The organism is Haloferax sp. AS1 (genome assembly GCF_014530665.1).
Taxonomy (GTDB): Archaea; Halobacteriota; Halobacteria; order Halobacteriales; family Haloferacaceae; genus Haloferax; species Haloferax volcanii.
Genome location: NZ_SPSA01000001.1, coordinates 502,861 through 944,041, shown reverse-complemented (window position 1 = coordinate 944,041; position 441,181 = coordinate 502,861). Strand labels below are relative to the sequence as shown.

At 66.8% G+C, this 441,181-nt stretch carries 455 protein-coding genes, 9 tRNA genes and 4 pseudogenes (1 of these 468 cut by a window edge); 214 read left to right on the top strand and 254 right to left on the bottom strand.

Annotation, left to right across the window (positions count from 1 at the left end; genetic code table 11):
* The 4 genes from E4P24_RS05090 to E4P24_RS05075 form a co-directional block, all read left to right on the top strand.
* Nucleotides 1–142, top strand: partial view of a hypothetical protein gene (locus E4P24_RS05090; RefSeq protein ID WP_004064172.1) — the 3' portion only. It extends 635 nt beyond the left edge of the window; only the last 142 of its 777 coding nucleotides appear in the window; the start codon falls outside the window, past its left edge; it ends in the stop codon at nucleotides 140–142.
* A gap of 83 nt (nucleotides 143–225) precedes the next feature.
* A complete protein-coding gene (locus E4P24_RS05085; protein WP_115860793.1) occupies nucleotides 226–690 on the top strand; it encodes a PH domain-containing protein in 465 nt (154 codons plus the stop codon).
* Entirely contained in the window at nucleotides 687–2,528 is a 1,842-nt protein-coding gene (locus tag E4P24_RS05080) for a PH domain-containing protein (protein ID WP_188148199.1), read from the top strand. Before E4P24_RS05085 ends, E4P24_RS05080 begins: the two co-directional genes overlap by 4 nt.
* A 22-nt stretch (nucleotides 2,529–2,550) precedes the next feature.
* Nucleotides 2,551–3,246 (top strand): carbonic anhydrase, encoded by a 696-nt coding sequence (locus E4P24_RS05075; RefSeq protein ID WP_188148198.1) that lies wholly within the window; start codon nucleotides 2,551–2,553, stop codon nucleotides 3,244–3,246.
* Between the two features lie 57 nt (nucleotides 3,247–3,303).
* Here the strand turns inward: E4P24_RS05075 and E4P24_RS05070 are convergent, their stop codons facing one another.
* The gene (locus E4P24_RS05070) at nucleotides 3,304–3,963 is read right to left on the bottom strand and encodes a bifunctional 4-hydroxy-2-oxoglutarate aldolase/2-dehydro-3-deoxy-phosphogluconate aldolase (RefSeq protein WP_188148197.1); all 660 of its coding nucleotides are present in this window, start codon (nucleotides 3,961–3,963) and stop codon (nucleotides 3,304–3,306) included.
* 150 nt (nucleotides 3,964–4,113) lie between these two features.
* On the opposite strand from E4P24_RS05070, the gene E4P24_RS05065 reads away from it, so the two are divergent.
* A complete protein-coding gene (locus E4P24_RS05065) occupies nucleotides 4,114–4,515 on the top strand; it encodes a hypothetical protein (RefSeq protein ID WP_004064187.1) in 402 nt (133 codons plus the stop codon).
* Between the two features lie 23 nt (nucleotides 4,516–4,538).
* Here E4P24_RS05065 and E4P24_RS05060 read toward each other — a convergent pair whose 3' ends face one another.
* The 6 genes from E4P24_RS05060 to E4P24_RS05035 all read right to left on the bottom strand — a co-directional run bounded on the left by E4P24_RS05060 (nucleotide 4,539) and on the right by E4P24_RS05035 (nucleotide 8,239).
* On the bottom strand, nucleotides 4,539–4,970 hold the full coding sequence (locus E4P24_RS05060; protein WP_115802342.1) for a universal stress protein: 432 nt from the start codon (nucleotides 4,968–4,970) through the stop codon (nucleotides 4,539–4,541).
* Nucleotides 4,971–5,104: 134 nt separating this feature from the next.
* The gene (locus tag E4P24_RS05055) at nucleotides 5,105–5,326 is read right to left on the bottom strand and encodes a hypothetical protein (RefSeq protein ID WP_004064191.1); all 222 of its coding nucleotides are present in this window, start codon (nucleotides 5,324–5,326) and stop codon (nucleotides 5,105–5,107) included.
* Between the two features lie 182 nt (nucleotides 5,327–5,508).
* Complete coding sequence (locus tag E4P24_RS05050) at nucleotides 5,509–5,703, bottom strand: hypothetical protein (RefSeq protein WP_004064193.1); 195 nt, start codon at nucleotides 5,701–5,703, stop codon at nucleotides 5,509–5,511.
* Complete coding sequence (locus tag E4P24_RS05045) at nucleotides 5,700–7,472, bottom strand: b(o/a)3-type cytochrome-c oxidase subunit 1 (protein WP_115802341.1); 1,773 nt, start codon at nucleotides 7,470–7,472, stop codon at nucleotides 5,700–5,702. The genes E4P24_RS05050 and E4P24_RS05045 overlap by 4 nt, the downstream gene beginning before the upstream one ends.
* Nucleotides 7,472–8,011, bottom strand: coding sequence for a cytochrome c oxidase subunit II (locus E4P24_RS05040; protein WP_008573451.1), 540 nt, complete (start codon nucleotides 8,009–8,011; stop codon nucleotides 7,472–7,474). Before E4P24_RS05040 ends, E4P24_RS05045 begins: the two co-directional genes overlap by 1 nt.
* Entirely contained in the window at nucleotides 8,012–8,239 is a 228-nt protein-coding gene (locus E4P24_RS05035; RefSeq protein ID WP_058565934.1) for a hypothetical protein, read from the bottom strand. It abuts the gene before it with no gap.
* A 165-nt stretch (nucleotides 8,240–8,404) separates the two neighbouring features.
* On the opposite strand from E4P24_RS05035, the gene E4P24_RS05030 reads away from it, so the two are divergent.
* The 5 genes from E4P24_RS05030 (at nucleotide 8,405) to E4P24_RS05010 (ending at nucleotide 12,809) form a co-directional block, all read left to right on the top strand.
* Nucleotides 8,405–8,623, top strand: a complete 219-nt coding sequence (locus E4P24_RS05030) for a hypothetical protein (protein WP_188148196.1) — start codon at nucleotides 8,405–8,407, stop codon at nucleotides 8,621–8,623.
* Between the two features lies 1 nt (nucleotide 8,624).
* Complete coding sequence (locus tag E4P24_RS05025; RefSeq protein WP_188148195.1) at nucleotides 8,625–9,419, top strand: sulfite exporter TauE/SafE family protein; 795 nt, start codon at nucleotides 8,625–8,627, stop codon at nucleotides 9,417–9,419.
* Between the two features lie 2 nt (nucleotides 9,420–9,421).
* Nucleotides 9,422–11,902, top strand: coding sequence for a heavy metal translocating P-type ATPase (locus tag E4P24_RS05020; protein ID WP_188148194.1), 2,481 nt, complete (start codon nucleotides 9,422–9,424; stop codon nucleotides 11,900–11,902).
* 66 nt (nucleotides 11,903–11,968) lie between these two features.
* Complete coding sequence (locus E4P24_RS05015) at nucleotides 11,969–12,289, top strand: hypothetical protein (RefSeq protein ID WP_004044006.1); 321 nt, start codon at nucleotides 11,969–11,971, stop codon at nucleotides 12,287–12,289.
* 79 nt (nucleotides 12,290–12,368) lie between these two features.
* Entirely contained in the window at nucleotides 12,369–12,809 is a 441-nt protein-coding gene (locus tag E4P24_RS05010) for a pyridoxamine 5'-phosphate oxidase family protein (RefSeq protein WP_004044008.1), read from the top strand.
* Nucleotides 12,810–12,846: 37 nt separating this feature from the next.
* Here the strand turns inward: E4P24_RS05010 and yqeC are convergent, their stop codons facing one another.
* Nucleotides 12,847–13,611, bottom strand: a complete 765-nt coding sequence (yqeC, locus tag E4P24_RS05005; RefSeq protein WP_115860205.1) for a selenium cofactor biosynthesis protein YqeC — start codon at nucleotides 13,609–13,611, stop codon at nucleotides 12,847–12,849.
* On the bottom strand, nucleotides 13,604–15,646 hold the full coding sequence (gene fdhF, locus E4P24_RS05000; RefSeq protein WP_188148655.1) for a formate dehydrogenase subunit alpha: 2,043 nt from the start codon (nucleotides 15,644–15,646) through the stop codon (nucleotides 13,604–13,606). Before fdhF ends, yqeC begins: the two co-directional genes overlap by 8 nt.
* Before the next feature lie 95 nt (nucleotides 15,647–15,741).
* Between fdhF and E4P24_RS04995 the strand changes: the two genes are divergently transcribed.
* On the top strand, nucleotides 15,742–18,555 hold the full coding sequence (locus tag E4P24_RS04995; protein ID WP_188148193.1) for a cation-transporting P-type ATPase: 2,814 nt from the start codon (nucleotides 15,742–15,744) through the stop codon (nucleotides 18,553–18,555).
* On the opposite strand, the gene E4P24_RS04990 is transcribed toward E4P24_RS04995, so the two are convergent.
* Nucleotides 18,530–19,246: a TVP38/TMEM64 family protein gene (locus E4P24_RS04990; protein ID WP_006600525.1), complete on the bottom strand. Its 717-nt coding sequence runs from the start codon at nucleotides 19,244–19,246 to the stop codon at nucleotides 18,530–18,532. The genes E4P24_RS04995 and E4P24_RS04990 overlap by 26 nt on opposite strands.
* Before the next feature lie 117 nt (nucleotides 19,247–19,363).
* Between E4P24_RS04990 and E4P24_RS04985 the strand changes: the two genes are divergently transcribed.
* Nucleotides 19,364–19,804 (top strand): universal stress protein, encoded by a 441-nt coding sequence (locus E4P24_RS04985; protein ID WP_004064217.1) that lies wholly within the window; start codon nucleotides 19,364–19,366, stop codon nucleotides 19,802–19,804.
* Nucleotides 19,805–19,876: 72 nt separating this feature from the next.
* On the opposite strand, the gene E4P24_RS04980 is transcribed toward E4P24_RS04985, so the two are convergent.
* Nucleotides 19,877–20,305, bottom strand: a complete 429-nt coding sequence (locus E4P24_RS04980) for a universal stress protein (protein ID WP_049897042.1) — start codon at nucleotides 20,303–20,305, stop codon at nucleotides 19,877–19,879.
* A gap of 190 nt (nucleotides 20,306–20,495) precedes the next feature.
* Between E4P24_RS04980 and E4P24_RS04975 the strand changes: the two genes are divergently transcribed.
* The 3 genes from E4P24_RS04975 to E4P24_RS04965 all read left to right on the top strand — a co-directional run bounded on the left by E4P24_RS04975 (nucleotide 20,496) and on the right by E4P24_RS04965 (nucleotide 22,231).
* On the top strand, nucleotides 20,496–20,966 hold the full coding sequence (locus tag E4P24_RS04975) for an HTH domain-containing protein (protein WP_049896119.1): 471 nt from the start codon (nucleotides 20,496–20,498) through the stop codon (nucleotides 20,964–20,966).
* A gap of 114 nt (nucleotides 20,967–21,080) precedes the next feature.
* A complete protein-coding gene (locus tag E4P24_RS04970; RefSeq protein WP_188148192.1) occupies nucleotides 21,081–22,100 on the top strand; it encodes a class I SAM-dependent methyltransferase family protein in 1,020 nt (339 codons plus the stop codon).
* Between the two features lie 58 nt (nucleotides 22,101–22,158).
* A tRNA-Thr gene (locus E4P24_RS04965) sits at nucleotides 22,159–22,231 on the top strand.
* Nucleotides 22,232–22,565: 334 nt separating this feature from the next.
* On the opposite strand, the gene E4P24_RS04960 is transcribed toward E4P24_RS04965, so the two are convergent.
* A complete protein-coding gene (locus tag E4P24_RS04960) occupies nucleotides 22,566–24,743 on the bottom strand; it encodes an amino acid permease (protein ID WP_188148191.1) in 2,178 nt (725 codons plus the stop codon).
* Complete coding sequence (locus E4P24_RS04955; protein ID WP_115860211.1) at nucleotides 24,740–25,162, bottom strand: NAD(P)-binding protein; 423 nt, start codon at nucleotides 25,160–25,162, stop codon at nucleotides 24,740–24,742. The genes E4P24_RS04960 and E4P24_RS04955 overlap by 4 nt, the downstream gene beginning before the upstream one ends.
* A gap of 234 nt (nucleotides 25,163–25,396) precedes the next feature.
* Here E4P24_RS04955 and E4P24_RS04950 point away from each other — a divergent pair, with 234 nt between their 5' ends.
* Nucleotides 25,397–25,876, top strand: coding sequence for an Lrp/AsnC family transcriptional regulator (locus E4P24_RS04950; protein ID WP_006600528.1), 480 nt, complete (start codon nucleotides 25,397–25,399; stop codon nucleotides 25,874–25,876).
* 54 nt (nucleotides 25,877–25,930) lie between these two features.
* Here the strand turns inward: E4P24_RS04950 and E4P24_RS04945 are convergent, their stop codons facing one another.
* The 3 genes from E4P24_RS04945 to E4P24_RS04935 all read right to left on the bottom strand — a co-directional run bounded on the left by E4P24_RS04945 (nucleotide 25,931) and on the right by E4P24_RS04935 (nucleotide 27,556).
* A complete protein-coding gene (locus tag E4P24_RS04945) occupies nucleotides 25,931–26,374 on the bottom strand; it encodes a Rieske 2Fe-2S domain-containing protein (RefSeq protein WP_004064228.1) in 444 nt (147 codons plus the stop codon).
* Nucleotides 26,375–26,683: 309 nt separating this feature from the next.
* Nucleotides 26,684–26,893, bottom strand: coding sequence for a hypothetical protein (locus E4P24_RS04940; protein ID WP_004044021.1), 210 nt, complete (start codon nucleotides 26,891–26,893; stop codon nucleotides 26,684–26,686).
* Between the two features lie 87 nt (nucleotides 26,894–26,980).
* Nucleotides 26,981–27,556, bottom strand: coding sequence for a DoxX family protein (locus E4P24_RS04935; protein WP_049921758.1), 576 nt, complete (start codon nucleotides 27,554–27,556; stop codon nucleotides 26,981–26,983).
* Between the two features lie 117 nt (nucleotides 27,557–27,673).
* Between E4P24_RS04935 and dph5 the strand changes: the two genes are divergently transcribed.
* Nucleotides 27,674–28,483, top strand: a complete 810-nt coding sequence (gene dph5 / locus E4P24_RS04930; protein WP_115802335.1) for a diphthine synthase — start codon at nucleotides 27,674–27,676, stop codon at nucleotides 28,481–28,483.
* 20 nt (nucleotides 28,484–28,503) lie between these two features.
* Here the strand turns inward: dph5 and artA are convergent, their stop codons facing one another.
* A complete protein-coding gene (gene artA, locus E4P24_RS04925) occupies nucleotides 28,504–29,415 on the bottom strand; it encodes an archaeosortase A (protein ID WP_004044024.1) in 912 nt (303 codons plus the stop codon).
* A 154-nt stretch (nucleotides 29,416–29,569) separates the two neighbouring features.
* A complete protein-coding gene (locus E4P24_RS04920) occupies nucleotides 29,570–30,349 on the bottom strand; it encodes a VOC family protein (protein WP_004064251.1) in 780 nt (259 codons plus the stop codon).
* Between the two features lie 135 nt (nucleotides 30,350–30,484).
* Between E4P24_RS04920 and E4P24_RS04915 the strand changes: the two genes are divergently transcribed.
* Entirely contained in the window at nucleotides 30,485–31,927 is a 1,443-nt protein-coding gene (locus tag E4P24_RS04915; protein WP_004064253.1) for an MATE family efflux transporter, read from the top strand.
* Nucleotides 31,928–31,970: 43 nt separating this feature from the next.
* On the opposite strand, the gene E4P24_RS04910 is transcribed toward E4P24_RS04915, so the two are convergent.
* The gene (locus E4P24_RS04910) at nucleotides 31,971–32,462 is read right to left on the bottom strand and encodes a TIGR04206 family protein (RefSeq protein ID WP_115802334.1); all 492 of its coding nucleotides are present in this window, start codon (nucleotides 32,460–32,462) and stop codon (nucleotides 31,971–31,973) included.
* On the bottom strand, nucleotides 32,459–33,568 hold the full coding sequence (locus E4P24_RS04905; RefSeq protein WP_004064256.1) for a GTP-binding protein: 1,110 nt from the start codon (nucleotides 33,566–33,568) through the stop codon (nucleotides 32,459–32,461). The genes E4P24_RS04910 and E4P24_RS04905 overlap by 4 nt, the downstream gene beginning before the upstream one ends.
* A 157-nt stretch (nucleotides 33,569–33,725) precedes the next feature.
* On the opposite strand from E4P24_RS04905, the gene E4P24_RS04900 reads away from it, so the two are divergent.
* From E4P24_RS04900 to E4P24_RS04875, 6 genes are all read left to right on the top strand, one after another.
* A complete protein-coding gene (locus tag E4P24_RS04900) occupies nucleotides 33,726–33,929 on the top strand; it encodes a hypothetical protein (protein ID WP_004044029.1) in 204 nt (67 codons plus the stop codon).
* A 45-nt stretch (nucleotides 33,930–33,974) separates the two neighbouring features.
* A complete protein-coding gene (locus E4P24_RS04895; RefSeq protein ID WP_004064259.1) occupies nucleotides 33,975–34,340 on the top strand; it encodes a hypothetical protein in 366 nt (121 codons plus the stop codon).
* A gap of 102 nt (nucleotides 34,341–34,442) precedes the next feature.
* Entirely contained in the window at nucleotides 34,443–34,802 is a 360-nt protein-coding gene (locus E4P24_RS04890; protein WP_004064260.1) for a DUF6684 family protein, read from the top strand.
* A gap of 98 nt (nucleotides 34,803–34,900) precedes the next feature.
* Nucleotides 34,901–36,664 (top strand): cbb3-type cytochrome c oxidase subunit I, encoded by a 1,764-nt coding sequence (locus E4P24_RS04885; protein WP_004064261.1) that lies wholly within the window; start codon nucleotides 34,901–34,903, stop codon nucleotides 36,662–36,664.
* A 412-nt stretch (nucleotides 36,665–37,076) separates the two neighbouring features.
* Nucleotides 37,077–37,331, top strand: a complete 255-nt coding sequence (locus E4P24_RS04880; protein WP_115802332.1) for a cox cluster protein — start codon at nucleotides 37,077–37,079, stop codon at nucleotides 37,329–37,331.
* A gap of 54 nt (nucleotides 37,332–37,385) precedes the next feature.
* Nucleotides 37,386–37,790 carry a universal stress protein gene (locus E4P24_RS04875; RefSeq protein ID WP_004044034.1) on the top strand — a complete coding sequence of 135 codons (405 nt, stop codon included), beginning with the start codon at nucleotides 37,386–37,388 and terminating at the stop codon, nucleotides 37,788–37,790.
* Here E4P24_RS04875 and E4P24_RS04870 read toward each other — a convergent pair.
* The 6 genes from E4P24_RS04870 to E4P24_RS04845 form a co-directional block, all read right to left on the bottom strand.
* Nucleotides 37,787–38,467 carry a co-chaperone YbbN gene (locus E4P24_RS04870; RefSeq protein ID WP_188148190.1) on the bottom strand — a complete coding sequence of 227 codons (681 nt, stop codon included), beginning with the start codon at nucleotides 38,465–38,467 and terminating at the stop codon, nucleotides 37,787–37,789. The two genes, E4P24_RS04875 and E4P24_RS04870, sit on opposite strands and share 4 nt — an antisense overlap.
* 2 nt (nucleotides 38,468–38,469) lie before the next feature.
* A complete protein-coding gene (locus E4P24_RS04865) occupies nucleotides 38,470–39,213 on the bottom strand; it encodes an ABC transporter ATP-binding protein (RefSeq protein ID WP_115802330.1) in 744 nt (247 codons plus the stop codon).
* A complete protein-coding gene (locus E4P24_RS04860; RefSeq protein WP_188148189.1) occupies nucleotides 39,210–39,968 on the bottom strand; it encodes an ABC transporter ATP-binding protein in 759 nt (252 codons plus the stop codon). The genes E4P24_RS04865 and E4P24_RS04860 overlap by 4 nt, the downstream gene beginning before the upstream one ends.
* Nucleotides 39,965–41,146, bottom strand: coding sequence for a branched-chain amino acid ABC transporter permease (locus E4P24_RS04855; RefSeq protein WP_004064270.1), 1,182 nt, complete (start codon nucleotides 41,144–41,146; stop codon nucleotides 39,965–39,967). Before E4P24_RS04855 ends, E4P24_RS04860 begins: the two co-directional genes overlap by 4 nt.
* Complete coding sequence (locus E4P24_RS04850; protein ID WP_004044039.1) at nucleotides 41,143–42,111, bottom strand: branched-chain amino acid ABC transporter permease; 969 nt, start codon at nucleotides 42,109–42,111, stop codon at nucleotides 41,143–41,145. Before E4P24_RS04850 ends, E4P24_RS04855 begins: the two co-directional genes overlap by 4 nt.
* A 120-nt stretch (nucleotides 42,112–42,231) precedes the next feature.
* The gene (locus tag E4P24_RS04845) at nucleotides 42,232–43,545 is read right to left on the bottom strand and encodes a substrate-binding protein (protein ID WP_188148654.1); all 1,314 of its coding nucleotides are present in this window, start codon (nucleotides 43,543–43,545) and stop codon (nucleotides 42,232–42,234) included.
* A 561-nt stretch (nucleotides 43,546–44,106) separates the two neighbouring features.
* Between E4P24_RS04845 and E4P24_RS04840 the strand changes: the two genes are divergently transcribed.
* On the top strand, nucleotides 44,107–44,715 hold the full coding sequence (locus tag E4P24_RS04840) for a Tat pathway signal protein (RefSeq protein ID WP_115802329.1): 609 nt from the start codon (nucleotides 44,107–44,109) through the stop codon (nucleotides 44,713–44,715).
* Nucleotides 44,716–44,798: 83 nt separating this feature from the next.
* Here the strand turns inward: E4P24_RS04840 and E4P24_RS04835 are convergent, their stop codons facing one another.
* Nucleotides 44,799–46,421 carry a long-chain-fatty-acid--CoA ligase gene (locus tag E4P24_RS04835; protein ID WP_188148188.1) on the bottom strand — a complete coding sequence of 541 codons (1,623 nt, stop codon included), beginning with the start codon at nucleotides 46,419–46,421 and terminating at the stop codon, nucleotides 44,799–44,801.
* Nucleotides 46,422–46,597: 176 nt separating this feature from the next.
* Here E4P24_RS04835 and E4P24_RS04830 point away from each other — a divergent pair, with 176 nt between their 5' ends.
* A complete protein-coding gene (locus E4P24_RS04830) occupies nucleotides 46,598–46,843 on the top strand; it encodes a hypothetical protein (RefSeq protein WP_004044043.1) in 246 nt (81 codons plus the stop codon).
* A gap of 29 nt (nucleotides 46,844–46,872) precedes the next feature.
* Here E4P24_RS04830 and acs read toward each other — a convergent pair whose 3' ends face one another.
* Nucleotides 46,873–48,861, bottom strand: coding sequence for an acetate--CoA ligase (gene acs / locus E4P24_RS04825; RefSeq protein WP_004064280.1), 1,989 nt, complete (start codon nucleotides 48,859–48,861; stop codon nucleotides 46,873–46,875).
* 186 nt (nucleotides 48,862–49,047) lie between these two features.
* Nucleotides 49,048–50,748: a methylmalonyl-CoA mutase gene (locus E4P24_RS04820; RefSeq protein ID WP_004064281.1), complete on the bottom strand. Its 1,701-nt coding sequence runs from the start codon at nucleotides 50,746–50,748 to the stop codon at nucleotides 49,048–49,050.
* 222 nt (nucleotides 50,749–50,970) lie between these two features.
* On the opposite strand from E4P24_RS04820, the gene E4P24_RS04815 reads away from it, so the two are divergent.
* The 3 genes from E4P24_RS04815 to E4P24_RS04805 are packed head-to-tail and all read left to right on the top strand — an operon-like array spanning nucleotide 50,971 to nucleotide 54,558.
* Nucleotides 50,971–52,896, top strand: coding sequence for a NosD domain-containing protein (locus tag E4P24_RS04815; protein WP_115860217.1), 1,926 nt, complete (start codon nucleotides 50,971–50,973; stop codon nucleotides 52,894–52,896).
* Nucleotides 52,889–53,740 (top strand): ABC transporter ATP-binding protein, encoded by an 852-nt coding sequence (locus tag E4P24_RS04810; protein WP_188148187.1) that lies wholly within the window; start codon nucleotides 52,889–52,891, stop codon nucleotides 53,738–53,740. The genes E4P24_RS04815 and E4P24_RS04810 overlap by 8 nt, the downstream gene beginning before the upstream one ends.
* Complete coding sequence (locus E4P24_RS04805) at nucleotides 53,737–54,558, top strand: ABC transporter permease (protein WP_004064284.1); 822 nt, start codon at nucleotides 53,737–53,739, stop codon at nucleotides 54,556–54,558. The genes E4P24_RS04810 and E4P24_RS04805 overlap by 4 nt, the downstream gene beginning before the upstream one ends.
* A gap of 52 nt (nucleotides 54,559–54,610) precedes the next feature.
* Here the strand turns inward: E4P24_RS04805 and E4P24_RS04800 are convergent, their stop codons facing one another.
* Nucleotides 54,611–55,255: an FAD-dependent oxidoreductase gene (locus tag E4P24_RS04800; protein ID WP_004064285.1), complete on the bottom strand. Its 645-nt coding sequence runs from the start codon at nucleotides 55,253–55,255 to the stop codon at nucleotides 54,611–54,613.
* 306 nt (nucleotides 55,256–55,561) lie between these two features.
* Here E4P24_RS04800 and E4P24_RS04795 point away from each other — a divergent pair, with 306 nt between their 5' ends.
* Complete coding sequence (locus tag E4P24_RS04795) at nucleotides 55,562–57,322, top strand: 2-oxoacid:acceptor oxidoreductase subunit alpha (protein WP_004044050.1); 1,761 nt, start codon at nucleotides 55,562–55,564, stop codon at nucleotides 57,320–57,322.
* Nucleotides 57,319–58,182, top strand: coding sequence for a 2-oxoacid:ferredoxin oxidoreductase subunit beta (locus tag E4P24_RS04790; RefSeq protein WP_004044051.1), 864 nt, complete (start codon nucleotides 57,319–57,321; stop codon nucleotides 58,180–58,182). Before E4P24_RS04795 ends, E4P24_RS04790 begins: the two co-directional genes overlap by 4 nt.
* A 214-nt stretch (nucleotides 58,183–58,396) precedes the next feature.
* Here E4P24_RS04790 and E4P24_RS04785 read toward each other — a convergent pair whose 3' ends face one another.
* Nucleotides 58,397–58,594, bottom strand: a complete 198-nt coding sequence (locus E4P24_RS04785; RefSeq protein WP_013035477.1) for a hypothetical protein — start codon at nucleotides 58,592–58,594, stop codon at nucleotides 58,397–58,399.
* A gap of 236 nt (nucleotides 58,595–58,830) precedes the next feature.
* Here E4P24_RS04785 and E4P24_RS04780 point away from each other — a divergent pair, with 236 nt between their 5' ends.
* Nucleotides 58,831–59,613: an aldo/keto reductase gene (locus tag E4P24_RS04780; protein WP_004064287.1), complete on the top strand. Its 783-nt coding sequence runs from the start codon at nucleotides 58,831–58,833 to the stop codon at nucleotides 59,611–59,613.
* 88 nt (nucleotides 59,614–59,701) lie between these two features.
* Nucleotides 59,702–59,893 (top strand): hypothetical protein, encoded by a 192-nt coding sequence (locus tag E4P24_RS04775; protein ID WP_004044054.1) that lies wholly within the window; start codon nucleotides 59,702–59,704, stop codon nucleotides 59,891–59,893.
* Between the two features lie 35 nt (nucleotides 59,894–59,928).
* On the opposite strand, the gene E4P24_RS04770 is transcribed toward E4P24_RS04775, so the two are convergent.
* From E4P24_RS04770 to E4P24_RS04760, 3 genes are all read right to left on the bottom strand, one after another.
* Nucleotides 59,929–61,065 carry a DUF373 family protein gene (locus E4P24_RS04770; RefSeq protein WP_188148186.1) on the bottom strand — a complete coding sequence of 379 codons (1,137 nt, stop codon included), beginning with the start codon at nucleotides 61,063–61,065 and terminating at the stop codon, nucleotides 59,929–59,931.
* 43 nt (nucleotides 61,066–61,108) lie between these two features.
* On the bottom strand, nucleotides 61,109–62,110 hold the full coding sequence (sppA, locus tag E4P24_RS04765) for a signal peptide peptidase SppA (protein WP_004044056.1): 1,002 nt from the start codon (nucleotides 62,108–62,110) through the stop codon (nucleotides 61,109–61,111).
* A gap of 90 nt (nucleotides 62,111–62,200) precedes the next feature.
* Complete coding sequence (locus E4P24_RS04760; protein ID WP_004064289.1) at nucleotides 62,201–63,124, bottom strand: coiled-coil protein; 924 nt, start codon at nucleotides 63,122–63,124, stop codon at nucleotides 62,201–62,203.
* Nucleotides 63,125–63,423: 299 nt separating this feature from the next.
* Here E4P24_RS04760 and E4P24_RS04755 point away from each other — a divergent pair, with 299 nt between their 5' ends.
* Both E4P24_RS04755 and nth (E4P24_RS04750) read left to right on the top strand, forming a co-directional pair.
* Entirely contained in the window at nucleotides 63,424–63,849 is a 426-nt protein-coding gene (locus E4P24_RS04755) for a DUF371 domain-containing protein (protein ID WP_004064290.1), read from the top strand.
* Nucleotides 63,850–63,918: 69 nt separating this feature from the next.
* Nucleotides 63,919–64,725: an endonuclease III gene (gene nth / locus E4P24_RS04750; RefSeq protein WP_004064291.1), complete on the top strand. Its 807-nt coding sequence runs from the start codon at nucleotides 63,919–63,921 to the stop codon at nucleotides 64,723–64,725.
* On the opposite strand, the gene E4P24_RS04745 is transcribed toward nth (E4P24_RS04750), so the two are convergent.
* The 3 genes from E4P24_RS04745 to E4P24_RS04735 all read right to left on the bottom strand — a co-directional run bounded on the left by E4P24_RS04745 (nucleotide 64,726) and on the right by E4P24_RS04735 (nucleotide 67,712).
* Nucleotides 64,726–65,157: a hypothetical protein gene (locus E4P24_RS04745; RefSeq protein WP_188148185.1), complete on the bottom strand. Its 432-nt coding sequence runs from the start codon at nucleotides 65,155–65,157 to the stop codon at nucleotides 64,726–64,728.
* 136 nt (nucleotides 65,158–65,293) lie between these two features.
* Complete coding sequence (locus tag E4P24_RS04740; protein ID WP_004064293.1) at nucleotides 65,294–65,677, bottom strand: methylglyoxal synthase; 384 nt, start codon at nucleotides 65,675–65,677, stop codon at nucleotides 65,294–65,296.
* A 112-nt stretch (nucleotides 65,678–65,789) separates the two neighbouring features.
* A complete protein-coding gene (locus E4P24_RS04735; protein ID WP_006600539.1) occupies nucleotides 65,790–67,712 on the bottom strand; it encodes a beta-CASP ribonuclease aCPSF1 in 1,923 nt (640 codons plus the stop codon).
* A 248-nt stretch (nucleotides 67,713–67,960) separates the two neighbouring features.
* On the opposite strand from E4P24_RS04735, the gene E4P24_RS04730 reads away from it, so the two are divergent.
* The gene (locus E4P24_RS04730) at nucleotides 67,961–68,440 is read left to right on the top strand and encodes a hypothetical protein (RefSeq protein ID WP_188148184.1); all 480 of its coding nucleotides are present in this window, start codon (nucleotides 67,961–67,963) and stop codon (nucleotides 68,438–68,440) included.
* Nucleotides 68,441–68,482: 42 nt separating this feature from the next.
* Here E4P24_RS04730 and E4P24_RS04725 read toward each other — a convergent pair whose 3' ends face one another.
* On the bottom strand, nucleotides 68,483–68,980 hold the full coding sequence (locus tag E4P24_RS04725; RefSeq protein WP_188148183.1) for an HTH domain-containing protein: 498 nt from the start codon (nucleotides 68,978–68,980) through the stop codon (nucleotides 68,483–68,485).
* 163 nt (nucleotides 68,981–69,143) lie between these two features.
* Here E4P24_RS04725 and proS point away from each other — a divergent pair, with 163 nt between their 5' ends.
* The 3 genes from proS to E4P24_RS04710 all read left to right on the top strand — a co-directional run bounded on the left by proS (nucleotide 69,144) and on the right by E4P24_RS04710 (nucleotide 76,401).
* Nucleotides 69,144–70,610 carry a proline--tRNA ligase gene (proS, locus tag E4P24_RS04720; RefSeq protein ID WP_008606599.1) on the top strand — a complete coding sequence of 489 codons (1,467 nt, stop codon included), beginning with the start codon at nucleotides 69,144–69,146 and terminating at the stop codon, nucleotides 70,608–70,610.
* A 157-nt stretch (nucleotides 70,611–70,767) separates the two neighbouring features.
* Nucleotides 70,768–75,303 carry a glutamate synthase large subunit gene (gene gltB, locus E4P24_RS04715; RefSeq protein ID WP_188148182.1) on the top strand — a complete coding sequence of 1,512 codons (4,536 nt, stop codon included), beginning with the start codon at nucleotides 70,768–70,770 and terminating at the stop codon, nucleotides 75,301–75,303.
* Between the two features lie 108 nt (nucleotides 75,304–75,411).
* Nucleotides 75,412–76,401 carry an NAD-dependent epimerase/dehydratase family protein gene (locus E4P24_RS04710; RefSeq protein ID WP_188148181.1) on the top strand — a complete coding sequence of 330 codons (990 nt, stop codon included), beginning with the start codon at nucleotides 75,412–75,414 and terminating at the stop codon, nucleotides 76,399–76,401.
* Nucleotides 76,402–76,455: 54 nt separating this feature from the next.
* On the opposite strand, the gene E4P24_RS04705 is transcribed toward E4P24_RS04710, so the two are convergent.
* The gene (locus E4P24_RS04705; protein WP_004044070.1) at nucleotides 76,456–77,148 is read right to left on the bottom strand and encodes an HD domain-containing protein; all 693 of its coding nucleotides are present in this window, start codon (nucleotides 77,146–77,148) and stop codon (nucleotides 76,456–76,458) included.
* 195 nt (nucleotides 77,149–77,343) lie between these two features.
* Here E4P24_RS04705 and E4P24_RS04700 point away from each other — a divergent pair, with 195 nt between their 5' ends.
* Nucleotides 77,344–78,078 (top strand): alanyl-tRNA editing protein, encoded by a 735-nt coding sequence (locus E4P24_RS04700; protein WP_345776363.1) that lies wholly within the window; start codon nucleotides 77,344–77,346, stop codon nucleotides 78,076–78,078.
* Nucleotides 78,079–78,112: 34 nt separating this feature from the next.
* Here the strand turns inward: E4P24_RS04700 and E4P24_RS04695 are convergent, their stop codons facing one another.
* The 8 genes from E4P24_RS04695 to E4P24_RS04660 all read right to left on the bottom strand — a co-directional run bounded on the left by E4P24_RS04695 (nucleotide 78,113) and on the right by E4P24_RS04660 (nucleotide 86,717).
* On the bottom strand, nucleotides 78,113–78,871 hold the full coding sequence (locus E4P24_RS04695) for an FkbM family methyltransferase (protein WP_004044072.1): 759 nt from the start codon (nucleotides 78,869–78,871) through the stop codon (nucleotides 78,113–78,115).
* Nucleotides 78,872–78,975: 104 nt separating this feature from the next.
* Nucleotides 78,976–79,079: transfer RNA gene (locus E4P24_RS04690), tRNA-Gln, on the bottom strand.
* A gap of 65 nt (nucleotides 79,080–79,144) precedes the next feature.
* Nucleotides 79,145–79,597 carry a metal-dependent transcriptional regulator gene (locus tag E4P24_RS04685; RefSeq protein ID WP_004044074.1) on the bottom strand — a complete coding sequence of 151 codons (453 nt, stop codon included), beginning with the start codon at nucleotides 79,595–79,597 and terminating at the stop codon, nucleotides 79,145–79,147.
* Between the two features lie 4 nt (nucleotides 79,598–79,601).
* On the bottom strand, nucleotides 79,602–80,093 hold the full coding sequence (locus E4P24_RS04680; protein WP_004064301.1) for a hypothetical protein: 492 nt from the start codon (nucleotides 80,091–80,093) through the stop codon (nucleotides 79,602–79,604).
* A gap of 145 nt (nucleotides 80,094–80,238) precedes the next feature.
* A complete protein-coding gene (sufD, locus tag E4P24_RS04675; RefSeq protein ID WP_004044076.1) occupies nucleotides 80,239–81,447 on the bottom strand; it encodes a Fe-S cluster assembly protein SufD in 1,209 nt (402 codons plus the stop codon).
* Between the two features lie 3 nt (nucleotides 81,448–81,450).
* Complete coding sequence (sufB, locus tag E4P24_RS04670) at nucleotides 81,451–82,881, bottom strand: Fe-S cluster assembly protein SufB (RefSeq protein WP_004064302.1); 1,431 nt, start codon at nucleotides 82,879–82,881, stop codon at nucleotides 81,451–81,453.
* Nucleotides 82,882–82,893: 12 nt separating this feature from the next.
* Nucleotides 82,894–83,802, bottom strand: a complete 909-nt coding sequence (locus tag E4P24_RS04665; protein WP_115802311.1) for an ABC transporter ATP-binding protein — start codon at nucleotides 83,800–83,802, stop codon at nucleotides 82,894–82,896.
* A gap of 218 nt (nucleotides 83,803–84,020) precedes the next feature.
* Nucleotides 84,021–86,717, bottom strand: coding sequence for a DNA-directed DNA polymerase (locus E4P24_RS04660; protein ID WP_115802310.1), 2,697 nt, complete (start codon nucleotides 86,715–86,717; stop codon nucleotides 84,021–84,023).
* A gap of 105 nt (nucleotides 86,718–86,822) precedes the next feature.
* Between E4P24_RS04660 and E4P24_RS04655 the strand changes: the two genes are divergently transcribed.
* Genes E4P24_RS04655 through E4P24_RS04645 form a run of 3 tightly spaced genes read left to right on the top strand, consistent with a single transcriptional unit; the run spans nucleotide 86,823 to nucleotide 88,109 of the window.
* Entirely contained in the window at nucleotides 86,823–87,008 is a 186-nt protein-coding gene (locus E4P24_RS04655) for a hypothetical protein (RefSeq protein ID WP_004064305.1), read from the top strand.
* Between the two features lie 48 nt (nucleotides 87,009–87,056).
* Nucleotides 87,057–87,644 (top strand): hypothetical protein, encoded by a 588-nt coding sequence (locus E4P24_RS04650; protein WP_115802309.1) that lies wholly within the window; start codon nucleotides 87,057–87,059, stop codon nucleotides 87,642–87,644.
* A gap of 27 nt (nucleotides 87,645–87,671) precedes the next feature.
* Nucleotides 87,672–88,109 carry a hypothetical protein gene (locus tag E4P24_RS04645; protein WP_115802308.1) on the top strand — a complete coding sequence of 146 codons (438 nt, stop codon included), beginning with the start codon at nucleotides 87,672–87,674 and terminating at the stop codon, nucleotides 88,107–88,109.
* A 51-nt stretch (nucleotides 88,110–88,160) separates the two neighbouring features.
* Here the strand turns inward: E4P24_RS04645 and rad50 are convergent, their stop codons facing one another.
* Together rad50 and mre11 are read right to left on the bottom strand one after the other, a co-directional pair.
* A complete protein-coding gene (rad50, locus tag E4P24_RS04640) occupies nucleotides 88,161–90,842 on the bottom strand; it encodes a DNA double-strand break repair ATPase Rad50 (protein ID WP_188148179.1) in 2,682 nt (893 codons plus the stop codon).
* Nucleotides 90,839–92,164, bottom strand: coding sequence for a DNA double-strand break repair protein Mre11 (gene mre11, locus E4P24_RS04635; RefSeq protein ID WP_115891331.1), 1,326 nt, complete (start codon nucleotides 92,162–92,164; stop codon nucleotides 90,839–90,841). The genes rad50 and mre11 overlap by 4 nt, the downstream gene beginning before the upstream one ends.
* Here mre11 and E4P24_RS04630 point away from each other — a divergent pair.
* A complete protein-coding gene (locus tag E4P24_RS04630; RefSeq protein ID WP_223173887.1) occupies nucleotides 92,158–92,604 on the top strand; it encodes a hypothetical protein in 447 nt (148 codons plus the stop codon). The genes mre11 and E4P24_RS04630 overlap by 7 nt on opposite strands.
* Here E4P24_RS04630 and E4P24_RS04625 read toward each other — a convergent pair.
* Complete coding sequence (locus E4P24_RS04625; RefSeq protein WP_188148178.1) at nucleotides 92,601–92,870, bottom strand: helix-turn-helix domain-containing protein; 270 nt, start codon at nucleotides 92,868–92,870, stop codon at nucleotides 92,601–92,603. The two genes, E4P24_RS04630 and E4P24_RS04625, sit on opposite strands and share 4 nt — an antisense overlap.
* A 171-nt stretch (nucleotides 92,871–93,041) precedes the next feature.
* Here E4P24_RS04625 and E4P24_RS04620 point away from each other — a divergent pair, with 171 nt between their 5' ends.
* Nucleotides 93,042–94,259 (top strand): proteasome-activating nucleotidase, encoded by a 1,218-nt coding sequence (locus E4P24_RS04620; protein WP_004064311.1) that lies wholly within the window; start codon nucleotides 93,042–93,044, stop codon nucleotides 94,257–94,259.
* 79 nt (nucleotides 94,260–94,338) lie between these two features.
* Here E4P24_RS04620 and E4P24_RS19150 read toward each other — a convergent pair whose 3' ends face one another.
* Nucleotides 94,339–94,473, bottom strand: a complete 135-nt coding sequence (locus E4P24_RS19150; RefSeq protein WP_013035235.1) for a hypothetical protein — start codon at nucleotides 94,471–94,473, stop codon at nucleotides 94,339–94,341.
* Between the two features lie 112 nt (nucleotides 94,474–94,585).
* Between E4P24_RS19150 and nth (E4P24_RS04615) the strand changes: the two genes are divergently transcribed.
* Nucleotides 94,586–95,269 carry an endonuclease III gene (gene nth / locus E4P24_RS04615; protein ID WP_004044089.1) on the top strand — a complete coding sequence of 228 codons (684 nt, stop codon included), beginning with the start codon at nucleotides 94,586–94,588 and terminating at the stop codon, nucleotides 95,267–95,269.
* On the opposite strand, the gene E4P24_RS04610 is transcribed toward nth (E4P24_RS04615), so the two are convergent.
* Nucleotides 95,270–95,752: a hypothetical protein gene (locus E4P24_RS04610; RefSeq protein WP_004064312.1), complete on the bottom strand. Its 483-nt coding sequence runs from the start codon at nucleotides 95,750–95,752 to the stop codon at nucleotides 95,270–95,272. It lies immediately after the preceding gene.
* 241 nt (nucleotides 95,753–95,993) lie between these two features.
* On the opposite strand from E4P24_RS04610, the gene E4P24_RS04605 reads away from it, so the two are divergent.
* From E4P24_RS04605 to E4P24_RS04570, 8 genes are all read left to right on the top strand, one after another.
* Nucleotides 95,994–96,824 carry a hypothetical protein gene (locus E4P24_RS04605; protein ID WP_004064313.1) on the top strand — a complete coding sequence of 277 codons (831 nt, stop codon included), beginning with the start codon at nucleotides 95,994–95,996 and terminating at the stop codon, nucleotides 96,822–96,824.
* A gap of 85 nt (nucleotides 96,825–96,909) precedes the next feature.
* Nucleotides 96,910–97,548: a halocyanin domain-containing protein gene (locus tag E4P24_RS04600; protein WP_188148177.1), complete on the top strand. Its 639-nt coding sequence runs from the start codon at nucleotides 96,910–96,912 to the stop codon at nucleotides 97,546–97,548.
* On the top strand, nucleotides 97,548–97,937 hold the full coding sequence (locus E4P24_RS04595; protein ID WP_004064315.1) for a hypothetical protein: 390 nt from the start codon (nucleotides 97,548–97,550) through the stop codon (nucleotides 97,935–97,937). The genes E4P24_RS04600 and E4P24_RS04595 overlap by 1 nt, the downstream gene beginning before the upstream one ends.
* 3 nt (nucleotides 97,938–97,940) lie before the next feature.
* Nucleotides 97,941–98,735, top strand: coding sequence for a cytochrome bc complex cytochrome b subunit (locus E4P24_RS04590; RefSeq protein WP_004044094.1), 795 nt, complete (start codon nucleotides 97,941–97,943; stop codon nucleotides 98,733–98,735).
* A gap of 10 nt (nucleotides 98,736–98,745) precedes the next feature.
* Nucleotides 98,746–99,510, top strand: a complete 765-nt coding sequence (locus E4P24_RS04585; protein ID WP_004044095.1) for a cytochrome bc complex cytochrome b subunit — start codon at nucleotides 98,746–98,748, stop codon at nucleotides 99,508–99,510.
* A gap of 39 nt (nucleotides 99,511–99,549) precedes the next feature.
* Nucleotides 99,550–99,939 carry a hypothetical protein gene (locus E4P24_RS04580; protein ID WP_004044096.1) on the top strand — a complete coding sequence of 130 codons (390 nt, stop codon included), beginning with the start codon at nucleotides 99,550–99,552 and terminating at the stop codon, nucleotides 99,937–99,939.
* Entirely contained in the window at nucleotides 99,932–100,213 is a 282-nt protein-coding gene (locus E4P24_RS04575) for a hypothetical protein (RefSeq protein WP_004044097.1), read from the top strand. The genes E4P24_RS04580 and E4P24_RS04575 overlap by 8 nt, the downstream gene beginning before the upstream one ends.
* Nucleotides 100,214–100,350: 137 nt before the next feature.
* Nucleotides 100,351–100,794: a hypothetical protein gene (locus tag E4P24_RS04570; protein ID WP_004044098.1), complete on the top strand. Its 444-nt coding sequence runs from the start codon at nucleotides 100,351–100,353 to the stop codon at nucleotides 100,792–100,794.
* A gap of 113 nt (nucleotides 100,795–100,907) precedes the next feature.
* Here E4P24_RS04570 and E4P24_RS04565 read toward each other — a convergent pair whose 3' ends face one another.
* Nucleotides 100,908–101,639 carry an NAD(+)/NADH kinase gene (locus tag E4P24_RS04565; RefSeq protein ID WP_188148176.1) on the bottom strand — a complete coding sequence of 244 codons (732 nt, stop codon included), beginning with the start codon at nucleotides 101,637–101,639 and terminating at the stop codon, nucleotides 100,908–100,910.
* Between the two features lie 173 nt (nucleotides 101,640–101,812).
* Nucleotides 101,813–103,120 (bottom strand): M28 family peptidase, encoded by a 1,308-nt coding sequence (locus E4P24_RS04560; protein WP_188148175.1) that lies wholly within the window; start codon nucleotides 103,118–103,120, stop codon nucleotides 101,813–101,815.
* A 202-nt stretch (nucleotides 103,121–103,322) separates the two neighbouring features.
* On the opposite strand from E4P24_RS04560, the gene E4P24_RS04555 reads away from it, so the two are divergent.
* Together E4P24_RS04555 and E4P24_RS04550 are read left to right on the top strand one after the other, a co-directional pair.
* Entirely contained in the window at nucleotides 103,323–104,489 is a 1,167-nt protein-coding gene (locus E4P24_RS04555) for a thiolase domain-containing protein (protein ID WP_115860243.1), read from the top strand.
* Nucleotides 104,486–104,866 (top strand): Zn-ribbon domain-containing OB-fold protein, encoded by a 381-nt coding sequence (locus tag E4P24_RS04550; protein ID WP_115802300.1) that lies wholly within the window; start codon nucleotides 104,486–104,488, stop codon nucleotides 104,864–104,866. The genes E4P24_RS04555 and E4P24_RS04550 overlap by 4 nt, the downstream gene beginning before the upstream one ends.
* 12 nt (nucleotides 104,867–104,878) lie before the next feature.
* Here E4P24_RS04550 and E4P24_RS04545 read toward each other — a convergent pair whose 3' ends face one another.
* From E4P24_RS04545 to E4P24_RS04515, 7 genes are all read right to left on the bottom strand, one after another.
* Nucleotides 104,879–105,022 (bottom strand): hypothetical protein, encoded by a 144-nt coding sequence (locus E4P24_RS04545; RefSeq protein ID WP_188148174.1) that lies wholly within the window; start codon nucleotides 105,020–105,022, stop codon nucleotides 104,879–104,881.
* A gap of 41 nt (nucleotides 105,023–105,063) precedes the next feature.
* A complete protein-coding gene (locus E4P24_RS04540) occupies nucleotides 105,064–105,990 on the bottom strand; it encodes an alpha/beta fold hydrolase (RefSeq protein ID WP_004044104.1) in 927 nt (308 codons plus the stop codon).
* Nucleotides 105,991–106,077: 87 nt separating this feature from the next.
* Nucleotides 106,078–107,190, bottom strand: coding sequence for a methylmalonyl Co-A mutase-associated GTPase MeaB (gene meaB / locus E4P24_RS04535; RefSeq protein ID WP_006600555.1), 1,113 nt, complete (start codon nucleotides 107,188–107,190; stop codon nucleotides 106,078–106,080).
* Nucleotides 107,191–107,192: 2 nt separating this feature from the next.
* The gene (locus E4P24_RS04530; RefSeq protein WP_004044106.1) at nucleotides 107,193–107,612 is read right to left on the bottom strand and encodes a cobalamin B12-binding domain-containing protein; all 420 of its coding nucleotides are present in this window, start codon (nucleotides 107,610–107,612) and stop codon (nucleotides 107,193–107,195) included.
* A 57-nt stretch (nucleotides 107,613–107,669) separates the two neighbouring features.
* Nucleotides 107,670–109,496, bottom strand: coding sequence for a S9 family peptidase (locus tag E4P24_RS04525; RefSeq protein ID WP_188148173.1), 1,827 nt, complete (start codon nucleotides 109,494–109,496; stop codon nucleotides 107,670–107,672).
* Between the two features lie 39 nt (nucleotides 109,497–109,535).
* Complete coding sequence (locus E4P24_RS04520; protein WP_115802299.1) at nucleotides 109,536–110,258, bottom strand: hypothetical protein; 723 nt, start codon at nucleotides 110,256–110,258, stop codon at nucleotides 109,536–109,538.
* Nucleotides 110,259–110,271: 13 nt separating this feature from the next.
* Nucleotides 110,272–110,529 (bottom strand): MTH865 family protein, encoded by a 258-nt coding sequence (locus tag E4P24_RS04515; RefSeq protein ID WP_004044109.1) that lies wholly within the window; start codon nucleotides 110,527–110,529, stop codon nucleotides 110,272–110,274.
* 151 nt (nucleotides 110,530–110,680) lie between these two features.
* On the opposite strand from E4P24_RS04515, the gene E4P24_RS04510 reads away from it, so the two are divergent.
* Together E4P24_RS04510 and E4P24_RS04505 are read left to right on the top strand one after the other, a co-directional pair.
* A complete protein-coding gene (locus tag E4P24_RS04510) occupies nucleotides 110,681–111,727 on the top strand; it encodes a M42 family metallopeptidase (RefSeq protein ID WP_004044110.1) in 1,047 nt (348 codons plus the stop codon).
* A gap of 144 nt (nucleotides 111,728–111,871) precedes the next feature.
* The gene (locus E4P24_RS04505) at nucleotides 111,872–112,495 is read left to right on the top strand and encodes a halocyanin domain-containing protein (RefSeq protein WP_004044111.1); all 624 of its coding nucleotides are present in this window, start codon (nucleotides 111,872–111,874) and stop codon (nucleotides 112,493–112,495) included.
* A 108-nt stretch (nucleotides 112,496–112,603) separates the two neighbouring features.
* On the opposite strand, the gene E4P24_RS04500 is transcribed toward E4P24_RS04505, so the two are convergent.
* The 4 genes from E4P24_RS04500 to E4P24_RS04485 all read right to left on the bottom strand — a co-directional run bounded on the left by E4P24_RS04500 (nucleotide 112,604) and on the right by E4P24_RS04485 (nucleotide 116,116).
* Nucleotides 112,604–113,662, bottom strand: coding sequence for a glycosyltransferase family 4 protein (locus E4P24_RS04500; RefSeq protein WP_004064325.1), 1,059 nt, complete (start codon nucleotides 113,660–113,662; stop codon nucleotides 112,604–112,606).
* Nucleotides 113,663–113,767: 105 nt separating this feature from the next.
* Nucleotides 113,768–114,409, bottom strand: coding sequence for a DUF420 domain-containing protein (locus E4P24_RS04495; protein ID WP_004044113.1), 642 nt, complete (start codon nucleotides 114,407–114,409; stop codon nucleotides 113,768–113,770).
* 78 nt (nucleotides 114,410–114,487) lie between these two features.
* Nucleotides 114,488–114,952 (bottom strand): N-acetyltransferase, encoded by a 465-nt coding sequence (locus tag E4P24_RS04490; protein ID WP_188148172.1) that lies wholly within the window; start codon nucleotides 114,950–114,952, stop codon nucleotides 114,488–114,490.
* Between the two features lie 117 nt (nucleotides 114,953–115,069).
* The gene (locus E4P24_RS04485; protein WP_004044114.1) at nucleotides 115,070–116,116 is read right to left on the bottom strand and encodes an NAD(P)-dependent glycerol-1-phosphate dehydrogenase; all 1,047 of its coding nucleotides are present in this window, start codon (nucleotides 116,114–116,116) and stop codon (nucleotides 115,070–115,072) included.
* Nucleotides 116,117–116,317: 201 nt separating this feature from the next.
* Between E4P24_RS04485 and E4P24_RS04480 the strand changes: the two genes are divergently transcribed.
* Nucleotides 116,318–117,190 carry an alpha/beta hydrolase gene (locus E4P24_RS04480; protein ID WP_008605968.1) on the top strand — a complete coding sequence of 291 codons (873 nt, stop codon included), beginning with the start codon at nucleotides 116,318–116,320 and terminating at the stop codon, nucleotides 117,188–117,190.
* 27 nt (nucleotides 117,191–117,217) lie between these two features.
* Here E4P24_RS04480 and E4P24_RS04475 read toward each other — a convergent pair whose 3' ends face one another.
* The 4 genes from E4P24_RS04475 to E4P24_RS04460 form a co-directional block, all read right to left on the bottom strand.
* Nucleotides 117,218–117,865 carry a LysE family translocator gene (locus tag E4P24_RS04475; RefSeq protein ID WP_115802719.1) on the bottom strand — a complete coding sequence of 216 codons (648 nt, stop codon included), beginning with the start codon at nucleotides 117,863–117,865 and terminating at the stop codon, nucleotides 117,218–117,220.
* 122 nt (nucleotides 117,866–117,987) lie between these two features.
* Complete coding sequence (locus E4P24_RS04470; protein WP_004064328.1) at nucleotides 117,988–118,689, bottom strand: TMEM165/GDT1 family protein; 702 nt, start codon at nucleotides 118,687–118,689, stop codon at nucleotides 117,988–117,990.
* Nucleotides 118,686–119,381, bottom strand: coding sequence for a metal-dependent transcriptional regulator (locus E4P24_RS04465; protein WP_004064329.1), 696 nt, complete (start codon nucleotides 119,379–119,381; stop codon nucleotides 118,686–118,688). Before E4P24_RS04465 ends, E4P24_RS04470 begins: the two co-directional genes overlap by 4 nt.
* A gap of 86 nt (nucleotides 119,382–119,467) precedes the next feature.
* Nucleotides 119,468–120,637: a threonine synthase gene (locus E4P24_RS04460; RefSeq protein WP_115802297.1), complete on the bottom strand. Its 1,170-nt coding sequence runs from the start codon at nucleotides 120,635–120,637 to the stop codon at nucleotides 119,468–119,470.
* A gap of 94 nt (nucleotides 120,638–120,731) precedes the next feature.
* Between E4P24_RS04460 and E4P24_RS04455 the strand changes: the two genes are divergently transcribed.
* Nucleotides 120,732–122,009 (top strand): NAD(P)/FAD-dependent oxidoreductase, encoded by a 1,278-nt coding sequence (locus E4P24_RS04455; protein WP_188148171.1) that lies wholly within the window; start codon nucleotides 120,732–120,734, stop codon nucleotides 122,007–122,009.
* Between the two features lie 45 nt (nucleotides 122,010–122,054).
* On the opposite strand, the gene E4P24_RS04450 is transcribed toward E4P24_RS04455, so the two are convergent.
* Nucleotides 122,055–122,747: a metallophosphoesterase gene (locus E4P24_RS04450; protein WP_188148170.1), complete on the bottom strand. Its 693-nt coding sequence runs from the start codon at nucleotides 122,745–122,747 to the stop codon at nucleotides 122,055–122,057.
* A gap of 130 nt (nucleotides 122,748–122,877) precedes the next feature.
* Here E4P24_RS04450 and E4P24_RS04445 point away from each other — a divergent pair, with 130 nt between their 5' ends.
* Entirely contained in the window at nucleotides 122,878–123,657 is a 780-nt protein-coding gene (locus E4P24_RS04445) for a MarR family transcriptional regulator (protein ID WP_115802294.1), read from the top strand.
* Nucleotides 123,658–123,694: 37 nt separating this feature from the next.
* Here E4P24_RS04445 and E4P24_RS04440 read toward each other — a convergent pair whose 3' ends face one another.
* Nucleotides 123,695–124,294, bottom strand: coding sequence for a J domain-containing protein (locus tag E4P24_RS04440; protein ID WP_004064334.1), 600 nt, complete (start codon nucleotides 124,292–124,294; stop codon nucleotides 123,695–123,697).
* A 77-nt stretch (nucleotides 124,295–124,371) separates the two neighbouring features.
* Here E4P24_RS04440 and E4P24_RS04435 point away from each other — a divergent pair, with 77 nt between their 5' ends.
* From E4P24_RS04435 to E4P24_RS04375, 13 genes are all read left to right on the top strand, one after another.
* On the top strand, nucleotides 124,372–124,620 hold the full coding sequence (locus E4P24_RS04435; protein ID WP_004064335.1) for a hypothetical protein: 249 nt from the start codon (nucleotides 124,372–124,374) through the stop codon (nucleotides 124,618–124,620).
* Between the two features lie 117 nt (nucleotides 124,621–124,737).
* Nucleotides 124,738–127,023 (top strand): phosphoenolpyruvate synthase, encoded by a 2,286-nt coding sequence (gene ppsA, locus E4P24_RS04430; protein ID WP_188148169.1) that lies wholly within the window; start codon nucleotides 124,738–124,740, stop codon nucleotides 127,021–127,023.
* Between the two features lie 129 nt (nucleotides 127,024–127,152).
* A complete protein-coding gene (gene mfnA / locus E4P24_RS04425) occupies nucleotides 127,153–128,226 on the top strand; it encodes a tyrosine decarboxylase MfnA (RefSeq protein ID WP_188148168.1) in 1,074 nt (357 codons plus the stop codon).
* A 48-nt stretch (nucleotides 128,227–128,274) separates the two neighbouring features.
* A complete protein-coding gene (locus E4P24_RS04420; protein ID WP_004044126.1) occupies nucleotides 128,275–128,841 on the top strand; it encodes a YqaA family protein in 567 nt (188 codons plus the stop codon).
* A gap of 290 nt (nucleotides 128,842–129,131) precedes the next feature.
* Entirely contained in the window at nucleotides 129,132–131,309 is a 2,178-nt protein-coding gene (gene metG, locus E4P24_RS04415; protein WP_188148167.1) for a methionine--tRNA ligase, read from the top strand.
* Between the two features lie 130 nt (nucleotides 131,310–131,439).
* Nucleotides 131,440–131,745: a hypothetical protein gene (locus tag E4P24_RS04410; RefSeq protein ID WP_004064339.1), complete on the top strand. Its 306-nt coding sequence runs from the start codon at nucleotides 131,440–131,442 to the stop codon at nucleotides 131,743–131,745.
* Nucleotides 131,746–131,816: 71 nt separating this feature from the next.
* Complete coding sequence (locus tag E4P24_RS04405) at nucleotides 131,817–132,104, top strand: hypothetical protein (RefSeq protein ID WP_115802290.1); 288 nt, start codon at nucleotides 131,817–131,819, stop codon at nucleotides 132,102–132,104.
* Between the two features lie 114 nt (nucleotides 132,105–132,218).
* The gene (gene pyk, locus E4P24_RS04400; RefSeq protein WP_004044130.1) at nucleotides 132,219–133,976 is read left to right on the top strand and encodes a pyruvate kinase; all 1,758 of its coding nucleotides are present in this window, start codon (nucleotides 132,219–132,221) and stop codon (nucleotides 133,974–133,976) included.
* Nucleotides 133,977–134,020: 44 nt separating this feature from the next.
* Nucleotides 134,021–134,269, top strand: coding sequence for a hypothetical protein (locus E4P24_RS04395; RefSeq protein ID WP_004064342.1), 249 nt, complete (start codon nucleotides 134,021–134,023; stop codon nucleotides 134,267–134,269).
* A 423-nt stretch (nucleotides 134,270–134,692) separates the two neighbouring features.
* The gene (locus E4P24_RS04390) at nucleotides 134,693–135,889 is read left to right on the top strand and encodes a restriction endonuclease (protein WP_115860253.1); all 1,197 of its coding nucleotides are present in this window, start codon (nucleotides 134,693–134,695) and stop codon (nucleotides 135,887–135,889) included.
* A 79-nt stretch (nucleotides 135,890–135,968) separates the two neighbouring features.
* Entirely contained in the window at nucleotides 135,969–136,571 is a 603-nt protein-coding gene (locus tag E4P24_RS04385; RefSeq protein WP_004044134.1) for an NfeD family protein, read from the top strand.
* 139 nt (nucleotides 136,572–136,710) lie between these two features.
* A complete protein-coding gene (locus tag E4P24_RS04380) occupies nucleotides 136,711–137,985 on the top strand; it encodes an SPFH domain-containing protein (RefSeq protein WP_115860257.1) in 1,275 nt (424 codons plus the stop codon).
* An 82-nt stretch (nucleotides 137,986–138,067) separates the two neighbouring features.
* On the top strand, nucleotides 138,068–138,691 hold the full coding sequence (locus E4P24_RS04375; RefSeq protein WP_004064346.1) for a MarR family transcriptional regulator: 624 nt from the start codon (nucleotides 138,068–138,070) through the stop codon (nucleotides 138,689–138,691).
* A gap of 214 nt (nucleotides 138,692–138,905) precedes the next feature.
* Here E4P24_RS04375 and E4P24_RS04370 read toward each other — a convergent pair whose 3' ends face one another.
* Nucleotides 138,906–139,175 carry a hypothetical protein gene (locus E4P24_RS04370; protein WP_004044137.1) on the bottom strand — a complete coding sequence of 90 codons (270 nt, stop codon included), beginning with the start codon at nucleotides 139,173–139,175 and terminating at the stop codon, nucleotides 138,906–138,908.
* 281 nt (nucleotides 139,176–139,456) lie between these two features.
* Between E4P24_RS04370 and aglD the strand changes: the two genes are divergently transcribed.
* A complete protein-coding gene (gene aglD, locus E4P24_RS04365) occupies nucleotides 139,457–141,331 on the top strand; it encodes a flippase domain-containing glycosyltransferase AglD (RefSeq protein WP_006600572.1) in 1,875 nt (624 codons plus the stop codon).
* A 24-nt stretch (nucleotides 141,332–141,355) separates the two neighbouring features.
* On the opposite strand, the gene yjjX is transcribed toward aglD, so the two are convergent.
* Nucleotides 141,356–141,877: an inosine/xanthosine triphosphatase gene (gene yjjX / locus E4P24_RS04360; protein ID WP_004064348.1), complete on the bottom strand. Its 522-nt coding sequence runs from the start codon at nucleotides 141,875–141,877 to the stop codon at nucleotides 141,356–141,358.
* Nucleotides 141,878–141,897: 20 nt separating this feature from the next.
* Complete coding sequence (locus tag E4P24_RS04355; RefSeq protein WP_115802285.1) at nucleotides 141,898–142,704, bottom strand: helical backbone metal receptor; 807 nt, start codon at nucleotides 142,702–142,704, stop codon at nucleotides 141,898–141,900.
* Nucleotides 142,705–142,980: 276 nt separating this feature from the next.
* Here E4P24_RS04355 and E4P24_RS04350 point away from each other — a divergent pair, with 276 nt between their 5' ends.
* From E4P24_RS04350 to E4P24_RS04340, 3 genes are all read left to right on the top strand, one after another.
* Nucleotides 142,981–143,988 carry a transcription initiation factor IIB family protein gene (locus E4P24_RS04350; protein WP_004044141.1) on the top strand — a complete coding sequence of 336 codons (1,008 nt, stop codon included), beginning with the start codon at nucleotides 142,981–142,983 and terminating at the stop codon, nucleotides 143,986–143,988.
* A gap of 195 nt (nucleotides 143,989–144,183) precedes the next feature.
* On the top strand, nucleotides 144,184–145,278 hold the full coding sequence (locus tag E4P24_RS04345; RefSeq protein ID WP_115802284.1) for a site-specific DNA-methyltransferase: 1,095 nt from the start codon (nucleotides 144,184–144,186) through the stop codon (nucleotides 145,276–145,278).
* A gap of 115 nt (nucleotides 145,279–145,393) precedes the next feature.
* Entirely contained in the window at nucleotides 145,394–145,789 is a 396-nt protein-coding gene (locus E4P24_RS04340; protein ID WP_004064351.1) for a hypothetical protein, read from the top strand.
* A 69-nt stretch (nucleotides 145,790–145,858) separates the two neighbouring features.
* Here E4P24_RS04340 and E4P24_RS04335 read toward each other — a convergent pair whose 3' ends face one another.
* The 6 genes from E4P24_RS04335 to trpC all read right to left on the bottom strand — a co-directional run bounded on the left by E4P24_RS04335 (nucleotide 145,859) and on the right by trpC (nucleotide 151,969).
* Nucleotides 145,859–147,037, bottom strand: coding sequence for a 3-dehydroquinate synthase II (locus tag E4P24_RS04335; RefSeq protein WP_004064352.1), 1,179 nt, complete (start codon nucleotides 147,035–147,037; stop codon nucleotides 145,859–145,861).
* 747 nt (nucleotides 147,038–147,784) lie between these two features.
* A complete protein-coding gene (locus tag E4P24_RS04330; RefSeq protein WP_115860259.1) occupies nucleotides 147,785–148,198 on the bottom strand; it encodes a methylated-DNA--[protein]-cysteine S-methyltransferase in 414 nt (137 codons plus the stop codon).
* 92 nt (nucleotides 148,199–148,290) lie between these two features.
* A complete protein-coding gene (locus tag E4P24_RS04325; protein ID WP_004064354.1) occupies nucleotides 148,291–149,091 on the bottom strand; it encodes a 2-amino-3,7-dideoxy-D-threo-hept-6-ulosonate synthase in 801 nt (266 codons plus the stop codon).
* A gap of 24 nt (nucleotides 149,092–149,115) precedes the next feature.
* A complete protein-coding gene (gene trpA, locus E4P24_RS04320) occupies nucleotides 149,116–149,949 on the bottom strand; it encodes a tryptophan synthase subunit alpha (RefSeq protein ID WP_008605926.1) in 834 nt (277 codons plus the stop codon).
* Nucleotides 149,949–151,217, bottom strand: a complete 1,269-nt coding sequence (gene trpB / locus E4P24_RS04315; protein ID WP_188148166.1) for a tryptophan synthase subunit beta — start codon at nucleotides 151,215–151,217, stop codon at nucleotides 149,949–149,951. Before trpB ends, trpA begins: the two co-directional genes overlap by 1 nt.
* Nucleotides 151,214–151,969 carry an indole-3-glycerol phosphate synthase gene (gene trpC, locus E4P24_RS04310; protein WP_223173884.1) on the bottom strand — a complete coding sequence of 252 codons (756 nt, stop codon included), beginning with the start codon at nucleotides 151,967–151,969 and terminating at the stop codon, nucleotides 151,214–151,216. Before trpC ends, trpB begins: the two co-directional genes overlap by 4 nt.
* Nucleotides 151,970–152,149: 180 nt before the next feature.
* Here trpC and E4P24_RS04305 point away from each other — a divergent pair, with 180 nt between their 5' ends.
* Nucleotides 152,150–152,605: an MGMT family protein gene (locus E4P24_RS04305; RefSeq protein ID WP_115860263.1), complete on the top strand. Its 456-nt coding sequence runs from the start codon at nucleotides 152,150–152,152 to the stop codon at nucleotides 152,603–152,605.
* Nucleotides 152,606–152,621: 16 nt separating this feature from the next.
* Here E4P24_RS04305 and E4P24_RS04300 read toward each other — a convergent pair whose 3' ends face one another.
* The 3 genes from E4P24_RS04300 to lonB all read right to left on the bottom strand — a co-directional run bounded on the left by E4P24_RS04300 (nucleotide 152,622) and on the right by lonB (nucleotide 156,200).
* Nucleotides 152,622–152,960 carry a hypothetical protein gene (locus tag E4P24_RS04300; protein ID WP_004044152.1) on the bottom strand — a complete coding sequence of 113 codons (339 nt, stop codon included), beginning with the start codon at nucleotides 152,958–152,960 and terminating at the stop codon, nucleotides 152,622–152,624.
* Nucleotides 152,961–153,062: 102 nt separating this feature from the next.
* Complete coding sequence (locus E4P24_RS04295) at nucleotides 153,063–154,109, bottom strand: type II CAAX prenyl endopeptidase Rce1 family protein (protein ID WP_188148165.1); 1,047 nt, start codon at nucleotides 154,107–154,109, stop codon at nucleotides 153,063–153,065.
* Nucleotides 154,110–154,115: 6 nt separating this feature from the next.
* Nucleotides 154,116–156,200 carry an ATP-dependent protease LonB gene (gene lonB, locus E4P24_RS04290; protein ID WP_004064360.1) on the bottom strand — a complete coding sequence of 695 codons (2,085 nt, stop codon included), beginning with the start codon at nucleotides 156,198–156,200 and terminating at the stop codon, nucleotides 154,116–154,118.
* A gap of 169 nt (nucleotides 156,201–156,369) precedes the next feature.
* Between lonB and E4P24_RS04285 the strand changes: the two genes are divergently transcribed.
* Genes E4P24_RS04285 through E4P24_RS04275 form a run of 3 tightly spaced genes read left to right on the top strand, consistent with a single transcriptional unit; the run spans nucleotide 156,370 to nucleotide 158,373 of the window.
* Nucleotides 156,370–156,915, top strand: a complete 546-nt coding sequence (locus E4P24_RS04285) for a nicotinamide-nucleotide adenylyltransferase (RefSeq protein ID WP_006600584.1) — start codon at nucleotides 156,370–156,372, stop codon at nucleotides 156,913–156,915.
* Between the two features lies 1 nt (nucleotide 156,916).
* Nucleotides 156,917–157,705 carry an S-adenosyl-l-methionine hydroxide adenosyltransferase family protein gene (locus tag E4P24_RS04280; RefSeq protein ID WP_188148164.1) on the top strand — a complete coding sequence of 263 codons (789 nt, stop codon included), beginning with the start codon at nucleotides 156,917–156,919 and terminating at the stop codon, nucleotides 157,703–157,705.
* Nucleotides 157,705–158,373 carry a trimeric intracellular cation channel family protein gene (locus E4P24_RS04275; protein ID WP_188148163.1) on the top strand — a complete coding sequence of 223 codons (669 nt, stop codon included), beginning with the start codon at nucleotides 157,705–157,707 and terminating at the stop codon, nucleotides 158,371–158,373. Before E4P24_RS04280 ends, E4P24_RS04275 begins: the two co-directional genes overlap by 1 nt.
* Before the next feature lie 33 nt (nucleotides 158,374–158,406).
* On the opposite strand, the gene E4P24_RS04270 is transcribed toward E4P24_RS04275, so the two are convergent.
* The 4 genes from E4P24_RS04270 to E4P24_RS04255 all read right to left on the bottom strand — a co-directional run bounded on the left by E4P24_RS04270 (nucleotide 158,407) and on the right by E4P24_RS04255 (nucleotide 162,637).
* The gene (locus E4P24_RS04270; protein WP_115860267.1) at nucleotides 158,407–159,726 is read right to left on the bottom strand and encodes an APC family permease; all 1,320 of its coding nucleotides are present in this window, start codon (nucleotides 159,724–159,726) and stop codon (nucleotides 158,407–158,409) included.
* A 187-nt stretch (nucleotides 159,727–159,913) separates the two neighbouring features.
* Nucleotides 159,914–161,476 (bottom strand): thermosome subunit alpha, encoded by a 1,563-nt coding sequence (gene thsA / locus E4P24_RS04265; RefSeq protein WP_008607594.1) that lies wholly within the window; start codon nucleotides 161,474–161,476, stop codon nucleotides 159,914–159,916.
* Between the two features lie 174 nt (nucleotides 161,477–161,650).
* On the bottom strand, nucleotides 161,651–161,932 hold the full coding sequence (locus E4P24_RS04260) for a HalOD1 output domain-containing protein (RefSeq protein WP_004064366.1): 282 nt from the start codon (nucleotides 161,930–161,932) through the stop codon (nucleotides 161,651–161,653).
* Nucleotides 161,933–161,986: 54 nt separating this feature from the next.
* Nucleotides 161,987–162,637, bottom strand: coding sequence for a helix-turn-helix domain-containing protein (locus E4P24_RS04255; protein ID WP_004064367.1), 651 nt, complete (start codon nucleotides 162,635–162,637; stop codon nucleotides 161,987–161,989).
* 187 nt (nucleotides 162,638–162,824) lie between these two features.
* Between E4P24_RS04255 and E4P24_RS04250 the strand changes: the two genes are divergently transcribed.
* The gene (locus E4P24_RS04250) at nucleotides 162,825–163,649 is read left to right on the top strand and encodes an amidohydrolase family protein (RefSeq protein WP_004044162.1); all 825 of its coding nucleotides are present in this window, start codon (nucleotides 162,825–162,827) and stop codon (nucleotides 163,647–163,649) included.
* Nucleotides 163,650–163,658: 9 nt separating this feature from the next.
* On the opposite strand, the gene E4P24_RS04245 is transcribed toward E4P24_RS04250, so the two are convergent.
* Together E4P24_RS04245 and E4P24_RS04240 are read right to left on the bottom strand one after the other, a co-directional pair.
* Complete coding sequence (locus E4P24_RS04245) at nucleotides 163,659–164,561, bottom strand: glycosyltransferase family 2 protein (protein ID WP_115860271.1); 903 nt, start codon at nucleotides 164,559–164,561, stop codon at nucleotides 163,659–163,661.
* A 70-nt stretch (nucleotides 164,562–164,631) separates the two neighbouring features.
* The gene (locus E4P24_RS04240; protein ID WP_188148162.1) at nucleotides 164,632–165,387 is read right to left on the bottom strand and encodes a class I SAM-dependent methyltransferase; all 756 of its coding nucleotides are present in this window, start codon (nucleotides 165,385–165,387) and stop codon (nucleotides 164,632–164,634) included.
* A 113-nt stretch (nucleotides 165,388–165,500) separates the two neighbouring features.
* Here E4P24_RS04240 and E4P24_RS04235 point away from each other — a divergent pair, with 113 nt between their 5' ends.
* The 5 genes from E4P24_RS04235 to E4P24_RS04215 all read left to right on the top strand — a co-directional run bounded on the left by E4P24_RS04235 (nucleotide 165,501) and on the right by E4P24_RS04215 (nucleotide 168,214).
* Nucleotides 165,501–165,662, top strand: a complete 162-nt coding sequence (locus E4P24_RS04235; RefSeq protein ID WP_188148161.1) for a hypothetical protein — start codon at nucleotides 165,501–165,503, stop codon at nucleotides 165,660–165,662.
* Between the two features lie 121 nt (nucleotides 165,663–165,783).
* The gene (locus E4P24_RS04230; RefSeq protein ID WP_004044165.1) at nucleotides 165,784–166,056 is read left to right on the top strand and encodes a winged helix-turn-helix domain-containing protein; all 273 of its coding nucleotides are present in this window, start codon (nucleotides 165,784–165,786) and stop codon (nucleotides 166,054–166,056) included.
* Between the two features lie 114 nt (nucleotides 166,057–166,170).
* Nucleotides 166,171–166,953 (top strand): MBL fold metallo-hydrolase, encoded by a 783-nt coding sequence (locus tag E4P24_RS04225; protein ID WP_004064370.1) that lies wholly within the window; start codon nucleotides 166,171–166,173, stop codon nucleotides 166,951–166,953.
* Between the two features lie 96 nt (nucleotides 166,954–167,049).
* Complete coding sequence (locus E4P24_RS04220; RefSeq protein WP_188148160.1) at nucleotides 167,050–167,745, top strand: YkgJ family cysteine cluster protein; 696 nt, start codon at nucleotides 167,050–167,052, stop codon at nucleotides 167,743–167,745.
* A gap of 64 nt (nucleotides 167,746–167,809) precedes the next feature.
* Nucleotides 167,810–168,214 carry a TRAM domain-containing protein gene (locus E4P24_RS04215; protein WP_004044168.1) on the top strand — a complete coding sequence of 135 codons (405 nt, stop codon included), beginning with the start codon at nucleotides 167,810–167,812 and terminating at the stop codon, nucleotides 168,212–168,214.
* A 176-nt stretch (nucleotides 168,215–168,390) separates the two neighbouring features.
* Here E4P24_RS04215 and E4P24_RS04210 read toward each other — a convergent pair whose 3' ends face one another.
* Nucleotides 168,391–170,088 carry a radical SAM protein gene (locus E4P24_RS04210; protein WP_115802274.1) on the bottom strand — a complete coding sequence of 566 codons (1,698 nt, stop codon included), beginning with the start codon at nucleotides 170,086–170,088 and terminating at the stop codon, nucleotides 168,391–168,393.
* Between the two features lie 121 nt (nucleotides 170,089–170,209).
* Between E4P24_RS04210 and E4P24_RS04205 the strand changes: the two genes are divergently transcribed.
* Together E4P24_RS04205 and E4P24_RS04200 are read left to right on the top strand one after the other, a co-directional pair.
* Nucleotides 170,210–170,368, top strand: coding sequence for a hypothetical protein (locus E4P24_RS04205; RefSeq protein ID WP_004044170.1), 159 nt, complete (start codon nucleotides 170,210–170,212; stop codon nucleotides 170,366–170,368).
* Entirely contained in the window at nucleotides 170,365–170,853 is a 489-nt protein-coding gene (locus tag E4P24_RS04200) for an Hsp20/alpha crystallin family protein (RefSeq protein WP_004044171.1), read from the top strand. Before E4P24_RS04205 ends, E4P24_RS04200 begins: the two co-directional genes overlap by 4 nt.
* Before the next feature lie 45 nt (nucleotides 170,854–170,898).
* On the opposite strand, the gene E4P24_RS04195 is transcribed toward E4P24_RS04200, so the two are convergent.
* Nucleotides 170,899–172,065: an FAD-binding oxidoreductase gene (locus E4P24_RS04195; protein WP_188148159.1), complete on the bottom strand. Its 1,167-nt coding sequence runs from the start codon at nucleotides 172,063–172,065 to the stop codon at nucleotides 170,899–170,901.
* A gap of 282 nt (nucleotides 172,066–172,347) precedes the next feature.
* A complete protein-coding gene (locus E4P24_RS04190) occupies nucleotides 172,348–173,130 on the bottom strand; it encodes a hypothetical protein (RefSeq protein ID WP_004064374.1) in 783 nt (260 codons plus the stop codon).
* A 429-nt stretch (nucleotides 173,131–173,559) separates the two neighbouring features.
* Between E4P24_RS04190 and E4P24_RS04185 the strand changes: the two genes are divergently transcribed.
* A complete protein-coding gene (locus E4P24_RS04185; RefSeq protein ID WP_115802718.1) occupies nucleotides 173,560–174,048 on the top strand; it encodes a DoxX family protein in 489 nt (162 codons plus the stop codon).
* A gap of 144 nt (nucleotides 174,049–174,192) precedes the next feature.
* Here the strand turns inward: E4P24_RS04185 and E4P24_RS04180 are convergent, their stop codons facing one another.
* The 4 genes from E4P24_RS04180 to E4P24_RS04165 form a co-directional block, all read right to left on the bottom strand.
* Nucleotides 174,193–174,789, bottom strand: coding sequence for a CoA pyrophosphatase (locus tag E4P24_RS04180; protein WP_004044175.1), 597 nt, complete (start codon nucleotides 174,787–174,789; stop codon nucleotides 174,193–174,195).
* Between the two features lie 29 nt (nucleotides 174,790–174,818).
* Nucleotides 174,819–175,307, bottom strand: coding sequence for a hypothetical protein (locus E4P24_RS04175; protein ID WP_188148158.1), 489 nt, complete (start codon nucleotides 175,305–175,307; stop codon nucleotides 174,819–174,821).
* Nucleotides 175,304–176,410, bottom strand: a complete 1,107-nt coding sequence (locus E4P24_RS04170; RefSeq protein WP_115802271.1) for a glycosyl transferase family 2 — start codon at nucleotides 176,408–176,410, stop codon at nucleotides 175,304–175,306. The genes E4P24_RS04175 and E4P24_RS04170 overlap by 4 nt, the downstream gene beginning before the upstream one ends.
* A gap of 107 nt (nucleotides 176,411–176,517) precedes the next feature.
* Nucleotides 176,518–177,678 carry an MFS transporter gene (locus tag E4P24_RS04165; RefSeq protein WP_115802270.1) on the bottom strand — a complete coding sequence of 387 codons (1,161 nt, stop codon included), beginning with the start codon at nucleotides 177,676–177,678 and terminating at the stop codon, nucleotides 176,518–176,520.
* A 181-nt stretch (nucleotides 177,679–177,859) separates the two neighbouring features.
* Between E4P24_RS04165 and E4P24_RS04160 the strand changes: the two genes are divergently transcribed.
* Nucleotides 177,860–178,030, top strand: coding sequence for an HVO_0758 family zinc finger protein (locus E4P24_RS04160; RefSeq protein ID WP_004044179.1), 171 nt, complete (start codon nucleotides 177,860–177,862; stop codon nucleotides 178,028–178,030).
* 45 nt (nucleotides 178,031–178,075) lie between these two features.
* Here the strand turns inward: E4P24_RS04160 and E4P24_RS04155 are convergent, their stop codons facing one another.
* The 12 genes from E4P24_RS04155 to E4P24_RS04100 form a co-directional block, all read right to left on the bottom strand.
* Nucleotides 178,076–179,167, bottom strand: coding sequence for an aldo/keto reductase (locus tag E4P24_RS04155; protein ID WP_115802269.1), 1,092 nt, complete (start codon nucleotides 179,165–179,167; stop codon nucleotides 178,076–178,078).
* A gap of 91 nt (nucleotides 179,168–179,258) precedes the next feature.
* Nucleotides 179,259–180,443, bottom strand: coding sequence for a bifunctional oligoribonuclease/PAP phosphatase NrnA (locus E4P24_RS04150; protein ID WP_115891345.1), 1,185 nt, complete (start codon nucleotides 180,441–180,443; stop codon nucleotides 179,259–179,261).
* Nucleotides 180,444–180,544: 101 nt separating this feature from the next.
* Nucleotides 180,545–181,441 carry an SDR family oxidoreductase gene (locus E4P24_RS04145; RefSeq protein WP_008607015.1) on the bottom strand — a complete coding sequence of 299 codons (897 nt, stop codon included), beginning with the start codon at nucleotides 181,439–181,441 and terminating at the stop codon, nucleotides 180,545–180,547.
* Nucleotides 181,438–181,857 (bottom strand): DUF5791 family protein, encoded by a 420-nt coding sequence (locus E4P24_RS04140; RefSeq protein WP_004064871.1) that lies wholly within the window; start codon nucleotides 181,855–181,857, stop codon nucleotides 181,438–181,440. Before E4P24_RS04140 ends, E4P24_RS04145 begins: the two co-directional genes overlap by 4 nt.
* 58 nt (nucleotides 181,858–181,915) lie before the next feature.
* Nucleotides 181,916–184,981 (bottom strand): hypothetical protein, encoded by a 3,066-nt coding sequence (locus E4P24_RS04135; RefSeq protein WP_115802267.1) that lies wholly within the window; start codon nucleotides 184,979–184,981, stop codon nucleotides 181,916–181,918.
* Nucleotides 184,969–185,853: a hypothetical protein gene (locus E4P24_RS04130; RefSeq protein ID WP_188148157.1), complete on the bottom strand. Its 885-nt coding sequence runs from the start codon at nucleotides 185,851–185,853 to the stop codon at nucleotides 184,969–184,971. Before E4P24_RS04130 ends, E4P24_RS04135 begins: the two co-directional genes overlap by 13 nt.
* Nucleotides 185,850–186,242 carry a hypothetical protein gene (locus E4P24_RS04125; RefSeq protein ID WP_013035432.1) on the bottom strand — a complete coding sequence of 131 codons (393 nt, stop codon included), beginning with the start codon at nucleotides 186,240–186,242 and terminating at the stop codon, nucleotides 185,850–185,852. Before E4P24_RS04125 ends, E4P24_RS04130 begins: the two co-directional genes overlap by 4 nt.
* Nucleotides 186,220–186,690 (bottom strand): hypothetical protein, encoded by a 471-nt coding sequence (locus tag E4P24_RS04120; protein WP_004064877.1) that lies wholly within the window; start codon nucleotides 186,688–186,690, stop codon nucleotides 186,220–186,222. Before E4P24_RS04120 ends, E4P24_RS04125 begins: the two co-directional genes overlap by 23 nt.
* A gap of 54 nt (nucleotides 186,691–186,744) precedes the next feature.
* The gene (locus E4P24_RS04115) at nucleotides 186,745–188,508 is read right to left on the bottom strand and encodes a pilus assembly protein (protein ID WP_188148156.1); all 1,764 of its coding nucleotides are present in this window, start codon (nucleotides 188,506–188,508) and stop codon (nucleotides 186,745–186,747) included.
* Entirely contained in the window at nucleotides 188,502–190,484 is a 1,983-nt protein-coding gene (locus E4P24_RS04110; RefSeq protein WP_006600599.1) for an ATPase, T2SS/T4P/T4SS family, read from the bottom strand. The genes E4P24_RS04115 and E4P24_RS04110 overlap by 7 nt, the downstream gene beginning before the upstream one ends.
* Before the next feature lie 32 nt (nucleotides 190,485–190,516).
* On the bottom strand, nucleotides 190,517–190,978 hold the full coding sequence (locus tag E4P24_RS04105; RefSeq protein WP_188148155.1) for a hypothetical protein: 462 nt from the start codon (nucleotides 190,976–190,978) through the stop codon (nucleotides 190,517–190,519).
* The gene (locus E4P24_RS04100) at nucleotides 190,975–191,601 is read right to left on the bottom strand and encodes a hypothetical protein (protein WP_188148154.1); all 627 of its coding nucleotides are present in this window, start codon (nucleotides 191,599–191,601) and stop codon (nucleotides 190,975–190,977) included. The genes E4P24_RS04105 and E4P24_RS04100 overlap by 4 nt, the downstream gene beginning before the upstream one ends.
* A 121-nt stretch (nucleotides 191,602–191,722) precedes the next feature.
* Between E4P24_RS04100 and cetZ2 the strand changes: the two genes are divergently transcribed.
* Both cetZ2 and E4P24_RS04090 read left to right on the top strand, forming a co-directional pair.
* Nucleotides 191,723–192,805: a tubulin-like protein CetZ2 gene (cetZ2, locus tag E4P24_RS04095; protein WP_004064883.1), complete on the top strand. Its 1,083-nt coding sequence runs from the start codon at nucleotides 191,723–191,725 to the stop codon at nucleotides 192,803–192,805.
* Between the two features lie 205 nt (nucleotides 192,806–193,010).
* A complete protein-coding gene (locus E4P24_RS04090) occupies nucleotides 193,011–194,120 on the top strand; it encodes a glutamate-cysteine ligase family protein (RefSeq protein ID WP_115802262.1) in 1,110 nt (369 codons plus the stop codon).
* A 15-nt stretch (nucleotides 194,121–194,135) separates the two neighbouring features.
* On the opposite strand, the gene E4P24_RS04085 is transcribed toward E4P24_RS04090, so the two are convergent.
* Nucleotides 194,136–195,485: an alkaline phosphatase family protein gene (locus E4P24_RS04085; protein ID WP_004064887.1), complete on the bottom strand. Its 1,350-nt coding sequence runs from the start codon at nucleotides 195,483–195,485 to the stop codon at nucleotides 194,136–194,138.
* A 254-nt stretch (nucleotides 195,486–195,739) separates the two neighbouring features.
* Here E4P24_RS04085 and E4P24_RS04080 point away from each other — a divergent pair, with 254 nt between their 5' ends.
* The 3 genes from E4P24_RS04080 to E4P24_RS04070 are packed head-to-tail and all read left to right on the top strand — an operon-like array spanning nucleotide 195,740 to nucleotide 198,488.
* Nucleotides 195,740–196,180 carry a DUF5788 family protein gene (locus E4P24_RS04080; protein ID WP_004044195.1) on the top strand — a complete coding sequence of 147 codons (441 nt, stop codon included), beginning with the start codon at nucleotides 195,740–195,742 and terminating at the stop codon, nucleotides 196,178–196,180.
* Complete coding sequence (gene polX, locus E4P24_RS04075) at nucleotides 196,177–197,925, top strand: DNA polymerase/3'-5' exonuclease PolX (protein WP_188148153.1); 1,749 nt, start codon at nucleotides 196,177–196,179, stop codon at nucleotides 197,923–197,925. The genes E4P24_RS04080 and polX overlap by 4 nt, the downstream gene beginning before the upstream one ends.
* Entirely contained in the window at nucleotides 197,922–198,488 is a 567-nt protein-coding gene (locus E4P24_RS04070) for a Mut7-C RNAse domain-containing protein (protein WP_115802260.1), read from the top strand. Before polX ends, E4P24_RS04070 begins: the two co-directional genes overlap by 4 nt.
* 53 nt (nucleotides 198,489–198,541) lie before the next feature.
* Here the strand turns inward: E4P24_RS04070 and E4P24_RS04065 are convergent, their stop codons facing one another.
* Entirely contained in the window at nucleotides 198,542–199,534 is a 993-nt protein-coding gene (locus tag E4P24_RS04065) for a ribonuclease BN (protein WP_115802259.1), read from the bottom strand.
* Nucleotides 199,535–199,705: 171 nt separating this feature from the next.
* Here E4P24_RS04065 and E4P24_RS04060 point away from each other — a divergent pair, with 171 nt between their 5' ends.
* The 3 genes from E4P24_RS04060 (at nucleotide 199,706) to E4P24_RS04050 (ending at nucleotide 201,196) form a co-directional block, all read left to right on the top strand.
* Complete coding sequence (locus E4P24_RS04060; RefSeq protein WP_004064895.1) at nucleotides 199,706–199,987, top strand: DUF5789 family protein; 282 nt, start codon at nucleotides 199,706–199,708, stop codon at nucleotides 199,985–199,987.
* A gap of 2 nt (nucleotides 199,988–199,989) precedes the next feature.
* Nucleotides 199,990–200,661 carry a type II CAAX prenyl endopeptidase Rce1 family protein gene (locus tag E4P24_RS04055; RefSeq protein ID WP_004044200.1) on the top strand — a complete coding sequence of 224 codons (672 nt, stop codon included), beginning with the start codon at nucleotides 199,990–199,992 and terminating at the stop codon, nucleotides 200,659–200,661.
* Nucleotides 200,662–200,740: 79 nt separating this feature from the next.
* Entirely contained in the window at nucleotides 200,741–201,196 is a 456-nt protein-coding gene (locus tag E4P24_RS04050; protein WP_004064897.1) for a DUF302 domain-containing protein, read from the top strand.
* A gap of 32 nt (nucleotides 201,197–201,228) precedes the next feature.
* Here E4P24_RS04050 and E4P24_RS04045 read toward each other — a convergent pair whose 3' ends face one another.
* The 3 genes from E4P24_RS04045 to E4P24_RS04035 form a co-directional block, all read right to left on the bottom strand.
* Nucleotides 201,229–201,402: a hypothetical protein gene (locus E4P24_RS04045; protein ID WP_004064899.1), complete on the bottom strand. Its 174-nt coding sequence runs from the start codon at nucleotides 201,400–201,402 to the stop codon at nucleotides 201,229–201,231.
* Between the two features lie 35 nt (nucleotides 201,403–201,437).
* Nucleotides 201,438–202,700, bottom strand: coding sequence for a DNA repair protein NreA (gene nreA / locus E4P24_RS04040; protein ID WP_006600604.1), 1,263 nt, complete (start codon nucleotides 202,698–202,700; stop codon nucleotides 201,438–201,440).
* Between the two features lie 84 nt (nucleotides 202,701–202,784).
* Nucleotides 202,785–203,765 (bottom strand): transcription initiation factor IIB family protein, encoded by a 981-nt coding sequence (locus E4P24_RS04035; RefSeq protein ID WP_013035638.1) that lies wholly within the window; start codon nucleotides 203,763–203,765, stop codon nucleotides 202,785–202,787.
* A gap of 118 nt (nucleotides 203,766–203,883) precedes the next feature.
* On the opposite strand from E4P24_RS04035, the gene rnhA reads away from it, so the two are divergent.
* Complete coding sequence (gene rnhA, locus E4P24_RS04030) at nucleotides 203,884–204,477, top strand: ribonuclease HI (RefSeq protein WP_004064903.1); 594 nt, start codon at nucleotides 203,884–203,886, stop codon at nucleotides 204,475–204,477.
* Complete coding sequence (locus tag E4P24_RS04025; protein WP_004064905.1) at nucleotides 204,470–205,030, top strand: hypothetical protein; 561 nt, start codon at nucleotides 204,470–204,472, stop codon at nucleotides 205,028–205,030. Before rnhA ends, E4P24_RS04025 begins: the two co-directional genes overlap by 8 nt.
* A gap of 35 nt (nucleotides 205,031–205,065) precedes the next feature.
* Here the strand turns inward: E4P24_RS04025 and E4P24_RS04020 are convergent, their stop codons facing one another.
* Entirely contained in the window at nucleotides 205,066–205,425 is a 360-nt protein-coding gene (locus E4P24_RS04020) for a PadR family transcriptional regulator (protein ID WP_004044207.1), read from the bottom strand.
* Nucleotides 205,426–205,761: 336 nt separating this feature from the next.
* Here E4P24_RS04020 and E4P24_RS04015 point away from each other — a divergent pair, with 336 nt between their 5' ends.
* The 4 genes from E4P24_RS04015 (at nucleotide 205,762) to E4P24_RS04000 (ending at nucleotide 209,492) form a co-directional block, all read left to right on the top strand.
* Complete coding sequence (locus tag E4P24_RS04015) at nucleotides 205,762–206,295, top strand: inorganic diphosphatase (protein ID WP_004044208.1); 534 nt, start codon at nucleotides 205,762–205,764, stop codon at nucleotides 206,293–206,295.
* A 517-nt stretch (nucleotides 206,296–206,812) separates the two neighbouring features.
* A complete protein-coding gene (locus E4P24_RS04010; protein ID WP_115891350.1) occupies nucleotides 206,813–207,721 on the top strand; it encodes a rhomboid family intramembrane serine protease in 909 nt (302 codons plus the stop codon).
* Between the two features lies 1 nt (nucleotide 207,722).
* Nucleotides 207,723–208,559: an endonuclease V gene (locus tag E4P24_RS04005; protein ID WP_188148152.1), complete on the top strand. Its 837-nt coding sequence runs from the start codon at nucleotides 207,723–207,725 to the stop codon at nucleotides 208,557–208,559.
* Between the two features lie 87 nt (nucleotides 208,560–208,646).
* A complete protein-coding gene (locus E4P24_RS04000; protein ID WP_004064910.1) occupies nucleotides 208,647–209,492 on the top strand; it encodes an SDR family oxidoreductase in 846 nt (281 codons plus the stop codon).
* Between the two features lie 65 nt (nucleotides 209,493–209,557).
* On the opposite strand, the gene E4P24_RS03995 is transcribed toward E4P24_RS04000, so the two are convergent.
* Nucleotides 209,558–210,787, bottom strand: coding sequence for an ArsA family ATPase (locus E4P24_RS03995; protein ID WP_115802257.1), 1,230 nt, complete (start codon nucleotides 210,785–210,787; stop codon nucleotides 209,558–209,560).
* Between the two features lie 149 nt (nucleotides 210,788–210,936).
* On the opposite strand from E4P24_RS03995, the gene E4P24_RS03990 reads away from it, so the two are divergent.
* Nucleotides 210,937–211,467 (top strand): CinA family protein, encoded by a 531-nt coding sequence (locus E4P24_RS03990; RefSeq protein WP_004044214.1) that lies wholly within the window; start codon nucleotides 210,937–210,939, stop codon nucleotides 211,465–211,467.
* A gap of 70 nt (nucleotides 211,468–211,537) precedes the next feature.
* Nucleotides 211,538–212,062 (top strand): metal-dependent hydrolase, encoded by a 525-nt coding sequence (locus E4P24_RS03985; protein WP_004064917.1) that lies wholly within the window; start codon nucleotides 211,538–211,540, stop codon nucleotides 212,060–212,062.
* Between the two features lie 56 nt (nucleotides 212,063–212,118).
* Here the strand turns inward: E4P24_RS03985 and E4P24_RS03980 are convergent, their stop codons facing one another.
* On the bottom strand, nucleotides 212,119–212,883 hold the full coding sequence (locus tag E4P24_RS03980; protein WP_188148151.1) for a PHP-associated domain-containing protein: 765 nt from the start codon (nucleotides 212,881–212,883) through the stop codon (nucleotides 212,119–212,121).
* Between the two features lie 98 nt (nucleotides 212,884–212,981).
* Here E4P24_RS03980 and E4P24_RS03975 point away from each other — a divergent pair, with 98 nt between their 5' ends.
* Nucleotides 212,982–213,284 (top strand): hypothetical protein, encoded by a 303-nt coding sequence (locus E4P24_RS03975; protein ID WP_004044217.1) that lies wholly within the window; start codon nucleotides 212,982–212,984, stop codon nucleotides 213,282–213,284.
* A 180-nt stretch (nucleotides 213,285–213,464) separates the two neighbouring features.
* Here the strand turns inward: E4P24_RS03975 and E4P24_RS03970 are convergent, their stop codons facing one another.
* From E4P24_RS03970 to E4P24_RS03950, 5 genes are all read right to left on the bottom strand, one after another.
* The gene (locus E4P24_RS03970) at nucleotides 213,465–213,917 is read right to left on the bottom strand and encodes a transcription elongation factor Spt5 (protein WP_004044218.1); all 453 of its coding nucleotides are present in this window, start codon (nucleotides 213,915–213,917) and stop codon (nucleotides 213,465–213,467) included.
* A gap of 1 nt (nucleotide 213,918) precedes the next feature.
* Entirely contained in the window at nucleotides 213,919–214,092 is a 174-nt protein-coding gene (locus E4P24_RS03965; RefSeq protein ID WP_004044219.1) for a protein translocase SEC61 complex subunit gamma, read from the bottom strand.
* Between the two features lie 180 nt (nucleotides 214,093–214,272).
* Entirely contained in the window at nucleotides 214,273–215,412 is a 1,140-nt protein-coding gene (gene ftsZ, locus E4P24_RS03960; protein ID WP_004064924.1) for a cell division protein FtsZ, read from the bottom strand.
* A gap of 158 nt (nucleotides 215,413–215,570) precedes the next feature.
* Entirely contained in the window at nucleotides 215,571–216,890 is a 1,320-nt protein-coding gene (locus tag E4P24_RS03955) for a D-aminoacyl-tRNA deacylase (RefSeq protein ID WP_188148150.1), read from the bottom strand.
* Nucleotides 216,891–217,085: 195 nt separating this feature from the next.
* Nucleotides 217,086–218,057, bottom strand: a complete 972-nt coding sequence (locus E4P24_RS03950) for a calcium/sodium antiporter (RefSeq protein ID WP_004064932.1) — start codon at nucleotides 218,055–218,057, stop codon at nucleotides 217,086–217,088.
* 174 nt (nucleotides 218,058–218,231) lie between these two features.
* Here E4P24_RS03950 and E4P24_RS03945 point away from each other — a divergent pair, with 174 nt between their 5' ends.
* The 5 genes from E4P24_RS03945 (at nucleotide 218,232) to E4P24_RS03925 (ending at nucleotide 223,181) form a co-directional block, all read left to right on the top strand.
* Nucleotides 218,232–219,041, top strand: a complete 810-nt coding sequence (locus tag E4P24_RS03945) for a shikimate dehydrogenase (protein ID WP_115802256.1) — start codon at nucleotides 218,232–218,234, stop codon at nucleotides 219,039–219,041.
* 44 nt (nucleotides 219,042–219,085) lie between these two features.
* Nucleotides 219,086–219,868, top strand: coding sequence for a helix-hairpin-helix domain-containing protein (locus E4P24_RS03940; RefSeq protein ID WP_188148149.1), 783 nt, complete (start codon nucleotides 219,086–219,088; stop codon nucleotides 219,866–219,868).
* 93 nt (nucleotides 219,869–219,961) lie between these two features.
* Nucleotides 219,962–221,476 carry an aminodeoxychorismate synthase, component I gene (pabB, locus tag E4P24_RS03935; protein WP_115802254.1) on the top strand — a complete coding sequence of 505 codons (1,515 nt, stop codon included), beginning with the start codon at nucleotides 219,962–219,964 and terminating at the stop codon, nucleotides 221,474–221,476.
* Nucleotides 221,473–222,192, top strand: coding sequence for an aminodeoxychorismate/anthranilate synthase component II (locus E4P24_RS03930; protein WP_188148148.1), 720 nt, complete (start codon nucleotides 221,473–221,475; stop codon nucleotides 222,190–222,192). Before pabB ends, E4P24_RS03930 begins: the two co-directional genes overlap by 4 nt.
* The gene (locus E4P24_RS03925) at nucleotides 222,189–223,181 is read left to right on the top strand and encodes an aminotransferase class IV (RefSeq protein ID WP_188148147.1); all 993 of its coding nucleotides are present in this window, start codon (nucleotides 222,189–222,191) and stop codon (nucleotides 223,179–223,181) included. The genes E4P24_RS03930 and E4P24_RS03925 overlap by 4 nt, the downstream gene beginning before the upstream one ends.
* Nucleotides 223,182–223,211: 30 nt before the next feature.
* On the opposite strand, the gene E4P24_RS03920 is transcribed toward E4P24_RS03925, so the two are convergent.
* The 4 genes from E4P24_RS03920 to E4P24_RS03905 form a co-directional block, all read right to left on the bottom strand.
* Nucleotides 223,212–223,637 (bottom strand): Rieske 2Fe-2S domain-containing protein, encoded by a 426-nt coding sequence (locus E4P24_RS03920; RefSeq protein ID WP_004064939.1) that lies wholly within the window; start codon nucleotides 223,635–223,637, stop codon nucleotides 223,212–223,214.
* 340 nt (nucleotides 223,638–223,977) lie between these two features.
* Nucleotides 223,978–224,052 (bottom strand) — tRNA-Met (locus E4P24_RS03915).
* Nucleotides 224,053–224,112: 60 nt separating this feature from the next.
* Nucleotides 224,113–224,580 (bottom strand): GtrA family protein, encoded by a 468-nt coding sequence (locus E4P24_RS03910; protein WP_006600612.1) that lies wholly within the window; start codon nucleotides 224,578–224,580, stop codon nucleotides 224,113–224,115.
* Nucleotides 224,573–225,358 carry a glycosyltransferase gene (locus E4P24_RS03905; RefSeq protein WP_004044231.1) on the bottom strand — a complete coding sequence of 262 codons (786 nt, stop codon included), beginning with the start codon at nucleotides 225,356–225,358 and terminating at the stop codon, nucleotides 224,573–224,575. The genes E4P24_RS03910 and E4P24_RS03905 overlap by 8 nt, the downstream gene beginning before the upstream one ends.
* A gap of 95 nt (nucleotides 225,359–225,453) precedes the next feature.
* On the opposite strand from E4P24_RS03905, the gene E4P24_RS03900 reads away from it, so the two are divergent.
* Entirely contained in the window at nucleotides 225,454–227,817 is a 2,364-nt protein-coding gene (locus tag E4P24_RS03900; RefSeq protein ID WP_115860315.1) for a DUF2298 domain-containing protein, read from the top strand.
* On the opposite strand, the gene E4P24_RS03895 is transcribed toward E4P24_RS03900, so the two are convergent.
* Complete coding sequence (locus E4P24_RS03895; protein ID WP_004044233.1) at nucleotides 227,814–228,074, bottom strand: HAH_0734 family protein; 261 nt, start codon at nucleotides 228,072–228,074, stop codon at nucleotides 227,814–227,816. The genes E4P24_RS03900 and E4P24_RS03895 overlap by 4 nt on opposite strands.
* Nucleotides 228,075–228,276: 202 nt before the next feature.
* Between E4P24_RS03895 and E4P24_RS03890 the strand changes: the two genes are divergently transcribed.
* From E4P24_RS03890 to E4P24_RS03870, 5 genes are read left to right on the top strand one after another with little or no spacing between them, the layout of a single operon-like run.
* Nucleotides 228,277–228,558 (top strand): 50S ribosomal protein L44e, encoded by a 282-nt coding sequence (locus E4P24_RS03890; RefSeq protein WP_004044234.1) that lies wholly within the window; start codon nucleotides 228,277–228,279, stop codon nucleotides 228,556–228,558.
* A gap of 3 nt (nucleotides 228,559–228,561) precedes the next feature.
* Complete coding sequence (locus E4P24_RS03885) at nucleotides 228,562–228,756, top strand: 30S ribosomal protein S27e (protein ID WP_004044235.1); 195 nt, start codon at nucleotides 228,562–228,564, stop codon at nucleotides 228,754–228,756.
* A gap of 18 nt (nucleotides 228,757–228,774) precedes the next feature.
* On the top strand, nucleotides 228,775–229,575 hold the full coding sequence (locus tag E4P24_RS03880) for a translation initiation factor IF-2 subunit alpha (protein ID WP_004044236.1): 801 nt from the start codon (nucleotides 228,775–228,777) through the stop codon (nucleotides 229,573–229,575).
* A gap of 4 nt (nucleotides 229,576–229,579) precedes the next feature.
* Nucleotides 229,580–229,771: an RNA-protein complex protein Nop10 gene (locus tag E4P24_RS03875; protein ID WP_006600615.1), complete on the top strand. Its 192-nt coding sequence runs from the start codon at nucleotides 229,580–229,582 to the stop codon at nucleotides 229,769–229,771.
* 54 nt (nucleotides 229,772–229,825) lie between these two features.
* Nucleotides 229,826–230,593, top strand: a complete 768-nt coding sequence (locus E4P24_RS03870) for a proteasome assembly chaperone family protein (protein WP_004064950.1) — start codon at nucleotides 229,826–229,828, stop codon at nucleotides 230,591–230,593.
* Nucleotides 230,594–230,638: 45 nt separating this feature from the next.
* On the opposite strand, the gene E4P24_RS03865 is transcribed toward E4P24_RS03870, so the two are convergent.
* Complete coding sequence (locus tag E4P24_RS03865) at nucleotides 230,639–231,538, bottom strand: PhzF family phenazine biosynthesis protein (protein ID WP_006600616.1); 900 nt, start codon at nucleotides 231,536–231,538, stop codon at nucleotides 230,639–230,641.
* 121 nt (nucleotides 231,539–231,659) lie between these two features.
* Nucleotides 231,660–231,830, bottom strand: a complete 171-nt coding sequence (locus E4P24_RS03860; protein WP_004044240.1) for a hypothetical protein — start codon at nucleotides 231,828–231,830, stop codon at nucleotides 231,660–231,662.
* A 210-nt stretch (nucleotides 231,831–232,040) separates the two neighbouring features.
* On the opposite strand from E4P24_RS03860, the gene E4P24_RS03855 reads away from it, so the two are divergent.
* The 3 genes from E4P24_RS03855 (at nucleotide 232,041) to mtnP (ending at nucleotide 234,797) form a co-directional block, all read left to right on the top strand.
* A complete protein-coding gene (locus tag E4P24_RS03855; RefSeq protein WP_004044241.1) occupies nucleotides 232,041–232,754 on the top strand; it encodes a phosphoribosyltransferase in 714 nt (237 codons plus the stop codon).
* 141 nt (nucleotides 232,755–232,895) lie between these two features.
* Nucleotides 232,896–233,891: an AEC family transporter gene (locus tag E4P24_RS03850; protein WP_188148146.1), complete on the top strand. Its 996-nt coding sequence runs from the start codon at nucleotides 232,896–232,898 to the stop codon at nucleotides 233,889–233,891.
* 45 nt (nucleotides 233,892–233,936) lie between these two features.
* A complete protein-coding gene (mtnP, locus tag E4P24_RS03845) occupies nucleotides 233,937–234,797 on the top strand; it encodes an S-methyl-5'-thioadenosine phosphorylase (protein ID WP_188148145.1) in 861 nt (286 codons plus the stop codon).
* 9 nt (nucleotides 234,798–234,806) lie between these two features.
* Here the strand turns inward: mtnP and E4P24_RS03840 are convergent, their stop codons facing one another.
* The 7 genes from E4P24_RS03840 to E4P24_RS03810 form a co-directional block, all read right to left on the bottom strand.
* A complete protein-coding gene (locus E4P24_RS03840; protein WP_188148144.1) occupies nucleotides 234,807–235,283 on the bottom strand; it encodes a hypothetical protein in 477 nt (158 codons plus the stop codon).
* 32 nt (nucleotides 235,284–235,315) lie between these two features.
* Nucleotides 235,316–236,365, bottom strand: coding sequence for a ScpA family protein (locus E4P24_RS03835; protein ID WP_188148143.1), 1,050 nt, complete (start codon nucleotides 236,363–236,365; stop codon nucleotides 235,316–235,318).
* Nucleotides 236,358–240,080, bottom strand: coding sequence for a chromosome segregation protein SMC (smc, locus tag E4P24_RS03830; protein ID WP_188148142.1), 3,723 nt, complete (start codon nucleotides 240,078–240,080; stop codon nucleotides 236,358–236,360). The genes E4P24_RS03835 and smc overlap by 8 nt, the downstream gene beginning before the upstream one ends.
* Before the next feature lie 83 nt (nucleotides 240,081–240,163).
* A complete protein-coding gene (locus E4P24_RS03825) occupies nucleotides 240,164–240,487 on the bottom strand; it encodes a chromosome segregation protein SMC (protein WP_115802246.1) in 324 nt (107 codons plus the stop codon).
* Nucleotides 240,488–240,592: 105 nt separating this feature from the next.
* Nucleotides 240,593–241,927 (bottom strand): amidohydrolase, encoded by a 1,335-nt coding sequence (locus tag E4P24_RS03820; RefSeq protein WP_188148141.1) that lies wholly within the window; start codon nucleotides 241,925–241,927, stop codon nucleotides 240,593–240,595.
* 46 nt (nucleotides 241,928–241,973) lie between these two features.
* Nucleotides 241,974–242,438: a hypothetical protein gene (locus tag E4P24_RS03815; protein ID WP_115802244.1), complete on the bottom strand. Its 465-nt coding sequence runs from the start codon at nucleotides 242,436–242,438 to the stop codon at nucleotides 241,974–241,976.
* Nucleotide 242,439: 1 nt separating this feature from the next.
* Nucleotides 242,440–243,324 (bottom strand): DUF3100 domain-containing protein, encoded by an 885-nt coding sequence (locus E4P24_RS03810; RefSeq protein WP_006600621.1) that lies wholly within the window; start codon nucleotides 243,322–243,324, stop codon nucleotides 242,440–242,442.
* Between the two features lie 169 nt (nucleotides 243,325–243,493).
* Here E4P24_RS03810 and gatB point away from each other — a divergent pair, with 169 nt between their 5' ends.
* Nucleotides 243,494–244,984 (top strand): Asp-tRNA(Asn)/Glu-tRNA(Gln) amidotransferase subunit GatB, encoded by a 1,491-nt coding sequence (gene gatB, locus E4P24_RS03805; RefSeq protein ID WP_188148140.1) that lies wholly within the window; start codon nucleotides 243,494–243,496, stop codon nucleotides 244,982–244,984.
* Nucleotides 244,985–245,049: 65 nt separating this feature from the next.
* Here gatB and E4P24_RS03800 read toward each other — a convergent pair whose 3' ends face one another.
* The gene (locus E4P24_RS03800; RefSeq protein WP_188148139.1) at nucleotides 245,050–245,745 is read right to left on the bottom strand and encodes a hypothetical protein; all 696 of its coding nucleotides are present in this window, start codon (nucleotides 245,743–245,745) and stop codon (nucleotides 245,050–245,052) included.
* A 291-nt stretch (nucleotides 245,746–246,036) separates the two neighbouring features.
* On the opposite strand from E4P24_RS03800, the gene E4P24_RS03795 reads away from it, so the two are divergent.
* On the top strand, nucleotides 246,037–248,559 hold the full coding sequence (locus tag E4P24_RS03795) for a DNA topoisomerase I (protein ID WP_004044253.1): 2,523 nt from the start codon (nucleotides 246,037–246,039) through the stop codon (nucleotides 248,557–248,559).
* Here the strand turns inward: E4P24_RS03795 and E4P24_RS03790 are convergent.
* The gene (locus E4P24_RS03790; protein ID WP_188148138.1) at nucleotides 248,556–249,518 is read right to left on the bottom strand and encodes a restriction endonuclease; all 963 of its coding nucleotides are present in this window, start codon (nucleotides 249,516–249,518) and stop codon (nucleotides 248,556–248,558) included. The two genes, E4P24_RS03795 and E4P24_RS03790, sit on opposite strands and share 4 nt — an antisense overlap.
* A gap of 147 nt (nucleotides 249,519–249,665) precedes the next feature.
* Here E4P24_RS03790 and E4P24_RS03785 point away from each other — a divergent pair, with 147 nt between their 5' ends.
* Nucleotides 249,666–250,388 carry a phosphoglycerol geranylgeranyltransferase gene (locus E4P24_RS03785; protein WP_004044255.1) on the top strand — a complete coding sequence of 241 codons (723 nt, stop codon included), beginning with the start codon at nucleotides 249,666–249,668 and terminating at the stop codon, nucleotides 250,386–250,388.
* Nucleotides 250,389–250,411: 23 nt separating this feature from the next.
* Here the strand turns inward: E4P24_RS03785 and E4P24_RS03780 are convergent, their stop codons facing one another.
* Both E4P24_RS03780 and E4P24_RS03775 read right to left on the bottom strand, forming a co-directional pair.
* Entirely contained in the window at nucleotides 250,412–251,179 is a 768-nt protein-coding gene (locus E4P24_RS03780; protein WP_188148137.1) for a DUF4013 domain-containing protein, read from the bottom strand.
* A 77-nt stretch (nucleotides 251,180–251,256) separates the two neighbouring features.
* Nucleotides 251,257–251,808, bottom strand: coding sequence for a cupin domain-containing protein (locus E4P24_RS03775; protein WP_188148136.1), 552 nt, complete (start codon nucleotides 251,806–251,808; stop codon nucleotides 251,257–251,259).
* A 159-nt stretch (nucleotides 251,809–251,967) separates the two neighbouring features.
* Here E4P24_RS03775 and aspS point away from each other — a divergent pair, with 159 nt between their 5' ends.
* From aspS to E4P24_RS19145, 6 genes are all read left to right on the top strand, one after another.
* Nucleotides 251,968–253,272: an aspartate--tRNA(Asn) ligase gene (gene aspS / locus E4P24_RS03770; protein ID WP_008605403.1), complete on the top strand. Its 1,305-nt coding sequence runs from the start codon at nucleotides 251,968–251,970 to the stop codon at nucleotides 253,270–253,272.
* Nucleotides 253,273–253,464: 192 nt separating this feature from the next.
* Entirely contained in the window at nucleotides 253,465–253,884 is a 420-nt protein-coding gene (locus E4P24_RS03765; RefSeq protein WP_188148135.1) for an SHOCT domain-containing protein, read from the top strand.
* A 54-nt stretch (nucleotides 253,885–253,938) separates the two neighbouring features.
* The gene (locus E4P24_RS03760; protein ID WP_188148134.1) at nucleotides 253,939–254,772 is read left to right on the top strand and encodes a pantoate kinase; all 834 of its coding nucleotides are present in this window, start codon (nucleotides 253,939–253,941) and stop codon (nucleotides 254,770–254,772) included.
* Between the two features lie 55 nt (nucleotides 254,773–254,827).
* Nucleotides 254,828–255,580, top strand: a complete 753-nt coding sequence (locus E4P24_RS03755; RefSeq protein ID WP_115860329.1) for a 4-phosphopantoate--beta-alanine ligase — start codon at nucleotides 254,828–254,830, stop codon at nucleotides 255,578–255,580.
* Nucleotides 255,581–255,626: 46 nt separating this feature from the next.
* A complete protein-coding gene (locus tag E4P24_RS03750) occupies nucleotides 255,627–256,127 on the top strand; it encodes a hypothetical protein (RefSeq protein ID WP_223173880.1) in 501 nt (166 codons plus the stop codon).
* Between the two features lie 57 nt (nucleotides 256,128–256,184).
* The gene (locus tag E4P24_RS19145) at nucleotides 256,185–256,316 is read left to right on the top strand and encodes a hypothetical protein (protein WP_004044263.1); all 132 of its coding nucleotides are present in this window, start codon (nucleotides 256,185–256,187) and stop codon (nucleotides 256,314–256,316) included.
* 42 nt (nucleotides 256,317–256,358) lie between these two features.
* Here the strand turns inward: E4P24_RS19145 and E4P24_RS03745 are convergent, their stop codons facing one another.
* The gene (locus E4P24_RS03745; protein ID WP_188148133.1) at nucleotides 256,359–257,432 is read right to left on the bottom strand and encodes a molybdopterin-dependent oxidoreductase; all 1,074 of its coding nucleotides are present in this window, start codon (nucleotides 257,430–257,432) and stop codon (nucleotides 256,359–256,361) included.
* A 99-nt stretch (nucleotides 257,433–257,531) separates the two neighbouring features.
* A complete protein-coding gene (locus tag E4P24_RS03740; protein ID WP_115891356.1) occupies nucleotides 257,532–258,512 on the bottom strand; it encodes a glutathione S-transferase family protein in 981 nt (326 codons plus the stop codon).
* A gap of 251 nt (nucleotides 258,513–258,763) precedes the next feature.
* Between E4P24_RS03740 and E4P24_RS03735 the strand changes: the two genes are divergently transcribed.
* From E4P24_RS03735 to E4P24_RS03725, 3 genes are read left to right on the top strand one after another with little or no spacing between them, the layout of a single operon-like run.
* Nucleotides 258,764–259,798: a thiamine pyrophosphate-dependent dehydrogenase E1 component subunit alpha gene (locus E4P24_RS03735; RefSeq protein ID WP_144858746.1), complete on the top strand. Its 1,035-nt coding sequence runs from the start codon at nucleotides 258,764–258,766 to the stop codon at nucleotides 259,796–259,798.
* A complete protein-coding gene (locus E4P24_RS03730) occupies nucleotides 259,795–260,805 on the top strand; it encodes an alpha-ketoacid dehydrogenase subunit beta (RefSeq protein WP_115802234.1) in 1,011 nt (336 codons plus the stop codon). The genes E4P24_RS03735 and E4P24_RS03730 overlap by 4 nt, the downstream gene beginning before the upstream one ends.
* Nucleotides 260,806–261,819 carry an NAD(+)/NADH kinase gene (locus E4P24_RS03725; protein WP_188148132.1) on the top strand — a complete coding sequence of 338 codons (1,014 nt, stop codon included), beginning with the start codon at nucleotides 260,806–260,808 and terminating at the stop codon, nucleotides 261,817–261,819.
* Nucleotides 261,820–261,873: 54 nt separating this feature from the next.
* Here E4P24_RS03725 and E4P24_RS03720 read toward each other — a convergent pair whose 3' ends face one another.
* Nucleotides 261,874–263,382 (bottom strand): 2-oxo acid dehydrogenase subunit E2, encoded by a 1,509-nt coding sequence (locus tag E4P24_RS03720; RefSeq protein ID WP_188148131.1) that lies wholly within the window; start codon nucleotides 263,380–263,382, stop codon nucleotides 261,874–261,876.
* Between the two features lie 90 nt (nucleotides 263,383–263,472).
* On the opposite strand from E4P24_RS03720, the gene E4P24_RS03715 reads away from it, so the two are divergent.
* Complete coding sequence (locus E4P24_RS03715; RefSeq protein ID WP_004065032.1) at nucleotides 263,473–264,396, top strand: sulfide-dependent adenosine diphosphate thiazole synthase; 924 nt, start codon at nucleotides 263,473–263,475, stop codon at nucleotides 264,394–264,396.
* Between the two features lie 134 nt (nucleotides 264,397–264,530).
* Here the strand turns inward: E4P24_RS03715 and E4P24_RS03710 are convergent, their stop codons facing one another.
* The 4 genes from E4P24_RS03710 to E4P24_RS03695 all read right to left on the bottom strand — a co-directional run bounded on the left by E4P24_RS03710 (nucleotide 264,531) and on the right by E4P24_RS03695 (nucleotide 267,628).
* Entirely contained in the window at nucleotides 264,531–265,262 is a 732-nt protein-coding gene (locus E4P24_RS03710; RefSeq protein ID WP_188148130.1) for a class I SAM-dependent methyltransferase, read from the bottom strand.
* A 12-nt stretch (nucleotides 265,263–265,274) separates the two neighbouring features.
* Complete coding sequence (locus E4P24_RS03705) at nucleotides 265,275–266,174, bottom strand: thiamine-phosphate synthase family protein (protein ID WP_188148129.1); 900 nt, start codon at nucleotides 266,172–266,174, stop codon at nucleotides 265,275–265,277.
* The gene (gene dcd, locus E4P24_RS03700) at nucleotides 266,171–266,758 is read right to left on the bottom strand and encodes a dCTP deaminase (RefSeq protein ID WP_004065038.1); all 588 of its coding nucleotides are present in this window, start codon (nucleotides 266,756–266,758) and stop codon (nucleotides 266,171–266,173) included. The genes E4P24_RS03705 and dcd overlap by 4 nt, the downstream gene beginning before the upstream one ends.
* Before the next feature lie 129 nt (nucleotides 266,759–266,887).
* Complete coding sequence (locus tag E4P24_RS03695; RefSeq protein WP_115860348.1) at nucleotides 266,888–267,628, bottom strand: Yip1 family protein; 741 nt, start codon at nucleotides 267,626–267,628, stop codon at nucleotides 266,888–266,890.
* A 95-nt stretch (nucleotides 267,629–267,723) separates the two neighbouring features.
* Here E4P24_RS03695 and pth2 point away from each other — a divergent pair, with 95 nt between their 5' ends.
* Together pth2 and truD are read left to right on the top strand one after the other, a co-directional pair.
* Nucleotides 267,724–268,062 (top strand): peptidyl-tRNA hydrolase Pth2, encoded by a 339-nt coding sequence (gene pth2, locus E4P24_RS03690; RefSeq protein ID WP_004065043.1) that lies wholly within the window; start codon nucleotides 267,724–267,726, stop codon nucleotides 268,060–268,062.
* On the top strand, nucleotides 268,062–269,453 hold the full coding sequence (gene truD, locus E4P24_RS03685; protein WP_188148128.1) for a tRNA pseudouridine(13) synthase TruD: 1,392 nt from the start codon (nucleotides 268,062–268,064) through the stop codon (nucleotides 269,451–269,453). Before pth2 ends, truD begins: the two co-directional genes overlap by 1 nt.
* A gap of 43 nt (nucleotides 269,454–269,496) precedes the next feature.
* Here the strand turns inward: truD and E4P24_RS03680 are convergent, their stop codons facing one another.
* Nucleotides 269,497–270,309: a hypothetical protein gene (locus E4P24_RS03680; protein ID WP_188148127.1), complete on the bottom strand. Its 813-nt coding sequence runs from the start codon at nucleotides 270,307–270,309 to the stop codon at nucleotides 269,497–269,499.
* A gap of 125 nt (nucleotides 270,310–270,434) precedes the next feature.
* Here E4P24_RS03680 and E4P24_RS03675 point away from each other — a divergent pair, with 125 nt between their 5' ends.
* Nucleotides 270,435–271,160 carry a DUF2103 domain-containing protein gene (locus E4P24_RS03675; protein ID WP_008609097.1) on the top strand — a complete coding sequence of 242 codons (726 nt, stop codon included), beginning with the start codon at nucleotides 270,435–270,437 and terminating at the stop codon, nucleotides 271,158–271,160.
* Between the two features lie 38 nt (nucleotides 271,161–271,198).
* On the opposite strand, the gene E4P24_RS03670 is transcribed toward E4P24_RS03675, so the two are convergent.
* Nucleotides 271,199–272,224 (bottom strand): NAD-dependent epimerase/dehydratase family protein, encoded by a 1,026-nt coding sequence (locus tag E4P24_RS03670; RefSeq protein WP_188148126.1) that lies wholly within the window; start codon nucleotides 272,222–272,224, stop codon nucleotides 271,199–271,201.
* 102 nt (nucleotides 272,225–272,326) lie between these two features.
* Between E4P24_RS03670 and E4P24_RS03665 the strand changes: the two genes are divergently transcribed.
* The 6 genes from E4P24_RS03665 (at nucleotide 272,327) to E4P24_RS03640 (ending at nucleotide 274,105) form a co-directional block, all read left to right on the top strand.
* A complete protein-coding gene (locus tag E4P24_RS03665; RefSeq protein WP_004044282.1) occupies nucleotides 272,327–272,596 on the top strand; it encodes a hypothetical protein in 270 nt (89 codons plus the stop codon).
* A gap of 34 nt (nucleotides 272,597–272,630) precedes the next feature.
* Nucleotides 272,631–272,765: a DNA-directed RNA polymerase subunit P gene (locus E4P24_RS03660; RefSeq protein ID WP_004044283.1), complete on the top strand. Its 135-nt coding sequence runs from the start codon at nucleotides 272,631–272,633 to the stop codon at nucleotides 272,763–272,765.
* 1 nt (nucleotide 272,766) lies between these two features.
* Nucleotides 272,767–273,036 carry a KEOPS complex subunit Pcc1 gene (locus E4P24_RS03655; RefSeq protein WP_115802224.1) on the top strand — a complete coding sequence of 90 codons (270 nt, stop codon included), beginning with the start codon at nucleotides 272,767–272,769 and terminating at the stop codon, nucleotides 273,034–273,036.
* 43 nt (nucleotides 273,037–273,079) lie between these two features.
* The gene (locus E4P24_RS03650) at nucleotides 273,080–273,463 is read left to right on the top strand and encodes a prefoldin subunit beta (protein ID WP_004044285.1); all 384 of its coding nucleotides are present in this window, start codon (nucleotides 273,080–273,082) and stop codon (nucleotides 273,461–273,463) included.
* On the top strand, nucleotides 273,464–273,718 hold the full coding sequence (locus tag E4P24_RS03645) for a DUF3194 domain-containing protein (protein WP_006600635.1): 255 nt from the start codon (nucleotides 273,464–273,466) through the stop codon (nucleotides 273,716–273,718).
* Between the two features lie 180 nt (nucleotides 273,719–273,898).
* The gene (locus E4P24_RS03640; protein WP_144860029.1) at nucleotides 273,899–274,105 is read left to right on the top strand and encodes an HVO_0649 family zinc finger protein; all 207 of its coding nucleotides are present in this window, start codon (nucleotides 273,899–273,901) and stop codon (nucleotides 274,103–274,105) included.
* A gap of 111 nt (nucleotides 274,106–274,216) precedes the next feature.
* Here E4P24_RS03640 and E4P24_RS03635 read toward each other — a convergent pair whose 3' ends face one another.
* The 3 genes from E4P24_RS03635 to E4P24_RS03625 form a co-directional block, all read right to left on the bottom strand.
* On the bottom strand, nucleotides 274,217–276,130 hold the full coding sequence (locus tag E4P24_RS03635) for a DUF2070 family protein (protein ID WP_188148125.1): 1,914 nt from the start codon (nucleotides 276,128–276,130) through the stop codon (nucleotides 274,217–274,219).
* 176 nt (nucleotides 276,131–276,306) lie between these two features.
* On the bottom strand, nucleotides 276,307–276,858 hold the full coding sequence (locus E4P24_RS03630; RefSeq protein ID WP_004044289.1) for a GMP synthase subunit A: 552 nt from the start codon (nucleotides 276,856–276,858) through the stop codon (nucleotides 276,307–276,309).
* Between the two features lie 100 nt (nucleotides 276,859–276,958).
* The gene (locus E4P24_RS03625; protein ID WP_004065076.1) at nucleotides 276,959–277,501 is read right to left on the bottom strand and encodes a hypothetical protein; all 543 of its coding nucleotides are present in this window, start codon (nucleotides 277,499–277,501) and stop codon (nucleotides 276,959–276,961) included.
* Between the two features lie 102 nt (nucleotides 277,502–277,603).
* Between E4P24_RS03625 and E4P24_RS03620 the strand changes: the two genes are divergently transcribed.
* Together E4P24_RS03620 and E4P24_RS03615 are read left to right on the top strand one after the other, a co-directional pair.
* The gene (locus tag E4P24_RS03620) at nucleotides 277,604–277,951 is read left to right on the top strand and encodes a DUF192 domain-containing protein (protein ID WP_004044291.1); all 348 of its coding nucleotides are present in this window, start codon (nucleotides 277,604–277,606) and stop codon (nucleotides 277,949–277,951) included.
* 207 nt (nucleotides 277,952–278,158) lie between these two features.
* Nucleotides 278,159–279,697 (top strand): (R)-citramalate synthase, encoded by a 1,539-nt coding sequence (locus tag E4P24_RS03615; RefSeq protein WP_004044292.1) that lies wholly within the window; start codon nucleotides 278,159–278,161, stop codon nucleotides 279,695–279,697.
* Between the two features lie 69 nt (nucleotides 279,698–279,766).
* Here E4P24_RS03615 and E4P24_RS03610 read toward each other — a convergent pair whose 3' ends face one another.
* Nucleotides 279,767–279,946, bottom strand: a complete 180-nt coding sequence (locus E4P24_RS03610; RefSeq protein ID WP_115802221.1) for a hypothetical protein — start codon at nucleotides 279,944–279,946, stop codon at nucleotides 279,767–279,769.
* 137 nt (nucleotides 279,947–280,083) lie between these two features.
* Nucleotides 280,084–280,233, bottom strand: a complete 150-nt coding sequence (locus tag E4P24_RS03605) for a hypothetical protein (RefSeq protein ID WP_170076453.1) — start codon at nucleotides 280,231–280,233, stop codon at nucleotides 280,084–280,086.
* A 105-nt stretch (nucleotides 280,234–280,338) separates the two neighbouring features.
* Between E4P24_RS03605 and bluB the strand changes: the two genes are divergently transcribed.
* A complete protein-coding gene (gene bluB / locus E4P24_RS03600; RefSeq protein WP_004065082.1) occupies nucleotides 280,339–280,995 on the top strand; it encodes a 5,6-dimethylbenzimidazole synthase in 657 nt (218 codons plus the stop codon).
* A gap of 326 nt (nucleotides 280,996–281,321) precedes the next feature.
* Here bluB and E4P24_RS03595 read toward each other — a convergent pair.
* Nucleotides 281,322–281,406 (bottom strand) — tRNA-Ser (locus E4P24_RS03595).
* A gap of 198 nt (nucleotides 281,407–281,604) precedes the next feature.
* On the opposite strand from E4P24_RS03595, the gene E4P24_RS03590 reads away from it, so the two are divergent.
* The gene (locus tag E4P24_RS03590; RefSeq protein ID WP_004044296.1) at nucleotides 281,605–282,555 is read left to right on the top strand and encodes a MoxR family ATPase; all 951 of its coding nucleotides are present in this window, start codon (nucleotides 281,605–281,607) and stop codon (nucleotides 282,553–282,555) included.
* A 33-nt stretch (nucleotides 282,556–282,588) separates the two neighbouring features.
* On the opposite strand, the gene E4P24_RS03585 is transcribed toward E4P24_RS03590, so the two are convergent.
* From E4P24_RS03585 to E4P24_RS03570, 4 genes are read right to left on the bottom strand one after another with little or no spacing between them, the layout of a single operon-like run.
* Nucleotides 282,589–283,095: a hypothetical protein gene (locus E4P24_RS03585; RefSeq protein WP_188148124.1), complete on the bottom strand. Its 507-nt coding sequence runs from the start codon at nucleotides 283,093–283,095 to the stop codon at nucleotides 282,589–282,591.
* The gene (locus E4P24_RS03580) at nucleotides 283,083–284,351 is read right to left on the bottom strand and encodes a DUF58 domain-containing protein (protein ID WP_115802219.1); all 1,269 of its coding nucleotides are present in this window, start codon (nucleotides 284,349–284,351) and stop codon (nucleotides 283,083–283,085) included. Before E4P24_RS03580 ends, E4P24_RS03585 begins: the two co-directional genes overlap by 13 nt.
* Nucleotides 284,348–284,920 (bottom strand): hypothetical protein, encoded by a 573-nt coding sequence (locus E4P24_RS03575; RefSeq protein ID WP_188148123.1) that lies wholly within the window; start codon nucleotides 284,918–284,920, stop codon nucleotides 284,348–284,350. The genes E4P24_RS03580 and E4P24_RS03575 overlap by 4 nt, the downstream gene beginning before the upstream one ends.
* Nucleotides 284,917–285,879, bottom strand: coding sequence for a DUF4129 domain-containing protein (locus E4P24_RS03570; protein ID WP_004044300.1), 963 nt, complete (start codon nucleotides 285,877–285,879; stop codon nucleotides 284,917–284,919). The genes E4P24_RS03575 and E4P24_RS03570 overlap by 4 nt, the downstream gene beginning before the upstream one ends.
* Before the next feature lie 765 nt (nucleotides 285,880–286,644).
* On the opposite strand from E4P24_RS03570, the gene E4P24_RS03565 reads away from it, so the two are divergent.
* The 3 genes from E4P24_RS03565 to E4P24_RS19245 all read left to right on the top strand — a co-directional run bounded on the left by E4P24_RS03565 (nucleotide 286,645) and on the right by E4P24_RS19245 (nucleotide 292,123).
* Entirely contained in the window at nucleotides 286,645–287,871 is a 1,227-nt protein-coding gene (locus E4P24_RS03565) for an orc1/cdc6 family replication initiation protein (protein ID WP_004065096.1), read from the top strand.
* 224 nt (nucleotides 287,872–288,095) lie between these two features.
* The gene (locus tag E4P24_RS03560; protein WP_188148122.1) at nucleotides 288,096–289,550 is read left to right on the top strand and encodes an ATPase domain-containing protein; all 1,455 of its coding nucleotides are present in this window, start codon (nucleotides 288,096–288,098) and stop codon (nucleotides 289,548–289,550) included.
* On the top strand, nucleotides 289,547–292,123 hold the full coding sequence (locus tag E4P24_RS19245; protein ID WP_115891364.1) for a PAS domain S-box protein: 2,577 nt from the start codon (nucleotides 289,547–289,549) through the stop codon (nucleotides 292,121–292,123). The genes E4P24_RS03560 and E4P24_RS19245 overlap by 4 nt, the downstream gene beginning before the upstream one ends.
* A 23-nt stretch (nucleotides 292,124–292,146) precedes the next feature.
* On the opposite strand, the gene E4P24_RS03550 is transcribed toward E4P24_RS19245, so the two are convergent.
* The 5 genes from E4P24_RS03550 to E4P24_RS03530 all read right to left on the bottom strand — a co-directional run bounded on the left by E4P24_RS03550 (nucleotide 292,147) and on the right by E4P24_RS03530 (nucleotide 299,107).
* Nucleotides 292,147–292,542, bottom strand: coding sequence for a hypothetical protein (locus E4P24_RS03550; protein ID WP_004065102.1), 396 nt, complete (start codon nucleotides 292,540–292,542; stop codon nucleotides 292,147–292,149).
* Nucleotides 292,543–292,548: 6 nt separating this feature from the next.
* A complete protein-coding gene (locus E4P24_RS03545; protein WP_004065104.1) occupies nucleotides 292,549–293,484 on the bottom strand; it encodes an ABC transporter permease in 936 nt (311 codons plus the stop codon).
* Entirely contained in the window at nucleotides 293,481–294,500 is a 1,020-nt protein-coding gene (locus tag E4P24_RS03540) for an ABC transporter permease (protein WP_004065106.1), read from the bottom strand. Before E4P24_RS03540 ends, E4P24_RS03545 begins: the two co-directional genes overlap by 4 nt.
* Nucleotides 294,501–294,525: 25 nt before the next feature.
* Nucleotides 294,526–296,256 (bottom strand): ABC transporter substrate-binding protein, encoded by a 1,731-nt coding sequence (locus E4P24_RS03535; RefSeq protein ID WP_004065108.1) that lies wholly within the window; start codon nucleotides 296,254–296,256, stop codon nucleotides 294,526–294,528.
* A 148-nt stretch (nucleotides 296,257–296,404) separates the two neighbouring features.
* Nucleotides 296,405–299,107, bottom strand: a complete 2,703-nt coding sequence (locus tag E4P24_RS03530) for an ABC transporter ATP-binding protein (protein ID WP_008605714.1) — start codon at nucleotides 299,105–299,107, stop codon at nucleotides 296,405–296,407.
* A 168-nt stretch (nucleotides 299,108–299,275) separates the two neighbouring features.
* On the opposite strand from E4P24_RS03530, the gene E4P24_RS03525 reads away from it, so the two are divergent.
* Together E4P24_RS03525 and E4P24_RS03520 are read left to right on the top strand one after the other, a co-directional pair.
* Nucleotides 299,276–299,785, top strand: a complete 510-nt coding sequence (locus E4P24_RS03525) for a hypothetical protein (protein ID WP_004065111.1) — start codon at nucleotides 299,276–299,278, stop codon at nucleotides 299,783–299,785.
* Between the two features lie 108 nt (nucleotides 299,786–299,893).
* The gene (locus tag E4P24_RS03520; protein ID WP_188148121.1) at nucleotides 299,894–300,319 is read left to right on the top strand and encodes an EamA family transporter; all 426 of its coding nucleotides are present in this window, start codon (nucleotides 299,894–299,896) and stop codon (nucleotides 300,317–300,319) included.
* A gap of 35 nt (nucleotides 300,320–300,354) precedes the next feature.
* Here the strand turns inward: E4P24_RS03520 and E4P24_RS03515 are convergent, their stop codons facing one another.
* Both E4P24_RS03515 and E4P24_RS03510 read right to left on the bottom strand, forming a co-directional pair.
* Nucleotides 300,355–300,867, bottom strand: coding sequence for a zinc ribbon domain-containing protein (locus tag E4P24_RS03515; RefSeq protein WP_188148120.1), 513 nt, complete (start codon nucleotides 300,865–300,867; stop codon nucleotides 300,355–300,357).
* Between the two features lie 97 nt (nucleotides 300,868–300,964).
* Nucleotides 300,965–301,393 (bottom strand): MoaD/ThiS family protein, encoded by a 429-nt coding sequence (locus tag E4P24_RS03510; protein WP_013035499.1) that lies wholly within the window; start codon nucleotides 301,391–301,393, stop codon nucleotides 300,965–300,967.
* A gap of 126 nt (nucleotides 301,394–301,519) precedes the next feature.
* Between E4P24_RS03510 and E4P24_RS03505 the strand changes: the two genes are divergently transcribed.
* The 4 genes from E4P24_RS03505 to E4P24_RS03490 all read left to right on the top strand — a co-directional run bounded on the left by E4P24_RS03505 (nucleotide 301,520) and on the right by E4P24_RS03490 (nucleotide 306,601).
* The gene (locus tag E4P24_RS03505) at nucleotides 301,520–302,413 is read left to right on the top strand and encodes a UbiA family prenyltransferase (protein WP_004065117.1); all 894 of its coding nucleotides are present in this window, start codon (nucleotides 301,520–301,522) and stop codon (nucleotides 302,411–302,413) included.
* A gap of 115 nt (nucleotides 302,414–302,528) precedes the next feature.
* The gene (locus E4P24_RS03500) at nucleotides 302,529–304,112 is read left to right on the top strand and encodes a histidine kinase N-terminal 7TM domain-containing protein (protein WP_345776362.1); all 1,584 of its coding nucleotides are present in this window, start codon (nucleotides 302,529–302,531) and stop codon (nucleotides 304,110–304,112) included.
* Nucleotides 304,113–304,853: 741 nt separating this feature from the next.
* Nucleotides 304,854–306,296, top strand: a complete 1,443-nt coding sequence (locus tag E4P24_RS03495) for a lamin tail domain-containing protein (protein ID WP_006600651.1) — start codon at nucleotides 304,854–304,856, stop codon at nucleotides 306,294–306,296.
* On the top strand, nucleotides 306,293–306,601 hold the full coding sequence (locus E4P24_RS03490; RefSeq protein ID WP_115891367.1) for a DUF3006 domain-containing protein: 309 nt from the start codon (nucleotides 306,293–306,295) through the stop codon (nucleotides 306,599–306,601). The genes E4P24_RS03495 and E4P24_RS03490 overlap by 4 nt, the downstream gene beginning before the upstream one ends.
* Nucleotides 306,602–306,632: 31 nt before the next feature.
* Here the strand turns inward: E4P24_RS03490 and E4P24_RS03485 are convergent, their stop codons facing one another.
* The 5 genes from E4P24_RS03485 to E4P24_RS03465 form a co-directional block, all read right to left on the bottom strand.
* Nucleotides 306,633–307,562 carry a transcription initiation factor IIB family protein gene (locus tag E4P24_RS03485; RefSeq protein WP_049896132.1) on the bottom strand — a complete coding sequence of 310 codons (930 nt, stop codon included), beginning with the start codon at nucleotides 307,560–307,562 and terminating at the stop codon, nucleotides 306,633–306,635.
* Between the two features lie 99 nt (nucleotides 307,563–307,661).
* Nucleotides 307,662–307,886 (bottom strand): hypothetical protein, encoded by a 225-nt coding sequence (locus E4P24_RS03480; RefSeq protein WP_006600654.1) that lies wholly within the window; start codon nucleotides 307,884–307,886, stop codon nucleotides 307,662–307,664.
* A gap of 48 nt (nucleotides 307,887–307,934) precedes the next feature.
* A complete protein-coding gene (locus E4P24_RS18965; protein ID WP_223173879.1) occupies nucleotides 307,935–308,186 on the bottom strand; it encodes an SWIM zinc finger family protein in 252 nt (83 codons plus the stop codon).
* Between the two features lie 620 nt (nucleotides 308,187–308,806).
* Nucleotides 308,807–309,691 carry a DUF955 domain-containing protein gene (locus E4P24_RS03470; protein WP_081606153.1) on the bottom strand — a complete coding sequence of 295 codons (885 nt, stop codon included), beginning with the start codon at nucleotides 309,689–309,691 and terminating at the stop codon, nucleotides 308,807–308,809.
* 640 nt (nucleotides 309,692–310,331) lie between these two features.
* Complete coding sequence (locus E4P24_RS03465; protein ID WP_188148119.1) at nucleotides 310,332–311,183, bottom strand: DNA-binding protein; 852 nt, start codon at nucleotides 311,181–311,183, stop codon at nucleotides 310,332–310,334.
* A gap of 1,291 nt (nucleotides 311,184–312,474) precedes the next feature.
* Here E4P24_RS03465 and E4P24_RS03455 point away from each other — a divergent pair.
* Together E4P24_RS03455 and E4P24_RS03450 are read left to right on the top strand one after the other, a co-directional pair.
* A complete protein-coding gene (locus E4P24_RS03455; protein ID WP_223173878.1) occupies nucleotides 312,475–312,948 on the top strand; it encodes a hypothetical protein in 474 nt (157 codons plus the stop codon).
* A 50-nt stretch (nucleotides 312,949–312,998) separates the two neighbouring features.
* Nucleotides 312,999–313,262, top strand: a complete 264-nt coding sequence (locus E4P24_RS03450) for a hypothetical protein (RefSeq protein WP_049896150.1) — start codon at nucleotides 312,999–313,001, stop codon at nucleotides 313,260–313,262.
* A gap of 18 nt (nucleotides 313,263–313,280) precedes the next feature.
* Here E4P24_RS03450 and E4P24_RS03445 read toward each other — a convergent pair whose 3' ends face one another.
* Entirely contained in the window at nucleotides 313,281–313,499 is a 219-nt protein-coding gene (locus E4P24_RS03445; protein WP_115802713.1) for a hypothetical protein, read from the bottom strand.
* Between the two features lie 1,140 nt (nucleotides 313,500–314,639).
* Here E4P24_RS03445 and E4P24_RS03440 point away from each other — a divergent pair.
* Nucleotides 314,640–314,999, top strand: a pseudogene (locus E4P24_RS03440) (hypothetical protein); the annotation flags it as partial.
* A 436-nt stretch (nucleotides 315,000–315,435) separates the two neighbouring features.
* Here E4P24_RS03440 and E4P24_RS03435 read toward each other — a convergent pair.
* The 4 genes from E4P24_RS03435 to E4P24_RS03420 all read right to left on the bottom strand — a co-directional run bounded on the left by E4P24_RS03435 (nucleotide 315,436) and on the right by E4P24_RS03420 (nucleotide 319,186).
* The gene (locus E4P24_RS03435; protein ID WP_049896133.1) at nucleotides 315,436–316,083 is read right to left on the bottom strand and encodes an MBL fold metallo-hydrolase; all 648 of its coding nucleotides are present in this window, start codon (nucleotides 316,081–316,083) and stop codon (nucleotides 315,436–315,438) included.
* A 134-nt stretch (nucleotides 316,084–316,217) separates the two neighbouring features.
* Entirely contained in the window at nucleotides 316,218–316,649 is a 432-nt protein-coding gene (locus E4P24_RS03430; protein ID WP_004044322.1) for a universal stress protein, read from the bottom strand.
* A 534-nt stretch (nucleotides 316,650–317,183) separates the two neighbouring features.
* Nucleotides 317,184–318,671, bottom strand: coding sequence for a tripartite tricarboxylate transporter permease (locus E4P24_RS03425; RefSeq protein WP_006600663.1), 1,488 nt, complete (start codon nucleotides 318,669–318,671; stop codon nucleotides 317,184–317,186).
* The gene (locus E4P24_RS03420) at nucleotides 318,671–319,186 is read right to left on the bottom strand and encodes a tripartite tricarboxylate transporter TctB family protein (protein ID WP_006600664.1); all 516 of its coding nucleotides are present in this window, start codon (nucleotides 319,184–319,186) and stop codon (nucleotides 318,671–318,673) included. The genes E4P24_RS03425 and E4P24_RS03420 overlap by 1 nt, the downstream gene beginning before the upstream one ends.
* Nucleotides 319,187–319,479: 293 nt before the next feature.
* Between E4P24_RS03420 and E4P24_RS03415 the strand changes: the two genes are divergently transcribed.
* A complete protein-coding gene (locus E4P24_RS03415) occupies nucleotides 319,480–320,127 on the top strand; it encodes an MBL fold metallo-hydrolase (protein ID WP_006600665.1) in 648 nt (215 codons plus the stop codon).
* A 219-nt stretch (nucleotides 320,128–320,346) separates the two neighbouring features.
* On the opposite strand, the gene E4P24_RS03410 is transcribed toward E4P24_RS03415, so the two are convergent.
* Nucleotides 320,347–321,390: a zinc-binding dehydrogenase gene (locus tag E4P24_RS03410; protein WP_188148118.1), complete on the bottom strand. Its 1,044-nt coding sequence runs from the start codon at nucleotides 321,388–321,390 to the stop codon at nucleotides 320,347–320,349.
* A gap of 246 nt (nucleotides 321,391–321,636) precedes the next feature.
* Here E4P24_RS03410 and E4P24_RS03405 point away from each other — a divergent pair, with 246 nt between their 5' ends.
* The 3 genes from E4P24_RS03405 to E4P24_RS03395 all read left to right on the top strand — a co-directional run bounded on the left by E4P24_RS03405 (nucleotide 321,637) and on the right by E4P24_RS03395 (nucleotide 324,533).
* Complete coding sequence (locus E4P24_RS03405; RefSeq protein WP_004044327.1) at nucleotides 321,637–322,647, top strand: tripartite tricarboxylate transporter substrate binding protein; 1,011 nt, start codon at nucleotides 321,637–321,639, stop codon at nucleotides 322,645–322,647.
* A gap of 201 nt (nucleotides 322,648–322,848) precedes the next feature.
* Nucleotides 322,849–323,538 carry a 4-carboxy-4-hydroxy-2-oxoadipate aldolase/oxaloacetate decarboxylase gene (locus E4P24_RS03400; protein WP_004065137.1) on the top strand — a complete coding sequence of 230 codons (690 nt, stop codon included), beginning with the start codon at nucleotides 322,849–322,851 and terminating at the stop codon, nucleotides 323,536–323,538.
* A gap of 221 nt (nucleotides 323,539–323,759) precedes the next feature.
* Nucleotides 323,760–324,533, top strand: coding sequence for an IclR family transcriptional regulator (locus E4P24_RS03395; RefSeq protein ID WP_188148117.1), 774 nt, complete (start codon nucleotides 323,760–323,762; stop codon nucleotides 324,531–324,533).
* Between the two features lie 60 nt (nucleotides 324,534–324,593).
* Here the strand turns inward: E4P24_RS03395 and E4P24_RS03390 are convergent, their stop codons facing one another.
* Nucleotides 324,594–325,490: an NAD(P)-dependent oxidoreductase gene (locus tag E4P24_RS03390; RefSeq protein WP_004065139.1), complete on the bottom strand. Its 897-nt coding sequence runs from the start codon at nucleotides 325,488–325,490 to the stop codon at nucleotides 324,594–324,596.
* Between the two features lie 329 nt (nucleotides 325,491–325,819).
* Here E4P24_RS03390 and E4P24_RS03385 point away from each other — a divergent pair, with 329 nt between their 5' ends.
* Both E4P24_RS03385 and E4P24_RS03380 read left to right on the top strand, forming a co-directional pair.
* Complete coding sequence (locus tag E4P24_RS03385; RefSeq protein WP_004065141.1) at nucleotides 325,820–326,488, top strand: type I 3-dehydroquinate dehydratase; 669 nt, start codon at nucleotides 325,820–325,822, stop codon at nucleotides 326,486–326,488.
* 610 nt (nucleotides 326,489–327,098) lie between these two features.
* A complete protein-coding gene (locus tag E4P24_RS03380; RefSeq protein ID WP_004044332.1) occupies nucleotides 327,099–327,773 on the top strand; it encodes a type I 3-dehydroquinate dehydratase in 675 nt (224 codons plus the stop codon).
* Between the two features lie 76 nt (nucleotides 327,774–327,849).
* On the opposite strand, the gene E4P24_RS03375 is transcribed toward E4P24_RS03380, so the two are convergent.
* Nucleotides 327,850–328,800, bottom strand: a complete 951-nt coding sequence (locus E4P24_RS03375) for a homoserine dehydrogenase (RefSeq protein ID WP_115802203.1) — start codon at nucleotides 328,798–328,800, stop codon at nucleotides 327,850–327,852.
* A complete protein-coding gene (locus E4P24_RS03370) occupies nucleotides 328,797–329,330 on the bottom strand; it encodes a hypothetical protein (RefSeq protein ID WP_004065146.1) in 534 nt (177 codons plus the stop codon). The genes E4P24_RS03375 and E4P24_RS03370 overlap by 4 nt, the downstream gene beginning before the upstream one ends.
* Nucleotides 329,331–329,900: 570 nt before the next feature.
* Between E4P24_RS03370 and E4P24_RS03365 the strand changes: the two genes are divergently transcribed.
* Complete coding sequence (locus tag E4P24_RS03365) at nucleotides 329,901–330,347, top strand: ester cyclase (RefSeq protein WP_115802202.1); 447 nt, start codon at nucleotides 329,901–329,903, stop codon at nucleotides 330,345–330,347.
* Between the two features lie 238 nt (nucleotides 330,348–330,585).
* Here E4P24_RS03365 and E4P24_RS03360 read toward each other — a convergent pair whose 3' ends face one another.
* The 14 genes from E4P24_RS03360 to E4P24_RS03295 all read right to left on the bottom strand — a co-directional run bounded on the left by E4P24_RS03360 (nucleotide 330,586) and on the right by E4P24_RS03295 (nucleotide 341,844).
* Complete coding sequence (locus E4P24_RS03360) at nucleotides 330,586–331,317, bottom strand: hypothetical protein (protein WP_004065151.1); 732 nt, start codon at nucleotides 331,315–331,317, stop codon at nucleotides 330,586–330,588.
* Nucleotides 331,318–331,444: 127 nt separating this feature from the next.
* Nucleotides 331,445–331,921 carry an OsmC family protein gene (locus E4P24_RS03355; RefSeq protein WP_115860388.1) on the bottom strand — a complete coding sequence of 159 codons (477 nt, stop codon included), beginning with the start codon at nucleotides 331,919–331,921 and terminating at the stop codon, nucleotides 331,445–331,447.
* A 64-nt stretch (nucleotides 331,922–331,985) separates the two neighbouring features.
* On the bottom strand, nucleotides 331,986–332,570 hold the full coding sequence (locus tag E4P24_RS03350; protein ID WP_004044338.1) for a hypothetical protein: 585 nt from the start codon (nucleotides 332,568–332,570) through the stop codon (nucleotides 331,986–331,988).
* Entirely contained in the window at nucleotides 332,567–333,340 is a 774-nt protein-coding gene (locus E4P24_RS03345) for a P-loop NTPase (RefSeq protein ID WP_115802200.1), read from the bottom strand. The genes E4P24_RS03350 and E4P24_RS03345 overlap by 4 nt, the downstream gene beginning before the upstream one ends.
* A gap of 379 nt (nucleotides 333,341–333,719) precedes the next feature.
* The gene (locus E4P24_RS03340; RefSeq protein ID WP_006600673.1) at nucleotides 333,720–334,733 is read right to left on the bottom strand and encodes a histidinol-phosphate transaminase; all 1,014 of its coding nucleotides are present in this window, start codon (nucleotides 334,731–334,733) and stop codon (nucleotides 333,720–333,722) included.
* Between the two features lie 99 nt (nucleotides 334,734–334,832).
* Nucleotides 334,833–335,570 carry an adenosylcobinamide amidohydrolase gene (locus E4P24_RS03335; RefSeq protein WP_115860390.1) on the bottom strand — a complete coding sequence of 246 codons (738 nt, stop codon included), beginning with the start codon at nucleotides 335,568–335,570 and terminating at the stop codon, nucleotides 334,833–334,835.
* Nucleotides 335,563–336,585, bottom strand: a complete 1,023-nt coding sequence (cobD, locus tag E4P24_RS03330; RefSeq protein WP_115802197.1) for a threonine-phosphate decarboxylase CobD — start codon at nucleotides 336,583–336,585, stop codon at nucleotides 335,563–335,565. The genes E4P24_RS03335 and cobD overlap by 8 nt, the downstream gene beginning before the upstream one ends.
* Complete coding sequence (locus E4P24_RS03325) at nucleotides 336,575–337,642, bottom strand: nicotinate-nucleotide--dimethylbenzimidazole phosphoribosyltransferase (protein ID WP_188148116.1); 1,068 nt, start codon at nucleotides 337,640–337,642, stop codon at nucleotides 336,575–336,577. The genes cobD and E4P24_RS03325 overlap by 11 nt, the downstream gene beginning before the upstream one ends.
* Nucleotides 337,633–338,232, bottom strand: a complete 600-nt coding sequence (locus E4P24_RS03320) for an NTP transferase domain-containing protein (RefSeq protein ID WP_188148652.1) — start codon at nucleotides 338,230–338,232, stop codon at nucleotides 337,633–337,635. The genes E4P24_RS03325 and E4P24_RS03320 overlap by 10 nt, the downstream gene beginning before the upstream one ends.
* A complete protein-coding gene (gene cobS / locus E4P24_RS03315) occupies nucleotides 338,232–338,996 on the bottom strand; it encodes an adenosylcobinamide-GDP ribazoletransferase (RefSeq protein WP_188148115.1) in 765 nt (254 codons plus the stop codon). The genes E4P24_RS03320 and cobS overlap by 1 nt, the downstream gene beginning before the upstream one ends.
* Complete coding sequence (gene cbiB / locus E4P24_RS03310) at nucleotides 338,987–339,895, bottom strand: adenosylcobinamide-phosphate synthase CbiB (protein ID WP_163488541.1); 909 nt, start codon at nucleotides 339,893–339,895, stop codon at nucleotides 338,987–338,989. The genes cobS and cbiB overlap by 10 nt, the downstream gene beginning before the upstream one ends.
* Entirely contained in the window at nucleotides 339,886–340,521 is a 636-nt protein-coding gene (locus tag E4P24_RS03305) for an HAD family hydrolase (protein ID WP_004044348.1), read from the bottom strand. Before E4P24_RS03305 ends, cbiB begins: the two co-directional genes overlap by 10 nt.
* Nucleotides 340,522–340,586: 65 nt before the next feature.
* Nucleotides 340,587–341,570, bottom strand: coding sequence for an aldo/keto reductase (locus E4P24_RS03300; protein WP_006600676.1), 984 nt, complete (start codon nucleotides 341,568–341,570; stop codon nucleotides 340,587–340,589).
* 200 nt (nucleotides 341,571–341,770) lie between these two features.
* Nucleotides 341,771–341,844 (bottom strand) — tRNA-Tyr (locus tag E4P24_RS03295).
* A 112-nt stretch (nucleotides 341,845–341,956) separates the two neighbouring features.
* Here E4P24_RS03295 and E4P24_RS03290 point away from each other — a divergent pair.
* From E4P24_RS03290 to ftsZ (E4P24_RS03280), 3 genes are all read left to right on the top strand, one after another.
* The gene (locus E4P24_RS03290; protein ID WP_008605665.1) at nucleotides 341,957–342,559 is read left to right on the top strand and encodes a zinc ribbon domain-containing protein; all 603 of its coding nucleotides are present in this window, start codon (nucleotides 341,957–341,959) and stop codon (nucleotides 342,557–342,559) included.
* Nucleotides 342,560–342,771: 212 nt separating this feature from the next.
* On the top strand, nucleotides 342,772–342,957 hold the full coding sequence (locus E4P24_RS03285; protein WP_004973176.1) for a ribbon-helix-helix domain-containing protein: 186 nt from the start codon (nucleotides 342,772–342,774) through the stop codon (nucleotides 342,955–342,957).
* A gap of 2 nt (nucleotides 342,958–342,959) precedes the next feature.
* A complete protein-coding gene (gene ftsZ, locus E4P24_RS03280) occupies nucleotides 342,960–344,162 on the top strand; it encodes a cell division protein FtsZ (RefSeq protein ID WP_004044352.1) in 1,203 nt (400 codons plus the stop codon).
* A 179-nt stretch (nucleotides 344,163–344,341) separates the two neighbouring features.
* Here ftsZ (E4P24_RS03280) and E4P24_RS03275 read toward each other — a convergent pair whose 3' ends face one another.
* Nucleotides 344,342–345,307, bottom strand: coding sequence for a TIGR00269 family protein (locus tag E4P24_RS03275; RefSeq protein ID WP_004044353.1), 966 nt, complete (start codon nucleotides 345,305–345,307; stop codon nucleotides 344,342–344,344).
* 140 nt (nucleotides 345,308–345,447) lie between these two features.
* Between E4P24_RS03275 and E4P24_RS03270 the strand changes: the two genes are divergently transcribed.
* Nucleotides 345,448–346,095 (top strand): hypothetical protein, encoded by a 648-nt coding sequence (locus tag E4P24_RS03270; RefSeq protein WP_004065194.1) that lies wholly within the window; start codon nucleotides 345,448–345,450, stop codon nucleotides 346,093–346,095.
* Between the two features lie 60 nt (nucleotides 346,096–346,155).
* On the opposite strand, the gene E4P24_RS03265 is transcribed toward E4P24_RS03270, so the two are convergent.
* Nucleotides 346,156–346,437, bottom strand: a complete 282-nt coding sequence (locus E4P24_RS03265) for a hypothetical protein (protein WP_006600677.1) — start codon at nucleotides 346,435–346,437, stop codon at nucleotides 346,156–346,158.
* Nucleotides 346,438–346,512: 75 nt separating this feature from the next.
* Here E4P24_RS03265 and E4P24_RS03260 point away from each other — a divergent pair, with 75 nt between their 5' ends.
* Nucleotides 346,513–346,728 (top strand): zinc ribbon domain-containing protein, encoded by a 216-nt coding sequence (locus E4P24_RS03260; RefSeq protein WP_004044356.1) that lies wholly within the window; start codon nucleotides 346,513–346,515, stop codon nucleotides 346,726–346,728.
* A 17-nt stretch (nucleotides 346,729–346,745) separates the two neighbouring features.
* Here E4P24_RS03260 and E4P24_RS03255 read toward each other — a convergent pair whose 3' ends face one another.
* Nucleotides 346,746–347,093, bottom strand: coding sequence for a helix-turn-helix domain-containing protein (locus E4P24_RS03255; protein ID WP_004044357.1), 348 nt, complete (start codon nucleotides 347,091–347,093; stop codon nucleotides 346,746–346,748).
* A 142-nt stretch (nucleotides 347,094–347,235) separates the two neighbouring features.
* Between E4P24_RS03255 and E4P24_RS03250 the strand changes: the two genes are divergently transcribed.
* Nucleotides 347,236–347,874, top strand: a complete 639-nt coding sequence (locus E4P24_RS03250; RefSeq protein WP_004044358.1) for an NAD(P)-dependent oxidoreductase — start codon at nucleotides 347,236–347,238, stop codon at nucleotides 347,872–347,874.
* Nucleotides 347,875–347,937: 63 nt separating this feature from the next.
* Here E4P24_RS03250 and E4P24_RS03245 read toward each other — a convergent pair whose 3' ends face one another.
* From E4P24_RS03245 to E4P24_RS03235, 3 genes are all read right to left on the bottom strand, one after another.
* Nucleotides 347,938–348,735 carry a class I SAM-dependent methyltransferase gene (locus E4P24_RS03245; protein WP_233505989.1) on the bottom strand — a complete coding sequence of 266 codons (798 nt, stop codon included), beginning with the start codon at nucleotides 348,733–348,735 and terminating at the stop codon, nucleotides 347,938–347,940.
* An 82-nt stretch (nucleotides 348,736–348,817) separates the two neighbouring features.
* Nucleotides 348,818–349,693 carry a deoxyribonuclease IV gene (locus tag E4P24_RS03240; RefSeq protein ID WP_188148114.1) on the bottom strand — a complete coding sequence of 292 codons (876 nt, stop codon included), beginning with the start codon at nucleotides 349,691–349,693 and terminating at the stop codon, nucleotides 348,818–348,820.
* Nucleotides 349,694–349,747: 54 nt separating this feature from the next.
* Nucleotides 349,748–350,575, bottom strand: a complete 828-nt coding sequence (locus tag E4P24_RS03235) for a biotin/lipoate A/B protein ligase family protein (RefSeq protein ID WP_004065206.1) — start codon at nucleotides 350,573–350,575, stop codon at nucleotides 349,748–349,750.
* A gap of 176 nt (nucleotides 350,576–350,751) precedes the next feature.
* Here E4P24_RS03235 and E4P24_RS03230 point away from each other — a divergent pair, with 176 nt between their 5' ends.
* The 3 genes from E4P24_RS03230 to E4P24_RS03220 all read left to right on the top strand — a co-directional run bounded on the left by E4P24_RS03230 (nucleotide 350,752) and on the right by E4P24_RS03220 (nucleotide 353,954).
* A complete protein-coding gene (locus tag E4P24_RS03230; RefSeq protein WP_115802190.1) occupies nucleotides 350,752–351,402 on the top strand; it encodes a VOC family protein in 651 nt (216 codons plus the stop codon).
* Nucleotides 351,403–351,450: 48 nt separating this feature from the next.
* Complete coding sequence (locus E4P24_RS19285; RefSeq protein ID WP_188148113.1) at nucleotides 351,451–352,506, top strand: sensor histidine kinase; 1,056 nt, start codon at nucleotides 351,451–351,453, stop codon at nucleotides 352,504–352,506.
* A 536-nt stretch (nucleotides 352,507–353,042) separates the two neighbouring features.
* Nucleotides 353,043–353,954, top strand: coding sequence for a serine/threonine-protein kinase RIO2 (locus E4P24_RS03220; RefSeq protein ID WP_188148112.1), 912 nt, complete (start codon nucleotides 353,043–353,045; stop codon nucleotides 353,952–353,954).
* 210 nt (nucleotides 353,955–354,164) lie between these two features.
* Here E4P24_RS03220 and E4P24_RS03215 read toward each other — a convergent pair whose 3' ends face one another.
* Nucleotides 354,165–355,235 carry a TrmB family transcriptional regulator sugar-binding domain-containing protein gene (locus E4P24_RS03215; RefSeq protein WP_004044365.1) on the bottom strand — a complete coding sequence of 357 codons (1,071 nt, stop codon included), beginning with the start codon at nucleotides 355,233–355,235 and terminating at the stop codon, nucleotides 354,165–354,167.
* 5 nt (nucleotides 355,236–355,240) lie between these two features.
* Complete coding sequence (locus E4P24_RS03210; protein WP_188148111.1) at nucleotides 355,241–357,424, bottom strand: alpha-amylase family glycosyl hydrolase; 2,184 nt, start codon at nucleotides 357,422–357,424, stop codon at nucleotides 355,241–355,243.
* A gap of 104 nt (nucleotides 357,425–357,528) precedes the next feature.
* On the opposite strand from E4P24_RS03210, the pseudogene E4P24_RS03205 reads away from it, so the two are divergent.
* Nucleotides 357,529–359,535, top strand: a pseudogene (locus tag E4P24_RS03205) (glucan 1,4-alpha-glucosidase).
* 60 nt (nucleotides 359,536–359,595) lie between these two features.
* Here the strand turns inward: E4P24_RS03205 and E4P24_RS03200 are convergent.
* Complete coding sequence (locus E4P24_RS03200) at nucleotides 359,596–360,735, bottom strand: ABC transporter ATP-binding protein (RefSeq protein ID WP_115802186.1); 1,140 nt, start codon at nucleotides 360,733–360,735, stop codon at nucleotides 359,596–359,598.
* 230 nt (nucleotides 360,736–360,965) lie between these two features.
* Between E4P24_RS03200 and E4P24_RS03195 the strand changes: the two genes are divergently transcribed.
* The 5 genes from E4P24_RS03195 (at nucleotide 360,966) to E4P24_RS03175 (ending at nucleotide 365,432) form a co-directional block, all read left to right on the top strand.
* Nucleotides 360,966–362,258, top strand: coding sequence for a substrate-binding domain-containing protein (locus tag E4P24_RS03195; protein WP_115802185.1), 1,293 nt, complete (start codon nucleotides 360,966–360,968; stop codon nucleotides 362,256–362,258).
* A gap of 5 nt (nucleotides 362,259–362,263) precedes the next feature.
* Nucleotides 362,264–363,199, top strand: a complete 936-nt coding sequence (locus tag E4P24_RS03190; protein WP_004044370.1) for a carbohydrate ABC transporter permease — start codon at nucleotides 362,264–362,266, stop codon at nucleotides 363,197–363,199.
* Nucleotides 363,196–364,272, top strand: coding sequence for a sugar ABC transporter permease (locus E4P24_RS03185; protein WP_004044371.1), 1,077 nt, complete (start codon nucleotides 363,196–363,198; stop codon nucleotides 364,270–364,272). Before E4P24_RS03190 ends, E4P24_RS03185 begins: the two co-directional genes overlap by 4 nt.
* Before the next feature lie 228 nt (nucleotides 364,273–364,500).
* Complete coding sequence (locus E4P24_RS03180; RefSeq protein WP_004044372.1) at nucleotides 364,501–365,091, top strand: 50S ribosomal protein L15e; 591 nt, start codon at nucleotides 364,501–364,503, stop codon at nucleotides 365,089–365,091.
* A 107-nt stretch (nucleotides 365,092–365,198) separates the two neighbouring features.
* Nucleotides 365,199–365,432, top strand: a complete 234-nt coding sequence (locus E4P24_RS03175; RefSeq protein ID WP_004065216.1) for a hypothetical protein — start codon at nucleotides 365,199–365,201, stop codon at nucleotides 365,430–365,432.
* A 47-nt stretch (nucleotides 365,433–365,479) separates the two neighbouring features.
* Here E4P24_RS03175 and E4P24_RS03170 read toward each other — a convergent pair whose 3' ends face one another.
* Entirely contained in the window at nucleotides 365,480–365,833 is a 354-nt protein-coding gene (locus E4P24_RS03170) for a rhodanese-like domain-containing protein (protein WP_049921808.1), read from the bottom strand.
* 136 nt (nucleotides 365,834–365,969) lie between these two features.
* Here E4P24_RS03170 and moeB point away from each other — a divergent pair, with 136 nt between their 5' ends.
* A complete protein-coding gene (gene moeB / locus E4P24_RS03165; protein WP_188148110.1) occupies nucleotides 365,970–366,782 on the top strand; it encodes a molybdopterin-synthase adenylyltransferase MoeB in 813 nt (270 codons plus the stop codon).
* A 16-nt stretch (nucleotides 366,783–366,798) separates the two neighbouring features.
* Here moeB and E4P24_RS03160 read toward each other — a convergent pair whose 3' ends face one another.
* From E4P24_RS03160 to E4P24_RS03145, 4 genes are all read right to left on the bottom strand, one after another.
* Entirely contained in the window at nucleotides 366,799–367,557 is a 759-nt protein-coding gene (locus E4P24_RS03160; protein WP_188148109.1) for an SDR family NAD(P)-dependent oxidoreductase, read from the bottom strand.
* 178 nt (nucleotides 367,558–367,735) lie between these two features.
* On the bottom strand, nucleotides 367,736–369,406 hold the full coding sequence (locus E4P24_RS03155; RefSeq protein ID WP_188148108.1) for a methyl-accepting chemotaxis protein: 1,671 nt from the start codon (nucleotides 369,404–369,406) through the stop codon (nucleotides 367,736–367,738).
* Between the two features lie 206 nt (nucleotides 369,407–369,612).
* Nucleotides 369,613–372,108: a methyl-accepting chemotaxis protein gene (locus E4P24_RS03150; protein WP_006600686.1), complete on the bottom strand. Its 2,496-nt coding sequence runs from the start codon at nucleotides 372,106–372,108 to the stop codon at nucleotides 369,613–369,615.
* A complete protein-coding gene (locus tag E4P24_RS03145) occupies nucleotides 372,105–373,283 on the bottom strand; it encodes an ABC transporter substrate-binding protein (RefSeq protein ID WP_223173963.1) in 1,179 nt (392 codons plus the stop codon). The genes E4P24_RS03150 and E4P24_RS03145 overlap by 4 nt, the downstream gene beginning before the upstream one ends.
* A gap of 284 nt (nucleotides 373,284–373,567) precedes the next feature.
* On the opposite strand from E4P24_RS03145, the gene mutS reads away from it, so the two are divergent.
* From mutS to E4P24_RS03115, 6 genes are all read left to right on the top strand, one after another.
* A complete protein-coding gene (gene mutS / locus E4P24_RS03140) occupies nucleotides 373,568–376,342 on the top strand; it encodes a DNA mismatch repair protein MutS (RefSeq protein WP_188148106.1) in 2,775 nt (924 codons plus the stop codon).
* A complete protein-coding gene (gene mutL, locus E4P24_RS03135) occupies nucleotides 376,339–378,576 on the top strand; it encodes a DNA mismatch repair endonuclease MutL (protein ID WP_188148105.1) in 2,238 nt (745 codons plus the stop codon). The genes mutS and mutL overlap by 4 nt, the downstream gene beginning before the upstream one ends.
* 108 nt (nucleotides 378,577–378,684) lie before the next feature.
* Nucleotides 378,685–378,987 (top strand): hypothetical protein, encoded by a 303-nt coding sequence (locus E4P24_RS03130; protein WP_188148104.1) that lies wholly within the window; start codon nucleotides 378,685–378,687, stop codon nucleotides 378,985–378,987.
* 88 nt (nucleotides 378,988–379,075) lie between these two features.
* Nucleotides 379,076–380,038 carry a bifunctional 2-dehydro-3-deoxygluconokinase/2-dehydro-3-deoxygalactonokinase gene (gene kdgK1 / locus E4P24_RS03125; protein WP_188148103.1) on the top strand — a complete coding sequence of 321 codons (963 nt, stop codon included), beginning with the start codon at nucleotides 379,076–379,078 and terminating at the stop codon, nucleotides 380,036–380,038.
* A gap of 106 nt (nucleotides 380,039–380,144) precedes the next feature.
* On the top strand, nucleotides 380,145–381,626 hold the full coding sequence (locus E4P24_RS03120; RefSeq protein ID WP_188148102.1) for a Na+/H+ antiporter NhaC family protein: 1,482 nt from the start codon (nucleotides 380,145–380,147) through the stop codon (nucleotides 381,624–381,626).
* Nucleotides 381,627–381,766: 140 nt separating this feature from the next.
* On the top strand, nucleotides 381,767–382,411 hold the full coding sequence (locus tag E4P24_RS03115; RefSeq protein WP_115802177.1) for a DUF6663 family protein: 645 nt from the start codon (nucleotides 381,767–381,769) through the stop codon (nucleotides 382,409–382,411).
* 48 nt (nucleotides 382,412–382,459) lie between these two features.
* On the opposite strand, the gene E4P24_RS03110 is transcribed toward E4P24_RS03115, so the two are convergent.
* The 3 genes from E4P24_RS03110 to E4P24_RS03100 form a co-directional block, all read right to left on the bottom strand.
* Nucleotides 382,460–382,624: a hypothetical protein gene (locus tag E4P24_RS03110; protein WP_004044385.1), complete on the bottom strand. Its 165-nt coding sequence runs from the start codon at nucleotides 382,622–382,624 to the stop codon at nucleotides 382,460–382,462.
* Nucleotides 382,625–382,734: 110 nt separating this feature from the next.
* Nucleotides 382,735–383,232: a hypothetical protein gene (locus tag E4P24_RS03105; RefSeq protein ID WP_004065228.1), complete on the bottom strand. Its 498-nt coding sequence runs from the start codon at nucleotides 383,230–383,232 to the stop codon at nucleotides 382,735–382,737.
* A 319-nt stretch (nucleotides 383,233–383,551) separates the two neighbouring features.
* Nucleotides 383,552–384,967 carry a sugar porter family MFS transporter gene (locus tag E4P24_RS03100; RefSeq protein ID WP_115802176.1) on the bottom strand — a complete coding sequence of 472 codons (1,416 nt, stop codon included), beginning with the start codon at nucleotides 384,965–384,967 and terminating at the stop codon, nucleotides 383,552–383,554.
* Between the two features lie 255 nt (nucleotides 384,968–385,222).
* Here E4P24_RS03100 and E4P24_RS03095 point away from each other — a divergent pair, with 255 nt between their 5' ends.
* The 7 genes from E4P24_RS03095 to E4P24_RS03065 all read left to right on the top strand — a co-directional run bounded on the left by E4P24_RS03095 (nucleotide 385,223) and on the right by E4P24_RS03065 (nucleotide 391,331).
* Nucleotides 385,223–385,483 (top strand): glutaredoxin family protein, encoded by a 261-nt coding sequence (locus tag E4P24_RS03095; protein ID WP_004044388.1) that lies wholly within the window; start codon nucleotides 385,223–385,225, stop codon nucleotides 385,481–385,483.
* Between the two features lie 98 nt (nucleotides 385,484–385,581).
* Nucleotides 385,582–386,001, top strand: a complete 420-nt coding sequence (locus E4P24_RS03090; RefSeq protein ID WP_163488533.1) for a hypothetical protein — start codon at nucleotides 385,582–385,584, stop codon at nucleotides 385,999–386,001.
* A gap of 130 nt (nucleotides 386,002–386,131) precedes the next feature.
* Nucleotides 386,132–388,948: an aconitate hydratase gene (locus E4P24_RS03085; protein WP_115860426.1), complete on the top strand. Its 2,817-nt coding sequence runs from the start codon at nucleotides 386,132–386,134 to the stop codon at nucleotides 388,946–388,948.
* A gap of 158 nt (nucleotides 388,949–389,106) precedes the next feature.
* Nucleotides 389,107–389,556, top strand: coding sequence for a DUF6069 family protein (locus E4P24_RS03080; RefSeq protein WP_004065231.1), 450 nt, complete (start codon nucleotides 389,107–389,109; stop codon nucleotides 389,554–389,556).
* A 237-nt stretch (nucleotides 389,557–389,793) separates the two neighbouring features.
* The gene (locus E4P24_RS03075; RefSeq protein ID WP_223173877.1) at nucleotides 389,794–390,624 is read left to right on the top strand and encodes a hypothetical protein; all 831 of its coding nucleotides are present in this window, start codon (nucleotides 389,794–389,796) and stop codon (nucleotides 390,622–390,624) included.
* On the top strand, nucleotides 390,621–391,055 hold the full coding sequence (locus E4P24_RS03070; RefSeq protein ID WP_004044393.1) for a metal-dependent transcriptional regulator: 435 nt from the start codon (nucleotides 390,621–390,623) through the stop codon (nucleotides 391,053–391,055). The genes E4P24_RS03075 and E4P24_RS03070 overlap by 4 nt, the downstream gene beginning before the upstream one ends.
* A gap of 108 nt (nucleotides 391,056–391,163) precedes the next feature.
* Nucleotides 391,164–391,331, top strand: a complete 168-nt coding sequence (locus E4P24_RS03065) for a hypothetical protein (RefSeq protein WP_004065234.1) — start codon at nucleotides 391,164–391,166, stop codon at nucleotides 391,329–391,331.
* A gap of 132 nt (nucleotides 391,332–391,463) precedes the next feature.
* Here E4P24_RS03065 and dpsA read toward each other — a convergent pair whose 3' ends face one another.
* Entirely contained in the window at nucleotides 391,464–391,994 is a 531-nt protein-coding gene (gene dpsA, locus E4P24_RS03060) for a DNA starvation/stationary phase protection protein DpsA (RefSeq protein ID WP_004065235.1), read from the bottom strand.
* A 467-nt stretch (nucleotides 391,995–392,461) separates the two neighbouring features.
* On the opposite strand from dpsA, the gene E4P24_RS03055 reads away from it, so the two are divergent.
* Nucleotides 392,462–393,151 (top strand): hypothetical protein, encoded by a 690-nt coding sequence (locus E4P24_RS03055; protein WP_004065236.1) that lies wholly within the window; start codon nucleotides 392,462–392,464, stop codon nucleotides 393,149–393,151.
* Nucleotides 393,152–393,196: 45 nt separating this feature from the next.
* Here the strand turns inward: E4P24_RS03055 and E4P24_RS03050 are convergent, their stop codons facing one another.
* The 5 genes from E4P24_RS03050 to E4P24_RS03030 all read right to left on the bottom strand — a co-directional run bounded on the left by E4P24_RS03050 (nucleotide 393,197) and on the right by E4P24_RS03030 (nucleotide 399,581).
* Nucleotides 393,197–394,348, bottom strand: a complete 1,152-nt coding sequence (locus tag E4P24_RS03050; RefSeq protein WP_004065237.1) for an ABC transporter ATP-binding protein — start codon at nucleotides 394,346–394,348, stop codon at nucleotides 393,197–393,199.
* Nucleotides 394,349–394,468: 120 nt separating this feature from the next.
* Complete coding sequence (locus E4P24_RS03045; protein WP_004065238.1) at nucleotides 394,469–395,413, bottom strand: carbohydrate ABC transporter permease; 945 nt, start codon at nucleotides 395,411–395,413, stop codon at nucleotides 394,469–394,471.
* Nucleotides 395,410–396,453, bottom strand: a complete 1,044-nt coding sequence (locus tag E4P24_RS03040) for a carbohydrate ABC transporter permease (RefSeq protein WP_115802173.1) — start codon at nucleotides 396,451–396,453, stop codon at nucleotides 395,410–395,412. The genes E4P24_RS03045 and E4P24_RS03040 overlap by 4 nt, the downstream gene beginning before the upstream one ends.
* Nucleotides 396,454–396,484: 31 nt before the next feature.
* The gene (locus E4P24_RS03035) at nucleotides 396,485–397,642 is read right to left on the bottom strand and encodes an ABC transporter substrate-binding protein (RefSeq protein WP_004044400.1); all 1,158 of its coding nucleotides are present in this window, start codon (nucleotides 397,640–397,642) and stop codon (nucleotides 396,485–396,487) included.
* An 886-nt stretch (nucleotides 397,643–398,528) separates the two neighbouring features.
* Nucleotides 398,529–399,581: a site-specific integrase gene (locus E4P24_RS03030; RefSeq protein WP_188148101.1), complete on the bottom strand. Its 1,053-nt coding sequence runs from the start codon at nucleotides 399,579–399,581 to the stop codon at nucleotides 398,529–398,531.
* Between the two features lie 535 nt (nucleotides 399,582–400,116).
* Here E4P24_RS03030 and E4P24_RS19425 point away from each other — a divergent pair.
* Entirely contained in the window at nucleotides 400,117–400,377 is a 261-nt protein-coding gene (locus E4P24_RS19425) for a hypothetical protein (protein ID WP_004969935.1), read from the top strand.
* Nucleotides 400,378–400,433: 56 nt separating this feature from the next.
* Here the strand turns inward: E4P24_RS19425 and E4P24_RS18955 are convergent, their stop codons facing one another.
* The 13 genes from E4P24_RS18955 to E4P24_RS02965 form a co-directional block, all read right to left on the bottom strand.
* Nucleotides 400,434–401,147 carry a hypothetical protein gene (locus E4P24_RS18955; RefSeq protein WP_223173874.1) on the bottom strand — a complete coding sequence of 238 codons (714 nt, stop codon included), beginning with the start codon at nucleotides 401,145–401,147 and terminating at the stop codon, nucleotides 400,434–400,436.
* Between the two features lie 42 nt (nucleotides 401,148–401,189).
* Nucleotides 401,190–402,176, bottom strand: a complete 987-nt coding sequence (locus tag E4P24_RS03020) for a hypothetical protein (RefSeq protein ID WP_188148100.1) — start codon at nucleotides 402,174–402,176, stop codon at nucleotides 401,190–401,192.
* Nucleotides 402,173–402,562, bottom strand: a complete 390-nt coding sequence (locus E4P24_RS03015; protein ID WP_115860436.1) for a hypothetical protein — start codon at nucleotides 402,560–402,562, stop codon at nucleotides 402,173–402,175. Before E4P24_RS03015 ends, E4P24_RS03020 begins: the two co-directional genes overlap by 4 nt.
* Entirely contained in the window at nucleotides 402,559–403,362 is an 804-nt protein-coding gene (locus tag E4P24_RS03010; protein WP_188148099.1) for a hypothetical protein, read from the bottom strand. The genes E4P24_RS03015 and E4P24_RS03010 overlap by 4 nt, the downstream gene beginning before the upstream one ends.
* 56 nt (nucleotides 403,363–403,418) lie before the next feature.
* Entirely contained in the window at nucleotides 403,419–404,009 is a 591-nt protein-coding gene (locus E4P24_RS03005; protein WP_188148098.1) for a hypothetical protein, read from the bottom strand.
* Nucleotides 404,010–404,040: 31 nt separating this feature from the next.
* A complete protein-coding gene (locus E4P24_RS03000; protein ID WP_188148097.1) occupies nucleotides 404,041–404,214 on the bottom strand; it encodes a hypothetical protein in 174 nt (57 codons plus the stop codon).
* A 1-nt stretch (nucleotide 404,215) separates the two neighbouring features.
* Nucleotides 404,216–405,589: a hypothetical protein gene (locus tag E4P24_RS02995; RefSeq protein ID WP_223173873.1), complete on the bottom strand. Its 1,374-nt coding sequence runs from the start codon at nucleotides 405,587–405,589 to the stop codon at nucleotides 404,216–404,218.
* A gap of 189 nt (nucleotides 405,590–405,778) precedes the next feature.
* A complete protein-coding gene (locus tag E4P24_RS02990) occupies nucleotides 405,779–406,186 on the bottom strand; it encodes a hypothetical protein (protein WP_015060815.1) in 408 nt (135 codons plus the stop codon).
* Complete coding sequence (locus tag E4P24_RS02985; protein ID WP_223173872.1) at nucleotides 406,186–406,554, bottom strand: hypothetical protein; 369 nt, start codon at nucleotides 406,552–406,554, stop codon at nucleotides 406,186–406,188. The genes E4P24_RS02990 and E4P24_RS02985 overlap by 1 nt, the downstream gene beginning before the upstream one ends.
* 84 nt (nucleotides 406,555–406,638) lie before the next feature.
* Complete coding sequence (locus E4P24_RS02980) at nucleotides 406,639–408,456, bottom strand: hypothetical protein (protein ID WP_188148096.1); 1,818 nt, start codon at nucleotides 408,454–408,456, stop codon at nucleotides 406,639–406,641.
* A 153-nt stretch (nucleotides 408,457–408,609) separates the two neighbouring features.
* Nucleotides 408,610–409,005 carry a hypothetical protein gene (locus tag E4P24_RS02975; RefSeq protein WP_223173870.1) on the bottom strand — a complete coding sequence of 132 codons (396 nt, stop codon included), beginning with the start codon at nucleotides 409,003–409,005 and terminating at the stop codon, nucleotides 408,610–408,612.
* Between the two features lie 172 nt (nucleotides 409,006–409,177).
* A tRNA-Ile gene (locus E4P24_RS02970) sits at nucleotides 409,178–409,252 on the bottom strand.
* Nucleotides 409,253–409,349: 97 nt separating this feature from the next.
* Nucleotides 409,350–409,422, bottom strand: a tRNA-Asn gene (locus tag E4P24_RS02965).
* A 136-nt stretch (nucleotides 409,423–409,558) separates the two neighbouring features.
* Here E4P24_RS02965 and cca point away from each other — a divergent pair.
* On the top strand, nucleotides 409,559–410,944 hold the full coding sequence (gene cca, locus E4P24_RS02960; protein WP_188148095.1) for a CCA tRNA nucleotidyltransferase: 1,386 nt from the start codon (nucleotides 409,559–409,561) through the stop codon (nucleotides 410,942–410,944).
* Here the strand turns inward: cca and E4P24_RS02955 are convergent.
* From E4P24_RS02955 to E4P24_RS02940, 4 genes are all read right to left on the bottom strand, one after another.
* Entirely contained in the window at nucleotides 410,923–411,936 is a 1,014-nt protein-coding gene (locus tag E4P24_RS02955; protein WP_188148094.1) for a histone deacetylase, read from the bottom strand. The two genes, cca and E4P24_RS02955, sit on opposite strands and share 22 nt — an antisense overlap.
* Nucleotides 411,936–412,367 carry a histone gene (locus E4P24_RS02950; protein WP_004970449.1) on the bottom strand — a complete coding sequence of 144 codons (432 nt, stop codon included), beginning with the start codon at nucleotides 412,365–412,367 and terminating at the stop codon, nucleotides 411,936–411,938. Before E4P24_RS02950 ends, E4P24_RS02955 begins: the two co-directional genes overlap by 1 nt.
* A gap of 199 nt (nucleotides 412,368–412,566) precedes the next feature.
* Nucleotides 412,567–414,039, bottom strand: coding sequence for a single-stranded DNA binding protein (locus tag E4P24_RS02945; protein WP_115802171.1), 1,473 nt, complete (start codon nucleotides 414,037–414,039; stop codon nucleotides 412,567–412,569).
* A 188-nt stretch (nucleotides 414,040–414,227) separates the two neighbouring features.
* The gene (locus E4P24_RS02940) at nucleotides 414,228–414,737 is read right to left on the bottom strand and encodes a hypothetical protein (RefSeq protein ID WP_004065245.1); all 510 of its coding nucleotides are present in this window, start codon (nucleotides 414,735–414,737) and stop codon (nucleotides 414,228–414,230) included.
* A 147-nt stretch (nucleotides 414,738–414,884) separates the two neighbouring features.
* On the opposite strand from E4P24_RS02940, the gene E4P24_RS02935 reads away from it, so the two are divergent.
* Nucleotides 414,885–414,957, top strand: a tRNA-Arg gene (locus tag E4P24_RS02935).
* Between the two features lie 170 nt (nucleotides 414,958–415,127).
* On the opposite strand, the gene E4P24_RS02930 is transcribed toward E4P24_RS02935, so the two are convergent.
* Nucleotides 415,128–415,811 carry a rhamnogalacturonan acetylesterase gene (locus E4P24_RS02930; protein ID WP_115802169.1) on the bottom strand — a complete coding sequence of 228 codons (684 nt, stop codon included), beginning with the start codon at nucleotides 415,809–415,811 and terminating at the stop codon, nucleotides 415,128–415,130.
* Between the two features lie 164 nt (nucleotides 415,812–415,975).
* Nucleotides 415,976–416,203 carry a hypothetical protein gene (locus E4P24_RS02925; RefSeq protein ID WP_115891382.1) on the bottom strand — a complete coding sequence of 76 codons (228 nt, stop codon included), beginning with the start codon at nucleotides 416,201–416,203 and terminating at the stop codon, nucleotides 415,976–415,978.
* Between the two features lie 144 nt (nucleotides 416,204–416,347).
* Between E4P24_RS02925 and E4P24_RS02920 the strand changes: the two genes are divergently transcribed.
* A complete protein-coding gene (locus tag E4P24_RS02920; RefSeq protein ID WP_115802167.1) occupies nucleotides 416,348–416,959 on the top strand; it encodes a DUF309 domain-containing protein in 612 nt (203 codons plus the stop codon).
* A 43-nt stretch (nucleotides 416,960–417,002) separates the two neighbouring features.
* Here the strand turns inward: E4P24_RS02920 and E4P24_RS02915 are convergent, their stop codons facing one another.
* Both E4P24_RS02915 and azf read right to left on the bottom strand, forming a co-directional pair.
* Nucleotides 417,003–417,212, bottom strand: coding sequence for a hypothetical protein (locus E4P24_RS02915; RefSeq protein ID WP_115802166.1), 210 nt, complete (start codon nucleotides 417,210–417,212; stop codon nucleotides 417,003–417,005).
* Between the two features lie 143 nt (nucleotides 417,213–417,355).
* Nucleotides 417,356–418,144 carry an NAD-dependent glucose-6-phosphate dehydrogenase gene (gene azf, locus E4P24_RS02910; protein WP_004065250.1) on the bottom strand — a complete coding sequence of 263 codons (789 nt, stop codon included), beginning with the start codon at nucleotides 418,142–418,144 and terminating at the stop codon, nucleotides 417,356–417,358.
* A 101-nt stretch (nucleotides 418,145–418,245) separates the two neighbouring features.
* Between azf and E4P24_RS02905 the strand changes: the two genes are divergently transcribed.
* The 3 genes from E4P24_RS02905 (at nucleotide 418,246) to E4P24_RS02895 (ending at nucleotide 419,580) form a co-directional block, all read left to right on the top strand.
* A complete protein-coding gene (locus E4P24_RS02905) occupies nucleotides 418,246–418,587 on the top strand; it encodes a dihydroneopterin aldolase family protein (protein WP_115860447.1) in 342 nt (113 codons plus the stop codon).
* On the top strand, nucleotides 418,584–419,054 hold the full coding sequence (locus E4P24_RS02900) for an NUDIX domain-containing protein (protein WP_115802164.1): 471 nt from the start codon (nucleotides 418,584–418,586) through the stop codon (nucleotides 419,052–419,054). The genes E4P24_RS02905 and E4P24_RS02900 overlap by 4 nt, the downstream gene beginning before the upstream one ends.
* A gap of 88 nt (nucleotides 419,055–419,142) precedes the next feature.
* The gene (locus E4P24_RS02895) at nucleotides 419,143–419,580 is read left to right on the top strand and encodes a DUF5790 family protein (protein WP_115802163.1); all 438 of its coding nucleotides are present in this window, start codon (nucleotides 419,143–419,145) and stop codon (nucleotides 419,578–419,580) included.
* Nucleotides 419,581–419,618: 38 nt separating this feature from the next.
* Here E4P24_RS02895 and E4P24_RS02890 read toward each other — a convergent pair whose 3' ends face one another.
* The 5 genes from E4P24_RS02890 to E4P24_RS02870 form a co-directional block, all read right to left on the bottom strand.
* Nucleotides 419,619–420,341, bottom strand: a complete 723-nt coding sequence (locus tag E4P24_RS02890) for a creatininase family protein (protein ID WP_188148093.1) — start codon at nucleotides 420,339–420,341, stop codon at nucleotides 419,619–419,621.
* A 44-nt stretch (nucleotides 420,342–420,385) separates the two neighbouring features.
* Nucleotides 420,386–422,323 (bottom strand): ABC transporter ATP-binding protein, encoded by a 1,938-nt coding sequence (locus tag E4P24_RS02885; protein WP_188148092.1) that lies wholly within the window; start codon nucleotides 422,321–422,323, stop codon nucleotides 420,386–420,388.
* Nucleotides 422,324–422,385: 62 nt separating this feature from the next.
* The gene (locus tag E4P24_RS02880; protein WP_115802160.1) at nucleotides 422,386–423,270 is read right to left on the bottom strand and encodes a NosD domain-containing protein; all 885 of its coding nucleotides are present in this window, start codon (nucleotides 423,268–423,270) and stop codon (nucleotides 422,386–422,388) included.
* Nucleotides 423,271–423,402: 132 nt separating this feature from the next.
* Nucleotides 423,403–423,672, bottom strand: coding sequence for a hypothetical protein (locus E4P24_RS02875; RefSeq protein WP_004044418.1), 270 nt, complete (start codon nucleotides 423,670–423,672; stop codon nucleotides 423,403–423,405).
* A 40-nt stretch (nucleotides 423,673–423,712) separates the two neighbouring features.
* Complete coding sequence (locus E4P24_RS02870) at nucleotides 423,713–424,210, bottom strand: DUF192 domain-containing protein (RefSeq protein ID WP_188148091.1); 498 nt, start codon at nucleotides 424,208–424,210, stop codon at nucleotides 423,713–423,715.
* A 93-nt stretch (nucleotides 424,211–424,303) separates the two neighbouring features.
* On the opposite strand from E4P24_RS02870, the gene E4P24_RS02865 reads away from it, so the two are divergent.
* Together E4P24_RS02865 and E4P24_RS02860 are read left to right on the top strand one after the other, a co-directional pair.
* Nucleotides 424,304–424,377 (top strand) — tRNA-Val (locus E4P24_RS02865).
* A gap of 259 nt (nucleotides 424,378–424,636) precedes the next feature.
* On the top strand, nucleotides 424,637–424,894 hold the full coding sequence (locus E4P24_RS02860; RefSeq protein WP_188148090.1) for a hypothetical protein: 258 nt from the start codon (nucleotides 424,637–424,639) through the stop codon (nucleotides 424,892–424,894).
* Nucleotides 424,895–425,312: 418 nt separating this feature from the next.
* Here the strand turns inward: E4P24_RS02860 and E4P24_RS02855 are convergent, their stop codons facing one another.
* On the bottom strand, nucleotides 425,313–425,924 hold the full coding sequence (locus tag E4P24_RS02855) for a site-specific integrase (protein WP_223173868.1): 612 nt from the start codon (nucleotides 425,922–425,924) through the stop codon (nucleotides 425,313–425,315).
* Between the two features lie 294 nt (nucleotides 425,925–426,218).
* Between E4P24_RS02855 and E4P24_RS02850 the strand changes: the two genes are divergently transcribed.
* The gene (locus E4P24_RS02850) at nucleotides 426,219–426,608 is read left to right on the top strand and encodes a hypothetical protein (RefSeq protein WP_188148088.1); all 390 of its coding nucleotides are present in this window, start codon (nucleotides 426,219–426,221) and stop codon (nucleotides 426,606–426,608) included.
* A gap of 2 nt (nucleotides 426,609–426,610) precedes the next feature.
* On the top strand, nucleotides 426,611–426,928 hold the full coding sequence (locus E4P24_RS02845; protein WP_188148087.1) for a hypothetical protein: 318 nt from the start codon (nucleotides 426,611–426,613) through the stop codon (nucleotides 426,926–426,928).
* Nucleotides 426,929–427,039: 111 nt separating this feature from the next.
* Here E4P24_RS02845 and E4P24_RS02840 read toward each other — a convergent pair whose 3' ends face one another.
* Nucleotides 427,040–427,480 (bottom strand): hypothetical protein, encoded by a 441-nt coding sequence (locus E4P24_RS02840; protein WP_188148086.1) that lies wholly within the window; start codon nucleotides 427,478–427,480, stop codon nucleotides 427,040–427,042.
* A gap of 3 nt (nucleotides 427,481–427,483) precedes the next feature.
* Complete coding sequence (locus E4P24_RS02835; protein WP_188148085.1) at nucleotides 427,484–427,819, bottom strand: hypothetical protein; 336 nt, start codon at nucleotides 427,817–427,819, stop codon at nucleotides 427,484–427,486.
* A 522-nt stretch (nucleotides 427,820–428,341) separates the two neighbouring features.
* On the opposite strand from E4P24_RS02835, the gene E4P24_RS02830 reads away from it, so the two are divergent.
* Both E4P24_RS02830 and E4P24_RS02825 read left to right on the top strand, forming a co-directional pair.
* On the top strand, nucleotides 428,342–429,310 hold the full coding sequence (locus E4P24_RS02830; protein WP_188148084.1) for a hypothetical protein: 969 nt from the start codon (nucleotides 428,342–428,344) through the stop codon (nucleotides 429,308–429,310).
* Between the two features lie 5 nt (nucleotides 429,311–429,315).
* A complete protein-coding gene (locus E4P24_RS02825) occupies nucleotides 429,316–430,101 on the top strand; it encodes a hypothetical protein (RefSeq protein ID WP_188148083.1) in 786 nt (261 codons plus the stop codon).
* A gap of 64 nt (nucleotides 430,102–430,165) precedes the next feature.
* Here the strand turns inward: E4P24_RS02825 and E4P24_RS02820 are convergent, their stop codons facing one another.
* The 5 genes from E4P24_RS02820 to E4P24_RS02800 all read right to left on the bottom strand — a co-directional run bounded on the left by E4P24_RS02820 (nucleotide 430,166) and on the right by E4P24_RS02800 (nucleotide 433,582).
* Nucleotides 430,166–431,308 carry a DsbA family protein gene (locus E4P24_RS02820; protein WP_188148082.1) on the bottom strand — a complete coding sequence of 381 codons (1,143 nt, stop codon included), beginning with the start codon at nucleotides 431,306–431,308 and terminating at the stop codon, nucleotides 430,166–430,168.
* Nucleotides 431,301–432,107 carry a hypothetical protein gene (locus E4P24_RS02815; RefSeq protein ID WP_188148081.1) on the bottom strand — a complete coding sequence of 269 codons (807 nt, stop codon included), beginning with the start codon at nucleotides 432,105–432,107 and terminating at the stop codon, nucleotides 431,301–431,303. Before E4P24_RS02815 ends, E4P24_RS02820 begins: the two co-directional genes overlap by 8 nt.
* Before the next feature lie 310 nt (nucleotides 432,108–432,417).
* On the bottom strand, nucleotides 432,418–433,002 hold the full coding sequence (locus E4P24_RS02810) for a hypothetical protein (protein WP_188148080.1): 585 nt from the start codon (nucleotides 433,000–433,002) through the stop codon (nucleotides 432,418–432,420).
* Between the two features lie 29 nt (nucleotides 433,003–433,031).
* Complete coding sequence (locus E4P24_RS02805; protein ID WP_188148079.1) at nucleotides 433,032–433,376, bottom strand: DUF6009 family protein; 345 nt, start codon at nucleotides 433,374–433,376, stop codon at nucleotides 433,032–433,034.
* A gap of 2 nt (nucleotides 433,377–433,378) precedes the next feature.
* Nucleotides 433,379–433,582, bottom strand: a complete 204-nt coding sequence (locus E4P24_RS02800; RefSeq protein WP_188148078.1) for a hypothetical protein — start codon at nucleotides 433,580–433,582, stop codon at nucleotides 433,379–433,381.
* Between E4P24_RS02800 and E4P24_RS19420 the strand changes: the two genes are divergently transcribed.
* Both E4P24_RS19420 and E4P24_RS02790 read left to right on the top strand, forming a co-directional pair.
* Nucleotides 433,576–433,929, top strand: a complete 354-nt coding sequence (locus E4P24_RS19420) for a TIGR02391 family protein (RefSeq protein WP_394354792.1) — start codon at nucleotides 433,576–433,578, stop codon at nucleotides 433,927–433,929. The genes E4P24_RS02800 and E4P24_RS19420 overlap by 7 nt on opposite strands.
* A 1,274-nt stretch (nucleotides 433,930–435,203) precedes the next feature.
* The gene (locus tag E4P24_RS02790; protein ID WP_188148076.1) at nucleotides 435,204–435,995 is read left to right on the top strand and encodes a hypothetical protein; all 792 of its coding nucleotides are present in this window, start codon (nucleotides 435,204–435,206) and stop codon (nucleotides 435,993–435,995) included.
* Between the two features lie 29 nt (nucleotides 435,996–436,024).
* Here the strand turns inward: E4P24_RS02790 and E4P24_RS02785 are convergent, their stop codons facing one another.
* The 4 genes and pseudogenes from E4P24_RS02785 to E4P24_RS02770 form a co-directional block, all read right to left on the bottom strand.
* The gene (locus tag E4P24_RS02785; protein ID WP_188148075.1) at nucleotides 436,025–436,369 is read right to left on the bottom strand and encodes a hypothetical protein; all 345 of its coding nucleotides are present in this window, start codon (nucleotides 436,367–436,369) and stop codon (nucleotides 436,025–436,027) included.
* Between the two features lie 109 nt (nucleotides 436,370–436,478).
* The gene (locus E4P24_RS02780; RefSeq protein WP_188148074.1) at nucleotides 436,479–436,673 is read right to left on the bottom strand and encodes a hypothetical protein; all 195 of its coding nucleotides are present in this window, start codon (nucleotides 436,671–436,673) and stop codon (nucleotides 436,479–436,481) included.
* Between the two features lie 617 nt (nucleotides 436,674–437,290).
* On the bottom strand, nucleotides 437,291–439,705 hold the full coding sequence (locus E4P24_RS02775) for a hypothetical protein (RefSeq protein WP_188148073.1): 2,415 nt from the start codon (nucleotides 439,703–439,705) through the stop codon (nucleotides 437,291–437,293).
* A gap of 886 nt (nucleotides 439,706–440,591) precedes the next feature.
* Nucleotides 440,592–440,915, bottom strand: a pseudogene (locus E4P24_RS02770) (NADH:flavin oxidoreductase); the annotation flags it as partial.
* On the opposite strand from E4P24_RS02770, the pseudogene E4P24_RS02765 reads away from it, so the two are divergent.
* A pseudogene (locus E4P24_RS02765) lies at nucleotides 440,915–441,181 on the top strand (cation transporter); the annotation flags it as partial. The pseudogenes E4P24_RS02770 and E4P24_RS02765 overlap by 1 nt on opposite strands.

Here is a 441,181-nt window from a genome sequence, read left to right as displayed (position 1 = left end):
CGGGCTGGTTCCGGACGTGACGGAGTTCTTCTACGCCGACCTGTCGGTCCGGTACCCGGTGCTCGCGACGCTCGCGGCGGTCGGCGCGACGCTCGCCACCGCGACCCGCCGGGTCGAGCGCCACCTCGCCGCCACCCCGTAAGCCGATTCGGGCGCGGCCACAGTTATTTATCCGTTCGAGGAGACGCCGGAGTGTACGATGTTCACGCGCTCGGAGGGATTCCCGTGAATCGCCTCCACCCCCGTATCCGTCTTCTCTGGGTCGCCCGAGCGGTCGTGTTCGCGCTCGTCGCCGGCGGCGTAGCGACCGCAGCGACGCTGTTCGCGCCCGTCTCGATACCGACGTTCGTCCCCGTCGCGGTCGGCGTCCTCTTCCTCGTCGTCGGCGTCGCCGTCGCGCTCCTCCGGTATCGGGCGTGGGGCTACGAGGTCCGCGACGACTCGCTGTACCTCCAACGCGGCGTCCTCACCAAGGTCAACACCGTGGTCCCGTTCGTCCGGGTCCAGCACGTCGACTCGGCCCGCGGCCCGCTCGAACGGCTCGTCGGCCTCGCATCGACCGTCGTCTACACCGCCGGCTCCCGCGGGGCCGACGTGGCGATTCCGGGGCTCACTCCGGAGGGCGCAGAGGACCTTCAGGACCGACTGAAGCGCCTCGCAATCGCGTCCGAGGGCGACGACGCGGTATGACCCGGCTGTCGCCGCTCTCGGTTCCCTATCGGGCGGTCCAGCGCAGCGCCAGCATCGCCTTCGCGCTCGCGTTCCTCGCGTTCACCGGCGGGACCACGTTCGGCGGGTTCCTCGGCGGTCTCGGCGCGGTCGCGCTCGTCGGCGTCGTCGTGGTCGCCATCGCCGGCTACGAACTCGCCTACTTCCGCCGGTTCGAGTACGAACTCACGCCGGACACGCTGGACATCCGGTCGGGCGTGTTCTCCCGGCGCAACCGCGAAATCCCCTACCGGCGCATCCAGAACGTCGACATCTCCCGCAACGTCGCCCAGCGGCTGGTCGGTATCGCCGCCGTGGACCTCGAAACCGCGGGCGGCGGCGAGACCGAAGGCAGTCTCCGCTTCGTCAGCTACGAGGAGGCCCGCCGCATCCAGTCGGAGGTCGCCCGCCTGAAACGCGGCGGTACAGACGGCGACGCGTCCGAACCCGAACAGGAACTGCTGTTCGAACTGACGCCCCGCGAGTTGGCCATCGTCGGCGCGCTGTCGTTCGACCTCCGACTGCCCGGACTCGTCTTCGTGTTCGGGTCGACCGTCTTCCCCATCGTCGCGTCGTACGTGGACGTGCCGGTCCCCGCCGGGAGCGCCGCGGCCGCGGGGGTCGGCATCGTCGCGCTCGTCCTCCTCGTCGCGCTCGTCTCGTGGGCCGCCGGCTTCGCCTCCGCGGTGGTGAACTACTACGGCTTCCGGCTGAGCCGCGTCGGTGACGAACTCCAGTACGAACGCGGCCTCCTCCAGCGCTACAACGGGTCGATTCCGCTCGACAAACTCCAGACGCTCACCGTCGAGGACAACCCCCTGAAGCGCCGGTTCGGCTACGCGACGCTCCTCGTCGAGACCGCGGGCTACGCCCCCAGCTCCGACGGGACAAACGGGTCCGGCGGCGGCGGTCGCGGCTCCGAGGCGGCCATCCCGCTCGCGACCCGCGACCGCGTGCTCGGCCTCGTTGCCGACCTCGAAGGCGTCGAGCTGCCGACGTTCGAGGGGCCGCCGACGCGCATCCGCCGGCGCTACGCCGTCCGCTACTCGCTCGTCCTCGGGGTTGCGACGCTCGCGCTCTACGGCGCGGACCGGCTCCTCCCGCAGGAGATCCCGTGGTTCGTCCCGCTGGCGCTCGTCCCGGTGGCCGTCGTCGCCGGCGCGCTCCAGTGGCGGCACCGCGGCTACGCGCTCACCGAGGACCACATCGTCACCCGAAACGGATTCTGGAAGCGCGAGACGCGCTTCGTCCCCTACTACCGGGTGCAGACGGTCATCGAGCGCCGGACGATTTTCCAGCGTCGCTGGCGGGTCTCGACGGTCACGGCCGACACCGCGGGGAGCATCTCTCTCGTCGGTGGCGACGCGACCGCCGTCGACATCGAAGTCATCGACGCGGCGGAGCTTCGAGAGACGCTGAACGACCGCCTCCGCGAGGCGCTTTCGGCGCGCCGCGAGGCCCGACAGCAGTCCCGACACGCCGCACTCGGCATCCGCGCCGCGGAGCCGGACCGCGACGCCGACGCATCGGATTCGGTGGCAGTCACCGACGCCGAGGCCGACGTGAGCCAGACCCCCGAGTTCGTCGAGGAAGCCGAACCCGCGGCCGCCGGGGGCGACGCCGACGCTGAAGATGCTGCGGACACTGGAGACACCGACGACGCTGACACCGACGACAACGCAGACACCGAGGACGACGCCGACGAGCCGGCGAGAGCGGACGACCCCTTCATCTGGGGCGAGTCGGTCGAGTCTGAGGGCGAGGACGACGAAGACGCGGACGACCCCGATGAATCGAGCGACGAGCGGGATGCTATATAGAGTCGGGACGAAACGTAATCCAATGACGCGAACAGTGCTGGAGTCGCTCTTGACCGGGAACGCGCGACACGTCGAGAGCCTCGGCGTCGACCACTTCGAGGGCGTCCGCGAGGCGCAGTCGCCGGCGGTCGTCTCGGTGAGCTGTTCGGACTCCCGCGTCCCCGCCGACGCGGTCTGGAGCGCCGACGAGGCCGGCGAGCTGTTCACGTCGGTCAACGTCGGCAACCAAGTGTGGACCGATGTCGACGGGCGACTCGTCGTCAACGACGCCGTCGGCTACGCCGTCTCGGCGCTCAAGTCGACCGACGTGGTCGTCCTCGGCCACACGGGCTGTGGCGCGGTGACGGCCGCCTACGCGACGGCCACCGGCGAGAGTGTCGGGGACCTGCCCGCGTCGGTCGAAGCCGCCGTCTCGCGGCTCGTCCCGCTCGTCGAGGAGGCCCGCGAACTCGGCGTGTTCGACGCGGACACGCCGGGCGGCGAGGCGGTCAACCGACTCGTCGAGTACGCGGTCGTCCGGCAGGTGGAGTACCTCACCGAGAGCGACGAGGTGCCAGAAGCGACCGACTGCTGGGGCTTCGTCTACGACTTCCAGCGCGTCTACGGCGACGACGACGGCGCGGCCTATCTCGTCGCGGCCAACGGCGAGTCGGACCCCGACGCGCTCGCGGACGTGGTTCCCGAGGGGTTTGAGGGGCGCGTGCGGTCGATTCGATAAAAGAGGTTGGCGGGCGGTTCGGTTCGGGTTCGGTTCGGGTTCGGTTCGGGTTCGGATTTAGTCGTCCCGAGCGTCGTCGATGATATTCGAGAACTCGCGGGCCGTTTCGGTGATGACCTCGAAGTCGCCGTTTTCGATTGCCTCGTCGTCCATGAGCGCGCCGCCCGCGCCGACGACGACCGCGCCGGCTTCGATGTAGTCCGCGGCGTTGTCGAGACCGACGCCGCCGGTCGGCATCATCGGAATCTGCGGGAGCGGCCCCTTCATGCTCTTGAGGTGACCGGGGCCGAGCGAGGAGGCGGGGAACACCTTCACGAGGTCCGCGCCCGCGGAGTACGCGTCGGTCGCCTCGGTCGGCGTCAGGATGCCCGGCGCGACGAGCGTCCCGTAGCGGTTGCAGGTCTCGACGACGCCCTCGTCGAAGTTCGGTCCGACGACGAACTCCGCGCCGGCCTGAATGGCCGCGTTGGCGGTCGGGGCGTCGAGAACGGTCCCGGCGCCGACGATTGCCTCGTTGTCCGAGAAGGACGCCGACACCTCGCGGATGAGGTCCATCGCGTCGGGGTTGTCGGCCGTGATTTCGTAGGCGGTGACGCCGCCCTCGTGGAGCGCGTCGGCCACGTCGATGATGGTGTCCGCGTCCGCGCCGCGCATCACCGCGACGACGCCGCTGTCGGCGAGTCGTTGCATGTCCTCGTGTACGTCGAGTGCGACCATCGTTGTCTCGACGTTTACTACATATAGTATTAAATTGGGGGCCTCGCGGCATCGCTTCGGTCGCACGACGGGGGCTGCGGCGGCAGTCGCATCCTCGTGAGTGAGCCCGAGAGAGAATAATTTTTTGACAGTTCTGTGCGAACTACGACCGTGTCACCGACATCGACGACGCCCACGGACGGCGGTTCGAACGTCGTTCCGCCGGATAAATCGCTGTTCGCCGAAATCGCACCGTTCCGGCTGGCCGTCGGCGTCGTCTTCTGCGCGTTCGCCGTCGCCGCGGTCGCGTTCGGCTGGCTCCCGCCGATGAGCGCCGACGTGGTCGGCATCGCGCTCCTCTGTGTGGTCTTCCTCGCCGGCGGGTTCGTCCCGTTCAACGGAACCCTCGCGTTCTACGTCGCGCAGGCCGCGGCGTTCCTCGTCTGGGGCGCGCTCCGGTTGGCGGTCGACGGCTTCGACGTGATTCCGCTCCTGTTGGGCGCGGCCGGGGCCGTCGGCCTCGCGGTCTACGGTCGGCGGGCGCTCCGCGACGGGCTCAGGGCGCTGGTCTGAGTCGGCCTCGCTTCGCTCTCGCCTCACTCCCTGACGGTCAACACGGGCACGTCCGAGAGCCTGACGACCCGCTCCGTCGTGCTTCCGAGAATCGCGTGTTCGAGCCCGGTTCGCCCGTGGGTCGCCATCACCACGAGGTCCGCGTCGGCCTCGGCGGTCGCGTCCAGAATCTCCCGGTACGGCACGCCGATTCGGATTTCAGTCGCGCAGTCGACGCCCGCGTCTCCGGCGAGCGATGCGATTTCCTCGACGGCCATCTCGGCGGCGTCGCGGAGGCTCGCGCGCACTCGTTCGACCGGCGCGTCGGCGGCGGTCCACAGCCCGAGGTCGTCGACCTCGATGACCGAGAGGGCGCGAATCGACCCGCCGGACGTACCCGCGAGGTCGATGGCGCGGCGGGCCGCCGCGCGGGAGCGGGCGCTCCCGTCGGTGGGGACGAGAACGGTATCGTACATATCAGTTCATTGGCGTCCCGACGATATCGTCTTTTGTGCCGGCGTCGGAACGCTCGGGGCGACGCCGTCGCTCGTCGGGTCGGAAAACGGAGCATGGAGGTCAGCGGAGCCGTGGTGCGGTCGGCGTCGAGCCCTCAGACGCGGGTGCGCGGTTTGGGGGCGACCCGGCGGACGCTCGCGGCGGCCGCGACGAGCAGGCCGCCGAAGAGGACGGACACGAGGAGCTCCGGAGCGACGGTCAGGCCGTCGATGCCGCCGAACGTCGTAAACAGCGCGTAGCCGGCGACCGCGGTGAGGGCGATGCCGATGACGACCGCGAGGCCGATGCCAGCTTTCATCAAGTCGAGGTTGCTCATGGTCGCTTAGACGTAGGCGAGACGACCGAATATAAACGGAGACTGCTTCCCAGCGTCCGGGAAACTGACCGGGGGTCTCCCACGCTATCGCGGGGGTTTTATGTCGAGTCGGCGGCCGGCGCTGACGGTACTGCGGCGACGGCGCGAAAATCAGGTGTCGAAACTGCAAGTCGGGTCGTCGGCTACGCCGCCGACTCAGACCCCTCGCCGTAGAGCCCGTACAGCACGAACAGCAGGGCGAGGAACAGGAACTCGATGACCGCCACGGCGATGAGCGGGAGTTCGACGTTGAAGAACCCTGCGACCGTGCGCAGTTCGATAGCGACGGGGACGCTAATCGCGATGAGGACGAGCGCCCGCGCCTTCGTGAGCTTCACGCGACCACCCCCCAGAGGGTGTTAAAGGCGCTCGTGACCGTCGTCAACACGAGGTCGACGCCGGCCGAGACGGTCGCCGGGACGGGGAGGCCGCCGCCGAACAGCCCGCCGCCGTTCTGGATGATGCCGGCCAGCGGGAGCGTGTACGCGAGCACGACGAGCACCGCCGCGATACCGGTCCACATCGTCAGGTTGTCGAGGATGCGCGGGCTTCCCTCGGGCCCCGAAAGCGGCTCGGGGAGGTAGGAGTCGACCGGGCGGTCGGACTCCTCGCCGAGCGAGGTCAGGAGGATGTTGAACAGGAACAGCACCACCGACAGGAACAGGAGCGTCCCGCCGAGGGCAATCTGCACCCGAAGCTCGAAGATACTCCCGATGGGCGTCAGGAACTCGAAGTTCTGGTACTGCGGTTCGGCGGTGCGCCGCGGGATGCCGGCGAGGCCGGCGCGGTGCATCGCGTTCGACATGAACACCATGCCGACGAACCACATGATGACCTGCAGGAGGCCGATGGGGCGGCTGTAAAGCTTCCTGCCCGTGACCTGCGGGACGAGCCAGTACGAACCGGCCATCATCGTCAGCGCGACGGCCGTGCCGACGGTGAGGTGGAAGTGCCCCGGCACCCACAGCGTGTTGTGGATGAGGTAGTTGATGTTCATCCCGGCGTTAATCATGCCGGAGAAGCCGCCGGCGGCGAACATCGCGCCCGCGAGCGCCATGCCGGTGAAGGCGGGGTCGCGCCACGGGAGCGCGCCGAGCCAGCGGAGGTAGCCCTCACCGCCGCGCTGGCGCGCGCCGTGTTCGACGCTGGCGACGACGGTGAACGCGGTCAGCAGCGACGGGAGGAGCAGGAACATCGTGTTCGTCATGGCGATGAATTTGAAGCCCTCCGCGATGCCGGGGTCGAGGTACTGGTGGTGAATCCCGACCGGCGTCGAAAGCAGGAGGAACAACACGAACACCACGCGTGCGAGCGGGTCGCTGAACAGCCGCCCGCCCGCGAGCTTGGGGAGCACGGTGTACCAAAGCAGGTACGCCGGCATCAGCCAGAAGTAGACGATTGGGTGGCCGAAGTACCAAAAGAGCGTCCGCGTCAGAAGCGGGTTGACGCTCTCGATGAGGCCGAGCGACCACGGGATGAGGAAGAACACCACCGAGACGGCGACGCCGAGGGTGGAGATGTACCACATAATCATGGTCGTGAGGACCATGAACGTCTGCAGCGGGATGCGCTCGTCGGGGTGCTCCTGCCGCCACGCGCGGTAGGAGAGGAACCAGTCCGCGCCGGCGAGCCACGTCCCGACGATGAACATCGCGAGGCCGATGTAGAATATCGGATGGGCTTGGAGCGGCGCGTAGAACGTGAACAGCACGTCCGCGCTCATGCCGAGGTTCGGGACGAGGCCGCCGAGGATGGCGACGGTGGCCAGAACCGTGCCCGTCGTCATCAGGCCGACCCACGCCCACGAGAACAGCGCGCTCTCGGCGGGCCGGTCGAGGCTTCTGGCGACCGCCCAGTGGAACACCCCACAGAGGAAGAAGATGGTGAAGACGATGGCGAGCAGCACGCCGTGGCCCGTCAACACCGTGTAGTAGTCCGCCGAGTCGATGACGCGGAGGACGTTCGTGCGGTGAAGCGCCTGAATGAGACCGAAGAAGGCCCCGATGCCGAGCGAGACGAACGCGATGAGGAAACTCGCCTTGATGATTGCCGCCTCGTCGGGGAACTTATCGACGAACTCGCTGCCGCCGCCGGACGCGGTCGCCATCAGTTCTCAGCCTCCCCTTGCGCCTGCTGCTGTTCGTACCAACTGTCGAATTCTCCTTGTTCCATAACCACAATCTTCCCTTCCATCACGTGGTGGCCGGAGCCACAGTACTCGTTGCACAGCATCCCGTACTCGCCGGCCTCTTCGAACTGGACGGTGAACTCCGAGACCTGCCCGGGAATCGCCATCGTGTTCGCGTTCGTGCCGACGACCTCGAAGCCGTGGATGACGTCGGCGGCGGTCACGTGGAAGGTGACCGTGCTGCCGGCGGGAACGCGAAGCGGCTCGGTCGTGCCGGGTTCGAAGACGAACTGGCGAGCGACGACGTACACGTCGTAGCTGTTCTCACCGGTCCGCTCGATGCCGGGGTCGCCGAACTTCGGATGCTGGTCGAGCGTCGCCGGATCGACCGTCCCGCCTTTGTCGTCTATCATCTCGATACCCGCGCCGGCGGCCCCGTACGTAATCGTCCCGATGAACCCGACGATGAGGACGAGCGCCAGCGCCAACCAGAGTTTCTCGTAGGCGTGAATCTCCATCTATCCCACCACCGTGAGACCACGTCCGAGGAACTCGACGAAGTACATGAACACCCACATGCCGATGAGAATCGCCATGTAGATGAGCACGAGCACGAGCGTTCCGACCGGGTCGAAATCGTCGTGTTCGAGTTCGCGAACGATACCGTCGTCGGCCGTCCCGACGATAGAATCCACCGGGGGGTCAGCCTGCCCGGAATCACCTTGGGAATCCGCGTTTGCTGGCACGCCGCCATCAGTGGACGTGCGCGCGGCAGAGGACGCGGCTCCCTCTGCTGTCGAATCAACGGCCATACCCGGTCATGAGGAATAACGGGACTTTAACGCAACACCCCATTCCAACGCGGTGGGAATAGGCGAAATCAGAAACACCGTGGTCGCGAATGGACCGATATGGAACTCACGCCACGGCGCGCCGGAACCGTCGCACTGCTCGCGCTCCTGCCAGCGGTCATCTTCGGCGTGACGCAAAACCCCCTCGCAGGGGTCGTCACGGCCGTCAACGTGCTTCTCATCTCGACAACCATCTACCTCCTCATGAGTCCGACCGAAGGCGGACACGGCCACGACAGCGACGCCGACCCCGAGACCGACGCCGAACACGCCGCCTGAGATGGACGGCGGCATCTCGCTCGGACTGCCGGCCGCGACGCCCGAGGCGGTGGCGTTTCTCCTCGTCGGCCTCTTCGGCGGGGCCCACTGCCTCGGAATGTGCGGCCCGCTCGTCAGCGTTTACGCCGACCGCCTCGCCGACCGCGAGGGCGTCGATAGCCGGTCGCTCACGCTCCGACAGGTCCGCCAACACGCCCTGTTCAACGTCGGGCGAGCGCTGAGTTACGCGGCTATCGGGGCCGTCTTCGCCCTCGTCGGCGGCCTGTTTTTCGACGCGTTCGACTCGGTGGCCGCCGTCGGGAGCGGTGTCCGCGGGACGACCGGTCTGCTCGTCGGAGCCGCTATCATCCTCACCGGCGTCGGCTACCTCGTCGGCCAGTCCGCCGCTATCGACCGGTTCACGCCGGCCGCGGTCACGCGCCTGTTCGGCCGCGTCAGCGGGTGGGCGACCGCCCGCGTCGATAGGCTCGTCGGCGGGCCGCGAATCCTCGGGCTCGGGGCGATTCACGGCCTGCTTCCGTGTCCCATCATCTACCCGGCGTACCTCTACGCCTTCTCGACGGGCGACCCGCTCCGGGCCGCCGCCCTGCTCGGCCTGCTCGGCCTCGGGACGATTCCGACGCTGTTCCTCTACGGGACGCTTCTGGGCCGCGTCTCGGCGCGGCGGCGGGCGACGCTCCACCGGGCGCTCGGCGCGGCGTTCCTCGTCCTCGGCTACATCCCGCTGTCCCACGGGCTGATGCTTCTGGGCGTGTCGGTCCCGCACCTTCACGTGCCCTTCTACCAACCGTTGTGACGATGTCGACCACGACGCGGTCCCGCGGGTCGGCCGGCGGCGGAAGCGACGGCGACGACGGCGAGGGCTGTGACCTCTGCGGCCTGCCGACGCCGACGCCGCCCGTCACCGGCGACGAGGTGGACGGCGAGTTCTGCTGTCGCGGCTGTCTCGAAATCACCCGCGCGCTCGGCGACGCCGCGAGCGCCGACCCCGAGACGGTCGAACGCGAACTCGCGGGCGAGACAGACGAAGTGCCCGACGACGCCGAGCGGACCTACATGGCCGTCGACGGGATGCACTGCGCCACCTGCGAGGCGTTCGTCTCGGGAACCGCGCGGACCTGCGAGGGCGTCTACGCCGCCGAGGCGAGTTACGCCAACGACATGGTCCGCGTCACCTACGACCCCGAAACCGCCGACTTGGACGGGCTGTCGGGGACGCTCGCGCGCTACGGCTACGGCACGCGCGACCCCGAGGAGCGCGAGGCGGCCGAGCGGTCGGACAATCAGGTCGCTCGGTTCGTCATCGGCGGCGGCGTCTTCGGCATGATGGTGATGCTGTGGTACGTCCTGTTTCTGTACCCGACCTACGTCGGCTTCCAGCCGGTGGTCGAACTCGGCGTGTTCGACGGGGTCTACATCCTCGGCAACATCTGGGTGATGACCTCCATCGTCCTGTTCTACACCGGCTTTCCCATCCTCCGGGGGGCGCTCGTCAGCCTCCGCGCCGGCCAGCCGAACATGGACCTGCTCGTCTCGCTGGCGGCGACGAGCGCCTACGTCTACTCGACGGCGGCCGTCCTCGCCGGCGAGACGCACGTCTACTTCGACGTGACCGTCGCCATCATCCTCGTCGTCACGCTCGGCAACTACTACGAGGACCGCATCAAGCGGAAGGCCGCCGGGATGCTCTCGGACCTCGCGGCCTCGCGCGTCTCGGAAGCGCGCCGGCGAGTCGAAGGCGACGCCGACGGCTCCGGCGACACCGCCGTCGAGATGGTCGCGCTCGACGCGCTCGAATCGGGCGACCTCGTGGAGGTCCGACCGGGCGAGCGCGTCCCGGTCGACGGGACGGTCCGCGAGGGGACCGCCGCGGTCGACGAGGCGCTCGTCACCGGCGAGTCGATGCCGCGGACGAAGCGACCCGGCGACGACGTGCTCGGCGGCACCGTCGTCACCGACCGCCCGCTCGTCGTCGCGGTCGGCGAGGACGCGACGAGCACCCTCGACCGACTGGTCGAACTGCTCTGGGACATCCAGAGCGCCCGCACGGGCGTCCAGCGCCTCGCCGACAAACTGGCGACCATCTTCGTCCCGACGGTGCTCGTCCTCGCCGCCGTCGCCTTCGGCTGGACCCTCCTCGGCGGCGGCACGCCGACCGACGCGCTCCTCGTCGGCCTCACGGTCCTCATCGTCTCGTGCCCGTGCGCCCTCGGCCTCGCCACGCCGTTGGCGGTCGCCTCGGGCATCAAGGAGGCCGCGGGCCGGGGTATCGTCGTCGCCTCCGAAGCCGTCTTCGAAGCCGTCCCCGACGTTGACGTGGTCGTCTTCGACAAGACCGGGACGCTCACCGACGGCGACATGGCGGTCCTCCGGGTCGTCGGTGACGGCGAGAACAGTGGGGGCGACGACGAGAACGCCGCGCTCGCCGCGGCCGCCGCGCTCGAACGGTTCTCGGCGCACCCGCTCGCGACCGCCGTCGTGGAGGCGGCCGAAGACCGAATCGAGGCGGCGGGGGCGGATGCGTCGATTCCCGACGTTGCGGCCGACGACGTGACCGTCCACGACCGCGGCGTCTCCGGAGAGGTCGACAGAGGACGCGGGCGCGTCGTCGTCGGTCATCCCTCGCTCCTCCGCGACGAGGGCGTAACGCTCGCTCCGGCCCACGAGGCCGCCGTCGAGGCCGCCCGCGACGAGGGCGCGGTGCCGGTCGTCGTCGGCTGGGGCGGGCGCTCTCGGGCGGTGCTCGTCGTCGGTGACGAACCGCGCGAGGCGTGGGACGACGTGGTCGCGGCCGTCGCCGACGACGGCCGCCGCGAGGTCGTAGTCCTCACGGGCGACTCCGAGCGCGCCGCGCGCCGGTTCCGCGACCACCCGGACGTGGCAGACGTGTTCGCGGGCGTGCCGCCGGAGGCGAAAGCCGAGACGGTCGAACGCCTCCGCGCCCGGGGGACCGTGGCGATGGTCGGTGACGGGAGCAACGACGCGCCCGCGCTCGCCGCCGCCGACATCGGCATCGCGCTCGGCACGGGGACGGACATCGCGGGCGACGCCGCCGACGCGGTGCTCGTCGGCCGCGACATCGACGCGATACCCGAGGTGTTCTCGCTTTCGACCGGGGTGAACCGCCGCATCCGCGGCAACCTCGCGTGGGCGTTCGGCTACAACGCGGTCGCCATCCCGTTGGCCGCCTTCGGCGTGCTCAACCCGCTTTTCGCCGCCGTCGCCATGGGCACGTCGAGCCTGCTCGTCGTCGCCAACTCGGCGCGGTCGCTCGACTGAGTCGCCTTCCCGAGACGGTCACCGAAAGCGGACCAGTCAAGTCGCTCCGTCTCGTCGGGAACGATAATGACAGACGACCCCTTCTCGCTCGCCGTTCCGGAGGGGTGGACCGTCGAGACCGACGTGGACACCGACGAGGCGAGCGCTAAGACCGTCTACGAGTCGCCCGACTCGGACCGGCGCGTCACCATCACCGAGTTCGCGCGCGGGCTGACGCTCTACTGGTGGGTCGACATCTTCGCCTTCGCTGACGGGGAGTGGCACCGCCGCGAGGTCGGCCTCGGTGACTCCTACCGCGACGTGGACGCCGTGAGCGACGCCGCACAGGACGCCCTCGACCGGCTCGCGTCGTCGGGCGAGCGAATCGAATCGGTAGCCGACGACTGATTTATCACGGCCTCGCCGTCGGGCCGTCGCAGTCCGGCACGCACCACCGTTTCATGTGTCGCGGCCGCGAACGTCACGTATGCGAGATATCAGATTCGTCTACACCGTCGGCACCGACCCCGAAACGGTCGCCGAACGCCTGTCGAACGCCTCGTCGGGCGTGCTGTCGCTGGCCGACGGCGGCCGCTCGTATGCGATTCCCGCGCACGTCTCCTACGACGCCGACGGCGGTCGACTCCTGTTCCGACTGACCGATGACGGCGAAAGCGAGAAGTTCGCGTTCATCGAGGAGACGGAGGAGGCGACGTTCGTCTGCTACGAGGACGCCGGCAAAGACTCGTGGAGCATCATGGCCCGCGGGTCGATTCGCGTCCTCCCGGACGACGAGCGCCCCGACGCGGCGACGATAAACGACCTGTTCGGCGGCGTCCGCGTGTTCGACGAGGAGGTCGACGACCTCGAATTCCACCTCGTCGAACTCGAACTCGACGAGCTGACGGGCCGCGAAACCGCCAGATAGTCGCTTCGCGGGTGTCGTCTCGTGGCGTCGTGGCGGGTCAGTAGAACCCGACGACCGGCTCATCGGCCGCGAGCGAGGTCGCAACCACGCGGTCGACGCGGGGGTGCTCACCGAGCCAGCCGGCGATTTCCGCGGCCGTCTCGGCCAGTCGCTCGTCGTCGACCATGTTGAGGACCGGGACGACCCGCGCCGTCTCGGGCACGCCTTTCATCCCGCCGCGGTCGTTCGACAGCACGGCGGCCACGTCCCACTCGGATATCGCGTCGCCGACGGCCGTCCCCGACACGTCGGAGACGAGTTCGGGTCGGTGAACGCGCTCGTCGGAAAGCGGCTCGCCGACGACCCGGACGCTGGCGACCGGACAGACGAGGTCGGCCGTGTCGGGGAGTTGCGGTTCGTCCTCGCCGGGGGCTTTCAGCCAGCGCGAGCGCGCGCCGTCGGCCTTGACGAGCACCACGTCGTCGGTGGCGCGCGCGATTCGGTCGACCGTCGCCGGGTCGTAGCCGCGGTAGCGGTCGGAGCGCTCGCGCTCCGGCACGACGCCGAGCGGGCGGGGTTGCGTCTCCGCGACGGCGGTCTCCGGGTCGTCGGTGACGACCACCTCGGCCACCTCGTCGTCGAAGATTGGGATGCGGACGGTGCTCGTGACCACGCCGTCGAGGTCGCGGGCGAGTCGGTAGAGAAGCGATTTCTTGCCGCCCGCGCCGACGGCGCAGACGAGGTCGTCCGGGCCGATACCGAGGGCGTCGGCGAGCGTCGGAGGCGAGGCACTCGGCGCGGGCGACGCCGACGGGTCAGTCATCGGCCGCCACCTCCGGTTCGACCGTCACGCGGACGGCGCTGTGTTTGTACTCGGGTATCTTCGCCACCGGGTCGAGCGCATCGCCGGTCAGCCGGTTCACGAGCGGGTCGGCGTAGTGGAACGTGGCGAAGACGGTCCCGCGGCGGACGGCGGGCGTCACCTCGGCCGCGACCGCGACCTCGCCGCGGTCGTTTTCGACGCGGACGGTCGCACCGTCGTCGATGCCGCGGGCGGCGGCGTCGTCGGGGTGAATCTGCAAGCTGTCCTCGCCGCGCATCCGCATCAGCACGCCCGAACGTCGGGTGAGCGCGCCGCTGTTGAACTGTTGGAGGACGCGCCCCGTCACGAGGACGAGTTCGTCGGCGGCGACGGGGTCCGCCGGGTCGACGTGTTCGACCACCCGGAACGGGGCAGTCTTCGACCCCGATTCGAACGCGTCGGCGTGGAGGATTGCGGTCCCCTCAGTCGCACCCTCGGGGAACGGCCAGCGCTGGCTCCCCGCGTCGATGCCGTCGTACGACATCCCGGCGTAGATGGGCGTCACCCGCCGGAGTTCGTCGAAGACGCCCTCGGGGGTCGCCGGCGCGTCGAGGCCGGCCACGCGGGCGGCGAACTCCCGGAGGATGTCGAGGTCGGCGCGGGCGTCGCCGGGCGGCGCGACGTTCCGGTTCATCCGGATAACCTGTCGGTCGGTGTTCGTCACCGTCCCCGACTTCTCGGCCCAGACGCTCCCCGGAAGCACCACGTCGGCGAATTCGGCCGTCTCGGTCGGGAACACGTCGTGGACGACGCAGAAGTCGAGGGATTCGAACGCCTCGCGGACGCGGTTCGCGTTCGGCTCGGTCACGGCGGGGTTCTCACCGAAGACGTAGGCCGCCCGCACCTCGTCGCCGAAGCGGTGGGTCGCTTCGACCTCCGTGAGCCCCGGCAGGGCGGGTGGTTCGAACCCCCACACGTCGGCAACGGCGGCGCGGGCGTCGTCGTCGGTGACGGGGCGATACCCCGGCAGGACGTTCGGGAGCGCGCCCACGTCGCCCGCGCCCTGCACGTTGTTCTGCCCGCGGAGCGGGTTGACGCCGGTGCCCACCTTGCCGACGTTGCCGGTCAAAAGCGGGAGGTTGATGAGCGCCTGCACGTTGTCGGTTCCGCAGTGGTGTTGGCTCATCCCCATCCCGGTGAAGACGGCCGCGCGGTCGGCCTCGCCGTAGGCGCTCGCGGCGGCTCTGAGGTCGTCGGGGTCGACGCCGGCGCGCTCGGCCTCAGCGTCGATATCGAGCCCCGAGAGAGACTCGCGGAGCGTCTCGAACCCCGTGGTGCGCTCGGCGACGAACGCCTCGTCGACCAGTCCCTCCTCGACGACGACGGCGGCCATCGCGTTGAGAAGCGGGATGTCGAACCCCGGCTTCACCGGGAGGTGGATGTCCGCCGCCTTCGTCGTCTGGTTCTCGCGGGGGTCGACGTGAATCATCGTCGTCCCCGACTTAAGCGCCGGCAGCAGGTACGAACGGAAGATGACCGGGTGCTGTTCGGCGGGGTTCGCGCCGGTCACGAGGAACACGTCGGCCTCGCCGAGGTCAGAAAGCGAGTTCGTCATCGCCCCCGCGCCGAAGCGGTCGCCCATCGCCGCCACCGTCGAGGCGTGACAGAGCCGCGCGCAGTTGTCGACGTTGTTCGTCCCGAGCGCCCGCGCCGTCTTCTGGAGCAGGTAGTTCTCCTCGTTCGTGCAGTTCGACGACGAGAAGAAGAACGTCGAGTCGGAGCCGTGGTCCGCGACGACGCGGGAGAACTCGCGTTCGATGCGGTCGAACGCCTCGTCCCACGTCGCCTCGACGAGCCGGCCGTTCACTCGCACCAGCGGGGTGGTCAGGCGCTCGTCGTGGTCGACCACGTCCCACGCCGCGGCCCCCTTTGGACAGAGTTCGCCCCGCGTGTTGACCGGGCCGTTCCACCCGACGGCGCTCCCGCGGTCGGCGTCGTAACGGATGCCGCAGCCGACGCCGCAGTACGGACAGACGCTCTCGCTCGATGCCGCCACCCGCTCAGGCACGCTGACACACCACACACATAGTCGAACGTGCGACCCGAACGGTATTCATCGTACCGCCGACTGCGGCGGGGTGAAAATCGCCGGTGGACATACGTCGGTTCGTGTCGTTCGGTCGAACTGTGCACGAGCAGGCAACCGCGCATCGGGAGGCCGAGGAAGCGAGCGGACGCGAGGACGTGCCGTGGCACGCGCTCGAAGGCGAGGCGGCGCTGGAGCGACTCGGGTCGAGCCGCGAGGGTCTCGACGCCGACGACGCGGCCCGCCGACTCGACGAGGAGGGGCCGAACGAACTCGCGGACGAGGAGGGCGTCTCGCCGCTTTCGCTCCTCGTCTCGCAGTTCACCGGGCCGCTCATCCTCCTGCTTTTCGTCGCCGCCGGTCTCTCGCTGGCCGTCGGCCTCCTGCCCGGCCGCGACCCGGGCTACACCGACGCGGCGCTCATCCTGCTCATCCTCTTCGGAAACGGCCTGTTCGGCTTCGTGCAGGACTACCGCGCCGAACAGGCGCTCGCGGCGCTCCGGGAGATGGCGACGCCGGACGCGACGGTCCGACGCGGGGGGTCGATTCGGGCGGTCCCCGCGACCGAGGTCGTGCCGGGCGACGTGGTCGTCCTCGAAGCGGGCGACGCCGTTCCCGCCGACGCCCGCATCCTCACCGCGGCCGACTGCCGCGCCGACGAGTCGACGCTGACCGGCGAGAGCGTCCCGGTGGACAAGGCGGTCGACCCGGTCGAATCCGACGCGGCGCTGGCCGACCGGAGAAGCGTCCTCCACGCCGGAACCACCGTGGTCAGGGGTCGCGCCGAGGCCGTCGTCGTCGCCACCGCGATGGACACCGAACTCGGGGGCATCGCAGACCAACTCGGGCAGGCCCGCCAGCGCGAGACGCCGTTCGAAATCGAGGTCGACCGCCTCGGCCGCCGCATCGGCGTCGGCATCGTCGCGCTCATCCTGCTCATCGCGGCGGTCCAGCTGTTCCTCACCGCGACCGACCCGGTGGTCGTCCTCCTCGTCGCCGTCACGCTCGCCGTCGCGGCCGTCCCCGAGGGCCTCCCGGCGGTCGTCACGCTCACCCTCGCGCTCGGGTCGCGGACGCTCATGGAGCGCAACGCGCTCGTCCGCAACCTCGCGGTCGTCGAGAGCCTCGGCGCGGTCGACTACATCGTCACCGACAAGACGGGGACGCTGACCGAAAACCGCATGACCGTCACCCGCGCGTGGCTCCCCGACGACCGGACGGTCGAACTGGACGGTGGTTCGGATTCGACTGCCGCCGCGTCGGGAGACGGCGACGCGAGCCCCGACGCAGGGGCCGTGTCGGACCCGGACCCGGCGCTCGCGGCGCTGCTGTCCTGCGGTGCCCGCTGCAACGACACCAAGGAACTCGACGGCGGCGACCACCGCGGGGACCCCACCGAAGTCGCGCTCGTGACCGCCGCCGCCGACGCGGGCCTCGACGGCTCGCGCGACCCCGACGACAGGCTCCGCGAAGTCCCCTTCACTTCCGAGCGAAAGCGCATGTCGGTCGTCGTGGACGACTTCGACGCCCCCGGCGACGGCCCCGTCGCGCTCGTGAAGGGCGCGCCCGAGGAAATCGTCGCGCGGTGCGACCGCGTCCTCGTCGACGGGGAAATCGAGGCGTTCACCGACGAGCGCCGCGAGCGCGTCGAGGCGACCGTGGCCGCCTTCGCCGACGACGCGCTCCGCGTGCTCGGGTTCGCCTACGCGCCCGCGGTCGACCCCGACGCCGACGACGAGACGCTCGAATCGGGGCTCGTCCTCCTCGGACTCCAGGGCATGACCGACCCGGCGCGCGAGGGCGTCGCCGAGGCGGTCACCGACTGCCGCGACGCCGGCGTGCAGGTGACGATGGCGACCGGCGACACACCGCGGACCGCCCGCGCCATCGCCCGCGAGGTCGGCATCGACGCCGACTCGGTCGTCACCGGGACCGAGGTGGCCGCCATGGACGACGAGGAACTCGGGCGAGTCGTCGAGGAGACGAACGTGTTCGCCCGCGTCGCGCCCGAGCACAAGGTCCGCATCCTCCGGGCGCTTCAGGACGCGGGCTACACGGTGGCGATGACCGGCGACGGCGTCAACGACGCGCCGGCGCTCGGCAACGCCGACGTGGGCATCGCCATGGGCGACCGTGGGACGCAGGTCGCACAGGGCGCGTCGGACGTGGTGCTCCGCGACGACAACTTCGTCACCATCCGCGACGCCATCGCGGAGGGCCGCGGCATCTTCGACAACATCCGCAAGTTCGTCAACTACCTGCTGTCGGCCAACGCCGGCGAGGTGTTCGTCGTCTTCCTCGGGACGCTCCTCGGCGCGGCGCTGTTCCCCGAGGTGTTCGCGTCCGAGTCGGCGCTCGTCATCACGCCCGTCGCGCTCCTGTGGCTCAACCTCGTCACCGACGGCTTCCCCGCGCTCGCGCTCGGCGCGGACCCCAAGTCGGACGACGTGATGCACAGGCCGCCGCGCCCCCGCGACGAGGGCGTCCTCGACCGCCGGACCGTCGCCTCGATTCTCGGCATCGGCGTCGCGCTCACCGCGACCGGACTGGGCGTGTTCTTCTACGCGCTCTCTCGCTCCGGCGACCTCGTCGTCGCTCAGACGGTGCTGTTTACGTTCCTCGTCACCGCCGAGTTGGTCCGCACGCAGTCGGTTCGGCTCCGCTATCGGCTGTCACCGCTTTCGAACCCGTGGCTCCTCGGTGCGGTCGGCCTGTCGCTCGCGCTCCACCTCGTCCTCCTCTACACGCCGGTCGCGGACCTGTTCGGCGTCGTCCCGCTCGGCCTCACGGAGTGGGGCTGGGTCGCGGGCGCGTTCGTCCCGTTCCTCGTCGCGAACCTGTGTCTGGTGTGGCTCAACGACCGGCTGTTCGCTCCGTGAGCGACCCGAGCGCGCCCATGAGTCGGTCGCGGTAGAGATAGCCGAGGACCGACGCGGCGAGCAACGCGCCGACGAACACCGCGGTGAGTTCGGCGTTGCCGTCGGCGGCGGCCGCGCCCGCGAGGTTCACGAGCAGGAAGCCGGGGAGCCGGCCCACCGCCGCGACGACGACGACCCTGCGAACCGGGATGTCGGTGAGGCCGGCGGCGAAGCAGATGGCGTCGTCGGGGAGGCCGGGGACGAGAAACACGAGAAAGAGGACGGCCAACCCGTGGGTCTCCATCGCGTCGTCGAAGACGGAAAGCGCGTCGGCGGTGACGACGCGCTCGACGTACGGCCGGCCGAGAAATCGCGCGAGCGAGACGGCGAGCGCCGTGCCGAGGACGATGCCGACCATGCTGTAAACCGTCCCCCAGAGCGCGCCGAACAGGTAGCCGCTGGCGAAGCCGAGCGCCTGTCCGGGGATGGGCGCGACGAGCACCTGCGCGATTTGCACGCCGACGAACGCGAGCGGGGCGAGCGTCCCGAATTCGAGGAGCCACGCCCGCAGCGCCGTCGGATTGGCGAGAAACGGAAAGCGGTCGACGAGCGTCGTGCCGACGAGGGCGAGGAGGGCGACGACGACGACGGCGAGCGCGAGCGTCCGCCATCGGTCGCGCCGCGATTCGAAGAGGTCGGGGACTGATACCACGGATACCCACTCGCACGCCGCGGTGAAAAGCCCGGCGCGACCCCTCGCGGCGACTCCGCGAGCGCCCCACCGACCGCGGGAGCGCTTTTGTCCCGAGACGATGTAGTAATAACCGTGATGGATACGATTCTCGTCGCCGTCGACGGCTCCCCGCTGTCGAAGCGCGCGTTCGAACAGGCCCTCTCGCACGCCGACTCGACGGTCGTCGCGCTGCACGTCATCGACCCGACGGACCCGGGTTACAGCGCGCCGTCGGACGCGGACATCAGCACGGAACCGCTCCACGGCTCCGAGGAGTGGTACGAGCGGGCGCAGGAACTCGCGGACGGAATCTTCGAGGAACTCGCGGCGGTTGCCGACGGGAGCGAGGTGGAACTCAGGACCGAGACGCTCCGCGGCGACCCCGCGCGGACCATCGTCGACTTCGCTCGTCGGGAGGGCGTCGACGCCGTCTACCTCGGCGGCCACGGCCGCGCCGGCGAGACGGACCTGCTTTTCGGCAGCGTCGCCGAGTTGGTCGCCGGCCGCGCGCCGATGAGCGTGATGGTCGTCCGCTGACGGGCGCACTCGCGCTCGTTCGCGGTCGCCTCGCGGCCGGCTGTCGCCCCGAGCGACGCGCCTCACGTCACGTCACTCGTCGTCGTCAGCCGGCGGCACGCACAGGACGGGCACGTCCGAGAGCCTGACGACCCGCTCCGCGACGCTCCCGAGCAGGTAGCGCTCCAGCCCGCTCGTCCCGTGGGTCCCCATCACCACGAGGTCGATGTCGCGCTCGTCGCCGTAGTCGATGATGGTCTCGTGGGGCAGGCCGACCCGAATCTCCGTCTCGACGGGCACGTCGCGGTCGGCCGCGCGGTCGGCAACGACACCGACCGCCGTCTCCCCGCGCGTCTGCGAATCGTCGTCGTCGACGGGCGCGTCCGCGTGGCCGGTCCGAACGTCGACGACGTAGAGAACGTGCAGGGCGGCCCCGTAGGTCGCCGCGAGGTCGACCGCGTACTCCGCCGCGCGGACCGCGTGGTCGCTGCCGTCGGTGGGGACGAGAATGTGGTCGAACATACCCGCACAGACGCGCGCCGAGCGAATAAAACCGAACCCGTCCGGACCCGGGGTGGCCGAGCCTTCCGCGTCGCACCCCGAACCGACCACGCCCGTCGCTCTCGCTCGCGTTCCCGATTCCCGGTCACCGGGAAGGATGAGTCCGCCTTATGCCCGAATCGCGCGTACCCTTCACCGGGTGGTGAGGAGCATGCAGACTGACGGTGAACGGAGGGTGGAACTGTGGATTCGTCCGATTCGGGACGGCCTTGGGGAGGAACACCAAGCGCTCGTCGTCCGACTCGAACGGCTCGCGGACGAGGGGGTCGTCGACGACGTGTGCGTCCGAACGTGGGGACGAGAGGTCGATGTGGAGTCCGACACCGCGCCGACGAAGCGCGACGCGGTCGTCCGCGAGCGACTCGCCGAGTGTCGCCACTGGGCGCGAAGGGAAGGGGTCGCGCTCCCGACGCTCGACGAGCGGGCGACGGTCGGGTCGGGGCGGATGGGGCCCGAACACGACGCGGTCGTCCTCCCGCCGACGCTGGGAATCGTCTTCCGGAGCGACGAAATCGAGGTCGTCTACCCGCACGAGCGAGACGAGGGGCTCCGAACGCTCTCCGACTGGGTCGAGACCGCGAGGTCGTCCCTCGGCGTCGACCGCGACCGCGCCGAGGTGTAACCGGGGACCGGCCGTCGATTCCCCGTCGGCTCCCCGTCGGACTCGCCGGACGATAGCCCCCGAGCGAGAGCGGCGAAGCGTCACGCTTACTCGGGACCGTGTAGTGGTCGAGGTATGAACGTCCCCTGCGTCCGCGTGCCCCGCGAGTCGGGCGAGGCGGCGCGCCGACGCCTCGCCGACGCCGGGTTGCTCGACCACGACCACGAGATTACCGTCGACGAGGGGACGCTCTACATCCCCGTCGTCGACGCCGACGCCGTCCCCGACGACTTGGCGGTCGTCGACTTCGAACCCCCGACCCGCGAAACGCAGACCACGCCCGCCGACCTGCTCGGCTTCGAACCCTCCTACGAGCGCCTCGGCGATATCGTCATCCTCGACGAGGACGACCCCGACCGCGCCCGCGAGATTGCCGACGCTATCGTCGCCTCCGACCTCAAGGCCGAGACGGTCGTCAACCGCGCCTCGAAGGTCAAAGGCGAACTCCGCGTCCGCGACTGGGACGTGCTCGTCGGCGACTCGACCGAGACGGTCCACCGCGAGTACGGCCACGAGTTCCGCCTCGACATCGACACCGTCTACTTCTCGCCCCGACTGGCCACCGAGCGCCACCGCGTCGTCGAGGCGATTCAGGAGGGCGAACACGTCTTCGATATGTTCGCCGGCGTCGGCCCGTTCGCCGTCCCGGCCGCCGCCGCGGGCGCGGAGGTCGTCGCCTGCGACCTCAACGAGGCGGCCGTCGCGTTCCTCCGGGAGAACGCCGCGCGGAACGACGTGGCCGACCGACTCACCGCGATTCACGGCGACGTGCGCGAAGTCGCCGCCGACTACGAGGGCTGGGCCGACCGGCTCATCATGAACCTCCCGCACAGCGCCAGTGGCTTCCTCGACACCGCCGTCCGCCTCGCGAGCGACGACTGCGTGATTCACCTCTACGACATCCAACACGAGGACGACCCGTTCGGCCCGGGACTCGCCGCCGTTCGCGCCGCCGCCGAACCGACCTACGAGGTCGACGTCGTGAACGAGCACGTCGTCCGGTCGTACGCCCCCCACGAGTACAACGTCTGTCTCGACGTTCGCCTGACGAAGCGGGGTGAGCGGGCTGGTGGCGACCGACAGACGCCGGGGTGATTCGCAAGTCTTAATTACGTAACCGGGGTACGAAAGAATGCGTTCGAAAGCCCACCGCGCCGGTGTAGCTCAGCTGGCAGAGCGATTCCTTCGTAAGGAATAGGCCGAGGGTTCAAATCCCTCCACCGGCTCTTTCTGTCGAACGAAGTGAGGCGAAGAGCCCTGCGTGGAGGATTTGAAGCAGGGAGCAAATCGAAGATTTGCGACCGAGGTTCACAATCCTCTCCACCGGCTCTTTCTACCGAACACAGTCCGATTGAAGAGCCTTGCGTGGAGGGAGTTGAGCCAGCGAGCAACGCGGAGCGTTGCGAGTGAGGTTCACAATCTCCGCCACCGGCTTACGTTTTCAGCGAACTAATTCGTCGAGCACCCCGTGTGCGCGGCCCCTCGTGAGCAGACGGGTGTGAGCAACTAATGGGGTTGAGGAGCCGAAGACTTGGTCACACAAACGGCAACGACCGTCTGCTAGAACGTCAGCCGTTCGAGCAGTCGCTGTGCGAACGTCGGCTGTTGGGAGTCGTGTGGGTAGACGGTGATTGTCGTACAGCGCGGGGGCGTGCCGGCCGGTCGGTCGGTGAACAGGGCGCTCCGAACACCCCGTTCGGGGCCGCGACGGACCACTACGTCCGGGTCCTGCGACCAGCCGCCGTCGGCCCGCAGCGGCTCCGAACGAACCGACACGGAGAGCAGTTCCGAGAGCTCGGCCTGGTACTCCCCGACCGTCCGTTTGTGCTGGTCGGTCATCTTCGGAGTGGCGGGCTGTCGGAGCAGCACGTCGCCCCCGCTGGCGGCGGCGACGGCTTCTGCGACTCCGACCGCTCGCGGCGGGTACGGCCCGCCGTCGCCGGCGAGGACGACCCGTTCGGGGTTGTCGTAACCGAGGTTGTCGACCAAGAGCACGTCGCAGGGCGCGTGGCGAACGACCCAGTCGATGGGGTCACCGAACAGCCGCGAGCGGAGTCGGAGCGGCTCGTGTTCGGCCACGACGGTGTCGACCCCGCGACCGTCCGCGAAGTTGACGACCGCGCGTTTCGTGTCGTGGCTCACGATTTCGTCGGCCTCGATGTCGACGCCCAGCTCCGCCGAGAGCGCCTCGATTCGCGCCTCGTACGAGATGTCGGTCGACGACTGCGCCGCGGCGTCTTCGGTGAGCGGGACTTGGTCGGGAACCTCCTCGAAGCGGACGACGACGACGCGGCCGTCGTCGGGGCGAACGAGGTCCGCGGCGACGGCGACGAGCGACCGTTCGCGTTCGTCGTCGAGGTCCTTCGTGAGCGCGACGAGGACCTCACGGGGGGTCTCGTGCATCGCCGACGCCGTTCGGGTGAGCGCGCTCTGTCCGACTTGCCGGCGAACGGCGTCCGTGACGACGCCTTCGCGGCTCACCCGCGACCGGGCGTACAGCACGTACCAGACGACGCTCCCGAGCGTGATGGCGACGGCCCCGAGCAGGGCGGTCGAGCCCATCTGCGTCAACAGGAGCGCCGCGGTGACGACGCCGAACACCTGCACCCACGGGTAGAGCGGCGAGGTGAACTCGGGCTCGTACTCCGCGTTCCCCTCGCGGAAGGCGACGACGGCCACGTTGATGAGGCCGAACACCAGAATCTGGAAGGCGCTCGCGAGCTTTGCGATATCGAGAATCGGGACGAACGCGATGAGCACCAACAGCACCGCGCCGGTGAGGGTAATCGAGGCGACGGGCGTCCCGAACCGCTCGCTCACGGCCGAGAACGACGGCGGCGCGAGCTTGTCCCGGCTCATGGCGAAGGGGTACCGCGACGAGGAGAGCACGCCCGCGTTGGCCGTCGAGACGAGCGCGAGGATGGCCGCGAGGATGACCACGACCACGCCGAACTGGCCGAGCGTCGACTCGGCGGCGACCGCCATCGGCGTGAGCGACCCGGCGACGCTTCCGGGGTCCGTCACGCCGACGAGCACCGCCACGATAGCGACGTACAGCACCGTGGTGAACGCGAGCGACCCGAGGATGCCGAGCGGGATGTTCCGGCCGGGGTTCTCGACTTCCTCGGCGATGCTCGCGACCTTCGTCACGCCGGCGTAGGAGACGAACACGAGGCCGGTCGCGGCGAGGAGCCCGCCGATACCGGCGTCGAAGAAGCCGGCGTAGTTGGCCTGCTCGACGCTGGGCGCGCTCCCGGCGGCGAACCAGCCGAGCGCGGCCAGCATGACGACGACGATGGCGACCTGCAAACGGCCCGTCTGCTTCGCGCCGACGACGTTGACGAGTATCAACACGGCCGCGAGTCCCAACGCGACGGGCTGGAGCGGGAGGTCGAACAGGAGAAGCAGATACGGGACGCCGCCGACGAGCGCGAGCGCGCCCTTGAACGACAGGGAGAACCACGTGCCGACGCCGGCGACGGTTCCGAGCAACGGCCCCATCCCCCGCTCGATGTAGATGTACGTCCCGCCGGCTTTGGGCATGGCGGTCGCCATCTCGGACTTCGACAGGGCGGCGGGCACGACGAGCAGGCCCGCGAGGGCGTACGCGACGATTACCGCCGGTCCCGCGACTTCGAGCGCCAGCGCGGGCAGGATGAAGATGCCGCTGCCGATCATCGCACCGATGCTGATGGCGAAGACGGACGGCAGTCCGAGGTCGCGCTCTAACTCCTTCATACGGCTCCCGCGAGCGTGCCCGACAGGACGGAGGTCGCACAGACCGGCTGGTGGCCGGCCTCGGCGAACAGCTCGAAGCGGTCCGGCGTGTTGACCAACACGACGACGTGCTCGACGTCGAATCGGGCGCGAACGAGCTGTGCGATGAGCAGGTTCCGGCTGTCCGACGCCGTGGCCACGACGACCGTCGACGCGGACGAGACATCGGCTTCCGTCAGGGTCCGGACGTCCGCCGGGTCGCCGCGAACCCCGTCGGTGTCCGAACGGTCGTGAAACTCGTCGACCACGCGGACGGCGCGGCCGTCCGCTCGCAAGTGCCGGGCGACGGCGGAGCCGAGGTGCGCGCCACCCAAGACGTAGTACGTGCGCTGTTCACAGTCCGTGAGTCGCTCGTCTGCGACGGAGTGATTCGACGTCATGTGTGCTGAATGTGGTGGGCCGGAGTTGGCTCCGACCGTGCGTACATCCCCGTTGGTGACGGAAGTGCTTAAACTAGCGTGTTATTTTGACGAGTCGTCAAAGGAAATTCCTAAAAGACATAATCCGTCATTATATTCTGGGTCGTCGGTCAACTCGTCGGGGGTCGGCTGTCGAACACGGACACGACGCATGGAACAGACTCATAGTCGCACCGCGTCCAGAGTAGCCCACGCATGAAAGACGGCGAGTTAGACTCGATAGACAGGCGCATCCTCTACTACCTCCAGCAGGACGCCCGAGGAACGTCGTCCAGCGACATCGCGGAGAAACTCGGTCTCTCGTCGAGCACCGTCAGAACGCGACTCAACAGACTCGAAGACACCGGCATCGTCCGCGGCTACCACGTCGACATCGACTACGACCTCGCGGGCTACCCGCTCTACACGAAGATCATCTGTACCGCGCCCGTCCCGGAGCGCTCCGCGTTGGCGAATCGGGCGCGCGACGTCCACGGCGTGACCGCGGTTCGAGAGATAATGACCGGCGAGCGGAACGTGTACGTCAACGCCATCGGGACGGACCACGACGACCTCAATCGCATCAGCGAGGAACTGGATGGGCTCGGCCTCGACATCGTCGACGAACAGCTCATCCGCGACGAGTTCGTCTGCCCGTATCACGGGTTTCTCGACGAGGACGGCGCTGACCAGTAGGCGACCAGTATCTCGCGGTTGGCGACGACGCGACGGCGAGCGGGCCCGGAGCGCTCAGAACCCGATGTGCGACGTCGAACTGGGGATGTCGTCGTCGTCGCCGTCGTCGCCGTCCTCGTCCTCGCCCGCCGCGCCAGCGGAGAGATAGGTGTACTCGTCGTCGGTCAGGAAGACGCCGCCGTCGGTGACCGCGATGTCCACGTCTGGCAGGCTGGTGCCCGCCGCCTCGCCGTTTTCGCACGCGCCGGAACAGGTGTCGAACATCGACCCGTGTTTCGGGCAGATAATCTCGCCGTCGCGCACCGCCGCGCCGGTCCCCCGGTCGAACCGCTGGTTCTCGTGGGTGCAGGTGTTCGGCCACGCTTCGATACCCGGCTCGTCGTCGCACCGAACGAGAATGAGTTCCGTCGGCCGCGAGTACGCGTCCTCCGCGGTGAACAGATACGACCCGTTTTCGGGGACCTCGTCTACGGCCGCGACTCGGGTTCCATCGACCATCGGCCACAGCTATCGACCGAGCGGAAAAGTAGCTATCGACGACGCCGCGGCTGGCCCCGCATCGGGGGACGAACGCCGCATCGATGCCGATTACGCCGAGACGAAGCGGTCCCACACCGCCCGACAGTCGTTACAGAGGAACCCCGTGAACTCGTCTACCGCGTGTTTCCGGACCGTCGTGTCTCGTCCGCACCGTTCACACCACATACTCACTCGTTCGGGAGACTGTCGTATTGTTATGAAGCTCATAGTCGCGGACTCGACGCTCGCGCGATTCGGAGCGAGAGCCCGAACCGGCGAGCGACCGGCTCAGTCGTTCTCGTCGAGGTTCACGCCGCAGACGCCCGCCTCGTCGCCCATCTTCTCCACGCCGGGGGCGAACCGACCCAACTCCCACGCGGGGTCGTGGCCGGTCTCGGCGCGGTGTTCTTCGATTCGGAGGCGCGCGTCAGCGAGCTTCGAAAAGCGCTCTTCGAGCCCGCACGTCGGACAAGCGACCGTCGCACGAGGGGTCGACATCACTCGAAGGGAACACGCCAGTCGAGATAGTTCCGTCGGGTCAGTCCGCGGAGGACGGCGAAAAAAGCGGTCGCTTGCGCACGGCGGTCAGCCCATGACGAGGCTCATCCACCGGTTGCGCCGCACGAACTCCATGTTTTCGAGGTAGGCGTCGACGCCGAGGATGCGGCCCGCGCCGAACGCGCCGAGACCGAACAACAGCACCGCGTAGACGATGTGGTCGTCGACGACCCAGCCGTGAGCCAGCGGGAGTCCGGCGAGGATGCCGCCTTCGAGCGCCGCCGCCCAGTAGAACAGCATCATGACCGCGCCCCAGAAGGCGCTGAAGCGGACGAACGCGCCGAGGATGAGCGCCAGTCCGGCCAGCGTCAACCCCCACATGTTCAGCATGTCGATGAGGGGGCTGCCGGCCATCGAACTCCACAGTCCCATGAGGGGGTTCCCCTCGGGAATCGCGTTGGCGAGGTAGCCCGCCGCGGTCCAGTTGTTCGAGGGGTCCGAATCCAGGTAGGTGACGAGCTTCGTGATACCGCCTTGGAACAGCGTCCACCCCATTACCACTCTGAGCAGGAACAGCGAGTAGCCCACCCAGCGCTCCGAGTAGTCGAACCGCACCGCTTGTCCGAACAGTTCCGTCTCTAGTGTACGACTATCTGTTGACATACGGAGGAAATATTTTCCGGCAAACTACAATAGTGTGTTGGGTAATCTCACGCAATGGGTATCCGTCGTTCCGCCGAGGGTCACGCCGCTTATCACCGACGGCGACAGAACACGGACATGCTCACGTTCATCGGACTCGGCCTGTACGACGAGCGCTCCGTCACCGTCGAAGGGCGGGAGGCGCTCGCGGACGCCGACCGGGCGTTCGCGGAGTTCTACACGAGCCACCTCGTCGGCGCGACCGTCGAGGAACTCGAAGCCTACCACGACATCGACATCGAGGTCCGCGACCGCGCCGGCGTCGAACAGGACCCCGAGCCGATACTCGACGCCGCGGAAGACGAACACGTCGTGTTCCTCACCGCCGGCGATACGATGATTTCGACCACGCACGTCGACCTGCGACTCCGCGCCGAAGACCGCGGCATCGAGACGCGCCTCATCCACGGCGTGACCGCCCAGTCCGCGGCCAGCGGCCTGACCGGACTCCAGAACTACCGCTTCGGGAAGGCCGTCACGCTCCCGTTCCCGTACGTCCACGGCGGCGACCCCGTGCCGAAGAGCGTCGTCGACTCGCTCGAAGCGAACCGCGACCTCGGCTTGCACACGCTCGTCTACCTCGACATCAAGGTCGACTGGGAGGGCCGCCGCGGCGTCGAGGTCGACGGCGACCAGTACATGACCGCCGACTACGCGGCGGAGCTGTTCGCCGAACACTGGGACGCCGACGCCCTCGGCGTGGCCGTCTGCCGGGCCGGAAGTCCGGACCCCGTCGTCGCCGCGGACCGCCTCTCGGCGCTCGCGGAACGCGACTTCGGCGCCCCGCTCCACATGCTCGTCATCCCCGGCGAGGTCCACCACGTCGAAGCCGACGCGCTCTCGGCGCTCGGCGGCGCGCCCGAAGAACTGTTCGACGACGAAAACTGAACGTCACTCCGACGGCGTAATCAGTCGAGCCCTAACTCGTTTCTGAGGTCGTACTCGTCGCCGGTCACCATGTAGAGCACGTCCTCGATGACCGTGAGGAGTTCCGGCACTTCGTGGACGACGAGGTAGGTGACTCCCACGAGCGCGACGACCGCGAGCGCCTGACTGATGATGCGGTCGGAGATGAAAAACGACACCATGTACGGGTCCGACGAGCCGAAGAGGAACAGAACCTCGTCGACGAACAGGTGGAAGTACTGCTTGCCGACCGAGATGGCGATGAACGTCGTCCGAAGCAGGTTCAGCGCGTAGATGATGGGAACGGCGATGGCGAGCCCGCGGAGTTTCCGGCCCATCGGCGCGTCGACGGCGGCGATGAGGCCGGCGAAGATGGCGATGCTCCCGAGGCCGGTGCAGGCGAGGACGACCGAGATTTCGAGTCGGTGCGAGCCCTGCATCCACAGGAACGTGTTCAGATAGCCCTGATCACCGACAATCATCTGCGGCGTGTAGCCGAGCGATTCGATGAGAAAGCGCGTCTGCGCCGCGACGGTCTCCATGAGGACGCCGCGGGGCGCGGGGACGGTCGCCCCGAGGAGGGTAAACGCCGGAATCGTCTCGAACGGGAGGTAGACGACGCCCATGGCGGCGACGGCGCGCGAGAGGACGAACAGCGTGTCACGGCCGTTGTAGAGGAGCCAGCCGGCGTAGAGCGACGCCGGGACGGCCGCGATGGTCAACAGCCCCTCGATGTAGCTCTTGTGGACGAGCGTGAAATGCGGGATGAGTTGGAGCCAGAAGAGCGCGAACAACACCCACGCGGCAGTCATCACCCGCCGGCCGAGTTCGCGGTCTCGCCCGTTTGCGACCGCGCCGGCGACGAAGGTTCCGATGACCACCCACGCGAGGATGTCGGAGAGGAGACCGGGCATACGTATTGGATGCGGTGGACCGATTAAATCCCTTGCCGTTCCGGACGCCGACTGCCGGTGCGAGTCGGCGGTCCGAATCCGCAGTGCCGCCGCTGTCTCGACAGTCGAGAGCGACGAGAAAACGAGACGCCCGGGGCGTCAGACTCGACGCGGGTTACTCCGGCGACTCGAAGTCGGCCGGGATGACCTCGATTTCGTGGCCGTCGGGGTCCTTCGTGAACGCGAACATGTCGTCGCAGGACTCGGGGTCGCGGTAGTCTTCGGCCTCGCGCTCCATGAGCGTCTCCCAGTAGTCGTGGAGGTCGTCGGCGCTGACGGCGAGGTGGCCCCACGCGTCGCCCATCTCGTAGCTCCGGCCGTCGTAGTTGTAGGTGAGTTCGACGGCCATCGCCTCCTCGGCCGCGCCCTCGGGCTTCATGAAGTAGTTCGCGAAGGTGTCGGACTCCCAGCGACCGGTGTGTTCGTAGCCGAACTTGCGGGTCCAGAAGCCGAGCGCCTCGTCGGCGTCCTCGACGCGAATCATCGTGTGGTCGAGGCTCCACTTCGCGCCGTGGTCGCGCTTGACGATTTCGACCTCGTGGCCGTCGGGGTCCTTGACGAACGCGTAGCGACCGCCGCAGGACTCGGGGTCGCGGTAGTCCTCGACGCCCTCATCCATCAGCTGCTGGTAGGAGGATTCGAGTTCGTCCTCGGGGACGCGGACCGCGATGTGGCCCCACGCGTCGCCCATCTCGTAGGTGTTGTCGCCGTGGTTGTAGGTGAGTTCGAGAACCGCGCCCTCCTCGTGGAGGTCCTCGGGGCCGAGGTAGACGTTGGTGAACGTGTCGGCCTCCCAGCGACCCTTCTCCTCGTAGCCGAGATGGGTCGTGTACCAGTCGAGCGACTCCTCGAGGTCTTCGACGCGAATCATCACGTGGTCGAGGGTTCCGGACATACCCGAGTGATGTGTCGCGCCGGCGAAAAACGTACCGAACGCGGAAGCCACCGTCGATGGTTGCCACACGCCGTCTACGGGAGTTTTCGGCCCGTTACGAGATACATAAGTACCACCCGAAGTTACGATTCGGCAGTGTTCCCGGTCCCCAACCCCGTTCGCCTCCTCATCCTCGGCATCGGGCTCGCGCTCGCCCGTCTCGGTCTCCTCGACCGCGAGCGCGCCGTCCGCATCGCCGACCTCTCGTGGCCCCGCGTCGTCACCGGTCTCGCCCGGATGTCGAAGAACGCCGTCGACGTGGCGATGGTGGGTATCGCCTCGGGGACCGTCGCCATCACCGGCGTCGGGTTCGCCGGGCCGTACTGGGGGCTCGCCTTCGCACTCGGCGGCGGTATCGCCGGCGGAACCATCGCGCTCGTCTCCCAGCGGTTCGGCGCGGACGCGATAGACGAACTGGGGCTCGCGGTGCGGTCGAGCGCGCTCTTGACCGTCGTCGCCACGCTCCCGGTCACGGCCGTCTTCTGGCTGTTCCCTACCGAACTCATCTCCGTGCTGAGCAGCGACCAAGGGGCCATCGAACTCGGCGCGGCGTACCTCCGAATCGTCGGCCTCGGCGTCCCCTTCGCCGGTCTGAACCTCATCGGGAGCCGCGTTCTCGTCGGCAGCGACGACGCCTACACCGCGATGACGCTCCGTGCGAGCGGTGCGGTCATCAACATCGTTCTCAACGCGGTGCTCATCTTCGGTCTCGACCTCGGCGTGGAGGGGGCGGCGCTCGGAACCGTCCTCTCGAACGTCGTCGTCACCGGCGCGTTCGCGGTCGGTCTGTCGCGGGGGTCGCTCCCCGGCGTGGGCGCGTTCCCCGTCGTCGTCGACCCGTTCGGCCCCTTCCTCGACACCGAGACGATACGCGACCTCGTCAAAATCGGCGTCCCCGTCATGGGTCGGAGCCTCGTCTGGACGGTCGCGGAGTTCCCGATGCTCGCCATCCTCGACAGCTTCGGACCCGACGTGGTCGCGGCGTTCGTCATCGCCCGCCGCATCTGGGGGCTCATGAACACCCCCGGCTGGGGCTTCGGGCTGGCGTCGTCGAGCCTCGTCGGGCAGGCGCTCGGCAAGGACGACGAACAGACCGCCGAGGCCTACGGCAACGAGGTCATCCGGTTCGCCGTCGCCACGTACCTCGTCTCGGCGGCGCTCGTGGCGATATTCGCCCGCCCCATCGTCCTCGGGTTCGTCGATAACCCGGCTGACCCGGCGGTCCCCATCGCCATCGACCTCGTCTACGTCGCCTGTATCGCCGTCATCTTACAGGGCGTCTCCGGCGGCTCCGCGGGCCCGCTCGACGCCAGCGGCGACACCCGCTGGACGTTCGGCAGCCAGTTCGTCGGGATGTTCCTCGGGTCGATTCCGCTCACCTACATCGGCTCTATCACCTCGCTCGGACTCACCGGGCTCTACTTGGCGTTCCTCGCCGAGACGACGATTCCGGCGGTACTGAACTACTACCGGTTCAAAACCGGGACGTGGAAGGTAGTGAGTCGGGGCTACCGACCGAAGACGGCCGCAGACGACTAAGCGAGAGGAGAGCGGACGCGTCGTTCGGTTTTGTGTGTTGCGCTCAGCGCGAGGAGCCGTCGGCGTCGCGCTCGTTCGCGCGTGACCAGTACAAGAACCCCGCCACGGCCCACAAGAGAACGGTCCCGACCGGCCACGCGGTTCGACCGGGTTGGACCGAAAAGCCGCGGGCGACCTCCAACTGGGTCACGCCGGCGAGGGCGAGCCCGGCCGCGGTGAGCCGAACGTCCTCGCGGCCGAACAGGACGCCCGAGAGCGCGCTTCCGAGCGCGACGAGGTAACAGGCGACGCCGACCGGCCAGACGAGGATGTAGTCCGGAAGTCCCATCGTAAAGCGCAGGAAGAAGTCGGTGATGGTCGTCACGCTCCCCGTCGCGGAGCCGACGAGCCCCCACGGGAACAGGAGCGTGGCGCTCCCGGTGGTGAACGTCTGGACGGACCACGGGACGAGACCGAGGACGAAGACGAGGAGTAGCCGGAGGCGGCGACGCGCGGGCGACCGCGACGCCGACCGGGACGCCGAGTCGGTCGTCACCGCTGGGCGATGATGCGGAGCACGTCCTCGTCGGCGAGGACGTGGTCGCGGCCGACCTGCTGGTCGTCGTGTTTCGCGCTCGGCCCCGAGACGCGGGCGAACCGGAACCGCTCGTCGAGTTTGGCACCGAGTTCGTGGATGGCGTCGTCGATGGTGTCGCCCTCCCGGAGGACGAGCGGTTCGTCGTAGTCGACGCCGCGGCCGGGTTTGTCCATGTAGATGCGGATGAGACCGAGCGCGTCCCAAATCTCCTCTTTGAGCGCGTCGAGGCCCTTCTCGGCCTCGGCGCTGATGAACGTCACCTCGTCGGGGTCGAGCCCGACTTCGCGGAGGTTCTCCTCGACCGTCGGGAGGTAGTCCTTGTCGATGAGGTCGGCCTTGTTGACGGCGACGATAGACGGCAGGTACACCCGGTTTTTCATGATGCCGTCGACGAGTTCGTCGATGGTCGTCTCGCCGCGGAGCGTCACCTCGGCGTTGACGAAGCCGTGCTCGCGGAGGATGCCCTTGATGGTCTCCTCTTCGAGGTCGACGCTGTCGCTTTTGGTGACGTTGATGCCGCCTTTCCCCTTCTTGTTGATAGAGAGGTTCGGCGGCGACGTGTCGAGCCGAATCTTGTTGTTGTAAAGCTCCTGTTGCAGTCGCTCGTAGCGCTCGATTTCGAACACCGAGAGCATGAACACGACGAGGTCGGCGGTGCGGACGACAGAGAGGACCTCCTTGCCGCCGCCGCGGCCGCCAGCGGCCCCTTCGATGAGGCCCGGCACGTCGAGTATCTGGATGTTCGCACCCTTGTACTTCAGCATCCCCGGGTTGACGTTGAGCGTCGTGAACTCGTACTCGCCGGTCTCGCTGTCGGCGTTGGTGAGCGCGTTGATGAGCGTCGATTTGCCGACGCTCGGGAAGCCGACGAGCGCGACCGTCGCGTCGCCGGTCTTCTCGACGGCGTACCCTTGGCCGCCGCCGGCCGAACTCTGGTTTTCGAGTTTCTCTTTCAGTTCCGCGAGTTTCGCCTTCAGCCGACCGATGTGCGCCTCGGTCGACTTGTTGTACGGCGTGTTAGATATCTCCTCGCGGATATCTTCGATCTCCTCCTCCAGTCCCATCGTCAACAGTTCCGCCGCGTCCGTCGAAAAACCCTTTCCTTCCGCGCGGCGGATTCCGCCGGGCCGACGCGTCGGATATCGTGGCGGTCGCGCGTACGCGGGAAAACAAGTATCGGCACGGTTATACACGACCCCTTCGACCGCCCGATGAACACCGATGCCCGACCCCCGGACGCTTCGCGACAGCACGCAAATCGTGCTCCCCTGCGACCTCTTGGAGAGCGTGCGCGACGACCTCGAAGCGGAGTTCGTCGTCTCCGTCCACCGAGCGGACGGAGAGACGTGCCGGATTATCGGAAGCCCCGTCGAGATTCGCGCAGTCAGCGACTTCCTCGCCCGGCAGGGTATCTCTCTCCGCTAGTCTCGGTTCCGAAGGGCTTGTTACCACACAGTCCAACGGACGCGTATGGACGAAGCGCCGGGACTCTCCGACCAGTACCGCACGGCCAGTCCGTGGCCCGTGTTCATCGCGCTCGGGATACCCATCTCCGAGTTGGGTCTGCTGTTTGGCCTGTTTCCACTCGCCGTCGGCGGGCTGCTCCTGTTCGGCGGGAGCGTCGTCGGCATCCTCAAGGAGTCCGGCTACGTCACCTCGACGATTCGCGCAGTCACCGCGCTTGCGGTCGTCTTCCTCGCGTTCGGCGCGGGGCTCGCGTTCACCGACATCGCCCTCGTGACCCGGGGCTACGCGGTCATCGCGGCCGCGATTCTGCTGGCGGTCGGCGGCGTCGTCTTCGAACTGTTCGTCCGCGAACAGCGACAGACGTTCTGACCGCCGCGGGCGACCCACGGGTGACCCCGCGGCCGTTCCCGCTCCCCACAGTCGGACGAGAAACCAACAATCTATTTGAACGGCGTCCCCGAGTGTCTCGATATGGCAACCAAGACGTTCGACAAGGACACCATCCTCGACCTCACGGTCAACATGGTTCCGCTGGCCATCATCCTGTTTTTCGTGGTGGCGTTCACCTTCGTCAATCCGTTTGGGTTCGAATCGCTCACCTCGGGGCTCCAGTACACGCTCCTCATCGCGCCGTTCGTGCTCCTCGCGGCGCTCACTTACCTCTCGGGGAAGGCCATCGCCGGCTCCGAGAAGGAAGGCACCGTCTACGCGCCGGGTCGGGCGACGGTCCCCGGTGCGAAGCCGCTTCACGAAGAAGAGAGCGAGGGAGCGGCCGAACTCGAAGAATCGCCGGCTGACGACGCCGTCGAAGCCGCGGACGAGACGGCTTAAAGCACCTCGAATCGCAGGGCGGTCCCGAATCTTTCATTACCCTGCACTACTCAGGCACTTCCATGGAGGTTAACGGACAGTTAGCACTGACGGTGCTCATGGGGGTCTTCCTCATCGCCGTCGCCGCGTGGCTCGCGCGGGTCGAAGACTGGCGGTCGTACACTCCGCTCGCGGGCGGAGGGACGGTCGGTGGTACCGCAGAGCAGTACGTCTCGGAGGAGAAACCATCCGGGGTCATCCGTTGGTTGACGACGGTCGACCACAAGGACATCGGGATGCTCTACGGCGCATACGCGCTCGTCGCGTTCGCCGTGGGGGGTCTCATGGTCGTCCTGATGCGGATTGAACTGGCGGACCCGTCGATGACGCTTATCTCGAACACGTTCTACAACTCGTTGCTCACAAGCCACGGGATTACGATGCTGTTCCTGTTCGGGACGCCCATCATCGCCGCGTTCTCGAACTACTTTATCCCGCTTCTCATCGGCGCGGACGACATGGCGTTCCCGCGTATCAACGCCATCGCGTTCTGGCTTCTGCCGCCGGCGGCGCTGCTCATCTGGGCCGGGTTCTTCCCCATCCCGGACGTCATCCCGGCGCAGACCGCGTGGACGATGTACACGCCGCTTTCGGCCGGTGTCGGCTCCGGCAACCAGATGAACGCCGGCGTCGACCTGATGCTCCTCGGCCTGCACCTCTCGGGTGTCTCGGCCACGATGGGCGCGATTAACTTCATCGCGACCATCTTCACGGAGCGCGACGAGAAGGTGTCGTGGGCGAACCTCGACATCTTCTCGTGGACGATTCTCACCCAGTCCGGACTCATCCTCTTCGCGTTCCCGCTTCTCGGCAGCGCCATCGCGATGCTGCTTCTCGACCGGAACTTCGGCACGATGTTCTTCTCGGTCGACGGCGGCGCGATTCTCTGGCAGCACCTGTTTTGGTTCTTCGGCCACCCCGAAGTGTACATCCTCGTGTTGCCCCCGATGGGCATCGTGAGCCTCGTCCTCCCGCGCTTTGCGGGCCGTCGGCTCTTCGGGTTCAAGTTCGTCGTCTACTCCACGCTCGCCATCGGCGTCCTCTCGTTCGGCGTCTGGGCGCACCACATGTTCGCGACGGGTATCGACCCCCGGCTTCGCGCCTCGTTCATGGCCGTCTCGCTGGCCATCGCGATACCGAGCGCCGTGAAGACGTTCAACTGGATCACGACGATGTGGAACGGGAAGATTCGCCTCACGACGCCGATGCTGTTCTGTATCGGCTTCGTCTCGAACTTCATCATCGGCGGCGTGACGGGCGTCTTCCTCGCGTCGATTCCGGTTGACCTCGTGCTCCACGACACCTACTACGTCGTCGGGCACTTCCACTACATCGTCATGGGGGCCATCGCCTTCGCCGGCTTCGCCGGGCTCTACTACTGGTTCCCCATCTACACCGGCCGGATGTACCAGGTCACGCTCGGCAAGTGGCACTTCTGGCTCTCGATGGTCGGGACGAACCTGACGTTCTTCGCGATGATTCTGCTCGGCTACGGCGGTATGCCGCGTCGCTACGCGACCTACCTGCCGCAGTTCGCGACGCTCCATCAGGTCGCGACGGTCGGCGCGCTCATCCTGCTCGTCGGCCAGATGATATTCGTCTGGAACTTCGTCCAGTCGTGGCTCGAAGGTCGCAAGGTCGAAGACGGCGACCCGTGGGACCTCGCCGACGACGACCTCACCACCGCCGAGTGGACCTGGTTCGAGCGCAAACTGGAGACGGCCGTCACCGACGGCGGCGAAGACGAGACCGAACTCGCCACCGACGGCGGGCAGACGGTCGACGACGCGGACGCGGACGCGAACTCCGCTGACGACGCGTAATCGACGCCGCTCGCCGGCGGTTCGGGTTATTTTTCGGACGCTGTTTTCGAGAGCGAGGCGAACGCGCGCGACGACGCCGACTGTCCGTGCTCGCAGACGGGGTGTCGTTCGATGCAATCCGTATTCGAGCGCTCGCCAGCGCCGCCGCTCGCGGGCGACGGGAGTCACGACTGGAGAGAAGCGGCCGCTCTCGGCGGCGGCGACGCGGAAAAGCGGCGGGGACTCAGACGACGAGGAGGATGCCCGTCGCGAACATCAGTATCGCGATGGCCCCGAGCACGAGTCCGAGGATATCGGTATCCGACATACTCCGACCTTAGCGCGTGCGGCAAAAGGTGCATCGGTACGCCGGGGCCGCCGACCCGACGTGCCGAACGGAAACCCTAACAGCGTCCGCTCCCGAACGTCGGCCGTGAGTTCGAACGTCGGCGGTCATCGCTTCGTCCTCGGGTTGTACGCCGCCCTCGTCGCCGTCGCCGGAGTCGCGGGCTACCTCACCGGGACGTTCGTCTCGGATCTCAGCGCGCCCCGGTTTCTCTTCTTGGTGCCGTTTCCACCGACGCCGGCCGGCTTCGCGGCCTACGGCGCGCTGACCATCGCACTCGTCCTCGGCGTCCCGCTCGCGCTCGTCGTCTACGTCTCGGCCGGCCTCGACGACGCGGCCTAATTCAGCATTATCGTTCAGCACAAATACTAAGCCCGACGACCGGGACGTGATAGTATGTACCACGTGGTAATCGGTGTCGATGACGACGCGGAACACGCGCTCGCGTGCGTCGAAGAGGTCGCGAAACTCCCCGGCGAACCCGACGAGAAGGAAGTGACGCTCGTCCACAGTTTCACCGACAACCCGAGCGGGGCGTCGGCGACGCAGATTCACTCGGTCCGGGAGGCCGGCGAGTTCCTCGAAGACCGCGGTATCGAGTACGACGTCAACGAGTCGTCGGGCGACCCCGCGGAGGTCATCATCGAGTTCGCAGACGAGGAGGACGCGGACCTCATCGTCACCGCCGGGCGGAAGCGCTCGCCCGCGGGCAAGGCGCTGTTCGGGAGCGTCACGCAGACGGTGATTCTGAACTCCGACCGCCCCGTCATGGTGACGGGGTCGACGAAGCGGAAACGCTAGTACACCCGGTCGAGGACGGCCGCGACCTCAGCGGGGGTCTGGCGGCCGGACGCTCGTTCTCGCAGTTCGCCGTCACGAACGCACAGGAGCGTCGGCGCAGAGTCGACGTCGAAGCGCCGACAGAACTCGTCGGCCGCCTCGCCGTCGACCCCCGCGGCCGCGACCCCGTCTGGGACGCGGTCGAGGATGGCGTCGAGGTCCGCTTTCATCGCGTCGCAGGGCTCACAGAAGCGTCGCCACACGAGGACGACGGCGTCCGGGTGCGCTGCAAGGTACGATTCGAAGAAGTCGTCGTCGAGTTCGTCGAGGGCGTCCGGCACCGGCGACGACGGGGTTATCTCGACGAGCAGGCCCGCCATGACCAGAAGGAGGTCCTGGCCGACCGGCGCGTCGAGGAACGACTTGGCCGCGAGATAGGCCACCACGTCGGCTCTGGTGACGCCGAACTCGTCGAGTCGCGCCTCGACGTTCTCGGGGGCGACGCCGAAGAGCTCGGAGACGGTCCGGTGGAACTCCTCGGTCGAGACCGCCCCGTAGATGTCGTGGTAGACGGCGAGCGTCTTCTCGAACTCCGCCGTGGTCGAGAGCGTTCCGTCGGGCGCTTCGTCGACCGCGCCGGCGGCGATGAGCGTTTCGAGCGCGGTCTCGGGGTCGGCGTCGATGTCGGTCGCAGCCATCGTCAGACCCCCAGATACCGCTCGCGAGTCTCGTCGTCCTCGCGGAGTTCCTCGGCGGTCCCGTCGAAGACGATGCCCCCTTGGTCGATGACGTACGCGCGGTCCGCGAGCTTGATGGCCGCCGCGGCGTTCTGCTCGACGAGCAGGATGGTCGTGCCCGCGTCGCTGATGCGCTCGACCGCGTCCTCAACGTCCTCGATGATCTTCGGCGCGAGCCCCTCGTAGGGCTCGTCGAGGAGCAGCAGGTCCGTGTTCTGCTTCAGGGCGCGCGCGATGGCGAGCATCTGCTGTTCGCCGCCCGAAAGCGTCCCCGCGCGCTGGTCTCGCCGCTCGTCCAGTCGGGGGAACTGGTCGTAGACCTCCTCGGTCGACATCCCCTTGTGGCCGAACGACAGCGACCGGCCGAAGGTGTTCGACTTGTTGTTGACGACCTCCGCGAGGTGGAGGTTCTCGGCGACGGAGAGGTTCGGGAAGATGCGCCGCTCCTCGGGCACCAGCGAGATACCCCGGACCGACACGTCTTCGGCGGGGACGCCCGTGATGTCGTCGTCTTTGAACCGGATAGTGCCCTCCCGTACTTCGGGCGGCGTCGCGCCGGCGATACACCGGAGCGTGGTGGTCTTGCCCGCGCCGTTGCGGCCGAGGAGCGCGCATATCTCGCCTTCCTCGACGCTCATCGAGAGGTCGCGGATGATGTGGCTCTCGCCGTAGTAGGCGTCGATGGCGTCGATTTCGAGGAGGCTCATAGCTCGACACCCCCGAGGTAGGCCTCTTGGACGGCTTCGTTACCCCGAATCTCGTCGGGGGTCCCCTCGGCAATGATGCCGCCGCGGCTGAGGACGACGATGCGGTCTGAGATGCTGAAGACGATTTCCATGTCGTGTTCGACGAGGACGAACGTGAGGCCGTGGTCGCGTTTGACCTGCTCGATGAGGTCGACCGTCGACTTCGTCTCCTCGGGAGACATGCCGGCGGTCGGTTCGTCCATGAGGAGCAGGTCGGGCTCGCTCGCGAGTGCGATACCGATTTCGAGGCGACGCTTGTCGCCGTAGGGGAGGTCGGTCGCGATAGTGTCCGCGCGGTCCAACAGCCCGACCGAGTCGAGCGTGTCGCGGGCGACGCCGTGTACGTCCGTGAGGCTGTCGCGATGTTTCAGGAACTCGAAGCCGAACGCGCCGCGCTCGGCCGCCAGCGCCGCGATTTCGGCGTTCTCCCTGACGGTGAGGTCGGGGAAGATGGAAGCGGTCTGGAACGACTTCGAGACGCCGCGTTGGACCACCTGGTGCGGTTCGAGGCCGACGATTGACTCGCCTTTGAAGCGGATGTCGCCGCTGGTGGGGTCGAGCCGTCGCGTGATGAGGTTGATGAGCGTCGACTTCCCCGCGCCGTTGGGTCCGATGATGGAGACGCGCTCGTCCTCCTCGACGGTGAGGTTCACGTCGTCGGTGGCGACGAGGCCGCCGAACTCCTTGACGAGGTTCTCGGTTTCGAGGAGCGTCATCGACCGTCACCCCCGTTTCCGACGCGCGAGCGGACGCGGTTCGCCGCCCTCGAACCGAGGTCGACCGCGAGTTCGCGGAGGCGGGTCAGGATGCCCCACAGGCCGTCGGGGACAACCCAGACGACCACGACGAAGACGAGGCCCAAGAGCAGGTGCCAGTAGAACCCGAAGTCCCGGACGAGCACGATGCCCGTGAAGGGAATCGTCAGCGCCTGGATGGTGCTGACGATGTTCTCGATGTAGAGGTACAGCCCCACGCCGAGAACCGGCCCGAACATCGAGCCCGCGCCGCCGAGGACAGTCATGACGACGATGTCGCCCGACTCCGTCCAGAACAGCGACTGGAGGGGGACGTACGCCCCGTGGATGGTAAAGAGGCTCCCGGCGATGCCGGCGAACGCGCCAGAGATGATGAACGCCATGAGCTTGTAGCGCCAGACGTTGAGGCCGACGAACTCGGCGCGCTGTTCGTTCTCGCGGATGGCGCGGAACACCATCCCGTACGGGGAGTTGAGGATGCGGTAGGCGACCGCGACCGCGCCGACGAAGAAAGCGCCGACGAAGGCGTACAGCCACGTCCCGAGGAGCATCCCGCCGACGGACGGGATGTCGGCTTCGAGGTGGATGACGCCGAGGAAACTGCCGACCTCGACGCCGGTCAGGCCGTTTTCGCCGTTGGTCAGAAACGCCAGCGGCGACGCGGCCATGTAGTAGAACATCTGGGCGAACGCCAGCGTCAGGATGGAGAAGTAGATGCCGCCGCGGCGGAGCGACAGGAAGCCGAGCACCCACGCGAGCAACACGGCGAACAGCGTCCCCGAGACGACCATCACGATGGGGTCGCCGCTGACGTTCTTGGCGACGATGCCGGCGGCGTACGCCGCGCCACCCCAGAAGGCCGCGTGGCCGAACGAGAGCAGCCCGGTGTAGCCGAGAAGCAGGTCGAAGCCGATGGCGAAGATGCCCCAGATGAGGATGAGCGTCGCGAGGCTCTGGTAGCCCTGTAAAACCCCCGAGACGACGGGGGCACGGGCGAAGATGTACGGGAACACCGCGACGAGGATGGCCGTGATGCCGACGACCGTCCCCTCGCGGCCGCGGAGTTTCTCCCAACGACCGAACAGACTGCCGCCGACGAGCGCGTCTTTGGCGCTCGGGTTGGCGTCCTTCTCGCTCATGGGGCCACCTCCTCGTCGCCGAGCAGACCCTGCGGTCGCGTCAGGAGGACGATGGCCGCGATGGCGTACAGGCCGACCTGCGACCACGCGGGCGCGAAGGAGACGAGCGCGGCGGTCGTGAGACCGAAGACGATGCCGCCGACGACAGCGCCGGCGATGCTGCCGACCCCGCCGATGACGACCGTCAGGAACGCCGGGACGAGGATGTTCGTCCCGATAGTCGGGTTGACGACGTTCAGCGGGCCGCCGACGACGCCCGCCACCCCGGCGAGCGCCGCGCCGATGCCGAAGACGACGATGTACGGGCGGGTGATTTTGATGCCGAGGAGTCGGACCATCTCGGCGTCGCGGGTCCCGGCGCGGACGACGAGACCGAAGTCGGTGTACTCGACGAGCAGGTACACGAGCGCCACGAGGACGGCCGTGATGCCGATGACCCAGAGCCGCCACTGCGGGAAGTTACCGACGATGGGCAGCGCAATCGGGCCGGAGACGGGAATGCCGGCGAACGAGCCGACAGAGAGGATTCGCTCGGGCTGTTCGAACGGCAGGCTGTTGCTGCCGAACAGGACGCGAAACAGCTCCTGAACGACGATTGCGAGGCCGAACGTGACGAGAATCTGGTCGGTGTCGGGGCGGTCGTAGAACGCCCGCGCGAGGTACCGCTCCATCAGCAGTCCGACGCCGAAGACGAAAAGCGGGACGAAAAGCAGGGCGGCCAGAAAGCCGATATCGAGCCCGAAGCTCGAAAAGCCCCACTCCGCTAGCTTCCCGTTCGAAAGCGGCACGTTCAGCGCGACGAACAGCCCCGCGTAGGTGCCGACGAGGTACAGCGCGCCGTGCGCGAAGTTGACGAACTTGAGCGTCCCGAGGATGATGGAGAGACCGACCGCCAAGAGGACGTAGATGGCCCCCTGCTGAAGTCCGTTGAGCAGGATGACGAGCACGTCCGACAGAAGACTCATCGACCACCACCCCTCCGGCTATTCGAGGCATGAACTACCATGGGTATGCTAATCTTACTCATTTACGTGTGCGTGGTTGTCTGCGATTAACTTTCATTAAGATAACGGTGGGGAGAGTGGCTACTCGTAGGACCCGAGTTCACACTCGGCCGCTGGTCCGGCGTCGCACGCGTAGCCGAGGTCGTCGCGGCTGGTGATGTTGACGATGTTGAAGTACGTCCCCTCGCTCTGTTCGGAGCCGGGAAGCCCCTGGACGACCGGCACGTCGCGCTGTGCCTGGTGGTCGCAGCCGCGCATCGTCTCCGCGCCCATGCCGATGTTGTCGTACTCGTAGTCTTCGAGCTGCCTGATGACCTCCGGCGGGTAGAAGGTGCCCGCGCGCTCGACGGCGGCGGCGTACTGGAGCGTCTGTGCGTACGCCAACTGCGCGGGGCCCGAGGGCGTCCGGTCGTACTCGTCACGGAACGCCTGCGTGAACTCCTGCGACGGCGTGTTATCTATCTGCGAGTCCCACGCGACGGTGCCGTAGATGCCCTCTATCGCGCCGCCGGCCGCCTCCGCCATCGGGCGGTTGTACAGCGGAACGATGATTTCCATGTCCTCGTCGATGCCGGCGTCGATGGCCTGCTGCATGGAGTTCGCGCCGTCGAGCCCGTAGTGGTTCAAGATGAGCACGTCCGCGCCCGAGCTCTGGGCCTCCGAGAGGTACGTCGAGTAGTCGGAGGTGCCGAGCGGGGTCGCGACCGACTCCACCTGCTCCCAGCCGGCCACGTCGGTCATGAACTGCTCCATCGACGCCTGCTGGGTCTGGCCCCAGCTGTAATCGGCGTAGAGCTGATAAAACTGCAAACCCTCGCCGTAGGCGTCGCGGACGACCGGCGCGAGCGCCTGTCCGGTCATGTAGGCGTTGAACATCTCCCGGAAGGAGTAGCGGACGCAGTCCTTTCCGGTGGTGTCGTTCGAGTGCGTCAGACAGCACATGAACATGACTTTCTCGTTTTGACACAGCCCTTGGACCGCGATGGCGACCGCCGAGGACGAGCCGCCCGAAATCATAATCGCGTCGTCGCGCTGAATCATCCCCGAGGCGGACTGTCGCGCCTGGTCCGCGTCCGTGGCCGTGTCCCCGTCCACGTGGTCGATGGTGTAGCCGAGCACGCCGTCGCCGGAGAGGTCGTCGAACTGCGAGTCGACCCAACCGCCGCCCTCGTTGAGGTGCTTCACCGCGAGCTGATAGGCTCGAAGCTCGTCTTCACCCTCCGAGGCGTACGGTCCCGACTGCGGGACGTTGAATCCGAACGTGGCCGTGTCGCCCTCGATGGGGAAGTTGCCCAACGCCGGGTAGTCGTCGCCACCGCCGCCACCGTCGCTACCGCCGCCACCATCACCGCCGCCGCCGTCGCCACCGCCGGTACACCCCGCCAGCCCTGCCAAGCCAGCGGTTCCGACAGCACCAGTCGCCTTCAACACATCTCGCCTATTGAGCGGCTTGCTATCCCGTGCCATAGACACATCGGCGGATACATCGTTAATAATAGTTATGTATTGATTCCCTAATATCTGTGTAATCAATCATTATAGATTGGTGGACTCTACAACATGATATAAGGTGTCCGTCGTCCCGACCGGCGGTCGGCTCCCGCAGTGCCCACTCCGCGTCGCGGGACGTGTCACTGGCGCAAAATACGGGCCGGTGTCGGACTCGCCCCGCACAGTCGTTCGCCCCGTCAGGCATCGAGAGCGACGAGTCCGCCGTGCAGTCCGTCTCGTCGCGACGCACGCCGCACCAATCTCACCGCGTCGGCACCGACGTGAGCGGCGCGAACGGCCGGCCGACAACTATCAGAATACTAGATATATATCCCCGGATAGCGCCGTTTCAGCGCCGTTTCCGCGCGTTCGTTGACCAGTTAATCTCGTACCGTCGTGAATGTTCGATTTATAACTAACCCCGGAACGCGCGAACACCGATGCAGCCACGCCCGTGGCACCACTATGACAGACGACACAAACGACGGATTCAGACCGACTCGGCGCTCCGTGCTCCGACTCGGCGCGATGTCGGCGCTCGGCATCGGTATCGGCATCCCCGCGGTTTCCGGCTCGGTGGCGGCGACCATGTGTCCCAAGACACCCGGCTACTGGGCGAACAACCCGGATTACAGCAGTCCCACCGACAACTGGGCGGTCCTCGGTCCGAACGGTGACACGAACTACGCCCTCCGCGGCGTCACGATGACCCACGACGAGTGGCGCGAGTTCCTCGTCGCGCCCACGAAGGGCGACAAGGCGAACATCATGGCGAAACACTACCTCGCAATCGTCCTCAACCTCCGGAACAGACCGGGCGACGACCCGGGCTGCACGAGCGACGGCGCGACCATCCAGTACGGCGACTACGCGGGCTACACCATCGAAGAGGTCAAAAACATGGCCGGAAACTGGCTCGGTAACTCCGCGTGGTCGAACGGCGGCAAGCAAAAGAGCTGGTACGTCTCCGTCGGCGGCGACATGGTCGACGGCGAGCCGCTCAAAGACACCCTCGACGCGTTCAACAACGACCCCGGGTCGCTCGGCCTCGACTGCCCCTGCAACGACCGCTGAACCGTCCCCTCCTCGAAACGAGACGCCGCGGCCGCGGTTAGGAGCCTGCTACCGGCCGAAACGCGAGCTTAACGCGGTCGTTGCTATCCTTCTCCCACCATCCGCCCTTCGTCTTCCCACTCGCGCTCGCGCAGTTCGTACTTCTGAATCTTCCCGGTCGCGGTCTTCGGCAGTTCGGTGACGAACTCGACTTCCTTCGGCACTTTGTACGTCGCGATGCGCTCCCGACAGAACGCGATGAGCGCCTCGGCGGTGACGCCCGGCGCGTCGGGGTCGCCGCTCGTCGGCACGACGAACGCCTTCGGCGACTCGCCCCACTCGTCGGACGGGACGGGGATGACCGCCACGTCTGCGACCTCGTCGTGGTCGAACAGCGTGTCCTCCAGTTCGATGCTGGAGATGTTCTCGCCGCCGGAGATGATGATGTCCTTCTTGCGGTCCTGAATGCTGATGAAGCCGTTCTCGTCGACGACCGCGAGGTCGCCCATGTGGTAGTAGCCCTCCAGCCGCGCCGAGAAGGCCTCCTCGGTCTCCTCGGGTTTGTTCCAGTACTTCTCCATCACCTGATTGCCCGCGACGACGATTTCGCCGACGGACTGCTCGTCTCTCGGCACGTCGTTTCCGTCCTCGTCGACGACGCGAACGTCGGTGCCGAGGTAGCCGATGCCCTGTTTCTTCTTCACGCCGAAGCGGTCGTCGCCGTCCGTCAGGTAGCGCCCGGCCTCCGAGGTCGTGATGAGCGGGCCGGTCTCGGTGGCCCCGTAGACGTGCATGAGCCGCCAGCCGAACTCGTCTTCGACGGTCCGAATCGTCGCCTCCGGCGGGGCCGCGCCCGCGGTCGCCGCCCGGACGGGGCTCGCGCCGGTCGTCTCGACGCCCCCCTCCTCGCGGTAGTGTTTCATCAGGATGTTCAGCACCGTCGGGGCGGCGCAGAGATACGACACGTCCTCGTCGCGGATGGCGTCCAACACCACCTCAGCCTCCACCCCGCGGGTGCAGACGTGCTTCGCGCCGTGGCCGGTAATCGCGTAGATGTGGCCCCAGCCGTTGACGTGGAACATCGGGAGCGTCCAGAGATACACGTCGTCGTCCGCGATGTCCTGATGCATCGAGATGAGGTAGGCGTGAATCGTCTCGGCGCGATGAGTGCGGCAGACGCCTTTCGGGTCGCCGGTCGTCCCCGACGTGTAGTTGATGGTGATGATGTCGTCTTCGTCCATCTCTGGGCGCTCGTAGTCGGTCGACTCCGCGACCAGTTCGTCGAAGTCGAGCCACTCCCCGTCGGTCGATTCGGCGGCCTTCTCGGGGTCGTTCGTGACGAAAATCTCAGCGGGAATCTCGTCGCGGACCGCGTCTATCTTCTCGGCGAAGGCGTAGTCGGCGTAGACGGCCGTCACGCCCGCGTCGTTCAGCACGTACTCGAAGTCCGCGGGGACGAGCCGGTAGTTCAGCGGCATGTGGACCGCACCCAACTGCATCGACCCGTAGGCGGCTTCGAGGTGGTAGTGCGTGTTGGGGTCGAGCACCGCGACACGGTCGCCCTTCTCGACGCCGCGGGACTGGAGCGCCGCCGAGAAGCCGTCGGCACGCTCCCCGAGTTCGTCGTATGTAAAGCGCTCGCCGGTCGTCGCCACGACCGCCTCCTCGTCCCCGTAGTACCGCCGCGCGCGGTCGAGGAACTCCGTCACCAGGAGTGGTTTCTTCATACGCGGTATCCTTCACTAACGTTCAAAATAAATGTGCGGGCTGCTACCGCGGTGCGCATCGTTGAGAACAATTCGCACACCGAGTGACAATAGCCCACGACTCGGGGCGCGGGAGACTATATTACTACACAAACTATGCAGGAAAATACCTTATTCGTGGAGTTCGTAGCGCGCGTATGGCACTTTCGGACTACACCGGACGCTCGCCGACGGGCCGGGACGAGACCATCGTCCGCGTCGTCCCCCATCGGCTGTGGCGGCCGGGCGACGAGCGAATCGAACCGTGTACGTACAGCGGCGAGCAGATTCGGCTCTCCGAGAAGCATCTCCTCGCCGTGGTCGAACGCGACGGCGTCCGCGAGCGGCGCTACTTCCGCGACGAGTCGTCGCTGTCGGCGTGGTTGGAAGAAAATCCGCGATAGAGCAGGGCCGACGGCGGCGGAACCGGCGGTTACTCGCTTTCGACCTGCCGCTGAATCGACTCGACGACTTCGGGGTTCCGAAGCGTCGTCGTGTCACCGAGTTCCTCGCCGTTCGCAATCTCTTCGAGGAGCCGACGCATAATCTTGCCAGACCGCGTCTTCGGCAGTTCCGGCGTGAACACGACCATCTCGGGGCGAGCGATGGGGCCGATGGCGTCCTCGACGCCCTCGATGATGCGCCCCCGCATCTCGTCGTCTTCGTCCTGGCCCTCCTCGGTGATGACGTAGGCGTATACGGCCTCGCCTTTCACCTCGTGGTTGCCGCCGACGACCGCCGCCTCCGCGACACCCTCGACGCCGACGATGGCCGACTCGATTTCCATCGTCCCGAGGCGATGGCCCGAGACGTTGATGACGTCGTCCACGCGCCCGAGGATGGTGATATAGTCGTCGCCGTCGATTTTCGCGCCGTCCTCGGGGAAGTAGACCCAGTCGTCGGGGTCGTCGCTGTCGGTGTCGGAGTACTCCTGCCAGTACTCCTGAATGAAGCGCTCGTCGTTCTTGTAGAGCGTCCGGAGCATGCCGGGCCACGGCTTGTTCACCGTGAGATAGCCCGCCCGGCCGGCGTCGACCTGTTTCCCGCTCGTGTCCACGATTTGGGCGTCGATGCCCGGCAGCGGCGGCCCGGCGGAGCCGGGTTTCATCTTCTTGATTCCCGGGAGCGTCGTAATCATCATCCCGCCGGTCTCGGTCTGCCACCACGTGTCCACGACCGGGCAGTCTTCGTTACCGATGTGCTTGTAGTACCACTTCCACGCGCGGGGGTTGATGGGCTCGCCGACCGTCCCGAGCAGGCGGAGACTCGACAGGTCGTGCTGTTCGGGGAACCGGCTGCCCCACTTCATGAACGCGCGAATCGCCGTCGGGGCCGTGTAGAAGATGTCGACCGCGTACTTCTCGATGATGTCCCACAGGCGGTCGCGGTTGGGGAAGTCGGGCGTCCCCTCGTACATCACCGTCGTCGTGCCGAGCGCGAGCGGCCCGTAGACGATGTACGAGTGGCCCGTAATCCAGCCGATGTCGGCCGAACACCAGTAGGTGTCTTCCTTCTCGATGTCGAGGACCGCGTGGGAGGTCCACGCGGCGTACGCGAGGTAGCCGCCGGTGGTGTGTTTGACCCCCTTCGGCTGTCCCGTCGTGCCCGAGGTGTACATGAGGAACAGCATGTCCTCGGCGTCGCGTTCGACGGGGTCGATGCGCTCGCCGGCGTGCTCGTCGAGGAGGTCGTCCCAGTCGTGCTGGTTGCCCTTCAGGTCGTGGCCGAAGCCGTCGTCGCCGAGGCGGTCGACGACGACCGTCGCGTCGACGCCGTGGTCGACGCCGTCGAGGCCCTCGTTGGCCTTGTCGAGGTGGTCGAGCGGGTCGCCGCGGCGGTAGTAGCCGTCGCAGGTGACGAGGAAGCGGGAGTCCGCGGAGTTCATCCGGGTCGCCAGCGCGTCGGCGGAGAAGCCGCCGAAGACGACCGAGTGCGGCGCGCCGATGCGGGCGCAGGCCAGCATGGCGATTGGCAGTTCCGGAATCATCGGCATGTAGAGCGTGACCACGTCGTCTTCCTCGACGCCGAGGTCGCGCAGCGCGGCCGCGAACTCGTTCACCTCGCGATAGAGGTCCTGATAGGTGTACGTCCGCGTCTCGCCGTGTTCGCCCTCCCACTTGATGGCGACGCGGTTCTTGTCCCCGTTTTCGACGTGACGGTCCACGCAGTTGTACGAGACGTTGAGCTTGCCGCCGGTGAACCACTCGTAGAACGGCGGGTTCGAATCGTCCAGCACCTCGTCGTACTCCTCGTCCCAGTCGAGCATCTCGGCGGCCCGCTCCCAACAGTCGGGCCAGTTCTCCTCGAACTCGTCGTAGACGGCCGGGTCGGAGACGTTCGCCTGCGCGACGAACTCCTCGGAGGGTTCGAACTCCTCCTGCTCGACCAGCCGTGCCTCCAGTTCGGTGTCACCGTCTGCCATAGTACGTGCTAACTACACCAATCCTCCATGATAAATCTATGTAGTCCAGTCGTCCGCGTGGGGAACTTCGGCACGGGCGGTCGCCGGGCTGTCGGTCGGTTACGCGCGTCTCCGGCGCGCGTTCTAGTCAGCGAACTGTTATGTCATCCCCGACGTTTCGGGGGGAGGTGGCCGCGTCGACGACCCTCACATCACGCCGATGGACTCGCGGTACGTTCCGTACTCCTCGGCGAACACGTCCATGATTTCGCCCATCGTGACGTACTCCTTGACGGCGTCGACGAGCACCGGCATGACGTTGCCGCCGTCGCGGACCGTCTCGCGGAGCTCTGAGAGCGCGGCATCGACCGCCTCGTCGTCGCGGTCGTCCTTCACGGATTCGAGGCGCGCGAGCTGTCGGTCCTGTACCTCGTCTTCGACGTGGAGCAGGTCGGGACGGGTGTCCTCCTCGGTGTCGTACTTGTTGACGCCGACGACGATTTCCTCGCCGTCTTCGACCCGCGACTGGTACTCGTAGGACGCCTCGCTAATCTCGCGGTGGTAGTAGCCCTCGTCGATGCCGGCGAGGACGCCGTCGCGGACGGAGCCGTCGCCCATCTCCCGAATCTCCTCGATGTAGGCCATCGCCTCGGCCTCGATTTCGTCGGTCAGCGACTCCACGAAGAAGCTCCCGCCGAGGGGGTCGATGACGTCGGCCGCGCCGGACTCCTCGGCGATTATCTGCTGGGTGCGGAGCGCGACGGTGACGGCCTCCTCCGAAGGGAGCGCCAGCGCCTCGTCGAAGCTGTTGGTGTGGAGCGACTGCGTGCCGCCGAGGACGCCCGCGAGCGCCTGTATCGTCACGCGCACGACGTTGTTGAGCGGCTGTTGGGCCGTCAGCGACTGCCCCGCGGTCTGGGTGTGGAACTTCAACTGCGTCGAGCGCTCGTCCTCGGCGTCGTACCACTCCGACATCACGTCGTGGTAGATGCGGCGGGCGGCGCGGAACTTCGCCACCTCCTCGAAGATGGAGTTGTGGGAGTTGAAGAAAAACGATAGCTGAGGGGCGAACTCGTCCACGTCGAGGCCGCGGTCGACCGCGTCTTCGACGTAAGCGAAGCCGTCAGCGAGGGTGAAGGCGAGTTCCTGTACCGCCGTCGACCCGGCCTCGCGGATGTGGTAGCCCGACACCGAGATGGGCCGGATGCGCGGGGTCTCCTCGGCGGCGAACTCGACGGTGTCGGTGACGAGTTTGAGCGACGGTTCCGGCGGAATTACCCACTCTTTCTGCGCGATGAACTCCTTGAGCATGTCGTTCTGGAAGGTGCCGCCGATTCGGTCGCGGGGGACGCCGCGGTTGTCCGCGAGCGCGACGTACATGGCGAAGACGACCGGCGCGGAGGGGTTGATGGTGAAGGAGGTCGTCACCTCGCCGATGTCGATGCCGTCGAACAGCACCTCCATGTCGCGGAGGGTGTCGACCGCGACGCCCTCCTTGCCGACCTCGCCGTCCGAAAGCGGGTCGTCGGAGTCCTTGCCCATGAGCGAGGGCATGTCGAACGCCGTCGAGAGGCCGGTCTGGCCGTTCTCGATGAGGTAGTGGAAGCGCTCGTTGGTCTCCGTGGCCGTGCCGAAGCCGGCGAACTGCCGCATCGTCCACGTCCGCCCGCGGTACATCGTGGGGTACACCCCGCGCGTGTACGGGGACTCGCCGGGGAAGCCGAGGTCCGACTCGTAGTCGAGGTCGGCCACGTCGGCGGGCGTGTAGAGGTCGTCTACCTCGTGGTTCGAGACGGTGGCGAATCGGTCTTTGCGCTCGCCGCCCTTCTCCACGAAGGGGTCGCGGGTCTCCGATTCCCACTCGTCGCGCGCCTCGCGGATGGACGCCAAATCGTCCTCGTCGTACATGTCCACCAATCCGTATGGATGATGATTAAGGATTCGGGTCGAAGTCGGCCCCGAAAGCGGTTCGCCCTCGGCCCCGGGGCTTCGACGCACAGACCATCGCACATATCACCCCCGGACCGCTTAGCACCGGCTATGCACGGCTGCGCGACAGATGCGGGATTCCCCGACGCGGCGGCTCGGCCCGCCGCAGTCCCCGAGCCCGTCGGAGTCGGGCGCTGACCGATGGCGCTTCTCACGCCCGAGACGACCCGCTGGGTCGCCGCCGCGACGGCGCTCGTCTTCGTCCTCGCGAGCGTCTCCTTCGTCGTCCCCGCCTCCGGGTCCGTCTCGCCGGTCGCCTTCGACGACACGGTCAAGACCGGCGGCACGTCGGTCGACGTTCGCACGGCCGAGGTCGAGGGGTTCGAGGTCCCGCTCGCGCAGGTCCACTTCTCGCGGTACCGCTACGTCATCGGCTACTACGACGTACGGACGGCCGCCGCCGACGTGTCCACGCCCGAGAGCGCCCGTCAGTTCGGTGACCCGCTCGCGGTGTTCGTCACCGACTACGCGACCGTCTCGCCCGACCTCGACGGCGACGGCTACCTCCGAACCGAACACAACCGCAACCCCGACTGGACGAAGGCGTCCGAGGCGTCGTTCGTCGTCGACTCGGGCGCGCGGGTCCCCTCCGGCCCGATTGCGGTCCCGTTTTCCGACGCCGACGCGGCCCGCTCGTTCGCGGACGCCCACGGCGGCGAGGTCGTCGATTGGGCGACGCTCCGCGACCGCGCCGGCGACCCGCTTTCGTCCCGCCTCGCCGCCTTCGAGTCGTCGGTCGCCGCCCACCACGAGTGGGCGAACGGGACCACCGCTGCGAGTGATGCGCTGTTCGACAGACCCGTCTCGACCGTCGTCGGCGAGGACGCGCCGACCGTCGAGGCGGCGGTCACGGCGGCCCCCGCGAACACGACCGTCTACGTCCCCGCGGGCACCTACTCGGTCGACGCGGTCGACCTGAACCGCTCGGTGACGCTCCGCGGTGCCGGACGCGACACCCGACTCGTCGGCGACGGCAACGGCAGCGTCGTCCACCTCCGCGCCGACCGGAGCGCGGTCGGGAACCTCGCAATCGCCGGCGTCGGCGGGGTGGGGACGCGACGAGTCCGCGCCAGCAACGAATCCGTCGACTGGGACACGCGCGTCGAACTCGCCTACGGCCGCGGCGACGCCGGCGTCGTCCTCGACGGCGCGAACGAGTCGGCGGTCCGCGGCGTCGAAATCGACACGCCCGCGAGCGGCATCATCGCCCGCGAGAGCGCCGACAGCGTCGTCGACGGCGTGACCGTCCGCGGGGCCGACGAACCCTCCGACGGCTTCATGGGCGTCGTCCTCATCGGCGAGCGGGCGGTCGTGCAGGACTCGACGTTCATCGACGGCCGCGACGGCGTCTACACCCACCGCGCCGACGGGAGCGTCGTCCGCGACAACCGCATGGAAGACGGTCGCTACGGCGTCCACCAGATGTACACCTCCGAGGCGCTCGTCGCCGGCAACGTCGTCCGCGGGGACCGCATCGGCGTCGTCCTCATGACCCGGCCCGTCGGCAACCTCGTGGTCGGAAACGACGTGCGCGAGTCCGACTTCGGGTTCATGCCCGCCGGGAGCGACACCTACGTCGCTGACAACGTCTTCGCCGGCAACGACTACGGCATGGACGTGAGCGGCGACCGGCAGGTGTACGTCGGAAACGTCGTCGCCGGCAACGGCGTCGGCGTCCGCGGGAGTTCGACGTTCCCGACGAACGTCGTCGTCCGAAACGACATCGTCGACAACGACGTGCGCGTCGAGTCGTCGCTCGGCCCGATGCGGACGTGGACCGCCGGCGGCGAGGGCAACCACTGGGGCGACCTCCCGCTCGAAGACGCCGACGCCGACGGGGTCTACGACCGGGCGTACCAGCCCTCCGGGCCGGTCGACGCCGAACTCGGCCGCGAACCCGGCGCGCTCGCGCTCTCGGAGTCCCCCGCGATGCGCGCGCTCCGCCGCGCCCGCGACGCGGTGTCCGGCCTCCGCGGGTCCGGCGTGGTCGACGCCGCGCCCCGAACCGAGCCGGTTCGACCGGAGACGCTCGCCGCCCTGAACGCGACGGAGGAGACCGATGACTGACCGCGACCAGACACCCCCGACGACTGACGAACCCACCACGATGCCGAGTCCCGACCCCGCGGCGACCGCCGAGACTGCCGAGACAGACTCCGACGAATCGACGGGCGAAGCAGCCGTCTCGGCCTCGAACGGGCCGGCTATCGCCGCGACCGACCTCAGTCACGCCTTCGGAGACGTGGGCGTCCTCGACGGCGTCTCGCTGTCGGTCGCGCCCGGCGAAATCGTCGCGCTCGTCGGCCCCAACGGCTCGGGGAAGTCCACGCTCCTGCGGTTTCTCGCGCGAGTGCGCGCGCCAGACGAGGGGACCGTCACGGTGGGGTCGACAGAGAGCGGCGGCGGCCGGGGCCGCGTGGGCTACCTCCCGCAACAGCCCGGCTTCCGCGCCGGCTTCTCCGCGGCCGACACGCTCGACTTCTACGCGCAGTTCGTGGACGAGGACGTGGACGTGGCCGGCGTGCTGGAGCGCGTCGGCCTCGTGGACGCCGCGGACCGCCGAGTGGGAGCGCTCTCCGGCGGGATGACGCGCCTGCTCGGCCTCGGGCGGGCGCTCGTCGGGGACCCGGCCGTGGTCGTCCTCGACGAGCCGGCAAGCGGCCTCGACCCCGGCATGGTCGAGCGACTGTTCGACATCGTCTCCGACCTCGCCGACGCGGGCGTCGCGGTCGTCCTCTCGTCGCACAACCTCGGTCCCGTCGAGCGGACCGCCGACCGGGTGGTCGTCCTCGACGGCGGCCGGTTCGTCGCCGACGGCGACCCGCGGGCGGTGGTCGAATCCGTCGGCGCGGCCGACCTCCAGACCGCCTTCGGTGACCTCGTGGCGACCAAGGAGGTGACGGGGAGATGAGCGACGCCGGCTCCGGCGGCGTCAGCGACCTGTTCGCCATCGCGGCCCGGGAGCTCCGCACGGTCGTCAGAACTCCGGCTGTCGTCGCGCTGTCGGTCGTCTTCGGGCTGACGGTCGTCGCGGTCGCGGCCGCGGGGTCGGGCGCGCGCGGCGGCTACGTCCCGCTGGTGCTGGATTTGGTCCCGTTCGTGGAGGCGCTCGTTCCGCTTCTCGCCGTCGCGCTCTGTTACCGGGCGGTGCTCTCGGACCGCGAGTCGGGCGAACTCGACGTGCTAAGGACGTTCGACGTGTCTCGCCCGGCCTACGTCGGCGGCGTCTACCTCGGCCGGGGGCTCGCGCTCGTGTTCGTCGTCTTCGGGTCGTTGCTCGCCGCGGGCGCGACCGTCCCGGTGCTCTCGCCGCCGGACCCGACGTTTCTCGCGCTGAACGAGGCCGCCGACTCGCCGGTCGCGTTCCTCCGCTTTTCGGTCCTCGCGGTGCTGTTCGCCCTCGCGGTCGCGGCCGTCGCGCTGGCCGTCTCGGCCGCCGCGCGGACCGCCCGACAGGCGATCGCGCTCGCCGTCGGCCTGGTCGTCGCCTTCGTCGTCGGCGTCGACGCCGCCGCCGCCGCCGGGCTTGCCTCGGGGACCCTCGGCATCGACGCGGTGCCGCTCGCGCTCGCGGTGAGCCCGAACGGCGCGTTTCGGTCGCTCGTCCTCGGCGTCGCCATCGAGACCGGCGGGGGCGGGTCGCCGGCCGCGGCGCTCGCGGGGCTCGTCGGCTGGGTCGTCGTCGCGCTCGCGGTCGCGGTGCTGACGGCGTGGCGGCCGGTAGAATAGTGTTCCGGGCGGCGCGAGCCCGCGGACGGCGCAGGCAGCGCGCGCGAAGCGGTTACCCGAAGTTCTCGACCTTCGCGGCGTCGGCGTCGCCGCCGGCGGCCTCGACGGCGTCGGTCGCGCGCGAGACGAAGTCGGCGAAGCCGTAGACGAACAGCTGTTCGCCCTCGTCGCCGGTGAGCGCGTCGGCGACGGCGTCTGCGAGGTCGGACTCGTCGCCGGTGACGACGACGCTCGCACCGTCGTCGCGGAGCGCGGAGAGCCGTTCCTCGTGGGCGGGCGCGTCGTCGAGATAGACCACGGCGGCCTCGTTGCCGTCGGCGACCGCGGCCTCGGCGATGCCGACCGCGGGGCCGACGCCGGGGCCGCCCGCGAGGACGACCACGCGCGACTCGCCGTCGTAGTAGCTCTGCCCGAACGGCCCGGAAATCTCGACGTCGTCGCCGGCGGCGAGCGAGTCGAGGTGCTGGCTGAACGGCCCTGCCTCCTCGGGGTCGATGCCGACGGTCACTTCGAACGTGTCGCCGACGCCGGGCGACGAGAGCGTGTAGAACCGCGCGTACGACTCGCCGTCGACCTCGGCGGAGAGCTTGACGAACTGGCCCGGCTCGGCCTCGAAGCCGTCGGGCGTCTCGAACTCGATGGCGACCGTTCCGGGACCGACGTCGCGGGCCGCGGCGACGGTGACGATTGCGTCCATGCGACCGGGTTGGTCGCAGGCTCACAAGGGCCTTGCCTTCCCGGACGTGCGCGCCGGAGTCAAGCCCGAACCGTGTCGACCGTGCACATAGTGTGAACCGGAGATAATTGCCACGAGATGGTGAAACACACCTCAATTAGACATTTGGTCGGTTCTATTCCCACAATTCGCATATTAGTCCGCAGGTCGGCCTATTTTAGGCACTCACAGAACTCACTCGTCAAATTTTCATTTATTATCAGTACCATCGTTTAACACCAATTTTCAGAAGGCTTTTGACCCGGCTATGGGTAGATTTCACCCAGCATGCCTGCGGACTTCAACTGGGCCATCGGCGGCGAGGCTGGCGATGGCATCGACTCCACGGGGAAGATTTTCGCTCAGGCACTCTCCCGGGCCGGACGCCACGTGTTCACGTCTAAGGATTTCGCTTCGCGAATCCGGGGCGGATACACCGCGTACAAGGTTCGGACTGCCATCGACCCCGTGCAGAGCGTCGTCGACAGACTCGACGTGCTCATCGCGCTCACACAACGAACAATCGACGAGAACCTCGACGAGTTGCACGAGGGCTCCGTCATCATCTACGACGGCGACCGCTCCACCATGGCGGACGTCGAAATCCCCGAGGGAATGGTCGGGCTGGACATCCCCCTCAAGGCGCTCGCCGAGGAGGCGGGCGGCGCTATCATGCGCAACGTCGTCGCGCTCGGCGCGGCGTGCGCCGTCGCTGACTTCCCCATCGAGAACCTCGACAGCGCGCTCCAGAAGCGCTTCGGCGGGAAGGGCGAGGCCATCGTCGAGAACAACAAGAAGGCGGCCCGCGCGGGCCTCGAATACGTCCACGACGAGTACGACCACGAGTTCGACTACGACCTCGAGACGACCGACGAGGACTACGTGCTCATCAACGGCGACCAGGCCATCGGCATGGGCGCCATCGCCGCCGGCTGTCGCTTCTACGCCGGCTACCCCATCACGCCCGCGACCGACGTGATGGAGTACCTCACCGGCCGCATCGAACGCTACGGCGGCCACGTCGTGCAGGCGGAAGACGAGCTCGCGGCCATCAACCTCGCGCTCGGTGCGGCGCGCGCCGGCGCGCGGTCGATGACCGCCACGTCCGGTCCGGGTATCGACCTGATGACCGAGACGTTCGGTCTCGTCGCCACCTCCGAGACGCCGCTCGTCATCGTCGACGTGATGCGCTCGGGCCCCTCGACGGGGATGCCGACCAAGCAGGAACAGGGCGACCTCAACATGATGCTGTACGGCGGCCACGGCGAGATTCCGCGCTTCGTCGTCGCGCCGACGAGCATCGACGAGTGCTTCTGGAAGACCGTCGAAGCGTTCAACTTCGCCGAGAAGTACCAGGTCCCGGTGTACGTCGCCGCCGACCTGGCGATGGCGGTCACGGAACAGACGTTCTCCCCCGAGACGTTCGACATGGACGAAGTCGAAATCGACCGCGGCAAGGTCGTCGACGACGACTCCATCGACGAGTGGCTCGACGAGGAAGGTCGCTTCCAGCCGCACGCGCTCACCGACGACGGCGTCAGCCCGCGCGCGTTCCCCGGCACGGAGCAGGGCGCGCACATGTCGACCGGCCTCGAACACGACGAACTCGGTCGACGGACCGAAGACCGGTCGATGCGCGTCGAGCAGGTCGACAAGCGCGACCGGAAGGTCGAGACCGCAAAGCAGACCGAGGACTTCTCGCCGCGCGAGTTCGGTGACGCCGATTCGGACACGCTCATCCTCTCGTGGGGCTCCAACGAGGGCGCGCTCGTCGAGGCGCTCGACTTCCTCGAAGAGGACGGCATCGACGTGCGCTTCCTGTCGGTCCCGTACATGTTCCCGCGGCCGGACCTCACCGAGGAAATCGAGGCGGCCGACGAGGTCATCGTCGTCGAGTGTAACGCGACGGGGCAGTTCGCCAACGTCGTCGAGCACGACACATTGACCCGTGTCAAGCGCATTAACAAATACGACGGCGTCCGCTTCAAGGCGGACGAACTCGCAGACGAAATCAAAGCCACCCTCGACGCAGAGGAGGTTTCAGCATGAGCTCAAACGTCCGCTTCACCGACTTCAAGTCAGACAAACAACCGACCTGGTGTCCCGGCTGTGGGGACTTCGGGACGATGAACGGCATCATGAAAGCCCTCGCCAACTCCGGCACCGACCCCGACAACACGTTCATGGTCGCCGGTATCGGCTGTTCCGGGAAAATCGGGACGTACATGCACTCGTACGCCATCCACGGCGTCCACGGGCGCTCGCTCCCGGTCGCCGCCGGCGTCAAGCTGGCGAACCCCGACCTGACCGTCGTCGCCGCCGGCGGCGACGGTGACGGCTACTCCATCGGCGCGGGCCACTTCATCCACGCCGTCCGCCGCAACGTGGACATGGCCTACACCGTCATGGACAACCGCATCTACGGTCTCACCAAGGGGCAGGCCTCGCCGACCTCGCGCGAGGACTTCGAGACTTCGACGACCCCCGAAGGGCCCCAGCAGCCCCCGGTCAACCCGCTCGCGCTGTCGCTGGCCGCCGGCGGCACGTTCATCGCGCAGTCGTTCGCGACGGACCACAAGCGCCACGCGGAAATCGTCCAGGAGGCCATCGAACACGACGGCTTCGGCTTCGTGAACGTGTTCAGTCCCTGTGTCACGTTCAACGACGTGGACACCTACGACTACTTCCGCGACAACCTCGTCGACCTCGCGGACACCGACCACGACCCGACCGACTACGACGCGGCCAAAGAGAAGATTCTCGACTCGTCGAAGGAGTACGAGGGCATCATCTACAAGGACGAAAGCTCCGTCTCCTACGAGGAGAAGTTCGGCGTCGACCAGGATATGTCGGACATCCCGTCGGGCGCGCCCGACGACGCGATGGACCTCGTCCGCGAGTTCTACTAACGACGACCGCCGAACTCGCGGTTGACGCCGCGCCGACCGCTCACCGAACTTCGACCGTTCTTTCGACCGTCTCCGACTGCTCGATAGGCCCGCGAGCGCCGCGAACGCTTCACCGCCGAAAAGAGTCGACTGACCGAGTCGGTCCGAGCGGGACCACGGAGGTCCGGGCGACCGAGCCGACCGACCCGCCACCGAGTCTCCCGACGACCCGCTCTTACGCCACCGTCTCGATGTTGAGCCGGTAGCGCGTCCCGCAGTCGAGACACCGCGCGTCGTCGGATTCGATGAGCTCCGTCACCAACACCTCACCGAACTCGCAGTTGGGACACTCGTAGACGAGCGAGTCACCCGCGATACGGTGTGCGAACGCGTTCGTGTTCTCTTCTGTCAACGGCTCTGATGCGGACGACATTCCTGACCACCAGTCAGATATGCTATCACATGACACATAAACTATCCGCCGCCGAGCGTCGGGTGGCGTCGAGCGGCATCGGGTGACGAGCGTCTGAGACCCCGTGTGACACACCCTCAGGCCGTGAAAGCCGGAAATTCGCCCGCCCTTCCGGAACGTCTTTTCAACTCGCGGCCCTTGAATCAGCCATGACGGAGAACCTCGCTTCAGCAGACGACGCACCGCGAGCGAACGGGATGCCGATGCTCGGGCTCGGGACGTGGCAGAACACGAACGCCGACGAGTGTCGCAACGCGGTGCAGACGGCGCTGGAGATGGGCTACCGGCACATCGACACCGCCCAAGCGTACGGGAACGAGGCGGAGGTCGGTGAGGGCATCGCCGCCGCCGACGTCGACCGCGACGAGGTGTTCCTCGCGACGAAGGTGTGGGCCGACGAACTGTCCCACGACGACGTCATCGAGAGCACCGAAGCGAGCCTCGAAAAGCTCGGCGTCGACTACGTCGACCTCCTGTACGTCCACTGGCCGTCCCGCGAGTACGACGCCGAAGAGACGCTCGCGGCCTTCGACGAACTCGTCGAGCGAGGGCTGACCGAGCGCGTCGGCATCTCCAACTTCGAGCCCGAACAGGTCCGCGAGGCCGTCGAACTGTCCGAGTCCGGCGTCTTCGCCAACCAAATCGAGATGCATCCGCTCTTCCAGCAGGAGGAACTCCGCGAGGTCTGCGCCGAGGAGGACATCGAAATCGTCGCGTACTCGCCGCTCGCCCGCGGGGAGGTCTTCGACGTCGACGTGCTGTCCGACATCGCGGAGAAACACGACGCGAGCGAGGCGCAGGTGTCTCTGGCGTGGCTCCGCGAGAAGGGCGTCACCGCGATTCCGAAAGCGACGGGCGAGGTCCACATCCGCGACAACTGGGAGTCGCTCGCGCTCCAACTCGACGACGAGGACGTGGCCGCCATCGACGCCATCGACGTCGAAGACCGCCGCGTCGACCCCGACTTCGCGCCCTGGTAAGCGACCGAACCCGCCTGTTCCCGGTTCGACTCTCGATTCGTCGCCCGGAGCCGCAACGGATTTGTCGAACGAGTCCCGACAGAATCCCATGGAGTTCGACCTCCCCAAGACAGTCGCGTTGCTCGTCGCGCTCGTCGTCGTCGGAACCGCGGCCCTCGTCGGGATGGGCGCGATGGCGACGAGTACGGTCCTGATGATGGTGACGCCGTCGATGCTCGTCTTCGGGGCACTCTGTCTCGCCATCGGCGTCAAACACGGCGAGTACCGGGCGTCGAACTAACGAGGGGACGACACGAAAACACGGGACAGAAATCCTCAGCTCTCGTTTTCTCTGGGCGTGTCGACGACGTCCTCCAGGGTCTCGTCCGAGACGCTCGCGGAGACGCGGACGCCCACGACGCTCACGACGACGCCGGCGACGATGAACATCGCCAGCCGCTGGACCGGCGTGAGCGCGAGTCGCCCGAGCAGTTCGAGGTTCGCTAGCTCGCCCTGTCGTTCGAGGAGGAACCCGGCGAACCCGCGGACGACGAGCCCGATGGCGACGACGCCGAACGGGAGGTTCATGTACGACGTGGAGACGCGCTCGCTCCCGATGAGTTCGTCCAAGAGGCGGCCCGCACTCGCGGTCAGCGCGGCGAGCGCCAGCCACGGCGCGCTGTGGTAGACGAACAGGAGCGACGGGACGAGCACCTCCTCTCCCCCGCCGACGCCGGGGGACCGAATGGCGAGCGCGCCGAGGAACAGCCCGACGATGGCCAGCCCGGCCGCGACCGCGTAGGTGACGACCGACACCTGCCCGGAGTAGAGGGCGTCGCGAATCTGGTCCGGGGCGTCCGAGAGGACCTCGTCGATGGCCAGTCCCTTGTAGAGCAGCACCGCGCCCATCAGGGCGGCGAGCCCGGCCATGGCGACCTCGGGGCTGAACTGGACGAGCAGCAACGGGACGAGAAGCAGGCCGACGCCGAGCGGGACGAGTACCGTCGAGCGAAGCTCCTCGTCGCCGAGGAACTGCTTGAGCAGGTAGTACGTCGACTCGATGTCGTGGGCCTGCCGGACGACCACGCGGTCGACCGCGTCGACCCGGAACCTGCTTTCGACGACCGGGACGAGCCGCTCGTCTTCCGCGCTGTCGATGACGACGACGGCGGACTCGACGTCGAACTGCTCGGCGAGGTCGTCGAGCTGTCGCGCGACGGCGCGGTCGGCTCCGACGGCGCTGTCGCTCGTCCCCGAGATGACCGCGATTTCGGCGTCCTCGCGCTCGTCTCTGAGCTCGCGGGTCGTCCGCAGCGCCGCGAGAAGGCAGTTGACGCTCGAATCCTCGGGGTCCGAGAGCCCCACGTCGGTGACGAGCGACCGGACCGCTTCCCAGCCGACGACGGGCGTCGAGAGCCCGGTCTTGCGGCCGATGTCGTTCGCCCGGTCGACACAGAGGACGAGCGTTGTCACGTGGAAGACGAACGGGGGCGCGGGCTAAAAAGCCTCCCAGTCGTCAGAACCGAAACGAGAAGCCGTCGTCGGGGTCGACCGACGAGGCGAGTCCCGCGCCGAAGGCGTACGCCGCCCCTTCGACGCCGCCGCGGAGCCGGTCGGTGAGGCCGACCTCGGGGGTGAACTCCCGCACCGACACCTCGTCGCGGCCGAGGCGTTCGGCGAGTCGGTCTTCCACGTCGTCGCGGCTCCCCAGCGAGTCGACCAAGCCGAGTTCGTGGGCCTCCTCACCGAGGTAGACGCGGGCTTCGGTGTCGCGGACGACCTGCGGGTCCATGTCGCGGCCCTCGGCCACGCGCTCGACGAAGTCGTCGTAGTAGTCGTCGATGAGCCCCTGGAGGTACTCGCGTTCGTCCTCGGTCGGCTCTTTCAGGGCCATCCCGGCGTCCTTGTACTTCCCCGCGGCGAACCGCTCGTAGGAGAGCCCGACCTTGTCGGCCAGCTCCGAGGCGTTGACCGACGAGCCGATGACGCCGATGGAGCCGACGACGCTCACGTCGTGGGACCACAGTTCGTCGCAGCCGCTGGCAATCCAGTAGCCGCCCGAGGCGCAGGTGTCCGTGGCGTAGGCGACCGTCGGCCCGTCGAAGTCGGCAACGGCCCGGCGGATATCGTCGCTCGGCAACACCTCGCCGCCGGGCGTGTTCAGTTTGACCAGCAGCGCGTCGACGCTGTCGTCGTCGGCCGCGGCGTCGACCTGCTCGACGATGTCGTCGGCGGGCGTCCCGCCGCCGCGACCCGGAACCGGACCGCCGCCGCCGTCGCGGGAAATCGGTCCTTCGACGGCGACTTCGGCCACGTCGTAGTCGGGGAACGCCGAGGCGGCGAGCCTGCCGCCGACGCGGAGCGCGGCGACGACCGTCCCGATGAACAGGAGGAGTCCCGCGAGGTCCGCGAGCGTGTCGGGGACGCGGTAGAACAGAATCCAGCCGACCGCCGCCCCGACGACGGCGAGAACGACCACGATAGCCAGCCGGTAGACGCGCGTGAAACTGTCGGTCACGGTGAATCACTCATGGCTGTCGCTCGGGCTTCGAACGGCATAAAAATGATACGTCGCAAGCGCGACGAAGAGAGAGAAAGTGACCGAAGTTTAGAGCAGCCCGGACTTCTGGAGCTTCATCAGGTCCTCGGTCTCGAGGGTCTCGCCTTCCTTGAACTTCTGGTAGATTTCCTCGGCCTCGGCCTTGGCGGCCTCGCGCTCCTCGGCGCGGGAGTCCTTGCGCTGGCGCTCTTCCTTCTTGTCCAGCTCGCGGAGGCGCTTCTGGACGCGGACGAAGTCCTCGTGGTGACGGTCGGCCGCTTCCTGGGCTTCGACGAAGAGCTCGTGCATCTCGTCGGCCTTGTCGCGGATGTCGTCGGCCTCGCGGTAGGCCTCGATCATCTGGTTGTGGTGTTCCTGGGCGTCGTCGGCCAGCTCGGTCACCTTCTGGTGGTGCTGGGACGCCTCGGAGCGGACCTCTTCTGCCTCTTCGATGAGTTCTTCGAGGTCACCGCTCTCTTCGACCTTGTCCTTTTTCTGGCGAAGCTCTTCGCGCTTGTTCTCGATTTTCTCGATGAGCTCGCGCTCGTCTTCGGTCGAGAGGACTTCGGTCTGCTGGCGGAACTCGAGTTGCTCGATCTCCTCTTTGAGCTCGTCGATGTCCTTGCCGTCGTCGAGCTCGAGGTCGCTTTTCATCTCGTCGACCTCGTCGAAGAGCTCGTTGGCCTTCGCGTTGAGCTCGTTGCGGCTCTGCTTGTGTTCCTGCACCTGCGAGTTCATCTCGTCGCGCTTCTCGCGGTGCTTCTGGGCTTCGTCGACCTTCTCGCGAGTCTTCGCGTTGAGGTCGTCGCGCTTGGATGCGCGCTCGGAAGCCATCTGGTTTAGTTCATTGCGGCGGTCACGGAGTTGACCGGCGAGTTTGATGAGTTCGCCTTTCGAGCCGCTCTCGAGCTTTTCGTCTGGGAGATCGATGTTTCGTGCCTCGTCGAGTTCCTGCACGTCGAACTCGCTAAGTACTTCCTGCTTCGTTACCATGCGTAATCAATCCTCGATACCATCACCACTCCGTGCGTGGCGGCTGCTCGTGGGAGTGCGACCGACCGTGGATAAGAATTCCCGATCATTCTGCGTGCGATGCCGCCGGAACGCCGGAGGCGCTCAGGTACATACACATACAAGCGACCAGTTAATAAATACTTCGGTGGGAATTCGGGTGAAAACAGTTACCACACCGCTCATATCGACCGTATTCACCATGTTAGTCGTTGCCAAAGACGTATATAAATGGGATGTGAATCGTGGGGGCTAAACCGAGTCGGGTCGGATGCCACGTCATGAGAGAGGTCATTCGCGCACGCGGCCACGAACACGTACGCGCCGAACACGCGAGCACCTTCGAGGTGACGACGGACGACTGGCTCACCCCCGCGGGCGACTGTATCATCGGCGTCGAGGCCGACCGCACGCCCGCCGACTTCGACCCAGCGTTCGTCGAGGCCTGCCAGTCCCGCGACGCGGCTATCGACGTACACGTCCGCGTGGACGCAGGCGACGAAACCCACGAGCAGGCCGTCCACGCCCGCGGACACCCGGACCTCACGTTCGAGGGCGACCGCAGCATCGTCTTCCGCACGAGCGACTACGTGGACGACCGAACCGGCGCGGTCGACGCAGCTCACGCCGCGGCGGGCTTCGACCGCGACCTCGTCTCGGCGCTCGCCGACGGGGCGGAACTGACCGTCACTATCGAAGTCGAGTAACTCGGCGCAATCGGCCGAGGAGTCGGCCGACGGGATGCGTTTTTCACCGCGCGGTCGTAACCCTCGGACATGCCCGACGAACCCGCAGAGAACATCAGCGGCGGCGCGAGCGGCGGCGGCCGAGAGACGGCGTTCGACCCCGCCGACCCCGAGACCGCGACGCGCGCCGAGGTCGTCGTCGACCGCCTCGGCGAGCGCTACTGGCGGAAGGCCTACGGCGGGCAGGGCGGCTTCGAGTGTCTCGTCCGAACCATCCTGAGCCAGAACACGAGCGACAAGGCGAGCCAGCCCGCCCACGACGAACTCATGGCGCAGTACGGCGGCGGCGACCTCGCCGAGTCGCTGGCGGCGGCCGACCGCGAGGGCATCGTCGAGGCCATCCGCTCCGGCGGCCTCTACAACCAGAAATCGAAGCTCATCCGGGGCGTCGCGGAGGAGGTGCTGGCCGACTTCGGGAGCGAGGCCGACTTCGACCGCTACGTCCGCGAGGAAGCGCCCGCGACGGTCCGCGACCGCCTCTTGGAGATGAAAGGCGTCGGCCCGAAGACCGCCGACTGCGTCCTCCTCTTTGCGGGCGGGCGCGGCGGCGTCTTCCCCGTCGACACCCACGTCCACCGCATCGCCCGCAGGATTGGGCTCGCGCCCGCCGACGCCGACCACGAAGGCGTTCGGGCGGCGCTCGAACGCGACATCCCCGACGAGAAGTGCGGCTTCGGCCACACCGCGATGATTCAGTTCGGCCGCGAGTTCTGCACGGCCCGCAAACCCGCGTGTCTCGACGGCCCCGACGCGTGCCCGATGGCCGACGTGTGCGACATGGTCGGCGTCGACGCGGCGGCGCAGTCCGTCACCGACCCCGCGGCCGCGGACGACTGACTAACAGGATTTCGCGTCGAGTCCGCCCACCGGCGAGCCGTCGTCCTCGTAGCTCGATTCGATGCCCGAGTCGGCGAACATCGGGAGAGTCATCGAGTAGTCGTAGACGACGCTGAACCGCGAGAAGGGGTTCGAGAGGAACGCCGCGGCGGGACCGACGCCGTCGAAGGCAACCCCCGCCCGGAGTTGGACGATGGAGTCGTTGCCGACGGAGCCGCCGGCTTCCATCCCGAAGCCGCCCTCGCCGCCGAGGTTCTCGAACATCGAGAGGAAGACCACGAGGTCGATGCCCGCACCCTCGCCGCCGATGTCGAACTGGTGGCCCTCGCCGGGGAAACACGGCGAGGTCGGCCCGGTCGCGGCGGCGACCGGGGCGGTCGCGACAGTGAGAATCACGGCGAGCATCAGAGACGTGCGAGTCGCGGCGTGCATACCGTCGCCTCCGGCGCGCTGCTAATTAAGGATACGCCGCGATTCTCAGGCGTGATACCGTCTCTCGAAGCGAAACGAGGCGATGGACTCACGGGTCGCGGCGCGGTTCGGTCCCGACGCGGCTCGGTTCCGGTGACTACTCCTCGCCGTCGAGCTGTCGGATGAGTTCGTCGAGGACGGCGTCGGCGCTGGCGAGGTTGGTCGCAAGCGGCGTCTGGTGGACGTCGCAGATGCGGAGCAGGGCGGTGATGTCCGGCTCGTGGGGCTGGGCGGTCAGCGGGTCGCGGAGGAAGATGACGCCGTCGCAGGTCTCGCTCGCGATCTCCGCGCCGATTTGCATGTCGCCGCCGAGCGGCCCGGACTGCTTGCGCTCGATGTCGAGGCCCGTGGCGTCGATGAGTCGCTGGCCGGTCGTGCCCGTCGCCATGAGTTCGAAGCGTTCGAGGTCGTCCTGCCGCTCCTCGGCGAAGGCGATGAGGTCCGGCTTCTTCTCGTCGTGCGCAATAAGTGCGAGACGCATAGCAAACACTCGTTCGAGAGTCCTGATTAATGTTCGCCCGGATGCCGTCCGTGAGAAATCGTTGTGCGGCGGCGGTTGACGCGCCGGTGAGGGTCGCCGTGACTGCGAGTCGTTACTTGAAGCGGAACGTTTCGAGGTTCTTCGGCGCGAACGTCCGCATGTTGTAGTCGTGATAGAGCGCCGACGAGAGGTCCTGCACGGAGCGTTCGTCACCGTGGACGCACAGCACCTTCTCCGGGCGCGGGTTCATCGTCTTGACGAAGTTCTCGAGGCCCTGCCGGTCGGCGTGACCGGAGAAGCCGTCGACCGTCTCGACGTCCATCTTGAGCTTCAGCGTGTCCGACCGGCCCATGCCGTCGCGGCCGTTGACCGGAATCTCGTCCCAGCCGTTCTGGATGCGGCGGCCGAGCGTCCCCTGCGCCTGGTAGCCGACGAAGACCAGTCGAGACTTCGGGTCGGGGCCGACGTGGCGGAGCCACGACATGATGGGGCCGCCGGTGACCATCCCGGAGGTCGAGAGGATGATGGCCTGCTCGCCGTCGGCGACGTCCTGTCGCTCCTCTTCGCCGCCGTCGATGTGGTTGAACTCCTCGGCGAGGAACGGGTTTTCGTCCTCGTGGAAGATGCGGTCGCGGAGGTCGTCGCGGAGGTACTCGGGGTAGGTCGTGTGGATGGCCGTCGCCTCCCAGATCATCCCGTCGAGGTGGACGGGCATCTTCGGAATCTTGCCCGAGCGCATCGCCTCTTCGAGGACGAGCATAATCTCCTGTGAGCGACCGACGGCGAACGCCGGGATGACGACCTTGCCGCCGCGGTCGTACGTCTCGTTGATGACCTCGATGAGGCGCTCCTCGGAGTCCTGCTGGTCGGTCTGGTAGTCGTTGCGGCCGCCGTAGGTCGATTCGAGGACGAGCGTCTCCACGCGCGGGAAGTCGTTGACCGCGCCGTTGAACAGGCGGGTGTCCTCGTAGTGGATGTCGCCGGAGAACGCGACGTTGTAGAGGCCGTCACCGATGTGGAAGTGCGAGACGGCGGAGCCGAGGATGTGACCCGCGTTGTGGAACGTCAGCTTCACGTCGGGCGCGATGTCGGTCACGTCGCCGTACTCAAGCGGGATGGTGTGCTTGATGGCCTCGCGAACCATCTCGGACTCGTACGGCGGGGTGCGTCCCTCCTTCGAGGCGACGTCGAGGTAGTCGAGCGTGAGTAGGCCCATGAGGTCGCGGGTCGGCTCGGTCGTGTAGATGGGGCCGTCGTAGCCGTACTTGAACAGAAGCGGGATGAGCGCCGAGTGGTCGAGGTGAGCGTGGGTGAGGACGACCGCGTCGAGCGAGTTCGCGCCCGACCCGAGCGCCTCGGGGACCTGCAGATACGGCACGTCGTCGGAGCCGGGCTTGTCGCCGCAGTCGACGAGGATTCGGGTCTCGGGCGTCGAAACGATGAAGGACGCGCGGCCGACCTCGCGGCAGCAGCCGAGGGTCGTGATGCGGACCCACTCGTCGTCCGAGAGCTGCTCGCGGTGAATCTGCCGGCCGGTGCGTTCGAGGATGCGGCGGCGGTCCTCGCGTTCCTGCTTCAGGAAGTTGCGGACGTTCGAAACCGTCGAGGATTCGATGGGGGGAGTGCGGACGACTTCGGGCGTCCAGCCGACTTTCTGCGTGATTTCGCGGAGCGTCGAGCCGTGGCGGCCGATGACCATGCCCGGTTTCTCGGCCTCGATGACGACTTCGCCGGTGTCGATGTGGAAGTCGAGGTCGGTGACGCCGGCCTCCTCGGGGATGACGCTCAGAATCTTGGGTTCGGCCTCGCGGGGGTCGGACAGCACGTCCGGGTCCGGGCGAACCGTGATTCGCTTTCGGAGCTTACTCGCGAGTTTCCGGATGAGGTCGCCGTTCTGAGCGAACTTCTTCGGGTCGCGCGTGTAGACGACGAGTTCGGGACCCTCGTACTTGACGTCGGAAACCGAGATGTCGCGGGGGAGTTCGTTCGTAATCTCTGCCTTCAGATTCTCGAGTTGTTTATCTACGGAGCTCATAGTTACGAGCGACCCGTCCGGTCCTGCGCCGGCAGGTCTCGGGAACCCCTACCTCAGGAGCGTCGACGCGAGCCGGTCCACGTGTACGAGTGCCAGTCTCGGCCGACTGCGGAGAGAGCATAGTGAACTGAATACGGTTGTATCTCGACTGCGGGAAGAGGCAGGGAAAACCCGCTTACCCGACAGTACCATGTCGCCAGTATAAAACCCTTCGCAAAGCCGAAGCGTCTCGGGGCCGACCGACGACCATGGAACTCACACCGGCGGCCGTCTCGGCGGAACACGACTGGGTTCGAGAGCGCGCGGACGTGATCGTCCCGCTCATCAACGAGACGCGACGGCGACTCGGCGAGCAGTTCGACACGCGCGTCGGCGCGGTCGACGAGGCGGCCTACCGCGAGGCGGTCGACGCGGTGTTCGCCGACGGCGAGGTCGGCGTCAACGTCGCGGCCTACGTCCGCATCCTCAAGCGGCTGGACGTACAGGACGACTACCCGGGGTTCGTCGTCGACGAGGTGCTCGGGCGCGAGCTCGCGGCGACCATCGCCGGCGGCGAGCCGCTCCGACTCCTCGCGCAGGCGACGTTCCACTTCGCGGACGTGGCCGTCCACACCGACGGTCCCGCCGGCCGCGACGACCTCGACGCCGCGCTCGCCGCGGGCTTTCAGACGCGCCTGCCGGGGTGGTCGTGGCGCGAGGGTGACTCGCCGTTCGACAGTCGGCGCTGACCACCGGACGGCGTCGCGCGAAAAAGAGGTTCGAGTCGCGTCTTACCACTCGATTCGGACGCGCTCCGACGACTGCTCGGACTCGCGTTCGTGTTCCGAGTCGAGGTCGCGGAGCCGTCCACGGAACGCGCCGACGCACTCCTCGCACGCTGTCACGTGCGCGAGCACGCCGTTTTCGTACTCTGCCATGACCGCTCGCGGGGTCCGCCGCGTCAGCCGCTCGGGGCCCATCCGTCCGACGCCGCGCACGCCGAGGTCGCCTAATCCCGTCAGCCGCTCGCCGTGTGTCGCCGCCCACTGGGCGTACGACGCGAGCCGGTCGCGGACGCGTCGCTCGCGCGGACTCAGGCTCCCCGAAAGGTCCACGAACCGGTCCCACGTCTCGACGGTGTACTCCTCGATAAGGCCGCGCCCGACGGCGTCGTCCAGTCGGTCGATAACCGGTGTGAACTCCGCGCGCCGCCCGCTCGGAACCCACAGTTCGATTCGGACCGTCCCCTCTCGAGGAGTCGGCCGTTCGCCGCTTACAATTGTGTCCATTGTTAGCACGCCAACCACCACGTACTGGTAGGATAGCCGGCGATATGTATCTATGCGTCCGCCGGAACCGCCGACCGTCGTCGACGAGAGGTGGTCTGCGCGGCGGGGCGGCGCGCCGGCACCTTCGGGGCGTTTAAGGGTTCGCTGCGGCTACCGATGGGCAATGAGCGACGAGCAGGAACTCGGTATCACCGAGTCGAAGCAGTACAACACCGGCGAGTGGTACGCCGAGGTCGTCCAGAAGTCGGGTCTCGCGAACTACGGCCCGGAGGGCATGAGCGGTTTCATCGTGACTCGCCCGCGCGGCTACGCGCTGTGGGAGTCCATCCAGAACTACCTCGACGGCGAGTTCAAGAAGACGGGCGTCCAGAACGCGTACTTCCCGCTGTTTATCCCCGAGAGCTACCTCGAACGCGAGAAGGACATCGTCGAGGGGTTCGACCCCGAGGTGGCGTGGGTCACCCACGGCGGCCACGAGGAACTCGAAGAGCGCCTCGCCGTCCGCCCGACCTCCGAGTCCATCATCGCGCCCTACATGGCCCAGTGGGTCCGTAGCCACCGCGACCTCCCGCTCCGCGTGAACCAGTGGGCCTCGGTCGTGCGCTGGGAAGCGACCGAGACGAAGCCGTTCTTCCGCACCAAGGAGTTCCTCTGGCAGGAAGGTCACACGGCCCACGAGACCCGCGACGGCGCGTGGGACGAGACGATGACCCGCCTCTCGCAGTACCAGTCGCTCTACGAGGACGTGCTCGCCATCCCCGTGCTCCGCGGCGCGAAGCCGGAACACGACAAGTTCCCCGGCGCGGACACGACGACGACCGTCGAGGCGCTCATGCCCGACGGCAAGTCCGTGCAGGCCGGCACCTCCCACTACCTTGGCACCTCTTTCGCAGAGGCGTTCGACCTCACCTACACGACCGAAGACGAGGACGAAGAGCCCGCCCACACGACCTCGTGGGGGCTGTCGTGGCGCTCGCTCGGCGCGCTCATCATGACGCACTCCGACGACCAGGGCCTCGTCCTGCCGCCGACCATCGCGCCCGAGCAGGTCGTCATCGTCCCCATCTGGCAGGCTGACACGCAGGAGAAGGTCCTCGACTACGCCGAGGACATCGCCGAAGACCTCGAAGACGCGGGCGTCCGCGTCGAACTCGACGCCCGCGACGAGCGCAACCCCGGCTTCAAGTTCAACGAGTGGGAGCTCAAGGGCGTCCCCGTCCGCTTCGAAATCGGCCCGAACGAGGTCGACGACGACGTCGTCACGGCCGTCCACCGCCCCGACGGCGAGTCGGTCGAACTCGACCGCGAGAACATCGCCGAAGCCGTCCAAGCGCAGTTCGACGAAGTGTACGCGAAGCTCTACGCCGCCGCGGAGGAGAACCTCGAAGAAAACGTCCGCGAGGCGTCCGAGCGCAACGAGATTCTCGGCACCATCGGCCAGCACGGCGGCTACGTGAAAGCGCCGTGGTGCGGAGACGAGGCCTGCGAGGACGAGATTAAGGAGCAAATCGCCGCCGAAATCGTCATGGTGCCCCTGAACGACGAGGACGCGGAGATTCACGACGGCGAGGACTGCGCGGTCTGCGGCGACGACGCCGAGGAGACGGCGTACTTCGCGAAGTCCTACTGAACCGGCCGCCGGGTTTTACACGATTGTTCATATTTTTCGTCGTCCGTCGAATCATCATTAGTCTCCATACTATGTATGGATACATCCTTATATGACATTGTAACACCCTTATGGTTTCAGGAAAAGTTGCTTATGCGGGTAGCCGTACTATTGGCGTATGACCAAGCCACACATAGACGCACCCTTCGCTCAGGACGGGTTAGCCGACCCGACCGACGAGCGGTCGAACTGCGGCGTTGGGGCCGTCGTAGACCTCGAAAACGGCGCCTCGCACCGAGTCGTCGCAGACAGCCTCGAACTCCTGGAGAACCTCGAGCACCGCGGCACCACGGGCGCTGAGGAAAACACCGGGGACGGGGCGGGTATCCTGCTGCAACGACCCGACGAGTTCTTCGAAGCCGTCCTCGAATCCGAGCTTCCGGACCTCTACGCGGCAGGTTCGGTGTTCATGCCGACCGACGACGAGGTTCGCGAGCGCGTTTCGGCGGTTGTCGAGGACTCGCTGGCCGACCACGGGCTCTCCGTGTTCGACTGGCGCGACGTGCCGACCGACAACGCCGACCTCGGCGCGACCGCGCTCGAATCGGAGCCCGACGTCTGGCAACTGTTCGTCGAGCCGGCCGACGGGATGACCGCAGACGAGTTCGACCGGGCGCTGTACCTCGCCCGCCGAGCCGCAGAGAAGGCGGTCGACGACCTCGCTATCGAGGGCGCGGGACGGTTCTACGTCTGCTCGCTCGACCGCAAGACCATCGTCTACAAGGGACTGCTCACGGCCGAACAGCTCCCGAACTACTACCCCGACCTCAGCGACGAGCGGATGGTGACCGAACTCGCGCTCGTTCACGCGCGATTCTCCACCAACACGCTCGGCGCGTGGCATCTCGCCCACCCGTACCGCCAGGTCATCCACAACGGCGAGATAAACACCATCCGCGGCAACGTCAACTGGATGCGCGCCCGCGAGACGGACCTCCAGCACGAGGCCTTCGGCGACGACATCGAGACGCTCATGCCCATCACGAAGGCCGACCAGTCCGACACCGCGAGCGTGGACAACGTGGTCGAACTGCTCCTCAAGAGCGGCCGCGAACTCCCGCACGTCCTGCGGATGCTCATCCCTGAGGCGTACCGCAACGACGACGCGATGGACCAGGCGCGCCGCGACTGGTACGACTTCCACGCCTCGCTCGTCGAGCCGTGGGACGGTCCCGCGCTCGTCGCGGCGACCGACGGCGACCGCATCGCCGCCGTCCTCGACCGCAACGGCCTCCGTCCGTGTCGCTACGAGGTGACGACCGACGGCCGCCTCATCGTCGCCAGCGAGGTCGGCGCGCTCGACACCGACCCCGCGGAACTCGAATCCCGCGGTCGCCTCCAGCCCGGCGAGATCTTCATGGCCGACCCCGAGGAGGGCCGCGTCATCCCCGACGCCGAAGTGTTCGACTCCCTCACCGACGAGAAGTACGGCGAGTGGGTCGACCAACAGCAGCGCCATCTCGACGACATCGCCGGCGACACCGACTCCACCTCGCGCGGACAGGTCGAGTCGCTCCGCGCGACGCAGGCGGCGTTCGGCTACACGCACGACCAGCTCAACCACATGATAGAGCCGATGGCCCGCGACGGCAAGGACCCCGTCGGCTCGATGGGCGACGACACGCCGCTTTCGGTGCTGTCGGACCTCAACCGCCCGCTGTTTACCTACTTCAAGCAGCTGTTCGCGCAGGTGTCGAACCCGCCTATCGACTACATCCGCGAGAAGCTCGTGACGAGCCTGGAGTCGCGGCTCGGCTGCCAGCGTAACCTCCTCGACGAATCACCCGAGCACGCGCGTCAGCTCGTCCTCGACTCGCCGGTCCTCACGGACGCCGAGACTGCGGCCATCAAGGACCTCGACGACGACATGCGGAGCGAAGTCGTCGACATCACCTACGAGAAAGGCGGCGACATCCGCGAGGCCATCGAGGCCGTCCGCGACGAGGCCAAGGCGGTCATCGAAGACGGCGCGGACATCGTCGTCCTCTCCGACCGCGCGGTCGGCCCCGACCGCGTCGCCATCCCGAGCCTGCTCGCGACGGGCGCGGTCCACCACAGCCTCGTCCGCAACGGCCTCCGGAACCACGCCGGCCTCGTCGTCGAGTCCGGCGACCCACGCGAGGTCCACCACCTCGCCACGCTCGTCGGCTACGGCGCGGGCGCGGTGAACCCCTACCTCGCCTACCAGACCATCGAGGACGTCGTCGCCGGCCCCGACGGGGCCGACGAGGGCGAGGCCATCGACGCGTACGTCCACGCGCTCGAAGACGGCCTGCTCAAGACGATGGCAAAGATGGGCATCTCGACGGTCGAGAGCTACCGCGGCGCGCAGATTTTCGAAGCCGTCGGCCTCGAATCCGACTTCGTCGCCGAGTACTTCGAGGGCACCGAAATCCGCACCGAGGGTATCGGCCTCGACGTCATCGAGGAAGACCTGCTGACCCGTCACGCCGCCGCGTTCGGCGCGGACCCGAAGCTCGAACGACAGGGCGAGTACGAGAACCGCTCGGCCGGCATCCACCACGGCTGGAACCCCCAGACCGTCGGCACGCTCCAGCAGTCCGTCCGCGCCGGCGACTACGAGAAGTACAAGGAGTTCGCGGAGCTGGTCAACGACCAGTCGAAGCAGCTGAAGGCGCTCCGCGGCCTCCTCGAATTCGATTCCGACCGCGAGCCGGTGGACATCGACGAGGTCGAACCCGTCGAGGATATCGTCAAGCGCTTTTCGACGGCCGCGATGTCGCTCGGCAGCCTCTCGCCGGAGGCCCACGAGAACAACTCCATCGCCATGAACCGCATCGGCGGCAAGTCCAACTCCGGCGAGGGCGGCGAGCCGCCGGAGCGCTTCGGTACCGAAAAGGAGTGTAACGTCAAGCAGGTCGCCTCCGGCCGCTTCGGCGTCACCTCTCATTACCTCTCGTCGGCCGACGAGATTCAGATTAAGATGGCGCAGGGCTCGAAGCCCGGCGAGGGCGGCCACCTCCCCGGCAAGAAGGTAAACGAGATGATTGCGCACGTCCGCTATGCGACGCCGGGCGTCGGCCTCATCTCGCCGCCGCCGCTGCACGACATCTACTCCATCGAGGACCTCAAGCAGCTCATCTTCGACCTGAAGTCGGCCAACCCCGACGCCGACATCAACGTCAAGCTCGTCTCCGAGGCCGGCATCGGCACCATCGCCGCCGGCGTCTCGAAGGCGAAAGCCGACGTGGTCCACATCTCCGGCTACGACGGCGGCACCGGCGCGTCGCCCAAGACTTCCATCAAGAACGCCGGTCTCCCGTGGGAACTCGGCCTCGCCGAGGCCAACCAGATGCTCCGCGCGACGGGGCTTCGCTCCCGCATCCGCGTCTCCGTCGACGGCGGCATGAAGACCGGCCGCGACGTGGCCGTCGCCGCCCTCCTCGGCGGCGAGGAGTACGTCTTCGGGACCGCGTCGCTCGTCACCTCGGGCTGCGTGATGGCCCGTCAGTGCCACGAGAACACCTGCCCGGTCGGCGTCGCCACGCAGGACGAGAACCTGCGCCGCCGCTTCCCCGGCGAGCCCGACCACGTCATCAACTACATGACGTTCATCGCGCAGGAACTCCGCGAGATTATGGCCGACCTCGGCTTCACCTCGCTCGACGAGATGATCGGTCGTCCCTCCCTGCTCCGGCAGGTCGAGACGGACCACGAGAAGGCGAAGCACCTCGACCTCTCGTCGGTGCTGGCCGAGCCCGAGACGGGCGCGCGCCGCAAGACCGAAGACCAGGTCCACGCCGACATCGAGACGCACGTCGACCACAAACTCATCGACGAGGCCGCAGACGCCATCGAGAACCGCGAGCCGGTCGTCATCCGCCGCGACCTCTCGAACGTCGACCGCGCGGTCGGCGCGATGCTCTCGAACCGCATCTCGAACGCCCACGGCGGCGAGGGACTCCCGGACGACACCATCCGCTGTGAGTTCGACGGCATCGCCGGCCAGACGTTCGGCGGCTTCCTCGCCCGCGGCGTCACGATGCGGCTCACCGGGGCCGCCAACGACTACGTCGGCAAGGGCCTCTCCGGCGGCCGCGTCATCGTCGACACGCCCGCCGAGGCCAACTACGAGGCCGCCGAAAACATCCTCATCGGCAACGTCGCCCTCTACGGCGCGACGCAGGGCGAATGTTACGTCAACGGCCTCGCCGGCGAGCGCTTCGGCGTCCGCAACTCCGGCGTGAAGGCGGTCGTCGAGGGCGTCGGCGACCACGGCTGTGAGTACATGACCGGCGGCGTCGTCGCCGTCCTCGGGGAGACGGGCCGCAACTTCGCCGCGGGCATGTCCGGCGGCGTAGCCTACGTCTACGACCCCGACGACGAGTTCGCCGCGAAGGCGAACACCGAGATGGTGACGCTCGAAGACCACCTCGACGACAAGGACGAGGCGATGCTCACCCGACTCGTCGAGAACCACCGCACGTACACCGACTCCGACCGCGCGGCCGAACTGCTCGACGACTGGCAGTCCGTGCTCGGTGACTTCGTGAAGGTGATGCCCGACGCGTACGCCGAGGTCATCGCCGAAGACGGCCGCGAGGACGTTCGCAACGAACTCCCCGCGAAGGCGGGCGCAATCGTCGACGCCGGAGCCGACAGAGTCGGCGCGGCGACGACGAGCGACGACTGAGACGGAGACGGACCCCGGCCGTCTCGAACCGCCGCTAACGGCGAGCGGGTTCCGGCACCCGCAACCGATTCTCTCACGTTTTTCACCGCGCGCGCCTTCGACCGAGACATGGACAACGCACTCGTCATCGGCGGCACGCGATTCATCGGCCGCTACCTCGTCTCGGAACTCCTCGACAGCGGCTACGCCGTGACCATCTTCAACCGCGGGAACCACGACAACCCCTTCGAGGACGACCCGCGCGTCCAACACGTGCAGGGCGACCGAACCGACGACGAGGCGCTCCGGACCGCGAAACTGACCGTCGACCCCGACGCGGTGTTCGACTGCGTGGCGTACAAGCCCGCGGAGGTCGCCTCTGCGGTCGACGTCTTCGCTGACGTGGACGCCTACGTCTACATCTCCAGCGGCGCGGCCTACGGAAGCGAGGTCATCCCGAAGCGCGAGGGCGAGACGCCGCTGTGCGACTGCACCGACGAGCAGGCGGCGGACGACTCGGGTGCGAGCTACGGCCCGCGGAAAGCCGAGGGCGACCGCGTCGTCTTCGAGGCGGCCTCGCGGGGCATCAACGCGATGTCCGTCCGGCCCTGCATCGTCTACGGCCCCGACGACTACACCGAGCGCCTCGACTACTGGATCGACCGCGTGCTGAACTACGACCGCGTCGTCGTCCCCGGTGACGGGACGAACGTCTGGCACCGCGCCTACGTCGAGGACGTAGCGAGCGCGATGCGCGTCGTCGCCGAGGAGGGCGAGGCGGGCGAGGCCTACAACGTCGGTGACAGACGGCTCGTGACGCTCGAAGAGATGGTCGAAGTCATCGCTGACGCCGCCGGCACCGGCGTCGAGGTCGTCCACGCGGGCGAGCGTGAACTCGCCGCGGCCGGCCTCTCGATGGACGACTTCATCCTCTACCGCGACTACCCGCACGTCCTCTCGACGGACAAACTCGCCCGTCTCGGCTGGGAGTCAACCCCCGTCGAGGAGGCGATGCGCCGGTCGGTCGCCGACCACCGCGACAGCGACCGCGACGGCGCGGAACACGACCCCGGCCGCGACGCCGAAGAACGCGTGCTCTCGATTCTCGACACGCTCTGAGACGGGATCGTTCGCTCGAAAAAACGAGGCGGCGAGGCGGCGGTTCCGACGAGTTCAGCCGCTGAACTGGCCGTCGTGGTCCATCTCGGGGACCTCCTCTTCGAGCCACTCTCGGAACCACTTGACGCGCTTGAGCCGCTGGTGAGCGAAGCTCTGGGCGGTGTCGGTTTCGAGCCGGTCGGAGGCGTCGCGGCCGCGCTCGAAGACGCGTTCGACCATCTCGGCGGCGTCCATGTGGGTCCGGGCCTCGTAGCCCATCCGCAGGAGCATCAGCGCGGTGCCGTTCGCGCCGATTTTGTCGAGGATGTCGGCCTCGATGAGACAGCGCGTCTCAAGCGACACGTCGGTCAGCGGCCCCTGATACGAGTGGTCGGAGACGACCTGACACACCTGGTCGACGAAGGAGTCGGGGTAGTCGCCGTGGCTGCTGAGGAACTCGCGGGCGACGCGAGCGCCCTCCTCCGCGTGGACCTCCTGGTCGGCTTCGAGCTTCGAGATGTCGTGAAAGAGGGCGGCGACGCGAACGACGTTCACGTCCGCGCCCTCGCGGTCGGCGATGCGCGTCGCGAGGTCGACGACGTTGAGGATGTGGTTGAACCGGTACTCCGCGGAGTGCCACGGATACCAGCGCATCCGCCCGCCGTCGTCTTCGTTTTCGACGCTCGCAGAGAGATAGTCCGAGACGAAACGCTTCATATCCTCGAACTCGGCGTCGGAGACCGCCGACTCTTTGATTTCAACGCCCACGGCAGAACCTCCGTCGGTGTTGGCACGTGCGTATTCTCATTACACGGAATGAGGGTCGTTCCACTCTTAGGCGTTACGACCACCCTGAGTCGCGGGAACCGGGCTCTCGGGCGAACAGACCGGGTCTCGTGGCCGCCAATGTGAACCGCTGGCACATCGATGAGAGTTAACTCGCCCGCCCGCGTCGACCCCGACGTGACCGAAGCACGATACCTCGACGACGCGACGACACACGAGTTCGAGGCGACCGTCGAGACGGTCCGCGGAACCGACCGCGTCGTCCTCGACCGGACGTACTTCTACCCGACCGGCGGCGGCCAACCGCACGACACGGGCACCCTATCGGTAGACGGCGAGGATTGCGACGGCGAGACGTGGGACGTGACGGACGTCCAGAAACGCGACCGAATCGAACACGTCGTCGCGGGCGACGCGCCCGACCCGGGGGCGACCGTCACCGGACGCGTCGACCCGGCGCGGCGGCGCGCCCACAGCCGCTACCACACGGCCCAGCATCTCCTCTCTGCGGTCCTCCTCGACGAGTTCGACGCCGAGACGACCGGTAACCAACTGTACGCCGACCACGCACACCTCGACTGCGCCTACGACCGCTTCGACGGCGACGACCTCCGGACCATCGAGACGCGCCTGAACGACCTCGTCGCGTCCGACCTCCCCGTCCGGTGGTACAGCCTCGACCGCGAGGAGGCCGAAGCGACGCTCGACCCCGACCGCACCAGACTCTACCTGCTTCCGGAGTCGATTCGGGAGGTCCGAATCGTCGAAATCGGCGACGCGGACGACCCCTTCGACCGGACCGCCTGCGCGGGAACTCACGTCGAATCGACGGGCGACATCGGCACGGTCTCCGTCGCCGGCCGGACGACCCAAGGCTCGGCACACGAGCGCGTGAACTTCGCCCTCGAATAGCCGGTCGCCGGTCGAATCGACTCCTCGGACGCGACTACGTGGACCGGGACGCTTCTGCCCGCGCCCGAGGCTCGCATACCCAGCCCTCGCGGACCGGAACCAGCTCGTAGCCCGACTCCCGGAGCAGGGCCTTCGCCGCCGCTTCGTCGTGGCTCCCGCGGGCGTCGTGCAGTTCGAAATACACCGTCGGCCGGTGCTCCCGAAGGACCGCCTCCGCCCCCCGGAGCACGTTCAGGCCGAACCCTTCGACGTCAACCTTCAGGTGGTCCGGCGGCGGGACCGTCCCGGACTCGACGAGCGAGTCCAGCCGTCGCATCGATACCGACGCCGTGTCGACGACCCGCGCCCCCCACGCGCTCGCGTGGTCTCGCGAGAACGACCCCAGTTCGTCGTAGCTCGACAGGTGGAACGCTCGGGATTCGTCGGTTTCGCCGAGGCCGCAGTCGAGGAGGTCCACCCGGTCGTCGAAGTCGTTGACCTCGACGTTCGCCCGCAACTGGTCGACGACCTCGGGATGCGGCTCGACGGCGACGACCTGCGCGGAGGGTTCGCTGGCCGCGACCGCGAGCGTGTAGGTCCCCGTGTTCGCGCCCACGTCGACGACCACGTCGCCGCCGTCGAGGTCGAGCAACAGCGCTTGCAGGAGCACGTCGTTACCGTGACGGTTGTACAGTTCGTAGCTCCGGAAGCTCGTCCGCCCGACGTGTTTCTTCGTGGCGACGAGCCGTCGCTCGTAGTTCGCCCGAACGAGCGCGTAGTGGAGGGTGTACGCGAGGTGGCGAGCGGCCGACACCGGATGCAGCAGAGACACGTTAGTGTATTGTCATTGTGCGGCGATAAAAATCGCTCGGCGGCGACGCGACTCGGCGTGATATGGATTCGCAGGAGAAGTTCGAGTAGTCCCGGGCGGATTCGAACCGCCGTCAGCGGCTGTCTTCTCGGCACGCAATGAACCGTACCAATCCAAAGGCCGCTATGATTGGCCACTACACCACGGGACTGCGCACTCGTCGGTTGTCCGCTGGTAAATGAAAACGCTTCGGTTCCGGTCGGGCGGCGTCGGCGATTAATCGGCGGCTTCCGTCTCCGTCTCGGGTTCCGCGCCGCACACGTCGAGATACTCGCAGGCGTCCGTCTCGGGGTCGAAACAGTCGGGACACTCGGAGTTACGGTCGATGATGGTGTCGAGTCGCTCCGCAATCATCCCGTCGATGACGGGTTCGAGTTCGCGGGCCTCCGCGCGGAACTCCTCGACGTCGAGGACGTTCGAGAGGAAGCGCTCGATGATGCAGTAGGTCTGGAGCGCGTCGCGGGCGCGGACGATGCCGTCGTCCGTGAGCGTGACGCCCTTGTACTTCTCGTGTTCGGCGAGGCCGCGGGATTCGAGTTTGCCGATCATCTCGTTCGCACTCGCGGGGCTCACCTCCATCATGTCCGCGAGCGCGCCGGTGGCCGCCGGGCCGTTCTCCATCTCCTGCAGCAGGTAAATCGCCTTGACGTATTGGTCTGCCGTGTTCATCGTTTCACTCGCGGTCTTCCATGATTCGCGTCACTTCTTCTACGCCCTCGGCCTCCTCGTCGCGAATCGCCGACAGGGTGGCGACGAGTTCCTCGCGGTCGATAGAGAACTGTGCCTCGCTCGCCTCGATGGCCTCGATGACGTCGTCGTAGAACTTGTAGGCGGTCTCCTCGTTGCAGAGTTGGTCGTAGAGGACGCCGTCGAAGTCCTCGGGCTTCGTCTGGCCGTACTGGGCCTCGACCAGCGCCTCTATCTCCTCGAAGGGGACGCTGTCGACTTCCAGCCGGTCGATGACGGCTTCGAGGCGCTCGCGGTGGTCCGCGGACTCCTCGGCGGCGTGCGAAAGCAGGGCTCGAATCTCCTCGTCGAGCGCGTCTTCGTCGAGTTCCTCGTGGTGGTGGTAGGCGCGCGCCTCCACGACCTCTTCGAGGACGATACCGATCTGGAGGAGTCGGGCGAGCTGGTGGTCCGAGCTGACCTGATAGCCGACGCTCATGGACTCGTCCCCCTCAACGTTCGAAGACACGGTCCCGCGACGTACATACACACCTCTCCGGGAGTAACCGACTTAAGCGGTTCCCTCGCGGGTCGACGGGATCGGAGAAAAAAACGCCCGGCGAAGTCGCGCCGCGGAGGCCGGACTACCGCAGGCGCGCCGCGATGAGCTCTTCGAGGTCGTCGCGGAACTCGTCGACTTCGATCTCTTCGAGGACGGGCACGAAGAAGCCCTCCACGAGCATGTTACGGGCCTGTTCTTCGGGGACGGACCGAGAGACCATGTAGAAGAGGTCCTCGGCGTCGACCTGCCCGACGGAGGCCGCGTGGGACGCCTCGGTGTCGTGGTTGTTGATGATGAGCTTCGGCGACGCGTCGGCCTCGGACTGGTCCGAGAGCATCAGCGTGTTCTCGCGCTGATAGGAGTTCGTACTCCACGCGTCGCGGCCGACGTCCTGGACGCCCTCGTACACCGAGCGCGCCTCGTCGTCGAGGACGCCGCGGGTCACGAGGTCGGCCGTCGTGTTCTCGGCTTTGTGCCAGACGCGGGCGTTCACGTCGAGGTGCTGGTCGTCGTGACCGAAGAACGCGCCGACGATTTTCGTCTCCGACGCCTCGCCGTTGAGTTCGGTCTCGACGTCGCTGCGGGTGAGCCGCGAGCCGAGGTTCCCCTCGATCCAGTTGACCGTGGAGTAGGTGTCGGCGTCGGCGCGCTTGAGCGAGTACGTGTACGTCTCCTCGTCGAGGTTTTGCAGGGAGCCGTACTGGACGTACGAGTTCTCGCCCGCGTCGATTTCGACGAGGTTCGAGAAGTACCGCGCGTCGTCGACGCTGTCGCCGGACTCGATGGCTTCGAGGATGGTGACCGACGAGGACTCCTCGGTGACGACGAGCGTGTGGCTGAACAGCGACCGAGAGTTCATCTCGGCGCGAATCTTCACGTCCTCGGCGTCGACGCCCTCGGGGACGTAGATGAACGTGCCCGTCGTGAACAGCGCCGCCGAGAGGGCGGTGAGGTAGTTCGTGTCGGGAGCGACGACCGACCCGAAGCGCTCCTCGATGAGGTCGCCGTACTCGGAGAGCGCCTCCGTGAACGGAAGGACGACGACGCCCTCGGGCGACTCGCGGGTCGTCTCGTCGGCCTGGTTCAGCGGGTCGACGAGCGACTCGAAGTCGAGCGCTTCGAGGTTGGTCCAGCGGCGACCGGGCGTCTGGATGACGTCCGGCAGTTCGAGCGCGTCGAGTGCTTCGAGGGCTTCGAGGCGGGCCTCGAGGAGCCACTCCGGCTCGTCCCGTGCGTCCGAAATCTCTCGTACCGTCTCTGCGGACAGGTTCGCGGGAAGTTGCGCACTCATTGGTTATCCGAGGCTACCCTCCATCTCGAGTTCGACGAGTCGGTTGAGTTCGACCGCGTACTCGATGGGCAGTTCCTCCGTGATGGGTTCGATGAACCCGGAGACGATCATCTGCTTCGCGTCGTCGTCGTCGAGACCGCGCGACTGGAGGTAGAAGATGTCCTCGTCGCCGATCTTGCCGACGGTCGCCTCGTGGGCGACGTCCACCGTGGACTCGTTGATTTCCATGTACGGCATCGTGTCCGAGGTGGACTCGTTGTCGAACATGAGCGCGTCACACTCGACCGCGGTCGAGGAGTTCTTCGCGCCGTTGGCGATGTGGACGAGACCGCGGTAGTTCGTGCGGCCGCCGTCCTTCGAGATGGACTTCGACTCGATGGTCGACTTCGTCTCGGGGGCGTTGTGGTACACCTTCGCGCCGGTGTCGATGTTCTGGCCCTCGCCCGCGAAGGCGATGGTGATGTGGTTGTCCGACGCGCCGCGGCCCTTCAGAATCGACGCCGGGTAGAGCATGGTGGCCTTCGAGCCCATCGAGCCCGAAATCCACTCCATGCGGCCGCCCTTCTCGACGATGGCGCGCTTGGTGTTGAGGTTGTAGGTGTTCTTCGACCAGTTCTGGACGGTCGAGTACTGGACGTGGGCGTCCTCGCCGACGAACACTTCGACGCCGCCGGAGTGGAGGTTGAACGCGGAGTACTTCGGGGCCGAACAGCCCTCGATGTAGTGGACTTCGGAGCCCTTCTCCGCGACGATGAGCGTGTGCTCGAACTGGCCCATGCCCTCGGAGTTCATGCGGAAGTACGCCTGCACCGGCATCTCGACCGTCACGTCCTCGGGGACGTAGACGAACGAGCCGCCGGACCAGATGGCGCCGTGAAGCGCGGCGAACTTGTTGTCGCTCGGGGGGACGCACTTCGTCATGAAGTACTCCTTGACGATGTCTTCGTGCTCCTGGACCGCCTGGTCCATGTTCATGAAGACGACGCCTTTCTCCTCCCAGCGCTCCTGCATGTTCTGGTAGACGACCTCGGACTCGTACTGGGCGCCGACGCCCGAGAGGGCGTTCTTCTCGGCTTCCGGGATACCCAGTTTGTCGAAGGTGTCCTTGATGTCGTCCGGCAGGTCGCGCCAGTCGTCGACGCCGCCGCGGACTTCCACGTCGGGTCGGATGTACGGGACGATTTCGTCCACGTCGACCTCGGAGAGGTCAGGCTGGCCGGGCCAGTCGGTCGGCATCGGCATGTTCTGGTACTGCTTGAGCGCGCGAAGGCGGCGCTCGAGCATCCATTCGGGCTCGTCTTTGTCCTCCGAGATGACGCGGATGGTCTCTTCGTTGAGACCCTTCTCGGCCACGAACGCGGCCTTCTGCTCCTTCTTGAACTCGAAGCGAGCTTCCGTGTCTGTCTCTTTGAGGTGGTCTTGGTCGGAACTCATGATGTTGGGGGATTACGCGGCTTCGTACACTTCCTCACGGACCCAGTCGTAGCCCTTGTCTTCGAGCTCGGACGCGAGCGACGCGTCGCCGCTCTTGACGACCTTACCGTCCAGCATGATGTGGACGTGGTCCGGCTCGACGTATTCGAGGATACGCTGGTAGTGAGTGATCTGGAGGATACCCGTGCCCTGCTCGTCGCGCAGCGCGTTGATACCCTTCGAGACGTCCTGCAGGCGGTCGATGTCGAGACCGGAGTCGATCTCGTCGAGCACCGCAATCGACGGTTCGAGAATCGCGGCCTGAAGGACCTCGTTTTGTTTCTTCTCGCCGCCGGAGAAACCGGCGTTGAGGTAGCGCTGCATGAACTTCTCGTCCATGTCGAGAAGCTCCATCTTCTCTTTGAGGAGCTGCTGGAACTCGGCGACGCCGACTTCGCCGTCGTCGACGTTACCCTCCATCGGGGAGGTGTCGTAGCCGGCTTCCTCTTCTGCTTCCTCGTCGTCGTCCTCGCCGAAGAGGAGCTCCTCGCGCTCGTCGATCTTCGCGTTGAGCGCGGTGCGGAGGAAGTTCGTCATGGTGACGCCCTCGATTTCCGCGGGGTACTGGAAGCCGAGGAAGATGCCGAGCGCGGCGCGCTCGTTCGGCTCCAGTTCCAGAAGGTTCCACGTGCGGGCGTCGTCCGGAATTTCGAGGTCGCCGAAGTCGTCGTCCTCCAGGTGGAGGAGGATTTCGCCTTCGGTTACTTCGTAGGCGGGGTGCCCGGCGATGATTTTAGAAGTCGTAGACTTGCCGGACCCGTTGGGACCCATCAGCGCGTGGATCTCGCCGGATTTGACTTCCAGGTCGACACCTCGCAGAATCTGCTCACCGTCTTCCTCCGCGACTCGTGCGTGGAGGTTCTTAATCTCGAGAGTTGCCATCGTTGGTTCGTTGCCTCGTACTCGAAAGGTGGGGAGTATCGCCCATAATGCTTGCGCATTCACCCCCGCCACCTTTTGTAGAAAGAAAATTTGTTTTCAAATCCGCAAAGAATCACACCGATTCGCGACACGCGTCCGGGTTTCGGACAGCCGAACGAAGTTACGGTTCCGGCGACTATGTAACCGAATATGGTTTCGTTAGTCGGTGACGGGAGCGGTCACATGAAGCTCCCAAGGCCGGTCTGTTCCTGTCCGCTTTTCACCTCGTCCCACGACATCCCGAGCGCCTCGATAACGCGGGAGATGGGCCCTTCGAGCGTCTTGGTGAGCATCGTCTCCCAGTCGACTTCGAATTCCTCGGGAATCTGGTCCGCGTACTCGAAGCAGATGACGTCGGGGTCGCGCTTGAACTCGCGGTAGCGGTCGTCGACCTGCGGGTCGAACTCGCTGGACTCCATCTCGCGGAACCACGACGGGTGGACTTTCTTGAGGTAGACCCGCTTCGGCTTCGACCCGCGGCCGAAGTTCGTCCCGAGGAAGGCGTTGGCGTACTGCGCGCCGCGGACGTGCGCGGTCGGCGTCTCGTACGCCGAGAGGCGTTTGCCGATGCCGCCGGGGATGCCGACCTGTTCGAGCGGGAGGTTCCCCGCCTCGAAGTCCGTGATGATGTCGTGGAGGTAGTCTTTGATGACCTCGGTGTCCTCGCCGTGGACGATCATGTCGATGACGTTCTTCTGGACCTCTTTGGTTATCTGTGCGATATCCGACCGTTTGTACTCGAAGCCCGTGATGTCGATGTCGTCGACGTCCTTACCCTCCTTCCAGACGATGTGGCCCGCGTAGCGCTTTTTCTTGCCCGCCTGGAAGAACCGCCGGTAGAGCTTCTCGAACTCGATTTGGAAGCGATGTTCGTCCGCGCCCAACTCGTCGCGCGCGAAGTCGTCGTAGGCGGCGTTGATGTGCTCCTCGATGTCGAACGACTGCTCGATGGCTTCTTCTTTCGACACGTCCGGGCCGAGTTCGAGCATCACGCTGTCGGTATCGCCGTAGGCCACGTCGTAGCCGATTTGGTTCGCCGCCTGCTCCGTGAACTCGATGACCTTCCGGCCGGTCGCCGTCACCGCCGCGCCCATCTCCTTGTCGTAGAGGCGGAAGCGGTCCCAGCCCAGCACGCCGTACAGCGAGTTCATGATGACCTTCACCGCGGCCTGCTGGCGGTCGAACTGCTCGTACTCCGACGAGCCGGGGTCGTGGGAGTTCCGAAGCGACTTCTTTTCCTCCCGCTCGGTGAGGAGTTCGTCGACCATCTCCCGAATCATGCCGTCCGGCTCCTGCTGGAAGTGCGTCCCGTTGGGTGCGCGGAACACCTCGCCGTCGTAGCGCTCGGGGTCGACTTTCGTCTCCGGCGAGGCGTTGATAGTCACCATACACATCGGGTACAGCGACTTCAGGTCGAGCACCGTGACGTTCTCCTTGACGCCGGTGATGGGGTCGAAGACGGCCCCGCCCTCGTAGTCCTCCGACTCCTGTTTCCCCTTCGAGGGGAGCGCGAACTCGCCGTGGACCTTGTGGAGGACGTAGATGTCGACGGTGTCGCCGGGCGTCGGCGCGTCTTCGAGCTTACAGCCGACGAACGTCCGCACCTCGTCCCAGAAGGCGATGATGTCCTGTTTCCGGTCGATTTCGACGCACAGCTCCACGTCGCGGAGGTTGTATTCGAGCAGGCGTTCGGGGTCTTCCTCCCAGAGGTCACCGATGTCGCCCGAGTAGCGCTCCTTGCCCGCGTCGAGTTCGAGTTCGCCCACCGCGTCGAGGCGGTAGGATTCGAGTTCGGTGAACTGGGTGCGCTTGTAGGCGTACAGCAGGTCGAAGACGACGCGACCCTTGATGTCCGGGCCGCCCCAGCCGCCGCGCCACACCTCGCCGAGCCGCGAGATGCGGTTGTAGTCGAGGTTCAGGTCGGTCCGCTTGTCGACTTCCTCCAAGCGGTCGAGGAAGTACGGCGCGTCGAAGTCCTCGAAGTTCCACCCGGTGAGGATGTCGGGGTCGGTCTCCTCGATGTACGTGAGGAAGGCGTCGAGCATCTCGGCCTCCTCGTCGAACGTCCTGACCTCCACGTCTCCGTCCTCCCCGAGGAAGTCGTAGTTCGGCAACGCGTCGGGGCGCTTGCCGAGTCCCTCGTCGGCCACGGCGTGCCAGACGACGTACTCGTCGCGGTAGGAGTCGTGGCTGGTCAGACAGATAATCGGCTCTTCGCCGTCCTCGGGGAAGCCGTTCCGGTCGTTGACCTCGATGTCGAAGGTGTTCACCCGGAGGTTCGCGTCGACCTCCGCGGGCGCGACTTCCTGGTGAGGAATCTGAATCGTCCCGTCGTCGAGGCGGCGCTCGGGGACGCTGACGCCGCCTTTGATGTCCTTGTCGATGAGCAGGCGGTTCGGAAAGAGGATGTCCGCCTCGTAGTGGTCGAACTCGTCGCGAATCTGCCCGACGTCGCGGGGGGTGCGGCCGAAAATCTTCGTCAGCTCCTCGCCGCGGATGCTCTCGTAGCCGTCCTCGGTGCCGGTGATAACGTCCTTGTCGAGGTCGCCGTCGTCGAGGCTGTCGGTGGGGGCGTAGAAGTACGGCCGAAACCCGAGTACGCGGACGTGTTCGGTCTCGTCGTCGGCCGTCCGGCCGAAGATGTGAATCACCGGGTACTCGTCGCGGCCCGCGCCCTCGATGGTGTAATCGACCTGCGTGACGGCCAGTTCGACCGTCCCGTCCGGGTCGGGAAACCGCACCTCGTCTGTGTCGACGACGTCGGAGACGTGCTGGCCGGCGTCGCCGGCGACGATGGCGGCCTCCTCGTCAGGCCGCGCGTCGCCCGCGCCGTCGGCGTCGTTCCCCCCGAAGTCGGTCAGACCCGTCTGCGTCATGGCAATCGCTTCGGCGGCGCGGCTAAAAACCCCGGCGTTTCCGCGAACCGCACCCGGAACCACGGAAAGACATTTATCCATGTATGACATTCCTTGTCACACGATATGACCGACCACGCAACTCCGGAGCGGTGGGATGGCACGATCGACGGCGACGGACCGACTGGTCCGACGGGAGCCGAGACGGTCGAATCCTACGATATCGACGGTGGCGTGGTGTTCTACGACGCGGAGAACCCACTCGCGTGGGTCGAGGCCTCGAGTTCGATTCGCCTCGACGACTGCGCCTGACTCGGCCGAAACGGACACTTTTTCTCGGCACGGCGTCTCGACGCGAGCGTGACGGACGACGAGCGACGCGAGGGAACAGCCACGGACGCGGCCGACGAAGACGACGACGCGGAGCGTCCGTCGGCGGACATGGCCTCGGAGATCGACCCCGAAAAGCGGTGGGGCGACCCCGAGGCCCGCTGGGACCCGGAAACCCGCTGGGGGAACCCCGAAAAGGACCTCCCGACGATTCCCCGCGTCGGCATCCCCGGTGAGGACGCCGGCGACGACGGCGACTCCAACGGCGACGGCGGCGACGACGCGCCGGAGTTCTCGCCCGACGTGAATCCCGAGGCCGCCCGGCTGTTCTGGGCGAGCGTCGTGCTCGCGAACGTCGGCCTCGCGGGACTCACGGTGGGGCCGATGCTCGTCTACTTCCGCGGCGATACGCTCCTCGGCGGCGGCCTGTTTCTGTTCGGCGCGGTCGTGCTCGTCCGCGTCCACTCCATCTACCGAGAGTTCAAGCGAGGGGAGTGGCGGGACGACGACGGCGACGACAGCGACGGCGATGACGCGGACGACGGCGACTCAGCCGAGAGCGACGACGCGTCGGGAACTGATGACGAACGCGAAGACGCCCCCGAGCGCAACCGCTAACAGTCGCCGCGCCCTTCGCCGGGACGTATGCGAACCGTCCGCGGACCCGACGGCCGGACGTATCTCCTCGTCAAGCAGTCGAGCGACGCCAGCCGCGTCCGCGACCCGGAGACCGGCGAGGAGCGGCACCTGCCGAACGACGACCTCGAAGCCGTGAGCGGCGAGTCCCCGCTCGAAACCGCCGCGCGCGCCGTCCCCGAACCGGTCCGCCGAATCCTCGTCGCGGTCCCGACCGAGCGCGGACTGGGCCTGCTCGTCGACCTCGTCGACCGCGGGCCGCTCCCCGTGGTCGACCTCCTCGGAGCCTACGACCTCTGCGAGAGCGACCTCCACGGTCTCTTAACCGAGTTCCGGGCCGCCGGCCTCGTCGTCGAGGCCACGGTCTACGGGGAGCGCGGCTACGAGGCGACCGATGCCGCGAAAGAGGGAGTCGAATTACTGCGGGCGAACGGCGCACGCGAGTAGGCTATCGCGGCGGAGCCGACCGCCCTCCTACCGCGGCGGAGCCGACCGCCCTCAGTCGTCCGCGAGCGCGCCTTCGACTATCGGCGCGTCGGTCCGCTCGACCGTCGAGCGGTTCGTCGTCGGGTTCTTCTCCACGCGGACGAGGTCGTCGGCCGCGCCGACCAGGTCTTCGTCGTGGCTGACGATGAGAATCTGCTTGACGCCGCGGCTCTGCATGTCCTCGACGAGGTCGACCAGCCGCGAGACGTGGCCGCCGTCGAGGAACACCGTCGGCTCGTCGAGGATGAGCGGCGGGAGCGGGGCCGCGCCGTCGATGCCCTCGGCGAGGAGTCGGTAGATTGCACACCTGAGGCTGAGGTTGAACAGGGCGCGCTCGCCGCCCGAGAGCTGTTCGGGTTCGAGCGCGGTGCCGTCCTTCTGGAACACCGTCAAGCCGTACTCGCCGTCGAGTCGGATGCGCGAGTAGGCGTCGTTGGCGTAGACGAGGTCGAACGTCTCGTTGAGCATCCGTTCGAGCACCTCGACGTTGCGCTGTCGAAGCTCCGCCCGGAGGTCGCCGTAGGTCGATTCGAGCGTCGAGACCTCGTCGTGGACCGATTCGAGGGCGTCCACGCGCTCGGCGAGGTGGTCGCGGCGCTCTCGGAGGTCGTCCAACTGTTCGAGTTCGGCCTCGACGCCGCCGACGCGGCTCTGGAGGTCATCGCGCTTCTCACGCAACTCGGGAAGCACCTCGTCTTCGACCCGTTCGAGGTACGCCGCGGCGTTTTTCTTGCGCTGTTTCGCCCCCTCGACCGCCTCCTCGTCGACCGTCTCGCGGAGTTCGTCTCGGCGCTCGCGACGCTCGCGGAGGTGTTCGCGACGCTCGCGGTTCACCTCTGCGAGCGTCTCGCGCTTCTCGCGGAGCCGGTCCCGCGCGTCGATTTTCTCGGCCCGCGTATCGACCAGCGATTCGACGCGGTCGAGCCGGTCGCGCCGGTCGTCGAGGGTGTCGAGGTCCGATTCGAGCGAATCGACCGTCTCCGCGACCTCCTCGGCCCGCTCGGCCTGCGTCGTCGCGGCCTCGCGTTTCTCCTCGGCCTCCGAGTCGAGTTCCGCGGCGGCCTCGCGCTTTTCTTCGGCGGCCTCGCGGCGGTTCTCGACGGTCTCCTCGCGGTCGGCGATGCGTTCGTCCACGAGGTCGAGTCTGTCGCGCCGGGAACTCGCGCGGGTCTCGACCTCGACGAGCGCCTCGGCCGCCTCGACGGCCGCCGAGCGCGACTCGACTGCCGATTCGAGCGATTCGCGGTCGGCCTCCAGCGACTCGACCGCGGCCTCGCGCTCGCTGATGGCGTCGACGTGGGGTGACCCCTCGACCGACTGTCCGCACTCGGGACACTTGCCCGCGTCGCGGAGCCGCTCGGCCTCGGCGAGGCGCTCGCGCGCGTTCTTCAGTTCGGTCTCCGTCTCCGCGAGCGACTCGCGAGCCTCGGAGCGCGCCTCGCGTCGTTCTTCGAGCAGGTCGGCGGCCTCGCCGAGTTCGACGGGGGCGTCCTCGAACCGCGCTTCGGCGTCGTCGAGCGCCGACCGAAGCTCCGCGCGCGTCTCGCGGAACGATTCGAGTTCTCGTTCGGCCTCGGCGGCGGTCTCCGCGTCGGCCTCGGCGGCCTCGCGTTTCTCCTCGGCGCGCGATTCGAGGTCGTCGGCGCGCTCGCGGAGGCGCTCGGCCTGCGTCTCGAAGGCCTGCGCCCGCGTCCGCGCCTCGGAGAGGTCGTCGCGCAGTTCGGATTCGCGCGCCGACAGCGCCTCTCGCGCGTCGGCTATCGCCTCGTCGCTCGCGTCGTCGAGGTCCGCCCGGGCGAGGGCGTCGTCGATGTCGGATTCGAGTTCGTCGGCGGCGGCGTCGAATTCCCGGACGCGCTCCGAGAGGTCGTCGCGCTTCGTCTCGTCGGCGGAGATTTTCGCGGTCAGGTCTTCGATGGCCGACTCGATTTCGTCGAGTCGCTCCCGCTTTTCGGCGTGTTTGTCGAGCGTCGCCTCGGCGGCGTCGAGCGCCGACTTCGCCTTGTCGCGCTGGCTCTCGTAGTTCGAAATCTCCTCGTCGAGGGAGTCGAGCTCGGATTCGAGCGCGTTGAGCGTCGCGTGGAGGTCCGCGTCCTCCTTGGCCTCGATTTGGGACTCGACGTCTTCGAGGACGCTCCGCTTTTTCGTCAGCACGTCTTCGACCCCGAGCCGGGCGTTGCCGGCGCGCTCGCGGTACGTTTCGAGCTTTCCGAGTTGCAGGAGGTCGTCAATCATGTCCTGGCGCTGGCTCGGCGTCGCGTTGATGAGCTTGTTGACCTCGCCCTGCTGGACGTACGCGCAGTTCACGAACGCTTCGGCGTCCATCCGCAGGAGCGACGCGACGTGCCGGCGAACGTCGCGCGCGCCTTCGACGGTTCCCTCGGGGCCGTCGAGGACGCACTTGGCGGTGGTCGCGCGGTCGCCGGAGACGCGAACCCGGCGGTCGATGCGGTACTCGCCGCCGTCGTGGACGAATTCGAGCGTGATTTCGGCGTCGTCCGCGCCCGTCGTCACCACGTCTTCGAGCGTCCCCGCGAGCGCCTTCGAGCCGTAGAGCGCGAAGAAACACGCTTCGAGGAGCGACGACTTGCCGCTGCCGTTGACGCCGTGGATGACCGTGACGCCGTCTCGAAGGTCGAGTTCGGCGTCCTCGTAGGGTTTGAAGTTCCGGATGGCGATTCGGGTGAATCTCACGCGAAATCACCCAGCGAACTGTCGCGGCTCGCCGCGGGGTCCGCGGCGGTCTCCGAGTCGGTGTCGGCCGTCGTCTCGGTGTCGGTGTCGGTCGCCGCTTCAGCGGCCGTCTCGGCCGTGTCTTCGACGGCCGCCGCGTCTTCGCCGTCCGCCGCGTCCTCGACGCTCTCCGACTCCTCGGCTTCGGCGTCGCTCTCGCGCTCGGCGGCGACGAAGGCGTCCGGGTCGTCCGAGAGGAGCGATTCGACGCGCTCGCGCACCTCGTCGCGGACGTTCGAGTCGGCGACCTTGCTCGCGCGGACCGTCTCGTCCACGTCGAGGGCGGCGCTCGACAGGCCCATCTCGCGGACCCGCTCGCGCACCGCGTCGTCGGGGTCGGCGAAGGTCACGTCGGTCGCCAAGTCGCCGTCGTCGTCGATGTCGCGCTTGTCGTTGACGCGGGCGACGAGCGCGCCTTCCTCGACGGCGAACGACTCGACCGCCGCGGGCGTGACGGTCTCGCCCTCGCCCCGCAGTTCGACGATGACGACCGCGTCTTCGAGGTCGAACTCGCGGACGCGCTGGCGGACGCGCTCGATACCCTCGTCGCCGGCGAGGTCGACCTCGACGAACGCGAACGGGCGCGTTTCGAGGGTTCGCCGGCGGATGTCGACCGCGTCGGGCGTGAACTCGACGAGGTTGTACCCTCGGGGGTCGCGCTCGCTCGCGCTCGCGCGCTCGGTCGAGCCGCAGTAGGTCACCCACGTCCCGTCGAGTTCGGCGGTGTCGGGGACGTGGTTGTCGCCGAGGAGGACCGCGTCGAAGTCGACGTTCGACTCGGCGAGGACGGTTTCGGTCTCCCAGTCGGCGTGCGCGAAGGGCGTGAACAGCCCGTGGGCGACGAGCACCGCGCGGTCGGCGTCGACGGAGTCGAACTGGTAGTCGAGTTCGTCGCGTCGGGAGCGCGGCACGTGGTCGAGGCCGTAGAACGCCACGTCGCCGACGACGTGGGGGTCGCGCCCCAGTCTCGTCGCCAGTCCGAGGCGCTCGAAGAGGTCGAGCCACTGCCCGCCGCGGGTCGACTCGTGGTTGCCGACGATGGCGAGGAAGGGAATCCCGGCGTCGTCGAGGCGGCGGAGCGCGGCGAGCGTCCCGAGGAGGTCCGGGAGTTCGGGACGGCGGTCGTGGTAGAGGTCGCCCGCGTGGACGACGGCGTCCACGTCCCCGTCGAGCGCGTCCGCGACGACCCGTTCGAAGGCGTCGAGGAAGTCCTGGCGGCGCTCCGGCGAGTGGTACTGCTGATACCCGATGTGGGTGTCGCCGGTGTGTATCACCCGTGTCATCTATCACTCGGTTCGCCACCGCCGCTGAAAACGGTTGTGCGACCGGAGCGGAAGTGGTCGGCGTCCCGCGGTCGCCCCTCGGCGGCGCGAGAACTCCGGTTCGGAGCCTCGGCTGCGCCGGCGTCCGCGAGCGCGACGTGGAGTCGGTCGAGGTCCGCGAGGAGCGACCGCCCGCGACGCGCGCAGTCGTGGTGTCCGCGTCGGGCGGCCTCACCGACCGCTCGGCGGAGCGTCAGTTCACCGCCGTCGGAGAGAAAGCGGGCGGCAGCGGAAAGCGATTGGAAGGCGTCACGCGCCTCGGCGACGACTGCGGCGGGCGGGCGCGACTCGGGTCGGTCGCCGGTATCGGCGTCAGCGTCGGCGAGCGCGGAGAGAGCGCGGCCGACGTCGTCGGGAGCGGGCGAAGACATACGACGACGTGGCCGCGCGTTCGGATTTAAATGTTGAGCGTGTAGAGCCGCTTGCGCGCGTCGGAGAACGAAAACCGGGAGTCGACCGCGCCCTCGTCTTCCAGCCGGGAGAGCGCGTAGCGGACGGTTCGCGGGGGCAGAAGCGACTCCTCGGCGATTTGGCTCTGGGTGAGCGTGTCCTCGTAGTCGAGAATCTTCGCGACCAACTTGGCGCTCGGGGGCATGTCCCGAACCGACGCCCAGCGGTCGTCTGCGTCGGGTTCGGACTCGCGTTCGACTGCTTCCCTAGTGCTCATCGTACGATACACCAAGCAATGCTATTAGATAATATTTGCTATCCAGATTTATTACTGATGGAAATTTGTGTGACACGCGTCAGACTCGTCATCCGGGCGGCAGACGCCCCCTAGGCGGCGAATCCCTCACACACCCGAAGCCTCTTATGAACCTGCACCCTATGCCGGATGATGACCGATACTGTGGACGACGTCGATCTCCCCTACGATAAGGACTCGGCGTCGCAGCAGGAGAAGATCACCGCCCTTCAAGAGCGGCTCGAAGTTCTCGAAACGCAGAACGAGGAGATGCGCGACAAGCTCCTCGACACGAACGCCGAGAACAACAAGTATCAACAGAAGCTCGAGCGCCTTACCCACGAGAACAAGAAGCTCAAGCAGTCGCCGCTCTTCGTTGCGACGGTTCAGGAAATCACCGACGAGGGGGTCATCATCAAGCAGCACGGTAACAACCAAGAGGCCCTCACCGAAGTGACCGACGAGATGCGCGAAGAGCTCGAACCCGACGCGCGCGTCGCCGTGAACAACTCTCTCTCCATCGTCAAGCGACTCGACAAGGAGACGGACGTCCGGGCGCGCGTGATGCAGGTCGAACACAGCCCCGACGTGACCTACGAGGACATCGGCGGCCTCGAAGAGCAGATGCAGGAGGTCCGCGAGACGGTCGAGATGCCGCTCGACCGCCCCGAGATGTTCGCTGAGGTCGGCATCGACCCGCCGTCGGGCGTGCTCCTCTACGGCCCGCCGGGCACCGGGAAGACGATGCTCGCGAAGGCCGTCGCCAACCAGACGAACGCCTCGTTCATCAAGATGGCTGGCTCCGAGCTGGTGCACAAGTTCATCGGCGAGGGCGCGAAGCTCGTCCGCGACCTGTTCGAAGTCGCCCGCGAGAACGAACCCGCCGTCATCTTCATCGACGAGATAGACGCCATCGCCTCGAAGCGCACGGACTCGAAGACCTCCGGCGACGCGGAGGTCCAGCGCACGATGATGCAGTTACTCGCCGAGATGGACGGCTTCGACGAGCGCGGCAACATCCGCATCATCGCGGCGACCAACCGCTTCGACATGCTCGACCCCGCGATTCTCCGCCCCGGTCGGTTCGACCGCCTCATCGAGGTGCCCAAGCCGAACGAGGACGGCCGCGAGATAATCTTCCAGATTCACACCCGGAAGATGAACGTCTCCGACGACGTGGACTTCGTCGAACTCGCCGAGATGGCCGACAACGCCTCCGGTGCCGACATCAAGGCCGTCTGTACGGAAGCCGGGATGTTCGCCATCCGCGACGACCGCACGGAGATATTCATGCAGGACTTCGTCGACGCCTGGGAGAAGATTCAGCAGGAAGCCTCGGACGAGACCGAAGTCTCCCGCGCGTTCGCGTAACCGACGCGAGCCGCGGTTCGCTCCGTTTCGGACCGTGTCCTTCGATTTCGTTTTTCGCGCGACGCCGACCGTCGAGTGACTACGCCGCGAACGCGACGTACGGCAGGACGAACAGCGCGAGGAACATCGCCGTGAGGATGAGCCCGTAGCCGCCGAGCGTCGCGGCCGCGGTCAGCCACGATTCGCGTCGGCCGGGGAGTTCGAGCGCGGACATACTCGGTCGGTCGCGGTCGTGAATCATAAATCGTCTGGGTTCGGCTCCGACGACCGCCGCGGCGACCACCGGAACCCGAACGACTGAAACCGACCGGGTCGCACCCACAGGTATGGGCACGCCACTCGAAAGCCGCGAGGCGCAGGCCGAGGAGGTCCTCGACCGACTGTACGAGGAGTACCCCGACACCACCATCTCGCTTTCCTACTCGAACCGCCTCGAACTGCTCATCGCCGTCATGCTCTCGGCGCAGTGTACCGACGAGCGCGTCAACAAGGTCACCGCGGAACTGTTCGAGAAGTACGACGACGCCGCGGACTACGCCGCCGCCGACCAAGAGGAGCTGGCCGACGACATCAGCTCTATCACCTACTACAACAACAAGGCGAAGTACATCCGCTCCGCCTGCGCGGACATCATCGAGAAACACGACGGCGAGGTTCCGGACACCATGTCCGCGCTGACCGACCTCGCCGGCGTCGGCCGGAAGACCGCGAACGTCGTCCTCCAGCACGGCCACGACATCGTCGAGGGCATCGTCGTCGACACCCACGTCCAGCGGCTCTCGCGCCGCCTCGGCCTGACAGAGGAGGAGTACCCCGAGCGAATCGAGGAGGACCTGATGCCGGTCGTCCCCGAGCGAGACTGGCAGCAGTTCACGCACCTGTTCATCAGCCACGGGCGGGCCGTCTGCGACGCGCGCAACCCGGACTGCGACGCGTGCGTGCTCGAAGACCTCTGTCCCTCGTCGAAGCGCGACCACGACGTCGACCTCGCCAGCGGCGAGGCGTGGTAATCAGCCGAACACGTAGCCGCTCAGGTAGCGGTAGATGCCGAGCACCCACGCGAGAATCCAGAAGACGACGTAGCCGAAGACGCCGACGCGGAGGCGGCCGCGCCACGCGCCCATGTTCTCGTGGAGGTCGTCGAGCGACACGTCTTGGTCGGGGTCGCGGTAGAGGTCGGCCTCCCACTTGGCCTGGAAGATTCGGACGATGCCCGTGAGCGCGAAGACGAGCATCGCGTACGCTTGCAGGCCGAGAATCGCGTGCAGGGCGCTGAGGCCGTTGAGTTGCTGAAAGAGCCGCGGGAGCATCCACGTGACGACCGGGACCGTGTTCAACACGAGGCCGGGGAAGATGATTTTGAGGTGGTAGACGAGCACGTCCCACGACACCGTCTCGGCGTCTATCATTATCCACGCGCCGTAGAGGTAAAACGGAAAGCTGGCCGTGACGGTAATCGCGGCGAGCGTGGCAAAGGTCGTCTCGTCTGCCATCGCACGGCGTTAGGACCCGGGCGGCCTAAAGGGACCGATGCGCGGCGTCCCGTTCGAGCGCTAGACCACGCGGCGGCCCCCGAACGTCGGCCGCGACGCCCCAGATTCGAGTCCCGAACCACGCTTTCGAGCGCCGGACCAACCCCGGCGGCGTGCTTCGGGGCGTCGCGCGGCGAGTCGCCCGCGACGAACGCGCTCGGGGTCGGAACACGTTTACCGGCGTGGACCCTACTCCGGGCCGATGTCAGACTCGTCTTCCGCCCCGGCCGACGACGGCTCGTCACCGGACGCGGACGCCGACGCCGCGATGTCCGACGCGGAGCTCGCGGCCCTCCGCGAGGAGGTCGAAGCCAAGTACGACTTCGAGAACTTCGGCCCGGCCGACATGGCGAAGATGACGCCCGAGGAGTGGGACGCCGCGTTCGACCCCGACTCGTGGATCGTCGGCGAGGAGCTGCTCGACCGGGTCGAACAGGAACTCCGCTACCGCGTCGCGATTCGCGAGGTGTTCGCCGTCCTCGAACGCGTGACCGAAGACGGCGAGCCGCGGATTCTCGCGTACTCCGACGAGGGCTACGCCGTCGTCTACCCCGACGGGAGCGTCGAAGGCGAAGGGACCGTCCTCCGCGACGTGAAACCGACCGTCGCGCTCTGTTCGATGGAGGACTTCGAGGTGAACGACGCGCCCGAGACCGTCAGGCTCCCCGAGCCCGACGAGGTCGCACAGGGGACCGGCGACTTCGGCAATCGGATGCTCCAAATCGTCGCGTTCGGCCAGTTGCTCGGCGGATTCGCGCTCATCGGGGCGTGGCTCGTCCTCCCCGACCTCGAGTCGATTATCGCGCCCTTGGCCGGCCTGGGCTTTCTCGTCATCGGCTGTTTCCTCTTCGTCGTCGTGGCCAACGCCCGGCTCTCGGACCGCTTCCGCGCCGAGGAGTACCGGGATAGGCTCCGCGTCATGGGTCTCGAAGGCGGGTCGCGTCCCGAGTTCGTGCCCGCGTTCGACGGGGACGAAACCGCCGCGCCGTTGATCGAGGCCCCCGAGGGAGACGCCCACAGTTCTGAGGGCTGAACCCGGCCCGAACCCACCTCGTAAACCACCTCCGTGACGGCATAGTCGGTGGGTTTAAGCGCGTCCCATCCTGACGAACGACCGTATGAAAAGGCGGGAGTTTCTCCGAACGGCTGGCGGTGCGACAGCCGCCGCGACCGCTGCCGCCGGGACCGCTGCTGCGCAGGAAGGCGGCGGTGGAGCGCAGGTTCAGCCCGACTTCGGTGGCTACCTCGACGGCATCGACGGAGGGTACGAAGACCTCCGCGGCCAAAGCGAGGTCACTATCGAGGTCGGCGCGTCCGGCAACGGCGGGAACCTGGCGTTCGCACCGGCTGGCATCTGGATCGACCCCGGCACGACCGTGACGTGGGAGTGGACCGGCGAAGGCGGCGGACACAACGTCGTCGCGAGCGAGGGTGCGTCGCTCGACTCCGGCGCGTCCGTCTCCGAGGCCGGAAACACCTACGAGTTCACGTTCGAGAACGGTGGCATCACGAGGTACCACTGCGTGCCCCACGAGGCGCTCGGCATGCTCGGGGCGGTCGCCGTCGGCGACGACGTGGCGACTATCAGCACCGGCGGTGGCGGCGAGAAGGAACTGCACGAACTCGGCGTCCCGATTCAGGCCCACTGGGTCGGGTCGGCGACGATTCTCGGCATCCTCGTCACCATCATCTACACGTTCTTCATCTTGAAGTACGGCGAGTCCCCAAATACGGGTAACACCGGAGGTGGCGAATAATGTCTTCGACCGGCAGCACATACGGTGACATTCACCGATACGAACCGGCGCGAGAGAGCACCGCCGCGGCCATCGCAATCGTCCTCCTGACGGTCATCGAGGTCGTGTTCGTGTTCCTCTTCACGTACGGCTTCGTCTCGGGCTGGGGACTGACCGACACGGGGAACATGTTCCTCGGCGGCATCCTCGCCGTCATCTTCGTGGACCTCGCGTTCATCCTCGCGCTGTACCGCAAGGAGTTCCTCCCCGACGTGATGATCGTCAAAAAGCGGCGTCGCAAGTGGGAGGACCTCTACGTCCGCGAGGAGGACGTCGACGGTGTTACCGTCAGCAGCGATGACGCGTGGGAACAGGTCAAGCGCGCGGTGTACCCCTACTACAAGCGATAAACAATGAGTCTCGAACGCAAAGACGACTACGACCACAAGGCCTGGATGAAAAAGAAGGACCTCACTCCGGTCGAGGCCACCTTCCTCACCACGCTCATCTGGCTGGATAAGCGACTCCGCATCGTCGATTATCTAGAGCTTCTGGAGACGCTCTACTACCGAGTCAACCTCCAGATGCCGAAGAGCCACACCGAGCAGTACAACCTCGACAACAAGTTCTGGTACTGGTACCCCCTGTACACACTGGGCTTGTTCTCGACGCTCGCGTACGTCGTCGCGGCGATAAGCGGGGCCCTTCTCGGGTTCTACTACTCCCCCGCGACGACCGGCGACCCGACCACGGCCTACAACAGTATCGAGTTCATCATGCGCGACCTGCAGTTCGGCTTCATGCTCCGCTCCGTCCACCGCTGGGCGGCGCAGGTCATGGTCGCGGCCGTGTTCCTGCACATGCTCCGTGTCTACTTCACGGGGTCGTACAAGGAACCCCGCGAGCTGAACTGGCTCCTCGGCATCGTCCTCATCAGTCTGACGATGGTGTTCGGGTACACCGGATACCTCCTGCCGTGGGACCAGCTCGCGTTCTGGGCCGGGCAGATCGGCGTCGAGATGGCGCTGTCGGTCCCGCTCGCCGGCGAGTGGGTCGCACAGCTCCTGTTCGGTGGCTTCTCGCTGGGCCAGTCGACGTTACAGCGTATGTACATCATTCACGTGTTCCTGCTCCCGTTCGTCGTGACGACGCTCATCGCGATCCACATCGGTATCGTGTGGGTGCAGGGCATCGCGGAGCCGCACTGAGGTGACAACTATGAGCGACAACGAACCCGAAAACGAGGAGATTCGATCCGACGGCGCGGGCATCGTGGCCCCGGACGACGAGACGCCGACATGGAGCGAGCGCAAGGCTCGCAAGACCGGCCTCTCTCGGCTCACCTACGAGTACTTCGAGCGCGCACGTCGCGAAGACCAGGACCTCCGCACGGAGTCCGACTACGTCGAACGCGACGTGCTCGCGTTCCCCACGTGGCCTCACGAGACCGTCCGCAACCTCTCTATCGCGTCGTTCTTCGTCGGGATGATTCTGTTCCTCTCGGCGACGATGCCGCCGCACATCGGCGGCCCCGCGAACCCGTCGAGCACGCCGGCGGTCATCCTGCCCGACTGGTATCTCTACTGGTCGTTCGGACTGCTCAAACTCGGTCCGCTCAACCCCGAAATCGCCATTCTGGGCGATCAGATGCTGATGGCCGACCGCACGTACGGCGTGCTGGCCAACGGCGTCGTCGTCGGCTTCATCGCCATCGTGCCCTTCCTCAACAAGGGCTCGGCCCGGCGACCCGTCGAACAGCCGTTTTGGTCCGCAGTCGGCGTCTTCGGCGTGGTGTTCGCATTCACCATCTCGCTGCTGGCCATCAAGAACCTCATGCCCATGAACGTCGACCTGCTGTTCGACCTGACGTTCCTGCTGCCGTTCGTCTTCGGGACCATCACCTACGCGGTGTTGAAGACGATGCGTGAGGGGTATATGTACAACCTCAACCGCCGCTACTACCGGCTTCGCCCGCCGAAATAGAGCGGAACCACTACCAACCGTCCCTTCTTAGCGTTACTGATGACAGATAGCGACGCAACCGGTCGGACCGGCGACAGCGACGGGACGGAGCGCGGACGCCGCGGCCGGCGCGACATCGTCGTTCCAATGCGGCTCTACAAGACGATTACCGTCTTTTCGACGCTCATCGCCGTCGTGGGCGTGGTTCTCGGCTTCGTCTTCCTCGACGCTGCGACGCTACAAGTGAGCGCCCTCCGCGCGGTCGTCGCCGGCGCGCTCGGCGCGCTCGGCATCGGCGTCGCAGACGGGCTACTCAGCACGGCGCTCGCGGTCGTCGGGCTGAGCATCATCGCGTTCGGCGCGGTCGTCTACACGCTCGGCACTCGCTTTCGCGCCCAAGGAATGGGAAAGTCTCAAGAGGACTCCGGCGAAGACTCGAACAATGGCTGACGAATTCATCAAGGGTCTGGGTATCCTGACCGGCTCCGGACTCGCGTGGCTGGTGCTGGCGTCGTGGTACCGGACGACCAGCTTCGAGAGCACCCAACAGCTCATCGCACCGCTGGAGTCCGGTGCGACCGAGGGACTGTTCAACATCATCGGCGTCACCCTGATGGACGTGTTCCTCTGGTTCGCACTCCTCGGCGCGCTCACCTTCTGGGTGCTCATCCCGGCGGGACACCAGATCATGGACGCGCTCCAAGAGCGCCGCAACGCGCAGTAAGCCGACACGACACCGTCTCTGCTCCTCTCATTTCGATTCGCGTCGCGGAAAAGTCCCTCAGAATAGCGGTTGCGCTCGGCGCGGTCTCCCGCGTCGGATTGGAAAAACTCTAATGAGTCTCGCCCCGACGGTCCTGTATGCACCCATTACAGTTCCTCGTCCCGCTCGACCAGTTGGCGGCGGTCGAACCGGTCGTCCCGCACGTGGCGCTCGTGCTCGTGCTTGCGAACTTCGCGACGCGTTTTCTCGGCCATCGGTCGCACGTCCGGCAGGCCGAGGAGGGTGGTGAGGAGGCCATCTCCCGGTATCTCCCGCACACGATCACTTCGGGCGCGCTCGTGGTGACCTCGTTCCTCTTCTTGGTCGTCGAGCCGCACGGCGGCATGGTGCTGTCCGTGCTGGTCGTCGGGATGTTCGTCACCGACTTCTTCGAGTTCGAAGCGCGCAAGGTCGAAGCCCGCACCGACAAACCGCTCGAACGCCCGAACGGCTCGCTCGTCGCCGCGGGGCTCGTGCTCCTGTACGCCGGGTTCCAGAGTCTCTTCTTCCTCGTCTCGGACTACTGGAGCCTCATCGTCTAAGCCCGCGACGCTCGCTTTTCCGCGTCGCGCTTCGCACCGCGCACGAGGAACACGTATTTTCGTCACGTCGAGCGCCGCCGCTTGGAGTCCGGAATCACGGGCGGGCGAGGCGTTCACTCGACGAGAAGCGGAATGCTCCCGTCGCGGTCGACGACCACAGACTCCGACGGAGAGACTTCCCGGATGACCTCGTCGTCGGCGACGAGCGAGACGGGCGCGTCGTCGCGTTCGACCGACAGTCTGACCGGGGGTTGGAGAACCCACGAGTTCGTCTGGGTCGCGTACGGCGAGACGGGAACGACCGCGAGCCCAGCGGCCGGGCCGACGACCGCGCCGCCAGCGGCGCGCGCGTAGCCGGAGCTTCCGAGCGGTGTGGCGACGACGACGCCGTCGGCTCGGAACTCGTCGACCGAGGTCCAGCGCGCCGCCGCGCGCGACTCGTCGGGCGGGTCGGACGAAAACGGGACCGCCGCCTCCGCGTGGGCGACGCCGTACTCGGAGATGTGCGCCGGCTCGCTCGTGACGAGCATCGCGTCGAGGAGCGCGCGGCCCACCGCGTCGCCGCCGACACGGAGCGAGAGCGTCGGATGGTCGACGACCCGGCCGTCGCCCGCGGCGAACGCGGACAGCCGCGCTTCGAGGTCGCGCCGCGGCGTGGCCCACGGCGCACCGCAGTCGACGGGGACGACCGGACACGCCCACTCGGAGCCGAGCGCGACCGTCGAGAGCGCCGACTCGCCGACCGCGACGACGGCGTCCGCGTCGGCCGGCTCCGATTCGACCGACGCACCGGCCGCTCTGACGGCGGTGGCGACCGAGTCGTCACCGACGATACCGAATTTCATCGTCGTCCACCCGCGGCGAGCCCCCGTAGCATCGTCCCGTGCTACGCCGCGGCGAATAAAAGCCCTCGTGGTTCGGTCCGGTGGTGGGCGGCGCGGGCCGGGCGGTCGGGCGGCGCGGGCCGAGCGGTCGGGCGGTCGGGCGGGTCGGGCGGGTGCTGTGCGTCGCCGGCGCCTCAGAACGGCCAGTCGCCGGTGACTCTCATGCCTTCCGCTTGGTCTTCGGCTTCGAGCGCGGCCGCGATGTCGGCGGGGTCTGCGTGGGGTATCTCGCGGTCGGCGTCGGCGAGTTCGACGGTCAGTTCGGTCAGGAGAATCGCCTGCTCGCGGAGCGTCCGCGACTCCAGTTTCTCGATGGTGTCGGCGTGCGTGTGGCCCCAGCCGCGGCCGCGGCCCTCCTTTTCGCTGCCGACCATGTACGCCGGGACGCCGTGGGCGACGAACGGCCAGTGGTCGCTGTGCGGGAGCTGTTCGGGCAGCGTCGAAACGTCGTGGTCGAACCGCTCGGCGACGGTCTCGGCGGCGGCTTCGAGTTCGTCGAAGCCGTGGGTGGTGAGCTTGAGCGTCCGCCCGGCGACGACGCCGTCGTTGTTGACGATGGCTTTCACGTTCGCCCGGTCGTCGCCGAGGCGCTCGGCCTCGTACTCGGAGCCGACGAGGCCGACCTCCTCCGCGCCGAAGCAGACGAAGCGAACGCGCGTGTCGAGTTCGTCCTCGCGGGCGGCGAGCGCGCGGGCGACTTCGACCACCATCGCGGTGCCCGCGCCGTTGTCCATCGCGCCCTCGGCGATGTCGTGGGCGTCGAGGTGGCTCGTGACGAGCACCTCCTCGTCGGTGTCGGGGCCGAGTTCGGCGTGGACGTTCCCGCTTTCGGCCGCGGGTGCTTCGCAGGTCACGTCGACGGTCACTTCGTCGCCGTCGAACCGACGGCGGAGGCGCGCGCCGACCTCTTTGCTCACGCCGACCGCGGGGATGTCACCGATGGGCGCGTCGGCGGTGCCGACGCTCCCCGTGGGCGGGAGTTGACCGGGAACGTGGTTGGCGAAGACGAACGCGGCCGCGCCGGCCTCGACGGCGTAGTAGTACTTCTCGCGGCGGTGGATGAAGCGGTCGTAGTGGTCGGGCACCGTCGTGGAGACGACGACGACCTTCCCCGAGAGGTCGCGGTCGAAGTCCTCGGGCAGGCCGTAACCGAGGTCGACCAGTTCGCCGCTCGCGGTCCCGGCGGGACTGCGCGGGAGCGCGATGCAGTCCTGCGTGGTGTCGGCGGCGTAGACGGCGCTGTCGCCGCGCTCCCAGCCCTGAATCTCGAAGGGGTCGATGCGGGCGTTCCGCGCGCCGACGCGTTCGAGGGCGTCTCGCGTCGCCTCCATCGCCTCGCGCTCGCCGGGCGAGCCGGTCATCCGGTTGCCGATGTCGACGAGCCGCTCTAAGTGGTTCCAGCCGACCTCGCTGGTGAACGTGTCGCCTATCCAGTCACTCATAGTGGACCGTCTCGCGGGACCGTGGTAACGGTTGCGATGGGTCGAAAACGCGGCGGTGATGCGACGGAGAAATCGGCCGACACCGGCGGGACGCTCGCTTCGTCGCGTCGCGGCCGCGGGCGCGGGGGAGCGAGAGCCGAACCGCGACTCCGCCCGCGGGCGAGCGGCAGGTTCAAGGACCATCTATCACGTACGTTCATCCATGACTGACGTGCGAATCGCCGGGGTCGGACTGACGAAGTTCGGCAGTCACCCCGAGCGAACCGGCCGCGACCTGTTCGCGGAGGCCGCCCTCGCCGCCCGCGAGGACGCCGGCGTCTCCCGCGACGACTACGAGGAAATCTTCTACGGCAACTTCATGGGCGAACTCGCCGAGAAGCAGGGCCATCAGGGGCCGGTCATGGCCGAGGCCGCCGGCCTCGACTGCCCCGCGACCCGCTACGAACAGGCCTGCGCCTCCGCGGGCGTCGCCTTCCGGCAGGCCGTCGCGACGATTCGGAGCGGCGCGGCCGACGTGGTCCTCGCCGGCGGCATGGAGCGCATGAACAACCTCGGGACCGCCGAGGTGACGCAGTCGCTCGCCATCGCCGCGGACGAACTGTTCGAGGTCCGCGCGGGCGTCACGTTCCCCGGCGCGTACGCGCTCATGGCCCGCGCGTACTTCGATGCCTTCGGCGGCGACAGCGAAGACCTCGCGCACATCGCGGTGAAGAACCACGCCAACGCGATGCAGAACGACTACGCGCAGTTCCACCGCGAAATCACGGTCGACGACGCGCTCGAAAGCCCCGTCGTCGCAGACCCGCTTTCCCTCTACGACGCCTGTCCCATCACCGACGGCGCGAGCGCGGTCGTCCTCGTCAGCGACGACTACGCCGAGCGACACGGGCTCGACGCGCCCGTCACCGTCACCGGGTCGGGACAGGGCGGCGACAAGGCCGCGCTCCAAGACAGACCCCATCTCGCGCGGACGCCCGCCGCGACGAAAGCCGCCGACGCCGCCTACGCGGACGCCGGTATCGGCCCCGACGACGTGGACGTGGCCGAGGTCCACGACTGCTTCACCATCGCCGAGGTGCTCGCGCTCGAATCGCTCGGCCTCTACGACCACGGCGAGGGCGTCGGCGCGGCCGCCCGCGGCGAGACGACCCGCGACGGCGACCTCCCGGTGAATCTCTCGGGCGGCCTCAAGGCGAAGGGTCACCCCGTCGGCGCGACGGGAACCGCCCAAGTCGTCGAGATGACGAAGCTCCTCCGCGGCGACCACGGCAACAGCGACGCCGTCCCCGACGCTCGGGTCGGCGTCACCCACAACGCGGGCGGGACCGTCGCCAGCGCGGTCGTCCACGTGCTGGAGGTGGACCGATGACCGACACCGGCTACGACGAGTGGCTGGCCGCAATCGCGGACGGCGAGGGGTACTATCTCGCGTGTCCCGACGGCCACGGGTCGCTGCCGCCGCGGCGCTCCTGTCCGCACTGCGGCGCGGCCGAGTTGACCGAGGAACCGCTCCCGGCGACGGGCGAGGTTCTCACCTTTACCGAGGTGCACGTCCCTGCGCCGAACTTCGCAGACGAAGCGCCCTACGTGACGGCCGTCGCGTCGTTCGGCCCGGTCAAGCTCACGGGCGTCGTCCGCGACCTCCCCGCCGACGAGGTCGACCTCGGCACGACCGTCTCGGTCGGCGTGGGCGAGAACGCGACGACCGACGAGCGGTTGGTCGTGTTCCGGCCCGCGAGCGAGTAGCGCCGCGGCCACTTACTCGTCGCGCGCCTCCACGGCCTCCAGCGGCGAGCGCCAGCCGAAGATGTACGACCCGAGGAGCCACGCCCAGAAGCCGGCCGCGAGGAGCGCGATGGCTCCGTACAGAAACAGCGAGAACAGCGAGAGGGAGTCGAGCATCGGTTCAAATCACGGATTGTGTTGCGGTCGGGACGCGACGCTCAGTCGAGGGCGTCGCGGACGGTGTCGACGAAGGCGTTCGGGAACTCGACGTGCGGGAGCAGCATCGCGTCGTCGAAGACGACGAGCGTGCAGTCCGCGGCGTCCGCGAGGTCGCGGCCCCGCTTCAGCGGCGTGATGTCGCTCTCGCGGCCCCAGACGAGCGTCGTCGGCACGTCGAGCGCCGCCAGCGCCCCGCCGAGGTCGATGTCGGTGTTGAGGTAGCCGGAGATGAACGACGCCGGCGCGAAGCGCGCGCCCTCCTGATGAGCCGTGCGCCACTCGTACTCCTGCCACTCCTCGCCGGCCTTCTCGGGGTCGTAGTAGCCGTGGTCGGCGTTGAAGTAGCGAATCGACGGCCGGGAGGCGACGACGTTGAACAGCGCCTCGCCGACGACCGGCGCGCGGACGAGTTCGCGGAGCCACTCCTTCGGGTCGGGGCCGCCGCGCGACGTGGGGCAGACGAGGACGAACCGCGAGACGGACACGTCGTCCCGCTCCGCGGCGGCGACGGCATAGGCCGCGGTGAGCGACGAGGCGAGGACCGCGGGGTCGTCGTACTCCGCGAGGAAGTCGCCGGCGAAGTCCTCGTAGAGCGCGGGCGAGTAGTACAGCGCCGGGCGGTCCGACAGGCCGAACCCGGGGAGATCGGGCGCGACGACGTGGTAGTCCTCGGCGAGCGTCGAAAACACCTCGCGGAACTCGCCGGACGACCCCGCGGCGTTGATACCGTGGAGGCAGACGAGCGTCGGGTCGTCTTCGCTCCCGGCCTCGACGTACGACACGTCCATGCCGCGCCAGCGATACGTCCCGTGCGACCCGGACAGCGGCGGTTCGAGGGGTTCAACGCGCTTCGAGAGGGCCGCGTTGGCCGCGGCGGTGAGGCCGACGCCGGCGGCGGCCAGTCCGATGGCTCGTCGGAGTTTCATGTCACGTAGATGGCGCGCGGTGGCCTTAATTCGCCCGCCCGTGGCGGGATGGTGGGCGGGGCAAACGTCGTCTTGGCCTCGGTCGGCTCAGTCGGCTCGGTCGTCCAGACACTCCCGGAGCGGTTCGAGCACGTCTTCAGCGACCGCGTAGGGGTCGGTCTCCTTTTCGACGACGGCCTGAGCGAACTCCTCGACTCCGCCGCGTCGGTCGAGTTCGGCTTCGAGGAGCCGGTTCACGTCGCTTCGGAGGAGCTGTCGAATCTCCTCGCCCGCGCGCTTGCGAGCCTTCTCCGCCAACTCGCCGGAGGCGTCGAGGTAGTCGCGGTGGTCGTCCAGCGTCTCGACCAACTCGTCGATTCCCTCGCCGGTCGTGGCGACGGTTTCGAGGACCTGCGGCGTCCAGACGAGGGGTTCGTCGGCGTTGGATGGGTCACCCTCGGCGTCGCTTTCGGCGTCGCTCGCGTCCGCGTGCCCGCCGTGACCGCCGCCGTGGCCGTCGTCGAACGCCGCGGCCCCGTGGTGGCCCGTATCGAGGTTCGCCCGCGGGTCGTCGCGGAGGTGAATCATCTCCTGTAACTCTGCGACGGTACGCGATGCGCCCTCCATGTCGGCCTTGTTGACGACGAACACGTCGCCGATTTCGAGGATGCCCGCCTTGAGCATCTGCACGTCGTCGCCGCTGCCGGGTTGGACGAGGACGACGACCGTGTCGGCGGTCTTCACCACGTCCACCTCGTTTTGTCCCGCGCCGACCGTCTCGATGATGATGCGGTCTTTCCCGAAGGCGTCGAGCGCCTTCACGGCGTCCGCGGTGGCGGTCGAGAGGCCGCCGAGCTGGCCGCGAGCGCTCATCGACCGGAAGAACACGTCCATGTCACCGACGTTCGAGGCCATGCGGATGCGGTCGCCGAGGACGGCCCCGCCGGTGTACGGCGAGGAGGGGTCCACGGCGATGACGCCGACCGTCTCGCCCTGGTCGCGGTAGTACTTCGCCAGTTTGTCCACGAGCGTCGATTTGCCGGCCCCCGGACTGCCCGTGATGCCGACGACGGACGCGTCGCCCGTGTGCGCGTGGAGTTCCGAGACGATGTCCCGGTAGCCCGGCGACTGCGACTCGATTTTCGTGATGGCGCGCGCGAGCGCCCGGTGCTCGCCGTCGAGGAGTCGCTCGACGAGGTCGGATTCGACCGCCCGACTCATCGTCACGGTCGCTCGGGCGCGTGTTCCTTCACGAAGTCGATGGTCTCCTGCATCGGCGTGCCGGGGCCGAAGATGGCGTCGACGCCCTCTTCGAGGAGACCGGGTCGGTCCTCTTCGGGGATGATGCCGCCGACGATGACGAGCGTGTCGTCGAGCGCGCCGTACTCTTCGAGACCGGCCATCACCTTCGGGACGAGCGTGTTGTGCGCGCCGGAGAGAATGGAGATACCCAGCACGTCAACGTCCTCTTGGACCGTCGCCTGGATGATTTCGTCCGGGGCGCGATGCAACCCCGAGTAGATGACTTCGAATCCCGCGTCGCGGAAGGCGCGAGAGATGACGTGTGCGCCGCGGTCGTGGCCGTCCAGTCCCACCTTGGCGATGAGACACCGGATCGTTCGCTGTTCGGAGTCCGCGCTCATAGACGGGGATTCGATGTCCCGCGCTTTGACTCTAACGGAAAATAAGGTAGGTCCGCCTCAGTCGTCCGCGGCGGGCGCGCTCCGGACGTACTCGTCGAGGAAGTCTGCTATCTGAGAGTACGCCTCGACGCGGTTCTCCAGTTTGGTAAAGCCGTGACCCTCGTCGTCGAAGATGAGTTCGCGGACGTGGGCGTGTTCCCTCGCCTCCTCGACGAGTTGGTGGGCCTCGCTGACCGGCACCCGCGGGTCGTTTTCGCCGTGGAGGACGAAAAGCGGCGCGCGAATCGTCTCGACGTTGTTGATGGGCGAGATGGATTCGAGGAACTCGCGGTCGTCTTCGAGCGAGCCGTACTCCGCCTCGCGGAGTTCGCGCCGCCAGTCGCCCGTGTTTTCGAGGAACGTCACGAAGTTCGCGATGCCGACGATGTCGACGCCGGCGGCCCAGAGGTCGGGGTACTCGGTCATCGCCGCGAGCACCATGAACCCGCCGTACGAGCCGCCCATGGCGACGATTTTGTCCGGGTCGACCGCCGGGTGGTCGTGGAGCCACTCGACGGCGGCCTCGATGTCGGCGACGGAGTCCATCCGCTTTTCCACGTCGTCGAGGTGGCCGTAGGCCTTCCCGTAGCCCGCGGAGCCGCGGACGTTCGGCTCGAAGTAGGCGTACCCCCGCGAGAGGAAGTACTGCTTGACCGCCGAGAACGACGGCCGGCGCTGGGACTCCGGCCCGCCGTGGATGTCCACGATGACGGGCGTCTCCCCCTCCGGCGACTCCTCGGGGAGCGTGAAGAACGCCGGGATGTCGCGGCCGTCGAACGTCGGATACCGGACGAGTTCGGGCGGGACGAACGTGTCCCGCGGGATGCCCGCCGTCGCCGCGAGCGTCCACCGCTCGGCGTCGCCCGTGGCCAACTCGACCACGTAGACGTTCGCGGTGTCGGCGCTGGCGGTGACGGTGACCGCGGCGCGCTCGCCGTCCGGGGAGAACGAGACGCCGCCGGCGACGCCGTTCGGCAGGTCGGGTTGGGGGGGCGCGTCGATGCGGTCGGGCGCGGTGAGTTCACCGAAGGTGAGTTCGGTGTAGCCCTCGACGTTCCGCGAGTAGACGAGTCGGCGCGAGTCGCGGTCGATGCTGAGACCGTCCAGTTCGTGGTCACCGCCGGTCTCGACGGTGGTGAACTCCCCGGAGGCGAGTTCGTAGCGGACGAGTTCGAGCGTGTCGCTCCCGCGGTCGGTCACCATGTAGACGTTCTCGCCGTCGGGACCCCACTCGGGGCTCTGGAAGCGGACCGTCCCCTGATGCGGCGTGAGGTGGGTCAACTCGCCCGTGGAGAGGTCGAGCACCGACACGTCCTGGTCGAAGTTCGAGTACGCCTCTTGGACGATGAGCTTCGAGTCGTCGGGCGAGAAGCCGCCGACGGTGAGCCAGCCGTCGCCCTCGTGGACGAGTTCGGCGTCGGTGCCGGTCCCGTCTCGGGCCTGCACGTACACGTCGAAGACGGCGTTGTCGCGGCGGTTCGAGGTGAACGCGAACCGCTCGCCGTCGTGGCTCCAGCCGCCCCAGCGGTGCTTGGCGTCCGGGTGTTCGGTCAGGTTCTCGATGACGCCGGTGTCGGGTTCGAGCCGGAACAGCTGGGCGCGCTCGTTGCCGCCGTTGTCCATGCCGAAAGCCAGTTCGGGTCGCTCGGGCGACCACGAGGCGAAGGTGACGCGCTCCTCGTAGAAGGTCCGCTGTTCGGGCCACGCGCCGGGCGAATCGACCGTCCAGACCTGCGGGACGCCCGTCGTGTCCATGAGGAACGACAGGCGCTCGCCGTCGGCCGAAAAGGACGCGCCGTAGGCGCTCCTGATGTTCAGGTAGCGCTCGATGTCGTACGTTCGCATACCTCGAATTGCCCCGGCGACGAGAAATCGGTTTGGGTGTCAGAAGTCCGAAAGTCGGGCGTCCTCGCGGTCGGTCCAGCCGCGCATCTTCGCGTACGCCTCGGGGTTCGTCGGCACGCCCTCGGTGTTGAGCAGGCGTTCGGGGTACAGTTCGAAGGCGATGCCGATGAGTTGGTACTCCAGTTCTTCGAGGTACGGCCGCGTGTCGGGGTACGGCCCCTCCGTGCCGACCGCCCACGGTTCGACCCAGAAGTACACCGGCTCGCGGAGCCGCGGCGGGTCGGTCGAAGCGAACAGCGCGTCCAGCCAGCGGTCGTACTTCCCCGGCCCGTCGTCGCGGAAGGCGGCCGACGAGAGGTCTCCGAAGTGGTAGTAGTTCCCGTAGCCCCAGCGCGCGAGTTTGCCGTCGTTGGTGTCGACGTTCCGCAGATTGCTGTTGAGGTCGGTGCCGGACGCGCCGAACTTCCCGCACTTACCGAGGTATCGGGGGACGACCTCGTCGCCGGCGAGGGTGTACATCATGTAGACGAGCCCCTCGTAGCGGCCCTCGCGGCGGTCGTAGTCGGTGACGACGCGGCCGCCGGCCTCGCGGAGCCGCCGCTCCATGCGTTCGCCGCGGCGGAGCGTCCGCCGACCGGAGCGACCGTACGCGATGGTGTCGACGGTCCCGTCGGCGGTCGTCTCGAACAGTGAAATCGGGTCCGCGGCGTCGACGAAGCGGTCGACGAAGCGGTCCCAGAGCGCGCGTTTCGTCTCGGTCACGCGACGACCGAACTCAGATCATGCCTTCGGCCTTGAGGCCGGCGATGATGTCGTCGACGAGGCTCTCGGCGTCCTCGTACGGGAAATCCTGATGCTTGCCGAGCTTGGCGGCCAGCTCCATCGCCGTGACGGTCACGTCGTCCGTCTTGAACTTCGTGCCCGGACCGTTCGGGAGCGCGGGGACGAGCGACATCTGATTTTCCACGGGGAAATCCGCGTTTTCGAACGCGTCCATGAACTGCTCGCGGAGCTGAGATTCGGTATCGGACATACGGTGTACCTTCGGAGAGAACTGGAAAAGCGTTCCGGAAAAACAATGACTATATTTAGAGTTCTTCCGAGACGGCGCGGCGGACCATCGAGTGCCGGCACGGTCGCCCGGGACCGATGGACTTATCTACACCGGCAATTCATGCACTCGCATGGAGTTCGACTTCGACCGCCTGAAGCAGCTTACCGAGACCAGCGGCGTCCCCGGCTATGAAGACCGCATCCGCGCGCTCGTCCGCGAGGACCTCGAAGCGACGACCGATTCCGTCCGGGTCGACGGGATGGGCAACGTCGTCGGCACCATCGAAGGCGAGAGCGACTACGAGGTCGCCGTCGCGGCCCACATGGACGAAATCGGCTTCATGGTCCGCCACGTCAACGACGAGGGCTTCCTGCAACTCGACGCCCTCGGCGGCTGGGACCCCCGCGTCCTGAAGGCCCAGCGCGTGACCGTCCACGCGGAAGACGAAGACCTCACGGGCGTCATCGGCTCGGTTCCCCCGCACACGCTGACGGAAGAACAGAAGCAGAAGGAGCCGAAGGTCGAGGACGTGTACGTCGACCTCGGCCTGCCCGCCGAGACCGTCGAGGAGACCGTCTCCGTCGGCGACCTCGTGACGATGGAACAGACGACCGTCCGCATGGGGAACCACGTGACGGGGAAAGCCATCGACGACCGCGTCTGCCTGTTCGCCATGCTGGAGGCCGCCAAACGCATCGAGAACCCCGAGGTGACGATTCACTTCGCCGCGACGGTCCAAGAGGAAGTCGGCCTCCGCGGCGCGCAGGCGCTCGGCGTCGACCTCGACCCCGACCTCGCGCTCGGCCTCGACACCACCGTCGCCAACGACGTGCCCGGCTTCGACCCCGCCGACCACGTCACGAAACTCGGTGCGGGCGCGGGCATCAAGCTCAAGGATTCGAGCGCCATCGCCAACCCGAAGGTCCACCGCCGCCTCCGCGCCGTGGCCGAGGACGACGACATCCCCTACCAGATGGAACTGCTCCCCGCGGGCGGCACCGACACCGGCGGCTTCCAGAACAGCTACGGCGCGAAGCCCGTCGGCGCGATTTCGATGCCGACGCGCTACCTCCACACCGTCACCGAGAGCGTCCACGAGGACGACGTGGTCGCCTACATCGACCTCCTGACGGCCTTCCTGGAGAGCGAGACGGGCGAGTTCGACTACACGCTGTAAGCGACCCTCGGAAGACGAGCCCGGAAGCGACCCTCGTCGGCGCGGCCGACATCGCGGGGTCACCCCCCTATATCGAGGCGCGACACCCCCGACCGGCGGACGAGAACCAAAGTATTCACTACAAGCCCACACCAAGCGGCGGACATGACCGACGGCAACGTGGATATGTCTCGGCGGGCGTTCCTCGGGGCGGCCGCTGGCGGCGCGGCGGTCGCCGCCACTTCCGGCACGGCCGCGGCGCAGACGGAAGAACCGGACTTCGGCGGCCACCTCGACGGCATCGACGGAGGGTACGAAGACCTCCGCGGCCAAAGCGAGGTCACCATCGAAGTGGGCGCAGAAGGTAACGGCGGCGCACTCGCGTTCTCCCCCGCGGGCGTCTGGATAGACACCGGCACGACCGTGACGTGGGAGTGGACCGGCGAGGGCGGCGGCCACAACGTCGTCGCGAGCGAGGGCGCGTCGCTCGACTCCGGCGCGGCCGTCTCCGAGGCCGGAAGCACCTACGAGTACACCTTCGAAGAGGGCGACGCGGGCATCACGAAGTACCACTGCGTGCCCCACGAGGCGCTCGGGATGCTCGGCGCGGTCGCCGTCGGCGGCGACGTGCCGACCGTCAGCACCGGCGGTGGCGGCGGCCCGAGCCGCCCGCAGGTCCCCGACAGCGCGAAGTCCCTCGGCGTTGCGACGACGTTCGCGATGATCGCGACGCTCGGCCTCGCGTACTTCTTCATGAAGTACGGCGGCGACTACGACGTCCAGGACTGACGCGGTCGTCACTCCTCTCGATTTTTGCCAGTCGCGAGCGGCCGCGCTCGCCCGACTTCGGTCGCCGTCACGACGGCCGCCACCGCGACAGCCGCCACGGCGGTCGACTCAGAAGAAGCCGTAGTCGTCGCGCTCGGTCTCGTAGACCGATTCGTACTGCTCGATGACCCGTCGGAAGTCGTAGCGCGCGAAGTCGTCGTCGACCGTCTCGTGGTCGTACCGGCGGGCGGCGACGATTTCGTCCGCCAGCTCTTGGGGACTCGTGACGAGCGACCCGCGCTCGCGCCCCTCGACGAGTTCGTGGGCCGACGACCGCGCCTGATACTCGACGATGGACACACAGCCGCAGGCGAGCGCCCACAGCAGGTTCGTCGCGAAGGGCTCGACCGTCGCGGTCTGCGCGAAGACGTGCGCGCCCTTCATGATTGGCACCGCCTCGTTCGCGGAGAGTTCGCCGAGGAACTCCACGCGGTCGTCGATGCGGAGGTCGCGGGCGGTCTGTTCGGCCGTCGAGCGCTCGGGGCCGTCGCCGATGACGACCGCGGACCAGTCCTTGTCGCGGAGTTCCGCGAGCGCGAGGAGGAAGCTCTCGACGTTCGCGTGCTCGTCGAGGTCGCGGGCGTACACCACGTCCGCGCGCTCATCGGCGTCTGCGCTCCGGACGAGGTCCATGTTGATGGGCTCGGGGACGAGATGGGTCGAATCGACCGCAGCGCCGAGTTCGCGAACCTGCGTGCGGACCATCTCCGAGGGGACCAAGACGGCGTTCGGGGACTTCGCCGCCCGCCGGTAGGCCCGCGAGCCGCCGCGGTCGTCGCGGGTCCACCAGTCGGCGACGACCGGCGTCCGGAGGAACCGCGCCGCGGTCCTGACCGCCGTGACGTGCGACGGCGGGTAGCTCGCGACCTGAATCACGTCGGGTGAGACCTCGCGGAGGGCGAAGGGGACGCGGGAGGCGAAGCCGCCGACGGCGGGCGTGTCAGTCACGCGGTGATAGGTCACCCCGTCCTGTTTGAACTCGGCAACCTCGCCGTCCCACCACTTCGCACAGAGCACCGTCACCTCGTGGTCGCGCTCGGCGAGGAGTTCGGCCGTTCGTCGGAGCCGTCTGGTCGCTCCCGTCTCCTCGTGGTGCGTCGTGTACATCGAGACGAGCGCGACTCGCATATTCGCCGCCACTACGCCGCGCAATAAAAATCCACAGTTTTCGAGGACGCGACGCGACCGGGAACCGGAGCGCCGCGGGGGAACGGTTCGCCGGGGCGACGCGCCTCAGACCCCGACGACGGGCGCGAGGAGCGCGCCCGCGGACTCGACGGCGGTGACCGTGTACTCCCAACTGTACACGTGGTTGAGAAGCAGGTACGTCACGACGCCGAGGGCGAGCGAGACGAGCCACGCGCCGGCCGCGATACGGCCGACCTTCCGGTGGGGCGTCTCGGTCCGGAGTTCGCGCTCGGAGTGGGTTATCCCGAGGATGAGCGCGTAGAGGACGACCGGCACCGAGACGATAGAGAGGATGATGTGAATCGCCAGCATCGCAAGATACGGGTAGTACGCGAACGCGGGGCCGACGAACTCCTTGGTGCCGCCGCCGCCGATTTTCGCGAGATACATCACGAGGAAGACGAGGATGAGGCCGAACGACGTGACCATCGCGGCCGCGTGCTTCCGGACCTCGTCGCGACGAATCCAGCGCCAACCCGCCGCGATGACGAGGACGTTCACCGTGTTCACGACGGCGATGGCGTCCGAGAGGAGATTCACCTGTGGGAGCGACAGGTCGGGAAAGACCCTCCCGGGGACGACGCCGAGGAACGTCCCGATGACGAGGGCGTACCCGACCACCGAGAGGACGGCGGTCGCGGCCGCGGGGTGTTCCTTCAGGGGGTTGTCTGCGCTCGCAGTTGCCATGGCCGGGGATTGGGAAGACGACGTATTCCGTCTTCGGGTTCCGGACGGCGTTTGAGAGCGGTACCACCAAGAGTCGACTCACTCCAGCGGCTGTGCGAAGTCGACTTGCTTCGGTCGGAACCCCGCGTCACGGTAGAATCGGCGTGCATCCTCGTTTTGCCATTCACAGGAGACCGTGAGGTGGTCGCACCCTCGGTCGCGGGCGATGTCTTTCACTCGTGCAAGGATGTCCGTGCCGTAACCCTGGTTCCGGGACGCGTCATCGACAGCGAGGTTCACGATTCGAAGGGACTGTGCGTACTGCCGGGACGGGTGGTGGTCCTCGCGGAGCGTGACGAAGCGGATTGTCTCGCCCTCGTGGACGACGAGATAGTCGGTGACCGCCTCGTCATCGAGATGGGCGCGGAAGCCACCGACGGCGGTTTCGGTGACATCCGCGGCGAGAGCGTTCAGTTCGTCGTGTGCTTCCATCGCTTTCGCGAGTGAATACCAACGCTCGACGAGCGCGTCGAGGTCCGCTGCGGTGGCTTCGACGAGTTCCATACTGTGCGCCCGGGGCGCTCGCCCTTCAGAGTTCACCCGGTCCCGAGACCACCACGTCGCGACACGAACTTTTTGCGCCGAGCGGTCGCTCCGCGACCCGAGGCTAAAAAGGTGGGCTTAGATGACGCCCGTGATGGTCGCGGCCTCGATGGCCGCCTCCTCGCTGACGCCGTTGCCGAGAATCGTGTAGCGGTCGCGAATCTCGTGGGCGGTCGTGAGCGCCTCGATAATCGTCTCGTCGTCGATGCCGAGTTCGTCCGCGGTCGTCGGCGCGCCCATCGTCGACAGGGCGTCGCGGATGTCGGTCCACTCGCCGCGCGCGCCGCTGTGGAAGTACTCGGTCATGATGGAGCCGACGCCGACCTGGTGGCCGTGGAGGGCGCTTCCGGGCGCGATGCGGTCGAGTTGGTGCGAAAAGAGGTGTTCCGCGCCCGACGCGGGCCGCGAGGAGCCGGCGATGGACATGGCGACGCCCGAGGAGACGAGCGCCTTCGTCACGATCCACGCGGACTCTTCGAGCCCCGGTTTGATGGAGTCGGCGCTGCCGACGAGCATCTCGGCGGTCATCTGCGAGAGCGCGCCCGCGTACTCGGAGTACTCGACGTTCTTCAGGCGGTGGGCGAGTTCCCAGTCTTTGACCGCGGTGTAGTTCGAGATGATGTCGGCGCAGCCGGCGGTCGTGAGCTCCCACGGGGCCTCTGCGAGCAGTTCCGTGTCGGCGACGACCGCGAGCGGCGGGTCGGCGGCGACCGAGTGGCGGGTGTCGCCCTCTGGAATCGACGACCGACCCGAGACGATGCCGTCGTGGCTCGCCGCCGTCGGGACCGAGATGAAACCGCAGTCGAGGCGGTCGGAGGCCATCTTCGCCACGTCGATTGGCTTGCCGCCGCCGAGGGCGATGAGGTAGCCCGCGTCGGCCTCGCGGGCCGCGTCGACGACGCGCTCGACCGACTCGAAGCTCGCGCGGTCGAGCGAGATAGACGTGATGCCGTCGAACTGGTCGCGGACCCGGTCGCCGGCGATGCGGTCGGGCGACGGGCTCGTGACGAGAAACGGGTCGCCGGAGAGGTACAGCTCGTCGACCGCGGCCGAGAGGTCGTCGAGCACGCCGTGGCCCTGAAGCACGTTCCGGGGCAGCTTAATCCACGTCGATTTATCGAACATACGCGGGAATCGACCACCACGGTTCATAGTGTTTCTCGTCTCGCCGGCCGGAACGCCGTCGGTTCCGTCATCTCGACCGCGGGACAGTCGTCCGGTTTCGGGTGACCGTTGGGACAATATCTCAACGTAGCATACCGTAGTTTGATTTAATATATTTCGACTCGCAGAAAAGGTGCCCACAGACGAGTGGGTAGATAACTCATGGCACGTAGACGGCAGTTTCTCGCGACGACAGCAGCAGCGCTCTCCGGACTCACGGCCCTCGGAAGCGGCCCCGCGGCCGCCGCGTCGGTCCCCTACGTCTCGACGCGCGACCACTTCGACGACGACGGCTCGCTCGCGTCCGGTCACACCGCCCGCGGCTACGACACCTCCGGCGACGTGCCCGGCGTCGACGCCGGGTGCGCCGCAGACCTGACCGTGTTCGTCCACGGCTGGGACAAAGACGGCGACGACCCCGAAGCGGCCGCCCTCGACAAGATAGCGACGGCCGACGCCGAACTCGACGCCGCCGGCTACGGCGGCACGGTCGTCGGCTACACGTGGGACAACGACAAGGGCGGTGGCCTGGATTACGGCTGGGGCGAATCGCAGGACATCGCCCAAGCGAACGGCCGCAAGCTCGCACAGTTCGCCGTCGACCTCAAGACGACCTGTCCGGACGCGACCCTCCGGTTCGCCAGCCATTCGCTCGGCGCACAGGTGGTCTTCAGCGCCCTCCGCACCCTCGACGGCCGAAGCGACTGGACCGACCCGAGCCACGAAGTGGCGACCGTCCACCCGTTCGGGGCCGCGACCGACAACGAGGTCCCCGGCGAGGAAGAGGGACGGGCTACCTACGAGGCCATCCGCGACCGGACCGGTCACGTTCACAACTACTACAACCAGGCCGACGACGTGCTCCAGTGGGTGTACAACGCCATCGAGTTCGACCAGGCCCTCGGCGAGACGGGTCTCGAAGACGGCGACACGCCGCCCGCGAACTACACCGACCACGACGTGGAGGAACAGGTCGGCGACGACCACAGCAACTACCTGAACACGATTGCCGACGACATCGTCGACGATATGTAGCGACCCGAGGCCCCATTTTTCCGCGCGTCAGAGCACGAGCGACCGCACCGCGTCCCAGATGAAGACGACGCCGAAGCCGCCGAGGACGACGGCGCTGACGGCGGCGACGGCCGGCGCGAAGGAGTCGACGCGCTGTTCGGCCGCGACGAGCGCCGCGGGGAAGCCGGTCACCCAGACCGCGATGCCGCCGAAGAAGCCGAGGATGAGCGCCGGGCTTCCCGTCTCCACGATGAGGAGGTTCGCCAGCGACGCCCCGAGATACGGCGTGTGGGCGAGCACGTCGACGGTGCCGGTCTCCAAGAGACCGACGCCGATGGTGAGCCAGAACAGAATCTGGTAGGGGTTCGTCAGCGCGAGCACGAACGCCTTCGTGAAGCCCGCGCTGTCCTCGTCGGGGTCGGCGGCCTCGCGGAACGTGGTGTCCATCTCCTGTACCGCGCCGTAGGCGAAGTAGAGCATGAGGACGCCGCCGACACCGACCATGACGGCCTGCGCCGTCGGGAACTGCTCGACGAACGCGACGAGGCCGAGCGCCGCGAGAACGAAAAACAGCGCGTCGGCGCTCATCGCGCCGAGGCCGGCGCGAGCGCCCGCGGTCCACCCGCGGACGACGCTCTCCTCGGCGATGACGGCGTTCATCGGGCCGGGCGGCGCGGCGAGCGCCAGCCCGAACACCAGCCCGGCACCCAGAGACGGGAGAAGGGTAGACATGGCTCTCCTTTGGGCGCGATACCGTGAAAAATGGCGCGGAAGCGACGGTGCGGAGGTCGTGGCCGGCGAGGGGCGCGCGCGGCCGGTCAGAACAGCGCGAGGACGGCGTCGCTGGCGGTGCCGACGAGCGTCTCCCAGACGGAGAATCCGGTGGCAAGGGAGAGGAGAGTGTCGGCGGCGAAGAAGGCGAACAGGCCGGCCGCGCCGAGGTACGCCTTGCGCGTGTCGAACCGGTGGGAAAACCGGTGGAAGAAGTACGCGTTGGCGATGCTCACCGGGATGATAGCGAGCATCTCGCCCGCCCAGATGGCCGAGGTCGCGCCGTACTGCACGGCCAGCCCGATGGTGACGAGCTGGGTCTTGTCACCGAACTCGCCGGCGGCCATCATGGCGAAGATGGGGAGGAAACCGCCGAATCCCTGCGTCGACAGCTCGCGGCCGAACACGGTCGGCGCGTCGTCGAGGCCGGAGACCCCGCCGTCGGTGGTCGCGGCCTCGCTCTCCGCGGACGCGTCGGGCGCGGAGCGGTAGAGCAACACCGCGAACGTGGCGAACAGGACGGCGGTGATGGCGTCGAGCGCGGCCGGCGGGAGCGCGTTCTTGAGCGCCTGTCCGAGCAGGATTTCGAGCGCCGTCCAGATGGCGAACGCCGAGCCCGCGGCCGCGACGACGACCTTCGGGTCGAAGCGGGTCGACAGCCCCGCGATGATGAACTGGACCTTCTCGCCCGGCAGCACCGCAAGCTGGGTGACGAGCGCGACGACGAGAATCTCCCACCAGCCGGTCACGCGGGCGACACCTCCTCGTTACTCGGCTCGTCGGGCGGTCGGACGCGAATCGTTCGGGCCACCGACTCCGGGAGGCTCTGCTCGCGGCCGCCGTCGCCGACGAGGACCGTCACCATCCCGAAGGGGGCGATATCGGTCACTTCGATGGTCGTGCCGGGCGTGACGCCCGCCTCGGAGAGATACTCCAGCTCCGCGGGGTCGCGGTCGCTGACGCGGGCGACGACGAGGCGGTCGCCCACCTCGCAGTCGGAGAGCGCCGACAGCCCCGAGGAGTCCGGGGGCGTGAGGTCGGCGCTCGGGATGGGGTCGCCGTGGGGGTCGACCTCGGGTTCACCGAGGGCGGCCGCGACCCGCTTTTCGAACTCCTCGCTGATGTGGTGTTCGAGCGCGTCGGCCTCGTCGTGGACCTCGCTCCACGAGTAGTCGAGGTGTTCGGTGAGGTACGCCTCCAAGAGGCGGTGGTGTCGGAGCACTTCGAGCGCGACCGTCTCGCCCTCCGCGGTCAGTTCGACGCCCTTGTACTTCTCGCGGTCGACCAGCCCGCGCTCTTCGAGCTTGCCGACCATGCTCGTCACGGTCGGCGGCGTTTTCCCGAGATACTCCGCGATGTCGGAGGTCGAAACCGGCGGTCCCTGCTCCATCTGGAGCGTGTAGATAGCCTTCAGATAGTCCTCCATCACGTCGCTCAACATACCACGGATTAGATGCGTCTAAAGTAAAAGTCTGATGGAGGTAACGAGAGGGTTCGAGCGGGAGACCAGTCGACCGAATCGGGCGCTCAGACGCCCTGTCCCATCAGGTGGCTGCGGAGGATGTCGGCGTTCTTCGTCCCGGATTCGGTGTTGACGACGACGACCGTGTCGTCTTCGTCGAACTCGTCCGCGAGTTCCCACGCGCCGGCGAGCGCGACGCCGCCCGCGGGACCGACTTCGACGCCCGCGGTCTGGGCCGCGGTGACGGCGGATTCGAGCGCGTCGTCGTCGCTGACGGCGACGGCCGCGCCGCCGGACTCGCGGACGGCGCGGAGCGCGAGCGACCCGCCCGTGGGGTCGGGAATCTCCAGTTCACCGACGATGGTGTCCGGCTGGTTCCACGCCTCGTGAGTGTCGCTGTCGGCCTCCCACGCGGTGGCGACGGGCGAGCAACCGACCGACTGCGCCGCGACGAGCTTGGGCATCGACTCGACCAATCCGAGTTCGACGAGGTCGGAAAAGCCCTTGTAGACGCCGTAGGCGAGTTCGCCGGTCGAGACGGGGACGACGACCCAGTCGGGGACCGACCAGTCGAGGCGCTCTGCGACCTCGTAGGCGATGGTCTTCGCGCCGTCGTGGCGGTAGGGGTTGTCGAACTCCTGTAGGGTGTACCAGTCGCTTTTGAGCTGTTCGTGGAGCGCCGAGAGGGCGTCGGGGTAGCGCCCGCCGACGACCTTCATCTGGCCGCCGTGGACGTTCACCATGGCTTTGTTCGGGAACGGCGTCCGCGAGGGGACGAAGCCGTAGGAGCGAGCGTCCACGAGGCCCGCGTAGGAGGCCGCCGACTGCGCGCCGTTGCCGGGCGAGGCGTGCGCGACGACCTCGGCGTCGGCCTCGCGCGCGGCGGTGACGGCGAGCGAGAAGCCGCGGTCGAGGAACGTTCCGGTCGGGTTGCGGCCCTCGTCCTTGATGAGGAGCGAACCGACCTCGGCCTCCTCGGCGAGCGCGTCGGCCGCGACGAGGGGCGTCGCGCCCTCGTTTGCCGTCACCGGCTCCGCGAAGGGGAGCAGTTCGCGGTAGCGCCACATCGTGTCGAAGGGGCGCTCGGCGAGCGTCTCGGCGTCCCACTCGACCGCATCGAGGTCGTAGGCGGGGTCGAGCGGCGCGTCGGCGTCGCTCGGGCCGGTCGCGGCCGCGTCGTACTCGTCGCCGGTCTCCGTGCACACCAGCCCGGAGAAGCTGTCGGACGTCTGCATGGCCGGGGCTTACGGGGGGAGGGACTAAGCCCTTCCCGTCGGTCGATGGCCGCCACCCGTAGCGGCTTTGTGTCGCCCGTCCGAGAGACGTGGTATGGACGATAGCCACATCGCGGTCGTCGGCGCGGGCCTCGCGGGCCTCGTCGCCGCGCGACACCTCGCCGCCGACGGGGCCGACGTGACCGTCGTGGAGCGGCGCGACGACGTCGGCGGGCGGGTCCGCACCCGGACGAAAGACGGCTTCACGCTCGACCGCGGGTTTCAGGTCCTCTTCACCGACTACCCCGCGGTCCGGCGGGAACTCGACCTCGACGCGCTGGACCTCCGGCGGTTCACGCCCGGCGCGACCATCTGCCGACCGAGCAGGCGCGCGGTGCTCTCCGACCCCCTTCGCGACATCGGGAGCCTGTTCGAGTCCGTCCGCAACCCCGAGGTGACGACGAGCGACAAGCTCCGGACGCTGGCGCTCAGACACGACGTGAGCACCCGCGACGAGGACGAAATCTTCGCCGCCGCCGACCGGAGCATCCGGTCGTACCTCCGCGACTGGGGCTTCTCCGAGGACTACATCGAGCACTTCGTCGCGCCGTTCTACGGCGGCATCACGCTCGACCGCTCGCTCTCGTCGTCGAAGCGGGTGTTCGAGTACACCTTCAAGATGCTCTCGACGGGAAGCACCGCGGTCCCCGCGGCGGGGATGGGGGCGGTTCCCGAACAGCTTGCCGACGCCGCCCGCGACGAGGGCGCGACGTTCCGCCTCGGCGAGCGCGTGGAATCGGTCGAATCCCGCGGCGACGGCGCGGTCGTCACCACGGGCCGCGAGTCGCTCGAAGCCGACGCGGTCGTCGTCGCCACCGACCCCAAGGAGGCGCGCCGGCTGACCGGCGTCGGGTCGATTCCGACCGAGGCCCACGGCTGTGTCACCCAGTACTACACGCTCCCGAGCGGGAGCGGACTCGACGCGGGCAAGCGCATCATGCTCAACGCGCCGAGTCCCGACCCCAACACGGTCGTCCCGCTGTCGACGGTCGCGCCGGAGTACGCCCCGCCGGGCAGAGAACTCCTGAACGCGACGTTCCTCGGCGCGGCCGCGCAGGACGACTCCGAGGAAGCGCTGTTCGAAAAGACCCGCCGGACGCTCGAAGCGTGGTACCCCGAGCGCTACTTCGACGACCTCGAACTGCTCCACACCGACTACATCTCCTTCGCGCAGTTCGCCCAGCAGCCGGGCGTCCACGAGTCCCTGCCCGACGCCCGCGACGCACCCGGTCGCGCGTACCTCGCCGGCGACTACACCGCGTGGTCGTCGATTCAGGGCGCGATGCGGAGCGGCAAGGAAGCGGCCGACGCCGTCCGCGACGACCTGTCGTAATCGCGCGCCTCACGTCGTTTTTCTATTCACCGCCTACTTCGACAGTCAGAGCAACCGTCGAAGCTTCCCCAGCGGCGGGAACGTGAGGGTGTCGGCCGCCTCCGCATCGCGGACGAGCGGCCGGAAGCGATCCGCCTCGCGCACCAGCGGCGAGTCGAAGTCGGCCCCTCGCATCCCGTTTACTTCGACGCCCGCGGCGAGACGGGTGAACGCCGGCAACATCAGCACGTCGCCGCTGCGGTAGGCGTCGGGGCCGTAGAGGACACAGGGCCGCCGGCAGCCCTCGACGGCGAACGTCGGGTGGTCGTGGCCGACGACGTAGCGGTCGGCGTCGCCGTCGGGTTCGCGGTGGCCGTGGCAGACGAGCGTTCCGTCGGCGAGGCGGTACTCGTCGTGTACGTCGCCCGACCAGACCTCCGCGAGCATCGTGTCGTGGTTGCCGGCGACGAACACCGGGTCGGCACCGGCGTCGTCGCAGGTCTCCGCGAGGGTTTCGAGGGCCGCGACGTGGCGCTCCGAGACGCGGTCGAACCGGTGGAGCACGTCGCCTGCGAAGACGACTTCGCGGGGGTCGAACTCGGCGCAGTAGGCTCGCAGGCGCGCCGCGAGGTCGGTCCCCTCGCCGAGCGGGAAATCGACCGCCGAGGCGTCGGCTCGGCCGACGTGGAGGTCCGCGAGGACGAGCGCGTCGGCGTCGGGGAGAAAGATGGCGCGCTCGCGGACGGAGACGCTGGTCACGGCCGAGTGGAGGGTCGGCGGAGACAAATCACCACCGGAGGCGCGCGCCGCGCCGAGGGCCTGCGAGCGGGCGGTCGAACCGCGTGGTGGAGCAGGGGCCTTTTTAGTCGGTGCGTCCCACCTTCGGCACATGAGCGGCGCACTGGAGGACAAGCGCACCGCGACCCGGTTTCGCATCCTCGCCGAGATAGCCGACCGACAGCCGGCGGTGAGCCAAGGCGAAATCGCCGAGGCGGTCGGGGTGACGAGTCAGGCGGTCTCCGAGTACATCCGCGACCTCGTCGAAGACGGGCTCGTCGAAAAGCAGGGCCGGTCGCGCTACCGCGTGACGAAAGAGGGGGTCGACTGGCTGTTTCAGGAGGCTCGCGCCCTCCAGCGGTTCGCTGAACACGTCACCGACGACGTGCTGGAGAGCGTCAACGAGGACGCCGCAATCGTCACCGAGGACGTGGCGGCCGGCGACACCGTGACGCTGTCGCTCCGCGAGGGACTGCTCCACGCCACGCCCGGCGACGACGGCCCGGCCATCGGCGTCGCCACCACCGACGCCGAGGCGGGCGGCGCGGCCAGCGTCACCGGCTTCGAGGGCGTCATCGAGATGGAACCCGGTTCGGTCCGCGTGCTGCAAGTGCCGCCGGCGCGACTTGCCGAGTCCGACGCGGTCGATTCGGACGCGCTCGCGGCGGCGTGCGACGACGCCGACATCGTCGTCGCCGCGGGCGTCGAGGCCGTCGTCGCCTGCCGCCACGCGTCGGTCGACGTGCGGACGTGGTTCGCGCCGGGCGAGGTCGCCGCCGACGCCGCGGCCCGCGGCCTCGACGCCGCGGTCGTCGCCAGCACCGACACCGCCGGGCGCGTGACCGACGCGCTCCGCGACGCGGGCGTGCTGTTCGAAGTGACGGAGCCGTAGCTCCGCGCCGGGTTCGGTTTTTCTCGCAGTCGAATTCTCAGCCCTCGGCGTGTTCTCGCGCCATCGTGTACGCCTCCCGTAGCTCGCGGAACCGCTCTCGGTCGCCGCCGTGGTCGGGATGCACGTCCTTCACTCGCGCTCGATAGGCGTCCTGAACGGCCTCGGAGGAGGCGGTCGCGGGGAGGTCGAGGCGGTCGAACGCGGCCGACACCGGGTCGTCGAGGTCGGCCAGTTCGGGCTCGACGTCCGGCACGTCGAAGGGGAGGCGGCGACCGAGCTGACCGCCGGGCATCTCGTGTTCGCAGAGGACGGCGTAGACGCCGGCGCGTTCGAGGCGGAAGAACGCCTGCGCGTCGAAGGTGATGGCGACGCCGCGGTCGGGGAGGAAAAACGCCACCGTCTCGCCGCGGACCGGGCGGTCCTCGACGAACCGCTCGTCGATGGAGCTGAGGTAGTCGCGGATTTCGACGCGACGGCGACCCGTTCCGTCGACGCGGGGGCCGCGAGAGACCTGCTGCTCCGGGAACACACGGCCGCCGACGACGAACACGCCGGCGACGACGACGGAGGCGACCGCGCCCGCCGCGAGGCCGACGACGAGCCACGGCGGGAGCAGAAAGACCCACTCCGGAAGCACGCTAGCACCCAAGTGACGAGCGGTTATGAACCCCTCGCTGCCCGTAGGGATTTGCCGCCGGCGGCACAAGCGACGGTATGCGACCGATCCGATTCGAGGAGGCCGACAGCGCCGAGCGCACCCAAATCGGCGAGGGACTGACCCGGCCGGCCGTCGCCGCCGGACGACTGGAGACGGGCCGCGACGAGGGGAAGTACTTCCTCCGCCACGACGACGGCTGTGCCGTCTGCGGGACGCCGGTCGAAGCCGGGTCGCCGTTCTACCTCGACCCCGACGCCGGCGAGGTGCTCTGCGAGGAACACGGGCGGGAGCGCAGAGAGTCCTAAAACCGGGCGTCTCCGCGCCGTCGCCGCAATTTCATACTCGGCTTCGAGTGAGTTTTCATTCATACTTGTTTCGTTCGCAAACTTCTTTATCGGGGTGCGGGACCATACGAACATCACATGGCTGTAGTCTGGCTGGACGACGTACGGGCCGACGACCTCGACCTGGTCGGCGGGAAAGGCGCGTCGCTGGGTGAACTCACGGGTGCGGGGCTTCCCGTGCCGCCGGGATTCGTCGTGACGGCGAGCACGTACCGCGCGTTCATCGAGGACGCGGGCATCGACGACGAGCTGTTCGCCGCGGTCGAGGTCGACCACGAGGACTCCGCGGCGCTCCAGGCGGCCCACGAGGCGGCGCACGACCTCATCATGGAGACGCCGATGCCGGACGACGTGCGGGAAGAGATTCTCGACGCCTACCGGAGCGTCGGCGAGGGCGACGCCTTCGTCGCCGTCCGGTCGTCCGCGACGGCCGAGGACCTGCCGGACGCCTCCTTCGCGGGCCAACAGGAGACGTTCCTGAACGTCACCGAGGAGGACCTCCTCGACCGCGTCAAGGAGTGTTGGGCCTCGCTGTTCTCCGAGCGCGCCATCTACTACCGCAACCGGAAGGGATTCCCCCACGACAAGGTCGATATCGCGGTAGTCGTCCAGCAGATGGTCGACGCCGAGAAGTCCGGCGTGATGTTCACCCGCCACCCCTCGACCGGCAAGAAGGAGATTATCATCGAGGCCGCGTGGGGGCTCGGCGAGGCCGTCGTCTCCGGCACCGTCTCGCCCGACAACTACGTTGTCAGCCGCGAGAGCGGCGAGGTCGAAACGGCGACCATCGCGGACAAGAAGACGATGTGCGTCCGCGACGAGGAAAGCGGCGAGACCGTCATGCGCGACGTGCCGAACGGTCGCCGGCACGAGCGCGTCCTGACCGACGACGAGGTGTCCCGCCTGCTCGAACTCGGCGAGTTGGTCGAAGACCACTACGAGAAGCCGCAGGACGTGGAGTGGGCCGTCTACGACGGCGAGGTGTACATGCTCCAGTCGCGCCCGATTACGACCATCGCGGAGGGCGACGACGGCGAGGAAACCGAAAGCGAAGACGACAGCGGCGGGAGTTCGCGGGCGACCGCGACCGGCGACGACGTGCTCATCCGCGGCCTCGGCGCGAGCCCCGGCATCGCCTCCGGCCGCGCCCGCATCGTCACCAAACTCGACCACCTCGACCAAGTGGCCGAGGGCGACATCATCGTCACCGAGATGACCATGCCGGACATGGTGCCCGCGATGAAGCGCGCCGCCGGCATCGTCACCGACGAGGGCGGGATGACCTCCCACGCGGCTATCGTCTCCCGCGAACTCGGCGTGCCCGCGGTGGTCGGCACCGGCGACGGGACGAAGACCCTCGAAGACGGCGAGGTCGTCACCATCGACGGCGACAAGGGAACCGTCCGCGAGGGCGAAGAGCCCGAGGAGAAACAGCGCCAGCCCGTCGAGGAGGCCCGCCCCAAGACGCCCGTCAAGCCGATGACCGCGACCGAGGTCAAGGTCAACGTCTCCATCCCCGAAGCGGCCGAGCGCGCGGCCGCCACGGGCGCTGACGGCGTCGGCCTGCTCCGCATCGAGCACATGGTTCTGACGCTCGGCAAGACCCCCGAGCGGTTCATCGAGCAGAACGGCGAGCGCGCCTACGTGGACGAAATCGTCTCGGGCGTCCGCGAGGCCGCAGAGGAGTTCTACCCGCGGCCGGTCCGCGTCCGCACCCTCGACGCGCCGACGGACGAGTTCCGACAGCTGGAGGGCGGCGAAAACGAGCCGCGCGAGCACAACCCGATGCTCGGTTACCGCGGTATCCGCCGCGGCCTCGACAACCCGAGCGTGTTCCGCCTCGAACTGCAAGCGTTCCGCCGCCTGTTCGACATGGGCTACGACAACCTCGAAGTCATGTTCCCGCTCGTCAACGACGCGGAGGACGTGCTGCGGGCGAAAGAGCACATGCGCGAGGCCGGCATCGACCCCGAAAAGCGCGAGTGGGGCGTCATGATAGAGACGCCCGCGGCGGCGCTCTGCATCGAAGAACTGGCCGACGCCGGCATCGACTTCGCCTCCTTCGGCACGAACGACCTGACGCAGTACACCCTCGCGGTGGACCGCAACAACGAGCACGTCGCCGACATCTACGACGAACTGCACCCGGCGGTGCTCAAACTCATCGGCGACACCATCGAGACGTGTCGCGAGGTCGGCGTGAAGACGAGCATCTGCGGGCAGGCCGGCTCGAAGCCCAAGATGGTCCAGTTCCTCGTCGACAAGGGCGTCAGCTCCATCTCGGCCAACATCGACGCCGTCCGCGACGTGCAACACGAGGTCAAGCGCGTCGAACAGCGACTCCTCCTCGACTCGGTCCGCTGAGGTCCGTCGAAGTCGAGGGCCGACCACCCGCGTTCCGCCTTTTCTCGACCCAGTAGCGGTGGCCGTCGGCTGGGCGACGCGGCGCACCGGAGCGGAACCGATATACTGGGCGTGGGTATAGTGGGATGCATGCAGCGCGCGGCACCGCAGGAGTTCGACCGCGTCCTCTCTTCGATGTGTACCCGACCGCACCCGGCCGCCCGAAAGGCCGCAGAGCGGTTCTTTGCCACCAACCCCGGCGACCCGGCGACCTATCAGGCCGTCGCCGCCCTCGAAGAAGACGCACTCTCGTACCTCGGCGAGATTACCGGCCTCTCGGCCACCCACGGCTACGTGACGAGCGGCGGGACCGAAGCCAACATCCAGGCCATCCGAGCCGCGCGAAACCACGCCCGCGACGACGACCCGAACGTCGTCGCTCCCGAGAGCATCCATTTCAGCTTCCAGAAGGCCGCCGACGTGCTCGACGTGGAGCTCCGAATCGCCCCCGTCGACGACGACTACCGCGCGAACGTCGCGGCCGTCCGCGAGGCGGTCGACGACCACACCGTCCTCGTCGCCGGCGTCGCCGGCACGACCGAGTTCGGCCGCGTCGACCCGATTCCCGAGTTGACGACGGTCGCCCACGACGCCGGCGCGCTGATGCACGTCGACGCCGCGTGGGGCGGCTTCGTTCTCCCCTTCACCGACCACGAGTGGTCGTTCGCCCACGCGCCGGTCGACTCGATGACCATCGACCCCCACAAGTACGGGCAGGCGGTCGTCCCCGCCGGCGGCCTGCTGTTCCGCGACAAGTCGGTCGTGGACTCGCTGGCGGTGGATACGCCGTACCTCGAATCCGCCTCGCAGGCGAGTCTCACCGGGACCCGAAGCGGCGCGGGCGTCGCCTCCGCGGCCGCCGCGATGCGCGAACTCTGGCCCGACGGCTACCGCGACGCCTACGAGCGCCAGCAGGCGAACGCCGACTGGCTCTACGACGAACTCCGCGCCCGCGGCTACGACGCCGTCGAACCCGAACTCCCGCTCGTCGCCGCGAGCGTCCCCGACGAGCAGTTCGAGTCGCTCCGCGACCTCGGCTGGCGCATCTCGCGGACCGCGAGCGGCGAACTCCGCATCGTCTGTATGCCGCACGTCTCCCGCGAGTCGCTCCGGGCGTTCCTCTCGGACCTCGACGACCTCCGGTCGGGACCGGCGCGTAACTGACCGGTCCGAACCTGAAAACTTACAACCGACTGGCTTCGACCCTCTCGTGTGTCCCTCACCGCGTTCGCATCGCTCGCAGACCTGACGCTCAGTCTGTACCCCGACTTCTCGTGGCTCTCGTCGCTCGTCGAGACGGCCACCGGCTGGGTCGGGCTAGTCATCATCTTCGCCTACTCGTTTCTCATCGCCTTCGCCCTCCCGGGCGTGAGCGAAATCGTCCTCGCCGCGCCGCTCGACCTCGGCCTCTCCCACGGCGCGAAGCTGGCGGTCATCATCCTCGTCAGCGGCGCGGGCAAGGCCGCCGGGAGCGTCTTCGCGTTCCACATCGGCCGCCAGACGAAGGAGTCGGGCTACGTCGAGCGGGCGCTCGAACGGTTGCCCGTCGACGTGATGGGCTGGACCGAGCGCAAGGCCGTCCAAATCGCACAGAACTGGGGCTTCGCCGGGCTCGCGGCCGCGCTCTGCGTGCCGGGCTTTCCCGACACGCTCTCGATTTACGCGTTTTCAGTCCTCGAAGACGACTACCTCAAGTTCGCCGCCGCGACGTTCGTCGGCTCCTGCGGCCGACTCGTCGTGACCGTCATCGGCATCGAGGCCGCGCTGGCGTTCCTCTGATTGGGGCGAGGGGCGAGCCCCCAAGCGTCCCGAGCACACCGAGCGTTGCCGGAGCGTCCCAACAATTTATACGCCCGCTCGGCTTCAGTACCGGTGTGACCGCGACGGGTCTCCCCGACAACATGCGTATGCGCGCTCCCTTTTAGCCGCGGGTGGACCCGCCTCCAATCGTCGCCTCGGTAACGTGAGACGACGGTCGGACCCGGCGAACCTCGGGGCAGAATCGCACCGCCAGACAGACGCATCCGAAGCGGCGGGCTTTAGGCCCGCTTCCGAGATACACGACATATATGAGTCACGAGGACTTCCCCACGGAGAACCCAGCGGTGGTGACGTGTGGACTGCCGTACGCGAACGGCGACCTCCACATCGGCCACCTCAGAACGTACGTCGGCGGCGACATATACAGTCGCTCGCTGCGAACACTCGGCCAGCAGACGGCCTTCGTCAGCGGGTCGGACATGCACGGTACCCCCGTCGCCGTCAACGCCGAGAAGGAGGGCGTCACGCCCGAGGAGTTCGCGCTCCGCCACCACGAGAAGTACGAGGCGACGTTCCCCCGCTTCAACATCGAGTTCGACAACTACGGCCACACCCACGACGAGACGAACACCGAACTGACGCAGGAAATCGTCCGCACGCTCGAAGCCGAGGGCTACGTCTACGAGAAGGAGATTCCGGTCGCCTACGACCCCGACGCGGACCAGTGGCTCCCCGACCGCTTCGTCGAGGGCGCGTGTCCGTACTGCGGCGCGCACGCCCGCGGCGACGAGTGCGACGAGGGCTGCGGCCGCCACCTCGAACCCGGCGAAATCGAAGACCCGACCTCGACGCTCACCGGCAACCCCGCGGAGTACCGCGAGCGCGAGCACAAGTTCTTCGCCGTCTCCGACCTCCAAGACTACCTGCAAGAGTTCATCGACCGCCTCGAAGGCACCTCGAACGCCCGGAACCAGCCCCGCGAGTGGATCGAGGGCGAACTGCAAGACTGGTGTATCACCCGCGACATGGACTGGGGCATCGACTACCCGGGCGTCTCCGAACCCGCCGAGGATTCGGAGGCAGACCAGACGGAGTCTGGGCGTGACGAGGGCGACGAGTCGGACGGCAGTTCGTCGCCGTCCGACACCTCCGACCTCGTCCTGTACGTCTGGGTCGACGCCCCCGTCGAGTACGTCTCCTCGACCAAGCAGTACACGGAGCGCGTCGGCGCCGACACCTTCGACTGGGAGGCCGCGTGGAAGGACGCGGGAGACATCGTCCACATTATCGGCCGCGACATCATCCAGCACCACACCGTGTTCTGGCCGGCGATGCTCCGCGGCGCGGGCTACGTCGAACCGCGTGCGGTCATGGCCTCCGGCTTCATCACGCTCAACGGCAAGGGCTTTTCCACCTCGCGCAACCGCGCCGTCTGGGCCGACGAGTACCTCGACGAGGGCTTCCACCCCGACCTGCTTCGGTACTACCTCGCCACCAACGGCGGCTTCCAGCAGGACGTGGACTTCTCGTGGTCGAAGTTCAAAGACCGCGTGAACAGCGAACTCGTCGGCACGGTCGGCAACTTCCTCTACCGGTCGATGCTGTTCGCGTACCGCAACTTCGAGGGGACGCCGGACGCGGAGGTGTCCGAGGAAGTCGAAGCCCGCATCGAGGAGGCCATCGACGAGTTCGAAGCCGGCATCAACGACTACTCGGTCCGGAAGTCCGGCAACGCCGCCGTTCGCCTCGCGCAGTTCGGCAACGAGTACATCCAGCGCAACGAGCCGTGGAAGCTCACCGACGAGGACCCCGAGGCCGCGGCGCAGGTCATCCGCGACTGCGTCCAAATCGCGAAGGCCATCGCCGTGCTGTTCTTCCCCGTCGCGCCGGAAAAGATGCAGGCGCTCTGGGAACAGCTCGGTGAAGACGGCTCGGTGGCCGACACCGGCGTCGACGACGCCTTCGAGGCCCCGCCGGCGTCCTTCGGTGAGCCCGAGGCGCTGTTCGAGAAAATCGAAGACGAGCGCGTCGAAGAGCTCAACGAGAAGCTCGAAGCGCGCGTGGCCGAGACGGAATCCGAAAGCGACGAGTCCGACGGGGACGCCGAGGAGGATATGGACGCTGACACCGACACCGACGCCGACATCGACTTAGAACCCATCGCGGACGACCGAATCAGCTTCGAGGAGTTCCAAGAACTCGACATCCGCGTGGGCGAAATCGTCGCCGCCGAGGGCATCGACGGCGCGGACAAACTCGCCAAGCTCACCGTCGACATCGGCGTCGAAGAGCGCCAAATCGTCGCCGGCATCAAGCAGCTTCACGACCTCGATTCGCTTTCCGGCTCGAAGGTCGTCATCGTCGCCAACCTCGAAAAGGCCGAACTGTTCGGCGTCGAGTCCAACGGGATGCTGTTGGCCGCGGGCGACGAGGCCGACATCCTGACGACCCACGGCGACGCCGTCCCCGGCACGAAGGTGCAGTAGACGGCCGTTCCGACCCGATACGCGACCGACCGCGACCCGATTTTTTCGACGCGCCGTGTCGCTGCCGATACCGTCCTCGTGGCAGACGCGGACCACAGCGCCTAACTGCGCCGACCCCCGAGCGTCGGCCATGCGAATCGGAAGACGGGAAGCGGTCGGAATCGTCGTCGCGCTCGCGGTGTTCGCGGGCGTCGTCGCCGCGGTCACCGGCGGCGGCGCGGGCACCCTGACCGTCGAGCGCGTGGACGAACTCCCGCAGGGACAGGGCGCGGTCGCCTTCGGCAACCTCGACCCCGACCAGCGCGAGACGTTCGCGGAGGCCGTCTCGACCGGCGAGCCGGTGGCGCTACCGAACGAATCGGCGCGAAACGAGTTCGTCGACCCCGGCTACGTTCGGTACGACGGCGACATCTACCGGACGACCGTCTCCGACTGAGCCGGCGTTCGGCGCTCGAATCCCGCCCCGAGACCGGAGCCGATTTGAGCGGCGGCGCTGGAGCGCCGTCCATGCGAGTCAGCGTGTTGCTCGCCGCGGCGCTCGTCCTCTCGACGGGCTGTCTCGGCGGCGGAAGCGGGACGGCGAGGCTGAGCGTCACCCGAGTCGACGACCTCCCGCAGGGCGAGGGGGCCGTCTCGTACCAGAACCTCGCCCCGGACCAACAGTCTGCGTTCCGGCAGGCGCTCGGGGGCGAGCCCGTGACGCTCCGGAAAGGAACGGACAGAAACGAGTTCCGCGACCCGGGATACGTCAGATACGACGGAGGAATTTATCAAACGACCATTATAGTTCCGTGAGGCCGCCCGAGCGGTCAGTTCGACGGGCGAACTATAGAGAGTACGTATGCGAACCCGTTACTCGGCACCGAGTTCATCATCGGGCTTTTTTATCAGTCACTCGTAGGCGACGCCATGAGAAACGCAAAAATCGTCTGCACCCTCGGTCCCGCGTCGTTCGACCGAGAGACGATTCGCGGGCTCGCCGACGCCGGCATGAGCGTCGCCCGGATGAACGCGAGCCACGGCAACGTCGAACACCGGTCCGACGTCATCGACAGCATCCGCGCCGTCGACGACGCGACCGACGAACCGCTCGCGGCCATGCTCGACCTGCAAGGCCCCGAAGTCCGAACCGCCGACATCGACGAGGACATCTACCTCGAAACCGGAAGCGAGGTCCGCTTCTACGAGGGCGACGAGGCCACGCCCGAGGCCGTCGGCCTGTCGTACTCCATCACCGCCGCGGAGGCCGGCGACACCATCCTCCTCGACGACGGCCGCATCGAGGCCACCGTCGAGTACGTCGAGGACGATTCGGTCCACGCGACCATCGTCTCCGGCGGGGAGCTCAGCTCGCGCAAGGGCGTGAACGTCCCCGGCGTCGACCTCGATATCGACCTCATCACCGACTCCGACTACGAGAACCTGAAGCTCGCCGCCGAGAAGGAAGTCGACTACGTCGCCGCCTCGTTCATCCGCGACGCGGAGGACGTCTACACCATCAGCGACACCCTCGAGAACCTCGGCGCGGAGATTCCCATCATCGCCAAAATCGAGCGCGCCGGCGCGGTCGACAACCTCGACGAAATCATCCAGGCGGCCCACGGCGTGATGGTCGCCCGCGGCGACCTCGGCGTCGAGTGCCCCCTCGAAGAGGTGCCCATCATCCAGAAGCGCACCATCCGCAAAGCGCAGGCCGCGGGCGTACCGGTCATCACCGCGACCGAGATGCTCGACTCGATGGTCCGCTCGCGCCGCCCGACCCGCGCGGAGGCGTCCGACGTGGCCAACGCCGTCCTCGACGGCACCGACGCCGTGATGCTCTCCGGCGAGACCGCAGTCGGTGACCACCCCGTCCGCGTCGTCGAGACGATGTCCCGCATCGTCAAGGAAGTCGAAGCCAGCCCCGAGTACGACGAGAGCCAAGAACAGCGCGTCCCGACCGCCGACGAGGGCTCCCGCACCGAGGCGCTCGCCCGCTCGGCGCGCTACCTCGCCCGCGACGTGAACGCCGCGGCCGTCGTCGCCGTCTCCGAGTCCGGCTACACCGCCCGGAAGACCGCGAAGTTCCGCCCCGGCGTGCCCGTCGTCGCCGTCACGCCGAACGACCGGACGCGCCGCCAGCTCGCCGTCTCGTGGGGCGTCTCGGCGCAGTACGCCGATTACAGCCCGAGCGTCGAGGGCGTCATGGACGACGCCGTCACCGCCGCGCTCGACGCCGGCGTCGCGGAGTCCGGCGACACCATCGTCGTCCTCTCCGGCATGATGACGGAGCTCGAAGGGACGAATACGACGAACATGCTCAAGGTCCACGTCGCCGCCGAGCCCGTCGCCACGGGCCGGAAAATCGTCGGCGGCCGCGTCGCCGGCCCCCTCTACCGCACCGAGGACGGCGACCTCACGGACGTCCCCGAGGGCGCGGTTCTCGCGCTGTCGTCCGAGTTCGACGGCGAGTTCGACGGCGACGCCGACAAGCTCGCCGGCATCGTCGACGCCCGCGCGGGCATGACCGGCTACCCGGCGCTCGTCGCGCGCGAACTCGACATCCCGATGGTCTCGGGCGCGCCGCTGCCGAAGACCATCGCGCAGGGCGCGACCGTCACGCTCCACGCCGAGCGCGGCATCGTCTACGAGGGCGACGTCATCAACCACGACCGCGACAGCCGGTAGGAGTGCGGTAGCCCTTTCCCGCCGCGACGCCTACGCACGAGTCGATGTCCCGCGCACCCTCTCCCGAGGCCGACGACGACCGCGACGGTGACGGCGATGGCGACGGCGACGGCGAGTGGCGCTTCGGCGTCGACGACGTCGGCCCCGACGGCATCATCGACGACGAGCCCGAGTTCGAACAGCTTCCCATCGAACCCGAGTCGCCGCGGGCGGAGAACATCGTGTTCGTCCTGCTCGGCGTCCTTCTCGCGGTCGGACTCATCGTCGTCACCGTGTACCCGGGCGCGTTCTGAGCGACCCGCCGGACGCAGACCGCGACCCACTGTGAGAGCCGGCTTCCGCCGTCCGACTTTCCGTTTTGATAATCGGGACTGTTGATTTATGTGACCCCGAGGGGAACCACCGCCAACTCCCCGGCCCAGCCGAGTTGAGTCGCGCAGTCCGCACACCTCCCGTGGTGGTCGCCGCGTCGGTGCGCTCCGCGGCACGCCGGGTTCCGACGCCGGTGGTCGCGCCGCCCGCGCCCGCGACGGACCCACCCGCGGTGGCGACCCCACGGTGGCGACGATATCCCTCCCGGCCGTCGCGTGCTTCGCACCGAACCGGCCGCACGGCGGCCGCGACGCCGACGAACACCCAGACGACAAGATGACACACGACCGACGACGCGGACACGACCGACGACCCGCCCCCGACGGCCCGGAGGGACGCGAACAGTGACGAGACTCGTCGAACTCGAACCGACGAAGTTCGTCCGCTTTCTCTCGGACCTCTGGACGCAGCGGAACTGGCAGACGAACGCCCAGCCCCGCGGCGAGGGGAGATACCTCGTGCAGGGCCAGCGCGGCGACGGCACGAAGGGACTCATGCTCGTGCTCCCGACCGTCGAGACGACCGTCGAAACCGAGCACATCAAGGGCTTCGTCGCGCACGCGAAAAAGCGCGGCGTCGACACCGTCGTCGTCGCCACGCAGGGCGAGTTCGCTGACGCGGTCCGCGGGTTCGCCACGAACCACGACGTGACGCTGTTCGACCGCGACGAACTCGGCGAGACCGTCGCCGACGAGGGCCTCGAACAGACCGTCAAGCAGTACACCGACGGCGACGTGTTCGAGACCGCCGAGGTCGAGTTCGGCCTGCCGTTCGACCTGCCCGAACCCGTGGAAGACGCGTTGGCGTCGCTCCCGATAGCCGCCGTCCGCGAGCGACTCGCCGGGCTCATCGACGGCCGTGGCGACGCCGGTGGTGGTGACGGCGATAACGGCGGCAATAGCGGTGACGGCGGTGGCGGCGATTCCTCGGCGGGGTCGCTCCGCGACAGGCTTCCGTCGTCGGTCGACGACCTGAAATCCGGGTCGCCGCCGAGCGTTCGCGTCGTCGTCGTCGCCGTCCTCTTGCTCGTCCTCGCGCTCGGCTCCGTCGCCGTGCTCGGGCCGATGCTGGACGGACTCGGCGGGTCGAGCGGCGGCGGTTCCGGGGGCGACCACGGCGTCTCCGTCTCCGCCCTGTCGAGTGCGAGCGCCGACTCGGCCGACGTGGTCGCCCGGTGGAACGCCCAAACGACCGACACGCTTCGGGTCGGCAATCAGACGTACGCCCCGCCGGAGGGAGAGCGGTTCGTCGTCGTCGGCTTCAACGCGACGGCCACCGGCGACTCGCCCGGAACCCTGTCGCAGTCGGCGCTCGTGTTCGAATCGGACGGCGTCAGATACGGGCACCAACCGCTGTCGAACGCGACCGGCTTCGACAACGGCGGGCTGTTCGCCCCGGGCGATGACGCGCACGTCTGGACCGTCTTCACCGTGCCGACGAACGCGACCACGGGGACCGTCCTCGTCCAGCCGACCAACGAGGACACCGTGGCGTTCGTCCACGACGACGCCGTCTCGACCGACCCGAACGGCGACGACTGAGCGCGACCGAATCCGGCGCGTCGAACGCGCGCCGCGTTCGACCCTCAATCCTTAATCGGGCGACGGCCCTAGACCCGGTATGGCATACCCGCCGCTCCCGTTACAGACCGGTCTCGTCAGTCCCGAGACGCTCCCGCTGTTGCTCGTGCTCGCGGGGCTCGGCCTGTCGCTCGCGGAGGCCATCGCCCCCGGCGCGCACTTCGTCGTCCTCGGCGTGGCCCTCCTCGCGGCGGGGCTGGCCGGTCTCCTCATCGCACCGCTGGCAAGCCCGATTATTCTCGGGCTGCTCGTCTTCGTCTTCGGCGCGCTCGCGCTCTACGGCTACCGAGAGCTCGATATCTACGGCGGGAAGGGAGAAGGGAAGACGAGCGACTCGGACGCGCTGACGGGCAAGATGGGGCGCGTCACGGAGCGCGTCACGCCGACCAGCGGCGAGGTCAAACTCGACGAGGGCGGCTTCAACCCCTACTACGCCGCCCGGTCGGTCCACGGCGAACTGGAGGCGGGAACCGAGGTCATCGTCGTCGACCCCGGCGGCGGCAACGTCGTGACCGTCGAGGGAGTCGGTCCCGGCGAGGACGAAATCGACCGCGAACTCGCCCGCGAACGGGCGCGGCGGCACGAGGAGTCCGCGGAGCGAGACGAAGAAGAACTCGAACGCGAGGGCACGGAAGGCGTCTGACCGCCGGCCACGACGCCGCGGTCGGCCCGAACCGCCACCGACCCGAACCGCCATCTGACGCCCCGTCAGCCCCGAAACCGTCCGACGTGACGCCCGTATCACACGAATACTTATCATTCTTCCAACCCAAGGCGGGCGTATGGACCTACTTGCCCTCCAAGCGGGGCTGGGTATCGGAGGCGTCGTCGTCGGCCTCCTCGTGCTCGTCCTCGCCATCGTGACGGTGTACCAGATGGTCGAAATCGTGGACGCCTACGAGAAGAAGGCGCTCACGGTGTTCGGTGAGTTCCGACGGCTCCTCGAACCGGGTATCAACTTCATCCCGCCGTTCGTCTCTCGGACCTACGCGTTCGACATGCGGACCCAGACGCTCGACGTGCCCCGGCAGGAAGCCATCACGCGCGACAACTCGCCGGTCACGGCCGACGCGGTCGTCTACATCAAGGTGATGGACGCGAAGAAGGCGTTCCTCGAAGTCGACGACTACAAGCGCGCCGTCTCCAACCTCGCCCAGACGACGCTCCGGGCGGTCCTCGGGGACATGGAACTCGACGACACGCTCAACAAGCGCCAGGAAATCAACGCCCGCATCCGCAAGGAGCTCGACGAGCCGACCGACGAGTGGGGCGTCCGCGTGGAGTCCGTCGAGGTCCGCGAGGTCAACCCCAGCGCCGACGTGCAGCAGGCGATGGAGCAGCAGACCTCCGCCGAGCGCCGCCGCCGCGCCATGATTCTCGAAGCGCAGGGTGAGCGCCGCTCCGCCGTCGAGCAGGCCGAGGGTGAAAAGCAGTCGAACATCATCCGCGCGCAGGGTGAAAAGCAGTCGCAGATTCTCGAAGCGCAGGGTGACGCCATCTCGACGGTGCTCCGCGCGAAGTCCGCCGAGTCGATGGGCGAGCGCGCCATCATCGACAAAGGCATGGAGACGCTCGAACGCATCGGACAGGGCGAGTCGACGACGTTCGTCCTCCCGCAGGAGCTCACCTCGCTCGTGGGCCGCTACGGCAAACAGCTCACCGGCTCCGACGTACAGGACATGGAGGGCCTCTCCAGCAAGCAGTTCGACGAGGAGACCCGCGAGCTCATCGGCCTCGACGACATCGAGGAGATCCTCGGCCAGATAGACCAAGCCGCGGAGATGAACGTCGAACAGCTCGAACAGGAGGCCGAGGCCATCAAGGCCGGCGCGGAGGTCAACGACATCAAGTCGCCCGACGAGGTCATCGCCGAGGCCGACGAGGACGAACAGCCCATCAAGTCGTCCGACGAGGTCGTCGCGGAAAGCGAGGGCGCAGGGGACGCGGCCGCGACCGACGGCTCGGCGGACGCGAACTCCGCGGGCAACGGCCAACCGGCCGCCGACGAGGCCGACGACGACGAAAGCGAGATGTCCTTCGAGAAGGACCTCGAATAGTCGCATCGACTGACCGTCCCGGATTCGGACGGGTGTACACGCCGAAGCCCTTTTCTTCGCGCCGTCTCGTATGTGGAGGTAGATGTCGAACCGCCGGGTAGACGAAGACAAGCGCGCGACCCTCCGTCGATTCGCCGCGCTCGGGGCCGCCACGCCGCTCGTGGGCCTCGGGGGCGGCGACGACGGCGAGGACGACTCGTCGGGGTCGAGCGACGCGCGGGACGCCATCGTCGGCTACGTCGCGTCGACGCCCGGCGCGCACTTCTCGAAGGTCCGCGACGACCTCCAGTTGGGAACCGGCGAGACGCAGTACCACCTTCGGAACCTCGTCGACGACGACACCCTCGAAGTCAGCCGCGACGGCGACTACAAGCGGTTTTTCCCCGCGGGCCGGTTCTCGGAGTTCGAGCAGGTCACCCTCGGCTACCTGCGCCGCGACACGCCGCGCGGGATGCTCGTCCACCTGCTTCGCGACCCCGCGGCGACGGGGAGCGAACTCGCCGCCCGACTGGGCGTCTCGCGGGCGACGGTGAGCACCTACGCGAAGGAACTCGACGCCGTGGGCCTCCTCTCGCGCGAGGACGGCTACGCGGTCCGCAACCCTGAGACGGTTATCACGCTGCTGATTCGCTACGCCGACTCCTTCGGCTCCGACGCCGCGGCGTTCGCTGACGACGCGGCCGAACTCATCCGCTTCGACCCCTGACCGGGCCGGGAGTCGGTGCCGGCGCTGCTCCGTCGATTCGGAACCAGAACATTCAGCGGCGGCGCTGGGACGCGAAAAAACCCGAAAAAACAGGGATGGAACGACGTGGGGTGGGAGACGACGGCGTTCCGTGCGTGGTGGCGCGAGGGAGGACGCGCCGGGGTGCACGCCGGAGACGGCGTGCGGCGGGGCAGAGTGAAGCGTCAGCGGGGGCTCAGACGGTCACCTTCCACGTCGTGCCGGAGGAGTAGCCCCACTTCTCGACGGTCACGTCGAAGTCGCCGTCGAGGATGGGACGCATGTTCGCGCCGACCTCCTTCGCGGAGAGGTCGAGGTCGTCGGCGATGAGGCGGGATTTGAAGTACGTCTTCGCGCCGGCGTTCGAGCGGAGGTAGTCGAGGATGCGGCGCTGTTTCTCCGAGAGGCTGGGTTTGGTGTCGGGGGCTTCGCCCTCGACCGCGGCGGCGGAGGCGGTCGTGCTCATACCTACACAGAGAGACGAGACGCCTATCAGGGGTTTGGTACGGGAGCTTAACACGTCGCAGTCTTGCGATTTCCCCCAAAAACGAGCCCTCGGGGAGGCCCCACCGCGCCGTCGCAGGTACAGTCGCCTAACAGCCACGCGACGCGGACACATCAACGGGGAGACAGTCGGGGGAGACCGGCACGCCGTCGAACGCGCGAGCGCTCCGAACTTCCGTCTAAGCGGAGCGTACCGACTCCAAGACAGAAAATTCATACGCGGATAGCGGCCATACGACGACAATGGGTCGCCCGACAGAACGACGCCCGACCGCCGCAACCGCGGCCGGCGTCGAAGTGAGCGTTGTCCTCCCCGCCTACAACGAGGCGCGGACCATCGAGAACACGGTCCGCGTCACCGTCGAGACGCTCGAATCGTTCCTCCCCGCCGACGCCTTCGAGGTCATCGTGGCCGAAGACGGCTGCGACGACGAGACGCCGGCGATAGCCGACCGGCTGGCCGCCGAGGACGACCGGATTCGCCACTACCACAGCGACGACCGCCTCGGCCGCGGCGGTGCGCTCGAACGCGCCTTCGAGGCCGCCCACGGCGGCACGCTCGTCTACTTCGACACGGACCTCGCCACGGACATGCGCCACCTCGAAGAGCTGGTCGAGCGCGTCCGCTCCGGCGAGTACGACGCCGCGACCGGGTCGCGCTGGATGCCCGACCGCGTCGCCGACCGCCCGCCGAAACGCGGCGTGCCGAGCCGCGTCTACAACGGCCTCGTCCGCCTGTTCCTCCGCTCCGACCTCCGAGACCACCAGTGCGGCTTCAAGGCGTTCAGCCGCGAGACGTTCGAGGCGCTCCGAGACGACGTGGAAGACGACCACTGGTTTTGGGACACGGAGATGCTCGTCCGGGCGCAGCGCGCGGGCTTCCGAGTCGCCGAGTTCCCCGTCGATTGGGAGCCGAAAGGCGACACGAAAGTCGACCTCGTCCGCGACGTCCTCGGGATGGGAAGCCAGATTCTCCGGACGTGGTGGCAGCTCACGGTCCGGCCGCGCATCACCCGCCGGGTGACCATCGTCGCCGGCCTGCTTTTGACCGTCTTCGCACTCGCGCTGATGACGCTGTACATCGACCCCTCGGAGGTCATCTCGGTGCTCGGCGACGCCGACCCCGCGCTCGTCGCGGCCGCCGCGATTATCTACGTCGTCTCGTGGCCGCTCCGGGGGATTCGCTACCGCGACATCCTCCGCGAACTCGGCTACCGCGAGAAGGCGGGCTTCCTCACGGGGGCGATATTCATCAGTCAGACCGGGAACCTCGTGTTCCCCGCCCGCGCGGGCGACGCCGTGCGCGCCTACGTCGTGAAGGCGCGCCGGAACATCCCGTACCCCTCGGGCTTCGCGTCGCTGGCGGTCGAGCGCGTCTTCGACCTGCTCACCATCGCGGGGCTCGCGGGCGTCGTCCTCGTCGGCCTCGCGGCGACCGGCGGCCTCGACGACATCGCCACCGTGCTCGCGACCGGCGTGAGCGGTGGCTCGGTCGACGTGTCGGCCGACGACGTGCGCACCGTCGCCTACGTCGCCACCGGCGTCGGCGTCGTCGCCATCCTCGGCGTCCTCGGCATCGCGCTGTCGGCCCGCGCGGACCGGAACGTCGTCCGGGCGTTCGTCGGCCGGTTCTCGTCTGACTCCTACGTCGAACTCGTCGCGGGCGTCATCGAGCAGTTCGTCTCCGACTTGCAGGCGGTCGCCGGCAACCGCGCCGCCTTCGGCCGCGTCGGTCTGACGAGCCTCGCCATCTGGACCGTCGACGTGGTGACCGCGGTCGTCGTCCTGCTCGCGCTCGGCGTCGACATCGACCCCGTCGTGCTCGTCGGCGTCTCGTTTTTCGCCGTGAGCGTCGGCAACCTCGCGAAGGTGCTTCCGCTCTCGCCCGGCGGCGTCGGCCTCTACGAAATCGCCTTCACGGTGTTCATGGCCGCGCTCGCGCCGGTCACGCCCGCCGCCGCGCTCGCCGCCGCGGTCCTCGACCACGCGGTGAAAAACGCCGTCACCATCGTCGGCGGCGTCGGCTCGATGCTGTCGCTCAACGTCTCGCTGACGACCGCGGTCGAAGAGAGCGCCGAGGTGCGCGACCGCGAACACGAACTCGCTGACTCGAAGTGACGCGCGCAGTCGGCTCAGTCCGACTCAGTACAGTTCGCACCGGAACGGCGCGAACGCGCCCGTGACGGCCGATTCGAGCGCGTCGGTGCGAGTGAGGCGGCCGCCGGTGAACACGCCCGCCGCGCCCTCGTTTTTCGCGATATCGTCGGTGCCGAGCACGTCGTCCATCACCGGGCCGAGTTCCTCGCCCGCGTCGATGCGGTCCGCGATGCGGGCGGGGAGCGCGAGGCTCGGTCCCGCCGCGCGACCGACGCGCTCGCCGTCGGTCACGGCCGCCCACATCACGAGGTACAGGTCGGTCTCGTCTGTGCCGTCGCCGGCCGAGAAGGCCGCCACGCCGCCCTCGATGCCGACGCCGAAGTCGTAGTCGCCCGCGTCGAGGACTCGTTCCGCGCGGGTGACCGCGCCCGCGATGGTCTCGTCGTGGCCCGTCGGCTGTTCGGAGACGCCCGAGTCGACGGCGACCGCCGCCACGGAGGCGTCGGGACAGGTTCGTTCGACCGCGCGCCGCTTCACCGGGTTGCCGCTTCCGACCGCGATGTCCATGTCGGAAGCGCGTCGCCCGGTTATTTCCCTTCGTCGGATTCGGTCGGGGTCGCGGTCGCAGTCTCGGACGCGGCCGCCCACGGCTCGGGGAGGTCGGCGTCGGGGTGCAACAGCCGCGCGAGGCGGTCGACGCCCGAGACGACGGCGGGACTCGGCTGATTGAGAAGCGAGTCGTCGACGGCGTGGACCGCGGCGTCGAGATTCCACCCGCGAGCGTCGAACGCCTCGGGGTCGCCGCGCTCGCCTTTTCCGCAGGGATGGAGAACCACGTGGTCGGGGTCGGCGGCCGCGACGGTCTCGGGGTCGACTTCGGCGGACCGCTCGCCGGGCGCGACGAGCGGAGCGGTACCGCCGGCGACGCGGACGAGGTCGGGAACCCAGTTGCCCGCGGCCATCGGTGGGTCCGCCCACTCCTCGCAGTAGACGGCCGGGCGGTCGCGGCCGGCGACCGCGTCGGCGACGCGGGCGAGGTGGTCGCGGCAGTCGTCGGCGAGCGCCGCCCCCGCGCCGGCGTCGCCCGCGGCGTCGCAGACGACGGGAAACGAGTCGAGCACCTCGTCGAGCGTCGCGGGCGCGACGTGAACCACGTCGTAGCCGCGGTCGCGGGCCGCCGTCGCGACGTCCGACTGGAGGTCGTCGCAGGTGCAGACGGCGTCGGCGTCGAGGTCGTCGACCCGGTCGAAATCGGGGTTCAGCCAGCCGCCGACGACCGGCTTGTCGGTCGACGAGTGAACGGTCGCCCCGACGACGTGGGCGTCGAGACCAGCGGCGGTGAGAATCGCTGTCGCGCTCGGCGCGAGCGAGACGACGCGGGGGGTCGCGGCCATGTGTAGTCGTAGCAACGCACCTTCGTGAAAAGTATGTGTCGCGTCGTCGGCCGCCGGGACGCCGGCGGGGCGTCACCGATGAGTCGCCGGCGAGGTCTCGAATCCCTCACGAACCTCAATCACTCGTGTGATGGCCTCGCACGGGTGAACGCCGCCGCTTGCCGAAAGCGATACCAAACCATTTATGCGGTCGTCTGCGGTTGCTGGTGTTACGGACAGCATCCGGGTTCTAGCCGCCTCTAACCACCCATTCCCGGAGCACCCGCCGTCGTATCCATGAGTGAACGAATCTGGACCCGAAACCCCGGCGCACAGGAGCAGGAACGAAACACGCAGAACGGCCGACAGGAGGCCGAGACCGAACAGGAAGAGACGAAGGGCGACACGCTTCAGTGCCCCGAGTGCGGCGGTCACGTCGTCACCGACGACGAACACGGCGAGACCGTCTGTAACGACTGCGGCCTCGTCGTGACCGCCGACTCCGTCGACCGCGGCCCCGAGTGGCGCGCGTTCGACGCCCGCGAGAAAGACGAGAAGTCCCGCGTCGGCGCGCCGACGACCAACACGATGCACGACAAGGGCCTGTCGACCAACATCGACTGGCGCGACCGCGACGCGTACGGGAACTCGCTGGGCGCGCGCCAGCGCCAGAAGATGCAGCGGCTCCGCAAGTGGAACGAGCGGTTCCGCACCCGCGACTCCAAGGAGCGCAACCTCAAGCAGGCGCTCGGTGAAATCGACCGCATGGCCTCGGCGCTCGGCCTCCCCGAGAACGTCCGCGAGACCGCCTCGGTCATCTACCGCCGCGCGCTCGACGACGACCTGCTGCCCGGTCGCTCCATCGAGGGCGTCGCCACGTCGTGTACCTACGCCGCCGCCCGCATGGCCGGCGTCCCGCGCTCGCTCGACGAAATCGCGGAGGTCTCGCGCGTCGAGAAGAGCGAGGTCGCCCGCACCTACCGCTACATCGCCCGCGAACTCTCGCTCGAAGTCAAGCCCGCCGACCCCGAGCAGTACGTCCCGCGGTTCGCCAGCGAGCTCGGCCTCTCCGACGAGTCGAAGATGCGCGCGCGCCAACTCCTGAAGAACGCCAAGGAGAAGGGCGTCCACTCGGGTAAGTCGCCGGTCGGCCTCGCCGCCGCCGCCGTCTACGCCGCCGCCCTCCTCACCAACGAGAAGACGACGCAGGCCGCCGTCAGCGACGTGGCCGACATCTCCGAGGTCACCATCCGCAACCGCTACCACGAACTCCTCGAAGCCGAGGAGAACCTCGGCCTCGTCTGAGGACCGAGTCGGACCCCCGCGCCGAACCGCGGTTCGACCCGGACGAGCGTCTCGATTTCCGCTTATTCGCCCGCCAGCGGCGGCGCTCGACGCGACGGGTCACGGTAGAATCGAACCGCACGAGCCGACGGCACCGCGGCGGCCGTCCCCGCGCCGAGGCGAAGGGTTTTGTTTCGGGGGAAATACGTCCGTACGATGCGCACGACGCACGCCCTCACGGTGGGCGACGCCGCCGACACCGGACTCGCCGACGAGAGCGTGAACCTCGTCGTCACGTCGCCGCCCTACCCCATGATAGAGATGTGGGACGACCTCTTTTCGGCGCGCGACGACGCCGTCGACGCGGCGCTCGACGCGGGCGACGGCGACGCCGCGTTCGAGGCGATGCACGAACAGCTCGACGCCGTCTGGGACGAGGTGGCCCGCGTGCTCGCGCCCGGCGGGGTCGCCTGCGTGAACGTCGGTGACGCGACCCGGAGCCTCGACGGGTCGTTTCGCCAGTACCCCAACCACGCCCGCGTGCTCACGGCGCTCAGCGAGCGCGGACTGACGCCGCTTCCGGACGCCGTCTGGCGGAAGCCGACGAACCGCCTGACGAAGTTCATGGGGTCGGGGACGCTCCCGACGAACGCCTACGTCACCCTCGAACACGAGTACGTGCTGGTGGTTCGGAAGGGCGACCCGCGGTCGTTCCCGCCGGGCGACGACCGGCGCTACGAGAGCGCCTTCTTCTGGGAGGAGCGCAACCGCTGGTTCTCCGACCTCTGGGAGTTCGGCGGGACCGACCAGCGCCTCGATTCGGGGGCCAGAGAGCGCTCGGCGGCGTTTCCCGTCGAACTGCCGCTGCGCCTGATTCGGATGTACTCGGTCTACGGCGACACCGTCTTCGACCCCTTCGTCGGCACCGGGACCACGACGCTCGCGGCCATGCTCGCCGGCCGGGACTCCGTCGGCTACGACCTCGACGCCGACCTCGTCTCGGGGTTCGAACGCCGACTCGACGACCTCCCGGAACGCTCGCGCGCGGAGGTCGAACGCCGACTCGACGCCCACCGCGAGTTCGTCGCCGGCCGCGACGAGCCACCCGGTCACGACGCCGAACACTACGACTTCCCGGTCGTGACGAAACAGGAGCGCCGCATCCGTCTGTACCGAGTGTCGTCGGTCGAGGCGTCGGCCGACGGCGCGAACCGCGAGTTCGCCGTCGAACACGAGCCGTTCGACGGGACCGAGGCGGCCGCGGCGTCGGAGCGCTCCGAACCCTCGGAAGACGCGACGACGACCGACTGAGGTCGAACAACTCGAATTCGAGAGTTTCAGACGCCATCGGCGGGATTCGGTAGTGAGTTGCTGACTGTCCGACAATCCAGACGTTTAAGAGCGCGGACGACGACGCCAACGAACGATGCCCGATGCTCGTCGTCGCGCGTTCGTCGCCGCCCTCGTCGGCGTGGTTGGTGCCTCGCTCGGAATCGCCGGGGCGGGCCACGTCTACCTCCGCGAGTGGCGACGCGCAATCGCGTGGTTCACCTTCGTCGTCGGCGCGGGACTGGTGTTGCTCTCGACGTTCACCGACCCGGCGACCGTGACGGTGGACTCGCTTCCCAGAGAGGTGCTGTTCCCCGTCCTCGGACTGCTGTTTCTGAGCGCGCTCGACGCCTACCGCGTCGGAAGCCGCCCGCGCGGCCGCAACGCGAACGGCGAGCCGACCTGCCCGGTCTGCGGCGGCGAACTCGACCGGAACCTCGACTTCTGTCCGTGGTGTGCGACGGAGCTCGAATGGTACACGGTCGAAGGATAGAGAACGTCGACGAACGCCCGCCGCTGCGCGCGACGCTGCGTTCGAGTCCGAAAAAACGCGTTCCGTCCGTTACTTCTCGATGATGCTCTCTTCGACAGCCTCACCGAAGTGGCGCGCCGTGTCTTCGTAGTAGATGAGCATCTCGTCGCCGGGTTCGAGGTCGGTGACCGCGGTCCGACCCTCTCGGGTGTGGACCTTGATTGTCTCGGCGTTCTGGAGGAGCGTCGTGACGCGGTCGCCCTCGTAGTCCGCGGAGATGCGGAACATCGGCCGCTTTTCGATTTTCACGCGCCCGACGATGGCCTCGCGGGTGTTGCCGTTCGTGTCGATGAGCTGTACCTCGTCGCCGCTTTCGAGTTCGGAGAGGTAGACCGTGCCGCCGTCGGGGGTCCGCGCGTAGGCGTGGACCGCGCCGGCGTTGACTCTAAACGGCCGAGACGCGACGTACGGAGACTTCGCCGTCTCGGCGTGGACGAAGAACAGGCCGCGGGCCATCGAGCCGACGAGCATCCCCTCGTCGTGGTCCATAATCGTGCCCGTATCGACGCAGACGCGGTCGGCCATGCCCGTGCGTTCGACCTCCGTGACCTCGGCCCAGACGAGGTCGAGCGACTCGCGTTCGGCCTCGTCGCGGACCTCGACGGTCTTTCGAATCTCGTCGGGGTCGTCGCTGTCGAGGAGGACGCCGTCGGAGCCGAGTTCGAGCGTCTCGAAGGCGGTCTTGGCCTCCTCGGCGGTCGTGACGCCCGCGATGAGGTCGGTCTCCTCGCCGATGCGGGCGATGAGGTTCTCCAGCGGGATGATGGTCCAGTCCTCGCCGATGACGATGGTGTAATCGCCGTCGCGGGCGGCCTCCTCGGCGAACGCCTCGTAGTCCTTGCTCAGGATGCGGACGTACGAGCCGTTTGCGAGGTCGTCGCCGCGGCGGAGCGTCGTCAGGTCGGCAGACCCGGAGAAGTCCGAGGGGAGTTCGACGGTCGCGTCGCCCTCGCCGTCCTTGCCGACGATGTAGGCGTCGGCGAGCGCCGGGGGCTCGGCGTCGTCTTCCTCTGCTTCCATCACGTGGACGTCCGCGTCGGTCCGGAACGCGGCGACGTTGACGTCGCCGAGTTCGCGCACCCGCTCGACGTCGGCCTCGTCGACGAGGACCCAGTCGACGCCGGCTTCCAGTCCGGCCGTGATGCGTCGCTTCCGCGTCTCCCAGTCGCCGACCGCGTCGTCGGCTTTGAGCCAGACGCTTCGTGTCATTATCGACTTCACTCGGTGGGCGGGCTTGAACGTGGCGAATGAACCAACGGACGGCGAGCGGATAGCGAACGGACAGCGACGGGCCGGGACGCTTGAGCGCCCCACCAGAATTCCATATCGCGCTATACGATTTATTAGAGTGGATTCAGGGCAGAATCGACGGTCGGACGACGATTCCAACCGCCGACGCGAGTCGAGCGAGAGCGGCGACTCGCCTCACTCAGTTACTCTCAACTCCCACCGAGTCGGCGGTTTGGTCGTCCCGACTCGGGTCAGTGTGCCTGCAACCTCGAAAGACAGCAGGTCGCGCGTGACTCGTGAATGCGTCGTCATCGGTGTTTCTGTCATCGAGCTCGCCAATCCACGGAAATAGAACACAGCGGCCACACCGAATCAACCGCCGACACACGAGAGCGACGACGGAGGCGATTCGTCAGCACCGACACACCCGTCCGAGAAGGTCGCTGAAATGGACCGCGTGGGACCCCGTCTCGGGTGTAGAACTCCGGGGTTCGAGGCTAGAAGACGGGGGTCGCGGCCGGTCGAACGTCGTTCTCTCACTCTATCCGCGGAATCCGACAACGACCGGCCAGACAACTGAACCGCGTCACGAACGCGGTTTCGCGAACGACGCGTCAGAACCTGGAGAAACCGATTCTTGGGTGCGCGCACGGCGCTCGCACCACACCGACCACGACAGCGCCCGGCCGGTTCGACAGTTAATAAACCGATTACGGCGATATGAAATCAGTCAAATCGGTCCAGTCCCGTCTGGACCGCGCCGCGCTCGTGGTCGAGAAGCGCGCGCTTCAGAGCGACGCCGCCGGCCGCGGAGAAGCCGCCGAGGGAGTCCGCGCCGACGACGCGGTGGCACGGGACGACGAGCGGGACCGGGTTCCGTCCGCAGGCCTGTCCGACGGCGACCGCGTGGCTGTCGAGTTCGGCCGCAACCTCGCCGTACGTTCGGGTCTCGCCGTACGGAATCGACGCCATCACGCGCATCACGTCGCCGGTAAAGGAGTCGGGAAATCGCACGTCAACGTCGAACTCGCGGCGCTCCCCGCGTTCGTACTCGACGAGTTGGTTTCGGAGCGAGTCGGCAGCACAGTCGATACGTCGGTCGTCTACCTCGACCGCGAACCCCCACATGGTGACGCGCATGGGTAGCGTTCGCGCTCGGCGGGTATCTAGTTGTAGGCCAGCGGTGTCGGGAAAACAGAACCCCGTCGGAACGCCGCGAATCGCGAGTCGCGTTACGCCTCGATGCCGAGCCCGGCGCGTTCGAGCGCGGTGTCCACATCTGCGTCGTCGTGGATGACGGCGCTGACGGCGCGAGTGATGGCCTCGGGGTTCTCGTGCTGGAAGATGGACCGACCCATGGAGACGCCGGCCGCGCCGGCGTCCATCGTGCCGCGGACCATCTCCACCGTCTCGCGGTCGGTGCCGCGACTGCCGCCGGCGATGACGACCGGCAGGCGCGTGGCCTCGACGACGCGACCGAAGGACTCCGCGTCGCCGCTGTATGCCGTCTTCACCACGTCGGCACCGACCTCCTCGGCGAGGCGGACGGCGTGGGCGAGCGCCTCGGGGTCCTGTTCGTCGATGCCGGGGCCGCGAGCGTAGGACATCGCGAGAACGGGCACGCCGAAGTCGGCGGCGCGAGAACAGAGGTCAGCGAGCTGCGTCATCTGGTCGGGTTCGTAGTCCGAGCCGACGTTGATATGGAAGGAGACGGCGTCGGCACCGACGCGGAGGGCGTCTTCGACGGTTCCGGTGAGTCGCTTGTCGTTTTCGTCCGGGCCGATGTCCGTCGAGCCGTTTACGTGGACGATGTAGCCTTTGCCGTTTTTGTTCGGGTGGACGCGCGGCGCGGTCCCCTTGTGCGTGAGGACGGCGTCAGCGCCGCCGCGCGTGATGCCGTCGATAGTGGATTCGATATCGACGAGGCCCGTGACCGGGCCGAGGGTGATGCCGTGGTCCATCGGGACGATGAGGTATCGCCCGTCTGTGGAGATGCGGTCGAGTCGTGCGGAGAGTCCGATGTCGGTGTTCATGTATGAGAAAGGGTGGCAGAGCAGTTATGTGCGTTCCGGATGCGGTGGGCGTTGCGACGCGCCCGCTACCGCACCGTCTTTGAGTTCGCGGGCGAGCGTTTCGAGTCGGTCCGCGACCGTTTCGGCGTCGTCGCCGTTCTCGTGGCCCTCGGCGACGATGTCGACGAGCGCGCTGCCGACGATGATGCCGTCGGCACCGCTGGCGACGATGCGCTCGGCGTGGTCGCCGCTGCTGATGCCGAAGCCGACCGCCTTGGGCACGTCGTAGTCGGTGAGTCGTTCGAGCGACGAGCCGGTCTGGTCGGAGACGCTCGACTGCGCGCCCGTCGTGCCGAGGCGCGCCTGCACGTAGACGTAGCCCGAGACCTGTTCCATGATTCGGTCGAGGCGCTCGCCGCGGGTCGTCGGCGCGACGATGAACACGAGGTCGAGGCCGAACTCGTCGCAGGCCTCGCGGAGCGGGCCGGCCTCCTCGGCTGGCAGGTCGGGCACGACGAAGCCCTCGATGCCGACTTCGGCGGCCTTCTCGACGAACGGCCGCGGTCCGGGTTCATCGCCGTAGCGATAGATGAGGTTGTAGTAGGTCATACAGACCAGCGGCACCGACACGTCGAGGTCCTCGACGAACTCGAAGAAGCGCGTCGGCGTCATGCCGCCTTCGAGCGACCGAACCACCGCGTTCTGGATGGTCGGCCCCTCGGCGATGGGCTCCGAGAACGGAAGCCCGAGTTCGATGACGTCCGCGCCGCCGCGTTCGAGCGCCTCGACGTATTCGAGCGAGGACTCGTAGTCGGGGTCGCCGGCGGCGAGATAGGGGACGAACGCCGGGCCGTCGGAGAAGGCGTCTTCGAGCGACATCACAGGCCCCCCGTGAACTCGTCCATGTTCGGCGCGATATCGATGTCGCGCTCGTAGGTCTCCTCGATGGCCGATTCGAGGTCTTTGTCGCCGCGACCGGAGACGTTGACCACGACGTACTCGCCGAGGTCGTCCGCGTCCTCGGCGTCGGGCGCGTCGGGACCGACGACCGATTCGAGGTAGCCGAACGCGTGGGCCGACTCCAGCGCGGGGATGATGCCCTCCATCTGCGAGAGCCGGTGGAACGCGGTCAGCGCCGCGTCGTCGTCGACGTTGACGGCGGTGACGCGGCCGGTGTCCACGAGGTGTGCGAGTTCGGGGCCGACGCCGGCGTAGTCGAGGCCGGACGACACCGAGTGCGACTCCATAATCTGGCCGTCGCGGTCCTGCAAGAGCCGGGTGCGCGCGCCGTGGAGAATGCCCTCCGACCCGGTCGTGAGCGACGCCGAGTTGGGCGCGACGCCGGCTTCCTCGTCCACTTCGAGCGTCGAGCCGCCGGCCTCGACGGCGTAGAGCGCGGTCTCCTCGTCGTCGACGAACTCGGCGAACGCGCCCATCGTGTTCGAGCCGCCGCCCGCGCAGGCGACGACGGCGTCGGGGAGCCGGCCGAGTTTCTCTCTGGCCTGCGTGCGGGCCTCCTCGGAGATGACCGACTGGAAGTCCCGAACCATGCTCGGGAACGGGTGCGGGCCGACGACGGAGCCGATGACGTAGTGGGTGTCCTCGACGTTGGTCGCCCAGTCGCGCATCGTCTCGGAGATGGCCTCCTTGAGCGTGCCGCGGCCGACGGTGACGGGGTTCACCTCGGAGCCGTTGAGCTTCATCCGGAAGACGTTGGGGCGCTGGCGGTTGATGTCGCGTTCGCCCATGTAAATCTCGCAGGGCATATCGAGGTGCGCGCAGGCCATCGCCGTGGCGGTGCCGTGCTGGCCCGCGCCGGTCTCGGCGATGATGCGCTCTTTGCCCATGTACTTCGCCAGTAAGACCTGCCCGAGCGCGTTGTTGAGCTTGTGCGCGCCGCCGTGCAGCAGGTCCTCGCGCTTGAGGTAGACCTCGCGGTCGTAGCGCTCCGAGAGTCGGTCCGCGCGCTGGAGGGGCGTCGGTCGCCCGCCGAAGTCCCGCAGTCGCGCGCGGAAGTCGTCCATGAAGCCGTCTTCGTTGTCGAGGACGTACCGCTCGTACGCGTCGGTCAGTTCCTCGATGGCCGGCATGAGTGCCTCGGGAACGTACTGTCCGCCGTAGTCGCCGAATTTGCCGTCTGCGCTCATTGTGTGAGTGTCTCCGTGTTCTGTCGCACGTCGCCGTCCATGATGGCGGTCCCGACGAGGAGGGCGTCGGCACCGGCCTCGCGCATCCGCCGCGCGTCGTCGACCGTCTGCACGCCGCTTTCGGCCACGAGAAGCACGTCCTCGGGCGCTTCGGGCGCGAGTTCCTCGAACGTGCCGAGGTCGACTTCCAGCTTCCCGAGGTCGCGGTTGTTGATGCCGACGATGTCGGCTCCGGCCGCGAGCGCCGCCGTGAACTCCTCGCGCGTGTGGACCTCCACGAGCGGCTGGAAGCCGCGGTCGCGGGCCGCCTCGACGAGGGCCGGGAGGTCCTCGCCGACGAACCGCGCGATGAGGAGCACGAGGTCGGACTCGACGACGTCCAGTTGGGCCTCGTTCATGATGAAGTCCTTGCGGAGCACGGGCACGTCGACGGCCTCGCGGATGCGCCGCAGCGACTCGGCGGAGCCGCCGAAGTGCTCGGGTTCGGTGAGGACCGACAGCGCCGTCGCGCCGCCGGCGACCATCTCGCGGGCCAGTTCGACCGGGTCGTCCTCGCGGACGCCCTCGGTCGTCGGACTCGTGGGCTTCACCTCGGCGATGACGGGGACCCGACCCGCGGCCTCCGTCTCGGCCACGGCCTCGGGGAACGACCGCGCGTCGACCGACACGCGCGTCTCCCCGCCGGGTCGCTCCCGCGCGGCCTCCAAGATGGCACGCACGTCGGGAGCTAATTCGTCTCCACTAGCGTTCATTGATGTACACTAACGCACGTATCTGTACATAAGGCTTGCGTCGGCGGGGACACTCACCGTCTCCGCGTGCGCGCGGGCGAGAGCGCACGGCGAGGTATCGGCCACCCGAACCGAGCGCAGTCACCCCAACCGCACGCGGTCGCCGGAAGGGTCAAGCGTCCGGCGACGGGAGCCGAACGTATGCCCGTCTCGGGAATCTACGCGCGCGAATCGTCCACGCTCGGCCGCCCCGTGCAGGTCGGCGTGGTCAGCGGGAAGGTCATCGACGTCTCGTTTCCGGACTCGCTGCCGGCGGACGCCGAGTCGGACCACGACCACCTCGACGCCGTGTTGGCCGCCATCGACCGGGGCCAGACGGACCTCTCGTCGGTCCCCATCGGACTGACCGTCCCGACCGACCAGCGAAGCGTGCTGGAGTCGCTTCGGAACGTCCCGCGGGGTGACTCGGTCGACGTGGCGCTCCTCGTCCGCATGGCCGGCCTCGACCCCGAGGACGACGACTCGGAGCGCGTCGTCCGCAAGGCGCTCGCGGCGAACCCGGTCCCGGTCGTCGTCCCCGACCACCGCGTGAAAGACGGCCCGAGCGCCGCGCCAGACGACGTGGTCGAGGCGCTCCGGAAGTCCGAAGGAATCTAATTCTGCGGACCGCCCCTCAGAACGGCATCGCGTCGGTCTCGCGGCGGAGCGCGAGGTAGCCGAGCAGGCCGGCGAGGAGGAACAGCGTGCTCGCGAGTCCGACCGACTGGACGCCGGTCGCGAGCTCGGCGAACTGCGAGACGCCGGCGAGGAGGAAGCCGCCGCCGGCGACGTATTTGAGTTGACTGTCGACCGGAATCCGGAGCGTGACGACGCCGAGGAGAACCGCCGTCAGCCCGAAGGCGGCGTCGGCAGCGAGCCGGAGCGTCGGGTTCCCGGTGGCGAACGCCGCGACGACGAGCGCCAGATAACCGATGAGCCCCGCCTGCGTCAACTGCCGCGTGTCGATGTCCATACCGGCTACGCGTGGTGCGGACACTTGAACGCATCCCCGCGCCGCGGCCGCGACGGCGGGTGGTTCGGCGGTCGTCACCGACGCCGACGCAGGGAGACCCCGCTACCAGCCGAACAGTTCGTGGCCCGCGAACTCCAGCGCGTTCACGAGGTAGTGGGCGACGACCACGACCAGCAGGCTCTCGGTGAGGACGAACGCCGCCGCGAGGACGAACCCGAGGAGGCCGGTGACGATGATGCCGAGTCGACCCTGCGCGCCGTGCCCCGCGCCGAAGGCGGCCGACGACACGGCCGCCATGAGCCACGGCGACACGTCGAAGCCGGCGGCGACCGCGCCGACGAGCGCCCCCCGGAACAGCAGTTCCTCGAAGCCGGCGATGAGGGGGAGCGCGACCGCGAACAGGAACACCCAGCCCGCGGTCGTCCGCGGCGTCAGCGACTCGCGGACCGCCTCGTCGGGCGCGATGCCGAACCGCTCGCTGACCGACGAGCCGACCCGGTTCGCCCCGTAGAGCGCGAGCCCGAGTCCGACGCCGATAGCGAGCTTCGTCGGGAGGCCGGTGACGGAGAGGCCGAGCGCCGCGGCCGGCACGCCGGCGTACCACGCGCCGAGGCCGAGGAAGCCGCCGAGGAACGCCTGCGAGAGCGCGACGTTGGCGAGCAGGAGGTGCGGCGGGAGGTCGTCGGCGGACGCGGAGCGCTCCGAGACGGCCGAGGCGGGGCGTGCGGTGACGCCGGGTATCGTCCGGTCGGTCTCGGTCTCACAACCGGCCGCAGCGTCGGGGTCCGCGTCGCGGTCGGCGTCGTCCGCAACGTCGCCCGCCGCGAGCGTCGGCGGCTCGGGTCGCGGCGACGCGTCGGTCGAATCGACCGAAAAAGAGGCCAGCGGGAGGGCGTCGGGGTCGGCCGACTGGTCGGAATCGGCCGGGTCGGCGGGGGTCGAAACCGGGTCGTCCGGCGTACCGACTCGGGAGTCAGTGTCGGAAGCGTCGGGGTCGGAGGCGTCGCCGCGGATAGCGTCGTCGGGCGCGGCGGGCGCGGCGGAGCCGGTTCCCTCAGCGTGCGGGACGCCGCGAGAAAAGTACGCGAGAGAGAGTAAGACGGCGAGGACGAGCCCGGTGAAGCCCGCGAACGCCGCCCAGTCGGTCATCCGGCGTTACTGCGGGCTGGGGCTGGACGGCCCTTTGACGCCCTGCCCCTTGTTGAGGGCGGAGCCGGTGATGCTCTTGAGGCGGTCCACAAGCGAGTCCTTCTCGGGTTCGCCTTCGAGGGCGACGTCGAGGACTTCGCTGATGTGCGAGACGGGGATGATGTCGACCATCTCCTTGTACTCGTCTTCGATCATCACGTCCTGCTCGTTGGCGGCGGGGATGATGACCGTCGAACAGCCGGCCTTCGCGGCGGCCTCGATCTTGTGGGTGACGCCGCCGACCGGGAGCACGTCGCCGCGCACCGACAGCGAGCCGGTCATGGCGACCGACTGGTCGATGGGGATGTCCTCCAGCGCGGAGATGACGGCGGTCGCGACCGTGATGGACGCGGAGTCGCCGTCGACGCCCTGCTGGCCGGTCTGGACGAACTGCACGTGCACGTCCATCTCCGAGAGGTCCTGGTTGGAGAACTTCTTGATGATGGCCGAGACGTTCTGGACGGACTCTTCGGCCATCTCCTTGAGCTGGCCGGTCGCGATGACCTGACCGGGGCCCTGCGAGGGCGTGACTTCGGCCATCACGGGGAGCATGATACCGGAGTCTTCGCCCATGACGGCGAGACCGTTGACGCGGCCGGTGACGAAGCCGTCGTTGACCGACAGCTCGTAGTCCTTGCGCCGCTCGATGTACTGGTCCGCAATCTGCTGCTCGATGGAGCGCGCGCGGCGCTTGGCCTGGAGCACGTGGTCGCGGGTGGTCAGCTCGGCGTTCTCGCCGCGGGCGATGTCGCCGGCGACGCGAACGAGGCCGCCGAGGTTACGGAATTCGAGGGTGAGGTGGCCCTTGCGGCCGGCGCGGCGGCGGGCTTCGAGGATGAGCTCCTCGACCGCCTCCTCGGTGAAGTGCGGGAGCCGGCCGTCGTTGGTGACCTCCTGGGCCACGAAGCGCGCGTACTTGCGGCGCATCTCGGGGGTGTCCTCGATGGTGTCGTCCATGTACACCTCGTAGCCGTAGCCCTTGATACGGGAGCGGAGCGCGGGGTGCATGTTCTCCATCGCGTCGAGGTTCCCGGCAGCAATCATGATGAAGTCCGTCGGGACGGGCTCGGTCTGGACCATCGCGCCCGAGGAGCGCTCGGACTGGCCCGTGATGGAGAACTCGCCCTCCTGGATGGCCGTCATCAGGTGCTGCTGGCTGCGCACGTCGAGCGTGTTGATCTCGTCGACGAACAGGACGCCCTTGTTCGACTTGTGAATCGCGCCGGGTTCGACGCGGTCGTGGCTGGGCGTCTCCATGCCGCCGGACTGGAACGGGTCGTGGCGGACGTCGCCGAGGAGCGCACCCGCGTGAGCGCCCGTCGCGTCCTGGAACGGCGCGGACTTCTGGTCGGCGTTGTTCACGATGAGGTTCGGAATCATCGCGTCGCTGCCGCGCGAGCCGTAGCGGAACGCGAGATAGATGATACCCGCGGCGAGGATGCCGAGCAGGACCTGCTGGGCGATGATGAGCGAGTAGCCCAGCACGACCGCGATAATAATCCACATGAGGAACGAGCGCATCTGATTGCGCTTGCGTGCCTCCTCTTTGTGCGCCTCGACGATCTGGTCACCTTTGCCCGCGGGGACCGTGCGGACCTTGGGGCGATTGCCGTCGTCGGGGTTGTGGTAGACGAGCACGTCCTGGAGCTCCTCGCGGGGGAGAAGCTCGGACATCGCCTTGGCGAGCATCGACTTCCCCGTCCCCGGGGAGCCGATCATCATGACGTGGCGGCGCTGCTTGGCCGCCTTCATGATGACGTCGCGGGCGTGTTCCTGCCCGATAACCTGGTCGACGAGGCGGTCCGGGACGGGAATCTCGTCGGTCGTCTCTATCTGGAGACCACCGAGGAGGTCGTTCTCGTCCACGTTCTCGGCCACGTCGGCGTCGATTTCGACATCGCTCCCGAGGTCGTCGATCGTCTTCTTGTCGACCTCTTCGGCCTCGTCGTGCTGGAGCGACCCCCCGTCGTCGATACCCTCTTCCGAGGGCGCGTCGTCGGGTGAATCCTCCCGCTCGTGGAGGCTGTCGTCGGTGTTCGTATCGTTACTCATAGAACTGTCGTCGCTACTTCTAACGTAGGCCCTGCGACTGATATACTTTCTCCCCGTCACCATCCGGTGGCTCTTGCCGTAATCTCGCGTTTCGACCTTCCTACCACCAGAATACCGGAGTTCTCCGAACTCGGCGTATTTATAAGTAATCCGGACTAACGCCCGACGCATGCGGGGGTTCTACATCGGCCGGTTTCAGCCGTACCACAACGGCCACCACCGAATGGTCGAAGAGATTGCCGCCGAGGTCGACGAGCTCGTCCTCGGTATCGGGTCCGCGGGCGACTCCCACTCGCCGCGGAACCCGTTCACCGCGGGCGAACGAATCATGATGGTCAACAAGGCCGTCTCGGATTTCGACATCACGACCTACGCGGTCCCCATCGAGGACCTCGACCGCAACTCGGTGTGGGTCAGCCACGTCCAGTCGATGTCCCCCGCGTTCGAGGTGGCGTACTCCAACAACCCGCTCGTCATCCAACTGTTCACGGAGGCGGGCGTCGAAGTCCACCAATCGCCCATGTTCAACCGCGAGGTGCTAGAGGGCACGGAGGTCCGCCAGCGCATGATAGAAGACCGCGACTGGGAGTCGCTCGTCCCCGACGAGGTGGCCGACGTGGTCCGCGAAATCGACGGCATCGAGCGCCTCCAGCGCGTCACGGCCACCGACGGGGCCGAGCGCGTCGACGACGACGAGGACCCCAACCCCTGTTGAGATGATTACGCTCGCGTCCGACTTCGGGCTCGCGTACCCCGCCGCGATGAAGGGCGTCGTCCTCTCGCGGACCGACGCGCGACTCGTGGACGTGGCCCACGACCTCCCGCGACAGGACGTTCGCGCGGCCGCCTTCTGGCTCCGCGAGACGCTTCCGTACTTCCCGCCCGCGGTCCACCTCGTCGTGGTCGACCCCGGCGTCGGCACCGACCGCCGCGCGGTCGTCCTCCGGGTTGGCGACCACGTCTTCGTCGGTCCCGACAACGGCGTCCTTCGTCCGCCGGCGAGGCGCGTGGCCGCCGAACTCGACGACGACGCGCCCGTCGAAGCCTACGAAATCGACGTTCCGAACCCCGAGTCGACGACCTTCCACGGGCGGGACGTGTTCGCGCCCGCGGCCGCCGACGCCCACGTCGCGGGCGCGTCGGCGCTGGAGTCGGTCGACAGATTCGAGCCGGTACCCGTCGACTCGCTCGCCGAGTGCCGCTTCCCCGAGGCGGCCGTCTCGGCCGACGGCCGCGAGGCGACCGGCGAGGTGCTCGTCGTCGACGACTTCGGTAACTGCATCACCAACGTCCCGGGCGAATTCGTCCGCGACGCGGCGGGCGAGACCGTCTCGGTGAACGGCGAGTCGGTTCCGGTCGGTCGCACGTTCGAGGCTGTCCCGCGCGGCGAGAAACTGCTCACCGTCGGCAGTCACGGCAACGTCGAGTGCGACGTGAACCACGGCCGCGGCGACGAGGCGTTCGGCCTCGCGCCCGGCGACCGCGTCGAACTCCGGGTCGACTGATGGGCGTCGCCGCGCTCGTGTCCCTTTCTGTGTCCGCTCCCGCCGCGGTCGCCGTCCCCGAAATCGACCCCTTCGCGGTGATGAACGTCGTCGGTCTCCTCGCGTTCGCGGTCGCCGGCGCGCTCAAGGCCGCCGAAGCCGGTCTCGACGTGTTCGGGGTCTCCGTGCTCGGCATCGTGACCGCCCTCGGCGGCGGGACGACCCGCGACGTGCTCGTCGACCGGCTGCCGGCCTCGCTCGCGGGGACGTGGGACATGAGCGTCGCGCTCGTCGGCGTCGCCCTCGCAATCGTCCTCATCCACTCGATGGAGGGGCGCGTGCGCGACCACCCGGCGTTTCTGACCACCGACGCAGTCGGGCTGTCGGCGTTCGCGGCGACCGGCGCGCTCGTCGGCGTCGACGCCGGCGTCACGTCGTTCGGCGTCGTCATCCTCGCCACCATCACGGCCGTCGGCGGCGGCTCCATCGCCGACATCCTCATCGGGCGCGTGCCGGTCGTCCTCCGCGACGACTTCTACGCGACGCCCGCCGTCGTCGGCGGCCTCGCCTTCCTCGCGGCCCGCGCGGTCGGCGCGCCGACCGGCGTTCCCTCGGGGCTGTGCGCCGCGGTCGTCTTCTCGGTTCGGGTGCTCGCGCTCCGCTACGACTGGCGGCTCCCGCGGGTCTGAGGCGGGGCTGGGAGACCACCGGGAACGGAATCCCTACAACTCGTTTTCGACGCGTCGTTCCGCCGACCGAACCTCGCTTGCGATGCTCTCGCGCTCGAAGTAGAGCACCTCGACGCCGACGACGACCACGGCGAGCGCGAGGACGGTCCAGAACGTCCCGCGCTCGGCGTCGAACAGGTGCCACAGGAGCGCGGCCGCCGAGCTAACTCCGCCGACGGTCCCGACGGCGGGAATCACGGCCGTCGCGAGGTCCTCGCGCTCCCGGAACGCGAGAAACGAGAGGCCGCCGAAGATGCTGATGAACGCGAGCGACGCGAACGAACTGATGGCGTCGAGGCTCCCGAGAAAGGCGAACCCGGCGGCGAGCACGCCGAGCGTCGCGAGCGGGCGAACCGGCTCGTCGGCGGACGCGTCGCGGAGGCGACTCGGGAGCAGGTCGTCGGCGACGAGGCGCTTCGAGAGCCGCGCGGAGCTGAACAGCGTGGCGTTGATGGCGCTCCCCGTCGAAAACAGCGCCGCGACGGAGATGAGGACGAACCCGGCCTGCCCGAGGAACGGCCGGGCGGCGACCGCGAGGGCGGTCTCGGCGTGCTGTTGGATGGCGTCGATGCCGGCGAGGTTGGTCGTGACGAGCGCGACCATGATGTACAGCCCCGTCGCGCCCGCGATGGAGATGTAAATCGCCTTTCTGACGGTCTCGCGGGGGTCGGCGATGTTCTCCTGGTCGAACAGCAGGAGCTCCCAGCCCTCGAAGGCGACGAAGGAGACGGCGGCGGCGACGAGCGGGCCGATACCGAGGTTCGACAGGCCAAAGGAGAGGCCGCCGTGGGTCGCGCCGTAGGCGACGCCGCCGACGCCGAACACGAGCAGGATGGCGACCTTGAGGCCGACCAGAACGTCTTCGGCCCGCCCCGAGGCGTGCGCCCCGAAGACGTTGAGGCTCACGAACGCGGCGACGGTGAGCGCGGAGACGAACGGCTGTATCGAGACCGACGCGACCGTCGAGACGCCGGTGAGTTCGACGAAGTAACCGCCGAAGGCGTAGGCGTACATCGCCATCGTCCCGACGTAGCCGAAGACGAACGTCCAGCCCACGACGCCCGCGAGCGTGGTGTTGTCGTCGGTGAAGCGCTCGACGTAGCCGACGGGCGACCGCGGCGACTCGCACAGCCCGTTCAGTCGGAGCAGCGAGTAGCCGGCACAGGCCGCGAGCACGCCGGCGACGACGAACGCCGCCCACGCGAGCGTCCCGGCCGCGCCGGCGACGACGCCGAGCACGGCGAAGATGCCGCCGCCGACCATGCCCCCGATCGCCATCGACACGGCTTCCGGAAGCCCGACTTCGTCGGACATGGCGTGCAGTTCGACGCTCGCGACGGAAGAACGTAGCGGCCAGTTGAGAGGTATTATTCGGCGGCGCGGCTCCGGAGAGAGTGGCTGTGGGCGGCACGACCGCGAAAAGCGACACGAAGTGGCCCGGCGGCGGGAGCGCCGCCGGAGATGGGTTTGATGGGGGGAGTGCGTTCTGCGAGCGGAGCGATTACTTGGCGGCGATGACGTCGTCGATGCGCACGATCATCGTCGCGGCCTCGGTCGCGGACTCGATGGCTTCGCGCTTGACCGCGACGGGGTCGATGACGCCGAGTTCGACGGGGTCACCGATTTCGCCGGAGCGGCCCGAGGAGATGATGCCGGCGAGGCCCTCGTTCTCGTAGCGGGCGCGGAGGTCGACGAGCGCGTCGATGGGGTCCATGCCGGTGTTCTCCGCGAGGGTGCGCGGGAGCGCCTCGACGGCGTCGGCGTAGGCTTCGACGGCCAGCTGCTTGCGGCCCTCGATGCCGGCGGCCTCCGAGCGGATGCGGTCGGCGATGGCGATTTCGGTCGCGCCCGCGCCGGGGACGACGCCGCCCTTGTCGATGGCGGCGACGACCACGTCGACGGCGTCTTCGATGGCGCGTTCGAGTTCGTCGACGACGTGTTCGGTGCCGCCGCGGAGGAACAGCGTGACGGCCTTGGCCGCCGCGCCGCCCTCGACGAACGCGAGGTCGTCGTCACCGAAGCTGCGGATGCTGACGGCGTCGACGCGGCCGAGGTCAGACTCGTCGAGGTCCGAAAGCGAGCCGAGGCGCTTCGCGCCGGTCGCGCGGGCGAGGGCCCGGGCGTCGGACTTCTTCACGCTCTTGAACGCGAGGATGCCCGCGTCAGCGAGGAAGCCCGCGACGCGGTCGTCGATGGACTTGGTGCAGAACACCACGTCGACGCCGGCGTCCGCGAGCGCCTTCGCGTAGCCGCGGAGTTCGCTGTCCTCGGCGTCGATAGCGGCGGTAAGCTGGTCGACGGAGGTGATGTTGTACTCGGTGTCGACCTCGCTCTTGCGCACGTCGAGTTTCATGTCGAGGACCGCGACGGTCGCGTCGGAGACGGACCGCGGCATGTTCTCGTTGACGGGCTCCTTGTCGAGGACGACGCCCTCGACGAGTTCGGTCGCCGAGGAGGACGCGCCCGTGCGGGTGAGCACGCGAACATCGTCGCGGTGGAACACACCGTTGTCGTCTTCGTGGACCATCTGGACCGCCTTGACGACGTGTTTGGCGAGCACGTCGGCGGTCACGTCGCCGGTGCCCTTGCCGGTCATGGAGGACTCAGCGACCTTCCGGAGCAGGTCGTCGTCGAGCGTCACGTCGAGAACCATGTCGTCGATGGCGTCCTGGGCGATGCGGGCGGCCTCGGTGTAGCCCTCGACGATGACCGTCGGGTGGAGGTCGTCGTCGAGGAGGTCCTCGGCGTGCGCGAGGAGTTCGCCGGTGAGGACGGCCGCGGTGGTCGTGCCGTCGCCGACTTCCTCCTCTTGGGTCTGGGAGACTTCGACGAGCATCTGCGCGGCGGGGTGCTCGATGTCCATCTTCTCCAGAATGGTCGCGCCGTCGTTCGTGATGACGACCTCGCCCGAGGAGTCGACGAGCATCTTGTCCATGCCGCGTGGCCCGAGTGTGGTCCGTACGGCTTCGGCGACCGCCTTTCCGGCGCGGATGTTGGAGTCCTGCGCTGAGCGGCCGTGCGTTCGGTTCGTCCCCTCTGCGAGAATGTATAACGGTTGCTGCATTCGTGAAGCCATGTTGAAACCTCAACCGCTATCAACGATTGCAGTTCTATAAATACGTTTCGCCGGGAGTGAGCTACGAAATCGCACGACAGGGCGACGGTTTTCGAATCTCGTCCGAGGTGTCAACGGCCCGAATCAGCGACCGGGCGAGGTTCCGTCGAAACGGGCGCAGGGCTACTCGTCGAGCGGGTGGACGGTCAGCGTCCCGTCACCGAACAGCGAGACGAGGTGGCCCGCGTACTGGAACGAGAACCGCCGAGACGGGTCGTGAGAGGGGTGAAAGAGAACGTCGAGGGCTTCGGGGTCGACGCCGATGTCCGAGAGCGGCGGGAGTTCGAGTGGGCTGAGTTCCGTGGCCGTCGCGACCGCCGAGGCGATGGCGACCGCCACCTCGTCGTACCGGTCGACGGAGGTGGTTACCACGGACCCAACTCCATCTTCGAACGGGTCGTCCATACAATCCGAATGGGTAGTGGAGTACCTATTGGTGTGGGTTGATTATGTAACCCGCTATTGTGGGGGTCGCTCGTCTCGAATTCGCTCTGCGAGCGTCCGGTACGCGCGTTTGAGACGGGCGGCGACCGCCTGCCGCGAGATGCCGAGTTCCGCGCCGAGTTCGGCCAGCGACGTGGCCCGGTGTTCGTCGAAGTAGCCGCGTTCGAGCGCGAGCAGCAGGGTTTCGAGCTGCGCGTCGGTCAGCTCCTCGCCCGGCGGCGCTTCCTCGGCCGCGACCGTGGTGATGCGGTCGAACTCGGCGTCGATGCCGTGGGCCGCCCACTCGCGTCTGAGGTCGGTCAGCACCCGGTACGACGACACCCGAAGCTTGAGCCACCACGAGTCGACGGTCGAGCGGCACTCCAAGAGGACCGCGTCGCGTTCGGCCAGCGCGTCGAAAATCGGGACCTGTGAGACGTTCCAGCTGACGCCGTAGAGCACCCGCCCCGAGACGGATTCGACGAGCGTGAGGTCGTCGACGCTCGGAAGCGACCGCACCGCCTCCCCGAACGACGCCGCGTCGGGACCGCGGACCCAGACGAACGACACCGACCGCGAGGCGGTCGGAACGGAGCGTTCCAGTTCGAGTTCCACGTCGTGTTCCACGACCGCGGACCCGAACGGGACCGCGGACAGCGGCGCGACGACCTCGGCGATGAGGCACACGCGTGAACGATAGGAGTATCAAGCCAAAAAGTTGCGTTTCAGGCTCTCTCCGTACCGTCGTGGAGGAATGAACGTCACGCGTCGATGAACGAACCCCGGCGGGCGAGCGGCCGATACTGTGAGCGCGGTGAAACGACGACGGCGGATTCTACAACCTATTTGACGGCCACCGGAGAGTGACACCACAATGCTGGAGTTGGAACACGGGTTCAGGGTCGTGGACGTGAACGCCCGCCTCGACCCCGACGAGCGGTCGGTCGCGGTACGCGGGCGGGAGATAAGCCCCGAGCGCCTAGAGCGCGAACTGCATCAGGCGGGCGTCGTTCGCGCCGTCGTCTCGCCGGGCGCACAGCGGGTCGCGGGGAGCTACCTCCGCCCGAACAACGCTGTCGCGCGGATGAGCGTCGACCGCCCGTTTCTGGCGTTCGCCCGCATCAACGGCCCGCGCGACCCGAGCGGCCGGGCCTCGGCGCGGCTCCGGAACTTCAGGTCGTCGCGGGCGGACCACCACGCCGACCCCGACGACATCGAACAGTACGCCTACGACGACCGCTTCCACGGCTTTTCGCTCGCGCCGGCGGTCGACGGGCTCCCGGACGACGAGACGCTGGCGATGCTGGAGGACGTGGGGCTGCCGGTCTTCGTCGAGGGCGGGCAGGCCTTCGAGCCGAGCGCCGTCGCCCAGTCGCTGCTCGGGCGGTTCCCGGTCATCCTGTCGGGGTTCGGCGGCTTCCCGCTCGACCGCGGGCTGATGGACGAGGCTATCGACCTCCTCGACGACCACGAAGACCTCTATCTCGACACGAGTTTCGTCCGCTACCGGAGCGTGCTCGAACGCGCGCTGCTCGAACACCCGGACCGGGTGCTGTTCGGCAGCGGCGCGCCCGAGACCCACCCGAACGTGGGCGTCATGGAGATACTGACGCTCGACGTGTCGGAAGACGCGCTGGCGAAGGCGTTCTCGAAGAACGCGGCGCGGGTCATCGCGGCGCTCGGCCCCGGAGAACAGTAAGGAGGCGAGTCAGCGCCGGTCGTATCGGGCGACGGCGCGGTCGGCGCGCTTCGACCGGCCGTGGGGGTTCCGCGTGCGAGTTCGGTCGCGGGCGCGGGCGACCAACCCGTCGGAGACGCCCGTGGCGATGCCGCCGACCACGTCGCGGCCGGTTCCGACCCAGCCCGACGGCGTCACGTCGCCTCGCAGGACGCCGAGGGCGGCGTCGACGCCGTCCGAAACCGCGTGTGTCACCGTCCGCTTGACGGTCCCCGGTCTGATGCCGTAGTTCTTCACGAGTCGATAGGTCAGAGAGCGGTACTTCCAGCCCCAGTCGCGCTCCGAGACGCCGCCGTCGGCCTCGAACTCGCGGCGGACGCACATCTCGGGAGCCCACGCGACGGAGCGGTCGAACCCGGCGAGGCGGTGGGCCGCGTCGCGCGCGCCGCCCGTCTGGAGGTACTCGTCGAAGCCGTCGAGGGCGTCGATGGCCCCGCGGCGGAACGCGACGTTGCCGCCGTTGAAGTACGTCACCGTGCGGCCGCCGATGGCGTTCCGTTCGAGCGACTCGGTCGTCATGCCGTTGCGGAGCGTCTGGTGCATCGGCCCGGTAACCACGTCGGCGTCGGCGATGCCGGCTTCGAGCGCCGACAGCCACGACGACTCGACGGAGAGGTCGTATCGAAGGAGTGCGACCACGTCGCCGCCGGCGACTTCGAGGCCGGCGTTACGGGCGACGTTGAGGTTGCGGTCGGAGATTTCGACCAGCACGTCCACGTCGTCGCGCTCTCTCACCATCCCGGTCGTGCCGTCGGCGGAGGGACCGTTGACGACGACGACTTCCGCGTCGGGGGCGTGCTCGGCCAGCGCGTCGAGGCTGGTGGCGAGCCGGTCCCGACCGTTGAGCGTCGGGAGCACAACCGAGAGGTCCATACCCGACAGTTGCGGTGGACGTACTTAAATGTGAATCGAGAACCGTGTTAAAATCTGCCGTGAGAACGCCTCACTCGGCGTCGCTCGCCCGCGTCGCCGCGCGAGACGACTCGTCGGCGGATTCGACCCGCGCGTTCCAGTACGACACGGACGCGAGGTCGTCGCCGAGCGGCGAGTCGCCGACGGCGAGGTCGAGCGAGCGGAAGGGCTGTGCGATGCCGTTGGGGACCTTCCGGTAGAAGCCGAACGGGATGACGAAGTCGTGCTTCGCACCCGCGAGGTCGAGTCCGGCGTCGCCGAGCAGCCGCCGCACGTCGCGTTCCGAGTAGAGCCGCGACCCCATCGGGAGCAGCCAGTTGTAGGCCACACGGAGGCTCCCGTCGTTGAAGGTGTCGAAAAACACCTGCCCTTTCGAGACGCGGGCCATCTCGGCTAAGAACTTCGCCGGGGTGTCCGCGAGGTGGAAAAACCGCATCGCGAACACCGCGTCGAAGTGGTCGTCCGGGAACGGCAGCCGCGCCGCGTCGCCGCGGAGGAACTCGATGCGGTCGGCGACGCCCGCTCTGCGGGCCTTCTCCCGCCCCTGTACCATCATCGCCCGCGAGATGTCCAGTCCGACGACGTTCGCCCCCTCCTGGGCGAGCATCACGGTGAACCGGCCGGTCCCGCAGGCGATTTCGAGGATGTTCTTGTCCTCGACGGGGCCGAGCGCCGCGAGGACCGCCTCCTTCTCTCGCCGGTCGATGAGCCGACCGCCCTTGGAGAACCGCTTCGAGTCGTACTCCTGGGCGACCTCGTCGGCCTGGTACCACTCCTTTCCTTTCACGCTACGCATACTCGCGGGGGGGACCGTAAAACGGTACTGGATACGCGGTGCGGAAGCGGGGTTCGACGGGCGGAGGGGAGGGGTTTTCGTCCGCCGAGCGCGTACCATGGTATATGCCAACGTGTAAAAACTGCGGCGCGACCTGCGAGGCAGATGCGTTAACACAGCACGTCAGCGACGGGTGGCTCGTCGTCCACTGCCCGGACTGTCACGCGCCGCTCGGGAGCTATCGACTCGGCACTCCAGCGGTCGATACGATTCGAAACACGGAGTGAGACGGCTACTCGCGGGTGATTTTCCAACAAACGCACGATATTAATATGTGTATTATGTGTCTGGATTCTTTTCACACACTTGTAGCTAACCCTTAACACGGAGCAACCGACTGTGACGGGTATGAGCACCACCACCGCAGAGCCAGATACTGAAGACCTGCTCTCGGAAGCCGAGTTCCGAGAGCGCCTCCGCGAGCTTCCCCCGAGCGCGAAGCTCGTCGCAAAAGTCCTCGAAAGCGACGCGCCCCTCTCGCAGGGCCAGCTCGCGGAGGAGTCGCTGCTGCCGGACCGTACCGTCCGCTACGCGCTCAACCGTCTCGAAGAGTCCGACCTCGTCGGCTCGCGCTACTCCTTCAAGGACGCGCGAAAGCAGGTCTACTTCCTCAACACGTAAGCGCGCGGTCCCACCGATAGCGCGACAGACCACCGCCCGCGGGGGCGCACTCCCGCAGACCAAGCCACCACTTCTCTCGAACGACCTAACCCGCCGGCGAGCGTAGCCGCCGCCATGCACGCCACGCGCGTCTCCGTCCCCGTCGCAACCCGCGCGCCGACCGGCGCGACGAACGCCTACCTCGTCGCCGGCGGCGGCGACACGCTGCTCGTCGACCCCGCGGCCCGCACCGACCGCCTCGACGACCTCGTCGCGCGCGAGGGCGTCGACCACCTCGCGGTCACCCACACCCACGCGGACCACGTCGGCGCGGTCGCCGCCTACGCCCGCGAGACCGGCGCGACGGTCTGGTGTCGTCGCGGCCGCGAGCGCGCCTTCTCGGCCGCGACCGGAGTCGACCCCGACCGGACGTTCGCGGAGGGGACGACCGTCCCCGTCGGCGCGGGCGTCGAGGTGCTCGACACGCCGGGGCACGCCCGCGACCACGTGAGCTTCGTCGCCGGCGACGACGTGCTCTGCGGCGACCTCGCGGTGGCCGAGGGCAGCGTCGTCGTGGGCGCGCCCGAGGGCGACGTTCGGGCCTACCTCGTCGCGCTCAGGCGACTCCACGCGCGCGGTCCCGAGCGACTGCGTCCGGGTCACGGCCCCGAAATCACGGACCCGCGGGCGACGCTCGCGCGACTCGTCGCGCACCGAAACGACCGCGAGCGGGCCGTCCTCGACGCGGTGCGCGCCGGGAACGCGACGCCGGACGCCGTGACCGACGCCGCCTACGACAAGGACGTGTCCGCCGTGCGCGACCTCGCCCGCGCGACGGTCGTCGCGCACATCGAGAAACTGGCCGCCGAGCGGCGGGTCCGCTGGGACCCCGAGGCCGAGCGAGTCGAACCGCGATAGGGCGCGCGTCGTCGGTGTCCGAGACCGTGGGTGGCCGGGGGTCGCGCCCCCGCGAAAAACCGCGCCCCTCTTTGGGCTCGCGCCCGCATCGCGGGTATGGACCTCGACGCCGAACTGGCCCGCGCCCGCGACCTCGACGTGTCGGAACTCGCCGACGCCATCGAGTCCATCGGCTTCGAGTGCACGCGCTGCGGGGCCTGCTGTAAGGGCTACGAGGGCGACGACGGCCCCGAACCGCACACGGCGACCATCTTCCCCGACGAGGTGCGCGCCTTGCAGGAGGCCGGCGGAGACGACTCGGAAGGCGAGTCGGGAACCCCGATGGAGTGGCGGGACGTGGCCCGACCGATGCCCTACGGCCTCGTCGAGGGCGACGACGGCCCCGAGGGCGAGACGTTCGAGTGGGCGCTCCAGACGACCGCCTGCGGCGACTGCCGATTCTACGAGGAAGACGACTCCGGGCGGGGCGCTTGTCAGGTCCACGAGGACCGCCCGCTCATCTGCGAGACCTACCCGTTCAGCGTCGCCCTCGGCGGCACGAGCCAGCCGATGGGCGAGGCCGTCGACGAGGAGGGCGTCGTCCGCGCCCACGAGTGCGAGGGCCTCGGCCGGGACATCTCCCGGGGGGACGCGGAGGAACTGGCGCGGGCGCTGAAAGAGCGGGCGGTTCGAGAGCTCCGCGAGGCGCGGGGCGTCACCGACGCCTACGAACCGGTCGAGACCGGGCCGGGCGAGGTCGTCGTCCACGACTCGGAGGGCGCGAAACGGCCCGACGGGACGCGGGTTCAGTAGTCGAATCCGCTGACTGCGGTACATCTTTAACACTCCGGCCTGACCACATATTGGAGGTCTTACGGTGGAAATCTCAGATAAACTCCTGTGTCTGTTCAATGCTGACGTTCGCACCGAGGACGACCGTTACGTCGTCGAAATTCCGCGCCGCGAAGTCGAGACCGGGACCGTCGAACCCGGCGAGACGTACCGCGTCGCGCTCATCTCCCGCGAGTCGAACGAACCCGCCGAGTCCGAACCGAACGCCGGACCGACGCCCACGAACGAACCGCAACCGCCCGTCGAAGCCGGCGAACTCCGCTACGTCGAAATCGAGGACATCGGCAAGCAGGGCGACGGTATCGCCCGCGTCGAACGCGGCTACGTCATCATCGTTCCCGGCACGGAAGTCGGCGAGCGCGTGAAGGTCGAAATCACCGAAGTCAAGTCTAACTTCGCCGTCGGCGAGGTCGTCGAAGACGACTTCTGACGGCGCTCTTTTCGCGGTTCGACGCCGTCCGCCGCACCGACAGTGCTCACCCCACCGACAGACCACGGCTGCAAGTGAACGACGCACCACGCTTGCGAGTGAACGCGGCGGTCGCGTCGGGCGCGCAGAGAGAGCGCGGTTGCAGGTGAAGAACGTCGTTTCGAGGACTGAACGCGCTACTGAACGTACTTCGTCACGTCGGCATCGACGCCCACGTCGGCCGCGTCGGCGTAGGGACGGTTCACCACGATATCGCCGGCGGTCGACCGCCCGATGCCGGGGATGGCGGTGAGTTCGTCCATCGACGCCTCGTTGAAGTCAAGCGGGTAGGGGACGCCGGTGACGGAGCGGTAGCCGTGGTCGACGACGGCCACGTCGATTGTCTTCCCGAGTTCGCGCTCGCCCGGAATCCCGACCAAAAGCGGGTAGGTGCCGAGTTGGCGGCCGAACGTGCGGCCGTCCTGGTGGTACTCGAGGTGGACGTTCGGGAGGACCGTCCCCGCGGGGGCGACCCGGCGAAGCATCGGCCGGTCGATTTCCTCGCGGACCTCCGTTTTGTACGTCTTGAACAGCTGTTTGTGGTCGCGGGCGATGTCGGCACCCGTGTCTGACATGTCGGTGCCGTCGAACGCCATCACCTGCCGGATGTTGATGCGGCGGACCATGAGGCCCTCGTCGTAGACGCGCTGGAGGAACCGCTTGTTGTGCTCGAACGTCTCCTCGCGCTCGCCTTTCAGCCCGTGGAGGAGGTTGATGCCGGGGAGGAGCTTCGGCAGGCGGTTCGCGGCGTCCGAGCCGTGGGTCGGCGCGTCCGCGGGGTCGTCGCCGGGTCGCCAGCCGGCGACCTCGTTGACGATTTTGACCGCCTCGAAACACTCGTCGGCGGTGACGTTGAGGTTGTTCTCCTCCTGCACCACGGGGTCGGCGGATTCGAGGCCGAACGCCGCGGTGTCGCCGGCCGTGTTGTGCTCGGCGATGATGCGGAGCGCCTCGCGGGACTTCTCGGGCCAACCGACGATGGTGATGGGGTTGACGTTGTCGAGGTGGAGCGTGCCGAGGTCCGGCGCGACCTCGCGGATGCCGCCGTAGAGCCGGCGGAGCGCGTCGGGGTTCGGAGCCTCGCCGTCGCCGCCGAACGCGAGGATGTCGGCCTGCCGGCCGAGCCGGAAGTGTCGCGCGCCGCGGTCGTAGAGGTTCTCGACCTCCTTGACGACGGAGTCGGCGGTGCGGAACGCGGGGTTGCCGTACAGCGGTTCGGTACAGAACGAACAGCGGTAGGCACAGCCCCGCGAGGTCTCCATCTCGCAGATGAGGTGGTCGGGGTGGTTCGGGTGCTGTTCGACCACGAACGCGCCCATGGCGGCCCAGCGGTCGAGTTCCTCGTTGTCGCGCATGCGGTTGCCGAAACCTTCGAGCCCGGAGTCGACGAGGTCGTAGGCGGCCGCCTCGATGTCGCCCTTGGCGACGAAGTCGTAGTCGAGGTTCTTGCGCTCCATGTCCTGGCCGCCGGCGTTCTCGTCGCCGACGCCGAAGCGAATCGGCCCGCCCATCAGGGCGGTGCCTTCAGCGACCCACGCGAGTTCGCGCACCTCGTCGGGTTCGGCGGGCGTCCCGCCGACGTACTTGCCGGGGACGGTCATGCCGCCGATGTAAATCATGAGGTCGGCGTCGGCCACGTCGCGCCACTTCTGTTTGTCCTCGCGGAGTTCGTCGATGGTGTGGTAGACGACGTTGGACTCGGGGACGCCCGCGTCGACCACCGCACCCGCGGTGAACCTCGGATACGTCGAGATGTACGGCGGCACGCCGAAATGCGCCGGCTCGTCGACGTATCCGTCGACGATAGTCACGGTGAGGTCGGCGGGGTCGGTCATCGGTCGCGGTTCGGGTTCGACGCGGAAAACGCAACCGGTCGGCGGTCGCGGCCCCGAACCGCGTCGTGGGGGCGCTTCCGCCTCCCGCGCGTTTATGAGCGTGGGAGCGTAACTGACGGCCATGCCCGCGACCCTCGAAGTCAAGTGCGCCAACGAGGACTGCGAACTCGACATGTTCGAGCTGCACTACACCTACGACATGCCCGACGACGTGACGGTGGCGGACTTCTCCTGTCCGTACTGCGGCGAGTCCCGCGCCCTGGAGGAGATTCAGCTATGAGCGACCTGCGGAAGTACGGCGAGTCGGCGGCGAACGCCGTCCTCGAACGGGTCGGCCGCGGCGTCAGCCAGATGCAGGAGCGCAAGCCGCTCGCCCACGACCTGCTCGAATCCGAGGACGCCTACCTCGTCGTCTTCGACGCACCCGGCGCGCGCGCCGAGGACGTGCAGGTCCGCTTCCTCGACGGCGAGGTCGAGATTCGCATCGACCGCTTCCGCGACTTCCACGAGGGCTACGAGATGCGCTTCCCCGGCCGCGGCCTCACGCTCTCGGGAACGGCGACCATCCCCTCCGACGCCTCGGTCGAAGCCGCCGAGGGAACCGCCACGGTCGGCAAGCACGGCACGCTCCAGATTCGGATTCCCAAGGACGAACGCGCGAGCGACATCGCCGTGACCGAGGAGGAAGACGAAGCCGACGGCGAGGCCGACACCGAGTCCGACGACGAAGTCGACTTCGGCGACGTGGACGACCAAGACGCCTGAGTCTCAGTTTCGGGCGCGACGACCCCTCCGAACCTCCGTTTCGCGCTAGTCGCCGTCAAGCGTCATCCCTTCGACCACCGCGAACTCCTCGTCGCCGTCGAAGCGGCGAGGGTCGAACGCGGCCGGAATCCGTTCTTGACCGTCTCCGAGCACCGCCTCCGCGAGTCGTTCCCCGATTGCCGGGGCCCACATGAAGCCGTGGCCGTGCCAGCCGGCGGCGACGTAGACGCCTTCAGCGACCGCGCCGACGAGCGGGTTCCGGTCCGGGGTCGCCCCGCAGAGGCCGGCCCACGCGCTGTCCGGCTGGTCGGCCTCGGCCGCCGCCTCGCCGGCCTCGTCGAAGCCGTCGATGCCGGTCCGGTGGCGAACCCCGTCGAGGGCGTCGGCGACGAACCAGTCGTCCGCGGTCGGGTCCCAGTCGTCGGGGTCGGGTTCGACCGGTTCGACGCCGTCGCCCGCGAGGACGCCGCCGGGATGCGGCCGCAGGTACGACTCGTCGGTCGCGTCGTAGACGGTCGGCCCGCGGTAGTCGCAGTAAGCGACGAGCGCCTGCGCCCGGTAGGGTTTGAGCGCGATTGGGTGGCCCGCGTCGGCGAGCAGGCGGCGCGAGTGGACGCCCGCGGCGACGACGACGGCGTCGAAGCGGGCGGTCACCACGTCGTCGACGGCGACGCCCGGCGGGTCGGTTCGAAGCGTCACCGCGTCGCCGACGCGGAACGCGACGCCGGCCGACTCGCACTGCTCGACGAACAGGTCCACGTAGGCCGCGGGGTCTGCCCAGCCGGCGTTCTCCGCGACGCCCGCGAGGAGCACGTCGTCGGTCCGAATCGGGAACCGGTCGCCCAGTTCGTCGGCTCCGACGAGCGACACCGCGCGGTCGTGGACGCGCATTCGCTCGACCGACTCTTCGAGGGCCGCGGCCGCCGCGTCGTCGCCCTCGCGCGCGAGAAAGACGTAGGGCGTCTCGTGGAAGGCGAACCCGCCCTCGCCCGAGAGGCTCCGAAAGCGGTCCATCGCGCTCCCGGCGACGGCCGCATCGATGTCCTCCGCGTAGGCGTCGTAACAGATGCCGGCGGCGCGGCCCGTCGACCCGCCGCCGGGGGCGTCGCGCTCGAACAGCGTGACTCGCGCCCCGCGCTCGGCGAGGTCGAAGGCGATCGTCAGGCCGACCGCGCCCGCGCCGACGACCGCGACGCGCGCTGATTCGTTCATACCCCGTCTGCGTCGGCGACCGACTTGAATGGCAGTTGCTCGCCGGTCGTGGGGCGAGAGTGGTCGAGAACTGCGCGGCGCGGTCGCTCAGGATTGTAGAGAGACGGGGTAGGTCGGCCGGCCGTGGCCCGCGTGGAAACCACGTGGGTCCGAAAGGAGCCACCCGACCGTGCCGTCACCTGTCCTCTCCGGCGACCGTGTAAAAGGCCTCCGGTGCTCGGCGCGGCACAGGCGGGGCGAACCGCAGGAGGCGGAGAGCGGGCGACCGCCCGGCGCGCCGGACTACTCTGCGAACTCGTCGACGCCGCGGGCGGGGTAGCCGACCACGAGGTCGATACCGGCGTCGCGGAGGTCGTCGATTCGCCGGCGGATGTCGTCGACCGAGCCGATGAGCGCGTAGTCGCGGGCGGCTTTCAGGAGCACCTCGCGGGCGCGGCCCTCGGCCGAGGCGTCGGTCGCGGCGTCGTCGGGGAGCGCGCGAGCGACGGGACGGCGACGGGAGACGTACGCGCCGACGGCGTCGAGAATCTCGTCGTCGTCGTCGGTGAGGGCGGTCGGGGCGTAGAGCGCGACCTCGCCGCCGAAGCCGGCCGCCCGGAGCGCCCGAACGTCTCTGCGGGTCGACCGCGAGAGGAGTTCGTACTGCGTGCCGCCGGCGGCGAGGGCGATTCGCTCGATGCCCTCGGTGCCGACCCACGCGTCGGGCGCGCGCTCCCTCGCGGCGCGGAGCCGGGGGGCGACCGCCCGGCGCGCCTCGTCGTCCGTCAGATACGCGCCGTGGCCGGCCACGAGCACCTGCCGAACCCCGTCGGGGAGCCACTCGTACAGCGAGTCGTCGCCGAGCGGGTCGAAGCCGTCGGTGCGGACCGGCGTGGTCAGTCGGACCTCCTTTTCGGCCGCGAGGTCGCGCAGTACGTCCTCGTCGGGGAGCCGCTCGCGGCCCTCGTAGTCGATGGCAACGACATCCAGCGGGACCGAAAGCGCCTCGCGCACGTCGCACTCGGCGGGTTTGAGCGCGACTGCGTCCAGACCGGCTTTCGAGACCGCACGCTCGGCGGTCAGCATGCTATCACCACAGAAGTTTCAGTACCGTCGCGGAACGCGATCCATCGTCTGTGCGACCATGTGAGAACGAGTAGCGCGGAGGAGGGCAAAACCCTGTCGATGACGGCGACGATGACTCGTCGCGGGGCGTTTATATACCCTGCATCGCCCCGGCAGCGACCGGTTCCGCAGCGCGTGTCAGCCGGTCGCACTGCGAGAGACCGCCGTGTTCACCCGCGTCTCGACACGATTGTATTTAGAACACAATTCTATGTCTCGATTAGTAGTCGAAAACGAATCGTGACAGTCTCAGACGCCCGTTTTCGGTCATTCCCAGTTCTATGGATTCGGAAATCGCGTCGCCGTTATATGGGGTTCGCGGCCGACGATTCAGATGTAAGGTGAACCGAGATGCCCGCTAACGCACAAATCGAGATGCTGGGGAACAGAATCGACTTCGACTACTCGCGGGGCGTCACGGGCTACGTGCTCGTGTTGACCCGCCTCATCACCGGTTACTGGTTCCTCCACGCGGGACTGGGGAAGATAACCGGTGAGCCGTTCAGCGCCGCGGGCTACCTCGCGAACGCCCCCGCAGCCTCGCCGCTCCAGGGCTTCTTCGCGTGGGCCGCCGCGACCCCGTGGCTCCTCGACCTCACGAACGTCATGGTTCCGTGGGGCGAGTTCCTCATCGGTCTCGGGCTCATCGTGGGTGCACTCGTCCGGCTCGCCGCCTTCTTCGGCGGCGTCCTGATGGTGTTCTTCTACCTGGGGAACGCCGAGTGGGGCCACGGCGTGGTCAACGGCGACCTGTTCGGGCTGATGATGTTCGTCATCGTCGGCACGCTCGCGGCGGGCCGCATCCTCGGCCTCGACGCCATCATCGAGAAGATGGAGTTCGTCCGCCAGCGCCCCGCGCTCAAGTACCTCCTCGGCTGAGGGGGTACTCGGGGGGCAGAAAGGGAGTTGTCGTGGGGACGACGACACGCTGACGCGGTTTTGTTTTTCGGAACTGACTCAGACACCGTGAGCGGGCGCGCTGGGGGCAGTACGCCGAGGAGAACGAGACGTCGAGTGGGGACGCTACACCGGGTAGTCGGCGTCGGGGTCGACCACGCGGTCGACCTCCTCGGGGACGCGCCAGTCGGTCGTGAGTTCGAGCAGTTGCACGAGCATCCGCCCGGTCGCGCCCCAGACGGTGTAGCCGTCGACGTGGAAGAAGTGGAGCCGAATCTCGCCGTACTGCGGGTGGTCGCGGCGTTCCGACTCGTAGTTCGCGCGGTCGATGAGGTCGCCAACCGCGAGCACCGCGATTTCGGCCACCTCGCGCTGGTCGGGTTCGTACGCGCGGTCGGGAACCGTGGCGACGAACGGCGAGACGGCGTAGTCGGTCACGGTTCGGATGTCGTCGAGGCGGCCGTGAAACGCCGCCTCCTCGGGTCGAAGTCCGATTTCCTCGTTGGACTCGCGGAGCGCGGTCGCCCGCAGGTCGGCGTCGCTCGGTTCGCGGCCGCCGCCGGGAAAACTCATCTGGCCCGGGTGCTCGCCGAGGTGGTCGGCGCGCTTGGTAAACAGGATGTGCGGCCGCTCGTCGCGGAACACGACGGGGGCGATGACGGCCGCCCGCCGGCCCGCGTCGACGGTCACCGGTTCGTGTCGAGTGACGCCCGCGAGGTCCATCGTCACGGTTCGTAAAGCGATGCCGCGACTTAGGCCTGCCCCTCCGCGTCCAGCGCGGCGTCGAGGCGCTCGCGAATCGACCCCACGTCGGTGTCGGCCCACGCTTCGAGGTCGTACGTCACGTCCAACAGCCGCTCGATTTCGTCGGCGTCGCCCGTCTGCACCGCGCTCGCGGCCGCCGCTCGGAGGCGGGATTCGACCTGCGTCGCGAGTTCGTCCCGCGGCACCTCGCGGGTCGGGTAGTCGAGGATGTGCGGCAGGTCCTCCGCCCGGTCGGGGAGCGTCGGAAACGCCATCGGGCCGACCGTCAGAAGCTCCGCGTCCGTCTCGTCGTCCTCGTAGGGGACGAGGTAGTAGGCGTCGACCGCGTCGGAAATCGCGCCCGACAGCGCGTCGCCGTCGGTCTCGCGGCCCTGCTTGAACGCGAGTTCGTCCAGCGCGGTCGCAAGTTCCTCGCGGGTGAGCGCGCCGAAGAGGTCGACGACGCCCGCGAGGTCGTCGTAGGTCGCCTCGCTCATCGGCCCGCGCCCTCCCGAACGTCGTCGAGGTCGTCGCCCGCGGCGGCGAGCACCTCGTCGGGCGACAGCGACGTGTCGTTCCACGCCGGGAGCCGCGTGTCCTCGCCGGGTTTCGAGATGGCATCGGCGTAGGTGGCGACCTGCTCGCGCTCGTCGCCGCGGTCGTAGTCGAAGCCGTTGAACGCCGCGTCGGCCGCGTACTGCTCGACCAGCCGGTGTCCGGCCTCGCGGTAGCGCTCCGCGAGCGTGTCGAACTCGACGCTCCCGCCGTGTTCGACGACCGCTCTGAGGAGCGTCCGCCCGACCGACTCGCTCATGTCCGAGAGGCCGGTCGGGCCGCTCACGGAGCGGTGGTCGTGTTCGTACTCGCCGAGGTCGACCTGTGCGCTCCGGTCGAAGCCGGCGTGGGCGAAGGCGTCGCCGAGGGTGCCGACTTCGAGGCCCCACTTCCGCGGCGACCGCATCCGCACCGCGAGGTCCGAGGTGGCGGCGAACTCCCCGGCCAGCGCGTACCGAAACGAGTCGAGATACCGGACGATGGGGGCGTCGGTCTCGGCTTCGAGCGCGCGGACGAGCGGGGCGTAAAACAGCCTGAACAGCCGGCCGTAGAGCCGCTCCTCCTCGACGCGGGCGTAGTAGCCTTTCGAGAAGTCGTGGCCGTGCGCGAGCGGGAACAGAAGCCGCGGGACGTAGCGCTCGTCGTAGGTCTTCGTGTCCGCGTCGTGGACGACGACGTACTCCTCGCTGGCGGCGCAGCCGAGCGCGAGCCACACGTCGCGGCCCTTGCCGCGCTCGCCGTCGAGGCCGTGGGAGTCCAGCAAGTCGGCAACGCGGGGGCCGTCGCACCACAGCACGTCGAGCGGCAGGTCGTACTCGTCGAGCCAGTCGGTAAAGGGGGCGACCCGGTCGGCGGGCGCGCGGAGGGGGACGACGACCCGCGCCGGCGAGAGCGACTCCAGCGTCGACAGCACCCGGTCGGCCGCGAGGCCGGCGTACTCCCGCTCCGTCATCGGCACGACCACGGCCGCGCGGTCGGTCGGGGCGTCGGGGACCGAGCCGGAGAGGTCGTGGAGCGTCGTGACCCGCTCTTGTACGTACTCCATCGTGTCGGCCGTGGGACCGGGCGAGCAAAAGTGCGGCGAGAGCCGAGTCGGCTGCCGACTTCGCTCCGGGCGTCCCCGGTCGCCCCCCGGTCACCCCCGGTCGCCCCTCAGTTCGGGATGCGCCCGGCGTGTTGGAGCGCGATGAGGCCCGCGACGACGACCGCCAGCCCGACCGAGAACCAGAAGAACACCTCGTCGAACGCGTAGCCGACGTCGGTCAGGGTGCCGACCGCGCCCGACCCGCTGGCCTGGAATATCATCATGCCGAACGAGTACACCGAGTAGGCGCTCCCGCGGCTCTCGTCGGGGAGCGTGTCGAGCAGGTAGGCGTCGAGCGCCGGAAAGAGGCTGTGGATGACGTAGCCGACGACCGCGGTGACGACGATGAGACCGACGAGGCTCGTCGTCATCGTGAGGACGAACACCGAGACGACGAAGGAGACGAGCACGCCGAGGATGTAGGGGATGCGCGGAAGCTTGTCCGCGAGTCGCCCCGAGAGGAAAAACGCCGGCACGCCCGCGCCGAAGACGACCGTCAGCATGTTTCGCGCCGTCGTCGCCGGCAGGCCCTTCGACACCATGTACAGCTCGTAGAAGTTGAACAGCCCCTGCCAGACGAAGCCGGTGAAGCCGAGGATGACGATGCCGGTGAGGATGACGCGCCACTCCGTGCGGGCCGCGCCGAGGAGGTCGCGGTCGGCCGCGCCCGCGTCCGGGAGGTCCGTCGAGCGCGCCGTGACGAACAGCGCGAGCGTCACGACGGCGGCCGCGAGGCCGACGCAGACGAAGACGAGCTGCCACGCCGCGGAGACGAACGGGAGGCGGTCGACGAGGTCGGGGCCGACCGCGAGGACGAGCGTGACGAAGGGGGCGACGCCGACGGCCGCGAGCTGGCTGGCGGTGCCGTGGATGCCCATCGCGCGGCCGACGCGGTCGGGAAACAGCTCGCTCACGAGCGGGTTGGCGGCGACGAAGTACGCGCCCGAGGCGAGCCCCATCGAGACCGCGCCGACCATCAGCGCCTCGATGGTGGTCGCGCTGGCGGTCACACCCGAGGCGACGACGAGGACGACGCCGGTCCCGAGCACCACGCGATGTCTCGGCACGCGGGTGAGCAGCCAACCGGTCGGGACGCGGAGGGCGGCGCTCCCGAGCCAGACGAGGGTGGCGACGATGCCGACGGTGGCCCGGTCGACCTCGAAAAAGAGAATGAACTCCCCGAGAAGCGGTGCGAAGACGACCCGAGCGAGATTGACGAGTAACACCATCCCGCAGAGCGTTCCGAAGAGGCGGCCACGTGACACGGACGGAACCGCGCGCCGCGAGGTGACAACAGTTTCGGCTGAACGAGACCGCGGGGCGTCGTGCGGGTCGAAAACGGGGGTGTTGTGCGGGTCGAAAACGGGGATTGTCGTCGGGTTTTTATGTTCGTTGCACAAACGGGAGCGTATGAAGACAACGCGGAAGGGGCTTCGAGACGGGGAGTTGGAAAAAGACACCTACGGACGGCTGACCTGCTCCGAGTGCGGCGAGTCGCTGAAGAAGAAAAACGACCCCGACGAGGTGTTCTCGGTCCGTATCTGCGCCGACTGCGGGCGCGAGTGGAAGGAACTCAGATAACCGCGAGTCGACCGAAAGCGGCCGTCCGAGAACGGGGGCGACTGCTCACTCGAAGACCGAATCGAACGTCCGCGCCCCGAGGGGGTCGAACGTGCCGGCCGCGACGTTCTCCGCGACGTGTTCTACCGACGATGCGCCGACGAGCGCCGCGGTCACGCCGGGCGCGCTCCGCGAGAAGTTGAGCGCCCGCTGAGCCGCCGTGTCGCCCGCGAGCACCGAGTTCACCGACGCCGGAATCTCGGCGGCGAGGTCGCCCTGCGCGAGGCTGGCGCTCGTGAAGGCGTGCAGGCCGTGTTCGTGGGCGTACCAGAGCGCGCTCATCGCCTCGCCCGCGTCGGTGTCGTGGGCCTCGACGGTGAACGCGTCGGCCATCACGACGTTGAACGGGAGCTGAATCGCTTCGAGCGAGTGGTCGTCGTTGCCGACGGTCTCGGCCGCGCGCTCCGCCCGACGGACGAGTTCGGGCAGCGACAGGTAGGCGTCGTGGTCGGGTGCGACCCGGAGCGCCTCCCACGTTGCGACGCCGTACCGACCGATGTCGGCGGCGGCGACCCGGCGTTCGAGCACCTCGAAGGCGGCCTCGACGCGGTCGTACACCGTCTCGCGGTCGGTGACGGCCAACTGCGTCTCGGGGTTGTGGAGGTAGTAGCAGTCGACGTGGTCCAGTCCCGTCAGGTCGAGCGAGCGGTCGACCATCTCGTCGACGAAGGCGGGCGCGATGGTGTGACTGCCGTGTGCGAGTTCGTCGGGGTCGGCGAGGCCGGCGTCGAGGACCGTCTCGCGGACGTACGCGCCGGGGTCGTCGGGGCGCTCGCGGTCGAAGGGGACGAACCCGGCCTTCGAGGCGACGACGACGGCGTCGCGGTCGACGTCGGCCCCGCGGACCGCGTCGCCGACGACCCGCTCTGCGCGCCCGTGACGGTAGTTCGACGCGGTATCGACGAGGTTGACGCCGTGTTCGAGCGCGGAGACGAGCGACTCGCGGTAGCGGTCGTCGACCGCGTCGGTCGGCTCGCCGAGGTAGGTTCCGATGCCGATACTGGAGACGACGCCGGGGCCGAACCGGCGGTAGAAGGTGCGGCCGAAACTGTCGCCGAACCGGTCGCGGTAGGCCCACGTCGCCCGTCCTGTTGCCATGGGCGGGGCTACGGCGGCCGGCTGTTAAGGGCCACCGGTCCGGGTCCGCGATAGTGGTCCCGGTCCGGTCCGATTCGGTCCGGTCCGAGAGTCAGATATCGCCCGACAGCGCCTCGAAGATGTGTTCGACGAGTTCGTCGCGGGGGACGGACTCGCCGTTGCCGCCGTCGGTGACGGCGTCAGGCCGGATTATCTGGCCGCCGCCCATCCGGGCGTGACCGCCGGCGCTCGCCCCGCGGTAGTGGTCGAGCGCGGATTCCAGCGTCCGGCCCATGTGGACCCGGTCGTCGCGGGAGCGCCCCGAGAGGTAGACGTTGCTCTCGCGTTCGCCGCAGACGACGGCGGCGGTGACGCCCTCCAGTTGGATGAGTTCGTCGGCCGCCTGCGGGATGGCGTCGACGTTCGAGATGGTGCCGATGTCGGCGACGGCGAAGGGGCCGCGCACGTCGCGGCCGGCGATGGCGCGGGCTTTCGCCTCCAACACCTCGCGGGAGACCTCGGGGTTGGCGATGCGGTCGAGGTGGTCCTCGTTGACGCCGGGAAAGAGGAAGCCGGCGGCGTCGAAGTCGGCGGCCGAACAGCCCGCAGTGAGGTGTTTGGTGTCCGTGAGAATCCCGTAAACGAGGCCCGTCGCGACCTGCGAGGGGACGGTGTACGAGGCGTTCACCTCGCTTGCGTGCATGTCCGGCGGGACGGGTTTCGCGCCCACGTCGCGGAAGTACTCGGCGACGATGCTCGAACACGCGCCGTAGTCGGTCCGCACGTCCGTGAAGGCCTCGCCGGTCCCGTCGCCGGGATGGTGGTCGACGACCGCGTAGGGGAGGATGCCCTCCGCGCCCGCGAAGCCGCGGGGTTCGTTGTGGTCGACGAGGACGACCGCCTCGGCGGCAAGGTCGCTCACGTGGTCGATTGGGTCTAAGTCGAGGTCGAGAACGGTTCGGAACGCGCGATTTTCTTGGTGTCGAATCTGGCCGGCGAACTGGATGGTCGGTGTGGTGCCGACCTGTTCTGCGAGACAGGCCACGCCGATTGCCGCGGCCATGGCGTCGGGGTCCGGGTTCGGGTGCATGAGGACGGCGATTTCGTCGACGCCCTCCAGCGCCTCAGCGAAGCGCGTGCCCATCGGCCGCTTGAACCGAATCGCGGCGTAGACGACGAGCGCGAGGGCTCCGAGCGCGACGACGAGCGCCGCCGCGACCTCGGGGTGAGTGCGCACGAACGAGTCGAGAGACTCGAAGATAGCACCCGTGTCGAACTGCCCCACCGGACCGAACATACACAACACGACCGGGGCCTACCGTATGAATATTCCCCCTAATCGAGCTGTCCCGAGTGACAGAATTTCGGCGGTTCGAACCTGTCGTCCCCCGAATACGGTCAGTCGCCGTCGGCTCGGTAGGCGTCGATTGCCGCCCGGTAACCCTCCCGATACGTCGGATACGCGAACGAATAGCCGAGTTCGCGGAGGTAGTCGTTCGAGCAGCGCTTGCTCGTCAGGATGCGGCGACGGGCGGCCTCCGAGAGGTCGCCCGCGTCGAGGCGTTCTTCCTTCGTGCGCTTTTCGGGGCGCGGGACGCCGCACTCGTCGGCCAGCCAATCCGCGAACTCGTGTTTCGAGACGGGTTCGTCGTCGACGACGAGGACGGTGTCGTCGCGGGCGCGGTCGGTTTCGAGGAGGGACGCGACGGCGCCCGCGGCGTCGTCCCGGTGGACCATGTTGAGGTAGCCCGCCGTGACCGGGCCGGTCAGATAGCGGTCGAGTCGGTAGCGGCCGGGGCCGTAGAGGCCGGCGAACCGGGTGACGGTCCCCTCGATTCCCCGCTCGGCGGCGTGCTCGCGGGCGACGCGCTCGGCCTCCGCGAGGACGCGCGTCTTGTCGGTCGTCGGGTTCAGCGGCGTCGATTCGTCGACGAAGTCGCCGCCGTGGTCGCCGTAGACGCCCGTACTCGACGTGTAGACGAGGCGCTCGGGCGGCGAGTCGCGGGCGGCGAACTGGTCGATTGCCGTCCGGAGGCCCTCGACGAAGACGGTCCGGGCGGCGTCGGCCCCGCGGCCGCCGGAGCTCGCGGCGAAGACGACGTGGTCCACGTCGGGGACCGCTCCGAGGGAGTCGGCGTCGGTCACGTCGGCGCGAACCGCTTCCGCGCCGGTGGCTTCGACGGCGTCGAGGCCGTCGTCGGAGCGGCGGACGCCCCACACGTCGTGGCCGTCGGCGACGAGCGTGCGGGCGAGTTCGAGGCCGACGTAGCCGCAGCCGAGGACGGCGACTCTCATCGCTCGTTTCGGACGGCGATGACGTGGTGGATGGCGGCCAGTTCGTTCAGCGTGGCGGCGGTGCGGCCCTCGATGGCCTGCTGAATCTCCTGTCCGGAGAGGTCGAGGTCGACCTCGGACGCGAGCGTGTCCACGTCGAGGATGCCGCTCGTCATGCCCATGAGGAGGTGGTCGCGGAACTCCCAGACGATGGCGTCGGCGTCGGGGTTGTCGTCGGCGAGTTCGAGGACGGCGGCGGCCTGTTCGAGCGTGAGGTCCAACACGCCGTTCGAGAGCGCGGCTTCCGAGACGCCCGCGGCCTCGGCGGCCGTCTCCGGTCCGGCGGCGTCGACTGCGCGGCGAATCTCGTCCTCGTAGGCGGCCCGCAACTCGTCGGCCGAGAGGGTTCCGGGCTCCGCGGCGGCGTCGTGCAACATACACCGCGGGTTCGGCGTTCCGGCGGCAAAACGGTTGCCACTCGGGTCGTATTGGCGGCTACTCGTCGAGCGGGCAGTCGGCCGCGACGGTACAGCCGGGGCCGCCCTGCCACCCCTCGGAGCGCTCGTCCGCGTCGCCGTCGATGTCACCGACGCCGACGCCCGACGGCGGCACCGCGACGACGATCGTCGTCTCCACGTCGAACGAGACGCGGTCGCCGCGACCGACCGTCTCGGCGGTGCCGTCGTCGTCCCAGTCGAGGGCGACCGTCGAGCCGTCGCGGGCGTACGTCAGCGACTCGGCGTCGCCGCGGGCGTGGACGCGGAACTGCGCGAACTCGCCGGCGACCGCCACGTCCCAGACGTTGACCGTGGCGTACCAGGAGCCGGGAACGGGCGCGACCGGCATTCCGGCGGGGATGCGCTTGAACGACGTGTCGAACCGCGAGTCGAGCGTGTCGTTCAGGCGGTCTGCGACCGCGTCCTCGGTCGCGCTCATCGCCGCATCGGTCGCGGTGTCGGAGACGGCCTGCTGGCGGGCGGTCCGCGTCGTCTCGACGGTCCGGTTCGTCAGCCGCTGTGGGACCGTCGTCGAGCGGTCGCTGCGAACGGCTCGGAACGCATCGTCGAGGCGGAGTTCGAGGAGGTCGGCCTCGACGGTTCCCGGAGCGGCGGCCTCGACGGCGATTGCGCGCGCCGCGGAGCCGTTCGTAATCGCCAGCGCCCGATGAGCCGGGTCGTCCCACGCGCCGAGCGAGCGCTCCAAGATTCGCTGGCGCTCCGTCACGGAGTGGTTGGTGTGGTCGCGAAGCGTGTGGCGGGCGGCCTCCTCCGCGGGAACGACCGACCGGTCGACCGCGGTTTCGAGCCTGTCGCGGCGGTCGGCAAGCGTCTCGTTCGTTGCGTTCGTGTTTTCGAGCGTCGAGTCGGCCGCGAGGAGCGTGCGGGCCGCGACGCGGAGGGGAACGCGGCGGTTCGCGCCGAACAGCGGTTCGAGAACCGTGTCGGCGGCGTCGCCGTAGGGGAGCGTAAACAGGTTCGTGTTGCGGGCGACGAGCGGGTGATACGTGCCGCCCCGGGCGACCGTGGGGACCGCAGCGCCATCGAGGCCGCCGAGCGAGAGGTACATCGGGTCCGCGTCGGGGACGAATCTGACGCCGCTTTCGTTGGCAGTTCCGTTCGCGCCGTCGGCTCGCGAGTCACCGAGCGCCGCGCGGGCGACCTCCTCGGCGCGGACCGCCTCCGAGAGCGAGCCGAACTCCGCGTCCTTGCTCTCGTTGTTGGCCGCGTCGCTCGCCGCCGCGGTCTGGTTCGCCCGGCGGTCGAGCGTCGCCAGCACGCGGTCGAGGTAGGTCGCGCGAACCGCGACGCGAGCCCGGTCCGCGACGCCGTCGTAGGCGGCCGGCGCGTCCACGAGGTCGCTGCGGTCGGCGCGGAGGTCGGACGCGAGCTCTGCGGCGGGGTTCACCTCGCCCGCGGCGACTCGCCGCGCAGACACCGTCACGCGCCGGTCTCTGACCCGGTCAGCGAGCGCGATGAGGTCCGAGCGGACCCAGCGGTCGAGGCCGGCTGCCATCGGTGCGGTCGTCTGTCGCGGTTCGGGCGGGGTGCCGGTCACAACATCGCAGGCGATGTCGTCGAAGCCGCCGCGCGTCACGACCATGTCGGCGGCCGCGTCGGCGGCCGCGGCGAAGTTTTCGCCGTCGAGCGCGCCGCCGGAGGTGGCCGCGGGGTCGATGGGTCGAACGGGGGCTGAGACGGCGGCCGGGTCGACGACGGCCGCGAGGTCGACGCGCGTCCTCGTCTCCGTTCGCGCTTCGGTCTGGAGCGTTTCGTTGCCCCGGCGGAACGTTCGAGTGGTCGTCTCGACCGTCGTCACGATGCGGGAGCCGGCGTCGACGACGACGGTGTCGGCGTCGACCGCCGGAGTTCGCGTCGGCACCGTCTCGGCCGACGACGACGTGTCGGTCGAGATGCTGACGAGTGTCCATCCGCGTCCGGAGTTCTCCGGCGGGTCTTCGGTCCGAGAGAGAACGTCCGTTTCGGCGTCGATTTCCACCCCGGCGCGGTGGGCGTCCGCGACCACGTCGTCGTAGGCCGGCGCGTCGCCGCGGCCGTCGAGGAGGCCGACAAGCGCGTGGTCGGCGGCGGAGCCGACGGAGGCGTTGATGGTCCGGTTCGTCGGGACCTCGCTCGCGGGCGACTCCGCGTCCGGGTTCGGTGCGGGGAGCGCGTTCGCCAGTTCGGGCGCGGCGGGGGCGCCGGTCTGCGAGAGCAGGCTCTGGGCACCGACGCGGACGGCGTCGCGGCCGGTCGCGCCGCGGGCGTCGGCGTCCGTCGCCCCGAACGCCTGCTGTTCGGCGAGGAGGACGCCGGCGTTCGTCGCCAGCGCGGCGTGGTCGTTCGAGACGACGTTGTCCACGGGCGCGCCGGCGTACTGGCTCCAGCCGCGGGTCCACGCCGAGGCCCACAGCGCGGTCGTCACCGTCGCGTCGAGCGTCCCGCCGTCCAGCGCGTTCGCGTCGAGGCGGCGCTCGAAGGATTCGGTCCGGTCGTGGAGCGCGAGGACCGGCGTCCGGACGCCGACCGTCGTAGTGACTGAGTCGGCGGCGACGGTGCGGCCGCCGCGGGCGACTTCGACGGAGACGTTCTCGACGGTCGCGACGAGGACGGTTCCGTTCTCGCGACTCGATATGGAGACGCGGTCCATCGCGTCTCGCAGGCTCGACTCGTTCGTCGGTCGCGGCAGGGTCGCGGTCGCGTTCACGTCGCCGCGGCCGACCGAGACGGCGCGGAGCCGCTCCGTCGCGGCCAGCGCGATGCGGAGCCGAAGATAGTCGCGGAAGGTGTGCTCGTCCGAGAGCAGTCGCCCGGCGGTCGTGTTCGCGGGCGAGGTGACGGGGTTCGCCGCGGCCTCGCGCGCCGCGTCGCCGACGGCCGCGCGGACGGCGGCGTCGGCCTGCGCGGTCGCGCGGTCCATCGCGTCGTCGACGCGGCGGTCGGCCACGGGGTCGTGGGCCGAGAGCGCGCCGGAGAACGTCGCGCTCCCGACGAGCAGTAACACGCCGAGCAGGGCGAACGGAACCCGCCCCCGGTCGTCGGCGGCGAGTCTCACGGCGACCACGTCCTGACGACGACGGTGACGCGTCCCGCGGAGACGGCCTCGGCGGCGGCGCGCGGGGTGTCGTACCGGGCGCGCATCGTCTTTGCGAACCGCGGATTCAGCGCCGCGGCGAGGTCGGCGTTGGCGGCGCGAGTCTCCTCGCGGGCGACCTCGGGCGCGACGGAGGCCCCCGCCAGCGCGCCGGCCCGCTCGTAGCGGTGAGCCATCAGCGTCGATACCGGCTCGTCGCCGCGGAGCGCGAGCCGGGCGAGCGTCGGCGGGAACAGCCCGGCGACGGTCCGGTCCGCGACGAGCCGAGCGACGGCGTCGAAGCCGTCGTCGCTGGCGGCGATGGCGTCTTCGCGCGCTGCGGGGAACCCGCTCGGCACGTCGAGCGTCGCGGAGTGAACCGTCGCCGAGGACGGCGGCTCGGGACCGAGCGTGTCGTTCGCGCGGACGGACGAACCGGGGAACGGCGTCCACGAGACGGCGACGGAGACGCCGCGCGTCGGGAGTTCGGAGGCGACGCGGGCGGCGGCCCGCTTCCGGAAGTCGTCGCGGGCGCGGGTCAGGCGAACGCCGTCGACGGTGACTGCGCCGAGCGTCGAGCGGGCGAGGAGTCCGGCGAGGCTGCCGTGGGCGGTCCGTTCGAGTTCGCGGGCGTCGATGTCGTCGGCATCGAGCAACGACGGGTCGGCCGCGTCGACGCCGGGTGAAAGCGAGTAGTTGACCGTCGCGGTGCTCGTGGCCAGCGACGAGGCGACCCCGTCGGCGTCGACGGCGGCATCGCCGTTGAGGCCGGTGTCCGCGCCGGCGTCCGCGGTGACGACGAGGCCGATGCTCGCGCTCACGAGGAGTAGACACACCGTCACGTCGAAGACGAGGTCGGTCATCGCCACACCTCGACGCGGAGCGTGCCGAAGCCGACGCGTCCGGGCTCGGCGCGGACGGTGACCCGAGTCGAATCGGTGTCGGCGTCGGCGGGCGCGTCGGGGCCGACGGCGCGGCGGTCGTCGTCGACGGCGACGACGACGCGGCAGGAAAAGCCGTCCGGACAGGCGTCACGGGCGTCGGAGAGCCGCGAGAGGACGACGACGCCCGAGTCGTCTTCGAGCGCGGACTCGACGTTCGACAGGGTCGCGGACGCGAGGTCGCGGTCGGCGGTCGGCATCGACTCGTCGAGCACCGTCGCGTAGCCCGAAATCGCCGCGCAGACGACGAGCAACGCGGTGAGCGCGGCGACGGGCGAGGCCTGTGCTCTACGCCGAGACGACGGTGACATCCGTTCCCTCCCAACTGACGTGGCGGACGACGAGCAGTTCGCTGGCGGGCCGCCACGAGGCGTCCCGGTCGCGTGCGGTCTCGGCCGCGGCGTCGAACTCGGCGGCCGTGTCGAAGACGGCGCTCGGGGGTGCGCCGCGGGCGACCGAGCCGAGTCGAGAGTCGGGGGTTGCCGGCGTGACCGGGCCGAATCCGAACGTGGCGTGCGCCGCGCCGCCGTCGTTTCGGAGCCCGATGCGGTGCGGGCCGATGCGGACGGCGTCGGCGTCGAGGTCGTGTTCGGCGGTCGCGTCGTAGTCGGCGACGGCCACGGTATCGACGGCGTCCGCGACCCCCGAGGCGTCGGGTGCGGGCGTCACCGGGAGGCCGGCGACCGTCCCGATGAGGACGGTCGCGGCCACCGAGAGCGCGGTCCACGTGTAAAGCGTATCGAGCGGTGCGTCGAGCATAGACCGGGGTGGTCCCGTCCGGGTATATAAACCTCAGCACGAACTCGCGGCGGCTCAGACGAGCGTCCCCGCGGCGGCGAACGCGACGGCGAACGTCGCCGTCGCCGACACGAGCGCGCGGCCGACGCGGGAGGCCACGAGGTGGCGGTCGAGGCCGTGTTCGACGCCGACCGAGAGCGTCGTCAGAATGACCGCCGAGAGGAGGACGTACGCGCCGACGGCGAGTCCGAGGTCGGCGGTCGAAAGCGGCGTTGCGACGGCGGTCTGGTCGAGCGTCTTCGCGGGGGCCATCCCGTCGGCGAGCGCGACGGTCGCGCCGGCGACGAGCGGCCCGAAGACGGCGGCCGTGTTCGACAGCGTCTCCGTGACCGAGGCGAGTTCGCGGCGGGCCTCGGCGTCGAGTCGGGACAGCGCGGAGAGCTGGTCGGCCATCGAGACGATGGCGCGGCCGGCGGGGCGGCCCTCGCTGGCGGCGAGGCCGAGGAGCGTCGCCACGCCCGCGACCCGGGGGCTCGGCGTCGATTCGAGGACGCCGTACTCGCCGCGGAACGACTCGACGACGCCCACGCGGAGGCGACGCTGGACGCCGACGGCTTCGTCGAGCAGGTCGCCGGTTTCGCCCGGGACCGAGGTCGCCGCGCGGGCGAGCGCGGATTCGACGGCTTCGCCCTCGCTGACGGCGCGTCCGACGAGGTAGAGCGCGTCGGGGAGGCCGTCTTCGACCGCGCGGACGCGGGCTCTGAGCGCCACGACCGGGCGGGCCGCGACGAACAGCGCGGTTCCGGTCCCGAGGCCGGCGGCGGCGAGCGGCGCGAGCCACGGTGCGACGAGCGCGTCGGCGGCGACGAACCCGACGATGCCAGCGACCGCGCCACCGGCGACGCCGAGGAGTCGGTGGTCATCGACCGCGGGGTGGGACGCATCGACCGAGAGCGGCGCGAACGCGACCGGCCGGCGGACGAGCACCCACCCGACGGCGGCGAGGAGGCACGCGGGAAGCGCCACGTCGTAGACGAATGCGACGTGCGCGGCGGTGACGCCGACGCCGGCGACGCGGGCGGCGGGGAGCGCGCCGACGAGCGCGAGCGGGAGCAGGACGCCGAAGGCGTAGACCGCCGTCACCGGCCCGCGGACGGAGCCGACGAAGTCGGCGAGGCGGTCGCGGGTTCCCTCGCGAACGACCTCGTGGGCGCGGTCGAGGGCGCGGTCGCGCTCGCCGGCGGGAACGTCCGCGGCGGTCTGCAAGAGCGCGGTCGAACGGTCGAGCGCCGGGAACCACGCGCGCCACGCGTCGGCGAACGCGGAGAGTCCCGCGGTCGGCGTTCCGCGGGCGCGGTCGGTGTGCGCGGCGAGCGAGGTCGAAAGCGGGTCGTCGCCGCCGCGCGCGGCGAACGCGCTGGCCCGCTCGACGGAGGGCTCGATGCGCATCCGAAGCGCGATGCGGCCGACGAGTTCCGGCGCGTTCCCGAGCGCCCGCGTCCGGCGGAGCGTCGCCAGCCAGACGGGGAGCGTGTGAACCGCGTGGGTCGCGCCGAGCGCGGCCGCGAGCGCGACGAAGACGACGGTGACGGTCGGAAGTCGAGCGACGAGGGCGACGAGTCCGCCGAGCAGTCCGGCGGGGAGCGCCGCGCCGTAGCCCGCGGCGACGACCGTCTCGGGAGCGAGGTCCGAATCGAGAAACGCGAGTGAGCGGCGGAGTTCGTCGCTCGGCTCGGCCTCGATGGAGTCGGGCGAGAGCCGCGCGAGCGTCGTCGCGGCCGTGCGGACCGCCGGATTCGAGTCGGGGTCCGCGGACGCATCCGTGTCCGGGTTCAGCATCCCGAACCACGCTCCGCGCGGGCCGCGGCGAGGTCGTCTGGAGCCGTCCGCTCCGTCTCGGCGAGCGAGGCGAGGTGAGTGGCGCGGGCGTCGAGCGCATCGAGCACGTCCGCGTACGACTCGCCGGGGCGGGCCAGGGATTCGACCGCGAGGCTGTCGCCGCGCGCGACCGACCCCGTGGGTTCGAGGGCGCGCCCGTCGTGTTCGAACAGCGTCTCGAACGCCGCGTCGTCGCCGACGGGGCGGACCTCTTCCACGCGGGCGACGCGGTGTTCGTCAGCGTGTTCGCAGGTGACGACGAGGTCGGTGGCGGCGAACGACGACGCCGGGACGCCGAGGTCGGAGACGACGCGCTCGCGCACGTCGGCGGCCCCGTCGCCGTGAATGGTTCCGAGGACCGCGTTGGCGTTCGCGCCCACGCGCATCGCCTCGTAGAGGACGGCGGCCTCCTCGCCCCGGACTTCGCCGAGCGCGAGCGCGCCGTCGCCCAGTCGGAGCGCCGCGTGGAGCGCCTCCTGCGGCGTCGGCTCCGGGCCGCCGGTCGTGTCGGTTCGGAGCGACTGTACGTCGCGGTCGGCGTCAAGCAGGCTCGACGCCGGCAGCTCCGGCGTGTCCTCGATGAGCACCGTGCGAACGTCGCGCGGGAGTTCCCACAGGAGCGAGCCGAGGAACGTCGTCTTGCCGGCCCCGCGGGAGCCGGCGACGAGGAGCGAGGCCCCGCGTTCGACCGCGAGCGAGCAGAGCGCCGCGGCGTCGGCCGACAGCGTCCCGTTGGCGACGAGCGCGGGGAGCGTCAGCGGCGTCTCGTCGTGGCGGCGGAACGCGAAGCCCAGTCCGTCGCTGGCGGGCGCGGTCACGCCCGCGACCCGGACGTTCGCGCCGCCGGCCTCGACGACGGTGTCGAGCGTCGGGTCGGCGCGGGAGAACGACGCGCCGCTCACGCGTCGCAGGCGGGAGGCGAGCGACTCCGCGCCGCCGGGCGCGAGGCGGACGTTCGTCGGCATCGAGACGCCGTCGGCGACGACGCGAATCGGGTTCTCGTCGGCGGGCGTCGAGACGTACACGTCCGAGACCGCGGGGTCCGAAAACAGGTCGTCGAGAACGCCGTTACCCGTGGTGTGCTTCGCCAGAATCGCCGCGAGCGTCTCGACCGGGGCGTCCGCGTCCGCGGCGAGTCGGACGGCGCGACCCGGCGCGCGGGGGCCGGCGTCGACGATGCCGCGGGCGAGTCGGTCGTGGGCGGCTTCGAGCGTCCGCGCGGCGCGCTGGTCGAGCGTCGATTCGGGCGGCGTGAGATGGTAGACGGGGCCGCGCGGGCACTCGTAGCGGCGGGCGACTGCGCCGGTGTCGAGGTCGGTCGCCTCGACGAGCCGCCCGTCGGCCGGTGGACGGGGGTCGACGCGAGAGCGTGCGAGCGTCGGTCCGACCACCGCCCGGAGTGCGTCGCCGTAGTCGGCGCTTCGGGACGCGCCCTCCGCGAGCCCGGTCTCGACGGCGGCGCGGCGGACCGGCCCGGCGCGACCCGTCGCCTCGTGGGCGGCTCCGAGCGGGTCCTCGCGGGCGCGGTCTGCGAGGCGGTCGTCGCGGAAGCGGACGCGCTCTGCGAACCGGCCGGCGGCGACGAGCAAGCCGGTCGCGTCGGCGTCGTACCGGCGTTCGAGTCCGTCGGCGCGGACGACGAGTCGGTCGGCGTCGCGGGTTTCGAGCGCCTCGACGACCGCCGCGCGGCAGGGGGCCGAAGTCGAGAGCGACCCGCGGTGCGGGCAGTCGCCGGCGTCGACCGCGAGCGTCACGGTGTCGTCGTCGGGGCGGTCGGTGGGCGTCGAGAAGGCGGGTTCACAGCCGCAGTCGCCGGCGGAGTCACGGGAGTCGCGCTGGCTGCCGGTCGCGTCGGCGAGCCGGTCGCCGAGCGCGTCCGGGAGCGCCGCGGCGACGGTTTCGGAGAGGGAGTCGATGGAAGGTGAGCCGAGGGGCATACGGGGTCGTGGTCCCGTCCGGGTATTTGAACCTACGCCGCCGACTGGTTGGCCGTCGCGGGGGCGATGACGACGACAGAACCGCCCGCAGCGGCTTCGAGCGTCAGCCTGAGTCGATGCTCGCCCGGTCCGAGGGCGAGTCGGTCGCCGGCGACGCGAGTCCGAGGACCGCCGACGCGACGGACGACAGTCAAGCCGGTGGTGACACTCGCCGACAGTTCGACGCCGTCGCCGCCGCGAACCGTGAGGTTGGAGACACCGGCGGCCCGCCACGACCCGGACGGAACGTCGAGGACGACGTGCCGCTGCGCGCCCGCGACGCCGGCCGGCGTCGGGTCTTCCGCGGCCGAAAGCGTCGTGGCGGCGTGCGCGATATCGTCGGCCAGCGAGCCGATTTTGACCGTGGTCGCGTCCGCTCTCGCCGCGTCGGCCGCCGGGAAAACGACGCCCGCGATGGCGACCGCGAGCAGACACGTCAGAACGACGCGAATCACAGCGCGTCGCGGAGGCGGGCGGCCAGTCCACGGTCGGCGGAGTCGCCGCGGGAATCGGTGGGTGCGCCGGAATCGGGAGCGGCGCGAGACTCGGGTGAGGGGGTGGCGGTGCCGGTTCCGAGACCGGTCTCCGCGGCGCGCTGGGAGCCACTACCGTCACCACCGTCGGTAGTCCGTCCGGCGTGCGACGCCGCTTCCGAGGCGAGCGCGTCGGTCGACCGCGAGGGCGCGGGCGACGCCGTCTCGTCGACGAGTTCCGATTCGAGCGACTCGGCCTTGGCGAGCGCGGCGTTCGCCCGGCGTTCGACGTCTTCGTTGACCGCGCGGACGCCGCCGAGGTAGCCGCGCATCGCCTGCGTCGCGGCGTCCATCTCGTCGAGGCGGTCGGTGAGCGACTCGACCGCCGATTCGAGTTCGGTGACCCGGCGTTCGATGGCCGCGAGGTCTTCGAGCGACGAGAAGTCGGCGTCGCCGTCGGTGATGGTGCGCTCGACCGCGTCGAGTCGCGCGGCGAGGTCGGCGGTGCGGTCGGCCGTACGGTCCGCCGTGGGCGGGGCGCTGGAAGCGGGCGAACCGAGTTCGGTGTCGACAGCGGCGTCGGAGCGAGTTGGGTCGGTCGTCATAGACCGGCGTGGTCCCGCCATCCGTCATAAAGCTCCGGGCCAGCACCCGAGTCGAACAGCCAGATGAGATAACAGTCCCCATGTGAGGAATGTTCAAGGGGGTCGCCGGAGTGAATCATGTATGAAAACCGTCCTGATTGGTGTGGGGCAGGCGGGTGGGAAGCTCGCGTCGGCGCTCCAGTCGTTCGACCGGCAGATGGGCTTCGGCGCGGTGCTCGACGCGGTCGCGGTGAACACCGCGAAAGCGGACCTCCAGTCGCTTCCCGTCGAAACCGTACTCATCGGCCAAGACCGCGTCAACGGCCACGGCGTCGGCGGCGACAACGAACTCGGAGCCGCGGTCATGGAGTCGGACCAGACCGAGGTCATGTCCGCCCTCGACGGCCGCGTGACGGCCGAGGCGGAGTCGATTTTCGTCGTCGCCGGCCTCGGCGGCGGCTCCGGGTCCGGCGGCGCGCCCGTCCTCGCGAAGGCGCTCGCCGGCGTCTACGACGTGCCGGTGTACGTCCTCGGCATCCTGCCCGGGGCGGACGAAGGGGCGCTGTATCAGGTGAACGCCGGCCGGTCGCTCAAGACCGTCGCCCGCGAGGCCGACGCCGTCCTCCTCGTCGACAACGACGCGTTCCGCTCGGCCGGCGAATCGATGAGCGAGGGCTACGACGCCATCAACGAGGCCATCGCTCGCCGCGTCGGCTTGCTTCTCGCGGCCGGCGAAGCCACCGAGGGCGTCGGCGAGAGCGTCGTCGACACCTCCGAGGTCATCAACACCCTCCGTTCGGGCGGTATCGCCGCGCTCGGCTACGCGAGCGCCGAGGCCTCCCCGAACGCCGAGGACAACATCAACGCGGTCATGAGCACGACCCGCCGGGCCGTCCTGACGGGGACGAGCCTGCCCGACGCGAGCGACGCGGACGCCGCGCTGGTCGTCATCGCCGGCGAGCCCGACACCATCCCGCGGAAGGGCGTCGAGCGAGCGCGTCGCTGGGTCGAAGACGAGACCGGCAGTATGCAGGTCCGCGGCGGCGACTTCCCGCTGGAGAGCGGCCGACTCGCGTCGCTCGTCCTCCTCGGCGGCGTCGAGCGCTCCGAGCGGGTCGAGTCGTTCATGGAGCGCGCCCGCGAGGCCATCGACAAGGCGGAGACCGAACCCCGAGAAGACCCCAAAGGGATGTGGCACAGCGACGACCTCGACGACCTGCTGTGACAACCGACCCCTGTCGTTTGCGACACGAACGACCAACAAACGAGTCATTTTAAAGACGGTTGTCCATCGATTCCGCGACGACTGCCCAGTCTGCGAATACTTTTTCCGTCTCCCTTCCCATCCGTGGTATGTGTTAACAATATCTTCTCTCGGGGGCGCGAAACGATGCACGTGAGAACTGACTCGGCACAACGCCGGAGTCGCCATGTCTGAGTCGGCCTCGGACCCGCTCCGGCGAAGTATCGAAGTCGAGTACTGGGTCGTCGAGGAAGACGGGTCGTTCACCGACCCGGGTGGGCTCGTCGACGCCTCACCCGGGGCCGAACGGGAGTTCGTCGAGCCGGTGTTGGAGGTGAAGACGACGCCGTGCGACTCGGCGGCCGAGTTGCGCAAAGAGCTGTACGAACGGCTCGGCGACGTGCTCTCGCGGGCCGAGGAAGTCGGCAAGCGACTCGTCCCGCTCGCCACGCCGGTCAGCGACGAGACGGTGACGGAACTGGAGAGCGACCGGACGCGCATCCAGAACCGCGTCGTCGGGTCGGACTTCCAGTACGCGCGGCACTGCGTGGGGACGCACGTCCACGTCGAACAGCGCCCCGGCCGCGAAATCGACCAGTACAACGCGCTCGTGGCGCTGGACCCCGCGCTGGCGCTCGTGAACTCCTCGCCGTACTACGACGGGAAGCGGTTGGCGGCGGGCGCGCGGTCGAAGCTGTACCGCCGGATGACCTACGACGACGTGCCGCATCAGGGTCGGCTGTGGCGCTACGCCGACGACACGCGGGAGTGGTCGCGCCGCCTCGAACGCCGGTTCGAGGAGTTCCTCGTGCGCGCCGAGGAGGAGGGCGTCGACCGGGCGACCATCGAGGCGAACTTCGACCCCGAGAGCGCGATTTGGACGCCGGTGCAACTCAGGGCCGAGTTCGGCACGGTCGAGTGGCGCTCGCCGGACTGTTCGCTCCCGAGCGACGCGCTCAGGCTGGCGAACAGCGTGGCCGACGTGGTACACCGTCTCGACGACGCGACGCTCAGAATCGAGGGCGAGACGGGGCGCGTGACGGACGACCGGGTCGTGCTCCCCGAGTTCGACGCGGTGCTCCGGTACGTCAACGCCGCCATCGAGGACGGCCTCGACTCCGAGACGGTGCGGTCGTATCTCGACCGGATGGGGTTCGACGTGGGTGCGTACAGCCCGGTGTCGCACGAAATCGACGGCCGCGAGACGGTCACGGCCGCGGAGGCGCGGGAGTTGCGACTGACCCACGCCGACCGGCTCGAACGGGACGTTCGGAACGCGGTCCGGCAACGAGAGTGAGAAACCGCCGACCGCTTACTGCTGGATGAGGCTCGCGCCGTCGAGTTCGGTGCGGCTGTACTCGACGTCCATGAGGTCGAGGATGGTCGGGGCGATGTCGTAGAGGTCGGCGTCCTCGATGACCGCGCCGGGGTCGTCGACGTACAGCGTCGCGTTGTCGAACGAGTGCATCCCGTTACGGGGGCCGACGCCGAACACGTCGTCGTGGCCCTTGAAGCCGGACTTCAGGTCGAAGCCGTGGTTCGGGATGACGACGAGGTCGGGGGCGATGTCGTCGTGGTCGCCGCGGAAGGCGTCTTCCTTGACGACGACGCGGTCTGCGACCTTGTTGCCGTCGGGACCTTCGAGCGCTTCGAGTTCCGCCTTGAGTTCGTCGCGGACCGCCTCGTACTCGGACTGCGGGACCGACCCCCGTGGCTCGCGGCCTTCGAGATTGACGAAGAAGCGGCCGGGGATGAGCGAGTACGCCTTCGAGTCCTCGTCGATGTCCGACAGCGCGTCGTGGTCGTCGTCCTCGTAGGAGAGCCAGCCGTTCTCTTCGAGCCACGTGTTGCAGTGGACCTCGTAGTCGAGGGAGGTAAAGCCGTGGTCGGACGCGACGATGAGCGTCACGTCCTCGGGGAGGGCGTCGCGGATGCGACCGAGGTAGTCGTCGACGGTGCGGTAGAACTCCATGAAGGCGTCTTTGTTCTTCCCGTCGCGCTCGTAGTCCTTGAACAGGAAGTGGTTGACGCGGTCGGTCGTCATGAAGACGCCGAAAAAGAGGTCCCAGTCGTCCTGGTCGATGTAGTGCTCGAACGCCTCGTAGCGCCGGTCGAGCGTCTTCCGGGCGTCCTCCATGAACGCGGTCTTGTCCTCGTCGTGACCGAGCTTCGCGTTCACGTCGATTTTGTAGTTCATCTCGGAGAGCGTGTCGCGGAAGTCGTCGGGGTAGGCGGCCTTGTCGACGCCGGGCGAGAGGAAGCCCGAGACCATGCGCTGGACGTTGCGCTGGGGCGGGAACGTCACGGGGACGTTCATGACGGTGGCCTTGCGGCCGGCGTCGGTGACGCGGTCCCAGACGCGGGTGGCCTGCACGTCGCGTCCCATCGGGACGTACGTGTCGTAGGAGCCGACCTCGCGGTCTTGGAAGCCGTAGACGCCGGTCTCGCCGGGGTTGACGCCGGTCGTGAGCGCCGGCCAACACGCCGAGGACTCCGGCGGGACGATGCTGTCGATGTCGCCCGCAGAGCCCTCGTCGGCCAGCGCCGCGAAGTTGGGGAACTCGTCGGGATGCTCAGAGAGGAGAGTGAACGGAACCCCGTCGATGCCGATGAAGGCGACGCGGGGGTGGTCTTTGCCGCGGAGACGGTCGAACAAACCCATACCTCACGGTATCCAAGACGAACCATAAGAAGGTTCGTCTCTCCGCCGGGGCTTGCGACGAGAGACGACGGAGACGCGGCCGCTGTCGGAGAAAGCGGCGAATCTCTCCGGGCGACCGCGGGGCGCTGGCCCGTCGATGACCTGTCAACGTCGAAGCAGGCCCGCAGGAACGACGACGCCGGACGCGTGGCCCAGTCGAGGCACACACCGAACTGGGCGAAGGAGCGAAGTGCCGCGCGGGACAACGACAGGACGTGAAGGAGTTCGAGCGTAAACAGCTCTTGGAGCGCGTCAATCGGGAGGGTGCGACCGTCGGCACGCAGATTCCCGACCGCATCGAGGTCCAAGGCGAGGAGATAGACCTCAGGCAGTTCGTCTTCGAGATAAAGCGTCGCGACACCATCCCGTCGGGGGAGAAAGAGCGCGTCGACCGGGCGAAGCGGAACCTCCGCCGCGAGCGCCTCGAACGGCTCCAACGAATCGAGGACAACGAGGTGAGCTACGACGAGGGGCGGCGACTGGCCGAGGACATCGTCGGCATCGACCGGGCGCTGAACGCCCTCGAACAGCTTCGGCCGGTCGACCTCGAACAGGAGGAACACCGCCAGAACGCCGCGGACCAGAAGCGCTGGATGAACTTCCTGAAGAAGGCGCTGGGCCGCGACGGCGGCAAGGGCAAACGGGGCGGCCGATGAGCCGAAACGACGAGATAGCGACCCTGCTGGAGGAGTTCGCCGACCTGCTGGAGGCGAAAGACGTGGCCTACAAGCCGTCGAGCTACCGCCGCGCCGCCGAGAACGTCCGCGAGCACCCGACGCCCGTCGAGGAACTCGCGGAGGCGGGCGAAGACGCGGTCCAAGAAATCGACCGCGTCGGCGACGCCATCGCCGCGAAAATCGTCGAGTACGTCGAGACAGGTCGCATCGAGGAGCTGGAGGACCTCCGCGAGGACCTCCCGGTCGATATGGCCGGCCTGACGAGCGTCGAGGGCGTCGGCCCGAAGACGGTCGGAAAACTGTACGAGGCGCTCGGCGTGTCCGACCTCGACGACCTCGAAGCGGCCGCTCGCGACGGGGAGATACAGGCGGTCAAGGGGTTCGGCGCGAAGACGGAGGCGAACATCCTCGACGGCATCGAGTTCGCCCGCGAGGCGACCGGCCGCGAACTGCTCGGGAGGGCGCGGCCCGTCGCCGACGACCTGCTCACGTACCTCGGTGACTACGACGCCGTCGGGCGGGTCGAACCCGCGGGGTCGATGCGGCGGTGGCGCGAGACGGTGGGCGACATCGACGTGCTCGCCGAGAGCGCCGACGCCGAAGCCGTCATCGACCGCTTCCTCGCGTGGGACCTCGTCGGCGACACCATCGAGGCGGGCGAGCAGAAGGCGAGCGTCCGGGTGAACGGGATGCGGGTCGACCTCCGCGTCGTCGAGCCCTCGGAGTACGGCGCGGCGCTCCAGTATTTCACCGGGAGCAAGGACCACAACGTCCACCTCCGCAACATCGCCATCGACCGCGGCCTCAAGATGAACGAGTACGGGATGTTCGACATCTCGGACGTGGACGACCCCGACGACGGCCCGCGGGCCGGCACGCGCGTCGCCGGCGACACCGAGGCGTCGATGTACGCCGCGCTCGACCTCCCGCTCGTCCCGCCGGAGCTACGCGAGGACACCGGCGAAATCGAGCGCGCCGCCGACGGCGACCTGCCGGACCTCCTCGCGGAGGGCGACCTCCGCGGCGACCTCCACACCCACACCGACTGGTCCGACGGCGACAACAGCATCGCTGAGATGGTCGCGGCCGCGGCGGAACGCGGCTACGACTACCACGCCGTCACCGACCACGCCACCGGCCCCGGCATGGTCGGCGGCGTCGGCGTCGCGGACGACGACCTGCTCGACCAGATTGCCGAGGTCCGCGCCGTCGCCGACAACGCCGACATCGCGGTGTTCACCGGCGTCGAGGCCAACATCGACGCCGAGGGCGGCATCTCCGTCGCCGACGACGTGCTCGACCAACTCGACGTGGTCGTCGCCTCGCCCCACAGCGCGCTCGACCAAGACCGCGAGACGGCCACCGAGCGACTCGTCACCGCGATGGAACACCCCGCGGTGAACATCCTCGGCCACCCGACCGGTCGGCTCATCAACCAACGGCCCGGCCTCCCCCTCGACTACGAGCGACTCGCGGAGGCCGCCGTCGACAACGGCGTCGCGCTCGAACTCAACGCCAGCCCCTATCGCCTCGACCTGAACGGCGAGGCGCTCAAAATCGCCGTCGAGGCGGGCGCGACCGTCGTCATCGACACCGACGCCCACCGACCGGGTGAACTCGACCACGCCCGCTACGGGGTCCACACGGCCCGTCGCGGCTGGGTCGAGACCGCTGACGTGCTGAACGCGCGGTCGGTCGGGGAACTGTCCGACTTCCTCGCGTGACCGACGACGTTGGAGCCGGCCACCCCGGCACGGTCGCCTCGGGCGTCGAGCGAGCCGCGCCCGGCGACACGGCGCTCCTTCTGGACGTGATGCTCGGCAAACTCGCCACGTACCTGCGGATGTGCGGCTACGACGCCGAATACGCGCTCGACGGCGGGGACGAAACAGAAGACGGAGCGGACGGAGCGCGCGACCCCCGAACCGACCCCGGCGACGACAACCTCCTCGCGCGGGCGGACGCCGAGGGGCGCGTCCTCCTCACCCGCGACGTGCGACTGGCCGAGCGAGCCCCGCGGAACGTCCTCCTCGCCGAGCGGGAACCACTCGCGCAACTCCGCGAACTCGAAGCGGTCGGCTTCGCGGTGTCGCTGGACGAGGAGCCGTCGGGGTGTGGCGTCTGTAACGGCCGCGTGGAGGCGGTCGGCCGCGACGAGCCGGTTCCCGACTACGCGCCCGACCCGGGGGAGACGGCGCTGTGGCGGTGTCGGGACTGCGGACAGGTGTTCTGGCGCGGGAGCCACTGGCGCGACGTGGAAACGAGATTGAACGGCGGAGAACAGTAAGCGGAAACGGTCGGGGCGGTCGGGTCAGACGGGCCGTCCGAGTCGTCGACAGACTACTCGCGGCGGCGCGGGAACCACTCGTCGCAGGCTTCCATGTCCTGCATCATCTCGTCGTGGGCCGCGCAGTAGGGCTTGAGCCCGTCGGAGGTGCGGACGTACTCGAAGTACGTGCAGTTGCCGCAGTAGCGGTCGCCGACGGTGGCGTTCGCCGGGCGGTCGGCGTCGGGGTGGTCGGCCGCGCCGGCCGGCGAGCGCGCGGACTCGGTGGACTGGACGGTGTCGACGCCGGAGCGGTTCGTCGCCGCGCCCGCCGAGCCCGCCGACTGAGTCGCGTCCGCCCCGTCGGACGAGGGCGACGCCGAGGGCTCGACGTCGAGCGGGGTGATGTCCTGCGTCGACGCGCCGCCGTCGGTCGCGCCGGCGCTCGCGGTCGAGGTCGACTGGTTCGTCTGCGTCTGGACGTCGCCGTCGGGCGTGCCGCCGAGGAAGCCGATGCCGCCGAGTCCGCCGCCGCCGGAGTTCTCGACTTCGACGACGCGGGTCTCGCCCTTCTTCGTCACCTGCACCGTGGCCGTGCCGCCCGGGTCGTTCCGCGTCTTGAAGTTGGCGACGCCGACGAACAGACACCAGAACGTCGTGACCGTGCCGAAGAAGTAGACGGCGACGGTTTCGAGCGTGAGGTCGGGGAGGCCGGCCCCGCAGGTCGCGCCGGTCCACTGGCACGGGTACGCGTGCGAGAAGAGCGCGACGCCGAGGACGGCGATGCTCGCGCCGATGAGCGACGCGGCGCGGGTTCGACGGCTCGCGGGGAGGACCGCGAGGACGCCGAGGAAGACGGCGGGAACGCCGATGCCTCCGAGGATGCCCCCGAGTTCGCGCGCTTCGCCGAGGGTCGCCCCGCCGGACGTGTACACGTCGGTGGTCGCGACGACGATGCCCGCGACGACGAGCAGCACGCCGAGGAGGAACCCCCCGAATCCCAGGGACAGCCGTCGGAGACTCGGCCCGCCCCGGCCACCGTGGTACGCCTCCGAAAGACTGGTCATGGCCCCGACTACGAAACCAGCCCCTAAAACGATGCGTCAGACGATTGTCTGCTTCTCGACACGTCGCGGGCTATCGATATCGGCGCGTCGTCCCGTCGGCGCGCCGGCGGTGCGTCGCGGTCGCATGCGAATCTCGAAGGGATTATCATGCGCGGTGGCTAACCCTCGCGCATGGCTGACGAGGAAGCAGACGAGGAACCCGCCGTCGAACTCGGCACGGGCGCGTCCGTCGAAGGTGCGCCGCTCGCGCGCGTCGCCTCCCGACTGACGTGGCCCCAAGAAAAGAGCAGCATCCTGAACAAAGAAGGCGACGCGGTCATCCGCACGCCCGACGGCCCCCAGAGCCTCGAAGACGTGCTCGCCGAGGCCGACGAGACCTACTTCGACACGCGACAGGCCTTCCTCGACGACGTGTTCGACATCGTCGGCCGCGACCCGGTCCAGACGGAATAGCGGTGTTACGCCGCCGGCTCGCCCGCCTCCCGTGGCTCTACCGCGCCCTCATCGTCGGGGGCGTCGTCGGGGCCGCGTGGAGCCTCTGGCCGCTTCCCGCCGGCGACCTCACCTACCGCGCGGTCCACGACGCCCTCCTGTTCATCCTCGTACCCGGAGCGCTCGCGCTCGCCCACGGCCGAAACCTCGGCTGGAACGTCGACCGCGCGGCGCTCCGAAACACGCTTTTGCTCGCGCTGTTCGTCCTCCCCTTCTACCTCGTCGGGTCGAGCCTGCCGTCGATTCGGGCGTACTACCCGATGTGGCACACCTCGACCGCGCTCGCTGACTTCCTCCCGCACGCCGCCCAGCAGCTGCTCGTCGTCGTCGCCGCCGAGACGTACTACCGCGGCCTGCTCTGCGTCGGCGTCCGAGAAATCGGTCGGAAGAGCGCCCTCATCAGTCCGATTCTCTACGCGTTTCACCACGTCGGCAAACCCCCGATAGAGATTCTCCTGTCGGCCCCGACGGACGTGCTGTTCGGCCTCGTCGACTACGAGAGCGACTCGATTCTCCCCTCCATCGTCGCCCACGGCGGCGGCCTCATCCTCTTGGACTGGCTCGTGCTCCACCCGCCGCTGTTCCCGCCCGAGCGAGTCGCCACGGCGCTCCAGTGGCTCCCGATTCCGCTGTGAGCGGCGGACGCGACGAGGCGTTCGTGTGGAGTCGATACACTACCATAGCTTTTCCCCGCCGGGGCGTCAACGGGGAGTCATGGCACTCCCAATCGACCCCAGCGCCATCAAACCGGAAGACATCGGCGAGGAACGCGTCGTTCTCGAGATGGAACACGAGGCGGCAATCGAGCGCGTCCGCGAGGCGTTCACCGACGCCGGGTTCGGTGTCGCCACCGAATTTTCGCCCTCCGAGATGCTCAACGAGAAGGTCGACGCCGGCCGCGACCCCTACTACGTCCTCGGCGCGTGTAACCCGAACATGGCGGACCGCGCGCTCGACGCCACCGACAAGAAGATGGGCGGGCTGTTCCCGTGCAACGTGGTCATCTGGGAGGAAAAGCCGGGTAAGCAGGTCGTCTACCACCTGAGCATCATGCGCGTCGCCCGGCTCATCGGCATCGCACCCGACGACGACGAGATGGCCGACATCATCGCGGACACGGGCGAACTCGTCGAGCAGGCGCTCGCCAACCTCGACGCAGCCGACGCGTAGGCGAGATACCGAGCGCCCTCGGGTGGCTCGACTTACACTCCGTCTCGTGCGTCGAGCGCGTCCGCGATGCGCTTCACGTCGCCGCGAATCTTGTACAGCAGATACAGCGCGACGAGCGCCGCGATTACGGGGAGGAGCGCGAAAATGCCGTAGACGAGGAAGATGATGAGCAGTTCGGGACCGCCGGGTACCTGTAACGGAACCATGCGAGAACGTATCGCCCGACTGTCAAAATAGTTGCTCAGGCGAAGTCGAAGATGTCGGTCTGGAGACCGGCGGCCATCGTGGACTTCCGGCGGAGGTCCGCGAGCGACACCGGGAGGTACTCCGTCACGTCGCGGACGGCGTCACCGAACGTCTCGGCGTCGGCCATTTCGCCCTCGAAGGCGTGGCGGATGGACTCGCGTATCTGCCAGACGCCGACCGGCCCCCAGTAGTCGTCGGAGACGTGTCTGATGACGAGCGCCTTCGCCTGTCGGCCGCGCTCTTGGAGGTGTTCGAGGACGCCGAGGCGGGAGGCGTGGTACGCGCCGGCCGTCTCGTTCACGTAGCCGGTCCGGCCCTCGTAGCCCTCGCGGTCGGCCGCGAGGTACATCCCCGCCTCGGGGTCGGGGTTCCAGACGCTCCCCGGCGCTTTCAGCTCGATGAGTTCGAACTCCCAGCGCCCCGGCGCGAGGATGACCCAGAAGGCGTTGCCGATGAACTCGTTGCGGTAGATTTCGACGCCGTCGACGCTCTCTGCGTGTTTGACCTGCCCGCGGAGGTACTGTCCGAGCGTGTCGTCGACGGCGGTGATGGACCACCGCGTCGGGACGAGCCGGCGCTGTTCGGTCTGGCCGAGCGCGCCCGCAGAGAGGATGGTGTTGATGTCGTACACGTCGAAGCCGCGGCGGTAGAGATACGTCATCGCGCCCTCGGCGTTCCAGTCGTCGTCTTCGAGCGTCTTTTGCACCAGTTTGGGGACGTGCGGGTTCTCCGCGAGGTCGGCCGACCGGGCGCGGGCCCGCGGGCCGACGGGGGTCGCCACGTCGTCGGCGCTGGCGTCGAGGTCGAGCGACGGCTTCCCGTCGAGACCGATTTCGACCGTCACGGGACGGTCGGCGATGGCGACCTCGCGTTGCGTCCCGAGGAAGCCGTCCCACGAGTCGGCGACGTTCGTCACCTTCGTCCCGCGATTCGAGTTCAGAAGCGAGGTGCGCCGCTGGAACACGTCGTCGATGCTCACGCCCTCGTCGTACCACGCGGCGCTCGTCTCGAACGAGGCGGCGTCCTCGTCGTGGCCGACCGGCGAGAGGATGCCCGTCGAGACGTTCGGGTAGTTCGACCGACCGACGAAAATCGACGGGGAGACGCCGCCGTACAGCGAGTCCCCCTGCACCGTCTCCTCGAACCGGTCTTGGAACGTTTCGAGGTGGTCGAGGATGCCGTAGGACTTCTCCTCGGCGAGTCGCCGCCGCTCGGCGCGCTCGTCCCGCTCGATGTCCATGTACTCGTCGAGCCGCATTCACCGGACGTGGGTCGCCCGCGGATATGAACCTTCGGCGACGGGTCCGGGGTCAGAAAGGGATGCGACTCGCGCGGGCGACCGTCAGGTGTGGATGCCCATCGCTTCGATCTGTTCTTGGTAGCGGTTGCGGATGGTGACCTCCGTCACCTGCGCGACCTCCGCGACCTCGCGCTGGGTCTTCTTTTCGTTGCAGAGAAGCGACGCGGCGTAGATGGCGGCGGCGGCGAAGCCGGTCGGCGACTTCCCGGAGAGAAGCCCCTGTTCCGCGGTCGTCTCGATAATCTCGTTGGCCTTCGACTGGACCTCCTTCGAGAGGTCGAGTTCGGAGGAGAATCGCGGCACGTACTTCTTGGGGTCGACCGGCCGCATCTCCAAGCCGAGTTCTTGGGAGATGTAGCGGTACGTGCGCCCGATTTCCTTGCGCTCGACGCGCGACACCTCGGAAATCTCTTCGAGGGAACGGGGAATTCCCTCCTTCCGACAGGCGGCGTACAGCGCCGAGGTGGCGACGCCCTCGATGGAGCGGCCGCGAATCAGGTCCTCGCTGAGCGCCCGGCGGTAGATGACCGAGGCGACTTCCCGGACCGACCGGGGGACGCCGAGCGCCGAGGCCATGCGGTCGATTTCGCTGAGGGCGAACTGGAGGTTGCGCTCGCCGGCGTCCTTGGTCCGGATGCGCTCTTGCCACTTGCGCAGGCGGTGCATCTGCGACCGCTTCTTCGAGGAGATAGAGCGGCCGTAGGCGTCTTTGTCCTTCCAGTCGATGGTCGTCGTCAGCCCCTTGTCGTGCATCGTCTGCGTGGTCGGCGCGCCCACGCGCGACTTCGACTGCCGCTCGGAGTGATTGAACGCCCGCCACTCCGGGCCGGGGTCGATGCGCTCTTCTTCGATGATGATGCCGGTCTCCTCGTGAATCAACTCGCCGTCGCCGGTCCGAACGACTTCCTCGGGGTCGAGGTTGTCGAGGTCCAACTCTTCTTCGGATGTCTCGTCGTCCTGTGACTCGTCTCCCCATCGAGTCCGGTCGTGCTCACGCTCCCGCTGGCGGGTAGGCCGTTTCATCGCATTTATATATTGTCTATTTCCTTGCACTTCAACCTTTGGCGGCGTTCGTCGGTGTGTCACCGCGGCCGCAACGACGAACGGAGCGCCTTTACCGAGTCCCCGGCGAGGTGACGGTATGCCGACCGTCGAGTGCGACCCCGACGAAGCCCGACGACGACTCGAAGCCGCGGGCGTGTCCGTCTCGCCCGGAAACACCGACCACGAGCGCTGGCGCGCCGAGCGCGGCGACGCCAGCGCGGTCGCCTACGACGGGAAAGTCGTCGTACAGGGGTCGCGGCCCACCGACCTGCTCGCGCTCATCCGGCCGAAAGGCGGTCGCGCGCACGTCTACTTCGACGGCGCGAGCCGGGGGAACCCCGGACCCGCCGCCATCGGCTGGGCCATCGTAACGAGCGACGGCATCGTCGCCGAGGGTTCGAAGCGAATCGGCGAGACCACCAACAACCGCGCGGAGTACGAGGCGCTCGTGGAGGCGCTATCGGTCGCAGAAGAGTACGGCTACGACGAGGTGGACGTGCGCGGAGACTCGCAGTTAATCGTCAAGCAGGTCCGCGGCGAGTGGAACACGAACGACCCCGGGCTCAAAGAGCGCCGCGTGAAGGCCCGAGAGCTGCTGTCGGCGTTCGACCGCTGGTCGCTGGAGCACGTACCGCGAGAGATAAACGACCGCGCCGACTCCCTAGCCAACGAGGCCCTCGACGATGCCTGAGTCAGAACTCCCCGAAGACGTGGTTTCCGAAGCCGAGCGGCTGACGCGACTGGCCCGCGACGCCGTCGACCCCGACGAGGCCGCGGCGTATCGGTCCGCCCGCGACGACGTCGTGGGCGAGTACGAGTTCCGCGCGCGACACCGCGAGGAAGACGACGTGTTGGTGCTCCACCCCGACGAGTGGGTCGACGACGACGGAATCGTCGACCCGGCGGAGATAGACGACGTTGACCGCGGAATCGAACGCCCGCTGTCGGGGACCGGCGAGGACCACGAGTGGAGCGCGGTCGAAGAACACAACGCGGCGTGCGTCGCGGCCGTCGCCGAGGAACACGGCGCGGCCCACGCGGCGAACGCCCGGGCGTTCGCGGACTTCCTCGGCAACCACTACGTCCGGCGAATCGAGACAGCCGGCGCTCCAGAGGTGCGCGAGTTCGTCGAAGAATATTATCCACGCAACGCGTGGCCGACCGCTGAACAGCGGTCGTTGTTACCGGAGTCGCTCGAGTTGCTCTTCGACGCCGCAGACGCCGAAGTGCCCGAATACAACTGAGCGAACCCCGCGGTTCGTGCGGTGGACGCAGCCGATTACAGCTTGTTTTCGACGAGTTCCGAGACCATCTCGGCGCGCTCGTCGTCGGTGACGAACTTCGCGAGCATCCAGTCGAAGCGGTCGAGGACCGCCTGGAGGCCGTCGTCGGTCAGTTCGTACTGGTTCGTCCGCTTGTCGAGTTCGCTTTTCTCGACGAGACCCATCTCGACGAGGTCGTCGAGGTTGGGGTACAGACGCCCGTGGTTGACCTCGGTGTCGTAGTACGATTCGAGGTGACGCTTGATAGCCAGACCGTACATCGGCTCCTCGGCGAGAATGACGAGGATGTTCTGTTGGAACGCGGTGAGGTCCCGAGCCGCACCGGATTCGTTGCCAATTGTTTGTGCCTCTGACATGCATATGGAAATGTCATCGGCCTATTTAAACTTTGTCAACGCGCAGTCTGTTTCACTACCAATCGAGGTACCATTATACGAAGAAATCGGGGCGGAGCGGACACGAGTGGCGAGTATTGCACACAGACGAGCCACGGGTGAGAACCGAGAGACAGCGCGCGGGAGTCGAGCGGTCATACCCGGGGAATATCTCACACGCATAGCGGTAACGTCGCGGGGTTCTGTCGATAATACCTCTACATATAGAGGGGTTCAAAACCGCCGACGAAATCCGGACGACGGCGATACGAGACTAATCCCGAAAGGACTTTTGCCCGTATCGAGGATGGATTCGGTATGGTGAACCTCTGGGAAGATATGGAGACCGGCCCGAACGCGCCGGACGAAATCTACGCAGTCGTCGAGTGCCTCAAAGGCGAGCGCAACAAGTACGAGTACGACAAGGACATCCCCGGCGTCGTCCTCGACCGCGTGCTCCACTCCAACGTCCACTACCCGTCGGACTACGGCTTCATCCCGCAGACGTACTACGACGACGAGGACCCCTTCGACGTGCTCGTCCTCGTCGAGGACCAGACGTTCCCCGGCTGCGTCATCGAGGCGCGCCCGGTCGCGCTCATGAAGATGGACGACGACGGCGAGCAGGACGACAAGGTCATCGCCGTCCCCGTCGAGGACCCCCGCTACGACCACATCGAGGACCTCGACGACATCCCGCAGCAGACGCTCGACGAGATTGACGAGTTCTTCGCGACCTACAAGAACCTCGAAGCCGGTAAGGAAGTCGAGACGCTGGGCTGGGAGGACAAACAGGCCGCCAAGGACGCCATCGAACACGCGATGGACCTCTACGAAGAGAACTTCGCGTAAGCGACTTCAACCGCGCGCTTTTTTCGACGCCGCCTTCGACCGAGAGCCGCCGCGCCCGTCCGCGGCCCCCGAGAACCGTCCGGGCAGGAGACCGACCGCCGTCGTCGCCACAGATACCCGACAGTTATGGCCGGCGCACCGACCGATGAATTATGCGCATGGGTAATCTTTAGTCCCTGTGTCGGCTACGTTGGGACGAGTATGGCAGCCAAGCAACCCCGCCTCGGGCTTCAGCACCCGACCGTCGTTCCCACGAACTTCACGCCCGCCGACGAGGCGGCCGAAGACGCCGACGAAGCGTCCGACGAAGACGCGTAATCTCGCATTTCTCGCGCGACGACTGCCGAGAGCGACAGCGTCGCCCGCGCCGACGAGAGACAACAGTCGGCCAGAAAACCGGCTATTCCGGCCGCGTGAGGCGTCTGCGGTTCGAATTCGTCTCCTAATCAAGAGGTGCGTCAACACGCCCCATCTATGAGGGAACCCCTTTTTATCTCGCCGCCGTAAGGCGTTGGTAATGCCTATCTGCGACGTGTGCGGCAAAGACGAGAGTCTGCCGTACCGCTGCTCGCGGTGTGGCGGGACGTTCTGTTCCGAACACCGCCTCCCCGAGAACCACGACTGCACGGGGCTCTCCGACTGGGACGACCCCGCCGGCGTCTTCGATAGCTCTTTCGACGATTCCGTGAACAATGAGGGCGGCCGCGGCGGCGGCCTCTTGAGTTCGCTCACGGGCGCTGGCGGCGTGTTCGGCTACTTCCGCGGGAACGTCACCTACCTGTTCCTCGCGCTGATGTGGCTCACGTTCTTCTCACAGCTCGTCTTAGAGCAGTTCCTCGGACTGTCCGACCTCTCGATTAGCGCCTTTTACCTCACGAGCATCCACCCCGAGTACGTCTGGACGTGGGTCACCTCGATATTCGCCCACGGCGGCTTCTACCACATCGTCGGCAACTCCATCGTGCTGTTCTTCTTCGGCCCGCTGGTGGAGCGCTACGTCGGCTCGCGGAAGTTCGCGGCGCTGTTCCTCGTCAGCGGGATGCTCGCCGGACTCGCGCAGGTCGGCTCGTCGATGCTCCTGTCGCCGGGGAGCCTGAGCGCCGTCGTCGGCGCGAGCGGAGCCATCATGGCCGTCCTCGGCGTCTTGACGGTGCTCAATCCGGGGCTCCGTATCTACCTGTACTTCATCATCCCCGTGCCGCTGTGGCTGTTCACGCTCGGGTTCGCCGGCATCTCGGTGTTCTTCTTCGTCAGCCAGAGCGCCGACGGCATCGCCCACTTCGCGCACCTCATCGGGCTCGTCATCGGCCTCGCCTACGGCCAGCGCGTGAAGGGTCGCCGGAGCGTCCCCTCGCAGATGTCGCTCGGCGGGCGCGGCCCCGGCGGTCCCGGCGGTCCCGGCGGCCCCGGCCGCGGTCGGTTCTGAGATGCGGCCGGCCCGTCCCGACCTCGCGCCCCGCCCCGGCCTCTCGCGCGACGAGATGGAGTCGCTCCAGCGCCGCGTCGCCGAGACGGCCGTCTTCGCGGACGACCTCCCGTTCGACCCGGCGGCCGTCTCGCTCGCGTCCACCGAGACGGAGCACCAGACGCTCGCGGAGGCGACGGCGCTTGACGCCGACGCCGACGCCGCCGCCGACTCGCCGCCGCTCGTCGCCGGTATCGACCAGTCGTTTCTGGACGACCGCGCGCTGAGCGCCGTCGTCGTCCTCCGCGGCGGCGAGGTTGTCGAGCGCGCCCACGCCGTCTCCGACCTCGAGTTGCCGTACATCCCCGGCCTGCTCTCGTTCCGCGAGGGCGGCCCCATCCTCGACGCGCTCGCCGAACTCGACTGCGACCCCGACCTGCTCGTCTTCGACGGCTCCGGGCGCATCCACTTCCGGCAGGCCGGGCTCGCCACCCACCTCGGCGTCGTCTGCGACGCGCCGAGCATCGGCGTCGCCAAGTCCCTCCTCTGCGGGACGCCGGACGAGGACGTGAACGGTCGGCCGGAGGGCTGGCGAACGCCGATTCGCGCCGACGACTCGGTCGACGCCGTCGGCGGCCACCCCGCCGGCTCGGAGACGACCATCGGCTACGCCTTCCAGTCGCGGCAGTACGACTCGCGGCCCGTCGTGAACCCGCTGTACGTCAGCCCCGGCCACCGCCTCTCCGCGGCGACGACAGTCGACCTCGTTTCCCAGCTGTCGGGGTCGTACAAGCTCCCCGAGCCGACCCGACTGGCCGACGCGTACGCCGACGAGGCGAAGGCCCAGTACGAAGACTGAGACGATTCCGGGAGGTGTCGCGGCGGGCGACAACCCCAATCGTGGCGAACCGCGTACACTTAACAGCGCGCGGTTCGACCTACCGACGTGCATCAAAAGACGGTCCTCATCACCGGATGCTCCTCGGGAATCGGGCGCGCGACGGCGCTCGACTTCCTCGACGAGGAGTGGGAGGTCTACGCCACCGCCCGGAACCCGGCCGACATCGAGACGCTGGGGGAACGCGGCGCGAACATCGCGACGCTCGACGTGACCGACCAGGGGGACGTCGACCGCGTCGTCGACCGCATCGTCGACGAGCAGGGCCGCATCGACTGCCTCGTCAACAACGCCGGCTACGGCCAGATGGGCCCCGTCGAGGACGTGCCGACCGAGAAGGTCCACGACCAGTTCGACGTGAACGTCTACGGCCCGCACCGACTCGTCCGCGCCGTGTTGCCCCACATGCGCTCGCAGGGCGACGGCACCATCGTCAACGTCTCCAGCGTCGTCGGCCGCGTCGCCTTCCCCGGCACCGGCGTCTACGCCGGCTCGAAGTTCGCCCTCGAGGCGATGACCGACGCGCTCCGAACCGAAGTCGAGGAGTACGGCATCGACGCCGTCCTCATCGAACCCGGCCCGGTCGAGACGCAGTTCTCGAATCGCGTCGAAGCCGAGGTCAACGGAAACGGCGACGAGGCCGACGGCCTCGACCGCTCGGGCGCGTACGAGAAACTCTACAAACTGTTCGACGACTCGCAGGCGCTCGGCGGTAGCGGCCCCGGCGCGATTCCACCCGAACGGGTCGCGGAGGATATCGTCAACGCCGCGAGTTCGACCAAGCCGCGGGCGCGCTACCAGCCCGGCACGGTCGCCCGCGTCGGCGTCCTCGCGCGCTTCCTCCCCGACGCGTGGCGCGACGCGCTCTACGGTTTCGCTCGTAAACTGCCCTGAAACGCGCCGTCGCGGTCGGCCTGCGCCGACGGCCCGCGCTGACGACCTGTTGACCCCGCTCGGCGTTAGTCGAGACAGGTCGCGACGACCCGAAGGGCGTCTTCGCCCTGTACCTGTTCCGCGAGCAGCGGCACCCGCTTCACGTCGCGGCCGCGGAAGAGGTTCGTCGCCGAGCGCAGCGCGTCCTGCTGGACCTGCCACCGACGCTGACAGAAGCCGCAGTTCTCCAAGTCCGGCGACTCTATCCACTCGGGGTCCACGTTTGCCACGTCCTCGACGGACTCCATGACGCGGTTGACGACGAGCGTCTGGACGGGGATGTCGAACTCGTCGAGCCGCGAGACGAGTCGCTTGGACTCCACGACGCTCATCTCCTCGGGAATCATGACGACGCGGAAGTCGGTCCGCGTCGGGTCCCGGAGGACCGCGCGCAGGCGCTCGATGCGCTCGCGGAGGTCGTCGAGGTCCGCCATCCTCGCTTGCGGGTCGTCGGGACCGCCGCCGAACATCCCCTTGAGGTTGTCCATCATGCCGGAAAAGCGCTGTCGCATGCGGGCGATGCGGCCGAGCATGGAGTCCATCAGTTCGGGGAGTTCGAGCAATCGGAGCGTGTGGCCCGTGGGCGCGGTGTCGACGACGACGCGGTCGAACCGCGGGTCGTCCATGTATTCGAGAAGCTGCTGCATCGCCGCGGCCTCGTCCGCGCCGGGCATCGGTCCGCCCATCCCCATCGGCCCGTCGCCGCCGAGGAGGTCTTCGAGACCGCCCATGCCGCCGCCCATCCCGCCGAACGGGGAGTCAGCGTCACCCGAGCCGCCGCCGGCGAAGGGGTTGTCGTCGTCGTACTCGCCGGCGTCGTAGTCGGTCTCGTCGTCGAAGCCCTCGTCCGCGCCGTCGCCGCCGGCGAACGGTCCTTCCATGACCGCGTCGGGGTCGATTTCGGCCGCGTAGAGGGGAATCTCCTCGCGGATGCGACTCGGCTTGTCCGGGACCGGCACGCCGAGCGTGTCGGACAGAGAGTGCGCGGGGTCCGTGGAGACGACGAGCGTCGCGGTGCCGTCGGCCGCGCTGGCGAGCGCCGTCGCCGCGGCCATCGTGGTCTTTCCGACGCCGCCCTTGCCGCCGTAGAGGACGTAGTCGGGCGCGTCGATACCATCGGGGAGGCCCTCGGTGTCGGTCGAGGCGACCTCGTCTGGGTCGGTGACTTCCACCTCGATTTCGGCCGGCCCGTCGTCGCCGGCGTCGTCGTCTTCGTCGGCGTCGGGTCGCTCCGTCGGCTCAACGTCGATGTCCATGTCGGACCCGACACCGCGGGGCTTTGTGTACTTCTCGGTCTCGGAACCGCCGGAGGACTTTTGCCCGGTCGCGCCGGTCCCGACCGCGGCACTACCCCCGCAGATGGCCTCCCCGTCCGCTTTTGTCCCGACCGCCCGTGGTCGGTCGTATGCGCGAGTTCGCATCCGACCCGCCCGAGGAGGTCCGCGCCGGCGACGCCCTCCGCGAGGCGGGCCACACCGTCGCCGTCGCGGAGTCCTGTACCGGCGGCCTCATCGGGTCGCTCCTGACCGACGTGCCCGGCTCCAGCGACTACTTCGACCGCTCGCTCGTCACCTACTCCTACGACGCCAAGCGCCACGAACTGGCGGTCTCGCGGGAGTCGCTGGACGAACACGGGGCCGTCTCCGAGGCCGTCGCCCGCGAGATGGCCGCCGGCGTCCGCGACGTGGCCGACGCGACGTGGGGGCTGGCGACGACGGGCATCGCCGGGCCGGAGGGCGGCCTCCCCGGCAAGCCGGTCGGCACCGTCTTCGTCGGCGTCGCCTTCGCCGCGCCGTGGGGGTCCGGCGACTCCTACGCCCGCGTCGAGCGCTTCGAGTACGACGGGTCGCGGACGCAGGTGAAAGAACGGATTGCGCGCGGGGCGCTGGCGCTCCTCCGCGAGGAAATCGAATCCGAGTCCGTCACGACCGGCTGAGCCGGCCGCACGGCCGCCGTCGGTCGGTTCCGTGGGAAAGCTTTGTATCCCGCCGGACCAGTCTGCATCCATGAACAAGAAGGGACACGTGCTCAACGCCATCCTGTTGGCGCTCGGGCTCGGCGTCATCCTCACCGTGGACCCGCGGTCGTTCGAACCGACGATGGATTCGGCGTTCCTCCTCGCTCAGAAAATCGGCCAACTGTCGCTTCCGGTCGTCCTCGGCGCGCTGTTTCCCGACGTGGACACCGCCTTCGGCAAGCACCGCAAGACGCTCCACAACCTCCCGGTGCTGGTGATATTCCTCGCGTTCCCGCTCGTCTTCGACAACCTCCAGTTCGTCTGGATTGGCGTCGCCACCCATTACGTCCTCGACATGGTCGGCTCGAAGCGCGGCATCGCGCTGTTCTACCCGCTGTCGCCGCAGGAGTACGACCTGCCGACCGGCGTGGCGACCAGTTCGAAACACGCCGACGCGGTGACCGTCGTCGTCACGGTCGCCGAACTCGGCGTTCTCGCGGGCGTCCACTACTTCCTCTTTTCGCTCGACGTGTCCCTCGCGGACGCCGCGGCGTCGTTCACCGCGGTGGTCTGAGGGCGGGGCGGCCGCAACGCTGGCGCGGTCGGGCGCGCTCGAAGATATGTTGCGAATCAGTAGACGCTCACGTCGTCGAACCGGCCGTCGTAGGCGATGTGATTCGGGTGTGTCGGCTCCATCCCCGAGAGCAGGAGTCGGTCGATTTTCCCCCACGAGTTCTCGTAGCCGAGGTGGGCGAACTCGGCCGCGCCGCGGAACCCGTGGGAGACGCCGGTGCGGCGGACGACCCGACGTTCGGCCCCCTCGCGGAGCGCGGCGACGAGGTCGGCCTCGGAGTCGATGTCGCGGTCGAACTCGGTCCACGCCTCACCGACGGTGCCACGGAGGTGCGCGTACGACGACGCGAAGCCGGGCAGCCCCGTCTCGCGGGCGATGTCGCGCCCGCGGCGGTTGTCCCGCGGCAGGGCCTTCGTGTTGTACGTCTCGACGGCGTCGATGTCGTCGCGGCGGGCGGCCACGTCCTCGGCGGTGAGACTCACCGTCAGGAACGTCGGGTGGGGGACGAGCGTCGCCGCGCCCTGCCGGTCGAACTCCGCGAAGGCTCCGTCGAGAGTGATGAAGTCGGGAACGGGGTCCGAGAGCCCGACCGCGAGGACGTGTTTGCGGTCGCGCCACGACCCCGTGAACACCTCGCGGGCGGGGACGACGAGCAGGTCGTCGTCGGAGAATCGCGCCGCGCGGGCGCGAGCGTCGGGCAGGCGGACGAAGTGCGGCGCGTAGACGAGCACGTCGATGCCGCGGGCTTTCGCGCGAGAGACCACCCGCTCGTCGAGAATCTTCACGTGCATATCGACCCGCGTCGTCGTGGTCGCGCTCACACGATACGGTCGGGTCAGCCACCAGTTAGTGGTTGCTATTTGTCGAACGGCGGCCGGTCGAAGAAACGGTTTTGTGGCTCACGGCCGTCGGGGGGAACATGTCCCGGTGGAAGTGCGGCATCGAAGGGTGTGACGGTCGGTTCGAAGACGTGGAAAGCGCGGTCATCCACCAGACGGTGGACCACGAGCGCCACGAGTGCAAGGTGTGTGGGACGGTCGTTCCCGAGGGCTACTTCGCGATTCGCCACGCCTTCGACGAGCACACCCGCGCCGAGTTCGTCCGCGCGTACGACGCCGATTCCTCGGCCGTCCGCATCCGCGAGGACGTGAAAGACGCCGTCGAGGCGGACGCGGACCTCAACAGCGTCGTCGAGACGCTCCGCGAGCGGGGCGCGCTGTAAGACCACGCGAGACCGGCGGGTCGCGGTCGCGGTGGGACGCGACGCTGCTCGCCCGAGACGGCGCTCGTCGGGGACTGTCGGGGGACATGGGAGTCGCCGGGGACGCGCCGCTACACCGCTCGTCACGCGCTGCGTCGAGCCGAAAACTGAGAGAGAAGAACCCTTCGTCGGGGCGGACGCTTACCGCTCTTCGGAGTCGAGGACGCGAATCTGGTCGCCGCGGACGGTGACCGGAATCGGAACCGTCGCCTCGTACAGTTCGACGGTGACCTGGTCTTTCGTCTCGTCGATGCGCTGGACGCGCGCCTTCTCGCCTTTGAACGGGCCGGCGATGAGCTCGACGATGTCGCCCTCCGCGATACCCTCCACGTCCGGCGTCGGCGAGAGGAAGTGCTCGACTTCGGCCATGCTGGAGGTGCCGACCGCGCCGCCGCTCTCGACGAGGCCGCGAGCGTGGGGAATCTCTTCGAGGACACGCGTGACGATGCCGTCGTCGTCGGCCTCGACCATCACGTAGCTCGTGAGCGAGTCGGGCGCGAGGACGGCGTGAATCTGTTCGAACTCCTTCGTCGCGATCATGTCCGCAACCGTCTGCTCCTGGCGAGCAGTGGTCTTCACGGCGAAGATGGGCATCTCAGACCCCTCCGGGGAGGAAGCTCATGACCGCGAAGATGATGAAGCCGAGCAGTCCGACGAGGAAGATACCCGCGCCGGCGATTTTGGAGATTTGGGAGAACTCCTGCCAGGACGGGGTGCTCGCGAGTTTCAACACGCGAACGTAGCTGTTCAGATCGTACTTGACGTCCATGTTGCTGGGGCCTACGGCGTCGGGCTTTTTCTATCTATTGATGCACCGGCGGGTGGGATTCGGAGCCGAACGCGGGCGAAAACGCCGGATTCGACGGCGTGACGCCGCTGTGCGGAACCTGAGCGGAGCGAAAAGGAAGCGCGTCGAGACCGCGAGCGCGGTGCGTGCGGGACGACTCGACTACTCGACGTAGTCGATGTCTTCGAGACGCTCTTCGGCCTGCGCCTGTGCCTCGCCGTTGCGGCCGTAGATTTGGGGCGACTCGACGCCGGTGACGACGATCATCGTCCGCATCATGCCTTCGAGTTCGTCGTCGACGGAGGTCCCCCAGATGATGCGCGCGTCGGGGTCGATGCGGTCGTAAATCTCCTCGACGACGCCCTCGGCCTCCTCGATGCTCATGTCCGAACCGCCGGTGACGTTGACGAGCGCGGAGTTCGCGCCGGAGATGTCCACGTCGAGAAGCGGCGAGCGGAGGGCGGACTTGACGGACTCCTGAGCCTTGGACTCGGAGTCGGACTCGCCGAGACCGATCATGGCGACGCCGCCGCGCTCCATGACGGTCTTCACGTCGGCGAAGTCGAGGTTGACGAGACCGGGCTTGGTGATGAGTTCGGTGATGCCCTTGACCGAGCGCATCAGCACCTCGTCGGAGACCTTGAACGCCTGCCGGACGGGGAGTTTGCCCACGGCGTCGAGCAGGCGGTCGTTCGGGACGACGATGACCGTGTCCGACACGTCGCGGAGCCGTTCGAGACCGGCCTCGGCGTTCGTCCGTCGCACCTCGCCTTCGGCCGTAAAGGGCGTCGTGACGATGGCGATGGTGAGCGCGCCCGACTCGCGGGCCGCCTTGGCGACGACGGGAGCCGAACCGGTGCCGGTGCCGCCGCCGAGTCCGGCGGTGACGAACACCATGTCGGAGCCCTCGATGGCGTCGTAAATCTCCTCTTGGGATTCGAGGGCGGCCTCCTCACCGACCTGCGGGAGCGAGCCCGCGCCGCGGCCCTGGGTCTTCTGCTCGCCCATGAGAATCTTCGTATCGGCCCCGATTTCCACGAGGTGCTGCACGTCGGTGTTGGCGGCGACGAGCTTCGCCCCCTTGATTCCCTCCTCGTGCATCCGGTTGACGGTGTTACCGCCGGCACCGCCGCACCCGACCACCGTGATGTTGGTCTGGAGGTCTTTGAGAACCGCTTTCAGTTCGTCGTCAGTCATCGTCCCGGACCGGTTGATGTTGGCCGCGCCGTCGACCTGAGCCGACTCATCCCCCATGTCCTCGGCCTCGGCCTCGTCAATTGCGTCGCCGACGATAGAGTCCATATTTATGGAGACGGTTTACGGAGGACGACTAATTATCTTTCCCCCTTGCGTCAGACATCTGTCCGACGCGCCGTCGATTCGTGCCGAAACGTGACATGTGAGCCCGCGGCACAGACCGTCTCTCCGGCCGAAATCGGTCGGCCGCCTCCCGATGGCGACTACACCGAGAACTCGACGAGCCGCTCTTTCGACACGTCCTCGGGCGCGACGGTCTCGCCGTCGACCTCGACGGACTGCCCGGCCGAGAGCTTGCCGAACGCCGGCCCCTCGGGGACGCCGAACTCGCGTGCGGCGGCGGGGTCGAAGGCGCGCGTGGTCGCCGTGACCGCCCCGTCGTCGCGGACGACGCTGTCGTATTTCTCGCGCAGCACGTCGCAGAGCCGCGACACGAGTTCGTCGTAGCCGTCGCCCGCGACCGCGGCGCGGCCCACCGCGCGCGTGCCGCCCTCGGTCGTGTGGAAGGCGACGGTGGTCTCGCGGACGGCGGAGAGCGCGGCGTCGAGGTCGATGCCCTGCGCCTCGCCGAGCAGGCCGTCGGGCAGCGAGACGACCTCGTAGTCGTCGGCGTCGACGCGCGCGCCGAAGCGGAGGCCCTCCTCGACGGTCGTCACGTCGGCTTCGAGGGCGGCGACGCGGTCGAGGGGGACGCCCGCGGTCTCGCGGACCCACGTCTCGGAGACGACCCGGAACCCCTCGGCTTCGAGGGCGGCCGCGAGGTCGTCGCGGTCGCCGTCGACCAGCGCGAGGTCGGCCGCCGACGCCTCGAACGCCCGGCGGAGCACGTCGCGGTTGTCCTCGGGCGCGCCCATCGCCTTGAGTTGCCAGTCGGCGGCGATGTGGCCGACGCGCCAGTCGGTCTCGTTGAGGACGCGCTCGAACCGCGGGGCGTAGTGGCCGCCGCCGAAGCCGACGAGTTGGCGGTCCGCGTCGGGCGCGACGCCCTCGATGTCGAGGACGGCCGCCGCGACCGCGCGGGCTCCCTCGGGGTCGCCCCACTGCGCCTCGTCGCTGCCGAGTTCGACGAACATCGAGGGAACCGTCGGCTCGGTCGGACCGTGGTGGGTCGCCTCGATGCCGACTTCGTAGCCGTCGGGGGCACGGTCGCGGAGCGCCTCGACGACGGCGCGCTGGGCGTTGGGGCACGCGCGGGCGAATCGACCGGGGTCGCCGCCGTAGTCGGCGGGGCCGAAGTTCCCGGTGAAGTGCGCGGTCAGAAGCGGGCCGGTCTCGCCGGCGTGCCGGGAGACGACGACGAGGAGGTCGAGGTCGGCGTCGAACGCCGCGGCGGGGTCGTCGAGGTCGATGTGCAGGTCGTCGAACTCGCGGAGTTCGAAGCCGTCCCGGGCGAAGACGGTGCCGCCGCCGTCGGCGTCGGGTCGGTCCCCGTCGGTTCGTTCGTCCCAGTCGGCGAGTTCGAGCAGGTGCTCGCCGATGTGAACCGATGCGCTGTCGGCGCGGCTGACGACGATTCCAATCACGGTACGAGGGTCGCCGAGGGCGGCGAAAAGGGCGTCGGAAGCGGCGAGGGCGGCCGGTCGGTCCTCGTCGCGGCCGGGACCTCGGTCGCGCCGTCGTCGCCGCGGACGCGCCGGTCATTGGCGACCGCGGAGGTCGTGGCCCCGAACTCTCCCGAGACGGGCGCGAGTGACGAATGTCACCGCGACAGACACCGATTACGGGAGGATGAGCCAGAAGAAGACGAGATAGCCGCCGACGAGGATGCCGCCGTCGAATCGGGACACGTTGTGGTTGCGGAGCATCAGCGCGATGACCCCGAAAGTGAACGCGAGGAGCGCCGGGAAGTCCAGCGAGATAGTGCTCGCGGGGACGTTCACGGGGACCATGATGGCGAGGATGCCGAGGACGGCGACGACGTTGTAGATGTTCGAGCCGACGACGTTGCCGATGCTGAACTCCGACTCGCCGCGGACCGCGCTGATGACCGACGCCGCGAGTTCGGGCAGCGACGTGCCGAACGCGAGGACGGTCAGCCCGATGAATCGCGGACCGAACCCGAAGGCTTCGAGCAGTCCCTGCCCGCCCTGAATGAGCCAGTTCGAGCCGACGAACAGGAGGAGCAACCCGAGACCGAGATAGAGCACGTCCTTGAACTGCGCGGACACCTCGTCTTCGTCTTCGATGTCGATTTCGTCCGTGCCGAGGGCGTCGGCCTTCGCGGACCGCGCGCGGTAGAGCAGATAGCCCGTGAACGCGACGAGGATGAGCAGGAGGACGACCCCGTCGGCGGCGCTGAGGTTTCCGTCCATGCCGAGCGCGACGAGCGCGACCGCCGCGGCGATCATAAACGGGACGTGTCGGCGGAGCGTCGTCGTCGAGACGCCCATCGGCTGGATGAGCGCCGAGATGCCGAGCACGAGACCGATGTTGGCGATGTTGGAGCCGACGATGGCACCGAGTCCGAGGTCGGCGCTGTATCCCAACCCGCTCAGGACCGCGACGAACAGTTCTGGCGTCGTCGTCGCGAACGCGACGATAGTCACACCGACGATAGCCGCCCGGAGGCCGAGACCGATTGCGAGTCGGGAAGCGCCCTCGACGAGCGCTTCGGCCCCGAGATAAAGCCCGACGATACCCGCCACGAGGAGCGCGGTATCGAAGGAAAGCAAGGTTGCGAGTGCCGACATACGCGGGAGTAGACCGACGGGAGACCAAAAGCGCGCCGGTACACGGTACGCCCGCGACGAACTCTCACGGGAGCGCGAAACCGGCCGCCTACCGGTCTCGCAAGCGCGGTCCGAGTCCCGGCGGAATCCGACGCGGGCGGGCGAGTTATATCGTCGGCAGGTCACCTCCCGCCCATGCAAGTCTACGGTCTCGTCGGCAACCCGGTCGGCCACTCGCTGTCGCCGCCGATGCACGAGGCGGCCTACGAGGAAACCGGCCTCGACGCGCGGTACGTCACGTTCGAACCCGCCCGCGACGACATCGCGGCCGCCGTCGGCGGCGCGGACGCCCTCGGCGTCTCGGGGCTGAACGTCACCATCCCGTTCAAACAGGACGTGCTCGAACTGGTCGACCCCGACCCGCTGGCCGAACGCATCGGCGCGGTCAACACGGTCGATTTCGGCGGGGAGACGCCGACGGGCTACAACACCGACGCGGCGGGCGTCACCCGGTCGTTCGAGCGCCACGGCGTCGACCTCGACGGGACGGACGCCGTGGTCGTCGGTGCCGGCGGGGCGGGTCGCGCCGCCGCGTTCGCCCTCGCCGACGCCGGCGCGTCGGTCCACGTCGCCAACCGGACCGCCGAAACCGCGGTCGAACTCGCCGCGGCCGTCCCCGGTGCGACCGGCGGCGGACTGGACACGCTCGACCGGATTCGGGAGGCGGACGCCCTCGTCAACGCGACCAGCGTCGGGATGGAGTCGCCCGACGAGACGCCCGTCTCCGCGGAGTACCTCCACGGCGACCTCGCCGTGCTCGACGCGGTCTACACGCCGCTTGAAACGCGACTCCTCCGCGAGGCGGCCGCGGCCGGCGCGGTCACCATCGACGGCGCGTGGATGCTCCTCTTGCAGGGCGTCGAAGCGTTCGAACTGTGGACCGGCCGCGACGCCCCCGTCGAGTCGATGAACGCCGCGCTCCGGAACCACCTCGAAAGCGACTGAGGCCGCCGGTTTTTAAATAACGGGATTGCATAGGAGAAGTTAACATGGGCTTGCTTGACACTATTTCGTCGTTCTTGAAATCCCTCGTTGGTGGCGACTCGTCGTCCTCCTCGTCGGACGGACGTGACGACACGGCGACCGTTACGGTCGAACGCGACACCAGAACCGAGCGCGAGGAGCCGGACACCGAAACCGAGGCCGCGGTGAAAGAGTCGGTCGAGGAGACAGAATCGGCGGACGAGACGGCGGACGAAGAGGCCGACGACGCGGTCGAACCCGAGGCCGACGCGGAGCCCCACGCGGACGACGAGGACACCCGCGACGACGCCGAGGTGGCGGCCGACGCCATCGAGGAAGCCGAACCGGAGGACGAAGCAGTCGAACCGGAGCCTGAGTCCGAGTCCGAGGTCGAAGTCGAAGTCGACGGCGAACCTGAGGTCGAGGGCGAACCGGAACTCGAAGACGAGGACGAGTCTGAATCCGCCGACGAGGACGAGGACGAGGACGAGGACGAGGACGAGGACGAAGACGAACCCGAGGAATCGGACGAAGAAGGGACCGAAGCGGAAGACGCGACCGAGGACGAGGAATCCGACGGCGCGGAGGTCGAAGACGAAGAGTCCGACGACGAGACGGCCGACGACGCCGACGCGCCCACCGTCGACACGATTCGCGGCATCGGCCCGGCGTACGCCGAACGCCTCTCGGAAATCGGCATCGAGACCATCGCGGACCTCGCGGCGGCCGACGCCGACGAGGTCGGCGACGAAATCGACGTGTCACCGAAGCGGGTCCAGCGCTGGATCGACCGCGCCGGCGAGGCGTAACCGACGCGGCTGTTCTCCCGACTGACGACCGCTTTCGACAGCTCGTCGATACGTCGCGAAACCGTTTACCCGGCGGACGGACTGGTGTGGGTAATGACCGCACCGACCGTCGTCACCGACCGCGACGACTTTCGCGCGACCGCCGCGGTCGCGTCACCCGGCGCGCGCGTCCCCGTCGAGGTCCGCGTCGCCGTCTCGGACCCCTTCGACGCCTATCGACGCGCCCGCCGGGATGCCGGCGGCTTCTTCTACGAGACGACCGGCGGGCAACCCGGCTGGGGGGCCTTCGGCGTCGACCCCGCGGAGCGCCTGACCGCTGACGCCCCGACCGACGACGACTGGGGAGACCCCGGCGTCGACACCGCACCGAGCCTCGCCGCGCTCGAATCGTTCGTCGATTCGGAGACGCTCGTCCGCGGCGACTGCGACGCGCCGTACCCCTGCGGCCTGTTCGGCTGGCTCTCGTACGACGCGGCCCGCGAACTCGAATCGCTCCCCGAGCAGACGACCGACGACCGGGGACTCCCGCACCTGCAACTCGGCCTGTACGACCTCGTGGCGTCGTGGGCGGAACCCCGGCCCGACGACGGCGAGACGACGCTTCGCGTCACCTGCTGTCCGGCCGTCGAGGCCGACGAGAACCTCGACGCCGTCTACGACGAAGCCCGAGCGCGCGCGACCGACCTCGCCGTCGAAGCGGTCGAAGGCGACCCCGCGCCCGTCTCCGCGCCCGTCGAGGCCGACGAGGCGACGTTCGAGAGCGCCTGCGGCCGGGAGGCGTTCGCTGATCGCGTCCGCGCCGCGAAGGGGTACGTCCGCGACGGCGACACGTTTCAGGCGAACCTCTCGCAGCGACTCGTCGCGCCCGCCGCGGTCCATCCGGTGGACGCCTACGCGGCGCTCCGGAAGGTCAACCCCGCGCCGTACTCCGGCCTACTCGAACTCCCCGGCGTCGACCTCGTGAGCGCCAGCCCCGAGCTCCTCTTGCGCGTCGAGGGCGACCGCCTCGTCACCGAACCCATCGCCGGCACCCGCCCGCGGGGGGCGACGCCCGAGGAAGACGAGGCGCTTGAGGCCGACCTGACGGCCGACGAGAAGGAGCGCGCCGAACACGCGATGCTCGTCGACCTCGAACGCAACGACCTCGGGAAAGTCTCGGAATACGGGTCGGTCGAGGTGACGGAGTACCGCCGGGTAGACCGCTACTCGGAGGTGATGCATCTCGTCTCGCTGGTCGAGGGGACCCGCCGCGAGGGGACCAGTCTGGCCGACGCCATCGCCGCGGTGTTCCCCGGTGGGACCATCACGGGCGCGCCGAAGCCCCGGACGATGGACATAATCGACGAGCTCGAAGCCACCCGGCGCGGCCCCTACACCGGGAGCATGTTCGCCGTCGGCTTCGACGACCGCGCGGTGCTGAACATCGTCATCCGGACGCTCGTCCGCTTCGAGGACGAGTACCACCTCCGCGTCGGCGCGGGCATCGTCCACGATTCGGACCCCCAACGCGAGTACGACGAGACGCTGGCGAAGGCGCGGGCGCTCATCACCGCCATCGACGAGGCGCTGGGCGAGCGCGCGAACATGACCGTGGGGACGGAGCGATGACGCGCATCCTCGTCGTCGACAACTACGACTCGTTCGCCTACAACCTCGTGCAGTACGTCGGCGAGGCGGTCTCCGAGGCGCGGGGTGGTGACGAGAGCGCGGATGGGAGCAGTTCGGACGGCTCAGACGACGTGCTCGTCTATCGCAACGACGCGCTCTCGACCGACGACGTGCGCGACATCGACCCGGACGGCATCGTCGTCTCGCCCGGACCCGGCACCCCCGCGGAGGCCGGCGTCTCGGTGTCGGTCTTCCGCGACCTCGACTACCCGACGCTCGGCGTCTGTCTCGGCCACCAGTCGCTGTGTGCCGCCCTCGGGAGTCGCGTCGGCCACGCGCCCCACGTCGTCCACGGGAAGCCCTCGCTCGTCGAACACGACGGCGCAGGGGTCTTTTCGGGGCTGCCCGACCGAATCGAAGTCGGCCGCTACCACTCGCTCGCGGTCGAACACGAGGACGTCCCACCCGAGTTGGCGGTGACGGCCTACACGGTCGCAGAGGGGTCCGAGGCCGGGGGTTCGGACGGCGACAGGAGTACCGAGGGCGACGAACCGGCGGTCGTGATGGGCGTCCGCCACCGCGAGAAGCCCCACGTCGGCGTGCAGTTCCACCCCGAGAGCATCCTCACCGATTCGGGGAAGGACATCGTCCGCAACTTCGTCGCGCTCGCCGCGGGCGACGGCCCGGCGGCAGCGGCGTGGGAGGGAGAGCGATGAGCGACGACGGAGTTGGAGACGGCGATGGCGACGCCGACGCCGACACCGGTGGGCGGTCGCTTCGCTACCACGTCGACGGCGAGCTCGTCCCCGCCGAGTCGGCGTCGATTCCGGTCACGGACCGCGGCTTCCTCTACGGTGACGCGGCCTTCGAGACGCTCCGCGCCTACGGCGGCGAGGTGTTCCACTGGGACGCCCACGCCGACCGACTGGTCGAGACGTGCGACGCGCTCGGGATGGACCACGGCCTGTCCGACGACGACCTTCGCGCGCGAATCGACGAGACGCTGGCGGCGAACGACCTCGACGAGGCGTACGTCAGGCTCTCGGTCACCCGCGGCAGTCAGGGTGGCCGCCTCACGCCGGCCGAGGCGGTCGACCCCCGCGTGGTCGTCATCGTGGAACCGCTCTCCCGCGGCGGCCGCGGCTCCGACCCGGTGTGGGACGGCCCCGCGACGGTCCAGACGGTCAAGACCCGGCGCATCCCCGACCGGTCGCTCCCCGCGCGGGCGAAGACGCACAACTACCTCAACGGCATCCTCGCCCGCGTCGAACTCCGCGTCACCGGCGCGGACGAGGCGCTCATGCTCGACGCCGACGGCTACGTCACCGAGGGCGCGACGAGCAACCTCTTTTTCGTCGACGATAACGCGCTCTGCACGCCGAGTCTCGACGGGCCGGTCCTCCCCGGCATCACCCGGCGCGTCGTCCTCGACCTCGCCCGGCAGGAGGGCATCCCGATTCGGGAACGGCGCTTCACGCCGGACGACGTGCGCGGCGCGAACGAGGCGTTCCTCACGAACTCGACGTGGGAACTCCGGCCGGTCGAGACGGTCGACGGCATCGAAGTCGGTGACGGCCCGGTGACGAAACTGCTCTCGCGGCTCTACGACGACTACGTGGAGCGACGCCACTACGGCGGCGACGGGGGCAGCGATGACGCCGACAACGGTGGCGACGCCGACAGCGTCGGCGGCGACGAGAACTGAGAACTGCTGTCGCGCCCGCCGCGCTCGCCCTCAGAACTCGACGTTCGAACTCGAACTCCGGTCGGCCGGGTCGGTCTCGATTTCGCCCTGCCCGACGTAGTCGAACTCGTCGTCCGAGAGGAAGACGTGGTCGCCGTCGACCGTGATATCGAGGTCGTCGAGCACCGCGCCCTCGCAGGGGCCGTAGTTGCAGTAGCCCGTGTCGGCCTCGAAGTACGCGCCGTGATTCTGGCAGATGACCTCGCCGTTGCGCATCGGCGCGCCCGACCCCTTGTCGAGTTTGATGTGCGTCAAGTGCATGCAGTAGTTCAGCCAGCCTTGGATGCCGTCGTCGGTGCGCACGAGGATGGCCTCGCGTTCCTCGGCGTCGGCGTCGTCGGCCGCGCGGACCCGAAAGAGAAAGGTCGTGTCGTCGGGCACGTCGCCCACCGCGCAGATTCGTTCGAGGTCGCTCATTGTGCTCTCGTTGGGTCGGGGTCGAAAATCTCCTTCGAAAGCGGTCAACTGGTGGGCAGTCGCTCTTGTTGTGAGAAAGGAAGGGGGATTTGAACGACGCGACTCTCGCTTCGCTCGATTCTCTGGTTCAAACTACCTGTTGCGATTACCACGGAAAACGGGCCGCCGCAGCGCGATAAACCGCCCCGCTTGGGGCGTCGTTTTCAGGAGAATAGCGGGAGGTAGATTTGAACCCCGGTCGCTGACGCTCCCCGGTTCAAATCTACTGCGCTATGAGGCCGACCTCGTGGGCCGCGCCGAGCCGAGACTCGGCGCTTAGGAGTTGAGGTCGGCAAAACCATAGCGGGAGGTAGATTTGAACTACCGATCTCCGGGTTATGAGCCCGGCGGAATCTCCTGGCTATCCCATCCCGCTGAATCAACAAACGAGTCTGCTATTGTTAAGACTTCTGTTTCGGGAGCCGTGTGTCAATTTTCACCGTGAGTCGCGCTGACTCGAACGGGTCGCGATGCGCCACGTGAACAGGCTTTCTGCGACGTAGTTCAGGAGCATCGACGCGCCGATAGCGAGGGGCAGCGGGATGAGTTCCCAGAGGTCGATACCGGCGACCTGAATCGACAGCGGTACCTCCCCGAGCGCCCGGACGACGAGCACCTGCACGAGGAGGCCGCCGCTCCGCACGAGGTTCGACTTCACGAAGCGCCGGACCTTCGCGGTGAGGAGGTCCGAGCCCGCGCCCGCGAACGTCCAGCGGTCGTTGATGACGAACATGACGACGATTGCCAACTCCGCGCCGGCGAGCTTCGCGAGTTCGTTGGCGACGCCGAAAAAGACGATGAGGAGACTGCTCAGAGAGAGGTCGAACACCGCGCCGACCGCACCCACGGAGGCGAATTTGCCGAAGCGAGTGCCGGAGACGAGCGCCGAGAGCCGGTCAGTCATCCGCGACCTCCGTCGAGAACTGCTCGACGAGGGTCCGTTCGTCGCTCCGCGCGTCGATGAGTTCGTGGAGGCGGTCCTCGCGAATCGTCCGGGCGCGGTGGCGCGACCGGAGCAACCCGCGGGCCATCTTGACCGTCGTGTCGACCGGCGAGACCGTCGAGTTCGGCTGGTCCTCCCAGACGACCGGCACCTCGGCCACGCGGTGGCCGAACGCCCCCGAGACGGCGATGAGTTCGATGTCCCACGCGAACCCCGGCTCGTACAGGTGGGTCCGAACGTCGTTCCACGCCGCGGCGGTGACGGCCTTCGCGCCGCACTGGTAGTCGTACAACGGGACCTCGGTCAGGTGGCGGGCCAGCCACGCGAAGCCGTCGCCGAGGTAGCGCCGCGCGACCGTCTGATGGGAGGCGACGGTCGCGTTCGGGTGGCGGCGCGACCCTACGGCGAGGTCAGCACCGTCGCGGACGGCGGCGACGACATCGGCCATCGACGCGGCCGGCGTGCTCCCGTCGGCGTCGGCGAACGCGAGGATATCCGTGCGAAGCGATTCGAACCCGGCGGTGATGGCCGCGCCCTTGCCGCGGCGGGCGTCGACGTCGTTCACGCGGGCGACGGCGGGGAGGGCGTCGAGGGCGTCGAGCGTCTCGGGCCGCGGCGCGTCGAGTTCGACGCGGACCGCATCGGGGTCCAGCGACTCGACGAGGGCGTGGACGTAGGGGACCAGACGCTCGGGGTCTGGTCGATAGGCGGGGACCACCACCCCGACAGACTGCGACATGCACGACCATTCACTCAATGGGGTAAAAAGCGAACCGCTCTGGCCGCACCGGCCATCACAAAACGTATTGCATCCGCGGCGCAGTCAACGGATAGATGGAGTACGCCCTCGTTGTCCGGTGGTTACTGCTGTTCGCAGCCCTCTGGGCGGTCGGCCTTCCCCTCTCGGCCCGCCTGTTTCGCCGCCTCCCCGGCCGCGGCGCCGGACTCGCCCTCCCCGTCTCGCTCGTCGCGTTGACCCTCCCAGCCTACTACGTCGGCCACCTCTCGTTCGGCCCCGTCGCCCTCGTCGCCGGCGTCGGGACGCTCCTCGTCGCGTCCGCGGTCGCGGGCCTCGACTTCGGCGCGCTTCGCCGCGGCGACCGCCGACTCGCACTCGGCCTCGACATCGACCGACGCGCCGTCGCCGACGCGGCCGCGGTGTTCCTCGTCGCCTTCCTGTTCGCCGTGGCGCTCCGCGCGCTCGACCCGGCGGTCCACGCCGGCGGCGGCGAGAAGTTCCTCGACTTCGGCCTCCTCCAGTCGCTCGCCCGCGCGTCGGTCCTCCCGCCGGAGGATATGTGGTTCGCCGGCGAGCCGGTCCGCTACTACTACGGCGGTCACCTCGCGTCGATTCTCCTCGCGCGGCTCACCGCCACCGACCCGTCGTTCGCCTACAACCTCGCGCTCGCCGGCTTCTTCGGGGTCCTCGTCACTGCGGCGTTCGAACTCGGGCGCGGCGTCGCAACTGCCGCGGGCGCGAACGGTCGGCTCGGCGGCCTGCTGTCGGCGTTCTTCGTCGGCTTCGCCAGCAACCTCGTCACCGCGGGGCGGTTTCTCCTCGCCGCGCTCCCCGAGGGGTTGCGCCGGCCCGTCGCGCGGGCCGTCGCCGAGCGGTCGCAATACACCGTCGAGCAGGTGCTCGCCGGGGCCTCGAACTTCTCGTACTGGAGCGCGAGCCGCGTGATTCCGGGCACCATCAACGAGTTCCCGCTCTTCGCGTGGCTCAACGGCGACCTCCACGCCCACATGATGGGCACGCCGTTTCTGCTCCTCGCGGCCGGCCTCGCCTTCGCGTACTTCCGGACGCCTGAAGAGGCGGTCGGTGAGCGCCGACGCCTCGTCGCCGCGACGACGCTCGTCGGCGCGTTCCAAGTCGTCGTCGACACGTGGAGTTTCCCGTCGGTGTTCGGCGTGCTGTTTCTCGGGATAGTCTTCGCGCCCGCACGCCCGTGGACGTTATTTCCGGGGCGAGAGCGCGTTCGCTCGGCCGTCGGCGGCTCGGCGGTCGCGGGCGAACTCGCCCGCCTCGGCGGCACGGTCGCGGCGGTCGGACTCGCGGGCGTCGCCGCCACCGTCCTCGCCAGTCCGTTCCTCCTCGGCGCGGTCGCGGGCGGGGGAAGCGCCCGGACGGTCGAGCTTCTGTCGCCCGACCAGCGAAGCGGGTTCGGCGCGCTGGCGCTCGTCCACGGGGCGTTCCTCGCGGCGTTCGCGGGCTACTACGTCCGCCGCCTCGGCGCGCAGGACGGACTCGGCGGGCGCGAGTGGGCCGTCCTCGTCGGGAGCTTCGCGGCGCTGACCGTCGTCGCGGCCGCCCAGTCGTTCGCCGCGCTCGCGCTCGTCGCGCCCCTCGTCGCCGTCGGCTGGGTGCTCCTCCGGTTCGCCGACGACCCGCGGTTCGAAACGGTGCTCGTCGTCGCCGGCGCGGGCCTCGTGATGCTCGTCGAACTCGTCTACGTGAACGAGCAGGCCGGGCCCGGGCGGATGAACACGGTGTTCAAGACGTACATGCAGGTGTGGGTGCTCTGGGGGAGCGTAATGGGGGCCGTGTTGGCCGGCTTCGTCGGCGACGCGGTCGCCGCGAGCGACGTGTCGCTCCCGAGGGTCGACCTCGGCGTCCGCGGAGGCGCGGTCAGCGCCGTCGGCGTTGGCTTCGTCGTTCTCCTCGTGGCCTCCACGTCGGTGTACGGCGGGCTGGCCGTCACCGAACACACCGGCTCGGCCAGAGAAGAGGCGACGCTGGACGCGACGGCCTTCGCAGACTGGCGGCACGAAAACGAGTCGACGGCCATCGCGTGGCTCGACGAGACCGTCGAGGGCAACCCGACGATGCTCACCGCGCCGGGGACGAAGTGGTCCGAGGCGGTGACAGACAAACGCGAGGACGTCATGTACGACTGGCGCGGGAATCCCGAATCGAGCCTGACGGGCGTCCCGACGGTCGCCGGCTGGGCGCACGAAGTCGGCTACCGCGGCCCCGACGCGTACTACGACCGCGTGCGCGACGTGGACGCGATGTACGTCGGCAACGAGTCGACGCGGGCGCGGCTCGTCGAGCGCTACGACGTACAGTACGTGTGGGTCGGGCCGGGCGAGCGCGCCCGCTACGGGGAGATAGAGACGGACGTGGCGTGGCTGACGCCGGTCCACCGGTCGGGGTCGGTCGCGGTCTACGAGGTAGAAGAAGCGAGACTACCTTAGGCCGCGCCGCGCTCGCGGACGACCTCGACGGCCTCGGCGTCGACGCCCTCGGTTTCGAGCCAGTGCGGGACGAACTCGCGCTTTTCGAACGTCTCGCGCTCGTCTTCCGTGCCGGCGGTACACCACAGCTGGACGCGGTCGGGACCGTGCCAGTCGCCCTGCCGGTCGACCGAAAACAGGACGTACTCCTCGCCGTCGTACTCGATGACGCCGTCGCGCCGGACGCCGGGGTCGCCGTGGATGATGAGCTTCTTCATGTGCCGGGATTGGCACAGTCACCGCTTAATCGCTTCGGCTTCCGGCGTGCGGTGTGCGACGGGGGAGACCGCGGACGGTGCAGTCACCGTGGGCTGCCCACACGTAACACGGCGAACGCCCGGTCACGGCGGGTTCAGGGGCCGCGTCGAACCAAACGGGTTTTAACGGGCCACACCAAAACCCACCACAAGGTCGATATCTATGCAGATGCCACGCCGTTTCAACACGTACTGCCCGAACTGCAAGGGTCACCACGAACACGAAGTGGAGAAGGTCCGGACGGGACGCCCGACCGGAATGAAGTGGAACGCCCGTCAGACGCGACGCGGCAAAGCCACTATCGGTAACGCCGGTAAGTTCTCCAAGGTGCCCGGTGGCGACAAGCCGACGAAGAAGACCCACCTGAAGTACATCTGTTCCGACTGCGGCAAGGCCCACATGCGCGAGGGCTGGCGCGCCGGTCGCCTGGAGTTCCAGGAGTAAATCATGGCAGGAAACTTCTACAAGGTCGCGTGCAGCGACTGCGAGAACGAACAGGTCGTCTTCGGAAAAGCCTCCTCGGTCGTCAACTGCGCCGTCTGCGGGACGACCCTCGCCACGCCGACCGGCGGCAACGCCGAGTTCCACGGCGAGGTCGTCGAGACGGTCGAGCGTCGCGACAGCGACGAACTTGAGGCGTAACTCCCTGGAGGACCTCGTATGAAGTACAGCGGATGGCCTGACCCCGGCGAACTCGTCGTCGGAAAGGTAGACGACATCGCGGACTTCGGCGTCTTCGTCGACCTCGAAGAGTACGAAGACAAACGCGGCCTCTGCCACATCAGCGAGGTCGCCAGCGGATGGATCAAGAACGTTCGCGACCACGTCCGCGAGGGACAGACAGTCGTCGCTAAAGTGCTCGAAGTCAACGAGAGTTCCCAGCAGATAGACCTCTCGATTAAGGACGTCAACGAGCACCAGCGCAAAGAGAAGATTCAGGAGTGGAAAAACGAGCAGAAGGCCGACAAGTGGATGGCGCTGGCGTTCGGCGAGGACATCGCCGACGACCGCTACCAGTCCATCGCCAACGCCCTGCTCGCGGAGTTCGAGTCGCTGTACGACGGCTTCGAGCAGGCCGCGATTCACGGTATCGAGGCGCTCGACGGCGTCGAACTCGACGACGACGAACTCGAAACCATCGTCGAGACCGCGCGTCAGAACGTGTCGGTCCCCTACGTCAACGTCACCGGCTACGTCGACCTGCGCTCGCCCGCTGGCGACGGCGTCGACGACGTGAAGGAGGCCCTCAAGGCCGCCGAGGGCGACGGCGAAATCGGCGACGAAATCGAACTGTCGGTCACGTACGTCGGCGCGCCCGAGTACCGCGTCAAGGTCAAAGCGCCCGACTACAAGACCGCCGAGACGGAGCTCGAATCGAGCGTCGCGCGGGCCCGCGAAGCCATCGAGGCCGCGGGCGGCACCGCGGAGTACCACCGCGAACGCAGCGGCGACGAAGAGTAATCGAATGAAATCAGACATCCGGGTGTGCAGCGCGTGGCGCGACCGCCACGACCGCCCGGTGTACTCGCTTTCTGAGACCTGTCCGGAGTGCGGCGCCGCCACCGAGAACAGCGCGCCCGCACCCTACAATCCCGAGGACCCCCACGGCGAGTACCGCCGCGCGCGGAAGCGCCGCCTCGCCGAGGAGTCGGAGTAGCCTCCGTCTTCGGCTACCGACGCTCTCTTAACCGGCGCGGCCGCCACTACGTGCATGGACGACATCGAAATCGAGGCTGTCGAGGAGGTCGACCTCACCGACCCAGTCCTCATCGAGGGGCTGCCGGGCGTCGGCAACGTCGGCAAACTCGCCGTCGAGCACCTGCTGGAGGAGTTCGAGGAGGCCACGCTGGTCCGCCGCGTCTACGCCGACGCGTTCCCGCCGCAGGTGAGCATCGACGAGGGCGTCGCCGAGCTGACCCACGTCGCGATTCACGCCGTCGAGACGCCCGGCGAGGGACCGGACCTGCTGCTTCTCACGGGCGACCACCAGGCGCAGTCGAACGAGGGCCACTACCACCTCACCGACACCTTCCTCGACATCGCCGAGGAGTTCGGCGTCGAGCGCCTGTTCGCGCTGGGCGGCGTCCCGACCGGCGAACTCGTCGACGAGCCGTCGGTCCTCGGGGCCGTCGCCGACGAGTCCCGCCTCGACGAACTCGACGAGGCGGGCATCGAGTTCCGCGAGGGCGAACCCGCCGGCGGCGTCGTCGGCGTCTCCGGCCTCCTTCTCGGCCTCGGCGGCCGCCGCGGCCTCGACGCGACCTGCCTGATGGGCGAGACGAGCGGCTACCTCGTCGACCCCCAGAGCGCGCAAGTCGTCATCGAAGTCTTACAGGACCTCCTCCAGTTCAGCGTCGACTTCGAGTCGCTCGAAGAGCGCGCAGAGGAGATGAAGGAAGTCGCCGCGAAGATTCAGGAGATGCAACAGCAACAGCAAGGGAGCATCGCCAGCGACGACGACCTCCGGTACATCGGCTGAGGCCGCCTCGGCCCTCGCGGCCCGTCTCGTTTTCAGCCCGGAGAGTCAGGCTTCGATGATGTCGTCGTCCGCGAACTCCGGGACGACGATTTCGCCGTCGAGCGACTGCACCGCGCGGCCGCCGACGCGTATCTCAGCGCCGACCTGCACGCGGACGGTTCCCGGTCGGTCCACGAAGTGGCCCTGTTCGAATCGGAGTTCGTCGGGCATCGAGTCGAACGCGCCGACCTGCCGGAGGTACGCGCCGCACGCGCCGGCGGCGGTTCCGGTCGCGGGGTCCTCGGAGATGCCGATGCCGGGAGCGAAACACCGCGCGTGAAGCGTGGAGTCGCCGTCGATAGCGTCGAAGGTGTAGGCGTAGACGCCCGCCGCGTCGTGTTCGGCCGCGAGGTCTGCGATGGCGGCGTCGTCCGGGTCCGCAGCCGAGAGGTGTTCGAGGAAGTTGACCGGGACGACGAGGAAGGGAAGCCCGGTGGAGGCGACCGCGACGGGGAGGTCAGCGCCCACGTCGCGGAGGGCGGCGTCGTCGACGCCGAGCGCCGCCGCGAGGCGGTCGTAGTCGACCTCCAAGGGCCGGACCGTCGGGGCGTCCTGCGTCATCCACACCTCGCCGAGGTCACCGAGTTCGATGTCGAGGGTGCCGACGTTCGTCTCCAAGGTGTGCGTCCCCGGTTCGAGGTCGCGTTCGGCCGCGAGGTGGGCGTGGGCCGCGATAGTCGCGTGGCCGCAGAGGTCGACTTCCTGTTGGGGCGTGAAATAGCGGATGCGGCGGTCCGCGGCGGCCGACGAGCAGACGAACGCCGTCTCGCTCGCGCCGAGTTCGGCGGCGATGGCGCGCATCTGTTCCGCGTCGAGTCCGTCGGCGTCGGGGACGACTCCGGCCGCGTTACCGGACAGCGGTTCGGTCGTGAAGGCGTCGACGAGGAGGGCGCGTCGGCTATCCATGGAAAGGCGCACTACACGGCGATGTATCAAACCAGCGGGTCGGCGGTCGGGTCGTATGAGAAGGGAGGAGGGCGATACGAGCGGGCGCGGTCCGGGCGCGAGTTGGTCGACCGCGACCGATTCACGCGCGGGTCCACCGGACGCGGCCGCTCGTTTGAGCTGCGCCGTCGCCCTGCATCACTTCGCGCATGTTCATACAGGCTGGACACCCGACGACCTCGTCCATGTCGTTGCCGAAGACGCGGACGAAATCGCGGGAGACGAACTCACCACAGTTACCACACGTGTGCATTCTATTTCACCTACAAATCCGCATACTCCGGCACTCGATATAACTATGTCCCTTGTTAACATGCGTTAGTATCCGCCTGAACGTCTGGTTCTCCGGTTAGTCACCGAATAACGTCGGTTCGGGGGGTTTTGGCACGCCGACACACGGGCGGGCCGAGTCGTACAGATTAAAGGGCGTCAGGCGCGGCAGTACGCACGGTGAACGGAAGATATGGGCGACCTCCCCGACGAGTTTAACTGTACTATCACGAACTGGGAGTACATCTACGGCCTCTGCCGCGACGTTTCCGACGAGGTCAAAACATCCGAGTTCGAACCCGACGTCATCGTCGCGTTGGCCCGCGGCGGCTGGTTCGCGGGCCGGTGTATCTGCGATTTCCTCGGGCTGGACGACCTGACGAGCCTGAAGATGGAACACTACGTCGGGACGGCCCAGAAGTCGAACGAGCCGGAGGTCCGCTACCCGATGCCGGAAGGCAGCGTCGAGGGCAAGGACGTGCTCATCATCGACGACATCGCCGACACCGGCGGCTCCATCAAGCGCGCACACGAGTACGTCAACGAGCGCAACGCGGGCGAGGTCCGGACCGCGACGCTCCAACTCCTCCAGACCAGCGAGTTCGAACCCGACTACGTCGGCGAGCGCCTCGAAGAGTGGGCGTGGGTCGTCTACCCGTGGAACTTCATCGAGGACATGATAGACCTCACCTCGGGCGTCATGGCGAAAGCCGACGACGACACGTTCGAACTCGAAGACATCCGCCACTACCTCGCGGAGTTCCACGACGTGGACCGCATCGAGATGGAAATCGCCCAACCCGACCGGATGCCGGAAGTCATGTCCGAGATGGAGCGCCGCGGCTACGTCGAGTCCACCGGCGACGGCGCGTGGCGTCTCCTCGAAAACGACGGCGTCGGGGCCTGAAACCGGCTCGTTCGGTCCGCCCGGCTTCGTTCGACCTCGCGCTCCTTCTCGGGTCCGCTTCGACACCCAGTTTCGGCTGTCTCTCCGGCCGCCCGCGTCCGAGTTCCGTCGGGACTCGCTCGAAGCGAAACGTTCGTTTGCGTGACGCGCTTCGGCACGCGCATGTCGCTGTTTTCTATCTTCGCCGGCGCGCTCCTGCCGATTCTCGCCATCGGCGCGGTGGGCTTTCTCCTCGGTCGCGTCCGCGACGTGGACCCCGAACCGCTCAACACGGTCACGGTGTACGTCCTCGCGCCGGTCCTCGTGTTTTACAGCCTCGCGACGACCGAACTCGCCGGCGAGACGCTGGCCGCCCTCACCGTCGGCGTCGTCGCCTACCACGTCGCCATGCTCCTCGTCGCGGGCGGCGTCGCCCGACTCGCGGGGATTTCCGACCCCCTCCTCGGCGCGCTCGTCCTCGTCGCCGCCTTCCCGAACTCGGGGAACTACGGCATCCCCGTCAGCTCCTTTGCCTTCGGCGATACCGGTCGCTCGACGGCCGTCGTCTACCTCGCCGTCCAGAGCGTCCTCATCTACACGCTGGGCGTGTACATCGCCGGACGGGGAACCGACCGCGGCGACGCCCCGCCGAGCTGGCGCGTCGGCCTCGAACGCATCGTCCGCATCCCGCTCGTCTACGCCGTCGTCGCCGCGCTCGCGGCCCGGTGGCTCGGCGTCGTCCCGCCGACGGGCGTTCCCGCGATGGAGACGCTCAGACTCGTCGGTGACTCGTCGATTCCGATGATGCTCCTCATCCTCGGCATCCAGCTCGCAGGGGCCGACCTCGGCTCGACGCTCTCGGAGGTCGGCGTCGTCGCCGCGCTCAAGATAGTCGTCGCGCCCGCGGTCGCGGTCGGCATCGCCCTCGTCGCCGGCTTCGGCGACCCGACGGTCGCGCGGACGTTCGTCCTCGAATCCGCGATGCCCGCCGCGGTCACGCCGCTCATCCTCGTCGCGGAGTTCGGCGACGCCTCGGGGACCGGTTCGGCCACCTCGCTCGCGGAGTTCGTCTCCGCGGCCGTCTTCGCGACGACGCTTCTCAGCGTGCCCGCGCTCTCGGTGCTCATCTACCTGTTGGACCACGGCTTCGTGGTGTAGCGCCCGTTTCGCCACGATTTTGTGCGCCCTCCCCGACGTTCGAGTATGAAAATCGGATTCATCGGTGGCAGCGGTATCTACGAGGCGCTCCCGCTGGAGAACACCCGCGAGGAACCCGTCGAGACGCCGTTCGGCGAGCCCTCGACGACGCCCATCGTCGGCGAGTTCGGTGACACCGGCCGCGAAGTCGTCTTCCTCCCCCGACACGGCCCGGACCACCAGCACTCGCCGACGACGCTCCCCTACCGCGCGAACATCTTCGCGCTCAAGAAACTGGGCGTCACGCACGTCCTCGCCAGCAACGCCGTCGGCAGCCTCAAAGAGGACCTGCCGCCGCAGACGCTCGTCGTCCCCGACCAGATTTACGACCGCACGAAACACCGCCCGCTGACGTTCTTCGACGAGGGTATCGTCGTCCACCAGCCCTTCGCGATGCCGTACGACGAGGAACTCGTCTCCATCCTCGCCGAGGCCGCTGAAGAGGCGACCGACGCGCAGGTCCAAGAGGGCGGCACCTACGTCTGCATCGAGGGCCCGTCGTACTCCACGAAGGCCGAAAGCGAACACTACCGCGCGCAGGGCTGGGACGTCATCGGCATGACGACCATCCCCGAGGCCAAACTCGCCCGCGAGGCCGAGATGGCCTACGCGACCATCACCGGCGTCACCGACTACGACGTCTGGAAAGACGACAGCGAAGTCACCCTCGATGAGGTGCTGAAGAACGCCGCCGCCAACGAGGAGGCCATCAAAGAGACCGTCGAGGCCGCCATCCGCAAGATTCCCGACGGCCACGAGACCGACAGCCACTCGGCGCTCGACGGGACCATCAACACGCCCGACGAGGCCATCCCCGCCGAGACGAAAGAAAAGCTCGCGCCGCTCATCGACCAGTACATCGACTGATTCGGCCGTTCAGTCGTTCAGTTCTGCGGATTCGTCCGAGTCGCCCGTCGGCTCCGCGACCTCGCGTTCGCCGCGCGCCGCCTCGTCGCCCGGCGAGAACTCGACCGCATGACAGCGCGTGCAGTACTCGTTTTCCCCGCGGTCAGTCGTCGCAAGCGGGATACCCGCGACGACGAACTGCGTGCTGAACTCCCGGACGACGCCCCGGTCGTCGGCCTCGCCGCAGACGACGCACTCGCGGACCGCCCGCGGCGACGTGACCACCTCGCGGACGCGACCGAACGAGGTCGGACTGTACGAGACGTAGCCGGGGAAGTAGCAATGCAGCCAGAAGATGGGGAAGAAACACAGCACCGCCAACGGCCAGATGACCGACTGAGGGAACACGATAGCCGCCGAAATCACTGCGAACGTCACCGACGTGACGAGCGAGACCGCGACCGTCAACCGTCGGAGCGTGCTGGAGAGCAGGGTCGGACGAGGCACGTCCGAGAGTGACGGCGGGCCGGATAAAATAGCTAGTCGTCGGCGACGGCCTCGGCTTCGAGTTCGGGGTCGTCGCTGTCGGCGTCGTCGGCGTCGTCGGCGTCGAACACCTCGGGGTTCCGAATCCAGAGGTCGCCGAACAGGTCGTCCTGCTTGAGGTAGACCGTGCCCCGGTGGGACAGAAACAGGAGCGCGAGATAGGTCGTCATCACGGTGTCGGCCACGTCGCGTATCTCGGCGAACAGCACCTCGTCGCGGCCCTTCTCGTAGTGGGTGGCGAGCACGTCGCCGACGGCTTCGACGACCGCCTCGATGTCCTCGTTGTGGGCGGTCCCGGTCACGTCGTCTTCGGTGGGTTCGCCCGCGCCGCGCATCTCGCCGGGCGTGTGGTAGTCGAGCGTCTGCGTCCCGCGGGAGAAGCCGCGGGGCGACTCAGAGGTGTCGTACTCTCGGCGGCGCTTCCACCACGACCCGCGTTCGACCTCCCGGAGTTCGCGGACGAGTTCGTCCAGCGTTTCGGGCGACCCGCGGGCGTGCTTGCGTTCGAGCCGACGGTCCATCTCGTCTTCCAGCGCGTCGATTGGGTCGAACCCGGGAGGCCCCTCGCCGTCGTCGCCGGGGTTGCCCTCGTCGCCGCCGCTCTCCAAGGCGAGTTCCCACGGTTCGAGTTCCTCCTCGTCGGGTTCGTCCAGGGCGAGGAGTTCGTCCGACTTCATGCGCAGGAGGACGCTCGCGTAGAACAGCGCCCGGCCGGTCGTCCGGAGGTCCATCGCGTCGAGGCGGTTCAGGAACGCGTCCGTGACCTCCACGATGTCGATGTCCCACGGGTCGATGGTTCCCTCCTTGGCGAGTTGGACGAGGAGTTCGACCGGTTCGACCTCGTCGTCGTCCGACTCGGAGACGTCCTCCGGGAGTACCTCGTCCATCGCGTCGGGTTCGGCGGGGGCGGCGTCTGCCTCGGAGTCGGGCGCGGCGTCGTCGCCGGCGAACGAGAAGACCCCGTCGTCATCGTCGTCGCCGTCGCTTCCGTCTCGCTCGCCGCGCCCGCGAGAGAGGTTCAGTTCGGGGATGTCGTCAGTCATCCGCCGGAACCTCCGCTTCCACGTCCGCGTCGGCCTCGCCGCCGTCACCACCGTCCGCGTCGTCGTCGGGGCGGTCGCCGCCGTCGGAGTCGCCGGAGTCGTCGCCGCCCGAGCCGTCCGCGTCGCGGCCGTCACCGCCGTCGCTTCCAGCCCCGCCGTCGCCGCCGAACTGGATACCCGTGACCGCGCTGACGTTGTCGCCCTGCATCGTCACGCCGATAGCGCGCTCGGCGCGTTCGAGGAGCGCAGAGCGGTGCGAGACGACGACGAACTGGGCGTCGCCCGCGAGGTCGTCGACCATCTGGCCGACGCGCTCGGCGTTCGCGGCGTCGAGGAAGGCGTCCACCTCGTCGAGCGCGTAGAACGGCGCGGGGTTGTGGCGCTGGATGGCGAAGATAAACGCGAGCGCCGTCAGCGACTTCTCGCCGCCGGACATGGCGTCGAGGCGCTGGATGGGCTTGTCGCCCGGCTGGGCCTTCATCGTCAGGCCCTCCTCGAAGGGGTCGTCGGGGTTCTCTAACTGGAGGTGCCCCGTCCCGTTCGACAGGCGCTCGAAGATGTCCGTGAAGTTCTCGGCGATGGCGTCGAACGACTCCATGAACGTCGCCTTCTTCTGGGACTCGTACTGGTCGATGCGGTCGGCGATGGCGTCGCGCTCTTCGACCAGCACGTCGCGGCGCTCCTGGAGGGCTTCGAGGTCGGCTTTCACGTCGTCGTACTCGTCGATAGCGAGCATGTTGACCGGTTCGAGTTCCTCCATCTCCTCGGTGAGTCGCTCGATTTCCGACTCGACCGTGTCGTGGTCGGGAATCTCGTCGGGGTCGTAGTCTCCGACCTGCGACTGGAGTTCGTCGATTTCCCATTCGAGCCGTTCGGCGGCCGAGCGCATGCTTTCGAGCTTGGATTCGACCGCATTCACCCGGTCTTTCTTCTCGTCGCGGGCGCTCCGAGCTTCGCGGAGGTCGTCTTGGAGCTCCGTGCGGTCCTCCTTGAGGTCGACCAGTTCCTCCTCGAGTTCGGCGACCGCCTCGCGCTTGGCTTCGAGGTCGTCCTCGCGCTCCTCGATTTTGGACTCCGCCTCGGAGATGGACTCCCGAGCCTCGGCCTTGCGGTTCTGGGCGGCCTCGACCGTGTCGTGGAGGTCGTCGACCGCGTCCTCGGCGTACTGCTTTTCGAGTTGAATCTCGTTGAGCCGGCCGTCGAGCGTGGACATCCGGTCTTCGAGGTCGTCGATGTCCGCGCGAATCTCGTCGGCGCGGGCGGTGAGTTCCGGAATCTCGGAGTCCGCGAGTTCGGCTTCGATGTCCTCGATTTCGGCCTCGACCGTCTCGATTTCGTCGTCGAGGTCGGCGATTTCGTCGTCGAGGTCGGACATCTGTTCGTCCACCGACTCGCGTTCGGACTGGAGTTCGTCGAGGCGGTCTTCGAGCCGGCCGATTTCGGCTTCGGCCTCCTCGATATCCTCCTCGGCATCCTCGATTTCGCGCTCGATGGTCCGAACGCGGTCGGCGGCGTCGGAAGCCCGCCCGCGGGCGTCGTCGAGGTCGTCGTCGATGTCGCGAATCTCCTCGTTGAGCGAGCGGCGGCGGTCTTCGAGCTTCGTAATCTCCTTCGCGAGGCGGTCGAGTTTGCCCTCGCCGGACTTCGAAAACGAGTAGCGAGAGCCGCCGCCGGAGCCGCCGGTCATCGCGCCGGAGCGCTCCACGAGGTCGCCGTCGAGGGTGACCATGCGGTAGTCGCCCATCAGGTCGCGGGCGGTCTCCATGTCCTCGACGACGAGCGTCGACCCGAGGACGTACGAGAAAATCGACTCGTACTGCGAATCGTAGTCGACGAGGTTGCGCGCGAAGTCCACGACGCCGGGGTTGTCGGGCTCGCGCGGCAGGCTCCGGTTGTCCATCTTCGTGATGGGCAGGAACGTCGCGCGGCCCGCGTTGCGGGACTTCAGGTGGTCGATACAGGACGACCCCACGCCGTCGTCGTCGACGACGACGTTGGCGAGGCGACCGCCGGCGGCCGTCTCACAGGCTTTCGCGTACTCGCCGTCGACGGAGCCGAGTTGGCCGACCGCGCCGTGGACGCCGGAGATGCCGGCGTTGAGGATGGTCGTGACGGCGCGGGGCCACGAGTTATCACCGTCCTTGCCGGCTCGGGCTTCGAGGCGGGCGTACTCGGACTGCTTGGTCTGGAGTTCGTCCGTGACCTCGGACAGTTCGTCGTTCAGGTCGGCCTTCTCGGCCTGCAAGTCCTCGATGACGCCGTCTATCTTCACCTCGTTCTTCTCGGCGGTGTCGAGTTCGCTGTGCAGGTCGGAGACGGTCGCCTTCAGTTCGGGGATGCGCTCGCGGGCGCGTTCGAGTTCGTCCCGGGTCTCCGAAATCTGGTTCGAGCGGCGGCGCGCGTCGTCGAGCAGGCGGTCCTTGGCGCGCTGGCGGTCGTTCTTCTCGTCTTTGAGCTCGTCGAGCGTCTCCTTTCGCTCCGCGAGTTCGGACTTCAGCTCGTCGAACTCGGTGTCCACCGAGTCGATTTCGGCCTGCACCTCGGAGAGTTCGACCCGCTTGGACTGGATGTCGCTTTTGACCGACGCCTTCTCGACTTTGACCTCGCGGATGTCGTCTTCGAGGTCGTCAATCTGTTCTTGCTTGCGGTCGATGTCGACGAACGCCTTGCGGCGCTCGGCCTCGGCGTCGTCGCGCTTCTCCTCGGCGGCCTCGATGGCGTTCTCCAGCCGGGAGATGTCGCCCTTTATCTCCTCCATCTCCGACTTGATGCGGAGCTGTTCGTCCTCGCCCTTGCGCTCGATTTCGCGGGTGAGGTCTTCGAGGTCTTCTTCGAGGCGAGTGACTTTCCCCTGTCGCTCGTCGAGTTCGGCCTGTAACGCTTCGAGGTCGGCTTCGGTGGACTCGATGCGCGATTCGGTCCGCGAGAGGTCCTCGCGCTTGTCTTCGAGTTCCGCGGCCTTCAGGTAGCCCTCGTACTCTTCTTTCTCCTCGCGGAGTCCTTTGTAGGTGAGCGCCGTCTCGCGCTCGTCTGCGAGCTGGTCGAGTCGCGTCTCCTTTTCCTCGATGCGGAGGTCCGCCTCGTCGACGCGCTCTTCGACCGCCTCCAACTCCTCGAAGGCGGCGTCTTTCTTCTCGTCGAACTCGGCGACGCCCGCGATTTCGTCGATGATGCCCCGCCGCTGGTAGGGCGTCATGTTGATGATTTCGGTCACGTCGCCCTGCATGACGACGTTGTAGCCCTCGGGGGTGATGCCCGCCTGCGCGAGCAGGTCCTTGATGTCCGAGAGGTTGACCGAGCGCTCGTTGAGGTAGTAGTACGAGTAGTAGTTGTCCGGCGTCTCCTTGACGCGGCGCTTGATAGTTATCTCCTCGACGCCGCCGACTTTGTCGGTGCCGGCGGCGTTGACGACCTGCGAGCGGTCGAGCGTCCCCTCGGAGTTGTCGAGGACGACCGTGACGCTGGCCACCTTGGGCTTGTCGGGGGCCTCGTCGCTGCCGTCGGCGTGGCCGGGGTTGTAGATGAGGTCCGTCAGCTTCTCGGCGCGAATCCCGCGAGTGCGGGCGAGGCCGAGCGCGAAGAGGACGCCGTCGATGATGTTCGATTTGCCGGAACCGTTCGGGCCCGTAACGACCGTGAAATCCTCGTAGAACGGGATGCGAGTCGGCCGCCCGAAGCTCTTGAAACCGTCAAGGACGAGCTCTTTGATGTGCATGGGTTGGTGTTCACGCGGGCGACGCCCGCAGGTGGAACGCGCCGCATGAACACGGGGCGCGCTCGCTCGGACGGCGCGCCCGATTACGCGACGATGATATCGTCGTCGGGCGTCTCGCCGTCGCCTTCGTCAGTCTCGTCGGCCTCGTCCGGTTTAGTCTCGTCGGCGTCGGCCGGCGAGGTCTCGTCGGCGTCGGCGGGCTCCGCGGCGGCGGCCTCCGCGTCGGCCTCGTCTTCGGTCTCCCAGTCGCCGCGACGGGTCGCGGCCCGCGAGGGGACCTGCACGTCGTTGGCGTCTTCGAGCTGGCGGAGCCGTTCTTTGGTCTCGACGAGCTCCTCGGTGAGCCCGTTGACGGCGGCCTGAAGTTCTGCGACTTTGGATTCGAGTTCCTCCACCCGGTTACTCATGGGTAACATAGCCCCGCGCGTGAGACATAAATGTGCGTCAGACAATCACCGAAAATGTGATACGTGTGAAGGGGGTCCCGGGGCGGAACCCCCATCGCTGACATCTCAGTCCCGGTACGACTCGGTCGTCGTCGCCCGGAGCGACCGGACCGCGTCGAGGTACTCCTCGCGACTGCGCTTTTCGGCTTTCGCTTCGCGGACCGCCGCCATCGCCTCGGGGCTGGTGAGCAGGTCGACCAGCGTGCAGGCGGTGAGCTTCGCGGGGATGACGTAGGCCATCTCCTCGTCGACGACGCGGAAGTCGCGGGCGTGGACCGCGCCCTCGAAGCCGCCGGTCCACGGGTGGATGCCGGGGACGAGCTGCGTGATGTCGCCCATATCGGTCGACCCCGAGAGGTGCGGCGTCCCCGGCGTGACCGCGTCGGGACCGACGATGTCGCGGGCGTTCTCGTCGTAGAACGCGACTATCGTCTCGTCGGTCCGAAGCGGCATGTAGCCGGGGTAGTCCTCGATTTCCACGTCGCCGCCGACGCCCATCGCGCCCGAGGCGAGCGCCCGATTGACCGACTCGTTGGCGTCCGCGACCGCTTCGACCGAGGCCGCGCGGACGTACGACTCCATCGTCACCTCGGCGGGGACGACGTTGACGCCGTCGCCGCCGCGGGTGATGATGGGGTGGACGCGGACGTGGTCCTCGTCGCGGAAGCGCTCGCGCTGGGCGTGGACCGCGTTCATCCCGAGCATCGCGGCGTTGAGCGCGTTGACGCCCTCCTCGGGGGCCGCGCCGGCGTGCGCCTCGGTCCCGCGGTAGGTGACGAACTTGCCGACGAAGCCGTTGGTCGAGAAGTCGCTCGTAATCGTCCGCTCGGGCGTGTCGCTGCCGGCGTGCATCATCGCGGCGGCGTCCCAGTCGTCGACGTAGCCGCGGCGGATGAGCTCCTGTTTGCCGCCGAAGAACTCGATGTCGCCGGCGTCGAGCAGGCCGCGCCGGTAGTCGAGGTCGAGATACTCTTCGGCCGGGACGGCGACGAACTCGACCGCGCCGTCGAGGTCGTCCACGACGCCGCTGCCGACGAGGCCGAAGGCGGTCCCCACGAGGTTCGCGAGTTGGGCGTTGTGGCCGCAGGCGTGGACCGCGCCGGTCTCGGGGTCCGCCATCGGGTGGTCCGGGTTGACGAGCGCGTCGAGTTCGCCGAGGACGGCCGCGACGAAGTCGCCCGACCCCGCGCGGGCGCGAGCGCCGGTAATCGCCAGCTCCGTCTCCACGTCGAGGTCGAGGTCTTCGAACAGCGAGACGATCTTCTCGGTCGTCTTCACCTCCTTGTAGCCGAGTTCCGGTTCGGCCTGCACGTCCTTCGCGAAGTCGATAATCTCGTCCGCGCGGTCGTCGATAGCGTCGCAGACGCGGGCTTTGAGGGCCGCGACGCGGTCGTCGGTCATCGCGTCTCACCCCGGCGAGGACGGCGGGCGGTCGTGAGGCGCGACATCAGATAATCCCCTGTGCGGACAGCACGGCCTGCGAGATGAGCGCCGAGCCGAAGAACGTACCGAAGAAGACGAACACGGCCACGAGGACGAGCTTCCAGCTGACCTCCTTCATCTTCCCGGTCTGGAGGCCGATAGAGAGGCCCGCGTAGGCGAGAATCGGCGTCGTCGTGGCGAGGAAATCGATTTCTCCGACCGCGGCGAGAAACGGCGCTTGCACCGGCGAAAACGGCAGTGCGAGCGCGAACGCGAGCACCATCGCGTAGGCGAACGCCGGCAGGTCCAGCGGAATCAGCCGCCCCATGAGCAGGCCGACGAGGCCGAGGACGACGATGAGCGCCATGCCGGGGAGCGCGGCGACGAAGCCCGTGCCGGTGGCGATGAAGTTGGCCGTCAGCGTCAGGAACGCCACCACGAGCAGCATCTTCAGCGACTCGACGGAGAACTCCGGGGTCGACATCGACATCTCACTCACCTCCGTCAGTCGCGGCGGTGTCACGGCCGAACACGGGCGCGAGGACCGCGTACAGACGCGTGATGACCGGGAGGCCGACGAGGATGACCATGTAGAGCCCCGTGATGCCGGTCAGGAGGTTGCTCGTCGCGGCGAAGCTCAGAATCTGGTCTTCGGCGACGCCCGCACCGCCGACGGCGGCCGCCAGCGACGTGGAACAGGCGGTCATCATGCTCGCCGACCCCATGCCACAGGCCATCGAGAGCGCGAGCGGGTGCAGCCCCGTCGCGGGCGCGAAGCCGCCGAGCAGGCCGAAGAAGACGGTTCCGAGGACCGTGCCGGTCATGTAGGTGCCGAGGACGCCGCGGCCCTCGGGCGACTCGATGCCGTACTTGTCGGTGATGACGCCGAGGGTCGGTTCGCGGGCGATGCTGACCGCCGCGCCGATGGACTCGCGTTTGAGGCCCAACAGCAGGGCGAGCGGGAGCGCGATGAGAATCGTGCCGAGGTTCCCGAACTCCTGGAGGACGAACGCCGGCCCGGCCGCCACGAGGTCGTAGAACGAGGGCGCGACGAGCGTCCCGTATTTCACGCCGAGCGGCATCAGCGCGACGACGAGAAGCGGCGAGGCGATGCGGCTCACGTCCTCGTCGACGACCGACCGGAGCGGTTCGATGACCGACCCGAGGACGCTGTAACTGAGGGCGAGGCCGAGAACGACCGCGTACAGAAGCGGCAGGAGCACGACCTGGCCCGGTCCGAGCGGGAACGTTATCGTCCCGATGAGTTCCGCGACGACGACGATGAGAAGGACCGTCAGATGCGTCCGGAGATGCGCCGAGAGCCGGCCGGCGGTCCGAATCGGTGCCCATCTATCCGAGGTGGTATCGTTTGTCATATGTGAACGAATTCCGTAAATCGTGGTGATGAAACGCCAGTATATAAAACCTCGTTAGTGATTGTCTGTCGGGTGTCACAGGGCTCGGTGTCGGGCCGCCGACCCGCGAACGGGGTCCACCGCGACCAGTCCCGTTAGTCTTTAGCCCACCGCCGTCGAAGCCCGGCCAATGACTGCGCAAGCGCTCGAACAGCGCGAACTCGCGGTCGTCATCGGGTTGGAGGTCCACGTTCAGCTCGAGACGGCCACGAAGATTTTCTGTAGCTGTTCGACCGAGCCTGCCGAGGACGAGGAGCCGAACACCCGCGTGTGCCCCGTCTGTCTCGGGCTACCGGGCGCGCTCCCGGTGCTCAACGAGGCGGCGGTGGAGTCGGCGGTCAAAATCGGCAAGGCGCTGAACGCCGACATCGCCGAGGACACCCGCTTCCACCGGAAGAACTACTACTACCCCGACCTGCCCAAGAACTTCCAGATTACCCAGTACGACGCGCCCATCTGCGCCGACGGGACGCTGGAAGTGTCCGTCGAGGGTACCCGCCGCGACATCGGCATCACGCGCGCCCACCTCGAAGAGGACCCCGGGAGCCTCCAGCACAAAGGCGGCAGCATCGACACGGCGGACTACACGCTCGTCAACTACAACCGCGCCGGCACGCCGCTGGTCGAAATCGTCACCGAACCCGACTTCCGAAGCCCGCAGGAGACCCGCGCGTTCCTCGCCAAGCTCGAAGAGGTGCTCGAATACCTCGGCGTGTTCGACGCCACCCGCGACGGCTCGCTCCGCATCGACGCCAACATCTCGCTCGTCCCCGCCGACGAGGTCGACGACGACGGCGCGATTTCCGACGACGCGCTCGAAGCGGCCAACCGCACCGAGGTCAAGAACATCTCCAGCCACAAGGGCGCGGAGAAGGCGCTGGCCTACGAGGTCACCCGCCAGAAGAACGCCATCCAGCGCGGCCGCGCCGTCGAACAGGAGACGCGCCACTGGGACGAGTCCCGCGGCATCACCGTCTCGATGCGCTCGAAGGAAGAAGAAAAGGACTACCGCTACTTCCGCGAGGCCGACCTCCCGCCGCTCCAGGTCGCCCACTGGAAGGAGGAGATTCCGATTCCGGAGCTTCCCGACGCCCGCCGCGAGCGCTTCCATACCGAGTACGGCATCGACGAGGAGTCCGCCTCGAAGCTCACCTCGACCAAGGAGGTCGCGGACTTCTTCGAGGACGTAGCCGCCGAGTTCGACGCCGACCTCGCCGCGACGTGGGTCGCCGACAACCTCCTCGGCGAACTCAACTACCGCGATATGCACATCACGGACGTGTCGGACCGCCTCGACGAGTTCACGCGGCTCGTCGAACTCGTCGCCGCCGACGAGGTGACGACGAAGAACGCCGAGGAAATCGTCCTCCGCGAGATGCTCGACGAGGGCAAGGACCCCGACACCATCGTCGAAGAAGAAGGCCTCGGCAAGGCCGCCGACGACGAAATCGGTGGTTTCGTCCAAGAGGCAATCGACGAGAACCCCGACGCCGTCGAGGACTACCACAACGGCGAGGGCGGCGCGCTGAACTTCCTCGTCGGGCAGGTCATGCAGAAGTCCCAGGGAAGCGCCGACCCCGGCACCGTGAACCGGTTGCTCCGCGAGCGACTGGACGAATAACCGACCGACTTCGGGTTCGCTTCTCCGCGACGACGGCCGTTTCCTGTCAGCCCCGGAGAACGTGACTACGACCAGTCGCCGTCATCGTCGCGGCCGAACAGCATCGCCGACCCGAGAACGACCGCGAACCACGTCAGTGCCTCCTCTGCCGCAGGCGACGACGGAAGCGGACGGTCCACGCCGGTCCGGTAGACGAGGTAGTAGTCGCCGTCGACTTCGAACACTCTCGCGCCCGCGTCCGTCGGCCAGAGTTCGCGGTCCGCGGTCCCCGACCCGTTCTCGATAGCCGTCCACGCGGTCGGGTATCGGTCCGGGGCCCGAGCGATATGGTCCAGCGCCGCCGCGGCCGGGACGCGCGCCGTCGAGAGGACGTACCGGCCGTCCTCCCACGTCGATTCGCGCTCGAAGACACGGCCGTCGTAGTAGGCGAGATACAGTTCGTCGGCGTCGAGATGCCCGGACGAACTTGATTGCATGTCCGGGTGGTCGACTGCGAGCGTCTCGTTGAGGGTCGCGGCCTCCAGCGCGCAGTAGCGCGTCACCGACGACCCGACCGAGCAGGCGAACCCGTCGATGCCGTGCCACAACGCCGAGCGAGCGTCGCGGTCGGGGACGTCGAGTCGGTTATCCTCGACCCCGATTTCGGCGGACTCGTAGGTGTACGTCGGGCCGGTGAGCCCGAGCGCCGGCCCCCAAAGCGGCGTGAATATCAGGAGGACCGCGAGGCCGAGGCGGAGGTGTTCGGTGGAGGGCTGTCGCATGGCGCTCCCTTCCGAGCCGTCGGAGAAAGTCGTTCTGCTGTCAGGTTCGGCGGGCGGCTGTTATCGGTTCCCGTGTCGCAGTCGTCTCGGGTATCCGCTCCTAGCGTCGGGTCGGCGGAGCGAGTCGGTGAAATCCGACGGGAGACGCGGCGTGTCGCGGACGCGTCGGCAGACACACACCTTCGCGCGCGAGGGCGCTCACCCGCCCGCCCGTATCCGCGCGCGTTGAGGCCGCTACGCTTCGAATTCGGCACGAAAGGTTTAGGACAACCCCCGACATATCGCCGCTCAATGAGCAGGGGTCCGGAACTCATCATCACGGAGAAGGACAACGCCGCGAGGCGCATCGCCGACATCCTGAGCGGCGAGACCGCCTCCGCGGAGCGAATGAACGGCGTGAACGTCTACAAGTGGGGCGGCAAGCGCTGTATCGGGCTGTCGGGCCACGTCGTCGGCGTGGACTTCCCGCCGGAGTACAACGACTGGCGCGACGTGGAGCCGGTCGAACTCATCGGCGCGCCCGTCGAGAAACACCCCACGCAGGAGAACATCGTCGCCGCGCTCCGCCGGCTCGCCCGCCGCGCGGGAAAGGTTACCATTGCGACCGACTACGACCGCGAGGGCGAACTCATCGGCAAGGAGGCGTACGAACTCGTCCGCGACGTCAACGAGGACGTGCCCGTCGACCGCGTTCGGTTTTCCTCGATTACGAACCGCGAGGTGACGGAGGCGTTCGAGAACCCCGACGACCTCGACTTCGACCTCGCCGCCGCGGGCGAGGCCCGACAGATTATCGACCTCGTCTGGGGGGCGGCGCTCACGCGCTTCCTCTCGCTTTCGGCCCGCCAGCTCGGCAACGACTTCATCTCGGTCGGCCGCGTGCAGGGGCCGACGCTGAAACTCATCGTCGACCGCGAGCGCGAAATCGACGCGTTCGACCCTGAAGACTACTGGGAGCTGTTCTCCAAACTGACGAAAGACGCCGACGGTGACGCCGAGTCGTTCGAGGCGCAGTACTTCTATCTCGACGACGACGGCACCGAAGCCGAGCGCATCTGGGACGAAGACGACGCGGAGGAAGCCTACCAGACGCTCCTCGGCGTCGAGGCCGCCGAGGTCTCGTCGGTCAACCGCCGCACGCGGACCGACACGCCGCCCGCCCCGTTCAACACCACGCAGTTCATCCGGGCCGCCGGCTCTATCGGCTACTCCGCCCAGCGGGCGATGAGCATCGCCGAGGACCTCTACACGGCCGGTTACATCACCTACCCGCGGACCGACAACACGGTGTACCCCGACGACCTCGACCCGCGCGAACTGCTCGGCGCGTTCGAGGGCGACCGCCGGTTCAAGGAGGACGCCGAATCCCTCCTCGAACAGGAGGAAATCGAGCCGACCGAGGGCGACAACGAGACGACCGACCACCCGCCGATTCACCCGACCGGCGAACTCCCCTCGGCGTCCGACCTCTCAGACGACGAGTGGGACGTGTACGAACTCGTCGTCCGGCGCTTCTTCGCCACCGTCGCCGAGGACGCCGTCTGGGAGCACCTCCGCGTCGTCGCCGAGGTCGAGGGGCTCTCGCTGAAGGCAAACGGCAAGCGCCTGCTCGAAGCCGGCTACCACGACGTGTACCCGTACTTCAACTCCAGCGAGTCGTTCGTGCCGGACGTCGAGGAAGGCGAGTCGCTCGTGCTGTCCGACACGCACCTCGACGCCAAGCAGACCCAGCCCCCGCGGCGCTACGGCCAGTCGCGGCTCATCGAAACGATGGAACAGATGGGCATCGGGACGAAGGCGACCCGCCACGACGTGATTCAGAAGCTCTACGACCGCGGCTACATCGAGAGCGACCCGCCGCGACCGACCCGCCTCGCGCGGGCCGTCGTGGAGGCCTCCGAGGACTTCGCGAAGCTCATCGTCAGCGAGGAGATGACCTCGCAACTCGAATCCGATATGCTAGCTATCGCCCGCGGCGAAGCCACCCTCGAAGACGTGACCGAGGAGTCCAAAGAGATGCTCGGAGAGGTGTTCGAGGGGCTGATGGAGTCCCGCGAGGAACTCGGCAAGCAGCTCCAAGACTCGCTGAAGGCCGACAAGACGGTCGGCACCTGCCCGGACTGCGGCGGCGACCTCGTCGTCAGAAAGAGCCGTCGCGGCTCGTACTTCATCGGCTGTGACTCTTATCCCGACTGCACTTACACGCTGCCGCTTCCCTCCACAGGGAAGCCGCTTATCATGGAAGAGTCCTGCGAGGACCACGACCTCCACCACATCAAGATGCTCGCCGGGCGCAAGACGTTCGTCCACGGCTGTCCGCTCTGTAAGGCCGAGGAGGCCGACGAGGAAGACGACCTCGTCATCGGGACGTGTCCCGAGTGCGGCGAAGAACACGACGGCGAACTCGCCATCAAGCGCCTCCGCTCCGGCTCCCGGCTCGTCGGCTGTACCCGCTACCCCGACTGCGACTACTCGCTGCCGCTACCCCGTCGCGGCGACATCGAGGTGACGGACGAGTCCTGCGAGGAACACGACCTGCCCGAACTCCGGATTACGTACGAGGGCGACCGCGAGCCGTGGGAACTCGGCTGTCCCATCTGTAACTACCGCGAGTACCAAGCCCAGCAGAACGGCGAGGGCGGTTCCGAGTTAGAGAGCATCAACGGCATCGGCGCGAAGACCGCCGAGAAACTGAAAGACGCCGGTATCGAGGACGTGAAGACGCTGAAGGCGTCCGAACCCGACGACATCGCGGCGAAAGTCGAAGGCGTTGGTGCGGATACGGTTCGGAAGTGGCAGACGGCGGCGGATTAACTCCCGTTCCAAACGTATCGTTTTCCCCGGTCGTTTTCGACCGAGACTTCGGGGAGTCGGGCGAGCCAAACGCCGACCGAACTGCCCCGGCGTTTCGCGCTACTCCGCGATAGCTCCGACTCAGATGCGATGAAGTCAACGAGATCACTGTGTCCGAGTGACCCCGACTCAGAGAGCGAGTTTACGAGCCGTTCGATTATCTCTGCGTTTCGAATCCCGTCGAGAAGGAGGATTTCGGCCTCGTCGTCGAGGCCCGCCGCTCGATAGGCGACGTACCGAGCGCCGCTTCGGGTGAGCGACCAGCGGCGCTGTCTGTGGGATTCCTCGTCCGGCCACTCTTGGTGAACGAACCCGAGAACCCAGCCCGCAATCGCGTACAGGTCCGCGTGACGGGGCGACGCGCCCGCGGACTCGACGATATCGTCTTTCTCGCCACGGGAGTCACCGATAGCCGAGAGAACGGTATCCAGCGTTTCGAACGAATTGGCGAGTGGGACTCGCTTGGATGGTATCACGCCCGCCTCACCGGGCTCTCCGAACAGGCTCCAGAACTCTTCGTCGGGTTCGAACCGAGTACTCTGCCGGCGAACGCCGACGCGAAGGTCGATCATCGAGTCGAACAGCTCGGAACCATTCACCAAGTGAATCCCAGCTCGTTCGGCGCTTTCGACGGCTGGTGTGGTGAACGAACTCGCCGTGATGACCGTCCCGGTGTCGCATCCCGTGTCGGCCAGCGCCCCCTGAAATCGCTGTATTTCGGGCGAACCGACCGTGTTGCTTGAGCCGTACTGCTTCGCCTGAACGCCCAGCGAAACGTCCAAAAGCGAATTTCTGATGCGTCCGTCGATGTCGATACCGCCGTCCTGTCGAAACGCCGTCACCGAGAACCGCGCCGAGGGGAGTGACTCGGAGAGTACCGACTCGCAGAGTAATTCGAACTCCTCCGGGGACAGCGTCATCGCTCGACTTTCTACATACTCGGTCGCGGCGGCAGCGTCCATCGTACACCGGGTTTGGTGACAGGTGGGTTAAAATTCACTCCCGGCTATGCGTGTGACCCGTTCCATCCGCACGCTTTTTACGCCCCCTCAAGCATAGAGCGACCAATGAGCTATCCGTGGGAAGACTGGGACCATATCACCAAAATCGACCCTGACAAGGACCTCGTCGACGGCGAGACGTTCGAAGACGTGTGTGAGACGGGCACCGACGCCCTCGAAATCGGCGGCACGCTCGACATCACAGAGGAGAAGATGGAGCGCGTCATCGAGGCCACCTCGAAGTACGACGTACCCATCTATCAGGAGCCGTCGAACCCCGGCGTCGTCATCGACGACGACGCGCTGGACGGCTACCTCATCCCGACGGTGTTCAACGCGAGCGACTCGTTTTGGATCACCGGCGCGCACAAGGAGTGGGTCCGCATCGAAGACGGCCTCGACTGGGACCGCACCCACACCGAGGCGTACATCGTGTTGAACCCCGAGTCGTCGGTCGCCGAGTACACCGACGCCGACACCGACCAGTCCGCCGAGGACGTGGCGTCGTTCGCCCGCGTCGCCGAGAAGATGTTCGGCCAGAAAATCATCTACGTCGAGTACTCCGGAACCTACGGCGACCCCGAGAAGGTCGGCGCGGCGCACGACGCGCTCGACGACGCGACGCTGTTCTACGGCGGTGGCATCCACGACTACGAGTCGGCCTACGAGATGGGCCAGCACGCGGACGCGGTCGTCGTCGGCAACCTCCTGCACGACGAGGGCGTCGACGCGGTGCGCGAGACGGTCGAGGGCGCGAAGGACGCGACGGCCGAACTCGTCGCAGAGTAATCCCACGGGCGCGGTTTCTGTTTCTACGCCGACGGTACCGACTCCGCTGACTCCACCGACTCCGCGTTCACGCCGTCGGCGTGCGACTCGCGGGTCGCGTCGGCACCGGGCGACGACGCATCCGGTGCGCCGCGACCGAGGAGCGTCGCCGACACGACCAAAAGGAGGAACGACGCGGTCGCGGCGAGAAGGGTTCCGGCGACCGGAACCGCGGCGCAGAGAGCGACGAACAGACGGGCGACGAAGACGACGAGCGCGACGGCCGAGGCGACGCGGACGAACGAGCGGTCGGACGCGAGGTCGCGCGTGGCCGGAATCGCCGCGGCGAGCGACGCTTCGCGGGCGAGAGCGACGGTCGCCACCAGCGAGAGATACGACCCCAAAAGCGAGGCGAGGACGGCGGCGACGAGGCCGGCGGTGTCGAGCGCGGTGACGCCGAAAGACCCGAGCATCACGGGGTTGGTCGCGTACGAGAGCATCGCAATCGACGGCCTGGAACCCGGAAGGGCGACGGTCGCGAGGCCGACTGCGGGGAGTTGGAGCGCGACGAGCGCGGCCGAGAGACGAGCGCCGTCGACGGCCATACCGGTGAGGTCGTCGAACGAGGGGAGCGCGGCCGCCTCGCGGTCGCCGGCGCGAACGAGGCGGACGACGTAGCCCGCAAGCAAGATGCCCGCAAGCGGCGTGGCGAGCGACGCGAGCGTCGAGACGACGCCGAGGAGGGTCGTATCGACCGAGGTGTCTTCGGCGAGCGGGAGTGCGAACGCGGCTTCGAGGTCTGAAACGTCCATGTCCGAGGCGAGATGGTCGCGGGTTCGTATATAAATCTCAGCGCCGGAGCCGTCGCCGCGACCGCGCGCGGCCGGTTTCACTCCTCGGTCGTCGGTTCGCCGTCCCAGTAGTCTACGGCGGCGTCCCGCGGGAAGTAACCGTGGAGCGTTCGGGCGTCGCCGTCGCCGCCGGGCGGCGCGCCGCAGAACACGCCGACTTTGTCGGAGTCGGGATAGACGGTCACGTCGGGGTGGTTCATCGTCGAGAGCGCGAGGTATCGGAGCGGTTCGTCGCCGTCGTTCTCGATTTGCCTGGCGTAGTCGGCCCCCGCGGGGAGCGCGACGTAGGTGTCCGGTTCGAGGTCGAGGTCGGCCGCGCCCTCGCGCGTCCGGAGCGTGCCCGACCCCGAAAGGACGTACAGCGCCTCCTCGTTGCCCTCGTGGTAGTGCGTCGGCCACGGCCGCTTGTCGGACGGCACTTCGTAGAGCGAACAGCCGAGGTCGCGGCCGCCGGCGCGGTCCGCGAGTCGCTTCCGGCGGAACGCAAAGCGGTCCCCGCGCCCGCGTTCGGCCCAGTCGAGGTCGGCGGCGCGAGCGGCGGTCGGTGCCGGGTCGGGCGTCGATTCTGCGTCGGGTGGGTCGGGAGCCATACCGGAGCGACGTGCGCCTCGGACTAAGTACCGCGGTGCCGACTACCACGCGAACTCGTGGCTCGGTTTCGCCCCGACGCGCGTGAGAGTGGACGGTCGAACGCCTCCGAGCGAGGCGAAGACACGATGTTTAAGACGAACGGTCGGGAACCACGTCGTATGCGAAACCGAACGTACACGGCCGACGCCGAGCCCGGTGACACGGTCACCGTCGCCGGCTGGGTCCACGAAGTCCGTGACCTCGGCGGCATCGCGTTTCTGATTCTCCGGGACACCTCCGGCAAGATTCAGGTCAAGTTCGAGAAAGACGAGATGGACGACGACCTCGTCGAGACGGGTCTGGGCGTCCACCGCGAGAGCGTCATCTCCGTGACCGGCGAGGTCGACGAAGAGCCGCGCGCGCCGACGGGCGTCGAAGTCACGCCCGAGAGCCTCGACGTCATCGCCGAGGCCGAGGCGCAGCTCCCGCTCGACCCCTCCGGTAAGGTCGACGCCGAGCTCTCGACGCGCCTCGACAACCGCACGCTCGACCTCCGCAAGGACGAAGTGAAGGCAATCTTCGAGATTCGCGCCGAGGTCCAGCGCGCCGTCCGCGACACGTTCCGCGACCTCCGCGCGACCGAAATCAACACGCCGAAAATCGTCGCCACGGGGACCGAGGGCGGCACCGAACTGTTCCCCATCACCTACTTCGGCCAAGAAGCGTTCATGAACCAGTCGCCGCAGCTGTTCAAACAGCTGATGGTCGGCTCCGGACTCGAACGCGTCTTCGAGGTCGGCCCCATCTTCCGCGCCGAAGAGCACAACACGCCCCGCCACCTCAACGAGGCGACTTCCATCGACTTCGAGTCGGCGTTCATCGACCACACGGAAGCGATGGACGTGTGTGAGGCCGTCGTCACGGCCGCCTACGAGGCCGTCGAGGAGAACTGTCAGGACGAGCTCGAAGCGCTCGGTCTCGAAGACGAGTTCGAAGCGCCGTCCGGCGAGTTCCCGCGGCTCACCTACGAGGAGGCCATCGAGCGCATCAACGCGACGGGCGAACTCGACGAACAGCTCGTCTGGGGCGACGACCTCCCCACCGAGGGCGAGAAGGCGCTCGGCGAGGACGTCGGCGAGCACTACTTCATCACCGACTGGCCCAGCGAAATCAAGCCGTTCTACATCAAGGACCACGACGACGACGAGACGCTCTCGACGGGCTTCGACATGATGCACCCGAACATGGAGCTCGTCTCGGGCGGCCAGCGTGAACACCGCTTCGACCACCTCGTCGCCGGCTTCGAGCAGCAGGGGCTCGACCCCGACGCGTTCGAGTACTACACGAAGATGTTCAAATACGGCATGCCCCCGCACGCCGGCTTCGGGCTCGGCGGCGAGCGGCTCATCATGACGATGCTCGGACTGGAGAACATCCGAGAAGCTGTGCTGTTCCCGCGAGACAGACAACGCCTGAGTCCGTAGACGAAGGCGTTTCTTCGAGTGGGTGCTCGTCGGACGAACGACGTGAGTCCGACGGTGTTCCCGCGCGACCGGCAGCGCCTGTCGCCCGAGGCGACGGCGCACCCCGCCGACGCGACCCCATTTTTGTGAAACAGTCGTTAGCTCGCGGATACGTTAGAGCACTATGTACGACCGTCGTCGCGGGGGAGACCGATGACCGACGCGGCCGACGACGAGGACTCGGCGCTCGAAGAACTGGTCGCCGGCGTCGTCATGGCGCTCATCTTTCTGGTCGGCTTCGGCCTGCTCGCGCTCGGGGAGTGGTGGTTCTGGATCGTCTTCCCGGTCGGCTTTGCGGGCGTGCTCCCCGCCGCACTCGCCCTCGTCCGCATCTACGAGTCCCGCCGCGGCGACGACGCGTCCGAGTCGATGACGACCGAGACCGAAGACGCGCTCGAAACGCTCCGGCGGCGCTACGCGACCGGCGAACTCGCAGAGGAGGAGTTCGAGGCGAAAGTCGAGCGACTGTTGGAGACGGAGACGGTCGCGGACGCCCGGGAGTCGGTGGCCTCGCGGCGACGCGAAGGCAAAGCGGGCGAGACGGAGCGGGAGACGGCGTTCGACCGCGACTGACGCGGACGCGACGAAACGCAACACCGTTAACCGACCCCCGTCGTAGAAACACCGATGAGCGACGACGCGACGGCGTTCGTGCCCGGGCACGTGACGGGGTTTTTCAGCGCCCACCCCGACGACGACCCGGCGGTCGCCGGCTCTCGCGGGGCGGGGCTGACACTCTCTCACGGCGTCTCCGTGACGGTCGAACCGGCACCGGTGACGGCGATCACTCTCGACGGCGAAGCGGTCGAGATGCCGCCGGTCGTAGGCGTGCTTCGAGCGCTCGGTGTGACCGCCGCAGTCGACGCGGAGAGCGAATTACCGCTCGGCGCGGGGTTCGGTGTCTCGGGTGCGATGGCGCTCGGAACGGCACTCGCGACCAACGCCGTCTTCTCGTGTGGCCGGTCGGAGAACGAACTCGTCACGGTGGCCCACGAGGCAGAGGTTCGAGCGGGGACCGGACTGGGCGACGTAGTGGCGCAGGCCCGTGGTGGGATGCCTCTCCGCATCGACCCCGGGGCACCGCGACACGGATACATGGACGGGATTCCCGCACGCCCACACATCGAGTACGTCACCTTCGGTGGCCTCTCGACGGCCGACATCATCGGTGGCGACACGAGCACGCTCACCGCCGCCGGCGAGGCGGCACTCGACGCACTCGCGGAAGAGCCGACGGTGGAGCGATTCCTCGCCGAGTCACGGCAGTTCGCACGCGACGCCGGCCTGCTCACCGACCGTGTCGAGACGGCCATCGCAGACGTGCGAGACGCCGGTGGTGACGCGGCGATGGCGATGCTCGGCGAGACGGTGTTCGCCGTCGGAACGGGCCTTTCGGACGCCGGGTACGACGCCGAGCGATGCCGCGTCCACCCCGCGGGGTCGACGCTCGACTCCGCGTGAGTTCCGCGCCGGAGATGAGAAAACGTGTTACTGCCGCGGCGACGACCCACCACCAATGAGCGACATCGAGATTCCCGAGAGCCACCCGAGATACCAGTCGCTTCTCACCCGCCACCGCATCGAGGAGGGCGTCGAGAAGGGTATCACGAGCCGGCAGGGACTCATCGCGCAGGGGCGCGGCGAGGCGTTCGACTACCTCCTCGGCGAGCGGACGCTTCCGAGCTCGGACGAGGCGGCGCGGGCGGCTGCGGCGCACCTTCTGCTCGCGGACCAGCCGGTCATCTCCGTCAACGGGAACGTCGCGGCGCTCTGCCCCGGCGAAGTCGTCGACCTCGCCGCCGCCGTCGACGCCGACATCGAGGTGAACCTGTTCAACCGCACCGACGAGCGCATGCGGGCCATCGCGGCCCACCTGCGCGACCACGGCGCGGACGAGGTGAAGGGGCTCACCGCCGACGGGCGGATTCCGGGTATCGACCACGAGCGCGCGAAGGTCGACGCCGACGGCATCGGGAGCGCCGACGTGGTGGTCGTTCCGCTGGAGGACGGCGACCGGGCCGAGGCGCTCGGTGCGATGGACAAAGTCGAGATCGTCGTCGACCTCAACCCGATGTCGCGGTCGGCGCAGGTCGCCACGGTCCCCATCGTGGACAACATCATGCGCGCGGTTCCGAACATCGCGGCTCACGCGCGCGACCTGCGGGGCTCCGGCGCGACACGCGAGGAACTGGAAGCTATCGTCGCTGACTTCGACGCCGACGCCGCCCTCGACGCGGCCGAGCGGGCGATTCGCGCCGGCGACGAGTGAAGACAGGGAGCAAGGCTATTTGCTGAGCGACACGAGATGTGTCGATATGGACCGTCAGCGAGCCCTCGCAGTCGTGATGGCGGTCGTCGGTTTCGGAGCCGTCGTCGCCGGCATCCATCAGGAACTGCTCCACGTCGCACCCGGATACGACGGGACGATAACGACGGGATGGGGCGGCCGACTCAACCACGAGGAGTACCTGCTGGCGCGGCTCGGGGGCGTCGGTGTCGTCGGGACGCTGGCCGCATTCCGGTGGAAGTACGCCGCGGTTCTCCCCGTAGCAGTCGGTGGAGTCGAAGTCGGCTATTCGCTCGTGGCCGTGTCCCACTACGTCCGGGAGCCGGGACTCTACACCACGGTCCAGACGTTCGACGGGACGACGCGACTTATCCTCGGGGCGGAGCCGTTCTTGCTCGTCGCCGGCGGCCTCCTCTTCCTCGGTGCCGGCGTCGTCGCGTGGCGAACTCACGGCGAACGCGCCGCGACTGTACGAGGGTTCACCGACGCGGGACGAAAACAGCATCTCGCGGGATTCCGCGATGAGTGATGACCAGCGACCCCGCCCACAGAAAGTATTTTCACGTTGACAAGAATAGCGGCCAGTATGACCACCTCCGATTCGAGCGCGCCCGACGAAGGCGAGGCGACGAACGCTTCGACCGACGACACGACCGACGAGGCCGAGAAGACGATTCTGGACCGCCTCGTCGACGTGCTGTGGATTCTCCCGTGGTGAGGTGAGCCGCTATCCGAGCCCGCTCACCAGCACTGCGAGCCATTATCCGAACCCGCTCACAAGCACCGCGAGCCACTGCGCCGGGTCGCGTCGGCGGCGCACCTCGACCGCATCGACCCACTTGACCCACTGGAAGCCGCGTCGGTTCGGCGCGACCAGTCGGAGCGGCGCGCCGTGGCCGTGCGAGAGCGGTTCGCCGCCGACGTGCGTCGCAAGGAGCATCTCGCCGGCCTCCGCGATGGGGAACGACCACCGAAACCCCGTCACCGACCGGACCGTCACCCACCGCGCCGACGAGTGAACACCGGCGGCATCGAGCGCGTCGCCGAGTCTGACGCCGGTCCAGTGCTGCTCGGTGTACCACCCGCTCGTGCAGTCCAAGAGGACCGACCGCGTCTCGCCGGGCGCGAGGTCGGCCCGGTCGAGTTCGAGCGGGCGGTCGACCAGCCCCGTGACCGAAAGCGACCACGAGTCGGGGTCGACGGGGTCGGGGTCGTCGGCGACCCAGCTCGTCACCGGGAAGGCGTCGTTGCCCTCGCCGGGCGGAAGCGGCCGCGACCCGGTGAACCGACGTCCCACGCCCCGGAGCGCCCCGACCGTCTCGGTCGCCCGGTAGGTCGCCGCGCCGAAGACGAGTATCGCGCCGTACTGGAGCGCCCGGCGTCGCTCCGCGAAATCGACCCGGCGGGGCGGGCGGAAGCGCGCCCGAAGATGGACAAAAAGAATCGGGAGCACGAGCAGGCCGAAGCCGATGTGGACGTTGAGAAGCGTCCAGAAGGCGATTCGGACCTCGACGCCGAGCACCCACGCGACGCCGGTACCGAGGGCCGCGAGCGCGACGACCGCGAGAAGCACCGAGAGCGCAGTGTGGCGGTCGCGGAGCCGCGAGTCGAGCACCCGGTGGCGGACCCGATAGAGTTTGAAGCCGATGAGCGCGACCAGCGAGAGACCGGCGACGCCGTGGGCGACGAAGAGGAGGCCGTTGGCCGGGTGACCGGCCCCGAGGCTCAGCACGCCCGAGAGGGTCTCGAAGACGACGAGCGCGAAGATGGACCAGTCGACCGCCCGCGGCGGCGGTTCGAATCGCCGGAGCGCGCGGGTCGCGCGGCTTGCCATGAGAGATAATAGCGTTTCGAGCGGGAATAGGGTGTCGCGGGAGGCGACGAGACGGAGACGAAACGGAGACGGAGACGAGTGCGAAAACCGAGCGGCGGTTCAGTCGTCGGCCGTCAGCGCCGCCGGGAGGTCGGCCGGGAGGCGGTCGCGATCGTGTTCGGCGTCGAAGTCGAGGTCGGGGCCGACGCCGTAGATGCGCTTGGGGTTGATGTCGCCGTGGCTGACGAAGTAGTGCCGGACGATGTGGTCCATGTTGACCGTCTTTCGGACGCCGGGGAGTTGGTAGAGCTCCTTCGTGTAGTTCCAGAGGTTGTCGTACTCGTGGACGGCCTTCTTGTTGCACTTGAAGTGCGTGTGGTAGACGTGGTCGAAGCGAATCAGCGTCGCGAACATCGCGATGTCCGCCTCGGTGAGCACGTCGCCGGCGAGGAACCGCTGGTCGTCGAGCACCTCGTCCCAGTGGTCGAGCGCGTCGAACAGTTCCTCGACGGCCTCCTCGTAGGCCTCTTGGGTGGTTGCGAACCCGGCGCGGTAGACGCCGTTGTTGACCGGCTCGTAAATCTCGTCGATGAGGCGGTCGACCTCCTCCTCGTAGCCGTCGGGGTTGAGGTCCACGTCACGCTCGGCGAGGGGGTCGAACGCCTCGTCGAGCATCCGCATAATCTCGCGGGACTCGTTGTTGACGATGGTCTCGCGCTGTTTGTCCCACAGCACGGGGACGGTGACGCGCCCGGTGAACTCGTCGTCGGCGCGGAGGTAGATGTCGCGGAGGAACTCCTCGCCGTACAGCGGGTCCGGGAGGTCCTCGGAGAACTCCCAGCCGTCGTCGATGCGGACTGGTTCGACGAGCGACAGCGAAATCGCGTCTTCGAGGCCCTTCAGCGCGCGCGTCATCGCGGTGCGGTGTGCCCACGGACACGCGCGGCAGATGTAGAGGTGGTACCGCCCGGCCTCGACCGGGAACCGCTCGTCCTCGCCGACCCAGTTGCGGAAGTCGGTCGTCTGGCGCTCGAACTCGCCGTCTTCGTTGTTGGCGACGAACTTGTCGGTTCGCCACTCGCCTTCGTAGAGCATGTTCATGCTACCACGACCTGGAGTACTCGCATCGTCCGTCCGTTGGGACGTGAACACCAAAAGTAGGGAGGCGACATCGGTGTAACCGGTCGGCTATCGGGGGGCGGCAACGCGCGTCGCCACCACATATCAGAATTTCGTTAGAATCGGCTCAGTTCGGTGTGAGTTGATTATACTATCTGTTCCGCGTGACTAACCTGGTTGCTGTCAGTTTGAGTAAAAGTCATCATAGTTCATGGTAATTGTTGGGTCGTCACATGGTGGTACTAGACATCGAGACGGAGGATGGACAGCGCGAGGCGCTTCGCCGGATGCTCACGATTCGGGCGTTCGACACGAAGGCGGCCGACCTCTTCAGCGACGGCGAACTCCCCGGGTTCGTCCACCTCTACGTCGGTGAGGAAGCGGTCGGGGTCGGCGCGTGTTCGGCCCTCGAATCGGACGACTACATCACGAGCACCCACAGGGGACACGGCCACTGCATCGCGAAGGGACTCGACCCGGACCTGATGATGGCCGAACTGTTCGGGAAGGCCGACGGCTACTGTAACGGCAAAGGCGGGTCGATGCACATCGCGGACGTCGACGCGGGGATGCTCGGGGCGAACGGCATCGTCGGCGCGGGGCCGCCGCTGGCGACGGGGGCCGCGCTCACGTCGCACCTGAAGGGCGAAGACACCGTCGCGCTGGCGTTCTTCGGCGACGGCGCGGTCGCGCAGGGACAGGTCCACGAGGCCATCAACCTCGCGGCGACGTGGAGCCTCCCGGCGGTGTTCCTCGTCGAGAACAACCAGTACGGCGAGGCGACGCCCGTCGAGAAACAGCACAACGTCCAGAACCTCAGCGAGACCGCGGAGGCGTACAACATCCCCGGCTTCACCGTCGACGGGATGGACATCACCGCGGTCTACGAGGCCGTCAAGGAGGCGCGCAAGCGGGCCGCCGACGGCGAGGGACCGACGTTCATCGAGGCCGAGACGTACCGATACCACGGCCACTTCGAGGGCGACCAACAGCCGTATCGGACCGAAGAGGACGTGGCGATTTGGAAGGACCGCGACGCCATCGAGACGTTCAAGCGACGGCTCGTGGACGCGGGGACGATAACCGAAGCCGAGTTCGACGAGATGAAAGCCGAAATCGACCAGCAAATCGAGGACGCCGTCGGGAAGGCGAAAGACGCGGCGTACCCGGACCCGAGCGAGGCGTACGAAGACATGTTCAACGCGGCCGTCCCGGAGATTAGCGACTTCTCCAGCGGGATGCGGGCCGACGGGGGTGAGGACCGATGAGCACCGAGACCAGCAGTGGAACCGGCCCGGACCGGACGGAGGAGATGACCATCCGGGAGGCGATTCGGCTCGCCCTCCGCGAGGAACTCGAACGCGACGACGACGTGTTCGTCATGGGCGAGGACGTCGGCGCGTTCGGCGGCGTCTACGAGGTCACGGGCGACCTCGTCGAGCAGTTCGGCGAGGAGCGCGTCCGCGACACGCCCATCAGCGAGGCCGGTTTCATGGGCGCGGCGGTCGGCGCGGCGGCGACCGGGACGCGGCCGGTCGTCGAAATCATGTTCTCGGACTTCATCGGCGTCTGCTCCGAGCAGATAATCAACCAGATGGCGAAGAACCGCTACATGTTCGGCGGCAAGACGGAGATGCCCGTCACCGTCAGAACGACGGAAGGCGGCGGGAGCGGCGCGGCCAGCCAGCACTCCGGGACGATTCACACGTGGTTCGCCCACTTCCCCGGCGTGATGGCCGTCGCGCCCGCGACGCCGGCGTCCGCCAAAGGACTCCTGAAGTCGGCCATCCGGTCGGACGACCCGGTCATCGTCTTCGAGAACAAGCAGATATACGAGCAGAAGGGCGAAGTGCCGCTGGACGACGAGTTCACTATCCCAATCGGCACCGCGAGCGTCGAGCGCGAGGGCGAGGACGTGACCGTCGTCGCCACCCAGCGCATGGTCGGTGAGTCGGTCGAACTCGCGGAGGAACTCGCGGGACAGACGAGCGTCGAGGTCATCGACCTCCGGTCGCTCTACCCGATGGACACCGAGACGCTGGTCGAGAGCGTGAAAAAGACCGGCCGCCTCGTCATCGCCGACGAGAGCCCGCTGTCGTACGGGACCCACGCCGAGGTGGCGACGCGCGTCATGGAAAACGCGTTTTACAGCCTCGACGCGCCCATCCAGCGGGTCGGCGTCGCAGACGTTCACATCCCCTTCAGCCCCGCGCTCGAAGAAGAGGTGCTCCCCCACGGCTCCGACGTGGAAGCCGCAATCAACCGCATCGTGTAAGTGACGACCACTATCGGACTCGTCGTCAACCCCGCCGCCGGCCGCGACATCCGCCGACTCACCGGCGGCGCGAGCGTCAGTAACAACTACGCGAAACGCCGCACCGCGGGCTGCGTCCTCGCGGGGCTGACGCTCGTCGACGACGCGGAGGTACTCGTCATGCCCGACAACGCGGGCCTCGCCGGCCGTATCGTCGACGACGCGCCCGACGAAATCGGCGTCGAGTTCGTGGACATGACGGTCACCGCGTCGGGTCAAGACAGCCGAACGGCCGCGGCCCACTTCGCGGAGCACGCCGACGCCGTCGTCGTCCTCGGCGGCGACGGCACGACGCGGGACGTGGCCCAGACCATCGACGACGTGCCGGTCGTGAGCATCTCGACGGGGACGAACAACGTCGTCCCGACGCCCGTCGACGGCACCGTCGCGGGCGCGGCCGCCGCGCTCGTCGGGAGCGGAGCAATCCCCGCCGCGGAGGCGACCACGCGCCACGGAACCATCGAGGTCGATGTCGTCCGGTCCGAGGAGACGACGGTCATGCGCGGCCTCGCCACCGTCGGCGTCCTCGACCGCCCCTTCGTGGGCACGCGGGCGATTCTCGACCCGAGCGACATCGTCGGCGGCGTCGTCTCGCGCTCGTCGCCCGCGGAAATCGGCCTGTCGGGTATCGCCGGCGGTCTCGTCACGCACCGACCGGACGAACCCGGCGGCGTCGGCTTCCGACTGGCCCGTGGCGGCGAGAGCGGAGCGACAAGCCCGGCAACGACGGTCAGAGCGATTACCGTCCCCGGACGCCTCTCGACGGTCGACGTGGCCGAACACCGCGTCCTCGACGACGGCGAGGGCTACGCGTTCGAGGTGGACCGCGGGGTGATAAGCGTCGACGGCGAGCGCGAACGCGAGGTGCGAAACGGAACCGTCCGCCTCCGCCCGGTAAGCGACGGCCCGCGACTGGTCGACGTCGAGGCGGTCCTCGAACGGGCGGCCGACGACGGGCGCTTCAGACTCGGGTGAGCCGGCGGCCCCGACTCGAACCGGCCTGACCGACCAGTTCGGCCCCCGGTTTTTTCACCGTCCGCCGGCGGCGATGACGAGCGGCCACGGGTTCTCGACGTGTTCGACGAGCGTGCCGAGCATGCGGGCGGCGTCCGCCCCGTCGACGATGCGGTGGTCGAACGACAGCGAAAACGAGATGACCCGCCGGACGGCCACGTCGCCGTCGTCGGTCGGCACGGCCTCCCGGCGAATCGTGTTGACGCCGAGGATGGCGACCTGCGGCGGGTTGATGACCGGGTCGAACGACTCGACGCTGAGGACGCCGAGGTTCGAGACGGTGAACGTCCCCCCCGAGAGGTCGTCCATCGTGAAGTCGCCCGACAGCGCCCGCTGGGTGACCTCGGCGCGGGTCTCGGCGAGTTCGGAAAGCGACAGCGAGGCCACGTCGCGGACGACCGGCGCGATGAGTCCCTCGTCGATATCGACCGCGATGCAGACGTTGTGTTCCCCGTGGAGTCGGTGGACGCCGTCCTCGAAGGTCGCGTTGAACTCGGGGTGCTCGTCGAGCGACGCCGAGAGCGCGAGGAGCAGGACGTCCGTTATCGACACGTCCACGCCGAGAGCGTCGTCGGCGGCGTTCGCCGCGGCCAACAGTTCCTCCGCGTCGGCGCGGCGGTCGACCGTGACGTGGACCGCCTCGCGGTAGCTCTCGCCGAGGCGGTCGGCGATGGTGCGGCGCATCCCGGATAGCGGCCGCTCCGTTTCGGCCGGTTCGCTCGCGGCAGTCGCGTCAGTCGCAGCGGTCGTGGCGGCTCCGGCGGCCGACGAGTCGGTCGCCGCCGCGGTCGCGCCGCCCGCCGCCCGCACGTCGGACTCGGTGATGCGGCCGTTCTGTCCCGTCCCCTCGACGACCTCGATGTCGACGCCGAGTTCGCGGGCGAGGCGGCGGGCGCTCGGCGGGGCGAACACGCGCTTTTCGGCCGCGGTCGCGGTCGCGGTTCCGGCGTCGTCGGCCTCGGCAGGCGTCGCGGAGTCGGCCGCGGTTTCCACGTCGCTCTCGGTGATTGCGCCCTGCGGCCCGGTGCCTTCGACGGTCGTGAGGTCGACTCCGAGGTCGTCCGCGAGTCGCTTCGCGCGCGGCGACGCGCGCACCTCGCCGTTCTCCGACGCCCCGTCCGACCCGCGCGAGCGCGACGAAGCGTCCCCGCCGCCGGTCGCCGCCGTCTCCGTCGTCTCGGTCGCCTCGGTCGGGGACGGGTCGACCGCGGAGTCGTCTGTCGCGGCGGGTTCGCTCTCGCCCTCACCGACGCCCGCGTCAGCTTCCAGCCCGGAGATGTCCTCGTCCGCGCCGGCGACGATTGCCAGCGCGCCGCCGGGCGCTGTCGACTCGCCTTCCGCGAGAACGACGCGCCGCAGAACGCCGTCTTCCTTGGCGTCTATCTCCGCGGTCGTCTTCTCCGACTCGATTTCGGCGATTGGCTCGCCCTCGGTGACCTCGTCGCCCTCCGAGACGAGCCACGCCGAAAGCTCGCCGGACTTCATCTCCAACCCCAGTTTGGGCATTTTGACTACGTACGCCATGACAGTAACATACACAATAGTCCGTGATATATCTAGGTCGCCGCGTGCGCGACCACCAGATTTTACTACTAGGTGGTATCACTAGGTAGTATGTCGTTCGACGGCTTCACCGACGCGACGGAAGCACAGGTCACGCGCGCGATTTCGGACTCGTGGATGGAGGAGTTCCGCGAGCGCACCGACACGGAGGTCATCGTCGTCGGCGGCGGCCCCTCCGGGCTCGTCGCGGCCAAGGAACTCGCCGAGCGCGGCGTCGACGTGACAATCGTCGAGAAGAACAACTACCTCGGCGGCGGCTTCTGGCTGGGCGGCTTCCTCATGAACAAGGTGACCGTCCGCGACCCGGCCCAGCGCGTCCTCGACGAACTCGGCGTGCCCTACGAGGAGAGCGACGAGGCCGAGGGGCTGTACGTCGCCGACGGCCCGCACGCCTGTTCCGCGCTCATCAAGGCCGCCTGCGACGCCGGCGCGAAGATACAGAACATGACCGAGTTCACCGACGTCGTCCTCCGCGAGGACGACCGCGTCGGCGGCATCGTCATGAACTGGACGCCGGTCCACGCGCTCCCGCGCGAACTCACCTGCGTCGACCCCATCGCGGTCGAGTCCGACCTCGTCCTCGACGCGACCGGCCACGACGCGGTGGTCCTCTCGAAGCTCTCCGAGCGCGGCGTCCTCGACGTGAACGGCATCGAACACGCCAAGGAACACAACACGGGCATGGACAAGACCGCCGACGGCGAGTACGGCGCGCCCGGCCACGACTCCCCCGGCCACGACTCGATGTGGGTCTCGGAGAGCGAAGACAGCATCGTGGACGCGACGGGCGTCGTCCACCCCGGCGTCGTCGCCTCCGGCATGGCCGTCGCCACGGCCCACCACCTGCCGCGCATGGGGCCGACGTTCGGTGCCATGCTGCTCTCCGGCCGACAGGCGGCGCAGTCCTGTCTCGACGAACTCGGCCGCGACGCGCCCGAGGTGAGCATCTCCGGTCCCGCCCCCGCCGACGACTGACCGCCTCCCGGCGGTCCGACTGTCGGTTCCCCCGACGCCTCTGACACTTCTTTCGGGTCGCTCCCGACCCGTTTTCGCCGCATCGGAGCCTCCCGAGAAGTGGCGACAGCGCGGCGCTCGGAACGCGGCTTATTCTACGCCACGACGCCCGCACGAACCCGCGCGAAGCCGAGCGCGTGGGTCGTCTCGTGGGTCACCCGACACCGCGATTCGAGCGCTCGATGGGCCGCGACGAGCCGCCGGTTCAGCAGCTTCGTCGGCGACGCGCGCATCGTGCGCGACCCCGGTGGCGCGGTGACGCGAACGAGCGCCCGAAACGCCGGATTGAGCGGCCGCCAGCGCGAGTCGGTCGTCTCCGCGAGGTCGACGAGACAGAGTCGCCCGTCGGGGCCGACGAGGTCGGCCCACGACGAAATCACGGCCGCGGGGTCGTCGAACATCCCCGAGACGAAGGTGGCGAGGACGGCGGCCGGCGATGCATCGAGGTCGCGCGCGACCGGCGGCCGGGTCGCGTCGCCGCGGACGAGATGGACCTGCGGGAACTCGCGGGTTCGCTCGCGGGCCACGTCGAGGACGCCGGGGGAGAAATCGACGCCGACGACGCTCCCCTCGGGGCCGACGCGCTCCGCGAGATACGGGAGGTTCGCGCCCGTACCACAGCCCATCTCGACGACCGTCTCGCCCGGGTCGAGCGCGAGCGCGTCGGCGGCTTCGGTTCGGACGCTCCCGACGCCGGGCGCGCGACGGGCGAGCGCGTCGTAGAGCGTCGCCCACCGAGTGTAGAACGACTGGGCGACAGCGGAGGGTGAGCGGGAACGGGAGCGAGAGCGACCGCGAGAGCGAGAGCCGGACTGTTCGGCTGTCATGGGACGGGAGCCTCAGAGCAGGACGCGGACCACGTCGGCGACGGCGGGCGCGTCGGGGCCGAGGATGTACGTGATGGGTTCGATGCCGTAGCCGCCGCTCTGGTAGACGACGAACGTCTCCGGCAGGTCGCGGTCGGTGAGGAGTTCGCGGACCGGGTCGGTCGGCGCGTCGGGGTCGAACTCGATGCACTCGTAGCCCGCGGCTTCGAGGTCCTCGATGACGCCCGCGTCGTAGACGATGTTGAGCGCGGCGTTCACGTCGGCTCCGGCGGCGCGGGCCGAAAGCAGGACGCCCGCGACGTGGCCGCTGACGCCGAACTCGGGTTCGCCGGGGACGGTCGCCTGGCCCTTCACGTCGAAGATGCGGCCGGGGATGGCGGCCACGTCGTCCACGCTGTCAGCGTCCGGCAGCGACTCAACGAGGTTGGAGCCGACGTTCGGGATGAGCCCCGCGAAGCCGGAGGTGTTCGTGAGCATGCGGAGGCCGCGGCGGACCGACGAGCGGACCTGCTCGACGGTTCGGAGGCGACCCTCGGGGTCGTGGATGCTCCGGAAGCCGTCGTGGGAGGCGAGTTCGGGCATCTCCTCCTCGTGGAGGTCGGACAGCAAGTCGCCTTCCTCCAGTTGGCGGATGAGGACCTCGGCCTCGACGAGCGCCTGCACGGGCGTCATGTCGCCGGTGGCGAGGCCGTCGCCGACGCGGGAGACGAGGTCGACCACGCGGGGGTCGGTGGCGACCCGCTCGTTCGTGCTGACCTCGCCGTGGGCGTACTTCGAGACGGCGCTCTGGCTGATGCCGAGCGCCTCGGCGACCTCCGACTGGGTGAACCCGCGGTCGCGGAGGTCCTCCGCGAGGAGCGCGCGGAACGTGGGCAGGAACGCGTCCACGACGATTTCTTCGATGAACTTCATTCGTCACCACCGAACTCGGGGTCGGAACTGAGCCGCGACGCCTGCGGCCCGCGCTGGCCCTGATACTTCGAGCCGCGTTCGACCCCGTAGGGGCGGTCGGCGGGCGACTTCATCTCCGTGAACACGAGCTGCGAGATGCGCATGCCGGGGGTGAGCGCGACCGGGGCGGTGCCGAGGTTCGACAGTTCGAGCGTGATTTGGCCCTCGTAGCCGGGGTCGACGATGCCCGCGGTGGCGTGGATGACGACCGCGAGGCGGCCGAGCGACGACCGGCCCTCGACGGTCGCCAGCAGGTCGGCGGGAATCTCCACGCGCTCTTTGGTCGTTCCGAGGACGAAATCGCCGGGGTGGAGGATGAAGTCGTCGCCCTCCGGGACGTGCGTCTCGCGGACGTACTCCGACACCTCGCTTTCGCGGTTCGGGTGGATACAGGAGATGTTCGTGCGCTGGAACTCCAGGAATTCGGTGCCGAGACGGAGGTCGACGCTCGCGGGCTGGACCTGCATATCCACGTCGTCTATCGGGTCGACCACGAGGTCACCCTCGGCGAGGCGCGAAAGGATGTCCGAGTCGGAGAGTATCATACTCGAAGGGAGCGCGACGCGGACAAGTAAATCCACCTTTCGACCGGAGACGACACCCCGTCTCGGCGGGCCGGCAGCGCCCCCGACGCAACGGAGCGACGCCGGAGCGACGCATCCACTCGACGCGACTCAGAGGAGTTCGAACAGGAGACCGACGAGGCTCAGGCCGACGGTGACGACCGCGGCCGACTCCACGTCGAGGTCGCGGGCGCGAGCCATCCCGTAGGTGCGGACGTACGTCGCCCACGCGACCGTGACGACCACGACGGCCCCGCTGACGAGGCCGAAGCCGGACAGCGCGGACTGCATCGCGGCGACCGCGGCGTCCGGGGTCGACGGGAGGTCGATTCGCGGGAGGGCGTAGGCGAGGTAGCCGGCGAGCGCGAGGGCGCGGGCCGCGCTCGGAACCATCCCCCACGCGGCGACCGTCAGCGACTCCGCGAAGCCGCCCTCGCCGCCGACGAGCGACGTGCCGAGGTGGAGCATCGCCCCCTCGAACAGCCAGAACAGCGGCACGCCGAGGAGCATCGCCCACGGGACCCACGAGATTTCGTCCCAGACGAGGTCTCCGAGGCGCTCGTCGAGCTGTTCGGGGACCGACGGGTCACAGCCCGCCGGCGCGTCCATGTCGTCGAACGGGCCGCCTTCCTCGTAGTTCTCGCACATGAACTCGGGGGCGTGTTCGGGGTTGTCGACGCTGACACGCTGGTCGAGCTGTTGGGTGAACGTGACGAGGATAGCGCCGGTGGCGGCCGCGACGACGAGCGTCACGAGCGCGACGACGGCGAGCGCCCGCCCAGTGTCGAGCGGTCGCGGCCGCGACGCGAAGTACTCGCGCGGCTTGCGGAGGGGGGTTCGGGGACCTGCCATCGGTCGGACCACGGAGATGTCGCTGAAATGTCTTTTGCTCGTGCGCGACGCCCGCGATGGGAGGACATTTACCGCGTCGGCGGGGAGTAGCGGGCATGAAACAGGCCATCGTCGCACGCGCCGACCTCGGTATGGGCCGGGGAAAGCTCGCCGCGCAGGTCGCCCACGCCTCGCTGTCCGCCTACGAGGACACCGACTCGCAGACCCGGAAGCGCTGGAAGGGCGGCGGACAGAAGAAGGTCGTCCTCAAGGCCAACGGCGAGTCCGAACTGTTCAAGCTCGCGGACGAGGCTGAGCGGGCGGGCATCCCCCACGCCATCATCCGCGACGCGGGACACACGCAACTCGACCCCGGCACGGTGACGGCGCTCGCCGTCGGCCCCGCCGAGGACGACGACATCGACCGCGTGACCGGCGACCTCTCGCTGTACTGATGCGCGAGGCACACCCGCTCGAGCGCGCGGTCGGCATCGACAGCTACGTGAGCGACGCCGACGGCGTCGGCGGCCGCCTCCGCGTCGCCCCCGAGGACTTCCGCGTGCGCGAACTCGAACTCGACTCGCTGAACGTCCGCCCGCCGGACGCGCCGACCGGCGACTTCCCGAACCTCGTCCTCCGCGTCACGCTCCGCGGCTGGGACACCAACGACTTCGCCGGCCGGCTCTCTGACGAACTCGACGCGAGCAGAGAGCGCGTCTCGTGGGCCGGCACGAAGGACAAACACGCCGTGACGACCCAGCTGTTCACCGTCAACGGCGGTGACGCCGCCGACGTGCCGGAGGTTCCGAACGCCGACATCGAGGTCGTCGGTCGCCTCGGCCGCACGCTTGACTTCGGTGACCTCGCGGGCAACGGCTTCCGCATCCGCGTCCGCGACCCCGAGACCCCCGACAACGCCGCGGCCGTCACCGACGCGCTCACCGAGTTCGGCGGCCGCGAGGGTCGCGTGGGCGTTCCGAACTTCTTCGGCCACCAGCGGTTCGGCAGCATCCGCCCCATCACCCACACAGTCGGTCTCCACGTCGTCCGCGGCGAGTGGCGCGAGGCCGTGTTGGCGTACTGCGGCGGACCGACCGAGGACGAACCCGAGGAGACACAGGCGGGTCGCGCCGTCGTCGACGAGGAAGCCGCGTCGGCCGACCCCGACTGGCACCGCGCGCTCGACCGGATTCCGGGCTACCTCGGCTACGAGCGCGGCATGCTCCACCGCCTCGCGGAGGACGGCGCGGAGACCGACGAGGACTGGCGCAACGCGCTCGAATCGGTCCCGTCGAACCTCCAGCGACTGTTCGTCAACGCCGCGCAGTCCTACGCGTTCAACCGGATGCTCTCGGAGCGCCTCGACCGCGGCCTCCCGTTCGACGAACCCGTCGAGGGCGACGTGGTCTGCTTCGCCGACCGCGACGCGCCCGAGGGGCTGGAACTCCCCGACGTGAGCCGACTCCAGACCGCGACGGGCCGCCGCATCGACGTCATGAGCCGCCACATCGAACGCGGCCGCGCGTTCGTCACGGCCCCGCTCGTCGGCACCGACACCGAACTCGCGGAGGGCGAACAGGGCGACATCGAGCGGGCCGTCCTCGACGACCTCGACCTCGAACCGGGCGACTTCGACCTCCCCGGCAACTTCCGGTCGACCGGGACGCGCCGGGCGATTCTCGTCCGCACCGACCTCGACGTAGAGCGCGAGAGCGGCGACGACGACGCCGACACCGACGCCGCTGGCGGCGCTGACGACCTCGTCTTCGACTTCGCGCTTCCCCACGGCTCGTACGCGACGGCCGTGATGCGCGAGTATCTGAAGGCCGGCCCGCTGGACCTCTGAAAACGAATCGAGACCGAACGTACAATCGAACCGAGACGCGAATCTACTGTTCTACGGCGCTCGCGGCGGGGCTGGCTCCCGCCTGTCGCTCGGCGTCCGCGGTGCGCGTGGTCGCGTAGCCGATGGCCGCGAACGGAAGCGAGAGGAGCGTCGCGGCGACCGCGAAGCCGAGAGCGAGACCGACGATTCCCGGCTGGAAGCCGGCAGCCTCCGCGGCCGGCGGGAAGTACGTCCACGCGGGGACGGCGAAGGCGAGCGCCGAGACCGCCGCGCCGAGGCGGAGCCGGCCGCGGGCGCTGGCGACGCCGAGCGCGTAGCCGACGGCCAGCGGGAGCGCCAGCGTGGCGGTTCGGGCGACCGCGGGGCCGGCGACGAGGGACGCGACGACGCCGCCGACGACGACGGGAGCCACCGCGTACAGCGACCCGGTGACGACGCCCCTGGCGTTCGAGCGGCCGGCGAAGACGGCTCCCGCGCCGGCGAGGAGCGCGACGCCCGCGCCGGCGACGACGACCGGCCGGTCGCGGGCGAAGATGGCCACGAGCGGGACGGTCGCCGAGGCGACGAGCGCGAACGCGTGTTCGGCGGTCGTCCGCGTATCGGAGGGGTCGCGGTGGGCGACGAAGGCGCGGAAGCCCCCGGCGGCGACCCACGCGAGGGCGGCGAACAGCGCCGTCGAAAGCGGCGCGGCCCGACCGAGATACGAGGCGACACCCCGGCCCGTATCGAGCGCCGATTGGCCAAGTTGCGTGGCGAGACGGACGGTCGTCTCGGGGTCGAGCGCGAGCGCGACCAGTCCGGCGAGACCGGCGAGCGCGAGCGGCGACAGCGACGCGAGAAGGGCCCGGCGGCGCATACGAAGTGGAGTCTCGGACACGGGAACGAATATGTTTCGCCGGGCGAGTCCGCGGCGGGAGTCGCGGCGCGTCCATCTCGACCCGCATAAACGGCCTTTTGTACGCGCACGTCCGACACGTCGATATGCACTGTCGGCGGTGTGGAAATCCGTTAGAGAAGCCGGGAGACTACTGTCTCACCTGCAACACCGCCAACTGCGACGCCGTCGTGGCCGTCTTCGCGGCCGACCGCGCGACGCTGACGTTCCTCGACGACGAAGACGTGCTCGGCGAGACGACGGTCACGACGATACCCGAGTCGGACGACGAGACGAAGGTGGTCCAACTCCGGAACTTCGCCGGCCTCGTCGCCGACGAGATTCGGCGCAAGCGCCCCGAGACGGTGTACGCCGCGGGCGAGCGCGCCCCGCTCCGCGAGACGCGCGCGCAACTCCACCACGAGTTCTACCGCGTCTCCGACGACGACCCCGTCCAGCGCGTCCTCGACACCCGCGGCGAGCGGGCGCTGGAGGTCGTCGATATCCCGCCCGCCGAAAAGTTGGGCGGGAGCCACAGCACGCTCATCGGCGGACGACGGGGCCGCCGGGCAATCGGCGTCGTCGCCGGCCATCCGCACGTCAAGAAGGTCATCCCCGGCCCCATCGACGCCGGCGGCACCGGGTCGCGGACGGGCCTCCGGGCGAAGGTCACCCGCGCCGACGGCAACGGGAACGTCAGGCTCCTGCTCCGCGACGGGTCGAGCGTCCAAGAGAACCGCATCGTCACGACGGCGATGAACCGCGAGACGGGCGAGCGCGTCCGCGACGACCTGAACGAGGCGCTGCGCGAAGACGGGCTCCAAGACGAGTAGGCGGGTGAGCGCGCCGAGGCCGGAATCGAGTGGGCGACTCAGGCCGACTCGGTCGCGCCCTCGGGAGCCGTCTCGATGTGAATCGGCTCCGTCTCGTCGGCCTCGCGCTGTGATTCGAACCACGCGACCGTCTCGGCGATGGCGTCCTCCAGCGGCGTCGGTTCGACCGCGTCACCGAACGTGTCGCGGAACTTCGCGTCGCGGACGACGTACGGCTCCTCGAAGGCGTAGCGCATCTCCGAGAGTTCCTTCAGCGGCGCGCTCAGGTAGTTCAGCGGCGCGCCCAGGTAGCCGCCGAGCGTCAGCGCGACCCCCGGCGCGGCGATGATGTGCGGGAAGCCGGGGTCGACGTCGGCGGCCTCGTAGACGAGGTTGACGAAGCGGCGCGTCGAGACCGTCTCGGGGTTCGGGACGTGCCAGACCTCGCCGAGCGCCTCGTCGCGCTCACCGAGGAGGACGAGCGCCCGCGCGAAGTCGGGGACGTAGGTGTAGGTGTGGGCGAGTCGCGGGTCGCCGAACACCTTCGCACGCTTGCCGGCGACGGCGGCCCCGAACACCTGCTCGCCGACGACCGACTCGCGGACGCGCGGGCCGAAGAAGTCGCTGGCGCGGCCGATGGTCGCCTCGATGCGACCCGCCTCGTGGGCGTCGAGGACGATGTCGGCGCACTCGGCTCTGACCTGTCCCTTCGGGCCGGTGGCGGCGTACGGGAGGTCCTCGGAGAGACGAGCCTGCACCGGGCCGTACATGTAGAGGTTCTCGGCGACGACGAGGCGCGCGCCGGCGGCTTCGACTCCCGCGACGATGCCGCGGGTGAGGTCGGGGAACAGTTCGGGCCACTGGTCGTACGGCGGTTTGGCGCAGTGATAGACGACGTCCGCGTCCGCGAACGCGGCGACGGCGCGGTCGGGGTAGAGCACGTCCGCGAGGCGGCTCTCGACGCCCTCGGGGAGGAAGTCGGGGTCGTGACGCGTCACCGCGGCCACGTCCGCCCCGCGTTCTCGGAGCTGTTCCATCACCGCGAGTCCGACGGGACCGGCACCCACCACCACGTGTTGTGTCATGGTCCCCCGTACGCGCGCCGGCGACAAAGCGGTGTCTAGGCCCGTCAGGTCCCGAGACGACTCGTAGGGTTTATCCATACCGGCGAGGTAGTTCGCGGTACTATGGCCGACAAGAAGGCACGATCCGTCGGTAGTTCCGGGCGCTTCGGCGCTCGGTACGGCCGCGTCGCTCGACGCCGCGTCAAGGAAATCGAAGCAGAGATGCGCAACTCCAAAGTCGACGGCGACGACGTCACTCGCGTCGAAACCGGCGTCTGGAAGAACGAGGAGACCGGCGAGATTTTCACCGGCGGCACCTACCGCCCGCAGACCCCCGCCGGCAAGCAGGTCCGTCGTTCCATCCGCGCCGCGCTCACCGGCGAGGACGAATAACCCACAAGTAGCCTCGACGCTTTACATCTTCACAATGAGCTACAAGTGTTCCCGGTGCAAGCGCGATGTCGAACTGGACGAGTTCGGTGGCGTCCGCTGTCCGTACTGCGGCCACCGCGTCCTGCTGAAAGAGCGGTCGCCTAACGTCAAAGAAGTCGCCGTCGAGTAGCGTGCGCCCCGCGCACAGCGCTTCGCTCGAATTCGACTACCCCGACGAGCGGCGCGCGCGCGTCGTCGAGCGCAGCGTCGCCGTCGAGGAAGGCGAGATAGACGACGCCCGGTCCGGTGCGCGCGTCGCCCGCGAGGGACGGACCGTCGTCGTCACCGTCGAGGCCGGCGACCTCGTCGCACTCCGCGCGGGCGTGAACTCGTGGATACGCCTCGTAGAGACCGCAGAGCGCGTCGCTTCGGCGGGTGAGGCGCAGTCGGAGTCCGCGTAGGAGACCGCGGGTGTTTTAGGGCCGGCGTCCCGTCGGTTCGGGTATGCAGGGAAGCCTACCGCCGGAAGCCCAAGAGAAGCTCGAAGAACTGCAGAACCTTCAGGAGACCGCCCAGAACGTCTCCGAGCAGAAGCAGTCCTCCGAGAGCGCGCTCAACGAGGCGCAGACGGCGCTCACGACGCTCGAAGAGATCGACGGCGACTCGCAGATGTACCGCGAAGTCGGCGAACTCCTCATCGAGACCGACTACGAGTCGGCCAAAGACGACCTCGAAGAGAAGGTCGAGAGCCTCGAAGTGCGCGTCGAGCAGCTCACGAAGCAGGAGACGCGCGTGCAGGAGAAGTTCGAGAGCCTGCAAGAAGAGCTCCAGCAGATGCTTCAGGGCGGCGCGGGCGGCGCGGGTCCGATGGGCCCCGGCGGCGCGTAAATGTCACAGCCGACGGACGAAGAAGTGGTCGAAACCGCCGCGGAAGCGGCTGAAGGCCTCATCTTCGCCCGCTTCAAGCAGTCGCGCGTCAAGGACTTCGACGTCACCGTGACGTTCGAAGACGGCGTCCTCGACGTTGACGTGTACGTCAACGCGCCCGACGACGCCGACGACGCGGAGGCGGTCGCCGAGGAGGCGGCGCTGACGGCCCAAGAGGCCGTCGACGAACTGTTCGCGGCCGCCGACGAGGAGTAAGGGACGTTCTCGCGGGCACCCCCCGCACTCGATGTTGTCCGGTGAGCGGCGGCGCTGTGCCGGCCGGCGCGCGAACCGAACGAGAGAGTCGGACATCGGTTTCGCATTCCGCAAGTATCACCACGACTCGGTGCGGAGCCGCCCGACACAATTAAACATGATAGTGGTGTATGGTACCGTATGTCAATTAGAAGGACGCCGAGAGGAACGACCGCGTTGGACCGGTTGCGGGAGCGATACAGCGACGCCGACCTCACCTGTTCGAAATGTGGCTTCACCGACGACGACGGCGAGTGGTCGGCCAAGACGACCGGGTCGAGCGTGTTCTACCGGCGGGTCTGTCCGAGTTGCGGCGCAATCGAGACGCGGACGCTCTCGCTGAAGTAGTGCGGCGGGGGGTTGCTCGTCGCTGGAATCGACTCGCGAGTGGCGACGCCGGAACCGCAGAGAACGAGAGGAGAGCGGGAGCGCCGGACGGCGACGCGCCGCCAGCGTCGCCTACGCGAGGAAGAACACGAGCAGGCTGACGGCCATCGCCGCGAGGATGAGCGCGAGCGCGAGCGCCCCGCCCATCGAGACGACGACGTTAGCGTGGCTGGCGAGCGTCTCGGTGCGGTCGTTGCCGAAGATGGTCACCTCGGCGCGCTCGGTCGCCATGCCGGCGACGACCGGTTCGGTGTCCGCGAGCGCCTCGTCGACGAGGCGGTCGATGGTCTCGCGGAGTTCGTCGTGGTCGATGGCCGCGCCGACCTGATTTTCCGCCTCGACGGTGTTGACGATGTGGGTGTCCGTCGTCATCACCTCGGCCACGTCGGCTTTCGCGTTCGGCCCGGTCGTCAGCCCCTCGACGATGCGGTCGCGCAGGCCCGGTTCCATGTTGTTGCCGTCGATGAGGACGTACGCGGTCGTCTGGTCGCCGACGGTCGTCGCGGCCACGCGGATGCCCAGCGGGCCGATACCCTCCCGCGGCGTCCAGTCGGTCGGGTCGAACGACGTTCCCAACGACAGCGACCCGCGCAACGAGGCGGAGAGTTCTTCGCCCGCGAGTCCGGCGGCGGTAATCATGTCGAACGAGCGCTTGCTCCCCGGCGTGACGTGGCCGAGGTCGGGTCCCTGAAGCCCGTTGTTGCAGTTGTGGGCGTCGACGAGAAGCACGTCCCGCAGGCCCGTGGTGCGAGCCTCGGCGGACGCCGAGAGGCCGACCGCGTACTCCACGTCGTCGGCGAACTGCGGGGCGTACGTCGAGACGAGCAGCGCGTCGTCACCGAAGCGCTGGCCGAGCATCTTCGCGTCGCCGGACTGGACGCGGACGCTTTCGGTCACGTCGGGGCTGTACTCGATGCGCTCGTAGGCGTCGTCGGCCGCGTCGAGGACCACGTCGACCTCGCGTTCGGTCACGAGGTTGAAGTCGTGGCCCGCGGTCGCGTGGGGCGGGAACACGAGCCCCTCCGCCCGGCGGGCGACGCGCTCGGGGAAGTTGCCGCCGCCGATTTCGCCCATCGGACCGGGGTGAATCATCGGCAGGACGAACCGGGCCTTCTCGGTTCCGTCGTCGCGTTCGAACGAGAGCACGGTGACGGGGACGATTGCCTCTTGGCCGAGCTGTTCGAAGAAGTCCTCCAGTTCGCGGGTTCCCTCGGCGATGTGGCCGATGAAGCCGCGGATGAAGTCGAGGACCGACACGCCGAGGCCGCGACGCCACGGGCGGTCGACGATGCGGAGGAAGACGTAGACCCCGAGGGCGTACATCACGCAGGTAATCGCGAGGAGCTGGAAGTGGCTCAGCGCGATGGCCGACAGCTCCGGCGGTGCCCGGTCGGGGCGGGCGAGATACGGCATCAGATAGGCGTCGAGGATGGGACCGCCGACCTCGAAGAACCGGAGCGTGCCGCTGTAAACGAACAGGAGCGCGGCTGACGTGAGCGTCTGGATGCTCGCCGGGACCGCCGCGATGAGCAGCGACGACCGCGAGACGGCCATCACGATGAGCAGGCGGAAGGCGAACACCGACGCGAGAGCGATTACGAGCGCGTCGAAGATGAACGTCTGACCGAGGCCGGTGAAGACGGAGACGATGGCGGCCCCGGTGAGGAACGTGACGATAATCACCTCGCCGGCGAGCGCGAGGAGCGACGAGCGGTTGTGCGTCAGCTTCCCGCCGACGAACCGGTCGACGCCGGTGGTGCCGAACGCCGCGACGACGGTCGGAATCCCGATGAAGAAGATGCCTTCCCAAGCGTCTCTCCCGAGGAAGAAGATGCCCCGCCACGAGCCGGCGAGGTCCCCGGAGTCGAACGCGCCGATACCCGCCATCGCGGCGACGAGCAGGGCGAACCCGAGACTCGTGTACCAGCTGGGCGCGCGGAAGATGAACCGCGAGAGCCCGGCGAGGTCGCTCTGGGTGGAGGTCATTTCCCGAACAGACAGAACGGAGGCCGGTAAATGTCTCGGCTTGCTTCCGAGGAACGACCGTGAGAGACTTCATCGTGTCGCCGGATTGCGGTTTCCCGCCTCGGCGACGGAGCAAAAAGCCAGTCGTCGCGGAGCACCCGGTCGCGGTCGAAGGCGACCGACCGCTCAGCTACCGGTTACCGCTCGCAGATGTCGATGAAGTTCTCGAACACTTCCTCGCCCTCGGCGGTGTGGGCGACCTCGGGGTGCCACTGGACGCCGTAGAGGTCGCGGTCGGCGTCGCTCATGGCCTCGATGGTACACACGTCGCTCGTGGCGGTGTGGGTGAAGCCCTCGGGGACCTCCTTGACCTCGTCGGCGTGACTGGCCCAGACGCGGGTCTCGGGGGCGAGCGAGCCGATAAGCGGGTCGTCCTCGTCGAGGATTTCCACGTCCACGTCGGCGTAGCCGCCGTAGTCGCCGGAGCCGACGCGGCCGTCGAGTTCTTCCGCGAGAATCTGCATGCCGAGACAGATGCCCAAGACGGGCACGTCGAGGTCGAGGTAGTCGGGACAGCGGCCGATGCGGTCCATGTCGGGGCCGCCGGAGAGGACGATACCGTCCGCGTCGATGTCCGCGGGGTCGGTGTCGTTGTCGACGAGTTCGGTGTCGACGCCGAGGTCGCGGAGCGCGCGCCGTTCGAGGTGGGTGAACTGCCCGTGGTTGTCGATGACGACGATGCGGGTCATGTCCCGGATTGGACCACCGTGCCTAAAAGTCAATCGAAGAACGGTCGAGATGCGCGTATCCGTGCATCAGATTGGCGCGTCGGGCCGGTCGGGTCGCGCCTCACTCGTCGCCGGCGCGGTCCCGCGCCGTCTGGAACCCGAGTTCGTCGAGTTCCTTCGTCCGGCGGCCCTCTCGCTCGGCAATGGCTTCGACGTCCGGGGCGGCGTCGTCGTCGATGCGGGCGAACGACTTGTGAACCTTCGTGTGACACCACCGACACAGCGCGACCGTGATTTCGTGGGATGGTTCGTCGCCGTCGCCGCTGCCGTCACCGCCGCGGCCGCCGTACGAGAGGTGGTGTGCTTCGAGGAGCGGGCGAGCGGTCGAATCGTGGGCCATGCGGACCTCTTCGAGGCCGCAGCGGACGCACTCGCGGCCGCTCGTCGTCGAGGCGTAGTGCGGGCAGTCGCGGAAGTCACAGCCCTCCGCGGCCGCGACGCAGTCGTAGTCCGCGCGGCGGCGCTCGCGGGCGAACGCCGGGTCGCGGTCGGCGTACTCGCGGGCGAGGCGGCACGCGCCGTCGCTCGTGAGGTGGTCGCAGCGGCCGGCGTGGTCGTAGGGGTCGTCGACCCCCACGGGCGTCCCTGTCGGCGTCCGCTCCATGGACCGGGTTCGGGGCGGGGCGGGCCTAAACGTTGCTCTCGACGGCGGACGAACCGACGGCCCGGCGGTGGATTCATCACGTCCGCCGTCGAAGCCGGCTCCGTGAGACTCGTTCACCGACAGAACGGAGCGCAATCGACCCTCGCGTCGAACGTCGAGACTGCCGACTCGTTTCTCTCGCAGGCGCGCGGGCTGATGTTCCGCGGCTCCGTGCCGGACGACTACGCCCTCGTCTTCCGGTTCGACGACGCCGACCGCCACAGCCTCCACATGGTGTTCGTCCCGTTCGACATCGACGCGCTCTGGCTCGTCGGCGACGAGGTGACGAAGAAAAAGCGGCTGTCGGCGTGGACGGGTATCGGCTTCGGGATGGCCGACACCGTCGTCGAACTCCCCGCGGGCGCGGCCGACGGCGTCGAACCCGGCGACCTGGTCGAGATTGCGGAGTGACTCGACGGTCTCGAAGCAACGCTCGTCCAGCGCGGTCCCCGGAGAGACACCAATTTCTGTCGGAACCATCTCTTTTATCCCTTCATCGACAAATGTGTTCAACTACTATGTCGGAACCTACCACACCGACGGAGGATAGAGTAAGTCGTCGCGAGACGGCTGGCTGTGAAATTCGACGGTTCTAACCCACAAGGACACGATTCTACCGTGAACGAACGATTCGGGAAGACCCCCGAGCTACGCACTTCTGATTCAGTACAGCTCTTAGACACCACGCTCCGCGACGGTGAGCAGGCCCCCGGGGTCTCGCTGACGCCGACCCAGAAGGCCGACATCGCCCGCGCGCTCGACCGCGCGGAGGTCGATTACATCGAAGCCGGGAGCGCCTGCACCGGCCCCGGCGAGCGCGAGACGATAAAGCGCGTCACGTCGCTCGGCCTCGACGCGACGGTGACGAGCTTCGCCCGCGGCGTCAAGAACGACGTCGACCTCGCGCTCGACTGCGACGTCGACGGCGTCACGCTCGTCGTGCCGGCGAGCGACCGCCACGTCGAGTCGAAAGTCGGGACGACCCGCGAGGACGTCGTCGAGACGACCGACGAACTCGTCGCCTACGCCAAGGACCACGGCCTCTGGGTCGAGGTCATCGGCGAGGACGGCTCGCGGGCCGCCCCGGAGTTCCTCGAATCGCTCGCGCGCGCCAGCCACGACGCCGGTGCCGACCGCTTCTGTTTCGCCGATACGGTCGGCCACACGAGCCCCGAACACACCTACGAGGTCGTCTCCCGACTCTCCGAGCTTGGCCCGACCTCGACGCACACCCACGACGACCTCGGCCTCGCGATGGCGAACGTCCACGCCAGCCTCGCCGCGGGCGCGGACCTCGTCCACACCACGGTCAACGGCATCGGCGAGCGCGCCGGCAACGTCGCGCTCGAAGAGGTCGCCATCGCGCTCGACCACTGCTACGACGTGGAGTCGGTGAAGCTCGACGAACTGTACGCGCTGGCCCAGAAGGTCGCACAGGCCACGGGCGTCTCGCTCCCGCCGAACAAGGCGGTCGTCGGCCAGAACGCCTTCACCCACGAGAGCGGCATCCACACCGACGGGACGCTCAAGGACGACGCGATGTACGAGCCGTACCCGCCGGAGACGGTCGGCCGCGAGCGCCGCCTCGTCCTCGGGAAACACGCCGGGCGCGCCGGCGTCAAGGCCGCGCTGGACGAACACGGCGTCGACGCCACCGACGAGGAAGTCGCGGCCGTCGTCGAGCGCGTGAAGGAACTCGGCGACCGCGGCAAGCGCGTCACCGACGCCGACCTCCTCGCGTTCGCAGAGGACGTTCAGGGCCGCGAGCGCGCCCGACAGGTCGAACTGCTCGACCTCACGGCCGCCTCGGGCGGCGGCACGCCGACCGCGAGCGTCCGCCTCCGCGTCGAGGGCGAGGAACGCGTCGCCTCCGGCACCGGGTCCGGCCCGGTCGACGCCGCGGTGAAGGCCGTCCGCGAGGCGCTCGGCCCCGACGCCGACGCCCAACTCGACGAGTACCACGTCGACGCCATCACCGGCGGCACCGACGCCGTCGTGACCGTCGAGGTGACGATGTCGCTCGGCGACCGAAGCGTCTCCGTCGCGGCGTCGCACGCCGACATCACGCGGGCGAGCGTCCAGGCGATGGTGGACGCGCTGGACCGGCTGCTCGCGCCGAACCACACGTCGCCGACGCCCGCGTCGGCCGACGACTGAGAAGACGACCCTGTCGCGTCGCGGCCGCGTTTTTCTCCCGCTCCCGGGACGACTGAATCCGAACCCGGACTACCGCGTCTCTTTGGCGACGAGGTAGGTCCAGCCGCCGCGGCGCTCGAACCCGATAGCGTCGTCGCCGAGCTCCGTCTCCGCGAAGTCGGCGACGCGGCCGGTCCGGACCGTCGTCACGTCGATGCGTCGCGTCCCGTCCCGTTCGCTCGTGTCCGCGCTTACTGCGTTCGCACTCATACCCTCGCTGACGCGGGCAGGGGATATGTATCGCATCCTAGGAGAGTGAAAGTGAAATCGAGGGACTTCGCGGCCCCGTGACACTGTGTCGCACACCTTACGCGAGGACGACACTCGAAGCAAGCGTCTCGAAGCGCTCACTCCGGCGCGAAGGCGACGAGAACGATGGTGACGACCACGACGAACGCTGCGCCGAAGTAGCCGGCAACCCGGTAACTCTCGATGAGCACGAGCAAAAACAGGAGGGCGATGATGACGTCGAGTCTGTATTTGAGCGCGGTGTCCATACGGACCGGCATTCGTGTCTAATTAGTAACTGTTTTGGTGGCGTGAAGCGCGCTCCGTCGGGCGTATCAGAACCGATTTGCGAGCCAGTCAGGACTATCGAAACGATGGTTGGGTTCACGGAGCGCGAGCGGTCGGGCGTGTACAAGTCGATTTACGCACGGCGGGACATCAGGCGGTTCAGCGACGATACGGTGTCCGAGGAGACGCTGGCGCGACTGCTCGATGCCGCGCATCACGCCCCGAGCGTCGGCTTCTCGCAGCCGTGGGATTTCGTCGTCGTCGAGGACGACGAGACGAAAGCGGCCGTCGCGTCCATCGCGGAGCGTGCGATTGCGGCGGCCCGCGAGGGCTATCGAGAGCCTCGAAAGTCGGAGTTCGGTCGGTTGAAGCTGGAAGGCATCACCGACGCCCCGGTGAACGTCTGCGTCACGTGCGACCCGACGCGGGACGCCCCGCACGTCCTCGGGCGCAACACGATGCAGGCGATGGACGCCTACTCGACGTGTCTCGCCGTGCAGAACCTCTGGCTGGCCGCGCGGGCCGAAGGCGTCGGCGTCGGCTGGGTGTCGTTTCTCTACCCCCACGAGGTCCGCGAAGTACTCGGGATTCCGCACCATGTCGAGCCGATTGCGTATCTCTGCGTCGGCTATCCCGAGGACGGCTTTCCCGAGGAGCCGGTCCTCCAACGAGAGGGCTGGCGCGAGCGCATCGACACGAGCGAACTCGTTCACTGGGGAGAGTGGGAGTCTACGTCGGACTGAGAGAATCGGAGTCGCGGCGCGACGAGACGCGCCGCCCGGAACGTTGTGGCCGCGAGAAGCGCCGAGGGTGAGATTTGAACCTCACTCGCTCACTGCGTTCGCTCGCTGGTTCAAATCTCGGGTCGTCGCACAGCCTCGTCACGCGGAGCGAGAGACATGAACGTCTCTCGCGGGGTGACGTTCGGAAGAAGCGCCGAGGGTGAGATTTGAACCGCAGTCGCTCCCATGCGGTCGCTCCTTGATTCAAATCTCAGGACGTTGCACACGCGGCCACGGAGTCGCGGCGCGACGAGACGCGCCGCTCGGAACGTTGTGGCCGCGAGAAGCGCCGAGGGTGAGATTTGAACTCACGTGTCCGAATGGACAGTAGATTTCGAATCTACCGCCTTGGCCGGGCTAGGCTACCTCGGCTTCCATCGTTGTCTCTCTCGCGGATAGTTTAATCCGTTTCGATTTCCGAGGGCCGCGGCGGAGAGTCACACGGATGCGGTCGGCGGGTCTCTGGCCCAACTGCGTCCGGGCGGGACGGGCGGAGTCGACGACCGACGAGCGACCGACCAGAGCGCCACCGACCAATGGGAATAAGTCGCACGCAGACCCGGGTGGTGTATGGACATCGACACGGCCAGCGAGACGTGCTCCGAGGTGCTCGACGCCATCTCGGAGGCCGTCATCGCCGACCGAGCCTTCCTCGAAACCGTCCTGACGGGCGTCCTCGCCCGCGGCCACGTCCTCCTCGAAGACGTTCCGGGAACCGGAAAGACGCTCACCGCGCGGAGCGTCGCCACCGCGCTCGGGCTGTCGTTTTCCCGCGTGCAGTTCACCCCGGATCTGCTTCCCGCCGACGTGACCGGGACGAACATCTACGACGAGCGCGAGCGGACCTTCGAGTTCTCGCCGGGGCCAATCTTCGCCAACGTCGTCCTCGCCGACGAAATCAACCGCGCGCCGCCGAAGACGCAGGCCGCCCTCCTCGAAGCGATGGAGGAAGGACAGGTGACCGTCGACGGCGAGACACACCAGCTCCCGAGCCCCTTCTTCGTCATCGCGACGCAGAATCCCGTCGAACAGGAGGGGACGTTCACCCTCCCCGAGGCGCAGGTCGACCGGTTCGTCGTGAAATCGGCCATCGGCTACCCCGACCTCGACGGCGAGGTCGAACTCCTCCACCGGCGTGCGGGCCGGAGCGATCAGAGCCCGAGCGTCGAGCGCGTCCTCGACCGCGACGCCGTCGCCGCCATCCGCCGCGCGCCCGAGTCGGTCCGCGTCGAGGACGACCTGCTCGAATACATGGCGAAGCTCGCGCGGGAGACCCGAACCGACCGCCGGGTCCGCATCGGCGTCTCCCCCCGCGGGACCCAACGGCTGTTCGAGGCGACCCGCGCCCGCGCCGTCATCGAGGGCCGCGAGTTCGTCACGCCCGACGACGTAAAGCGCGTCGCGCAGTCCGTGCTCGCTCACCGCCTCGTCCTGACGCCGGACGCGCGGGTCGAAGACGTGCGGAAATCGGACGTCGTCGACGACGTGCTCGGTCGAGTGACCGTGCCGACGCTGGAGTAAGGCGGGAGACGTGAGGCGTGGGGCGGACACGGCTCAGCGCGCCACGACCGCCACGAGCGCGACGACGCCGACCAAGAGTAAGACGACGGCCGTGATGGGCTGGCCGCCGGCGGCCGCCCGGTCAGCGCCGTAGACGACGGCCGCGCCGACCGCGAGCACGACGAGCGTCGCCGCCGCGTGGACGAGTTCGAGCTGGAGCGTGTCGGTCTCGCGGCCGAGGTGTGCGCCGACGGAGCGCGCGTTGTCCGCGAGGTCCCACGCGAGTATCGACCCGACCGCGGCGAGCAACAGCGCCTCCGCCCCGGCCCCGCTCGCGCCCGCAAAGAGGAGCGAGAGGAAAAACAGCCCGCCCGCGGCGTCGACGACGCGCCGCGAGCCGCTGAACAGTCCGGCGGCGAGCGCGACCGTCGCGGCGAGGCCGCCGACCGCCGCCGTCGACGTGGTGAAGCCGAGCGCGAGGATGGCGAATCCGGCGGCCGACAGCGCCAGTGCGGTCCCCGTCCGGGTCGGCTGGCGGGTGATTTCGCTCACCGCGACCACCCCGCTTCGGCCCGCGCGAGCGCGACACCGAGGGACTCGTCACCCCAGTCGACGACGCGGAGGCCGCTCCCCCGGAGTTCGCGGAGCCGCAGGTCGCGCTCGATGCGTGCGAGGCGCGCGCCGACGGTCGATGTCGTCGTCGGGTCCGGCGAGACGACCGTCACGGCGTGGCCGTAGGCCTCCAACCGACGGGCGACCGAGACGCCGTAGTCGTCCACGAGCGGCGAGCAGAAGATGACCTGCGCGTCGCTGGCGAGTCGACGCCGGAGTCGGCGCACGGCCACGGAGGGGAAAAAGGCCCCGTCCGGCGGCGTCGGCGCGAACGCCGGGTGGGTCGCGAACAGCCGGCGGGCGCGGGCGCGGTGGTCGACGCCCGACGAGGGGGCGAGCCAGCACTCGTCGGGGCCGAACGCGGCGACGCCGACGCTGTCGCCGCCGTCGAGGAGTGCCGAGAAGGCGACGCTCGCGGCGTCCACGGAGCGCTCGACCGCGGTCTCCCCCTCGTCGTCGGGGGCGACGTGCGCCTCAGACCGGGTGTCGACGACGAGGACGACGGACGCCGCGCGCTCCTCTCTGAACTCCACCGTGGCGAGTTCGCCCGTGCGGGCGCGGCGGTTCCAGTCGATGCGCCGAATCGGGTCGCCGTGGCGGTACTCGCGGATGGAGGCGAACTCCAGTCCCGACCCCGGCACGTCGGTCTCGACGCGGCCGGCGTACTTCGAGGTGAGGCCCCGAAGCGGCAGGTCGGCGGTCGCGGCGAGTTCGGGCTCACACCGGAGCGTCGTCTCGGCGTCGACCGTCTCGCGGGACTCGACGGCCCCGCTCGGGTCGCGGACGACGACGACCGTCTCGTCCCACGAATGCTCGCCGCGGACGGCCGTGACCGTGTACGTCGCGGTCGCGGTCGCGCCCGGTCGAAGCGCCGTCCCCAGTCGGGCGGAACCGTCGACGACGCCGAGCGCCGGCGGCACGCCGTCGACGACGCGGAGGTCGAACAGCGTGCTGGACCCCTCGTTGGTGACGCGGAGCGTGACTTCGACCTCGTCGTCGGGGTCGGGCGTCGCGTCCGAGAGGTCGCGCTCGATTCGGAGCGACACCTCGGGAATCGCCGCGACCCGGACGTAACCGAGGACGACGACGCCGAGGCCGGCCGCGAGGAGCAGCGACGATTCGCGGGTGAACACGCCCGCGGCGGCCGCCACGAGGACGAGGCCGTCGAGGCCGGTCCAGCGTTCGGTGTCGAACCCGTGGCTCATCGGCGCTCACCCGCGGGGCCGTCGGTAGTGCCGACTTGTTCTATCGCGGCGACGGCTCGCTCGGCGCGGTCGGTGAGCGACGACCGGCCGGACAGAAACAGGCGGACGCGCTGTCGGAGCGGAATCGAGACGGACGCGCCGAGAAAGCGCGCGGCGACCGGGTCGTCGGTCCACCCGCCGGTTTCGAGGAGCGCGGCCGCTTCCTCGGGAGCGCGACCGCCGCGGGCGACGAGCGCCTCCTTGGCCCGCGTTTCGAGGCGGTCGACGACGCGCTCGCGGGCGGCCCAGCGGGTGCCCTGACCCATCGCAGACACGAGGTCGTCGTCGAAGTCGGCTCCGGGCACCGGGACCGAAATCCGCGCTTCCGGGTCGTCGGTAACCGTGGTGTTCGAGGGCGTATCGCGGCGGCGCTGGACGTACCGAAGCCCCTGGAGCGCCGCGAGCGCCGCGACGAGTCCGAGGAAGATATCCGTCAGTTCGAGGCCGAAGGAGACGCCTGCGACGACCGCAAGTCCGGCGGTCGTGGCGACGACGCCGACGAGCAAGAACAGCTGACGCGTCAGCGTCATCGGTCGCCCTCCGGTGAGTCGGCGTAGGCGCGTTCGATGCTTCTGAGCGCGTCGACCGCCCGGCGCTCCCGCTCCGGCGTCGCCTCGAAGCCGCCGTATCGGACTTCCTCGAACAGCGTCGTCAGGTCGTCCACGTCGTCGCGGTCCATCCCGGCGTCGACGGCCGAGTGGGCGAACTCGGCGGGCGTCGCAGCGCGACGGTTCGGCACGTCGAGGAGCGCGGTCATCTCACCCCACGCGCGGAACACTTCGTTTTCGACGTCGGCGTCGCCGTCTTCGATGCGCTGGGCCGCGGCCCCGGCGGCCCGTCCGACGGCGGCGACGTTCGACCCCTCGTCCTCGTCGGCGGGGGTGACTTCGTCGTCGGCCGCGGGCGAGTCGCCGGTCCCGGTGACGAGCATGAAGGCCGCGACGGCGAGGGCGACGGCGAGCAAGAGGCCGAACAGCACCGTGGGCGGTGAGACGCTCTGCGCCGCGTTCCCGCCTTGGCCGAGACTACCACCGCCGCCGGCGGGGAGAAACGACACGTTTCGCGCGGCGGCCGCGGCACGAGACGAAAACGAGAACTCGCGGCGACATCCCGTGAGGAGGGCGAAAAGCAGGACGACCGGCGGCCCGACCGCCGCGAAGATTGCGAGGGGCGGAAGCAGAGAGCCGGTCTCCCGGTAGGCGTACGCGCCGAGGAGGACGAAGACGAGGGCGACGACCGCGAGGACTCCGGGTGAGAGCAACCACGGGAAACACGGCGTCGGGATGCTGAGACTGCCGGACGAATCACCGGACGGTTGGGTGCCGGTCTCGTCTGTGTCTCCAGCGACCGCGCCGCCGGTCTCGCCGCCACCGAAGCCGACTGGGCCGCCGCTTGAGACGACGGTCGAATCGATGGTGGCGGCGACGACCGAGAGGGCGACGACCGCGAGGAGGGCCAGTGCGAGCGCGCGGAGGGCGGAACGGTCCACGGGGGTAGGTAACAGCATCCGAGGTAAAGACATTTCGAGGGGCGGGGCCGTCGCCGGCGGGACGACTGTCACCCCGTCGACCAGTCGAGTCGAGCGGAGCGTCGGTCGCGCCGTGTCGGCGGTGCCGAAGGGTCACAGACGACGCGACTGGACAGACCGGCCGTACAAGTGAATGGGTCGCCGCGGCGGAACGCGAAAGCCGCGGTCCGACACCCACACACCACGTTTGCAAGTGAATTGGCGGGGGAAGCGATGGTCGCGGCGTACCCACAGACACCACCGTTGCACGTGAAGCGCGGTGACGCCGCGGAGGGGGTGGGACCGGCGACTGCGCGGGGAGAGCACCGGTGCAAGTGAACCTCGAACGGGACTCGTCGCGCGTCACCCACCACCATTTCAGGTGATTCACTCCGATTGAGGCCGTCTACGCCTCGTTAACGGGAGACGCTTCCCACCGAGACGTACACCGTGAGCACCGAAACATGTCAACGCTTTAGTTGAACGCGTGCTCTGTTGTTCTACTAGCTACTCTCGCGTGCTCTCCTTCACTTGCAAACATGGTGTGTGTCTGTTCAAACGAGTTCACATGACCCACGAAATACGATAACATGGGCCAGTATAGAGTGAGCAAGCATCAACCGAGAGACGGCGGTTCCAGACGAGAACACGCGGTCCGACTCCGGCGATACCGTCGTCGTCACAATTCACATGAATCAGATGAAATCGGGGTTTTAAATAAGGGGACGCTACAACGGACCGACGCTAATGCGCCGGTTCGAGCGAAAACAAAACGTCTTCACCAACAAGGACGCCCTCGGGGAGTCCTACAAGCCCGAGCGCATCGAGGAGCGCGACGACGAGATTTCGGAGTACATGGACGCGCTCCAACCGGTCGTCGACGGCTGGGAGCCGAACAACGTCTTCCTGTACGGAAACACCGGCGTGGGGAAGACCGCAGTCACCGAGTTCCTTCTGGAAATGCTCCTCGAAGACGTCTCGCAGTACGACGACGTGGACCTCAGCGTCATCTCCATCAACTGCAAGACGCTCAACTCCTCGTATCAGGTGGCGGTCGAACTCGTCAACGAGCTTCGACCGCCCGGTGCGGAGATTAGCTCGACCGGCTACCCCCAACAGACCGTCTTCAAGAAGCTGTTTCAGGAGTTGGACGACGTGGGCGGGACGGTGCTCATCGTCCTCGACGAAGTCGACTCCATCGGCGACCGCGACGAACTCCTCTACGAACTCCCGCGGGCGCGCTCGAACGGCAAGCTCGAAGACGCCAAGGTCGGCCTCATCGGCATCTCGAACGACTTCAAGTTCCACGACCAACTCGACCCGCGCGTGCAGGACACGCTCTGCGAGCGCGAACTCCACTTCCCGCCGTACCAAGCGCCCGAGCTCCAGAACATCCTCGAATCGCGCGCTGAGGTCGCCATCGCAGAAGACGCCTGCGAGGAGGGCGTGCTCAACCTCTGTGCGGCGCTCGCCGCCCGCGACAGCGGGAGCGCGCGGCAGGCGCTCGACCTCCTGCGGCTGGCGGGCGAACACGCCGAGAACAAAGACGACGAGCGAATCACGCTCGACCACGTCGACATCGCCCGGCAGAAACTCGAACAGGAGCGCGTCGTCGAGGGGATGCGCGAACTCACCGAAAACGGCCACTTCGCCCTCCTCGCGGTCGTCTCGAAGGCCGCCCACGACGAGACGCCGTGTCGGATGCGCGACCTCTATCAGGAGTACCTCCGGCTGTGTAACTCCGCCGGCATCGACCCGCTCGCCCAGCGGTCGGTCCACAACCACCTCTCGGACCTCCGGATGCTCGGCATCCTCTCGGCCGAGGAGAACCGAACCGGTTCGCGCGGGAACTATTACAGCTACGCGCTCGACGTGCCGTTCTCCAGCGCGATGGAGGCGCTGTCCGACGTGCTCGCTCTCGACTCGGTCCTCGACGAGATTCGGAAGACCGCGACGCAGGCCGAGGCCGCCTGACCCCACGGCGACGCGGCCCCCGAATCGACGTGCCGAGGTAGTGTGTCACGGATGTGGTGCTCCGGGCGTGGTGTCCGGGATGTGGTGCTCCGAGCGTGGTGTCTCGGGACATGATGTTTCGGGGGGCGGTGTGCTGGACTGCGGCGTTCCGAGACGTGGCGCTCCGAGACGCGGCAGTTCGAGGCGGTGGTAGTTTCTTGGTGCGCCGGACAGATGTGTACGGTATGACGAATCTCCCCCCGCGACTCTCCACGGGAATCTCCGGACTCGACGCGGTACTAGACGGCGGGCTAGTGCCGAACCGAACGTACATGGTCCGCGGAGAATCCGGGACGGGAAAGACCATCGCCGGCTACCACTTCTTGACCGCCGGGCGCGAAAACGACGAGGACGTGCTGTTCATCTCCTTCGAGGAGTCGAACGCCGAACTCCGGGCGAACGCCGGAACGCTCGGATTCGACCTCTCCGAGCTCCCGATTCTCGACCTGAGCCCGTCGCCCGATGCGTTCCTCGACGACGAGGCCTACACCATGCTGTCGCCGAGCGAGGTGGAAGGGAAGTCGACGGCGACCGAACTGCGAGACGCAATCGAAGAACACGACCCCGACAGAGTCGTCATCGACCCGCTGAGCCAACTCGGTCGGCTCTCGTCGGACGAATACCAGTTCCGCCGACTCGTCTCGTCGCTCCTGAGCTATCTCAAGCGGTCGGGTGCGACGACGCTGTTCACGAGCCAGCCGTCGAGCGGCGGCACCGACGAGACGCTCGCGTACCTCTGCGACGGGTCGATATCGCTGTCTCGGTCCGACTGGGGGCGGTCGGTCCGCATCGAGAAATTCCGCGGCTCGGACTCGCAGACGGGGCCGCACGCCGTGCGAATCGACGGCGGTCACGGGATGCGCGTCTTCCCGCGACTCGTCCCCGGCTCGCACCACCGCGAGTTCACTATCGAGCCGCTCTCGTCGGGCATCGACGACCTCGACGCCCTGCTCGGCGGCGGCATCGAGCGGGGGAGCATCACGCTCGTCAGCGGCCCGAGCGGCGTCGGTAAGTCCACCACCGGAGCCGCGTTCGCGCGGGCGACCGCCGAACGCGGCGAGCGCGCCGCGGTCTATCTGTTCGAGGAGAGCAAACGGAGCTTCCGACACCGCTCCGAGTCCGTCGGCATCCCGATAGACGACCTCGTCGACTCCGGGAACCTCCGGGTCGACGCCGTCGAACCGCTCTCGCTTTCGACCGACGAGTTCGCCCAGCGGGTGCGCGCCGAGGTCGAAGCCAACGACACCAAATTCGTGCTGATAGACGGTACCGCGGGCTACCAACTCAGCCTTACCGACGAGCGGAGCGACATCCGCCGCGAACTCCACGCGCTGGCGCGGTACCTCAAGAACATGGGCGTCACCGTCGTGCTGACCGAGGAGGTACAGCAGGTCACCGGCGCGTTCCACGCCTCGGACAACCACGTGAGCTACCTCGCGGACAACATCCTGTTCATCCGCTACATCGAGGTGCGCGGCGAGATTCGCAAGGCCGTCGGCGTCCTCAAAAAGCGGTTCGGCGGCTTCGAGCCGACGCTCCGGTCGTTCGAAATCGGGAGGGACGGCATCACCGTCGGCGAACCGCTCGACGAGCTACGTGGCATCCTCACGGGGACGCCGACGTGGAACGAGGCCGAGTGACCGTGAGCGAAGACGCGTCCCGGAACGGAGCGCGCTCCGCGCGTGACGCGTCCGACGAGGAACGGATACTCCTCGCGGTTCGCGGCGCTCGGGACCGCGAGCTACTGGCGGGCCTCCTCGACGCGTACGAAGTCGTCGTCTGGGAACGCGGCCACGAGGACGAATCCCAACTTCCGGAGTTCGACCTCTGTATCGTCGATATGGCGACGTACTCGGCGGTTGCCGACGCGCTCGACGAACGCAAAGCCGACGCCGGCGACCGCTTCGTGCCGGTGCTGTTGACGGTCACGCAAGACGAACAGCGCGTCGCCGCACGGCGACTCGACGACGTGCCGGACGACGTGCTCGCGGTCCCCGCACCGAGCGCAGTCATCCGGTCGCGGGTCGAGTCGCTCCTCCAGACCCGACGGCAGTCGCTCCAACTCGCGCTGTACCGCCGGGCGATGGACAGCGCGACGGTCGGCATCACCATCACCGAAGCCGACGACGACCAACCGCTCACGTACGTCAACGACGCCTTCGAGGAGATGACCGGCTACGACCGCTCGGAGGTCATCGGCCGGAACTGTCGATTCCTCCAAGGGGACGACACCGACCCCGAGGCGGTCGAGACGCTCCACGAGGCGGTCGACGCTGGCGAGAGCGCCGCCGTCGGCCTCACGAACTACCGGAAGGACGGAACGCCGTTCTGGAACGACCTGAAGATATCGCCGGTCTACGACGACGGGGAGCTCACCCACTTCGTCGGGTTCCAGACCGACGCGACCGTCCGCCACGCGCTCAGGAACCAACTCGTCAACGAGACGCAAACGCTCAAACAGCTCTTCGAGACGAGTCCGGTCGGTATCGTGGTCCTCGACGAAGACGAGATAATCATGCGCGCCAACGAGTCGGCCCAAGAGATTCTCGGTCTGGGCCGGTCAGTCGTGCTCGGACAGCCGTACGACGCCCCCGAGTGGGAACTCGTCGACGAGCGCGGAGAGCCACTCGACCGCGGTGGGCTCCCCTTCGAACGGGCGAGAGAGGCCGGTGAGACCGTCAAGGGCTTCGAACACGGCATCGAAGTCGGCGGCGACCGCCGGTGGGTCGTCGTCAACGCCGCGCCCCTGACTGGAAGCGGCGGGGAGTGCGTCGGTGTGATTGCCGTCATCGAGGACGTGACCGAAGTGAAGCGACAGCAGCGCGACCGCGAACGACTGCTCGACCTGTTCGACCAGAGTCAGAAAATCGCCTCGGTCGGCGCGTGGGAGTTCAACACACGGACCGGGGAGGTCCTGTTCACGAGCGGACTCGCGGAACTCGTCGGCGTCGATCCGCGGGAGACCTTCGACCTCGAAGAGGCGTTCGCGTTCTACCATCCCGAGGACGAACACGAGGCCCGAGCGGCGTTCGGACGGCTCGTTGCGACCGGCGAAGAGCAGTCAGTCGAGTGCCGACTGGAGACGATGGACGGCGAGACGCGCTGGGCGAACGTCCGCGGCGTCGCGGCGCGGGAGACCGACGCCGCCGTCTACCGCGGGACCGTCCAAGACATCACCGAGCGAAAGGCCCGCTCCGAGGAGTTAGAGCGGTACGAGCGCATCGTCGAGACGACGGCCGACCCGATTTACACGCTCGACGACAATCTCCGGTTCGTCCTCGCGAACAGCGCGACCGCCGACCTGCTGGACTGTGACCCCGGCGAACTCACGGGCGAACACGTCTCGGCGGTGTTCGGCGAGCGACACGCCCAGGCGCTCTTAGAGGCTATCGCGTCGCTTCTCTCGGGGGATAGCGCCGAGGAGACCATCGAGACGGTCGTCGTCGACCGAGGCGGCGCTGAGCGACAGTTCCAGACGACCATCGCGGCGAAGTCGTCGGGCGGCGAGTTCGACGGAATCGTCTGCGTCGGCCGCGACGTGACCGAACTCCGGGAGCGCGAGCGGCGGCTTTCGGTCCTCGACCGCGTCATCAGACACAACCTCCGGAACAAGATGAACATCGCGCAGGCGCACGCGGCGATGCTGCTCGAAGCCGCCGACGACGCCGACGTGCGCGAGTCGGCGGCGGCCATCGAGCGGGCGGCGGACGAACTCCTCTCAATCGCCGAGACGGCACGAAAGTTCAGCTCCGCGCTCGACCCCGACGTGACCGAGCGGGTGCAACCGCAGAACGTTGCCGACCGCGTCCGCAGCGTGGTCGAAGGCGCTCAGCTCAGCTACCCCGGGGCGACCATCACCGTCGACGCGCCGGAGAACGTGCGAGCGTTGGCGCACGCGACGTTCGAACTCGCGGTGAACGAACTCGTCGACAACGCCGTCGCCTACGGCGGTGACGACGTCGAAATCGAACTCTCTGTCGCCGAGGCCGACGGTGCGGAGCAAGTGACGGTTCGAATCGCGGACAACGGGCCGGGGCTCCCCGCGCTCGAACGCGAATCGCTCATGTCCGGGCGGGAGTCGCCGCTTCGGCACACGAACGGGCTCGGTCTCTGGTTCGTCCGCTGGACGGTGACGAACAGCAACGGCACGATGGAAATCAGAGACAACGAACCGAGCGGGACGATTATCGAGCTTCGCCTGCCGAAAGCCTGAGTCCGAGTCTGCGTTCGGCCGGCTCAGGCGGCGACGAAAACAGAGGCGACCGAACCGACCGCCGTCGCCCCGAGCATCACGCCGAGTCCGAACCCGAGAACACGGGCCATCGCCCGGCGAGCGTCCGCTTCCGTCCAGCCCGTTCCGGTGTCGAGGTGCGCCTGCATCGACTCAATGCCGCGACCGAGCGCGACCGCCCCGGACCAGCCGAGGAGCCCGAACCCGAACGCGAGCGAGCCGACCGCGAACGTCGTCTCGACGCTCGCCGAGAAGTCACCGACGACCAGCCGAGCGACCAGCCAGACGGCGGCGACGAGCGCGCCCGCGAGGGCCGCCGTGCCGACGAGTCGGAGGCGAGTCGCCGCCCGTTCGAGCACGGGGGGCGACGCCGCGTCCGTCGGGTCCGGTGGCGCGGACACGGTCGGTTAGTCGACCGCTTCGCGCATCCGCGGGTCCAGCGCGTCGCGCATGCCGTCGCCGAGGAGGTTGAACCCCAGCACCGTGAGCGCGAGGAAGAACCCGGGGAAGAACGACCACCACCAGACGCCGGTGAGCAGGCCCTGACTCACGCCGTTCGAGAGCATGAGCCCCCACGAGGGCGTGCCCGCCGCGGCACCGAAGCCGAGGAACGACAGCGCCGCGAGGTCGATGATAGCCAGCCCGAAGTTGAGCGTGCTCTGGACCGTGATGGGCGCGAGGCAGTTCGGCAGGACGTGCCGAACCAGCACGCGCGGGTCGGCCGCGCCGAGCGCGACCGTCGCGTCGATGTACTCGTTTTCGAGCACGGTCAGCGCGGCCCCGCGGACGACGCGGGCGAACCGCGGCGTGTAGACGAGCGTCAGCGCGGCGACCGCTCGCCACAGACCGAGGTCGTCGGGGAAGATGGCGACGAGCGCCAGCGCCAACAGCAGCGACGGGAACGCGAGCAGCACGTCCATCGTCCGCATGATGACGTTGTCGGTCACGTCGCCGTAGTAGGCCGCGACGATGCCGAGCCCGACGCCGAGGACGGTCGAGGCGGCGACCGTGACGGTGCCGAACAGCATCGCGTACCACGCGCCGTACGCCACCCGCGGCAGGAGGCTGCGGGCCTGTCCGTCGGTGCCGAACGGGTAGTCGAGACTCGGCGGGGCGCGGTTCGGGTTCGTCCCGAGCTGCGACTGCGTGATGACTTCGAGGTCCAAGAACAGCCGCGCGTACAGCGCGATGACCACCATCGCGACGATGATGGCGATACCGGCGAGCGCGAGGCGGTTCGACAGCAGTCGGGAGACGAACGGCGACGCCGTGAGGCGGTCGACGAGCCCGCGCTGGTCGACGTCGGTCGCCGTCTCGTTCGTGGTCGTGGTTTCCGTGCTCATTGTTCGATCCGCGGGTCAAGGATGGAGTAGGTGATGTCGACGCCGAGGTTGACCAGCGTGAACAGGAACGCGAAGGTCAGGACCGTCCCCTGTACGATGGGGTAGTCACCGACCTTGATGGCCTCGACCAGGAGCGTCCCGATGCCGCCGATAGCGAACACCGTCTCCGTGAGTACTGCGCCGCCGAGCAGGCCACCGAACTGGATGCCGATGACCGTGATGACGGGAATCATCGCGTTGCGGAAGCCGTGCTTCAGGACCGTAATCTTCGCGCCTTGGCCCTTCGCGCGGGCGGTCCGCATGTAGTCCTGCCGGATGACCTCCAGCATCGACGAGCGCATCATCCGGGAGATGAGCGCCATCGAGTAGACGCCGATGACCGACGCCGGGAGAATCATGTGGCGGACCGCGGAGACGAACATATCCCAGTTGCCCGCGAGGAACGTGTCGACCGTGACGAGGCCCGTCACTCGGATGGCCTCGACGTTGTACAGCACCGAGATGCGGCCGCTCGTCGGGAGCCATCCGAGCACCTGTGCGAACAGCAAGATGAGAAGCGGGCCGCTCCAGAAGATGGGCACGCTGATACCGGCGAGCGCACCGATGCGAGTCAGGTGGTCCGTGATGCTGTCCTGCTTGACGGCGCTCAGGATGCCCAGCGGGATGCCCAGCGAGATGCCGATGAGCTGCCCGTAGAGAGCGAGTTCGAGCGTGACCGGCAGCTTGTTGCCGAGCACTTCGCGGACCGGGGTGTTCCGCTGGATGATGAAGGACTCGCCGAACTGGAACTGCGCGGCGTCGGCGAGGAAGCGCCCGTACTGCACCCAGATGGGGTCGTTCAGGCCGAGGCTCTCTTCGACCTGCCGGACGAACTCCTCGCTGGCGCGTTCGCCCGCGATGGTGAGCGCCGGGTCGCCCGGCGAGAGATGCAGGATGGAGAAGACGAGCGACGCCACTCCCACCAACACCGGGACGAGCAACAGCAGCCGCTTGAGTACGAATCGTGTGGAAATCATGAAAGTCGAAGGCGCGGTCAGTTCCTCAGTTCAGGCTGACCAGATTGAGGTACGGACCGCTGATGGCGGCGACCTGGAACCCGCTGACGCGGCTGGAGACGCCGCGAAGCTCGTCCGCGTAGTCGAGGTAGACCCACGGGGCCTCGTCGTGTGCAATCTGGTTCGCCTCGTTGTACAGCGACTCGCGCTCGGCCTCGTCGTAGGTGCTCTGACCCTGTTCGACGAGGTCCATGTACTCGCGGTTCGCCCACGCCGAGCGGTTACTGGTGTTGTAGCCTTCGGCGTCGAAGCTGACCCAGTCCTGTCCCTCCGTGAGTTCGCCCTCCTCTACCTGCGGGTGCAGGAGGACGTACATGAAGTTGTCCGGGTCGGCGTTGTCGGTGTACCAGCCGAGGAAACACGCGTCGTGGCGGCCCTGAGCGGTGTATTCGAGGAACGGACCGAACGACTGCTGGTTGATGTCGACTTCGATGCCGATTTCGCCGAGGTTGGACGCGACGGTCTCGGCGGTCTGAATCGGCGACGGGTTGTAGCCGCGGGGGTTCTGGAACGTCGCCAGTTCGAACGAGAAGCCGTCACCGTAGCCGGCCTCTTCGAGGAGGCGCTGGGCCTCCTCGGGGTCGTACGGGTACGGGTCGATGTCGTCGTTGTGGCCGAGGACGTTCGGCGGGAGCGGCTGGCTCGCCTGCGTCGCGAAGCCCGAGTAAATCTCGTTGACGATGGCTTCGGTGTTGATGGCGTGACTGACGGCCTGCCGGACGCGGCGGTCGCGGAACTCCTCGCGGCTCGCCATGTTGAACGCCATGTAGCCGATGTTGATACCCTCGGTGCGGACGAGGTTCGCGTTGCTGGCGTTTTCGACCTGGACGGACGACTGCGCACCGAGCCCGTCGATGATGTCGAGTTCGCCCGACGCGAGCGACTGCGCGCGCGTCGAGTTCTGGCCGATGGTGACGAAGACGACCTCGTCCACGTTCGGCCCGTCGCCCCAGTACTCGGAGTTGGCTTCGAGGCGGATGATTTCGTTCGCGTCGTCGAGGTTACTCAGCTGGAACGGCCCCGTCCCGACGGGGTTCGAACTGAGTTCCGTCCCGTACTCCTCGATGGCGGCGAGGGAGTGCACCGACGCCGCGAACATCGCCAGATTACGCAGGAACGGCGCGTACGACTGGGTCAGCTGAATCGTCATCGAGTAGTCGCCGTCGACCTGAATCTCGTCGATCCACGAGCCGAGGGTGAACGGCCCGTAGGCGGAGACGTAGTCGTCGCCGGCGTAGTACTCGTAGTCGCTGTCGACGAAGCGGCGATAGGTCGCCACGAAGTCCTCGGCCGTGAACTCCTCGCCGTTGTGGAACATCACGCCCTCGCGGAGCGTGATGGAGGCCGTCTCGCCCTCCAGGGAGTACTCGGTGGCGAGCCCCTGGGTCAGCGTGGACTGCCCCGGCTCGAAGTTGATGAGCGTGTCGTAGAGCTGTTCGGTCACCTTGGCGACCTCGCCGCTCGTACTGTTTTGGAAGTCGAGCGTCGGCGAGTGACTGCCGCGACCGTAGCGCAGGACCGAGTTCGAACCGTCGTCTTCGGTCTGTTCGGTCTGTTCGGTCTGGTCCGTCTCTCCCTCGGTGGTCCCCTCACCGGATTCGGTGGTGGTTTCCTCGCCGCCGCCGCCGGAACAACCCGCCAGCGCGGCCGTCGCCGCAGCGGTTCCCGCGGCCGTCAGGAACCGACGCCGCGAGACGTTATTGCCATCTTGTGACATACGTGTACCTATTGATGTGCCCCTATAAAAATAACGAAGAATCGTCCACGGGAACGAATGACACCACCGACCTGTTCCGGTAAAAATACGAGCCAATCAAAAAACGTCTGACAGCTGACGAGACCCCGTATCGGGGCCTGCTCGTCGTCTATTCGTCGACGAGGTGACACGCCGCGGGGTGCGTCTGTTCACCCAGTTCGGGCGCGTCGCGCTCGCAGACGCTCTCGAATCGCTCGCGGAGGATTTCGCCCGCTTCGTCCCAGTCGTCGGCGACGACGCGTTCGAGCGCGCGGTCGACGACGCCCCGGAGTTCCGGCGACAGCGAGTGCGACAAGTGCGACTCGCGGAGTTCGTCCACGACGGCGTCGGCGTCGGCGGTGCCGCCGTCGGCGCTCACCGCTGCTTCGGCGCTCGGGTCGCCCGCATCGAGTGCGGCGTCGCGGGCGGTCTCGACGTCCAGCGCCTCGCGCTCGACGCGCTGGCGGAGGTCCATCACCTCGCGGTAGGCCGCCTGCTCGATGTCGAGGTCGGCCGGGGGGATGACCTGCGGACACCGCGTCCGGAAGTGACAGCCCGACGGCGGATTGATGGGACTCGGCACGTCGCCTTCGAGGATGATGCGGTCGTCGGTCTCGGCGGCCGGGTCGGGCTCCGGAATCGCCGACAGCAACGCCTGCGTGTAGGGGTGTCTCGGGTCGTCGAACAGCTCGTCGGTCGCCGCAACCTCGACGATTTCACCGAGGTACATCACGGCCACGCGGTCGGAGATGTGCCGGACGACGGAGAGGTCGTGCGCGATGAACAGATACGTCAGCCCGAAGCGCTCCTGGAGGTCTTCGAGCAGGTTGAGAATCTGCGCCTGCACGGACACGTCGAGCGCGGAGACGGGTTCGTCGGCGACGATGAAGTCCGGGTCGACCGCGAGCGCGCGGGCGATGCCGACGCGCTGGCGCTGGCCGCCGGAGAGTTCGTGCGGGTAGCGGTCGTACTGGCCGGTTTCGAGGCCGACCGCGTCGAGGAGTTGGTGGACCCGACGACGCCGGCGCTCGCTGGTGGAGTCGCCCGGCGTGACGCGGACGGTGACGCCCGAGACGACATCACCCTCGCGCTCGACTTCGACCTCGGTCCGGAGGCGCTCTTCGACGGCCACGTCGACCTCGCCGTCCGCGACGGTGACGGTCACGGCGGCGGTGGCGACGCCGTTCGAGGAGCCGACGATGGCGTCGATTTCGTCGCTCGCGGTGACCGAGACGCGCTCGGCGTCGATGCCCGTCACGGTCACGTCGGCCTCGCCGCGCACGTTCGGGTCCGACTCGGGGAGGTCGTGGACGTCGAGCGGCTCGCGGATGGTCTGGCCGACCGTCATCCGGGGGTCGAGCGACGACATCGGGTCCTGGAAAATCATCTGCATGTCGCGGCGCATCGCGCGGAGTTCGTCGCTGTCGAGCCCCGAGAGGTCCGTCCCCGAGAAGACGACGCGACCGCCGGTCGGCGGCGTCAGATGCAGGAGGCTCCGCCCGGCGGTTGACTTCCCGCAACCGGACTCCCCGACCAACCCGAGCGTCTCGCCCTCGTACACCGTGAAATCGACGCCGTCGACCGCCTTCACGCTCCGGTCGTCCGCCCCGAGGAATCGGTCGAGGATGCCGTCGGCCTGTTCGTAGTACTTCTGCATGCCGTCGACTTCGAGCAGCGGCGTGTCGGAGGGCTCGGTGCCCGTCGAGGCCTCGATGGCGTCGCCGCCGTACTCGCTGGTGTCGAAGTCGTCGAGGACGCACTTCGAGCGGTGGTCTACCTCGTCGTCGCCGTGTTGCTTGTAGGGTATCTCACCGGAGGTGCACTCCGGCTGGGCCCACGGACATCGGGGCGCGAAGTGACATCCTTCGGGCATATCGATGAGGTCCGGCACGTTGCCCTCGATGGGCGTCAGGCGCTCTTTGTCCTCGCTCGGGAGCGATTCGAGAAGCGTGTACGTGTAGGGGTGCGAGGGGTTGTGGAAGATTTCCTCGACCGGCCCCTCCTCGACGATTTCGCCGGCGTACATGACCGCGACCCGGTCGCACGTCTCCGCGACGACGCCGAGGTCGTGGGTAATCATGAGCACCGACATGCCGAGGTCCTCCTGGAGGTCGTCGATGAGGTCGAGAATCTGCGCCTGAATGGTCACGTCGAGCGCGGTGGTCGGCTCGTCGGCGACGAGCACGCGCGGCTGGCAGGCGAGCGCGATGGCGATGAGGACGCGCTGGCGCATCCCCCCGGAGAACTCGTGGGGGAACTCGTCGACCCGCGCGCCGGGTTCGGGGATGCCGACCGATTCGAGCACCTCGATGGTCCGCTCGACGATTTCGTCGTCGATGTCGCGGCTGATGCGGGGGAGCAGTTCGCGGACCGCGTTGAACCACGAGTCCTTGCGACGCCCGCCGTACTGGTGGAGTCGGAGGCTCTCTGCGACCTGCTCGCCCACCGTCAGCGAGGGGTTCAGCGAGGTCATCGGGTCCTGGAAAATCATGCCGAGCTCGCGCCCGCGGACGGCCCGCAGCGCCTCCTCGGGGGCGTCGACGAGATTGACCACGTCGCCGTCGACGAAGGCGGGGTTGTTGTACTCCTCACGGAACTCCTCGGCGAGCCGGCCGCTTTCGAGTTCGACCGACCCCGAGACGATTTCGCCGGGGTCGTCGACGAGGCCCATCGCCGAAAGTGCCGTCACGCTCTTTCCGGACCCGGACTCACCGACCAGTCCGACCGTCTCGCCCTCGCCGACCGTGAGGTCGAGGCCGTCGACGGCCTTGACCTGACCGCGGCCGGTCGAGAACTGAGTTCGGAGGTCCGAAAGAGAGAGTAGATTCCTCATTGAATGGGAATGACCTGCATGGAGTGAAATACCTTTTCAATTTTTGCCAGTTGATGCGCGGCTGTTGACAACACTCACCATCCCGCAATCGCCCGCGTGACGCGCGAACGCGAGCGACAGCGGCGAGAGAAGCCAAAGTTTAGGTAGCGGACTCCGACACCATGCCGCATGGAAGAACATCCGCTCTCGGACGAGTCGGGCACGTGGGAGACGGTAGTCGCAGAGTGCGAGTCGCTCGCCGACGACTATCGGGAGCGAGACTGGACCGTCGTCGTCGCCCTCCCGGGGGACGTGGTTCCGGTCCCCGCCGCGGGCGACGAAGTGGTCGAACACGTCGGGCTCGACGTGGTCGTCGGCGACGACGTCTACCCCGACCTGGAAGCCGCCGTCGAGGGCGCGACGTTCGACGAGTACGAGGCGTTCCGCGCGGTCTCCGGCGGCCTCGTCTACCTCGCGCTCGTCGTCCGCGCCACCGACGACGAAGTCGCGGTCTGTCTCCCCCTGTACTACCGGCTCGCGGAGTCCGAACGCATGTTCTCGCTCCTCGACGGCGGCGAAACGATGCGGACGAAAGTCCACCCGCTCGACCCCGACAAGGGCGTCGAGTTCGTCCACGAGGACCCCGACCCGCTGCTCCCGCCGGACTGGGACGCCGACCTCTCGGACGAGTTCGCGTAGTCGCCCGCTCGCTGAACCGAGTTCCGAACGCGGTTAGCCGCCCCCGCATAGACACCGCTTATACTGGAGGTCCGGTTTCTTTCGGATAGCGACGCGAGGCGCTATCCGATGGAACTCGCAGAGGTGGACTCGGCTGTCCTGTTCGGGTTGATTACGATGGTGACGTGGGGGATTTGGATCGTCGTGGGCAACGCCGCCTCCGAGTCCATGGACCCGCGGACCGCCGCCGCCATCTCGTATCTCGTCGCGGCGCTGCTCGCGTTCGGCTTCATCGTCGTGTCGGACGCGTCGCTCGTCGTCACCGCGAGAGGGGGACTGCTCGCCGGGGTGGCCGGGCTGTGTACCGGCGTCGGCCTCATTTCGATGTACATCGGCTTCACCCACGGCTCGACGACCGTCGTCTCGACGCTCGGTGCCATGTACTTCGTCGTCGCGGCCGCCATCGGCGTCGTCGTTCTCGGAGAGAACCTCACCGTAACGAAACTCACGGGTATCGCGTTCGCCGTTCTCGGTATCGTCTTGGTCACCCGTTGAGTCGCGCCTCGGCCCGTGGCCCTGCGGTCCCGCGTCTACTCCTCGCGGTCGTCGTCGGTCTCCTCGTCGTCACTCTCCTCGTGATCCGCCGCCTCGTCGCCCGCCGCCTCGCTCACCGAAACCTCCGTCTCGCGGTCCCGCCCCGACTCCCGCTGTAACTCCTCGGCCCGGAGTTCGGCCCGGGTGTAGGCGTCGTACACCGCGTAGAGCCACACCGCGGGCGCGAGGAGGAAGCCGATGAGGACCATCACCGAGGCGGTGGCGACGATGAAGCCGACCGCGAAGACGAGGCCGCGTTCGAGTTCGCGGTTGTACAGCTGTCCGAGGCCGGGGAAAACCGCAGACAGCACCGCCGCGATGAAGGGATTACCGCCCTCGAACAGGTCGTCGAGCGCCGAGTCGACCGACGACTTCGGCGGGTCGCGCTGCCGGACCCCGCACTCGGGGCAGATTTCGGCGCGCGCGTCGATGACCGCGCCGCAGTCGCGGCAGAACGCCTCGCCCGGGCCGCGTTCGCGAGTCGAGTCGTCCGCGGGGGTCGATGCCATATCTCCCCTCTGTCGGCAGCGGACGTTAGTCCTGTGGCGGTCGGGCGTCAGGACGACCCGCGGCCACGTCCGAAGGCCCCCTCACGCGGACCACCGCTCACACACAGTACAGAAACGGCTTCATCAGCGCGACGCGGTCGCCGTCTTCGAGTCGCGTGTCGAAGCCGTCGAGGTTCTCGTTGAACACGCCGTTGACGAGCACGCGGGCGTAGGGTTGCGTCTGCTCGCCTTCGGGGTTCTTCCGCCACGTCCCCGGCGGCCGGTCCACCCGCGCCCACCCCCGCGTCGTCGCGTCCGCCTCGCGCTCGGCGATGACCAGGTCGCGCACGTCGTACGCCGCGAAGAACGCCTCAAGGAACGCCCGGAGCGTCTCGCCCTCGAAGGTGAACTCCGTCCGGTGGGTGCCCGCGGCCGACCTGACGTGGCCGGTCAGTTTGACCTCGACGGTCGTCTCCACTCGCTCGGCTGTCGCCGCCGTCTCTCCTGTCGCCGCCGTCTCCGCCCGCTCGGCTGTCGGTATCTTCATGCGTCCTCATACGCGCCGGGAGAGAATGAGCGAGGCCCCGAACACGTTCGACCGCGAAACGAACAACCGGGGTGAACTGTTGCCTGCCGCACATCTAATTCGTCGGCGGGACGATTCAAAGGCGCAATGCGAATCGTTCCAACTCGCCTGTACGGTGCGGTCGTGCACAGCTCAGTGTTCCTCGGTGCGTCCACCATCGCCGAGGTGTTCGTCGCGTCCGCGCTCGCCGGCATCGGGCCGAACGTCGCCCTCGCCGTCGGCTTTCTCATCACCGTCGGCATCTACAACTTCGACAAACTAGCGGACCTCGACGCCGACGAAGAGAACTACGCGGAGCGGACCGCGTTCGTCGCCGCCCACCCGCGGCTGTACGCCGGCTTCTCGGCGCTCGCAGTCGTCGGCGCGCTCTGGCTCGCCGTCCGGCACGGCGGCGTCTACGGACTCGGGCTGACGCTGTTTCCGGGCGTCGTCGCGGTGTTTTACAGCGCCCCGGTCGTCCCGCTTCCGTCCGTCGACCGGCTCAAGGATATCTTCCTCGTCAACACGGCGTCGGTGTCGCTCGCGTGGGCGGTCCTCGTCGGCTTCGCCCCGCTCGCGGTCGCCGCGACCGCGCCCGAGTACGCCGCGGGCGCGGCCGTCGCGGCGGTCTGGTTCTTCCTCCGTTCGGCCATCTCGGTCGAGGTCCACAACGTCCGAGACGTGGCGGGCGACGCGCAGAACGGCGTCGAGACCCTGCCGACGGTCATCGGCGTCCGCCGGACGCAACTGAGCCTCTACGCGCTGGAACTGGTCTCGGTCGGACTCGTGTGGGTCGCGGCGCGAGCCGGTGTGGTCCCCGCGTGGGCCCCGTTCGCGCTCTTGCCCGCCGTCGCCTACTCGACGTGGATTACGTACGCGCTCACCGAGACGGACCGGTCGGTCGAGCGGCTCTGTACGCTCCGCGACGCGGAGGGTGTGCTGATGGCCGTCGGCGTCGCGGTCGTCGCCGCGGCCGTCGGAACCGGCGGTACGCTCGCGTAACGCGTCGGTCGGAGACGGGACACCCGAGACCGGCGCGGAGTCGGACCCCGGGCCGGGACAGTCGGACCCGGTTCTTGAATACTCTTTTGACATATGGTGTATAATTACCGTGGTAGTGACTCCGAACATCGAGTGGAGGGCCGTCGAACAGTTGGTGTTCGGAGGAGCGGTCGGTCCCCAGCTACTCACCCAGCCGGTTTCCCTCGTGGTCATCATCATCGGGCTGATGGTCACGTCCGGCGTCGTAAGCGGCTACGTCGCCCTGTTCGCGTGGCAACGGCGGTCGATGCCCGGGGCTATCGGGCTGGGCGTGCTCGCCCTCGCCAGCGGGTGGTGGTCGTCGGGCTACCTCCTCGAACTCATCGTCGCGGACGTGACACTCAAGCTCACGCTCGCTGACCTCCAGTGGGTCGGCGTGCTCGTGGCACCCATCGCCTGGTTCTTCTTCGCGTTCTCCTACGCCGGCCGGGACCGATTCACCGCTCGGCCGTCGCTTTGCGTCCTCTCGGTGCTCCCGGTAATCGGCCTCGTCGCCGTCTGGACCAACTCCCTCCACCACCTGATGTGGACGTCGGTCACCGTCGTTCCCGCGGTCGGCCGGGCCATCACCATCCTCCAGATGGAGTGGGGGCCGCTGTACTGGGTCGTACTGGGATACAGCTATCTGCTGTGGCTCGCTGGCGCGGTCGTCATCCTCCGAACGGCGCTCGATATGCCGGACATCTACCGGTTACAGGCGATCACGCTCGTCCTCGGGACGCTGATGCCCGTGCTCGGGAACTTCGCCACGACGCTCCTCGAACTGTACGGCGCGGCAATCGACATGACGCCCGCGGCGTTCACGTTTGCGGGGCTCGCCTGCACCGTCGCTATCAGCCGCTACGAGCTCCTCGAATCCCGACCGGTCCCCCGCTGGGTCGCCCGCGAGCGCGTCGTCGAGACGATGGCCGACGCGGTGGTCGTCACCGACACCAAGTGGCGCGTCACCGACGTGAACCGGGCGGCCGCGCGGGTTCTGAACGACACCGCGGACGAGCTCAAAGGCCGCCCCGTCGGCGACGTTATCGATGAGTTCTCGCCCGACCAGCGGGACACGGACCAAGTCACGGTCAGACTCGGGTCGAGCCAGCGGTACTTCGAACTCCGGACGAGCGCCTTCTGCGACCACCACGGCCGCGACATCGGCCACGCGCTCGTCTTCCGCGACGTGACCGACCGCCGACTGAACCTCCAACAGCTCGAAGTGATGAACCGCGTCCTCCGCCACAATCTTCGGACCGAAGCGAACCTCCTCGAAGGCTACGCCAACCTCGTCTTGGACGACATCGACGGCGGCGAGTTCGACGACGCGCGGGACCACGCGAAGACGCTCCAAGACCACGCGAAAACGCTCGTCAACATCAGCCAGAAAGCGCGAAAGCTCGGTGTGACCCGCGGCAGCGACGGGAACGGCGACGTGCAACTGCACCCCGCGGCCGTCCAGATACGCGCCGCCGCGGACGCCGTCCGCACCGACTTCGCCTGTGCGAACGTCCGACTCGTCGAACTCCCCGACCGCGACGTGGTCTGTGCGCCCACGCTCGAACCAATCGTCCGCGAGCTCGTCGAAAACGGCGTCCAACACAACGGGTCGTCGACGCCGGTCGTCTCCGTGACGGCGGGCTGGGAGGACGACGAACTCGTGATTCGAATCGAGTAATTGTACGCAGTTGCAGGTGATTTATCATCTAGAAGGCTTCGACACCAACGCTCAACGTGTGTTGGTGTCGCAAGAGCGTGATGACGCTGCAAATCACCCATATGTTCGAGCCAATGTGATCCGGCTCGATCAACGGCCTCGTTGTACCGTCGACCAGAGCCACGTCCGTACTCGTATTCCTCACAAAATTCAGTCCAAACATCTCGGTCTCGGTACGTCGGCCGATACCGTGACAGTCGGTGAATCTCAGGAATATCACCAATACGAGCGTATATTCCAACACGATCTATCGCAACTCTTGATTTCGTTCGTCTCATACGTAATCGTCGACCGAATACAGCCGACACACCTGTCGGCTGTTATAAAATTACAGTACGGTCATTCACCAGTGATAGCGATCAATTTCACGTCTCTAAAAGATCTCTCGTGATCGTACCAGCGTAGCTTATCGAAATAGATCCTAACAATAGCATAATTGAAGACGCTATGCCATGTCTACAGATAGTTGTCAAGATATACGAACAATACTCCCCAAACATACCCAATCGATGACGGTCCCAACTCTGACTGACTGGGAGTCCACAGGCACTCGCCGACCTCAACAGTGAGTGGTTCGGGATTAAGATGCAGCGATGCCTGACGAGAGCGCGGTCATCAACTACGGCCCGGATACACACAACCGAGCGGAGATCCCCCTTGCCGACGACTAAAAGATAAACCGCCTGCCGGCGATGTCGTCATATGGCTCCCCAGGTTCAGACGGTTGCGGTCGTCCTTCTCGTCTTCATCGCCGGCTGTTCTGGTGCCGGTGGCCCCGTCGAGACGGGGGCAACCGCGTCGCCGGCAGCAACACCCACGTCGACGCCGATTGCGACGACACAGACTCCCCAAACTGTCGCGTCGGTCAACGGGACACTCGAAGTCCATTTCATCAACGTCGGCCAGTCCGTCAGTACGCTCCTCGTCGCCCCCAACGGAGAGACGATGCTCATCGACACCGGTGATTTCCGAGATGACGGTGAACACGTGCTTTCGTACCTCCAATCGCACGGTATCGACCGCATCGACTATCTCGTGACCTCACATTCCGATGCGGACCATATCGGTGGGAACGCAGCTGTTATCGACTACTTCGAAACACAGGCAGACGGTATCGGTGCGGTGTACGACCCCGGAATCACCTCCACGTCGCAGACGTACGAGGCGTATCTCGACGCCGTCGAACAACACGACGTGCCGCTGTACCGGACACAGGCCGGCGACGAGATTCAGATGGGTGATGTGACCTCCCAAGTCCTGTCGCCGCCCGAGGGCTACCTGGCAAACGAAGACCGCAACGAGAACAGTATCGTCCTCATGACCCAGTTCGGGACGAGTCGGTTCCTGTTTACCGGCGATGCCGAACACGAAGCCGAAGAGTATCTCGTCGACACGTACGGCTCGAAGTTGCACTCGACGGTACTCAAAACGGGCCACCACGGCTCGGGTGGAAGTACGACGGCCCCGTTCTTGGCAGCGGCCCAGCCGAACGTCGCCGTCGTCTCGAGCGCGTATGACTCCCAATACGGCCATCCGAACGAAGAGACGCTGTCCCGGCTGGCAGCGCAGTCCGTTCCAACGTACTGGACGGCAACCCACGGCACGATTGTCTTCGAAAGCGATGGCCAGCGCGTCACCGTGCGTACCCAACGGGATGCACCGATCGAGCCAACACACCTCCGCGAGGGAATGCCAATTGGACCGGGGACGACTGGTGAGGTGACCGCCCGGACGACCATCACGACCAACGGAACGGTCGCGACGCTCACGCCAGTCGCAACCGACGGTGGGACTGAGACCGAGACACCCGCTTCGTCGCTCGCAGTCGCTGACGTCCACGCCGATGCTGCGGGGGTCGACACGGACAACCTGAACGACGAGTACATCGTCTTCGAGAACACGGGGACTGACATTCTCGATGTCTCCGGCTGGTCAGTGTCCGATGCCGCAGGCCGGACCTACACCTTCCCATCGGGGACGACACTCGACGCAAGTGCAACGGTCACCCTCCACACCGGAACTGGCACGGATACGTCAACAGACTACTACTGGGGCTTCGGGTCGGCTATCTGGAACAACGGTGGCGATACCATCACCGTGACGGATAATACCGGCGCGCTCGTACTCAAAGAGGCCTACGCATGATTCCAGACGGGACATACACGGCGACAGTCGACCGGTTCGAGGACGACCGCGCGGTGTTGCTCGTCGAAGCCGACGGTCGGGATCTCGACCAACTCGTCGTCGACCGCGACGAGTTACCATGGCGAGCGAGAAGCCAAAACGCGGTCTTGACGATTTCCGTCGCCGAGGGCGAATACGACGGTGGCCGGTACGAACCCGACGAGACCGACGCACGGACGAATGCGGCCCAGTCACGCTTCGACCGACTCTCGCGACGTCCGCCGGCCGCTGCCGACGAAGACGACGAAGACGACGAAGACAACTGAGCCAACAGCAGACGACTGTCGCCGCCGTTTCTCACGCCAGTTCGGTGAGTTCGACATAGCGTGCTCTGAGCGTTGGGACCGACACGTCCGCGAGTGCGGCGAGTTCGGTTTGTGTCGGGGCGACATCGTGTTCCGTTCCCGCGAGATAGAGACACGCCGCGGCGACGCCAGCCGGATTCCGCCCGTTCGTAATCCCATCCTCGTCGGCAGTTGTCGCGAGTTCGTACGCCCGCGATTGCACCTGCGAGGAGAGTCCGCTGTCCGACCCGAGCCGAGTAACGTACGTTCGAGCGGTGACGACCTGCGCATCGATTCCTAACTCGCTGTTGAGCGCCCGGTAGCCCGTCTGGACCTGGTCACACGAACAGCGCGCGACACTCGCGATTTCATCACGTGGGCGCGGCAGACCACGACGACGGCACGTCGCATAAAGGCTCCCCGCGGCAATCATCTCGACAGACCGCCCTCGGATGAGGTCTGCGTCCTGAGCACGTCGGTAGAGCTGACTCGCCTCTTCGATAAGACTCCACGAGAGGTCGAGTGCGCTCCCCATCCGGCTAATCTCACCGAGCGCCGTCGAGAGATTCCGCTCCGCTTTCGACTCGAAGCGTGCCCGCCGATGCTCGCGCCGAAGCCGGTGGAGTTGGCGTCGCTTCTTTCCTGACACCGTCCGTCCGTTCGCATCACGGTTGTAGCCGATTTCCGCTGAAACGCCTCTGTCGTGCCGCGTCGGGGTGAGTTTCCCACCCGTCCGTGGAACTGAATGTGGGTCCTCTTCGAACACGCGCGGTCCGTGCGTGTGGTCGAAATAGTACTGGTCGACGATGAGTCCACACCCCTCGCAAGCTGTTTCACCGCCATCCGTCCTCAGCCGTCCGTCACATTCGGGACACTCGCTGGCGTCGATGGATTTCCCGCACGATTCGTCGAAGGTTCGGTCGTAGATTTCTCTCAGAGACATGAGTGTCGGTCGTGAAGTGGCCTGATTCGCCACCCCGCACCCCTCAGGGTAAATAAAATTGGCTGCTAGCGCGTCGGGTGTCGTCGCGTCGACTGCGACCTACACCGGCTGGTTCGGACAGCCCTGCTCAAACCCGGACGGCTCGTTCCGTTCGTCTCCGCACTGGACACAGCGCCAGATGCGCCGCCGACCCTGGTCGAACTGCGTGAGTGTTTCGAGTGACGGTGCTCCGTCGTCGTCCCACTCGGTGACGACGAGAATCTCGTGTCCGGTCGGTGTTCGCTCGGCGATGCCGCTGTCGTGTTCGGTATGATTCGGTGCCATTGGAAGTACGAGGGAAGTTCCCCCGCACCCCTCAGGGGGTGATAAAACTCACCGCGAGGGCCCGAACGCACTCGTCTCTCGTCGCGACTCCGCCGCACACCGCGCGAAGCGCCCGTCCGGCTGAGGCAGGATACGCGTCCGGAGTTCGAATAACACCCGTCTCAGGTGCTTGCACTCGACACCGCGTTTCTGGTGGTCCGGACAGCTACACGTCCCCGCTGCGATATCGACCTCGTAGGTGTTCCCGCTCGATGACTCGACGTCGTAGCGCGGGCCGACGGTCCCGAACCGAATAGTCATCGCTTCGGTGAGTGCTTTCCACGTCCGTGAGTCTTCGACTGCGTAGCCCCCGTCGCTCACGAGCGGGCGGCCGGGTATCGAACGACACGGTTCGCGGAACTCGTCGCGCCGGTTTCGCTCGTGACCGCAGTTCCGACAGCGCCAAAACCGCGTTCGATAGCCGTCGCCATCGGAGAGTTCGATATCGTAGTCAGTTGGCTTGCTTCCTGGCAGCCACTCGGTCACACGGACGAGGTTGTGGCCGCGGTGAGTCGTTGACGCTGCTGACTGTCTGCTGGGTGGTCGTTGCGTTGTCATTAGAACGGCGAACGCTCGTGATGAGCCCCCGCACCCTGTGTGGGGGCGATAAAACGTCTCGGCGGTCGCTCACGCCCACCGGCCAAGCGACGTCTCGGTTGTCTCCGCGAGCGCTCGTTCGATTCGCGCCTGGGTCCAACCACACGGGGCCAATACACTCGTCGCCGCCCGAATCAGCGCCGTCTCGTAGAACCCCGCATCGTACGTCGACGGCGCTTCTTCGCGGAGCGCAACGCGTTCACGACCGCGCTTGTCGTCGTACGCTTCGAGTAGAGTGCAACTGGAACCTGTGCGGTTCTTCGGGAGTTACCCGTGTCTCCATACTACCGTACTCGTTGGTTCCCCCCAACTGCATCATCAATCGCCCCGAGTATCGACACCGTCACCGACCGAATCCGATTGAGCCGTTCGAGAACCGAATCGGCGTCCTCGCCCGCCCACGCAGCGAGGTAGAACGCTGAATTACACACATCCAACCCGAACTGCCGACCGACGAGATACGCGACTGCTTCCGCTTCGACTTCGCGCAGCGACCGCTCTGGGAGGATCGTCCGGTCTGCGTGCAACAGCCCATGAGCGACCTCGTGGACGAGCGTCGTCGCCATATCCGCCTCGTTCGGTCGCTGTCTGACTGCGACGCTTGGTCGGTGTCCCTGCGGGAATTCACACACACCGCGCGCCGCACCGTGGACCCACTCACTCGGAGACACGAGTGACACGTCCACCCCGAGCGACTCCGCCGCGGCACAGAGTATGGGAACGAGTCCGCTCGCGTCACCGTACGTGGCAGTCTCCAACGACGGAAGCGACTCGCCCGTCGTCTGTGACACGTCGAACACGGGGACCGGCTTGAACGACCTTAGTTGACTCGACCAGTCGGTGTACGGGACACCGTCACTCTCACAGTCGTCGTTGTGGCTGGACTTTGGTTTGCCACAGGCCGGACAGACTTTGGCTGTGATTGGAGCCCAGATCCAAATCGCCGACTCACCTTCCGAAACCTGTCTGTCGAACTCCGTTTGCCACGTTCGGTAGCCCGCGACGTGCGTCGCATCCGGACATTGCAGCGAGATCAGGAGAGCGTTCCGCGCGGAGTAATCGTGAAACTGGCTCTGGACGTCGAGCCACCGCTGGAACGCGTCGCTTGCGTGTGCGGTGGTCGTCTCGGCGAGAAGGTCGGCAATCCAGTCGTCGAGCGCGTCGTGCATCTCGTCGGTACGGGTGGGTGCGTCGCTGAACGTCGCTGTCTGCGTGGCTGTGTCTGGCTGTGACATTTCGAATCAGCAGGGCGAGTTGCCGCCCCGCACCCGAAGGGGGCAGATAAAATTCGGAGCGCGAATGGCCGTGGTTAACGGCTGTCCGAGAGACGCGTCTGGTGTATCTTAATCACGATTTTACTAATCATGATTTTACTATCTGAGTTGGTTAACTGGTGTTTGAGAGTTGAATCACTTGATGACCATTCTGAGGCGAACCTTACCCTAGTAGCGAGGTCACCAACTCTGGATTGGAAAAGTCGAATTAGTAGTTAGGCTGCCACGGCTGGTTACAATTCGGGCATCGATCCGGAGCCGTTGCAATGTTGTCGTATGACTGGACGTTTCCGCAAGAACTGCACATCATTTCCCGTGCCATGGCCGCTGCTACTGTCAGCAATTGACTAAGTTGTAGGGTAGTTGATGAGTCGGTTCTGTACTGGTTGCCTCCCAATGAGCGGAGAGACCTATTCCTGTTTTTGAGGTCGTGGCTGCGCGCGCAGCACCGCAGGTGCGAGCACGGAGCGGTGGATGGGGAGGTGGGGTCTGGGCTGGTGGATACGTAAAAAAAGAACACACCCGCCGGCGACGCCTACTCAGCCCACCACGCCTCGCGCGCTGGGAAGCTGATGTCGGACCACCCCGTCACAGCCACCGACACGCGTCCACCGTACCAGCTCTTTGCGACGTTCCGCAGCGTCACCCGCTCGCCTTCTCTCACAGCCGGTTTTCTCGACTTGGCCCAAATGGTGAATTTCGTCGTTCCAGTTTCGTCCTCGATGAGTCCCACTTGTTGAATCGCCGCGCTCGACGACTCCCACAACTGCGTAATCGTACCTTCAATCGACACTTCACGACGACTGACCTCACTGACCGCCGCAATCGGAATCACCGTCCCGGGTGCCTGTTGCAACTCCTCGAACACACCCACGACCGCGCTCATCATCGAGTTCCCGTCTGCGACTACTTCGGCCAGCCGCCGACTGATCGCTGCCCGCGACCACCCATCCAGTTTCGACTGCATCCGTGCCGCCTCCCTGTTCACAACGCCCAACTGTTCAGCCGTCAGTTGCTCACGCGGATCCACCTCCTCCGGGTCGGCCCACCGATTCACACACCCTGCGCGTTTCTTGAACGCACGCGTTGCTTCAATACTTGACTGCTCCACCGCCGTCGCCGTCCGCGCTTCCCGACTCGACATCTGTCTCCGGTCCCACCGTGCACGCGTCTGTTCGATCTCCCACTCACGCGCAGCCAGCCGCTCTTCTTCCGCGAGGGTCAGTCCCCGACTAACCGCTTCAGGATTGTTCAGGTCAACTTTGGCTTGAATCTCGAGTTCAACCGTGGGATGGAGCGCTGGCGTCTCATCGACTACGTCGTCGTCGACTGTCGAGGGGTGATTGCTGTGCGAAACTTCATTACGGAACTGTTTCTTACTACTCATTGTAGTTCTCTGAAAGGCGCTCACTCGGCGTCTTCTTCCGACACCACGACTCTCCAGCCGCAGCTTTCTCACAGACTGACCGACACCAATCGTCTCACGGCGACGCCGCCGCGCCTTCGCCGGCTTGTCCGGCGCGGCGCGTCGCCAACAGGTGTCCCCCACAGACGAGTACGGGGGTGAACCTCGAGGTGAGCGCGCGGTCAGGGCAGTCAATCCACCGACCCGCGGGTCGTCGACCCCGTGCAGGCCGTCCGTCGGAGACGCAACGGCTGAACCGGGACGACGAGACGGCAAGCGGGGGGTTGACAGTCCTGAACGGCGTCGCATACGGCCACAGCGAGGCCGCAGAGAGCGAGGACCCGCCGGACCAGCACCGCGCCCGGACCCGCACGAGCCTGTCCCGTCCGTCGCAGACGCAACGGAAACGCCTCGTGCGGCAGCCCGGTGCGGGCTGGATGCCCGCGGACCCACAGCTCGTCGCGGCCGAGTTTGAGCGCACGCCCGGCAGGCCGCACAGCCAGCCCTGAGTGAGCCCCGGACCGTGGCATACTGGGGGTGAGCACGGCGACCCCCAGTAGCCACCGCAGCCCGGACGAACGAGGGGTGAGGGCAATCGCCCGAACGGCGAGCAGCCCGCCCGGACCGCGCAAGCGGCCACGTCTGAACCAGCCGGCCGGCGGCGCGACCGCATCGAGGGAGCGCCGACCCAACGGCTGGTGAAGATGCAGCCAGCCCGGTCTCGGTCACGGCCCGGACGGGGGCCGAGCGCTCGCAGGCCCGCCCTCGGGGCTGACCGGTATCGGGTGGCTGCACCCGGCCCGACCCGGCCCCGCGACCGTGACCCGTCCGTCGCAGACGCAACGGCAGCGCGAAACGCCCGGGCCCGGCAGGAACGGTCTGCCCGCCGGAGCGCGCACAACCCGAGCAGTCGCCCCCAAGCGTACGGACGCGCGTCGCTGTTCACTTTGGGAGCGACGCTTGGGAGACGCCCACTACTCGGTCACGTCGTCGATGAACTGCTTGGAGAGACCCGACGTGACAGCCAGCAATATCGTCACATAGCTTCGGTGTGAAGTGTTCGTATGGGACTCGAAATTGATGAGGAGCGATTGGGGGCCGTCCTCGAAGCGCTTCCGACCGCTGCACACGACGGCGTCGGCCGACACGTCCACTTCACTCGCCAGAAGTACGAGACCATCTACGAAATTAACCCGAGACGATTGCTGGCGACCTCGACCGTGTGTTTGCGATTACGGTCCGGCAACGAGCAGGTTCCATTGGCACTCCCCGATTGACTGCCGCCCAAGAGCGGTTCGATGCTGGCGCGTTTCGTGCAGCGGAAACGCACGATGAGGCATACAAGTTACTGACTGCAATTGATGATGTTGGTCAGAAGATTGCGAACGAGTATCTCCGAAAAGTCGTTCACGCGTTCGAATTCCGGGACTCGTGGGTGGAGGATCTCCGCGTCCCGCTTGATACACACGTCACGAGAGCACTCATCGACCCGAAGTGTATCCACGAGAGCAATGGGAGTCGCACAGACCGAACGACGGTCGCCGCAGTTTTCAACCCTAATTCGGGGAGCAACCCATCAACACGAATCGCCGTCGACGACATGCAAGCGGCGTTCAAACGGGTCGCCGAAACACAGGGAACTGACCGAATCGCTTTCGACGAACTCTGGTCGGAACACAAGTTCTTCCTCTCGATTCCGGAGTTTCGAGACAAAAGCTGTCTGAGTGAGTTCCTCAACTCGCGGTGAAGATGTTGGGCCACGACGACTTTACTTCTGCATCACGTCTGAGAGACACGATGAGTCTACTTACTGCAGTCGTCGTGTTCCTCGTCGGCTTCGTCTCGGGGGTGGTGGTTCGAACAGTGGCCGGACTCGCAGCCATCGTTGCACTTCTGTTAGTCGTCTTCGGCGTGGCCGCGCCAGATATCGGCCTCATCAATTATATCGCGACACAGTACTACCAGGGGAATGAACTGCTCTTCCTTGCTGGACTCCTGTTTGGGATCGACGCCAAACAGACTCGGCGAGTCGTCGTCGACCGCGGAACAAGTTCGAAGTGATGTGAGGGGATTTCGGCCCTACTTGTTCACGTCACTGATATCCAACCGTTCGTGCACCTGTTCTGTCCGCGCCAGCAGTTGCGTGTACGCCGTCGTATTCCGGCCCGGTGGGGTCCGCGGCACGCCATCGAGTTCGTCGACGACGACGGCCGTCTGCAACAACAACTGGACGAGTTGCGCGGGGGCGACACCTTCGTCCGCGTAGAGGCGAAGCCACGCAAACAGTTCGAGTGTCATCTGTTGTTCGGTCGCGCTATCGACAGTCGTCTCCGTCTCGCAGTGGACACACATCGTGAATCAACACAGGCCAGAACACGCGCCTGCAGGGGTGCAGGCGCGCGATAAAACACCTCGGTGCGCCCCCACGAGCTGACCACAGACGTGACGGCTACCGACCAGTTACCGGGTGGGAGTGAACGGGGTCGCGGCGAGGACGAAGACGGCCGACTGTAGCACCGCAGGCCGAAGGCCGAGGCGCGCACGGAGGTCTTCGAGTCGTCGCCGCGGGGGCGTTCGAAGTCACACACGAACACAGCGAACAGCCTCGCGACCCGCTTCTCCACCCATCACAACCGCAACCAGCAAAACACCGACCACCCACCACGATTCTCGTCTGCTGCCACCGCACGCACCCGTGCTTCCACCGCCTGGCGAGCCGCACATTCACGAGGGGAATACTCAGGTGCGATTCTACACCCGTGATAGCGAGGAGAAACCGGGACGCACGCGCTACACCCACAGTTTCCAGGGATGTACATGGACGGCCTGCTCCCGTAAGGGTGTACTCGGTTGTAACCAGCGTGGGGGTGTAGCGAACCGGCATCGAGTCATTCAATTCACCCACACCAACAACCCGTTTTGCTCGGATACCTCATCTTCGACCACTCTCGGGACGTGTTTGGATTGGATACTAGTGCCGTTCGCTGGTGCTCACACTCGTCTGGGTGCCACTGTTCACGATTGGTGAGTTTCCTTGATCCCGGATACAATCCATCGTACGGGGGGTGTATCGCCTGTTTTCGGGAGTAGTTATTCGGACCTGTTGCGTCGCGTTCACCCGACTGACTCGTCGCGACATCTCCTTGTCTATCACCTCACGACAACCCCGTTCTCCCCGTGTTCGCTCGCCAGCACACGTCTCTCACGCGTTGCTCCACTCGCACTAGTGGCCGGCAATTGCCGACTTTGTGTAGGGTATTACGATGGCTGGGTTTGTTGGGTCGACATCTTGGCTGGAGGGGATGTTGTTGCGGGCATGTGCAAGGGGTGTAATCCAGTCGAAAGAGAGGTTGCTTCAACGTCCACGTATTCGACGGCTTCGCCCAACACTTGATGCTCTCGACCCATAGGACGTTCGTCACCAACGCCAGCGCAGCCGAGACGACCGAAGACGCCGTCGAACTGGCGACCGCGGGCGTCGCGGGACGATACGACTGGGCGGAGCGAGACGCCGCAGTCGCGGACTTTCGGTCGCGGCTCAACCCCGCGCTGACGAACGTCGAACGCGCGCGCCCCGGCGGCGTAGCGTTGACGACGAACGACTCGGCGGCCTCCGGGTGGGCGCTCAGGAACTGCCCCGACGGTCCGTCTCGGGAGTTCGGGCCCTGCGTCGCCGACGACGGCGTCGTGGTCCAAGAGCGCGCGGGCGAGACGACCGTCGTCGCCGTCCTCGTGGACGTTCGCATCGCCACGCCGCGGTCGCGGACGGACCTGACGGTTGCCGCGCGCCCGAACTGAACCCCATCGGCTCGGGTCGTCGCGCACCCCGATGGAGACCGGTCTACCGAGGCCATACGTTGACAATCAATAGTCTGACTAATCCCAAAAAGTATATGCAAATAGACTATTCAAAAGGAAAGAACCGAACAGACACAGACCGGCCGTGAAACATCCATAAGAAGCCAGTAATAGCCCATTATCGCGGGTTCAATAGGAGGATGCTAGTTTCTTCCGCATTGATGGCGTATCGAAATTCAGTCAGCCGAATATCGGCGTTTTGTGGGCTATGTGTCGTTTTTTCTCTTTTTACCCCTCCGACAGAGTCGATTCCCCCGACTCGAATTTATCAATTTTCACTATATCAAAGGAATTTGGTAATCGTTGTTCTGACTCGGGTGTGGAGCGACTCCGCGGCCGTGTCGGTCGGGTGTGCCTCCGGCCGACTCGAAGCGACTCAGTACGACAGCGTCCACTGGCGGTCGATGAGCCAGTCGTCCAACTTCCCGAGCGGGTCGTCGTCGACGTGCGTGCCGTGGCTCACGAGCACCGTCTCGATGTCGTAGTCGAACAGTTTGACGAGGTTCCGCTCGGCTTCCTCGTGGCTCAAGTCGTTGAACTGCGCCGCCGGCGGGACGAGGAATCCCGGCGGGAGACCGCGGCGGTCCGACCCCTCGACCACGTCGCCGGCGATGAACACGCCGTCGTCCTCCAACAGCAGGCCGCTGTTTGCGACCGTGTGGCCCGGCACCTGCACGATTCGAATCCCGCCGTCGAGCACGTCGTCGTGGCGGAAGTGGCGGTCGGCCTCGATGTCGAGCGCGTCGTAGAAGCCCTTCGCGCCGCCGGGGACGAGCAGTTCGGGGTCGAACGCATCCAACACGGCGGGCGTCCCGCCGAAGTGACCCTCGTCGCCGTGGGTGATGACGAGTCGGTCGACGCCGCCGAACTCCGACTCCAGCACGGACACTAACTCGTCGCCGTCGTCGGGGAATGCCGCGTCGACGAGCGTGGTCGTTCCGGCCGGTCGGTCTTCGATGACGAACACTCGGACGTGGTCGAACTGTATCGTGTACACTCCGTCTGCGACTGCTGTCACTGTCATGCGCGGTCGAGACTACGGCGAGTCGCGATAAAAAGGGAGACGCGCGTTCTCACGCGCGTGTAACGCGGCGGTCCGAAGCCGAGCCGACGAACCTGCGCGGCGGCGCTCCGGGCAGACTCGCGCCCCGACGGGCGCTACTCCTCGTCTGCGAGGGTCGAAACGACCGGGCACGACGCGTTCAGGAGAATCGACTGAGCGACGCTTCCGAACAGCATCTTTCCGGTGCGCGAGCGGCGTCGCGGACTCACCACGATGTAGCTCGCGTCCTGTCCGTCGGCGTACTCGATGACTTCGTCGGCCGGGTTGCCGACGAGTCCCACCGTCTCGTACGGAACGTCCAGTCCCGACACGGAGTCTTCGGCCATCTCGGCGGCGGCCGACCGAATCTCGTCCATATCCTTCGGCTCCTCGGCCTGCGCGCTCGTCAGCCCGAGGTCGATGAACTCCGAGCGGGTCAGCGCGTGGACGACGTGGACCGCTTCGTCGAACGCCGCCGCCAGCGATGCGGCTTCCGAGACAACGTGTGCTGATCGACCTGACCGGTCGACTGCTGCAACAACGACCATACCAGCGTGTACCACGGTGGGATATAATATCGTTTCGCCGAATCCCATTCGGAGCGACCACCGAGCGCCGCGTCGGCGCGATTCGCGGTTTCGGTTCGCGGTTTCGACAGCCAACGCGACACGTGAGTTCGACCGTCGAGCCGGATGTATTTCAACAGTATCGTAACTAAACCGAAATCGACCGAATCTCGTTACGGAGCTATGTCTGTAATTCCACTCCGAGTAGAACGAAAATTACCCCTGTCTTTCAACATCCTCGAAACGGAGCCGATCAGTTCAAGCGGGTCGCCCGCGACATCGACGCCGTCGCGTGGGGGTGTGAGAGACCGGAGTGAACAGAATGGAACCGGGAGCCGACAACACTCCGGCAGCCGTCGTGAGCCGTCTCGGTGTTAGCCTCGGGCGCGCGCCTTGCCTGCTGTCGAAGCACCGCACGCGTCGCGAGCGCCGAGCGGTGCGCCGTTCGGGTGCAACCGCGGGAGAAATCAGACGGGGAACGAACGCGGCGTGAGAAAAGCGTCGAGGGTGGCGGCGTTACGCGTTCGCGCGAATCGAGCGCACGGCGGGGAGCGCAATCGCACCCAGACCGAGCAGGATGATGACGAGGGCGATGGGACTCGTGAGGAAGATGGTCGGCGACCCGCCCGAGAGGACGAGCGACCGGCGGAGGTTCTCCTCCGCGATGGGCGCGAGGATGAGCCCGAGCACCATCGGTGCCAGCGGGTAGCCCCGTAGCCGCATCGCGTACCCCAACACGCCCGCGCCGAGCATAATCCACGCGTCGAAGACGTTGCCGCGGAGCGCGATGGCTCCGATGACACACAGCACGAGGATGACGGGCCAGATGTGGGACTTCGGGATGTTGATGAGGCGCGCCCAGTAGTTCGCGCCGAGCATGCCGAAGATGAGGATGAACACGTAGATGAGGAGGAACCCGACGAAGATGGTGTACAGCAAGACCGGCTCCTCTTGGTACAGGCCCGGACCGGGGTTCACGTCGTGGACCAACAGCGCGCCGATGAGGATGGCGGAGACGGAGTCGCCCGGGATGCCGAGCGTCAGCGTCGGAATCAGTGCGCCGCCGGTGCTCGCGTTGTTCCCGGACTCGGCGGCCGCGACGCCGCGAACGTTCCCTTCACCGAACGACGGGACGCTGTCTTTGAGCCAGCGGGTGGCCTCGTTGTACGTGATGAACGCCGCGATGTCGCCGCCCGCGCCGGGAATCGCGCCGATGAACGACCCGAGGATGCCCGACCCGACGCTGACCGGCGCGATGGACCGCAGGTCGGAAAGCGAGGGGAACACGCCGGTTATCTCCTGGTCGACGCGGTCGTTCCCGCTGTTGATGCCCTGAGAGTACTTGCGAAGTCCCTCGGCGATGCCGAAGAGGCCAATCATGACGGCGATGAACTCGACGCCGGTGAGCAGTTCGGGGATGTCGAACGTAAACCGGTGGAAGCCGGTCACGGGGTCGATGCCGACCGTCGCAACGAGCATCCCGAGCAGACCCGAGACCATGCCCTTGGTGAGCGAGTCGCCGCTCACGCTGGCGATGATGGTCAGTCCGAAGAAGGCGAGCGCGAAGAACTCCGGCGAGCGGAACCGGAGGGCGGCGTCGGCGATGACCGGCGAGAAGAACATCAGCGCGAAGACGCTGATGACGCCGCCGACGAACGACGCGATGGTGCTCACGCGAATCGCGCGACCCGCCTCGCCCTTCTGGGAGAGCGGGTGGCCGTCGAAGATGGTCGCCGCCGCCGACGGGGTACCCGGCGTGCGGATGAGAATCGCCGGAATCGACCCCGCGTACACCGCGCCGCCGTAGATACCCAACAGGAGAATCATCCCCTGACTCGGCTCCATCGTGAAGGTAAACGAGAGCAGGACCGCGATGGTCATCGTCGCGGTCATCCCCGGAATCGACCCCATGAGGATGCCGAGGAAGATACCGCCGACCATCAACAGGAGGATAAACGGGTCAGCGAGGTTGACGAGCGCCTGCCCGATGTATTCGACGACCATCAGAAGGTCACCACCAGTGGGAGCTGCGGCAGCAGTCGAGACACCGGGATGATACCCTCAGGGAGGCGAACGAGGAAGATGCGGCCAAAGATGTAGAACAGCGCGATGGGGAACCCAATCGACAGCACTGCGAGCAGCAGCTTCGAGTGGATGCTCGAGTAGTAGAGGACGACCGGCATGAACACCATGGTCGACACGAGGAACCCGAGGAGTGGCATCACGAGGACGTACGCGACGAGGAACCCCGCGACGACGGCCGCGGGCTTGAAGTCGAACTCCGAGATTTCGAGCTCCGTCTCGGACCCCGTCAGCACGTCGATGCCGGCGAAGAAGATGATGCCGACCGACACCGCAATCGGGAAGAACGACGGCCCGACGCCGTCACCCGACGGGAACTGGCTCGCAAAGAAGATGACGACGACCGAAAACAGGATGAAGAAGACTGACAGCGGACTTGAACGAACGCTCTCCAAGCCGATTCTATCAAGGACGGCCCCGACTTTCTGAATCACCATTATTTGTTCTGCCTCGTGGTATGATACCAAGCAATCGTATGTAATAAACATATTGGTCTTTCCCCGTCCGTTCGGGGCTGAAAGTCACGATTTCGACACGAGAGCTAAGTACGGTCGAGACCATCGTCCAGTCACCGTCGGAGACCGCCAGCGAGACTGGACAACCGCACACTGAAGCGTGGCCCGGCGGGCGGACGGTACGGTAGCGAAGCCGACATGTCCGCGGGCGACAACGCCGGGTTTCGCGCCCATCGATAGAATTAACCAGCGCTGCGAACTACCGTTCCACCGGAATGAGTGTTAGCAACGTCACCGAGGGTATCGACCAGATTCAGTTCGAACACGTCCGGGTCCTCGTCCTGAAGGACACGCCGACGGGGAAGACGACGCTCGTGGACACCGGCTTCGACGAGGACGGCGAGGAGCTCGTCGAGATTCTGGAGCGGGAGTACGGCGGCGTCGACCGCGTCATCATCACCCACGGCGACCACGGCCACCACGGCGGCCTCCCGTCGGTGATGGAGGCGTTCGACCCCGAACTCGTCGCGTCGGCCAACGAGTCGAAGCTCCACGATGCCATCGACTACGAGCCTGACGTGACGTTCACCGACGGCGACCTGCTCGACGGGAACATCCGCGTCATCGAGGTGCCGGGCCACACGAAGGCGACCTCGGCGCTCCTGCTCGAAGACCGCGACATCCTCATCTCCGGAGACGCCCTCGACGGGGCCGACCGCGCGGGCCTCCCGGCTGGCTACCTGCTCCCGCCGCCGGCGCTGTTCAACGACGACCACAAGGCCGCCGAAATCAACCTCTACGACCTGCTCCAGTACGACTTCGAGACGCTGCTCGTCTTCCACGGTTCGCACGTCTTCGAGGACCCCAAGGGCAAGCTCGACGACTTCCTCGTCGAGCGCGAGTGGGACCCCCGGCCGGAGTGACCCCGCCCCGTCGAACCGAGCGGCACCGGCGGTGTCACGATTCCCGATAGCCCACTTCGCGGCATGCTTTTCTGACGACCGACTGCGAAGCGGTCGCTCTGGACAGAGACAGGCGAGTGGTGAACGAGCTGTGGTGTGAAACGAGCCGTGGCTGAGAACTGAACCGCGGCTATGAAACGACGGCTGAGGGTGACTGCGAGCGAGACGGAATCGGTCGCCTTACTCCCGAAGGACCGAGACGTCGAACACCGGCTTGCAGGTCTCGCCGGCGAGGAACGCCTCGAAGGCGTCTTCGGACTCGGTGAGTCGGTAGCGGTCGTCGAGGAACGTGGCGTGGTCCACGTCGCCCGAGCCGATGAGTCGGAACGCCCGCTCGAAGTCCTCGAACGTCGCGCCGTAGGTACACTGGAGGCCGACCTCCGCGCGGACGAGCGGCGTGAACTCCATCGTGGTCTCGCCGGTCTGGCCGACGAGAACTATCTGGCCGCCCTTGCGGACCTGCTCGACCGCCATCGGCAGGCCCGACGGGTGGCCGGTCGTGTCGAACACCACGTCGAAGCCGACGCCGCCGGTCAGCTCGCGCTGGGTCGCGCTCAGGTCGTCTTCCTCGATGTTGACCGCGGGGTAGCCGAGTTCCTCCGCCAGCGGCAGTCGGTAGTTCGTGTCCCGACCGACGCCCGCGACGACGACTTCAGCGCCCTGCGAAGCGGCTACCTGCGCGCAGAGCAGCCCGATGGGACCGGGACCGGCGACGAGCACTCGGTCGCCGGCTTTGACCCGGGAGTTCTGAATGACCGCACGCGTGCAAATCGCCGTCGGTTCGACGAGCGCCGCGTGCTTCGGTTCGACGTTCGACGGGACCGACTGGAGCGCCGACTCGGGGACGGCGATGTAGCCGGCGTACGCCCCATCGAGGTCGATGCCGGTCAGGACCGCGTCCTGACAGATGCTCTCCTCACCGATTTGGCATTGGAAACACTCGCCGCAGCCGCGAATCGGTCGCTCGACCACGCGCTCGCCGACGGAAAACCGGCTGGCTTCGTCGCCGCGTTCGACCACGCGGCCGGTGTACTCGTGGCCGATGATGGTCGGCATCTCCATCCGCTCGAAGGCGGACTTGAACTTGTAGATTCCCGCGTCGCTCCCGCAGAGTCCGGCGTAGTCGACTTCGATGAGGACCTCGTTGGACGCCGGTTCGGGTGTCTCGACGTCGACGAGTTCCATAGCTCCGGGCTCTCGGCTCGTTTTGGCTAACCCGCGCATACATCTCCTTGAATACCGCCGGGGTATAAATCTACGCTCTTGGGGGAGAAGCTCGCGGGCAACGGTCGACACGAACGCGGGCCGTCAAGCGATGTCGCGAGCGCGAGTCCCCGCGAATCCTCCCGTTTCGGCCGGCGCTCGCGGGCGCGCGAAATCGTTCAGAACTGCACCGCGGTATCGACCGTCGCGCCATATTCGGAGCGACCACAATGCTTATTGTATGGATTGTTCAAACATTCGGGTACAATGGGAGACGACACCATTAGCAATCGGAGTGGACGGAGCGCGCTGAACAGACGGAACTTCATCAAGGCCGCCGGCGTCGGCGGGGTTGCGCTCTCGGCCGGCTGTCTCGGCAGCCTCTCGGGAGAGCAAGAGTGGCCCTCCCGTCCGGTCGAGGTTATCTCGCCGTGGTCCGCCGGGGGCGGAGCCGACCGAACGAGCCGCGCGGTCGCAGACGCGGCTGAGAACCACACCGATGTCTCGTGGAACGTCAGCAACCAGACCGGCGGCTCCGGCTCGGTCGGGATGAACGCGGCGGCCAACGCCGAGCCCGACGGGCACACCATCGGCTGTACTGCCCCCGAGATTGCGCTGTTCGAGCACCTCGGTATCGCCGACCTCAGCCCCGACGACATCACGCCCATCATGCAGTACACCGAGTTCCCCGCGGCGCTCGTCGTCAGCGAGGACGCCGAGTTCTCCACGCTCGACGAGTGGATCAGCTACGGGCAGGATAACACCCTGCAAATGGCGAACTCCGGGTTCGGGTCGTCGTGGCACATGGCGGCGGCCGGCATCGCCAGCGAGGCCGGCGTCAACGTCGAGCACATCTCCTACGAGGGTGCCGCCCCGGCTATGACGGCCGTCGTGAACGGCGAGGTCGACTGTACCGCGGTCGGCGCGGCCGAGGTCGCGCCGCAGGTCCAAGACGGCGGACTGTCCGCCCTCGGCGTGGCGTTCGACCAGCAGGTCGAGGCGCTCCCGAACACGCCGACGCTCCAAGACCAGGGTCTCGACATCTCCATCGGCTCGTGGCTCGCGCACTTCGCGCCCGCCGGCATCGACGACGAACTGAAGCAACAGCTCGCCGACGTGTACAGCGCCGTCTACGAGGACGACTCGTTCGTGGAGTTCATGGAGAACAACAACTTCATCCGCGTCGAACGCGGCCCCGACGAGCTTCAGGACTTCCTCGACCAGCAGTACGAGTTCTACGGCAACCTCGTCGACGAACTCGGCATCGAAGAGCAGTAACGCCGCACTCGAATTCCGACCCTCCCCCGCGACTGACCGACTCACCACGCGACACGTACCTGCGCCCTTCTCCCTTTCGTCGAACACCGGACCAGCGCGAGCGGCGTCGCCACCGACCGGGCCGCGCCCGCGACGCTGGCGCGGACCGCAAGCGTTCGACCGACCGATAGTTTAACGTGAATCGTCCGCATCGGGTCGAGTATGCACACGATAGAGCCCGACGTAGAGCGACCGGACCGCGAACTCGTCGAGGCGTTCGAGGAGATTCCGAGCACCATCGTCTCCGACGTGACCGGCAACATCGGACTGACCATGGACGCCGGCCTCCGGCCAGCCTACGACGGCGTCGAGATGGCCGGGACCGCGGTCACGGTGAAGGCCGCGCCCGGCGACAACCTCATCATCCACAAGGCGATTACGCTGACCGAGCCCGGCGACGTGCTCATCATCGACTGCGACGGCTACACCGACACCGGCCACGTCGGCGAACTGATGTGCACCTCGTGTCAGGCCAACGGCCTCGCCGGACTGGTCATCGACGGCGCGTACCGCGACAGCCGCGAAATCGCCGAGATGGAGTTCCCGGTGTACGGCCGCGGCGTCAATCCGCAGGGACCGCTCAAGCAGGACCCCGGCTCCATCAACGTCACCGTCTCCGTCGGCGGCGTCAGCGTCGACCCCGGCGACATCGTCATCGGCGACGACGACGGGCTCGCGGTCATTCCCCGCGAGGGAGCCGAGGAAGTCCTCGAACGCGCACACGAGAAGCTCAGCGCCGAAGATTCCGTCCGCGAGGAAGTCCTCGAGGGCGAGTACCTCTACGAACTCAACGGCTACGACGAACTGTTCGAGAACCTGACCATCGTCGGTCCCGAAGACTCGATTCAGTAACGTCACCGAAGACGCGGCGAGCCGCGACGACGACCGACTCGAACAGTCCGCACGTCGACTGTCATGCTACCCGCGCGACCCGCGTTTTTCCCGAACCCAGACCAGTCGCGAGCGACGCGTCGGCCACGCGACCCCGGCGGTCAGGACGTTCGACCCGCCGAACTCCAACATCGTTGAAACGAATCGGTGCTATTAGGGACGCGGTGGCCCATCGTCAAGTCATGACGAACTCCACCGGGTCGGGCTCGCGGCGGATACAGAGCGTCGAACAGGCGTTCGACATCATCCGATATCTCCGCGAAGTCGACGGCGCGACGCTGTCGGAGACCGCCGAGGACATGGAGCTGCCGGTCAGCACGGCGCACATCCATCTGGCGACGCTCGTGGACACCGACTACGTCGTCAAGGTCGGAAGCGAGTACCATTGCAGCCTGCGGTTCCTCGAGATGGGCGGGTCGATGCGCGACGGGATGGCGCTGTACCGGGTCGCCAAGCCGGAACTCGACGAACTGAAAGAACAGACCGGCGAGCACACCAACGTGACGGTCGAGCAAAACGGGTTCGCCGTCCAGCTCTACAAGGCCCAGAGCCCGGAGTCCATCGACGACGACGCGCCGCTCGGCGACCACCTCTACCTCCACTCGACGGCGACGGGGAAGGCGATGCTCGCGAAGCACTCGCGGGACGAGGTCGACCGCATCGTCGACCGCCGCGGCCTCCCGGCCCTGACCGACGACACCATCACCGACCGCGAGGCGCTCCACGAGGAACTCGCGGAGATTCGCGACCGGGGCTACTCCATCAACCGCGGCGAACACTACCCCGGCGTCTGCGCGGTCGGCACCGCCATCGTCTCCGAGCCGGACGACGCCGTCGGCGCGATAAGCATCAGCGGACCGATGAGCCGCATCGAGGACGGCCGCATCGAAGAAGAACTCGGCCCGGCGCTCCTGAACAAGAAGAACATCATCGAGCTGAAAATCAAGCAGTACTGAGCGGGCGACCGAAGCGCCGTCGGCCGCGGTCGCTGCGCTCGGCGGCGATCTCCCGTCGTCTCACTCGGGAGGGCTGTCCCACTCGGAGCCGTCGTCGGCCGGTTCGTAGTCGAGGACCGCCTTCGCGTGGTCGGTGTCGAACCAGCGAGCCTTGTTGCCGCTCACCGCGTAGAACGTGTCGTAGGTGACCGAGTCGTCTTCGAGACAGCATTCGAGCAGGTGCGCGAAGTCACGCTGCGAGGTCCACGTCGCCTTGAGCCGCTTGACCATCTCCTCGTACTCGTCGCTCCCGCGCTCCCACGAGCCCGTCTGTGACTGGTCCCACACCTCGCCGTCCTCGACTTTGTGCTCGTCGCCGCGGTCGACGCCGCGCTCAGCGTCGCCGTAGGGGTGGTCGTACTGCTCGGTCCGCACGCTGGAGATGCGAATCGAGTAGACCTGGCTCGGCGCGCCGTCGCGGCGGGCGTGCGTCCGGCAGATGTGCTCGCCGAACATCTTCGAGGCACCGTAGTAGCCGTCGGGCTTCGGGAGCGTCTCGTGGGTGAGCCGAAGCGGGTCGTACTCGCTGGGATAGTCCTCCTCGTAGAGGTCGGGCGCGAGGTCCTCCTCGTACAGCCCCATCACGCGCTGGGAGGAGGCGTAGATGAGCTTCTCGACGCCGGCGTCCTCCATCGCCTTGAGGACGTTGTACGTGCCCATGATATTCGGCTCGATGATATCCTCGAAGGCCGCGCCCGCGTCGGACTGCGCGGCGAGGTGGATGACGGCGTCCTGCCCGTCGAACGCCGGGCGGATAGCCTCGTAATCCGCGATGTCTGCGACGAACGTCTCGTACTCCGGGTGTTCGGTCCGGTCGAGATACGTGAACTCGTACTCGTCGCGTTCCGCGAGGTGGTTGAGAATCGCTTCGCCCGCCTCACCGAACGGACCCGTGACTAGGACTTGCTGCGTAACCATCGATACTGAGGGATACGGAACTCCCCGATTTAAATCTTGGTGGCGGCGGTAAGTTCGTCTCGCTCGGAAACGCGCCGCTTCGACCGTCCGTATTTCGACATCGTTGAAACAAATATGGTCTGTAAGACCATGATAATTACAGGATTAAGTTTGTCATAGTTATCCGCGAAACGCCGTCGTCGACCGAGATTCGTGACTCTCGGATGGTTCCAACATTGTCAAAACGGCGGCGTGCGTGACTGTGTGTCGGGTTTCGAGGGACTGACAGGTGACGGCGAAACGCGCTCGGCGGGGAACTATTTTTATACGAGTGCTTGGTATCAAGTTCCATGGCTGCGGACGCATACGCGTTGGCCGGAGTGACCGAGACGCTGACCGAAGCGGCGGCCGCGGAGGGCATCGCGGACTACGTCGAGTTCCGGATGGACGGGGCGACCACCCCGCTCGACGCGCTCGACGAGTACGACGGGTCGGTCCCGCTCATCGTCTCGAACCGGCCGGAGTGGGCCGGTGGAACCGCCGCCGAGTCCGACCGGCTGGAGACCCTCGTGGCCGCCGCCGCGTTCGACGCCGTCGAGATGGTCGACGTGGAACTGCGGACGATTCGTGAGTGCGGATGGCTCCGAGACGAACTGCGCGAGCAGGACGTCGAACTCATCGTCTCCCACTACGACCGCCACGAGAAACCTCAGAAGACGGAACTTTTGCAGATAGTATCAGAGTGTAATAACTACGGCGACGTGGCGAAGCTCGTCGTCACCGCCGAGGAGAAAACCGACTCGCTCGCGCTGTTGCAGTCGTTCAATACCGCCTCCGAACGGGGGATGCGAGTTACCGGCTACGCGCTGGGCGAAATCGGCCGCCACACCCGCGTTATCGGCGTGTTCTACGGTGCGTCCATCGCCTATGCACCCATCGTCAGCGACGAGCGCGCTCCGAACGACATCGACCTCGAAAAGTTGTCGAACCTCGTCGAGTGGGTCTCTGCGGCCCGGTGAGCCCGTCGAGTCGGGGACGGCGAATCGACGGGTCGACCGCGTCGAACCGGGCGGTTCGTCCGCGGAATCGTCCGCGACTGTCGGTGTTTCGGACCGGCCCGACGCGGGAGTGTTGTGCCGACGAGACGGTGATACTATCAGAAATACAGTACTCAAAGAAATCAGAAATAATTCGACCGGGTAGGACCGACTCGTCCGGGCGAGACGCCGTTCGAGTCGGGGTGGTCGGACGGCCGGGCGACCGAACGACTCGACCGGGTGGCTCACCGACTGCGCGCGCCCACGTCGGTCGCCGGCAGACGCCGACTGCCGGTGTCCGGTCGCGTCGTCGGAGAACAGATAGCCGAGCGTTGACGCCGAACGCCGAAGGTTTCTCGACAGTGTTCAAATCAGCGCCTCATAATCGTCGGCTCATAGCCGATATATTCGATGAACATTCCGGAGAAACCGCCGAAAACGGCGTCTCTCACCGCCTACGAGGGGGTGAGAACTCTTGCGTCGACAGCTAAGATTTATAGGCGATGGGATGATAGGCGTTCACATGAAACTCGACGAGTCTGCACTGGCGGCGACAACAAACGACCTCACACGAGAGGTAGACGCACGAGGGGTGGCAGACCTCATCGAATTCCGAATGGACCAAGCGGACGACCCGCTCGAACAACTCGCCGCGTACGACGGCGAACTCCCGATAATCGCGACCAATCGCGCACGATGGTTCGGGGGGAAGGCAAGCGACACCGGACGATTGGACGACCTGTTTTCCGCATCTCGGTACGACGCCGTGGAGTTCGTCGACATCGAACTCGAAACCGTCCGCGCCAAGGAGTGGCTGGCCCACGAGTTCCGCGAGAACGACGTGCAGCTCATCATCTCGCATCACGACTTCGATGAGACGCCCGACCGCGAGGTGCTCGACGCCATCATCGAGCAGTGCGCGGAGTTCGGTGACGTTGCGAAGGTGGCGGTGTACCCCCAAAACCAGCGCGACACGCTCACGCTCTTGGAGGCCGTCAACGACGCGACCAACCGCGGCATCGACGTGGCCGGTATCTCGATGGGCGAACTCGGGAGTCACACCCGCGTCATCGGCCATCTCTACGGGTCGAAGCTCGGCTACGCGCCCCTCCTCGCGGACGACAACGACTACGCGCCGGGGCAGATTCCGCTCGAAAAGCTCGCCTCGCTCATCGAACTCACCAAAAACGAGCGCGTCGACGGACAGGTCATCGACACGATTCGGAGCGAGGTGTCGGTGCCGAAGGAACTGACGCTCTCGGACTGACGCCGGCGACCTGCGGCCGCCCGCAGCAGACTCGTTTCATCTCTTCTCGCCGCGAACTCGTACTCGTCGCCCGGCGTCAGTCGGCAAGCCGCTCGACGTCCGTCAGCACCGCGCTCGCCGTTTCTGGACCGCCGGCCCCGCGCCCGGTGATGCCCAGTCGGCCGCAGTAGTCGGCTTCGATTTGGACGGCGTTTTCCGTCCCCGACGGGGCGACCGCCCCGTTTGCGGACACCAGTCGCGGGCCGACGCGGACCGAACCGTCCGCGACTTCGACGATGAGTCGAATCGTCTGGCCGTCTTCCTGCGCGAGGTCGAGCATCCCCCCCGAGAGCTCCTGAATCCCCTCGACTTCGGCGTCGCCGAGCGTGAACTCCGTCTCGCCCTCGGCGAGGACGTTGGCGACGATGACGCCCTTGAGCGCCGTGTCCGTGCCGTCGACGTCGAAGGCCGGGTCGGCCTCCGCTACGCCGAGGTCCTGTGCCTCCGCGAGGACGTGTTCGTAGTCGAGTCCCTCGGCGGCCATCCGCGAGAGGACGAAGTTCGCCGTCCCGTTCAGCACGCCGTACACCGCCGACACGCGCGACGGGCCCACGTCCTCGATAGTCGAGAGGATGGGGAGCGCGCCGCCGACGGTCGCGCCGAAGCGGACGGTCCCCTCGCTGTCGGCTTCGAGCGCACGCACGTCGGCGTAGCGTTCCGCGACCGGGCCTTTGTTCGCCAAGACGACGTGGCAGTCGTCGGCTAGCGCGCGCTCGACGTGCGAAAAGCCGGGTTCGGCGTCACCGAGCGTCGTCGGCGTCGCCTCCACTAACACGTCGTAGTCGGCGTCGAACACCGATTCGGGGTCGGCATCCCCGACCACGCCGTCTTCTCGCTTCTTCGACAGCACCGCGTCGGCGTCGATGCCGTCGGCGTCGACGACGGCGCTGTCGGAGTCAGCGAACGCGGTCACGACGTGGCCGTGTTCGGCGGCGAGTTCGACGACGGCGCTGCCGACCGCACCGGCACCGAGGACGCAGAGCCTCACGCGCGACCCCCCACAGTCAGCGGCTCGACGAGCTGGAGGTCCTTCTCGTCGGCGATGTCGCGCATGGCCGAGAGGACGTCTTCGGTCGACCCCGATTCGGCGGCCAGTTGGAAGCGGGCGCTGGAGACGTCGATAGAGCCGGCGGGTGCGGACAGCGAGATATCGGTGACGGTCGCGTTCCGCGTCGCCTCGATCTGCGTCAGCGTGTCGGAGAGGTCCGTCTCGATGAGGTGTCCCGAGAGGATGATGGTCAGGCGCTCGCTGTACCGCTCGGTGCCGGCCTGGATGACGTTGATGCCGGCGTCGCTCAGCCCCTCGACGATGTTGTCGAAGCGGTCGGGCGTCGCCTCGATGTCGACTTCCACCGGGATGTAGCCGCGCGGGGTGACGTTGCCGCGCTCGTGGAAAATCGAGAGGAGGTTCCCCCCGTGTTCGGCGATGGGTTGCAGCGACCGCAGGAGTTCGCCGGGTTCGTCGACCAGTTCGAGTCGAAGCGTGTACGCCTGCACGTCGTTGTGGACCTCACTCATCTGTCCAACACCGTACTAACGCGTCGTTCATTGTCGAAGTTCGTGCGAGCACACCCATATACGTATTGCGTTCGAACGGGTCGGGCACCGGCCCCGGGCGCGGCCGCCGCCCCGTCTGCTGTGAGAGAGTCATCGCTGAGGGTTCGCCGTACGCGCGTCGGCCCGAAATGTGCACAGGTTCGCTACAAAGATTACCGCGCCGGGAGGTCGACCCGAGAACAGAGTAATGCATATGTCATACAGTATCGAATCGGGGGAATTCAGGGGGCGTGTGTTTGAAAAATCTAAGTCCGAAGATATCACTCGCGAATTGCCACTACTTATTTCGGTTACACAGCGTATTGGAGATTCGATAGAGGTCGTCCAAAACTCAATTCGAGAGAACCAAACGACGCTCGTCTTCTGTCCCTTTGTTGTGTCTGTTAAGAGCAGTACTGTCTGCTGGACGCCGAGAGATGCATAGAGAATAGTTAACAGCTCACACAGCGTAGGGTTCGGTGTATCCGCCGCCGGCGGTACGCGAGAACGCTGCGGTCTGCGGACGGGTGCGACGGAGAGGAGAGAACAAGAATGGCATCAGCAAGCACACCGACACCGACACCGACGGGGAACGAACGAATCGCGCGACGCTTCCCGGAGGAAGTCGCGAGCGAGGGGAGCGTCGGCCTCATCGACGAAATCTGCGCCGAGGACGTCCTCGACCACAGTCCGCTCGGGGAGGTCCGCGGACGCGACGAACTCAAAGCCCAGATTTCGGGACTCAAGGAGTCGTTCAGCGACTTCTCCGCGACGGTCGAAGACGCGATTACCGACGGCGACACGGTCGCCATGCGCGTCACGCTCCGCGGGACCCACGACGGCGCGTTCATGGGTATCGAACCGACCGGGAAGCCCATCGAAGTCGGCAACATGGTGTTTACCCGCATCGAAGACGGCGTGATTGCCGAGCGGTGGGTCCAACCGGACATGCTCGGCATGCTCACGCAACTCGGCGCTGTCGAACCGCCCACGGCGTGAGACCCGCCGAGACCGATATGTTTTGCGCGGCGGCCGCACGGCTCGACGGATGAGAAGGAAGAGCGCGGACGACCGGGCACCCGCCCGCACTCCACGGACACTGGGGAAAACCTCCCCTGTATACGCAACCCAAGTGCAGGTATCTACCTGCAGTAGACACTACAACGTCCTCCATTAAAACATTTTTCAAATGTCATATGCTGCGTGTGTTCAGAACACACGGCTGGCGGCCGAACGGTCAGCCGTCGAACGTCGAAAGGCGGCGGCGCTCCTGTGCGAGGATTCGCTCCCAGTAGTCGAACAGGACGCTGTCGAGGTCGTACACGTCGGCGATGCGGCGGACCCACTCGTCGTCCGAAAACAGCAGTCGCTGGAAGCTCCGCACGTCGGGGTCGAGTTCCTCCCGCCGGCCGGCGTAGTAGGCGACGGTCTGCTCGCGGGTTCGCTCGACCAACAGCGGCGGGACGAAGATGCCCGACTCGCGGGCGACGTAGACGAACCACTCCAGGTGGAGGACGGCGTCGGCGAGGACGAACCGCTCGGCGAAGCCGTCGACGCACGCCGTCGCGGGGCGGCCGTCGACGTACACGTCTTCGGGGCGGGAGAACCGCGGCACCGACAGGTGCGGGAGGTCGTCGGCGTACTGCTCGGCGACCCGCCGGAGTCGGTAGTCGGCGTAGGCGCACGGGGCCGCGAGGCCGAGTTCGTACCACAGCGGCATCCACTGACAGAACGGGTCGCAGAACGCCGCGTCGGCCAGTAGGTCTGCGGCGACGGAGCGGGCGAGGTCCGGGGGCAGGTCGGTTCGCCCCGCGCGCATGGCGTCCGTCGCGCGGACCACCCGCGACTCGAAGTCGCCGACGCGGAGGCCCATGCCCGCAGCCACGTCGTGGACGTACTCGGCACCGATTCGGTACCAGTCCGCGAAGTCGGCGGGCCGGCGGAGTCGAAGGAGGCGCAAAACGGTCACAGGGGAGCTACGGGTGACGGCGGTTTGGCTCTGTCCCCGTGGTGACGGCGAAAAACGAAACAGGCGGCGCGGTCGGCCGGACGGTCGGGCTGATCGGCGGTTCTGATGTCGTGTGGACGGCAGTCGCTCACTCCCGCCGGTCGAACGAGAGCGCGAGCGGCGTCGCGTTGCGCAGGTTGTCGCTGACCGGGCAGCGCGCTTCGACCGCGGCGAGCCACGCGTCGATGGTTTCGGCGTCGGCGTCGGCGTCGACGTCGGCGGTGACCGCGACGCGAATCTCCTGGTAGCCGGCGCGGCCGTCCTCGCGCTTGCCCATGAACGTCGCGGGGTTCAGGTCGCCCTCGATGGCGATTTCGAGGTCGCGAACGTCGAGGTCCATCTCGCGGGCGACGACGTGGGCCGTGACGTTCAGACAGCCGGCGAGCGCGCCGAGGACGTACTCGACGGGGTTCGGGCCGGCGTTCGCCCCGCCCAGCGATTCGGGCTCGTCGACGACGAACTCGAAGTCGCGGACGGAGACGCGGGTCTCGGTCGGTGATTCGGCCGCCGCGGCGACGGCGAACGTCAGGGTCTGATTCCGGGTCTGGGATTTCTCGGTGGACATACCTAGAGAGAGACGCCGCAGAGCGATAGCCACAGAAGACGGTTCTCAACCGTCGAGAAGCGTGTCAGCGACTATCCGGGCCGGCGTCTATCGCGGCCGACTCGTCGGCGTCGTCCGCCAGCACGTCGTCGAGCCCCCACTCCGACGCCCTCGCGCGGGCCTCCTCGCGGGCCTCGGACCGAATCTCCTCGATGGCGTCGGCGTCGGCGAGGAACGCTTCGACCGCGCTCTGGTCGCGGCTCTCCTCGCGGCGCGCGGCGGGGGCGGCGTCGAGGGTCTTCGTCGCCAACCGCTCGTCGCCGGCGAGGACGCGGGCCGGCTCGCCCGGCGGGACGCGGAACGCCTCGACCTCGTGGGCGTCCGCGAGCTCCGCGGCGTCGACGGCGTGGACCGCGGCGCGGGTCGGGCCGGTGACGGCGAACCCCTCCAGCCCGTCGCGGCCGCCGACCTCGCGTTCCGTGTCGTAGGCGAGGACCGGAACTCCGTCTTCGAACGTGACGACGCCGCGGGTGGTCTCGCCGAGCAGGAGCGCGTCCTGCGGCTCGAAGACGACGTAGCCGGTGAGTTCCTCGTCGAGCACCGTCCGAAGCACCGCCGCCGCGTCGTCGACGACGCGCGACCGACGGAGTTCGCCCCGCGGGATTCTCATATTCGCTCGGGGACGACGGCGCTTTTGAACCGCTCTGCGACCTCGCGGCCGTCGCCGTCGCGCACGTCGAGTCGGGCGGCCGCCTCGCGGAAGGCGTCGGCCGCCGGGTCGTCGGGGGCGTGCGCGAGGAGGGGTTTTCCCTCGCGGCGGGCCGCGCGGACCGCGTCGCTCTCGGGGACCGACGCGAGCGTCTGTCCCCCGAAGTAGCGGCCGGCCTGCTCGGCGATTGTCTCCACGTTCTCGTCGGGGCGCACGCGGTTGAACACCACGCCCGCCGTGTCGGTGCCGTAGGAGTGGGCGTACTCCTGGACTTTCAGCCCGTCGGACAGAGACGGCACGGTGGGCTGGAGGACGACGACGATGCGGTCCGCGAGGACGACGGGGAGCACCGCGCTCTTGGAACCGAGCGCGGCGGGCGAATCGAGGAGCAACACGTCCGTGTCGGCCGCGAGCTCGGCGACCACGTCGCGGAGGCGACCGGGGTCCGCGGCCTCGAACGCCGCGAGACTCGTCCCACAGGGGACGACAGACAGCCCGAACCGCTCGTACACCGCGTCGGACACCGCGGCGTCGTGGTCGTCGATGAGTAAGTCGTGGAGCGTCACGTCGGCGTCGTCCAATCCGGCGTGGAAAAGCAGGTTCGCCATGCCCGTGTCCGCGTCGATGACGGTCACGTCGTACTCCTCGGCGAGCGCCATCCCCAGCGCGAGCGTACTCGTCGTCTTCCCGGTGCCGCCCTTCCCGCTGGCGACGGCGAACGCCTCGACCATGCCCCCACGTGCCCGGCGATTTCGCATAAGTGTTCGGAACGGGGGTGGACGCGCGCCGACGAATATCGTGTCAACCAGTAACAAGCATTAATAGTGAGGCCAACAGTGTGTGAAACGACCACCGATGTTCAGAATTGTCATCCAATCGTTCGCTTTCGCAGTCGAGGACTCGACGTTCGCGGTGTACGCGACCCTCCTCACCATCGCGTTCATCGTGTACCTGAATCGGTGACGGCGGTTCGAATCGCGGCGTGCAACCGAGTTCCGCGGCCCCATCCGGGACGGAACTGCGACCGTCGGCTGGCGTCGGCTCGGCGGCGAGTCGTCGGTGAGTCGGCGTTCGCGTCCCGGCGAGCGCGTCGGTGGGTGACGCGGTTGCTCAGGACGCCTCGGCGAGCGCGTCGAGCAAGCGGTCGTTTTCGTCCGGGCGGCGGACGCTGATTCTGACGTGTGAGTCGAGGCCCTGATAGTCGCGGGCGTCGCGGACGGCGAATCCGCGCCGTCGGGTCTCGCGGAGGACGCAATCGACGTCGTCGGCGCGGAACAACACGAGCGCGCTGTCGGCGGGGTGCGGGTCGTAGCCGAGCCGGTCCAGCCCCGCAATCACCCTCGGGCGCTCCCGTTCGACCCGGTTCCGCGTGGCTTCGAGGAAAGCCTCCTGTTCGAGACAGAACGTCGCAACCTCCACCGCCGGAGCCGAAAGCACCCACGAACAGCGCGCCCGCGAGAGCCGGTCACCGAGGTCGCCCGTCGCGGCCGCGAAGCCCGCGCGGAGCGAGGGGACGCCGAAGACGTTCGTCACCGAGTGGAGCGCGATGACGCCGTCGAGGCCGGCCGTGCTCGGGAGGCGCGTGAAGCCGAGGTACGTCTCGTCGACGATGACGGGCGTGTCGGCCCGGCGACAGCCGTCGATGAACGCCCGAAGCTCGTCTCGCGGGTACGCGGTCCCGACCGGGTTGGCGGGATAGCTGAGAATCACCGCCGCGTGCTCGGCGGGGTCGACGGTTTCGAGGAGGCGGTCGTGCGGAACGTGGACCGGGTCGCCCCCCTGAAGCCGGATTTCGCGGGCGTACTCGCCGCAGCAAGGGGCCGGAAGCGCCACGCTGTCGCCGGGCGAGACGGTCACGCCGACGGCGAGTCGGAGCGCTTCGATGACGCCAGCGGCGGGGATGACCTCGTCGGGGTTGCAGCCGACGAACTCCGCGGCGGCGACGCGGAACCGCGAGTAGTCGTCCAGCGAGTCCCGCCGCGCCGTGGCGAGCGCCGATTCGTAGACGCCAGCGAGGCCGGACGGGTGTTCGGGGTTCGAGCCGGTGCTGAAATCGACGAGCGAGTGGTCGGCGGTCCCGCCGTGAGTCACGTGGTCGACGTCGGAAACGGAACCGGGGTCCATACCGACCTGCTAGCTACCAACCATAATCAAGGCTTCTCCGGGGACCACTTAGCTACCACCGTGGATTCTTCGGCCGGAAACGCGTTTCGCCGGCGGTTCTCAAATCGGAGCGACGGTCGCGCGGTCGTCAGCGACGACGCCGTAGTTCGCCTCGTCGACGCCCCGCGGTATCGGCCCGGCGTCGTACCGCGAACCGAGGCTCGCGAGCACCGCGTCGCGGACGCAGACCCGGGCCGCGTTGCCGACCTCGGTCGCGCTCCCCGAGAACGTCGCCGGGTCGCCGGCGGGGTCGCACGCGGCGACGACCGCGTCGGTCGTCGTCCCCGGCGCGCCGCAGCGCGCGAGGAGCGTCGCCGCCTTCGCCTCGGCGGCCACGGCGACGAGGTTCGCGAGCGCGCCCGGCTCCAGCGACCGTGTCGTCCCGACGAAGACGTTGACCGTTCCGACCGGGTCGTCTCGGTCGTCTCGGTCGTCGCCGGCCGCCGCGTCAGGCGCGTCCGACGCGTCTCCCCACTCGCGCGGGTCGTCGTCTATCGGGAGTTCCGCCGGATTCGACACGCCCGCGGTGGCGACGACTTCGACCGGGCCGAACCGGGCGCGCCGGGCGTGTTCCTGCCCGACGCCCGTCAGGAGCGTCGGCCCGCGCTCGTCGAAGCCGGCCGCCGAGAGCCGCCGTTCGACGTACGCGTCGAGGTCGGTCTCGGGCCAGCCCTCGGGGACGGTGACGTTGAACGCGGCGTCCGCCCGCGAGTCGCCGCCGGCGTAGCCCGTCGAGAGCCAGCGCGTCTCCGGTCGGGCGAGTCGGCAGACGCCGTCGCGGCGCGCCGTCTCAAACATCGTCGGCGACGGCGGCGAGCGCCCGGAGCAGTTCGTCGTTCTCGTCGGGGCGTTTCACCGCGACGCGGACGTGCGAGTCGAGCGTCGGAAACGTCGTCGCGTCCCGGACGGCGACCCCGCGGTCGCGGGCGGTCTCGACCACCGCGTCGACGTCGCGGTCGCCGACGTCCACGAGGAGAAACGGCGCGTCCGACGGGGACACCGCGAAGGCGTCGGACAGCGTTTCGCGGAGTCGCTCGCGCTCGGCCGAGACGCGCGCTCGCGTTCGCGAGACGAACTCGGCGTCGTCCATGCAGTACGCGCCGACGGCGGCCGCGGGCGTCGAGAGCGACCACGCCCGCCGGGCGACGGCGAGCCGGTCGCCGAGGTCGCCGGTGGCGACGGCGAAGCCGGCGCGGATGCCCGGCAGCCCGAACATCTTCGTCAGCGACCGGGCGACGACGACGCCGGGCTCGCCCGCGAGGCTCGGCTCGTCGGTGAAATCGAGGAACGCTTCGTCGACGACGAGCGTCGTCTCCGCCTCCCGACAGCGCGCCGCGAACGCCCGGAGGTCGTCGGCGGGCGCGAGTTCGCCCGTCGGGTTGTTCGGCGTGCAGACGACCGCGACCGCGTGGTCCGCGGGGTCGGCGTCGAGAATCGCGTCGTGGGCGACCGCCACCGGCTCCGCCCCTTGCAGGCGAATCTCGCGGTCGTACTCCCCGAAGCTCGGTTCGGGGACGAGCGCGGTGTCGCCCGGCGAGAGCGTCACTTCGAACGCGAGTCGCAGGGCTTCGAGGCCGCCGGCGGTCGGCACGACCGCCTCGGGGACACAGCCGACGTAGTCGCCGGCGGCCCCCCGAAAGTCGGCGTAGTCGTCGTCGGGGTAGCGGGTCGAGGCGTCGAACGCCTCGCGGTACACCGCCTCGACGCCGTCGGGGCGCTCGGGGTTCGTGTTCGCGCTGAAGTCGAGAACGGTCGGGTCGGTGGTGCCGCCGTGGGGGACGCGGCTCCCCGCCCGGACGGACTCAGGGTCCATCGTCGATGTCTGCGTCGGCGTCGACGCCGCCAGCGTCGGCTCCGCCGGCGTCGGCCGCCGCGGTTCCGGTTCCGGTCTCGACGGCTTCGGGGTCCAGCGTGGAGAGCACGTCGAGCGTGGCCGCCTCCACGTCGTCGAGGACGCCCATCCGGTCGGCGAGCATGAGCGCGCCGCCCATGCCCGCGCCCTCCTTGGCCTCGCCCGCGTCGTAGCGGTCCAGCGGGTGCGTCTCGAAGCCGGGGTCGGTGACCGTCAGTTCGAGGTCGAACGCCTCGGCGGCGTCGGCCAACTCGGGCACGTCCTCGGCGAGGTACGATGTCGTTGCGAGCGTCAGGCCGCCGTTCGCGCCGGCGTGGCGAGCGAGCGCGGCGGCCGCGAGCAGTTGGGTCCCGCCGCCGAGGGTCACGTCGATGCCGTTTTCGAGCGCGCCGACGGTGAGGCCGGCGACGACCGGAAGCACCGGGTCGCCGAGGTAGCGGGCGGCGCGCCGGGGTTTGTGAGCCGCGAAGCCGGGTTCGACGTCGCTGGCTTCGAACGCCTCGGCGACGACCTCCTCTTTCAGGCTCGTGGGGTTGTCCGGGAGCGACGACGAGACGGGGAACTCCTCGCCGAGCGCGCGGAACACGGCGAGCGCGGTGGTCGTCCCGCCGGGGACGGTCTCGCCGATGACGAGTTCGTCTTCGGGGAGCGCGAGGCCCATCCGCCGGGCCGCCTCGAATGCGCCGGGCGCGGTCGGGACCGGTTCGCTCTCGCGGATGTCGCGGCCGGGTCGCGCGCCCACGTCGATGGTCGGCGCGGCGCTCGGCTTCGCGAGGCCGGCGTCCACGGTGAGCACGTCGAAGCCGGTGAGCTGCTTGACGGCGCGGGTGACGGCCGCGGGCGTCGGACAGCCCGTCGGACTGACCGGCGTCACCGGCGAGCGGACGGGCTCGCCGTACTCGATGATTTCGGCGTCCGCGCTCGGCGTGTGGCCGACGAGCGACGGCTCCGCGCCGGCGGCGCTGATACCGGGTATCTTCGCCGTCTCGGTCGTGCCGGCGACGAGGACTACTCGCATCGGTCCTCCGCGAGTTCGATGTCTGTCGGGCGGTTCACGTTGAGTGCCAGTCGGGTGTCTGTGGAGAGGTACATGGTCGAGTGCGTGTCGGTGTCGGTGTCTGCGTCGGTATCAATTGTCGCGTCCGCGGCCGCGGGGCCGACGACGCCCAGCCCGGTCGGGCAGACGGCGGTCCCCTCGTGGTCGAAGACGAGCGCGTCGTCGACGCTGGCTCCGAGGTCGCGCTTCAGTTCGACGGGGACGCACGCGGTGGCGGCCCCGCCGTCCGCGGCCGAAACGACCGCGTCGACGTGTTCGGGGGCCACGAGCGGGAGGTCGGAAACGACGGTGACGACCGGCCGGGAGACGCGGGCCAACGCGAACCCGAGGTCGGAGACGTAGCCGTCGCCGGGAGCCTCGATGGGGTCGAGACCGAGGTCGGCGGCGCGCTCGCGGGTGTTCGGCGTGTGCGGCGAGGTGACGGCGCGGACGGTCTCGGCGCTCGACTCGCGGAGCGCCGCCGCGACTCGGTCGAGCATGGGCCGCCCGCAGATGTCCACGAGCGGCTTTTCGACCGGCGCGTCGAGGCGGGTGCCGCGGCCGCCGCACATCACGAGAGCGTCCACGTCACCACCCCCGCGTGGACGGCCGCGGCGCGGGCCAGTTCGTTCGTCGCGCCCAGCAGGTCGCCCGAGACGCCGCCGAGGCGGGCGCGGCCCCACGAGCGAACGAGCAGCGCGACGACCGGCCCGCAGCAGAGCGCCGCGACGACGGCGGGGCCGCCCGTGACCGGCGCGAGCGCGACGACCGGGAGACAGGCCACGGCGACGGCGAGCAGCCCCGACGGACTGTTTTCACCGACGAGCGCCGAGCCGAGTCCCTCGTGGGCGGGCGCGCCGAGACAGACCAGCGTCGCCATGCCGGCTTTCGTGCCGACCTCGGCGGCGAGCGCGATTGCGACGGCGGCCGTGAGGCCGACGCGACCGCCCGCACCGGCGAGGCCGAACGCGCCGAGCGCGAGGACGACGAGCGTCAGCCCGAACGCGAGCAGGCCGCCGACGCCCGTCTGCGAATCCTTCAAGACCGACAGCCGGCGGTCGGCGTCGCCGTGGACGACCGCGGCGTCACCGAGGTCCGCGAGGCCGTCGGCGTGGGTGACGCCCGTCACGAGATACAGCGTCACGAGGTACAGCGCGGCCGCGGTCGGAATCGGCAACGGGAGCAACAACGGGAGCGCGGCCAGCGCGCCGACGACGTAGCCGGCGAGCGGAAACGCCACGGGCGCGCGCCTGAAGGCGTCCCAGTTCGCCTCGTCGCCGCCGACCGGGAGGCGAGTGAGGAAGCCGAGCGCGCCGCGGAGGGCGGTCAGAACCACGCGACCACCCCCGCGACGGCGAACGCGAGGAGGCCGGCCCGCGAGACGAGTCGGACGCCCCGCGCGGCGGTCGCCGCGTCGGGAGCCTCGGGCCCCCCGTCGAGCAGGTAGTGCCCGGGCTTTTCCAGTCGCGTCTCGAGCAGGACCGCGAGCGTCGCCATCGGCCACCCCGAGTTGGGCGACGACGGTCGTCGCGCCAACCCGCCGACCCGCGTCACCGTGGCCGGCGCGCCGGCGACGACGGCCAGTAAGACGGCCGCGACGCGCGCCGGAAGCCACATCACCGCGTCGTCGAGGCGGGCCGGGACGCGGCCGACCGGCTTGTGTCGGTAGCCGAGCATCGAATCGAGCGTGTTGACGCCCTTCACCCACGCGGCCGCGCCGACCGCGAGCGGGAGCGAGACGGGCGCGAAGAGCGTAAACGCGAGCAACGGGGCGACGAGGCCGTCGGCGAGGTTCTCGGCGGCGCTCTCGACGGCGGCGCTCCGGATATCGGCCGCCGACAGCGACGACGGGTCGCGCCCGGCCAGCGCCCGGAGTTCGTACCGGGCGGTATCGAGGTCGGATTCGTCCGCCGTAGCCGAGACGACCGCCGCGGCCGCGTCGAGGAGCATCCGGAGGCTCGTGGTCGAAAACAGCGCGAGCGCCGCGACGGCCGCGCCGAGCCACGGCGAGACGAGCGTCGCGGCCCACGTCACAGCCGCGGTGACGCCCGCGGCGAGCGCCGGAAGCGCGACGGCCGCGACCGCGCCGACGAGCGTCGGACGGGACCACTCGCGGTCGACGGGCGAGACGAGTCGGCCGAACAGCGCGACCGGGTGGACGCGCGCCGGCGGTTCGGCGAACCCTCGGTCCAGCGCCGCGGCGGCGACGACGGCGGCCGCGGCGGTCACGGGCACGGGTCCTCCCCGGCTCGCAGTCTCGCCGCGACCGATTCGAGCGTCGTCTCCCGGAGATTCACGAACCGGCCGCCGACCGCCTCGATACCGCCGTCTGCGTCCGGGTCGTCGCCGACGTGGAGCAACTCGGCCGCGTCGACCCCGAGGCCGCGGGCCGCCGCCTCGAACGCCTGCCGGTGGGGTTTCCGCCAGCCGCAGGCGACGCTCGTCGTGATGTCGTCGAAGCCGCGCCGGTCGAGGTCCGACCGGATGAGCGTCCGCGCGACGAGTTCGGGGACCGAACAGTTCGAGAGGAGGCCGACCGCGCCGGCCTCGCGGGCAGCCGCGACCGCGTCGACCGCGCCGGGACGGGTCGTCACCTCGGGGTCGAACGCCGTGATGACCGCGCGCCGCGCGGCGTTGTCCGGCGAGTCGACGCCCCGAGACCGGAGGGCTGCGGCGACGTGCGCCGGAAGCGGGACCTCCGCGCCCTCGGGCGCGTCGATGTGAACCTCGCGGTAGGCGTCGTCCCAGTCGTCGGGGACGGCGACGCCGTACTCGCGGAGCGCGTCCGCGACCGCCGAACCGGGGTCTGACGGGTACTCGGCGTCGACGAGCGTGCCGAAGAGGTCGAACGTGACTGCCACTAGAATTTCATTGGCGAAACTGTACTTGAATATAGCGAAGCGGGGGGTTCGGCCGCGGTCTCAGGTCACCACCGATGGTGGACGTGCTCTCGCGCGTACGCGTTGTACACTTCTTCGACGCGCTCGAACTGGTCTGCTGACAGCGGTGGGAGCGACGCCGCGGCGACGTTGTCGCGGATGTGTTCCGGCGTCTTCGACCCGGGAATGACGGTGCTCACGGCGTCGAACGAGAGAATCCAGCGGAGCGTGAACTGCGCGAGCGAGACGCCCTCGGGGACGACCTCCTGTATCGAATCCGCGGCTTCGAGACCGTCTTCGAACGGGATTCCGGCGAACGTCTCGCCCACGTCGAACGCCTCGCCGTGTCGGTTGAAGTTCCGGTGGTCGTTCTCGGCAAACTCTGCGTCTGCGGAGAGCGCGCCGGTGAGCAGCCCCGACGCGAGCGGGACGCGAACGATGACGCCGACGTTCCGGCGCGCCGCCTCCCGGAAGAACAGCTCTGCGGGTCGCTGTCGAAGCGGATTGAAGATTATCTGTACCGTCTCCACGCCGTCGTACTCGATGGCCTTGAGCCCCTCTTCGACCTTCTCGACGCTCACGCCGTAGTGGTCGATTTTCCCGGCGTCGCGGAGCTCCGACAGGGCATCGAACACCTCGGGCTGGTAGTACACCTCTCGCGGCGGGCAGTGAAGTTGGACGAGGTCGAGCGAGTCGACGCCGAGGTTGTCCCGGCTCCGGTCCACGAACCGTTCGAGGTTCTCGCGGTTGTAGCCGTCGGCCTCGTGGGGGTCAAGCCGCCGCCCCGCCTTGGTGGCGACGGTGACGTCGTCGTCGCGGTCCGCGAGCACGTCGCCGATGCGGCGCTCGCTGTCGCCGTCGCCGTACACGTCCGCGGTGTCGAGGAAGTCGATGCCCGCGTCGAGCGCCGCCTCGATGGCGTCGTACGCCTCGTCGTCGGTCACCGAGCCCCAACTGCCGCCGAGCTGCCACGTCCCCAGCGCGATTTCGGAAACGTCGAATCCGGTCGTGCCGAGCGGTCGAGAATCCATGCCGTTTGCTTCCGAACAGACGGGGGTAAATCACGGGGTCGCGGCGAGATATACTCCGATTGTTCGTGAGGGTCTGAGGCGACGGAACGGGGGACACTACGGGACGGAATCAACGAGGGCCGTTCCCCGATTTGAACTCACTCGCAACGCGTTGCGTTGCTCGTTGCTCAAACCGGCTCGATCGGATTTTGCAAGCAAAATCCGCTCTCCCCGATTTGAACGGGGGACAAGCCGATCTACAGTCGGCTGCTCTGCCAGGCTGAGCTAAGAGCGGTTACCGATTCGTATCCGGTCGACGCGTTTAACCATTATCATTCTCGCTGCCGCGTGTGCTGTGTGTCAGACAGGTGCGAACATTGATATGCCGCCGAGATAATCCCGGAGTAATGAGTAAAATCACGTTCCGCGCCGACGACGCCCTCGTCGAGCGCTTGGACCGCCTCGACACCTCGAAAAGCGAGGTGATGCGCGAGGCCCTCCGCCAGTACCTCGACGAACTGGAACGTGACGACGGCGCGGACGCCGCGGACGACGCGTCCGACACCGCCGGTCTCGACGGCGCGCTCTCCGCGCGGGTCGAGGAACTCGTCGACGAGCGACTGGACGAACGGCTCCCGGCGCTCGTCGAGGAAGCCGCGGCGGCCCGCGAGTCCGAGCGTCCGACGCCCTCCGACCTGAACGTCAACATCAACGTCGATGGTTCGAACGGCGAATCTCGCGTAAACGCGGGTGTCGACACCGAATCGACCCCGAGTACGGTTCGTAAGACACGGGACGAACTTGAGTCCGGCGACGCGGACGACCCCGACATGACCTGTGGCCAATGTGGCGAATCCGTGGGTCCAGACCATGTTTACTGCCCGAACTGCGGTGAAAAGACGTCCCACCGCGTGTTCTGCGAGTGCGGCGACGAACTCCGCTCGGACTGGGCGTTCTGCCCCGACTGCGGCCGTCGGACGCCCGCAGCCGACGTTCTGGAACAAGCATAACCGGCGATTAAAGCCCCCTATACGGGATATTCAGCCTCTGTCTTACAACCGCCGTTACATTTATATTCTATCCCTCTGTGGTGATTATCGCGTAAGACGGTTGTCTTACAGCCACCCGACGGCGGCCCGTATCCCGGCGTCGTCCGTCGGTTTTCGGGTGTAAGACACTCGCACACGAGTGCGGCGCGCCGTCTTACCGGGGGAATGAAAACATGGAGCGTGTGACACTACGAATTCCGAAGCAGCAAATCGAGGAGGTCGAGCGGATGGTCGAGACGGGAGAGTTCCCGAACCGATCCGAAGCCATCCGTTCCGCCGTTCGCGATATGCTCAATGAACAGACGACCGACAAGCGACAGCGCGAATCTACCAGCAAGCGCGGCTGGGCAAAGGTGTAACTATGCAGGATATCGTTCGCGAGGCGATGGAACGGGACGAGGCCGAGCGTCAGACGCAGTCGTCGCTCGAAGACAGCGACGACCAGTTCGGTGACCCGCGAATCGTCATCGTCGGTGCCGGTGGTGCTGGCAACAACACCATCAACCGCCTGTACAACATCGGTGTCGAGGGGGCCGACACGGTCGCCATCAACACCGACAAGCAGCACCTGAAGATGATCGAAGCGGACACGAAAATCCTCGTCGGGAAGTCCCTGACGCAGGGTCTCGGCGCCGGTGGTGACCCGTCGATGGGTGAGCGCGCGACCGAGATGGCACAGGGCACGATCAAAGACGTGCTCGGCGACGCCGACCTCGTGTTCGTCACCGCGGGGATGGGCGGTGGCACCGGGACCGGTGCGGCCCCCGTCGTCGCGAAGATCGCAAAGGAGCAGGGCGCAATCGTCGTGGGCATGGTCTCGACCCCGTTCAACGTCGAGCGCGCCCGCACGGTCAAGGCCGAGGAGGGACTCGAAAACCTCCGCAACGAGGCCGACTCCATCATCGTGCTGGACAACAACCGCCTCCTCGATTACGTCCCGAACCTGCCCATCGGCAAGGCGTTCTCGGTCATGGACCAGATTATCGCCGAGACCGTCAAGGGCATCTCGGAGACCATCACGCAGCCGTCCCTCATCAACCTCGACTACGCCGACATGTCGACCATCATGAATCAGGGCGGTGTCGCGGTGATGCTCGTCGGCGAGACCCAAGACAAAAACAAGACCCAAGAGGTGGTCAACGACGCGATGAACCACCCGCTTTTGGACGTGGACTACCGCGGTGCGTCCGGTGGCCTCGTCCACATCACGGGCGGCCCCGACCTCACGCTGAAGGAGGCCGAGGGAATCGCGAGCAACATCACCGAACGGCTGGAAGCCGCCGCGAACGTCATCTGGGGCGCTCGCATCCAGGACGAGTACAAGGGGAAAGTCCGCGTCATGGCCATCATGACGGGCGTCCAGTCCGCGCAGGTGCTCGGCCCCTCGACCCAGAAGCAGGCCGACAAGTCGCGTCAGAGCATCCAGTCCCGAGAGTCACAACAGCAGCACTCGGGTTCGGAGTTCGATAGCTCGGAGCGAGCCCAGACGGCCCAGAGCGGCACGTGGTCCGACGGCGGCCGCGACGAAGTCGAGAAGAACAACGGTCTCGACGTCATCCGGTAACGCCCTGTCCGACCCGCGCGGACGCCGCCGCGCCCGTCGGGTTTCGTGGGTTCTTTTTCGCTGACGTGGATTTCTTCGACCGCGAGCGTCGCCGCCGATTCGGTCGACGCGACCGCACCCGGTTCTGTCTGACCCGTAAGACGCGTCAGAAAACGAGTTTCGTGTCGTTCCGTAGCCGCTCAGACCGCTTCTATCGACTCGATGAGTCGGCACTTCCGACAGACGTCGCCGGCGGTTTTCGACCCGCAGCGCTCGCAGTCGTTGAGGTCGACGCGACCCTCGCCGCGGTACTCGCGGGCGGTCAGTTCGGCCAACTCCTCGTAGCCCGCCATGATGGAATGTCGGGTGCCGGGGTGGTTCTCTTCGAGTTTCAACAACAACTGCTGAATCTCGCCGCGGTAGGCCTCAGAAGAATGCGGACACTCGGTGATGTGCGCCGGGAGGTCCTTCAGGTGGGCGTAGAGCGCGACTTCCTTTTCGGGCACGTCGCGCAGCGGCTTGGCCCGCGGGATGAACTCGCCGGCGTCGCGACGCTTTTCGAAGTCACCGATGCTGGCGTCGAAGTGCTTTGCGACCTGCTTGAGGTCGCCCTCGAAGAAGTTCATGAGCGCCGTCTGCGCCTCGTCGTCGAGGTTGTGCCCCGTGAGCAGTTTGTCCGCGCCGAGTTCGTCGGCGAAGCGTTCGAGCAGGTCGCGGCGGAACACCCCGCAGTAGGCGCAGGCGGCCATGTTCTCTGGGTCCTTCTCGACCACGTCGTCCATCTGGACGCCGAACTCGTCCTCGTAGGTGACCAGTTCGTGGTGGATGTCGAGGTCCTCCGCGAGTTCGACGCAGGCGTCGACGGACTTGTCGCGGTAGCCCTCGATGCCCTCGTGGATGGTGAGGGCGACGAGTTCGATGCGCGGGTCGCGCCCGAACGTGTCGTCGAGGATGTGTGTGAGGACGACGCTGTCTTTGCCGCCGGACAGCCCGATAACCCACGTCTGTGGGTTCTCGGGACTGGCGTCTCGTGGGAGCATGTTGTCCTCGCGGATGCGGCGGCGCACGCGTTTCTCAACCGAGGCGCAGAAGTGGTCGTCGCAGAGGTGGGCCCCGGAGTAGGCCGCGTGCATCACCGCGTCGCGGCCGCACTTGTCGCACTCCATTGCCGGTCGGTTGCCCGGCAGGAGGGATACGGGTTTCGCCTCGGGGCGACCGCGGCGTCGCTCGCGCGCCCGGCGGCTCGACCGCACTCGGTCACGCTCGGTCGCAACCGGTTTGACCCTCCGAACCCCACGGACAGTCGATGGACAGAGACGCCGCCCTCGACCGCGTCGACGCCGTCGTCGACGCCGTCGAGTCCGAGACGCTCCCCGTCCCGGTCCGCGAGGTGTGGGTCTACGGCGACGTGGCGCTCGGTCTCGACCCCCTCGACCGACTCGACGTGTACGTGACGAAAGACATCCTCCTCCGCGGCGACCCCGACGCGGCCGAATCGTTCGAGCGGTCCCACGGCGTGAAGGGCGTCGGCAAGAGCGTCCGCGCCGAGTGGGCGCGCGAACACCCCGACCTGCTGCGAGCCAACGCGAACGGCTACGCGGCCCCCGAGAAGTGTCTCGCCGCCCACCTCCTTCCGGACGACGACGAACCGGTCCACCTCGAAGTGTGTAACGCCTCCTTCGAGGACAACGTCACCCAGCGGCTGAAAGGCGCGGTCGAACGCGAGGCCTACGAGCAGATTCTCGACCCCCGCGGCGTCTGTCTCTACGCCGACGGCCAGCGCTCGTCGGACGCGATGTCGAAGCTCCGAAACGGCGAGTTCGCCTTCCCGACGCTCTCGGGCGCGCTGGAGATGCTCGGACTGGAGGGCGACGATGCCGAGACGGCAGTCGAGGCGATGCGGGCCTATCGGGCCGAACAGACCGGCACGTCGGTCCGCGGCGACGTGGTCTGAGGCCGGAGTCGAGTCGAGGCCGCGACGACTCGAAGTCGAAACCGAGTCAGAGCCGCCCGGCTACCAGTCGCGGTCGCCGTCGCGGTTGCGGCCGCGGTCGTCGGTGCGGTCGGCGTCGGGGCCGAACTCGTCGCCGCGGCCGCCTCCGCTCGGGCGTCGGTCGGTCCCTCGGCCGCGTTGTTCGTTGTAGCGCCGCCCCTCGTCGCGGGCGCGACGCTCCGCCTCCTCGCGACTCATCGTCGGCGGGTCGCGCGTCTCGGCTTGAATCCCGGCGTAAAGGGCGACTGCGGCACCGATACTGAGGAGGGCGAAGAGGAAGAACACGAGACCACCGACGGACATGTGCGTACTCGCGAACGCGAGAAAGGAAGTGGTTTCGGAGGTACATTTTTCACCGGGGTAGTTCAACGGTTCAACATGAGCCCTCCACCAAGCGCCGACCGAGACGGCTGTCCGAAATGCGGCCACTCCGAGACCGAAATCGACTCCATCGCAACCACGGGAGGCGGCCTCTCGAAGATGTTCGACATCCAGAACCGACAGTTCACCGTCGTCTCGTGTGCGAACTGCGGCTACTCCGAACTCTACCGCGGTCAGTCGAGCGGGAACTTCGTCGACCTGTTCCTCGGCTGACTACCGGCCGAGCCCGCTTACGACTCCGCGCCGCCGTCTTCCGACATCCATTTTTCGCCCCACTCGGAGATGTCGTCGAACGCCGGGAGCAGTTCCTCGCCTTTCTGCGTGAGCGAGTAGTACACCGCGATGGGACTGCCGTCTTCGACCTCCCGCTCGACGTAGCCCAACTCTTGGAGGTCGTCCAGCACGCGAGAGAGCGTCTGGGAGTTCGCGCCCGTCGCGCGCTTGAGTTCGTTGAACCGGAGGTCGCCCTCGCGCAGTACGTGGATGACCGTCATCCGCCACCGCGAGCCGATTTCTTCGAGCGTCTTGATGACCGGACACTGTTCGTACTTCGCTTCGAGGTTCTGGTGCGGTGACATCGACGTGACCTACTCACACCGAGGTTCGCTTAACTATATTAAACTCACTCTCCTTGACCAAGTATGACGATGTAACCGCATCGTCGCGGCGAACCGGACGACGAACACGACGCACGAACACCCACACCCACACCATCTCATCATGAACGTACTCCTCCTCGGTGCGAGCGGCCGAATCGGCACGCGAATCGCCAACGAACTCCTGAACCGCGGACACGCGGTGACCGGCGTCTCCCGAAGCGGCGAAATCGACGGCGTCGACGACCCCGACTTCTCGGCGGTCGCCGGCGACGCGACCGACGCCGACCAAATCGCGCGACTCGCCGCGGGCCACGACGCGGTCGCCTCCGCGCTCGGGCCAAGCGACGACGAGTCGCCCGAGGTCCTCGTCGAGATGCTCGACGCCGTCGTCGACGGGATGCGCCGCGCCTCGGTCGACCGCCTCGTCTGGACCGGCGGCGCGGGCATCCTGAACGTCGGCCCCGACACGCGACTCATCGACTCGCCGGAGTTCCCCGAGGAATGGAAGCCCGTCGCCAGCGCCGCCATCGAGGCGTACGGCCTGCTCGAAGACGCCGACGACCTGGAGTGGACCTACGTCGCGCCCGCGGCGTTCATCGAACCCGGCGAGCGCACCGGCGAGTTCCGAACCGCGCGCGGCGAACTCGTCGCCGACGAGGACGGCGAGAGCCGCATCTCCATGGAGGACTTCGCAATCGCCTTCGCTGACGAACTGGAGAGCGGCGACGCCGTCCACGAACAGCTCGCGGTCGGCTACTGAGCAGACAGTCTCGTTTTTCGGCCGGCGACTCGGCCATCGGTTCGGCCCGTCGAACAGGCCCGACTACACTCGCCCCGTCGTCACGTCGAACGGGACGACCTCGGCCCGACGGTACTCGCCGTCTCGAATCTGCTGGACGACCTCGCGGCCCATCTCTCGCCACTCGCGGCGGACGGACTCGTAGGAGTCGTCGTCGAGTCCCCGACGGAGGTCGGCCTCGTGGCGGTCCAACCCCTCGCCGGTCGCCTTCTTCGCCGCGCTCCGAACGTCGTGGTCGTCGTACGGCGGCTCGGTCAGCTTGCGGTGGTGGTACCGGCGAGTCCCCACGACCGACAGGCCGGCGTCGTCGAACAGCCCGCGGACGCGGTCGCCGAGCGCCACGTCGGTCGCCACGCCGTCGCGGAAGGCGTCTCTGACGCGGCGGTCGAGCGCGGCCTCGGATTCGACGGTCGAGTCGACGCCGACGGCGGCGTTGTCGGGTTCGACCGTCGCCACGAGGTCCGACGAAACGCGGGCGAACTCCGAGAGGGCCGCTGTCGGCTCGGGGAGGTTCACGAGGAGCGCCTGACAGACGACCAAATCGAAGCTGCCTGCGGCGAAGGGAAGCCGGGTCGCGTCGCCGGCGACCGTCTCGATGCCGGCGCGGTCGGCGGCGACAGAAAGCAGGTCGGTGTCGGCGTCGACGCCGACGACGCGGGCGTCCGAGGCCTCCGCGAGGACGCGCGTGAACTCGCCGGTCCCGCAGCCCACATCGAGGATGCGGGTCCGCCCGCCGAGGTCGAGGTCCCCGAGGGCCGCGCGGGAGTCGTCCCACATACCGTCTCGCGTCCGCCGGAGGTACGATTCGGAGAAACGTCGCACACGCGGAGTCGGGCGCGGCGACCCAAAAAACAGTCGGAACGGTCGATGCGGGGGCTCAGCGGCCCTCCGCCTCGGCTCACCCTCAGTCGGCGCGGAGTTCGCGCACCCGCTCGATGTTCCACGCGAAGCCCTTGCCGTCCTCGGTGGGCGTCTCCAAGACGAGCGGCACGTCGTCGTCGACGATGGCGTCGTGGTTGATGAACGCGCGCATGCCCTCCTCGCCGATGAGGCCCTCTCCGATGAGGGCGTGTTCGTCCTTGTTCGTCCCGCACTCGTGTTTCGAGTCGTTGAGGTGGACGCACTTGAGGTGCTTTAAGCCGACCTCGGCGTCGAGTTCCGCGAACGTCTCGTCGACGCCTTCGGCCGTCGAGAGGTCGTAGCCCGCGGCGAACGCGTGGGCGGTGTCGAGACAGACGTCGAGGTCCTGGTCGGACTCCTCGAGGACGTAGCCGAGGTGGGCGAAGTCGTCGCCCATCTTGGTGCCCGAGCCCGCGTCGGACTCGATGAGGACGGTGACGCCGTCGGGGATGTCGAGGTCGTCGAGGACGGAGACGGCGTTGTCGAGGCCCTGCTGTTCGCCCGCGCCGGTGTGCGCGCCGAGGTGGACGTTCACGTACTCGATGCCGAGTTTGTCGGCCATGTCGACCTCCGTCTGCATCGAGTCCAGCGACTTCTGCCGGAGGCCGTCTTTGGGCGTACAGAGGTTGACGAGGTACGACGAGTGGATGACCCACGGCCCCGACAGTTTGTCGGCGGTCTGCTCGCGGAACAGTTCGGCCTCCTCGTCGGAGATGTCTGGGTCGCGCCACACCTGCGGCGAGGTGGTGAAAATCTGCCCGCAGTTGCCGCCGAAGGCGACCTGCCGGAAGACGGCGTTGGCGACGTTACCGTGCGGTGGCGTCTCGTCGTCGGACGAGACCTTCGAACTGGACATCGAGACGTGTGCGCCGACTTGCATGGGGAGTCCGACGGCGTACCCGAACAAAGGGACTTCGGAGTTGTCGGCGGCCGCTCAGTCGGACCGCGACCCCGGCCGGCGGCGCACCCAGTCGTCGGCGCGGTACTTCTCGTCGACTTTCTCGCGCGCGCGGTCGAGTTCGTCGTCGGTCCACGCGCCCTCCTCGGCGTCGACGAACTCCGAGAGCGACTCGGTCAGCGCCGCGACGAACGCCTCGCGGGAGGCGTCCGCGAGTTCGTCGATGCCGACGACGCGCTCGCGGAACGCCTCGGGCGTCACGTCGTGGCCCTCGAACACGCCGAGGTGGGTCTCGGCGTCGACCGAGTAGGTGAGCGAGCCGTGTTGGACGACGGCGTCGCGGCGGCGGTACTGGGCGTTGCCCGCGACTTTCCGGCCCGCGGCGACCATGTCGTGGGCGGGGTGGAGCGCCCGCAGATAGCACGCGGGGTGCCAGATGACGGGCACGTCGTCGTCGACGAAGTTCACGTCCACGCCGACCGCGCGAATCGCGTCCAGAATCGGCTCGCACAGCAGGTGATAGCAGTCCATGAGGTCGCCCGGGAGCTCCGATTTCGGCGCGGCGATGGAGTAGGCCACGTCGCCGTGGCGGTCGTGGTAGATGCCGCCGCCGCCGGTCTGTCGGCGGGTCACGTCGATGCCCTCGCGGTCGCAGTAGTCCCAGTCGACCGTCTCGGGGTCCTGTCCGTAGCCCAGCGAGAGGCAACTCGGCTCCCACGAGTAGACCCGGACAGTCCGGGGGCCGCCCGCCGCGGCCGTCTCGCCCGCGACCTCGTCGAGCGCCATCTGCATCGGTCCCGGTCGGACCTCCTCGCGAATCACCCGCCACTCGCGGTCGGCAATCGACCCCTGCGAATCGTTCATACGTCGGCTTCGTCCAACCGGGGGAAAGCGATTTCGACGCTCGGCCGCGCGGGGCCGCCCGGTCTCGCCGCGACGGTCTTCCGCCGAGCGCCCGCCGACGCAACCGGCGCTGCCGACGCGGCCGACGCGGCCGACGCGAGCGATTCCGTTAAACCGCATCGCGGTGACGTGGAACCATGAAGTTCACCCGCGTCGCCCTCGCCGCGACAGACCCCATCTCGCTGTGTGAGTTCTACGTCGAGACGCTCGGCTTCGCGGCCGTTCCCGGGTCGCAGCGCTCTGCGACCGCCGGGGAGACGACCCTGTGGTTCGAACTCGGAGACACCGACCCCGGCCACCTCGCGTTCACCGTCGCCGCCGCGGTCGACTCCGTGGTCGCGTGGCTGGACGACCGCGCGGACGTGGACGTGCTCGACACCGACGAGGGGCCGAGCGTCCGGTTCGACTTCCTCGGCTGCGACTCCGTCTACTTCGAGGACCCCGAAGGCAACGTCATCGAGTACGTCTGCTACGACGGCGACGCCGCGGGCGAGTTCGACCCGGCGACCGACCTCCGCGGCGCGACCGAGGTCGGGATGGCCGTCCCCGACGTGGCGTCGTTCGTGGCCTCGCTGACCGAGGCGCTCGGCATCGAACCGCTGGAGTCGTTCGAGGGCGGCGACCTCGTGTTCGTCGGCGACCGAGACGCCCGCTTCGTCGTCTCGCCGGTCGGCCGCCCGTGGTATCCGACCGACAGCGAGGCGACCGTCGGTCCGGTGTCGGCGCAGTGCGACGCCGACGGCGTTTTCGACCCCGAGGGGCTTCCCTACCGCGTCAACGCCGAGTGACAACTCGTTTCAGAGAAGCGTTATTAGCACTAGGAGAGTCAACGAACCGTGAACGTCTCTCGTCTCGTTAGCGCGGGGTCGCTCAGTCTCACCGGGGTGGCCCTGTTCGCCGTCGTCTCGAACAGCGTCGCTTCGGTCGCATCCGACCTCGCCGGCCTCGTCGCCGCGGCCTTCGGCCTCATCATCTCCGTGCTCTTCGTCGCCGTCGGCCCCGTCGTCTACCGAAGCGACCTCAAGACCAACCACGTCGCCCGCGTCGCCGGCTGGAACCTCCTCGGCGTCGTCGTCACCGTGTTCGTCCTCGCGCTCATCGGGAGCTACCAGCAGGCCGCGGGCGGGACGGTCAGCGAACCGCTTTTCAGCGCCGCCGTGGTCGTCGGCGTGAGCGCCGTCGCGCACGTCCTCATCGGCCTCAACGACGTGCGCCGGATTCGGACCCGCGAGCTATCGGAGCAGTACAAACGCTCCGCGGTCATCAACCGACTCGTCCGCCACAACCTCCGACACACCGCGCAGTTGCTCCTCGGCTGGGGCGACCGACTCGCCACCGACGGCGGCGACGACGAGACCGTCCGCATCGGCCAGCGACTGAAAGCGACCGGCGACGACCTCGGAACGATGAGCGACCAAGTGAAGACCGTCACCCAACTCGTCGACAACGACCACGGGGGCGAGACGGTCGACCTGCGCGAACTCCTCGACCCGCTCGTCGACGACCGCTCGGCGGCCAACCCGGAGGCGACCATCACCGTCCGCGGCGACGGTTCCGCGGCGGTCGTCGGCGGGAAGAAGCTGCAAATCGCGTTCCGCGAAATCGTCGACAACGCCCTCGAACACGCCGGGAGCGCCCCGACGGTCGAAATCGCGTACGAGCGCGTCGGAAGCGAGGTCGTCGTGCGAATCGCGGACGACGGCCCCGGCATCCCCGACCACCAGCGCGAACTCATCGAGCAGAACGTCGAAGAGAGCGACCTCGCCCACGGCAACGGCCTCGGCCTCTGGCTCTCGAAATGGATTGTGGAGGCCTACGGCGGCGAACTCCACCTTCCCCCGACCGACGACGGCGAGGGTGCGGTCGTCGAGTTCCACCTCGACGCGGCCTGAATCCGCGCCTCGAAGACGGCTGACACGAGAGTTATTGCTCGATTTCACTGCTTGAATCAGCCGCTCAGTCGATGTGCAAGTCGGTCAACGAGGTTTCATCCGTTTTATTGTCAAGTATGGAATGGTTGTCACATGGGGGACCCGGAGTCAAGCGACAGTACTGGTTCGCGGGTTGATTCACGCCCGACAGCGTTTGTTATGTACTTAGTCGCATCCGGGGTTGTAGGAGGGCTAATCTACTCATTCGTATTGAATCAGCCCCTCTCCAGAGGACTTTTGTACGGCATTACTGCTGGGATGACATTCGCCACTCTCGACGCTGTGGTTGGTGATTAACTCTCGAAGAGATGCACGATACATCCTCGATGCGTCGCACCTCTCCCGTAGCCCTGCGGCGAGGTACCTATCTTCCAGACTCCCCCGCCGAAACGGTGTGAGTCGTCACATCACGAATTTCGTATCGTCATATAAGATTTATCGCGGGCGAGATACGCCGACTCGCGGGCCTTTTACGCCTCGCCGACGGACGGACGTGCATGGTACGGAACGTCGCCGGCGTCATGGCCGAACTCGAGCCCGAGGACTTCTACCTCCTCTCGGGCATCGAGCAGGGCATGCGCTTCAGCGAGTGGGTCAACCGGGAGAAGTTGCCGAAGAACTCGGGGCTGACCGCCGAGGAGGTCGACTACCGCATCGACCGCTGTATGACCCGCGAGCTCGTCGAGCGCAAGACCATCCAGTACGAGGGGTACAAGCTCACGGTCGAGGGGTACGACGCGCTCGCCCTCCGGACGTTCGCCCAGCGAGACACCATCCAGGGGTTCGGCGCGCCCCTCGGCGTCGGCAAAGAAAGCGACGTGTTCGAGGTGCAGTCGTTCAAGCCGCTCGCGCTGAAGTTCCACCGCGAGGGGTACACCAACTTCCGCGAGGTGCGCCGCGAGCGCGACTACACCTCCGAGAACCACCACGTCTCGTGGCTCTACACCGCGCGCAAGGCGGCCGAACGCGAGTACGAGGCACTCGAAACCCTCTTTCCGGAGGTGTCGGTGCCGCGCCCAGTCGACCACAACCGCCACGCAATCATCATGGCGAAGCTCGACGGCGTCGAACTCGCCAAGGCGAAGCTCGAATCCGAGCAGGTGGCGGGCGTCCTCGATTTGATTCTCTCCGAGATGGCCGACGCCTACGCGGCCGGCTACGTCCACGCCGACATGTCGGAGTACAACGTCGCGGTCGGCGAGCGCGGCGTCACGGTGTTCGACTGGCCGCAGGCCGTCCCGACCGACCACGACAACGCCCGCGAACTCCTCGCGCGCGACGCGAAGAACATCGTCGGCTACTTCCGCCGCAAGTACCCCGGCGAGATGCCCGACGAGGTTGACATCGACGCGCTGTCCGACGCTATCGCCGGAAACGAGTTCGAGAGCGTCGACGAGTTCGCCGTCTGAGCCGTCGAGACCCCTCCGCTTTCTCTCGCTGTTCGTGTGTCTCCGAGCGACCCGGTCGTGACTCGGTTTCGACGCCGATAAACCAAATTGCGCGATACGAAATGTCGTTTTCGAGAAAACACGGACGCTGACCGGCGAGGCGTCGCTCGGTGAGACGGGCGTCAGAAAGACCAGCCGAACTGCCGAAAAGGAACTGCACGACGCGCTCGCCTACTCGGCCGCCGTGAACTCGACCGCGTCGGCCTCGAAGTCCTCGACGAACGCGCCTTGGCCACCGATGCTGTACGTCCCCTCGTCCGTCTCGACGACGAAGGCGTTCTCGACCGGGAAGGAGTTGTTCGCGGGTTCGAGGAGGCCCTGCCGGATGTCCACCACGCGGCCGTGAAGTTCGGTCGGGCCGTCGGTGTGGACCATCCGCCCGCTGACGGTCACGTCGAGGTCGATGCCCGCGCGCTCGCAGAGGGCGGCTTGCAGGACGGCGTGGCGGAAGTTGTGGTACATCGCCGGGAGCGGGTCGGGGTCGGTCGTGTACGCCTCGGCGGCCATCGGCCAGTAGTTCCCGAAGAAGGAGCCGACGATGACCGGACCGAGGTGTGGCTGTGCGAAGACGATGGCCTGCGACTCGGAGTTCGACCGGGCGACCATCTCGCCGGGGGAGATGAGGCCCGTTCGCGAATCGACGGTGAGCATCGTGGGCATGAGTTCGTGCCAGACGCGCACCAGCGAGGCCACGCCGTCGAGCGCGAGGTCGTCGTGCGGTTCGACGCCGCTGACGACGAGCGAGACGAGGACGCCGCGCTCGCGGGCCGCCCGGAGTTCGTCTTCGACCTCGTCGAGCACGTCGTAGGGGAGCGACAGCGTGATTTCGGACTCGGCGCGGCCGACGAGTTCTCCGATGCGCTTGAGCACCGTCACGCGGGACTTGATGACCTCGAAGCGCTCTTGGTCCCGGGCGGTGGCCGTGTAGCGCTCCTCCAGCGCGGGGCGCATGGATTCGACGCTCTCGGAGAGCGATTCGATGACCTCCATCGGCGGCAAGGGCCGAATCGTCGTCGGCACGACGTGGTCGTTGACCTCCACGAAGCCGCGCGATTCCAGTTCCTTGCTCACGCTGTAAACGTAGCGCTTGGAGACGCCCGCCGCGTCGGCGATCTGGCTCGCCTTCGCCTCCCCGAGTTCGAGCAGAGTCAGATACGTGTCGACGACCTTCTCTGAGAGCCCGAACTGCTCCAGGAGGTCGGCGAGTTCCCGGTCGTCCATGGTCGGACTGTCATCGACCATGATACTTAATGGCTCGAATCACCGACGGCGCGGAGCACGACCGCGTCGGCGACGGTGACGCGGACGCCCCCATCGCCCGCGGCCGCGCCGCTCGCGCCGACTCGCTCGCCCGTCAGCAGGTCGGTCTCGGCCGTCTCCGCGCCGAGTTCGACGGTCGTCGGCTCCCCGTCGAAGTTCAGGACGACGACGAGCCGGTCGGTTCCGTCGTCGCGGGCGAACGCGACCACGCGGTCGGCCTCGACACCATCGTCTCCGGCGGGGGCAACGCTGGCAGAGACGGGTTCGACGTCGCCGGCGCGGAGCGCCTCGTGCGCGTCGCGGAGGCGGGAGAGCCGCCGGTGGAAATCCACGAGGTCGGTGTCGGCGTCGTACCAGCGCATCGTCCCGCGCCGGTCCGCGACGCCGGTCTCCTGCCCGTAGTATATCATCGGCGCGCCGGGGAGCGTGAACGTCGCGGCCGCGGCCGCCCGAAGCGCGTCGCCGCCGACTGCGCTCCGGTAGCGCTCCTCGTCGTGGTTCTCGATGTAGCGAAGTTGCACGGCGTCGTCGGGGAAGCCGTGCCAGCGGGCGTCGGCGACGGCGTCGAGGAGGACCGTCGCCGGTCTCTCGCCCGCGCCGATGGCTCGGAGCGCCCCGTACAGCGTCGTGTCGTAGTGGGCGTCGAACTCGGTTTCGTGGTACGCGGGGTCCCGCGGGATGGTCTCGTCGAGGAGCAGGAAGTCGGGGTCGTCGGACTTCACCCGCTCGCGGACCTCCTTCCAGAAGCCGTGGGGGACGCCCCACGCCACGTCGCAGCGGAAGCCGTCGACGACCGCCGCCCACTCGGTGACCACGTCGAGCATCCACGACCGGACCGCCGGCGAGTCGTAGTTGAGGTTCGGAATGCGCGTCCAGTTGAAGTAGTGCTCCGCCGCGCCGGGGCCGCCCCAGTCGATGTCGGAGGAGTCCTCGCGCTCGGGAACGCGGACGTAGTGGTCCTCGTAGCCGGGGACGCCGGTCGAATGGAACTGGAAGGCCGGGTGGTCCCGCGACGTGTGGTTGATGACGAGGTCGAAGACGACGCGGATGCCGGAGTCGTGACATCGCTCGACGAGCGCCTCGAAGTCCTCGCGCGAACCGAGGTCCGACGCGGTGTCGAAGTAGTCGGTGACGTGGTAGCCGTGGGTCGTGTGGCTCTCCAGTATCGGCGTGAGCCACAGGCAGTCCACGCCGAGCGATTCGAGGTAGGGAACCCGCCGGGCGAGTTCGTCGAACGTCGGGTCGGGCGTCTCGCCGGCGAACGACCGGACGAACACCTCGTAGACGGTCGCGTGGTGCGCCCACTCGGGCGCGTCCGCGGGCCGCGAGACGGAGAGGCCGGAACCGGGTTCGTCGGCGACGACGCCGGGGTCCACGACCAGCGTGTCGAGAACCGAGTGCCGGACGTACGGTTCGCCCGACTCGCCCGACTCGGCCGTCGTTTGGACCGCGACGGCGTGGACCCGAACCGGCTCCGACGAGTCGACCCCGCGGAGCGTGTCGACCGGGACGCGCAGGCGGTCGTCGCGGACCTCGCAGTCACTCGGGTCGAGCGCGTCGCGGCCGTCGAACAGGAACTCGACGGCGAGCGTCGCTTCCTCGGCGTCGGGCGCGGTCTCCGCGTCCGCGACGACGAGGAGGTCGTCACTGTTCTCCTGCCCGACTCGCCCGTCGAGTCGAACCCGCGGGCGGCCCGGTCCGGGGACTTCGACGTCACCGCGGACCTGTTCCGCGAGGTCGTCGTGCGGGGCGAACCCGAACGGGTGCGTGCCCGGCGGGAGGTCCACGTCGAGGACGTAGTCGTCCCCGGCGCGGCGCGGCCGGTCGCGGCCGACGAGGCGGTCGTTGAACGGGCCGATGACGGCGACCTCGTCGGGCGACGCGGGTTCGAGGGCGGCCGCGGGGACCGCCATCGTCGCCGGGCGGCGGTCGTCGGGGAAGGCGCGAACGGTCTGTTCGTGGCGGCCGTCGGGCGCGTCGAGTTCGAGGTGGTACGTGCCGGGAACGTCGGGTGCGAGGTGGACGACCGGGCCCGAGCCGACCGTCGCGGCGCTCTCCGCGGGCGCGTCGAGGACGCGCCACCGGTACGTTGCGTCTCGTTCGGGGGCTCTCGGGGCGAGTTCGACGGGGCGGCCGACCGTCGTGACTCGCGGCGGACCGGGGTGATGCATACCCCACCTCGGGTGAGGGGGGTCGTTATCGTTTCGAAACCGTATGAAAGTGTGAAGGAACATTACACCAAGATTATTATCTGCGGGGGTCCCACGACTCAGCAATGCAACTACGCGACGCGCTGGCCGACTACAAGCGGCACGCAGACCACCCGACGCGGTTCCCGGGCGAGCGACGGACGACCAGCGGCCTGTTTTCGGGTCTCGGCGACCGGTTGGTCCACGTCGAGACCGACGGCTCGCTCCGCGACTTCGGCTACCCGCTGTCCGGGCTCTGGGGCGTCGAGCGCTCCCGGTTCGGCGTCCGCCCCGTCGGCGACGACGCCGGCGTCCACTGGTTCGACGAGGGCGCGAGCCAGTCGTACGCGGGCGACGGCGCGCTCGTCGTCACCGACCACGAGACGCCCCACGGCGACGTGACGCAGTACGACCTCGCAATCGACGACGGCCACGTCAGCCGGTTCGAGACCGACGCCGACGTGGAACTCGTCGCCTTCGTCCACTTCCAGCCGGACGGCCGCGACACGCTCGTCGGATAACTGACCCACGGTGACGCGGTGGAAGCGTACCACGCCGAGGAACACGACTTCCTCGCGTCGTCGCCGGCCTTCGAGCACGTCGAGGGGCGCGTGCCCGAGGGCTTCGACGAACTGCTCTCGGAGGGCGAGGTCGAACTGCCGCGACCCCGCACCGACGACTGCTACGAGGAGGGGCAACTGAGCGGCGCGGTCGTCGGCACGGTCCCGTTCGAATCGGGCGCGGCCGCGGTCGGCCACCTGCTCACCGACGACACCGAGACTGGTCGCGAGGACGCGCTGGACCGCGTCCGCGATCTCGTCGCCCGCGACCTCGACGACCTCCGCGAGCGCGCCGCGACGGAAGTCGAAGGCGCGGTGCCCGACCACCGCGAATCGGCCGCGATGCGCGACGACATCCGCGTGCTCTCGCTGCTTTCGGGGGCGCTCGGCCTCCGCATCGCCGGCCCCGACTTCGACCCCTACTACGCCTACTCCGGCGGCTACGGCTACACGTGGTTCCGCGACGACGCCGAAATCTCGACGTTCCTCTTCGAGTCCGACGAGCGACTCGACCTCGGCCTCGACGCGTGGCACGAGCGCAGCGCCCGCGCCTACTGCCGCACCCAGCGCGAGGACGGCTCGTGGCCCCACCGCGTCTGGCCCTTCGACGGGTCGCTCGCGCCCGGGTGGGCGAACGCCCGCCTCGAATCCGGCGACGACGCCGACTATCAGGCCGACCAGACGGGGAGCGTCATCGCCTTCCTCGCGGCCTACCACGACCGCTGTGCCGACGACGGCCTCCGCACCGACATCGAGGAGACGCTCTCGCGCGCCCTCGACAGCCTCGACGACACCCTCGACGACGACGGCCTCCCCGTCGACTGCCAGAACGCGTGGGAGAACATGACCGGCCGGTTCAGTCACACCGCCGCGACGTTCCTCGAAGCCTACGCCGCGCTCGCGCTGTCCGACCTCGATTCGGCGCTGACCGACCGCGCCGCGTCGCGCGCCCGCGAGGTGTACGAGGGCATCGACCGCCTCTGGAGCGAGGGCCGCGGCTGTTACGCCCTCCGCGTCGCCGACGGCGAACTCGACGACCGCTACGACTCCGCCGCGCTCGCGCTCGCGTCGGCCCACCGGACCTACGACCGACTCGAACCCGTCGACGACGACCGGCTGGACCGACTCGTCCACCACGTCGAGTCCGTCTTCGACGGCCTCTGGCACGACCCCGACGACAGCGAGGTGAAGGGGCTGGTCCGCTTCGAGGGCGACGACTGGCGGATGCGCGAGCAGTCCTCGGAGAAGGTTTGGACCGTCTCGACCGCGTGGGGCGCGAACGCCGGCGTCGAACTCGCCGCCCTGCTGGCCGCCCACGACGACGACCGGGCGGGGACGTTCGCCGACGAGGGTCGTGCGCTCCTCGACCTCGTCCTCCCCGACGGCCCGCTCTGTACCGACGAGGGCTACCTCGCGGAGCAGTTCTTCGACGACGGCACGCCCGACAGCGCGACGCCGCTCGGCTGGCCGCACGCGCTTCGGCTGGCGACGCTGGCGACGCTCGACGCCGACGGCGCCTTCGACGGGGAGTAAGTCGACGGCGACGCGGCTGTCGAACAACGAGGGACCGCGAGAAAACAGCGAACTACTTCTTCACGCCTGCTGCGTCGGGGCCGCCCGCCGCTTCGATTCGCGGGAGAGGAGCGACTCGCCGGTCCGCGGGTGGAAGACGTGGAGGTCCGACTCGTCGAAGGTGACGCCGACCGTCTCGCCCGTCTCGGGTTCGACGTCCGAGTCGACGCGGGCGATGAAATCGGGGCCGACGTCGAGGTGGAGGTAGTTGTCCGAGCCGATGGGCTCGACGACGCCGACGGTCGAATCGACGACGTTCTCGCCGGAGGAGGCAGTCACCACGTCCTCCGGGCGGACGCCGACGCGGAGGTCGGTCGCGTCCGTCGCCTCGCGGAGCGTCGCCGAGAACGGTTCGGACAGGCGGTACGAGAAGGGACCGTCGCCGGCGAGGACGAGGCGGTCGCCCTCGCGTTCGACCGACACGTCGAGGAAGTTCATCGAGGGAGAGCCGACGAAGCCGCCGACGAACTCGTTGGCGGGGTTCTCGTACACGTCCTTCGGGCGGCCGACCTGCTGGAGTTTCCCGTCGTTGAGGATGACGATTTTGTCGCCCATCGTCATCGCCTCCTCCTGGTCGTGCGTGACGTACAGCGAGGTGATTCCGAGTTCGTTCTGGAGGCGCTGAATCTCGGTCCGCATCGTGGTGCGGAGCTTCGCGTCGAGGTTCGAAAGCGGCTCGTCGAACAGGAACACGTCGGGTTCGCGGACGATGGCGCGGCCGAGCGCGACCCGCTGTTTCTGCCCGCCCGAAAGCTCGTCGGGTTTGTCGTCGAGGAGGTCCTCGATGCCCATCATGGCCGCCGTCTCGCGGACGCGCTCGCGGCGCTCGTCCTTCGAGAGGTCGGTGCTCATCCGCAGGCCGAACGCCATGTTCTGCATGACGGTCTTGTGCGGGTACAGCGCGTAGTTCTGGAACACCATCGCCACGTCGCGCTTGCGGGCGTGCTGGTCCGTGACGTCCTCGCCGCCGATTCGAATCGTGCCGCCGGAGGGCGATTCGAGCCCCGCGACCATGCGGAGCGTCGTCGACTTCCCGCAGCCAGAGGGGCCGACGACGGTGATGAACTCGCCGTCCTCGACGTCGAGCGAGAGGTCCTCGACGGCGACGACGCGACCCCGGTCGTACTCCTTGCGAAGCGCTTCGAGCGTGAGACGTGCCATTACTCCCCGTCTGTTCCCATCGTCCATAATCGTTTTCCTATTTTCTGAATTTGTGATGCAATAGTTCGTATTGAATTTCAAAGACTCGATAGTACCGTGTAGAATCGCTCTGTCGTCGTTTCCGCGAATTCACGATGCCCGTCTCAGTGGCGATTTTCGCCGCGAATGCGGGCGTCATTCCGAACTATTAAATATATGAACACATAGTTCATCATAGATTCGTTATGCCAATGAACCGCCGCACAATCCTGAAGCAACTGGCAGGCACGACGGCCGTCGGCGCACTCGCGGGCTGCGTGGGCGTGTCGGAGACCGATTCGACGCAGACGTCCGAACAGAGCGGTGCGGAGGGCGACGACGGTAGCGAGGAGACCACCGCCGGAGCGGAGACCGAGTCCGCGGGGCCGAGCGGGGCGTTCACGCTCTGGCACCAGCGCGCGGAAGCCGAGAAGAAGGCGCTCGAATCCAACGCCGAGACGTTCACCTCGGAGACGGCCCACACGGCGAAGCCCGCCGAAATCGCCGACCTCCGGAAGAAGACGACCTCCGCCATCCCGGCCGGACAGGGCGCGGGCATGTTCGACTGGGCCCACGACTGGACCGGCGAGTACTACCAGAACGGCTTCCTCTCGGACCAGAGCGACCAGTTGGACGTTGACCTCTCGGTCTACACCCGACCCGCACAGGAGGCGGTCCAGTTCGACGGCGCGACCGTCGCGCTCCCCTACGCGGCGGAGACCGTCGGCCTCATCTACAACAAGGAGCTGGTGGACGAAGCGCCCGAGACCATCGCCGACATGACGGCCATCATGGAGGAGTACCACGACCCCGAAAACGGGATGTACGGCCTCAGCTACCCGCTGGACGCCTACTTCATGAGCGCGTGGGCGCACGCCTTCGGCGGCTACTACTTCGACGAGTCGAACGTCGAACTCGGCCTGTCGAACGAGGCGACCCTCGAAGGGTTCCAGTTCATCCTCGACAACTTCGTCCCGTACCAGCCGAAAGACACGGGCTACGACCCGCAGGCGGCCGTCTTCCTCGAGGGCAACGCGCCCTTCGCCATCAACGGGCCGTGGTTCCTCGGCGACGTTCGCTCCAACGACATCGACGCCGGCATCGCCCGGCTTCCCTCCCCCGAGGGCGACGCCGAGCCCGAGCCGTACACGACGGTCAAGCAGCTCTACTTCACCTCGACGCTGGAGGGCGACGAGGCGACGGCGGCCGCGTCCCGCGCGTTCGCCGAGTGGTACACCACGAACACCGACGTGCTCTCGGCGAACGCCGAGGAGTTCGGCTACATCCCGGTCCACAAGGAACTCGCTTCGAGCAGCGACCTCCCCGAGGCCGTCCAGGGCTTCTCGGAGTCCGTCTCGCTCGGCACCCCCATCCCGACGCACCCGAACATGGGCGACGTGTGGGGGCCGCTCGAAGACGCCTTCAACAGCGTGAAAAACGGCGACGCGGAGCTCGAATCCGCGTTCACGAAGGCCGAAGAAAACATCCGGTCTAACTGGGAGTAAGGACGATGAGCGTCGTCGACAGCGCCGTCGAGCGCGTCGCGGACAGCCCGGTGGTGAGCAAGGACGACCTGCCCCTGCTGTTGGTACTGCCGGGGCTGTTCGTCTTCCTCGCGTTCATGCTGTTTCCCGTCCTGTACCTGGTGTATCTCTCGTTCACCAACGCGGAGCCGGCCACGCTGTTCCAGGGCAAAGAGCAGTGGGTCGGCCTCGCCAACTACGTGACGGTCCTCTCGGACGGCCAGTTCTGGAACTCGATGGGCGTGACGTGGCTGTTCGTCGCCACGTCGGTCGCGCTCAAGGTGCTCGTCGGCCTCGGCATCGGGCTCGTGGTGACGGGCGAGCGCGTCCGCGGCAAGCGGTTCATGCGCGCGCTCATCATCATCCCGCTCGGCCTCCCGGGCATCTTCACCATCACCATCTGGCGCGGCATCTTCAGTTCGGCCGAGTTCGGCCTCGCCAACCAGTTCCTCCGGATGGCCGGCCTCGACTCCATCGCCTGGCTCTCCGAGCGCTGGATGGCCTTCCTCGCCTACAACGTCACCGAGGCGTGGCTGGCGTACCCGTTCATGGTCATCATCACCGTGAGCGCCTTGCAGGACGTCTCCGAGGAGCTCCACGAGGCGGCGATGATAGACGGCGCGGGCTTCTTCGCCCGCTTCCTGCACGTGACGCTTCCCTCTATCAAGCGCCCCGTGCTGTTCGCCTCGATTCTCACGGCCGCGGCGTCGTTCCAGCAGTTCCTCATCCCGTACGTGTTCAATCAGGGCGGGCCGTCGCGGACGAACGAACTGCTCATCGTCTACGGCTACCGCGAGGCGTTCCGCTTCCAGAAGTACGGTGAGGGTGCGGCCATCATGCTGGTCGCCGTGGCCGTCATCGGCGTCTTCATGATGCTAAACGTCAAGAAAGGACAGCTCGCCGACGGGGTGGACGACGCATGAGCGTCATCTCCGACATCGCGGCCGAACTCGCCGCCGACGCGCGGACCGCCGCGATGGCTCCCGTCGAGTCGGTCAAGGACGCCAAGTACACCCTCGAAGGCATCCGCGAGGGGCGCGTCAGCCCCGCGACGGTGCTGAAGACCGCCGGCATCACCCTCGGTGCCGCGGTCGTCGTCGCGCTCCTGTTGTTCCCGCTGTACTGGGTCGCCGTCGGGGCTTTCTCGGGCACCGGCGCGTCGCTGTACTCGTCAAGCGGGATTCGCCTGTGGCCGGCCGACCCGACCATCGAGCCGTTCCTGTGGGTCATCGGCGACCTCATCGTCCCGAGCTACCGCATCAGCCTCGGCCTCGGCGGCTACGAGGTGTTCTTGCAGACGCCCGAACTGACGTTCCTCGACGTGTCGCAGTACGGGGTCACGGAGACCTCCGAGTTCAAGCGGTTCTTCGCGAACAGCCTCACCGTGGCGATTCCGACGGTGCTGCTCGCGATGTGTCTCATCGTCCCCAGCGCGTACGCGCTGTCGCGCCGGCAGTTCATCGGCCGCTCGAAGGTGCTGTACGGCTACGTGCTGTTCACCCAAATCGGCGGCGGGCTGGGCGTCGCGCTCCTCATCGCGCTGTACGCCCTGTTCGTCCAGTTCGGCTTCAACGACAGCAAACTCGCGCTGTCGGCGTACTACGCCGCCACCGCGGTCCCGTTCAACACGTGGCTCCTGAAGACGTACATGGACGGGATTCCCGTCTCCTACGAGGAGGCCGCGATGATTGACGGCGCGCCGTCGTGGAAAATCGTCACGGAAATCATCCTCCCGCTGTCGAAGGCGGGGCTGGCGACGGTGTTCATCTTCACCTTCCTCACCGGGTGGACCGAGTTCGTCGTCGCCCAAACGCTGCTCTCGACGGACAACTACACCCTGCCCGTCGGGCTGTACTCGCTCGTCGGCCGGTACTCCATCCCGTGGGCCCGGTTCTCGGCGTTCGCACTCACGTTCGCCGCGCCGATTATGCTCATCTACCTGTTCGCACAGCGCTACATCGAAGGTGGCCTGTCGTTCGGCGGGATGGAAGGCTGAGCCGCATCGAGCGCACCCTCGATACCGTCCTTTTCGGCCGCCTCACCACGTGAGTCGGTGGCACGCGCGCCGTGAGAATCCGAAGTCCTTAACCCTCCCCTGCTGGTAGTTCCGCCAACTCGCTGGCAACGCGGGCACGCCAGAGGGCACCCGTCACGCACGGGACGAAATGTGGTCTCAGGGGAGTTCCCCGACGGACTGAATCGCAAGCGCCCGCGGTGATACACAATGGCACGAAGCTTCTATTCCCACATCAAGGAAGCGTGGAAGACCCCGAAGGAAGGCAAGCTGGCCGAACTCCAGTGGCAGCGAAAACAGGAGTGGCGCAACCAGGGCGCTATCGAGCGCATCGAGCGCCCCACCCGCCTCGACAAGGCCCGTGAGCTCGGCTACAAGGCCAAGCAGGGCATCATCGTGGTCCGCGTCTCCGTCCGCAAGGGCGGCGCGCGCAAACAGCGCCACAAGGCCGGCCGCCGCACGAAGCGCCAGGGCGTCAACCGCATCGGCCGCCGCAAGTCCATCCCGCGCATCGCGGAGGAGCGCGCCTCCCGCAAGCACCCCAACCTGCGCGTGCTGAACTCCTACGGCGTCGGACAGGACGGCTCCCAGAAGTGGCAGGAAGTCATCCTCGTCGACCCCGAGCACCCGGCCATCCAGAACGACGACGACCTCAACTGGATCTGCGACGACACCCACGAGGGCCGCGCCTTCCGCGGTCTCACCAACGCGGGCAAGAAGAACCGCGGTCTCCAGAACCGCGGCAAGGGCACGGAACACAACCGTCCCTCCATCCGCGCCGGCAACGGCCGCGGCAAGTAACGCCCCGCGCACCGCGCCGATTTCTCTCTTTATCCACCATCGAGCCGCGGCTCTGTCTCGAAGCGCCCATCCTTATCGGGACGGGGCCGGACCACCGAATCGACCCCATGGTCAGTATCGAACTCAGCGGACCGATACTCGTCGCCGCCGCGGTCCTCGGAGCGGCGTGGATATACCGGGACGCGAAGCGCCGCGCGATGGAGACGGCGGACATGTGGGCCGTCGGGTTCTTCGTCGCGTTCGTCCTCCTGCCGGTGCTCGGCGGCCTCGCGGTCTTCGTCTTCTATCTTCGAAACCGAAACCGGCGTCGCGGGTCGCCCGTCACGGTTCCCGGTGAGTAGGCACGGGCGTCGCTTGCAGGCTGTCGAAAAGCGTCCGCAGAAGTGACTCAGAACGGCGACGTGGGACCGAGGTCCGTTTCGCCTTCGCTCTCGGTGCCGTCTTCGACCGCGCCGTCCCACGCGTCGAAGCCGCCGCGGAGGCTGGACACGTCGGCGTCGACGTTGCTGTCCAGCACCGAGGCGACCTGTTTCGAACTCTTGCCGACGTAACACGAGACGACCACCTCGGCGGGCCACTCGCGGTCGAACACCTCGGGGCCGAGCGTCGCAGCCGGGAGGTTCTCCGAATCGGGGATGTGGCCGGACGTGTACGACGAGGGGTCTCGGATATCGACGACGGCGAGCTCGTCGTCGTCGGCCAGTTTCTCGCGTAGTTCGTCAGGCGTCGTCTCGGCGACCATACCCGACGTGAACGGGCGGAGCGCCAAAGGCGCGTCGCTTCCGGCGATGTCGTCGCCGGCGGCGACGGTTCGGGGGTCGGAGGGAGGGGCGCGCCCGTGCCGCGGCTTTATTCGGGGGCGACGCCAACCTCGGGATATGGCGCTCTCACTCGACGCCACCCAGTTGGACCGCTACTCGCGGCACATCATCATGGACGAGGTCGGCCCGGAGGGCCAAGGGCGACTGCTCTCGTCGCGCGTCGTCGTCGTCGGCGCGGGCGGGTTGGGCGCGCCGGCCATCCAGTACCTCGCGGCGGTCGGCGTCGGCGAACTCGTCGTGGTCGACGACGACGTGGTCGAGCGGAGCAACCTCCAGCGGCAGGTCGTCCACCGCGACGACGACGTGGGGACGCCGAAAGCCGAGAGCGCCGCCGCGTTCGTCCGCGGGCTCAACCCCGACGTGTCGGTCGAACCGGTCGAAGCCCGCGTGGACAAGTCGAACGTCCACGAGGTCGTCGCGGGCGCGGACGTGGTGGTCGACGCCTCGGACAACTTCCCGACGCGCTACCTGCTCAACGACGTCTGTCGCTTCGAGGGAATCCCGCTGGTCCACGGCGCGATATACAAGTTCGAGGGGCAGGCGACGACGCTCGTCCCCGACGGACCCTGCTATCGATGTCTGTTCCCCGAAGCGCCCGAGCCGGGGACGGTCCCCGACTGCGCGACGACCGGCGTCCTCGGCGTCCTCCCCGGCACGGTCGGCTGTATTCAGGCGACGGAGGCGATGAAACTCCTGCTGGACGAGGGCGAGGCGCTCGACGGGCGACTGCTGTTTTACGACGCGATGGACATGACGTTCGAGACGGTCCCGTATCGGACGAACCCGGACTGCCCCGTCTGCGGCGAGGGCGGGGTCGACTCCATCGAGGACATCGACTACGTCGAGAGCTGCGCAATCAGCCTCGACTGAGGAGAGCGCGTCGGGGTTATTCCATCTCGCTACCGCCGTTGACGGGCGTGTAGGTTCCGGTCACGAACTGAGCGCCCTCGCCGGCGAGCGAGGCAATCGCGTGTGCCACGTCCTCGGGCTGCGCCACCCGGTTCAGCGGGGTTTGGGACGCGACCTGGTCGCGTACGTCGTCGATGTGACCCGCCGTGGCGTCGGTCTCGACCAGTCCCGGCGCCACGACGTTCGCGGTGATGTCGTGGGGGCCGTACTCCTGGGCGATGTACTTGGCGAACGCGTCGAGGCCGCTCTTGGCCGTGCCGTGAGCGATGAACCCCGGCGAGGGACTCTGTCCGGCGCCGCTGGAGACGTATATCGCGCGGCCGTACTCCTGTTCGACCATCTGCGGCAACACCGCTTTCGAGACGGTGAACGCGGCTTTGAGTTCGGCGTCGAGTTTCGACGAGAACTCGTCCCACGTCATCGACTCGAACGATTTCGTCGCGAACGGCATGTTCGCGTTGTTGACGAGCACGTCGATTCGCCCCCAGCGGTCGATGACCCCCTCGACCATCTGCTCGACCGCGGACGCGTCTGTCACGTCGGCCTGCGCGACGAGCGCCTCACCGCCGGCGTCGCGGATTTCGTCGGCCACCGCGTGGGCCTCCGTCTCACTAGAGCGATAGTTGATAACGACCTTCGCGCCGCGGTCAGCGAGCAATTTCGCCGTTTCAGCGCCGATACCGCGGCTGCTTCCCGTCACGAGGGCGACACGACCAGAGAGATTCGACTCGGACATCGTTCTAACCGAGTTCCGCTATCGACCAAGTATCTGTTGGATGATGATTTCGACGGCGATGAGAACCCGCAGCGTGCTGGCCGACGAATCCGACACGGATACCCGTTGTGTCGGAGTGCGGAGAGACGGCCGCGGAACGAAACGCGGACTCCGACCCGTGACCGACTCGGCGGGTGCGCTACCGGTCGAACTGGAACCCGCCGAACTCGTCGTCCGACCCGCCGTCGGTCGCCGCGCGAACCGAGTCGGCATCCGCGTCGGCGTCCGCGCTGCCGGCCGCGTCGTCGAAGTCCATCGCGTCCAGTTCCTCGACCGCCGTCGCGTCGCCGCCGACGAGGGCGTCCACCCGGTCAGCGAGCGCGTCGAGGGCGACCGTCTGGTCGGCGGTCGCGTCGGTGATGTCGGTCGTCGACGCCTCGGCGGCGGTCGCGTGCTCTTGGGCCATCTGAATCGTACTCGTGACCTCCTCGATGTTCGTCGCCTGCGAGTCGGTCGCGCGAGCGACCTCGGTGATGCCGTTGGCCGCGGAATCCGCGGCGTCGGCGATTTCGGAAAGCGAGGCGAGCACGTCCTCGATTTCGCCGGAGGCGACCTGAATCTGCTCGTGCGACTGCTCGGAGGCCAGCACCGTCTCGTCGGCCTGTTCCTGAATCTCGGTGATGCTGTCCGCGATTTCTTCGGTGTGCTCGTGGGTCTGGTTCGCGAGCTGTTTGACCTCGTCGGCGACGACGGAGAAGCCCTCGCCGGCCTCGCCGGCGCGGGCGGCCTCGATGTTCGCGTTGAGCGCGAGCAGGTTCGTCCGGTCTGCGACCTCCGCGATGACCTCGACGACCTCCTCGATGACGACCATGCGCTGTTGGAGTTCGGTCACGCTGTCGAGCAGTTCGTCGGAGATGTCGATGACCTGGTCGGTCGCGGACCGGATGCTCTGGCCGGCCTCCTGCCCGTTTTCGGCGGCCGCGCGGGCCTGGTTCGCTGCCGAGGCGACCTCGTCGGAGGTGGCCGCTATCTCCTCCATGCTGGCCGAAAGCTCCTGCATCTCCTCCGCGCCCGTCGACAGGAGGTCCGCCTGCTCCGTGACCTGCGATTCGATGTCGGTCGCGGCGGTCGCGGCCCGCTGAATCGCCCCGCCGAGGTCGGCGGTCGTAGCGTCGACCTCGCTGGCGAGGCGGTCGAACCGGGTCGCCATCTCGTTGAGGTCCGAGACGACCGCCAGCGTCTCGTCTTCGAGGACGCCGCGGTCGTCCGTGAACGACGCCCGGGCCGAGAGGTCGCCGGCGGTGAGGCTCCCGATGGTGGTCGATACCTCCTCGACGAGCGCCTCGGACGCCCGCTGTTTCTCCACCGCGTCGGTCCGGTCGTGGACCGCCTCGACGACGCCGACCAGTTCGTCGCCCTCGAACAGCGGTTGGGCGGTGAAGGCGATGTGGCGCTCCGCGCCGTGTCGGTCCGTCATCGTGCTGGCGTCGCGGTAGAGCCGACTGGCCTCGTCGACCACGTCGAGGCCGTGGACCTCGTCGGCGCTCCGCGGGTCGTCGAGCACCTTGTCGGCGAGCGTCTTCGCCCGCCGGCCGTCCGGGTAGAACAGTTCGCTCACGTGCTCCGACCCGAGCGCCTCCGCCGCGGGAACGCCCGTGAGCGTCGTAATCGGGTCGTTCCACGCGATGACCCGCCCGTCGGCGTCGAGGACGAACACCGGCGTCCCCACGCCGTCGAGCAGGGCACCGGCGTGCAACTGCTCGGCCGCCGCCGCGACCGTCCCTCGTTCGTCAGCCTGTGCGCCGCCGTCGGTCCGCGTCCGAGCCCCGACCCCCGGGACCAGCGCCGCGAGTCGCGAAAGCAGGTCCATATGTCTCCCCTCACGCAGATTGCCGGTATAACGCTACGCTCCGGATTATCAACTGTGAGACTGGGGTGGTACGAAAACGGTCACAGCCGACAGCCGGCTGCGGGACGCGAAACAGTCGAGAAAAACGGTGGTCGCGCGGGAGGGCCGAATCGGGAACCGACGGTTCGGACGGCCGCGAGGCCGCGCTTCGGCGGCGGGTCGCGGCGTCAGTCGAGTCGGTCGGAACGGTCGTCGGCAGAGCGGTCGGGGCCGTCGTCGTCGATGCCATCGTCATCGGGTCCGTCGCCGTCGAGGCCGCCGTCGGTCGTCGGCGCGTCGAGTTCGGCGGACGGAGTGGTGTCAGCGCCGGTGCGCGCACCGTCGCGGTCCGCGGCGTCGTGGTCGACGGTGAACTCGGAGACGAGCGACATCAGCCGCTCGGACTGTGTGGCGAGGCGGTCCGCGCCGTCGGAAACCTCGCTGAGCGAGGCGGTCTGTTCCTCGGCCGCGGCCGCGACCGATTCGGCTCGCTCGGCGGTCTCGTCACTGATATCCGAGACGCGGTCCATCATCGACGCGACCTCCTCGGTCGAGGCGGCCTGCTCGTCGGTGGTCCGGCTGATTTCGTCGACGCCGTCGGTCGTCTCGCGGACGTTCTCGACGATGGTGTCGAGCGAGTCTCGGGCGGTCTGGACCGCGTCGACGCCGGAGTCGACGGCGTCGCGCGTCTCGCGCATCTCGGAGACGGACGCCGCGGACTTCGCTTGGACCTCCTCGATGGTCGCCTCGATTTCCTCGGCGGAGGCCTTGGTCTCGCCGGCGAGCTCCTTGACCTCGTTGGCGACGACCGAGAAGCCCTCGCCGGCCTCGCCGGCGCGGGCGGCCTCGATGTTCGCGTTGAGCGCGAGGATGTTCGTCTGTTCGGCGATGTCGGTGATGAGTTCGACGATGTCACCGATTTCGGCCATGTCGCCTTCGAGGTCCTCGATGCGGTCGACCGTCCGGCGGGTCTGCGTCTCGACGGTCTCGATGGTGTCGATGGCGTTGGCGGCCGCCTCGTGGCCGTCCTCGCTCGCTTCGAGGGTGTGTTGGGCCGTGCGTTCGAGTTCGCTCGCCGAGGAGGCGACCTCCTCGATGGTCGCAGAGAGGTTGCTCGTCTCGCTCGTCGTCTGCCGGAGGTTCTCGCGCTGTTCGTGCGCGCCCTCGGCCATGACCTGCGTGGACTCGCTGACCTGCCGGCTCGCGCGCTCTATCTCCTGAGAACTCGCGGTGACTTCCTGGCTGGCCGCGGCGACGGTCTCGGCGAACTCGACGACCTCCGCGACGGTCGCTTCGAGTTCGTCGGCCATGTCGTTGAACGACCGCGCCATCTCGTTCATCGCGTCGTTGTCGGCGTCCTCGGACATCCGGCGCGTGAGGTCGCCGTCGGCGGCGTCCGCCATCGTCTCGCTGAACTCGGCGGCCGTCGCTTCGAGTTCGGTGATGAGGGCCTCCAGTTCCGTGTGCGTCTGCCCCATCGACTCGCCGAACGACCCCGGAATATCCTCGTCGAGGACGGGGTCGTCGAAGCGCTTGTCCGCGAGCGCCTCGGCCTGCCCGGCGACGGTCGTCAGGTACGCCTGCATCGACTCGAAGGAGTCGTACAGCCGGCCCATCTCGTCGATGCGGGCGGTGTTCGGGAGGTCGCCGTCGACCTCGCCGTTGGCGATGTCGTCTGCGTTGCGGGCGACGACCGAGAGGGACCGCGCGGTGCCGCGACCGATGGTCGCCCCGACGAGGAACAGCGCGCCGACGGCGAACGCGACGAGGAACATCACGTTCGTCGTCACGTGCGACTGGAGCGCGAACGCCCGCTCGGCCGGGACGTGGTAGGTGACCACCCAGTCGGTGCCGGTGATGGGCGCGTACGCCATCGCGTACTCGCCGGGCTCCATGCCCGTGCGGGCGGAGACGACCTCGTAGCCGGTCTGCCCCGACATCGCGGCGTCGATGGCCTCGATTGACGAGCCGTCGGCGGCCGCGTACTCGTCGAGGATGGACGCCTTGCGGTTGTCGAACAGGATGGTTCCGGACTCGGTGACGACCTTGGTGTCACCGGTCGCGTAGGGCGACTCGAACTGGTGGGAGCCGGCTTCGAGCGACGCCGTCAGGACGACCGCGCCGTCGGCCCCGGAGACGGGCGCGGCGAACGCGACGACCGGCTCGCCGCCGGATTCGTAGGGCGCGGAGACGGTCACGGACCGGCCCGACGCCAGCGCCGCGGCGTCGTCGGTCCACGGCGCGGACAGCGAGTCGAGCGACTGCCCGGTCGCGCTGTCGGTCGTGCTGGCGACGACCGCGCCGGTGTCGGCGTCGACGTAGTGGAGCGAGCGAACGTCGCCGGAGAGCTGGATGAGTTTCCCTTCGAGCCACCGCTGGTGGTCGGCCGCCGAGGTGCCCGCCGGCTGGTCGGCGAGCGATTCAGCGAGGAACGAGACGGTCGACTCCTTCGATGTCACCCAGTCGGAGACCGACTTGGCCTCCGTCGACGCCGCGCCGCGAATCTGCGATTCGGTCTGCGACTCGACGACCGACTTCGTGTCGAAGTGGATGTACGCGCCCGCGCCGCCCATGACGACCGCGATGAGGAGGAGCACGACGCCGAACTTCGCCGCGTAGCGCCGGCGAATCACGTTCGGGAGCGCCCGTTCGAGCAGGCTCGTCAGCCGCGAAAACGGATTCATCGTCCGCCTCCGGACTCGAAGAACTGGCGCTGGAGGAGTTCGACCTGCTCGACCGAGCCGTTGCGGACGCGCTCGACGAGGTACGAACTCAGCGGTTCGAGCGCCTCCGTGAGGTCGACCCCGCTCGACGCGCCCTGATAGTTCAGTTCGCGGCCGGCGTCGACGAGGGTCCGAACCCGGTCGAACTCGCCGACGGAGACGGTGTGGCCGGTCCCGCCCGAGACGGTCTGGAGAGCGTCGGCGATGGCCGGACCCGACGCCTCACCGGCGTACTCCGCCGCCGTCGCCATGAGGAACAGGGCGTCGTAGGCGTTCGCCGCGTAGGGCTGGAGCGGCGCGATGTCGGAGAGCCGCTGAGTGAGATGGAAGTAGCCGTCGGTCCGAACCGACGACAGCGAGGCGCTGTAAAACCCCTCGTAGTAGGGCGGAATCTCGCCGTCGAACAGGCCCGCCGAGAAGACCCACGGGGCCTCGTGGTCGGACGCGCCGTAGGCGTCGAGGACGCCCCGTTCCTGTCCGGGGACGCTGACGAAGCCGACCGCGTCGGGCGAGTCAGCGAACACCTCGTCTATGACGCCGCCGAAGGCCTCCGCGCTCGGGTCGTAGCTGACCTCGGTGACGACTTCCGCGTCGAGTTGGTCGCCGAGCGCGGTGCCGAGGTCGGAGCCGAAGGCCCCGTCGACGGTGAGGAGGGCGACCCGGTCGGCGTCGGTGTACTGCGGCGCGTCGAGAATCTTCGCCATCGCGGTCGCCTGGAGGCTGTCGCTCGGGACGGTCCGGCCGAAGAACTTCCGGCCGTCGGCCCGCCCGGCGTCCGAGAGCCGGGGGTTCGTGCTCGCCGGGGACATCTCCATGACGGCGTCGTCGGCCGCCGTCGGAGCGAGCGCGAGCGACACGTCGCTGACGAGGCCGCCGACGAAGCCGACGACGCCCGCGTCGGCCAGCGAGGCGTAGCCGTCGGTCGCGACCGACGCGGACCCCTCCGTGTCCACGGTGGTCAGTTCGACCGGCCGGCCGAGCACGCCGCCCGCCCCGTTGATGTCCTCGACCGCCTGCTCGGCGGCGCGCTTGCCGTGCGTTCCCACCTGCTCCAGCGACCCGCTGACGGGCAACATCGCCCCGAATCGAACGGGCTCCCCGGACTCCGTTCCGAACGTTCCCACGCACCCGGACAGCGAGCCGAGCCCCACCGCGCCGGCGGCCGTGCGGAGAAACGTTCGTCTATCGTGCCTGACTGTCACAGATTCCCCGAGACAACTCCCGTATATAATTTTGGGCCGCCGATTATCAGACGCTGTATTTTTGGAAGAATCGTCCAACATTAGACGCGAAGTATGGACGCGGTATCACACGCCACATCGAGGCGTCGCCGCGTCGGGCCGCCGCGAGTCGAGGCGGCGGCGACCCCGTCGGCCGGGGCATCGTAGCGTTTTATCCGCCGGCCCGCCCACGTGCGGACATGACTACTCAGGGAATCGTCGGACAGTTCCTCTCGTTGAAAGAGGAGACCGACGCCGACCTGCTCGCCATGCAGTGCGGCGACTTCTACGAGTTCTTCGCCGACGACGCCGAGACGGTCGGCCGCGAACTCGACCTCAAAGTCTCCCAGAAGTCCTCGCACGGGTCGTCGTACCCGATGGCGGGCGTGCCGCTGAACGACCTGACACCCTACCTCAAGGCGCTCGTCGAGCGCGGCTACCGGGTCGCCGTCGCCGACCAGTACGAAACCGAGTCCGGCGACCTCCGCCGGGAGGTAAAGCGCGTCGTCACGCCGGGCACGCTCCTCGAAACCTCCCGCGCCGACGCGCAGTTCCTCGCGGCCGTCGTGACCGACGGCGACGGCGTCGGCCTCGCGTTCTCCGACATCACGACCGGCCAGTTCCTCGTCACCGAGGCCGCGACCGTCGACGACGCCGCGGCCGAACTCTACCGCTTCGCCCCCGTCGAGGTCCTCCCCGGCCCGGAACTGCGGAGCGACGACGAGACGCTCTCGCGGCTGCGCGAGGCCACCGACGCTTCCTTCTCGCTTTTCTCCACCGAGGCGTTCGCGCCGGGTCGCGCCCGCCACGCCGTCCGCGAGCAGTTCGGCGCGTCAACGGCCGATAGCGTCGGCCTCGACTCCGACCTCGCGACCCGCGCCGCCGGCGGCGTCCTCGCCTACGTCGAGGAGACGGGCGCGGGCGTCCTCCGGTCGATGACGCGCCTCCAAGTCTACCACCCGTCGGACCTGCTCGAACTCGACGCGACCACCCAGCGCAATCTCGAACTCACGGAGACGATGCACGGCGACCGCTCGGGGTCGCTGTTCGACACGATAGACCACACCGTCACCTCGCCCGGCGGCCGCCTCCTCCGCGAGTGGCTGACTCGACCGCGACGCGACCGCGACGAACTCGCCCGCCGACACGACGCCGTGGAGTCGCTCGCGTCGGCCGCCCTCGCCCGCGAGCGCGTCCGCGAGGTGCTCGACGGGGCGTACGACCTCGAACGCCTCGCCTCCCGGTCGGCGTCCGGGAGCGCCGGCGCGTCAGAGCTGCTTTCGGTCCGCGACACGCTCTCGGTGCTTCCCGCCCTCGCCGACGCCATCGAGGGGACCGAACTCGCGGACTCCCCGCTCGCGGAAGTCGTCTCGCGGCCCGACCGAGACGCCGCGGCCGACCTCCGGACGGACCTCGCCGACGCGCTCGCCGAGGACCCGCCGAAGACGGTCACGCAAGGTGGGTTGTTCCGGACGGGCTACGACGACGAACTCGACGACCTCATCGAGCGCCACGAGTCGGCAAAGTCGTGGCTCGACACGCTCGCTGACCGCGAAAAGCGGGACCACGGCCTCTCGCACGTCACCGTCGACCGCAACAAGACCGACGGCTACTACATCCAGGTCGGCAAGTCGGTCGCGGACCAAGTGCCGGACCACTACCGGCAGATAAAGACGCTCAAGAACTCCAAACGCTTCGTCACCGAGGAGTTAGAGGAGAAAGAACGCGAGATTCTCCGGCTCGAAGAGGCCCGCGGCGACCTCGAATACGAACTGTTCGAGGACCTCCGCGAGCGCGTGGCCCGGCACGCCGAACTCCTCCAAGACGTGGGCCGGACCATCGCCGAAGTGGACGCGCTGGCGTCGCTCGCCACCCACGCCGCCGGCAACGGGTGGACGCGCCCCGAACTCACCGAGGCCGGAGCGCTCGACATCGAGGCCGGTCGCCACCCGGTCGTGGAGACGACGACCGACTTCGTCCCGAACGACCTCCGCATGGACGACGAGCGCGGCTTCCTCATCGTCACCGGACCGAACATGTCCGGCAAATCGACGTACATGCGGCAGGCGGCGCTCATCACGCTCCTCGCGCAGGTCGGCAGTTTCGTGCCCGCTCGCTCCGCGACCGTCGGCGTCGTCGACGGCATCTACACCCGCGTCGGCGCGCTGGACGAACTCGCGCAGGGCCGCTCGACGTTCATGGTCGAGATGCAAGAGCTCTCGAACATCCTCCACTCGGCCACCGAGGACTCGCTCGTCATCCTCGACGAGGTGGGCCGCGGAACCGCGACCTACGACGGCATCTCCATCGCGTGGGCGGCCACCGAGTACCTCCACAACGAGGTGCGCGCGAAGACGCTGTTCGCCACGCACTACCACGAACTGACGAGCCTCGCGGACCACCTCGACCGCGTCGCCAACGTCCACGTCGCGGCCGACGAGCGCGACGGCGACGTGACGTTCCTCAGAACCGTCGTCGACGGCCCGACCGACCGGAGCTACGGGATTCACGTCGCAGATTTGGCGGGGGTTCCGCGCCCGGTGGTCGACCGCGCCGGCGACGTGCTGGACCGACTCCGCGAGGAGAAGGCAATCGAGGCGAAGGGCTCCGGCACCTCGGAGCCCGTGCAGGCCGTCTTCGACGTGGGGAGCGGCCAGATGAAGGTTGCCGAAGCCGGCGACTCTGGCGGCGACGGCGACGATTCGGATGGCTCCGGCGCGCCCGCGAACGGCGCGACTGGAACGGGTGCGGCCGGCAACGGCTCGGTGGACGCGGCCGCGGCCGTCGAAGGGAGTGCTGAAGCGGACCGCGCCGGGACCGGGTCCGACTCCGAGTCCGAACCCGCGCTGGACCCGGAGACGGAAGCCGTCCTCGACGAACTGCAATCGACCGACGTGAACGACACGTCGCCGCTGGACCTGATGGCGAAGGTGCAGGCGTGGCAGTCGAAACTCGACGGCGGTGACGGCGAATGAGCGACATCAAACAGCTCGACGAGAAGACCATCCAGCGCATCGCCGCCGGCGAGGTGGTCGAGCGACCGGCCTCGGTCGTCAAAGAGCTGTTCGAAAACAGCCTCGACGCGGACGCGACGCGCATCTCCGTGGCCGTCGACGCCGGCGGGGTTGAGGGCGTCCGCATCCGCGACGACGGCGTCGGCATGAGCGAGGACGACCTCGAACTCGCCGTCCGCGAGCACACGACGAGCAAAATCGGCGACATCGAGGACCTCGAAGCCGGCGTCGGCACCCTCGGCTTCCGCGGCGAGGCGCTCCACACCATCGGCGCGGTGTCGCGGCTGACCATCCGGTCGAAGCCCCGCGGCGGCGACGTGGGCACCGAGTTGCAGTACGAGGGCGGCGAGGTCGAGTCGATTCGACCCGCCGGCTGTCCCGAGGGGACGGTCGTCGAGGTCGACGACCTGTTTTACAACACGCCCGCCCGCCGGAAGTTCCTCAAGACGACGGCGACCGAGTTCGACCACGTCAACGCGGTCGTCACCCACTACGCCCTCGCCAACCCCGACGTGGCCGTCTCGCTCGAACACGACGACCGCGAGGTGTTCGCCACCGAGGGCCGCGGCGACCTGCAATCGACCGTGCTCTCGGTGTACGGCCGCGAGGTCGCGGAGTCGATGGTCCCCGTGGACCACGACGCCCCCGGCGTCTCCGTCTCGGGGCTCGTGAGCCACCCCGAGACGACCCGGAGCACCCGCGACTACCTCTCGACGTTCGTCAACGACCGCTACGTCACCGACCGCGTGCTCCGCGAGGCCGTCCTCGACGCCTACGGCGGCCAACTCGACGCCGACCGCTACCCCTTCGCGGTGCTGTTCGTCGAGGTCGCGCCCGACGCCGTGGACGTGAACGTCCACCCGCGGAAGATGGAGGTCCGCTGGGACGACGAGGCGGGCGTCAAGCGCGAGGTGACCGAGGCGGTCGAAGACGCCCTGCTGAGTCACGGTCTCGTCCGGTCGTCGGCCCCGCGGGGCCGGTCGAAAGCCGACGAAGCGGCCATCGAACCCGGTTCGACGGACGGTGACGACGCGGCCCAACTGGACCCCCACGAGGTCCGGGAGTCGGATTCGGACGGCGAAACAGACGACGCGGAGTCCACGTCGGCACGGGACGTGCAGTCGGCGCGGGAGGCTCGGGAGTCGCGCGCGGCCCGCGAGTCGGGCGCTCGGGCGAACTCGGGTGCGACCGCGACCCGCGACGCCGACCCGGACACCACGCCTGCAACTGAACACAACGCGGGCGGCGACGCGGACAGTCCGACCGGCGCCGACGACTCGTCCGGTTCGACCGCGGAGACGCCCGCGGATTCGTCCGGCCCGACCGAGGCGCCGGCATCGACACCGCCGACGCCGCCCCGCGAGTACGACCTCGCGCCGGGGCCGGAAACGACAGAGCAGTCGTCGCTTTCGACCGACGACGGGGGCGAATCGGAGGCAGCGCCGGACGCGGCGTCGTCGGCCGCATCGGCGGCGGCCGAAAACGCGTCCCGAAGCCCTCCCTCGCGCATCGCCGCGCCGACGACCCAGCGCGACCTCTCGGGCGAGGAAGCGGACCTCTCGCCCGAGTTCGACTCGCTTCCGTCGATGCGAATCATCGGCCAACTCGCGGACACCTACATCGTCGCCGAGACCGACGAGGGGCTGGTGCTCATCGACCAGCACGCCGCCGACGAGCGCGTGAACTACGAGCGCCTGAAGGGAGAGGTCGAAGGCGACACGCCGACGCAGGCGCTGGCCGAGTCGGTCGAACTCGAACTCACCGCGCGCGAGGCGGCGCTGTTCGAGGAGTACCGCGAGGCGCTGGCGCAGGTGGGCTTCCACGCCGGGCGGACCGGCGAGCGGACCGTCTCGGTGCGGACCGTGCCGGCGGTGTTCGACGCCGCGCTCGACCCCGGCCTGCTCCGCGACGCGCTGACGGCGTTCGTCCGCGAGGAGGCCGACGGGGGCCGGAAGACCATCGACGCCGTCGCCGACGAACTGCTGTCCGACCTCGCGTGTTACCCCTCGATTACGGGCAACACGTCGCTCCGGGAGGGCTCCGTGCTCGACCTGCTCGCGGCGCTCGACGACTGCGAGAACCCCTACGCCTGCCCGCACGGCCGCCCGGTTATCGTCGAGTTCGACCGCGACGAAATCGGCTCGCGCTTCGAGCGCGACTACCCCGGCCACGGCGGGCGGCGACGCGAGGAGTAGCCGGCGCGGGTCGGCTGGTTCGGTCGCCCCGCCCATCACCCGCTCCCGGTTCTCGGAACCGATAGCCGCGGCGAGGATTCAAGTTCGGGGACCGAGACGGTAGGGGCGATGAACCCGCTGGTCGTTCTGGGCATCTGCTTCGGGCCGCTGGTGCTCGTCGTCTCGTATCTCTTCACCGCGGCGACGGGGCCGAGCGTGCCGCCGTGGGCCGACGCGGTCGGGCAGGCGATTCGGCTCTACGGGACGGCGGCCGCCGTCATCGTCGGCCCGCTGGCGCTCTACGCCGACCGACTGGACCTCGCCCGCGAGGGCGACTGGGTTCCCTCGCCCGTGTACTACCTGATTGCGGTTCCGTTCCTGAGCATCCCTATCGCGTTCATCTATCTCGTCCGGCGGCTGACGGCCGCGTGACCCGGCCGGAAGGGCGACCGAATCGACCGCGGGCGCGAACCTCGTCGGCAACGCCGGAGGTTTATATCGCGCCCGCGAACGGCCGTCCATGACAGCACTCGTGACCTTCGGCGAGACGATGCTTCGGCTGTCGCCGCCGCGTGGCGAGCGACTCGAAACCGCCCGCGAACTCGAAGTGCAGGCGGGCGGTGCGGAGTCGAACGTCGCCGTCGCCGCCACCCGACTCGGTCGAGACGCCGCGTGGTTCTCGAAGCTCCCGGACTCGCCGCTCGGCCGGCGAATCGTCAGCGAACTCCGGAGCCACGGCGTCAACACCGACGGCGTCGTCTGGACCGATGACGCCGACGCCCGACAGGGCGTCTACTACCTCGAACACGGGGCGGCTCCCCGGCCGACGAACGTCGTCTACGACCGCGCCGACGCGGCCGTGACGACGCTGGAGACGGGCGAGTTCGGCCTCGACGCCGTCCGCGACGCCGAGGTGTGTTTCACGAGCGGCATCACGCCCGCGCTCTCCGAGACGCTCTCCGAGACCACCGCCGACGTGCTCGAAGCGGCGCAGGACGCCGGGACGACGACCGCGTTCGACCTGAACTACCGGACGAAGCTCTGGTCGCCCGACGAGGCGGCCGAGACGTACCGCGACCTGCTCGACTCGGTTGACCTGCTTTTCGCCGCCGAGCGCGACGCGGCGACCGTCCTCGGGCGCGACGGCGACGCCGAGTCCGTCGCCCGCGGGCTCGCCGGGGACTACGACATCGAAACCGTCGTCGTCACCCGCGGCGAGGAAGGGTCGCTCGCGGTGTCCGACGGCGCGGTGTCCGAACAGGGCGTCTACGAGGCGGAGACGTACGACGCAATCGGCACGGGCGACGCCTTCGTCGGCGGCTATCTCGCCAAACACCTCGACGGCGGGAGCGTGGCCGAGTCGCTGGAGTGGGCCTCGGCGACGGCGTCGTTCAAGCGGACCGTCGAGGGCGACATCGCCGTCGTCAACCCCGAGGACATCGAGCGCGTCGTCGCCGACGAGGGCGACGGCATCTCGCGGTAGCGCGCCGACTCGTCAGCGAAATCGGACGACTGGCCGACGATAACGATTTTCCGTCACAATCGAAGGGTCAGATTCAAACCCGCCACGAAGATAACCGATTTCGGTAATGGCAACACTCTCGTTCGAACCGCTGACGTACGACGACATCCCGGACGGCGAGCGCCCGTCGCTCTCGCAGGCGCTCGTCCCCGTCGTCGGGATGCTCGTCTTTCTGAGCGTCGGCGTCATCTGGCTCGGACTCGACCCGCAGTTGCCGCTCCTGTGGGGAATCATCCTCACCGGGGCGGTGGGTCGCTACTGGCTGGGGCTGCCGTGGGACCGGCTCTCGGCGGGCATCCGCGACGGCATCAACATGGGGCTGTCGGCGCTTCTCATCCTGCTCGTCGTCTACATGCTCATCTCGACGTGGACCGCCGCGGGGACGATTCCCGCGCTCATCTACTACGGCCTCGACTTCCTGTCGCCGGCGGTGTTCCTCCCCGTGGCGACGCTGCTTTCGGCCGTGGTCACCTTCGCCATCGGGTCGTCGTGGACGACCGCCGCGACGCTGGGCGTCGCCTTCATCGGCATCGGCTCTGGGTTGGGAATGCCCGACGCGATGACCGCCGGCGCGGTCCTGACGGGGGCGTACACCGGCGACAAGGTGTCGCCGTTCTCCGACACGACGAACCTCGCGGCCGCCGTCACGAACACCGAACTCCTGACCCACGTCCGGACGATGCGCGTCGGGACGACTATCGCGCTCGTCATCTCGCTCGCGGCCTACGCCGCCCTCGGCCTCACGGCGAGCGGAAACATCCCGGCCGGGCGCGTCGCCGAGATGCAGGCGGCCATCGCCGGGACGTACGCCGTGACGCCGCTGGTGTTCGCGCCGCTCGTCGTGACGTTCGTCCTCGCGCTCCGGGGCTACCCCGCCCTGCCGTCTATCGTCGCGGGCGTGGTCGCCGGGACGCTCACCCAACTGTTCGTCCAAGGCCCCGTCGCGGTCGATACCTTCGTCGGCGCGTGGAACGTCGCCTTCGCGGGCACCGCGCCCTCGACGGGCGTCGAGACGGTCGATTCGCTGCTCGCCTCCGACGGTCTGCTCGGGTCTGCGTGGACGATGACGGTCATCCTCGCGTCGCTGTCGCTCGGCGGGATTCTCGAACGGACCGGCTGTATCGCCGTCCTCGCACACCACCTCCGTCGGGTGCTCACCTCGGTCGCCTCGCTGACGGTCGGGACGGCCGCCTCGTCGCTAGCGATGAACGCCATCGCGGCCGACCAGTACATGAGCATCGTCGTGCCCGGCATGAGCTTCCGCGGTCTCTACGACGACTTCGACCTCGAAAGCCGGAACCTCTCGCGGGCCATCGAGTCCGCGGGGACGACCACGAGCGCGCTCATCCCGTGGGGGACCGGCGGCGCGTACATGGCCGACGTGCTCGGCGTCCCGACGCTCCAGTACGCGCCCTACTACTTCCTCGGCTTCCTCTCGCCGCTCATCCTCGTGGCGATGGGGCTGTCGGGGTGGCGAGTCACGGAACAGGGCTCCGACACCGACGCCGGTCTCCGCGGCGCGGTCGCGTCCTTCGGCGACGACGACTGAGCGAGCGCCGAGGTGCGCGGGCGACGACCCGCCGGCGGCGACCTCCCCGGGCGACCTCCGGCGGCGACCCACCGACGACGACCCCCCGCGGTCGCCGGGCGACCGGCAGGCGTATTTCCGTTCGTCCAGTAGCCGCGGACATGGAGGTCACGACGGCCGGCCGATTTCGGGTCTATCGCAGTCCGCGCGACGGAGACGAACTCCTCTTGCTCGAACTCCCCGACGAGCGCGTCGACTGGACCGACCCGGCCGTCGAGACCGACGCCGACGACGCCTACTCTCCGACCTACGTCCCGCGAACGGGCTACGACGGTGACCTCGCAGCGCGCGTGTCGGCGCTCGAACCCGGCAACGAAATCGAGGCCACGCTGCGCTGGGACGACGGCGACCCGCGGTTCGAGGAACTGTCGGTCCGCGACCGGACCCGGTTCCGGTTCGTCGGGGCCGCGACGGGGCTGTTCGAGGCCGCCCGCGAGACGTGGCGGGCGACCGGCGACGGCGAGGCCATCGGGTCGCGCGTCACCTACGGGACCGACGGCGACCCCAACGCCGTGCTCTACGTCTTCGCGAAACAGCCCGGCGCGCGCGACCTGTTCGACGAGTTCGGCGACGGCGTCGTCCCCGTGGACCCGCTTTTGGACCGCCTCGACGACGAGACCGACGCGCCGGACGCGCCCCGCGAGGTGTTCGTCCTGCGCCCCCTCGACGAGGAGTTCGTCCTCGTCGCCATCGCGCTCGACCGCGAAGGGCTGTTCGCGCGGACGATGCGCGACACCTACTGCTGACGCCGCAGCGTCGCGGGCGGCGACGCCGACCCGCCGCGGTCCACTCGGTCACTCGTCGCCGTCGCCGTCGCTCGACGCGCGGGAACCGCACTCCGAACACCGGTAGACGGTTCGCCAGCCGCCGCCGGTGACGAACCGCCGTCGAAACGAGTGTCTCGCGCCGCAGTCGTCGCAGACCGTCGGCGGTCCGGCCGGGTCGGGAGCGTCGCGCATACGCCGAATCGTGGCGGCTGCGACCTAAATCTCACCGCCGACCGATACCGACGGGAGGGCGGCCGGTCGAGTTCGAAGGGCTCGGCAGAAAAGCCGGGCGACGAGGCGCGTCAGTCCTCTTGGGTCCAGCGCTGGTAGACCGCGGAGCCGCCGAGGACGGCGAAGACGAGCGAGCCGAGACCGGGCGCGCCGACGGCCGAGATGACGGGGACGCCGACGGCGACGGCAATCATGAGGACGATGCCGAGCGCGGCGAGGGCGGCGTAGTACTCGCTCCACGAGAGTTCGCCCTCGGGGACGACCTCCATGTAGACCGTCACGTCGCCCGCCTCGGCCAGCGAGACGACTTTCGACTCCTCGTCGTAGTTCACGATGTCCAGTTCAGCGAGTTTCGGGATGTGGGTCTGTTGCAGCGAGACGTAGGCGCTCTGCCGGATGTTCCGCGGGGGCGGCGACTCCCCGGTCTCGGCTTCCGCGATGCGCTCCGAGAGTTCGCGGAGCGTCAGGTCGCCGTCTTGGAGGTACTCGATGGCCATCCGACGGCGGTCGTTACTCAGTACCTCGTGAATACGCGTCTCGGAGAGTCCGGGTTCGGATGTTGTCGCCATACGAGGATTCGATCGGTTTGTGACTGGTCGCTTCTCCTATATCAACGGTTCGCCTCCGGTATCGAAATCAAAAACGTCGACCGCGACCGAATCACCCGACAGGACTCCCGTCACCCGCGTTTCGGGGCGGATTGGCGACAGCTGTCAGCCGGGCGTCGGCCACAAGAACCATCTACTGTGAGATTCGCACGACCCGCGACCCCCGAGCGTCGACGACTCGGTGCTGCGAGCGACGACGTTACGGGCATCGTCGAGGCTGAGGACGGACCGCGGCGCGCCGCCCAGCGCGCGAGAGGTCGGGCCGCGCGTCGGCGTCCCCTCAGTCGTCGTCAGAGACGGTCCCGGCCGACGACCCGTCCGGCGACCCGCCGAGCACATTCTCCCGGAGGTCGGATTCGATGGCCTCCAGCGACCGCCCCTTCGTCTCGGGGACGAACCGATAGGTGAACGCGAGCGCGACGGCGCTCAGCGCCGCGAACACCCAGAACGTCCCCGCGGTCGTGATTTCTGCGACCATGACGGGGAAGGCGAGCGATACCGCGAGGTTCGCCACCCAGTTGAACACCGTGACGACGCCCATGGCCGTCCCGCGGACCTTCAGCGGGTAAATCTCGGAGATGAGAAGCCAGAACACCGGGCCGAGACCGACGGCGAAGAAGGCCACGTAGAGCATGAGGCTCCCGGTGGCGACCGTGCCGACGAAGCCCGAAAAGCCCGGCAGGTAGAACGCCGCGCCGAGCGCGACGAGCGTGAGCGTCATCCCCGCGAGGCCGACCGAAAGCAGCGGGCGGCGGCCCCGACGGTCGATGAGAACGACCGCGACGACGGTCATGACGACGTTGACGACGCCGATGCCGACCGTGGCGAGGATGGACGCCGAGGACTCGAAGCCGGTCGATTCGAGAATCGTCGGCGCGTAGTAGATGACCGTGTTGATGCCGGTGACCTGCTGGAGGACGGCGAGGCCGACGCCGACGACGAGCGCCGGGCGCATCCACGGTTCGAGGAGGTCGAGCAGGCCGCCGTCTTCCGCCTCGATGGTCTCGTTAATCTCTGCGAGTTCGGCCCGAATCTGGTCGTCGGTGCGGGTCCGCGAGAGCACGTCGCGGGCCTTCGACTCCCGGTCGTGTTCGACCAGCCAGCGGGGGCTCTCGGGCATGAACACCATCCCGGCCGCGAGGATGACCGCGGGCACCATGCCGGTGCCGAGCATCCAGCGCCACTGCCCGCCGTCGGCGAAGGCGTAGTTGACGAAGTACGACGAGAGGATGCCGACCGTGACCGCGAGTTGGTTCAGCGAGACCAGCGAACCGCGAATCTTCGGCGGCGCGATTTCGGAGAGATACAGGGGGCCGACGATGGAGGCGAAGCCGATGGCGACGCCGTCGATGAGTCGCCCGACGACGAGCACCTCGACGGTCGGCGCGATAGCCATCACCAGCGAGCCGACGAAGAAGACGACGGCGCTGACGAGGATGAGCCGCCTGCGCCCCCATCGGTCTGCGAGGTAGCCGCCGAGCGCCGCGCCGAGTGCCGCGCCCGCCAGCGCGCCGCTGACGACGATGCCCTCCACCAGCGGCGTCATCGTGAACGCGTCTCTGATGTAGAGGAACGCGCCCGAGATGATGCCCGTGTCGAACCCGAACAGCAGTCCGTTGAGGGCGGCGAGCGCGGCCGTCACGTAGACGAACCGGTTTCGACCGTCCGCCTCGGGTGCGTCAGTATCGACTGTCATAAATTGTACTCGTTCGTTATGTATTCGGTTCTGAGTTAGAAAATTTACGACGTATTATCAACAGACAAAAATTAACATATTCGATTCGATGAGACGTATACGACGCCGGAGTCAGCCGTTTTCTCGGACGGGTTCTAACTCTGACACCCGATACTGTTAGATTAAAAACTCAAACAGACCCGATTTAGAAACAAATTTGTAATCTGATAAGATACGACGAGAAGACTCAACAGGCCGCGGCGACGACATCGGACGATGAGCGACGCCGTCCCCATCGTCATCTACACGCGCACGGAGTGTCACCTCTGCGACGAGGCCGAAGCGACCGTTCGCGAGGTCGCAGACGAGGTGGATGTCACGGTCGATATCGACCTCGTGAACGTCGACAGCGACGAGGAACTCCGCGAGAAGTACGGGGAGCGCGTGCCCTACGTCTACGTCGACGGCCGACCGGCGTTCAAGTTCCGCGTCGACGCCGACCGACTCGGGGAGAAGCTGACCGCGGCGCGGGAGTGAGCGACGCACAGTCGTCGTCGGGTGCGGTCCACCCGACGCCGGGGTCGCGCGCTTCAGGCGGGCGTACGCCTATGGCCTCGGCGCGCCTGTTGATACGCATGGAAGCTGACAGACGACTCCTCCGCGAGGCGCGGGAGCGACTCGACGGGTGGACGTACACGGCCCGCGACCGGGCGTACCGCGAGCTGTTCGCCGGTGACGACGCCGCCGTCACGGCCGAGGAGCGGCAGCTTCTCGACGAGGTGGACGCGGAACTCGCGGGCGACGGCGACGACGGGCTCTGGGGGACGGACGAGTACGCCGTCGTCATGGGCCATCCGAAGAACCACCCGATTTCGGTCGTCTGCACCCGCCACCCGGAGATTCCGTCGTCGTGGTCGCGGGGCGGCGAGAGCCTGACCGAGCCGGAGCGCGAGCAGTTCAACGACCTCCTGTGGGACTACTGCGAGCGCGTCCGCCGGTACGTCCAAGACGAGGTCAACGAGTTCGTCGGCGTCGCGGGCGTCCCCGAGGAGTAGCCGGCGTCGCGGCGGCCGACCCCCGGCGTCGAAACGGTTCCGAGAGCCCCGACGCCCCGCGTTCGCCCCGATTCCGACGGTGTGAGAACGAGTCCCGCATTCAAGCCCGCGGAGACCCTATCGGTCGACCATGAGCGATACTGAGACACTGGACGCCATCCGTGAGTTCGAACACGACGGAACCACGTACAAGATGGCGGACCTGACCGTACTCGAAGAACAGGGCCTCTGCGAACTCGACAGGCTCCCGGTGAGCATCCGCATCCTCCTGGAGTCCGTACTGCGAAACGTCGACGGCGACATCGTCACCGAGGAGGACGTGCGAAACGCCGCCTCGTGGGAGCCGGACGTGCCGAACGTCGAAGTCCCGTTCACGCCGTCTCGCGTCGTGTTGCAGGACCTGACTGGCGTGCCCGCCGTCGTCGACCTCGCGGCGCTCCGGTCGGCCGCCGACCGCGCCGGCGAGGACCCGAAACTCGTCGAGCCCGAAGTTCCCTGTGACCTCGTCATCGACCACAGCGTGCAGGTGGACTTCTTCGGCTCGCCCGACGCCTACGAGAAGAACGTCGAACTGGAGTACGAGCGCAACGCCGAGCGCTACAAGGCGCTCAAGTGGGCGCAGAACGCCTTCGACAACTTCAGCGTCGTCCCGCCGGGCACGGGCATCGTCCACCAGGTGAACCTCGAACACCTCGGGCGGGTCGTCCACGACCGCGAGTGGCGCGGCGACCGCTGGCTCCTCCCCGACACGCTCGTCGGCACCGACAGCCACACGCCGATGATAGGCGGCATCGGCGTCGTCGGCTGGGGCGTCGGCGGCATCGAGGCCGAGGCGGCGATGCTCGGCCAGCCCATCACGATGAAGCTCCCCGAGGTCGTCGGCGTCAGACTCGACGGCGAACTCCCCGAGGGCGCGACCGCGACCGACCTCGTGTTACACGTCACCGAACAGCTCCGCGAGGTCGGCGTCGTCGACCGGTTCGTCGAGTTCTTCGGCCCCGGCGTGGGGAACTTGTCTGTCCCCGACCGGGCGACCATCTCCAACATGGCCCCCGAACAGGGGTCGACCATCAGCGTCTTCCCGGTCGACGAGGCGACGCTGGACTACCTCGAACTCACGGGCCGCGAGCCCGAACACATCGAACTCGTCCGCGAGTACCTCGAATCGCAGGGCCTCTTCGGCGAGCAACACCCCGAGTACACGGAGACGGTCGACGTGGACCTCTCGGCGGTCGAACCGAGCCTCGCCGGGCCGAAGCGCCCGCAGGACCGCGTCGCCATGGGCGACATGAAGACGCACTTCCGAAACCTGCTCTACGGCGAGTTCGAGGACGATGTCGCCGACGTGGACGAGGAGGCCATCGTCCGCTGGCTCGGCGAGGGCGGGGGCGGAGGCGACGACGGCGAACTCGCGGGCGACGGCGGGACGCTGACCGAGACGCCCGAGGCGGCCCCGGAAGAACCCGACCTCGGTGAGCTGACGAAACGCGTCGAAGTCGACCTCGGCGGCGAGACGGTCGAAATCGGCCACGGGAGCGTCGTCGTCAGCGCCATCACCTCCTGTACGAACACCTCGAACCCGTCGGTCATGGTCGCCGCGGGCCTCCTCGCGCGCAACGCGCTGGAGAAGGGCCTCGACGTGCCCGAGTACGTGAAGACGAGCCTCGCGCCGGGGAGCCGCGTCGTCACGGAGTACCTGAAGAAGGCCGGCCTGCTCCCCCATCTCGAAGCGCTCGGCTACGACGTGGTCGGCTACGGCTGTACCACCTGCATCGGCAACGCCGGACCGCTCCCGGAACCCATCGAGAACGCCATCGACGAACACGGGCTGTGGACGACGAGCGTCCTCAGCGGCAACCGCAACTTCGAGGCGCGCATCCACCCGAAGATTCGCGCGAACTACCTCGCCAGTCCGCCGCTGGTCGTCGCTTACGGCCTCGCCGGGCGGATGGACATCGACCTCGAAACCGACCCGCTCGGCACCGACGACGAGGGCAACGCGGTCTACCTCGCGGACATCTGGCCGGACGCCGACGAGATACGAGAGACCATCCACGACAGCGTCGACCCGTCGATGTTCCGCGAGAAGTACGCCGAGGTGTTCGAGGGCGACGAGCGCTGGGAGGCGCTCGAAGCGCCGACCGGCGACGTGTACGACTGGGACGACGAGTCGACCTACATCCGCGAGCCGCCGTTCTTCACGGACTTCCCGCTGGAGAAACCCGGCGTCTCCGACATCGAGGACGCCCGCTGTCTCCTGACGCTCGGCGACACGGTGACGACCGACCACATCAGCCCGGCCGGACCGTTCGGGTCGAAGCTCCCGGCCGGCCAGTGGCTCGTGGACCACGGCGTCGATCCCGTGGACTTCAACACCTACGGCTCCCGCCGCGGCAACCACGAGGTGATGATGCGCGGGACGTTCGCCAACGTCCGCATCGAAAACCAGATGCTCGACGACGTGGAGGGCGGCTACACGATTCACCACCCGACGGGCGAGGAGACGACCGTCTTCGAGGCCAGCCAGCGCTACCGCGAGGAGGGGACCCCGCTCGTCGTCCTCTCGGGCGTCGAGTTCGGGACCGGCTCCAGCCGCGACTGGGCGGCGAAGGGCACCGACCTCCTCGGCGTGCGCGCGACCATCGCCGAGAGCTACGAGCGCATCTACCGCGACAACCTCGTCGGCATGGGCGTCCTCCCGCTCCAGTTCGAAGACGGCGATTCGTGGGAGTCGCTCGGCCTCGACGGCTCCGAGCAGTTCGACATCCGCGGCCTCGACGACGGCCTCGACGTCAACGACGAACTGACCGTCGTCGCCACGAAAGACGACGGGACCGAAATCGAGTTCGACGTGACCGCGCAGGTCGGCACGCCCGCCGCGGTGACGTACGTCGAACACGGCGGCATCCTCCACTACGTGCTCCGTCGGCTCCTGACCGAGAACTGACGCCGGGAGGCAGTCAGCGGACTGCATCGGGGGGCCGAATCGGGGAACTGAGTCGGGGTACCACCCCGACCGCGTTCGACCCACGCGTCGGACTCGCGGAGCGTCACGAGTCACCGAAGACGCGTAGATTCATCACCCGTGGCGTGCTACATTATAGCATGGCAACCGTGACACCCTCGGTCCGCCCGACGTGGACGGACCTCGCGCGTCGCGGGCTGGCGACCGCGGCGGTCGCGAGCGTCGCGAACGCGCTCTTGTTGACGCTCGTCCTCGGAACGGGGCTCGTCGAGCCGTTCGCACCGCTTTCGTACCCGCCGGTCGTGTTCCTCTCGGCCGCCGGCGCGGTCGCGGCGACGCTCGTCTACGGACTGCTCACGGGCCGCGTCACCGACGCGGACCGGACGTTTTTCAGGGTCGCTGTCGCGGTGCTCGTGGCGTCGTTCCTCCCCGACATCGGGCTCCTGTACGTCGACCCCGGAGCGACCGTGCCGGGCGTCCTCGTGTTGATGGTGATGCACGTCGTCGTCGCGGCGGTCTGCGTGGCGTCGCTCACCGAACTCGGGTGGGGCGTCCCGAAGGGGAATCGACCGGACGGGCCCGAGGAGTGACCGCGTGACCGCCGTGCGACCTCTGTTTAGGATGCCCTAAAAACCGAAGACACTATGTTGTTTTAGGTTGGCCTAAATGGTATGGCCGACAAGGAGTCGCACCGGTCGTCGAGACCGAACCGACACGGCGCGCTCGCGTGCGGCGGCGGAACCGTCGCGGGTGAGTGTTGACCATGCGCGAGTGCCTCGGCGTCGAACCCGCCGGTCCGAGTGTACTGTCGCGGTCGGACGCGCCGGATGTTCGGAGGTGCAGACGTGGTTGCTGACTGCGCCGCGGGCGTCCGAGACGCGCTTGACCGCGTCGCGAGCGAGCGCGAACAGGTGCTGGCGAAGCGACGGGCCGTCGAGCGGTTCGAACGCCGCGTGCGAAAGCTCGCCGCGCAGTCGGCGCGCCCCCCGGCCGGGACCACCCGGGCGACCGCGTGCGGGGCCGCGTCGGTGGCGGCGGCGACCCGACGAGACGACGCCGCCGACGAGGGTCGACGGCGGGTCCGCGAGCTGTTCGCGGAGACGATACGCCCGCACAGCGTCTCCGACGTGAGCGAATCCGAACCGCTCGCGGTGACGATACGCGAGGAGTTCGGCCCGGAGGTCGCGACGGCGCTCTCCCCGGACGCCGGGAGCCGGTTCACGCCGGCGGTCAAAGAGGCGGTCGTGTCGGCGGCGACGGAGCGACAGCGAGGTCTCGACGGGATGTGCCGGGCGCTCGACGGCGAAGAGCGGTCGCTTCGGGCGGCGCTCGCCGTGCTGGACGAGTGCGAAGACTGGGTGGCACGGGCGGACGAGACGCCGCTTTCGGAGCTGGGGTTCGACGCCCTCCGGCGGCGTCACGAGACGCTCGCCGGCCACCGCGAGGCGTGCGACCGACTGGTCCGCGAGCGACAGCGACACCTCAACGGGGCGACCCACCACACCGCGGCGGTCGAAGTTGACCACCGATTTCTCGCGACGTACCTCTACGAGGACCGCGCGACCGACTACCCGGTCTTGGCGGCCGCGACCCGCGTGGACGACAGCTGCGCGGACTGTCAGCGAGCCGTGCGCGACCACCTCGTCCGCCGCGTATGATCGGCGCGCCGCAGTATCTCCTCACGCTGTACATCGCCGAGCGGGAGGACGACGAGGAGTCACCGATTTCGCCGGGGTACGTCGCCGACGCGCTCGACCGCTCGCCGCCCGCGGCGACAGAGCGCCTCCAGAACCTCGATGCCAAGGGACTCGTGGACTACGAGCCCTACGAGGGCGCGACGCTCACTGCGGAGGGGCGCGACGCCGCCGCGGACCTCTACGACACCTACCAAATCCTCTCGCGGTTCTGCCGGGACGTGCTCGGCGTCAACGACCACGAAGGCGAGGCGATGCAACTAGTCGGAAACGTCAGCCCGACGGTCGCCGAGCGCCTCTCGGCGACGCTGCTTCGCGGCGACGGCGACCGCGACGGAGCGCGTCAGGCGGCTGGGTCGGAATCGACGTCGTCCCCGGACAACCCCGCGAGCTGAACGCATCGGCGTAAATCCGAACGAGCCTTGATGCTTGTCAACAAATAGCACTAATTTGTCGCGACGGAACCGTACCCTTTTTGTTTTAGGTTTCCCTAAAGCATCGCAATGGCCGCTGGTACGCAGTCGAACTCTGAATCCGTGTCGGAGCCCGACCGACCCGACTCCCCCGAGATATCCGTCTGCAAGGGTGGACCGGGGAAGTCGGTGTTCATGGAGTCGGGCAACAGCGACGGCTGGATTTCGAGCGACGTGACTATCGACGTGACGCGATAGTCCCGCTCGAACGGGCGCGCTCGGGACGCGAGCGCGACGAGTACGGGAGCTACGCGTCGCGGGAATCACCGCGGGAAAAAGCGTCGAACGTCGGAACGAAAACGGCGTCCTCCGACGCGTCGGCGGCGGCGCTTACTGAACGAGCGTGTCGTCTTCGAGGTAGTGGTCGATGACGTGGGCGTGTTCTTCGATTTCGATGAGTTGCTCGCGGAGCATGTGCGCCGTCGCGTGGTCCCCGAGACCCGCGGCGAGTTCGATGTGTTCGCGGTAGCTCTCGATGATGTCGCCGTACATTTCGAGGTCGTTCGACAGCGAGGTGCGGATGTCGTAGACGTCCTCGTCTTCGGGCTCGACCGTCGCGGCCTCGCTCAGCGCGGGCATGCTGGCGTGGGGGACGCCGCCGATGGACTGGAGGCGCTCCGCGATTTCGTCGGCGGCCTCCTCGACTTCCTCGTAGGCCTCCTGGAGGAACTCGTGGATGCGGAGGTGCTCGGCACCTTCGACGTTCCAGTGGTGCTTGTGGAGCTGGTGGTAGAGGACGTACGCGTCCGCGAGGTCGGTGTTCAGCGCTTCGATAATCTGCTCGGCTTTCTCGGTGTCGAGTCGAACCGGGTTGTCGCCGACGCTGCCTGCTTCCTTGAGGACTGACTTCTGTGTGCTCATCTCGACTGGTAGTTGGGACTGCGAGCACTTAATACTTATCCGAGAACGAACAATTTTTCGTGTGGCCTAAAATCTCGTTTGTCGATATCTGATTATCGCTTCTAAAACGGCGACTAAAGCGTGTGAAGTGGCAGCACGGACTCGGTCGGGACGGCCGTGAGGTGGCGACCGTGTCGCAGTAACTATCATATTCATTACGATACTGTCCGTCGGCCGGGGGCTGCCTCGTGGGAGCCTGTCAGAAGGGGGGCGCACTCGCACGCTGGCGCGGTCACCGCGAACGGAGTCCCAGTCTCGCGGGACCGTTCCGCCCTCGTCGCGCACCGCGAGCGCGACGGCGTCGGATGCGCTCAGGCGTGCGATCAACACCCTTTTGCGCGGTGCCGTCGAGCGAATAGCCGTGTTCCGACCTGTGTTCAGCCCGGCCGACGACTCGCCGGCGCGCGGCGTCACCGACCGCGCGCGGAGTGAGTGACGTGTTCGTCGACGCCCTCCGGTACCCGTTCGCGGACCGGGCGCGAGTGGACGGCACCGCGACGTGTCTCGTCGCGCTGCTGGTCGGTGGGACGCTCCTCCGACTCGCAGCGCGACTGTGGCCAGACCTCACGTTTCTGGCCCCGGCGCTCGCCGCGGTCGTCCCCCTCGTCGTCTTCCTCGGCCTCGTCGGCGGCGTGCTCGCCGGCGACGGCTTTCCCCCGCTGGCGACGACCGAGACGCTCAGACTCGCCGGGCGAGTGGTCGGCGTCGCCGCCGTCTACCTCCTCCCGGCCGCGGTCACCGTCGTCGCCGTCGGCTACGTGACCGCGACCGGCTCGATTCCGGCCGTGCTGACCGGCGTGACGACGGCGATGCTCGCGACCGTCGCGCTGCTCGTCACGGTCGTCTGCGCGTATCTCTTTCCGGCCGCGACCGCCGTGAGCGTTCACGAGGGACTCCGCGCGGGGCTCCGTCGAGACGCCCTTCGCGGGGCGGCCTCGGGGACGTACTTCTTCGCGTGGGTGGGCGCGGCCGTCCTCGTCGTCCTCGCGTGGAGCGCGCTCGCGGCGACGATTTCGCGGAGCGTCGCCGCCCTCCTGGCGCTCGGCTGGTGTGCGTACGCTCACGTCGCCGCCGCGGCGCTCGTCGCCGAAGGCGTCGGCCGGACCACCCCCTGGTGAGAAGAGAAACGGCGCGGGGTCGAACGACCGAAAAAGACGGGGCGGTTAGCCGAGGTCGATCTGCTGTGCGGCTTCTTCCATCGACCGATTGTGGAGCGCTTCGCCCGTCCTGCCGTCGAAGAGGTGGATCGCCTCCTCCGGAATCTGCGCGACGACCGTCTCGCCCGGACTGATTCGCGTGAGGCCGTCCGTGGTCGCGACCAGCGTCTCTGCGGTCTCGGGGTCCGCGTCGGGCTCGAAATACAGGTACAGCGTGTTCTCGTCGCCCATCGGCTCGACGACGTCGACCGTCATCTCGAAGTCGTGGTCGCCGCTCGCGGCCTCGACGAGTTCGACGGACTCGGGTCGAATCCCGAGGACGAGGTCGGTCACGTCGCCGATGTCGTCGCGTATCTCCGCGCCGACCGGGTACTCGAAGGAGTCACCGACCAGGCGGTCGCCCTCGCGAGTCACGTCGAAGAAGTTCATCGACGGCTCGCCGAGGAAGCTCGCGACGAACTGGTTTGCGGGCTCGTGGTAACACTCCAGCGGCGTCGCAATCTGCTGGAGCTCCCCGCCGTCGAGGATGGCGATGCGGTCGCCCATCGTCATCGCTTCCGTCTGGTCGTGGGTGACGTAGACGGTCGTGACGCCGAGGTCGTCTTGGAGCCGCTGGAGCTCAGTCCGCATCTGCGCGCGGAGCTTCGCGTCCAGGTTGCTGAGCGGTTCGTCCATCAGGAACACCTCGGGGTCGCGCACGATGGCGCGACCGAGTGCGACGCGCTGCTGTTGGCCGCCCGAGAGGTCGCTCGGCTTCCGGTCCAACAGGCTCGGGATGTCGAGCAGGTCGGCCGTCTCCGAGACCATTCGACCGATTTCGTCGTCCGGGAGGTCGGTCGATTCCTCCAGACCGAACGACATGTTCTGGCGGACGGTCATGTGCGGGTACAGCGCGTACGACTGGAACACCATCGCGATGTCGCGGTCCTGAGAGGCCACGTCGTTGATGACGCGGTCGCCGAGCGAAATCGTGCCCGACGTAATCGTCTCCAGGCCCGCAATCATCCGGAGCGTCGTCGACTTGCCGCAGCCCGACGGACCGACGACGACGAGGAACTCCCCGTCGTCAATCGACATCGAGATGTCGTCGACAGCGACGATTTCGTCGTCGCCGTCCTGGAACGTCTTCGTTATCGAATCGAGTTCAAGCGTTGCCATATCTCTGAGTAGGTATCGTTGGTGAGCTGTCGGTTCCGCGCCGCGCCGGGAGTCGCCGCCGGTGGCCGCGGTCGCCGTGCGAGACGGTCTCGACGGCGGTCGCGTCGCCGTGACGACGCGTCACGCCGCCACCCCCTCGGCGAACTCGTCGCCGAAGAAGATGTACACCGCGAGCGTCGGGAGCGCCGCGAAGAACGCCCCGGCCATCCGGAGCGCGAAGTCCTGTCCCTCGAGCGAGGTGCCGAGCCCCGCGAGAATCAACACGACGGGGGCCGCCGGACTCGACTCCGTCGAGACGAGCACCAGCGTGAACAGGAGGTCGTTCCAAATCTGGGTGAACTGGTAGATGAGGACCACGGCGAACATCGGTCCCGAAAGCGGGAAGACGATCCGCCGGTACACCCGCCGGAGCGTCGCCCCGTCGAGGCGCGCGGACTCGATCATCTCCTCGCTCATCGTCTTGTAGTACGTCCGGAACAGGAGCGTACAGATCGGAATCCCGTAGGCGACGTGGGTCACCACGAGTTCGACGATGCCGACGTAGTCGTTCGGAACACCGAGCGCCCAGACGAACGACAGCAGGTCGGTGAGCTGGGCCCACTGCGACCAGAACTGCGTCAGCGGCACCAACACGGCCTGGTACGGGATGAAGATCCCCGCGATGATGAGCGCCAAGACCAGCGCCTTGTACGACTGCTTCCAGTCGGGAATCGTCAGCCCGTACGCCGTGATGCTGCCGACGAACGCCGAGATGACCGTCGCGGGCACGGCGTACAGCATGCTGTTGCCCATCCCGCGTAGCAGGGCTTCGACCGCCGCCTGCCACTTCTCCAGCGTGAACCCGGACGGCCCGGGCGGGGCGAACGGAGCGGTCTCGACGATTGCGGTCCCGGTCTTGATCGACGTGACCAGTCCGGACTCGATGGGGACGAGATAGAACCCCGCCGCCAACAGCAGGACGACGTACAGACCGGCGTCCTCTATCGTCATCTGCTCGACGTTCCGGCGCAGTCGGGCCGTGAACGTCGCCGTTCCGCCGTCCGTTCGAAGCGTGTCGTCTGTCATAGGTTGTTCCTCCGGTACTCGTAGACGAGGTACGGGCCGATAACGCCGAGCGCCATCGCAAACAGGACGATAGCAATCGCCGCGCCGTACGCCCAGTTGAGGTTCGCGTACGCCTCGCGGACCATCTTCGTCGCTAAGATGTCGGCACCGTTCGGCGGCCGGTAGCCGCCGACCAGCGAGTAAAGGAAGTCGAACGCCTTCATGCCGAACACCATCAGCACGACGGCGGCGCTTATCGTCGCGCCCTTCAACTGCGGGATGATGACCCGCCAGTACATCTTCAGCGTCGACGCGCCGTCGACTTTCGCCGCCTCGTAGTGTTCGTCCGGAATCGCGCGGAGTCCGGCGAGGTACACGACCATCGCGTACCCGGAGAACTGCCACATCAACGCGAAGATGACCGCCCAGAGGACGATGGCCTGATTACCGAGCCAGCTAATCGGGCCGACGCCGACGAGACCGATGACGCGGTTGGCGATTCCGTTGTTGTAGTTGTAAATCCACAGCCAGAACTGCGCCGTCACGACGAACGAGAGGCTCATCGGCAACAGATAGATCGTCCGGAACGAGTTCTCGAATCGGATTCCGCGGTCGATGAGAATCGCCAGTATGAGACCGACCGCGAGCGTCCCCGCCGTGAACGCGACGAGCAGTATGAACGTGTTGACCGCGGCGTCGATGAATCCCGAGTCCGCGAGCGCCCGCGTGTACATCTCGAAGTCGAGGTTCGAGTAGTCCGGCGCGTTCGCGAACCGCTGGTAGTCGGTCAGCGAGATGAGGAAGTTCCAGATGACCGCGCCGTAGACGAAAAGCCCCATCAGCAGGAACGGCGGGACCCAGAAAATCGACGATTCGAGGAAGTCGCTCCCGAGCCGTCCGTCGATTCCCGCGGCGAGGCGGTCCAACGCCCCCGATTCGGAGTCCGGACTCCGGGAGTCCTCGTTCACGACGCCGCCGTCGGTGCGGACTGCATCGCGCTCGCCGCCGGCATCGTTGACCCGCTGGTCGTCAGCCGAGCCGGGAGTAATCGCGCGGCGCACTCGTTGGTAAAAATTCGACATTTCTTGGGGCTCAGTTCGAGACCGCGTCCAGGAACCCCTGCGTCGCGGCGTCGACGTTGTACGGGCCGGTGAACTCCGAGGAGATGACTTCGTTGAGCGCCGTCATCGTCTCGGAGGGGACACCGAGGCCGTGCTGGAGGTTCGGCGGACGGTACTCCGCGTTGGCGAAGTCCTCGGCGGTCTCCTGGAGGTACGGTCCGAACTCTTCCATGCTCACGTCGGTTCGCGTCGGAATCGAGCCCTTGTACTGGTTGAACGCGATCTGCGCTTCGGGGCTGCCGACGAACGCCGCCCAGGTCTTCGACGCCTCCGGCGTCGGGTTGTCGGCCGGGTAGAGGAACGAGTCCATGTGGAGCGTGTACATGCCCTCCGTGCCGGGGAACGTCTTGAAGCCCCAGTCTTCGTCGTACGCGAAGTTCTCGGCGTTCCGGAACGCACCAGCCGCCCAGTTACCCTGATGGATGAAGGCGGCGTTGCCGTTGATGATGTTCTGGTTCGACGCGGTGAGGTTGAGCGACGCCGCGTCGTCGGAGATGTAGTTTTCGAGCATCTCCGCGGTCGTCTCGAAGGCCGAGCGAACCGCGCTCTCGGAGCCCTCTCCGTTGAGGAAGTCCATGTACGGCTGGTAGCCGTTCACGGCGAGCATCACGGCGCCCCACAGCTGCGTCGTCGTCCACGTCCCGGACATCGCGTGGGTCATCGGCACCGCGTCGGTCTCGCTTTGGACCGTCTCGAACGCGTCGATGAGCGCCGAGGGACTGTTCAGCGAGTCGACGTCGATGCCCGCCTCGTCGACGACCGAAACGTTGTAGAACAGGCAGTTCAGGCGGTGCGAACCCAGCGGAACGGCTCGATAGCTGCCGCCCTGCTGGTGAAGCTCGACCGCCTCGTCGATCATCACTTCCTCGAAGTTGTTCTCCTCCCAGACGTCGTCGACGCTGCCGAGGACGCCCTCGTAGCGGAGGAGGTTCGGACCCGGCCAGTTGGCGAACGCGCCCGGCGGGTCGTCGCTCTGGAGCCGGTTCGCCACGACGGCGTCGAGGTTCTGATTCCCGCCGCCGCCGATGGGGTTCATGTCGAGGCCGACATCGGGATAGGCCTCGTTGAACGCCGCTTCGAGCGCTTCAGCTGCCGCGGCGCCGTCGCCGCCGGTCCAGCCGTGAAGCACCTCAACCGGGGCGCTGCTTCCCCCGTCACCGCCGTCGCCACCCGCTTCAGTAGTACTACCGTCGCCGCCCGCTTCAGTAGTACTGCCGTCGCCGCCGTCATTGGAACCGCCGCCACCGGAGCAGCCGGCGAGCCCCATCGTCGCAAGCGCTCCCGCCCCAGCGACGTATTGACGCCGACTGAGCCGATTGTCGTTAGACTGGCTATCGCGTGACATACATAGACACTGTCGAACGCACCATACTTAACGATTGATATTCATTTACTCGGTATAATAATAAAAATTCTCAGACGTATCTTATCGCCGTGATTCCGGGTTTAGAAGCCTTCTAGCTCCAATTTCACAACGGAATTGGTCGTCGTCTTCGCACCGTCTGGCTCGTCGTCGCCGAGTCAACTCCGAACTCAGCGCCAGTTAGACGAAGAACATACGCGGGGAACGACATAAACACGGTGAGGAAGCTAACCACGTCAGTCCGAGCCTTGACCGCCGAGAGTCCGACCGAAAACGCTCCGTTCGACCAGTATCTCGAATCGGAACTGTCTCTCTCGGTACCGACCCGACCGTACGGCTATCGTCGCGGAAGCCTTCTGCGGTCGGAGTTACTCCCGCTGGTCGAGCTGGCTCGGTCGCTTCCGAACCGCGACATTTCGCTCTCGCAGTTGATTCGACTCGAAGACACGATGCCTCCGCATGGTGAGTTTCGAACCGGGCGTACGAGAGGCGTCAGGACCGAGACCGACCGACAGCCCGAAACGAGGGAGGAAGCCGTACCCTCCGGTGTAAACGGCTCAGAATCGTAACGGGACCGTATGGGCCCCATGGGTTTTGACATATCGGTCGCTCGACCGGCAGACGTAGCCCGGAAACGTGTACCTAAACATTCTTATAGGTCGTCCGGAATGAAGTCTTGACGGCGGCGCATGCGCTGGCGAGACGAAGCCCGGTCGTAGTGCTTCTCCAGAACCGTCTCGCTCACGTCTCCTCGGTCGGACAGCACCTCCCGAGGAGTACCGGCATCGCGATACGCAGTAATCGAGCCAGCACGGAACGGGTGCGACGAAACCGAGAACGGACACTTACTCGCGTGCTCGATGTACGTCGCGTCGCAGTCCTCGATGACCCGGTTATCCGGGCACCCCTCGCCAATCGCGCACGGTCGCGTCCACTTGTAGCACCACATCCGAATCGTCGTCGTCGACGGCCGGCCGTGGGTCGTCGTAATCAGCGGAGCCCGACCGTACTCGTCGGTCACGCGGTCGCGGTGCGGACCGTCGATGTACTCCCCGACGACCTTCGCAACGCGCGGCTTCAGCGACACGTCGCGTTCGCCGTGCGACCCGTTCTTCAGGCCAGTCCCGGTTTCCGGTCGGTGCCGGAAACACAGCGCGTTGTCCTCGCGGTCGAAATCGGACACGTCGAGCGCCCGCAGTCCGCCGAGCCGACACGACGTCCTCCAGAGGAGCAACAGCGCGACGTGTTCGACGGTCGCGTACTCCCACCGATTGAGGTAATCGAGAATCGAGCGCGCACGCTCCGCCTCGAGCACGGCATCCGACACTCCCTCTCCATCCTCAATCCGAGGAATCCGAATGCGCTCGGCGAGGTCTTCCGAGACGGCGTCGATGTCAGCGATGTAGCTCAGGAACGTCCGAATCGTCGAGACCTGCCCCTTCATCGTCACCGCGGCACACGGGTCGTCGCCCTCGAAATTCTCCTCGCGCTTGAACACGCGGTAGGCGTGAACCGTCCGCAGGTCCACGTCGTTCATGTTCATCACTTCGCCCGACCCGTGGGCCGGCGACTGGAGCCAGCGGACGAACGATTTCAGGCGGTACCGATGGGACTGAATCGTGTCCGGGGAGAGGTCGTACCGACGAGCGTCGAGGTAGTACGACATCGCCGACTCGGGGGTAATCGGGTCGAGCTCGTCGCTCATCGAATCACCTCCGAACCGGATTCACTTCCGGTCCATTCGCTACGCTTACAACCGCGGTCTGGTAACTGAATCATGGCTTCCATTGTGAGGCCGCGGTCCGGGTCGGGGGTGCTGGCTTTGGTAGGTTGAGCACCCTCGAAAGGGACCGTCAACCGGGTAATCCATTCGAGGGGGCTAGGTAAAGTACTGAGCCATGGCCCCGGAGTGAAAGTGTACGTTTGAGCGAAAGTGAAGCCGCTTTCTGTCAGTCTATCAACAGCCGTCCGTCGTGGGGCTTCAATAGCCCGAGTCGTGTAGGCAAACATGCTTCCGTACCTTGATTACGGGAGCCACCGCGGGCCGGTGTTCCAGCACCGGGTCCGCTTCTGACGCCGACTGAATAACAGTCAGCGTCGCGTGTCGCTTCCGTATGAGATAGCGGATACAGTCAGGGGCCTTAGTTTTAACCCAACAATCCGTGTTCTACTCAATTGTGATTCGTGTTTATTTGACCACGTCTCGGTATCGCTTATATGTCAAAGACTAACGGTGAGATATGCGCCCCCGCGTCGATTGGATGAATCAGACCGACGACCGGGTACTGGAGCTTTTAGACGAATCTGATCTGATTCTCAGCCCAGCTGTCGTTGCGATGAATCTCGATTATACTCGAAACTGGGTTTCCAGACGAATGAGTAAACTCAGCAAAGCAGAGCTAATCGAAGAAGTCGAGCGCGGGTACTACCGGATTTCTTCGAAGGGTCGCGCCTATCTCTCCGGGGAGATCGACGCCGCCGAGTTAGAGAACAGCGAGTGAGCAAGCACCCACCACCCTTACCCGTAAAGGGGGCGGGTGGATGGGTGGGTTGTCAACTAAACATTCGACCGCATGGAGTTCAAAGAACGAGATATCAGTATGAGTCCTGAAATGGTAGACAAAGCCAATAGTAGAAATCCAAGAGATTCTGCCAAAAATGAGACGCTTGTGACGATGAATACTATAATGAGATGTGGCGATTCGTAACTCAGGTCGGAGAGTGACAGACTATTATTAAACAACGGCATAGATCTCAAATAAGAAAATAATTTGAGTATTGAGTAACCAACTGTTGCCGAAAGTACAACTCTCTCCCAATTTTTGTTTAAGATTACGTAGTTTAAATAGTAAATGGTATGATACAGCACATATATAAGAACCATCCAAGAGAGGAGTATAGTAATACTTATAATTGTTTCTTCTTGTTGAAAAATGCCACCTACTAGTGAGTACAGCAGGAGACCTAAGCAAACGAAAAACGTTGTGACTAATGGACTCTCAGTGATTTTCAAGCGTCCATCAAATCCATCATAATTTCCAATTTCTAAAGCGAGTTGTAGATATATCAATATTGCAATGATTAGGGCAAGTAGAAGCGACGAAACAACACCGAGACCAGTTAGACTAAGGCCATCAGAATTTTCTGGAGGTATCTGAGACACGTAAATAGAAAGTGCAGAAAAGACACCCATTACAACAAACAATTCCGATTTTCGCTGAATAAAATCAGCTAAGTCGAAATTTTGTTCTTGGGACTTGTCATCAGGCATTAACGATTGATAACCTTAGTGGTTAATAAAATAATTGTTCGCTCAGAGAGCTGGATTTGTAGTCTTTAGCAACTTGTGGAACTCGCTCCAGTTCTCGAACTGTTCCTGAAACAGATCGCTCGGCAGGTTCCACGCCCACGGCGCGGCGTCGTCCGGGTCGTACTTCTCTATCGTCGGTTCGAGGTTCACGAGCGAGCCGCCGAACAGCTCACCATCGGGCGAGTCTGAATCGGCGTCCCAGTCGCGGTAGAACGTCACTTCGTCCTGTGCCTCTTTGTAGAACGAGAGCGTCGAGAGCCGTTTCTGTTCGGGATGCACGTCCTTCCCCGTGTGACTCACCACGCCGACCGATTCGACGCCGAGCTTCGAGAACCGCTTAATCGCGGGTGTCCACTGGGACGCCACTTCGCGGCTGAACGTCCGGGCGTCGAAGTGCGTCGAGCCTTCGTCGATGGTCACCGTCTTCGGTCGTTCGCGGTGGGTCAGCAGCACGTCCATCAGGTCGTACATCGACCGCACCACGATGTCCGCGCCGTCCCACGTCCCCACGTTCGAGATGACCAGCAGGTCATCGCCGAAGTGCGCCCGCGCGAGGTCGCCGTTCAGCAGGAACATCGTGTTCGTCTTCCCCGTGTTCGGGTTCCCCGCGCCGGTGATCGTCGTGAGACCACCGCCGTTTTCGAGCTCGTCGACGAGCCGAAGCGGGAGCGTCAGCGAACTGGCGTCGAGGTCCTGCTGGGTCACGCCGACGAGGTACGAAAGCGCGGTCGCGTGCGACGACTGCACCGCGCGGGTCGCGGCTTGGGTCCGAAGCGACGAATCGACGAGCCTGCCCAGCGAGGTTTCTGCGAACGAGTCGGCCAGTTCGTCGTCGTCGGTGAGGTCGAGCGAGTTCAGGAACGACAGGTTCGCGTGGTCACCCTGCGAGACCGGCAGGCCCGCGTGGTCGAGCAGTCTGTGGTCGCCGTCGATGCGCCCGCGCACCTGTTCGTACAGCTTTGCCGCCGTCAGCAGTCGTTCGTCGGTCACGCGGATTCACCTCCGTCGAGGGGATGCGGGCCGAACTCGCGGGTCGAACTGCCGTCGAGGTCGTGAGCGCAGTCGCGCCCATCTCCGTCACCGTCGGAGCGGTCAGGTGTGAGTTCGTCCGCGTCGTCCGTCTCGTCGTCTCGCGCGTGGTTCCGCACGAGGTACGCGGTCGCCAGCGGAAGCGCCGCCGAGATGAACAGGTGCGTGTTCGTCACCGGGTAGTACGACGCCGACACCGAACCGTCCTCGAGGAAGCGCATCGGCACGTCGAGCGCCCGCGGCGGTATCATCAGGATACCGAACCACAGGCCAGCGACGATGCCGACCGACAGCGAGAGGGCGATTATGTACTGTTCGCGCGTCGAGAGTTCGAGTTCGAGTTTCATTCTGATTCACCGTTGGCCGCGTGTTGCTTCCGTCGCTGGTCGAGGTCGGCCAGCGGGTCCGGTGCCGGGTCGCCGTCACCTGGTGCCCACTCGGTCGGGTCCTCGTCGAAGATGGAATCCGAGCCGTCGAGGTCGAAGTCTTCGAGCACGCTATCAATCTCCGAGTGAAGCGCCTCGCCGTCGTCCGGCAGCGCGCCTTTCTCGAACGTCCGCACGACGTGTTTCACGGTCTTGACAGCCGCCGCCCGGACGATAGCGAAGGAGTTGATTTCGAGCGATTCGCCTTTCCGGGCCTTCGGTTCCAGCTGTTTTCGATTGTACCGGAGGTATTCGAGCGCCCGCGCCAGCACCGGGTCTGGGAGCGAGCCGACCCACGTCCCGGCGACTTCCCGCGCGTCGAGGTCGACGCCGCGGCCGAACGCGAGGTTCGGCGTCGCCCACCACAGCTGTCCATCGACGACTGTCCATTCGGACCACCGCGGCGTCGGGCAGGTGTAGACACCCGCGCCGTCGCGGTCGAGCAGGTCGACGTCGACGAGCCACATCATCTGTGGACCGCCCATCAGGTCGACGGCCTGCCCGCCGACCCAGCGCCCGGCGATGACCGCCGAGAGGCCAGCCGTGAGGCCGATGATTTGGAGCGAGCGAGGCACGCGCACGTCGAAGACGAGCACGAGGCCGACGAGCAACAGCGAGCCAGCCACAGCGAGGTGAACGCCGTAGCGCATCACCCACACGAACGCTGTCACGAGCCGACCAGCGTCGCGGTCCGGCGCGACCGTCGTCGAGGCCGCAGTCATCTCTGGTTCCTCCGGGGGTTCCCGCTGCGCCTCAGCTGAGCGTTCGGCGTCGTCGGTCATGCGACACGCTCCATGCCACGGTGGAGCCCGAAGCGCCGCCGGACGATTATCAGGAGCGCACCGAACGACGTGCCGACCGTTCCGCCGATAGCCGCGTCTCGCACGTCCGTTCCGGTGAACGGACCAGCGATAAGCGCCGAACCGTCCTCGAACCGGAGTTCCGTGTATTGGCCGTTTCCGACGCTGGTCGAGGTCGTCAGCGTCACCCGCGGTTCGGGCGACGCGACGCGAATCGTCGAGCGTCCGTTCGGCACAGAGCGACGGACGATGTTCCCCGAAGCGACGCCGGCCGAGTTCGAGCCGGTCGGCGCGGTCACCGTCACCAGCCGCGGGGCGTCGGCTTCGAGCGTGATGATGGCGGTGCCGTCGCGGTACTCCGCATCGACGATGCGAAGCAGCGGGTCGCCGGCCACGTCGCCGTAGTACGTCGTCTCGTTCGACGACGCCGAAGCCGTGGTCGGAGCCGCGGCTGTCGTCGTCTCTGTCGGAGCAGACGCGGTCGCGGTCTCTTGGGCGGCGACTGTGCCAGAGGCGGCGAACAGCAGAGCGATACAACTGACGAGTATGATGGTGTGTATTCGAGTCATACGAAGGGGTGGGGCAGGGAGTTAGCGAGCGTTACAGCAGCGACCCGAACCAGTCGCCCGACCAGTCGGGCACGCCGAGCAGGTCGAGCAGCAGGTTCGAACCTATCCCGAGAAGGTCGACGCCCGCAAGTTGCAGAGCACCAGCGAGCACGACCGCGCCGGCGATGGTCTCGATGGGCAGCTGCTTCAAGAACCAGAGGAGCATCCTACTCGTTGCCCTCCCGCTGGATGAGCAGCACCGCAGCAGCGCCAACCAGCAGCGCGATACCGAGCGCCTGCGAGTCGAGGCCACCACCGGATGACGACCCACCCGAACCGGCAGTCTCGTACTCCTGACGGAGTTGTTTGAGACGGCCGATTTCGGATTCGAGCGCACTCGCGTTCGTCGAATTGTAGACGTACGCCTCAGGCTGGGTAGCGTTCAGCGCCTCACCAGTCCGAGTGTTGACCGCGTCCGTGATTGTGAAGCTCTCGTACGACGAGAGGTCGACGATACTCCCGTTGCCGTCCTGCTGTTGGGCGGCCACGTAGAACGCCCCGCTGAAGTTCGAGATGGTGTAGTTCTGACCGGTCACCCAACCACCAGCAGGCGCGTCGTCACCCGTGTAGTAGAGCGTCCCGTTCAGCGTCGTACCGTCTCCCATCTCGAGAGTGTGTGAGGCGTTGATGTCTCCCGACGCACCGAGCGACGCGAGTTGCACCGCGGCAAACGAGTAGTACCCCGTCGAGTTATACTCAGTCGCCGCTTGCGAGGCAATCGTCGTCGGGTCGAGCAGGCTCGTCGCGTTAATCTCGCCCGCCTGATACTCAGCAAAGACACCATCAACGTACTGGTCGACGTTACCCTTGACTTGAGTCGATTGCTGATACGACTCGTCGAGGATACCGGCGTACTCCCCCGAGTTCAAGATGAGCGTCACATCACTCGAATTCGGGTCGTACGCCTTGATGTTCGTCGGGCCGCCATCAAAACCCGGGTCGGCTGTCGAGTGAGGCATCACTGACGTAGTAGGACCAGCGTGGTAGTTGTCATTACCATCGTTAGCGAAGTCCATCACGCGAACAGCGACACCCGTCCCGTTCGACAGAGTGTAGGTCTTGTTGTCCCACTCCTTAATCTGGGTGTGTTCGTTGGGGCCGAGTGCGACCCCCGTCTCGGTGTGGATATAGTCGAGCGTGTGGGTCTTCGAGTTCCAATCAGCGAAGACGTTGCGCTGCATCTTAGAGTAATACTCTTCGATGGTCGCGTTCGCAGCCGCTTTCGCATCCGCCGCCGACGAGCCGTTATTCAGCTCATTGACGATGGTGAGTTTCGCTTTGGACCACGCAACCGAGCGCGTGTCTTCGAGGAAGTTGCCCGTCGTCGTCGTGTACGACTCAGATGTGTCTTTGATACCGAGCGCACTCGCGTAACCATCTGTCTTAGAGACGTTTTCGAAGTCCGTCACATCACCAGACTGCCAGCGGCATCCGCTGTCTGCACCCGTCAGGGTGTTGAACGCCGCACCGAGCAGCGGGTCGGTGAGGTTACAGTCGACCCACTCCGCCGAAGCGTCACCGACAGGCGACGCACCCGGCACGACGCCACTCGTCGACGCGGTCGCAATCAGCAGGAACGCGAAGACGAACGCGAGCCCGCGTCGAGCGAACTCGCGCATCAGAGGCCTCCCGTGACGATGAACGCAGCTGCACCGAGACACGCAGCGAGGTAGCCGAGCGTCGCAGTCGCTTCCAGTCTGGTAAGGCCGAAAGGAAGGGTCATGGTCTGGTTACCTCACGGCGACCGCCCAGCCGACGACCGTAATCAGGAACGCGACTTGCGCGCCCAGCGGGTCGCCCAGTCCGAGCAGGAGGTCCTTGATTTCGGTCACGTACTGCCAGCCGAGGATGACAGCAGGCGACGCGACGATGAACGCCATCTCCCAGTACTCGTAGTGTTCGAGCGACTTCGTCTCGCTCGACATGAACGCCAGCGCGTACACGAGAATGCCGCCGAGCGTCGCGTGCTCGCTCGTCAGCGTGTAGGACGACAGCCACGTGATGGTGATGTCGGAGATGCCGCCGAAGGCGTACAGGCCAGTAGCGACGAACACGACCGACAAGAGCGCCGGGATGGTCCGAAGCATCGCGTAGTCCGACGCGAGGCCACCGAGGCCCTGCGAGTAGCGCGACGCCATTACTCGCCCCTCACGTCGAAGACGTGGTACTCACGCTCCTCGGACGAGCCGTCGTCATGCTCGATTTCGTACGTCCGGGTCTCGGCGGTCTTCTTGACCGCGAGCCAACTGCCGTTGCCGAGACCCTTCTTGTCGATAGTCCGGCGAATCTGGCCGTTCGACCAGAACTTCACTCGGTCACCGAGGTCGCCGCCGCGGGCGAGGTGAATCACGTCGTTTTCGTTCGGTCCCACGTCGCGGTCGATGTCGACGATAACGCCGATGACCGGCTCGTCCACGTCGAACTTGATTTCCTCTACTCCGTCGTCGTAGTCGTCTTCGACTTGCGTTTCTTCGAAGTCGTCGAACGACATTGGTTCAGACGCCATTACAACTAGACTACTCCGTTAGTAGGTACTAGTCGTACCTACCAGCCGTGTGAAAGTGGAATCACCAGACAGTAGGTGCCTACATCATCCCCACACGTCGGCTACCGGTGGGGGTTTCTCGCCGCCCACATCGGGGTATTCGGGCTGGCCGCCCGCAGCAACGTAATCTTCGACGTATTCGAGGTTGGCAGCCGTCGCGTCGGCCGTCGGCATGTCCCAGTAGGCGTAGCAACCCAAGTAGTCGATATGGCAGTAGAAATCGGCGCTCTCCGGGAGCGTCGATTCGACGCCTGGAGTCACCACGTCGTCGAGGTCGAGGTCATCGACTGTCGCGCCATCGCACGCGAGATGGAGAGAGTCGATAGAGAGCTCTCGAACGGCGTGCCGAACATCCGGGTCTTGCAGGTGCTCGGGTCTCTCTATCGCTTTCTCGATGTCCCGCGAGATGGACCAGAATCGCCTACCGGTCGCCCAGTAGAGGCCGAGTTTCCACGTCGCCGCCTTGTCCGCGTACGAATCCGACTCTTTCGCGTCCTCGAACGACTCGGAGGCTTCGAGCAGGGAGCCGAAGGTGGCCGAGAGGTACTTTCCGAGGTACGCGCCAGCCGTCCGGCTTTGCATCTGTTCGTCGCCGTCCTCGCCGCTCTCGTCGTCGTAGAACTCGATGAGGTCGTGAGACCTCGCGTTCTTCGCTATCCACTCCTCGCCGTGGTCGTGGTCGCCGTAGCGGTACCAGTCCACGAATCCTTTCGAAACCGGTACTTCGAACTCGTCGCCGTCGTCGTCGACGAGCGTTTTGGTGCCGAAGTTCCCGACTTCGTCGAGGTCGTCCCGAAACACGAGCGGGTAGAGGTCGACGATTTGGCCCTGACCGTAGTCCTTCCATTTCTGTTCCAGCTCCGCTTTGTCTATCAGGAACGGCATCCCGTCGCTCTCGCGGGTCGGCACGTCGAACATCAGGACGTGCAGGTGCGCGTAGCCTTTCTCGGTGAACTCCAGAGCTTTCAGATACGGTGGCCGGTGGCGAGGTCGCCCAGTCACCTTGCCGTCGAGCGCCCGTGACCAGTTGGGTACGCCGTCCTTCCTGGTGTCGTCTTTCGTCGACGGGTCGGAGTCGAAGTACGAGAGGAGCCGATTGAAGTTCGGGTTTATCGACGAGATGCCGTCGTACAGCGAGCGTGGGTCAGGTCGAGTCGGGTCGTCGTACGTGCCGGGGTCCGTCGTCAGCGTCATCAAGACGGCGTTGTCGTACTTCTCGTAGGCGTGTTCGAGCGCGCTGTTGTAGCGCGCCCACGTCTTTCGCAGTCGCCCTTGGGAGTTGAAGCGGGTGTTGTACTGTTTCGTCATCCGGCGGGTGGTGTCGCCGCCGCGTCGCCCGCAGAAGTGGACGTCGAACAGCAGTTGGTAGTTCTCGATGCGCTTCAGGTACCGATGTAAAGAGTCTTCCAGCAGGTCCCGACCCCAGTCATCGACCTTATTCGCGGTTCTCAGGTAGTTTTCGCAGAAATGCCGGTCGTACAGCAAGTCGTCGCGTTCCCTGGTTGTTTGAGTAATGCCTTCTGATATCAAGTCAAGTAGGCGAATTGTCGGGGTGACCATCGTCATGCCGTCAGACTGGCGTTTTTCGATGAGTTGGGGGTCGTGCCCGTCGAGGTCGTTCAGGAACCGGTAGACGAACTGGTAGTCCGGGTCGCTCCCGTCGAACCGCTCGCACTGCCCGATGTACTGACCCTTGACGCACTCCGAGACGAGCGTCGGCAGGTAAATTCCCTCTGGCGAGGTCGAGATGCGTTTTACCAGCCGTACGCGGTCCCGGTCGCGCCCGCGAAGTTCGAGGTCGTCGTCCGGGTCTGCCGGGTCGTACCCGTAGGCCAGCAGGCCGAGGTCGCCCAGGTAGTCCACAAGGTAGGTATCTTTACATCGGTCTGGGCGGAGCCGAGAGCCCCATACGTCCGCGATTTCGGACGATGAGCGTTTTCCGACGCTCATTCGTCTCTCCGAGAAACCGCACGCGCGGCTGGTGAGTCGTGAGCGCCGGGGGCGCGAGTGCCCGCGTTACTCACGCGAACCCCCGTCTGCGCGGATGAAATCGCTCAGACGGCACTGGGCCTTACCGCCGCTCGTTTTCGGCCGGCGGCCGCCGGCCTCATGCGGACCGGCTTCCGGGTCAGGGGCAAGCCCCTGCTTCCGGCCGCTCCGGGCGGACTGGGACCCGCCCTCCGCTGTTCCGGTCCTTGCGGTGGTTTCTGCGGCCAGTTGGTGTGCCCACAGGAGCGAGGTGAGTCGGTGGTCCCGAATCTCGTCCTCGATGGCGGGGATGCGCGCGCAGTCCTTGCACTCGCGCATCTTCGCGGCGCGCTCAGCGTGGTCGACGAGACACCACGCTTTGCAGCTGCCGCAGACGTAGCGGACGTACCGCCACAGGTTCGTCTCTCGACGAGCCCGCGACATCTACCGAACACCCCCGGCTAAAGTTATCGCCCGACCGCGAGCCGGTCCGTAAGCAGAGCTTATGGAATTGGGATTTTCGGGCGTTTTGAGATTTCGCTGAAACGGCGAATTTAGGCGCGTTAGGGTCCGTAGCCGACCTTTTTCATCAGCAACGAAACGACTAAAATTATTATGGGCCCCATGGGGTTCGAACCCATGACCACCCGGTTATGAGCCGAGCGCTCTGACCAGACTGAGCTAGGGGCCCTCGGCCGATTCTTTCCCGTCGTCCCTCTTATGTCTTATCAGAAGCCGTCGCCGACGAACCGGAGACGAACCGCTCGTCGGGATGAGAAACGGAGAAGCGCCACCGCCAGGACTCGAACCTGGGACAACCTCGTTAACAGCGAGGTGCTCTACCAACTGAGCTACGGCGGCTTTCGTCTGCACTCTCTCGTATTCGATGTTTCTTGATAGGGCTTTCGTTTTTAACCGACGGCTGGCGGATGCCACCGCCTGACGCGGTCGCGAGCGCACCGTCACGCTTTCGCCCGCCCGCGGGAAACCAGCGGGCATGACGAACTCGGACCTCGCCGCGGTCGTCGCCGCGGTCCGCGAGCGCATCGACCCCGACGAGGCGGAGCGTCGGGCGCTCGCGGACGCCGCGGCGGCCCTCGAATCCCGCGTGTACGACGCCCTCGCGGACCTGCCGGTGGACGCCGACGCGCTGCAAGTCGGCAGCACCGCCCGCGGCACGTGGCTCTCGGGCGACCGCGACATCGACCTGTTCGTGCGCTTTCCGGCCGACCTCGACCGCGAGGAACTCGAAGCGTACGGCCTCGAAGTGGGTCACGCCGTCCTCCCCGACGGCCACGAGGAGTACGCCGAACACCCTTACGTGAAAGGCGACTACGACGGCTTCGACGTGGACCTCGTCCCCTGTTACGACGTGCCGTCCGCCTCGGACATCCGCTCGGCGGTCGACCGGACGCCGTTTCACAACGCCTACCTGACCGAGCGCCTCGACGACGACCTCGCGGCGGACGTTCGCGTCTTCAAGCGCTTCCTGAAGGGTATCGATGCCTACGGGAGCGACCTCCGAACCGAGGGGTTCTCGGGTTATCTCGCCGAGCTTCTCGTCGTCGGACACGGCGGCTTCGAACCGCTGCTCCGGGCGGCCGCCGACTGGAGCCCGCAGGTCGAGTTCGACCCGGAGGACCACGGGACACGGAGTTTTTCGGACCCGCTCGTCGTCATCGACCCGACCGACCCCGAGCGGAACGTCGCCGCGGTCTGCTCGGCGGAGAACGTCGCCCGACTCCAGCACTACGCCCGCGACCTGCTTTCCGACCCGCGGGAATCGCTGTTCTTCCGGCCCGACCCGCGGGCGCTCGACGCCGACGGCGTTCGGAGCCACCTCGACCGCCGCGGCACCACGGCCGTCGCCGTCGTCTTCGACTGCCCGGACCTCGTGGACGACCAGCTCTACCCGCAGCTCAGGAAGTCGCTGACCGGCGTCGCCGACGGCCTCGACAGACGCGGCTTCGACGTGTTCCGGCGGGCGACGTTCGCCGACACCGACACCGACGGCGAGGGGCAGGGCGAAGCCGTCCTGTTCGCGGAACTCTCGGTGGCCGAGCGCCCGACGGTCGAGCGCCACGAGGGGCCGCCGGTCCACGTCCGCCAGCACGCTGAGGGGTTCTACGGCGCGTACGAGGACGGCGACGACCACTACGGGCCGTTCCTCGACGGCGACCGCTACGTGGTCGAGCGCGAGCGCGAGTTCACCACGGCGACCGACTTCCTCGAAAGCGACGCGCTGTTCGACGTGGCGCTCGGAAAACACGTGGAATCGACGCTCAAAGCAGACGGCTACGACGTGCTCGTCGGCGACGACGTGCCCGCGCTCGCTGAGTCGTTCGGTCCCGAGTTGGGTCGCTACTTCGCGCCGAGGCCGTGAGCGGCGCGCACGTCATCGACTAGTTCGACGTTCTTCTCGTCGGGGTCTTCGTCGGGGTCCATCGCGATGCGGCCGTCGAACGTCTCGTGGACGGTTGCGACGCCCTCGGAGAGCGTGTCGAGGCCGTAGCCGCCTTCGAGGACGAACGCGATGGCGGTGTCGGTCGCCGCACAGAGGTCCTGCACGCACTCGGTGAGCATCGCGTACCCCTCGGTCGAGACGCGCATCCGCGAGATGGGGTCGTGGCGGTGGGCGTCGAAACCGGCGCTCACGATGAACAGGTCGGGGTCGAACCGCTCGACGGCGGGCGCGATGGCCTCGTCGAACGAGTAGACGTAGTCGGCGTCGCCCGCGCCGGCGTGGAGCGGGACGTTGAGAGTCGTCCCCTCGCCGTCGCCCTCGCCGGTCTCTTCGACCTCGCCCGTACCGGGGTAGAGGCCGTCCTCGTGGATGGACGTGTAGAACACGTCGCCGCGGTCGTAGAAGATGTCCTGCGTGCCGTTGCCGTGGTGGACGTCCCAGTCGAAGATGGCGACGCGCTCGGCGAGGCCGTCGTCGATGACCGCCTGCGCGGCGACGGCGGCGTTGTTGAAGAAGCAAAAGCCCATGGCGTCGTCCTCGACGGCGTGGTGGCCCGGCGGCCGACCGAGCGAGAACGGGGTATCGCGACCGTCGTCGCCGTCGAGCGCGGCGCGGGCGGCCCACTCCGCGAGGCCGGCGGAGGTGAGCGCGGCGTCCCACGACGCCTCGACGGCGACGGTGTCGGGGTCCCAGTTGCCGCCGCCGTCGGAACAGAAGTCGCGGAACTCGTCGACGTAGCCGTCGTCGTGGACGGCCGCGACGGTGGCTTTCTCGGCGGGCGGGGCGTCAACGTACTCGACGCCGTGGCGCTTCGCCAGCCCGCGCCGGATGGCACGGAGTCGGTCGGCCGTCTCGGGGTGTCGCGGCCCGGTGTCGTGGTCGAGACACGTTTCGCTGTAGCCGAATTGCATTATTCGAAGAGGGAGAAGTAGGTCTCGATGTCCTCGGATTGGACCGTCCGCCGGTCGGCGTGGTGGGCGAGTTTGACGGCGGCACCCGCCACGTTGACGGCGTAGTCTTCGAGGATATCGGCCAGGGCGATTCGGGCGTCCATCGCGACCCGGTAGCGGTCGTCGATTCGGAGGCGGGCGATGCGGTCGATGGGGGCGATAGGGAGGGAGAGTTCGTCGCGGTCGACGACCTGTTGAACGCCGAAGTCCTCGGCCATCAACGTCTTGCGACCGTCCGCCGTCGCCCGGTCGGCGGCGTCTATCGCGAGTTCCGCGCCGCGGTCCTGAATCCGGCGGGCGAGCGCCTCGGCGGCGCCGGCGCTCACTCGCAACTCACCTGCGTTCTGCCGGATAATCGCGTCTACCGGGGCGAACGGTAGCTCGACACTCATACCCACATATCGGGTCCGTGCGGCGTATAATCCTTTCCGTCGCGGCCCCTTCTGTATTTTATCGCACGGAGCGCTCCCGAGCGGTCGGATTTCGCGCCGAAGAGCCGCGAAAACCGGGCGAACGATGAGTCAGGTTCGACGGCCCGCCGACGGCGGGGCGGTGGGTGACCGGCGACCGGCGACCGGTGGTCTATTCGTCCTACTGCTGTGCGCCAGTGTGGACTTCGACCGACTCGGCGCTGATGCGGCCGTCGGTCTCCGTCCCGGAGACGGTCACCTCGTCGCCGAGGCCGAGGTCGGCGTCGGTGTCGACGGTCTTGGTCTGCGTGCCGTCGTCGAGGATGACCGGCGTTCCGGCCTGTACGACCGTCCCGGTGAACTCGACCGCCTCGCCGGCGGACTCGGCCGCGGACGCGTCCGACGAGGACCCGCCGTTCGCGGCGGACGTGTCGTCGGACGACCCGGACGAGCCACCGGACGACCCGTCGCCGGAGAACGCGCCGAGGCCTTGGTCGCTGGGCGGCGTCGGTGCCGACCCGCCGGCGTCGGTGCCGGCCGCGCCCTCGGGTGCCTCGTCCATCACGGCGACGGACGACCGCCAGCCGGCGGAGGCTTCGAGGTCCTCCTGCCAGCCCTCTTTTATCTCCGCGTCGGTGATGACGACGTAGTCCGCGAGGTCCACGTCGGCGTCGGCTTTCTCGCCCCAGAGGGCGACCCGGATATCGCCGGTGCCGTCCTTGACGCGGATGTTTCGGACCTGCCCCTCGGAGCCGTCGTCGCGGTCGAAGGTGCGTTTCCCGTCTGCCTCGATGACGCCGCCGGCGATGTCCACCGTCTGACCGAGTTCGAGCGAGCCGATGTCGGTCGTCTCGGGGACGTACTCGATGTCCTCGTCGATGGGTTCGACCGCGCCGCGGGAGCCGACGTGGAGTTCGAGCGAGCCGTCGCGCTCGCGGACGTAGCCGTCGACGACCTCGACCGACTGGCCGGGTTCGAGTTCTTCGGCGAGGTCCGCCCGCTCGTCCCAGAGCGTGACGCGGACGCGACCGGTCGGGTCCCCGACCGAGAGGTTCGAGACGCGGCCCTCGGTGCCGTCGTCGCGGTCGAACGTTCGCACGGTGCCGGCGTCGAGAATCTTGCCTTCGAGGTTCACGTCCGAGAGGCCGAGCGCGAGGTCCTCGACGCGGTAGCTATCGAGCACCTGCACGTCGACCTCGGCGTCGAGGTCCTCTTCGACCTTGCTGGCGCTGACTTCGACGCCGTTGTAGCCGTCCTTCGGGCGACCGCCGATGCGGAGGACGGTGCCGACTTCGAGATTCTCCTTCGCGCCGGCGGCCATCTCGTCCCACAGCGAGACGCGGATGCGACCGGTCTCGTCGGCGACCTCGATGTTGACGACCCGCCCGTCTTCGTCCTCGCCGTCGCGCTCGAACGTCCGAACCTCGCCGATGCTGACGACCTTGGCGAGGAACTTCACGTCCTCCATGCCGGGTTCGATGTCGGCGATGCCGTTGACCTCCTCGTCGCGCAGTTCGTGGGCGATGAGCATCGCCGCCGTCTCCTCGTCGGCGAGGCCGCCCATCTGTTCGACCTTGTCGTTGACCGCCGCTTCGAACTCCTCGAACTCGACATCGGTGTCGAGGTCGTCGTAGACCTCCCGGATGACGCCCATCAGGCGTCACCTCCCGGAACGAAGCGCGCGCGTCGCGGCAGACCGAGCGTCGTACTCATACTATGGACGAACAGGGAAGGGCGGCGCTTAAGCGTTGTTTTCCTCCGAATTGGACCGCCGAACCGACCGCGCGAATCGAGCGACATAACGGGGGTGGTCGCGGCCCCGGATTTGAACCTTCGGACGCCTCAGGCGTCCATATCGATGCGGGCGACCTCTCGACGACCGTCCGCGTCGTCGTGGACGACGACCGCCCGGCCGGGGAGGCCGCTTTCGAATCGGAGCGTCGCCTCGTAGCCGCGGACGACCGGCGATTCGGCGCAGTTCTCCGCGTCGGCTCGCTCGACGGTCTCGACGACGAGCGTGGCCGTGTCCGACGCCGCGTCGTAGTCGGCGCGCGCGAGTCGGGCGATAGAACAGTCGGTCGCCCCCGTGACGCACCCGACGACGGAGACGCCGGTTTCGGTCTCGGACGCGAGCGCCCCGCCGTCCGCCGAGCAGGCGTCGGCGCGGACGGGCGTGAACGACCGCCCGACGAGTCGCGGGCGGCGGGGCGTCTCCGTCGCCGTCGGCGACGCGGTTCCGGTCTCGGTGCCGGTGCTCGCCGTCGACCCCTCCGCCGCGTCGCCGCCGCTCGCGCACCCCGCGAGCGAGGCGCACAGCCCGGCTGTTCCGAGGAGGAGCGCGCGTCGATTCACGTGCGAAACTAGGCCCGCTCGCGAAAAAGTCCTTGCGTACGACACGCACACCGACGCCCGCCTCGTGCCGTGGTCCCGCGGTTCACTGGGAGTTCACATCGTAACCGTCTTAAGTAACCGTCGAGTACCGAAGGATGCAGCAAGACAGTCCTGATAGGGTAGTGGACTATCCTCCTGGCTTGCGGAGCCAGGGACCGGAGTTCAAATCTCCGTCAGGACGTTTCTACGAGGAACTACACGACGAGCGAAGCGGTCTGTCTTCACCGAAGCTCTGTGGACGTTTCTCTTTGGACCCGACCTTCGAGAGCCTTCTGCGCTCTCGGGGCGGTACACCGTCTCTCCGGAGACCTGAACAGCGAGCGATATCGTCGCGACCGGGTTCACCGCTCGTCAGGACTCGACGTGGGCGGCCAGTCCGAGGTCCAGTTCTGCGACCCCGCCGAGCACCACGTCGGCCATGCGGCGCGCCCCGTGCTCGCTGAAGTGCGTGTCGTCAGCGATTCCCTCCGGATAGTTCGAGTGTTCGCCCGGTTCGAGGTGGTTGTAGAGCGCCGTCGACGCGTCGGGGCCGAGTTCAGCCAAGAGCGCCCGCGTTCGCTCGTCCGTGTCGATGAGCGGCACGTCGCGGTCGAGCGCGACGGTTCTCGTCAGGTCGGCGTACGCGCGGTGGGTGTCTTTCGGGACGCCGCCGTCGTCGAACTGGCGGCGCGCGATGGGCGTGAGCAACACGGGCGTCGCCCCCTGTTCGCGCGTCTCACCGACGAACTTCCGGAGGTTGTCGACGAACGCCGCCTCGGTCGTGTGCTGTTCTTTCGACGGCACCTCGTCGTTGTGGCCGAACTGGACGAACACGTAGTCGGTCTCGGTCAACTGGCGGGCGACGGGACGCCAGCGACCCTCTTCCAGAAACGTGCGGGTGCTGCGACCGTTTCGGGCGTGGTTCGCCACCGTGACGGCGTCGTCGAAGCGGTCGGCAAAGGGCATTCCCCACCCGGTCTCCGGGCGTTCGTGCGCCCCCTTGTCGGCCATGGTTGAATCCCCGACGAGATGGACGGTAATCGACTCGGACGACATTTCGATAGCGCTCGTCCGGGCGACGTATAGTGACACCGGTCGGGTCAATCGACGGAAAAATCAGCTCCTAACCGTCGCTAACGGGTGCCTACCCGCCGGGACGTGGCGTTGGACCGACCGACGGAGCGCCGAGCGCACTCGGCAGTCCGGACCGAAAAACGAGCTTACGCCTCGTCGTACGGCGGTTCGAGGCCGGGCGACCGCTCGTCGTCCTCGCGGCGGCGGCGGACCGACGAGGTCGTGCGCGACCGCTGCGGACGGGGGCGAGGCGTCTCCTCGGACCGGGGCTTCGCGGCCCACGACCCGTGGCAGTCCCGACAGTAGTTGCCTTTGTACGCCCGCGTGAACAGATACTGCTCACCGCAGCGGATACAAACCGGGGACTGGGTCATCGTTCGACACCTCGGACGAGGGTTTCGAGGGCATTCATGTGCTATCATACCTCATATGTTCCCGAGAGGGATAAGTATGCAAGCCCTACGCCGCGGGAGCGCGCCCTTCGCGGAATCTTTACTCGTGGACAGCGAACGGTTCGCATGGACGATTCGCTTCGCGCAGGCGTCGCCATCTACAACGCGGGCGCGTACCGGGCGGCCCACGGCGCGTGGGAGTCAAAGTGGCTGTCGCTCGACCGCGGGGGTGACGACGAGCGGTTTCTCCACGGGCTTATCCAGTTCACCGCGGCGGTCCACCACGCCCGCGACGGCAACGACTCCGGCGCGGTCGGCCTCGCTCGGAGCGCGCGGGAGTACCTCGACGGCCTCGCAGACGACTACCGCGGCGTCGACCTCGCCGGCGTTCGAGAATCTCTCGCGCGCCTCGAAGCCGACCCCGGCGTCGCCGCCGACCCGCCCGCGCTCCGACTCGACGGCCGGGTCGTCACGTACGACGACCTCGATTTCGACGCCGTCGCGGTCGCGGCCGAGACGCTCGCGGAGGAACTGGACGGCTACGACGAGTCGGTCGTCGCCGACGCGGTCGGGTACGCCCACGAAGAGGTCGCCGACGGGGAACAGACGCAGTTCACGGCGATGGTGTTCGACTTCGTGCGGAACGAAGCCCAGCGCGGACTGGTGTTTCAGCGATTGAGCGAGCACGTCCGCCGGCGGCGACGCCGCGAAGACGACGTGAGCGGCCTGTTCGAGTGAGCAAAGAGGGGAGTCGTCGAACGTCGCTGGAGGCGAGACCGTCTCAGAAGTACGCCTTTCTGATGACGAACAGGAGCCAGACGACCGGGGCGAGGGCGAGGAGCAAGCCGACGATGCCTATCAGATACTCCCCTTCGACGAGTCCGCGCGCCCATCCTCGACCGAGGTGGAAGACGAACAGGGAGCAGACGAGTAAAACCGCGTCGCGGAGCGACACTCCCGCGTCCTCCGCGGTGGAACCCAGTGGCGTCATTACGTCCACCGACGTGTCGTATTTCTATAAGTTTTCCCCCGGCACGTTCGCGCGTCTATACCCGGCCGGGTCACGCGACGGGCTAGCCGAAGAATCGGAATCGGGGTTCGACGGGGCCAAACGTCGGAGTTCCGACGCCGCAATCAGGCTTCGTCCAGCGGTTCGCCCTCGAAGGTGAACTCGGCGGAGTTGTCCTGCGGGTCGTAGCCGAGCACCGCCCGAGCGCGGTCGATGGAGTAGTACTTACGGTCGTTGTCGGAGATGCCGTAGACGATTTCGTAGTCGTAGTCGGCCTCGATACAGCACTCGAAGAGATGCCCGCAATCGCGGTACGACAGCCACATCGCCTGCCCGCGTTCGTACTCCTTCGGCGGATGGTGCTGAGTGAGGTTGCCGATGCGGACGTTCACGACCGAGATGTCGTGGTGGTCGTGGTAGTAGCGGCCGAGCGTCTCGCCGGCGGCCTTGCTCACGCCGTAGAGGTTACTCGGGCGCGGTAGTTCCGTCCCGTCGAGTCGGAACTCGTGGTGCGGGCGGTACATATCGGGCGTCCGGTCCGTCGTTTCGTACGCCCCGACCGCGTGGTTCGAGGAGGCGAACGCGAACTTCTCGACGCCGGCGTCGACCGCGGCGTCGAACATCTGTTGGGTGCCGTCGATGTTGTTCCGCAGGACGCTGTCCCACGGCGCTTCGGGACGCGGGTCGCCCGCGAGGTGGATGACGGCGTGGACGCCGTCCATGGCGTTTCGCACGGCGGTCTCGTCGGTGACGTCGGCGACGTACACCTCCGTGGAGTCGACCGAATCGGGAATCTTCTCGTCGGAGAGTGGCTCGCGGTCCAACAGCCGCCAGTCGTAGGCGTCGCCGATGTGCCCTAGTATCGCCTGGCCGACGCGCCCGCCAGCCCCCGTCAGCAAAACCGGCTGGTCCATTCGGTGTAACGTCCGGCGAGGGAGGCTAAGTAAGGACCGGTTCGCGCTCGCTGGACCCTTCGGACCGCCGAACTTTAACCCGGAGCGACGGTGTTCCCGGTATGGTCACAGACCCGCAGACGGCCTGCTTCGAGGCGGGCATCAAGTTCGGGACGCTCTATCACCAGTTCGCCGGCACGCCGGTTTCGCCCGACAGCGCCCGGAGCCTCGAACGGGCCATGGCCGAGGCCATCGAGAACCAACCGCACTGCGAGTCGGTCTCCGTCCACATTCTCGACGACGCGCTGGACGCCGAACTCGCCGGGTCGACCGCCGACTACACGGAACTCACGGGGCGGTTCATGGAAGTCGAGATGGAAATCGACTACGAGGGCGTCCGCGTCCGGACCGAAATGGAGATGGAAGACGGCTACCCGCTGATGAAGCTCGTGTCGGTCGAATGACCCGCCCGCGAAGCGCCGCCCGCGGACTCGTCGTCCGCGACGACGAACTCCTCGCGATTCAGTACCGCACCGACGGCGAGGACTGGTACGTCGCGCCCGGCGGCGGCCAGCAGCGCGGCGAGTCGCTCGCGGAGACGGTCCGCCGAGAGGTGTACGAGGAAACCGGCTACGAGGTCGCCGTCGGGTCGCTCGCGTACGTCAGGGATTTCGTGCCCTCGACGCATTACGAAGATAGAGACGACGACGGCCATCAAGTAGACCACTTCTTCTGGTGCGAGCGAGTGGGAGACGAGCCGGACGACCCGACGGAGCGCGATTCGGTCCAGGTCGGCGTACGGTGGCTCCCCCTCGACGAACTCGGGGAGGTCCGGTTCTTCCCCGGCCCGCTCGGTGACCGACTCCGGAGCGGCGACTCCGACGAGATGGGCGACGCACGCGGCGCGGTCTACCTCGGCGACGTGGACTGAGAATCCGCCGGCGACGACTCCGGAGTCGTTCGATTTCACTTTCACTTTCGGGGTCGTTTTTAAACCCCCGCGCGCCGAACGTGTGAGCATGAGTCAAAGCACGCTCGGCGACGACGACCTGTTCGGAGAGGCGGCGGCGGAGATGCGCGCCGACGTCGAGGAACATCTCGGCGAGGCCCGGTCGGCGCTTCCCGACCCGGACGACGTGTGGGAGGCCGACGCCGACAACGTCCTCGGCGTCCTCAACGGCCTCCGCTCCTCGCTCGACGTCGAGGGCGCGGCCGAGCACGTCCGACAGGCCAAGAAGTGGTACGTCATCGGCCAGCGCGCCGAGGCGTTCGACGACCCCGAGGACCTCGAAGCGGCCATCGAAGAGCTCGAAGCACTCATCGAGATGGTCGAGGAGGCCCACGAACTCGTCGGGGAACTCACCAACACGATGCCGCAACTCCGCGGCGCGCTCACCGACGCGGCCGAGGCGGCGGAAGTCGCCAGCTCGGACGACGAAGACGAAGAAGAGGAGTAATCCGTAGACCGGCTCGCCGGTCCGCGTCCGCGGGCCGTTCAGTCGAGTTGCCGGCTTTCGACCGCGTCGAGGAGCGACGCGAGCGAGTCGGCCGCGAGCGATTCCAGTTCCGCGCCGCGGTCGGCGTTGCCCTCGGCGGGGTCGCCGACGACGCCGTTGTCGGTGAACTCGTCGGAGTCGTGGGCGAGGTTGACGCCCGAGACCCACTCGCCCCAGCGGTCGGACCCGCCCGCGCGGGCCTCGTCGATTCGGTCCTCGCGAACCAGTTCCGGATGCGTGTGGCGGAGGAGTGCGGTTTCTAACGGGCCGCCGTGGCCCATGTCCGAGGAGTGGTCACCGACGGCGTCGAACCACGTGAACGCGACCGCGTAAACGTCGCCCGTCCGCGAGACGCGCCGACAGAGCTCCGCGAGCGCGTCGATGTTGCCGCCGTGGCCGTTGACGACGACGACGCGGTCGAAGCCGTGGTGGGCGAGCGATTCGATTGTCTCGCGGACGTACGCGCGGAAGGTGTCCGGCGAGACCCACAGCGTGCCGTCGAAGGCGCGGTGTTCCTCGGCGACGCCGACCGGGATAGTCGGGCCGACGACGGCCTCGCCGTCGAACGCCTCGATACCGGCCTCGGCGACCGATTCGGCGTTGAGCGCGTCGGTGCCGAGCGGCGCGTGCGGGCCGTGCTGTTCCGTGCTTCCGACCGGGAGGACCGCGAGGTCGGCGTCGAGGTCCGCGATTTCGGTCCAGGTGGCCTCGGAGAGTCGCATGGCGACAGAAGGGACGGCCCCGCCCTTAGTGGTGGGCGCTTCGCTCAGTCGTTGCTGGCGTCGACCTCGGCCTGCCGGCGGGCGGCGCGCTCGACGAACTCGTCGGGGAGTTGGTCGATTTCGCCGGCCTGCACGCCCCAGAGATGGGCGTAGAGGCCGTCTTCCGACAGGAGGTCGTCGTGGGTGCCGCGCTCGACGACGCGGCCGTCCTCGAGGACGAGAATCTGTTCTGCGTCCTTGATGGTCGACAGGCGGTGGGCGATGCTGAACGTCGTCCGGTCGGCCGTGAGTTCGTCAAGCGAGCGCTGGATGAGCATCTCCGTCTCGGTGTCCACGTCCGAAGTCGCCTCGTCGAGGACGAGGATATCCGGGTCTTTCAGGATGGCGCGAGCGATGGAGACGCGCTGGCGCTGGCCGCCAGAGAGCTTCACGCCGCGCTCTCCGACTTTGGTGTCGTAGCCGTCGGGGAGGTTCGAGATGAACTCGTGGGCCTCGGCGGCCTTGGCGGCCGCGACGACCGCCTCGTCGTCGGCGTCGAACGTCCCGTAGGTGATGTTGTCGCGGACGGTCCCGTAGAACAGGAACGTCTCTTGGCTGACGTAGGCGATGGACTCCCGGAGGCTGGCGATGGTCACGTCGCGCACGTCTTGGCCGTCGACGCTGACGCGCCCCTCGTCGGGGTCGTACATCCGCATCAGGAGCTTGAGAATCGTCGATTTCCCCGCGCCGGTGGGCCCGACGAGCGCGAGCGTCTCGCCGCCGTCGACCTCGAAGGAGATGTCCTCGACGACGGTCTCGCCGTCGCCGTAGCCGAAGGTCACGTCGTCGTACGCGACGCGGCCCTCGGAGACGGCGAGGTCGGGAGCGTCGGGCTGTTCGGCCAGCCGCGCGGGCTCGTCCATCAGGCCGAAGATGCGGGCGCTGGAGGCGTGGGCGCGCTGGTACATGTTGATAATCTGCCCGAACTGAGCCAGCGGCCAGACGAACTGCTGGGTGAGCAGGATGAACGTGACGAACTCCCCGATTTCGAGGTCGCCGGTGAAGGGGCCGGGGCCCTGCCCGTTGATGACCCACAGGCCGCCGACGACGAAGGTGAGCGAAAAGCCGATACCGGCGAGGATGCGGAGCGCGGGGAAGAACTTGATGCGGGTGTTGATGGCGTCCCAGTTGGCGTCGAAGTAGTCCATCGAGACGCCGTCGACGCGGTCGGACTCGTGGGACTCGGCGTTGAACGTCTTGATGACCTGAATGCCGCCGAGGTTGTTCTCCAGCCGGGAGTTGAGCTTGCCGACCGACGAGCGCACGTCGGCGTACTTCGGCTGGATGATATCGACGAACTTCCACGTGAAAAGCGCGATGAGCGGGACCGGCAACAGGGCGACGAGCGCGAGCTGCCAGTTGTACGAGAGGAGGACCACCGCGATGGCGACGACCATCACGAACAGGCGGAAAAAGGAGTTCATCCCGTCGTTGAGGAACCGTTCGAGGCGATTCACGTCGTTCGAGAGGATGGACATCATCTCGCCGGTCTGCTTGTCGGCGAAGAAGTCCATGTTGAGCAGCTGCATCCGGTCGTAGGTGTCGGTCCGAACGTCGTGTTGAATCTGCTGGGCGTAGGCGTTCCATCCCCAGTTGCGGAGCCAGTGGAACACCGCGCCGGCGGTGAAACTGAACACGATGATGCCGACCGCCAAGAGGAACTGGCCGTCTCTGGTCGCCGGGACGTACGGGGTAATCCACGCCTCGGGGAGGACGGGGAAGCCGGCCGCGAACGACGTCTCCTGCCGGATGATGGCGTCGATGGCGAGGCCGAGGATGACCGGCGGCATGAGGTCGAGCACGCGGGCGGCGACGCTCGCGAGGACGCCCACGACGAACTCGAAGGTGTTCTCGCGGCCGTACTCGGCAAACAACCGCCGCATCGGGTTGTCGACCCGCTCGCGTTGGTCCTCGAACGGGTCGTCGTCGGTTTCAGGGGACACGACAACCGTTCAGGGGGCGCTCGCAGTAAAGTACTCGGGTGAGGGAGCGAGCCGCCGGTAGCTCAACAGGAGGCGTTCCGAACCGTGTTCCTGCTCGAACCGCCGGATTCGACGACCGGCTGTTGGCTGACGCCGCAGAGGTCGTTCTGGGTGAGTCGGTTGCGGTGGGAGTCCTCCAGTGTGACGCCGTGAGCCAAGAGGCCGGTCGTCACGACGTTCCTGTGAATCGCGTTACGGTCGCTTCCAACGAGTTCGAACCCGGCGATGATGATATCGACCTCGTTCTCGACGAAGCGGTTTCGGTGGCTGTCGCGGAGTTGGAAGCCGGGACCTTCTCCGTCGACGAGATTCCGTTGGAAGCTGTTTTGCGTGCTCCCGTACAGCGAGACCTGGATGGTATCGGTTCTAAACTCGGAGTCGACGAACTCGTTTCGGTGCGAATCCGTGAGCGTGAGCACGACCGGACTGACGAGCGTACACGACTCGAATCGGGTTCGCTCAACTCGGTCGAGAATCACGCCCCTGACGCTCGGCGTGAAGAAACTCGTGTTCGTCACCGCACAGCGCGAGGAATCCGCGAGGACGAACTGTGGTCTCCAATCGTCCGGATAGCCAACGACCTGCGAGTCGGCAATCGTCACCCGGCTCGAATCGGTGATTCGCCCGCCCTTCGTCAGCACGATGTTGGTTATCGAGACGCGACTGCCCGAAATCGTCGTCTCACCGTTCACGGCGTAGCCCCGGCCGTCGACACGGACGTCGTCGGCGAGAATCTCCAGACAGTCGAGGTTTTCGTCGAGGGAGTACCGCCCCGACTCGGTGATGCTCGCACATCCCGAAAGCAACTCCTCGTCGGTCCGAGGTTGCAACACGCCCGGCGCGAGCGCCGGCAGCGCGGCGAGGCCCAGCCCCCGAAGCGCTCTTCTCCTCGTGAGTCGAGTCGACATGACACCCGTTCAACTACAACACGTCGGCACAAATACAGATATTGTGAGATGCATACCAACTACGTATCAGTATTCGTGACGTACTGCAACGCCGACTGGTAGGCGAGTCGGACGCGTCGTCGCGCTTGGCGCTCAGACGACTCGGTCTTCGACCTCGGGGTCGACGCCGGCCTCGACGAGGTCCTGTCGGACGCGCTCGCGCAGCGGGTCGGGAACCGTGTCGCGGCCGACGGGGACCGCGACCTCGCCGTCGCCTTTCACCTTCCAGTAGAGGACGCAGTCGGACGGTTCGTAGTACTCGATGCTGTAAGCGTCGTCAGCCCCGCGGTAGTGGACCCGCGCGGCGAACTCCTCGGCGCGCCAGCCTTCGAGTTCGGAGAGCGCCGCGACGTGTGCTGTCATGGTCGGGTCAACGGTCGCCGGCCCTTCGGGCGTTTCGCTTCTACTCGACTTCGACTCGGTCGCCCGCGTCGATGCCGGTCTCGTTCGTGTAGCCGTAGGGGAGTTCGAGGACGTACTTCCCGGTTCCGCGGTAGCGGGTGAGGTCGGACTCGCTCGTCCCCTCGGGGTCGAGTTCGGCGTGGTGGATGCGCGTGATAGTGCCGTTTTCGGCGACGAAGACGATGTCCAGCGGGAAGTCCATGTCGCGCATCACGTAGGCGTAGGTGCCCGAGGAGTCGTGGACGAACCACATCCCCTCGTTTTCGGCGAGCGATTCGGTGTCGCTCAGGCCGGTAAAGCGCTTGGCGCGGGTGTCAGCGACGCGGGCGTCCACGGTCGCCAGGGTCTCGTCGGTCTCGTCGTCGACGACGGTGAGCGTGGTCCGTTCGTAGCCGTCGGTCGAGCCGGGGACGACCGCCGGGTTGGTGAGGTACGCGACGCTCGCGACCGCGACGACGACGACGGCGACCAGCAGGGCAATTCGCGTACGAGATGTCATTGCCGGACGTGACGGTCGCCGCGGGTCTAAGGGTTCCGGGGACCGGTCGAAACGAAAACCGTTATGAGCGCGAACCGGTTCGATTGAGGTGCAGGGCTCGTGGTCTAGTTGGTTATGACGCGGCCTTTACAAGGCTGAGGTCGGTGGTTCGAATCCGCCCGAGCCCATTTCGAGCCCGGTTGATTATAATCGACATACGGCGTGGACTTTTCTTAAACAGATTAACGGTCTTTTCTGCTGATTTGAACATCTGTGCGGGTGGTCATCAACGCTGTAATGCGTTTTGCGCTAGATACTATCCTACCTTGAACAATAAAACTAGGCTTCAAAATAGTATGAGGAAAATTTGGATATTCGATGTCTTTATCTATGTCAAACTAGACGAATGTCTAGTTTTAATACTACTGCGAGCGTGCGTTACTACGTATGACTGATTCTAAGACTGATTCGAAAATCGAGGAATTGGAAGAGAAAATAGAGAACTTAGGTTCTCAATCTGAGTCTGCGCCAAAAGTGGAGATAGCCACAGGTGGGTCTGGAATGATAACGACTGGTGGGACTGCAATTTCAGTGGAAGGGCGCACGACCGACACGACAGAGGATGTTAAAAATATAGCAATAGAAGCCTTCGCTTCGGTACTCAGTGAAGAGTCGAAAAATGTGTGGAGGCAGGATAACCGATGACGTGGACTCTTCGTGTGAACGGCTTTCAATCGTTTCTTCTAATTGCACTATTTGCGGCTTACCAAATCACCGGATTTCAACCGTTAGGAATCGCAATAGCGGCGTTCTTAATCGGCGGAGCATTGGTATTTCCACGATATCATGTGATACCGGCTGGACTGGCTGTTTTTCTGGTACACGACCTGTACCCGGTGTTTTCCGTCGAATATATCGGTGCAGTGTTGTTGTTTGGATACTGCTTGTTGGTCTTGTTGTGGATGCCGCTCAAACTGACGGTCTATGGCGTAGGGCTAGGGTCAATGATAGCGTACACAGTTTGGACAGACGTGATTGTAGACGTGTATCTTAGAGAAACAATGGAAAAATTGAGAAAGAAGTATAAACGCCTGTCTCGGTGGATTTGGTACGGGTACTGAATCTATTCTAAGCCGATTTCAATCATTTCTTTAGCCGTGTCTTCAGGGTTCGCTCGTCTCAGGTATGGAAGTGCAGACTGAAACGAAGACCATCCCATTTGGTACAGCACGATATTGATATCTGCATCTAGTTCGTTGATGAGTCTGTTAGCGTGATATCGGCGCATATCATGTGAGGATACGTACTTCCACCGTTCATCTCCTGTGTCTTTGTATCGAGCTTGTGCAAGCTTCTTGACGACATTCCTTGCAGCGGCTGACGATAGAGACCCACCGTTTCGAGACTGTAGAAGATAGTCGTCTGAACCAAGTTCTCGATTCTTAGCTTCGATTGCGGCGTTTTGATACACTTGTTTTGGAACCCAGACTTCACGTTTTGCTTGAGCAGTCTTCGTGACTTCTTCACCGACACGAACAAAGTAGCGTTTCTTACCATCTATCTCACGCTCAAAGAGGTCTCGAACACGAAGGGTGCGAATTTCACTGATTCTCAATCCACACAGTGAACCAAACTGAATAATCAGTCTGTCTCTGTTCGACGTTGCTTCCATCTCCAAATCATCTCGTTCCGACTCACTCAGCCAAATCGACTTTTCTGATTGCCTTTTTTGCATATGTGTTTAAATAATATATTTAATATGTTAAACAACTATCGGTGTCTTATAAGTATTCGATTGTTCAGAGAATTCGGGGAAGATTGATTTAGTGTGAAGGTACGTCTATTCGGTCGAAATCAGGGGTTTGGAGCAAAAATTAGAGTGTTCAGGGAGAAGGTGGTTGCGATAATACATATTATCGTTAGTTCAGCGTATTATCCATCCTGCTTACACCTTGTCGTGGGATCTTGTAATAGACGACACAGAGAGTTATGCCAAGTATTTATTAAATCCCATAGACAAGTTTCGAATATGGTAGACTGGCAAAGAGGCGAACCCCAGCCATCTCTGCGTGATAGGATAGTCCAACTTTTGAAAGATAATCCTGAAAAAATCTGGACACCAGCAGAAGTTCGAGGCGAAATATACCCGGAGATTGAATGGCCGTCTTCAGATGAGATGTCTACTGAAGAGCAAACGTATCAATTAATCGGCGTTGCTCAGAAGAACGCTGTAGCTCACTATACTATGGAGACGTTGGTCGATGAGGGTATACTGGAAAAACGTGAATTTAGAATCGACAAAATAGCGGAGGTAACAATCAACGAAGACGAGTATGAACAGGTTCGTGAAAGATTGCCTGATGACGTGGATGTGTATGAGGACAGAATCTATTACCGGCTGAACAAAGACTCACTGTAGGTATGGCTCTCCCGAGTTGGACTGTTTCAGGCGTGCTTGCTCTCCTTCTTGGCTTGTATGTCGCCAACCACGTTAGAGGTGAAGAACACGGTGCAAACCAGCCACAAGACCCAAAGACAAAGCAATTCATCAGCAAAGACAACGACTTCTGGCGGTGGTTACTAAGTGGGGTTGCTATAGCTGGCATTACGGCGTACTTTGTCCCCAAAGTCACTCCGACTGTTAATACTGCTCTCCAAAATACATCACCTCTCGGAAAATTGCTCCTTGGAGTCTGGGGATTGATTATGCTGAAAGGAATTTACAAAAAATTTGGCTGAAATTAGTGCGCCTTGTGCTAACCGCCTTGTATACTGAAAATCACTGGGCTGAACTGTTGAGTGTCTCCAAGAAGGTGGGTTTGCGCCATCTGAAAAATTCATAGAACCTAATCAAACCAACACAGAATCAATGAGTTGTGACAAAAATCCAATAACGAGAAAACTGAGACCGAGACGGCGAATATGCTTTTCAGTCCAGTTCTCAATCCAAGTCTGGATATCCTCTGTCGCTAGACGGTGTTGGTCTGTTTTCCGAGTTGCGTGGACGACAAATCGGCTCAGACCGATATTTCCAAACACAATCTCTCCGTCTATTGGTTCCAGATTCTTTTCCTCTAAAATGTCGATTAGGTCACTGTACGCTTTGTGTTCAGGAGATATCTTCACACCACTCGGTCTCCTGCTCTTCAAATCACGTTTCAGACGCTCTACGTGACTTAATCGTGGTGAATAGTATGCAAATTCATCTCTCAAATCTGGGAAATCAGCGGCCAGAATCACAACTGCTCCAACCAAGTCTATGACTAAGCCAACAGTGGTTAAGATAGACATGAGCTAGTTGATGCGCTGATGGACTTTGATTAAAAACCCAGTCAATGAAATAACTCCAGCTAGTTCAAACAAGAGTAGCGTGTGGTTTGCAAAATAAATCATAACGTCTTCTAAGAGCGTGAAGCCGTATGCTTCGGAGAGAACAGCACCAAAGGCAAGTAGCAGGGCAGTTGCTACTAGAAGGATTGTAAAATATCGTAGTTTCGACGGTCCCGGCGGAATATCCATTCTAACCCTCAATTTCTCCCCCCAGTCAGTTAAGTTGTAAGATGGTATAGTCTGTTTCAATGATATTTGACCAACTTCCCCCTTCTCTGCTGTTGATACTGACCGAATCATCTCTTCTCGTCGTTGGCTACGTGAGCGAGAAATACTACGTCTCTCGAATGACTTCATTCGCTAACGCTATCGCATTGACAATCCACGTCTTGTCCATCGAGCAAGTCGGAATTTGGTTAGGGCTATACGTAGACGTTGGCGTTGCTATTGGTATCGTCGGTCTGATCGCTTATTGGTCCAACACAAAGCTTCCAAGTTGGTACTATGATATATCGTATCTACTCTACTCGTCTCTAAACGTCGGTCTTGTGATTGCTCTCAGCTCAACTTCTTTCTTGATGGCACTCGTTGTTGGAGCCGTCTTACAAGTAGTCATAATGATGTTTTCCGGAGATACACAACTAATTCACAGCGGTCAATACTCCGGAGCAGTCAAGAAATTTCATCAGCAAAAAAGGCGGTTTGGAAATCAGGTAATCGACCTGTCTGGGTATTTCTATTAGATACTGAGCGTTCGAAGTCACGGTTAAATTCCAAGAGGCGACTAAGGGATATTTCCGAGAGAAAACTGAACACCCCTACATGTACCAAGACGAAGCAGAAGTCTTTCTCAAATCTACTGAAGGAACTGGTGATTACACATTTGAAGTCACTCTCAGAATCACTGCATATTTTCGAGGAGACAACCTAATAGATGAAAATACATTGGCGTTTCACTGTGATCCGATTGGTTCAAACTATAACTCATCATTTCTTCAGGTCACATTCGACGATTGGTCGAAAGTAGTCGCTATACGTGATTTCCTCGCAGACTGCTTCTCAGAGGAAGTCATCCGAAGACAAGCGATGACAGTCGATATTGAGGATGGTATCTCGTCGATCACACCATGGAATCAATCACCTAATGAGAAGGAAGGATTAGAAGAGATGACAATTCAAGTCGAAGATGACCGAATAGAATTCATGCGGTCGGGGACTGTGTTGCCATACATATTCACCTACGAGGAGAGTAACGACGGTGGCAAGGATAACAGAAACGCTGAGAAGTTGCTAAATTTCTTCGACAAGATCATTTCTCTACATCCAGACTTTGACCCAGACATTGAGGGCTCAGAGAATCCAGGTTTCGAACCGCTGTTCGACCAGCATCGAGTCCAAAGTCTCCTTAACGAAGTTGTCAGTTCAGAATCGGACCTTTTCTGTGACTATCAAAAAGCCGTTCGGGAGTTCGAGGACGAAGAATACGGAGACACCATCCGAGACCTTGGTCGGGCTGCGGAGAAACTGATCGAGATACTTTCCGTCGAGATATACGACGAAGAGGATTTGTCAAGTAATATGGCCGGCAGGCTGAATAAGCTAGATAAAACCGAAGAGGGGCTGCCATCACTCATCGGCAAGACCATCTCACCTCTATGGTGGCTGCGAAACCAAATTTCTCATGCTAATGAGTATGAAATCACCGAGGAGGAGGCGCTTTACGCCTTGCTTTGTTTCCAGATGGCATCGGAGAAGTTGATTGGTGGATTCCTCAACAAACGACAACAATAGGGAATATGCGAATCGAGAAACAAACGACTTCTAACGAGGAGACAAAGACGATCAAAGTAATTCTCGACACAAGCTATTGGATTAGCTTCAAAGACCACCGCCAGGATTTATTTGACAAGTTCGCTCGGGCCGTCTACGAGAACAATATAGAGGTTCTGTTTAGCTACGGGAACTTTATTGACCTAATCAAGTATAGCGAGCAAGACGAGCTTTCCGAGATGATACCCTCAGTAGTCTCGACTTATATCCCACCACAGGATTACACAGGGAATTCATACAGCACTTCGACGAGTCCTCTATCACTGATTCCAAAAACTGAGGAGAAGCACCGGGCGGTCTCTGACACACAAGACTTTGGGGATGTAAAGACACTGAAGTACCTATTTCGGATTTCAGATTGGGAGGGTCACGAAGAATACAAAGAAGCGATGCAGTATCTGAAGTCAGTTAGCGACGAGTACGGGGAAGAATATGTGAAGGCACTTCTATTTGATCTTGATCCTGGTACAGGAACATTCAGTTACGACGAGAGAGGTGATTCTGAAGTTGTTGCTAAGGTGGTTCAAGCAAAGAGAATTGAGAAAATGGACCCCAATGAGAACCTCAAATATACCGATATAGCAGATATGGAAATCATCACACACGCCATTATTACGAACTGTGATATTCTCTTAATTGAGTCGAAATGGAAGAATGTGGGTTTGGTTGAGTCAATCTTCGATGATTTGGGCAGTAGTACAGAGCTCAAAGTATTAGATGATATGGGCGAATTTGTAGATCTACTTCAGTAGAAGCGGCTCTGTACGTGGCGTTTGGTCAGATACAGGCGAGTGATCACATACCCGTATGAGACAGTTATTGCCGTACCCAGAACCTACCAACACCAATCTTGACGGGGATGATTTCGCCTCGTTGCTGCAGTTCTTCTACAGCGTGCTCACGGTCCCATTCATATACACTCATGACTTCCTTGGTAGTCACTGGGCCGTACTCGGTTACGAACTTCGGCAAAGGCCGGGGTTCATTGCTTTCGATCCCTGCCTGGTCAAAGATATCCACAATATCGTCATAGTGGAGGTAACCGTGCTGTGTGACTTCTTCACCGTCAACGTGGATTTTGGTAATCGGAGGGTTCGGATCACGTGTACTTGTTCGAACATTGATCTCGTTCCATGATGCCTCCAATTGATCAGTGTCAAGTCCGACGTTCCTCGCTAACTCGAAGAGGGTATCCTTGTTTTCGATGTTTAACCCCTCAACAATGGCAGCAGTACGAAGTCGTCGAAGGTATTGGTTCGCAATACTCTTTCCTTGCTTCATTGCAGAAAGGTAAGCCCGATTTGCAAGCTCAGTGGATTCTGGTGGGTTCTTCTTCCACACGGACGTGTCGATGGGCATCTTGTGGCGATAACTATCTGTCTCCCACTTCGAGGTCATCTCTTCGGGAAATTCGAAGTCACGGACTGGAACAAGTTGGTAATCTGTCTCTACTTCCTCGCCATACCTCTCCTCGATCTTGAGCATTATTGGATACAGGCCCCATCCAATATTGTCCCAAGCGTCTGAGTACTGCACGACTTTCGGTACCTGATCTTCATCCTCATCCTCATCCTCGTCTTCGTTTTCGTCCGACTCCTCGTCTACCTCTTCTTCTGGTGATTCAGGACCATCTGTTTGCTCGTTCTCAGGAGACTCAGATTCTTCATCAGAATTGTCCGGTGAATCCTCAACGATATCTACGTCTTCAGGAATGCCAATTACGCCGCCTCCACCACCGCCACCAGTATTTTCGGTCTCAGATGGAGGGGCTGTTGCCGTTGATGTATCTGGAGTGTCTGGACTATCATCGTCCTCCGGTGATTGGCTATCGGAGTCTGAGTCTGTATATTCGTCTACTCCGGTCTGGTGAGGTTCAACATGCTGTTCTTCATTGTCGGAGCTGCATCCACTCTCATCATCACCAGGACTGATGTAGGGAGCGCCCGATCCGTCACCCATTGATCGCCACCTCCGTTTCCTGAATGAAATCACTAATCCGTGACTGCTCGTTCGTACGCTCAGCGTGCAGCGCTCGTTTGATTTTGTAAATCCACATGGCTAATTTGTATTGTGAATACCCATCCGAAGTCAGCCCACAGTACCGCTTCCAGTGCCAACCTGCGGTCTCGTCAACTATCTCAGGCATCATACCGACCTGTCTTGGAGAGCCCCTCCCGATGGTAAGGACTCCATCTGGATTCAAAACGGCTGAAGCCTGCTCAATCCGTTCACAGAAATCGTAGTGACTGGGTGTTTGGACACCATACATTGCAAACCGGTCAATTCCGAGTCGGTCGAACGTCTCTTTGGACTCCTCAAAGTGATCTATTGAGACGCCCTTTGCAAGTGGTGTGATTTCATGGGGTAATCCCATCTCTTCGGCCCTCTTGTAGAGCCATTCAAACCGGCTGAGGTACTTTTCAACGTTCTCTAGCTGCTGATCTGGCTCCATCCGGTGATATACCCACAACCAATCAGGAATAATCCGAGCCTCACGTTCAAATTCGGCATAAAGGTCGATCTCCTGCCAACGACCTCGATTTGTAACCGTAGCATCCGGCTCAGTACCTACAATAGTGAGTTTGTGATGTGGCTGGAGAATGTTGTTGAAGCCGCCGTAGTTTTCCAGTACACGCTCTGCTTTGCTGAGCGTTACCATCACGTGTTCTATCGAGGGATCATCTTTGAGTAGGTCAATGAACTTCCCGCTGGGTTCGAGACGGAGTATTGCCCTAGTCTGTGGGTACTGCTTAGTCAAGGAAGCAATCAGAGTTTGCTGGCCTCTACGCCGGTCTGTAGTTGTCACAGGCGAATTCATGTGGGCTATGTCCGGTCTCCGAATTGTTCTCAGATGGGAGACAGTCACACATTAGAGCGCATTGAATATAAAAACCTAGGAGAGTGAAAATCCCTAAAGCCGTTTTTGGCCCGCCTAGTCCACGATATTGGCAGTTGGACAATCAGAAATCGGAAGTGAGTACCTACATCAAATCAGTATCATTATGCCAAGGGGTGGTGAGCTAAATTCTCTCGACTTTGTGACGGTAGCATATCTTAGAAGAATGCTTCTAAGACACGCCGAGTATGTCTCGAAATTGGCTCTGTAACTCTTCCCTCAACACAGGAATTTCATCCTTAGTAAGCGATTCCCAGTTCTCTTGCCATTTTTCTATCCGCTTCTCTGAGCCAGGAAGTGACTCCCCTGCGTCGTGAATCTTCGCAACAGAAAAGTCGTGGAACATATCACGGTACTCCCCCAGAAGATCATCCATTGTCCCACAGATATCAGACGAAAAATAGACTTTGTTCCTCAGGTAGAACCTCTGAAGCTCCTCTCCAGACTTGGCGGCAATCTCAATCTTCTCCTCTCTGGATGTTTCGCCCCGTGAAAACATCGGATCTACCAGCGCCCGCATATCTTGATCGAACTCGGATAGTTTCACGTAGAACTCTCCGATAATCTCTGCTCGTTTCTGGTGCAAGTCGGTGAACTTCACTGCCTCCTTGTCAAGCTCTGTTTGGTACGATTCCAGTTGCTTGTCGAAATACTGTTTAATTGCGACTTTCGAAACGTGAGCAAGTAGCCATGCCCCAGCAGCTAGAATTCCGAGGTCACGAAGTAGACCAAGAACCATCTGTAATGTAGCGACCATATCTCTGATTTATTGACCGGAAGTGGATTTCAGGGAGTGAGAGCCTCTGACTCGATCCCAACTTCGATCTCTCTTGGGTCAACGGCCTCCTTCGGTGTGTACCTACTGAACGCCTTCCCATCCCACTTCGGCCCCCCTCTATCTGCTTCCTTGAGGATGAACATCCGACGTTCGTACTGCCTTCTTCTTTGATTTCGCTTTGAGTCGTAGTCGTCTTTATCAACCTCGGTATACCCAAAGAGGATGTAATCTCCACGAAGCGATCCCTTTGGTGGCTCCCCTTTTGCTTTCCGACTGTGGAATTTGAACTCTCTCAGGTAGTCAACCTCCTCGGGATCTTTGACCCAGACGAGTTCAGTCTCTGCCTCCAGCATTTTCACTCGTCGTCCTCTCCAAGAGTCACCATTTCGACACCATCGTCGATGACTCGATATTCCTCCCCGTCCATCTCAACCCGTTCTTCTTCCCATAACTCTTCATTCTCTTCATCGTACCCCTCAACCACATACCCTGCTCCAAAAGGAAGCTCGCCATCTATCTCAACTCGTTCGCCTGTCTCTACGTGTTCGAGGATTGCCATACTTGCTGACGTGTTCCCATCGGGATAGTCCTTGTTGTCAATTGGAGACAACAAATCGTCAGGGCAGGCCTGACACTGGTGACTTCGCCCAGAATACAACCGGTGCAAAATTGGATCTTCAGGCGTTTCACTCAGATGGCGTAAAATTATCTTTCGGTGAGACAGAGGGAGAACAAGATGGAGCCATGTTCCTGTACCGTGGCGCATTTCAAGCTCTTCGGAACCCAGTAAGTCACCGCTCTGTCGAAAATGTTGACGAAGACTACGCACGGGATGCCATATATTTAATAAATGTGTCAATACAACAATTAGAGGAGCTAAGCAGCTATGACGTGGGAGCAACTTGACGACCCGCCACGTTGGGTGAGAAAGGTTTACCAGGATGATGGCTGGCAACTGAAAGACTTTGGTGACTACCTAATCACGAAGGGAGACACATGGGTTTACAAAATTGAGTTCGGACCAACGTACGCTCGTCAGCTCAAGTCTGACTACTATAGCACGACGAGAAACGAAGGTACGTGTCCAAACTGCCAAGCGTATGTCCGGCGACTCCACGGTGACCGCTTCTTGACTTGCCACCGGTGTGGATGGGTCGTAGGTTTGCCCATCCTACGGTGGCTCCGTTACCCTTCCTGGGTAGATTATTATCTTGAGGGAAAACACTGAATACACTCCACACACAAGTTGAATTATCTACACGAGGGATCAAATTGGGTGCAGCAATATCTTCAGCCGAGATTAGTTCAGAGACCCTTGCACCGAGAGACTACCTGGATGTTCACGAAGCCTTGACAAACCATGGTTGGAACACAGTTGAAGCAGAGTTCAACCATCCCAGTCCACAGGTAACATCTGCAACTGTTTACGGTGAGGTCAGGGAGGATGGTATTTTCGAACGCAACCAAGGAGATCTAAAATCGTTTTTAATTAAGTCCCCTAGCGGCGAGGTAGTCAGAGTCTCTTTTGAGGGTAAGAGAGTCTCCATTAATCGCTATAGTAACCTACCTACAGAGCGTTCATCCACCGGGAATGTGGATTTCGGTGTGGCTCATTATCTGGGAGTGTGTATGGTAGTTTCATTCCAAGCGATAGACGAGTATATTGACCGTAATGGATTGCGACCGGTCATCAACGAAATTAAGCGTCGTCGATGGACGATTATGATGGGATTGGCCTTGTTCACCGTAGTTTGCAAGTAAATGGCTCTTAAGTATTCTTTCCAGACGGTGACCATTTGATTACCCAATAGCACCACTGTTGCCTTCCCCAATAGCCCTTGCAAAGCCCTAGTAAAATAGAATTCACACTCTCTATTCACGCATAACAGATTTGAGTGAGATGAGATTCAGAATCTTGAATCCTCTATCAATGTGATAAAGAGATTATCTCTAAGAGTTATATCTGGGAAACCCCATGGTGAGGACTCTCTTTGAGAGGTTTCTGAAAGAAATTTCCGGGGTCAGAGAACCCTATCTTCTACTATTTGTATTACGGGAAATACTATGTATTTCCCTACAATGGTGTTGGGATCGAGTTTGAGATATTCTAAACTAGTTCTCCGAGATAATCATTTGAGATAGTCAAAACACGCATAGTATTTGAGATCTTTCACATATTTGTGCGCACATTATCAGAAAAAGAACAACGGATTATCCTCTGCATTCTACAATCACAAGAAGAAGATTCAGAAGGTAGACCACAAGCTGACACAATCCAAATTCGGGAACACTGGGAAAATTCAGATTGGGACGATTTGTCAAAACCCACCATCAAGCGGATTCTCGGGGAGTTGGTCGATAGAGACATTCTGTGTAAAGATCAAAGATCCAAAGACGAGATGGACACAAACCGGATCCCGCCATCACTATACATTCTCACAGAACCTGGAGCAGAACTTGTGGAGGAGGGTTTCGCTGGAGTCGAGGAGCCTGTTTCATCTGAAAACCGTGCCAGCATGGAAGACCTAAGAAGTCAGGTGTTTGGACTCAAGGGCGAGGTAGAGAGGCTTAGAACAGCTTTTGTGGAGGAAACAGAATCACAGGAAGAGACATCTAAACACTACTATTCCAAAGTTTCCGGCGAGGTTTCAAAGAACAGGGAAGAGATACAATCGACTGTCGGTAAGATATCTCGAATCGAGACGAAAATCGCCCAGATTGAAGCTTCAATAGAAGAGATGGCGGTTCACATTGACGACGAAAAAGAACAGCGAGAAGAGCAAAAAGAAGCCGTCAAAAAGGCTATGAAGATGCTGGCTGGACACATGGAAGAGATTAAAGCCAAAAACAAGGAGCTACGTGGAGAAAATCAAGAACTTCGAGACCGACTTGAACATATTGAATCATTCCTTCTCGAAGTTCACACTGGTGGTCTTGGTAAGGCAAAGTACGAACCCCATGAAGCTGGATAACAGTAAAAAGAGAGTGTCCTTCGACTGTTCTATAATAGTATTCTATCAAGCTCAAGTGCAGCTAATTTGAACTCTGCTTTCATAACCAGATTTCGCAGTTCTTTGTGTTTGTCAATCATGTCTTCCACGAGCTGGTCGTGAGTATTTCCACCCACCATCGAATGTGCTTCTTCATATGTGATTCCGCATTCATCGGCTAACTCAGAAATTAAGTCATACACCTCTGAAGCGGGTCTAAAACCAGTTTCTTCATAGTTGGTGTGCCGTGGTTTTTTTGGCTCGTTCTGAAGATCGTCTAACAACTGATTGCAATCGTCTTCTGTCTGTGCTTCGTCTAAACGTTGCTCGTATTCTTCTAATTCCTTGAATTTCATAGTTTGTCACCTCCTGAATTTCGGAGGTAAAAACACTGAGAGAATCGAACTCTCATTCGGTCACCAGAGATGTTTAGTTGTTTTTGACATGTTCTGACATTAGAGTTGTCTATGGCACATGAACCATATTGTTGTACGCTTGGTCACGCAATGCATATAATGCGTCCATGGTCTTTTGTTCTGCAATCCACGATTCGGCTTCAAAATCAGAAGCGAACTGCTCTATCGAATTCACGATGTTCTGTAGCTCGGTCGCCGTCGATGCTTCCTGAATCTGAGTTTGGAATTTCTTGATTTGTGCCATATATGCACAATATGATTCAAATCCCAAACGTATTGTCACAATGGATGTTCGAGTTACACCCGAGTTACGGGTCAGCTACACCCAAGTTACGGGGGGACGTAACTCTGAGAATACACGAGAGAGTATGCTGAAACGAATGAATTTGAGAGAATAGAAAATCAAAAACCGAAAAGTTACGGTGATTTCAATTTGATGTGTGAAATTATATTCATACCGCCTTCATGTATACCTCAGTTCAAATCACCGTAACTTTTTGACTTTGAAAAAATTCATTTGCGGAATTCAGAGGTCTGAGTACCCTGAGAGCGCTATAAAAAATTACACCCCCCTGTAACTGGAGTCTCAAATTTTCGAAGATTATCCTCAGTATCCACAGTGTTCAGCGTCTCTATCTATCAGTTACGGAAAGTTACACCCACCCCGTAACTATTTGTAACTATCTTAGTGTTCACAGTCCTTATTATTATGTATCTAGTCTAGAAAGAAATAATAATAGTGTGTTGAAGCGGTTTACGCACTTTTCTCGAACTGTGAATACATACTGAAGCAGTTTCGGAGAGGGTGTAACTAATTGTAACTGAGGTTGGTAAGAGAGAAGAAAAAAGAGAATTATTGAGTTATGCTACGAAGCTGTTCCTCTCAACCCGTGGTATTTCTTCGATTTGATTCATGTCGAAGGCAATGCATCGTCCAAGATTCTTATCGACCTTCGAGGTTTCTAAGACGTATTTTTCCTGCTCTTCGAGTTCTGCAAACCGTTCTCTGTAGTCCTTTGTGGAATTGAGAATGTCGAAGGATTTCTCGGTCCCTGACTGCTTAACCATCTTATTCACTTCACCGAATACAGTTTCAAGTTTGATGTGAAGTTCTTCGTCGTCTGTCCCTTGTTTGATGATTGAGTAGTCAACACCGTACTCTAATTCCATCTTGTGAGCGGCTTGGCTTACTAACTGAAGGAATTGCTCGGCGTGTGTCTGGCTGTTCTCTGGTGAGACCTGATTAGCTGTGTACGTCAGTGCTTCATACACATCATCGTCTGTGTATGGCTTTTCTGCATCGTACTCTTCACAAAGACGAGAATAGACGTTAAGACCGTACATGACGGTCGTGATGCTGTTCCGCCGTGCCCCTCGAATCTGTTCAAAACCATTGTCTCGGAGCCACTGAACAACGTATCTCTTGATGTCTTTCCACTGTTTTTGTTCAAATTCTTTTGACGTATTCAGTGTGAGTTTGTAGTATGCTTTTGCGTGGTTCTGGAGGTCGTTAAGCTCTAAATCCTGAAGTGCTTGAACGAACTTCTCTTGGTCTGGTACGTCGGATTTGAACTGAACACCAATTAATCGGCGTGCCTCAGCAGGATTAGCAAAGTGTTCCTCTGAGGACACAATTGTTGGAGCGTTCAGCTTGAGCATCTGCTGTGTTCGGTCGATGTTGGACACAGGGATTACACCTCCTTTTGTACTAGTTCTAAACTTTGTGTTGAAGTCGTTCAAATCGTCAGGGCTTCGTTCTGAAACCTTGAATTCGTCAAACCAGAGGGGGATAGAGCAGGTTGAAACCATGTCATTCCGTCGTGCTGGTTTTGTTTGCGGGTCAATAGGGTCGCCGGAAATACCCATGCACTTAAAGACTTGTTCCATTGTTGTGGACTTTCCTGCTCCTGAATCTGCTGTGATAGATAAACCGGGATATTCGCCTTCCCTATCACGGATATATGGACTTAGACCTGTAGAGTAAACGAATCCAAGAACAGGTAAGAATCGTTCAAAATTCCTTGTTCTTGGGAGGGTTTCGAGTATGTCTTTCACTTCATCCTCATCGATTCCATCGAGGTCGTCTAACTGCCATAAATTAGCAAGTGAAGACCCTTTACCAGTGTGCGAAAGTACGAAATTCCCATCTGAACCATCAGCAGTGAAAACACCGTTTGGAGTGACAAGCTGGCCGTCTTGGAGTCCAATCTTGTTGGTAAGTTCTTTCTCAGGTGCGTCTTGTTCAGCTACTATTTCGTGGATATGTTGAAGTTGGTTCTTTGACCCTTCCCATTTGTACGCTCCATACTTGTTCACAAACTCTGTGAATTTGGACGGGTTGGCAAAGATACTTCCTTCGAGGACGAAGGTTACAGACTTCCCTGATGGTGTTCTAGCTTCTACTTCGTACTGGATTGAGTTGTCTATTGGAGACCGGATAATAGACTGTGTATGGAAAACGAAGTTGCTGATTTTATCGAATACAACAGTCTTCTCGTCGTTTTGGAATTCGATTTTTCGTTGTTTGTAGACTCCGTTCTGCTTGACTATATCACCGGCTTCAGGGTACTCAGAGTTGGTATCTGCTTCTGTTGTCTCTGGGTCGTAAACGTCCATACACCCGGAAATTGCCTTATTGATAGAGCGGCTTCTGTAGTCTTCTCTTGCCTGCCATTTTGGCCTCTTACCAAGTCCAGATTTTTCGAAGAGACGTTCCATCTGGCTCGTATCTTTCTGCGTCCAAAACGCAAGATGGGAAAGAAGAGCCATGTCTGCTCGGCTGTGGTCTCCATCGTGACCAGAAAGGTCTCCGCTCCAAAGCCGTTCGAATTCTCGCCCATTCGAGGCGTTCTTGGCTTTCTCAATTACTTCGTCATCCTCCAGAGAAAGATTGGTTGAAGGCTCCGCAGTAGCCGTTTGAGGCTCTTCATCCTCTTCCTCTTCAACATATTTTGTGTATACTTCAGACACCTCATCAGGTCGCATTTCAACTGATTTTGAAGTATCTTCGAGGTGGTCAAAAGTCATCGTGAAGAACCGTTTCCGGTCATACATTTCAATTTCAGTCTCCCCTTCGTCATGCTTCTGTTTATTATCTGAATCTGGCCCTAGTTGACCTTCAACAAGAATGTGAACACCAGTTCCAGAAGGGGAAATTTCTGTGTAGGAGTCAACGGTCTCGATTACATCTTCGGCCCACGGAACAAGTTCTCCTGTATCGGGGTCTCGAACGTCGTCAAGGTCAATCCCCATTATGAAATTATCTGTAGAGAACATGAATCCGATTCCGTCGATGTTGGAGTTAGAATTCGAGTAAGAGAGAGCTTCTTCGTAGGTTCCCCACGTAGAGGAATCATTGCTTTTCGCAAATCCTCCGTGTGGAGATTTTGGTACTTTAGTTTTCTTTCCGTCTCGTTCTTGGTATGACCAGCAGACCCAGTTTTCTAGGGTCCAGAGGTCGCTAAGTAGTGTTTCTGAGTTCTGTACGTCGGTCGTTGCTTCTGTCGGTTGTATAGCTGACATAGTTTTTTGATTTCATTGAGATCTCCATTTTTCGCCTGAGATAAGAGGGCGTTTCGCCCAAGTAAAATACTCGGGGAGCGGTTCGTATATTACGATAATTAGTCATATACTTATAATTTATGGAAAATTTTCATAATAGAGAAGATTTGTTTATCTTTTGGGCCATATTGCACAAGATTTAAAATCTGATGTTTCGTGAGACAATATGGGTGTGATGTAAACACATCCGCATTTTGATCTCTGTCGGTGCTACAAACCGACATTTAGTATATTAAATACCAGACCTCTACTGTCCAATCCCTTTTCCCACGTTCTTTGGAAATTGATCCCGTCATTGCGACTGAAGAATAGAATCATCTATTCGAATTCCCGGTATACTTTTTCGATGTCAGAAATTCGGATATGTGGCTTTACAAACGGTTCTGGGGGTTGATTTCCGATGGGATGTACACAGAAGGCTCTTACTTCTATGTCATGTTCTTCAACAAATCTCCGAGCCTGTGGGTGTTCTAATTCAATCTGTATCCACCCTTCTTCTTTGACTATTGTTTGATGTCTACGGTAGGCACTGTCTAGTTAAGCCAGTTTGAGGAACGAGCAGGTCGTTGAGTGTGTTTGGGATGGAGCTCGCAGACCTGCTCTACGCGCCCTCCATTCTGAGGGTCCCCGCGCGAGCCAACACCGCGGGGGTTCGACAGACGCCCGGCGCGCCCGGCGCCTGCGGCACCGCGCAGTTGTTGCAGTTCTCGCAGACGACCCGCGTGTCGGCCGACACGGCGCGGCCGAGCAGTCGCGCCGGGAGTTCCGGTTCGGCGTAGAACGGCCGGGCCATCCCGACGGCGGCGCAGGCGTCTCCGAGCAGTCGGTCGATTTCGCCGCGCTCGCGGATGCCGCCCGCGCAGAGCACGGGCGCCGAGACGGCGTCGCGGACGCGGCGGCACAGGTCCGCGTTCCACGCCGGGTCGGGTGGACGGCGAGTTCTGCTGTCGCGGCTGTCTCGAAATCACCCGCGCGCTCGGCGCCGCCGCGAGCGCCGACCCCGAGACGGTCGAACGCGAACTCGCGGGCGAGCCAGACGAAGTGCCCGACGACGCCGCGCGGACCTACATGGCCGTCGACGGGATGCACTGCGCCACCTGCGAGGCGTTCGTCTCGGGAACCGCGCGGCCCTGCGAGGGCGTCTACGCCGCCGAGGCGAGTTACGCCAACGACATGGTCCGCGTCACCTAC

Bases quoted from the DNA above. Each gene is read 5' to 3' on its own strand.
- E4P24_RS05080 (WP_188148199.1), top strand. From the start codon at position 687: ATGACCCGGCTGTCGCCGCTCTCGGTTCCCTATCGGGCGGTCCAGCGC.
- E4P24_RS05075 (WP_188148198.1), top strand. From the start codon at position 2,551: ATGACGCGAACAGTGCTGGAGTCGCTCTTGACCGGGAACGCGCGACAC.
- E4P24_RS05070 (WP_188148197.1), bottom strand. From the start codon at position 3,963: ATGGTCGCACTCGACGTACACGAGGACATGCAACGACTCGCCGACAGC.
- E4P24_RS05060 (WP_115802342.1), bottom strand. From the start codon at position 4,970: ATGTACGATACCGTTCTCGTCCCCACCGACGGGAGCGCCCGCTCCCGC.
- E4P24_RS05055 (WP_004064191.1), bottom strand. From the start codon at position 5,326: ATGAGCAACCTCGACTTGATGAAAGCTGGCATCGGCCTCGCGGTCGTC.
- E4P24_RS05045 (WP_115802341.1), bottom strand. From the start codon at position 7,472: ATGGCGACCGCGTCCGGCGGCGGCAGCGAGTTCGTCGATAAGTTCCCC.
- E4P24_RS05040 (WP_008573451.1), bottom strand. From the start codon at position 8,011: ATGGAGATTCACGCCTACGAGAAACTCTGGTTGGCGCTGGCGCTCGTC.
- E4P24_RS05030 (WP_188148196.1), top strand. From the start codon at position 8,405: ATGGAACTCACGCCACGGCGCGCCGGAACCGTCGCACTGCTCGCGCTC.
- E4P24_RS05025 (WP_188148195.1), top strand. From the start codon at position 8,625: ATGGACGGCGGCATCTCGCTCGGACTGCCGGCCGCGACGCCCGAGGCG.
- E4P24_RS05020 (WP_188148194.1), top strand. From the start codon at position 9,422: ATGTCGACCACGACGCGGTCCCGCGGGTCGGCCGGCGGCGGAAGCGAC.
- E4P24_RS05015 (WP_004044006.1), top strand. From the start codon at position 11,969: ATGACAGACGACCCCTTCTCGCTCGCCGTTCCGGAGGGGTGGACCGTC.
- E4P24_RS05010 (WP_004044008.1), top strand. From the start codon at position 12,369: ATGCGAGATATCAGATTCGTCTACACCGTCGGCACCGACCCCGAAACG.
- yqeC (WP_115860205.1), bottom strand. From the start codon at position 13,611: ATGACTGACCCGTCGGCGTCGCCCGCGCCGAGTGCCTCGCCTCCGACG.
- E4P24_RS04985 (WP_004064217.1), top strand. From the start codon at position 19,364: ATGGATACGATTCTCGTCGCCGTCGACGGCTCCCCGCTGTCGAAGCGC.
- E4P24_RS04980 (WP_049897042.1), bottom strand. From the start codon at position 20,305: ATGTTCGACCACATTCTCGTCCCCACCGACGGCAGCGACCACGCGGTC.
- E4P24_RS04975 (WP_049896119.1), top strand. From the start codon at position 20,496: ATGCAGACTGACGGTGAACGGAGGGTGGAACTGTGGATTCGTCCGATT.
- E4P24_RS04970 (WP_188148192.1), top strand. From the start codon at position 21,081: ATGAACGTCCCCTGCGTCCGCGTGCCCCGCGAGTCGGGCGAGGCGGCG.
- E4P24_RS04960 (WP_188148191.1), bottom strand. From the start codon at position 24,743: ATGAAGGAGTTAGAGCGCGACCTCGGACTGCCGTCCGTCTTCGCCATC.
- E4P24_RS04955 (WP_115860211.1), bottom strand. From the start codon at position 25,162: ATGACGTCGAATCACTCCGTCGCAGACGAGCGACTCACGGACTGTGAA.
- E4P24_RS04950 (WP_006600528.1), top strand. From the start codon at position 25,397: ATGAAAGACGGCGAGTTAGACTCGATAGACAGGCGCATCCTCTACTAC.
- E4P24_RS04945 (WP_004064228.1), bottom strand. From the start codon at position 26,374: ATGGTCGATGGAACCCGAGTCGCGGCCGTAGACGAGGTCCCCGAAAAC.
- E4P24_RS04940 (WP_004044021.1), bottom strand. From the start codon at position 26,893: ATGTCGACCCCTCGTGCGACGGTCGCTTGTCCGACGTGCGGGCTCGAA.
- E4P24_RS04935 (WP_049921758.1), bottom strand. From the start codon at position 27,556: ATGTCAACAGATAGTCGTACACTAGAGACGGAACTGTTCGGACAAGCG.
- dph5 (WP_115802335.1), top strand. From the start codon at position 27,674: ATGCTCACGTTCATCGGACTCGGCCTGTACGACGAGCGCTCCGTCACC.
- artA (WP_004044024.1), bottom strand. From the start codon at position 29,415: ATGCCCGGTCTCCTCTCCGACATCCTCGCGTGGGTGGTCATCGGAACC.
- E4P24_RS04920 (WP_004064251.1), bottom strand. From the start codon at position 30,349: ATGTCCGGAACCCTCGACCACGTGATGATTCGCGTCGAAGACCTCGAG.
- E4P24_RS04905 (WP_004064256.1), bottom strand. From the start codon at position 33,568: ATGGGACTGGAGGAGGAGATCGAAGATATCCGCGAGGAGATATCTAAC.
- E4P24_RS04900 (WP_004044029.1), top strand. From the start codon at position 33,726: ATGCCCGACCCCCGGACGCTTCGCGACAGCACGCAAATCGTGCTCCCC.
- E4P24_RS04895 (WP_004064259.1), top strand. From the start codon at position 33,975: ATGGACGAAGCGCCGGGACTCTCCGACCAGTACCGCACGGCCAGTCCG.
- E4P24_RS04890 (WP_004064260.1), top strand. From the start codon at position 34,443: ATGGCAACCAAGACGTTCGACAAGGACACCATCCTCGACCTCACGGTC.
- E4P24_RS04885 (WP_004064261.1), top strand. From the start codon at position 34,901: ATGGGGGTCTTCCTCATCGCCGTCGCCGCGTGGCTCGCGCGGGTCGAA.
- E4P24_RS04875 (WP_004044034.1), top strand. From the start codon at position 37,386: ATGTACCACGTGGTAATCGGTGTCGATGACGACGCGGAACACGCGCTC.
- E4P24_RS04870 (WP_188148190.1), bottom strand. From the start codon at position 38,467: ATGGCTGCGACCGACATCGACGCCGACCCCGAGACCGCGCTCGAAACG.
- E4P24_RS04865 (WP_115802330.1), bottom strand. From the start codon at position 39,213: ATGAGCCTCCTCGAAATCGACGCCATCGACGCCTACTACGGCGAGAGC.
- E4P24_RS04860 (WP_188148189.1), bottom strand. From the start codon at position 39,968: ATGACGCTCCTCGAAACCGAGAACCTCGTCAAGGAGTTCGGCGGCCTC.
- E4P24_RS04855 (WP_004064270.1), bottom strand. From the start codon at position 41,146: ATGAGCGAGAAGGACGCCAACCCGAGCGCCAAAGACGCGCTCGTCGGC.
- E4P24_RS04850 (WP_004044039.1), bottom strand. From the start codon at position 42,111: ATGAGTCTTCTGTCGGACGTGCTCGTCATCCTGCTCAACGGACTTCAG.
- E4P24_RS04840 (WP_115802329.1), top strand. From the start codon at position 44,107: ATGACAGACGACACAAACGACGGATTCAGACCGACTCGGCGCTCCGTG.
- E4P24_RS04835 (WP_188148188.1), bottom strand. From the start codon at position 46,421: ATGAAGAAACCACTCCTGGTGACGGAGTTCCTCGACCGCGCGCGGCGG.
- E4P24_RS04830 (WP_004044043.1), top strand. From the start codon at position 46,598: ATGGCACTTTCGGACTACACCGGACGCTCGCCGACGGGCCGGGACGAG.
- acs (WP_004064280.1), bottom strand. From the start codon at position 48,861: ATGGCAGACGGTGACACCGAACTGGAGGCACGGCTGGTCGAGCAGGAG.
- E4P24_RS04820 (WP_004064281.1), bottom strand. From the start codon at position 50,748: ATGTACGACGAGGACGATTTGGCGTCCATCCGCGAGGCGCGCGACGAG.
- E4P24_RS04815 (WP_115860217.1), top strand. From the start codon at position 50,971: ATGGCGCTTCTCACGCCCGAGACGACCCGCTGGGTCGCCGCCGCGACG.
- E4P24_RS04810 (WP_188148187.1), top strand. From the start codon at position 52,889: ATGACTGACCGCGACCAGACACCCCCGACGACTGACGAACCCACCACG.
- E4P24_RS04805 (WP_004064284.1), top strand. From the start codon at position 53,737: ATGAGCGACGCCGGCTCCGGCGGCGTCAGCGACCTGTTCGCCATCGCG.
- E4P24_RS04800 (WP_004064285.1), bottom strand. From the start codon at position 55,255: ATGGACGCAATCGTCACCGTCGCCGCGGCCCGCGACGTCGGTCCCGGA.
- E4P24_RS04795 (WP_004044050.1), top strand. From the start codon at position 55,562: ATGCCTGCGGACTTCAACTGGGCCATCGGCGGCGAGGCTGGCGATGGC.
- E4P24_RS04790 (WP_004044051.1), top strand. From the start codon at position 57,319: ATGAGCTCAAACGTCCGCTTCACCGACTTCAAGTCAGACAAACAACCG.
- E4P24_RS04785 (WP_013035477.1), bottom strand. From the start codon at position 58,594: ATGTCGTCCGCATCAGAGCCGTTGACAGAAGAGAACACGAACGCGTTC.
- E4P24_RS04780 (WP_004064287.1), top strand. From the start codon at position 58,831: ATGCCGATGCTCGGGCTCGGGACGTGGCAGAACACGAACGCCGACGAG.
- E4P24_RS04775 (WP_004044054.1), top strand. From the start codon at position 59,702: ATGGAGTTCGACCTCCCCAAGACAGTCGCGTTGCTCGTCGCGCTCGTC.
- E4P24_RS04760 (WP_004064289.1), bottom strand. From the start codon at position 63,124: ATGGTAACGAAGCAGGAAGTACTTAGCGAGTTCGACGTGCAGGAACTC.
- E4P24_RS04755 (WP_004064290.1), top strand. From the start codon at position 63,424: ATGAGAGAGGTCATTCGCGCACGCGGCCACGAACACGTACGCGCCGAA.
- nth (WP_004064291.1), top strand. From the start codon at position 63,919: ATGCCCGACGAACCCGCAGAGAACATCAGCGGCGGCGCGAGCGGCGGC.
- E4P24_RS04745 (WP_188148185.1), bottom strand. From the start codon at position 65,157: ATGCACGCCGCGACTCGCACGTCTCTGATGCTCGCCGTGATTCTCACT.
- E4P24_RS04740 (WP_004064293.1), bottom strand. From the start codon at position 65,677: ATGCGTCTCGCACTTATTGCGCACGACGAGAAGAAGCCGGACCTCATC.
- E4P24_RS04735 (WP_006600539.1), bottom strand. From the start codon at position 67,712: ATGAGCTCCGTAGATAAACAACTCGAGAATCTGAAGGCAGAGATTACG.
- E4P24_RS04730 (WP_188148184.1), top strand. From the start codon at position 67,961: ATGGAACTCACACCGGCGGCCGTCTCGGCGGAACACGACTGGGTTCGA.
- E4P24_RS04725 (WP_188148183.1), bottom strand. From the start codon at position 68,980: ATGGACACAATTGTAAGCGGCGAACGGCCGACTCCTCGAGAGGGGACG.
- proS (WP_008606599.1), top strand. From the start codon at position 69,144: ATGAGCGACGAGCAGGAACTCGGTATCACCGAGTCGAAGCAGTACAAC.
- gltB (WP_188148182.1), top strand. From the start codon at position 70,768: ATGACCAAGCCACACATAGACGCACCCTTCGCTCAGGACGGGTTAGCC.
- E4P24_RS04710 (WP_188148181.1), top strand. From the start codon at position 75,412: ATGGACAACGCACTCGTCATCGGCGGCACGCGATTCATCGGCCGCTAC.
- E4P24_RS04685 (WP_004044074.1), bottom strand. From the start codon at position 79,597: ATGAACACGGCAGACCAATACGTCAAGGCGATTTACCTGCTGCAGGAG.
- E4P24_RS04680 (WP_004064301.1), bottom strand. From the start codon at position 80,093: ATGAGCGTCGGCTATCAGGTCAGCTCGGACCACCAGCTCGCCCGACTC.
- sufD (WP_004044076.1), bottom strand. From the start codon at position 81,447: ATGAGTGCGCAACTTCCCGCGAACCTGTCCGCAGAGACGGTACGAGAG.
- sufB (WP_004064302.1), bottom strand. From the start codon at position 82,881: ATGAGTTCCGACCAAGACCACCTCAAAGAGACAGACACGGAAGCTCGC.
- E4P24_RS04665 (WP_115802311.1), bottom strand. From the start codon at position 83,802: ATGGCAACTCTCGAGATTAAGAACCTCCACGCACGAGTCGCGGAGGAA.
- E4P24_RS04660 (WP_115802310.1), bottom strand. From the start codon at position 86,717: ATGACGCAGACGGGTCTGACCGACTTCGGGGGGAACGACGCCGACGGC.
- E4P24_RS04655 (WP_004064305.1), top strand. From the start codon at position 86,823: ATGACCGACCACGCAACTCCGGAGCGGTGGGATGGCACGATCGACGGC.
- E4P24_RS04645 (WP_115802308.1), top strand. From the start codon at position 87,672: ATGCGAACCGTCCGCGGACCCGACGGCCGGACGTATCTCCTCGTCAAG.
- mre11 (WP_115891331.1), bottom strand. From the start codon at position 92,164: ATGACACGGGTGATACACACCGGCGACACCCACATCGGGTATCAGCAG.
- E4P24_RS04625 (WP_188148178.1), bottom strand. From the start codon at position 92,870: ATGAGCACTAGGGAAGCAGTCGAACGCGAGTCCGAACCCGACGCAGAC.
- E4P24_RS04620 (WP_004064311.1), top strand. From the start codon at position 93,042: ATGACCGATACTGTGGACGACGTCGATCTCCCCTACGATAAGGACTCG.
- E4P24_RS19150 (WP_013035235.1), bottom strand. From the start codon at position 94,473: ATGTCCGCGCTCGAACTCCCCGGCCGACGCGAATCGTGGCTGACCGCG.
- nth (WP_004044089.1), top strand. From the start codon at position 94,586: ATGGGCACGCCACTCGAAAGCCGCGAGGCGCAGGCCGAGGAGGTCCTC.
- E4P24_RS04610 (WP_004064312.1), bottom strand. From the start codon at position 95,752: ATGGCAGACGAGACGACCTTTGCCACGCTCGCCGCGATTACCGTCACG.
- E4P24_RS04605 (WP_004064313.1), top strand. From the start codon at position 95,994: ATGTCAGACTCGTCTTCCGCCCCGGCCGACGACGGCTCGTCACCGGAC.
- E4P24_RS04600 (WP_188148177.1), top strand. From the start codon at position 96,910: ATGAAAAGGCGGGAGTTTCTCCGAACGGCTGGCGGTGCGACAGCCGCC.
- E4P24_RS04595 (WP_004064315.1), top strand. From the start codon at position 97,548: ATGTCTTCGACCGGCAGCACATACGGTGACATTCACCGATACGAACCG.
- E4P24_RS04590 (WP_004044094.1), top strand. From the start codon at position 97,941: ATGAGTCTCGAACGCAAAGACGACTACGACCACAAGGCCTGGATGAAA.
- E4P24_RS04585 (WP_004044095.1), top strand. From the start codon at position 98,746: ATGAGCGACAACGAACCCGAAAACGAGGAGATTCGATCCGACGGCGCG.
- E4P24_RS04580 (WP_004044096.1), top strand. From the start codon at position 99,550: ATGACAGATAGCGACGCAACCGGTCGGACCGGCGACAGCGACGGGACG.
- E4P24_RS04575 (WP_004044097.1), top strand. From the start codon at position 99,932: ATGGCTGACGAATTCATCAAGGGTCTGGGTATCCTGACCGGCTCCGGA.
- E4P24_RS04570 (WP_004044098.1), top strand. From the start codon at position 100,351: ATGCACCCATTACAGTTCCTCGTCCCGCTCGACCAGTTGGCGGCGGTC.
- E4P24_RS04565 (WP_188148176.1), bottom strand. From the start codon at position 101,639: ATGAAATTCGGTATCGTCGGTGACGACTCGGTCGCCACCGCCGTCAGA.
- E4P24_RS04560 (WP_188148175.1), bottom strand. From the start codon at position 103,120: ATGAGTGACTGGATAGGCGACACGTTCACCAGCGAGGTCGGCTGGAAC.
- E4P24_RS04555 (WP_115860243.1), top strand. From the start codon at position 103,323: ATGACTGACGTGCGAATCGCCGGGGTCGGACTGACGAAGTTCGGCAGT.
- E4P24_RS04550 (WP_115802300.1), top strand. From the start codon at position 104,486: ATGACCGACACCGGCTACGACGAGTGGCTGGCCGCAATCGCGGACGGC.
- E4P24_RS04545 (WP_188148174.1), bottom strand. From the start codon at position 105,022: ATGCTCGACTCCCTCTCGCTGTTCTCGCTGTTTCTGTACGGAGCCATC.
- E4P24_RS04540 (WP_004044104.1), bottom strand. From the start codon at position 105,990: ATGAAACTCCGACGAGCCATCGGACTGGCCGCCGCCGGCGTCGGCCTC.
- meaB (WP_006600555.1), bottom strand. From the start codon at position 107,190: ATGAGTCGGGCGGTCGAATCCGACCTCGTCGAGCGACTCCTCGACGGC.
- E4P24_RS04530 (WP_004044106.1), bottom strand. From the start codon at position 107,612: ATGAGCGCGGACTCCGAACAGCGAACGATCCGGTGTCTCATCGCCAAG.
- E4P24_RS04525 (WP_188148173.1), bottom strand. From the start codon at position 109,496: ATGCGAACGTACGACATCGAGCGCTACCTGAACATCAGGAGCGCCTAC.
- E4P24_RS04515 (WP_004044109.1), bottom strand. From the start codon at position 110,529: ATGTCCGATACCGAATCTCAGCTCCGCGAGCAGTTCATGGACGCGTTC.
- E4P24_RS04510 (WP_004044110.1), top strand. From the start codon at position 110,681: ATGGAGTTCGACTTCGACCGCCTGAAGCAGCTTACCGAGACCAGCGGC.
- E4P24_RS04505 (WP_004044111.1), top strand. From the start codon at position 111,872: ATGACCGACGGCAACGTGGATATGTCTCGGCGGGCGTTCCTCGGGGCG.
- E4P24_RS04500 (WP_004064325.1), bottom strand. From the start codon at position 113,662: ATGCGAGTCGCGCTCGTCTCGATGTACACGACGCACCACGAGGAGACG.
- E4P24_RS04495 (WP_004044113.1), bottom strand. From the start codon at position 114,409: ATGGCAACTGCGAGCGCAGACAACCCCCTGAAGGAACACCCCGCGGCC.
- E4P24_RS04490 (WP_188148172.1), bottom strand. From the start codon at position 114,952: ATGGAACTCGTCGAAGCCACCGCAGCGGACCTCGACGCGCTCGTCGAG.
- E4P24_RS04485 (WP_004044114.1), bottom strand. From the start codon at position 116,116: ATGTTCGATAAATCGACGTGGATTAAGCTGCCCCGGAACGTGCTTCAG.
- E4P24_RS04480 (WP_008605968.1), top strand. From the start codon at position 116,318: ATGGCACGTAGACGGCAGTTTCTCGCGACGACAGCAGCAGCGCTCTCC.
- E4P24_RS04465 (WP_004064329.1), bottom strand. From the start codon at position 119,381: ATGTTGAGCGACGTGATGGAGGACTATCTGAAGGCTATCTACACGCTC.
- E4P24_RS04460 (WP_115802297.1), bottom strand. From the start codon at position 120,637: ATGCAGACGTCCGACAGCTTCTCCGGGCTGGTGTGCACGGAGACCGGC.
- E4P24_RS04455 (WP_188148171.1), top strand. From the start codon at position 120,732: ATGGACGATAGCCACATCGCGGTCGTCGGCGCGGGCCTCGCGGGCCTC.
- E4P24_RS04445 (WP_115802294.1), top strand. From the start codon at position 122,878: ATGAGCGGCGCACTGGAGGACAAGCGCACCGCGACCCGGTTTCGCATC.
- E4P24_RS04435 (WP_004064335.1), top strand. From the start codon at position 124,372: ATGCGACCGATCCGATTCGAGGAGGCCGACAGCGCCGAGCGCACCCAA.
- ppsA (WP_188148169.1), top strand. From the start codon at position 124,738: ATGGCTGTAGTCTGGCTGGACGACGTACGGGCCGACGACCTCGACCTG.
- mfnA (WP_188148168.1), top strand. From the start codon at position 127,153: ATGCAGCGCGCGGCACCGCAGGAGTTCGACCGCGTCCTCTCTTCGATG.
- metG (WP_188148167.1), top strand. From the start codon at position 129,132: ATGAGTCACGAGGACTTCCCCACGGAGAACCCAGCGGTGGTGACGTGT.
- E4P24_RS04410 (WP_004064339.1), top strand. From the start codon at position 131,440: ATGCGAATCGGAAGACGGGAAGCGGTCGGAATCGTCGTCGCGCTCGCG.
- E4P24_RS04405 (WP_115802290.1), top strand. From the start codon at position 131,817: ATGCGAGTCAGCGTGTTGCTCGCCGCGGCGCTCGTCCTCTCGACGGGC.
- pyk (WP_004044130.1), top strand. From the start codon at position 132,219: ATGAGAAACGCAAAAATCGTCTGCACCCTCGGTCCCGCGTCGTTCGAC.
- E4P24_RS04395 (WP_004064342.1), top strand. From the start codon at position 134,021: ATGTCCCGCGCACCCTCTCCCGAGGCCGACGACGACCGCGACGGTGAC.
- E4P24_RS04385 (WP_004044134.1), top strand. From the start codon at position 135,969: ATGGCATACCCGCCGCTCCCGTTACAGACCGGTCTCGTCAGTCCCGAG.
- E4P24_RS04380 (WP_115860257.1), top strand. From the start codon at position 136,711: ATGGACCTACTTGCCCTCCAAGCGGGGCTGGGTATCGGAGGCGTCGTC.
- E4P24_RS04375 (WP_004064346.1), top strand. From the start codon at position 138,068: ATGTCGAACCGCCGGGTAGACGAAGACAAGCGCGCGACCCTCCGTCGA.
- E4P24_RS04370 (WP_004044137.1), bottom strand. From the start codon at position 139,175: ATGAGCACGACCGCCTCCGCCGCCGCGGTCGAGGGCGAAGCCCCCGAC.
- aglD (WP_006600572.1), top strand. From the start codon at position 139,457: ATGGGTCGCCCGACAGAACGACGCCCGACCGCCGCAACCGCGGCCGGC.
- yjjX (WP_004064348.1), bottom strand. From the start codon at position 141,877: ATGGACATCGCGGTCGGAAGCGGCAACCCGGTGAAGCGGCGCGCGGTC.
- E4P24_RS04355 (WP_115802285.1), bottom strand. From the start codon at position 142,704: ATGGCCGCGACCCCCCGCGTCGTCTCGCTCGCGCCGAGCGCGACAGCG.
- E4P24_RS04350 (WP_004044141.1), top strand. From the start codon at position 142,981: ATGAGTGAACGAATCTGGACCCGAAACCCCGGCGCACAGGAGCAGGAA.
- E4P24_RS04345 (WP_115802284.1), top strand. From the start codon at position 144,184: ATGCGCACGACGCACGCCCTCACGGTGGGCGACGCCGCCGACACCGGA.
- E4P24_RS04340 (WP_004064351.1), top strand. From the start codon at position 145,394: ATGCCCGATGCTCGTCGTCGCGCGTTCGTCGCCGCCCTCGTCGGCGTG.
- E4P24_RS04335 (WP_004064352.1), bottom strand. From the start codon at position 147,037: ATGACACGAAGCGTCTGGCTCAAAGCCGACGACGCGGTCGGCGACTGG.
- E4P24_RS04330 (WP_115860259.1), bottom strand. From the start codon at position 148,198: ATGCGCGTCACCATGTGGGGGTTCGCGGTCGAGGTAGACGACCGACGT.
- E4P24_RS04325 (WP_004064354.1), bottom strand. From the start codon at position 149,091: ATGAACACCGACATCGGACTCTCCGCACGACTCGACCGCATCTCCACA.
- trpA (WP_008605926.1), bottom strand. From the start codon at position 149,949: ATGTCGCTCGAAGACGCCTTCTCCGACGGCCCGGCGTTCGTCCCCTAT.
- trpB (WP_188148166.1), bottom strand. From the start codon at position 151,217: ATGAGCGCAGACGGCAAATTCGGCGACTACGGCGGACAGTACGTTCCC.
- trpC (WP_223173884.1), bottom strand. From the start codon at position 151,969: ATGAACGCTAGTGGAGACGAATTAGCTCCCGACGTGCGTGCCATCTTG.
- E4P24_RS04305 (WP_115860263.1), top strand. From the start codon at position 152,150: ATGCCCGTCTCGGGAATCTACGCGCGCGAATCGTCCACGCTCGGCCGC.
- E4P24_RS04300 (WP_004044152.1), bottom strand. From the start codon at position 152,960: ATGGACATCGACACGCGGCAGTTGACGCAGGCGGGGCTCATCGGTTAT.
- E4P24_RS04295 (WP_188148165.1), bottom strand. From the start codon at position 154,109: ATGACCGACTGGGCGGCGTTCGCGGGCTTCACCGGGCTCGTCCTCGCC.
- lonB (WP_004064360.1), bottom strand. From the start codon at position 156,200: ATGAGTAACGATACGAACACCGACGACAGCCTCCACGAGCGGGAGGAT.
- E4P24_RS04285 (WP_006600584.1), top strand. From the start codon at position 156,370: ATGCGGGGGTTCTACATCGGCCGGTTTCAGCCGTACCACAACGGCCAC.
- E4P24_RS04280 (WP_188148164.1), top strand. From the start codon at position 156,917: ATGATTACGCTCGCGTCCGACTTCGGGCTCGCGTACCCCGCCGCGATG.
- E4P24_RS04275 (WP_188148163.1), top strand. From the start codon at position 157,705: ATGGGCGTCGCCGCGCTCGTGTCCCTTTCTGTGTCCGCTCCCGCCGCG.
- E4P24_RS04270 (WP_115860267.1), bottom strand. From the start codon at position 159,726: ATGTCCGACGAAGTCGGGCTTCCGGAAGCCGTGTCGATGGCGATCGGG.
- thsA (WP_008607594.1), bottom strand. From the start codon at position 161,476: ATGCAGCAACCGTTATACATTCTCGCAGAGGGGACGAACCGAACGCAC.
- E4P24_RS04260 (WP_004064366.1), bottom strand. From the start codon at position 161,932: ATGGACGACCCGTTCGAAGATGGAGTTGGGTCCGTGGTAACCACCTCC.
- E4P24_RS04250 (WP_004044162.1), top strand. From the start codon at position 162,825: ATGCTGGAGTTGGAACACGGGTTCAGGGTCGTGGACGTGAACGCCCGC.
- E4P24_RS04245 (WP_115860271.1), bottom strand. From the start codon at position 164,561: ATGGACCTCTCGGTTGTGCTCCCGACGCTCAACGGTCGGGACCGGCTC.
- E4P24_RS04235 (WP_188148161.1), top strand. From the start codon at position 165,501: ATGCCAACGTGTAAAAACTGCGGCGCGACCTGCGAGGCAGATGCGTTA.
- E4P24_RS04230 (WP_004044165.1), top strand. From the start codon at position 165,784: ATGAGCACCACCACCGCAGAGCCAGATACTGAAGACCTGCTCTCGGAA.
- E4P24_RS04225 (WP_004064370.1), top strand. From the start codon at position 166,171: ATGCACGCCACGCGCGTCTCCGTCCCCGTCGCAACCCGCGCGCCGACC.
- E4P24_RS04220 (WP_188148160.1), top strand. From the start codon at position 167,050: ATGGACCTCGACGCCGAACTGGCCCGCGCCCGCGACCTCGACGTGTCG.
- E4P24_RS04210 (WP_115802274.1), bottom strand. From the start codon at position 170,088: ATGACCGACCCCGCCGACCTCACCGTGACTATCGTCGACGGATACGTC.
- E4P24_RS04205 (WP_004044170.1), top strand. From the start codon at position 170,210: ATGCCCGCGACCCTCGAAGTCAAGTGCGCCAACGAGGACTGCGAACTC.
- E4P24_RS04200 (WP_004044171.1), top strand. From the start codon at position 170,365: ATGAGCGACCTGCGGAAGTACGGCGAGTCGGCGGCGAACGCCGTCCTC.
- E4P24_RS04195 (WP_188148159.1), bottom strand. From the start codon at position 172,065: ATGAACGAATCAGCGCGCGTCGCGGTCGTCGGCGCGGGCGCGGTCGGC.
- E4P24_RS04190 (WP_004064374.1), bottom strand. From the start codon at position 173,130: ATGCTGACCGCCGAGCGTGCGGTCTCGAAAGCCGGTCTGGACGCAGTC.
- E4P24_RS04180 (WP_004044175.1), bottom strand. From the start codon at position 174,789: ATGGACCTCGCGGGCGTCACTCGACACGAACCGGTGACCGTCGACGCG.
- E4P24_RS04175 (WP_188148158.1), bottom strand. From the start codon at position 175,307: ATGAGCGAGGCGACCTACGACGACCTCGCGGGCGTCGTCGACCTCTTC.
- E4P24_RS04170 (WP_115802271.1), bottom strand. From the start codon at position 176,410: ATGGAGTACGTACAAGAGCGGGTCACGACGCTCCACGACCTCTCCGGC.
- E4P24_RS04165 (WP_115802270.1), bottom strand. From the start codon at position 177,678: ATGGTGTTACTCGTCAATCTCGCTCGGGTCGTCTTCGCACCGCTTCTC.
- E4P24_RS04160 (WP_004044179.1), top strand. From the start codon at position 177,860: ATGAAGACAACGCGGAAGGGGCTTCGAGACGGGGAGTTGGAAAAAGAC.
- E4P24_RS04155 (WP_115802269.1), bottom strand. From the start codon at position 179,167: ATGGCAACAGGACGGGCGACGTGGGCCTACCGCGACCGGTTCGGCGAC.
- E4P24_RS04150 (WP_115891345.1), bottom strand. From the start codon at position 180,443: ATGTTCGGTCCGGTGGGGCAGTTCGACACGGGTGCTATCTTCGAGTCT.
- E4P24_RS04145 (WP_008607015.1), bottom strand. From the start codon at position 181,441: ATGAGAGTCGCCGTCCTCGGCTGCGGCTACGTCGGCCTCGAACTCGCC.
- E4P24_RS04140 (WP_004064871.1), bottom strand. From the start codon at position 181,857: ATGTTGCACGACGCCGCCGCGGAGCCCGGAACCCTCTCGGCCGACGAG.
- E4P24_RS04130 (WP_188148157.1), bottom strand. From the start codon at position 185,853: ATGACCGACCTCGTCTTCGACGTGACGGTGTGTCTACTCCTCGTGAGC.
- E4P24_RS04125 (WP_013035432.1), bottom strand. From the start codon at position 186,242: ATGTCACCGTCGTCTCGGCGTAGAGCACAGGCCTCGCCCGTCGCCGCG.
- E4P24_RS04120 (WP_004064877.1), bottom strand. From the start codon at position 186,690: ATGCTCGACGCACCGCTCGATACGCTTTACACGTGGACCGCGCTCTCG.
- E4P24_RS04115 (WP_188148156.1), bottom strand. From the start codon at position 188,508: ATGCTGAACCCGGACACGGATGCGTCCGCGGACCCCGACTCGAATCCG.
- E4P24_RS04110 (WP_006600599.1), bottom strand. From the start codon at position 190,484: ATGCCCCTCGGCTCACCTTCCATCGACTCCCTCTCCGAAACCGTCGCC.
- E4P24_RS04100 (WP_188148154.1), bottom strand. From the start codon at position 191,601: ATGACGACCGACCCAACTCGCTCCGACGCCGCTGTCGACACCGAACTC.
- cetZ2 (WP_004064883.1), top strand. From the start codon at position 191,723: ATGAAAACCGTCCTGATTGGTGTGGGGCAGGCGGGTGGGAAGCTCGCG.
- E4P24_RS04090 (WP_115802262.1), top strand. From the start codon at position 193,011: ATGTCTGAGTCGGCCTCGGACCCGCTCCGGCGAAGTATCGAAGTCGAG.
- E4P24_RS04085 (WP_004064887.1), bottom strand. From the start codon at position 195,485: ATGGGTTTGTTCGACCGTCTCCGCGGCAAAGACCACCCCCGCGTCGCC.
- polX (WP_188148153.1), top strand. From the start codon at position 196,177: ATGAGCCGAAACGACGAGATAGCGACCCTGCTGGAGGAGTTCGCCGAC.
- E4P24_RS04065 (WP_115802259.1), bottom strand. From the start codon at position 199,534: ATGACCAGTCTTTCGGAGGCGTACCACGGTGGCCGGGGCGGGCCGAGT.
- E4P24_RS04060 (WP_004064895.1), top strand. From the start codon at position 199,706: ATGGCTGACGAGGAAGCAGACGAGGAACCCGCCGTCGAACTCGGCACG.
- E4P24_RS04050 (WP_004064897.1), top strand. From the start codon at position 200,741: ATGGCACTCCCAATCGACCCCAGCGCCATCAAACCGGAAGACATCGGC.
- E4P24_RS04045 (WP_004064899.1), bottom strand. From the start codon at position 201,402: ATGGTTCCGTTACAGGTACCCGGCGGTCCCGAACTGCTCATCATCTTC.
- nreA (WP_006600604.1), bottom strand. From the start codon at position 202,700: ATGCGGCTCGACGAGTACATGGACATCGAGCGGGACGAGCGCGCCGAG.
- E4P24_RS04035 (WP_013035638.1), bottom strand. From the start codon at position 203,765: ATGAAACGGCCTACCCGCCAGCGGGAGCGTGAGCACGACCGGACTCGA.
- rnhA (WP_004064903.1), top strand. From the start codon at position 203,884: ATGCCGACCGTCGAGTGCGACCCCGACGAAGCCCGACGACGACTCGAA.
- E4P24_RS04025 (WP_004064905.1), top strand. From the start codon at position 204,470: ATGCCTGAGTCAGAACTCCCCGAAGACGTGGTTTCCGAAGCCGAGCGG.
- E4P24_RS04020 (WP_004044207.1), bottom strand. From the start codon at position 205,425: ATGTCAGAGGCACAAACAATTGGCAACGAATCCGGTGCGGCTCGGGAC.
- E4P24_RS04015 (WP_004044208.1), top strand. From the start codon at position 205,762: ATGGTGAACCTCTGGGAAGATATGGAGACCGGCCCGAACGCGCCGGAC.
- E4P24_RS04010 (WP_115891350.1), top strand. From the start codon at position 206,813: ATGCCTATCTGCGACGTGTGCGGCAAAGACGAGAGTCTGCCGTACCGC.
- E4P24_RS04005 (WP_188148152.1), top strand. From the start codon at position 207,723: ATGCGGCCGGCCCGTCCCGACCTCGCGCCCCGCCCCGGCCTCTCGCGC.
- E4P24_RS03995 (WP_115802257.1), bottom strand. From the start codon at position 210,787: ATGGACATCGACGTTGAGCCGACGGAGCGACCCGACGCCGACGAAGAC.
- E4P24_RS03990 (WP_004044214.1), top strand. From the start codon at position 210,937: ATGCGCGAGTTCGCATCCGACCCGCCCGAGGAGGTCCGCGCCGGCGAC.
- E4P24_RS03985 (WP_004064917.1), top strand. From the start codon at position 211,538: ATGAACAAGAAGGGACACGTGCTCAACGCCATCCTGTTGGCGCTCGGG.
- E4P24_RS03975 (WP_004044217.1), top strand. From the start codon at position 212,982: ATGTCCCGGTGGAAGTGCGGCATCGAAGGGTGTGACGGTCGGTTCGAA.
- E4P24_RS03970 (WP_004044218.1), bottom strand. From the start codon at position 213,917: ATGCCCATCTTCGCCGTGAAGACCACTGCTCGCCAGGAGCAGACGGTT.
- E4P24_RS03965 (WP_004044219.1), bottom strand. From the start codon at position 214,092: ATGGACGTCAAGTACGATCTGAACAGCTACGTTCGCGTGTTGAAACTC.
- ftsZ (WP_004064924.1), bottom strand. From the start codon at position 215,412: ATGGACTCTATCGTCGGCGACGCAATTGACGAGGCCGAGGCCGAGGAC.
- E4P24_RS03950 (WP_004064932.1), bottom strand. From the start codon at position 218,057: ATGTCGGCACTCGCAACCTTGCTTTCCTTCGATACCGCGCTCCTCGTG.
- E4P24_RS03945 (WP_115802256.1), top strand. From the start codon at position 218,232: ATGCAAGTCTACGGTCTCGTCGGCAACCCGGTCGGCCACTCGCTGTCG.
- E4P24_RS03940 (WP_188148149.1), top strand. From the start codon at position 219,086: ATGGGCTTGCTTGACACTATTTCGTCGTTCTTGAAATCCCTCGTTGGT.
- pabB (WP_115802254.1), top strand. From the start codon at position 219,962: ATGACCGCACCGACCGTCGTCACCGACCGCGACGACTTTCGCGCGACC.
- E4P24_RS03930 (WP_188148148.1), top strand. From the start codon at position 221,473: ATGACGCGCATCCTCGTCGTCGACAACTACGACTCGTTCGCCTACAAC.
- E4P24_RS03925 (WP_188148147.1), top strand. From the start codon at position 222,189: ATGAGCGACGACGGAGTTGGAGACGGCGATGGCGACGCCGACGCCGAC.
- E4P24_RS03920 (WP_004064939.1), bottom strand. From the start codon at position 223,637: ATGAGCGACCTCGAACGAATCTGCGCGGTGGGCGACGTGCCCGACGAC.
- E4P24_RS03910 (WP_006600612.1), bottom strand. From the start codon at position 224,580: ATGACTGACCGGCTCTCGGCGCTCGTCTCCGGCACTCGCTTCGGCAAA.
- E4P24_RS03905 (WP_004044231.1), bottom strand. From the start codon at position 225,358: ATGTCGCAGTCTGTCGGGGTGGTGGTCCCCGCCTATCGACCAGACCCC.
- E4P24_RS03900 (WP_115860315.1), top strand. From the start codon at position 225,454: ATGGAGTACGCCCTCGTTGTCCGGTGGTTACTGCTGTTCGCAGCCCTC.
- E4P24_RS03895 (WP_004044233.1), bottom strand. From the start codon at position 228,074: ATGAAGAAGCTCATCATCCACGGCGACCCCGGCGTCCGGCGCGACGGC.
- E4P24_RS03890 (WP_004044234.1), top strand. From the start codon at position 228,277: ATGCAGATGCCACGCCGTTTCAACACGTACTGCCCGAACTGCAAGGGT.
- E4P24_RS03885 (WP_004044235.1), top strand. From the start codon at position 228,562: ATGGCAGGAAACTTCTACAAGGTCGCGTGCAGCGACTGCGAGAACGAA.
- E4P24_RS03880 (WP_004044236.1), top strand. From the start codon at position 228,775: ATGAAGTACAGCGGATGGCCTGACCCCGGCGAACTCGTCGTCGGAAAG.
- E4P24_RS03875 (WP_006600615.1), top strand. From the start codon at position 229,580: ATGAAATCAGACATCCGGGTGTGCAGCGCGTGGCGCGACCGCCACGAC.
- E4P24_RS03870 (WP_004064950.1), top strand. From the start codon at position 229,826: ATGGACGACATCGAAATCGAGGCTGTCGAGGAGGTCGACCTCACCGAC.
- E4P24_RS03865 (WP_006600616.1), bottom strand. From the start codon at position 231,538: ATGGATAGCCGACGCGCCCTCCTCGTCGACGCCTTCACGACCGAACCG.
- E4P24_RS03860 (WP_004044240.1), bottom strand. From the start codon at position 231,830: ATGCACACGTGTGGTAACTGTGGTGAGTTCGTCTCCCGCGATTTCGTC.
- E4P24_RS03855 (WP_004044241.1), top strand. From the start codon at position 232,041: ATGGGCGACCTCCCCGACGAGTTTAACTGTACTATCACGAACTGGGAG.
- mtnP (WP_188148145.1), top strand. From the start codon at position 233,937: ATGAAAATCGGATTCATCGGTGGCAGCGGTATCTACGAGGCGCTCCCG.
- E4P24_RS03835 (WP_188148143.1), bottom strand. From the start codon at position 236,365: ATGACTGACGACATCCCCGAACTGAACCTCTCTCGCGGGCGCGGCGAG.
- smc (WP_188148142.1), bottom strand. From the start codon at position 240,080: ATGCACATCAAAGAGCTCGTCCTTGACGGTTTCAAGAGCTTCGGGCGG.
- E4P24_RS03825 (WP_115802246.1), bottom strand. From the start codon at position 240,487: ATGAGTAACCGGGTGGAGGAACTCGAATCCAAAGTCGCAGAACTTCAG.
- E4P24_RS03820 (WP_188148141.1), bottom strand. From the start codon at position 241,927: ATGACCGACGACCGCGTCGCGGCCCTCAAAGCCCGCGTCTGCGACGCT.
- E4P24_RS03815 (WP_115802244.1), bottom strand. From the start codon at position 242,438: ATGTCGATGTCGACCCCGGAGTTCTCCGTCGAGTCGCTGAAGATGCTG.
- E4P24_RS03810 (WP_006600621.1), bottom strand. From the start codon at position 243,324: ATGACAAACGATACCACCTCGGATAGATGGGCACCGATTCGGACCGCC.
- gatB (WP_188148140.1), top strand. From the start codon at position 243,494: ATGACTGCGCAAGCGCTCGAACAGCGCGAACTCGCGGTCGTCATCGGG.
- E4P24_RS03800 (WP_188148139.1), bottom strand. From the start codon at position 245,745: ATGCGACAGCCCTCCACCGAACACCTCCGCCTCGGCCTCGCGGTCCTC.
- E4P24_RS03795 (WP_004044253.1), top strand. From the start codon at position 246,037: ATGAGCAGGGGTCCGGAACTCATCATCACGGAGAAGGACAACGCCGCG.
- E4P24_RS03790 (WP_188148138.1), bottom strand. From the start codon at position 249,518: ATGACGCTGTCCCCGGAGGAGTTCGAATTACTCTGCGAGTCGGTACTC.
- E4P24_RS03785 (WP_004044255.1), top strand. From the start codon at position 249,666: ATGAGCTATCCGTGGGAAGACTGGGACCATATCACCAAAATCGACCCT.
- E4P24_RS03780 (WP_188148137.1), bottom strand. From the start codon at position 251,179: ATGGACGTTTCAGACCTCGAAGCCGCGTTCGCACTCCCGCTCGCCGAA.
- E4P24_RS03775 (WP_188148136.1), bottom strand. From the start codon at position 251,808: ATGGCTCCCGACCCACCCGACGCAGAATCGACGCCCGACCCGGCACCG.
- aspS (WP_008605403.1), top strand. From the start codon at position 251,968: ATGCGAAACCGAACGTACACGGCCGACGCCGAGCCCGGTGACACGGTC.
- E4P24_RS03765 (WP_188148135.1), top strand. From the start codon at position 253,465: ATGACCGACGCGGCCGACGACGAGGACTCGGCGCTCGAAGAACTGGTC.
- E4P24_RS03760 (WP_188148134.1), top strand. From the start codon at position 253,939: ATGAGCGACGACGCGACGGCGTTCGTGCCCGGGCACGTGACGGGGTTT.
- E4P24_RS03755 (WP_115860329.1), top strand. From the start codon at position 254,828: ATGAGCGACATCGAGATTCCCGAGAGCCACCCGAGATACCAGTCGCTT.
- E4P24_RS03750 (WP_223173880.1), top strand. From the start codon at position 255,627: ATGGACCGTCAGCGAGCCCTCGCAGTCGTGATGGCGGTCGTCGGTTTC.
- E4P24_RS19145 (WP_004044263.1), top strand. From the start codon at position 256,185: ATGACCACCTCCGATTCGAGCGCGCCCGACGAAGGCGAGGCGACGAAC.
- E4P24_RS03745 (WP_188148133.1), bottom strand. From the start codon at position 257,432: ATGGCAAGCCGCGCGACCCGCGCGCTCCGGCGATTCGAACCGCCGCCG.
- E4P24_RS03740 (WP_115891356.1), bottom strand. From the start codon at position 258,512: ATGAACATGCTCTACGAAGGCGAGTGGCGAACCGACAAGTTCGTCGCC.
- E4P24_RS03735 (WP_144858746.1), top strand. From the start codon at position 258,764: ATGGTGGTACTAGACATCGAGACGGAGGATGGACAGCGCGAGGCGCTT.
- E4P24_RS03730 (WP_115802234.1), top strand. From the start codon at position 259,795: ATGAGCACCGAGACCAGCAGTGGAACCGGCCCGGACCGGACGGAGGAG.
- E4P24_RS03720 (WP_188148131.1), bottom strand. From the start codon at position 263,382: ATGGCGTACGTAGTCAAAATGCCCAAACTGGGGTTGGAGATGAAGTCC.
- E4P24_RS03715 (WP_004065032.1), top strand. From the start codon at position 263,473: ATGTCGTTCGACGGCTTCACCGACGCGACGGAAGCACAGGTCACGCGC.
- E4P24_RS03710 (WP_188148130.1), bottom strand. From the start codon at position 265,262: ATGACAGCCGAACAGTCCGGCTCTCGCTCTCGCGGTCGCTCTCGCTCC.
- E4P24_RS03705 (WP_188148129.1), bottom strand. From the start codon at position 266,174: ATGAAGTTCATCGAAGAAATCGTCGTGGACGCGTTCCTGCCCACGTTC.
- dcd (WP_004065038.1), bottom strand. From the start codon at position 266,758: ATGATACTCTCCGACTCGGACATCCTTTCGCGCCTCGCCGAGGGTGAC.
- E4P24_RS03695 (WP_115860348.1), bottom strand. From the start codon at position 267,628: ATGGCAGGTCCCCGAACCCCCCTCCGCAAGCCGCGCGAGTACTTCGCG.
- pth2 (WP_004065043.1), top strand. From the start codon at position 267,724: ATGAAACAGGCCATCGTCGCACGCGCCGACCTCGGTATGGGCCGGGGA.
- truD (WP_188148128.1), top strand. From the start codon at position 268,062: ATGCGCGAGGCACACCCGCTCGAGCGCGCGGTCGGCATCGACAGCTAC.
- E4P24_RS03680 (WP_188148127.1), bottom strand. From the start codon at position 270,309: ATGCGCCGCCGGGCCCTTCTCGCGTCGCTGTCGCCGCTCGCGCTCGCC.
- E4P24_RS03675 (WP_008609097.1), top strand. From the start codon at position 270,435: ATGCACTGTCGGCGGTGTGGAAATCCGTTAGAGAAGCCGGGAGACTAC.
- E4P24_RS03670 (WP_188148126.1), bottom strand. From the start codon at position 272,224: ATGACACAACACGTGGTGGTGGGTGCCGGTCCCGTCGGACTCGCGGTG.
- E4P24_RS03665 (WP_004044282.1), top strand. From the start codon at position 272,327: ATGGCCGACAAGAAGGCACGATCCGTCGGTAGTTCCGGGCGCTTCGGC.
- E4P24_RS03660 (WP_004044283.1), top strand. From the start codon at position 272,631: ATGAGCTACAAGTGTTCCCGGTGCAAGCGCGATGTCGAACTGGACGAG.
- E4P24_RS03650 (WP_004044285.1), top strand. From the start codon at position 273,080: ATGCAGGGAAGCCTACCGCCGGAAGCCCAAGAGAAGCTCGAAGAACTG.
- E4P24_RS03645 (WP_006600635.1), top strand. From the start codon at position 273,464: ATGTCACAGCCGACGGACGAAGAAGTGGTCGAAACCGCCGCGGAAGCG.
- E4P24_RS03640 (WP_144860029.1), top strand. From the start codon at position 273,899: ATGTCAATTAGAAGGACGCCGAGAGGAACGACCGCGTTGGACCGGTTG.
- E4P24_RS03635 (WP_188148125.1), bottom strand. From the start codon at position 276,130: ATGACCTCCACCCAGAGCGACCTCGCCGGGCTCTCGCGGTTCATCTTC.
- E4P24_RS03630 (WP_004044289.1), bottom strand. From the start codon at position 276,858: ATGACCCGCATCGTCGTCATCGACAACCACGGGCAGTTCACCCACCTC.
- E4P24_RS03625 (WP_004065076.1), bottom strand. From the start codon at position 277,501: ATGGAGCGGACGCCGACAGGGACGCCCGTGGGGGTCGACGACCCCTAC.
- E4P24_RS03610 (WP_115802221.1), bottom strand. From the start codon at position 279,946: ATGAGTGCGAACGCAGTAAGCGCGGACACGAGCGAACGGGACGGGACG.
- E4P24_RS03605 (WP_170076453.1), bottom strand. From the start codon at position 280,233: ATGGACACCGCGCTCAAATACAGACTCGACGTCATCATCGCCCTCCTG.
- bluB (WP_004065082.1), top strand. From the start codon at position 280,339: ATGGTTGGGTTCACGGAGCGCGAGCGGTCGGGCGTGTACAAGTCGATT.
- E4P24_RS03590 (WP_004044296.1), top strand. From the start codon at position 281,605: ATGGACATCGACACGGCCAGCGAGACGTGCTCCGAGGTGCTCGACGCC.
- E4P24_RS03580 (WP_115802219.1), bottom strand. From the start codon at position 284,351: ATGAGCCACGGGTTCGACACCGAACGCTGGACCGGCCTCGACGGCCTC.
- E4P24_RS03575 (WP_188148123.1), bottom strand. From the start codon at position 284,920: ATGACGCTGACGCGTCAGCTGTTCTTGCTCGTCGGCGTCGTCGCCACG.
- E4P24_RS03565 (WP_004065096.1), top strand. From the start codon at position 286,645: ATGCGCCGGTTCGAGCGAAAACAAAACGTCTTCACCAACAAGGACGCC.
- E4P24_RS03560 (WP_188148122.1), top strand. From the start codon at position 288,096: ATGACGAATCTCCCCCCGCGACTCTCCACGGGAATCTCCGGACTCGAC.
- E4P24_RS03545 (WP_004065104.1), bottom strand. From the start codon at position 293,484: ATGAGCACGGAAACCACGACCACGAACGAGACGGCGACCGACGTCGAC.
- E4P24_RS03540 (WP_004065106.1), bottom strand. From the start codon at position 294,500: ATGATTTCCACACGATTCGTACTCAAGCGGCTGCTGTTGCTCGTCCCG.
- E4P24_RS03535 (WP_004065108.1), bottom strand. From the start codon at position 296,256: ATGTCACAAGATGGCAATAACGTCTCGCGGCGTCGGTTCCTGACGGCC.
- E4P24_RS03530 (WP_008605714.1), bottom strand. From the start codon at position 299,107: ATGAGGAATCTACTCTCTCTTTCGGACCTCCGAACTCAGTTCTCGACC.
- E4P24_RS03525 (WP_004065111.1), top strand. From the start codon at position 299,276: ATGGAAGAACATCCGCTCTCGGACGAGTCGGGCACGTGGGAGACGGTA.
- E4P24_RS03520 (WP_188148121.1), top strand. From the start codon at position 299,894: ATGGAACTCGCAGAGGTGGACTCGGCTGTCCTGTTCGGGTTGATTACG.
- E4P24_RS03515 (WP_188148120.1), bottom strand. From the start codon at position 300,867: ATGGCATCGACCCCCGCGGACGACTCGACTCGCGAACGCGGCCCGGGC.
- E4P24_RS03510 (WP_013035499.1), bottom strand. From the start codon at position 301,393: ATGAAGATACCGACAGCCGAGCGGGCGGAGACGGCGGCGACAGGAGAG.
- E4P24_RS03505 (WP_004065117.1), top strand. From the start codon at position 301,520: ATGCGAATCGTTCCAACTCGCCTGTACGGTGCGGTCGTGCACAGCTCA.
- E4P24_RS03495 (WP_006600651.1), top strand. From the start codon at position 304,854: ATGGCTCCCCAGGTTCAGACGGTTGCGGTCGTCCTTCTCGTCTTCATC.
- E4P24_RS03490 (WP_115891367.1), top strand. From the start codon at position 306,293: ATGATTCCAGACGGGACATACACGGCGACAGTCGACCGGTTCGAGGAC.
- E4P24_RS03485 (WP_049896132.1), bottom strand. From the start codon at position 307,562: ATGTCTCTGAGAGAAATCTACGACCGAACCTTCGACGAATCGTGCGGG.
- E4P24_RS03480 (WP_006600654.1), bottom strand. From the start codon at position 307,886: ATGGCACCGAATCATACCGAACACGACAGCGGCATCGCCGAGCGAACA.
- E4P24_RS18965 (WP_223173879.1), bottom strand. From the start codon at position 308,186: ATGACTATTCGGTTCGGGACCGTCGGCCCGCGCTACGACGTCGAGTCA.
- E4P24_RS03470 (WP_081606153.1), bottom strand. From the start codon at position 309,691: ATGCACGACGCGCTCGACGACTGGATTGCCGACCTTCTCGCCGAGACG.
- E4P24_RS03465 (WP_188148119.1), bottom strand. From the start codon at position 311,183: ATGAGTAGTAAGAAACAGTTCCGTAATGAAGTTTCGCACAGCAATCAC.
- E4P24_RS03450 (WP_049896150.1), top strand. From the start codon at position 312,999: ATGAGTCTACTTACTGCAGTCGTCGTGTTCCTCGTCGGCTTCGTCTCG.
- E4P24_RS03445 (WP_115802713.1), bottom strand. From the start codon at position 313,499: ATGACACTCGAACTGTTTGCGTGGCTTCGCCTCTACGCGGACGAAGGT.
- E4P24_RS03435 (WP_049896133.1), bottom strand. From the start codon at position 316,083: ATGACAGTGACAGCAGTCGCAGACGGAGTGTACACGATACAGTTCGAC.
- E4P24_RS03430 (WP_004044322.1), bottom strand. From the start codon at position 316,649: ATGGTCGTTGTTGCAGCAGTCGACCGGTCAGGTCGATCAGCACACGTT.
- E4P24_RS03425 (WP_006600663.1), bottom strand. From the start codon at position 318,671: ATGGTCGTCGAATACATCGGGCAGGCGCTCGTCAACCTCGCTGACCCG.
- E4P24_RS03420 (WP_006600664.1), bottom strand. From the start codon at position 319,186: ATGGTGATTCAGAAAGTCGGGGCCGTCCTTGATAGAATCGGCTTGGAG.
- E4P24_RS03415 (WP_006600665.1), top strand. From the start codon at position 319,480: ATGAGTGTTAGCAACGTCACCGAGGGTATCGACCAGATTCAGTTCGAA.
- E4P24_RS03410 (WP_188148118.1), bottom strand. From the start codon at position 321,390: ATGCGCGGGTTAGCCAAAACGAGCCGAGAGCCCGGAGCTATGGAACTC.
- E4P24_RS03405 (WP_004044327.1), top strand. From the start codon at position 321,637: ATGGGAGACGACACCATTAGCAATCGGAGTGGACGGAGCGCGCTGAAC.
- E4P24_RS03400 (WP_004065137.1), top strand. From the start codon at position 322,849: ATGCACACGATAGAGCCCGACGTAGAGCGACCGGACCGCGAACTCGTC.
- E4P24_RS03395 (WP_188148117.1), top strand. From the start codon at position 323,760: ATGACGAACTCCACCGGGTCGGGCTCGCGGCGGATACAGAGCGTCGAA.
- E4P24_RS03390 (WP_004065139.1), bottom strand. From the start codon at position 325,490: ATGGTTACGCAGCAAGTCCTAGTCACGGGTCCGTTCGGTGAGGCGGGC.
- E4P24_RS03385 (WP_004065141.1), top strand. From the start codon at position 325,820: ATGGCTGCGGACGCATACGCGTTGGCCGGAGTGACCGAGACGCTGACC.
- E4P24_RS03370 (WP_004065146.1), bottom strand. From the start codon at position 329,330: ATGAGTGAGGTCCACAACGACGTGCAGGCGTACACGCTTCGACTCGAA.
- E4P24_RS03365 (WP_115802202.1), top strand. From the start codon at position 329,901: ATGGCATCAGCAAGCACACCGACACCGACACCGACGGGGAACGAACGA.
- E4P24_RS03355 (WP_115860388.1), bottom strand. From the start codon at position 331,921: ATGTCCACCGAGAAATCCCAGACCCGGAATCAGACCCTGACGTTCGCC.
- E4P24_RS03350 (WP_004044338.1), bottom strand. From the start codon at position 332,570: ATGAGAATCCCGCGGGGCGAACTCCGTCGGTCGCGCGTCGTCGACGAC.
- E4P24_RS03345 (WP_115802200.1), bottom strand. From the start codon at position 333,340: ATGGTCGAGGCGTTCGCCGTCGCCAGCGGGAAGGGCGGCACCGGGAAG.
- E4P24_RS03340 (WP_006600673.1), bottom strand. From the start codon at position 334,733: ATGGACCCCGGTTCCGTTTCCGACGTCGACCACGTGACTCACGGCGGG.
- E4P24_RS03335 (WP_115860390.1), bottom strand. From the start codon at position 335,570: ATGTTTGAGACGGCGCGCCGCGACGGCGTCTGCCGACTCGCCCGACCG.
- cobD (WP_115802197.1), bottom strand. From the start codon at position 336,585: ATGGACCCTGAGTCCGTCCGGGCGGGGAGCCGCGTCCCCCACGGCGGC.
- E4P24_RS03325 (WP_188148116.1), bottom strand. From the start codon at position 337,642: ATGCGAGTAGTCCTCGTCGCCGGCACGACCGAGACGGCGAAGATACCC.
- E4P24_RS03320 (WP_188148652.1), bottom strand. From the start codon at position 338,232: ATGTGCGGCGGCCGCGGCACCCGCCTCGACGCGCCGGTCGAAAAGCCG.
- E4P24_RS03300 (WP_006600676.1), bottom strand. From the start codon at position 341,570: ATGGATTCTCGACCGCTCGGCACGACCGGATTCGACGTTTCCGAAATC.
- E4P24_RS03290 (WP_008605665.1), top strand. From the start codon at position 341,957: ATGAGTAAAATCACGTTCCGCGCCGACGACGCCCTCGTCGAGCGCTTG.
- E4P24_RS03285 (WP_004973176.1), top strand. From the start codon at position 342,772: ATGGAGCGTGTGACACTACGAATTCCGAAGCAGCAAATCGAGGAGGTC.
- ftsZ (WP_004044352.1), top strand. From the start codon at position 342,960: ATGCAGGATATCGTTCGCGAGGCGATGGAACGGGACGAGGCCGAGCGT.
- E4P24_RS03275 (WP_004044353.1), bottom strand. From the start codon at position 345,307: ATGGAGTGCGACAAGTGCGGCCGCGACGCGGTGATGCACGCGGCCTAC.
- E4P24_RS03270 (WP_004065194.1), top strand. From the start codon at position 345,448: ATGGACAGAGACGCCGCCCTCGACCGCGTCGACGCCGTCGTCGACGCC.
- E4P24_RS03265 (WP_006600677.1), bottom strand. From the start codon at position 346,437: ATGTCCGTCGGTGGTCTCGTGTTCTTCCTCTTCGCCCTCCTCAGTATC.
- E4P24_RS03260 (WP_004044356.1), top strand. From the start codon at position 346,513: ATGAGCCCTCCACCAAGCGCCGACCGAGACGGCTGTCCGAAATGCGGC.
- E4P24_RS03255 (WP_004044357.1), bottom strand. From the start codon at position 347,093: ATGTCACCGCACCAGAACCTCGAAGCGAAGTACGAACAGTGTCCGGTC.
- E4P24_RS03250 (WP_004044358.1), top strand. From the start codon at position 347,236: ATGAACGTACTCCTCCTCGGTGCGAGCGGCCGAATCGGCACGCGAATC.
- E4P24_RS03240 (WP_188148114.1), bottom strand. From the start codon at position 349,693: ATGCAAGTCGGCGCACACGTCTCGATGTCCAGTTCGAAGGTCTCGTCC.
- E4P24_RS03235 (WP_004065206.1), bottom strand. From the start codon at position 350,575: ATGAACGATTCGCAGGGGTCGATTGCCGACCGCGAGTGGCGGGTGATT.
- E4P24_RS03230 (WP_115802190.1), top strand. From the start codon at position 350,752: ATGAAGTTCACCCGCGTCGCCCTCGCCGCGACAGACCCCATCTCGCTG.
- E4P24_RS03220 (WP_188148112.1), top strand. From the start codon at position 353,043: ATGGTACGGAACGTCGCCGGCGTCATGGCCGAACTCGAGCCCGAGGAC.
- E4P24_RS03215 (WP_004044365.1), bottom strand. From the start codon at position 355,235: ATGGTCGATGACAGTCCGACCATGGACGACCGGGAACTCGCCGACCTC.
- E4P24_RS03210 (WP_188148111.1), bottom strand. From the start codon at position 357,424: ATGCATCACCCCGGTCCGCCGCGAGTCACGACGGTCGGCCGCCCCGTC.
- E4P24_RS03200 (WP_115802186.1), bottom strand. From the start codon at position 360,735: ATGGCACGTCTCACGCTCGAAGCGCTTCGCAAGGAGTACGACCGGGGT.
- E4P24_RS03195 (WP_115802185.1), top strand. From the start codon at position 360,966: ATGAACCGCCGCACAATCCTGAAGCAACTGGCAGGCACGACGGCCGTC.
- E4P24_RS03190 (WP_004044370.1), top strand. From the start codon at position 362,264: ATGAGCGTCGTCGACAGCGCCGTCGAGCGCGTCGCGGACAGCCCGGTG.
- E4P24_RS03185 (WP_004044371.1), top strand. From the start codon at position 363,196: ATGAGCGTCATCTCCGACATCGCGGCCGAACTCGCCGCCGACGCGCGG.
- E4P24_RS03180 (WP_004044372.1), top strand. From the start codon at position 364,501: ATGGCACGAAGCTTCTATTCCCACATCAAGGAAGCGTGGAAGACCCCG.
- E4P24_RS03175 (WP_004065216.1), top strand. From the start codon at position 365,199: ATGGTCAGTATCGAACTCAGCGGACCGATACTCGTCGCCGCCGCGGTC.
- E4P24_RS03170 (WP_049921808.1), bottom strand. From the start codon at position 365,833: ATGGTCGCCGAGACGACGCCTGACGAACTACGCGAGAAACTGGCCGAC.
- moeB (WP_188148110.1), top strand. From the start codon at position 365,970: ATGGCGCTCTCACTCGACGCCACCCAGTTGGACCGCTACTCGCGGCAC.
- E4P24_RS03160 (WP_188148109.1), bottom strand. From the start codon at position 367,557: ATGTCCGAGTCGAATCTCTCTGGTCGTGTCGCCCTCGTGACGGGAAGC.
- E4P24_RS03155 (WP_188148108.1), bottom strand. From the start codon at position 369,406: ATGGACCTGCTTTCGCGACTCGCGGCGCTGGTCCCGGGGGTCGGGGCT.
- E4P24_RS03150 (WP_006600686.1), bottom strand. From the start codon at position 372,108: ATGAATCCGTTTTCGCGGCTGACGAGCCTGCTCGAACGGGCGCTCCCG.
- mutS (WP_188148106.1), top strand. From the start codon at position 373,568: ATGACTACTCAGGGAATCGTCGGACAGTTCCTCTCGTTGAAAGAGGAG.
- mutL (WP_188148105.1), top strand. From the start codon at position 376,339: ATGAGCGACATCAAACAGCTCGACGAGAAGACCATCCAGCGCATCGCC.
- E4P24_RS03130 (WP_188148104.1), top strand. From the start codon at position 378,685: ATGAACCCGCTGGTCGTTCTGGGCATCTGCTTCGGGCCGCTGGTGCTC.
- kdgK1 (WP_188148103.1), top strand. From the start codon at position 379,076: ATGACAGCACTCGTGACCTTCGGCGAGACGATGCTTCGGCTGTCGCCG.
- E4P24_RS03120 (WP_188148102.1), top strand. From the start codon at position 380,145: ATGGCAACACTCTCGTTCGAACCGCTGACGTACGACGACATCCCGGAC.
- E4P24_RS03115 (WP_115802177.1), top strand. From the start codon at position 381,767: ATGGAGGTCACGACGGCCGGCCGATTTCGGGTCTATCGCAGTCCGCGC.
- E4P24_RS03110 (WP_004044385.1), bottom strand. From the start codon at position 382,624: ATGCGCGACGCTCCCGACCCGGCCGGACCGCCGACGGTCTGCGACGAC.
- E4P24_RS03105 (WP_004065228.1), bottom strand. From the start codon at position 383,232: ATGGCGACAACATCCGAACCCGGACTCTCCGAGACGCGTATTCACGAG.
- E4P24_RS03100 (WP_115802176.1), bottom strand. From the start codon at position 384,967: ATGACAGTCGATACTGACGCACCCGAGGCGGACGGTCGAAACCGGTTC.
- E4P24_RS03095 (WP_004044388.1), top strand. From the start codon at position 385,223: ATGAGCGACGCCGTCCCCATCGTCATCTACACGCGCACGGAGTGTCAC.
- E4P24_RS03090 (WP_163488533.1), top strand. From the start codon at position 385,582: ATGGAAGCTGACAGACGACTCCTCCGCGAGGCGCGGGAGCGACTCGAC.
- E4P24_RS03085 (WP_115860426.1), top strand. From the start codon at position 386,132: ATGAGCGATACTGAGACACTGGACGCCATCCGTGAGTTCGAACACGAC.
- E4P24_RS03080 (WP_004065231.1), top strand. From the start codon at position 389,107: ATGGCAACCGTGACACCCTCGGTCCGCCCGACGTGGACGGACCTCGCG.
- E4P24_RS03075 (WP_223173877.1), top strand. From the start codon at position 389,794: ATGTTCGGAGGTGCAGACGTGGTTGCTGACTGCGCCGCGGGCGTCCGA.
- E4P24_RS03070 (WP_004044393.1), top strand. From the start codon at position 390,621: ATGATCGGCGCGCCGCAGTATCTCCTCACGCTGTACATCGCCGAGCGG.
- E4P24_RS03065 (WP_004065234.1), top strand. From the start codon at position 391,164: ATGGCCGCTGGTACGCAGTCGAACTCTGAATCCGTGTCGGAGCCCGAC.
- dpsA (WP_004065235.1), bottom strand. From the start codon at position 391,994: ATGAGCACACAGAAGTCAGTCCTCAAGGAAGCAGGCAGCGTCGGCGAC.
- E4P24_RS03050 (WP_004065237.1), bottom strand. From the start codon at position 394,348: ATGGCAACGCTTGAACTCGATTCGATAACGAAGACGTTCCAGGACGGC.
- E4P24_RS03045 (WP_004065238.1), bottom strand. From the start codon at position 395,413: ATGACAGACGACACGCTTCGAACGGACGGCGGAACGGCGACGTTCACG.
- E4P24_RS03030 (WP_188148101.1), bottom strand. From the start codon at position 399,581: ATGAGCGACGAGCTCGACCCGATTACCCCCGAGTCGGCGATGTCGTAC.
- E4P24_RS19425 (WP_004969935.1), top strand. From the start codon at position 400,117: ATGCGCCCCCGCGTCGATTGGATGAATCAGACCGACGACCGGGTACTG.
- E4P24_RS18955 (WP_223173874.1), bottom strand. From the start codon at position 401,147: ATGCCTGATGACAAGTCCCAAGAACAAAATTTCGACTTAGCTGATTTT.
- E4P24_RS03015 (WP_115860436.1), bottom strand. From the start codon at position 402,562: ATGAAACTCGAACTCGAACTCTCGACGCGCGAACAGTACATAATCGCC.
- E4P24_RS03010 (WP_188148099.1), bottom strand. From the start codon at position 403,362: ATGACTGCGGCCTCGACGACGGTCGCGCCGGACCGCGACGCTGGTCGG.
- E4P24_RS03005 (WP_188148098.1), bottom strand. From the start codon at position 404,009: ATGACTCGAATACACACCATCATACTCGTCAGTTGTATCGCTCTGCTG.
- E4P24_RS03000 (WP_188148097.1), bottom strand. From the start codon at position 404,214: ATGCTCCTCTGGTTCTTGAAGCAGCTGCCCATCGAGACCATCGCCGGC.
- E4P24_RS02990 (WP_015060815.1), bottom strand. From the start codon at position 406,186: ATGGCGTCGCGCTACTCGCAGGGCCTCGGTGGCCTCGCGTCGGACTAC.
- E4P24_RS02985 (WP_223173872.1), bottom strand. From the start codon at position 406,554: ATGGCGTCTGAACCAATGTCGTTCGACGACTTCGAAGAAACGCAAGTC.
- E4P24_RS02975 (WP_223173870.1), bottom strand. From the start codon at position 409,005: ATGTCGCGGGCTCGTCGAGAGACGAACCTGTGGCGGTACGTCCGCTAC.
- cca (WP_188148095.1), top strand. From the start codon at position 409,559: ATGACGAACTCGGACCTCGCCGCGGTCGTCGCCGCGGTCCGCGAGCGC.
- E4P24_RS02955 (WP_188148094.1), bottom strand. From the start codon at position 411,936: ATGCAATTCGGCTACAGCGAAACGTGTCTCGACCACGACACCGGGCCG.
- E4P24_RS02950 (WP_004970449.1), bottom strand. From the start codon at position 412,367: ATGAGTGTCGAGCTACCGTTCGCCCCGGTAGACGCGATTATCCGGCAG.
- E4P24_RS02945 (WP_115802171.1), bottom strand. From the start codon at position 414,039: ATGGGCGTCATCCGGGAGGTCTACGACGACCTCGACACCGATGTCGAG.
- E4P24_RS02930 (WP_115802169.1), bottom strand. From the start codon at position 415,811: ATGTCGTCCGAGTCGATTACCGTCCATCTCGTCGGGGATTCAACCATG.
- E4P24_RS02925 (WP_115891382.1), bottom strand. From the start codon at position 416,203: ATGACCCAGTCCCCGGTTTGTATCCGCTGCGGTGAGCAGTATCTGTTC.
- E4P24_RS02920 (WP_115802167.1), top strand. From the start codon at position 416,348: ATGGACGATTCGCTTCGCGCAGGCGTCGCCATCTACAACGCGGGCGCG.
- E4P24_RS02915 (WP_115802166.1), bottom strand. From the start codon at position 417,212: ATGACGCCACTGGGTTCCACCGCGGAGGACGCGGGAGTGTCGCTCCGC.
- azf (WP_004065250.1), bottom strand. From the start codon at position 418,144: ATGGACCAGCCGGTTTTGCTGACGGGGGCTGGCGGGCGCGTCGGCCAG.
- E4P24_RS02905 (WP_115860447.1), top strand. From the start codon at position 418,246: ATGGTCACAGACCCGCAGACGGCCTGCTTCGAGGCGGGCATCAAGTTC.
- E4P24_RS02900 (WP_115802164.1), top strand. From the start codon at position 418,584: ATGACCCGCCCGCGAAGCGCCGCCCGCGGACTCGTCGTCCGCGACGAC.
- E4P24_RS02895 (WP_115802163.1), top strand. From the start codon at position 419,143: ATGAGTCAAAGCACGCTCGGCGACGACGACCTGTTCGGAGAGGCGGCG.
- E4P24_RS02890 (WP_188148093.1), bottom strand. From the start codon at position 420,341: ATGCGACTCTCCGAGGCCACCTGGACCGAAATCGCGGACCTCGACGCC.
- E4P24_RS02880 (WP_115802160.1), bottom strand. From the start codon at position 423,270: ATGTCGACTCGACTCACGAGGAGAAGAGCGCTTCGGGGGCTGGGCCTC.
- E4P24_RS02875 (WP_004044418.1), bottom strand. From the start codon at position 423,672: ATGACAGCACACGTCGCGGCGCTCTCCGAACTCGAAGGCTGGCGCGCC.
- E4P24_RS02870 (WP_188148091.1), bottom strand. From the start codon at position 424,210: ATGACATCTCGTACGCGAATTGCCCTGCTGGTCGCCGTCGTCGTCGTC.
- E4P24_RS02860 (WP_188148090.1), top strand. From the start codon at position 424,637: ATGACTGATTCTAAGACTGATTCGAAAATCGAGGAATTGGAAGAGAAA.
- E4P24_RS02855 (WP_223173868.1), bottom strand. From the start codon at position 425,924: ATGCAAAAAAGGCAATCAGAAAAGTCGATTTGGCTGAGTGAGTCGGAA.
- E4P24_RS02850 (WP_188148088.1), top strand. From the start codon at position 426,219: ATGGTAGACTGGCAAAGAGGCGAACCCCAGCCATCTCTGCGTGATAGG.
- E4P24_RS02845 (WP_188148087.1), top strand. From the start codon at position 426,611: ATGGCTCTCCCGAGTTGGACTGTTTCAGGCGTGCTTGCTCTCCTTCTT.
- E4P24_RS02840 (WP_188148086.1), bottom strand. From the start codon at position 427,480: ATGTCTATCTTAACCACTGTTGGCTTAGTCATAGACTTGGTTGGAGCA.
- E4P24_RS02835 (WP_188148085.1), bottom strand. From the start codon at position 427,819: ATGATTCGGTCAGTATCAACAGCAGAGAAGGGGGAAGTTGGTCAAATA.
- E4P24_RS02830 (WP_188148084.1), top strand. From the start codon at position 428,342: ATGTACCAAGACGAAGCAGAAGTCTTTCTCAAATCTACTGAAGGAACT.
- E4P24_RS02825 (WP_188148083.1), top strand. From the start codon at position 429,316: ATGCGAATCGAGAAACAAACGACTTCTAACGAGGAGACAAAGACGATC.
- E4P24_RS02820 (WP_188148082.1), bottom strand. From the start codon at position 431,308: ATGGGTGACGGATCGGGCGCTCCCTACATCAGTCCTGGTGATGATGAG.
- E4P24_RS02810 (WP_188148080.1), bottom strand. From the start codon at position 433,002: ATGGTCGCTACATTACAGATGGTTCTTGGTCTACTTCGTGACCTCGGA.
- E4P24_RS02805 (WP_188148079.1), bottom strand. From the start codon at position 433,376: ATGCTGGAGGCAGAGACTGAACTCGTCTGGGTCAAAGATCCCGAGGAG.
- E4P24_RS02800 (WP_188148078.1), bottom strand. From the start codon at position 433,582: ATGGCAATCCTCGAACACGTAGAGACAGGCGAACGAGTTGAGATAGAT.
- E4P24_RS02785 (WP_188148075.1), bottom strand. From the start codon at position 436,369: ATGAAATTCAAGGAATTAGAAGAATACGAGCAACGTTTAGACGAAGCA.
- E4P24_RS02780 (WP_188148074.1), bottom strand. From the start codon at position 436,673: ATGGCACAAATCAAGAAATTCCAAACTCAGATTCAGGAAGCATCGACG.
- E4P24_RS02775 (WP_188148073.1), bottom strand. From the start codon at position 439,705: ATGTTCTCTACAGATAATTTCATAATGGGGATTGACCTTGACGACGTT.